This window comes from Streptomyces sp. NBC_01465 (genome assembly GCF_036227325.1).
Lineage (GTDB): Bacteria > Actinomycetota > Actinomycetes > Streptomycetales > Streptomycetaceae > Streptomyces.
This window is the reverse complement of sequence record NZ_CP109467.1, coordinates 5710496-6165225: the sequence shown is the minus strand read 5'-3', so window position 1 is coordinate 6165225 and position 454730 is coordinate 5710496. Positions and strand designations below refer to the sequence as shown.

Annotated in this window: 426 protein-coding genes, 6 tRNA genes, 2 pseudogenes and 1 riboswitch (2 of these 435 running past the window's edge); of the genes and pseudogenes, 181 read left to right on the top strand and 253 right to left on the bottom strand. The window is 70.0% G+C overall.

Annotated features, from left to right (window positions below):
- From OG707_RS29150 to OG707_RS29140, 3 genes are all read right to left on the bottom strand, one after another.
- Positions 1 to 2918, bottom strand: the 5' portion of a protein-coding gene (locus OG707_RS29150; protein WP_329123462.1) for an AAA family ATPase. The gene continues 751 nt to the left of window position 1, outside the view; 2918 of the gene's 3669 nt are visible here — the first part of the coding sequence; its start codon is at positions 2916 to 2918; its stop codon lies beyond the left edge, outside the window.
- A gap of 114 nt (positions 2919 to 3032) precedes the next feature.
- Positions 3033 to 3245, bottom strand: coding sequence for a hypothetical protein (locus OG707_RS29145; RefSeq protein WP_329123460.1), 213 nt, complete (start codon positions 3243 to 3245; stop codon positions 3033 to 3035).
- A 368-nt stretch (positions 3246 to 3613) separates the two neighbouring features.
- Positions 3614 to 3895 (bottom strand): acylphosphatase, encoded by a 282-nt coding sequence (locus tag OG707_RS29140; RefSeq protein ID WP_329123458.1) that lies wholly within the window; start codon positions 3893 to 3895, stop codon positions 3614 to 3616.
- 139 nt (positions 3896 to 4034) lie between these two features.
- Here OG707_RS29140 and OG707_RS29135 point away from each other — a divergent pair, with 139 nt between their 5' ends.
- Together OG707_RS29135 and OG707_RS29130 are read left to right on the top strand one after the other, a co-directional pair.
- Positions 4035 to 4904 carry a CAP domain-containing protein gene (locus OG707_RS29135; protein ID WP_329123456.1) on the top strand — a complete coding sequence of 290 codons (870 nt, stop codon included), beginning with the start codon at positions 4035 to 4037 and terminating at the stop codon, positions 4902 to 4904.
- Between the two features lie 42 nt (positions 4905 to 4946).
- Positions 4947 to 5321, top strand: coding sequence for a winged helix-turn-helix transcriptional regulator (locus tag OG707_RS29130; protein WP_329123455.1), 375 nt, complete (start codon positions 4947 to 4949; stop codon positions 5319 to 5321).
- Here the strand turns inward: OG707_RS29130 and mutM are convergent.
- The 9 genes from mutM to OG707_RS29085 form a co-directional block, all read right to left on the bottom strand.
- The gene (mutM, locus tag OG707_RS29125; RefSeq protein ID WP_329123453.1) at positions 5294 to 6154 is read right to left on the bottom strand and encodes a bifunctional DNA-formamidopyrimidine glycosylase/DNA-(apurinic or apyrimidinic site) lyase; all 861 of its coding nucleotides are present in this window, start codon (positions 6152 to 6154) and stop codon (positions 5294 to 5296) included. The two genes, OG707_RS29130 and mutM, sit on opposite strands and share 28 nt — an antisense overlap.
- Before the next feature lie 67 nt (positions 6155 to 6221).
- Positions 6222 to 7046 carry a ribonuclease III gene (rnc, locus tag OG707_RS29120; RefSeq protein WP_329123451.1) on the bottom strand — a complete coding sequence of 275 codons (825 nt, stop codon included), beginning with the start codon at positions 7044 to 7046 and terminating at the stop codon, positions 6222 to 6224.
- 19 nt (positions 7047 to 7065) lie between these two features.
- The gene (rpmF, locus tag OG707_RS29115) at positions 7066 to 7239 is read right to left on the bottom strand and encodes a 50S ribosomal protein L32 (protein ID WP_003965982.1); all 174 of its coding nucleotides are present in this window, start codon (positions 7237 to 7239) and stop codon (positions 7066 to 7068) included.
- A gap of 2 nt (positions 7240 to 7241) precedes the next feature.
- On the bottom strand, positions 7242 to 7877 hold the full coding sequence (locus OG707_RS29110; RefSeq protein ID WP_329128029.1) for a YceD family protein: 636 nt from the start codon (positions 7875 to 7877) through the stop codon (positions 7242 to 7244).
- Positions 7878 to 8007: 130 nt separating this feature from the next.
- On the bottom strand, positions 8008 to 9054 hold the full coding sequence (locus OG707_RS29105) for a DivIVA domain-containing protein (protein WP_329123449.1): 1047 nt from the start codon (positions 9052 to 9054) through the stop codon (positions 8008 to 8010).
- A 99-nt stretch (positions 9055 to 9153) separates the two neighbouring features.
- Positions 9154 to 9633 (bottom strand): pantetheine-phosphate adenylyltransferase, encoded by a 480-nt coding sequence (coaD, locus tag OG707_RS29100; protein WP_329128027.1) that lies wholly within the window; start codon positions 9631 to 9633, stop codon positions 9154 to 9156.
- A 26-nt stretch (positions 9634 to 9659) separates the two neighbouring features.
- Positions 9660 to 10244, bottom strand: a complete 585-nt coding sequence (gene rsmD, locus OG707_RS29095; RefSeq protein WP_329123446.1) for a 16S rRNA (guanine(966)-N(2))-methyltransferase RsmD — start codon at positions 10242 to 10244, stop codon at positions 9660 to 9662.
- 53 nt (positions 10245 to 10297) lie between these two features.
- A complete protein-coding gene (gene recG, locus OG707_RS29090) occupies positions 10298 to 12478 on the bottom strand; it encodes an ATP-dependent DNA helicase RecG (protein WP_329123444.1) in 2181 nt (726 codons plus the stop codon).
- A gap of 144 nt (positions 12479 to 12622) precedes the next feature.
- On the bottom strand, positions 12623 to 14239 hold the full coding sequence (locus OG707_RS29085) for a DAK2 domain-containing protein (protein ID WP_329123441.1): 1617 nt from the start codon (positions 14237 to 14239) through the stop codon (positions 12623 to 12625).
- Between the two features lie 241 nt (positions 14240 to 14480).
- On the opposite strand from OG707_RS29085, the gene rpmB reads away from it, so the two are divergent.
- Positions 14481 to 14666, top strand: a complete 186-nt coding sequence (gene rpmB / locus OG707_RS29080) for a 50S ribosomal protein L28 (RefSeq protein WP_003957616.1) — start codon at positions 14481 to 14483, stop codon at positions 14664 to 14666.
- Positions 14667 to 14758: 92 nt separating this feature from the next.
- Here rpmB and thiD read toward each other — a convergent pair whose 3' ends face one another.
- On the bottom strand, positions 14759 to 15553 hold the full coding sequence (gene thiD / locus OG707_RS29075; protein ID WP_329123438.1) for a bifunctional hydroxymethylpyrimidine kinase/phosphomethylpyrimidine kinase: 795 nt from the start codon (positions 15551 to 15553) through the stop codon (positions 14759 to 14761).
- The gene (locus tag OG707_RS29070; RefSeq protein WP_329123437.1) at positions 15550 to 16515 is read right to left on the bottom strand and encodes a thiamine-phosphate kinase; all 966 of its coding nucleotides are present in this window, start codon (positions 16513 to 16515) and stop codon (positions 15550 to 15552) included. The genes thiD and OG707_RS29070 overlap by 4 nt, the downstream gene beginning before the upstream one ends.
- Positions 16516 to 16736: 221 nt before the next feature.
- Here OG707_RS29070 and OG707_RS29065 point away from each other — a divergent pair, with 221 nt between their 5' ends.
- Together OG707_RS29065 and OG707_RS29060 are read left to right on the top strand one after the other, a co-directional pair.
- Positions 16737 to 16970 carry an Lrp/AsnC family transcriptional regulator gene (locus OG707_RS29065; protein WP_030216582.1) on the top strand — a complete coding sequence of 78 codons (234 nt, stop codon included), beginning with the start codon at positions 16737 to 16739 and terminating at the stop codon, positions 16968 to 16970.
- Between the two features lie 19 nt (positions 16971 to 16989).
- Positions 16990 to 17466, top strand: a complete 477-nt coding sequence (locus OG707_RS29060; RefSeq protein WP_329123435.1) for a DUF3515 domain-containing protein — start codon at positions 16990 to 16992, stop codon at positions 17464 to 17466.
- A 9-nt stretch (positions 17467 to 17475) separates the two neighbouring features.
- On the opposite strand, the gene OG707_RS29055 is transcribed toward OG707_RS29060, so the two are convergent.
- Genes OG707_RS29055 through OG707_RS29045 form a run of 3 tightly spaced genes read right to left on the bottom strand, consistent with a single transcriptional unit; the run spans position 17476 to position 20418 of the window.
- Entirely contained in the window at positions 17476 to 18633 is a 1158-nt protein-coding gene (locus tag OG707_RS29055; RefSeq protein ID WP_329123434.1) for a D-alanine--D-alanine ligase family protein, read from the bottom strand.
- Positions 18634 to 18667: 34 nt separating this feature from the next.
- Positions 18668 to 19669: an NAD(P)H-dependent glycerol-3-phosphate dehydrogenase gene (locus OG707_RS29050; RefSeq protein WP_329123433.1), complete on the bottom strand. Its 1002-nt coding sequence runs from the start codon at positions 19667 to 19669 to the stop codon at positions 18668 to 18670.
- The gene (locus OG707_RS29045; protein WP_329123432.1) at positions 19666 to 20418 is read right to left on the bottom strand and encodes a lysophospholipid acyltransferase family protein; all 753 of its coding nucleotides are present in this window, start codon (positions 20416 to 20418) and stop codon (positions 19666 to 19668) included. Before OG707_RS29045 ends, OG707_RS29050 begins: the two co-directional genes overlap by 4 nt.
- 126 nt (positions 20419 to 20544) lie before the next feature.
- Here OG707_RS29045 and cofC point away from each other — a divergent pair, with 126 nt between their 5' ends.
- Together cofC and OG707_RS29035 are read left to right on the top strand one after the other, a co-directional pair.
- Positions 20545 to 21198: a 2-phospho-L-lactate guanylyltransferase gene (cofC, locus tag OG707_RS29040; protein WP_329123430.1), complete on the top strand. Its 654-nt coding sequence runs from the start codon at positions 20545 to 20547 to the stop codon at positions 21196 to 21198.
- A gap of 10 nt (positions 21199 to 21208) precedes the next feature.
- Positions 21209 to 21412 carry a hypothetical protein gene (locus OG707_RS29035; RefSeq protein WP_329123428.1) on the top strand — a complete coding sequence of 68 codons (204 nt, stop codon included), beginning with the start codon at positions 21209 to 21211 and terminating at the stop codon, positions 21410 to 21412.
- Between the two features lie 92 nt (positions 21413 to 21504).
- Here the strand turns inward: OG707_RS29035 and OG707_RS29030 are convergent, their stop codons facing one another.
- The 4 genes from OG707_RS29030 to leuC all read right to left on the bottom strand — a co-directional run bounded on the left by OG707_RS29030 (position 21505) and on the right by leuC (position 24666).
- On the bottom strand, positions 21505 to 22167 hold the full coding sequence (locus OG707_RS29030) for an HU family DNA-binding protein (protein WP_329123426.1): 663 nt from the start codon (positions 22165 to 22167) through the stop codon (positions 21505 to 21507).
- Between the two features lie 125 nt (positions 22168 to 22292).
- Complete coding sequence (locus tag OG707_RS29025; RefSeq protein WP_206968772.1) at positions 22293 to 22538, bottom strand: hypothetical protein; 246 nt, start codon at positions 22536 to 22538, stop codon at positions 22293 to 22295.
- 104 nt (positions 22539 to 22642) lie between these two features.
- Positions 22643 to 23236 carry a 3-isopropylmalate dehydratase small subunit gene (gene leuD, locus OG707_RS29020; protein ID WP_329123422.1) on the bottom strand — a complete coding sequence of 198 codons (594 nt, stop codon included), beginning with the start codon at positions 23234 to 23236 and terminating at the stop codon, positions 22643 to 22645.
- A 5-nt stretch (positions 23237 to 23241) separates the two neighbouring features.
- Positions 23242 to 24666: a 3-isopropylmalate dehydratase large subunit gene (leuC, locus tag OG707_RS29015; protein WP_329123419.1), complete on the bottom strand. Its 1425-nt coding sequence runs from the start codon at positions 24664 to 24666 to the stop codon at positions 23242 to 23244.
- Positions 24667 to 24838: 172 nt separating this feature from the next.
- Here leuC and ndgR point away from each other — a divergent pair, with 172 nt between their 5' ends.
- A complete protein-coding gene (ndgR, locus tag OG707_RS29010; protein ID WP_135330737.1) occupies positions 24839 to 25555 on the top strand; it encodes an IclR family transcriptional regulator NdgR in 717 nt (238 codons plus the stop codon).
- Positions 25556 to 25706: 151 nt separating this feature from the next.
- Here the strand turns inward: ndgR and OG707_RS29005 are convergent.
- The 9 genes from OG707_RS29005 to OG707_RS28965 form a co-directional block, all read right to left on the bottom strand.
- A tRNA-Glu gene (locus tag OG707_RS29005) sits at positions 25707 to 25779 on the bottom strand.
- Positions 25780 to 25800: 21 nt separating this feature from the next.
- Positions 25801 to 25872, bottom strand: a tRNA-Gln gene (locus OG707_RS29000).
- A gap of 21 nt (positions 25873 to 25893) precedes the next feature.
- A tRNA-Glu gene (locus OG707_RS28995) sits at positions 25894 to 25966 on the bottom strand.
- A gap of 63 nt (positions 25967 to 26029) precedes the next feature.
- Positions 26030 to 26102, bottom strand: a tRNA-Glu gene (locus OG707_RS28990).
- A gap of 29 nt (positions 26103 to 26131) precedes the next feature.
- Positions 26132 to 26203, bottom strand: a tRNA-Gln gene (locus OG707_RS28985).
- A gap of 87 nt (positions 26204 to 26290) precedes the next feature.
- Positions 26291 to 27010, bottom strand: a complete 720-nt coding sequence (locus OG707_RS28980; RefSeq protein WP_329123414.1) for an HAD family hydrolase — start codon at positions 27008 to 27010, stop codon at positions 26291 to 26293.
- Between the two features lie 9 nt (positions 27011 to 27019).
- Positions 27020 to 28501 (bottom strand): glutamate--tRNA ligase, encoded by a 1482-nt coding sequence (gene gltX / locus OG707_RS28975; protein ID WP_329123413.1) that lies wholly within the window; start codon positions 28499 to 28501, stop codon positions 27020 to 27022.
- Positions 28494 to 29270 carry a fumarylacetoacetate hydrolase family protein gene (locus OG707_RS28970; protein WP_329123411.1) on the bottom strand — a complete coding sequence of 259 codons (777 nt, stop codon included), beginning with the start codon at positions 29268 to 29270 and terminating at the stop codon, positions 28494 to 28496. Before OG707_RS28970 ends, gltX begins: the two co-directional genes overlap by 8 nt.
- A 100-nt stretch (positions 29271 to 29370) precedes the next feature.
- Positions 29371 to 29553, bottom strand: a complete 183-nt coding sequence (locus OG707_RS28965; protein WP_329123409.1) for a hypothetical protein — start codon at positions 29551 to 29553, stop codon at positions 29371 to 29373.
- A gap of 547 nt (positions 29554 to 30100) precedes the next feature.
- On the opposite strand from OG707_RS28965, the gene OG707_RS28960 reads away from it, so the two are divergent.
- From OG707_RS28960 to OG707_RS28925, 8 genes are all read left to right on the top strand, one after another.
- Positions 30101 to 33706: a sensor histidine kinase gene (locus OG707_RS28960; protein ID WP_329123408.1), complete on the top strand. Its 3606-nt coding sequence runs from the start codon at positions 30101 to 30103 to the stop codon at positions 33704 to 33706.
- 9 nt (positions 33707 to 33715) lie between these two features.
- Positions 33716 to 34129 (top strand): roadblock/LC7 domain-containing protein, encoded by a 414-nt coding sequence (locus tag OG707_RS28955; protein WP_329128026.1) that lies wholly within the window; start codon positions 33716 to 33718, stop codon positions 34127 to 34129.
- Between the two features lie 128 nt (positions 34130 to 34257).
- Positions 34258 to 34665, top strand: a complete 408-nt coding sequence (locus tag OG707_RS28950) for a DUF742 domain-containing protein (RefSeq protein WP_328536479.1) — start codon at positions 34258 to 34260, stop codon at positions 34663 to 34665.
- Positions 34646 to 35227 (top strand): GTP-binding protein, encoded by a 582-nt coding sequence (locus tag OG707_RS28945; protein ID WP_329123404.1) that lies wholly within the window; start codon positions 34646 to 34648, stop codon positions 35225 to 35227. The genes OG707_RS28950 and OG707_RS28945 overlap by 20 nt, the downstream gene beginning before the upstream one ends.
- Positions 35228 to 35530: 303 nt before the next feature.
- The gene (locus OG707_RS28940; RefSeq protein ID WP_329123402.1) at positions 35531 to 38689 is read left to right on the top strand and encodes a sensor histidine kinase; all 3159 of its coding nucleotides are present in this window, start codon (positions 35531 to 35533) and stop codon (positions 38687 to 38689) included.
- 10 nt (positions 38690 to 38699) lie between these two features.
- Positions 38700 to 39113 (top strand): roadblock/LC7 domain-containing protein, encoded by a 414-nt coding sequence (locus tag OG707_RS28935; protein ID WP_164260062.1) that lies wholly within the window; start codon positions 38700 to 38702, stop codon positions 39111 to 39113.
- Positions 39114 to 39203: 90 nt separating this feature from the next.
- The gene (locus tag OG707_RS28930; RefSeq protein ID WP_329123400.1) at positions 39204 to 39785 is read left to right on the top strand and encodes a DUF742 domain-containing protein; all 582 of its coding nucleotides are present in this window, start codon (positions 39204 to 39206) and stop codon (positions 39783 to 39785) included.
- Complete coding sequence (locus OG707_RS28925; protein WP_014048542.1) at positions 39766 to 40347, top strand: GTP-binding protein; 582 nt, start codon at positions 39766 to 39768, stop codon at positions 40345 to 40347. Before OG707_RS28930 ends, OG707_RS28925 begins: the two co-directional genes overlap by 20 nt.
- A 143-nt stretch (positions 40348 to 40490) precedes the next feature.
- Here OG707_RS28925 and OG707_RS28920 read toward each other — a convergent pair whose 3' ends face one another.
- From OG707_RS28920 to OG707_RS28910, 3 genes are all read right to left on the bottom strand, one after another.
- The gene (locus tag OG707_RS28920) at positions 40491 to 40700 is read right to left on the bottom strand and encodes an acyl-CoA carboxylase subunit epsilon (protein WP_329123398.1); all 210 of its coding nucleotides are present in this window, start codon (positions 40698 to 40700) and stop codon (positions 40491 to 40493) included.
- Positions 40701 to 40715: 15 nt separating this feature from the next.
- The gene (locus OG707_RS28915) at positions 40716 to 42299 is read right to left on the bottom strand and encodes an acyl-CoA carboxylase subunit beta (protein WP_329123396.1); all 1584 of its coding nucleotides are present in this window, start codon (positions 42297 to 42299) and stop codon (positions 40716 to 40718) included.
- Between the two features lie 186 nt (positions 42300 to 42485).
- Entirely contained in the window at positions 42486 to 44867 is a 2382-nt protein-coding gene (locus OG707_RS28910; RefSeq protein WP_329123394.1) for a polysaccharide lyase 8 family protein, read from the bottom strand.
- Positions 44868 to 45099: 232 nt separating this feature from the next.
- Between OG707_RS28910 and OG707_RS28905 the strand changes: the two genes are divergently transcribed.
- From OG707_RS28905 to OG707_RS28860, 10 genes are all read left to right on the top strand, one after another.
- Positions 45100 to 46182 carry a substrate-binding domain-containing protein gene (locus tag OG707_RS28905; protein WP_329123392.1) on the top strand — a complete coding sequence of 361 codons (1083 nt, stop codon included), beginning with the start codon at positions 45100 to 45102 and terminating at the stop codon, positions 46180 to 46182.
- 26 nt (positions 46183 to 46208) lie between these two features.
- The gene (locus OG707_RS28900; protein WP_329123390.1) at positions 46209 to 47987 is read left to right on the top strand and encodes a glycoside hydrolase family 35 protein; all 1779 of its coding nucleotides are present in this window, start codon (positions 46209 to 46211) and stop codon (positions 47985 to 47987) included.
- A 185-nt stretch (positions 47988 to 48172) separates the two neighbouring features.
- Positions 48173 to 49501 carry an ABC transporter substrate-binding protein gene (locus OG707_RS28895; RefSeq protein WP_329123388.1) on the top strand — a complete coding sequence of 443 codons (1329 nt, stop codon included), beginning with the start codon at positions 48173 to 48175 and terminating at the stop codon, positions 49499 to 49501.
- Positions 49502 to 49633: 132 nt separating this feature from the next.
- Positions 49634 to 50482: a carbohydrate ABC transporter permease gene (locus OG707_RS28890; protein ID WP_443071503.1), complete on the top strand. Its 849-nt coding sequence runs from the start codon at positions 49634 to 49636 to the stop codon at positions 50480 to 50482.
- Positions 50483 to 50485: 3 nt separating this feature from the next.
- On the top strand, positions 50486 to 51433 hold the full coding sequence (locus OG707_RS28885; RefSeq protein ID WP_329123384.1) for a carbohydrate ABC transporter permease: 948 nt from the start codon (positions 50486 to 50488) through the stop codon (positions 51431 to 51433).
- Between the two features lie 47 nt (positions 51434 to 51480).
- Positions 51481 to 52461 carry a hydroxyacid dehydrogenase gene (locus OG707_RS28880; protein WP_329128024.1) on the top strand — a complete coding sequence of 327 codons (981 nt, stop codon included), beginning with the start codon at positions 51481 to 51483 and terminating at the stop codon, positions 52459 to 52461.
- Between the two features lie 18 nt (positions 52462 to 52479).
- Positions 52480 to 54081: a beta-N-acetylhexosaminidase gene (locus tag OG707_RS28875; protein WP_329123382.1), complete on the top strand. Its 1602-nt coding sequence runs from the start codon at positions 52480 to 52482 to the stop codon at positions 54079 to 54081.
- A gap of 193 nt (positions 54082 to 54274) precedes the next feature.
- Complete coding sequence (locus OG707_RS28870) at positions 54275 to 54820, top strand: hypothetical protein (RefSeq protein ID WP_329123379.1); 546 nt, start codon at positions 54275 to 54277, stop codon at positions 54818 to 54820.
- A 107-nt stretch (positions 54821 to 54927) separates the two neighbouring features.
- On the top strand, positions 54928 to 56034 hold the full coding sequence (locus OG707_RS28865) for a sensor histidine kinase (protein ID WP_329128023.1): 1107 nt from the start codon (positions 54928 to 54930) through the stop codon (positions 56032 to 56034).
- Positions 56031 to 56702, top strand: a complete 672-nt coding sequence (locus tag OG707_RS28860; protein ID WP_329123377.1) for a response regulator transcription factor — start codon at positions 56031 to 56033, stop codon at positions 56700 to 56702. The genes OG707_RS28865 and OG707_RS28860 overlap by 4 nt, the downstream gene beginning before the upstream one ends.
- A gap of 24 nt (positions 56703 to 56726) precedes the next feature.
- Here OG707_RS28860 and OG707_RS28855 read toward each other — a convergent pair whose 3' ends face one another.
- From OG707_RS28855 to OG707_RS28835, 5 genes are all read right to left on the bottom strand, one after another.
- Positions 56727 to 60581 (bottom strand): endo-alpha-N-acetylgalactosaminidase family protein, encoded by a 3855-nt coding sequence (locus OG707_RS28855; RefSeq protein ID WP_329123375.1) that lies wholly within the window; start codon positions 60579 to 60581, stop codon positions 56727 to 56729.
- A 105-nt stretch (positions 60582 to 60686) separates the two neighbouring features.
- The gene (locus OG707_RS28850) at positions 60687 to 61259 is read right to left on the bottom strand and encodes a YbhB/YbcL family Raf kinase inhibitor-like protein (RefSeq protein ID WP_329123373.1); all 573 of its coding nucleotides are present in this window, start codon (positions 61257 to 61259) and stop codon (positions 60687 to 60689) included.
- A complete protein-coding gene (locus tag OG707_RS28845; protein ID WP_329123371.1) occupies positions 61256 to 61849 on the bottom strand; it encodes a hydrolase in 594 nt (197 codons plus the stop codon). The genes OG707_RS28850 and OG707_RS28845 overlap by 4 nt, the downstream gene beginning before the upstream one ends.
- 31 nt (positions 61850 to 61880) lie before the next feature.
- Positions 61881 to 63293: an MFS transporter gene (locus OG707_RS28840; protein ID WP_443071416.1), complete on the bottom strand. Its 1413-nt coding sequence runs from the start codon at positions 63291 to 63293 to the stop codon at positions 61881 to 61883.
- Complete coding sequence (locus OG707_RS28835; RefSeq protein ID WP_329123370.1) at positions 63290 to 63754, bottom strand: MarR family winged helix-turn-helix transcriptional regulator; 465 nt, start codon at positions 63752 to 63754, stop codon at positions 63290 to 63292. The genes OG707_RS28840 and OG707_RS28835 overlap by 4 nt, the downstream gene beginning before the upstream one ends.
- A 193-nt stretch (positions 63755 to 63947) precedes the next feature.
- Here OG707_RS28835 and OG707_RS28830 point away from each other — a divergent pair, with 193 nt between their 5' ends.
- Positions 63948 to 64565 carry a YceI family protein gene (locus OG707_RS28830; RefSeq protein ID WP_329123368.1) on the top strand — a complete coding sequence of 206 codons (618 nt, stop codon included), beginning with the start codon at positions 63948 to 63950 and terminating at the stop codon, positions 64563 to 64565.
- 84 nt (positions 64566 to 64649) lie between these two features.
- Here the strand turns inward: OG707_RS28830 and OG707_RS28825 are convergent, their stop codons facing one another.
- From OG707_RS28825 to OG707_RS28810, 4 genes are all read right to left on the bottom strand, one after another.
- Positions 64650 to 65159: a hypothetical protein gene (locus OG707_RS28825; protein ID WP_329123366.1), complete on the bottom strand. Its 510-nt coding sequence runs from the start codon at positions 65157 to 65159 to the stop codon at positions 64650 to 64652.
- Positions 65160 to 65277: 118 nt separating this feature from the next.
- Entirely contained in the window at positions 65278 to 66054 is a 777-nt protein-coding gene (locus OG707_RS28820; protein WP_329123365.1) for an ABC transporter permease, read from the bottom strand.
- On the bottom strand, positions 66051 to 67016 hold the full coding sequence (locus tag OG707_RS28815) for an ATP-binding cassette domain-containing protein (protein WP_329123362.1): 966 nt from the start codon (positions 67014 to 67016) through the stop codon (positions 66051 to 66053). The genes OG707_RS28820 and OG707_RS28815 overlap by 4 nt, the downstream gene beginning before the upstream one ends.
- A 15-nt stretch (positions 67017 to 67031) precedes the next feature.
- Entirely contained in the window at positions 67032 to 67697 is a 666-nt protein-coding gene (locus OG707_RS28810) for a DUF4097 family beta strand repeat-containing protein (RefSeq protein ID WP_329123360.1), read from the bottom strand.
- Positions 67698 to 67910: 213 nt separating this feature from the next.
- Here OG707_RS28810 and OG707_RS28805 point away from each other — a divergent pair, with 213 nt between their 5' ends.
- The 3 genes from OG707_RS28805 to OG707_RS28795 all read left to right on the top strand — a co-directional run bounded on the left by OG707_RS28805 (position 67911) and on the right by OG707_RS28795 (position 69429).
- A complete protein-coding gene (locus OG707_RS28805; RefSeq protein WP_329123358.1) occupies positions 67911 to 68108 on the top strand; it encodes a hypothetical protein in 198 nt (65 codons plus the stop codon).
- 12 nt (positions 68109 to 68120) lie between these two features.
- Positions 68121 to 68609, top strand: a complete 489-nt coding sequence (locus OG707_RS28800) for a nuclear transport factor 2 family protein (RefSeq protein ID WP_329123356.1) — start codon at positions 68121 to 68123, stop codon at positions 68607 to 68609.
- An 82-nt stretch (positions 68610 to 68691) separates the two neighbouring features.
- Entirely contained in the window at positions 68692 to 69429 is a 738-nt protein-coding gene (locus OG707_RS28795; protein ID WP_329123354.1) for a hypothetical protein, read from the top strand.
- Here the strand turns inward: OG707_RS28795 and OG707_RS28790 are convergent.
- Positions 69423 to 69962: a CGNR zinc finger domain-containing protein gene (locus OG707_RS28790; protein ID WP_329123352.1), complete on the bottom strand. Its 540-nt coding sequence runs from the start codon at positions 69960 to 69962 to the stop codon at positions 69423 to 69425. The two genes, OG707_RS28795 and OG707_RS28790, sit on opposite strands and share 7 nt — an antisense overlap.
- 38 nt (positions 69963 to 70000) lie before the next feature.
- Here OG707_RS28790 and OG707_RS28785 point away from each other — a divergent pair, with 38 nt between their 5' ends.
- The gene (locus tag OG707_RS28785) at positions 70001 to 71227 is read left to right on the top strand and encodes an MFS transporter (protein ID WP_329123350.1); all 1227 of its coding nucleotides are present in this window, start codon (positions 70001 to 70003) and stop codon (positions 71225 to 71227) included.
- 259 nt (positions 71228 to 71486) lie between these two features.
- Here OG707_RS28785 and OG707_RS28780 read toward each other — a convergent pair whose 3' ends face one another.
- The 8 genes from OG707_RS28780 to OG707_RS28745 all read right to left on the bottom strand — a co-directional run bounded on the left by OG707_RS28780 (position 71487) and on the right by OG707_RS28745 (position 83129).
- Positions 71487 to 74555, bottom strand: coding sequence for a glycoside hydrolase family 3 N-terminal domain-containing protein (locus OG707_RS28780; RefSeq protein WP_329123348.1), 3069 nt, complete (start codon positions 74553 to 74555; stop codon positions 71487 to 71489).
- A 10-nt stretch (positions 74556 to 74565) separates the two neighbouring features.
- A complete protein-coding gene (locus OG707_RS28775) occupies positions 74566 to 75984 on the bottom strand; it encodes a GH1 family beta-glucosidase (RefSeq protein ID WP_329123346.1) in 1419 nt (472 codons plus the stop codon).
- A 328-nt stretch (positions 75985 to 76312) separates the two neighbouring features.
- Complete coding sequence (locus tag OG707_RS28770) at positions 76313 to 77338, bottom strand: ABC transporter ATP-binding protein (protein WP_329123344.1); 1026 nt, start codon at positions 77336 to 77338, stop codon at positions 76313 to 76315.
- Positions 77335 to 78300: an ABC transporter permease gene (locus tag OG707_RS28765; protein ID WP_329123342.1), complete on the bottom strand. Its 966-nt coding sequence runs from the start codon at positions 78298 to 78300 to the stop codon at positions 77335 to 77337. Before OG707_RS28765 ends, OG707_RS28770 begins: the two co-directional genes overlap by 4 nt.
- Before the next feature lie 4 nt (positions 78301 to 78304).
- Positions 78305 to 79285, bottom strand: a complete 981-nt coding sequence (locus OG707_RS28760) for an ABC transporter permease (protein WP_329123340.1) — start codon at positions 79283 to 79285, stop codon at positions 78305 to 78307.
- Positions 79282 to 80349: an ABC transporter ATP-binding protein gene (locus OG707_RS28755; protein ID WP_329123338.1), complete on the bottom strand. Its 1068-nt coding sequence runs from the start codon at positions 80347 to 80349 to the stop codon at positions 79282 to 79284. The genes OG707_RS28760 and OG707_RS28755 overlap by 4 nt, the downstream gene beginning before the upstream one ends.
- A gap of 28 nt (positions 80350 to 80377) precedes the next feature.
- Positions 80378 to 82063, bottom strand: coding sequence for an ABC transporter substrate-binding protein (locus OG707_RS28750; RefSeq protein WP_329123336.1), 1686 nt, complete (start codon positions 82061 to 82063; stop codon positions 80378 to 80380).
- A 91-nt stretch (positions 82064 to 82154) separates the two neighbouring features.
- The gene (locus tag OG707_RS28745) at positions 82155 to 83129 is read right to left on the bottom strand and encodes a LacI family DNA-binding transcriptional regulator (RefSeq protein ID WP_329123334.1); all 975 of its coding nucleotides are present in this window, start codon (positions 83127 to 83129) and stop codon (positions 82155 to 82157) included.
- A gap of 306 nt (positions 83130 to 83435) precedes the next feature.
- Here OG707_RS28745 and OG707_RS28740 point away from each other — a divergent pair, with 306 nt between their 5' ends.
- Together OG707_RS28740 and OG707_RS28735 are read left to right on the top strand one after the other, a co-directional pair.
- Positions 83436 to 85319 carry a ricin-type beta-trefoil lectin domain protein gene (locus tag OG707_RS28740; RefSeq protein ID WP_329123331.1) on the top strand — a complete coding sequence of 628 codons (1884 nt, stop codon included), beginning with the start codon at positions 83436 to 83438 and terminating at the stop codon, positions 85317 to 85319.
- Positions 85320 to 85585: 266 nt separating this feature from the next.
- Entirely contained in the window at positions 85586 to 86029 is a 444-nt protein-coding gene (locus OG707_RS28735) for a hypothetical protein (protein WP_329123329.1), read from the top strand.
- On the opposite strand, the gene OG707_RS28730 is transcribed toward OG707_RS28735, so the two are convergent.
- Positions 86030 to 86242 carry a DUF397 domain-containing protein gene (locus OG707_RS28730; RefSeq protein WP_329123327.1) on the bottom strand — a complete coding sequence of 71 codons (213 nt, stop codon included), beginning with the start codon at positions 86240 to 86242 and terminating at the stop codon, positions 86030 to 86032.
- Between the two features lie 170 nt (positions 86243 to 86412).
- On the opposite strand from OG707_RS28730, the gene OG707_RS28725 reads away from it, so the two are divergent.
- From OG707_RS28725 to OG707_RS28680, 10 genes and pseudogenes are all read left to right on the top strand, one after another.
- Positions 86413 to 86721 carry a hypothetical protein gene (locus tag OG707_RS28725; protein ID WP_329123325.1) on the top strand — a complete coding sequence of 103 codons (309 nt, stop codon included), beginning with the start codon at positions 86413 to 86415 and terminating at the stop codon, positions 86719 to 86721.
- A 101-nt stretch (positions 86722 to 86822) separates the two neighbouring features.
- A pseudogene (locus OG707_RS28720) lies at positions 86823 to 86909 on the top strand (GNAT family N-acetyltransferase); the annotation flags it as partial.
- A 136-nt stretch (positions 86910 to 87045) separates the two neighbouring features.
- The gene (locus OG707_RS28715) at positions 87046 to 87393 is read left to right on the top strand and encodes a DUF6247 family protein (RefSeq protein WP_329123323.1); all 348 of its coding nucleotides are present in this window, start codon (positions 87046 to 87048) and stop codon (positions 87391 to 87393) included.
- On the top strand, positions 87390 to 87650 hold the full coding sequence (locus OG707_RS28710) for a hypothetical protein (protein WP_329123321.1): 261 nt from the start codon (positions 87390 to 87392) through the stop codon (positions 87648 to 87650). Before OG707_RS28715 ends, OG707_RS28710 begins: the two co-directional genes overlap by 4 nt.
- Before the next feature lie 150 nt (positions 87651 to 87800).
- Positions 87801 to 88814, top strand: coding sequence for a LacI family DNA-binding transcriptional regulator (locus tag OG707_RS28705; protein ID WP_329123319.1), 1014 nt, complete (start codon positions 87801 to 87803; stop codon positions 88812 to 88814).
- 111 nt (positions 88815 to 88925) lie between these two features.
- A complete protein-coding gene (locus OG707_RS28700; RefSeq protein ID WP_443071415.1) occupies positions 88926 to 90299 on the top strand; it encodes an ABC transporter substrate-binding protein in 1374 nt (457 codons plus the stop codon).
- 95 nt (positions 90300 to 90394) lie between these two features.
- Positions 90395 to 91348 carry a carbohydrate ABC transporter permease gene (locus OG707_RS28695; protein ID WP_329123316.1) on the top strand — a complete coding sequence of 318 codons (954 nt, stop codon included), beginning with the start codon at positions 90395 to 90397 and terminating at the stop codon, positions 91346 to 91348.
- Positions 91349 to 91363: 15 nt separating this feature from the next.
- On the top strand, positions 91364 to 92257 hold the full coding sequence (locus tag OG707_RS28690; protein ID WP_329123314.1) for a carbohydrate ABC transporter permease: 894 nt from the start codon (positions 91364 to 91366) through the stop codon (positions 92255 to 92257).
- A 45-nt stretch (positions 92258 to 92302) separates the two neighbouring features.
- On the top strand, positions 92303 to 94807 hold the full coding sequence (locus OG707_RS28685) for a CBM35 domain-containing protein (RefSeq protein ID WP_329123312.1): 2505 nt from the start codon (positions 92303 to 92305) through the stop codon (positions 94805 to 94807).
- Positions 94808 to 94861: 54 nt separating this feature from the next.
- Positions 94862 to 96448 carry a glycoside hydrolase family 13 protein gene (locus OG707_RS28680; RefSeq protein WP_329123310.1) on the top strand — a complete coding sequence of 529 codons (1587 nt, stop codon included), beginning with the start codon at positions 94862 to 94864 and terminating at the stop codon, positions 96446 to 96448.
- 54 nt (positions 96449 to 96502) lie between these two features.
- Here the strand turns inward: OG707_RS28680 and cimA are convergent, their stop codons facing one another.
- From cimA to ureA, 7 genes are all read right to left on the bottom strand, one after another.
- Positions 96503 to 98101, bottom strand: coding sequence for a citramalate synthase (gene cimA / locus OG707_RS28675; protein ID WP_329123308.1), 1599 nt, complete (start codon positions 98099 to 98101; stop codon positions 96503 to 96505).
- A gap of 278 nt (positions 98102 to 98379) precedes the next feature.
- The gene (locus tag OG707_RS28670; RefSeq protein ID WP_329123307.1) at positions 98380 to 99705 is read right to left on the bottom strand and encodes an MFS transporter; all 1326 of its coding nucleotides are present in this window, start codon (positions 99703 to 99705) and stop codon (positions 98380 to 98382) included.
- An 83-nt stretch (positions 99706 to 99788) separates the two neighbouring features.
- Complete coding sequence (locus OG707_RS28665; protein ID WP_329123305.1) at positions 99789 to 100406, bottom strand: TetR/AcrR family transcriptional regulator; 618 nt, start codon at positions 100404 to 100406, stop codon at positions 99789 to 99791.
- A gap of 109 nt (positions 100407 to 100515) precedes the next feature.
- Positions 100516 to 101037, bottom strand: coding sequence for a hypothetical protein (locus tag OG707_RS28660; RefSeq protein ID WP_329123303.1), 522 nt, complete (start codon positions 101035 to 101037; stop codon positions 100516 to 100518).
- Positions 101038 to 101070: 33 nt separating this feature from the next.
- Positions 101071 to 102078: an agmatine deiminase family protein gene (locus OG707_RS28655; RefSeq protein ID WP_329128017.1), complete on the bottom strand. Its 1008-nt coding sequence runs from the start codon at positions 102076 to 102078 to the stop codon at positions 101071 to 101073.
- A gap of 19 nt (positions 102079 to 102097) precedes the next feature.
- Positions 102098 to 103774, bottom strand: a complete 1677-nt coding sequence (locus tag OG707_RS28650) for an urease subunit alpha (RefSeq protein ID WP_329123301.1) — start codon at positions 103772 to 103774, stop codon at positions 102098 to 102100.
- Complete coding sequence (gene ureA / locus OG707_RS28645) at positions 103767 to 104456, bottom strand: urease subunit gamma (protein ID WP_329123299.1); 690 nt, start codon at positions 104454 to 104456, stop codon at positions 103767 to 103769. Before ureA ends, OG707_RS28650 begins: the two co-directional genes overlap by 8 nt.
- A gap of 146 nt (positions 104457 to 104602) precedes the next feature.
- Between ureA and OG707_RS28640 the strand changes: the two genes are divergently transcribed.
- Together OG707_RS28640 and OG707_RS28635 are read left to right on the top strand one after the other, a co-directional pair.
- A complete protein-coding gene (locus OG707_RS28640) occupies positions 104603 to 106024 on the top strand; it encodes a cytosine permease (protein ID WP_329123297.1) in 1422 nt (473 codons plus the stop codon).
- Between the two features lie 11 nt (positions 106025 to 106035).
- Positions 106036 to 107217 (top strand): amidase, encoded by a 1182-nt coding sequence (locus tag OG707_RS28635; RefSeq protein ID WP_329123295.1) that lies wholly within the window; start codon positions 106036 to 106038, stop codon positions 107215 to 107217.
- 3 nt (positions 107218 to 107220) lie between these two features.
- Here the strand turns inward: OG707_RS28635 and OG707_RS28630 are convergent, their stop codons facing one another.
- From OG707_RS28630 to OG707_RS28620, 3 genes are read right to left on the bottom strand one after another with little or no spacing between them, the layout of a single operon-like run.
- On the bottom strand, positions 107221 to 107976 hold the full coding sequence (locus OG707_RS28630; protein WP_329123294.1) for a class I SAM-dependent methyltransferase: 756 nt from the start codon (positions 107974 to 107976) through the stop codon (positions 107221 to 107223).
- Between the two features lie 32 nt (positions 107977 to 108008).
- Positions 108009 to 108461 carry a GNAT family N-acetyltransferase gene (locus tag OG707_RS28625; protein ID WP_329123292.1) on the bottom strand — a complete coding sequence of 151 codons (453 nt, stop codon included), beginning with the start codon at positions 108459 to 108461 and terminating at the stop codon, positions 108009 to 108011.
- A gap of 10 nt (positions 108462 to 108471) precedes the next feature.
- The gene (locus tag OG707_RS28620; protein WP_329123290.1) at positions 108472 to 109014 is read right to left on the bottom strand and encodes a GNAT family N-acetyltransferase; all 543 of its coding nucleotides are present in this window, start codon (positions 109012 to 109014) and stop codon (positions 108472 to 108474) included.
- Positions 109015 to 109105: 91 nt separating this feature from the next.
- On the opposite strand from OG707_RS28620, the gene OG707_RS28615 reads away from it, so the two are divergent.
- The gene (locus tag OG707_RS28615) at positions 109106 to 109978 is read left to right on the top strand and encodes an LLM class flavin-dependent oxidoreductase (protein ID WP_329128015.1); all 873 of its coding nucleotides are present in this window, start codon (positions 109106 to 109108) and stop codon (positions 109976 to 109978) included.
- A 110-nt stretch (positions 109979 to 110088) separates the two neighbouring features.
- On the opposite strand, the gene OG707_RS28610 is transcribed toward OG707_RS28615, so the two are convergent.
- The gene (locus OG707_RS28610; RefSeq protein ID WP_329123288.1) at positions 110089 to 111177 is read right to left on the bottom strand and encodes a branched-chain amino acid aminotransferase; all 1089 of its coding nucleotides are present in this window, start codon (positions 111175 to 111177) and stop codon (positions 110089 to 110091) included.
- A gap of 234 nt (positions 111178 to 111411) precedes the next feature.
- A complete protein-coding gene (locus tag OG707_RS28605; RefSeq protein WP_329123285.1) occupies positions 111412 to 112455 on the bottom strand; it encodes a 3-isopropylmalate dehydrogenase in 1044 nt (347 codons plus the stop codon).
- Positions 112456 to 112585: 130 nt separating this feature from the next.
- Between OG707_RS28605 and OG707_RS28600 the strand changes: the two genes are divergently transcribed.
- Positions 112586 to 114154 (top strand): purple acid phosphatase family protein, encoded by a 1569-nt coding sequence (locus tag OG707_RS28600; RefSeq protein ID WP_329123283.1) that lies wholly within the window; start codon positions 112586 to 112588, stop codon positions 114152 to 114154.
- 162 nt (positions 114155 to 114316) lie between these two features.
- Here OG707_RS28600 and OG707_RS28595 read toward each other — a convergent pair whose 3' ends face one another.
- The 4 genes from OG707_RS28595 to OG707_RS28580 form a co-directional block, all read right to left on the bottom strand.
- Entirely contained in the window at positions 114317 to 115105 is a 789-nt protein-coding gene (locus OG707_RS28595; protein WP_329123281.1) for an SDR family NAD(P)-dependent oxidoreductase, read from the bottom strand.
- 25 nt (positions 115106 to 115130) lie between these two features.
- On the bottom strand, positions 115131 to 115259 hold the full coding sequence (locus OG707_RS28590; protein WP_106409672.1) for a hypothetical protein: 129 nt from the start codon (positions 115257 to 115259) through the stop codon (positions 115131 to 115133).
- Between the two features lie 224 nt (positions 115260 to 115483).
- Complete coding sequence (locus OG707_RS28585; RefSeq protein WP_329123279.1) at positions 115484 to 116188, bottom strand: alpha/beta fold hydrolase; 705 nt, start codon at positions 116186 to 116188, stop codon at positions 115484 to 115486.
- Between the two features lie 39 nt (positions 116189 to 116227).
- A complete protein-coding gene (locus OG707_RS28580; protein ID WP_329123277.1) occupies positions 116228 to 117064 on the bottom strand; it encodes a helix-turn-helix transcriptional regulator in 837 nt (278 codons plus the stop codon).
- A gap of 129 nt (positions 117065 to 117193) precedes the next feature.
- Here OG707_RS28580 and OG707_RS28575 point away from each other — a divergent pair, with 129 nt between their 5' ends.
- Positions 117194 to 118048, top strand: a complete 855-nt coding sequence (locus OG707_RS28575) for an NAD-dependent epimerase/dehydratase family protein (RefSeq protein ID WP_329128013.1) — start codon at positions 117194 to 117196, stop codon at positions 118046 to 118048.
- Positions 118049 to 118052: 4 nt separating this feature from the next.
- Here OG707_RS28575 and OG707_RS28570 read toward each other — a convergent pair whose 3' ends face one another.
- Positions 118053 to 118583 carry a GNAT family N-acetyltransferase gene (locus OG707_RS28570; RefSeq protein WP_329123275.1) on the bottom strand — a complete coding sequence of 177 codons (531 nt, stop codon included), beginning with the start codon at positions 118581 to 118583 and terminating at the stop codon, positions 118053 to 118055.
- 68 nt (positions 118584 to 118651) lie between these two features.
- Here OG707_RS28570 and OG707_RS28565 point away from each other — a divergent pair, with 68 nt between their 5' ends.
- Genes OG707_RS28565 through OG707_RS28555 form a run of 3 tightly spaced genes read left to right on the top strand, consistent with a single transcriptional unit; the run spans position 118652 to position 121250 of the window.
- Positions 118652 to 119227, top strand: coding sequence for a CDP-alcohol phosphatidyltransferase family protein (locus tag OG707_RS28565; protein ID WP_329123272.1), 576 nt, complete (start codon positions 118652 to 118654; stop codon positions 119225 to 119227).
- Positions 119224 to 120057, top strand: coding sequence for a phosphatidate cytidylyltransferase (locus OG707_RS28560; protein WP_329123270.1), 834 nt, complete (start codon positions 119224 to 119226; stop codon positions 120055 to 120057). Before OG707_RS28565 ends, OG707_RS28560 begins: the two co-directional genes overlap by 4 nt.
- Positions 120054 to 121250, top strand: coding sequence for a lysophospholipid acyltransferase family protein (locus OG707_RS28555; RefSeq protein WP_443071414.1), 1197 nt, complete (start codon positions 120054 to 120056; stop codon positions 121248 to 121250). The genes OG707_RS28560 and OG707_RS28555 overlap by 4 nt, the downstream gene beginning before the upstream one ends.
- A gap of 7 nt (positions 121251 to 121257) precedes the next feature.
- On the opposite strand, the gene OG707_RS28550 is transcribed toward OG707_RS28555, so the two are convergent.
- A complete protein-coding gene (locus tag OG707_RS28550) occupies positions 121258 to 121560 on the bottom strand; it encodes an NIPSNAP family protein (RefSeq protein WP_329123268.1) in 303 nt (100 codons plus the stop codon).
- Between the two features lie 22 nt (positions 121561 to 121582).
- Here OG707_RS28550 and OG707_RS28545 point away from each other — a divergent pair, with 22 nt between their 5' ends.
- The gene (locus OG707_RS28545; protein ID WP_329123266.1) at positions 121583 to 122287 is read left to right on the top strand and encodes a nitroreductase family protein; all 705 of its coding nucleotides are present in this window, start codon (positions 121583 to 121585) and stop codon (positions 122285 to 122287) included.
- A gap of 101 nt (positions 122288 to 122388) precedes the next feature.
- Entirely contained in the window at positions 122389 to 123270 is an 882-nt protein-coding gene (locus tag OG707_RS28540; RefSeq protein WP_329123264.1) for an alpha/beta fold hydrolase, read from the top strand.
- Here the strand turns inward: OG707_RS28540 and OG707_RS28535 are convergent.
- Both OG707_RS28535 and OG707_RS28530 read right to left on the bottom strand, forming a co-directional pair.
- Positions 123236 to 123691 (bottom strand): hypothetical protein, encoded by a 456-nt coding sequence (locus tag OG707_RS28535; protein ID WP_329123262.1) that lies wholly within the window; start codon positions 123689 to 123691, stop codon positions 123236 to 123238. The genes OG707_RS28540 and OG707_RS28535 overlap by 35 nt on opposite strands.
- On the bottom strand, positions 123688 to 124200 hold the full coding sequence (locus tag OG707_RS28530; RefSeq protein ID WP_329123260.1) for an RNA polymerase sigma factor: 513 nt from the start codon (positions 124198 to 124200) through the stop codon (positions 123688 to 123690). The genes OG707_RS28535 and OG707_RS28530 overlap by 4 nt, the downstream gene beginning before the upstream one ends.
- A gap of 79 nt (positions 124201 to 124279) precedes the next feature.
- Here OG707_RS28530 and OG707_RS28525 point away from each other — a divergent pair, with 79 nt between their 5' ends.
- A complete protein-coding gene (locus OG707_RS28525) occupies positions 124280 to 125176 on the top strand; it encodes an alpha/beta fold hydrolase (RefSeq protein ID WP_329123258.1) in 897 nt (298 codons plus the stop codon).
- Positions 125177 to 125179: 3 nt separating this feature from the next.
- On the opposite strand, the gene OG707_RS28520 is transcribed toward OG707_RS28525, so the two are convergent.
- On the bottom strand, positions 125180 to 125428 hold the full coding sequence (locus OG707_RS28520; protein ID WP_329123256.1) for a hypothetical protein: 249 nt from the start codon (positions 125426 to 125428) through the stop codon (positions 125180 to 125182).
- A gap of 343 nt (positions 125429 to 125771) precedes the next feature.
- On the opposite strand from OG707_RS28520, the gene OG707_RS28515 reads away from it, so the two are divergent.
- Positions 125772 to 127187 (top strand): ATP-binding protein, encoded by a 1416-nt coding sequence (locus OG707_RS28515; protein WP_329123254.1) that lies wholly within the window; start codon positions 125772 to 125774, stop codon positions 127185 to 127187.
- Here OG707_RS28515 and OG707_RS28510 read toward each other — a convergent pair.
- The 3 genes from OG707_RS28510 to OG707_RS28500 form a co-directional block, all read right to left on the bottom strand.
- On the bottom strand, positions 127107 to 127763 hold the full coding sequence (locus tag OG707_RS28510) for a DUF4291 domain-containing protein (protein ID WP_329123252.1): 657 nt from the start codon (positions 127761 to 127763) through the stop codon (positions 127107 to 127109). The two genes, OG707_RS28515 and OG707_RS28510, sit on opposite strands and share 81 nt — an antisense overlap.
- Positions 127764 to 127885: 122 nt before the next feature.
- Positions 127886 to 129517: an L-glutamate gamma-semialdehyde dehydrogenase gene (pruA, locus tag OG707_RS28505; RefSeq protein WP_329123251.1), complete on the bottom strand. Its 1632-nt coding sequence runs from the start codon at positions 129515 to 129517 to the stop codon at positions 127886 to 127888.
- 62 nt (positions 129518 to 129579) lie between these two features.
- Entirely contained in the window at positions 129580 to 130506 is a 927-nt protein-coding gene (locus OG707_RS28500) for a proline dehydrogenase family protein (RefSeq protein WP_329123249.1), read from the bottom strand.
- Positions 130507 to 130677: 171 nt separating this feature from the next.
- Here OG707_RS28500 and OG707_RS28495 point away from each other — a divergent pair, with 171 nt between their 5' ends.
- A complete protein-coding gene (locus OG707_RS28495; protein WP_329123246.1) occupies positions 130678 to 131829 on the top strand; it encodes a PucR family transcriptional regulator in 1152 nt (383 codons plus the stop codon).
- 9 nt (positions 131830 to 131838) lie between these two features.
- Here OG707_RS28495 and OG707_RS28490 read toward each other — a convergent pair whose 3' ends face one another.
- The 7 genes from OG707_RS28490 to OG707_RS28460 all read right to left on the bottom strand — a co-directional run bounded on the left by OG707_RS28490 (position 131839) and on the right by OG707_RS28460 (position 142263).
- Positions 131839 to 132420, bottom strand: coding sequence for a TetR/AcrR family transcriptional regulator (locus tag OG707_RS28490; RefSeq protein WP_329123244.1), 582 nt, complete (start codon positions 132418 to 132420; stop codon positions 131839 to 131841).
- Between the two features lie 85 nt (positions 132421 to 132505).
- Entirely contained in the window at positions 132506 to 134098 is a 1593-nt protein-coding gene (gene serA, locus OG707_RS28485; protein ID WP_329123243.1) for a phosphoglycerate dehydrogenase, read from the bottom strand.
- 300 nt (positions 134099 to 134398) lie between these two features.
- Entirely contained in the window at positions 134399 to 135397 is a 999-nt protein-coding gene (ilvC, locus tag OG707_RS28480; protein WP_329123241.1) for a ketol-acid reductoisomerase, read from the bottom strand.
- 104 nt (positions 135398 to 135501) lie between these two features.
- Entirely contained in the window at positions 135502 to 136029 is a 528-nt protein-coding gene (gene ilvN / locus OG707_RS28475) for an acetolactate synthase small subunit (RefSeq protein ID WP_329123238.1), read from the bottom strand.
- A gap of 31 nt (positions 136030 to 136060) precedes the next feature.
- Entirely contained in the window at positions 136061 to 137908 is a 1848-nt protein-coding gene (locus OG707_RS28470) for an acetolactate synthase large subunit (protein ID WP_329123237.1), read from the bottom strand.
- Positions 137909 to 138118: 210 nt separating this feature from the next.
- Complete coding sequence (locus tag OG707_RS28465) at positions 138119 to 141004, bottom strand: putative bifunctional diguanylate cyclase/phosphodiesterase (protein WP_329128011.1); 2886 nt, start codon at positions 141002 to 141004, stop codon at positions 138119 to 138121.
- Between the two features lie 320 nt (positions 141005 to 141324).
- Positions 141325 to 142263 carry a 2-hydroxyacid dehydrogenase gene (locus tag OG707_RS28460; RefSeq protein WP_329123234.1) on the bottom strand — a complete coding sequence of 313 codons (939 nt, stop codon included), beginning with the start codon at positions 142261 to 142263 and terminating at the stop codon, positions 141325 to 141327.
- A 47-nt stretch (positions 142264 to 142310) separates the two neighbouring features.
- Here OG707_RS28460 and OG707_RS28455 point away from each other — a divergent pair, with 47 nt between their 5' ends.
- From OG707_RS28455 to OG707_RS28445, 3 genes are all read left to right on the top strand, one after another.
- Complete coding sequence (locus OG707_RS28455; RefSeq protein ID WP_329123232.1) at positions 142311 to 143309, top strand: aldo/keto reductase; 999 nt, start codon at positions 142311 to 142313, stop codon at positions 143307 to 143309.
- Between the two features lie 64 nt (positions 143310 to 143373).
- Positions 143374 to 144552 (top strand): PQQ-dependent sugar dehydrogenase, encoded by a 1179-nt coding sequence (locus OG707_RS28450; protein WP_329123231.1) that lies wholly within the window; start codon positions 143374 to 143376, stop codon positions 144550 to 144552.
- Positions 144553 to 144594: 42 nt separating this feature from the next.
- The gene (locus OG707_RS28445; protein WP_329123228.1) at positions 144595 to 144756 is read left to right on the top strand and encodes a DUF6191 domain-containing protein; all 162 of its coding nucleotides are present in this window, start codon (positions 144595 to 144597) and stop codon (positions 144754 to 144756) included.
- On the opposite strand, the gene OG707_RS28440 is transcribed toward OG707_RS28445, so the two are convergent.
- The 5 genes from OG707_RS28440 to OG707_RS28420 form a co-directional block, all read right to left on the bottom strand.
- On the bottom strand, positions 144737 to 147787 hold the full coding sequence (locus OG707_RS28440; protein WP_329123226.1) for a helix-turn-helix transcriptional regulator: 3051 nt from the start codon (positions 147785 to 147787) through the stop codon (positions 144737 to 144739). The genes OG707_RS28445 and OG707_RS28440 overlap by 20 nt on opposite strands.
- A 53-nt stretch (positions 147788 to 147840) precedes the next feature.
- Complete coding sequence (locus OG707_RS28435; protein WP_329123224.1) at positions 147841 to 147999, bottom strand: hypothetical protein; 159 nt, start codon at positions 147997 to 147999, stop codon at positions 147841 to 147843.
- A gap of 167 nt (positions 148000 to 148166) precedes the next feature.
- Positions 148167 to 148748 (bottom strand): hypothetical protein, encoded by a 582-nt coding sequence (locus OG707_RS28430; RefSeq protein ID WP_329123222.1) that lies wholly within the window; start codon positions 148746 to 148748, stop codon positions 148167 to 148169.
- A 35-nt stretch (positions 148749 to 148783) separates the two neighbouring features.
- Positions 148784 to 149338 (bottom strand): GNAT family N-acetyltransferase, encoded by a 555-nt coding sequence (locus tag OG707_RS28425; protein WP_329123220.1) that lies wholly within the window; start codon positions 149336 to 149338, stop codon positions 148784 to 148786.
- A complete protein-coding gene (locus OG707_RS28420; protein ID WP_329123218.1) occupies positions 149307 to 151514 on the bottom strand; it encodes an MMPL family transporter in 2208 nt (735 codons plus the stop codon). Before OG707_RS28420 ends, OG707_RS28425 begins: the two co-directional genes overlap by 32 nt.
- A 183-nt stretch (positions 151515 to 151697) precedes the next feature.
- Between OG707_RS28420 and OG707_RS28415 the strand changes: the two genes are divergently transcribed.
- Positions 151698 to 152081: an RNA-binding S4 domain-containing protein gene (locus tag OG707_RS28415; protein ID WP_329123216.1), complete on the top strand. Its 384-nt coding sequence runs from the start codon at positions 151698 to 151700 to the stop codon at positions 152079 to 152081.
- Position 152082: 1 nt separating this feature from the next.
- Here OG707_RS28415 and OG707_RS28410 read toward each other — a convergent pair whose 3' ends face one another.
- The 12 genes from OG707_RS28410 to OG707_RS28355 form a co-directional block, all read right to left on the bottom strand.
- Entirely contained in the window at positions 152083 to 153507 is a 1425-nt protein-coding gene (locus tag OG707_RS28410) for a ricin-type beta-trefoil lectin domain protein (RefSeq protein ID WP_329123214.1), read from the bottom strand.
- A 162-nt stretch (positions 153508 to 153669) separates the two neighbouring features.
- Positions 153670 to 154947 (bottom strand): arsenic transporter, encoded by a 1278-nt coding sequence (locus OG707_RS28405; RefSeq protein WP_329123212.1) that lies wholly within the window; start codon positions 154945 to 154947, stop codon positions 153670 to 153672.
- A 139-nt stretch (positions 154948 to 155086) separates the two neighbouring features.
- Positions 155087 to 156901 carry an ABC transporter ATP-binding protein gene (locus tag OG707_RS28400; protein WP_329123210.1) on the bottom strand — a complete coding sequence of 605 codons (1815 nt, stop codon included), beginning with the start codon at positions 156899 to 156901 and terminating at the stop codon, positions 155087 to 155089.
- 151 nt (positions 156902 to 157052) lie between these two features.
- Entirely contained in the window at positions 157053 to 158564 is a 1512-nt protein-coding gene (gene gatB / locus OG707_RS28395) for an Asp-tRNA(Asn)/Glu-tRNA(Gln) amidotransferase subunit GatB (RefSeq protein ID WP_329123208.1), read from the bottom strand.
- A 15-nt stretch (positions 158565 to 158579) separates the two neighbouring features.
- The gene (locus tag OG707_RS28390) at positions 158580 to 158825 is read right to left on the bottom strand and encodes a hypothetical protein (RefSeq protein ID WP_329123206.1); all 246 of its coding nucleotides are present in this window, start codon (positions 158823 to 158825) and stop codon (positions 158580 to 158582) included.
- Entirely contained in the window at positions 158822 to 160324 is a 1503-nt protein-coding gene (gene gatA, locus OG707_RS28385; RefSeq protein WP_329123205.1) for an Asp-tRNA(Asn)/Glu-tRNA(Gln) amidotransferase subunit GatA, read from the bottom strand. The genes OG707_RS28390 and gatA overlap by 4 nt, the downstream gene beginning before the upstream one ends.
- 5 nt (positions 160325 to 160329) lie before the next feature.
- The gene (gene gatC, locus OG707_RS28380) at positions 160330 to 160626 is read right to left on the bottom strand and encodes an Asp-tRNA(Asn)/Glu-tRNA(Gln) amidotransferase subunit GatC (RefSeq protein ID WP_206967598.1); all 297 of its coding nucleotides are present in this window, start codon (positions 160624 to 160626) and stop codon (positions 160330 to 160332) included.
- A 417-nt stretch (positions 160627 to 161043) separates the two neighbouring features.
- Entirely contained in the window at positions 161044 to 163146 is a 2103-nt protein-coding gene (locus tag OG707_RS28375; RefSeq protein ID WP_329123201.1) for a putative bifunctional diguanylate cyclase/phosphodiesterase, read from the bottom strand.
- Between the two features lie 233 nt (positions 163147 to 163379).
- On the bottom strand, positions 163380 to 165575 hold the full coding sequence (gene ligA, locus OG707_RS28370; protein WP_329123199.1) for an NAD-dependent DNA ligase LigA: 2196 nt from the start codon (positions 165573 to 165575) through the stop codon (positions 163380 to 163382).
- Between the two features lie 39 nt (positions 165576 to 165614).
- Positions 165615 to 166616 (bottom strand): methionine synthase, encoded by a 1002-nt coding sequence (locus tag OG707_RS28365; protein ID WP_329123197.1) that lies wholly within the window; start codon positions 166614 to 166616, stop codon positions 165615 to 165617.
- Complete coding sequence (locus OG707_RS28360; RefSeq protein WP_329123195.1) at positions 166613 to 167302, bottom strand: SDR family oxidoreductase; 690 nt, start codon at positions 167300 to 167302, stop codon at positions 166613 to 166615. The genes OG707_RS28365 and OG707_RS28360 overlap by 4 nt, the downstream gene beginning before the upstream one ends.
- Positions 167303 to 167318: 16 nt before the next feature.
- The gene (locus OG707_RS28355; RefSeq protein WP_329123192.1) at positions 167319 to 167858 is read right to left on the bottom strand and encodes a TIGR00730 family Rossman fold protein; all 540 of its coding nucleotides are present in this window, start codon (positions 167856 to 167858) and stop codon (positions 167319 to 167321) included.
- A gap of 50 nt (positions 167859 to 167908) precedes the next feature.
- On the opposite strand from OG707_RS28355, the gene OG707_RS28350 reads away from it, so the two are divergent.
- Positions 167909 to 168232 carry a DUF427 domain-containing protein gene (locus tag OG707_RS28350; protein WP_329123190.1) on the top strand — a complete coding sequence of 108 codons (324 nt, stop codon included), beginning with the start codon at positions 167909 to 167911 and terminating at the stop codon, positions 168230 to 168232.
- Here the strand turns inward: OG707_RS28350 and mnmA are convergent.
- Positions 168211 to 169356, bottom strand: a complete 1146-nt coding sequence (mnmA, locus tag OG707_RS28345; RefSeq protein WP_329123188.1) for a tRNA 2-thiouridine(34) synthase MnmA — start codon at positions 169354 to 169356, stop codon at positions 168211 to 168213. The two genes, OG707_RS28350 and mnmA, sit on opposite strands and share 22 nt — an antisense overlap.
- Positions 169357 to 169417: 61 nt before the next feature.
- On the opposite strand from mnmA, the gene OG707_RS28340 reads away from it, so the two are divergent.
- Positions 169418 to 170089: an N-acetylmuramoyl-L-alanine amidase gene (locus OG707_RS28340; RefSeq protein ID WP_329123186.1), complete on the top strand. Its 672-nt coding sequence runs from the start codon at positions 169418 to 169420 to the stop codon at positions 170087 to 170089.
- On the opposite strand, the gene OG707_RS28335 is transcribed toward OG707_RS28340, so the two are convergent.
- From OG707_RS28335 to OG707_RS28320, 4 genes are all read right to left on the bottom strand, one after another.
- Entirely contained in the window at positions 170086 to 171249 is a 1164-nt protein-coding gene (locus OG707_RS28335) for a cysteine desulfurase family protein (protein WP_329123184.1), read from the bottom strand. The genes OG707_RS28340 and OG707_RS28335 overlap by 4 nt on opposite strands.
- Before the next feature lie 57 nt (positions 171250 to 171306).
- Positions 171307 to 171639 (bottom strand): hypothetical protein, encoded by a 333-nt coding sequence (locus tag OG707_RS28330; protein WP_329123183.1) that lies wholly within the window; start codon positions 171637 to 171639, stop codon positions 171307 to 171309.
- Positions 171640 to 171733: 94 nt separating this feature from the next.
- On the bottom strand, positions 171734 to 172000 hold the full coding sequence (locus tag OG707_RS28325) for a DUF4190 domain-containing protein (protein ID WP_329123181.1): 267 nt from the start codon (positions 171998 to 172000) through the stop codon (positions 171734 to 171736).
- Positions 172001 to 172017: 17 nt separating this feature from the next.
- Entirely contained in the window at positions 172018 to 172170 is a 153-nt protein-coding gene (locus tag OG707_RS28320; RefSeq protein WP_329123179.1) for a hypothetical protein, read from the bottom strand.
- Positions 172171 to 172269: 99 nt separating this feature from the next.
- Here OG707_RS28320 and OG707_RS28315 point away from each other — a divergent pair, with 99 nt between their 5' ends.
- A complete protein-coding gene (locus tag OG707_RS28315) occupies positions 172270 to 172899 on the top strand; it encodes a TetR family transcriptional regulator (RefSeq protein WP_329123177.1) in 630 nt (209 codons plus the stop codon).
- Here OG707_RS28315 and OG707_RS28310 read toward each other — a convergent pair.
- From OG707_RS28310 to OG707_RS28260, 11 genes are all read right to left on the bottom strand, one after another.
- Entirely contained in the window at positions 172868 to 173881 is a 1014-nt protein-coding gene (locus OG707_RS28310) for a helix-turn-helix transcriptional regulator (RefSeq protein WP_329123175.1), read from the bottom strand. The two genes, OG707_RS28315 and OG707_RS28310, sit on opposite strands and share 32 nt — an antisense overlap.
- A 157-nt stretch (positions 173882 to 174038) precedes the next feature.
- Positions 174039 to 174893 (bottom strand): thioesterase family protein, encoded by an 855-nt coding sequence (locus tag OG707_RS28305; RefSeq protein ID WP_329123174.1) that lies wholly within the window; start codon positions 174891 to 174893, stop codon positions 174039 to 174041.
- Positions 174894 to 174916: 23 nt separating this feature from the next.
- Positions 174917 to 175579 (bottom strand): trimeric intracellular cation channel family protein, encoded by a 663-nt coding sequence (locus OG707_RS28300; RefSeq protein ID WP_329123172.1) that lies wholly within the window; start codon positions 175577 to 175579, stop codon positions 174917 to 174919.
- A gap of 55 nt (positions 175580 to 175634) precedes the next feature.
- Entirely contained in the window at positions 175635 to 177026 is a 1392-nt protein-coding gene (locus OG707_RS28295; RefSeq protein ID WP_329123170.1) for a M1 family metallopeptidase, read from the bottom strand.
- 112 nt (positions 177027 to 177138) lie between these two features.
- Entirely contained in the window at positions 177139 to 178341 is a 1203-nt protein-coding gene (locus OG707_RS28290) for an ABC transporter ATP-binding protein (RefSeq protein WP_329123168.1), read from the bottom strand.
- Entirely contained in the window at positions 178338 to 179450 is a 1113-nt protein-coding gene (locus OG707_RS28285) for an ABC transporter ATP-binding protein (protein WP_443071410.1), read from the bottom strand. Before OG707_RS28285 ends, OG707_RS28290 begins: the two co-directional genes overlap by 4 nt.
- Complete coding sequence (locus tag OG707_RS28280; RefSeq protein WP_329123166.1) at positions 179447 to 180457, bottom strand: ABC transporter permease; 1011 nt, start codon at positions 180455 to 180457, stop codon at positions 179447 to 179449. Before OG707_RS28280 ends, OG707_RS28285 begins: the two co-directional genes overlap by 4 nt.
- A 114-nt stretch (positions 180458 to 180571) precedes the next feature.
- Positions 180572 to 182335, bottom strand: coding sequence for an ABC transporter substrate-binding protein (locus OG707_RS28275; RefSeq protein ID WP_443071409.1), 1764 nt, complete (start codon positions 182333 to 182335; stop codon positions 180572 to 180574).
- Between the two features lie 26 nt (positions 182336 to 182361).
- Entirely contained in the window at positions 182362 to 183360 is a 999-nt protein-coding gene (locus OG707_RS28270; protein ID WP_329123163.1) for an ABC transporter permease, read from the bottom strand.
- A gap of 339 nt (positions 183361 to 183699) precedes the next feature.
- Complete coding sequence (locus OG707_RS28265) at positions 183700 to 184479, bottom strand: enhanced serine sensitivity protein SseB C-terminal domain-containing protein (RefSeq protein ID WP_329123161.1); 780 nt, start codon at positions 184477 to 184479, stop codon at positions 183700 to 183702.
- 78 nt (positions 184480 to 184557) lie between these two features.
- On the bottom strand, positions 184558 to 185292 hold the full coding sequence (locus OG707_RS28260) for an enhanced serine sensitivity protein SseB (protein WP_329128008.1): 735 nt from the start codon (positions 185290 to 185292) through the stop codon (positions 184558 to 184560).
- Positions 185293 to 185488: 196 nt separating this feature from the next.
- On the opposite strand from OG707_RS28260, the gene OG707_RS28255 reads away from it, so the two are divergent.
- Both OG707_RS28255 and OG707_RS28250 read left to right on the top strand, forming a co-directional pair.
- The gene (locus OG707_RS28255) at positions 185489 to 186166 is read left to right on the top strand and encodes a hypothetical protein (protein WP_329123159.1); all 678 of its coding nucleotides are present in this window, start codon (positions 185489 to 185491) and stop codon (positions 186164 to 186166) included.
- 31 nt (positions 186167 to 186197) lie between these two features.
- Positions 186198 to 186971, top strand: coding sequence for a hypothetical protein (locus OG707_RS28250; protein ID WP_329123157.1), 774 nt, complete (start codon positions 186198 to 186200; stop codon positions 186969 to 186971).
- Positions 186972 to 186992: 21 nt separating this feature from the next.
- On the opposite strand, the gene OG707_RS28245 is transcribed toward OG707_RS28250, so the two are convergent.
- The gene (locus OG707_RS28245) at positions 186993 to 187631 is read right to left on the bottom strand and encodes an AAA family ATPase (protein WP_329123155.1); all 639 of its coding nucleotides are present in this window, start codon (positions 187629 to 187631) and stop codon (positions 186993 to 186995) included.
- Between the two features lie 137 nt (positions 187632 to 187768).
- A riboswitch (glycine riboswitch) is annotated at positions 187769 to 187866 on the top strand.
- Positions 187867 to 188019: 153 nt separating this feature from the next.
- On the opposite strand from OG707_RS28245, the gene gcvT reads away from it, so the two are divergent.
- From gcvT to OG707_RS28210, 7 genes are all read left to right on the top strand, one after another.
- Entirely contained in the window at positions 188020 to 189135 is a 1116-nt protein-coding gene (gene gcvT / locus OG707_RS28240) for a glycine cleavage system aminomethyltransferase GcvT (RefSeq protein WP_329123153.1), read from the top strand.
- Positions 189136 to 189202: 67 nt separating this feature from the next.
- Positions 189203 to 189583 carry a glycine cleavage system protein GcvH gene (gene gcvH / locus OG707_RS28235; protein WP_329123151.1) on the top strand — a complete coding sequence of 127 codons (381 nt, stop codon included), beginning with the start codon at positions 189203 to 189205 and terminating at the stop codon, positions 189581 to 189583.
- Positions 189584 to 189604: 21 nt separating this feature from the next.
- Entirely contained in the window at positions 189605 to 190867 is a 1263-nt protein-coding gene (gene glyA / locus OG707_RS28230) for a serine hydroxymethyltransferase (RefSeq protein ID WP_329123149.1), read from the top strand.
- A gap of 155 nt (positions 190868 to 191022) precedes the next feature.
- Entirely contained in the window at positions 191023 to 192390 is a 1368-nt protein-coding gene (locus tag OG707_RS28225; protein ID WP_329123147.1) for an L-serine ammonia-lyase, read from the top strand.
- 69 nt (positions 192391 to 192459) lie between these two features.
- Positions 192460 to 193116 (top strand): hypothetical protein, encoded by a 657-nt coding sequence (locus tag OG707_RS28220; protein WP_329123145.1) that lies wholly within the window; start codon positions 192460 to 192462, stop codon positions 193114 to 193116.
- A 31-nt stretch (positions 193117 to 193147) separates the two neighbouring features.
- Positions 193148 to 193324, top strand: a complete 177-nt coding sequence (locus OG707_RS28215) for a hypothetical protein (RefSeq protein ID WP_329123143.1) — start codon at positions 193148 to 193150, stop codon at positions 193322 to 193324.
- A gap of 65 nt (positions 193325 to 193389) precedes the next feature.
- Entirely contained in the window at positions 193390 to 195066 is a 1677-nt protein-coding gene (locus OG707_RS28210; RefSeq protein ID WP_329123141.1) for a rhamnogalacturonan lyase B N-terminal domain-containing protein, read from the top strand.
- A 10-nt stretch (positions 195067 to 195076) separates the two neighbouring features.
- Here the strand turns inward: OG707_RS28210 and OG707_RS28205 are convergent, their stop codons facing one another.
- The 5 genes from OG707_RS28205 to OG707_RS28185 form a co-directional block, all read right to left on the bottom strand.
- Entirely contained in the window at positions 195077 to 196576 is a 1500-nt protein-coding gene (locus tag OG707_RS28205) for a hypothetical protein (RefSeq protein ID WP_329123139.1), read from the bottom strand.
- Between the two features lie 165 nt (positions 196577 to 196741).
- The gene (locus tag OG707_RS28200; protein WP_329123137.1) at positions 196742 to 197740 is read right to left on the bottom strand and encodes a L,D-transpeptidase; all 999 of its coding nucleotides are present in this window, start codon (positions 197738 to 197740) and stop codon (positions 196742 to 196744) included.
- Positions 197741 to 197849: 109 nt separating this feature from the next.
- Positions 197850 to 198839, bottom strand: a complete 990-nt coding sequence (locus OG707_RS28195; RefSeq protein ID WP_329123135.1) for a hypothetical protein — start codon at positions 198837 to 198839, stop codon at positions 197850 to 197852.
- Positions 198836 to 199672: a hypothetical protein gene (locus tag OG707_RS28190; RefSeq protein ID WP_329123134.1), complete on the bottom strand. Its 837-nt coding sequence runs from the start codon at positions 199670 to 199672 to the stop codon at positions 198836 to 198838. Before OG707_RS28190 ends, OG707_RS28195 begins: the two co-directional genes overlap by 4 nt.
- A gap of 97 nt (positions 199673 to 199769) precedes the next feature.
- Positions 199770 to 200768 (bottom strand): zinc-dependent alcohol dehydrogenase family protein, encoded by a 999-nt coding sequence (locus OG707_RS28185; RefSeq protein ID WP_329123132.1) that lies wholly within the window; start codon positions 200766 to 200768, stop codon positions 199770 to 199772.
- 101 nt (positions 200769 to 200869) lie between these two features.
- On the opposite strand from OG707_RS28185, the gene OG707_RS28180 reads away from it, so the two are divergent.
- On the top strand, positions 200870 to 201817 hold the full coding sequence (locus OG707_RS28180) for an AraC family transcriptional regulator (RefSeq protein WP_329123130.1): 948 nt from the start codon (positions 200870 to 200872) through the stop codon (positions 201815 to 201817).
- Positions 201818 to 202004: 187 nt separating this feature from the next.
- Positions 202005 to 203039, top strand: coding sequence for a hypothetical protein (locus OG707_RS28175; RefSeq protein WP_329123127.1), 1035 nt, complete (start codon positions 202005 to 202007; stop codon positions 203037 to 203039).
- 6 nt (positions 203040 to 203045) lie between these two features.
- On the opposite strand, the gene OG707_RS28170 is transcribed toward OG707_RS28175, so the two are convergent.
- Positions 203046 to 204383 carry a hypothetical protein gene (locus OG707_RS28170; protein WP_329123125.1) on the bottom strand — a complete coding sequence of 446 codons (1338 nt, stop codon included), beginning with the start codon at positions 204381 to 204383 and terminating at the stop codon, positions 203046 to 203048.
- A gap of 451 nt (positions 204384 to 204834) precedes the next feature.
- Between OG707_RS28170 and OG707_RS28165 the strand changes: the two genes are divergently transcribed.
- Positions 204835 to 206043 (top strand): glycoside hydrolase family 64 protein, encoded by a 1209-nt coding sequence (locus OG707_RS28165; protein ID WP_329123123.1) that lies wholly within the window; start codon positions 204835 to 204837, stop codon positions 206041 to 206043.
- Between the two features lie 47 nt (positions 206044 to 206090).
- Here the strand turns inward: OG707_RS28165 and OG707_RS28160 are convergent, their stop codons facing one another.
- The 5 genes from OG707_RS28160 to OG707_RS28140 form a co-directional block, all read right to left on the bottom strand.
- Positions 206091 to 206243: a hypothetical protein gene (locus OG707_RS28160; RefSeq protein ID WP_329123122.1), complete on the bottom strand. Its 153-nt coding sequence runs from the start codon at positions 206241 to 206243 to the stop codon at positions 206091 to 206093.
- A 70-nt stretch (positions 206244 to 206313) separates the two neighbouring features.
- On the bottom strand, positions 206314 to 206643 hold the full coding sequence (locus tag OG707_RS28155) for a hypothetical protein (RefSeq protein ID WP_329123120.1): 330 nt from the start codon (positions 206641 to 206643) through the stop codon (positions 206314 to 206316).
- A gap of 75 nt (positions 206644 to 206718) precedes the next feature.
- On the bottom strand, positions 206719 to 207387 hold the full coding sequence (locus OG707_RS28150; protein WP_329123118.1) for an ANTAR domain-containing response regulator: 669 nt from the start codon (positions 207385 to 207387) through the stop codon (positions 206719 to 206721).
- A gap of 28 nt (positions 207388 to 207415) precedes the next feature.
- Positions 207416 to 207628, bottom strand: coding sequence for an EF-hand domain-containing protein (locus OG707_RS28145; RefSeq protein WP_329123116.1), 213 nt, complete (start codon positions 207626 to 207628; stop codon positions 207416 to 207418).
- Between the two features lie 46 nt (positions 207629 to 207674).
- Positions 207675 to 208598 (bottom strand): helix-turn-helix domain-containing protein, encoded by a 924-nt coding sequence (locus OG707_RS28140; RefSeq protein ID WP_329123114.1) that lies wholly within the window; start codon positions 208596 to 208598, stop codon positions 207675 to 207677.
- A 60-nt stretch (positions 208599 to 208658) separates the two neighbouring features.
- Between OG707_RS28140 and OG707_RS28135 the strand changes: the two genes are divergently transcribed.
- Positions 208659 to 209312 (top strand): GNAT family N-acetyltransferase, encoded by a 654-nt coding sequence (locus OG707_RS28135; RefSeq protein WP_329123112.1) that lies wholly within the window; start codon positions 208659 to 208661, stop codon positions 209310 to 209312.
- A 12-nt stretch (positions 209313 to 209324) separates the two neighbouring features.
- On the opposite strand, the gene OG707_RS28130 is transcribed toward OG707_RS28135, so the two are convergent.
- The 6 genes from OG707_RS28130 to OG707_RS28105 all read right to left on the bottom strand — a co-directional run bounded on the left by OG707_RS28130 (position 209325) and on the right by OG707_RS28105 (position 215916).
- Positions 209325 to 210521, bottom strand: coding sequence for a YVTN family beta-propeller repeat protein (locus tag OG707_RS28130; protein WP_329123110.1), 1197 nt, complete (start codon positions 210519 to 210521; stop codon positions 209325 to 209327).
- Positions 210518 to 211330, bottom strand: a complete 813-nt coding sequence (locus OG707_RS28125) for a polysaccharide deacetylase family protein (protein WP_329123108.1) — start codon at positions 211328 to 211330, stop codon at positions 210518 to 210520. The genes OG707_RS28130 and OG707_RS28125 overlap by 4 nt, the downstream gene beginning before the upstream one ends.
- Before the next feature lie 374 nt (positions 211331 to 211704).
- On the bottom strand, positions 211705 to 212208 hold the full coding sequence (locus OG707_RS28120; RefSeq protein WP_329123106.1) for an ATP-binding protein: 504 nt from the start codon (positions 212206 to 212208) through the stop codon (positions 211705 to 211707).
- Between the two features lie 232 nt (positions 212209 to 212440).
- The gene (locus tag OG707_RS28115) at positions 212441 to 213208 is read right to left on the bottom strand and encodes an enoyl-CoA hydratase/isomerase family protein (RefSeq protein WP_329123104.1); all 768 of its coding nucleotides are present in this window, start codon (positions 213206 to 213208) and stop codon (positions 212441 to 212443) included.
- Between the two features lie 105 nt (positions 213209 to 213313).
- Positions 213314 to 214564, bottom strand: a complete 1251-nt coding sequence (locus OG707_RS28110; protein WP_329123102.1) for a L,D-transpeptidase — start codon at positions 214562 to 214564, stop codon at positions 213314 to 213316.
- Between the two features lie 125 nt (positions 214565 to 214689).
- The gene (locus OG707_RS28105) at positions 214690 to 215916 is read right to left on the bottom strand and encodes a L,D-transpeptidase (RefSeq protein ID WP_329123100.1); all 1227 of its coding nucleotides are present in this window, start codon (positions 215914 to 215916) and stop codon (positions 214690 to 214692) included.
- A gap of 152 nt (positions 215917 to 216068) precedes the next feature.
- On the opposite strand from OG707_RS28105, the gene glgX reads away from it, so the two are divergent.
- Entirely contained in the window at positions 216069 to 218324 is a 2256-nt protein-coding gene (gene glgX / locus OG707_RS28100) for a glycogen debranching protein GlgX (protein ID WP_329123098.1), read from the top strand.
- Here the strand turns inward: glgX and OG707_RS28095 are convergent.
- The 5 genes from OG707_RS28095 to OG707_RS28075 form a co-directional block, all read right to left on the bottom strand.
- Positions 218314 to 219507 carry a hypothetical protein gene (locus tag OG707_RS28095; RefSeq protein ID WP_329123096.1) on the bottom strand — a complete coding sequence of 398 codons (1194 nt, stop codon included), beginning with the start codon at positions 219505 to 219507 and terminating at the stop codon, positions 218314 to 218316. The genes glgX and OG707_RS28095 overlap by 11 nt on opposite strands.
- 113 nt (positions 219508 to 219620) lie before the next feature.
- Positions 219621 to 220271 (bottom strand): response regulator transcription factor, encoded by a 651-nt coding sequence (locus tag OG707_RS28090; RefSeq protein ID WP_329123094.1) that lies wholly within the window; start codon positions 220269 to 220271, stop codon positions 219621 to 219623.
- Positions 220261 to 221529 carry a sensor histidine kinase gene (locus tag OG707_RS28085; protein ID WP_329123092.1) on the bottom strand — a complete coding sequence of 423 codons (1269 nt, stop codon included), beginning with the start codon at positions 221527 to 221529 and terminating at the stop codon, positions 220261 to 220263. The genes OG707_RS28090 and OG707_RS28085 overlap by 11 nt, the downstream gene beginning before the upstream one ends.
- 35 nt (positions 221530 to 221564) lie before the next feature.
- Positions 221565 to 222320: an ABC transporter permease gene (locus tag OG707_RS28080; RefSeq protein WP_329123090.1), complete on the bottom strand. Its 756-nt coding sequence runs from the start codon at positions 222318 to 222320 to the stop codon at positions 221565 to 221567.
- Complete coding sequence (locus tag OG707_RS28075) at positions 222317 to 223222, bottom strand: ABC transporter ATP-binding protein (protein ID WP_329123088.1); 906 nt, start codon at positions 223220 to 223222, stop codon at positions 222317 to 222319. The genes OG707_RS28080 and OG707_RS28075 overlap by 4 nt, the downstream gene beginning before the upstream one ends.
- 160 nt (positions 223223 to 223382) lie before the next feature.
- On the opposite strand from OG707_RS28075, the gene OG707_RS28070 reads away from it, so the two are divergent.
- From OG707_RS28070 to OG707_RS28055, 4 genes are read left to right on the top strand one after another with little or no spacing between them, the layout of a single operon-like run.
- The gene (locus tag OG707_RS28070) at positions 223383 to 225167 is read left to right on the top strand and encodes an ABC transporter ATP-binding protein (RefSeq protein WP_329123086.1); all 1785 of its coding nucleotides are present in this window, start codon (positions 223383 to 223385) and stop codon (positions 225165 to 225167) included.
- Positions 225167 to 227272: an ABC transporter ATP-binding protein gene (locus OG707_RS28065; protein ID WP_329123085.1), complete on the top strand. Its 2106-nt coding sequence runs from the start codon at positions 225167 to 225169 to the stop codon at positions 227270 to 227272. Before OG707_RS28070 ends, OG707_RS28065 begins: the two co-directional genes overlap by 1 nt.
- A 4-nt stretch (positions 227273 to 227276) precedes the next feature.
- Positions 227277 to 227993, top strand: a complete 717-nt coding sequence (locus OG707_RS28060; RefSeq protein WP_329123083.1) for a PaaI family thioesterase — start codon at positions 227277 to 227279, stop codon at positions 227991 to 227993.
- Between the two features lie 35 nt (positions 227994 to 228028).
- On the top strand, positions 228029 to 228478 hold the full coding sequence (locus tag OG707_RS28055) for an SRPBCC family protein (RefSeq protein WP_329123081.1): 450 nt from the start codon (positions 228029 to 228031) through the stop codon (positions 228476 to 228478).
- Between the two features lie 23 nt (positions 228479 to 228501).
- On the opposite strand, the gene OG707_RS28050 is transcribed toward OG707_RS28055, so the two are convergent.
- Positions 228502 to 228744 carry a hypothetical protein gene (locus OG707_RS28050; protein WP_329123079.1) on the bottom strand — a complete coding sequence of 81 codons (243 nt, stop codon included), beginning with the start codon at positions 228742 to 228744 and terminating at the stop codon, positions 228502 to 228504.
- A gap of 84 nt (positions 228745 to 228828) precedes the next feature.
- On the opposite strand from OG707_RS28050, the gene OG707_RS28045 reads away from it, so the two are divergent.
- The 4 genes from OG707_RS28045 to OG707_RS28030 all read left to right on the top strand — a co-directional run bounded on the left by OG707_RS28045 (position 228829) and on the right by OG707_RS28030 (position 233964).
- On the top strand, positions 228829 to 230853 hold the full coding sequence (locus tag OG707_RS28045) for a M4 family metallopeptidase (RefSeq protein ID WP_329123077.1): 2025 nt from the start codon (positions 228829 to 228831) through the stop codon (positions 230851 to 230853).
- A 203-nt stretch (positions 230854 to 231056) separates the two neighbouring features.
- Positions 231057 to 232685, top strand: a complete 1629-nt coding sequence (locus tag OG707_RS28040; protein WP_329123075.1) for a M4 family metallopeptidase — start codon at positions 231057 to 231059, stop codon at positions 232683 to 232685.
- 126 nt (positions 232686 to 232811) lie between these two features.
- Complete coding sequence (locus OG707_RS28035) at positions 232812 to 233273, top strand: pyridoxamine 5'-phosphate oxidase family protein (protein WP_329123073.1); 462 nt, start codon at positions 232812 to 232814, stop codon at positions 233271 to 233273.
- A 13-nt stretch (positions 233274 to 233286) separates the two neighbouring features.
- Positions 233287 to 233964, top strand: coding sequence for a response regulator transcription factor (locus OG707_RS28030; RefSeq protein ID WP_329123071.1), 678 nt, complete (start codon positions 233287 to 233289; stop codon positions 233962 to 233964).
- 6 nt (positions 233965 to 233970) lie between these two features.
- On the opposite strand, the gene OG707_RS28025 is transcribed toward OG707_RS28030, so the two are convergent.
- Positions 233971 to 234744: an ABC transporter permease gene (locus tag OG707_RS28025; RefSeq protein ID WP_329123069.1), complete on the bottom strand. Its 774-nt coding sequence runs from the start codon at positions 234742 to 234744 to the stop codon at positions 233971 to 233973.
- Positions 234741 to 235643, bottom strand: a complete 903-nt coding sequence (locus OG707_RS28020; protein ID WP_329123067.1) for an ABC transporter ATP-binding protein — start codon at positions 235641 to 235643, stop codon at positions 234741 to 234743. The genes OG707_RS28025 and OG707_RS28020 overlap by 4 nt, the downstream gene beginning before the upstream one ends.
- A 111-nt stretch (positions 235644 to 235754) precedes the next feature.
- Here OG707_RS28020 and OG707_RS28015 point away from each other — a divergent pair, with 111 nt between their 5' ends.
- Positions 235755 to 237299, top strand: coding sequence for a sensor histidine kinase (locus OG707_RS28015; protein ID WP_329123065.1), 1545 nt, complete (start codon positions 235755 to 235757; stop codon positions 237297 to 237299).
- Between the two features lie 45 nt (positions 237300 to 237344).
- Entirely contained in the window at positions 237345 to 237740 is a 396-nt protein-coding gene (locus OG707_RS28010) for a PPOX class F420-dependent oxidoreductase (RefSeq protein WP_329123064.1), read from the top strand.
- Positions 237741 to 237753: 13 nt separating this feature from the next.
- On the opposite strand, the gene OG707_RS28005 is transcribed toward OG707_RS28010, so the two are convergent.
- The 7 genes from OG707_RS28005 to OG707_RS27975 form a co-directional block, all read right to left on the bottom strand.
- Entirely contained in the window at positions 237754 to 238971 is a 1218-nt protein-coding gene (locus OG707_RS28005; protein ID WP_329123062.1) for an alginate lyase family protein, read from the bottom strand.
- A 189-nt stretch (positions 238972 to 239160) separates the two neighbouring features.
- Entirely contained in the window at positions 239161 to 241791 is a 2631-nt protein-coding gene (glgP, locus tag OG707_RS28000) for an alpha-glucan family phosphorylase (RefSeq protein ID WP_329123060.1), read from the bottom strand.
- Between the two features lie 104 nt (positions 241792 to 241895).
- Positions 241896 to 243209: a flavin-dependent oxidoreductase gene (locus OG707_RS27995; protein WP_329123059.1), complete on the bottom strand. Its 1314-nt coding sequence runs from the start codon at positions 243207 to 243209 to the stop codon at positions 241896 to 241898.
- 17 nt (positions 243210 to 243226) lie between these two features.
- On the bottom strand, positions 243227 to 244363 hold the full coding sequence (locus tag OG707_RS27990; RefSeq protein ID WP_329128006.1) for a monodechloroaminopyrrolnitrin synthase PrnB family protein: 1137 nt from the start codon (positions 244361 to 244363) through the stop codon (positions 243227 to 243229).
- 66 nt (positions 244364 to 244429) lie between these two features.
- The gene (locus tag OG707_RS27985; protein ID WP_329123057.1) at positions 244430 to 245905 is read right to left on the bottom strand and encodes an MFS transporter; all 1476 of its coding nucleotides are present in this window, start codon (positions 245903 to 245905) and stop codon (positions 244430 to 244432) included.
- Complete coding sequence (locus OG707_RS27980) at positions 245902 to 247359, bottom strand: 4-hydroxyphenylacetate 3-hydroxylase family protein (RefSeq protein WP_329123055.1); 1458 nt, start codon at positions 247357 to 247359, stop codon at positions 245902 to 245904. Before OG707_RS27980 ends, OG707_RS27985 begins: the two co-directional genes overlap by 4 nt.
- Positions 247360 to 247444: 85 nt before the next feature.
- Positions 247445 to 248419: an AraC family transcriptional regulator gene (locus OG707_RS27975; RefSeq protein WP_329123053.1), complete on the bottom strand. Its 975-nt coding sequence runs from the start codon at positions 248417 to 248419 to the stop codon at positions 247445 to 247447.
- A 117-nt stretch (positions 248420 to 248536) separates the two neighbouring features.
- Between OG707_RS27975 and OG707_RS27970 the strand changes: the two genes are divergently transcribed.
- Complete coding sequence (locus OG707_RS27970; protein WP_329123051.1) at positions 248537 to 249463, top strand: SDR family oxidoreductase; 927 nt, start codon at positions 248537 to 248539, stop codon at positions 249461 to 249463.
- A gap of 44 nt (positions 249464 to 249507) precedes the next feature.
- On the opposite strand, the gene OG707_RS27965 is transcribed toward OG707_RS27970, so the two are convergent.
- Positions 249508 to 250674 carry an alpha-hydroxy-acid oxidizing protein gene (locus OG707_RS27965; RefSeq protein WP_329123049.1) on the bottom strand — a complete coding sequence of 389 codons (1167 nt, stop codon included), beginning with the start codon at positions 250672 to 250674 and terminating at the stop codon, positions 249508 to 249510.
- 279 nt (positions 250675 to 250953) lie between these two features.
- On the opposite strand from OG707_RS27965, the gene OG707_RS27960 reads away from it, so the two are divergent.
- Positions 250954 to 252174, top strand: a complete 1221-nt coding sequence (locus OG707_RS27960) for a S8 family peptidase (protein WP_329123047.1) — start codon at positions 250954 to 250956, stop codon at positions 252172 to 252174.
- Here OG707_RS27960 and OG707_RS27955 read toward each other — a convergent pair.
- A complete protein-coding gene (locus OG707_RS27955; protein ID WP_329123045.1) occupies positions 252171 to 252788 on the bottom strand; it encodes a hypothetical protein in 618 nt (205 codons plus the stop codon). The two genes, OG707_RS27960 and OG707_RS27955, sit on opposite strands and share 4 nt — an antisense overlap.
- Before the next feature lie 183 nt (positions 252789 to 252971).
- Between OG707_RS27955 and OG707_RS27950 the strand changes: the two genes are divergently transcribed.
- The 4 genes from OG707_RS27950 (at position 252972) to glgB (ending at position 260574) form a co-directional block, all read left to right on the top strand.
- A complete protein-coding gene (locus OG707_RS27950) occupies positions 252972 to 254963 on the top strand; it encodes an alpha-1,4-glucan--maltose-1-phosphate maltosyltransferase (protein WP_329123043.1) in 1992 nt (663 codons plus the stop codon).
- On the top strand, positions 254960 to 256666 hold the full coding sequence (gene treS / locus OG707_RS27945) for a maltose alpha-D-glucosyltransferase (protein ID WP_329123041.1): 1707 nt from the start codon (positions 254960 to 254962) through the stop codon (positions 256664 to 256666). Before OG707_RS27950 ends, treS begins: the two co-directional genes overlap by 4 nt.
- A gap of 87 nt (positions 256667 to 256753) precedes the next feature.
- A complete protein-coding gene (locus OG707_RS27940) occupies positions 256754 to 258181 on the top strand; it encodes a maltokinase N-terminal cap-like domain-containing protein (RefSeq protein ID WP_329123039.1) in 1428 nt (475 codons plus the stop codon).
- Positions 258178 to 260574 carry a 1,4-alpha-glucan branching enzyme gene (gene glgB, locus OG707_RS27935; protein ID WP_443071403.1) on the top strand — a complete coding sequence of 799 codons (2397 nt, stop codon included), beginning with the start codon at positions 258178 to 258180 and terminating at the stop codon, positions 260572 to 260574. Before OG707_RS27940 ends, glgB begins: the two co-directional genes overlap by 4 nt.
- Here the strand turns inward: glgB and OG707_RS27930 are convergent.
- Both OG707_RS27930 and OG707_RS27925 read right to left on the bottom strand, forming a co-directional pair.
- Positions 260561 to 262786 carry a HelD family protein gene (locus OG707_RS27930; RefSeq protein ID WP_329128004.1) on the bottom strand — a complete coding sequence of 742 codons (2226 nt, stop codon included), beginning with the start codon at positions 262784 to 262786 and terminating at the stop codon, positions 260561 to 260563. The two genes, glgB and OG707_RS27930, sit on opposite strands and share 14 nt — an antisense overlap.
- A gap of 153 nt (positions 262787 to 262939) precedes the next feature.
- The gene (locus tag OG707_RS27925) at positions 262940 to 263458 is read right to left on the bottom strand and encodes an Lrp/AsnC family transcriptional regulator (RefSeq protein ID WP_329123036.1); all 519 of its coding nucleotides are present in this window, start codon (positions 263456 to 263458) and stop codon (positions 262940 to 262942) included.
- Positions 263459 to 263524: 66 nt separating this feature from the next.
- On the opposite strand from OG707_RS27925, the gene OG707_RS27920 reads away from it, so the two are divergent.
- Together OG707_RS27920 and OG707_RS27915 are read left to right on the top strand one after the other, a co-directional pair.
- Positions 263525 to 264409, top strand: a complete 885-nt coding sequence (locus OG707_RS27920; protein WP_329123034.1) for an NAD-dependent epimerase/dehydratase family protein — start codon at positions 263525 to 263527, stop codon at positions 264407 to 264409.
- 1 nt (position 264410) lies between these two features.
- The gene (locus OG707_RS27915; RefSeq protein WP_329123032.1) at positions 264411 to 265304 is read left to right on the top strand and encodes an aldo/keto reductase; all 894 of its coding nucleotides are present in this window, start codon (positions 264411 to 264413) and stop codon (positions 265302 to 265304) included.
- Here the strand turns inward: OG707_RS27915 and OG707_RS27910 are convergent.
- Positions 265243 to 266715, bottom strand: coding sequence for an ATP-binding protein (locus OG707_RS27910; RefSeq protein ID WP_329123030.1), 1473 nt, complete (start codon positions 266713 to 266715; stop codon positions 265243 to 265245). The genes OG707_RS27915 and OG707_RS27910 overlap by 62 nt on opposite strands.
- A 99-nt stretch (positions 266716 to 266814) precedes the next feature.
- Positions 266815 to 268371: an MFS transporter gene (locus OG707_RS27905; RefSeq protein WP_329128003.1), complete on the bottom strand. Its 1557-nt coding sequence runs from the start codon at positions 268369 to 268371 to the stop codon at positions 266815 to 266817.
- A gap of 128 nt (positions 268372 to 268499) precedes the next feature.
- Between OG707_RS27905 and OG707_RS27900 the strand changes: the two genes are divergently transcribed.
- From OG707_RS27900 to argG, 4 genes are read left to right on the top strand one after another with little or no spacing between them, the layout of a single operon-like run.
- Entirely contained in the window at positions 268500 to 269117 is a 618-nt protein-coding gene (locus OG707_RS27900; protein ID WP_329123028.1) for a TetR/AcrR family transcriptional regulator, read from the top strand.
- The gene (locus tag OG707_RS27895; protein WP_329123026.1) at positions 269114 to 269785 is read left to right on the top strand and encodes a hypothetical protein; all 672 of its coding nucleotides are present in this window, start codon (positions 269114 to 269116) and stop codon (positions 269783 to 269785) included. Before OG707_RS27900 ends, OG707_RS27895 begins: the two co-directional genes overlap by 4 nt.
- Positions 269786 to 269828: 43 nt before the next feature.
- The gene (locus OG707_RS27890) at positions 269829 to 270938 is read left to right on the top strand and encodes a DUF4037 domain-containing protein (RefSeq protein ID WP_329123024.1); all 1110 of its coding nucleotides are present in this window, start codon (positions 269829 to 269831) and stop codon (positions 270936 to 270938) included.
- Between the two features lie 27 nt (positions 270939 to 270965).
- A complete protein-coding gene (gene argG / locus OG707_RS27885; RefSeq protein WP_329123022.1) occupies positions 270966 to 272390 on the top strand; it encodes an argininosuccinate synthase in 1425 nt (474 codons plus the stop codon).
- A gap of 69 nt (positions 272391 to 272459) precedes the next feature.
- Here argG and OG707_RS27880 read toward each other — a convergent pair whose 3' ends face one another.
- Genes OG707_RS27880 through OG707_RS27865 form a run of 4 tightly spaced genes read right to left on the bottom strand, consistent with a single transcriptional unit; the run spans position 272460 to position 275384 of the window.
- A complete protein-coding gene (locus OG707_RS27880; protein ID WP_329123020.1) occupies positions 272460 to 273092 on the bottom strand; it encodes a hypothetical protein in 633 nt (210 codons plus the stop codon).
- Positions 273089 to 273772, bottom strand: coding sequence for a hypothetical protein (locus tag OG707_RS27875; RefSeq protein WP_329123018.1), 684 nt, complete (start codon positions 273770 to 273772; stop codon positions 273089 to 273091). Before OG707_RS27875 ends, OG707_RS27880 begins: the two co-directional genes overlap by 4 nt.
- Positions 273769 to 275058: a putative T7SS-secreted protein gene (locus tag OG707_RS27870; RefSeq protein ID WP_329123016.1), complete on the bottom strand. Its 1290-nt coding sequence runs from the start codon at positions 275056 to 275058 to the stop codon at positions 273769 to 273771. The genes OG707_RS27875 and OG707_RS27870 overlap by 4 nt, the downstream gene beginning before the upstream one ends.
- The gene (locus OG707_RS27865; protein WP_329123014.1) at positions 275058 to 275384 is read right to left on the bottom strand and encodes a hypothetical protein; all 327 of its coding nucleotides are present in this window, start codon (positions 275382 to 275384) and stop codon (positions 275058 to 275060) included. The genes OG707_RS27870 and OG707_RS27865 overlap by 1 nt, the downstream gene beginning before the upstream one ends.
- Before the next feature lie 74 nt (positions 275385 to 275458).
- On the opposite strand from OG707_RS27865, the gene OG707_RS27860 reads away from it, so the two are divergent.
- Together OG707_RS27860 and OG707_RS27855 are read left to right on the top strand one after the other, a co-directional pair.
- Entirely contained in the window at positions 275459 to 276130 is a 672-nt protein-coding gene (locus OG707_RS27860; protein ID WP_329123011.1) for an HAD family hydrolase, read from the top strand.
- Positions 276131 to 276139: 9 nt separating this feature from the next.
- Positions 276140 to 276874 (top strand): Clp protease N-terminal domain-containing protein, encoded by a 735-nt coding sequence (locus OG707_RS27855; protein WP_329123008.1) that lies wholly within the window; start codon positions 276140 to 276142, stop codon positions 276872 to 276874.
- 46 nt (positions 276875 to 276920) lie between these two features.
- Here the strand turns inward: OG707_RS27855 and OG707_RS27850 are convergent, their stop codons facing one another.
- Positions 276921 to 278330, bottom strand: coding sequence for a cation:dicarboxylate symporter family transporter (locus tag OG707_RS27850; RefSeq protein ID WP_329123007.1), 1410 nt, complete (start codon positions 278328 to 278330; stop codon positions 276921 to 276923).
- Positions 278331 to 278404: 74 nt separating this feature from the next.
- Here OG707_RS27850 and OG707_RS27845 point away from each other — a divergent pair, with 74 nt between their 5' ends.
- The 7 genes from OG707_RS27845 (at position 278405) to OG707_RS27815 (ending at position 285526) form a co-directional block, all read left to right on the top strand.
- Complete coding sequence (locus OG707_RS27845) at positions 278405 to 279973, top strand: sensor histidine kinase (RefSeq protein ID WP_329128001.1); 1569 nt, start codon at positions 278405 to 278407, stop codon at positions 279971 to 279973.
- A complete protein-coding gene (locus OG707_RS27840) occupies positions 279970 to 280671 on the top strand; it encodes a response regulator (RefSeq protein WP_329123005.1) in 702 nt (233 codons plus the stop codon). The genes OG707_RS27845 and OG707_RS27840 overlap by 4 nt, the downstream gene beginning before the upstream one ends.
- Before the next feature lie 110 nt (positions 280672 to 280781).
- On the top strand, positions 280782 to 282146 hold the full coding sequence (locus OG707_RS27835) for an extracellular solute-binding protein (protein WP_329123003.1): 1365 nt from the start codon (positions 280782 to 280784) through the stop codon (positions 282144 to 282146).
- A 241-nt stretch (positions 282147 to 282387) separates the two neighbouring features.
- On the top strand, positions 282388 to 283248 hold the full coding sequence (locus OG707_RS27830) for a carbohydrate ABC transporter permease (protein ID WP_443071502.1): 861 nt from the start codon (positions 282388 to 282390) through the stop codon (positions 283246 to 283248).
- Between the two features lie 7 nt (positions 283249 to 283255).
- Positions 283256 to 284134, top strand: coding sequence for a carbohydrate ABC transporter permease (locus OG707_RS27825; protein ID WP_329122999.1), 879 nt, complete (start codon positions 283256 to 283258; stop codon positions 284132 to 284134).
- Between the two features lie 99 nt (positions 284135 to 284233).
- The gene (locus OG707_RS27820) at positions 284234 to 284914 is read left to right on the top strand and encodes a helix-turn-helix domain-containing protein (RefSeq protein WP_329122997.1); all 681 of its coding nucleotides are present in this window, start codon (positions 284234 to 284236) and stop codon (positions 284912 to 284914) included.
- Between the two features lie 45 nt (positions 284915 to 284959).
- On the top strand, positions 284960 to 285526 hold the full coding sequence (locus OG707_RS27815; protein WP_329122995.1) for a 3'-5' exonuclease: 567 nt from the start codon (positions 284960 to 284962) through the stop codon (positions 285524 to 285526).
- Here the strand turns inward: OG707_RS27815 and OG707_RS27810 are convergent.
- The gene (locus OG707_RS27810; RefSeq protein WP_329122993.1) at positions 285523 to 286182 is read right to left on the bottom strand and encodes a hypothetical protein; all 660 of its coding nucleotides are present in this window, start codon (positions 286180 to 286182) and stop codon (positions 285523 to 285525) included. The genes OG707_RS27815 and OG707_RS27810 overlap by 4 nt on opposite strands.
- 150 nt (positions 286183 to 286332) lie before the next feature.
- Here OG707_RS27810 and OG707_RS27805 point away from each other — a divergent pair, with 150 nt between their 5' ends.
- Both OG707_RS27805 and OG707_RS27800 read left to right on the top strand, forming a co-directional pair.
- A complete protein-coding gene (locus tag OG707_RS27805) occupies positions 286333 to 287325 on the top strand; it encodes a sensor histidine kinase (protein WP_329122991.1) in 993 nt (330 codons plus the stop codon).
- A gap of 4 nt (positions 287326 to 287329) precedes the next feature.
- Positions 287330 to 287983 carry a response regulator transcription factor gene (locus OG707_RS27800; RefSeq protein ID WP_329122988.1) on the top strand — a complete coding sequence of 218 codons (654 nt, stop codon included), beginning with the start codon at positions 287330 to 287332 and terminating at the stop codon, positions 287981 to 287983.
- Here OG707_RS27800 and OG707_RS27795 read toward each other — a convergent pair.
- On the bottom strand, positions 287980 to 288405 hold the full coding sequence (locus OG707_RS27795; protein ID WP_329122986.1) for a MarR family winged helix-turn-helix transcriptional regulator: 426 nt from the start codon (positions 288403 to 288405) through the stop codon (positions 287980 to 287982). The genes OG707_RS27800 and OG707_RS27795 overlap by 4 nt on opposite strands.
- Before the next feature lie 30 nt (positions 288406 to 288435).
- Here OG707_RS27795 and OG707_RS27790 point away from each other — a divergent pair, with 30 nt between their 5' ends.
- On the top strand, positions 288436 to 289761 hold the full coding sequence (locus OG707_RS27790) for an FUSC family protein (protein ID WP_329122984.1): 1326 nt from the start codon (positions 288436 to 288438) through the stop codon (positions 289759 to 289761).
- Between the two features lies 1 nt (position 289762).
- On the opposite strand, the gene OG707_RS27785 is transcribed toward OG707_RS27790, so the two are convergent.
- Positions 289763 to 290266 (bottom strand): putative immunity protein, encoded by a 504-nt coding sequence (locus OG707_RS27785; protein WP_329122982.1) that lies wholly within the window; start codon positions 290264 to 290266, stop codon positions 289763 to 289765.
- A 217-nt stretch (positions 290267 to 290483) separates the two neighbouring features.
- Here OG707_RS27785 and OG707_RS27780 point away from each other — a divergent pair, with 217 nt between their 5' ends.
- Complete coding sequence (locus OG707_RS27780) at positions 290484 to 291107, top strand: RraA family protein (protein ID WP_329122981.1); 624 nt, start codon at positions 290484 to 290486, stop codon at positions 291105 to 291107.
- A 24-nt stretch (positions 291108 to 291131) separates the two neighbouring features.
- Positions 291132 to 291464, top strand: coding sequence for a hypothetical protein (locus tag OG707_RS27775; protein WP_329122979.1), 333 nt, complete (start codon positions 291132 to 291134; stop codon positions 291462 to 291464).
- A 60-nt stretch (positions 291465 to 291524) separates the two neighbouring features.
- Here the strand turns inward: OG707_RS27775 and OG707_RS27770 are convergent, their stop codons facing one another.
- A complete protein-coding gene (locus OG707_RS27770; protein ID WP_329122976.1) occupies positions 291525 to 291938 on the bottom strand; it encodes a DUF5997 family protein in 414 nt (137 codons plus the stop codon).
- Positions 291939 to 292008: 70 nt separating this feature from the next.
- On the opposite strand from OG707_RS27770, the gene OG707_RS27765 reads away from it, so the two are divergent.
- Positions 292009 to 292779: a LysR family substrate-binding domain-containing protein gene (locus OG707_RS27765; protein ID WP_329122975.1), complete on the top strand. Its 771-nt coding sequence runs from the start codon at positions 292009 to 292011 to the stop codon at positions 292777 to 292779.
- Positions 292780 to 292869: 90 nt separating this feature from the next.
- Here the strand turns inward: OG707_RS27765 and OG707_RS27760 are convergent, their stop codons facing one another.
- Together OG707_RS27760 and OG707_RS27755 are read right to left on the bottom strand one after the other, a co-directional pair.
- The gene (locus OG707_RS27760) at positions 292870 to 293808 is read right to left on the bottom strand and encodes a helix-turn-helix transcriptional regulator (RefSeq protein WP_329122974.1); all 939 of its coding nucleotides are present in this window, start codon (positions 293806 to 293808) and stop codon (positions 292870 to 292872) included.
- A gap of 199 nt (positions 293809 to 294007) precedes the next feature.
- Positions 294008 to 295033 (bottom strand): ATP-dependent 6-phosphofructokinase, encoded by a 1026-nt coding sequence (locus OG707_RS27755; RefSeq protein WP_329122973.1) that lies wholly within the window; start codon positions 295031 to 295033, stop codon positions 294008 to 294010.
- Positions 295034 to 295296: 263 nt separating this feature from the next.
- Here OG707_RS27755 and pta point away from each other — a divergent pair, with 263 nt between their 5' ends.
- The 3 genes from pta (at position 295297) to pyk (ending at position 300098) form a co-directional block, all read left to right on the top strand.
- Positions 295297 to 297390, top strand: a complete 2094-nt coding sequence (gene pta, locus OG707_RS27750) for a phosphate acetyltransferase (RefSeq protein WP_329122972.1) — start codon at positions 295297 to 295299, stop codon at positions 297388 to 297390.
- Complete coding sequence (locus OG707_RS27745; protein WP_329122970.1) at positions 297387 to 298574, top strand: acetate kinase; 1188 nt, start codon at positions 297387 to 297389, stop codon at positions 298572 to 298574. The genes pta and OG707_RS27745 overlap by 4 nt, the downstream gene beginning before the upstream one ends.
- Positions 298575 to 298667: 93 nt before the next feature.
- Complete coding sequence (pyk, locus tag OG707_RS27740) at positions 298668 to 300098, top strand: pyruvate kinase (protein WP_329122968.1); 1431 nt, start codon at positions 298668 to 298670, stop codon at positions 300096 to 300098.
- Between the two features lie 77 nt (positions 300099 to 300175).
- Here pyk and OG707_RS27735 read toward each other — a convergent pair whose 3' ends face one another.
- From OG707_RS27735 to OG707_RS27715, 5 genes are all read right to left on the bottom strand, one after another.
- Positions 300176 to 300613 (bottom strand): GNAT family N-acetyltransferase, encoded by a 438-nt coding sequence (locus OG707_RS27735; protein ID WP_329122966.1) that lies wholly within the window; start codon positions 300611 to 300613, stop codon positions 300176 to 300178.
- 26 nt (positions 300614 to 300639) lie between these two features.
- Entirely contained in the window at positions 300640 to 301467 is an 828-nt protein-coding gene (locus OG707_RS27730) for a carbohydrate ABC transporter permease (protein ID WP_329122964.1), read from the bottom strand.
- Positions 301464 to 302468: a carbohydrate ABC transporter permease gene (locus OG707_RS27725; protein ID WP_329122962.1), complete on the bottom strand. Its 1005-nt coding sequence runs from the start codon at positions 302466 to 302468 to the stop codon at positions 301464 to 301466. The genes OG707_RS27730 and OG707_RS27725 overlap by 4 nt, the downstream gene beginning before the upstream one ends.
- A 105-nt stretch (positions 302469 to 302573) precedes the next feature.
- Positions 302574 to 303878, bottom strand: a complete 1305-nt coding sequence (locus tag OG707_RS27720) for a sugar ABC transporter substrate-binding protein (protein WP_329122960.1) — start codon at positions 303876 to 303878, stop codon at positions 302574 to 302576.
- Between the two features lie 183 nt (positions 303879 to 304061).
- Positions 304062 to 304478, bottom strand: a complete 417-nt coding sequence (locus OG707_RS27715; RefSeq protein WP_329122958.1) for an ATP-binding protein — start codon at positions 304476 to 304478, stop codon at positions 304062 to 304064.
- A 106-nt stretch (positions 304479 to 304584) separates the two neighbouring features.
- On the opposite strand from OG707_RS27715, the gene OG707_RS27710 reads away from it, so the two are divergent.
- The gene (locus OG707_RS27710; protein ID WP_329122956.1) at positions 304585 to 305502 is read left to right on the top strand and encodes a helix-turn-helix domain-containing protein; all 918 of its coding nucleotides are present in this window, start codon (positions 304585 to 304587) and stop codon (positions 305500 to 305502) included.
- On the top strand, positions 305408 to 305608 hold the full coding sequence (locus OG707_RS27705; protein ID WP_329122954.1) for a DUF397 domain-containing protein: 201 nt from the start codon (positions 305408 to 305410) through the stop codon (positions 305606 to 305608). The genes OG707_RS27710 and OG707_RS27705 overlap by 95 nt, the downstream gene beginning before the upstream one ends.
- Positions 305609 to 305644: 36 nt before the next feature.
- Here OG707_RS27705 and OG707_RS27700 read toward each other — a convergent pair whose 3' ends face one another.
- The 6 genes from OG707_RS27700 to OG707_RS27675 all read right to left on the bottom strand — a co-directional run bounded on the left by OG707_RS27700 (position 305645) and on the right by OG707_RS27675 (position 310994).
- Positions 305645 to 306052, bottom strand: a complete 408-nt coding sequence (locus OG707_RS27700; RefSeq protein WP_329122952.1) for a hypothetical protein — start codon at positions 306050 to 306052, stop codon at positions 305645 to 305647.
- A 34-nt stretch (positions 306053 to 306086) separates the two neighbouring features.
- The gene (locus tag OG707_RS27695) at positions 306087 to 306761 is read right to left on the bottom strand and encodes a hypothetical protein (protein WP_329122950.1); all 675 of its coding nucleotides are present in this window, start codon (positions 306759 to 306761) and stop codon (positions 306087 to 306089) included.
- A gap of 81 nt (positions 306762 to 306842) precedes the next feature.
- Positions 306843 to 308087 carry a hypothetical protein gene (locus OG707_RS27690; RefSeq protein ID WP_329122948.1) on the bottom strand — a complete coding sequence of 415 codons (1245 nt, stop codon included), beginning with the start codon at positions 308085 to 308087 and terminating at the stop codon, positions 306843 to 306845.
- Positions 308077 to 308676: a DUF6114 domain-containing protein gene (locus OG707_RS27685; RefSeq protein ID WP_329122946.1), complete on the bottom strand. Its 600-nt coding sequence runs from the start codon at positions 308674 to 308676 to the stop codon at positions 308077 to 308079. The genes OG707_RS27690 and OG707_RS27685 overlap by 11 nt, the downstream gene beginning before the upstream one ends.
- A gap of 94 nt (positions 308677 to 308770) precedes the next feature.
- Positions 308771 to 309409 carry a DUF6230 family protein gene (locus OG707_RS27680; protein WP_329122945.1) on the bottom strand — a complete coding sequence of 213 codons (639 nt, stop codon included), beginning with the start codon at positions 309407 to 309409 and terminating at the stop codon, positions 308771 to 308773.
- A gap of 607 nt (positions 309410 to 310016) precedes the next feature.
- Positions 310017 to 310994, bottom strand: a complete 978-nt coding sequence (locus tag OG707_RS27675; RefSeq protein ID WP_329122943.1) for a tetratricopeptide repeat protein — start codon at positions 310992 to 310994, stop codon at positions 310017 to 310019.
- Between the two features lie 242 nt (positions 310995 to 311236).
- On the opposite strand from OG707_RS27675, the gene OG707_RS27670 reads away from it, so the two are divergent.
- Positions 311237 to 311863, top strand: a complete 627-nt coding sequence (locus OG707_RS27670; protein WP_329122941.1) for a TetR/AcrR family transcriptional regulator — start codon at positions 311237 to 311239, stop codon at positions 311861 to 311863.
- A gap of 1 nt (position 311864) precedes the next feature.
- Here OG707_RS27670 and OG707_RS27665 read toward each other — a convergent pair whose 3' ends face one another.
- Together OG707_RS27665 and OG707_RS27660 are read right to left on the bottom strand one after the other, a co-directional pair.
- The gene (locus OG707_RS27665; protein ID WP_329122938.1) at positions 311865 to 312854 is read right to left on the bottom strand and encodes an SDR family NAD(P)-dependent oxidoreductase; all 990 of its coding nucleotides are present in this window, start codon (positions 312852 to 312854) and stop codon (positions 311865 to 311867) included.
- A complete protein-coding gene (locus tag OG707_RS27660; protein WP_329122937.1) occupies positions 312851 to 314020 on the bottom strand; it encodes a UDP-N-acetylglucosamine--N-acetylmuramyl-(pentapeptide) pyrophosphoryl-undecaprenol N-acetylglucosamine transferase in 1170 nt (389 codons plus the stop codon). Before OG707_RS27660 ends, OG707_RS27665 begins: the two co-directional genes overlap by 4 nt.
- A gap of 267 nt (positions 314021 to 314287) precedes the next feature.
- Here OG707_RS27660 and OG707_RS27655 point away from each other — a divergent pair, with 267 nt between their 5' ends.
- Both OG707_RS27655 and OG707_RS27650 read left to right on the top strand, forming a co-directional pair.
- Positions 314288 to 314965 carry a response regulator transcription factor gene (locus OG707_RS27655; RefSeq protein ID WP_329122936.1) on the top strand — a complete coding sequence of 226 codons (678 nt, stop codon included), beginning with the start codon at positions 314288 to 314290 and terminating at the stop codon, positions 314963 to 314965.
- Complete coding sequence (locus OG707_RS27650) at positions 314962 to 316359, top strand: sensor histidine kinase (RefSeq protein ID WP_329122934.1); 1398 nt, start codon at positions 314962 to 314964, stop codon at positions 316357 to 316359. Before OG707_RS27655 ends, OG707_RS27650 begins: the two co-directional genes overlap by 4 nt.
- Here OG707_RS27650 and OG707_RS27645 read toward each other — a convergent pair.
- The 4 genes from OG707_RS27645 to OG707_RS27630 form a co-directional block, all read right to left on the bottom strand.
- Positions 316335 to 318035 (bottom strand): acyl-CoA mutase large subunit family protein, encoded by a 1701-nt coding sequence (locus OG707_RS27645; protein WP_329128000.1) that lies wholly within the window; start codon positions 318033 to 318035, stop codon positions 316335 to 316337. The two genes, OG707_RS27650 and OG707_RS27645, sit on opposite strands and share 25 nt — an antisense overlap.
- A gap of 105 nt (positions 318036 to 318140) precedes the next feature.
- Positions 318141 to 318479: a DUF3817 domain-containing protein gene (locus OG707_RS27640; RefSeq protein WP_329122932.1), complete on the bottom strand. Its 339-nt coding sequence runs from the start codon at positions 318477 to 318479 to the stop codon at positions 318141 to 318143.
- Between the two features lie 143 nt (positions 318480 to 318622).
- Positions 318623 to 319135 carry a MarR family winged helix-turn-helix transcriptional regulator gene (locus OG707_RS27635; protein ID WP_329122930.1) on the bottom strand — a complete coding sequence of 171 codons (513 nt, stop codon included), beginning with the start codon at positions 319133 to 319135 and terminating at the stop codon, positions 318623 to 318625.
- Positions 319136 to 319145: 10 nt separating this feature from the next.
- Positions 319146 to 320750: an MFS transporter gene (locus OG707_RS27630; protein WP_329122928.1), complete on the bottom strand. Its 1605-nt coding sequence runs from the start codon at positions 320748 to 320750 to the stop codon at positions 319146 to 319148.
- Between the two features lie 75 nt (positions 320751 to 320825).
- On the opposite strand from OG707_RS27630, the gene OG707_RS27625 reads away from it, so the two are divergent.
- The gene (locus tag OG707_RS27625) at positions 320826 to 321839 is read left to right on the top strand and encodes an ArsR/SmtB family transcription factor (protein ID WP_329122926.1); all 1014 of its coding nucleotides are present in this window, start codon (positions 320826 to 320828) and stop codon (positions 321837 to 321839) included.
- On the opposite strand, the gene OG707_RS27620 is transcribed toward OG707_RS27625, so the two are convergent.
- Positions 321792 to 322094, bottom strand: a complete 303-nt coding sequence (locus OG707_RS27620; RefSeq protein WP_329122924.1) for an MTH1187 family thiamine-binding protein — start codon at positions 322092 to 322094, stop codon at positions 321792 to 321794. The genes OG707_RS27625 and OG707_RS27620 overlap by 48 nt on opposite strands.
- Entirely contained in the window at positions 322094 to 322435 is a 342-nt protein-coding gene (locus OG707_RS27615) for a DUF3817 domain-containing protein (protein ID WP_329122922.1), read from the bottom strand. Before OG707_RS27615 ends, OG707_RS27620 begins: the two co-directional genes overlap by 1 nt.
- A 167-nt stretch (positions 322436 to 322602) precedes the next feature.
- Between OG707_RS27615 and OG707_RS27610 the strand changes: the two genes are divergently transcribed.
- From OG707_RS27610 to OG707_RS27595, 4 genes are all read left to right on the top strand, one after another.
- Positions 322603 to 323241: an AIM24 family protein gene (locus OG707_RS27610; protein WP_329122921.1), complete on the top strand. Its 639-nt coding sequence runs from the start codon at positions 322603 to 322605 to the stop codon at positions 323239 to 323241.
- A complete protein-coding gene (locus OG707_RS27605) occupies positions 323241 to 323891 on the top strand; it encodes an AIM24 family protein (RefSeq protein WP_329122919.1) in 651 nt (216 codons plus the stop codon). The genes OG707_RS27610 and OG707_RS27605 overlap by 1 nt, the downstream gene beginning before the upstream one ends.
- The gene (locus OG707_RS27600) at positions 323891 to 324676 is read left to right on the top strand and encodes an AIM24 family protein (protein WP_329122917.1); all 786 of its coding nucleotides are present in this window, start codon (positions 323891 to 323893) and stop codon (positions 324674 to 324676) included. Before OG707_RS27605 ends, OG707_RS27600 begins: the two co-directional genes overlap by 1 nt.
- A gap of 95 nt (positions 324677 to 324771) precedes the next feature.
- Complete coding sequence (locus OG707_RS27595; RefSeq protein ID WP_329122915.1) at positions 324772 to 325245, top strand: MarR family winged helix-turn-helix transcriptional regulator; 474 nt, start codon at positions 324772 to 324774, stop codon at positions 325243 to 325245.
- Here OG707_RS27595 and OG707_RS27590 read toward each other — a convergent pair.
- Positions 325198 to 326655 (bottom strand): sensor histidine kinase, encoded by a 1458-nt coding sequence (locus OG707_RS27590; protein ID WP_329122913.1) that lies wholly within the window; start codon positions 326653 to 326655, stop codon positions 325198 to 325200. The genes OG707_RS27595 and OG707_RS27590 overlap by 48 nt on opposite strands.
- Positions 326652 to 327314 (bottom strand): response regulator transcription factor, encoded by a 663-nt coding sequence (locus OG707_RS27585; RefSeq protein WP_329122911.1) that lies wholly within the window; start codon positions 327312 to 327314, stop codon positions 326652 to 326654. The genes OG707_RS27590 and OG707_RS27585 overlap by 4 nt, the downstream gene beginning before the upstream one ends.
- A 119-nt stretch (positions 327315 to 327433) precedes the next feature.
- Between OG707_RS27585 and OG707_RS27580 the strand changes: the two genes are divergently transcribed.
- Positions 327434 to 327982, top strand: coding sequence for a PepSY domain-containing protein (locus tag OG707_RS27580; protein WP_329122910.1), 549 nt, complete (start codon positions 327434 to 327436; stop codon positions 327980 to 327982).
- Here the strand turns inward: OG707_RS27580 and OG707_RS27575 are convergent.
- A complete protein-coding gene (locus OG707_RS27575) occupies positions 327927 to 329123 on the bottom strand; it encodes an MFS transporter (RefSeq protein WP_329122909.1) in 1197 nt (398 codons plus the stop codon). The two genes, OG707_RS27580 and OG707_RS27575, sit on opposite strands and share 56 nt — an antisense overlap.
- Before the next feature lie 220 nt (positions 329124 to 329343).
- Between OG707_RS27575 and OG707_RS27570 the strand changes: the two genes are divergently transcribed.
- From OG707_RS27570 to OG707_RS27560, 3 genes are all read left to right on the top strand, one after another.
- Positions 329344 to 330135 (top strand): hypothetical protein, encoded by a 792-nt coding sequence (locus OG707_RS27570; RefSeq protein WP_329122908.1) that lies wholly within the window; start codon positions 329344 to 329346, stop codon positions 330133 to 330135.
- The gene (locus OG707_RS27565) at positions 330128 to 333391 is read left to right on the top strand and encodes a glycosyltransferase (RefSeq protein WP_329122906.1); all 3264 of its coding nucleotides are present in this window, start codon (positions 330128 to 330130) and stop codon (positions 333389 to 333391) included. The genes OG707_RS27570 and OG707_RS27565 overlap by 8 nt, the downstream gene beginning before the upstream one ends.
- A 73-nt stretch (positions 333392 to 333464) precedes the next feature.
- Positions 333465 to 334451 (top strand): zinc-binding alcohol dehydrogenase family protein, encoded by a 987-nt coding sequence (locus OG707_RS27560; RefSeq protein WP_329127998.1) that lies wholly within the window; start codon positions 333465 to 333467, stop codon positions 334449 to 334451.
- Positions 334452 to 334457: 6 nt separating this feature from the next.
- On the opposite strand, the gene meaB is transcribed toward OG707_RS27560, so the two are convergent.
- Positions 334458 to 335420, bottom strand: a complete 963-nt coding sequence (meaB, locus tag OG707_RS27555; RefSeq protein WP_443071401.1) for a methylmalonyl Co-A mutase-associated GTPase MeaB — start codon at positions 335418 to 335420, stop codon at positions 334458 to 334460.
- Positions 335421 to 335473: 53 nt separating this feature from the next.
- Positions 335474 to 336679 (bottom strand): acetyl-CoA C-acetyltransferase, encoded by a 1206-nt coding sequence (locus OG707_RS27550; RefSeq protein WP_329127996.1) that lies wholly within the window; start codon positions 336677 to 336679, stop codon positions 335474 to 335476.
- Between the two features lie 144 nt (positions 336680 to 336823).
- Here OG707_RS27550 and mce point away from each other — a divergent pair, with 144 nt between their 5' ends.
- From mce to OG707_RS27515, 7 genes are all read left to right on the top strand, one after another.
- Positions 336824 to 337264 (top strand): methylmalonyl-CoA epimerase, encoded by a 441-nt coding sequence (mce, locus tag OG707_RS27545; protein ID WP_329122904.1) that lies wholly within the window; start codon positions 336824 to 336826, stop codon positions 337262 to 337264.
- Between the two features lie 170 nt (positions 337265 to 337434).
- Entirely contained in the window at positions 337435 to 341250 is a 3816-nt protein-coding gene (gene scy, locus OG707_RS27540; protein ID WP_329127993.1) for a polarized growth protein Scy, read from the top strand.
- Between the two features lie 114 nt (positions 341251 to 341364).
- Positions 341365 to 342303, top strand: a complete 939-nt coding sequence (locus OG707_RS27535) for a cellulose-binding protein (protein WP_329122902.1) — start codon at positions 341365 to 341367, stop codon at positions 342301 to 342303.
- A gap of 68 nt (positions 342304 to 342371) precedes the next feature.
- Positions 342372 to 343364: an ABC transporter ATP-binding protein gene (locus tag OG707_RS27530; RefSeq protein ID WP_329122900.1), complete on the top strand. Its 993-nt coding sequence runs from the start codon at positions 342372 to 342374 to the stop codon at positions 343362 to 343364.
- Between the two features lie 3 nt (positions 343365 to 343367).
- Positions 343368 to 344147 carry an ABC transporter permease gene (locus OG707_RS27525; RefSeq protein WP_329122897.1) on the top strand — a complete coding sequence of 260 codons (780 nt, stop codon included), beginning with the start codon at positions 343368 to 343370 and terminating at the stop codon, positions 344145 to 344147.
- A gap of 102 nt (positions 344148 to 344249) precedes the next feature.
- Complete coding sequence (locus OG707_RS27520) at positions 344250 to 345524, top strand: ABC transporter ATP-binding protein (RefSeq protein WP_329122895.1); 1275 nt, start codon at positions 344250 to 344252, stop codon at positions 345522 to 345524.
- A complete protein-coding gene (locus tag OG707_RS27515; RefSeq protein ID WP_329122894.1) occupies positions 345521 to 346381 on the top strand; it encodes an ABC transporter permease in 861 nt (286 codons plus the stop codon). The genes OG707_RS27520 and OG707_RS27515 overlap by 4 nt, the downstream gene beginning before the upstream one ends.
- A gap of 16 nt (positions 346382 to 346397) precedes the next feature.
- Here the strand turns inward: OG707_RS27515 and OG707_RS27510 are convergent, their stop codons facing one another.
- The gene (locus tag OG707_RS27510) at positions 346398 to 346736 is read right to left on the bottom strand and encodes an ATP/GTP-binding protein (protein WP_329122892.1); all 339 of its coding nucleotides are present in this window, start codon (positions 346734 to 346736) and stop codon (positions 346398 to 346400) included.
- Positions 346737 to 346936: 200 nt separating this feature from the next.
- Here OG707_RS27510 and OG707_RS27505 point away from each other — a divergent pair, with 200 nt between their 5' ends.
- Positions 346937 to 347956 carry an LLM class flavin-dependent oxidoreductase gene (locus tag OG707_RS27505; RefSeq protein WP_329127991.1) on the top strand — a complete coding sequence of 340 codons (1020 nt, stop codon included), beginning with the start codon at positions 346937 to 346939 and terminating at the stop codon, positions 347954 to 347956.
- 82 nt (positions 347957 to 348038) lie between these two features.
- Here OG707_RS27505 and OG707_RS27500 read toward each other — a convergent pair whose 3' ends face one another.
- Positions 348039 to 348431, bottom strand: a complete 393-nt coding sequence (locus tag OG707_RS27500; RefSeq protein WP_329122889.1) for an SCO5389 family protein — start codon at positions 348429 to 348431, stop codon at positions 348039 to 348041.
- Positions 348432 to 348645: 214 nt separating this feature from the next.
- Between OG707_RS27500 and nucS the strand changes: the two genes are divergently transcribed.
- Positions 348646 to 349317: an endonuclease NucS gene (gene nucS / locus OG707_RS27495; protein WP_329122887.1), complete on the top strand. Its 672-nt coding sequence runs from the start codon at positions 348646 to 348648 to the stop codon at positions 349315 to 349317.
- A gap of 73 nt (positions 349318 to 349390) precedes the next feature.
- On the opposite strand, the gene OG707_RS27490 is transcribed toward nucS, so the two are convergent.
- From OG707_RS27490 to OG707_RS27475, 4 genes are all read right to left on the bottom strand, one after another.
- A complete protein-coding gene (locus OG707_RS27490) occupies positions 349391 to 351937 on the bottom strand; it encodes an ATP-binding protein (RefSeq protein WP_329122886.1) in 2547 nt (848 codons plus the stop codon).
- A gap of 230 nt (positions 351938 to 352167) precedes the next feature.
- Positions 352168 to 352491, bottom strand: a complete 324-nt coding sequence (locus tag OG707_RS27485) for an STAS domain-containing protein (protein WP_329127989.1) — start codon at positions 352489 to 352491, stop codon at positions 352168 to 352170.
- A gap of 143 nt (positions 352492 to 352634) precedes the next feature.
- Entirely contained in the window at positions 352635 to 353483 is an 849-nt protein-coding gene (locus OG707_RS27480) for a 3-hydroxyacyl-CoA dehydrogenase family protein (protein WP_329122884.1), read from the bottom strand.
- 127 nt (positions 353484 to 353610) lie between these two features.
- The gene (locus tag OG707_RS27475) at positions 353611 to 354249 is read right to left on the bottom strand and encodes a TetR/AcrR family transcriptional regulator (RefSeq protein WP_329122881.1); all 639 of its coding nucleotides are present in this window, start codon (positions 354247 to 354249) and stop codon (positions 353611 to 353613) included.
- A gap of 80 nt (positions 354250 to 354329) precedes the next feature.
- On the opposite strand from OG707_RS27475, the gene OG707_RS27470 reads away from it, so the two are divergent.
- From OG707_RS27470 to OG707_RS27460, 3 genes are read left to right on the top strand one after another with little or no spacing between them, the layout of a single operon-like run.
- The gene (locus tag OG707_RS27470; RefSeq protein ID WP_329122879.1) at positions 354330 to 355112 is read left to right on the top strand and encodes an ABC transporter ATP-binding protein; all 783 of its coding nucleotides are present in this window, start codon (positions 354330 to 354332) and stop codon (positions 355110 to 355112) included.
- 9 nt (positions 355113 to 355121) lie between these two features.
- Entirely contained in the window at positions 355122 to 355880 is a 759-nt protein-coding gene (locus tag OG707_RS27465) for an ABC transporter permease (RefSeq protein ID WP_329122878.1), read from the top strand.
- Between the two features lie 13 nt (positions 355881 to 355893).
- A complete protein-coding gene (locus OG707_RS27460; protein WP_329122875.1) occupies positions 355894 to 356466 on the top strand; it encodes a cob(I)yrinic acid a,c-diamide adenosyltransferase in 573 nt (190 codons plus the stop codon).
- A 19-nt stretch (positions 356467 to 356485) separates the two neighbouring features.
- Here the strand turns inward: OG707_RS27460 and OG707_RS27455 are convergent, their stop codons facing one another.
- A complete protein-coding gene (locus OG707_RS27455) occupies positions 356486 to 357031 on the bottom strand; it encodes a hypothetical protein (RefSeq protein ID WP_329122873.1) in 546 nt (181 codons plus the stop codon).
- A 152-nt stretch (positions 357032 to 357183) separates the two neighbouring features.
- On the opposite strand from OG707_RS27455, the gene OG707_RS27450 reads away from it, so the two are divergent.
- The 3 genes from OG707_RS27450 (at position 357184) to OG707_RS27440 (ending at position 361015) form a co-directional block, all read left to right on the top strand.
- Positions 357184 to 358359 (top strand): sensor histidine kinase, encoded by a 1176-nt coding sequence (locus OG707_RS27450; protein ID WP_329122872.1) that lies wholly within the window; start codon positions 357184 to 357186, stop codon positions 358357 to 358359.
- Positions 358356 to 359003 carry a response regulator transcription factor gene (locus OG707_RS27445; RefSeq protein WP_329122870.1) on the top strand — a complete coding sequence of 216 codons (648 nt, stop codon included), beginning with the start codon at positions 358356 to 358358 and terminating at the stop codon, positions 359001 to 359003. Before OG707_RS27450 ends, OG707_RS27445 begins: the two co-directional genes overlap by 4 nt.
- Before the next feature lie 182 nt (positions 359004 to 359185).
- Positions 359186 to 361015: a glycoside hydrolase family 18 chitinase gene (locus tag OG707_RS27440; RefSeq protein ID WP_329122868.1), complete on the top strand. Its 1830-nt coding sequence runs from the start codon at positions 359186 to 359188 to the stop codon at positions 361013 to 361015.
- Positions 361016 to 361090: 75 nt separating this feature from the next.
- Here the strand turns inward: OG707_RS27440 and OG707_RS27435 are convergent, their stop codons facing one another.
- The 26 genes from OG707_RS27435 to OG707_RS27310 all read right to left on the bottom strand — a co-directional run bounded on the left by OG707_RS27435 (position 361091) and on the right by OG707_RS27310 (position 388448).
- Positions 361091 to 361537 carry a DUF2550 domain-containing protein gene (locus tag OG707_RS27435; RefSeq protein WP_329122866.1) on the bottom strand — a complete coding sequence of 149 codons (447 nt, stop codon included), beginning with the start codon at positions 361535 to 361537 and terminating at the stop codon, positions 361091 to 361093.
- A 120-nt stretch (positions 361538 to 361657) separates the two neighbouring features.
- Entirely contained in the window at positions 361658 to 362032 is a 375-nt protein-coding gene (locus tag OG707_RS27430) for a F0F1 ATP synthase subunit epsilon (protein WP_329122865.1), read from the bottom strand.
- Positions 362033 to 362146: 114 nt separating this feature from the next.
- A complete protein-coding gene (gene atpD, locus OG707_RS27425) occupies positions 362147 to 363589 on the bottom strand; it encodes a F0F1 ATP synthase subunit beta (RefSeq protein ID WP_329122863.1) in 1443 nt (480 codons plus the stop codon).
- On the bottom strand, positions 363589 to 364506 hold the full coding sequence (locus OG707_RS27420; protein WP_329122860.1) for a F0F1 ATP synthase subunit gamma: 918 nt from the start codon (positions 364504 to 364506) through the stop codon (positions 363589 to 363591). Before OG707_RS27420 ends, atpD begins: the two co-directional genes overlap by 1 nt.
- 20 nt (positions 364507 to 364526) lie before the next feature.
- Positions 364527 to 366122, bottom strand: a complete 1596-nt coding sequence (atpA, locus tag OG707_RS27415) for a F0F1 ATP synthase subunit alpha (protein ID WP_329122858.1) — start codon at positions 366120 to 366122, stop codon at positions 364527 to 364529.
- 89 nt (positions 366123 to 366211) lie between these two features.
- The gene (locus tag OG707_RS27410) at positions 366212 to 367027 is read right to left on the bottom strand and encodes a F0F1 ATP synthase subunit delta (RefSeq protein WP_329122856.1); all 816 of its coding nucleotides are present in this window, start codon (positions 367025 to 367027) and stop codon (positions 366212 to 366214) included.
- The gene (locus tag OG707_RS27405; protein WP_443071400.1) at positions 367024 to 367584 is read right to left on the bottom strand and encodes a F0F1 ATP synthase subunit B; all 561 of its coding nucleotides are present in this window, start codon (positions 367582 to 367584) and stop codon (positions 367024 to 367026) included. Before OG707_RS27405 ends, OG707_RS27410 begins: the two co-directional genes overlap by 4 nt.
- Positions 367585 to 367611: 27 nt before the next feature.
- The gene (gene atpE, locus OG707_RS27400) at positions 367612 to 367869 is read right to left on the bottom strand and encodes an ATP synthase F0 subunit C (RefSeq protein ID WP_329122854.1); all 258 of its coding nucleotides are present in this window, start codon (positions 367867 to 367869) and stop codon (positions 367612 to 367614) included.
- Between the two features lie 84 nt (positions 367870 to 367953).
- Positions 367954 to 368763 (bottom strand): F0F1 ATP synthase subunit A, encoded by an 810-nt coding sequence (atpB, locus tag OG707_RS27395; protein WP_329122852.1) that lies wholly within the window; start codon positions 368761 to 368763, stop codon positions 367954 to 367956.
- A 228-nt stretch (positions 368764 to 368991) separates the two neighbouring features.
- Positions 368992 to 369429, bottom strand: a complete 438-nt coding sequence (locus tag OG707_RS27390) for a hypothetical protein (protein WP_329122851.1) — start codon at positions 369427 to 369429, stop codon at positions 368992 to 368994.
- A gap of 259 nt (positions 369430 to 369688) precedes the next feature.
- Positions 369689 to 371014: an MraY family glycosyltransferase gene (locus OG707_RS27385; RefSeq protein ID WP_329122850.1), complete on the bottom strand. Its 1326-nt coding sequence runs from the start codon at positions 371012 to 371014 to the stop codon at positions 369689 to 369691.
- Between the two features lie 105 nt (positions 371015 to 371119).
- Positions 371120 to 372379 (bottom strand): serine hydroxymethyltransferase, encoded by a 1260-nt coding sequence (gene glyA / locus OG707_RS27380; protein WP_329122849.1) that lies wholly within the window; start codon positions 372377 to 372379, stop codon positions 371120 to 371122.
- Positions 372380 to 372434: 55 nt separating this feature from the next.
- The gene (locus OG707_RS27375; RefSeq protein ID WP_329122847.1) at positions 372435 to 373076 is read right to left on the bottom strand and encodes an arsenate reductase/protein-tyrosine-phosphatase family protein; all 642 of its coding nucleotides are present in this window, start codon (positions 373074 to 373076) and stop codon (positions 372435 to 372437) included.
- Entirely contained in the window at positions 373073 to 373720 is a 648-nt protein-coding gene (locus OG707_RS27370) for an L-threonylcarbamoyladenylate synthase (protein WP_329122845.1), read from the bottom strand. The genes OG707_RS27375 and OG707_RS27370 overlap by 4 nt, the downstream gene beginning before the upstream one ends.
- A gap of 53 nt (positions 373721 to 373773) precedes the next feature.
- Positions 373774 to 374619: a peptide chain release factor N(5)-glutamine methyltransferase gene (gene prmC / locus OG707_RS27365; protein WP_329122844.1), complete on the bottom strand. Its 846-nt coding sequence runs from the start codon at positions 374617 to 374619 to the stop codon at positions 373774 to 373776.
- Between the two features lie 57 nt (positions 374620 to 374676).
- On the bottom strand, positions 374677 to 375756 hold the full coding sequence (prfA, locus tag OG707_RS27360; RefSeq protein WP_329122843.1) for a peptide chain release factor 1: 1080 nt from the start codon (positions 375754 to 375756) through the stop codon (positions 374677 to 374679).
- Positions 375757 to 375859: 103 nt separating this feature from the next.
- The gene (gene rpmE, locus OG707_RS27355) at positions 375860 to 376078 is read right to left on the bottom strand and encodes a 50S ribosomal protein L31 (RefSeq protein ID WP_329122841.1); all 219 of its coding nucleotides are present in this window, start codon (positions 376076 to 376078) and stop codon (positions 375860 to 375862) included.
- 138 nt (positions 376079 to 376216) lie between these two features.
- Entirely contained in the window at positions 376217 to 377335 is a 1119-nt protein-coding gene (locus OG707_RS27350) for an LCP family protein (protein WP_329122839.1), read from the bottom strand.
- Positions 377336 to 377519: 184 nt separating this feature from the next.
- Positions 377520 to 379322, bottom strand: a complete 1803-nt coding sequence (locus OG707_RS27345; protein WP_329122836.1) for a trypsin-like serine protease — start codon at positions 379320 to 379322, stop codon at positions 377520 to 377522.
- A gap of 260 nt (positions 379323 to 379582) precedes the next feature.
- Positions 379583 to 381613, bottom strand: a complete 2031-nt coding sequence (gene rho, locus OG707_RS27340) for a transcription termination factor Rho (RefSeq protein WP_329122834.1) — start codon at positions 381611 to 381613, stop codon at positions 379583 to 379585.
- Between the two features lie 316 nt (positions 381614 to 381929).
- Positions 381930 to 382847: a homoserine kinase gene (gene thrB, locus OG707_RS27335; RefSeq protein ID WP_329122832.1), complete on the bottom strand. Its 918-nt coding sequence runs from the start codon at positions 382845 to 382847 to the stop codon at positions 381930 to 381932.
- Positions 382848 to 383062: 215 nt separating this feature from the next.
- Positions 383063 to 384133, bottom strand: a complete 1071-nt coding sequence (gene thrC / locus OG707_RS27330) for a threonine synthase (protein WP_329122830.1) — start codon at positions 384131 to 384133, stop codon at positions 383063 to 383065.
- A 7-nt stretch (positions 384134 to 384140) separates the two neighbouring features.
- Positions 384141 to 385442 carry a homoserine dehydrogenase gene (locus OG707_RS27325; protein ID WP_329122828.1) on the bottom strand — a complete coding sequence of 434 codons (1302 nt, stop codon included), beginning with the start codon at positions 385440 to 385442 and terminating at the stop codon, positions 384141 to 384143.
- A gap of 95 nt (positions 385443 to 385537) precedes the next feature.
- Positions 385538 to 386929 carry a diaminopimelate decarboxylase gene (gene lysA, locus OG707_RS27320; RefSeq protein ID WP_329122826.1) on the bottom strand — a complete coding sequence of 464 codons (1392 nt, stop codon included), beginning with the start codon at positions 386927 to 386929 and terminating at the stop codon, positions 385538 to 385540.
- Between the two features lie 27 nt (positions 386930 to 386956).
- Positions 386957 to 387928, bottom strand: a complete 972-nt coding sequence (gene nrtL / locus OG707_RS27315) for an ArgS-related anticodon-binding protein NrtL (RefSeq protein ID WP_329122825.1) — start codon at positions 387926 to 387928, stop codon at positions 386957 to 386959.
- A 79-nt stretch (positions 387929 to 388007) separates the two neighbouring features.
- A complete protein-coding gene (locus tag OG707_RS27310; RefSeq protein ID WP_329122823.1) occupies positions 388008 to 388448 on the bottom strand; it encodes a response regulator in 441 nt (146 codons plus the stop codon).
- A 157-nt stretch (positions 388449 to 388605) separates the two neighbouring features.
- Between OG707_RS27310 and OG707_RS27305 the strand changes: the two genes are divergently transcribed.
- Positions 388606 to 388677, top strand: a tRNA-Arg gene (locus OG707_RS27305).
- Positions 388678 to 388759: 82 nt separating this feature from the next.
- On the opposite strand, the gene OG707_RS27300 is transcribed toward OG707_RS27305, so the two are convergent.
- From OG707_RS27300 to OG707_RS27280, 5 genes are all read right to left on the bottom strand, one after another.
- Positions 388760 to 389377, bottom strand: a complete 618-nt coding sequence (locus OG707_RS27300) for a class F sortase (protein WP_329122821.1) — start codon at positions 389375 to 389377, stop codon at positions 388760 to 388762.
- A complete protein-coding gene (locus tag OG707_RS27295; RefSeq protein ID WP_329122819.1) occupies positions 389370 to 390554 on the bottom strand; it encodes a hypothetical protein in 1185 nt (394 codons plus the stop codon). The genes OG707_RS27300 and OG707_RS27295 overlap by 8 nt, the downstream gene beginning before the upstream one ends.
- Positions 390555 to 390740: 186 nt before the next feature.
- Positions 390741 to 391778, bottom strand: a complete 1038-nt coding sequence (locus OG707_RS27290) for a hypothetical protein (RefSeq protein ID WP_329122817.1) — start codon at positions 391776 to 391778, stop codon at positions 390741 to 390743.
- Positions 391779 to 391798: 20 nt separating this feature from the next.
- Complete coding sequence (locus OG707_RS27285; protein ID WP_329122815.1) at positions 391799 to 392518, bottom strand: VC0807 family protein; 720 nt, start codon at positions 392516 to 392518, stop codon at positions 391799 to 391801.
- 75 nt (positions 392519 to 392593) lie between these two features.
- On the bottom strand, positions 392594 to 393406 hold the full coding sequence (locus tag OG707_RS27280; protein ID WP_329122813.1) for a nuclease-related domain-containing protein: 813 nt from the start codon (positions 393404 to 393406) through the stop codon (positions 392594 to 392596).
- 97 nt (positions 393407 to 393503) lie between these two features.
- Here OG707_RS27280 and OG707_RS27275 point away from each other — a divergent pair, with 97 nt between their 5' ends.
- The 4 genes from OG707_RS27275 to OG707_RS27260 all read left to right on the top strand — a co-directional run bounded on the left by OG707_RS27275 (position 393504) and on the right by OG707_RS27260 (position 396416).
- Positions 393504 to 394016, top strand: coding sequence for a protein-tyrosine phosphatase family protein (locus OG707_RS27275; protein ID WP_329122810.1), 513 nt, complete (start codon positions 393504 to 393506; stop codon positions 394014 to 394016).
- A gap of 50 nt (positions 394017 to 394066) precedes the next feature.
- The gene (locus OG707_RS27270) at positions 394067 to 394366 is read left to right on the top strand and encodes a zinc-ribbon domain-containing protein (RefSeq protein ID WP_329122808.1); all 300 of its coding nucleotides are present in this window, start codon (positions 394067 to 394069) and stop codon (positions 394364 to 394366) included.
- Positions 394367 to 394455: 89 nt separating this feature from the next.
- A complete protein-coding gene (locus OG707_RS27265) occupies positions 394456 to 395127 on the top strand; it encodes a hypothetical protein (protein ID WP_329122806.1) in 672 nt (223 codons plus the stop codon).
- Entirely contained in the window at positions 395124 to 396416 is a 1293-nt protein-coding gene (locus OG707_RS27260; RefSeq protein WP_329122804.1) for a HAMP domain-containing sensor histidine kinase, read from the top strand. Before OG707_RS27265 ends, OG707_RS27260 begins: the two co-directional genes overlap by 4 nt.
- Here the strand turns inward: OG707_RS27260 and OG707_RS27255 are convergent.
- Positions 396405 to 396752, bottom strand: a complete 348-nt coding sequence (locus tag OG707_RS27255) for an SHOCT domain-containing protein (RefSeq protein WP_329122802.1) — start codon at positions 396750 to 396752, stop codon at positions 396405 to 396407. The two genes, OG707_RS27260 and OG707_RS27255, sit on opposite strands and share 12 nt — an antisense overlap.
- A gap of 4 nt (positions 396753 to 396756) precedes the next feature.
- Positions 396757 to 397182: a DUF6325 family protein gene (locus OG707_RS27250; protein ID WP_329122800.1), complete on the bottom strand. Its 426-nt coding sequence runs from the start codon at positions 397180 to 397182 to the stop codon at positions 396757 to 396759.
- A 117-nt stretch (positions 397183 to 397299) separates the two neighbouring features.
- On the opposite strand from OG707_RS27250, the gene OG707_RS27245 reads away from it, so the two are divergent.
- From OG707_RS27245 to OG707_RS27235, 3 genes are read left to right on the top strand one after another with little or no spacing between them, the layout of a single operon-like run.
- The gene (locus OG707_RS27245) at positions 397300 to 398682 is read left to right on the top strand and encodes an FtsW/RodA/SpoVE family cell cycle protein (RefSeq protein ID WP_329122798.1); all 1383 of its coding nucleotides are present in this window, start codon (positions 397300 to 397302) and stop codon (positions 398680 to 398682) included.
- Positions 398679 to 400139 (top strand): penicillin-binding transpeptidase domain-containing protein, encoded by a 1461-nt coding sequence (locus OG707_RS27240; protein WP_329122796.1) that lies wholly within the window; start codon positions 398679 to 398681, stop codon positions 400137 to 400139. Before OG707_RS27245 ends, OG707_RS27240 begins: the two co-directional genes overlap by 4 nt.
- Before the next feature lie 37 nt (positions 400140 to 400176).
- The gene (locus OG707_RS27235; RefSeq protein ID WP_329122792.1) at positions 400177 to 400650 is read left to right on the top strand and encodes a DUF3291 domain-containing protein; all 474 of its coding nucleotides are present in this window, start codon (positions 400177 to 400179) and stop codon (positions 400648 to 400650) included.
- On the opposite strand, the gene OG707_RS27230 is transcribed toward OG707_RS27235, so the two are convergent.
- The 3 genes from OG707_RS27230 to OG707_RS27220 form a co-directional block, all read right to left on the bottom strand.
- Positions 400647 to 401531, bottom strand: a complete 885-nt coding sequence (locus OG707_RS27230; RefSeq protein ID WP_329122790.1) for an ADP-ribosylglycohydrolase family protein — start codon at positions 401529 to 401531, stop codon at positions 400647 to 400649. The genes OG707_RS27235 and OG707_RS27230 overlap by 4 nt on opposite strands.
- Positions 401532 to 401597: 66 nt before the next feature.
- Positions 401598 to 402416: a hypothetical protein gene (locus OG707_RS27225; protein WP_329127988.1), complete on the bottom strand. Its 819-nt coding sequence runs from the start codon at positions 402414 to 402416 to the stop codon at positions 401598 to 401600.
- A gap of 42 nt (positions 402417 to 402458) precedes the next feature.
- Entirely contained in the window at positions 402459 to 403565 is a 1107-nt protein-coding gene (locus OG707_RS27220; RefSeq protein WP_329122788.1) for a ferritin-like domain-containing protein, read from the bottom strand.
- A 163-nt stretch (positions 403566 to 403728) separates the two neighbouring features.
- On the opposite strand from OG707_RS27220, the gene OG707_RS27215 reads away from it, so the two are divergent.
- From OG707_RS27215 to OG707_RS27200, 4 genes are all read left to right on the top strand, one after another.
- On the top strand, positions 403729 to 404661 hold the full coding sequence (locus OG707_RS27215; RefSeq protein ID WP_329122786.1) for an AurF N-oxygenase family protein: 933 nt from the start codon (positions 403729 to 403731) through the stop codon (positions 404659 to 404661).
- A 26-nt stretch (positions 404662 to 404687) separates the two neighbouring features.
- The gene (locus OG707_RS27210; protein ID WP_329122784.1) at positions 404688 to 405410 is read left to right on the top strand and encodes a TetR/AcrR family transcriptional regulator; all 723 of its coding nucleotides are present in this window, start codon (positions 404688 to 404690) and stop codon (positions 405408 to 405410) included.
- Between the two features lie 24 nt (positions 405411 to 405434).
- Entirely contained in the window at positions 405435 to 405746 is a 312-nt protein-coding gene (locus OG707_RS27205) for a hypothetical protein (protein ID WP_329122782.1), read from the top strand.
- 75 nt (positions 405747 to 405821) lie between these two features.
- On the top strand, positions 405822 to 407003 hold the full coding sequence (locus OG707_RS27200) for an NlpC/P60 family protein (protein ID WP_443071398.1): 1182 nt from the start codon (positions 405822 to 405824) through the stop codon (positions 407001 to 407003).
- Positions 407004 to 407264: 261 nt separating this feature from the next.
- Here the strand turns inward: OG707_RS27200 and OG707_RS27195 are convergent, their stop codons facing one another.
- The 5 genes from OG707_RS27195 to OG707_RS27175 are packed head-to-tail and all read right to left on the bottom strand — an operon-like array spanning position 407265 to position 412517.
- On the bottom strand, positions 407265 to 408512 hold the full coding sequence (locus OG707_RS27195) for a styrene monooxygenase/indole monooxygenase family protein (RefSeq protein WP_329122778.1): 1248 nt from the start codon (positions 408510 to 408512) through the stop codon (positions 407265 to 407267).
- Between the two features lie 13 nt (positions 408513 to 408525).
- Positions 408526 to 409137 carry a GTP-binding protein gene (locus tag OG707_RS27190; protein WP_329122776.1) on the bottom strand — a complete coding sequence of 204 codons (612 nt, stop codon included), beginning with the start codon at positions 409135 to 409137 and terminating at the stop codon, positions 408526 to 408528.
- Positions 409118 to 409507, bottom strand: coding sequence for a DUF742 domain-containing protein (locus OG707_RS27185; protein WP_329122774.1), 390 nt, complete (start codon positions 409505 to 409507; stop codon positions 409118 to 409120). Before OG707_RS27185 ends, OG707_RS27190 begins: the two co-directional genes overlap by 20 nt.
- Positions 409504 to 409989 carry a roadblock/LC7 domain-containing protein gene (locus OG707_RS27180; RefSeq protein WP_329122772.1) on the bottom strand — a complete coding sequence of 162 codons (486 nt, stop codon included), beginning with the start codon at positions 409987 to 409989 and terminating at the stop codon, positions 409504 to 409506. The genes OG707_RS27185 and OG707_RS27180 overlap by 4 nt, the downstream gene beginning before the upstream one ends.
- Entirely contained in the window at positions 409986 to 412517 is a 2532-nt protein-coding gene (locus OG707_RS27175) for a sensor histidine kinase (RefSeq protein WP_329122770.1), read from the bottom strand. The genes OG707_RS27180 and OG707_RS27175 overlap by 4 nt, the downstream gene beginning before the upstream one ends.
- A 328-nt stretch (positions 412518 to 412845) precedes the next feature.
- On the opposite strand from OG707_RS27175, the gene OG707_RS27170 reads away from it, so the two are divergent.
- Entirely contained in the window at positions 412846 to 413628 is a 783-nt protein-coding gene (locus tag OG707_RS27170; protein WP_329122768.1) for a protein phosphatase 2C domain-containing protein, read from the top strand.
- A 117-nt stretch (positions 413629 to 413745) separates the two neighbouring features.
- On the opposite strand, the gene OG707_RS27165 is transcribed toward OG707_RS27170, so the two are convergent.
- Positions 413746 to 414240 carry a MarR family winged helix-turn-helix transcriptional regulator gene (locus OG707_RS27165; RefSeq protein ID WP_329122766.1) on the bottom strand — a complete coding sequence of 165 codons (495 nt, stop codon included), beginning with the start codon at positions 414238 to 414240 and terminating at the stop codon, positions 413746 to 413748.
- Positions 414241 to 414443: 203 nt separating this feature from the next.
- On the opposite strand from OG707_RS27165, the gene OG707_RS27160 reads away from it, so the two are divergent.
- Positions 414444 to 415268 (top strand): lysozyme, encoded by an 825-nt coding sequence (locus OG707_RS27160; protein WP_329122764.1) that lies wholly within the window; start codon positions 414444 to 414446, stop codon positions 415266 to 415268.
- 69 nt (positions 415269 to 415337) lie between these two features.
- On the opposite strand, the gene OG707_RS27155 is transcribed toward OG707_RS27160, so the two are convergent.
- Entirely contained in the window at positions 415338 to 418115 is a 2778-nt protein-coding gene (locus OG707_RS27155; RefSeq protein ID WP_443071397.1) for a M4 family metallopeptidase, read from the bottom strand.
- 192 nt (positions 418116 to 418307) lie between these two features.
- Between OG707_RS27155 and OG707_RS27150 the strand changes: the two genes are divergently transcribed.
- Complete coding sequence (locus OG707_RS27150) at positions 418308 to 419321, top strand: helix-turn-helix domain-containing protein (protein WP_329122761.1); 1014 nt, start codon at positions 418308 to 418310, stop codon at positions 419319 to 419321.
- Positions 419322 to 419345: 24 nt separating this feature from the next.
- Here the strand turns inward: OG707_RS27150 and OG707_RS27145 are convergent, their stop codons facing one another.
- Positions 419346 to 420440 carry a helix-turn-helix transcriptional regulator gene (locus OG707_RS27145; RefSeq protein ID WP_329122759.1) on the bottom strand — a complete coding sequence of 365 codons (1095 nt, stop codon included), beginning with the start codon at positions 420438 to 420440 and terminating at the stop codon, positions 419346 to 419348.
- Positions 420441 to 420614: 174 nt separating this feature from the next.
- On the opposite strand from OG707_RS27145, the gene OG707_RS27140 reads away from it, so the two are divergent.
- The gene (locus OG707_RS27140) at positions 420615 to 425378 is read left to right on the top strand and encodes a carboxypeptidase regulatory-like domain-containing protein (RefSeq protein WP_329122757.1); all 4764 of its coding nucleotides are present in this window, start codon (positions 420615 to 420617) and stop codon (positions 425376 to 425378) included.
- A gap of 69 nt (positions 425379 to 425447) precedes the next feature.
- On the opposite strand, the gene lon is transcribed toward OG707_RS27140, so the two are convergent.
- Positions 425448 to 427847 carry an endopeptidase La gene (gene lon / locus OG707_RS27135; protein ID WP_329122755.1) on the bottom strand — a complete coding sequence of 800 codons (2400 nt, stop codon included), beginning with the start codon at positions 427845 to 427847 and terminating at the stop codon, positions 425448 to 425450.
- 144 nt (positions 427848 to 427991) lie between these two features.
- On the opposite strand from lon, the gene OG707_RS27130 reads away from it, so the two are divergent.
- Complete coding sequence (locus OG707_RS27130; RefSeq protein WP_329122753.1) at positions 427992 to 428633, top strand: GNAT family N-acetyltransferase; 642 nt, start codon at positions 427992 to 427994, stop codon at positions 428631 to 428633.
- A pseudogene (locus OG707_RS27125) lies at positions 428582 to 429577 on the top strand (DUF3626 domain-containing protein); the annotation flags it as partial. The gene OG707_RS27130 and the pseudogene OG707_RS27125, both read left to right, overlap by 52 nt.
- Positions 429578 to 429605: 28 nt before the next feature.
- Here the strand turns inward: OG707_RS27125 and OG707_RS27120 are convergent.
- Positions 429606 to 430406, bottom strand: a complete 801-nt coding sequence (locus tag OG707_RS27120) for a rhomboid-like protein (protein ID WP_329122751.1) — start codon at positions 430404 to 430406, stop codon at positions 429606 to 429608.
- Positions 430407 to 430585: 179 nt separating this feature from the next.
- Here OG707_RS27120 and OG707_RS27115 point away from each other — a divergent pair, with 179 nt between their 5' ends.
- The 5 genes from OG707_RS27115 (at position 430586) to OG707_RS27095 (ending at position 437510) form a co-directional block, all read left to right on the top strand.
- A complete protein-coding gene (locus OG707_RS27115; RefSeq protein ID WP_329122748.1) occupies positions 430586 to 431254 on the top strand; it encodes a spermidine synthase in 669 nt (222 codons plus the stop codon).
- Between the two features lie 79 nt (positions 431255 to 431333).
- On the top strand, positions 431334 to 432071 hold the full coding sequence (locus tag OG707_RS27110) for a response regulator transcription factor (RefSeq protein ID WP_329122746.1): 738 nt from the start codon (positions 431334 to 431336) through the stop codon (positions 432069 to 432071).
- A complete protein-coding gene (locus OG707_RS27105) occupies positions 432068 to 433138 on the top strand; it encodes a HAMP domain-containing sensor histidine kinase (RefSeq protein ID WP_443071396.1) in 1071 nt (356 codons plus the stop codon). The genes OG707_RS27110 and OG707_RS27105 overlap by 4 nt, the downstream gene beginning before the upstream one ends.
- Positions 433139 to 433430: 292 nt before the next feature.
- A complete protein-coding gene (locus OG707_RS27100; protein ID WP_329122744.1) occupies positions 433431 to 437246 on the top strand; it encodes a multifunctional oxoglutarate decarboxylase/oxoglutarate dehydrogenase thiamine pyrophosphate-binding subunit/dihydrolipoyllysine-residue succinyltransferase subunit in 3816 nt (1271 codons plus the stop codon).
- Between the two features lie 81 nt (positions 437247 to 437327).
- Complete coding sequence (locus OG707_RS27095) at positions 437328 to 437510, top strand: DUF6104 family protein (protein WP_003961784.1); 183 nt, start codon at positions 437328 to 437330, stop codon at positions 437508 to 437510.
- A gap of 18 nt (positions 437511 to 437528) precedes the next feature.
- Here the strand turns inward: OG707_RS27095 and OG707_RS27090 are convergent, their stop codons facing one another.
- A complete protein-coding gene (locus tag OG707_RS27090; protein ID WP_329122742.1) occupies positions 437529 to 438353 on the bottom strand; it encodes a hypothetical protein in 825 nt (274 codons plus the stop codon).
- A 125-nt stretch (positions 438354 to 438478) separates the two neighbouring features.
- On the opposite strand from OG707_RS27090, the gene OG707_RS27085 reads away from it, so the two are divergent.
- A complete protein-coding gene (locus OG707_RS27085; protein ID WP_329122740.1) occupies positions 438479 to 439327 on the top strand; it encodes a DUF4097 family beta strand repeat-containing protein in 849 nt (282 codons plus the stop codon).
- Positions 439328 to 439330: 3 nt separating this feature from the next.
- On the top strand, positions 439331 to 440287 hold the full coding sequence (locus tag OG707_RS27080; protein ID WP_329122739.1) for a helix-turn-helix transcriptional regulator: 957 nt from the start codon (positions 439331 to 439333) through the stop codon (positions 440285 to 440287).
- Between the two features lie 233 nt (positions 440288 to 440520).
- Here OG707_RS27080 and OG707_RS27075 read toward each other — a convergent pair whose 3' ends face one another.
- The 4 genes from OG707_RS27075 to OG707_RS27060 all read right to left on the bottom strand — a co-directional run bounded on the left by OG707_RS27075 (position 440521) and on the right by OG707_RS27060 (position 443658).
- Positions 440521 to 441060: a Clp protease N-terminal domain-containing protein gene (locus OG707_RS27075; RefSeq protein ID WP_329122735.1), complete on the bottom strand. Its 540-nt coding sequence runs from the start codon at positions 441058 to 441060 to the stop codon at positions 440521 to 440523.
- Entirely contained in the window at positions 441060 to 441269 is a 210-nt protein-coding gene (locus OG707_RS27070; protein WP_329122733.1) for a helix-turn-helix domain-containing protein, read from the bottom strand. The genes OG707_RS27075 and OG707_RS27070 overlap by 1 nt, the downstream gene beginning before the upstream one ends.
- Positions 441270 to 441306: 37 nt before the next feature.
- Positions 441307 to 442272 carry a zinc-binding dehydrogenase gene (locus tag OG707_RS27065; RefSeq protein WP_329122731.1) on the bottom strand — a complete coding sequence of 322 codons (966 nt, stop codon included), beginning with the start codon at positions 442270 to 442272 and terminating at the stop codon, positions 441307 to 441309.
- A 186-nt stretch (positions 442273 to 442458) separates the two neighbouring features.
- On the bottom strand, positions 442459 to 443658 hold the full coding sequence (locus tag OG707_RS27060) for an NAD(P)-dependent malic enzyme (RefSeq protein WP_329122729.1): 1200 nt from the start codon (positions 443656 to 443658) through the stop codon (positions 442459 to 442461).
- Positions 443659 to 444255: 597 nt separating this feature from the next.
- Between OG707_RS27060 and OG707_RS27055 the strand changes: the two genes are divergently transcribed.
- Genes OG707_RS27055 through OG707_RS27045 form a run of 3 tightly spaced genes read left to right on the top strand, consistent with a single transcriptional unit; the run spans position 444256 to position 446960 of the window.
- Positions 444256 to 445218, top strand: coding sequence for an ABC transporter substrate-binding protein (locus OG707_RS27055; RefSeq protein ID WP_329122727.1), 963 nt, complete (start codon positions 444256 to 444258; stop codon positions 445216 to 445218).
- 48 nt (positions 445219 to 445266) lie between these two features.
- Complete coding sequence (locus OG707_RS27050; RefSeq protein ID WP_329122725.1) at positions 445267 to 446202, top strand: amino acid ABC transporter permease; 936 nt, start codon at positions 445267 to 445269, stop codon at positions 446200 to 446202.
- Positions 446199 to 446960 carry an amino acid ABC transporter ATP-binding protein gene (locus OG707_RS27045; RefSeq protein WP_329122723.1) on the top strand — a complete coding sequence of 254 codons (762 nt, stop codon included), beginning with the start codon at positions 446199 to 446201 and terminating at the stop codon, positions 446958 to 446960. Before OG707_RS27050 ends, OG707_RS27045 begins: the two co-directional genes overlap by 4 nt.
- A 58-nt stretch (positions 446961 to 447018) precedes the next feature.
- Here the strand turns inward: OG707_RS27045 and OG707_RS27040 are convergent, their stop codons facing one another.
- Positions 447019 to 447780 carry a class I SAM-dependent methyltransferase gene (locus tag OG707_RS27040; protein WP_329122721.1) on the bottom strand — a complete coding sequence of 254 codons (762 nt, stop codon included), beginning with the start codon at positions 447778 to 447780 and terminating at the stop codon, positions 447019 to 447021.
- A gap of 107 nt (positions 447781 to 447887) precedes the next feature.
- Here OG707_RS27040 and OG707_RS27035 point away from each other — a divergent pair, with 107 nt between their 5' ends.
- The gene (locus OG707_RS27035) at positions 447888 to 448481 is read left to right on the top strand and encodes a CGNR zinc finger domain-containing protein (RefSeq protein WP_329122719.1); all 594 of its coding nucleotides are present in this window, start codon (positions 447888 to 447890) and stop codon (positions 448479 to 448481) included.
- Here the strand turns inward: OG707_RS27035 and sodX are convergent.
- A complete protein-coding gene (sodX, locus tag OG707_RS27030; RefSeq protein ID WP_329122717.1) occupies positions 448421 to 448849 on the bottom strand; it encodes a nickel-type superoxide dismutase maturation protease in 429 nt (142 codons plus the stop codon). The two genes, OG707_RS27035 and sodX, sit on opposite strands and share 61 nt — an antisense overlap.
- 142 nt (positions 448850 to 448991) lie before the next feature.
- On the opposite strand from sodX, the gene sodN reads away from it, so the two are divergent.
- Positions 448992 to 449387: a superoxide dismutase, Ni gene (gene sodN, locus OG707_RS27025; RefSeq protein ID WP_206961343.1), complete on the top strand. Its 396-nt coding sequence runs from the start codon at positions 448992 to 448994 to the stop codon at positions 449385 to 449387.
- Between the two features lie 70 nt (positions 449388 to 449457).
- Here sodN and OG707_RS27020 read toward each other — a convergent pair whose 3' ends face one another.
- Together OG707_RS27020 and OG707_RS27015 are read right to left on the bottom strand one after the other, a co-directional pair.
- Positions 449458 to 450162, bottom strand: coding sequence for a VOC family protein (locus tag OG707_RS27020; protein WP_329122713.1), 705 nt, complete (start codon positions 450160 to 450162; stop codon positions 449458 to 449460).
- A gap of 103 nt (positions 450163 to 450265) precedes the next feature.
- The gene (locus tag OG707_RS27015; RefSeq protein WP_329122711.1) at positions 450266 to 450688 is read right to left on the bottom strand and encodes an ArsI/CadI family heavy metal resistance metalloenzyme; all 423 of its coding nucleotides are present in this window, start codon (positions 450686 to 450688) and stop codon (positions 450266 to 450268) included.
- Between the two features lie 79 nt (positions 450689 to 450767).
- Between OG707_RS27015 and OG707_RS27010 the strand changes: the two genes are divergently transcribed.
- From OG707_RS27010 to OG707_RS26995, 4 genes are read left to right on the top strand one after another with little or no spacing between them, the layout of a single operon-like run.
- Complete coding sequence (locus OG707_RS27010; protein ID WP_329122709.1) at positions 450768 to 451151, top strand: ArsR/SmtB family transcription factor; 384 nt, start codon at positions 450768 to 450770, stop codon at positions 451149 to 451151.
- Positions 451148 to 452227, top strand: coding sequence for an ACR3 family arsenite efflux transporter (gene arsB / locus OG707_RS27005; protein WP_329122707.1), 1080 nt, complete (start codon positions 451148 to 451150; stop codon positions 452225 to 452227). The genes OG707_RS27010 and arsB overlap by 4 nt, the downstream gene beginning before the upstream one ends.
- Positions 452220 to 452645 carry an arsenate reductase ArsC gene (locus tag OG707_RS27000; protein WP_329122705.1) on the top strand — a complete coding sequence of 142 codons (426 nt, stop codon included), beginning with the start codon at positions 452220 to 452222 and terminating at the stop codon, positions 452643 to 452645. The genes arsB and OG707_RS27000 overlap by 8 nt, the downstream gene beginning before the upstream one ends.
- Positions 452642 to 453154 (top strand): GNAT family N-acetyltransferase, encoded by a 513-nt coding sequence (locus tag OG707_RS26995; protein ID WP_329122702.1) that lies wholly within the window; start codon positions 452642 to 452644, stop codon positions 453152 to 453154. Before OG707_RS27000 ends, OG707_RS26995 begins: the two co-directional genes overlap by 4 nt.
- 11 nt (positions 453155 to 453165) lie before the next feature.
- Here the strand turns inward: OG707_RS26995 and OG707_RS26990 are convergent, their stop codons facing one another.
- Positions 453166 to 453588 (bottom strand): nitroreductase/quinone reductase family protein, encoded by a 423-nt coding sequence (locus tag OG707_RS26990; RefSeq protein WP_329122700.1) that lies wholly within the window; start codon positions 453586 to 453588, stop codon positions 453166 to 453168.
- A gap of 141 nt (positions 453589 to 453729) precedes the next feature.
- On the opposite strand from OG707_RS26990, the gene OG707_RS26985 reads away from it, so the two are divergent.
- Positions 453730 to 454730, top strand: partial view of a serine/threonine-protein kinase gene (locus tag OG707_RS26985; protein WP_329122698.1) — the 5' portion only. It continues 682 nt past the right edge of the window; 1001 of the gene's 1683 nt are visible here — the first part of the coding sequence; it begins with the start codon at positions 453730 to 453732; its stop codon lies off the right edge, out of view.

Sequence of the window (454730 nt, the reverse complement as noted above, 5' to 3'; positions counted from 1 at the left end):
ACGAGTCCGGCGGGCTCCACGCCCAGCTCCTCCAGCGCCTTCGTCTCCAGCTGCTCGATCCGCAGCCGCTTCTCGGCACCGAGTACCTCACCGCGGTGGACCGAATCAGTGAGTTTGTCGAGCTCCCCCTTGAGGTCCCGCCCCTGCCCTCGCTCCGTCACGAGGTCCTGCTCGCGCTCCCCCTTCGCCGCCTCGGCCGCGGCCCGCTCGGCCTCGGCCCGTACCAGCGACACCTCGACGTGCGCGAGCAGCTGCCGCGCACCGTCCGCGACGGCCCGCGCCACCTCGGCCTCGTGGAGCATCCGGGCCCGCCGCTGCTCGGCCCGCGCCCGCGCCTCGCGCTCGGCGCGTGCCCCGCGGTCGAGGGACTCGGCCCGCCCGGCGAGCCCCTTGACCCGCTCCTCGTGCGTACGGGCCTGAAGGCGGGCCTCCATCTCGGTCTGGCGGGCGTTGGCACCGTCGGCCGCCAGCCGGTCGCGTACGGAGGTGTCCGGCTCCTCCTCGGCCGGCATCTCCTCGGCGACCAGCAATCGCTCCGCCAGGACCTCGGCCTCCTCGGTCGCCCGCTCCAGCGCGTCCTGCGCCTTGGCCGCCGCGGCCGCCGACCGCTCGGCCTCTCCGGCGGCGCCGCGCGCCTGGCCCGCGAGACGGCCCAGCTGCTGGGCGACGCCCGACTTCTCCCGCTCGGCGGCCCGCCGCCGCTCACCCAGCTCCTCGACGAGCGCGGCACTCTCCTTGCGCCGCTCCCCCGCCGCCTGCTGGGCAGCGGCCAACTCCTCGCACCTCTGGTCGAGTTCGGCCAGCTCGGCGGCGGCCTCGTCCACGGAGGCCTGCACCTCGAGGAGGCTGGGCGCCCCGGCGGACCCGCCCTGCGCGAAGTGCGCGCCCAGGACGTCGCCCTCGGCAGTGACGGCGATCAGCCCGGGCCGGCCTGCCACCAGCTCCTCGGCGTCCTCCAGCGTCCCGACGACCACCATGTCCCGCAGCAGCTGACGCACGCCGGGCATCAACTCGGCCGGTCCGCGCACCAGTTCGGCGACGTACGGCAGCCCGGAGGCGTCGACGGCGGTACGTACCCCTGCGGCCTGCGCGGCCTCCACCGTGCCGTCGCTGTCCGTACGGCTCCCCGGCACACCCGCACCACCGGGCAGCACACCGGCCACGTCATGGCGCTCACCCGCCTGGTCCGGTACGACGCCGGGCGCGGCCAGCAGCAGTGCCGCCCGGCCCGCGTCCTGCTTGCGCAGGAGCCGGATCGCGTCCGCCGCCGTCGCCGGGTCGGCGACCGCGATCGCGTCCGCCGCGGCTCCCAGCGCCGCCGCCACCGGAACCTCGTACCCGGGAGCCACCGCGAGCAGCTCCGCCGCCGGGCCGAGCAGGCCCGTCAGCCGGTCCCCGGCCCCGAGCAGCGCGCCCGTGCCGTCCTTGCGGCGCAGCCCCAGCGCGAGCGCCTCGCGCCGGGCGGCCGTCGCGGCCCGCTTGCGCTCGGCGGACGTCGCGGCCTCACGGGCGGCGCTCAGCGCCGAGTCGGCCCGGGCGAGGGCCTGCTTCGCCGCGTCGTGCTGTTCGCCGAGCTCCGCGTCGCCCGCGTCGAGGCCGTCCACCTCGGCCTTGAGCAGCTCGTACTCCTCCTGGGCCGAGACCGCCCGCTCCTGCGCCCCGTCCCGCGCCTCCGCCAGCCGGTCGATCTCCGCCTGCGCGGACCCGGCCCGCGAACGTGCCGCGTTGACCTGCCCGTTCAGCCGGGCGAGCCCCTCGCGCCGGTCGGCGATGGCCCGCGCCACGTCCTTCAGCCGGCGCTCCTCGGTCACCAACTCCCGCTCCAGCTCGGCCCGGTGGGCGACCGTGTCCTCCAGCGCGTGCTCGGCCGCCTCCAGCGCGGCCTCCAGCTCGGCCTCCTGCTCACGGATCCGGGCGGCCTCGCGCTCCATGTCCTCCGGGTCGCGCCCGCGCCGTTCCTCGACCGGTGCCGAGGTCGCGCTCTTGACGCGTGCGTCGGCGAGCGACACCGTGCCGCGCACCCGCTCGGCCAGCTGGGAGAGTTCGTACCAGGTCTGCTGGGCCCGCTGGAGACGCGGCGCGAGACGCCGTACCTCGTCCTCCAGGTCCGCCTCACGCGCCAGCGCCGCCTTGAGCGCCGCCTCCGCGGCCTCCTTGCGCTGCTTGAGCGCGGCCTCGTCCTCGATCTCCGTACGCAGCGCGTCCCGCATCGCCACCAGGTCGTCGGCGAGCAGCCGCAGCCGCGCATCGCGCAGATCGGCCTGGATGACGGCGGCCCGCCGCGCCACGGCCGCCTGCCGCCCGAGCGGCTTGAGCTGACGCCTCAGCTCGTCGGTCAGATCCTGTACGCGCGCGAGGTTGGCCTGCATCGCGTCCAGCTTCCGCAGCGCCTTCTCCTTGCGCTTGCGGTGCTTGAGGACGCCTGCGGCCTCCTCGATGAAGGCCCTGCGCCCCATCGGATCGGCGTGCAGGATCGAGTCGAGCTGGCCCTGCCCGACGATCACGTGCATCTCGCGCCCGATGCCCGAGTCGGACAGCAGGTCCTGGATGTCGAGCAGCCGGCAGGTGTCCCCGTTGATCTGGTATTCGCTGCCGCCGTTGCGGAACATGATCCGGGTGATGGTGACTTCGGCGTACTCGATCGGCAGCGCGCCGTCGGAGTTGTCGATGGTCAGCGAGACCTCGGCGCGGCCCAGCGGCGGGCGGCCGGTGGTCCCGGCGAAGATGACGTCCTCCATCTTCCCGCCGCGCAGCGATTTGGCGCCCTGCTCGCCCATGACCCAGGAGAGCGCGTCCACCACGTTGGACTTGCCGGAGCCGTTGGGGCCCACGACGCAGGTGATGCCCGGCTCGAAGCGGAGCGTCGTGGCGGAGGCGAAGGATTTGAATCCGCGGAGGGTCATGGCCTTGAGGTGCACGCCGCCGGACTCTACCTTTCCGGGTGAAAGAAAGAAGGGACGCCGAAGCGTCCCTTGCATATCTTGTGCGGTGGTACGGGTGGTACCGGGTGGTTCCTAGCGGGGTGGCTGCTGTCAGGTGAGCGCAGGCTCCGCCTGGGGTACATCAATGTCGATGCCGTCGAGCAGCGACTCTCCGTGCTGGGCGGCGGCGTTCAGCGCATCGTTCTCGGACTGGATCCGAGTGAGCTCGGACTCGAGGTCCTGGACTCGCTGCTGAAGCCGTCGCATCTCGGAGAGAAGTCGCGGGTCGGAACCGCCGACGTAACCGAGAAGCGCCTTTGCCATGATGGATGGTCCTCCACACTGAGTGACCGACCGAAGCGGTGGTGGGTCGTAGGGGGAATCGCACCCGCGGTGCTCAGCAGTGCTGGTTTCTCGCTGCGTTCCTACTGCCAAACAGCTAAGGTGCGCGGGGTTTTAAGCGTCTCACCAAAAAGTTTGACGGTCAACACGATCACGCCCCGTATCCACGGGCAACCCGGGGGCGCGCGGCCTCAGAAGCGGCGGCGCGGCTCTCCTTCGGGGCCCTGGGGGCGGGAGATCATCCTCTACGTCGCAGCGTGGCACGGTCGGCGCGCATTGGCAACCACCAGGTCATTTCTGCCGAACGCACTTGCCAGAGGCGCCTTGCCAGTTCACGTACGGTGGCCGGCTCAGCGGATCGCGAAGCTCTCGTAGCCGCCGCGAGGAGTGTCCCAGATCTCAGTGACACCGTCGACGCGTCCGGGTGTGTCGTCGGAGCGGAGCCAGGCGAGGAGGAGGTCGCACTGCGCGCGCGGCCCTTCGGCCACCACCTGGACCCTGCCGTCCTCCAGGTTGAGGGCGAATCCCCTCAGGCCGCCGATCTGCAGGGCATTGGCCCTGGTGAACCAGCGGAAGCCCACGCCCTGGACTTTTCCGCGCACCCAGGCGGTGAGCCGTACATCTTCGTTCATGTCTGCACGCTAACCGGCCAATTGCTCACGGGACACTTCGGCCCCGTGCGCCATGGGCTACAGTCCGGACCCAATGAGCCTCACCCGTATGGGTGAGTCGTCGTGACGTAGGCCGTCGACCACGAGGAAGGCACCGCAGATGGGACGCCATCGACGCTCCGCCGCCGTACCGGCCGCAGTTGACTACGGCGAGGCAGGCCGGCACCGGGGCCGTGGCCGTGCGCGCCGCAAGAGCCGGGTCGCCCCCGTACGCACCGGACTGCTCGGCGTCTCCGCCGCAGCGGCCGTGGGCGCCGTGGCGATGGCCTCCGGCCTCCTGCCCGGCGGCGGCAACGCGTACAACGTCGGAGGCGGTGACCCTTCGGGCGACCAGGTCCGCGCGGACGGTGTCCCGGATCTGCAGACCCAGGGCGGCGAGTCCGCGACCCCCTCGTCCACCGCCACCTCCCCTTCTCCGAGCTCCGGCGCCACCCGCGCCCACGCACCGTCGACGAGCCCCTCGCCCGTCGCGCCGAAGACCTCGGCTCCTCCGTCAAAGGTGTCGAGCGCGCCGTCCGCGCCGACGAGGAGCGCGAGCGCCACGCCTTCACCCACGAAGACCGCGGCCAAGTCCGCGGTCCCGCTCGGCAAGGAGGCCGCGGCCCAGGCGGCGGTCCTCTCGCTGGTCAACAAGGAGCGGGCGACGGCCGGCTGCAGCCCGGTGACGGCCAACGGCCCGCTGGCCGCGCTGGCCACGGCCTTCAGCGAGGACATGGCCGCACGCAACTTCTTCGACCACACCGACCCGGACGGCAAGTCCCCCTGGGACCGCGCGGACGCGGCGGGCGTGAGCGGTCTGGGCGGCGAGAACATCGCCCGCGGCCAGGCCGACGCCGAGGCGGTCATGGACGCCTGGATGAACAGCCCCGGCCACCGGGCCAACATCCTGAACTGCGACTACAAGACGCTGGGCGTCGGCGTCCACTTCGGCTCCGGCGGTCCGTGGTGGACCCAGGACTTCGGCTTCTGAGCACTAACTCCTGGTGAGCGCTGTGCGCAGTACAGTGGACCCATGGACGATCTCGCCTTCGACGTATTCGCGAAGTCGTGCCCCTCGCGCGGAACGCTGGAGCACGTCACGGGCCGCTGGGGCAGCCTGACGCTGGGCGCGCTCCTCGAGGGGTCGCTGCGCTTCAACGAGCTGCGGCGGCGCGTCGACGGCGTCAGCGAGAAGATGCTCTCCCAGACGCTGCAGGCGCTGGAGCGCGACGGCCTGGTGCACCGCGAGGCGCAGCCGGTCAATCCGCCGCGCGTGGACTACGAACTCACGCCGCTGGGGCGGGAGATCGCCCAGCAGCTGCTCGGCCTCATCCACCTCGTCGAGGGCCGCATGGACCAGGTCCTGCAGTCGCGCGAGCGCTACGAAGCCGCCCGCGGCGGCCTCTGACAGCGCGGGCAGAAGTAGCTGGAGCGATTCATCCAGGGGCGCCTGCGGATGGAGGTGCCGCAGCGGCCGCACGGCTCGCCCTCGCGTCCGTAGGCGTCCAGCGACCGGTCGAAGTACCCGGATTCGCCGTTCACGTTGACGTAGAGGCTGTCGAAGCTGGTGCCGCCGACGGCGAGCGCGGCGTTCATGACGTCCCGGACATGGCCGAGGAGCTCGGCGGTCCTGGGCCGGGTGAAGCCCGCGGTGGGGCGCTCGTAGTGGACGCGGGAGCGCCAGAGCGCCTCGTCGGCGTAGATGTTGCCGACGCCGCTGATCAGCGACTGGTCGAGCAGGGCGCGCTTGATCGTCGTACGGCGCAGCCGCAGCGCCGTGTGGAACGCCTCGTCGTCGAACGCTTCGTCCAGCGGGTCGCGGGCGATGTGCGCGATGACGTCGGGCAGCCCGTCGGGGGTGTTCGGGTGGAGCGAGAGACCGCCGAAGGTGCGCTGGTCGACGAAGCGCAGCTCCGTACCGAGGGGATCGTCGAAGCGGACGCGGATCCTCAAGTGCTTCTCGTCCAGGGCCTCTTGGGGCTGTACGAGCAGCTGCCCGCTCATCCCCAGATGCCCGAGCACGGACGCGTCGGTGTCGTCGAGGGGAATCCAAAGGTACTTGCCCCTGCGCCGTGCGACGCCGAAGCGGTGCCCCTTGAGGGCGTGCGCGAAGTCCTCGCCGCCCGCGAGATGGCGGCGTACGGCACGCGGGTGCAGTACGTCCACCCCGGCGACGGTCCGGCCGGCCACCCAGCGCTCAAGACCGCGCCGTACGACTTCGACCTCGGGCAGCTCAGGCATCGCAATCCCCCTCGGGTACGGAAACCGCCCGCCCCCACTGAGGGGGCGGGCGGGGAAAGAACCGGCGTCAGGCCGTGGCGGCCGGATCGGTCGCGGCGGCCGAAGAGGTGTCGGCGACCTCTTCGTCCACTGCGGGCGCCACGGGCGCCTCCGCGGCGGCCTTGGCCTCCGCAGCACGCTTCTCGGCGTCCGCACTGATCTCGCGCCAGGCGGACTCCGCCGCCTGCTGCTCCGCTTCCTTCTTGCTGCGGCCGGTGCCGGTGCCGTACGAGACACCACCGACGCGGGCAGCAGCAGTGAAGGTCTTCTCGTGGTCCGGACCTGTCTCGCTGACCAGGTACTCCGGAACTCCGAGGCCTTCGCTCGCGGTGAGCTCCTGGAGACTGGTCTTCCAGTCCAGGCCCGCACCGAGGTTGGAGGACTTCTCGATGAGCGGGTCGAAGAGCCGGTGAACCAGCTCCGAGGCCGCGTCGAGGCCCTGATCCAGATAGACCGCGCCGATCACCGCTTCAAGGGTGTCGGCGAGGATGGAAGCCTTGTCCCGGCCACCCGTGCCTTCTTCACCGCGGCCGAGCCGGATGAAGAGACCGAGTTCTAGCCCGCGGCTCACCTCTGCGAGCGCACGCGAGTTGACCACCGCGGCCCGGAGTTTGGCCAGCTGGCCTTCCGGGAGATCGGGGTGGGTGCGGTACAGCGTGTCCGTGACCACCAGACCGAGCACGGAGTCCCCGAGGAACTCCAGACGCTCGTTGGTGGGCAGGCCGCCGTTCTCGTATGCGTACGAACGGTGCGTCAGCGCACGCACCAGAAGGGCGGACTCGAGTTGATACCCGAGCCGCCCTTCCAGAAGCGTGTGGGACGAGGCATTGTCCGTCTTGTGTGACTCAGACATGGTGCCTCTCACCAGCCGCTCAGACCTCGAGGACCTGGCGCTTGTTGTACGTGCCACAGCTGGGGCACGCGATGTGCTGCAGCTTCGGCTCCTGGCAGCGCTCGCACGAAACCAGGGTGGGGACCGCAGCCTTCCACTGCGACCGGCGGTGGCGCGTGTTGCTGCGCGACATCTTCCGCTTCGGAACAGCCACGGCTACTTCTCCTGCTTCTCGTCGACGCCAGATTCAGCGTCGTTAACGTTGTCCTTCTCGCCGACCTGGCCGGTCCCGACGAGTCCCTGCAACGCCGCCCAACGAATGTCGGGGACGTCATGGTGGTGACCGGGTTCGTCGTCCAGCCTGATTCCGCATTCGGAACACAGACCGGCACAGTCCTCCCGGCAGACCGGCTGCAGCGGCAGTGCGAGCACCACCGCGTCACGCAGCACGGGTTCGAGGTCGAACAAGCCGTCCTCGAGGGGGGTGATTTCCTCGTCCTCGGCGTCGTCGCCCGGCTCCGCGTTGCCACGGCTCCGGTCATCGGCGTCAGGGTACGAGAACATCTCCTGGTAGTCCGCTTCGAGATCGAGCTCGAGCGGCTCCAGACACCTTACGCACTCCCCCTTGGCCGATGCACGGGCGGTGCCTGTGACAAGCACCCCGTCCATGACCGACTCGAGGCGGAGGTTGATCTCCACCGGTGCGCCTTCCGGCACTCCGACGACCCCTTCGACGCCGAGGTCCCTGGGGGCCTCGGCCGTGCGGGACAGCCGCTTGAGGGCACCAGGACGCCGACCCAACTCGTGTGTGTCGAACACAAGAGGGTTGCGGTGGTCGAGGCGCGTGTTCAGGGCTTTTCCTGCTTTCGAAAATCTCTGGGGATGGCTGCCGAGCGGGCAGCTGGGATCGCGGACATACGCGCGACCGAAGAGCCAGGATACCGGTCGAGCCGCGATAGACCCAATCGGCCCCTGCTGACGCCTACCGGCCCTGTTCGTACTGACGCAGCTGATCGAGATCGATCATGCTCGTGTCGAAGAGGCTGGTCTCGTCGAGGGCGCTCTGCTGCTGGGGATACGGCTGCTGCTGGGGCTGCTGCGGGTAGCCGTTCTGGTCGTAGCCCTGCTGCTGGTACGCGTAGGGGTCCTGCTGGTACGCCGCGTACTGCTCCTGGGGCTGCTGCGGCTGCTGGTAGGCGTACGGGTCCTGCTGCTGAGGCTGCTGCTGGTACGCATACGGGTCGTACTGCTGCTGCGCCGGTACGGGAACCGCCTGGACCGGCACCTCCGCCTGCTGCACCGGCTGCGGCTCCGCCAGATCCGCCAGGAAGTCCGCGTCGCTGCCGCGCTGCTGCGGGTCCATGCCGTCCTGGGCCGCCATGTGCTCGCCGAGGTCGTCGATGGCGATGCGGCCGTGCAGCTTCTGCCGGCCCCGTCCCACCGCGTCGAGAGTCTTGGAGAGGACGGCCTCGAAGGCGCCCAGCTTGGTGTCGACGTAGGCGTCCGCGCGCTCGATGAGGGTCGCGGGGTCCGGGCTGTACTCCGGGGCGTCCTCGTCGGCGTAACCCTGCTCGTCGAGGCCGGGGCCGCGGCCGAGCAGCTTCTCGCGGCCGCGGTCGACGGAGCCGATGGTCTTGGTGAGGACGACCTCGAAGTTGGCCAGCTTGGAGTCGACGTAGTCGTCGGCCTCCGCACGGATCTCCTCGGCCTCGCGGCGGGCCTCGCTGAGGATCCGGTCCGCCTCGTCCTGGGACTGGCGGGCCACCTCGGTGTCGGAGATCAGGGAGCCGCGGTGGGCGTGCGCGGACTCGATGATCCGCTCGGCCTCCTGACGGGCCTGCTCGACCATCTGTTCGCGGCCGCCGATCAGCTCCTGCGCCTGGGCCAGGGAGCCCGGCAGGGCCTCCCGTACCTCTTCGAGCAGGGCGAGCAGCTCGGCGCGGTTGACCACGCACGAGGCCGACATGGGCATCGACCGGGCGCCCGCGACCGTTTCGACGATGTCGTCGAGCTTCTTCTGCACGTCCACCGTGTGCTCGCCACTCTCTACGCCGGGTTGGAGACGGACGGGGACGACTGTACGTCCAGTCGGCGCCCGCCCGACACCTGGTGACGGACTGTCAGGATTTCACTTCTCGCCGAGCCGCTGCGTCAGCGCCTCGTGGACCAGCGGAGGCAGCAGGTGGGAGACGTCTCCGCCCCAGGTCGCGACCTCCTTGACCAGACTGGAGGAGAGGAAGCTGTAGGTGGGGTTGGTCGGGACGAACAGCGTCTCGACGCCCGAGAGGCCGTTGTTCATCTGGGCCATCTGCAGCTCGTAGTCGAAATCGCTGACCGCGCGCAGGCCCTTCACGATGGCCGGGATGTCGCGCTGCTTGCAGAAGTCGACGAGCAGGCCGTGGAAGGACTCGACCTCGACGTTCCCGAAGTCTGCGGTCACCTGGCGGATCAGTTCGATCCGCTCGTCGACGGTGAAGAGACCGTGCTTCGACTGGTTGATCATCACGGCCACGTGTACGACGTCGTACAGCTTGGAGGCGCGGGCAATGATGTCGAGGTGTCCATTGGTGATGGGGTCGAAGGACCCCGGACAGACGGCGCGGCGCAACTGGATTCCCTGCCTCTCCGGTCCGGTCATCGTGCGTCTTCGCACGTAGCGGCGGCGCGACCGTACCAAAGCGTGCCCTCGCCGTAGCGACGGGCCCGCAAAGGCTCAAAACCCTTGGGCCACTTGAATTCTCCGCCTCTGGTGCTGCGTTCCACGGTGGCCACGGCGTCCTCCGTGAGCCAGCCCTGCGTACGGAGTGTGAGGAGGATCTCCCGAAGATCGTCGTCGCCGACGGCGTACGGAGGGTCGAGGAAGACGAGGTCGTACGGCGCCTGGGGAGCCGGTCCCGTCACGATCTGTTCCGCTTTGCCCGTACGGACTTCCGCACCCGGGAGGCCGAGCGTGCGCACGTTGGCACGGACAGTGGCGGCGGCGCGGGAGTCGGCCTCGACGAGGAGGGCGTGGACGGCACCACGGGAGAGCGCCTCCAGGCCGACGGCGCCGGAGCCCGCGTACAGATCGGCGATACGGACGCCCTCCAGCGTGCCCAGGAGCGACTCCCAGGTGGAGAAGAGGCCCTCGCGCGCACGGTCGGACGTGGGGCGGGTGCCGTTGCCCGGCGGGACGGCGAGCAGGCGCCCGCCGGCCGTACCGGCGATCACGCGGGTCATCTGAGGTCCTTCGGGTGGGCTGCTTGGTGCCAGTGAGGTGCTCCCCCAGTCTCTCAGCCCTTGTCGAGGTACTGCTCGCGCTCCTGGTCAAGCAGTGCGTCCAGAGCGATGCGCAGCTCCGGCAGTCGCTCCAGGTCGGGGTCGGCGGCGACGACCGTCACGGCCTCCTCGCGGGCGGCGGCGATGACCTCCTCGTCCTCGATGACGGCGAGCATCCGCAGCGAGGAGCGGACGCCGGACTGGGCCTGGCCGAGGACGTCGCCCTCGCGGCGCTGTTCGAGGTCGATACGGGAGAGCTCGAAGCCGTCCAGCGTCGCGGCCACCGCGCCCAGCCGGGCCCGGGCGGGGCTGGCCTCGTGCGCCTCGCTGACCAGCAGACAGAGCCCGGGCGCCGAGCCGCGGCCCACGCGGCCGCGCAGCTGGTGCAGCTGGGAGACCCCGAACCGGTCCGCGTCCATGATCACCATCACGGTGGCGTTGGGCACATTGACGCCGACCTCGATGACGGTGGTCGCGACGAGCACGTCCACGTCGCCGGCGGCGAAGCGCCGCATCACGTCGTCCTTGTCGTCGGGTGCCATGCGCCCGTGCAGGATCTCGACCCGCAGCCCGCTCAAAGGCCCCTTGGTGAGCTGCTCGGCGATCTCGACGACGGCGAGCGGCGGCCGCTTCTCGGGGTCCTCTTCAGCAGCCTTCTGCTTCTTCTTCGGCTCGTCCTCGCCGTCCCCGATGCGCGGGCAGACGACATACGCCTGATGCCCGTTCTCGACCTCCTCGCGTACGCGCTCCCACGCACGCGCCAGGAAATGTGGCTTGTCCTTGGCCGGTACGACATGGGTGGCGATCGGCGAGCGGCCCGCCGGGAGCTGGTCCAGGACCGAGGTCTCCAGGTCACCGAAGACGGTCATCGCGACCGTACGGGGAATGGGCGTCGCGGTCATGACCAGCAGATGCGGGGGCTGCTTGCCCTTGGAGCGCAGGGCGTCGCGCTGCTCCACCCCGAAGCGGTGCTGCTCGTCCACGACGACCAGGCCCAGGTCGTGGAACTGCACCTTGTCCTCGATGAGCGCATGCGTGCCGATCACGAGCCCGGCCTCACCGGTGACCAGGTCGAGCAGCGCCTGGCGGCGGGCGGGCATCCCCATCGAGCCGGTGAGCAGGACGACCTTGGTGCCCGCGTCGGAGCCGCCGAGCATGCCGCCCTCGGCGAGCTCGCCCATCATCTCGGTGATGGAGCGGTGGTGCTGCTGGGCGAGGACCTCGGTGGGCGCGAGCATCGCGGCCTGACCGCCCGCGTCGACGACGGCGAGCATGGCGCGCAGGGCGACCATGGTCTTCCCCGACCCGACTTCCCCCTGGAGCAGCCGGTGCATCGGGTGCTCGGTGGCGAGGTCGTCGAAGATCTCCTTGGTGACCTTCTGCTGGCCGTCGGTGAGGGTGAAGGGCAGCTTGGCGTCGAAGGCGTCGAGGAGGCCGTCGGCGACGGGCTTCCTTGCCACGGCGGGGAGTTGGGCGTCCGCGTACCGCCGGCGGGCGAGCGCCACCTGCAGGACGAACGCCTCGTCCCACTTGAGCCGGTCGCGGGCCTCCGCGATGTCGGCCTTCGTCTGCGGGCGGTGGATCTTCCGCAGTGCGTCGGGGAGCGCGATCAGACCGCGGCCCTCGCGCAGGGCGGGCGTGAGCGGGTCGACGGCCTCGTCCGCGCTGGGCAGGACCAGGTCGACACACTTGGCGATCTTCCAGGACTCCAGCTGCTTGCAGGCCGGGTAGATCGGGATCTGCTGGTTCGCCCAGGCAGTGACGGAGCCGGCATCGGTGTCGGCGTCGAGCAACTCATAGGCGGGGTGGGCGAGTTGGAAGGTCTGGCGGAACTTCGAGACCTTGCCGGAGAACATCGCGCGGCGGCCGGGGAGGAGCTCCTTGTGGGGCTTGTGGAGGCCGTTGCCGAAGAAGACGAGCTGGAGGCGTCCGCTGCCGTCGGTGATGTTCACCTCCAAACGCTTGCCGCTGCCACTGCCGAAGGTGAGGACCCGGGCGTCGGCGACCTGCGCGAAGACGGTGACGTGCTCGTCGAGGGGGAGGTCGGCGAGCTGGGTGAGCTCGCCGCGCTCGGCGTAGCGGCGGGGGTAGTGGTGCAGGAGGTCGCCGACCGTGTGCAGGTCGAGATGCTCGGCCATCACCTTGGCGGTGGGGGCGCCGAGTGTCTTCTTGAGGGGTTCGTCTAGCGCGGGCACGCGATCTATTGCACACCATGGGTCTGACATTGCGGCTAATCCGGCCCGTTCGGGACCCGCACAAGCGAGCCCAGATCAGCAAAATCAAGCCCCTCCGGCGATTGAGGAGCAGGGTCCGGGCAGCGCCCCGGGGCGGGGTCGCGCCTATTCGACGCCGATCAGCAGTGGCGCCGCCTGGGGACCCCCCGCATAGACCACCGTGTCCACCGCCAGGTGGCGTTCGCGTACGTACGCCTCAAGCCCCTCCGCCACCGAGTCCGGCACACCCTCCCCCACCACCAGCGTGACCAGTTCCCCGCCCGCCGCCAGCATCCGGTGCAGCACCGTCTCTGCCGTTGTCGCCACGTCCGCGCCGATCACCGCCACGTCGCCGTCGATCAGGCCCAGCACGTCGCCGGCCTGGCAGATGCCCGCCGACGTCCACGACTGCCGTTCCGCGACGGCCAGTTCGGCGTAGCGCGTCGTGCGGGCCGCCGCCGTCATCGCCACCACGTCCTCGTCGAAGCGGCGCTCCGGCTCGTGGACGGCCAGGGCCGCGATCCCCTGGACGGCCGCCCGCGTGGGAATGAGCGCGACCCGTACGCCCTCCGTACGCATCTGCTCCGCGGCCGCCGCAGCCGTGTGGCGCAGGTCCGCGTCGTTCGGCAGGAGGACCACCTCGCGGGCGTGCGCCCGGCGGATCGCGTCGACGAGTTCTCCGCTGGCGGGCGGCTCCCCGGGGCGTGCGAGCACGGTCGTCGCGCCCGCCTCCGAGCACAGCTCCGCGAGCCCCGCGCCGGGGACGACCGCCACCACCGCGCGCTGGATCTGCTCGCGCGCCTCGACTGCCGCGGCGGCGAAGTGGGTGATGCGGATCCGGTACGGGCGCCCCGCCTCGACCCCCGCCTCAACCGCGGCTCCGGCGTCGTCCACGTGCACATGAACGTTCCACAGCCCGTCGCCGCCGACCACGACCAGCGATTCGCCGAGTGCGTCCAGGCGCGTACGGAGCCGGGCCACCGCCTCGTCCTCCGCCTCCAGCAGATAGATCACCTCGAAGGCCGGGCCGCCCTCCTCCGGGTCCGCCGCGCAGTCGGCGGCCTCCACGAGCACCCCGTGGCCCCGCCCCTGCGCGGCCGGCGTCTCCCCGGTCAGCGCGCCCACCAGCGCGGCCAGCACATCCACCAGACCCCGCCCGCCCGCGTCCACGACGCCCGCGCGCCCCAGCACGGCCAGCTGCCCCGGGGTCTCCCGCAGCGCCTCCCGTGCGCCGTCGTACGCCGCCCGCGCCACCTCCGCGCAGCCGCCGCCCGCCGACTCCGCCGCATCGGCGGCCGCGGTCGCCACCGTCAGCATCGTGCCCTCGACCGGGTGCGCGACCGCCCGGTACGCCGATGTGGCCGCCGTGCGCAGCGCCCGCCGCAGCAGTACGGCGTGATCCTGCTCACCCTCCGGCTCCGCCAGCACCTCGGACATCCCCCGCAGCAGCTGCGACAGGATCGTCCCGGAGTTCCCCCGGGCCCCGATCAGCGCCCCGTGGGCCATCGCGCGGATCACGTCAGCCGTCTCCGGGGTTTCGGCGCCGTACCCCGTGAAGACCGCCTCGACCGCCTGGGAGGCGGATTCCAGGGTCAGATAGAGGTTGGTTCCGGTGTCCCCGTCCGCGACCGGATAGACATTGATCGCGTCGATCTCCTCGCGGTCGCTGCCCAGTGCGTCGAGCGCGAGCGAGCACCAGGTGCGTACCGCGACGGCATCGAGATCGTCGGGGATCTGCGGCACCTGGCGTCCTCCTTGACATCCTTGAGCAGCGGCGTTGCACCGCAGGGTAGACCCCGTGGGAGACAAGGGGCCGGGGCAGGGGGCGTCCCGGACATGGTAGTTTCGTATCTCCGAAGCCGCCGTTGTATGCTGCTTCGGTTGCCCGATGAGAGTCGGGCCAAATCCCCCGGCAAGCCACCATCAGTTACCTGATTCCGGTGCGCCGGAATTCATCGTAATTCTGAAGTCTTTGGAGTGACCCGTGGCTGCCAACTGCGACGTCTGTGGCAAGGGCCCCGGCTTCGGCAACAACATTTCGCACTCGCACCGCCGTACGTCCCGTCGCTGGAACCCCAACATCCAGCGCGTGCGTGCAGTGGTCGGTCGGACGCCGAAGCGGCTCAACGTCTGCACCTCGTGCATCAAGGCCGGCAAGGTCTCGCGCTAACGCGACGTTCCGTCGTAGCGCAGCCCCTTGCGGTTGCCTTGATAAAGCCGGTCCACCTCGGTGGACCGGCTTTTTCGCGTGCCCGAAAAGCCTCAGCCGGTACGGAACCGCCACCCGTGGTCGACCGGCCCGATCCCGCCGCCGAGCGGGAAGCCCGCCGCGATCGCGCCCGTGACGTACTCCTTGGCGGCCGCCACCGCCTCAGGGACCGAAAGCCCGCGCGCCAGGTACGAAGCGACCGCCGAGGCCAGCGTGCACCCCGTCCCGTGCGTATGACGGTTGTCGAGCCTCGGCGCCCGCAGCCAGTGCTCCTCGGTGCCGTCCGTCAGCAGGTCCACCGCCTCACCGGCGAGATGCCCGCCCTTGATGAGCGCCCAGCGCGGCCCGTACTCCAGAATCGCCCCGGCAGCCCGCACCAGGTCCGCCTCCGCCTCGACGTGCACCCCGGTCAGCTGGGCCACCTCGTCGAGGTTGGGCGTGGCCACGGTCGCCACCGGCAGCAGCTTCCTGCGTACGGAATCGAGCGCCGATGCCGCGAGCAGCGGATCCCCGTGCTTGGAGACGCCCACAGGGTCCACCACGACCGGGGCGTCGGTGCCGGCCAGCAGCTCCGCGACCGTCTCGACGAGCTCGGCCGTCGCCAGCATCCCGGTCTTCACCGCGTCGACGCCGATGTCGTCGACGACCGCCCGGTACTGGGCCCGTACCGCGTCGGCCGGAAGCTCCCACGCGCCCTGCACGCCCAGCGAGTTCTGCGCGGTGACCGCGGTGAGCACGCTCATGCCGTGCACGCCGAGCGCCAGCATCGTCTTGAGGTCGGCCTGGATGCCGGCCCCGCCGCCGGAGTCCGATCCGGCGACCGTCAGTACGAGAGGGGGGTGGTTCATGATCCGTCTCCTGAGAAGTGGTCCCAGCCGCCCTTGCTCGTCCAGGGCGCTCCGTCGACCGTCACCTGGGGCAGCGCGGAGGGGTTGAGGACCTCGCCGATGACCTTCCAGCGGGCGGGCAGCTTCACGTCCGGCGGGAAGGTCGCCACGATCGCGTGGTCCTCTCCCCCGGTGAGCACCCACTGCAGCGGGTCGACGCCGACCGCCTGACCGATGTCGTTCATCTGCGAGGGGATGTCGATGAGTCCGGCCCGCAGATCGATACGGACCTTGCTGGCCTCGGCGATATGACCGAGGTCGGCGACGAGCCCGTCGCTCACATCGGTCATCGCGGTGGCGCCGAGCCCGGCGGCCGCGGGTCCCGCGTGGTACGGCGGTTCGGGCCTGCGGTGTGCCTCGACGAAGGCGCGCGGCGAGCGGAACCCCCGTGACAGGACGGCGAATCCGGCCGCCGACCACCCCAACCACCCGGTGACGGCGACGACATCGCCCGGCTGCGCACCGGACCGGAGCACCGGCTCGTGGTTGCGCAGATCCCCAAGTGCCGTGATGGAGACGGTGATCGTGTCCCCGCGCACCACATCGCCGCCGACCACGGCGGCGCCCGCGACCTGGCACTCGTCGCGGATTCCGTCCATCAGCTCGACGGGCCAGGCGGCGGGCAGTTCGGCGGGTACGACGAGGCCGAGCAGGATCGCCGTGGGCACCGCGCCCATGGCGGCGATGTCGGCGAGATTCTGCGCGGCCGCCTTGCGCCCGACGTCGTACGCGGTCGACCAGTCGCGGCGGAAGTGCCGCCCCTCGATCAGGATGTCCGTGCTCGCCACGACTCTCCGGTCGGGTGCGGCCACGACCGCGGCGTCGTCGCCCGGTCCCAGCTTCACCGCCGGAGTGGTGGTGAGCCGGGAGGTGAGCTCTCTGATCAGCCCGAATTCCCCGAGCTCCCCCACGGTGCCCTTCATGTTCGTACCCCTTCTGCCCCTGTGCGCTTGCGGTCGCGAGCGGTGCCTGCTGTCGGTACCGTCGAAAGAGACGTCAACCGTGACGTCAACTTCTGTTCTCCGTACGCCCCGATGTGTGCGACAACCGGGCGCGCGGGTCTCCCCGTGGCCCGGAACGACGCGATACCTTGGCGTCCCTTTCCCTCTCCCCACAAGATCCTCGTGGCCGCCCTGGAGGTTCCGTGGTACAGGCGTACATCCTCATCCAGACCGAAGTGGGAAAGGCGTCGACTGTCGCCGATCTCATCGGGAAGATCCCCGGGGTCATACAGGCCGAGGACGTGACAGGACCGTACGACGTGATCGTGCGCGCCCAGGCCGACACCGTCGACGAACTCGGTCGCATGGTGGTCGCCAGAGTCCAGCAGGTGGACGGCATCACCCGCACCCTGACCTGCCCGGTGGTGCACCTGTAGCCCCGTCTACGCTGGGCCGGTGACTTCATCGCGCCGCCGGCTCCTCTCTCTTCCCGCCACAGCACTGCTGCTCGCCGCGGCGGGCTGCTCGGCGGGCGGCGCTCCTCAGGTCTCCGTCCCCAAGCCGCCCGCCGGTGAGGCCGCGTACTGCAAGGCGCTCGCCAAGGTGCTGCCGGAGACCGTCGCGGGGCTGAAGCGGAGCGATGTCGAGCCGAAGTCCGAACTGACCGCCGGCTGGGGGGACAACGCCGCGATCGTACTGCGCTGCGGTGTCCCCCGGCCCGAGAAGATGGACGACCCGAACGCGCTGGGCGTCGAGGCGGACGGCGTGAAGTGGATGCTGGAGCAGCTGAACAGCGGTCCGCGGTTCACCACGACCTACCGCAAGGTGTACGTCGAGGTCGCACTGGAGAAGAAGTACGACCACGACGTGACTCCTCTGTCGGACTTCGCGGCGGCGGTCGCCAAGACCGTCCCGCTCACCGTGAAGGCGTGAGGCAGCGCCTCAGCGCAGCCCCGTCGAGCGGTTGAGGGCCGCCTGGATGAGCCGGTCCACCAGCTCCTGGTAACCGACGCCGCTCTCCTGCCACATGCGCGGGTACATCGAGATCGGCGTGAAGCCCGGCATCGTGTTGATCTCGTTGATGACGAACTCGCCGTCCTCGGTGAGGAAGAAGTCCGCGCGGACCAGACCCTCGCAGGACACCGCGTCGAAGGCCTCGACCGCGAGGCGCTGCACCTCGGCGGTCTGCTCGGGGGTCAGCGGGGCGGGCACGAGCCCGGTCGCCGAGTCGATGTACTTCGCCTCGAAGTCGTAGAAGTCGTGCGCGGTGACCGGCGGGATCTCGGCGGGCACGCTGGCACGCGGTCCGTCCTCGAACTCCAGCACCCCGCACTCGATCTCGCGGCCGCGCAGCAGCGACTCGACGAGGATCTTGGGGTCGTGGCGCTGGGCCTCCTCGACCGCCTCGTCGAGGCCTTCGAGGGAGTCGACCTTGGTGATGCCCATCGAGGAGCCGCCGCGGGCGGGCTTGATGAAGAGCGGCCAGCCGTGCTCTCCGGCGAAGTCCACGATCTTCTTGCGGGCGGCGGCGGGGTCGAGCTTCCACTCGCGGGGGCGGACGACCTCGTAGGGGCCGACCTTGAGCCCGTACGAGATGAAGACCCGCTTCATGTACTCCTTGTCCTGCCCGACGGCGGAGGCGAGAACGCCCGCGCCGACGTACGGGATCCCGGAGAGCTCCAGAAGCCCCTGGAGGGTGCCGTCCTCGCCGTACGGGCCGTGCAGCATCGGGAAGACGACGTCGACCTCGCCCAGCGCCTTGGGCACGGAACCCTGCTCGCTGTAGACCACTTCGCGGTTGCCCGGGTCGACCGGGAGCACCACGGCCCCCTCGGTGGACTCCGCGATCTCCGCGATGGTCGGCATACGGCGGTCGGTGACGGCCATCCGCTCCGGCTCGTCGGCGGTGAGCGCCCAGCGGCCGTCCGTCGTGATGCCGATGGGCAGCACGTCGTACTTGGTCCGGTCGATGGCGCGCAGGATGGCGCCCGCTGTGACGATCGATACGCCGTGTTCGGAGCTGCGTCCGCCGAAGACGACCGCCACACGCGGCTTGCGACGCTGCTGATCAGGGCTCTGGGGGAGGTTCTCGCTGCTCATATCGGGTTGAGGGTACCTGCTGGTACCGGTCGAGTCAGCGGCGCTCGGCCTTGGCGCTGCGGCCCATCAGCTCCTTGAGCGCCACGAGCGGGGGCTTCCCGTTGTGGACGATGTCGACCACCGTGTCGGCGATCGGCATCTCGACGCCGTGGCGCCGGGCCAGATCGGCCACGGACTCACAGGACTTGACGCCCTCGGCGGTCTGCTTGGTGACCGCGATGGTCTCCTGGAGCGTCATCCCGCGGCCGAGGTTGAGGCCGAAGGTGTGGTTGCGGGAGAGCGGCGAGGAGCAGGTGGCGACCAGGTCGCCGAGGCCCGCGAGGCCGGAGAAGGTCAGCGGGTCGGCGCCCATCGCGAGGCCCAGACGCGTCGTCTCGGCCAGACCGCGCGTGATGAGGGAGCCCTTGGCGTTGTCGCCGAGCCCCATGCCGTCCGCGATGCCGACCGCCAGGCCGATCACGTTCTTCACCGCGCCGCCCAGCTCGCAGCCGATGACGTCGGTGATCGTGTACGGGCGGAAGTACGGGGTGTGGCAGGCGGCCTGGAGCCGCTGCGCGACGGCTTCGTCGGTGCAGGCGACCACCGCGGCGGCCGGCATCCGGCTGGCGATCTCCTTGGCCAGGTTGGGCCCGGAGACGACGGCGATGCGCTCGGAGGGGACCTTGGCGACCTCCTCGATCACCTCGCTCATGCGCTTGGCGGTGCCGAGTTCGATGCCCTTCATCAATGAGACGAGGACGGTGTCGGCGGCGAACAGTTCGGCCCAGGAGGCGAGATTCGCGCGCAGCGTCTGCGAGGGCACGGCGAACACCGCGAACTCGGCGCCCTCCGCGGCCTCGGCGGGATCCGTCGTGGCGCGCAGAGCCGCGGGGAGTTCGAGCCCGGGGAAGTAGTCGGGGTTGGTACGCGTGGTGTTGATGGCCTCGACGAGTTCGGGGCGGCGACCCACGAGGGTCACGTCGCACCCCGCATCGGCGAGCACCGTGCCGAAGGCGGTGCCCCACGATCCGGTTCCGAATACGGCTGCTCGGGTCACTTGGAGCCCTCCCCCGCGGCCTTGCGCCGCTCTTCTGCGCGGACCTTGCGGTGGTCGTACGGCTCGGCGGGCGCCTTCTCGCCGCGCAACTCCTCCAGGATGACGGTGATCGCGGCCATGATGACCTCGGTCGCCTCCTTCAGGACCTCGGGCGTCGCTTCCTTGTCGTAGAAGCGTGCGAGGTCGACCGGCGGACCGGCCTTCACCTGGAGGGTCTTGCGCGGGAAGAAGCGGAACTTCTTCTCCTTGGCGTACGGCGGCATCGCCAGGTTGGCGCCCCACTGGGCCACCGGGATGACGGGGGCACGGGTGAGCAGCGCGGCGCGTGCGACACCGGACTTGGCGGTCATCGGCCACTGGCCGGGGTCCCGGGTGAGCGTGCCCTCGGGGTAGAACGCGACGCATTCGCCGCTCTCGACGGCCTCGACGGCGGCGCGGAAGGCGCCGAAGGCGCTGGAGGACTCGCGGTACACGGGGATCTGGCGGGTGCCGCGCAGCAGGGTTCCTACGACGGGGGCCTTGAAGAGGCCTGCCTTGGCGAGGAATCGGGGAACTCGGCCGCTGTTGTACTGGAAGTGGCCGTAGGAGAACATGTCGAGATACGAGTTGTGATTGACGGCCGTGATAAATCCGCCGTCGGCCGGAATGTTCTCCATTCCGCTCCAGTCCCGCTTGAACAGAACAATCAGCGGCGGCTTGGAGATGACCGCCGCCAGGCGGTACCAGAAGCCGATTCTGCGGCGGGACACTCGGACACCTTCCTGTCTGCCTGGCTACCGACCGTCAAGTCTCGCCCCAGGCCCCTGCTCTGTAGAGAACACCGTACGCCCGGGCCGCCCGGCCGGGCATCGGGGGCTCGGGCCACAATGGGGCCGATGCCGAACTCGGATCGGACCGCAGCCTGGTCCCTGGTCGTACCCCTGAAGCCCTTGCCGCTGGCGAAAAGCAGGCTCGCGGCGGCGGCGGGTGATGCCCTGCGGCCCGGGCTCGCGCTGGCCTTCGCGCAGGACACCGTGGCTGCCGCGCTGGCGTGTTCGGCCGTACGCGATGTGGCGGTCGTCACGGACGATCCGCTGGCCGCCGGGGAACTGGCCGCGCTGGGTGCCCGAATAGTGCCGGATGCCCTTTCGGCGGGCCTCAACGCCGCTCTGGCGCACGGAGCACGCTCCGTGAGGGCCATGAACCCCTCGGCCGCCGTCGCGGCCCTCAACGCCGATCTGCCGGCTCTGCGGCCCGAGGAATTGCAACGCGTGCTCGATATCGCGGCCACCTTTCCGCGCGCTTTTCTGGCCGATGCGGCGGGAATCGGTACGACATTGCTGTCCTCGGCCCCCGGTACGGAATTGAACCCGGCTTTCGGCGGCCCGTCCCGGCTGCGGCATTCGGCGACGGGGGCGGCGGAAATCCTGCTGGACGGGGTGGATTCGGTCCGCCGGGACGTGGACACCGGGGACGACCTGCGGGCGGCCGCGACCCTGGGCCTCGGCCCGTACACGGCTCTGCGCTACGCCCCGCTCGCCGGTCAGTAAGCTGCGGTCCATGCAGGCGACCGCGTACACGTACGACTCAGAGACCCGCAGCGGCAGTGTGCTGCTCGACGACGGCACCCCGGTGGAGTTCGGCGCCCCGGCCTTCGACGCGGGCGGCCTGCGGCTGCTGAGGCCCGGTCAGCGGGTGCGGATCGAGACCGAGGGAGAGGGCGCGGGCCGCCGCATCACCCTCGTGACCCTGCAGACCTTCTGAAGCGCCCCTGAACCGATGTACCCCTGAACGCGCCGCGGGCCGGGCTCCCCGAAGGGGGAGCCCGGCCCGGTGCGTGACCGGCCTGCGCCGCTTTACTTCTTGCGCGCGGTGGCCTTCTTGGCCGTGGTCTTGCGCGCCGTGGCCTTCTTGGCCGGGGCCTTCTTCGCCACAGCCTTCTTGGCGGGGGCGGTCTTCTTGGCGGTGGCCTTCTTCGCAGTGGCCTTCTTCGCCGGAGCAGCCTTCTTGGCCGTCGTCTTCTTGGCCGCAGCGGCCTTCTTGACGGCGGTCGCCTTCTTGGCCGGGGTGGCCTTCTTGGCTACGGCTGCCTTCTTGGCGGGAGCCGCCTTCTTCGCGACCGTCTTCTTGGCGGTGGTCTTCTTGGCCGCCGCGGCCTTCTTGACGGTCGTACGGGTGGAAGAACCGCCCGAGAGGCTGCCCTTGGGGGCCTTCTTGACGGCCACGTCGTTCTTCGGGAGCTTCTTCGAGCCGCTGACCAGGTCCTTGAAGCCCTGACCCGCGCGGAAGCGAGGCACCGAGGTCTTCTTGACCCGGACGCGCTCACCCGTCTGCGGGTTGCGGGCGTAGCGGGCCGGGCGGTCGACCTTCTCGAACGAGCCGAAGCCCGTCACGGAGACACGGTCGCCGTTGACCACTGCACGGACGATCGCGTCGAGCACCGCGTCGACAGCGTCTGCGGCCTGCTGACGGCCACCGACCTTGTCGGCAATCGCTTCTACGAGCTGCGCCTTGTTCACGTCTTCCCCTTCGGAGACATTGCCAGAACGAAAGTGTTCAGGCTTTTTCGCACGTTAGGCAGATATATACCGCAAATCAAACACGAAACGGTCTAATCACCCTTGTGCCGCAACGTTCTGAGCTGTCACGGAGTTCCATCAAGGGAGTTGCCATCGGGGAATCGACCCTCGTCGAGGTCCTTCATCAACCGATCCAGGCGCGTTGCTGCATCGGTGAGATCGTGCTTCGCCGCGGCCGTGACGACCAACAGCTTCCGGGACAGCGCCATCCGTACGCCCTCCGGGACTTGCAGTTCACGCACCCTGATGTGCGCTTCCTTCAATTGGTCGGCGACTTGTGCGTAGAGCTTGAGTTGGTTGTCGCCTTCCATGCACCGATTGTGCCATCTGGGGCGAGTTGTCGCGCAACGGGGACTCAACAAGCGACTGCGCCCCCCACCTGGCGGCGGGGGGCGCAGTCCTGGAAAAGCGCTGCTCAGACCTCAATTGTACGGGGCTTGTGGGCGGGTCGTGCCGCCTCATAAGCCGCGATGTCCGCTTCGTTCTGAAGGGTGAGGCTGATGTCGTCCAGGCCGTTCAGCAGCCGCCAGCGGGCGTTCTCGTCGAGCTCGAAGTCGGCGGTGACGCCTTCCGCGAGGACCTGGCGCTGCTCCAAGTCGACCGTGATCTCGGCCGTCGGGTCGGCCTCGACGAGGTCCCAGAGCGCGTCCACGACCTTCTGGTCGAGAACTACCGTCAGGAGACCGTTCTTCAGCGAGTTGCCGCGGAAGATGTCCGCGAACCGCGAGGAGATGACGGTCTGGAAGCCGTAGTTCTGCAGGGCCCAGACGGCGTGCTCGCGGGAGGATCCGGTGCCGAAGTCGGGACCGGCCACCAGGACCGAGGCGCCCTTGCGCTCGGGCTTGTTCAGTACGAACTCGGGGTCCTTGCGCCAGGCCTCGAAGAGCCCGTCCTCGAAGCCGTCGCGGGTGACCTTCTTCAGCCAGTGGGCCGGGATGATCTGGTCCGTGTCGACGTTGGAGCGGCGCAGCGGGACCGCCCGGCCGGTGTGCTTGGTGAAAGCTTCCATGGTTCTCAGGCCTCCACGAGGGTCGGAGCGTCGGACAGATCGGCCGGCGAGGCCAGATGGCCCAGCACCGCGGTGGCGGCGGCGACCTGCGGGGAGACCAGGTGGGTGCGGCCGCCCTTGCCCTGCCTGCCCTCGAAGTTGCGGTTGGAGGTGGACGCGGAGCGCTCACCGGGCGCGAGTTGGTCGGGGTTCATGCCCAGACACATCGAGCAGCCCGCGTGCCGCCATTCGGCGCCCGAGGCGGTGAAGACCTTGTCCAGGCCCTCCGCGACGGCTTCCAGGGCCACACGGACGGAGCCGGGGACGACCAGCATCCGTACGCCGTCGGCGACTTTGCGGCCCTTGAGGAGCTCTGCGGCGTTGCGCAGGTCCTCGATGCGGCCGTTGGTGCACGAACCTACGAAGACGGTGTCGACCTTGATGTCGCGCAGCGGCTGTCCGGCGGTCAACCCCATGTACTCCAGGGCCTTTTCGGCGGCCAGGCGCTCCGAAGCGTCTTCGTACGAAGCCGGATCGGGGACATTCGCCGAAAGGGGCGCGCCCTGGCCGGGGTTGGTGCCCCAGGTGACGAACGGGGCGAGTTCCTCGGCCTTGATGAAGACCTCGGCGTCGAAGACCGCGTCCTCATCCGTCTTCAGGGTCTTCCAGTACGCGACGGCCTCGTCCCACTCCGCACCCTTGGGCGCGTGGTCGCGGCCTTCCAGGTAGTCGAAGGTGGTCTGGTCGGGGGCGATCATGCCTGCCCGCGCGCCCGCCTCGATCGACATGTTGCAGATGGTCATGCGCGATTCCATCGAGAGCTTCTCGATGGCGGAGCCGCGGTACTCCAGGATGTAGCCCTGGCCGCCGCCGGTGCCGATCTTCGTGATGACGGCGAGGATCAGGTCCTTGGCGGTGACGTCGGCGGGCAGTTCGCCGTCGACGGTGATGGCCATCGTCTTGGGACGGGCCAGCGGCAGCGTCTGGGTGGCCAGCACGTGCTCGACCTGCGAGGTGCCGATGCCGAACGCCAGCGCGCCGAAGGCGCCGTGGGTGGAGGTGTGCGAGTCGCCGCAGACCACCGTGGTGCCGGGCTGGGTCAGGCCCAGCTGCGGTCCCACGACGTGGACAACGCCCTGCTCGACGTCGCCCAGCGAGTGCAGCCGTACGCCGAACTCCGCGGCGTTCTTGCGCAGCGTCTCCAGCTGGACCCGGGAGACCGGGTCGGCGATCGGCTTGTCGATGTCGAGGGTCGGGGTGTTGTGGTCCTCGGTGGCGATGGTGAGGTCGAGCCGCCGGACCTGGCGGCCGTTCTGCCGCAGACCGTCGAAGGCCTGCGGGCTCGTCACCTCGTGCAGCAGGTGCAGATCGATGAAGAGAAGGTCGGGCTCGCCCTCCGCGCGCCTGACGACATGGTCGTCCCAGACCTTCTCCGCGAGTGTCCTACCCATCGCTTTCCCTCCGGCCGGCGTCTTCGCCGGCCCAACTAGAGATCGGTGCGCCTCACCCGTTCCCCCGAACCGGGCGGTGGCGTCAGGCCGTTGTGCGGCCGCCCTCACAGGGTGACAAGTTCCCCAGGAAATTGAACTTGCGTTTCACAGAGTGAGACGCGAATATCGTTGCATGGACAACTCTAGCGGCGTCGGCGTTCTCGACAAGGCTGCTCTGGTCTTGAGCGCCCTGGAGTCCGGTCCGGCCACCCTCGCAGGGTTGGTCGCGGCCACCGGACTCGCACGACCCACGGCACACCGGCTCGCCGTGGCACTGGAACACCACCGCATGGTGGCGCGGGACATGCAGGGCCGGTTCATCCTCGGCCCCCGGCTCTCCGAGCTCGCAGCCGCGGCCGGCGAGGACCGGCTGCTGGCCACGGCGGGACCCGTACTGACACATCTGCGCGATGTCACCGGCGAGAGCGCGCAGCTCTACCGCCGCCAGGGCGACATGCGCATCTGTGTGGCCGCCGCCGAGCGGCTCTCGGGTCTGCGGGACACGGTCCCGGTGGGCTCCACGCTCACGATGAAGGCCGGCTCGTCCGCGCAGATCCTGATGGCCTGGGAAGAGCCCGAGCGGCTGCACAGGGGCCTGCAGGGGGCCCGTTTCACGGCGACGGCACTCTCGGGCGTACGTCGCCGGGGCTGGGCCCAGTCGATCGGCGAGCGCGAGCCGGGCGTGGCCTCGGTCTCGGCGCCGGTGCGCGGCCCCTCCAACCGCGTGGTCGCGGCCGTCTCGGTCTCCGGACCGATCGAGCGCCTGACCCGCCACCCCGGCCGGATGCACGCCCAGGCGGTCATCGACGCCGCGGGCCGCCTCTCGGAGGCGCTGCGCCGCACCGGCTGAACTCCTCCGCATCTACGTCCAGTTACGGCCCACCCGCTTCAACGCCGCAGCGGGTGGGCCGTAGTTGTGTCCGGCCGACCGGACACCAGAACACGGACACGACGAAGAAGCCCTCCCCCAACTACCTCTGGGGAAGGGCTTCTTCAGTGCGTACCCCCGACCGGATTCGAACCGGCGCTACTGCCGTGAGAGGGCAGCGTGCTAGGCCGCTACACAACGGGGGCTTGCTGATACTGCGTACTGCGCTGGGCTACCAGGACTCGAACCTAGAACAACGGAACCAGAAACCGCCGTGTTGCCAATTACACCATAGCCCAAAATGGTCTAGACCAGACCAGTACCCCCGACCGGATTCGAACCGGCGCTACTGCCGTGAGAGGGCAGCGTGCTAGGCCGCTACACAACGGGGGCCCTAGCGATCCTGCGTCTCGAGTCCATCGGGTGCGACCCAGATGATCTCGCGGGAAGGATCTGTACCCCCGACCGGATTCGAACCGGCGCTACTGCCGTGAGAGGGCAGCGTGCTAGGCCGCTACACAACGGGGGCTTGTCTTGCTCTGTACTGCTTGTTTTGCGCTGGGCTACCAGGACTCGAACCTAGAATAACGGAACCAGAAACCGTCGTGTTGCCAATTACACCATAGCCCACCAAAACTCAACCCCCAGGTGGGGGTTTGTTTGGCTTGCACTGTCCGCTCCGGCCTTTCGGCCCGCTCGGGCGGCGCAGGAAGAACATTACCCGAAGGTGGACGGCGCTCCAAAACGGGTATTGCCCCGCAGCAGGTCAGGAAGCTGGTCGAGTCCGGTGATCCGGATCAGCTCGGGGCGTCCGCCCACGTCCAGGCGGTCGAGCCAGACGGCCGCGAGGCCCGCGGCGGCGGCTCCGGTGGCGTCGATGTCGGGGTGGTCGCCGACGTAGAGAACCTCGTGCGGCTCCAGCGCGAGGGCGTCGCAGGCGGCGTGGAAGGCGCCCGGTTCGGGCTTGGAGACGCCGAGTTCTGCCGCGCACAGCAGGACCTCGAAGCGGTCCCGTACGCCCAGGACGCGCAGCTTCCGCTCCTGGTGGTGCGTGGCGGAGTTCGAGAGGACGGCGTGGCGGTAGTCGGCCGCGAGGAGGTCCAGCGTGGGGACGGTGTCGGGGAAGAGGGACCAGGCGGCCTCGTAGTGGACGACGTGACGGTCGAACCAGGCGTCCGCCTCGGCGTCGGTCAGCTCCGTCCCCATGAAGTCACGCACCCGGTCACGGCGCTGCCCCTGGAAGTCGCCGTCGCCTGCGGCGAAGCGGGCCCAGTGCAGCTCGGTGAGCTCGCGCCAACGGTCGAGGGCCTGGTCGACGGATTCGGTTCCGTCGACCAGGCCCTCGGCCTGAAGGTGCACACGCATTCCGGCGCGGTCCGCGCTGGTGTAGTCGAAGATCGTGTCGTCTACGTCCCAGAGGACCGCTTGGATCGCCATGGGTCCAGGCTATGCGGCCAGCTTGCCCAGTGCGGTGTCGATGCGGGACAAGGTCTTGTCCTTGCCCAGGATCTCCAGGGACTCGAAGAGCGGGAGGCCCACCGTGCGGCCCGTGACGGCCACGCGGACCGGGGCCTGGGCCTTGCCGAGCTTCAGGCCGTGCTCCTCGCCGGCCTTCAGGACGGCCTCCTTGAGGGACTCCGGGCTCGTCCAGTCCGCGGCCTCCAGGTTGGCGCGGGCCGTCGTCAGGAGCGCGACCGGGTCGCCCTTCATCGCCTTGGTCCAGGACGCCTCGTCCTCGACCGGCTGGTCCAGGAAGAGGAAGTCCACGTTCTGCGTGATGTCCGAGAGGACCTGCAGACGCGTCTGGGCGTGCGGGGCGATTGCCTCCCACGCGGCCTGGTCGAAGGCCTCGGGAGCCCAGTTCGCGAACGGCGCCTGCAGCCAGGGGGTGCAGGCCTCGGTGAAGGCCTTCACGTCCAGCATGCGGATGTGGTCGGCGTTGATCGCCTCGGCCTTCTTCAGGTCGAAGCGGGCCGGGTTGGCGTTGACGTCCGCGATGTCGAACTTCTCGACCAGCTCCGACATCGTGAAGATGTCCTGGTCCTTGGAGAAGGACCAGCCCAGCAGGGAGAGGTAGTTGAGCAGGCCCTCGGGGAGGAAGCCGCGCTCGCGGTAGAGGTTGAGCGAGGCCTCGGGGTCGCGCTTCGAGAGCTTCTTGTTGCCCTCGCCCATGACGTACGGCAGGTGACCGAAGGCGGGGATCTGCTGGGCGATGCCGAGCTCGATCAGGGCCTTGTAGAGGGCCACCTGGCGCGGGGTCGAGGAGAGCAGGTCCTCGCCGCGCAGGACGTGGGTGATCTCCATCAGGGCGTCGTCGACCGGGTTGACCAGCGTGTAGAGCGGGGCGCCGTTGGCGCGGACGATGCCGTAGTCCGGGACGTTCTCCGGGGTGAAGGTCAGCTCGCCGCGGACCAGGTCCGTGAAGGTGATCGTCTCGTCGGGCATCCGGAAGCGGACGATCGAGGTGCGGCCCTCGGCCTTGTACGCCTCGATCTGCTCGGCCGAGAGGTCGCGGCAGTGGCCGTCGTAGCCCGAGGGCTTTCCGGCCTTGCGGGCGGCGTCGCGGCGCTCGTCCAGCTCGGGGGTGGTGCAGTAGCAGTGGTAGGCGTGACCGGCTGCCAGGAGCTTCTCGGCGACATCCTTGTAGATGTCCATGCGCTGCGACTGGCGGTAGGGGGCGTGCGGGCCGCCCACCTCGTCCGGGCCCTCGTCCCAGTTCAGGCCGAGCCAGCGCAGCGAGTCGAGCAGCTGGTCGTACGACTCCTCGGAGTCGCGGGCCGCGTCGGTGTCCTCGATGCGGAAGACCAGCTTGCCCTCGTTGTGCCGGGCGAACGCCCAGTTGAACAGGGCGGTGCGGACCAGGCCCACGTGCGGGTTGCCGGTCGGGGAGGGACAGAAACGTACGCGGACGTTGCTCGCGTTAGCCACGCTTGATCACCTTGTTGGTGAGAGTGCCGATGCCTTCGATGGTGACGGCGACCTCGTCGCCGACGTTCAGGGGTCCGACTCCGGCCGGGGTCCCTGTGAGGATGACGTCGCCCGGGAGCAGCGTCATGGCCTCGGAGATGTTGACGATCAGGTCCTCGATGGAGTGGATCATCTCGCTGGTGCGGCCCAGCTGGCGCTGTTCGCCGTTGACCGTCGCCTGGATCGCCAGGTCGGACGGGTCCAGGTCGGTCTCCACCCAGGGGCCGAGCGGGCAGGAGGTGTCGAAGCCCTTGGCCCTGGCCCACTGCTTCTCGCGCTTCTGGACGTCGCGCGCGGTGACGTCGTTGGCGCAGGTGTAGCCGAAGATGACGTCCTTGACGCGCTCGCGCGGGACCTCGCGGCACATACGGCCGATGACCACGGCCAGTTCGGCCTCGTGGTGCAGCTCGTTCGAGAAGGAGGGGTACGCGATGTCGTCGCCGGAGCCGATCACCGAGGTGGTGGGCTTCAGGAAGGCGAAGGGGACGTCCGGGACCTCGTTGCCGAGCTCTGCCGCGTGCTGCGCGTAGTTGCGGCCGAAGGCCACGACCTTGTTGGGGAGCACGGGGGGCAGGAGGCGGACCTTGCTCAGGGGCACCTTCGTACCGGAGAGCTCGAAGTCCGCGTACGGGATGCCCTTGATGATGTCGAGAACGAGACCGTCGGGGGCCTCACCCTCGACCGCGCCGAAGGCGACATTGCCGTCGATGGAGAACCTGGCGATGCGCACGAGTGCTGTCGCCCCTCACTTCACTGTTGCTGGCCGGCTGGAGTCTGACGGCTCCAGGCTAACGCGCGGTGGGGAGGGGCGGCCGCTTGATTACCCAGCGTCAGACAGCCGCGGTGACCGGGGCTTCCATCAGGATGGTGCGGCGGGGGTTGGCCGTCTGGGTCGGCAGCTCGACGGCGTGCTCCTGCTGCTCGGGGCGGTGCAGACCGTCCGCGTCCGCGAGGTGCATCAGGGTCGTGCGCCGCGGGTTGGCGGTGGAGCGGAGGATCATCGTCGTCTTCATCTGCTGTTCAGGCCTTGTCGGTACGGGGGCCCCTTCGGGGCACCGGTTGTCGGATTCGCCATCCCTGTAAAGCGTCAGGCTAAACATCGCATTCCCCGTTAAAGCCCGGCTCGAGTAACGATCTCTATGTGAGTTTGCTCACTGGATGACCGGCATTTACGACATAACGGTCAGTCAACTCTTGCGCACGAAACGGACATTGCGTGCGTGAAGGAGTCATTCCGCTCCTGATCGTCGCGACTGGGACACCCCCTGCCCGTAAGCGACTCGTAAGCAAAAGTCCGATTCCTCCGAGAACACTTTCTACGACTTGTGACGCAACGCTCACAACGTGTCACGCAGGTCACAGCACGGTACGCGGGCCTTGTTGGAGATCCCTCACTGTGCTGGAATTCCACGCACCGCCCGCAGGATTCAGGCCTCAGGCGCGGTACAGGGGGATGACAGCAGGTCACTCACGACCACCATGGGGCGCGCCGCGCCCCACGACTCGACACCGTTCCGCCGTCTACGCGGGGGGACGCCTGGTCCAGAGGTTGCGACGCTAGTGCAGGGACGTTTCAAGAGGGATGGCAGCGCTGCGGCGGAGCAGGAGCCGCAGGGTGGAGCCGACCGCGGCTCCTCGCCCCAGCACGCCCAAGGCCCCCAGGGCGGTGAGGCCAAAGCTTCGGCCCCGGCCTCGGCCGTCGCTTCGGTGACGCCGAAGGGCCCGGTCAACACCGGCTCACGCGTAGCCCTGCGCAACTGGCGCATCAGCACCCGTCTCGTCGCACTGCTGACCCTTCCCGTGGTCGCCGCGACCACCCTGGGTGGCATGCGGATCAACGAGTCGCTGGACAACATGCAGCAGCTCGACCACATGCAGCTGCTGACCCAGATGACCGCGCAGGCGACCAGGCTGGCCTCCGCGCTCCAGGACGAGCGGGACAAGTCCGCGGGTCCGCTCAGCCACAGCGACGGCAGCGACAGTGACCTGACGATGGTCAAGCAGCCCCGCAAGGCGACCGACCTCGCGGTGGACGCGTTCCTCAACGGCACCGAGGACTTCGGGGACTCGAGCGGCGACGACACGATCGCCTCGATCCGCAACAGTGCGCTCGCCATCGCCAAGCAGGTCAACCGCCTCAAGTCGATCCGCCAGGACGCGTACCAGAACGGCTCGACGACCCTGCAGACGGTCAACGAGTACAGCCAGCTGATCAACTCGCTGCTGAGCCTCTCGCAGGACATGGCGCAGGCGACCGCCAACCCGGACATGATCAAGCGCACCCGCGCCCTGGCGGCCTTCTCGTCCGCCAAGGAGTACGCCTCGATCCAGCGCGCCGTGATCGCGGCCGCGCTGCCGAAGACCAAGGGCGGCACGCCCAAGCTCGAAGAGAGCGACCGGCTCTACGCGAACTCCGCGAATCTGAGCGAGGCGGACGCCCTCCAGGCCTTCAGCAAGGTCTACGCCTCCCTCGGCAACCCGGACGAGCTGACCTCGACGCTCGACACGGGCAACACCGAGATCACCGCCGCCAACACGTACGCGAAGCGCGTCCTGAGCAACAAGAACGGGCTCGCCGAGCAGGGTGACCGCTACAGCTCGTACCTCGACTGGTACGACGCGGACACCAACAAGATCCGCGCCATGGACACCATCGAGTCGACGCTGCTCGGCGAGATGGACCAGAAGGCCCGTGAGCTGCGTACCGCCTCCGAGCGCGAAGCGATCATCTCCGGTGCGCTGATCCTGCTCGTCCTCGGTGTCTCGCTCGCCGGCGCCTTCGTCGTCGCCCGCTCCATGATCCGCTCGCTGCGCCGCCTCCAGGACACCGCCACCACGGTCGCCCAGGAACGTCTGCCCGAGCTCGTCAAGCAGCTCTCCGAGTCCGACCCGCAGGACGTCGACACCTCCGTCGAGTCCGTCGGTGTCCACTCGCGCGACGAGATCGGCAAGGTGGCCGCGGCCTTCGACGACGTGCACCGCGAGGCCGTACGACTCGCCGCCGAGCAGGCCCTCCTGCGAGGCAACGTCAACGCGATGTTCACCAACCTCTCGCGCCGCTCGCAGGGCCTCATCCAGCGTCAGCTCTCGCTCATCTCCGAACTGGAGTCGCGCGAGGCCGACCCGGACCAGCTCTCCTCGCTCTTCAAGCTCGACCACCTCGCGACGCGTATGCGCCGTAACGGTGAGAACCTCCTCGTCCTCGCGGGTGAGGAGCCGGGCCGCCGGTGGACGCGGCCCGTGCCGCTCGTCGACGTGCTCCGTGCCGCCGCATCCGAGGTGGAGCAGTACGAGCGCATCGAACTGGCCGCCGTGCCCGCGACCGAGGTCGCAGGACGCGTCGTCAACGACCTCGTGCACCTGCTCGCAGAGCTGCTCGAGAACGCCACTTCGTTCTCCTCGCCGCAGACCAAGGTCCGCGTCACAGGTCACGCACTGCCCGACGGGCGTGTGCTGGTCGAGATCCACGACACCGGTATCGGTCTGTCGCCCGAGGACCTCGCGGCGATCAACGAGCGGCTCGCGTCGCCGCCCACCGTGGACGTCTCGGTCTCGCGCCGCATGGGTCTGTTCGTGGTCGGCCGCCTGTCCCTGCGACACGGCATCCGTATCCAGCTGCGGCCCTCCGACTCCGGTGGTACGACCGCGCTGGTCATGCTCCCCGTCGACGTGGCCCAGGGTGGCAAGAAGCCCGCTCCCGGCAAGCCCGGCGCGCCTTCCATACCCTCAGGACCCGCAGGTCAGCAGCAGCCTCCGGCCGGTGGCGGCGGGCGTCTCGGCGCCGGTGCGCCGCGCGGTCAGGTCACGGGTACGGGGCCGCGTGCCGCGCTCCCCTCGCGCGGTGACGGGCCGATGCAGCCGGGTGGTCCGCAGGACATGCCGGCCGCGGCGACCAACGCCTTCGGCGCTGGTGCGCCGATGCAGCGCCGCGGCGGTCAGGGCCAGCAGAACCCGCAGCAGCAGCAGCCGCAGCGGGCCCAGCAGCCGCAGCGCTCCGCGCAGTTGCCGCCTCCCGGCGGTCCGCGGGCCGAGCTGCCCGGCGGCAACCCGATGCCGCAGCAGCCCCAGGCACCCCAGCGTCCGCAGGCGCCACAGCGTCCGCAGACCACCAGCTGGGGCAGCGAGCAGCCGCCCGCACCGCGCCCGGTCCAGCCGCAGGCTCAGTCCCAGGACATGCCGCGCGGTCACGAGGAGGCCGACTCCGGCGCCTTCGCCAGGCCGCAGATGGGCAACCGCCCGCCGTTCGACGGACACCAGGGTCCCGGCTCCACCGCCGAGTTCCAGCGTCCGGACTTCAACGCGCCTCCGCCGCCGCCGGCCCCGCAGCAGGACAGCGGCTGGTCCACCGGGCAGTACGAGCGCTCCGACGTCCGCGGTCCGGTGCGTCCGCAGCCGCCCCAGCGTCAGCAGCCCCAGGCACCTCAGCCGCCGCAACTGCCCCTGCAGCCGCAGCAGCCCCAGGTCCCGCAGTACCAGGAACAGCAGTACCCGGACCCGGCGTCCACCGCCGCCTTCCAGCGCCCGGACTTCGACGCCCAGCGTCCGCCGGCCCCGCAGGACGTCAGGCACCAGGAGTTCCGGGCGCCCGGCGCCCCCGTCCAGCGCGGCCGCGACAACGCCGACTTCGGCGCGCCGCGTCCGCCCGCCCCCGGCGCGCTGCCGGGCCAGCCGCAGCACGAGGCGCTGCCGCCGGCCAGCCAGCCCGGTGACGGCCGTACGCCGCTGTACGACACGCTCGAGACGAACTGGTTCCGCTCTCCCCAGGGCGGCGGCCAGGCAGCACCGGAGCCGCAGGCTCCGTCCGTACCGCAGCAGCCCGCTCCGGTCGCTCCCCCGATGCCCCGGCGCGATGCGGCTCCGGCCGGCGCTCCGGTCAACCAGGGCAACGGGAACGCCACTTGGCGTCCCTCGCCCAATGACGAACTCGTACGGCAGGCCGAGCGGGCGAAGAAGCCCGCGGCCGGCGGTGTCACCGTCTCCGGTCTGCCCCGGCGTGTTCCGCGGGCCAATCTGGTCGCGGGCACCGCACAGCAGCAGGCCAACCAGACCGGTCCGCAGGTCTCGCGTGCGCCCGATGACGTACGCGGCCGGCTGACCAATCTCCGGCGCGGCATCCAACAGGGTCGCAACGCCGGAAACGGCCCCTCTCACCAGCAGGAGCGTTAGTTGAGTCCGATGAGCCAGGCGGCGCAGAATCTGAACTGGTTGATCACCAATTTCGTGGACAACACCCCTGGGGTGTCCCACACGGTGGTGGTCTCCGCCGACGGACTGCTCCTCGCCATGTCCGAAGGTTTCCCCCGCGACCGCGCCGACCAGCTGGCGGCCGTCGCCTCCGGTCTGACGTCGCTGACCGCGGGCGCCTCGCGCATCTTCGAGGGCGGCGCCGTGGCGCAGACCGTCGTCGAGATGGAGCGCGGCTTCCTCTTCCTGATGTCGGTCTCCGACGGATCGTCGCTGGCCGTGCTCTCCCACCCCGAGTGCGACATCGGTCTGGTCGGTTACGAGATGGCCCTGCTGGTCGACCGCGCGGGCAGCGTCCTCACCCCGGACCTGCGCGCCGAGCTCCAGGGCAGCCTCCTCCACTAGGAGCCGCGGCCGCCCTCAACTCACAGGTTTTGCCCGTACGTTCGCACCAACCCGTCCGGCCGCAACCCGACCCCCACCGGCCAAGTCAGACGGCAAGCCGACCCCCTGCTGTCCCGCCCGGAGGATCAATGACCCCGCCACCCGCCTCACACGATCCGTACGGCGCGTTGCACGACGCGTCGTACGACAGCGAGGGCGACCAGCCGCTGGTACGTCCGTACGCGATGACCGGAGGCAGGACCAGGCCGCGCTACCAGCTCGCCATCGAGGCGCTGGTCAGCACCACGGCCGACCCGGTGCACCTCGCGGGGCTGCTCCCCGAGCACCAGCGGATCTGCCACCTGTGCCGTGAGGTCAAGTCGGTGGCCGAGGTCTCGGCACTGCTGTCGATGCCGCTCGGTGTGGCGCGGATCCTCGTCGCCGACCTGGCGGAGGCCGGCATGGTGGCCATCCACCAGCCGGGCAACGGAGAGGCCGGCGGCACGCCGGATGTGACACTGCTCGAAAGGGTGCTCAGTGGACTTCGCAAGCTCTAGCGGCGGCGCGGCCCGGTCGACCACCTCCGCGAAGATCGTGGTGGCGGGCGGTTTCGGCGTGGGCAAGACCACGTTCGTCGGCGCCGTCTCGGAGATCAATCCGCTGCGTACGGAAGCCGTCATGACGTCCGCGTCGGCGGGCATCGACGACCTCACGCACACCGGGGACAAGACCACCACGACGGTGGCCATGGACTTCGGCCGCATCACGCTCGACCAGGACCTGATCCTGTACCTCTTCGGTACTCCCGGACAGGACCGCTTCTGGTTCATGTGGGACGACCTGGTGCGCGGCGCGATCGGCGCCATCGTGCTGGTGGACACCCGCCGTCTCGCGGACTGCTTCCCCGCGGTCGACTACTTCGAGAACAGCGGGCTGCCGTTCGTCATCGCCCTCAACGGCTTCGACGGGCACCAGCCCTACACGCCCGACGAGGTGCGCGAGGCGCTCCAGATCGGACCGGACGCCCCGATCATCACCACGGACGCGCGGCACCGTGCTGATGCAAAGAGCGGACTCATCACACTCGTCGAGCACGCACTGATGGCACGACTCAAGTAGCTTTTCGCATACGGCAGTTGTCGTAGACGACCAGGGGCGGGCTGTGTCCTTTGACACGATCCGCCCCTGTGTTCATAACGTTTCGAGAGAGAATTCACCTCTCCCGAACACCCGTTGCGTTCACTCGGTGCCGCTGCGCTCACAACTGACCCGCTTTTTGCCGGGGCTCGCTCTTTATGACCGTTTTATCTGAGGCGTACACCACTCGGAATGGCCGGTTCCGGCTGTTTGGAACGACACCCTCTGACGTGCTGCAATGCGACGAACTGAGCAGTAGTACGGTGCCGAGAGGTTGTTGGTCGAGTGAGGCGAAGCAAGAACGGCTCCGCTACGCAGCAGGTGTCGCGGGGGAACTTCACCCCGCCGCCGCGCGAAGCGGCGTCGCCTGCGGAGATACCCGCGCCCGCGGCAGGCGGCTCCACCAGCCGGCTGGCACCGCGCAACTGGCGGGTGCCCACCAAGCTGAACGCGATCCTGTTGATCCCTGTGCTGGTCGGCCTCGTCATGGGCGGCTTCCAGGTCAAGGGATCGGTCGACACGTGGAACGAGGCGCAGGACGCCGAGAAGACGGCGCTCATCGTGCGCGCCGCCTCGGAGTACGGCCAGGCGCTCCTCAACGAGCGTGACCTCACCGCGGCCCCCCTGCTCTCCTCCAAGCGCACCGACCCCGTCGTCACGAAGGCGTACGCCGCCACCGACGACGCGAAGTCGAAGTTCGACACCGCCGTGGTGTCCATGCCCAGGAAGCAGGGCCTGGAGCGCCGTCTGAGCCTCTTCCGCGCCGAGGAGCCCAAGCTCGCCGCGCTGCGCAAGGCCGCGTACGCCGAGGCCCTCGACCCGGTGAAGACCGAAGAGGGCTACGTCAAGGTCCAGCACTCGCTGATGGAGTTCTCCAACGAACTCGGCCTCGGCACCGGCAACATCACCGCCTACGGGCGCACCGTGTACGCGATCGAGCTGGCCAAGGCCGCCGAGTCGCTCCAGCGCTCCATCGGTCTGCACCTGCTGCTGCGCCCCAGCCAGGACCAGGACACCTTCCGGGCCCAGGCCGTGGCGTTCAACTCGTACAACTACCTGGAGCAGATCGCCCTCGGCGAGTACACCTCCGGCGGCACCCAGGCCGACACCGACAAGCTCATCAAGATCATGAAGGGCAAGGCGGCCGACGGGGCGAAGAAGCTCGCGGCCGCCAAGCAGCAGGCCGACGCGGCCGGTGTCCCCTTCGTCGCCCCGCCGTCCAAGGCCGGTTCGGTCTACGACGGCATCGCCGCCGAGATCGGCAAGGGCCAGACCCCGAAGGAACTCAAGGCCAAGGGCATCACGGCCGAGACCTGGATGGCCGCCGCCACCGCCAAGTTCGACGGCTACACCGAGATCGAGAACGGTCTCGTCACCAAGGCCGTGGACGAGGCCGCCTCGATCTCCGACTCCGCGAAGACCGACGCCATCACCAACGGCGCGATCGTCGTGATCGCGCTCCTCGCCGCCTTCGTGCTGGCCGGGATGATGGCGCGCCAGATGAGCCGCTCGATGCGCCAGCTGCGTACGGCCGCCTTCGGCATCGCCGAGCAGCGGCTGCCGTCGCTGGTCGACCAGCTCTCGCGTACGGACCCGGGCCGCGTGGACACCCGCGTGGAGCCCATCCCGATCAACACCCAGGACGAGATCGGCGAAGTCGCCCGCGCCTTCGACCAGGTGCACCGCGAGGCGGTACGGCTCGCGGCCGAGCAGGCCATGCTGCGGGGCAACGTCAACGCGATCTTCACCAACCTCTCGCGGCGCAACCAGTCGCTCATCGAGGGCCAGCTGACGCTGATCACCGACCTCGAGAACAACGAGGCCGACCCGGACCAGCTGGAGAGCCTCTTCAAGCTGGACCACCTGGCGACCCGTATGCGCCGCAACGGCGAGAACCTCCTGGTCCTCGCCGGCGAGGAGCCGGGACGCCGCTGGAACCAGCCGGTTCCGCTGGTCGACGTGCTCCGCGCCGCCTCCTCCGAGGTGGAGTCCTACGAGCGCATCGAGCTCTCCGGCGTACCCGAGACCGAGATCCACGGCCAGGCCGTGACCGACCTCGTGCACCTGCTCGCCGAGCTCCTGGAGAACGCCACCACGTTCTCCTCCCCGCAGACCAAGGTCCGCGTCACCGCGACCCGGCTGCCCGACGGCCGCGTCATGGTCGAGATCCACGACAAGGGCATCGGCCTCACCGCCGAGGACTTCGCGGACATCAACCACAAGCTGGCCAACCCGCCGACCGTGGACGCCGCGATCTCCCAGCGCATGGGCCTGTTCGTGGTCGGCCGCCTCGCCGACCGGCACGGTGTGCGCGTCCAGCTCCGCCCCTCGGGCGAGCAGGCGGGCACCACCTCGCTGGTCATGCTCCCCGACGCCATCACCCACGGTGGCGGTGGCGAGGCGCTTCCGGTCGACGACTTCACGGTCTCCTCGATCATCCCGGAGCAGCAGCAGCCGATGCAGATGGCTCCGCTGCGTACGGCCGCCGAACTCGGCTTCGACGACTCGCGGTACGGCGACGGTGCGAACGGCGAGCAGCCGCGCGAACTCGACCCGGTCAACCGGTCGTTGATGCGCGGGGAGCGGCGGGCCGCGCTGGAGGCGCAGGCGCAGGTCGGTGACCGGCCGCTGTTCCGCGACGAGGTGCAGGAGCCCGCGCAGTACGCGGAGCCCCAGTTCACCGAACCGCAGTACACGGAGGCGCAGTACACGGACCAGCAGGGCTACGCCCAGGACGCGTACGCGCAGACCGGGTACCAGGAACAGCCGTACGCGCAGGAGCAGACGCCCGCGTACGACGAGAACGGCTACGCCTATGCGGAGTCCGCCTACGAGGCTCCCGCGACGCAGCAGCCGGGCTACGACGCCTCGTACGATCCCCACGCCCACCAGGGCGAGTGGCCTGCTCAGGGCACGTTCGAAGGGTCGTACGAAACCGGTTTCCAGACGGAAGCGGAATCTGCGCCCAGCGCTCCCGCAAGCGCCCCGGAGCGCGTAGGCTTCGACCGTCCGGGACCGTCCCCGAGCACCTCCCACGAAGTGACCGAAGCCGGTCTCCCCCGCCGCGGCAGCCAGTCGCAGCAGCCCGCGGCTCCTTCGGCCCCAGAGGCCGGGAACAGCCCCGACTCCGGTGACGTGGCAGTGAACGACGATTGGCGTTCGTCCAACGACGAGCGCTGGCAGCGCGCGGAGAAGCTCCGTGAGCCGAAGGCCGGCGGGGTCACCCCCTCCGGACTCCCCCGGCGCGTACCCAAGGCCAACCTGGTCGAGGGCACGGCGGAACAGACCCCTCAGGGCGGCCCCCAGGTCTCCCGCGCACCCGAGGACATCCGGGGCAGGTTGAGCAACCTGCGCCGCGGTGTCGAGCAGGGGCGCAGTGCAGGCAGTGAGACGAACGGCCAGGGCTTCAGCAGCCCTGACAGCACCTACAACCAGGAGCGTTAGTGTGAGCCCGATGAGCCAGGCGGCGCAGAACCTGAACTGGTTGATCACCAACTTCGTGGACAACACCCCTGGGGTGTCCCACACGGTGGTGGTCTCCGCCGACGGACTCCTTCTGGCGATGTCCGAAGGTTTCCCGCGCGACCGCGCCGACCAGCTGGCGGCCGTCGCCTCCGGTCTGACGTCGCTGACCGCGGGTGCCTCCCGCATCTTCGAGGGCGGTCATGTCAACCAGACCGTCGTGGAGATGGAGCGCGGCTTCCTCTTCATCATGTCCGTGTCGGACGGGTCCTCGCTCGCGGTGCTCGCGCACCCCGAGGCCGACATCGGTCTGGTCGGTTACGAGATGGCCCTTCTGGTCGATCGCGCGGGCAGTGTCCTCACCCCGGACCTGCGTGCGGAACTTCAGGGAAGTCTTCTCAACTAACAGACACACAGTGCGTTTCTCGCCACCGCGCCATAGGGTGCGGTGGCGCGGCTCCACAGGGAACAGCGACCGGCAGTCGGAGGAGGAAACGTGGCAACGCCCCCAGGCGGTCACCCTTACAACGGTGGACAGCAGTCTCCGGGTGATCACGACCGTAACCGCTTCAACTTCCCCTCCACGCCCAGCAGCAGACAGGGTCAGCCCTCTTACGAGCAGCCCTATCAGCCGCAGTACCCGCAGCAGCCCTCGCCGTACTCCCAGCCGCCGCAGCCGCCGCGCATCCAGCCGGTGCAGCCGCGTCGAGCCCCGGAGGCCGCTCCGCCGGCCGCGCACAACCCTCTCGTACGCCCTTATGCCATGACCGGCGGCCGGACCCGGCCGCGCTACCAGCTCGCCATCGAGGCACTGGTGCACACCACGGCCGAACCCGCCCGGCTGCAAGGGCAGTTGCCCGAGCACCAGCGGATCTGCCGGCTCTGTGTCGAGATCAAGTCGGTCGCCGAGATCTCGGCTCTACTTTCCATTCCTCTGGGCGTCGCCCGCATTCTCGTCGCAGACTTGGCGGAGGCCGGCCTTGTCGCCATCCATCAGCCGGGCGGCGACGAGAACGCCGGCGGCACGCCAGACGTGACACTGCTCGAAAGGGTGCTCAGTGGACTTCGCAAGCTCTAGCGGCGGTGCAGCCCGCTCCACTACCTCCGCGAAGATCGTGGTGGCGGGGGGCTTCGGCGTGGGCAAGACCACGTTCGTCGGCGCCGTCTCGGAGATCAATCCGCTGCGTACGGAAGCCGTGATGACGTCCGCGTCGGCGGGCATCGACGACTTGACCCACACCGGGGACAAGACGACGACCACCGTCGCCATGGACTTCGGCCGCATCACGCTCGACCAGGACCTGATCCTGTACCTCTTCGGTACGCCCGGACAGGACCGCTTCTGGTTCATGTGGGACGACCTGGTGCGCGGTGCGATCGGGGCCGTGGTCCTGGTCGACACGCGGCGTCTGGCCGACTGCTTCCCCGCGGTGGACTATTTCGAGAACTCGGGGCTGCCGTTCGTCATTGCCCTGAACGGCTTTGACGGTCACCAGCCCTACACGCCCGACGAGGTGCGCGAGGCGCTTCAGATCGGGCCGGACACGCCTATCCTGACGACGGATGCGCGGCATCGTGCGGATGCCAAGAGCGCGCTCATCACGCTGGTTGAGCATGCGCTGATGGCGCGGCTGCGGTAAGCGCTGCAGGCACGCCTAAGGCCCCGGCTCCTTTCGGAGCGCGGGGCCTTTGCGTTGTTCGTAAGCTGCGGGCCGGTGGGTGGTTGTGCCCACCCGTTCCGCCCTGCGGAACGACTGCCCACAACCACCGGAGGTGGTCTGTGTCAGCCCTGCCAGCTGTGGGGGGCGCGGAAGCCCGGGGTGCGTTCCAGGCGGCGCCAGCCGGCCGTGGTGGTGGGCTTGTGGGGTGCGGCCTCCGGCTGGGACGCGGCGCGGGCCAGGAGGATCGCGGTGATGGCCGCGAGCTCCTCGGCGTCGGCGTTGCCCTTCTCCACGCGGAGCAGGGAGGAATCGGAAGTGGCGGGGGTACTCAAGGCAGGAGTCTCCTCTTACTGAGGCGGGTTGCCGTGCTTGCGGGACGGCAGGTCGGCGTGCTTCGTGCGGAGCATGGCGAGCGAGGCGATCAGGACTTCGCGGGTCTCGGCGGGGTCGATGACGTCGTCGACCAGGCCGCGCTCGGCCGCGTAGTACGGGTGCATCAGCTCGGCCTTGTACTCCTTGACCATGCGCGTGCGCATGGCCTCGGGGTCCTCGGCCTCCGCGATCTGCTTGCGGAAGATGACGTTGGCGGCACCTTCGGCGCCCATCACCGCGATCTCGTTCGTCGGCCAGGCGTAGGTGAGGTCGGCACCGATGGACTGCGAGTCCATGACGATGTACGCGCCTCCGTACGCCTTGCGAAGGATCAGCGAGATCCGGGGCACCGTCGCGTTGCAGTACGCGTAGAGCAGCTTCGCGCCGTGCCGGATGATCCCGCCGTGCTCCTGGTCGACGCCGGGCAGGAAGCCGGGGACGTCGAGCAGCGTCACGATGGGGATATTGAAAGCATCGCACATTTGGACGAAACGGGCAGCTTTTTCGCTGGCCTCGATGTCCAGGACGCCCGCGAGGGACTGCGGCTGGTTGGCGACGATGCCGACCACCTGTCCGTCGAGGCGGGCCAGGGCGCAGATGATGTTGCGCGCCCAGCGCTCGTGGATCTCCAGGAAGTCGCCGTCGTCGACGAGCTCCTCGATGACCTTGTGCATGTCGTACGGGCGGTTGCCGTCGGCCGGGACGAGGTCCAGGAGGACCTCGGAGCGGCGGTCGGCGGGGTCCTCGCTGGGGTGCGAGGGCGGGTTCTCGCGGTTGTTCGAGGGGAGCATCGAGATGAGGTAGCGGACCTCGGCGATGCAGGTCTCCTCGTCGTCGTACGCGAAGTGCGCGACGCCCGAGGTCTCGGCGTGCACGTCCGCGCCGCCGAGGCCGTTCTGGGTGATCTCCTCGCCGGTCACCGCGCGGACCACGTCGGGTCCGGTGATGAACATCTGCGAGGTCTCGCGGACCATGAAGACGAAGTCCGTGAGGGCGGGGCTGTAGGCCGCGCCGCCCGCGCACGGGCCGAGCATCACGCTGATCTGCGGGATGACACCGGAGGCGCGGGTGTTGCGCTGGAAGATGCCGCCGTAGCCGGCGAGGGCGGAGACGCCCTCCTGGATACGGGCGCCGGCGCCGTCGTTCAGGGAGACCAGCGGGGCACCGGCCGAGATGGCCATGTCCATGATCTTGTGGATCTTCGTGGCGTGGGCCTCGCCCAGCGCGCCGCCGAAGATCCGGAAGTCGTGTGCGTAGACGAAGACCGTGCGGCCCTCGACCGTGCCCCAGCCGGTGATGACACCGTCGGTGTACGGCTTCTTCGCCTCCAGGCCGAAGCCGGTCGCCCGGTGGCGGCGCAGCTGCTCGACCTCCTTGAACGAACCCGGGTCCAGGAGCAGCTCGATGCGCTCGCGCGCGGTCAGCTTGCCCTTGGCGTGCTGGGCCTCGGTGGCGCGCTCGCTCGGGCCGCGGCGGGCCTGCTCACGCAGGGCGAGGAGCTCGGCGACTCGGCCACGGGCGTCCGTGGGCTCACCCGGGGATTCGTTGACAACGGTCATGTATCGACCCTACGAAGCCCGCCAAGAAAACGCGCAGTGGGCTTCGTACAGTCTCCGGACCGTTTTCCTGGTAGGCCCGGACAGAAGGCACCGGCCGTGCAGCTGAAGTGCCAGTTCAGGGGCGTGCCCCCTTGTGGGGATTCCACAAGGGGGTCGGTGAGACTCCGGTCACAGACCGTGTCCGGATCAGGCGAGGGCGACGACGGCCTTGTGGGTGGCGCCCAGGGTGCCGGGGGTGATCCTCAGGGTGAGCGAGGTGCCGGTGGAGACCGTCTGGACCGTGGAGTCCTTGGAGGTTACCGCGCTCACCGGGCGGTTCCAGGTGACGTCGATGGTCGCGGACTGGCGCATGGGGTCGGAGACGCAGATGGTCGCCGTACCGCCTGATTCGCGGATCATGACGGCGGCCGGGGCGTTGGTGGTGAGCGTGCCGACCGTTCCCGCGAACCAGAAGTTGACGCCGGTGAAGCCGAGCGAGGGGACGGCCACGCCCTGCTGGTTGTCGGTGTTGGCCAGGGCGGTGACCCAGGTGGTGTCGGCGGCTCGGGCCGCCGTGGCCGTTGTGGTCGCGCCGGGCATCAGGACGTAGTGGTACGTGGCGTCCGTCGGGTCGGTGCCGTGGTCGAACCAGAGGGTGAGGTAGCGGCGGGTGAGCGGGGTCGTCGTACCGCCCGAGTTGATGTCCGACCAGGCTCCGGTGCGGGCGGTACGGAGGGCCTTGACGGTGGCTCCGCCGGGGAAGACGTAGCCGGCGTGGCCCGCGATCTGGGCCCACTTGGCGCCGGTGAGGGTGGCGTTCCAGCCCAGGGCCGTGGACTGGGCGGTGCCGTCGACGGTGAAGGCGTGGACGCCGGCCTCGCCGAGGTTGCGGTTCTCCACCACGCTCTCCACGCCGGTGGCGTCGCGGCCGCGGATTCCTGCGCCGAGACAGACGATCGCGTCGTCGAGGAAGAACCAGGACTTCTTGGCGACGAGGGTGGAGGAGAGGCCCTTGAGGTACTGGCCGACGCTCGCGTACGTACCGTCACTCGCCCCGCCCACCCACTTCACGTCGGGGAGGGCCGCGCCCCAGGTGCCGCCCGCGCCGTCGGCGAGGACCTTCTTGGAGGCGGTCGTGCCGGGGAGGCGGTAGGGGTCGACGGTGGGCCAGAAGGCGTCGCTGTACTGGCCGTTGGCGAAGTCCTTGCCCCACCAGTAGAGCATTCCGGACCCTGTGTGCCAGCCGCGGACGTTCTCGCCGTTGCCGTTCTCGTAGTACGTGATGCGGCCGGAGGCCATCGAGACGTTGGCGGCCCAGGCGGCGCGGCGGTGCACGGCTCGGTCCATGCCGGGGAAGAGGCGGTGGCCCACCGGTTCCGCGGCGGCGGTCGCCGTGCCGTTCTGGACCGCGGCCAGGCGGGCCGCGGCGGCGACGCCGAGGGCGGGGTCGGTGAGGATCGGGACGTAGTAGTCGCGGGCGATCCAGCCCTTGACCATCGACTGCCAGCGGGCGGACTCGGCGGCCGACGCACCCTGGGCGAGGAGGGCGATGCAGGCGATGATCGCGTGGCCGCGGCTGTGATCGCTCTGCCCCTCTCGGCTGATCGCACGGCCCGAGACGCTGTCCATGGCGAGGCCGTTGAAGAGGAAGGGCGCGTACGCCTTCTCGACCGAGTCGAAGATGACCTGGCGGCCGGAGTCGGTGACCTCCCAGGTGGAGCCCTTGAGGAGGGCGAAGAGGAGGGAGAGGCCGCCGAGCATGACCGAGCCGTAGGAGCCCGCGTAGGGGACGACGGTGTGCTGGACGAAGGAGCCGTCCGCGTAGAGGCCGTCGCCGGTCGTCACGTACGGGAAGACGGGCGAGAGCGCGTCGCGGGCGGTGGCGATCTTGGCGGGGGTCTTGGCGATCACTCCGCGCAGGGCGATGACGCGGCAGAGGTCGACGCGGTTGGCGCCGGTGGAGGTGCCGGAGTACGTGGCGACGGCGCTGTCGGGGACGAAGTGGTCGATGGCGGCGGCGTAGTCGGCGATTCGGGTGGTGCCCAGGCTGTCGTAGAGGAAGGCGCAGATGTCCAGGAGCGCCTGGGGTATGCCGATCTGCCAGTTGTACCAATTGCCGTATCTGGCCTGGGTGTTGTTGTAGCGCTCGGTGTGGAGGTGATCGAGACCTGCGAGGATCTCGGTGAGCAGGGCGGCGTTGCCGGTGAGTCCGGTGCCGGGCTGGGAGTACGCCTCGGCGAGGGTGCGCAGCCGGGAGTAACTGGTGCCGAGGGCGGCGGAGTAGCCGTAGGAGGCGGTGTCGGTGTTCGGGTCCGGGTCGGCGTAGTCGAGGTCCGGCCAGAGGGAGCCGCTCGTGGCGTTCATGGTGGAGCGCAGGGTGGCGGCCGTGGTGCCGAGGGCGGAGAGCTTGGTCTTGTACGGTTCCGCGGCGGCGTCGAATCCGGTGCCGAGCATCAGATCGCGCCACTTGAGGCGGAGGGTGTCGTACGCGTCGGCCGCCATGGCGTGACCTGCGGCGGCCCCGAGGACCGGGACGGCGACGGCGGTGGCGGCGACCGCGCGCAGGAAGCCGCGGCGCGAGAGGAACATGGGGGGAACCACGGAGGACATGAGGGGAGAAACCTCCGGAGGGAAGGGTGCGTCATTGCACTCAGGGCCACTCGCGGTGCGAGTGAGCGGTTTCTAACACGTACGAACAGACAGCAGCAATGGCTTGAACGCTTCCTGCCGAAAATGATTGTTCAGACAGAAACGTTCACTAACGATCGTTGGAGTACTACACTCCAGCTCAGCCCGGTGACGGAAGAGGGGACCGGATTACGTGCATGCCGAAGAGAGGCACCAGGCGATACTGCGTCGCTTGCGCGAGCACGGCTCGCTGCGAGTGACCGATTTCGCCGATGAGTTGGGGGTTTCGCCCGTTACGGTCCGCCGTGATGTCGAGACTCTCGCCGAGCGCGGTCTGGTCGCCCGCGTCCACGGCGGCGCCATGCTCCCCGAGACCCGTGCGGAGACTGCCGGACCGGGTGCGGACACGGCACCGGTCGCGACGGTGCCCGGACCCCGTACCGCTGCCACGGAGCGGGTGTTCGGCATGATCGTGCCGGCCGCCGACTACTACTACCCGGAAGTGATCAAGGGCGCCCGCGAGGCGGCCGGTGCACGCGGTATCCGGCTGGTGCTCGGCATCTCCCAGTACTCCCCCGCCGAGGAGCAGGTGCAGGCCCGGCAGATGCTGGCCGACGGCATCGACGGGCTTCTGATCACCCCCTGCGGGGGCGCGGACGACCAGCACTGGCTGGCCGAACTCCCCATCCCCTTCGCCCTGGTGGAGCGCCGCCCCGAGATGGACATCGCGGGCGCGGAGCGGGCCGTCACCGACCACGTCTACGGCGCCCGGCTCGCGGTGCGCCATCTCGCGGAGTCCGGCCGGACGAAGATCGCCCTGCTGCTGCGCGAGGACAGCCCGCACGGGCCGCTGGTCGCCGAGGGGTACGCGGGCGGTCTGCGGGCGGCGGGCCTCGCCGCCCCCACCGCGATCAGCTTCCGCGTCCCGTCCCCCTCTGCGAGGGAGGAACGCGACCGGATCATCGAGGAGTTCATCGAAGCGGTCACCGAGGGCCGGGTCGATGCCGTACTCGTGCACAACGATCACGATGCGATCGTTCTGCTGCAGCGGCTGCGCGCACACGGCCTGACCGTCCCCGGTGATCTGGCGATCGTCGCGTACGACGACGAGGTGGCCGCACTCGCGGACATCCCGCTGACCGCCGTGGCCCCGCCCAAACACGCGGTGGGCGCGGCCGCCGTGGACCTCCTCGACCAGCGGGTCACCGACCCCAGCCGCCCCAAGCACCGTCTCGCCATACTGCCCGAGCTGCACATTCGGGACTCCAGCAGCTGAGCTCCTTCCGTACCGGAGAAACCCTCATGTTCCAGATATCCCCCGAGGGTTTCTCCCTCGACGGACGACCCCTGCGCCTGCTGTCGGGGGCCATGCACTACTTCAGGACCCTGCCCGAGCAGTGGCCGCACCGGCTGCACCAGCTGCGGGCGATGGGGCTCAACACCGTGGAGACGTACGTCCCGTGGAACCTCCACGAGCCGCGGCCGGGGACGTACGACTTCGAGGGACTGGCCGACCTCGACGCATTCCTGCACGCCACCGCCGAGGCCGGGCTGCACGCGATCGTCCGCCCCTCGCCGTACATCTGTGCCGAGTGGGAGAACGGCGGGCTGCCCTGGTGGCTCAACGCCGACCGGGACGTGCGGGCGGTGCGCTGCCAGGACCCGGCCTATCTGGCCCATGTGGAGCGCTGGTACGACCGGTTGATGCCGGTGATCGCACCGCACCAGGTCACTCGCGGCGGCAATGTGCTGATGGTCCAGATCGAGAACGAGTACGGCTCGTACGGCACCGACACCGGCTATCTGCAGCACCTCGCCGACGCCATGCGCTCGCGCGGGATCGACGTCCCGCTCTTCACCTCGGACGGCCCGGAGGACTTCTTCCTCACCGGCGGCACCGTCCCCGGGCATCTGGCGACCGTCAACTTCGGCAGCCGCGCCACGGAGGCGTTCGCCGAGCTCAGGCGGTTCCGGCCGGAGGACCCGGCGATGTGCATGGAGTTCTGGTGCGGCTGGTTCGACCACTGGGGCGACGGGCACACCGTCCGCGACCCGAAGGACGCGGCCGCCGCCCTCGCCGAGATGGTGGACGCAGGCGCTTCGGTGAACATCTACATGGCGCACGGCGGCACCAACTTCGGGACGTGGGCGGGCGCCAACACCAAGGACCCGGCCACCGGCGCGGTCTACCTCCCCGATGTGACGTCGTACGACTACGACGCCCCGATCGACGAGCGCGGCGGGACCACCGAGAAGTTCTGGGCGTTCCGCGAGGTCCTGGAGAAGGTCGCCGACGGGCCGCTGCCCGATCCGGCGCCGCTGCCGCCCCTGTTGCCTGCGGGAAGGGTCGAACTGACCGAATCGGTCCGGCTCTTCGAGGTACTGGACGAGCTGGCGGCCCCCACCGTCACCTCGCCCGTCCCGCTGACCTTCGAGGAGCTGGGCATCGAGCACGGCCTCGTCCTCTACGGAACGGAGATCCCGGGCCCGCGCAAGGCCTATCCGCTCTCCGTGCAGGGCCTGGCCGACCGCGCCCATGTCTTCGCCGACGGCGAGCTCAGGGGCGTCCTGGAGCGGGACTCCGACGCCCCGTGGCCCGAGATCGCGGTGGACGGTGCGCGCACGCGCATCGAGCTGCTGGTCGAGTCGATGGGCCGGGTCAACTACGGCACGGCGGTCGGCGAACACAAGGGCGTGACCCGCGTGCTGCACACCCAGCAGATGCTGCACAACTGGACGGCCCGCCCTGTCCCGCTGGGCAACGGAACCCCTGATGACCTGCCCTGGGGAACGGCGTCCGAAGGTCCGGGACCGGTTTTCCACCGGGGCTTCCTGGACGTCGAGGAAGCCGGGGAACCGAAGGAGGCCGCCGACGCCCATCTCGCGCTGCCCGGCTGGACCAAGGGCTACGTCTGGGTCAACGGCTTCTGTCTGGGTCGCTACTGGGAGCAGGGCCCGCAGCGGACGCTCTACGTCCCGTGGCCGCTGCTGCGCCCCGGGCGCAACGAGATCGTGGTCTTGGAGCTCGACGGATGTACGGAAACAGTCGTCGAGGTGCGCGAGTTGCCCGACTTGGGCTGATTCGGCGGGCGTTGACCAGTCGACGGATGTGCGGGATTGCACGTTTCGATTGAAACGCGCAAGCCCGCACATCGAAACCGTTCCGAGATGATCGATTGTCTCTTTGCTATTGACTCTGATCGTTCTTGGTCGAAAGATGACGTCAACTCGCCTCGTCAGCAGGTCTTCTCGTAGGAGTCAGAGCAATGAAGCCCACCTCCCGTAAGTCCTCCATAGCCCTTGCGGCCGCTGTGGCCTCTCTGGCCGTCCTCGCCACCGCCTGTGGCGGCGACGACTCCAGCGGCAAGAGCGCGGGGACCGGCACCGCCGCCGAACCGGTCAAGATCACCTACTGGTCCTGGATGCCCGGGACCAAGGACATGACCGCGGAGTTCAACAAGACCCACAAGAACATCCAGGTCACCTACTCCGAGATCCCGGCCGGTCTGGCCGGCGGCTACGACAAGCTCGGCAAGGCCGTCAAGGCAGGCAACGCCCCCGACGTCGTCAACGCCGAGTACCAGGCCCTCCCCGACCTCGTCACCCAGGGCCTCCTCAAGGACTCCACCGCGGAGCTCGGCGACACCGTCAAGAGCTACTCCCCCGAGTCCGTCCAGTCCCTGGTGACGCTCGGCGGCAAGACCTGGGCGGCCCCGTACGACGTCGGCCCGCAGACGTTCTTCTACCGCACCGACCTCTTCAAGAAGTACGGCGTCGAAGTCCCCAAGACCTGGGCCGAGTTCAAGACCGCCGCCGAGAAGATCAAGTCGGCCTCCAAGGGCAAGTCCCGGATGCTCTCCTTCTGGGGCGACGACACCGCCACCTGGGCGGGCCTCGTCCAGCAGGCCGGCGGCAAGTGGTACGCCGCCGACGGCGACTCCTGGAAGGTCAACATCGCCAGCCCCGAGACCCAGAAGGTCGCGGACTACTGGAAGGACCTGGTCAAGGGCGGCCTGGTCTACAACGACGTCTCCTGGAGCCCGGAGTCCACCAAGAAGGTCACCGACGGCAGCGCCGTCGCCTACCTCGGTGCGGCCTGGAGCGCGGGCGGCCTGAAGACCTCGTATCCCAAGCAGACCGGCAACTGGGCCGAGGCCCCGCTGCCCAACTGGGGCACCGCCGCCACCGGCTCCGTCGGCGGCTCGTCCTTCGCCATCAGCAAGGATTCCAAGAAGGCGGAAGCGGCCGCCGAGTTCATCAAGTGGGCGACCACCGACAAGGCCGCCGTCAAGGCCCGCCTCGCGTCCGGCGCCTCCAGCGGTCTGCCCGCCAACGAGGAGCTGCGCTCCACCGCCAAGGAGACCTTCGACGCGAAGTTCTTCGGCGGCCAGGACATCTACGCCCTCGCCGGCGACCAGGTGAAGACCATCCCCGCGGGCTGGGTCTGGAGCCCGACCCACAACTCCACCTCGGTGTCGCTGACCGCGGCCCTCGGCAAGGTCAAGGCCTCCGGCGACTTCTGGTCCGCCTTCCAGGACGGCCAGAAGGCCGCGGAGAAGAGCATCACGGACCGCGGCCTCAAGCTCGCCAAGTAGTTCGCCGCAGCAAGCCTCCGGCCGGGGCGGCCTGATCCCGCCCCGGCCGGAACCCTCTTCTCGTACGGACCAAAGGAGCCTTTGGTGTCATCACGGCTCGGCCGCGGTCAGCGCAGCACCCCCGCTCTGTTCATCGCCCCCTTCTTCCTTCTCTTCATCGCCGTGATGATCGTTCCGATCGGTTACGCGATCTGGATGAGCCTCTTCCGCGAGGAGTCCGCCGGTCTCGGCTTCGGCGGCTCGCACACGGTCTTCACCGGCATCGGCAACTACACGCGCGCCCTGGGCGACTCGGTCTTCCGCGACAGCTTTCTGCACGTCGCCCTCTACTGCCTGATCTACATCCCGCTGATGGTCGGCGGCGCCCTCGCACTCGCCCTGCTCGTCGACTCGGCGATGGCCCGCGCGAAGAAGTTCTTCCAGCTGGCGTACTTCCTGCCGCACGCGGTGCCGGGAATGATCGCCGCGATCATCTGGGTCTACCTCTACACCCCGAGCCTCAGCCCGATCACCCAGTTCCTGAAGACGTTCGGCGCGAGCTGGGACTTCCTCGGCAACGACGCCGTCCTCTTCTCCATGGCGAACGCCGCCGCCTGGCAGTGGATCGGCTACAACATGGTGATCTTCTACGCCGCCCTGCAGGCCGTCCCGCGCGAGACGCTGGAGGCCGCCCTCGTCGACGGCGCCGGTCACTTCCGTACAGCGGTCGCCGTGAAGCTCCCGATGATCCGCTCCTCGGTCGTCCTCACCATGCTCTTCACCGCCGTCGGCGCCATCCAGCTCTTCACCGAGCCCGAGATCCTGCGCGCCAAGGCCCCCTCGCTCGCCCCCGAGTGGTCGCCGACGATGTACATCTACCAGGCCGCCTTCACCAAGCACGACTACGGGACGGCCGCCGCGGCCTCCCTGATGCTCGCCGTGCTCGGAGCACTGCTCTCCTTCGTGATCACCAAGTTCGGCAACCGCTGGAAGGAGGCGTAGAGCATGAGCGTCGACACCAAGACCCCGCACGCACCGTCCGCCGCCGCCGTGGACAAGCAGCCCCCGGTCCGGCCCACCCGCTCCCGTACGACCCGCAGCCGCGGCGGCGCGACCGCGTCGTCCTTCTCCTCCAGGGCCGTGGTCAACACCATCCTGGTCATCATGGCGTTCTACACGCTGATGCCGCTGACCTGGCTGATCTTCGCCTCCACCAAGAACAACGGCGACCTCTTCGCCCACCCCGGCTTCGAGCTCGGAGACTTCAACCTCTTCTCCAACCTCCGCGCGCTCTTCAGCTACAACGACGGCATCTTCGCCACCTGGCTCGGCAACAGCATGCTGTACTCGGTCGTCGGCGCCGCCGCATCGGCCTTCATCAGCCTGCTGGCCGGCTACGCCTTCGACAAGTACAACTTCCCCCTGAAGAACAAGATGTACGGGGTCGTCCTGCTCGGGATCCTCGTCCCCAGCACCGTCGTCTCGCTGCCGATGTACCTGATGGCGTCAAAGGTCGGCCTGGTCAACACCTACTGGGCGGTCCTCATCCCCGGCCTGGTCAACCCCTTCGGCGTCTACCTCGCCCGGGTCTTCTCCGAGGGCTACGTCCCCGGCGAGACCCTGGAGGCCGCCCGTATGGACGGCGCGAGCGAGATCCGGCTCTTCCGCTCGGTGTCGCTCCCGATGATGGCCCCCGCCTTCATGACGATCTTCCTCTTCTCCTTCACCGGCAGCTGGAACAACTTCTTCCTGCCGCTGGTGATGCTGAACGACAGCTCGAAATACCCGGTCACGCTCGGCATCTACAACTGGAACCAGACGGTCTCCCAGTACCCCGAGTTCTACCAACTGGTCATCACGGGCTCGCTGATCTCGGTGATCCCCCTGGCCATCGCCTTCCTCGGCCTGCAGCGCTACTGGCGCTCCGGCCTCACCGCCGGAGCCGTCAAGTGACCGCCGCTGCCTCCGCTTCCCGCCGCCGCCCCCGCACCGTCCTGGCGATGGAGGCCTCCGTACGGGACGCGCTCTTCGACCAGGCCGCGTACGCCCGGCTGGCCGAGGTCGCGGACGCCGAACCCGCCGTCGTCGTACGGGACTTCGCCGACCCCGCGCACACGGACCGCCTCGCCGGGGCGGAGGTCCTGTTCAGCGGCTGGGGCTGCCCGCCCCTGACGGCCGCCGCGCTGGAGCGGATGCCGAAACTGCGCGCGGTCGTGCACGCGGCCGGCTCGGTCAAGCACCACATCACCGACGCGTGCTGGGAGCGCGGCATCGCGGTCTCCTCGGCCGCCGGGGTCAATGCGCTCCCGGTCGCCGAGTACACGGTCTCCGCGATCCTCTTCGCCGGAAAGCGGGTGCTGCCCGCGGCCGCCGCGTACCGCACCAAACGGACCTGGATCAGCCCAATCGAAGTGGTCGGGAACGGCGGCAACTTCCGCCGTACGGTCGGAGTCGTCGGCGCCTCGCGGATCGGGCGGCGCGTGATCGAACTGCTGCGCCCCTTCGATCTGCGGGTCCTCGTCCACGACCCGTACCTGGATCCGGCGGAGGCGCGGGCGCTGGGTGCGGAGCCGGTGTCGCTGGACACCCTCGCCCTCTCCAGCGACGTCGTCACGGTCCATGCGCCCGAACTCCCCGAGACCCGGCACCTGTTCGACCGGGCGCGGCTGTCACTGCTGAGGGACGGGGCCACGCTCATCAACACCGCGCGCGGCTCGCTCGTCGACACGGAGGCGCTCATCGAGGAGCTGGTCGCGGGCCGGCTGCAGGCCGTCCTGGACGTCACCGACCCGGAGATCCTGCCCGCCGACTCTCCCCTCTTCGACCTGGAGAACTGCCTGCTCACCCCGCACATCGCGGGCTCGCTCGGCAACGAGCTGGGCCGGATGACGCACCACGCGATGGACGAGCTGGAGAGTTACGCGGCAGGTCTGCCCTTCGCCGATCCGGTACGGGCCGAAGCGCTCGCCCACTCGGCCTGACAGGAGTCACGAACCCCGATGATCGTCCCCCGCCCTGCCCAATTCACCCTCAGCGAGGGCGGGTTCACGCTCACCTCGACCACCCCGGTCCTCGCCGAAGCCCCGCTCGACCGGGCCGCCGGCCGGCTGCGCGCCGCGCTCGCGCCGTCGCTGGGGGCGTCGCCGCCGGAGCGCGGGGAGGGGCCCGCGGTCCGGTTCCGTACGGACTCCGGGCTCGGCGAGGAGGCGTACCGGCTCACGGTCGCGTACGACGGTGTGCTCATCGAGGCGTCGGCGCACGCCGGGGCCTTCTACGCCGTGCAGTCGCTGCTGCAGCTGCTGCCCGCGCAGGTGCTCAGGTCGGCGGTCGCGGCGCCGGGGCCGCTGGTGGTGCCGTGCGCGACGGTCGCGGACGGGCCGCGGTTCGGGTGGCGGGGGACGCTGATCGATGTGGCGCGGCGGTTCCTTCCGAAGCGTGAACTCCTCAGGTACATCGACCTGTTGGCGCTGCACAAGCTCAATGTGCTGCATCTGCATCTGACGGACGACCAGGGCTGGCGCATCGAGATCAAGCGATACCCGCGGCTGACGGAGACCGGGTCGTGGCGGAGGGAATCGACGGTCGGCTCGTCGAAGCACGGGCGCCTGGACGGGCGTCCGCACGGCGGGTTCTACACCCAGGAGGACATCCGCGAGATCGTCGCGTACGCGGAGGAGCGGGCGATCACCGTCGTACCGGAGATCGACCTGCCCGGGCACACGCAGGCGGCGATCGCGGCCTACCCGGAGCTGGGGAACACCGGGGGTGCGGTGGAGGTGGGCACGGCGTGGGGGCCCGCGACGCACGTCCTGAACGCGGAGGACGCGACGGTCGAGTTCTTCAAGGGGGTGTACGAGGAGGTGCTCGATCTCTTCCCCTCGCGGTACGTGTGCGTGGGCGGGGACGAGTGCGTACAGGCCGAGTGGCGGGAGAGTCCGCGGGTCCAGGAGCGGATGCGGGAGCTGGGCCTGCCGGACGAGGACGCGCTGCAGAGCTGGTACATCCGGCAGTTCGCCACGTTCCTGACGCAGCGGGGCCGCAAGCTGCTGGGCTGGGACGAGATCCTGGCGGGCGGGCTCGCGGAGGGCGCGACGGTCATGTCGTGGCGGGGGACGCAGGGGGCGGTCGCGGCGGCGCGGGCCGGGCACGACGTGGTGGCGTGTCCGCTGACGGAGACCTACTTCGACTTCCGCCAGTCGGAGGGGGCCGACGAGCCGATCCCGGTGGGGTGCGCGACGACGACGGAGGACGCGTACGCCTTCGACCCGGTGCCGGCCGGGCTGACGCCCGGGGAGGCGGCGCATGTGCTGGGCGGACAAGCGCAGCTGTGGACGGAGGTGGTGGACGGGGCGCGGGGCCTGGACTACCTGGCGTTCCCGAGGCTGTCGGCGTTCGCGGAGGCGGTGTGGTCGGGCGGGGATCGGTCGTATGCGGAGTTCGAGGTACGCCTCGTACGGCACCTGGAGCGGCTGGACGCGCTGGGGGTGGAGTACCGACCGCTCGACGGACCCCGCCCGTGGCAGACGCGGCCCGATGCGATGGGGTGGCCGCGGGACCGGGCGGCGATGCTGGCGGACGTGCTGGGCGGGCCCGAGCACTGACGCGGTGCGGAGGGCGATCGCTGCGGGTCTGGCTTCGTCCCTGCCCCCAGTAAGCGACCTTCGGCCGCTTGTCCTCAATCGCCGGACGGGCTTGATTTTGGCTCGGGTGGACACCGTCGGCCCCCGAGTCTCCACCCTCAGTTCCACCCATGGGTCCAGGTGCCAGAGGCCTTGTCGCAGCAGGCTTAGGGGCATGACAACAACCGAGTGGATCACAGACATCGCGCTCCTCCTCGTCGTCTTCCGACAGCTGCGGGAAGGTCGCCTCGACCTCAAGACCTTCCTCATCCCGCTGGGCATCGTGGCCTTCGTGGCCCATACGTACCTCGACTCGATCCCCACCGCGGGCAACGACCTCGTACTGATCGGCACCCTCGTCGGCGCGGGTGCCGTCCTCGGCATCGCCGGTGGTGTCTACACCCGGATCCGGCCCGCCGGCGGGCACCTCCTCATCAAGGCCGGTGCCGTCTCGGCGGTCCTCTGGGTGGTCGGCATGGGTGCCCGGATGGGCTTCCAGCTGTGGGTCGAGCACGGGGGCGGCGCGGACAACGTCGGCCGGTTCAGCATCGCCCACCACATCACCTCCGACCAGGCCTGGACCGCCGCCTTCGTCCTGATGGCGCTCACCGAGGTGGTCACCCGGCTGGCGACGATCTACCTGCGCAGCCGGACCGTGCGGCCCGCACCCCGGGCGGCCGGGGTCGCCGCCTCCTCGCCCGTCCTCGGCCGCACCCGCTGACCGTGGGTTATGGTCGGCCCGTGGCCGCTGCCGAGACCGATCCGCCCTCCGGGACGGCCCCGCACCAAGGGGCCGGCCCCCGGCCGGTTCCCGCGCACGACCCCCGGGTGCAGTGGGCCGTGACCCTCGCGGTCATCGTCGCCGGGGCCCTGACGATCCGGCCCATGGGGTTCAGCGGACGCGGGCTCGCGGTCGCCGTCCTCTTCGTCGTGAACTGTGTGGCACTGCTCGGCCGGGGCGTGCCCGAGGGCAAGGTCTCCCCGCGCGTCGCCCTGATCTGGCTCACGTTCGGCATCGTCGCCGCGGCCGCACTGATCGGCGTCAGCCGCAGCGGGTCGAGCTATCTCTTCGCCTTCTTCCTGGCCGGCCACATCGGCTACCGGCTGGAGACCAGGCCGGCCCTCCTCCTCGCCCTGCTCTGCAGCGTGCTCTGCGGCGGCGTCCTCTATCTGCGCCTGGGCCCCGGCCACGAGCTGCTGCCGTGGACCCTGGGCCTGGCCACCGGCGCCCCCGTCCTGGTCGGGATCGTCAACCGGGCCCGGCAGCGCTCCGTCCGTACGGCCATCGAGGCGGCCGAGTCCGCCGAGCGGGCGGCCCGCGCCGAGGCCAGGACCGCCGTACTGACCGAGCGCAGCCGTATCGCCCGGGACGTGCACGACGTCCTGGCGCACTCCCTCGCGGGGATCAACATGCAGCTGGAGCTGGCCGACGCGCTGCTCGACACCGGCGACCTGGACAAGGTCCGCGAGGCCAACAACAAGGCGCACAGCATGGTCAAGGAGAGCCTCAAGCAGGCCCAGTGGACCGTGCACGCGCTGCGCGAGGACTCCCTGCCGCTGCTGGAGAGCCTGACCGCGATGGTCGAATCCTCCGGGCACCGCGATGCGCTGACGGTGACCGGGACCGTACGGCTGGCGCCCGCCCAGGTCACCCAGAATCTGCTGCGGATCGCCCAGGAGTCGCTGACCAACGCGGCCAGGTACGCGCCGGGCGGGGCGGTCGCGGTGGAGCTGACGTTCGACGCCGCGTCGACCTCGCTGCGGGTCCGCAACCGCCCCGCCACCCGTACGGTGCCGGTGGGCGGCGGCAGCGGGATGGGGCTCATCGGAATGCGCGAACGTGTCGCCCTGCTGGGCGGAACCATTACGGCTGGGCCGGTCACCGAAGGACCGGACCAGGGCGGCTGGCAGGTGGAGGCAGTGATCCCGGGATGAGCGAACAGACAGAGCAGCAGGGGAAGTTGAGGGTGATCGTCGCCGACGATCAGGCCGCCGTACGGGAACCGCTCGCGGCGGTGCTCGGACTGTCGGAGGGGATCGACGTCGTGGCGGCGGCCGCGGACGGCACGGAGGTGCTGGCCGCGGTGGGGGCGGGGCCGGTCGACGTGGTGCTGATGGATCTGCGGATGCCGGTGATGGACGGGATCGAGACGACGCGGAGGCTGAGCGAGGAGCACCCCGGGGTGGCCGTGGTCGTGCTGACCACGTTCGCCGACGACGAGTCGATCCTGGCCGCGCTGAGCGCGGGGGCGCGGGGGTATCTGACGAAGAACGCCGGGCGCCAGGACATCGTGCGGGCGATCCGGGCAGCCGCGGCCGGTCAGTCCGTACTGGACCGGGAGGTCCAGGACCGGCTGCTCGCGACCGTACGGACGAAGCCGGTGGCTGCGGCGCCGGAGCGGGCGCTGCCCGAGGACCTCACGCCGCGTGAGCGTGAAGTCCTCGGGCTGATCGGGCAGGGGCTGCCGAACCGGGCCATCGCCGAGCAGTTGTTCATCAGCGAGGCCACGGTCAAGACGCACATCAACAACCTGTTCGCCAAGGCGGGGCTGAGGGACCGGGCCGACGCGGTTCGCCGGGCGATCGCTGCGGGTCTGGCCTGATCCCGCCCTGGCGGAGGCTCGGAACTACGACCCGCAGTGGAACTTCGCGTCACCCCAGTCCGCGTGGTCGTTGCCGTTGCCGTCTCCTCCGTCGGCGACCACCAGGTCCACGTACTTCGCCCCGGTGACGTCCGCCGTCAGTGACCACGCCGCGTCCGGGCCCTTCACCAGCGGCGACTTCACCTTCTCCGTGCCGTCCGCCAGGACGCTGTACTGCACGCTCCCCCGCGTCGTCTGGGAATCGTCGATCCCCACCTCCGCCGTGAAGCTCGTGCACTTGCCGCCCAGGTAGTAGCGGAGCTTGGAGGGTGCGTGCGTGCCCAGGCCCTTCGTGTACGAGACGCCGCCCACCTTCAGCGGGGTCCCGTCGCCCGGTGCCTGGTCGCCGTTCTCCATGTCCTTCTCCGCCGGGCCCCAGCCGTTGTCCATGGACGTCCAGTCCAGGTCACTGGCCCAGGCGTCCGTCGTGGGCGGCGGCGGCAGCGTGCGGACCGTCGCCGTCGCCGACAGCTTCCGCGGGGAGCCCGACACCTCGTACGTCGCCGCCGAACTCAGCTCGTACGCCTGGTACTTGGCGTCCACGGGAGGCGTCACCTGCCACGTCCCCGTGACCTGCGTGCCCGGCGCCACCGAGTCGAAGGTGACCGGGCCCGCAGGCTCCGCCGTCCAGCCCTCGGGGAGGGTGAGCGAGACGGACACGCCCGTCGCCGCCGTCGCCTCGTCGTTGCTGAACGTCGCCTGCACCTTGTTCTGCGCCCCCGGCTCCAGCGTCTGCTCCGCCGGGTCGACGGTGAGCGTGCCGCACGCCGCCTTCTCGGGGGCCGGGCCGAGGTCCGTCACCGTGAAGCCGTCGAGCACGAAGTCCGCGCCCTCGGGGGCGTCGTCGCGCTTGCGCAGGCCGGTGAAGGTGTCGCCGCAGCCCGCCGTGACGTTCTCGGCGAAGTGGGCCGTGGTGCGCTGCTGGCCGAGCGGGGTCTGCCGGGTCTCGACGGAGCCGCCTCCGCCGTTCGTGCGGTCGTAGCCGGTGACCCACTCGTAGGCGCCCGCGTGGCTCGACTGGTAGTCGAACTCGACCTTGTACGTGTGCCCGTCCGTCATGGGGACCGTCGAGGGTGCCGTGCGGTAGACCAGTCCGGCGTTCTCCTCGTGGGACTTGAGGGATTCGCCGCCGCCGATGACGTCGTCGATGAGCTTCCCGTTCCAGCCGGCCTGCGTGTACGGCGCGTGGAGCTGGGCGATGTGGGTGCGCGGGTCGTTGGATCCGCCGGAGTCGCCCTTGATGAAGGGGCCCCAGCCCTGGTCGACGGCCTCGAAGTCCTCGTAGGAGACCGTGCCGGCCTGGGTGGCGGGGGCGTTCTCGACGAGGCGGATGTCGTCCAGGCGGACGGATGCGGCCGAACTGCCCTTCGCCGCCTCGATCTTGAGCGTGGTGTGTCCGTTCCTCGGCGCGGTGAAGTTCACCTTGGCGCGCTGGAAGTACGTACCGTGCCAGTCGGATCCGGCGAGGTTGTTCTCGACGGCCGAGCGCTCGACCGTGACCTGTTGCCCGCCGGCCGAGAGCGTCGTACGGCGCGTCTTGCCCGGCTCGACTTCCACCCAGGCGGACGCCGTGTAGCGCTTGCCGGGGGTCAGGCCCTTGATGTTCTGGGAGACGGCGGCGGTCGCGTCGCCCGACAGCTTCGCGCTGTTGCGGCCCTGGCTGTCCGTGTCGCGTACGACGGTGCCGGCCGTGCCCCAGTCACCGAGGCGGGCGTCGTTGAAGCCCGGGTCCTGCACCTTGGTGCCCTGGCCCCACTGGGGGTCGGAGGCCTTCGGGGCGTGGTCCGGGTAGAGGACGTACGCCTGGCCCGCGGCCGCGGTCAGCGTGATCTTCCCGTCCACGGGGCGGACCGTCGTGACCTTCTGGCGGCCGTTGTCCGTGAGCTTGTAGACGGTGTACTTGCCGGCCGGGACAGCCCAACTGGTCGTGCCACCCGCCTTGTTGTAGTGGTAGAGCTTCTTGCCGCCGTCCCACGGGAGGAGGTAGCTCGTCCCGTCCAGGACCTTGCGGCCGTGATCGTAGAACGTCCGCTTCCCGTCCTCCACCGTGCCGGTGACCCCGCCCGTGAAGGTGATGTCGTTGCCGTCCCAGCGGGTGATCTTCTGGTGCTGGAGGTACTTGGCGGGCAGGTCGCGCTGCCAGACGTTCGCCGTGAACTTCGTCCAGTCCGTCTCGCCCGTCCAGCCCTCGAACTCGTCGATGGCGGTCTGGCCGAGGACCGGGTCGTTGTTCCAGACGTCCTTCTCGTCGTTGCGGATGAAGCGGATGATCTTGGAGTTGAGGCCCTTGTCGGTGGGGCCGCCGTAGTCCAGGTCATTGGCCCAGTGCGACCAGAGCGAGCCGCGCTCGAACTTGTCGGCCCACTCGGAGGCGACGTTCCAGCCCTGGCCCTGGATGGCCTGCATCGTCTTGTCGGCGATCCAGCCGTGCGTGTAGTACACGTCGACGTACAGCATCGAGAGGTTGGGGTCGGTCTCGTCGCGCAGCTTCTTCAGGCGCGCAGTGAGGTTTCCGCTGTTCACGTCGCGGCGCTGGTCGATGTAGTAGCTCTGGTCGAGCCAGTTCCAGCCCTGGGCGGTCTTGTCGACGAGGTTGTCGTCGAAGGTCGTCGCGACCGGGTACGCCTCGGTGTCGTTGATGTGCGCGCCGAAGGTGGCGCCCCACTTCTTGCCGTCCCTGAGCAGGGTGTTGAGGTCCTTCAGGCCGCCCGCCCGCTTGTTGATGTCGAAGTAGTCGGGGTGGGCGGAGTCGTGGCCCTCGGACGCGTACCCCTTCAGGAGCGCCATCTGCCCGAGCCCGTCCGTCGACAGCGAGATCCGCTTGACGTCGTCGAGGGTGCGCAGGAAGGGGTGCGTGGCCTGGCTGGCGAAGTTGAACGGGATGTGGGTGATGACCCGGTCCGGGGTCTGGTCGCCGCCCTTGGGCTTGATGCCGATGGTGCGGAAGGCGACGGCGCCGTCCTGCCAGTCGACCGCCCCGTCGCCGTTGGCGTCGGGGGTGACGACGACCTTCGCCCAGGGCAGGTTGCCGCCGGTTTCGGCGGTCGGTGAGCCGCTCCCCCGGTACGTCCACTGCCCCGACCAGACGCCGACGCGCACCGAGCCGTCCGCGTCCTTGCGGGCCTGGTGCCAGAAGCGGGCCTCGTCGCCGTTGGTGGCACCGCTGGGCTTGTCGTAGCTGGAGTTGGACTCGACGGTCGCAGCGAGCGATCCGGTGTTGACGATCGCGTATGTGGCGCCAACGGGGGCCGTGTCGGCGGCCGTTGAGGTCGTCACCTTGCCGAACACGTCGGCGGTCCGCGTGGAGTCGTTGTCGAGCCGGGTGAAGGCGGTGGCCGCGCCCGTGTCCGTACTGGAGACGGAGACCAGGTCGTGGCCCGGGATGTCGATGGTGCCGACGCGGAACGCCTCGGTGTCGCGTACGGCGGTGACCTTGAAGGTGGTGGCCCGCCCTGCGACCGACAGCGTCGCGTCGATCTCGACGCCGTCGAGGCCGGTGAAGGTGAGCGTGTAGCGGGCGCTGGAGGCCGTGATCACCGGGTCGCCCTTGACCTGGACCGGGTAGGCCTTGCCGTTGAGGGTGACCGCGGTGACCGGCTTCGTACTGCCGAGGAGGGTCGCGCCGGTTCCGTTGTCGGTGTACGAGACGACCCGCGGGAAGTCCTTGGCGACGGCCACCGAGAGCTGGGGCGAGCCGATGACGGCGTCCCCGGCGGACGCGGCCGCCGCCCCGGTTGCTGCTCCGGTGCGGGCGGCGGCCGGCAGGGCGGGCCCGGCCAGGGCGAATACGGCGGATGAGGCGGCGGCGAGTGCGCACGCCGCGCGGAATCTTCGAGGCATGAGCACTGATCTAGTGGCGCCGCCCCGCCCCGGTCAACGGCCAACCCGCTTACCGGCTGCGGCAGTCCAACAACCGCCGTACGGAAGTCCAAGTGGCTCCTGCGGCTAGCCCTGTTGGGTTCCCTCGAAGAATCCGGTGGCGACGACGTGTCCTGTCACGGCCTGGAGCAGCGCTTCGCAGTTGGGGAGCGGGGTGTCGGCGGGGATCGCCTCGTCGAGGGCGTAGAGGTGGAATCCGTAGCGGTGCGCTCCATGGCCGGAGAGGGCGCGCGGGCCCTGGTAGCCGGTGCGGCCCATGACGACGGGGACGTATCTGACCTGCGTGTTGTCAGGGGTGAGCGCTCCTTCGGCGAAGCCCTTGAGGTCCGGGGAGAACAGGGCGACGAAGTGGAGGATCGGGCGGCTCAGGGGAACGTCGATGTCCTCCATCACCAGGAGGAGTTGGCGGGTGGCTTCGGGGAGCGGGCCCCACTGGAACGGCGGGGAGAGGTTCGGTCCGCGCCCCTTGCCCGCGTGCCGGACGGGGATCGGCTGCCCGTGCGCGAAGGCGGCGCTGGAGAACTCGATCGCGGTGGCGCTCGCGAGGGCGGGGACGCGGCGGACGCTGTGCTCCTCGCCCGCGCGGCGGTTCCGGAGGAGGCGGCCCAGGGGCGTAAGTGCCTTGTCCAGGGCGCTCATTCGGCGGCCGCCCCCGCGAGCAGGCCGAGGACCTCGGCGGTGGTGCCGGTCTCGCCGATGCGGGGGAAGATCCGCTCGGTGCTGTGGCGGTGGTTGTCGGCGTCCCTGTCGGTCATGGCGTCGGTGACCAGGGTGAGGTGGTAGCCGTGTTCGTGGGCGGCGCGGGCGGTGGACTCGACGCCGGCGCTGGTGGCGATGCCGGCCAGGACGATCTGGGTGACGCCCCGGCGGCGCAGCTGGAGGTCGAGGTCGGTGCCGTAGAACGCGCCCCAGTTGCGCTTCGTGACGGTGATGTCGCCGGGGTGTCCGGCGAGGGCGTCCACGATGAGGTCCCAGCCCTCGGTCAGGGTGAGGCTCCGGGCCCCCGGGGCGACGGAGCTGCGGCCGGGGACGCGGTCCGCGCCGTCGGGGGCGAAGGTGGCGCGGACCAGGACGACGGGGAGGTCGCGGGCGCGGAAGGCGTCGGCCAGCTCGACGGAGCGGTCCAGGACCTCGGTGGTGGAGTGGGGGGCGCCGGTGGCGGCCAATACGCCGTTCTGCAGGTCGATGAGGACGAGTGCGGTGGTGGGGTCGAGCGTGGTGAGTGACAAGGCGGTGCTCTTTCCGGGAGGGGGAAGGGAGTTACCGGGCGGCCGGGGCGATACGGCGCAGCGAGCGATCCGCCGCGCTGACCAGCAGGAAGAGGCAGGCGACGACCAGGAGGAAGATGCCGAGGTCGTGCAGGCCCGCGGTGTTCGCGCCGTGCTTGAAGAACACGGCGTTGGCGGCGGAGGCCAGCAGCGCGCCGACGTACATGAAGGTGCGCAGCAGGCCGGCGGAGGAGCCCATGCGGGCCGGGTCGGCCTGGGCGTAGAGGGCGTTCTGGTTGGCGAGGCCGTTGAGGCCCTGCGGTATGCCGACGAGCGCGCCGACGACGATCAGCATCCAGAGGGGACTTGACGAGCCGAGAAGGAGCAGGGCCGCGCAGGAGGCGATCTGCACCAGTCCGCCGGCCAGGAGCTTGCCGCGCACCTGTGCGCGCCGCCCGGTCGTCGCGGTGACGGCCATCGCCGCCACCGACATCGGCAGCAGGACGAGCCCGGCAGCGGACGCGCTCAGGCCGTGGCCCTCCTCCAGCCACTGGGTGAAGCCGTAGAGGAAGGCGTACGAAGTGGTGTACGCCAGGAGCTGGCGAATGTAGGTGGCGAGCAGCGGTGCGTTGCCGCCGAGGACCCGCAGGTCGATGAAGGGCTGTGCGGTGCGCAGCTCGCGAGCGGTGAAGCCCCCGCCGAGGGCGACGGCGATCAACGGCAGGTACCAATCGGAGAGTTGAGGGTCCATCAGGAAGAGCATGAACGCGGTGAGCATCCCGGCGAACAGCACCATGCCCGGCACGTCGACCCGCTCGGACTCCGGCTTCGCCATCACGGCGTCGCGCCGGGGCAGCCGCCGCGCGCCCAGGACCAGACAGGCCGCCGACAGCGGGATGTTGATGGCGAAGATCAGGTGCCAGCCGCCCGCGCCGATGAGCAGTCCGCCCAGCGTCGGGCCGATCACCGCGACGACCTGGTTGGAGATCGAGAGCGCGGCCAGGATCCCGGTGGGGCTCTTCATGCCGGTGCGGTCGGACTCGCTGCGGAGCAGGAACATCGAGGCCGGGTACGCGGCCGAGGTGCCGAAGCCGAGCAGGACGCGGGAGACGACGAGGACCCACAGCTCGGGGGCGAGGACGCCGACCAGTCCGGCGATGCCGACGAGCGCGGTGCCCACGAGGTAGAGCAGGCGCGGACCGTACGTGTCGACGAGCCGGCCGATGACCGGCTGCCCGACCGCGGTGGCGAGATAGAGGGCGGAGACGAGCCACGCCGTCTGGGACGGCGGGGCGCCGAACGCCTGCCCGATGGGGATCAACGCCACGGCGAGCATGGAGGAGTTGATGGGGTTCAGTACGGAACCCAGCATCATCGGGGCGAGCAGCTTGCGGTTGAACCCGCCGGGCTCCTGCGCTCCGGTGCGGCGCAGGGTGGTCCGTATGCGGCCGGTGAGGGCCGTCATGACTGGGCGACGTCGTCCAGCAACGCCATGGCCGCGATGACCGTACGCAGTTCCTCGTCGCTGCAGCGCTCCTCAAGGGTGCGCGCGAGCCACTCCTGGCGGGAGCGCCGTTCGCCCTGGAAGCGCTCGCGGCCCGCGTCGGTGAGGGAGACGAGCTGGCGGCGGCCGTCGTCGGGGTCGGGGGTGCGCACGGCCAGACCGGCCTCCTCCAGCGCCGCGACGGTCTTGGCCGTCGACTGCGGGCGGACCCGCTCGGCGGCGGCGAGGTCGCTGGCCGTGGCCGGGCCGCCCTTCGCGAGGCGTGAGAGCACGGACGTCTGCGACGGGGTGAGGCCGCCGTCGCCGGCCAGCTCGCGGAGTCTGCGGATCAGACGGCTGACCACGGCCCGGGTGTCGCCCGCCGCACGGACCGCCAGTTCGGAGGTCTCGCCGGCGCGGGCGTCGGCTCTGTTGTCGTTCATGGCCTCACCGTAAAACTCTTCAGTCCAGGCTGTCCAGTTTCAGGTGCACAGTTCAGGCTGCCCATTTCGTCCACTTCACGAGTGCGACACGATCCGAACGGGTGACGTTGTTGAACTTTGAACCAAAGAGGTCTATAGTCGATCTCGTTGAAGGTTAAACGACCTTGAACCCCGTCCCCACCGAGGAGGAGCCATGGCTCTGTTCAACCGCAAGAACCAGACCGTCGCCGCCGAGGCCGCGCCCGCCGCCGCTCTCCCGGTGGACCCCGCTCTCGCCGCCCTGACCGGCGACTACACGATCGACCCCGCCCACAGCTCCATCGGCTTCACCGTGCGTCACGCCATGGTCACCAACGTCCGCGGCTCCTTCGGCGGCCACGAGGGCACCCTCCACCTCGACGGCACCGACCCGTCCCGCTCGACCGCCTCCCTCGACGTACAGATCGAGTCCGTCGACACGGGCATCGCCGACCGCGACGGCCACCTGCGCAGCGCGGACTTCTTCGACGCGGAGAAGTTCCCGCTCATGACCTTCCGCTCGACGCAGGCCGAGCAGCTCGGCGGCGACGCGTACCGGATCACCGGTGACCTCACGATCAAGGACGTCACCAAGCCGCTCGCCATCGACCTGGAGTTCAACGGCACCGCGACCGACCCGTACGGCAACGAGCGCGTCGGCTTCGAGGGCAGCGCGACCATCCTGCGCACCGACTGGGGCCTGACCTGGAACTCGGCGCTGGAGACCGGTGGCGTCCTGGTCGGCGACAAGGTCAAGCTGACTTTCGACATCTCGGCGATCAAGGCCGCCTGACCCTTCTGACCCGTCTGACCCGTCGTACGCCACAGCCCCGGTCTCCGAGCGGAGACCGGGGCTGTGGTGTGTCCGCGGTGCGCGCTAGCAGCCGCCACAGTTGTAGTAGAGGACGTCCCAGTGGTTGCCCTCGTCGGTGTAGATGTTGCCGGAGCCGGACTGGTACATCGGGTAGCCGTCGCCGCGGAGGCCGATGTAACTGAACGCGCTGTGCACGTAGTTGTTGAGGCAGGTGCTCTTGCCGATGTCGAGCTTGTAGCCGTTCCAGTGCGAGTACGTGCCGCTCGCGTGGCCCGTCTCGGTGCCGCCGGTGATGTTCATCGCGCACCCGGTCGCCCGCTTCAGGGTCTGCGCGCCCTGGGCGGTGGCGAGGTTGAGCTGGTCGAACGACGTACAGGTGGAGTTGTTGCGGTTGGTGCAGCCGCCGGACGACGACCAGGTGATGCCGACGGAGCGGAACATCGATTCGGCGGTGGCCTGGCTGATCTTCGTGGCGGCGAAGGCGTCGGACGCGCTGGAGAAGACACCGACACCTGGTGCGAAGAGCACACCGAGGACGAGCGCGAGCGCACTGAGGACAGAGCGGATCTTCACGGGGGAACCCTCCTGCTGTTGACCGTGCTTCCTGTGGGTCTGCTGTGCAGGTGGCGCAGGGAGATGGTGCCCGAGTTCTACGCGCGTTCGCCAGAGGGCGTCGGGGTCGGGATCCGGACTACTTGGCGTCGTTGTTGAATTGGGACTGCGACCAGCGGTAGCCCAGGACGGTCAGGCCCACGCACCAGACCAGCGCGATCCACCAGTTGTTGCCGATCTCGGTGCCCAGGAGCAGTCCGCGCAGGGTCTCGATGGCCGGGGTGAAGGGCTGGTACTCGGCGATCGGCTGGAACCAGCCCGGCATGCTGTGCAGCGGCACGAAGGCGCTGGAGATCAGCGGCAGCAGGATCAGCGGCATCGCACTGTTGCTGGCCGCCTCCGCATTCGGGCTGCCCAGGCCCATCCCGACGGCGATCCACGTGAACGCCAGGGCGAAGAGGGCGAGCAGGCCGAAGGCCGCCAGCCACTCCAGGACACTGGCGTCGGTGGAGCGGAAGCCCATCGCGACACCGACCGCACCGACCAGGACCACGCTGATGATGGCCTGCAACACACTGCCGATCACATGCCCGATCAGCACCGAACCACGGTGGATGGCCATGGTGCGGAAACGGGCGATGATGCCCTCGTTCATGTCGGTGGAGACCGAGACGGCGGTGCCGACCGTGGTCGAGCCGATCGTCATCAGCAGGATGCCCGGCACCAGGTAGGCGATGTAGGCGGAGCGGCCCGCACCGCCGCTCATCGTGTCACCGAAGATGTAGACGAACAGCAGGAGCAGCATCACCGGAGTGAGCAGCAGGTTCAGCGTCAGCGACGGATAGCGGCGCGCATGCAGCAGATTGCGGCGCAGCATCGTGTTCGAGTCGCGCACAACAAGGGAGAGGGAGCTCATCGGACTGTCTCCTTGGACGGAGTGGTCTGGCTGGGGACGGTGTTGTCGCCGGTGAGGGCGAAGAAGACGTCGTCGAGGTCGGGGGTGTGGACGGTCAGTTCGTCGGCTTCGATGCCGGCGGCGTCGAGGCGGTCGAGGATGGAACGCAGGTCGCGCTGGCTGCCGTTGCTGGGAATCTGCAGGATCAGCGCTTCGTCGTCGCCGGTGGATTCGCGGAGTGCGGTGGCGGCGGACCGGTAGGCCGTGGGGTCGGTGAAGCGCAGTCGTACGTGTCCGCCGGGGACCAGACGCTTGAGCTCCTCCGCGGTGCCTTCCGCGGCGATCTTCCCGTCACTCAACACCGCGATACGGTCGGCGAGTTCATCCGCCTCCTCCAGGTACTGGGTGGTGAGGAAGACGGTCACGCCGCCTGTGACCAGCTCACGGATGATCCCCCACATCGTGTGACGCGAGCGCGGGTCGAGACCGGTCGTCGGCTCGTCGAGGAAGATGATCCGCGGGCTCCCGACCAGGGTCATCGCGATGTCCAGCCGGCGCTTCATGCCGCCCGAGTACGTCGAGGCCGGCTTCTTCGCCGCCTCCACCAGGTCGAAGCGCTCCAGGAGTTCAGCCGTGACCCGGCGGCCCTCAGCCTTGGGGAGGTGTTGCAGGTCGGCCATGAGGAGCATGTTCTCCTCGCCGGTGATCAGGCCGTCGACGGCGGAGAACTGACCGGTGACACCGATCACCGACCGCACCGACTGCGCCTTCGCGACCAGATCATGACCACCGACGCTCGCCTGCCCGCCATCGGCGGAGATCAGCGTGGAAAGAATCTTCACAGCGGTCGTCTTCCCGGCACCGTTCGGACCGAGGAGGGCGAAAACCGTGCCTTCGGGGACCTCCAGGTCGATGCCGTCGAGCACGACCTTGTCGCCGTAGGACTTGTGCAGTGCGTTCGCGGAGATGGCCGAGCTGGTCATGAGGGGTGCTCCTTGTCAGAGGCTGCGGGCGGTGATGTCGCCGTGGGCGGTGCTCGCGTGGATGAGCAGGTCGGCGCCGTCGGCGTTCTTGAGCGAGTTGTGGATCCGGCCGTACGTGGTGCCGGCGTTGAGTGCGGCGGAGACTCCGTGGGCGGCGGCGATGGAGATCTCACCGGACTCGGTGCGGAGCGTGACCGTGCCGTGCACGGCTTCGGCGACCGTCAGATCGCCCTTCAGGGTGGTGATCTCCCCGTCGCCGGCCAGGCGGCCGACCGAGACGTCGCCGTCCTGGAGGGTGAGGCGGGCGTTTTCCGTCCAGTCGAGTTCGACCGCGCCCTGTGCGCCCTCGAAGATGACGTCGCCGAGCGGTCCCACGCCACTGAGTTCGGCGCTGGCCGCCTTCGCTTCGACGCGGGAGCCGGCGGGCAGTTGGACGGTGACCTCGACGGAACCGGAGTTGCCGAGGATCCGGCTCTTCGCCTCCGGGGACCCGATCCTCAGGACACCGTCGCCGTACTCGACCGTGATCTGCGCCGCGGCCTTCACGTCGCGGCCCTTCGAGGCGTCCGCGGGCAGGACCTCGACCGTGGTGTCGGCACGGTCTGTTGCGATGAACCGGATGTAGCCCGCGGGGATGTCGAGAATCGCGGAGACCGGAGCGGGGGTGTCGAACTTCTGCATCGTGCTCTCCTTCTGCGTTCACTGTTTCCGATGAGAGAAACGCTACGTTGCGTTCAATGATCTGACAACATACTCGTTGCGCATGAATGCCATAGTCGCAGGTAGAGGCCGAATATTCATTGCAATGGTTTCGAATCTAACGCAACAACGTGCACTGGATTTGTTGCAATGGAATGCGAGTGAAGGTCACGGGCGCTGCCGTAGGTTGGCGAAATGACTTCCGGGGACGGGGCGTTCGGGGATTCCGTCGGGGCCGACCGGGTCAAGGGGCAGGCGCAGACCGGGTGTTACACCTGTGCGCACGAGAACGGGTTCGCGACGCTGCCGCCGCGTGAGCTCGTCGGCGCGACCGGGTCGCGCTGGAAGTGCGGGCCCAGTTGGAAATCGCTGGTCGTGGCTGAACAGGGCTGATACAAACCGGAGATGGACACCGGATACGCGGAACTCGACCCGTTGGAGCGGTTGCTCGCCGAGCGTGCCTGCGAGCGGCTGATCGTGGAGTTTCTGCGCCGGCTCGATCTGGGGAACCCGAGCACCGTCGCCGAGCTCTTCACCTCCGACGGCGTCTGGGAGTGGCCGCACGGCAACCGGTTCATCAAGGGGCGCGAGGAGCTGCGGAGTTACTTCGGGTCGCGGCCCGAGGACCGGCTCTCTCGGCGGATGTGCAGCAACATCCTCGTCACCGTCGAGTCGGCCACGACCGCGTCCGCCATCTCCTACTTCGCCACGTACCGCGTCGACGGCTACACCGGCGGCATGCTGCCGCCCCGGCTGCCCGCGAACGTCGGGCACTACGAGGACTCCTTCCGGTGCGTCGACGGGGTGTGGCTGCTCGCGTCGCGGGCCACGTATCTGCCCTTCGGCGGGCCCACCGAGCGGATCGGGCCGAGCGGGCGCGACGCCGCGGGCTGAGCCCCGTACTCCCCGGGGCGTACGGGGATCGCCTCCGGCAGGGCGACGCCCCGGGTGGCAGGTCCTCGCCATGCTGGCCCGTATGAACCGTCCGAGCGAACGTCTCTGCTACGCCGTCGCCGCCGTCCTCGTCGCCTCCGGCCTCTTCCACCTGGGCGTCTTCTTCGTCGACGGCGGCCCCTGGAACGGGCCCGTCTCCTGGCGCAAGCCCTTCACCTTCGGGGTGTCCTTCGGGCTGACGCTGGCGGCGATCACCTGGGTCACGTCGTATGTGCGGACGAGCGAGCGCGTGCGGGCCGTGCTGCTCGTCGTCTTCGCCGCCGACTGTGTGCTGGAGGTCGGGGGGATCACGCTGCAGGCGTGGCGGCACGTGCCCTCGCACCTGGACATGGAGACCTCGTTCAACTCGGTGGTGTCCATGGCGCTGGCGGTGGGGGGCGGGGTGCTGGTCGTCGTGCTGACCGCTTTCGCTGTGGCTTCGTTCCGGCGGGAGCCCGGCGGTCCGGTCGGGATGGCGGTGGCCGTGCGGGCCGGGTTCGCGATTCTGCTGGTCGCGCTCGCCTCGGGCGCGGTGATGATCGGGCACGGGGTGTATCTGACGCGGACCGGGCATCAGCTCGCCGCGTACGACTCGACCGCCCCCTTCAAGCCGCTGCACGGGGTGAGTCTGCATGCGGTGCTCGTACTGCCGGTGCTGGCTTGGGTGTTGAGCCGTACGGGGTGGAGTGAGGCCGCGCGGCTGCGGACCGTGCGGGCTGCTGTGGGGTGTTATGCGGCGGCCGTCGCGGGGGCCGTGGTGTGGGCCGCCGTGACCTACTGACGGCGGCGGTGGGCGGCCACGCGCTCGCGGGTGGCGCAACGCCGGGAGCAGTAGCGGCGGGGTGGGCCGCTGCCCTGGGTGAGATAGACGTTCGCGCAGGTGGTCGAGGCGCAGATGCCGCCGGGTGGGCGCTGGCCGTCCCAGATGAGGACGGCCAGCGCCAGGCAGGACGAGGCGAGCAGCCACTCGCCCCAGGGGGCGTCGTCGTCGCTGTCGAGGTGGGGGTGCCAGGGGGTTGTGCCGTGGTGGGCGGTGAGGCGGAGGCGTCCCGTGCTTTTGCGGAGGAGGCGGTTGAGGGCCTCGGCGGCGGTGTCGGTGGTGGGGGCCGCGAAGACTTCGCGTAGGGAGGTGGCCGCCGTGCGCATCGCGGTGAGATCGGCGGGGGTGAGGTCGACCGGGCCGCTCTCCCCGTGCTCGCGCAGGACGTCGGCGACCGCTTCGGGGGTGGCGGTCTCCTGGGCCAGGACGTTGACCAGGGCGGCGGTCCGGCGGGCTGTGGCGTTCGAGGTCAGCACCCGGGCAATGTAACGCATCTTGATGAGGTTTGAGTTACCTGCGTAACGTCGATGGGATGATGAAGCGTTACGGAATGCGGTCGTACGTCGCCGGTGCCGCCCTCGCCCGCACCGGCGACGAGATGTCGGGCCCGGCCCTGCTCCTCGCCGGTCTCGCCGCGACGGGGTCGGCCTCTTCCGCGTCGTCGCTCCTGGCCGGGCTGACGGTCTCGGCGGCGGTCGGGGGTCCGGTCTTCGGGATGCTGCTCGACCGCGCCGAACGGCCGGGCCGGCTGCTGGCCGGAGCGCTGGGGGCGTATGCGGGAGCGCTTGTGTTGATTCTGGTGAGCCTGGGCCGGGTGCCGGTGGTGTGCACCGTGCTCGTCGCGGTGGGCGCGGGGCTGCTCGGGCCCGCGCTGTCCGGGGGCTGGACGGCCCAACTCCCGTACGCAGTAGGCCCGGAGAGGCTGCCGCGCGCCAATGCCCTGGACGCGATGACCTTCAACTTCGCGGGTCTGGCGGGCCCGGCGGCGGCCGGACTCGTCGCGAGCCTCGCCGGAGCGCCGGCGGGGGTGGCGGTCGCCGCAGCCCTCATCTGCTGTGCGCTGCCTGCGGCTTGGGGGCTGCCCCGGGTCCATACGCGTACGGCGATGCGCGCCTCCCCGCTCGCCGGATTCCGCGCCGTTCTGCGCTCGCGCCCGCTGACCCGGGCGACCTCGGTGTCGGTGGCGTCGTGCATGAGCGAGGGAATGCTGGTCGCGTGCTGCCCGCTGCTGGGGGCGGAGGTGCTGGGCGGGGCCGGGCGCGGGGCACTGCTGCTGACGGCGGTGGCCGCGTCGGCGCTCGCGACGAATGCGCTGCTGGCCCGCGCGCGGCGGGTATCGGAGGCTCCGGAGCGCGTGATCGGGGCGAGCGCACTGGCGCAGGCGGCAGCCCTGGCAATGGCGGCCACACTCCAACCGCCCCTGCTGATCGGCGCAATGGTGCTGGCGGGGGCGGCGCAGGGCCCGCAACTCACGGCGCTGTTCGCGATACGCCATCGGGAGGCCCCAGACCACCTGCGAGGTCAGATCTTCACCACAGGGGCGAGCCTGAAACTGACCGGCTTCGCGGCGGGCGCGGCCCTCGCAGGCCCCCTCGCCACCCGATCCCTACCGGCCGCACTGCTGACCTCAGCGGGAATCGCGCTCCTCGCATCGCTGACGCCAACCACGCGCAGCCAGTCCGAGTCACTGCGACGGCCCGCCCGTCCGGCCGGGGATCCGGAACCCCAGGAAGACGCAGCACGACAGGCGCGAGCCTGAGAGCCACCGGCCTCACGGGCCCCCTCGCCACCGGGTCCCTGTCCGGCCGGGGGTCCGGGGGTCGTCCCCCGGGAAGACACAGCACCACAGGGGCGAGCCTGAAACTGACCGGCTTCGCGGCGGGCGCGGCCCTCGCAGGCCCCCTCGCCACCCGATCCCTTCCGGCCGCACTGCTCAGCGCCGCAGGCATCGCGCTCCTCGCCTCGTGCATGCCGAACGGGCGGCGCTCCCAGGAGGAGTGCCGCCCGTCCGATTCGCGTCAGGCCGCCCGGTAGGACGCCGTCAGCTTCGCCAGTGCTCCCTTCAGGTCGCCCGTCAGGAGCAGGTGGTCCGCGTCCGCGAAGGGCTTGGACGTGGCCTGGGTGAGATGGTCCGCGATCTTCTGCTGGACTATCTGGCGGGCCGCCGTCGCGATCTCCTTGCCCGCCGGGGAGTCCGCCTTCACGAAGTTCGCCGCCAGTGCGAGGGCCCTGAGGGTCACCTCACCGCCGGGCGGGGTCTTCTTCAAGGTGGTCAGGCCCCAGCCGTACGGGAACTGCGGATCGTACGTCGTGTCACCCACGTTGATCGGCAGCTGGGCCTCCGACTTCGGCCAGGTGACCGGGAGTTGACCCGTGAACCCCTTCTTGCCGTAGAGGACGTCCGCCACTCCGTCGCCCTCCGTGCCCGGCAGCCAGGAGGCCACGAGCGCGTCGGTCTTCGCGAGCTGGTCGCCGATCAGTTGCGGGCGGCCCGAGACGATCAGGACCGCGCACTTCATCGCCGCGCAGACCTTGTCGATCGCCGCCTGGTCCGCCGCCGTGAGGCTGAGTGTGTGGCCGTTTCCTACGTCGCCTATGCCTTCCGCGTAGGGCTTCTCGCCGACGACCACCACGCCCACGTCATACCCGGTCGTGGGAGCCGATGCATCCTTGGAGTACGTGAGGGACGCGGGGTCCGTCACGTCCTTCTTGATGCCGTCCAGGATCGTCGTGCCCGTCGTCGTCTTGCCCGAGCCTCCCTGCCAGGTGACCGTCCAGCCGCCGGCCTGGTTGCCCAGGTCGTCCGCGTTGGAGCCCGCCACGTACACCTTCTGCGAAGGCTTCAGCGGGAGGACGTTCCCGGAGTTCTTCAGCAGCACCTGGGATTCCGCCGCCGCCGTACGGGCCACCGCGCGGTGGTCCGCCGAGCCGACCTGCGCGATGTTCGTCGTGTCGGCGTACGGCTTCTCGAAGAGGCCCAGCTGGAACTTCTGCGTCAGGATGCGCGACACCGCGTCGTCGATCCGCGACTGGGCGATCCGGCCCGCCTTCACCTCGTCCTGGAGGGTCGCCGTGAAGGTCTGGTAGTTCGTCGGGACCATGATCATGTCGAGGCCCGCGTTGATGGAGGTGCGGACGTCGCTCGCGTAGTCCCCGGGGATCTGGTCGATGCCCGCGTAGTCGCTGATGACGAAGCCCTTGAACCCCATCTTGCCCTTCAACGCCCCATTGATCATTGCGGCGTTGGCGTGCATCTTCACCGGGCCCTCGTCGTCCCCGAGGATGTCCAGCGAGGAGTACGACGGCATGACCGAGCCGATGCCCCGCTTGACCGCGTCGCCGAAGGGGGCGAGGTGCACCGCCTCCAGTTCCTGGCGGGTGACCGTGGTGACACCCTGGTCGATCGTGTACGAGCCGGTGGTCGACGAGCCGTACGCCGTACCGCCGTCACCCACGAAGTGCTTGGCCGTCGCCAGGACCTTGTCGTTGCGGGAGAGGTCCTGGCCGTTGGCCTTGCCCTGCATGCCCTGGATCACCGTCTCCAGGGAGGAGACGAGCGCCGGGTCCTCGCCGTACGACTCGTAGGCCCGGCCCCAGCGCTCGTCGCGCGAGACGCACAGGCAGGGGGCGAAGTCCCACGGGATGCCGGTGGAGCGCACCTCGTTGGCCGTGACCGCACCCGTCTTCTCGGCGAGCGCGGGGTCGCGGGTCGCGCCGAGGCCGACGTTGTGCGGCATGATCGTCGCGCCGATGACGTTGTTGTGGCCGTGCACCGCGTCCACGCCGTAGATCAGCGGGATCTGGAAGCGGGTCGCCTGGGCCCGCAGCTGGTACGAGTCGACCATCTTCGCCCAGGCTTCGGGCGTGTTCGGGGTCGGGACCGAGCCGCCGCCCGAGAGGAGCGAGCCGAGGTCGTAACCCGCAATGTCCGACTGGGACTTGAGGGCGTTGCGCTCGGCCTGCGTCATCTGGCCGGCCTTCTCGGCCGGGGACATACGGGCGAGCAGGTCGGCGACCCGCTTCTTCACGGGGAGCTTGGGGTTGAGGTAGGGCAGGTCATGGGCGTTGATGACGACCTGGGGGTTCTCGGCCGGGGGCTTGGCGCCGGTGACCGTGAGGGCGAGCGGGATCGTCTCCGCCTCCTCGGCCGCCCTGTCCTTGGTGGTGGCCACCGTGACGGTCTGGGAGGCGCCCGACGCGGATCCGGCAGGGAAGGTGAGCGTGCCGGAGGTGGGCGTGTAGTCCTTGGCGGGGTCGGCCGTACCGTCCCCGGTGGTGTACGCGACCGTCACCGGCTCCTCGGTGGGAGCGGCTCCGGTGGTGGAGAGGGAGATCTTGACGTGTGCGGATCCGCCCTCCTTCACCGGGTAGACGGCGGCGTCCGTGACGACGCCGACCTTGAGGGACGGGTCGGCCTTTCCGTACAACTCAACGTTGTCCAGGGCGAATTGGCCGGGCGCGCCGGTCGGTAGTGTGAGCGCGTAGCCCCACATCTGGTCGAGGCCCAGGATGTGGTCGATGCCGCCGACGGGCTGGTAGTCGGTGCGGTACGCGAAGTCCGCGAAGGGGATCTCGACCTGGTGCCAGCCCTCCCAGTCGTCCGTGAAGGAGGTCGTCCAGAGCTCGGAGGCCTCGCCGTTGGCGCCGCCGTCCTTGATCTCGAAGTTGATCTTCTTGCCGGAGCCGGGCGGGAGGGGTGCGGTGTTCTGGCCGTACCACCAGAAGCGGATGCCCTTGGAGGCCGTCCAGTTGTGGGGCGTCTGGTCGGCGGCGTAGTCGTGGGTGAAGCCGCCGTAGGCGCTGATGTTGTACGTGCCTTCGAGGACCTTGGCGCCCTCGGGGGCGTCGGCGCGGTCCTTGAGGGCGAGGGTGGGGTTGTCGGTCGCGCTGCCGCCCCAGGTGAAGATCCCCTCGGCGGGCTGGCTCGCGAAGGGGACTTCGCCCTCGAACCGGTCCACGGGGACGGGGGCCGGGTCGTCGGCTGCGGCGGACGTCGCCGTGAAGGGGAGTAAGGCGGCGAGGAGGGCGGCTGCGGCGAGGCCGGCCGTCCGCGATCTGGATCTGGATCTCGTACGTGTGCGAGGCATGTGCGGCTCCTCAGTTGTCACGAGTGAGACGGATGGTGTCGCGGTACCACTTGGCACTGTCCTTGAGGGTGCGCTCCTGTGTCTCGTAGTCGACACGGACGATTCCGAAGCGCTTGTCGTAGCCGTAGCTCCACTCGAAGTTGTCGAGCAGGGACCAGGCGAAGTACCCGCGTACGTCGGCGCCCTGCGCGCGGGCGTCGGCGACTGCGGCGATGTGGTCGGCGAGGTAGGTGGTGCGGTCGGCGTCGTGGATCTCGCCGTCCGGGGTGACCTCGTCGTCGAAGGCGGCGCCGTTCTCGGTGATCACGGTGGGCAGGCCGTAGTCCTGCTGGAGGCGCAGGAGGAGGTCGGTGAGGGCGGTGGGGGTGATCTCCCAGTCCATGGCCGTACGGGGAAGATCGCGCTCGACGCCTCGGGTGACGGGGAGGCCGTCGGCGTCGAGGGGGGATCCTTCCTCGGTGACGCCGGAGAAGAGGGTGCCGCGGTAGAAGTTGACGCCGAGGACGTCGAGGGGGGTGGAGATGACCTCCAAGTCACCGTCCTGGACGGGGAGTTCGATGTTGCGCAGGGCCAGGTCGGCGACGATGTCGGCGGGGTAGGCGCCCTTGGTGATGGGGTCGAGGTAGATGCGGCTGCCGAGGCCGTCGGCGCGGCGGCAGGCTTCGGCGTCCTCGCGGCTGTCGGTCTCGGGGGTTGCGGTGCCGAGGTTGAGGGTGATGCCGAGTTCGAGGTCCTGGTTCTTGGCGGCGGCCGTCTCGCGGAGGTACTGGGACGCGAGGCCGTGGCCGAGGAGGAGGTGGTGGACGGCGCTCATCGCGTCGCCGAAGTCCTTGCGGCCGGGGGCCTGGGCACCGTACGCGTAGCCCAGCATGGCCGAGCACCAGGGCTCGTTGAGGGTGGTCCAGTGCTTGACGCGGTCGCCGAGGGCGTCGTAGGCGAGGGCGGCGTACTCGGCGAAACGGTGGGCGGTGTCGCGGGCCGGCCAGCCGCCCGCGTCTTCGAGGTCCTGAGGGAGGTCCCAGTGGTAGAGGGTGATCCACGGGGTGATGGCGCGGGTCTCGAGCTCGTCGAGGAGGCGCTTGTAGAAGTCGAGGCCCTTGGGGTTCGCGGGGCCGCGGCCGCCGGGCTGGATGCGGGGCCAGGCGAGCGAGAAGCGGTAGGTGTCGACCGAGAGGTCGGAGATGAGCTGCACGTCGTCGGGCATGCGGTGGTAGTGGTCGCAGGCCGTGTCGCCGTTCTCGCCTCGGACGACCATGCCGGGGGTGCGGCAGTAGGTGTCCCAGATGGAGGGGGTGCGGCCGTCTTCGGCGGCCGCACCCTCGATCTGGTACGCGGCCGTCGCGACGCCCCAGCGGAAGTCGGCGGGGAGTCCGGGGACGGGGGCGGGGGTGACGTTGCGGGCGTAGGGGGTGACGAGGTGGTTGTTCACGGTTCTCCTGGGGTGGGTCAGGTTGTGGGGTGGGGCATCGGTTGGCCGGGGGCGGGGTGGGCCGGTGGTCGCCGCTGCGCGGAGCGGATTCCCCAATCCCGCCCCTTCCCGAAACTGGGGCTGCGCCCCAGACCCCCTGCCGGGGGCGGAAGTTGACGGGGTCGAGCCCGGACCCCGCCTGCGGGGGCTTCGCCCCCTGCACCCCCGTACGCGACCTTCGGCCGCGTGTCCTCAATCGCCGGACGGGCTTGAGATGCCCATCTCCAGCCCCTCCGGCGATTGAGGAGCGGGGTCCGGGGCAGAGCCCCGGGCGGGGGTCAACAACGGGTCACGGGCCCGCCGCTGTCGCCACCGCTGGCGACTCCTGATGCAACCAGCAAGCCACCGTCCGCCCCGCGCCAGCGGCCGGCGCCGCCAGCACCGGCACATGCACCCCGCACGGCTCGAACGCCTTCCCGCACCGAGGATGAAACGCACACCCCGCCGGCATCGCAGCCAGATGCGGCGGCGACCCCGCGATCCCCGCCAGCTCCCTCCGCGGCCCGTGCAGCGCCGGGAACGAATGCAGCAGGCCGTCGCTGTACGGGTGGTGCGCGTCGCGGTAGATGTCCGCCGACGCCGCCTCCTCCACGATCCGGCCCCCGTACATGATCGCGATCCGGTCCGAGAACTCGATCAGCAGCGAGATGTCGTGCGTGATGAAGATGACGGAGAACGACAACTCCGCCTTCAGTCGCACCAGTTGGCGCAGGATCTGCCGCTGCATGACCACGTCCAGCGCCGTCGTCGGCTCGTCCATGATGACGATCTCCGGCTCCAGAGCCAGCGCCATCGCGATCATCACGCGCTGCCGCATCCCCCCGGACAGCTGGTGCGGGTACGAACCGAGCCGGTCCGCCGAGATCCCGACCAGGCCAAGAAGCTCCTTCGCCCGCGCCGTCCGCTCCGCCCGCTTCGTCTCCGGGCGGTGCGCCTTCAGGACGTCGGTCAGCTGGCTGTGGACCGTGTGCACCGGGTTCAGGGAGTTCATCGCGCCCTGGAAGACGATCGACAGCTCCTGCCAGCGGAACGCCCGCAGCTCCCGCGCCGACAGCGCCAGGATGTCCACCGGGTCGGGCTCGGTGGCGCGGTGGTAGTGCACCTCGCCACCCGTTATGACCCCCGGCGGCGACAGCAGCCGCGTCACCGCGTACGCGAGCGTCGACTTCCCCGAGCCCGACTCGCCCGCCAGGCCCAGGACTTCGCCCCGGTGGAGCGTGAGGTCGATGTCCCGCAGCGCGTGCACGGCGTCCGGCCCTGAGCCGTAGTCGACGTTGAGGCCGCTGATCGTGAGGATCGGGTCGGTCGCGGTCATGACCTGGGCTCCTTCGTGCGGTTGACCGGCGTGAAGCCGACGCGCATACGGACCTTCTTCGACGCGCCCGTCTCCGTACGCAGACGCGGATTGACGAATTCGTCGATGCCGAAGTTGATGAGGGCGAGGGACATGCCGAGCAGCGCGATGCACAGGCCGGCCGGGACGAACCACCACCAAGCCCCTTGCGCCAGCGCCTGGTTGGACTGCGCCCAGAACAGGACCGTCCCCCAGTTCCAGTTCGAGATGTCGGCCACCCCGATGAAAGCGAGCGTGATTTCCGACAGGATCGCGAAGATCACCGTGCCGACGAAGCCCGACGCGATCACCGCCGTCAGGTTCGGCAGGATCTCGAAGAGGATGATCCGCCACGTCGACTCCCCCGTCGCCCGCGCCGCCTCCACGTAGTCCCGCCGCCGCAGCGACAGCGTCTGCGCGCGCAACACCCGAGCGCCCCACGCCCACGACGTCACCGCGATCACCGACGCGATCAACAGATTGCTCGTGTCCTCGACGAAGCTCGCCACGATGATGATCAGCGGCAGTCCGGGGATGACCAGGAAGATGTTGGAGAGCGCGGAGAGGATCTCGTCCGCGACGCCTCCCAGGAAGCCCGCGCTCACCCCCACCAGGACCGACATCACCGTGGCGAATGCCCCGGCGACGAAGCCCACGATCAGCACACCCCGCGTCCCGACGAGGATCTGCGACAGGACGTCCTGGCCGGTCTGTGTCGTACCGAACCAGTGGTCGGCGGACGGCGGTTGGAGCAGCGCCTGGCTCATCTTGTCCGGGTCGTACGGTGCGATCCACGGGCCCGCGATCGCCATCAACACGAAGAATCCGAGGATCGCGAAGCCGACGACGGTCTTGCGGCCGCGCAGGAAACGGAACTTGCGCTTACTGGGTGCCGGGGTCTCGGCCGCGTCCAGTACGGCGACTTCGGCAGCGGTGACGGCCATGTCCTCAGGCCTCCCTTCGGGTACGGGGGTCGAGAAGCATGTAGACGATGTCGGCGAGGAGGTTCGCGGCGAGGACCGACAGCGTGATGATCAGGAAGATGCCCTGCATCAGCGGATAGTCCTTGCCGCCCACGGCCTGGAAGAGCTTGTAGCCGATGCCTGGGTACGAGAAGACCATCTCGACCAGCAGCGTGCCGCCGACGATGAAGCCCAGCGAGAGCGCGAAGCCGGAGATGTTGGGGAGGACCGCGTTGCGGGCCGCGTAGCTGAACATCACGCGGCGCTCGGAGAGCCCCTTGGCCTGGGCGACCATGACGTAGTCCTCGGAGGAGACCGTCACCATCATGTTGCGCATGCCGAGGATCCAGCCGGCCATCGCGCTGAGCACGATCGTCAAGCCGGGCAGCGCCCCGTGGTAGAGCGCGCTGGAGATGAACGGCCAGTCGAAGGCCGGCACGAGCGAGTCGTCGAAGCCGCCCGACTCGGGGAACAGCGGCCACTTCACGGCGAAGAGCGCGATCGCGATGAGCCCGAGCCAGAAGTAGGGGATGGCGGAGATGAAGGTGGTGACGGGCAGCAGGCTGTCCATCCAGGAGCCGCGCCGCCAGCCGGTGAAGACGCCGATCCCCGTACCGAGCAGGAAGCTGATGAGGGTCGTGATGCCGACCAGGGCCAGGGTCCAGGGCAGCGACTGGGAGATGATCTCGCTGACCGGGGTGGGGAAGTTGGTGAAGGACAGGCCGAGGTCGCCGTCGAGGAGGTGCGACCAGTAGTCGGTGTACTGCTGCCAGAGCGACTGGTGCTTGTCGAGGCCGAAGAGAGCCTTCAGGGAGTCGATGGCGTTGGTGTCCAACTGGCCCTGGAATCGCGACATCAGGGCCTGGACGGGGTCGCCGGGCATCAGGCGCGGGATCAGGAAGTTGATGGTGATCGCGGCCCAGGCGGTGACGGAGTAGAAGGCGATGCGCTGGAGGAGGTACTTCACTTCGCGGACACCTCCTCCTTCTTCGTGTCGTTCGCGTCGTTCTCGTACAGCCAGCAGGCCGCCCACTGGCCGTCCGCCAGGTCGAAGCGCGGCGGCAGTTCGGTGGAGCAGCGCTCCATCGCCTTGGGACAGCGGGGGTGGAAGCGGCAGCCGCCCGGCGGGGCGATGAGTGACGGGGGCTCGCCGCTTCCGGTCTCCTCCTGCTCCTCCTCGGCGACGACCCGGTCGGGGTCGGGCGCCGAGGCGATGAGCAGCTGGGTGTACGGGTGGGCGGGGTGCTGGGTGACCGTCTCGCTGTCGCCGCCCTCGACGATCCGGCCCGCGTACATCACCAGGGTCGTGTCCGCGAAGTAGCGGGCGGATGCGATGTCGTGGGTGATGTAGAGGATGGCGAGGCGGAGACGGTCCTTGAGGTCCTTCAGCAGATTCAGGACCCCGAGGCGGATCGATACATCGAGCATCGAGACCGGCTCGTCGGCGAGGAGCACCTTCGGGTCGGCGCCGAGCGCGCGGGCGATGGCCACGCGCTGGCGCTGACCGCCGGACAGCTCGTGCGGGAACTTGTCCAGGAACCGCTGGGGAGGCGTGAGTTGGACGCGTTCGAGCAGGGCTGCCAGGTTCTTCTCCAGTTCCGCCTCGCCCTCCCCCGCCCGGCCGTGGATCTTCAGGGCGCGGGTGAGGTGGTAGCGCACGGTGTGCACCGGGTTCAGGGAGGCGAAGGGGTCCTGGAAGATGAGCTGGACCTGGCGTACGTAACGACGGAAGGACCGGCCGCGGCCCGCTTTCACCGCGGTGCCCTCCAGCCGTATCTCGCCCTCGGTGAGCGGATACAGCTGGGCGAGCAGCCGGGCGACGGTGGATTTTCCGGAGCCCGACTCCCCCACCAGCGCCGTGACGGTGCCGCGCCGCAGCTGCAGCGAGACGTCGTCGACGGCGTGGACGCTGCGGCGGGTGCGTGCGACGACGTCGCGGCCCGTCCTGCGTACGGTGAAGTGCTTGGTGACTCCGCGTGCTTCGAGCACGATCGTGTTCTGCGGTTCTTGCTGCTGTTCTTGGTCGGTCATGGCCGGTCCGTCCGTCGTCCCCGTCTGCTTACTTGGCGGGCTTGAGGTTCAGCACGATCTCCAGCGCGGTGGGCTGGGTGTGCTGCGGCGGGGCGTAGGGGTTGGCCTCGGTCGGCCACCCCACCCAGTTCTTCGTGGAGTACTCGGCTCCGATGGGGGCCGCGGCCGTCGGGATCATCGGCACCTGGTCGACCATGACCTTCTGCAGGCTGTTCATGGCGGCGGTACGCGTCGCGTCGTCGGTGGCGTTGGCGAAGTCCTTCAGCGCCTTGGTGGCCTCGGGGCTGTTGAAGCGGCCGAAGTTGCCGGTCTGCGAGGGCTTGCCGATGGGCTGGAGCAGGGCGCCGTCCATGATGTTCTGGTACATGTCGTACGGGGTGGCGCCGCTGTTGGTCCAGTGCAGAGTGGCGTCGAAGTTGCCGTTGGCGACGTCCGCGCCCCAGGCGTCCGCCGTCTGCGTCTTGACCTTGGCGTCGATGCCGAGCTGCTTGATGTTGTCCTTGATGATCGACAGCCCGGTGATGTAGTCGTTCCAGCCGGCCGGGTCGGTGAACGTGAGCGTGACCGCCTTGCCGCTGGGGTCCTTCAGCACGCCGCCGTCGAGCTTGAATCCGGCCTCGGAGAGGATCTTCTTCGCGCCGGCGACGTCGGGCTTGGTGGTGGCGCTCTTGTACTCGGGCGCGAGGAAGGAGTCACCGGCGGGCAGCGGGATGCCGGTCGGGTTGGTGATCTCCGGGTAGAGGGTCGACTCGGCCTGGACGTAGATGGCGTTGCGGTCGACGACCATCGCCATGGCCTTGCGCAGGGCCGGGTTGTCGAAGGGCTTGCGAGTGGTGTTGAACCACAGGCCGTGGATGCCGAGACCGGACGGGAACCAGAGCTTGTAGTTCTTGGGGTCCTTGGCGATGTAGAGCTGCTTGTAGTTCGGCATGAAGACGAACGACCACTCGACCTTGCCGGTGGCCAGCGCCGTCGTCGCCGCGCTGTTGTCGTTGTACGCGGTGTAGCGCAGCTCCTTGACCTTGGTCTCGCCCTTCCAGTAGTCGGGCGTGGCGGTCAGGGTCGTGGTCTGCGGGGTGAAGGACTTCAGCTGGTACGGGCCGGAGCCGACGGGCGTGCGGTTGGGGAAGGTCTCCGGGTCCTTGATGGAGGCCCAGATGTGCTTCGGCACGATGTACTGCTGAATGATCTTGTTCTGGTTGACGAACTGCGAGGACTTGAAGGTCAGGACGACCTGCTTGCCCTGGACCGCGACCCCGTCGTAGGGGACGCCGTCGGCGTTGAGCGCCTTGTGCTCCTTGAGCAGGTTGAAGGTGAAGGCGACGTCGTCGGCGGTGAGCGGCTTCCCGTCGGCCCACTTGGCCCGGGAGTCCAGGGTGAAGGTGACCTTGGTGAAGTTGGACTCCCACTTCCAGTCGGTCGCCAGCCACGGCTTGGCCTTGTCCGCGGGCTTGATGCGGTTGGTCATGGCGAGGGGCTCGTAGACCATGACGCGGTAGCCGAGGGTGGCGGCGGCCGAGGTGGCGAGGAAGGGGTTGCTGTTGTTGGTCTGCGGCCCGTCGGGCTTGCCGAGGGTCAGTACGCCGCTCGCGCCGGCCCCGCCCTTGGAGGAGTTGTTCTTGCTGTTGGCGTCGGAGCATCCGGCGGCGAGGGCGACCACGACTGCGGCGGCGGCTACCGCCCGGACTCTCCGGGACTGCGGGTATGCGGACATGGCGACTCCATGGAAGGACTGCGGCGGGATGTTTTCGGGCAAGGCGAAGCGGGGTGCGTACGACGGGAGTTGGGTGGGCTGTGCGGCCGGGTTACGGCGCCGAACTGCGGACGACCAGTTCGGTGGGCAGGACGACCGGTTCGTCCGGTGCGGGCGTACCGCCGAGGTGTCCGAGCAGCATCCGCGCCGCCGTCTCGCCCATCTCACGGGTGGGCTGGCGGACGGTGGTGAGCGGGGGCTCGGTGTGCCGGGCCATCGGGATGTCGTCGAAGCCGACGACGGCGACATCGCCGGGGACGCTGCGGCCGGCCGCGCGCAACGCCCGCAGCGCGCCTGCCGCGCTGACGTCGTTGTGAGCGAAGACCGAGTCGAACTCGACGCCGTCCGCGATGAGTTGCTCGATCGCGCGGCCGCCGACCTCCTCCGTGAAGTCGCCCTGGGCGACGAGCGCCTGCGGGAGTACGTCACGGAAGCCTCCGAGCCGCTCCCGCGTACAGCCGAAGTGCGCGGGACCGGTGATGACCAGGGGCTTGCTGCGTCCGGCCGCCTGCAGATGGCGGGCGGCGGATGCTCCTCCTTCGCGGTTGGTGGTCACGACGGAGGGGAATTCGGGGTGGTGGCCGCGGTCGTCGATCAGCACGACCGGCAGCCCCCTGCGGTGCAACTCGGTGATCCTGTCGAGGGTGTTCTCGGGTTCGACGACGAGCAGTCCGTCGAAGGCGCGGGCCGAGACCTGGCTGGTGAAGCGCAGGACCGACTCCTCACCGCGGTTGATGGTGAAGAGCAGCAGCCCGTACCCGGCGGCCTCGACGGTGTCGACGACGCCCTGCAGCACCTCGCCCATCCAGGGCCAGGTCAGCGAGGGCACCAGCATGCCGACGGTGCGGCTGCTGCCGCGGGCGAGGCCGACGGCGCCGGAGCTCGGTACGTAACCCAGTGAAGCGATCACGTCCCGAACGCGCGCCGCGGTTGAACCGTCCACCTCGCCCTTGGTGTTGATGACCCGGGAGACGGTCGTCTTGCTGACGCCTGCCGCTCGGGCGACATCGGCAATGGTGACGCGCATCGGGCCTCCACGATGAGGTCGGACGGGTAGGTGCTGGTGAGCTGGTGGTGAGCTGTGGTGACACGCCGGTACCGGTTCCGGAACCGGTACCGGCGGCAGTGGCAGGAGTAAAGCCCACCCCCAAGGTGCCGTCAATACTTCACGTAGAGATTGGTCCAGACCCAATTTCCGCCCAGGCCAAGGGAGTTATTCGTTCACTACTTGAACGTGCGCGCCCCCTTGACGGCCACCCCGCAACCGCACTTCACTCCACCCTCAGCCCCAGTCCTTGGCACCTCCCCCACCTCTGCCAGAGGAGCGTCTGTCATGAACAGAGCAAGACCGTCCGGGCGGCTGACCCGGATCCTGCTGGCCGGAGCGCTGGCCACCGCCGGCCTCACGGCGATCTCCACGAGCAGCGCGTCGGCGGCGAACGAACCGGTGAACATCTGGCTGACGACCACGGACGACTCCGGCGGCCGCCATGTCACCCGCGGCCTCCAGCAGCAGACCCCGATCAGCTTCCAGTCGGGCAGCGGCGGTTCCGGCGAGAACATCACGGTCGACGAGAACACCCGCTACCAGACGTTCACCGGCGGCGGCGCGTCCTTCACGGACACGGCGGCCTGGCTGATGAAGAGCAGCGGGGCGCTCTCGCAGGCGACCCGCGACGCCACGATGCAGAAGCTCTTCTCCCCCACGAACGGCATCGGCCTGTCGTTTCTCCGCAACCCGATGGGCGCCTCGGACCTGGCGCGCTTCGGCTACACGTACGACGACGTGGCATCGGGCGCGACCGACCCGAACCTCGCGAACTTTTCGATCGCACACGATCTGGCGGACGTACTCCCGCTGACGAAACAGGCCCAGCAGATCAACCCGTCGCTCACGACGATGGCATCCCCGTGGACGGCGCCGGCGTGGATGAAGGACAGCGGATCACTCAACGGCGGCTGGCTCAAGTCGGAGGACTACGGCGCGTACGCGAACTACTTCGTGAAGTACCTCCAGGCGTACCGGGACCAGGGCGTCCCGATCAACTACGTCACCGCCCAGAACGAGCCGACGTGCTGCGGCGGCTACCCGTCGATGAGCTGGAACGGCTCGGGCCTGGCGTATTTCACCAAGTCGGAGCTCCTTCCCAAGCTCCAGGCGGCGGGCCTCTCCACGAAGGTCCTGGCCCTGGACTGGAACTGGGACACGTACGACGCGTACGCGGCCCCCACGGTCGACGACGCGGCGGTCCGCGCGCACCCGAACTTCGGCGGGATCGCCTGGCACGGCTATGGCGGCGACATCGCGAAGCAGACGAGCGTCCACAACCAGTACCCGTCCCTGGACGCCTTCGGCACGGAGCACTCCGGCGGCACCTGGATCGCCAACCAGCAGCGCGAGGACATGAGCAACATCATCGATTACACCCGCAACTGGGCAAAGTCGGTGACGAAGTGGTCCCTGGCCGTGGACCAGAACATGGGCCCGCACAACGGCGGTTGCGGCACCTGCACGGGCCTGATCACGGTCCACAACGGTGACGGCGCGAGCGGCACGGTGGACTACAACATCGAGTACTACACGATGGGCCACCTCACGAAGTTCGTCCGCCCGGGCGCGAGCCGCGTCTCCTCGACAGCGAGCACGAACGTCCCCAACGTGGCGTGGCGCAACACGGACGGCTCGAAGGCGCTGATCGCGTACAACGACGCCTCGGCGGCGAAGACGGTCACGATCAACTGGGGCGGCCAGCACGCCACGTACTCCCTCCCCGGCAAGACGTCAGCCACCTTCACCTGGTCGGGCACGCAGGGCACGGGCGGCGGCTCGGGCACGACGGGCGCCCTCACGGGCCTGGGCGGCAAGTGCCTGGACGTGGCGGGCGGTTCGTCGGCGAACGGCGCGGCGGTCCAGCTCTACGACTGCAACGGCAGCGCGGCGCAGCAGTGGACGGTGGGCACGGACTCGACGGTGAAGGCGCTGGGCAAGTGCCTGGACGTCACGTCGGCTTCAACAGCCAACGGGGCAAAGGTCCAGCTGTACGACTGCAACGGCACGGGCGCACAACAGTGGACGTACAACGCGACGACGGGGGACGTGGTGAACACGGCGGCGAACAAGTGCCTCGACGTCACGGACAACTCGTCGGCGAACGGCGCCCGGGCCCAGATCTGGACGTGCACCGGTGCCGCCAACCAGAAGTGGCATCTCGGCTAGCGCGCATATCGCTTGCGGTCGGTGCGCCCCACCCGTCCGAGGTGGAGCGCACAGACCGGCGACGTACCCGATTCCAAACCGCAATCGCACGAACACACTCAGCGGTCCGCCCGCCTCATACACTCCGCGGTGGGAGGGGGCCCATGAAGCGCAGGGCATGTGCAGCGGCAGTTGTGGCGCTGGGTGCGGCGGCGCTCACGGGGTGCACTCCTCCGGAACGCCCGCTTGTAGCAATCGAGTTGGACGGGTCAGGGAAGCCGGTGGCCATGATCTCCCCTTGTGGGGACGATCGCACCAGCTGGGTTGAGCTCACCAGCTACTCCGACGCGTGGGCTTCCGCCTGGGAGGCGGAGGAGGCCGCCACCGACCCCGCCGCGTCCGCCTCGGCGTCGGCCGCGGAATCGGCTGCCTACGCCGCAGACGAGCACACTGGCTGGCAGGCGACCCCAACCGAACCCGTCGGAGTCACGAAGATTCCCGTCTTCGCGCCCCCAGCCGCCTGGCACGCGCAGGCCACCGGCCCGCAGGAACTCCGCCAGGACCGTACGTACACACTGAGTTTCCGCGTCCCCGGCCAGGGAGCGGACTACACGGCCCACGTCGACTTCACCGCCGCCGACCTCGCGACTCTGCAGCACGGCCAGGTCTGGGCGGACGGCCGCGCCATGAGCGAGGAGGACTTCGCCCGCCTCGTCCGCAAGAAGTGCTGACTACTTCGCGGAGGCGGCGTACGTCGCGAAGGCGGACCAGGAGCCGGCTGTAAAGGCGAGCCGGGCGCCGTCCGCGTTCTTGGAGTCACGGACATGGACGGTGCCGGTCGCGGCGGCGATCTCGACGCAGTCGGGGCCATCGTTGGTGCTGTAGCTGCTCTTGAACCACTCCAACTCGCTGGCGCCGCCGGTGGAGGAGGTGTCGATGCTCAAGATTGACGTCGAGTTCGCCAACGGCACCCGCTCGCGCGGGGATGACGGCGAGTATGCAAGACCCCGGCGAGGTTGCCGACCAGCAGGCCGAGGAACGGTACCGGCGATGGCGTGCCCGCTATGGACGGGAGCCGTTTCCCGCGCCGGTCCCAACGTGGTGGCCGTGGCCCGTGGATGTGATCGGCCTTCGCGACGGTGACCCGGACAGCGGTTTGATCGTCTTGGACATCGAGCCCGCGCACGCTGATCCCTCCAATGCGTCCGGTGTTCTGGTGCGCCAGCCGGCCTCTGACGCCCCATACGAGTACGGCTGGCCTGGCCTTGCCTGGACACCGGAGGACGATCCGGAGACTCCCGTCAGTGCCCATCAGTGGGATGACGGCCCTTGGCGCTGGATCATCTTCGTAACCGGCGCCGCGCTGAGCGACGCCGATGTTGCTCGCATCCGCGACTCGATTGAGTGGCAGGAGCTTTCCTGATCTCCGCGTGCCCGACATCGCTGCTTCTGGACCTTGAGACCAGAAGACCGAACCGCCCGCACCGCAGGTCACCATGAGCGCTCATCCCTATGCCCGAACGCTCCCCCGGTCTGAGGAAACTTCGCGAGACCGAAGCAGCGCGCGGCCTGGACCGCTGGCCGAGGATCTGTATGCGCCGGCCTCTCTGAGGACGCCGGACGCCTCTCCGGGTCCGGCCCGAGCGGTACGGAACCCCTCCGTCGATGGACCTGCCCCGTCCCCACGCCGCACCGGTGACTCCGCCTGTACCGTACGAGGACCGAACCGCCCGCACCGGAGGTCACCGTGAGCGCGCAGCCCGACGGCCCGTACGGACCGCTCATCCCCATGCCCGAGCTCACCCCTGACGCGCTGCGGGCAGCCGTCTCCCGTATCGCCCCGAGCCGGGTTCCCGCGCTCACCCAGCACCTCTTCGAGGCGACTACGAACGCCCAGCAGACGCAGAGCCTCGCCCCGCTGCGAGCCTTCATCCACTCCTGGGCCGTCTTCATCGCGATCGAACGCCACCCTGTACGCGCGGCGCGGTTGCGCGAGCTGGAGCGGATTGTGGATTCGGGTGAGCAGGATCCGACGGCCGCGATCACCGAGATCCGGCAGATCCGGGAAGCGGCCGAGGCAGAGGCAGGTCTGTGACCGACTGGACCTGGGACTACAACCCCAGCGCGGAGTACCTCACCGAGGGCCTGCCGCCCGGAGTCGTAGCGGAAGTCGAGCGCCTGGCGACCGAGCTTGCTGCGTTGGGGCGTGACTCCCTCAAGGTAGGTAGGCCCATCGACCGCGAAGGCGGCCTGCGCGAGTTCGACCTGCTCGGCGGGCGCGGATTCATCAGCTTCCTTGCCGTGCCCCGGCACGACTGCGTATACGTCTGCAACATCACCTGGTACGGCTGAGGCCGGACGCCCTACGGCTGCGGAGGCACCTTCGTGTCTCCGCACTTTCGTGTGCCCGCGCCCGACCTCCGTACGCCCCACCCCCAAAAGAAGTCAGATTCTTGCGTAACTGATCTCTGTTTTTGCGTAGACCTTTGTAGAGTGGCCCCCGTGACGAAACGACGACTGCTGCAAGTGGCCGAGTACGCGGGTGTCAGTGAGGCGACCGTGAGTCGGGTCCTCAACGAGAGTCCTGACGTGGCGAGTTCGACCCGGGACGCCGTGCTCAGCGCGCTCGACGTCTGCGGGATCGAGCGGCCCCGGTCCTTTCGGCGGCAGCGCGCCGCGCTCATCGGGCTCGTAGTTCCTGACCTGCAGAATCCCATCTTCTCCGCCTTCGCCGAGGCCTTGTGCGGGCTGCTCAACAAGCGCGGGCTGATACCCGTCCTGTGCACCAGGACCGCCGACGGGGTCTCGGAGGCGCACTACATCGAGATGCTCCTGGAGCAGAACATCGGCGGCATCGTCTTCGTCGGTGCCAGTTACGCGGACGCCGGACCCGAGCACGGTCGCGTCCTGCGGGAGCGCAAGGTGCCGATGGTGCTGCTCAACGCCGCCGACGAGAACACCGGGGTCTCGCAAGTACGGGTCGACGACGCCCACTCCGCCGAGCAGGCTCTCAACCACCTCTCCGCACTCGGGCACGAGCGCATCGGCATGGTCCTCGGGCCCCTCGGGCATGTGCCGTCCGCTCGTAAACTCGCAGGCTATGCGGGGTTCTGCAACCGCCGCGGGATCTCCCCCGACGAGTGGCGCCGGCTCGTCGCGCATGCGCTCTTCACCATGGAGGGCGGCGCCACCGCCCTCCCCCGGCTCCTCGCCGAAGGCGTCACCGCCGTCGTTTGCGCCAGTGATGCGCTGGCGCTGGGAGTCGTGCGGGGAGCACGTCGGCAAGGGGTGCGCGTGCCCGAAGATCTGTCCGTCGTCGGGTTCGACGATTCGCCGTTCATGGTGGCCACCGACCCTCCGCTGACCACCGCGCGGCAGCCGATCCAGGCCATGGCCACGGCAGTTGTCGCCTCGTTGGCAGAGCAGATCAACGGCCATGCTGTTGCAAACGAGCTCATGATGTTCGACACCGAGCTGATCGTCCGCAGTTCGACCACCCGGCACTTCTCTGGTTGATTTTTTGCGCAGACTGATTGACTTCTTGCGTAACGCGCTTCTACCTTCAGCGCAGTTCAAGCGCTCGGGGTCCGTCGGCCCCGCCGTCGATCCCAGGAAGGCACGGTCCGCATGGATGGCATGCACGGCTTCAGCAGACGTCAGGTTCTCGGCTCCCTCGTCACCGGAGCTCTGGCACTCGGGCTCACCGCCTGCGGAGGTGGTGCGTCCAACTCGTCCGGCGTGGACAAGAACGGTGTGGTGACGATCTCCGTCAACGGGCTGCCGCCCAAGACGCAGACCGTCGACCGCAAGAACTTCGAGGAGGACGTCGCCGCCTTCGAGAAGAGCCACCCGAAGATCAAGATCGATGCCCGTGAGGGCCTGATGGACCCCAAGACGTTCTCGGCCAAGCTGGCGGGCGGCCAGCTGGAGGACGTGTACTACGTCTACTTCACCGACCCGGCCGGTCTCATTCAGCGCCGCCAGGCCGCCGACATCAGCAAGTACGTGAAGGACGTCCCGTACGCGAAGGACATCGACCCCTCGCTGCAGAAGGTCTTCACCGGCCCCGACGGCAAGATCTACGGGCTGCCCACCGGCAACTACTCCCTCGGACTCGTCTACAACCGCGCCCTGTTCAAGCGCGCCGGCCTCGACCCCGACGCCCCGCCCGCCACCTGGGACGAGGTCCGTACCGCCGCCAAGAAGATCAGCGCGCTCGGCGACAGCACGGTGGGCTACGCCGACTACAGCAAGAACAACCAGGGCGGCTGGCACCTCACCTCATGGATCTACTCCATGGGCGGTGACGTCGCCACGCAGGACGGGTCGAAGTGGAAGGCCGCGTTCGACAGCGACGCCGGGCACAAGGCCCTGCAGATGCTCCACGACATGCGCTGGACCGACAACAGCATGGGCACCCGCCAGCTCCTGGAGATAGCCGACGTCCAGAAGATGATGGGCGCGGGCAAGCTCGGGATGTACATGGCGGGACCCGACAACATCCCCACCATCGTCAAGCAGTTCGAGCGGAAGTACGACGACTACGGGCTGGCCGCGCTCCCCGGCACGGCGACCCTCGGCGGCGGCGACGGCTTCATGTTCAACCCCAAGGCCTCGCCCGAGAAGATCAAGGCCGGGCTGACCTGGGTCCAGTGGAAGTACCTGCGCAGCCCCGAGCGCGACGCAGTCGACAGCGCGCGGGCGAAGGCCGACGGTGTGCCCATCGGGCTGCCGCAGCCCCGCCTCTTCGCCGGTGCGACGCAGGCGAAGATCGACGAGATCCGGGCCAAGTACGCCAACACCCCGGTCGGCAACTACAAGCCCTTCATCGACCGCAACTCCCAGGTCCAGACGAAGGTCGAGCCGCCCAACGCCCAGCAGATCTACACGATCCTCGACGGCGTCATGCAGTCCGTCCTCACCAAGAAGGACGCGGACATCGACCAGCTCCTCAAGGACGCGTCGAAGAAGGTCGACTCCGTGCTCGCCACGGTGAAGTGACCTGAGAGACCGGCCGGGGGCGGTCCGCAGCACTGCCCCGCTCGCCGCCGCCCCCGGCTCACCACCCCCCCGGCCACAGCAGGAAGCACACCCTCATGACGGCTCAAGACCTCAGCCCAGCCCCGGTGTTGACCTCGCACGACACCACGAAGGCAACGAAGACGCCCGCCGCACCCGGCCGCCTCGCGCGCCGCATCCGCGAGAACCTCGTCGCGTATCTCTTCCTCGGTGCGGGCGTCGTCCTGTTCGCCGCGTTCTCCTGGTACCCGATCGTGCGCGGTGTGTTGCTCGGCTTCCAGCAGGTGACCTTCGCCGAACCGGCCCGCTGGGTCGGCCTGGACAACTTCCGGCGGCTCTTCGACGACCCGCTCTTCCTCACCGCCTGGAAGAACACCGGCTACTTCACCCTGCTCGCCCTCGTCTTCGGCTTCGCCGCGCCCTTCTTCACCGCCGTGGTCCTCAACGAGCTGCGCCACGGCCGCGCGTACCTCCGTATGACCGTGTATCTGCCGGTGATGCTGCCTCCGATCGTCACCATGCTGCTGTGGCGCTGGTTCTACGACCCGGGCCCCGGCCTCTTCAACAAGGCACTCGGCGTCTTCCACCTCCCCGCCCTGCAGTGGCTGGAGTCGGAGAACCTCGCGATGATCTCGCTGGTCCTGGTCTCCACCTGGGCCAACATGGGCACGACGACGCTGATCTACCTGGCCGCGCTCGGCGGGATTCCCGGCGAGCTGTACGAGGCTGCGGAGCTCGACGGCGCGTCCGTACGGCAGCGGCTGTGGCACGTCACCCTCCCGCAGATGCGCTTCATCCTCATGATCACGCTCCTGCTGCAGGTCATCGGGACGATGCAGGTCTTCGTCGAACCCTTCGTGCTCACGGGCGGCGGCCCCAACGACGCCACCGTCACCGTCCTGCTTCTGCTGTACCGATACGCCTTCGTCTACAACGACTTCGGCCTGGCCAGCGCCATGAGCACCCTGCTCTTCGTCGTGCTCGGCCTCTTCGCCGGCGTCTATCTGCGCCTGACCCGGACCAAGGGCTGAGAGGAACCGACCCCCATGGCTGCCGCATCCTCCACCTCCGAGCGCACGCTCATCGCGCCCACCGAAATGACCCGCCGTACCGGCCGGATCCTCTACCGCTTCGTCCTCGGCTCGACGCTCGTCGGCTTCACGATCGCGTTCGTCTTCCCCCTGTACTGGATGGCCTCCGGAGCCCTGAAGTCCTCCAGCGAACTCGCCGACCCGAACCCGACCCTGCTCCCCAAGTCCCTTCACCCCGAGGCCTATTCAGAGGCCTGGTCGAGCGTCGGGATCGGCCACTACTTCCTGAACACACTGATCCTGGCCTTCGGCGCCCTGCTGTTCCAGCTGGTCGTGGACGTCTCGGCGGCGTACGCGCTCTCCAAGCTCCGCCCCGTCCTGGGCAATGTGGTCCTCGGCATGATGCTGGCCACCCTGATGCTCCCGGTCTCGGCGCTCCTGGTCCCCACGTATCTGACCGTCGTGGACGTGCCGCTCGTCCACCTCAACCTGATCAACAGCCCGTGGGCGGTCTGGCTGCCGGCCGCCGCCAACGCGTTCAACATCTTCATCCTCAAGCGGTTCTTCGACCAGATCCCCACCGAACTCCTCGACTCCGCCCGGATCGACGGCGCGGGCACCCTCAGGGTCCTCGTCTCCGTGGTCCTCCCGCTGTCGCGCCCGGTCCTCGCCGTCGTCTCGATCTTCGCGGTCGTCGGCGTCTGGAAGGACTTCCTCTGGCCGATGCTCGTCCTCCCCGACCCGGCGCGCCGCCCCATCACCGTGGCGCTGAACGCCCTGTCCGAGGACATGCCGGCCAACCAACTCCTGGCAGGAATGGTCATGGCGAGCATCCCGCTGCTCGTCCTCTTCCTGGTCTTCCAGCGGCACATCATCGCGGGCCTCACAGCAGGCAGCCTCAAGGGCTGACCTGCACCCCCCGCTTTTTCTCCCCCCATGGAAGGACACACCGCCGTGTCTCCAGCACGCCCCAGAAGACGTCTCATACCCCTCCTGCCCCTCCTCCTCGCCCTCGTGTGCGCCTTCGTCGCGTACGGACCGACCGCGCGCGCCGCCGCCACCGCCCTCGAAGCCGAAGCGGCCCAGCTCTCCGGCGGCGCCACCGTCTCCACCGAGCACCCCGGCTACACCGGCACCGGCTTCGTCGGCGGCTACACCGACACCAACAAGGGCAACGCCTCGACCGCGTTCGCCATCACGTCCGCCGAGGCGGGTGGGGGCTCGGTCAGCGTGCGGTACGCGAACGGCACCACCGCAACCATGACGCTCAGCCTCTACGTCAACGGGACCAAGGTCCGCCAGATCAGCCTGGCCCCGACTGCGAACTGGGACACCTGGACCACCCACGACGAGCCGGTGACCTTCGCGAAGGGCGCCAACACGGTCGCCCTGACCTTCACCACGGCCGACAGCGGCAACGTCAACCTCGACAACCTCACCCCCACGACGCCCTCCCCGTCGGGCCCGACGACGCTCACCCACCAGGCCGAGGACGCGTACTTCTCCGGCGGAGCGGCCAAGGCGACCACGGCCGCGGGCTACGAGGGCAGCGGGTACCTCACCGGGTTCACGACCTCCGGAGCCCGCGCCGTCTTCTCGGTCAGCGCCCCCTCCGCGGCTACGTACCCCCTGGTGGTGCGCTACCGCACCGCTGGCTCCTCCGCCGCGTCGATCACCCTGACCGCCAACGGAGACAAGGTCCGCACCCTCTCGCTCCCCGGCACCTCGGGCGCCTGGACCACGGCCACCACCGATGTCCCGCTGCGCGCGAACCTCAACACCCTGACGCTGCGCACCGAGTCGGGCGACAACGGCAACCTCTCCCTCGACGGCATCACGGTCACGGGCTCCACCCCGAACGCGACCCGTGGCGCGACCGTCCCGTACACGGCGTACGAGGCGGAGAGCGGCTCCACCAACGCGTCCGCCACCGGTCCCGACCGCACGTACCTCACCGTCGCGTCCGAGTCCTCGGGCCGCAAGGCGGTCGTACTCGACGCGACCGGCGAGTACGTCCAGATCACGCTCACCCGCCCCGCCAACGCCCTGACCCTTCGCTACTCGATCCCGGACAACGCAGCCGGCACCGGGGACGCCAAAACACTCAGCCTCTACTCGGGCGGCAGCCAGCTCCGCAATCTGGACCTGACCTCCAAGTACAGCTGGGTGTACGGGAGTTACCCCTACACCAACACCCCGTCCCAGGGCTCGCCCCACCACTTCTACGACGAGACGCACATCAAGCTGGGCTCCACACTTCCCGCCGGAACGGTCCTCAAATTCCAGAAGGACGCGGACGACACCGCGGCCTCGTACACCCTCGACCTCATCGAGACGGAGCCGGTCGCGGCCGACCGGACGATGCCGTCCACCGGCTTCGTCTCCGCGACCTCGCTCGGCGTCACGCCCGGCGACGGCGGCGACGACACGGCGTCCCTCAACTCAGCGGTCTCCAGCGCGAAGTCGCAGGGCAAGGGCCTCTGGCTGCCCGCCGGTACGTACAACATCTCCGGTCACATCAACCTCACCGGCCTCGCCTTCCGTGGCGCCGGCGAGTGGTCCACGATCCTGCGCGGCAGCAACGGCAAGGGCGGACTCTTCGGCCAGGGCGGCACCAGCACGGTCCAGGACCTGGGCATCGAGGGTGATGTCTCGTACCGCGACGACGCGAACTTCGACACCGCGGTCGAGGGCGACTTCGGCAGCGGCTCGACGATCCAGAACGTCTGGATCGAGCACACCAAGGTCGGCCTGTGGATCGACGCCCCGACCAAGGGTCTGTACGCGACCGGCCTGCGGATCCGCGACACCTTCGCCGACGGCGTCAACCTGCACAAGGGCACCACCGACACCGAGCTCTGGAACACGTCCGTACGCAACACCGGCGACGACGGCCTCGCGATGTTCTCCGAGGGCCAGGCGGTCACCAACAGCGCCTTCCGCTTCGACACCGTCCAGTCACCGCTCCTCGCCAACGCGGCGGCGATCTACGGCGGCAACGGCAACCGCATCGAGGACAACATCGTCTCCGACACGGTCACCGGAGCCTCCGGCATCGCGGTGAGCAGCCGCTTCGCCCCCGTTCCCTTCTCGGGCACGACCTCCGTCCAGCGCAACACCCTTCAGCGGACCGGAGGTTACGAGCCGAACTGGGCGAGCAAGCTCGGCGCCCTGTGGGTGTACGCGGACTCCTCCGACATCACCGCACCGGTCCTCCTCCAGGACAACGACATCCTCGACAGCACGTACAGCGGCCTCCTGGTGACCTGGCAGAAGAACGTCAGCAGCCTCACGGTGAAGAACACCAAGATCACCACGGCAGGCTCGTACGGCATCGAGATCAACTCCGCCGGATCCGGCACCTTCACCGGCGTGACCGTCACCGGCGCCTCCGCCGGCGGCCTCAGCCTCGCGGGCGGCTTCGCGGTCACCCGGGGCGCGGGCAACAGCGGCTGGTAGCACCACGCCACCCGGCCCTTCCAGCACACCCAGCACTATGAGCAAGGAGTCCTCGTGACCCACTGGTGGCGGCACGCCGCGATCTACCAGATCTACGTACGGAGCTTCGCCGACGCCAACGGCGACGGCACGGGCGACCTCGCGGGAGTCCGCGACCGGCTGCCGTACCTGCGCGAACTCGGCGTGGACGCCCTGTGGTTCACCCCCTGGAACACCTCACCGCTGGCCGACGGCGGATACGACGTCGCGGACTACCGCGACATCGATCCGCGGTTCGGCACACTGGCCGAGGCGGAGGAGCTGATCGCGGAGGCGCACGAACACGGCCTCCGCGTCATCACCGACCTCGTCCCCAACCACTGCTCCGACCAGCACGTCTGGTTCCAGGAGGCCCTCTCCGCCGGACCCGGCTCGGCGGCGCGCGAGCGCTTCTGGTTCGTGTCGGGCGGGGAGGAGCCGCCCAACGACTGGCAGTCGTACTTCGGCGGCAGCGCATGGACGCGGCTGCCGGACGGCGACTGGTACCTGCACCTCTTCGCCCCCGAACAGCCGGACCTGAACTGGGAACACCCGGAGGTCCGGGCCGAGTTCGAGGACATCCTGCACTTCTGGCTGCGGCGCGGAGTGGACGGTTTCCGCATCGACGTGGCACACGGCCTCGCGAAGAAGCCGGGCCTGCCGGACGTGGGCCCGTCCCCGGACGTCACGGACCTCCCGTACCAGGACTGCGACGCGGTCCACGACATCTACCGCTCCTGGCGCAAGATCCTCGACTCGTACGACGGCGACCGCACGTTCGTGGGTGAGGTCTGGCTCCCGGAGGCGGAGCAGTTCGCCCGCTACCTGCGCCCCGACGAGCTGCACTCGGCGTTCAACTTCGACTTCCTGTGCTGCCCGTGGGACGCGCAGTCGCTCCGCAAGGTCATCAACTCGACCTTCGCAGCGCACGCCCCGGTGGGCGCCCCGCCGACCTGGGTCCTCTCCAACCACGACACGATCCGCCATGTCACGCGCTACGGCCGGGCGGACACGTCGTTCGACATGGGCGACAAGCGCCTGTCGGACCCGAGCGACATCGCCCTCGGCCGCCGAAGAGCCCGAGCAGCAGCGCTGCTCACCCTCGCCCTCCCCGGCGGTGTCTACATCTACCAGGGCGACGAACTGGGCCTCCCGGAGGTCCAAGACCTCCCCGACGCCCTGCGCCAGGACCCGACGTTCGTACGCTCCCAGGGCAAGGACCCGGGCCGAGACGGCTGCCGCATCCCGCTCCCCTGGAGCCCGTCGACCCCGTCCCTGGGCTTCTCCCCGTCCGAGGCGGCGTCCCCTTGGCTCCCGCAGCCGCAGGACTGGGCAGGCATCACGGCGGAGACCCAACTCACGGACCCGACCTCGTTCCTCACCCTGTACCGCGAGGCCCTGGCCCTGCGCCGAGCCCGCCTCCAGAACCTCCCGGAGGAGCTGACCTGGACGGAGGCAGGCCCCGACACGGTCTGCTTCGACCGCGAAGGCGGCTTCCGCTGCCTGGTCAACCTGGGCGAGCTCCCCCTCGAACTCCCCAAGGACGCAACGGTATTGCTGGCAAGCGGCCCCCTCCCGGACGGCACGGTCCCCACGGACACGGCGGTCTGGCTCAGCCTCTGACGAGATCACCGGGTGCGGGCGTGCGCGATCCGCGTACGCCCGCACCTGCGTCCGTCACTCCGCCGGCTCGACGCCCGCCCGCAGCAGCCCGTACGTGTACGCGTCCTCCAGGGACTGCCACGACGCCGCGATCACGTTCTCCGCCACGCCGACCGTCGCCCATTCACCCCGGCCGTCGCTCGTCGTGATCAGTACGCGGGTCGTCGAGTCCGTGCCGTACTTGCCCTCCAGGATGCGGACCTTGTAGTCCGTCAGCTCCAGTTGCGCGAGCTCGGGGTAGATCCGCTCCAGGCCCACCCGCAGCGCCCGGTCCAGCGCGTTGACCGGGCCGTTGCCCTCCGCCGTCGCCACGATGCGCTCGCCCTTGGCCCAGAGCTTCACCGTCGCCTCGTTGGCGTGCGTGCCGTCGGGGCGGTCCTCGACGATCGCGCGCCACGACTCGATACGGAAGTACGACAGCGCGCGGCCCTCGACCTCCTTGCGGAGCAGGAGCTCGAAGGAGGCGTCCGCCGCCTCGTACGTGTAGCCCTGCAGCTCACGCTCCTTGACCCTTCCCACGACCCGGCCGACCAGCTCGCGGTCGCCGCCCAGCTCGATGCCCAGCTCCTTGGCCTTGAGCTCGATCGAGGCGCGGCCCGCCATGTCGGAGACCAGCATCCGCATGTGGTTGCCGACCAGGGCCGGGTCCGTGTGCTGGTAGAGGTCCGGGTCGACCTTGATCGCGGAGGCGTGCAGGCCCGCCTTGTGCGCGAACGCGGAGACGCCCACGTACGGCTGGTGCGTGGAGGGCGTGAGGTTGACGACCTCGGCGATCGCGTGGGAGATGCGGGTCATCTCGGCGAGCGCGCCCGGCGGGATGACGGTCTTGCCGTACTTGAGTTCCAGGGCGGCGACCACCGGGAAGAGGTTGGCGTTGCCGACGCGCTCGCCGTAGCCGTTCGCCGTGCACTGGACGTGCGTCGCGCCCGCGTCCACGGCGGCCAGGGTGTTGGCGACCGCGCAGCCCGTGTCGTCCTGCGCGTGCATGCCCAGGCGCGCGCCCGTGTCGGCGAGGACCGTCGAGACGATCGCGCTGACCTGGGCGGGGAGCATCCCTCCGTTGGTGTCGCAGAGGATGACGACGTCGGCGCCCGCCTCGGAGGCGGCGCGGACGACGGACTTCGCGTACTCCGGGTTCGCCTTGTAGCCGTCGAAGAAATGCTCGCAGTCGACGAAGACCCGGCGGCCCTTGGAGACGAGGTACGAGACCGTGTCGCGGACCATGGCGAGGTTCTCGTCCAGGGTGGTGCGCAGGGCCAGTTCGACATGGCGGTCGTGGGACTTGGCGACCAGCGTGATCACCGGGGCGCCCGAGTCGAGGAGGGCTGCGACCTGCGGGTCTTCCGCCGCCTGGGAGTTCGCGCGGCGGGTGGCGCCGAAGGCGACCAGCTGGGCGTGCTTGAAGTCGATCTCCTGCTGCGCCCGCGCGAAGAACTCGGTGTCGCGCGGGTTGGCGCCGGGCCAGCCGCCCTCGATGAAGCCCACGCCGAAGTCGTCCAGGTGCCGGGCAATGGTCAGCTTGTCCGCGACGGTGAGGTTGATGCCCTCGCGCTGCGCGCCGTCGCGCAGCGTCGTGTCGAAGACATGGAAACTGTCGTTGCTGCTACCGCTCATGCTGATCTGAACTCCTGTCGGGTGAGTGGCTCCGGAATGGCTGGCTCCACTTGCCCCCATCTTCGCGTGCGCCTCGCTCCTTGCCGTGGTGGGGCCTGGAAACGAAAAAACCCCTCGCGGGTGCGAAGGGTTAGCGCGCGGGTCTGGGGCACGATGTCCGCGCCGTACATGGTGGTACGAGGCGGTCACTGCGGACCGGCGCGCCTGCTGCCGATAATCATGGCGAACGAGAGCACGGAAGCAGTCTGGCACAGGACTGCTTCCGTGCCGGGCCCGTCTCAGGATGCGAGCGGTGACGTGGATCGCACCGGTGCCGATTCCTTCGCGTCCGCGCCGGCCACCCGATTGAGGTCGATGTCGCGGGTCTCGCGCATCGTGAGGTAGACGACGAGGGACACGGCCGCGCATCCGGCCACGTACCAGTAGAAACCGGACTCGATGCCGCCCTTCTTGAACCACAGCGCCACATATTCCGCCGTGCCGCCGAAGAGCGCGTTGGCGATGGCGTACGGGAGCGCGACACCCAGCGCCCGGATCCCCGTCGGGAACAGCTCCGCCTTCACACAGGCGTTGATGGAGGTGTAGCCGGTGACGACGACCAGGGCCAGGAGCGCGAGGCCGAAGGCCGGCCAGAAGGTGCCCGCGTGCTTGAGCATGGTCATGATCGGGACCGTGAGGAAGGTCGAGCCGACCGCGAAGGTGATGAGCAGCGGGCGGCGGCCGATCCGGTCGGAGAGCATCCCGGCGAGCGGCTGGATGCACATGAAGACGAAGAGGGCGCAGAAGGAGACGAGGGTCGCCGTCTGCTTCTCCATGCCGGCGCTCTTGGAGAGGAACTTCGTGAGGTACGTCGTGTACGTGTAGTACGCGACCGTGCCGCCCATGGTGAGCGCCATGACGAGGAACGCCTCGCGCTTGTGCGCCCACAGCGCCTTGAGGGTGCCGCGGCTCGCGTCGGTGGCCGCGTCCGAGTCCGCGTACACCTCGGTCTCCAGCATGTTGCGGCGCAAGTAGAAGACGATGGCCGCGCCGAGCGCACCGACGATGAACGGGATGCGCCAGCCCCAGCTGTGCAGGGCGTCCTCGGAGAGGTTGTGCTGGAGGATGATCTGCAGCCCGAGGCCCACGAGTTGGCCGGCCGTCATCGACACGTACTGGAAGCTGGAGGCGAATCCGCGCTTGTCGGGGGCGGAGGCCTCGGTGAGATAGGTGGCCGATGCGGCGTACTCGCCGCCGACGGACAGCCCCTGGAGGAGGCGGGCGACGAGGAGGACGGCGACGCCTCCGTAGCCCGCGACCGCGTAGGTCGGCGCGACGGCGATGAGGATCGCCGAGGCCGACATGAGGGTGACGGTGAGGGTCAGTGCGGCTTTACGGCCTTTGCGGTCGCCGATCCGGCCGAGCAGCCAGCCGCCGACGGGCCGCATGAAGAAGCCCACGGCGAAGATGCCCATGGTGTTCATGAGGTTGGCGGTGTCGTTCCCCTTGGGGAAGAACGCGTCCGCGAAGTAGACGGCGAAGGTGGCGTACACGAACCAGTCGAACCACTCGACCATGTTGCCGGCCGAGCCGACCCAGATTTTCTTCCATTGCTCTCGTCCCATGGTGATTCACGGTGAGGGAGGGACGGGAAGCGCCACAAGGGTGCAGGTGGCAACGATCATGCGTACTTACGTGCGTTGCGTTCTCAGAGAAGCGACTCGTCGAGGAATTCGCCGACGTGGGCGAGGACTTGGGCCCGGTCCGAGCCCGGGAGCCCCATCGCGACGTGCGTCGAGAATCCGTCGAGGAGTGCACGGATGCGAACCGCGAACCGATCGGCGTCGACGGCGCGCAGCTCGCCGCGCGACGCGCCCTCGACGAGGAGGGCGACGAGGTCGCGGTGCCAGGAGAGTTCGATGTCGAGGAGCCGGCCGCGGGCGTCGTCGCCGACGTCGTGGGCGCGGTTCCAGAGCTCCAGCCAGAGGGACCAGTGGGGGTCGCGGGGGCCTGACGGTACGTAGAGATCGACGAAGGCGTCGAGGCGGGCGCGGACGGGGACCTGGCGGGCGAGGGCGGACCGGCGCTCCATGCCGAGCTGTTCCTCGCTCCATTCGAGGGTCTGGAGGAGGAGCTCGTCCTTGGAGCGGAAGTAGTAGAGGAGATGCCCGCTGCTCATCCCGACGGTCCGCCCGAGCCCGGCCATGGTGAGCTTGTCGAGGCCGTGCTCGGCGATGGCGGCCATGGCGGCGGCGAGGACGGTCTCGCGGGGCGGGGCGGCGGAGTTGCGGCGGCGGGGGGCGGGGTCCGGGCTGCTCTGGGTCATGTCCGGCTCCCGAGCGCTCGGGCCGCGGCCTCGGCGGGCAGTCCGAAGGGATCGCCGACACCGTGCGGCGGATCGAGCTCGAAATCCATGGTCGGAATGATGCCATTCGTCAGTCGGCGGGCGGGAGCGTGCTCAGTTCGGCGCCGCAGCCGACGGCCTGGGTGTAGCGGTGGCCGTCCTTCGCGTACTCGATCTGGAAGCTGTCGAGCGCGTAGCTGCCGGGGCGGGTGAGCTGCAGGTGCACCATCGGGTAGACGGTCGACACGGTCCTCGCCGGGATGCGGATCGGCCGGAGGGACAGGTTCTTGTACGCGCGCGTGTCCTCCGCGTCCCCTCCCATCACCATGGTGTCGACCGCCGCGTCGTACGCACTGAAGCCGCGCACCCGCACGCCCTCGGGCACATGGACCGCCGTCGCGCCGGTGACCTCGATCGGGGAGTCCGACCGGTTCGCCATCTGCGGGAGCGGGACCCAGAGCTCGTCGCCGACCTTCATCTCGCCCCTGCCCGCGGTGTACGCGCAGAACGGCTCCAGCGCGAACCCCGCCGAGCTCGCGGGCCCCGCCGACACCCCCGTCAGTACAAGCCCCGCCACCACGACCGCGTACTTCAGCGCACGACGACGCTCCATCGGTTCCCCCACGGAAACGGCGCGAGCCCCCGCTCACACCTTCGGCTGCTGCTGGGTGATGCAGTGAATGCCTCCCCCACCTGCGAAGATCGTACGTGCGTCGACCAGCGTGACCGTGCGATCCGGGAAAAGTCCCCGGAAGATCTCCGCCGCCTCCTCGTCCCTCGGGTCGTCGAAGCCGCACAGGACCACTCCCCCGTTGCAGAGGTAGTGGTTGATGTACGAGTAGTCGACCCACTCCCCGTCCTCGTCCTTCAGGACCGTCGGCGCCGGCACCTCCACGACCTCCAGCGGCCGCCCCTTCGCGTCCGTCTCCGCCCGGAGCTGCGCCACGATCCCCTTGCAGAGCTCGTGGTCCGGGTGGGCGGGGTCGGGCTGGACGTGCGCCACGACCACGCCAGGCCGGGCGAAGGCGGCGACGATGTCGACGTGGCCGCGCGTGCCGAACTCCCCGTAGTCGCCGGTCAGTCCGCGCGGCAACCAGATCGCCTTCGTCGTGCCGAGCCGTGCGTGGATCTCCGCCTCGACCTCCTCGCGCGACCAGTCCGGGTTGCGCTCAGGGCCCAGCTGGACGGTCTCCGTCAGCAGAACCGTGCCCTCGCCGTCGACGTGGATCGCGCCGCCCTCATTCACCAGGCGGGAGCTGTGCGTCTCCACTCCGGCCAGGTCGGCGACGTACGCGCCGATCTTCGCGTCGTGCTCCCAGCGCGCCCACTCCTGCGCGCCCCAGCCGTTGAACGTCCAGTCCACGGCGGCCAGTTGACCGGCCCCGTCCGTGACGAACGTCGGGCCGATGTCGCGCATCCACGCGTCGTCCAGCTCCCGCTCGACCAGCTCGACGTCGGCGCCGAGCAGCGCACGCGCACCCTCCGACTGCCCCGGGCCGACCACCATCGTGACCGGTTCGTACGCACGGACAGCGCGCGCCACGGCCGCCCACGCCTCCCGCGCTTCCGCCAGACCGGCGGCGTTGTCGAAGGTGGGGTTCGGGCCCGGCCAGGCCATCCAGGTCCGCTCGTGCGGGAACCACTCTGCGAGCATACGGAACATCAGCGAACTCCTAAAGGAAATAAAGCCTGTTGAGAGAGACCGAGTCGGCCGGTTCGGACTGCAGCGGGTCGCCGTCGAGCGTCACCAGGCCGCTGCGGGCGTCCACCCCGACGTCGCCGATACGCGAGTTGAGGCGCAGGTCCGCCGGGCCGATCCCGCGCGTGCCGCGCACCGCGACCCGCCGCCGCCGGGTCGGCATCCCGTCGTTGCCCTGGTCGACGGCGGCCTGCGCGACGAAAGCCACGGACAAGTCAGCCGCCGTCGCCCCGTACGAGCCGAACTGCGGCCCCAGGACCAGTGGTTCGCACGTGTCGGTCGCCGCGTTCGGGTCGCCCGTCACCCCGTACGCGGGGAAGCCCGACTTCAGCACCAGCTGCGGCTTCGCGCCGAAGAAGGCGGGCAGCCACAGCACGATGTCGGCGAGCTTGCCGACCTCGATCGACCCGATCTCGTGCGAAAGCCCGTGCGCGATCGCGGGGTTGATGGTCAGCTTCGCCATGTAGCGGAGCACGCGCGCGTTGTCGTCGTCGGGGCCGTCGCCCTCCATCGGGCCGAGCTCGGCCTTCATCTTCCCGGCCATCGCGAAGGTCCGGCGTACGGTCTCGCCCGCGCGCCCCATCCCCTGCGCGTCCGACGACGTGATCCCGATGGCGCCGAGGTCGTGCAGCACGTCCTCCGCACCCATCGTCCCGGCGCGGATACGGTCGCGGGCCATCGCAGCGTCGCCCGGCAGGTCGGTCTTCAGGTCGTGGACGGAGACGATCATCCCGTAGTGCTCGGCGACCGCGTCCCGCCCGAATGGAAGCGTCGGATTGGTCGACGACCCGATCACATTCGCCACGCCCGCCATCTTCAGCACATTAGGTACGTGCCCGCCCCCGCACCCCTCGATGTGGAAGGCGTGGATGGTCCGCCCCTCCAGTACGGCGAGAGTGTCCTCGACCGAAAGGCATTCGTTCAACCCATCGCTGTGCAGGGCGACTTGGACGTCATGCTCCTCGGCCACCCGCAGCGCTGTATCCAGCGCCCGCGTGTGCGCGCCCATGTCCTCGTGGACCTTGAACCCGGAGGCGCCGCCCTCGGCGAGGGCCTCCACCAGCGGGGCCGGGTCCGACGAGGACCCCCGCGCCAGGAAGCCGATGTTGACCGGCCAGGCGTCGAAGGCGTTGAAGGCGTGGCGCAGCGCCCAGGGCGAGTTGACCCCCACACCCCACACCGGGCCGAACTCCTGCCCGATGATCGTCGTCACGCCGGAGGAGAGCGAGGCCTCCATGATGCGCGGGGAGAGCAGATGCACATGGGCATCCACCGCACCCGCCGTCGCGATCATCCCTTCGCCCGACACGATGGTCGTCCCGGTGCCGACCACGACGTCGACCCCGTCCAGGGTGTCCGGGTTCCCGGCCCGCCCGATGGACGCGATCCGCCCTTCCCTGATCCCGATCGAGACCTTGCGGATCCCGACCGCCGCATCGATGACCAGCACATTGCTGATGACGACGTCGCACGTCTCCCGTACGGCCGCAGCCTTCAGATGCAGCCCGTCGCGGGCGGTCTTGCCGAACCCGGCGAGGAACTCGTCCCCCGGCTTCTGCGCGTCCGACTCCACCCGCACGACGAGCCCGGAGTCACCGAGGCGGACCCGGTCGCCGGCGCGGGGGCCGTGCACGGCCGCGTACTCACTCATCGCTCTCAGCTCCCAGATATCCGCAGGCAGCCGCCGCACGCAGCGCCCTCTCCTTCGCTCCCGGCGCATCGAGCGGCCCGTCGACCAGACCGGCGAACCCGATCGCGACGCGCTCGCCGCCGATCGGCATCAGCCCGACCTCGACGCGCTCGCCGGGCCCGAACCGTACGGACGACCCCGCCGGCACGCACAGCCGCATGCCGTACGCGGCCGAACGGTCGAAGTCCAGCCGGGGGTTGGCCTCGAAGAAGTGGAAGTGCGAGGTCACGGAGACGGGCACACTCGCGGTGTTGTGCACGAGCACCCGCACCGCCGCCTCGGGCTCGGTGTACCCGGGCCCCTCCAGGACGGCCCCCGGAGCGTCCGCACCGAGCGAACCCCCGCCGATCGGATCGCTCACCACGGCCAGCCGCGACCCGTCGTCGAAGACGGCCTCCACATGCACCTCGGTCACCACATCGGCGACCCCCGGCAGCACATCGTCGGGCCCCAGCACACTCCGCGCCGCCGCGATCGCCTCCGCGAGCCGCCGCCCGTCGCGGGCCGCCTCGCAGACCGTGTCGGCGATCAGCGCCGTCGCCTCGGGCACATTGAGCTTCAGCCCGCGCGCCCTGCGCGCCCGCGCCAGCTCGGCGGCTCCGAAGAGCAGCAGCCGGTCGCGTTCCGTCGGGGTCAGCCGCACGCCGTCACACCTCCGCACACGCACACGCACATCATTTAGAACTCCACTCTAACCACGAGATTCATAGGCCGGAAACATTGACGTGTGACATTGAGCTACGCCACATTGAACGCTGCTCAAACTTCCGAGTGTCAGGGGTAGCCCACATGCCGATTGAACAGCGCGGAGTCGACACCATCCCGGACGCGGAACGCACCAGCGGCCCGCGCGATCTCATCTCGATCCTGCTCGGCTCGAACCTCTGCCTGGGCGTGATCGTCTTCGGCTGGCTGCCGGTCTCCTTCGGCCTCGACCTGTGGGGCTCGGTGACCTCCGTCGTCACCGGCACGCTCGTCGGCACCCTGCTCACCGCGCCGCTGGCCCTGGTCTCCCTCCGTACGGGCACCAACCTCTCCACCTCCAGCGGAGCCCAGTTCGGCGTCCGGGGCCGCCTGGTCGGCTCGATCGTCGGCCTCCTGCTCTCCCTCGGATACACCGCGCTGACCCTCTGGATCGGCGGCGACACCATGATCGGGACGCTCACCCGCCTGATCGGCCTCCCCGACAACGGCTGGATCCACGCCGTCGTCTACGCGCTGCTCGCCGCGCTCACGGTCGTCGGCGCGGTGTACGGCTACCGGCTCCTGCTCCGCCTGAGCAAGATCCTCGCCATCGGCATGACGGCGCTCCTGGTCCTCGGCCTGATCGCGTACGCACCCGACTTCACGACCGCGGCCGCCCCCGACACCCCGTACCTCCTCGGCTCCTACTGGCCGACCTGGCTGCTCTCCGCGGTCGCCGCCGGCCTCAGCGGCCCGATCGCCTTCATCACCCTCCTCGGCGACTACACGCGCTACATCTCCCCGCGCCGCCACTCGACGAAGTCGGTCCTGGTCTCCACCTGCGCGGGCCTCTGTCTGGGCCTGCTGGTCCCGCAGCTCTTCGGTACGTACACCGCGCTCGCCGCCCGCTCGTCCCTGGACTACGCGGGCCCGCTGGTCGCCGCCTCCCCCACCTGGTACCTGATCCCGCTCCTCCTCGCGGCGAGCGCGGGCTCGGTCGGCAACGCGGGCCTGATGCTGTACTCGATGGGCCTGGACCTGGACGCGATCCTGCCGCGCGCGACGCGCGCCCGCGCCACGCTCGTCGTAGCCGCCGTCTCCACCCTCTTCGTCTTCCTGGGCCACTTCGCCTGGGACGCCCAGTCGGCGATGACGTCCTTCGTCCTGCTCCTCACGGCGATCGGCACCCCCTGGGCGGTGATCACGGTCATCGGCTACGTCCGCTGCCGCGGCACCTACAACGCGGACGCCCTCCAGGTCTTCAACCGCCGTGCGGTGGGCGGCATTTACTGGTTCCGCGCCGGCTGGAACCTCCGGGCGACGGCGGCCTGGGCGCTGGGCGCGGCGGTGGGTCTGCTCGCCGTGTCCACCCCGTTCTACGAGGGCCCGCTGCTCTCCCTCACGGGCGGCGTGGACTGCAGCTTCATCTTCTCGGGGCTGGTCGGCGGCGCGGTGTACGCGGCACTCACGGCCCGCCCGGAAATTGCCTCCGACGAGACACCTGCCGAAGTGCTGGCGGAGCTGTAACGTCCCGCCCCATGGACAGTGACATACAGGCATTCGTCCCCGAGCCGGACCGCGAGACCCGCCTCCGCTCCGAGACCGCGGCACTCGCCGCACGCTGGCCGGACCCCGCCAACAGGCCACCCCTGTACGGAATCCCGGTCGGAATCAAGGACATCATCCACGTGGACGGCCTCCCGACGCGGGCAGGATCGTCCCTCCCCCCGGCAGCGCTGGCGGGCCCCCAGGCGACGGTCGTCACACGCCTGCGCGAGGCCGGGGCGCTGATCGCGGGCAAGACGGTCACGGCGGAGTTCGCGGTACTGGCCCCGGGCCCGACCCACAATCCGCACAACCCGGCCCACACACCCGGCGGTTCGAGCAGCGGCTCGGCGGCGGGGGTGGCGGCGGGCCTGTTCCCCCTCTCCGTAGGAACCCAGACGGTCGGCTCGATGATCCGCCCGGGAGCGTACTGCGGGGTGGTGGCCTTCAAGCCGACGTACGACCGCATCCCGACCGACGGGGTGATCGCGAACGCGCCGAGCTTCGACACGCTGGGCCTGTACGCACAGGACGTGGCAGGCCTGCTGCCGGCGGCCTCGGTGGTCTGCGACGACTGGACACCACGGGACCCCGACGACCTGCCGGTCCTGGGCATCCCGACGGGCCCCTACCTCGACCGGGCCGAACCGGAAGCCCTGAAGTCCTTCACCGCCACCGCGGAACACCTGGAGCGGGCGGGCTTCACGGTCCGCCGGATCCCCGTGATGCAGGACTTCGACCGCACGGTGTCGCAGCTCTTCACGATGAACCGCTACGAACTGGCCAGGACGCACGCCGCCTGGTTCGCGGAGTACGCAAAGCTCTACCGCCGCGAGACGCGCCAGGCGATCCGCGAGGGCCACGCGATCACGCACGCGGACTACGTGGAGGCGTGTGCCGCCCGCGAAGCGTTCCGTACGCGGATGGCGGAGGCCATGGCACCGATCGACCTGTGGATCACACCGGCGGCGACGGGCCCGGCCCCCAAGGGCCTGACCACCACTGGCAGTTCGATCATGTGCCTCCCCTGGAGCAACATCGGCCTGCCCTCGCTCACGATCCCGTCGGGCCGGGCGCCGAACGGCCTGCCCCTGGGCCTCCAGTGCGTGGCCGCACCCCACCAGGACGAACAGCTCCTGGACTGGTCGGCATGGATCGAGGCGGCGCTCGTCTAAGCATCAGCCGGGCCGGATCACCGTGATCAGCTCATGCATGTACCGCTTGGTGATCCGGCCCCCGTACCGGGTGTCGATGAGCTCCCCGATCCCCGCGAGCAGCCCCTCACGCCGCTCGGGCGCCAGGGCCCGATGTCCGGAGTAGGTGAGCAGCACGTCGAGATACTCGGCACTGGTGTACGTGATCTCCTGCGCGTGCTTCCGCACGACTGCGGGCCCGAACTCCAAGTCGGTCCCCACGACGGCTTCGTCCCGCAGCCGCGTCCCGGGCGGCGTGGCAGGGTCCCACCGCTCGTAGAGACGCTGCACCTCCGCGAAGAACTCCACGCTCCCGCCCGCCACATGATGGGTGGTGACGACGGCGTACGTCCCACCCTCCCGGAGCGCCTCCATCGGCTTCCACACGCGTACGACGGGATCGATCCAGTGGTAGGCGGTGGCGACGACGACAAGATCGTACGGCTCGACGGGCAGCACCCAGGTGTCGAAGTCCCCCACATCGATACGGACCTCCGGAAACCCCGCCAGATTCCGCCGCGCAACGGCAGCCATGGCGGGCCCGAGCTCGACCCCGGTGATCCCCGCCCCGGTCCGCGCGAGAGGCAAGGTCAACTTCCCGGTCCCCGGGGCAATTTCGAGCACGCAGCTGCCACCCCCGAGCCCGGTCCGCGCGACAAGATCCTCGACCAGAGCGTTGGGATACCCAGGCCGCACACGGTCGTAGAGCTCGGCGTCCTCGTCAAAGATGTCTCGCAGCATGCCGACATCATTCCCTCGGGGTGGGGTGGGCATCACGGCTCCTGGGAGAGGTCTTTGGTCAGGTAGACCCTGCTCGTACCGACCGGATCGCAGGGAACCTCCCCCATCACTTTCCAGCCGTGCTTCAAGTAGAAGCCGGGCGCCTGAAAGCTGATCGTGTAGAGCACGGCGGACCGGCACCCCCGCGCCCGCGCCTCGTCCTCCGCCAGCCGCAGGATCCGGCTGCCGAGCCCACCGCCACGCAGCGCGGGCGGCAGATGGAACAGGTCCAGGAAGAAGAGCCCGAGCGAGGTGCGCCCGGTCAGTCCGCCGACCACCTTCTGCGTCTCGGGGTCTCTGGCGAGGACGGCGAGCGGCCGCCGGTCGTCGATCCCGGTCTGCTCGACGTTGAACACGTCGAGCCCGTCCGAGAGAAGCGCCGTGTCCACCGGGCCGGGGGCATCGGTGACAACGATCTGGACTGCGGTCGTGCTCGGCTCGATCATGCACTCCACGCTAACAACCAGGTCTGACATCGCCCGTCCGGTACAGCACACACCGCCGCAGCGGCCCCTCGGGCACGCTCGGATCCTCGAAGTCGTCGGCCGGGTCCCTGGTCATGCCGAGCCTGCGCATCACGGCCTGCGAGCGGAGGTTGTGGACGGTCGTCGACGCGACGATCTCCCGCAGCCCGAGAGTCCCGAAGCCGAAGTCCAGACAGGCCCGGGCGGCCTCGGTGGCGTACCCGTTGCCCCACGCCGAGCGCGTCAGCCGCCACCCGACATCCACCCCGGTGTACGGCAGACCCTCCATCACCACGTCCAGGCCGGCGCGTCCGACGAACTCACCGCTCTCCCGTACTTCCAGCGCCCACCAGCCGAATCCCCGCTCGCCGAACTCCGCCCGCATCAGCGCCACCCCGGCGTCGCTCTCCTCCCGGGTCAGCAGCGCCCCCAGGTGCCGACGGACCTCGGGATCGGCGTTCATCGCGGCCCAGGGCTCAAGGTCGGAATCCTGCCACTGGCGGAGCAGAAGGCGGTCGGTACGCAGTTCGGGCATGCCTCCAGCCAACACACTCAAGATCGGGATGTCGATCGGTTTGCACCGCAAAGCGATTGCCGGGTCCGGCGCCGTCCGGCACCATGCGCTGATGCGCTTCTCGGTGAACATTCCGAACTTCGGCGACTTCGCCGACCCCAGGGCCGTCGCGAAAGTGGCCGTAGCAGCTGAACAGGCAGGGTGGGACGGCCTGTTCGTCTGGGACCACGTGCTGCACCGCACCCACCAGGGCCGCCCCTTCGGCGACCCCTGGATGCTGCTGACCGCCGCCGCCCTGGCCACCTCCCGGATCCGCCTCGGCACCCTGATCACCCCCGTCGCCCGCCGCCGCCCGCAGCAACTCGCCCGTCAGGTCGCCACGTTGGACGCCCTGAGCGGCGGCCGGGTCACCTTCGCCACCGGGCTCGGCGGGCCCGTCGCGGACGAGTACGCCGCCTTCGGCGAGACCACCGACCCCAAGGTCCTGGCCGAGCGGCTCGACGAAGGGCTCGGGCTGCTGGAGCGCTTCTGGTCGGGCGAGGCCGTCGACCACAACGGCCCGCACTTCCAGGTACGCGACGTCACCCTGCTCCCCGCCACCGTGCAGCGCCCCCGCCCTCCCGTCTGGGTCGCAGGCTTCTGGCCCAACCGCCCACCCATGCGCCGGGCGGCCCGCTGGGACGGCGCGGTCCCTCTCTTCGCCGACGCCAAGCACGGGCACATCCCGCCCGTCGACCAGGTCCGTGACCTGGTGGCGTACGTCCACGAGCAGCGCGGGGAGCGGCCGGCCGGTGACCCGTACGAGATCGTCCTCGGCGGTGCCACACCGGGCGACGACCCCGCCAAGACCCTCGACCTGATCGCCCCGTTGGCCGAGGCGGGCGCCACCTGGTGGGACGAGCGTCAGATCCAGACCGGCCCCGACCTCGACCGCCTCGCACCGGTCCTGCGCCGCATCGAGCAGGGCCCACCCGCGCTGAAGTGACCACGCCGGGAACCCGTCCCGCCGGACGGGACAGGTGGCCGGGCATACGCCGAGGGCGCCCCGCGCGTGATCGCGGGGCGCCCTCGGAATGCGTACAACTGCCGGGCCGGTCAGCCCAGTCGGTGCATCCAGCCGTGCCGGTCCTCGGACACGCCGCGCTGGATGTCGAGCAGCGCCTCGCGGAGCCTGAGGGTGACCTCGCCCGGCTTGCCGGAGGACTGCTGCCACTCGGCCGCGTTCGACTTGACCGTGCCGACGGGGGTGATCACCGCGGCGGTACCGCAGGCGAAGACCTCCGTCAGGGTGCCGTTCTCGGTGTCCTCGCGCCACTGGTCGATCGAGACGCGGGCCTCCTCCGACTCGTAGCCCAGGTCGCGGGCGACCGCGAGGAGGGAGTCGCGGGTGATGCCCGCGAGGAGGGAGCCGGTGAGGGTCGGGGTGACGATCTTGTTGCCGTACACGAAGTACAGGTTCATGCCGCCGAGCTCTTCGACCCACTTGTGCTCGACCGCGTCGAGGTACGCGACCTGGTCGCAGCCCTTCGCCGCCGCTTCCGCCTGCGCGAGGAGGGACGCCGCGTAGTTGCCGCCGGTCTTGGCGTCGCCCATGCCGCCGGGGACGGCGCGGACGCGGTCCTCGGAGAGCCAGATCGAGACCGGCTTCACGCCGCCGGGGAAGTACGCGCCGGCGGGGGACGCGATCACGATGAAGAGGTACTCGTTGGCGGGCTTCACGCCCAGGCCGACCTCGGTCGCGATCATGAAGGGGCGCAGGTACAGGGACTCCTCGCCGCCGTGGGCCGGCACCCACGCCTCGTCCTGCTGGACCAGCAGGTCGCACGCCTCGATGAACGTCTCGACCGGGAGCTCGGGCATCCCCAGCCGGTGCGCCGAGGACTGGAAGCGCTTGGCGTTCATCTCCGGGCGGAAGGTCGCGACCGTGCCGTCGGGCTGGCGGTACGCCTTGAGGCCCTCGAAGATCTCCTGCGCGTAGTGCAGGACGTTCGTCGCGGGGTCCAGGGAGAGCGGTCCGTACGGGACGAGCTGGCCGTCGTGCCAGCCGCGGCCGTCCGTCCACTTGATGATCACCATGTGGTCGGTGAAGTGGCGGCCGAAGCCGGGGCTGGCCAGGATCGCCTCGCGCTCCGCGTCGGACAGCGGGGTCGAGGTGGGCTTGAGCTCGATCGTGGGCGTCGTCATGAGTCGTCTGTCCTTCACCGGTGTATTTGTGACGGACCGCGCTCACGTCGCTACTAGGACGTCCGAGCATCCGCACGTACCACGGCCCACGTTCGATTATCGCTCGCGAAGGCCTCTGTACGAAACGGCGTGATTGCGGTCCATGGTCGATGGTGGCACCCGTAGACCGCAAAACACAGCCGCCGGGTGTCTGTGCGACCCGGCGGCTGTGATCAATTCATCAGTCGGAGCGGGTCAACTCGCCACTACTCGGGATACGAGCGCGTCGCCGATCTCGTCCGTCGTACGGGCGGCGGTGCCGCGCTCCGCGAGGTCGGCGGAGACGGCGGTCTCGATGCGGGCCGCCTCGGTCTCGTAGCCGAGGTGACGCAGCAGGAGGGCGACGGACAGGACGGTGGCAGAGGGGTCGGCCTTGCCCTGGCCCGCGATGTCCGGGGCCGATCCGTGGACCGGCTCGAACATCGACGGGAAGTCGCCCGACGGGTTGATGTTGCCCGATGCGGCGACGCCGATGCCTCCGGAGACGGCCGCGGCGAGGTCCGTGATGATGTCGCCGAAGAGGTTGTCGGTGACGATCACGTCGAAGCGGGCGGGGTCCGTGACGAGGTAGATCGTCGCGGCGTCCACGTGGATGTAGTCCGTGGTGACCTCGGGAAACTCCTTGGCCACCGCGTTGAAGACGTTCGTCCACAGGTGACCCGCGAAGGTCAGCACGTTGTTCTTGTGGACGAGCGTGATCTTCTTGCGCGGGCGGGCCTGGGCGCGGGCGAAGGCGTCGCGGACCACACGCTCGACACCGAAGGCCGTGTTGACGGAGACCTCGGTGGCGACCTCGTGCGGGGTGCCCTTGCGGATGGTGCCGCCGTTGCCCGTGTACGGGCCTTCGGTTCCTTCGCGTACGACCACGAAGTCGATCTCCGGCTGGCCCGCGAGGGGCGTCGCCACACCCGGGAGCAGCTTGCTGGGACGGAGGTTGACGTGGTGGTCGAAGGCGAAGCGAAGCTTGAGGAGGAAGCCGCGCTCCAGGACGCCGGACGGGACCGAGGGGTCGCCGATCGCGCCGAGGAGGATCGCGTCGTGCGGCTTCAGCGCGTCGAGGTCGGCGTCGGTGAGGGTCTCACCGGTCGCGTGGTAGCGCTTGGCGCCGAAGTCGAAGTCGGTGGTCTCCAGCTTCACATCCTGCGGAAGGACGGCGGAGAGGACCTTGAGACCCTGGGCCACGACTTCCTGACCGATGCCGTCACCGGGGATCACTGCGAGTTTGATGCTGCGAGACATGCCGGGAGCTTAGCGGCCCGTCCCATGGGTTGACATCCTCCGTCCGCCATACGGACACATGGGGAGCTGTACGTGTCCCGTTCACCTGGCGGGCAGAGAGAAGTCAGGTGGGCGGAGGAGATTTCCGGCCATGGACATCCCTCGCTTCGGTATACCCGAGAAGCTCGCCGACCGTATGAGCATGGCGGAGCAGCACGAATTCCTTCGCACCAGACTCTCGCGGCGCGGCGTGCTGCGAACCGGCGTCGCCACGGCGGCAGTTGCCGGTGCCGGCGCCACCATGGGCGCCTCCCAGGCCTCGGCCGCCCCCGCGTACCTGCCCTCCAACTCCGCGTCGCACGTGGACGGTTCGCTGGTCGCGCCCTTCGGCCGGCACCTCGCGTACGGGGCCGACCCCAAGACCCAGATGGTGGTCTCCTGGCAGGTCCCCTTCGCGGTGAAGCGTCCGTACATCCGGATCGGGCGCACCCCCTGGGAGCTCAGCCGGAAGATCGACGCCGAGGTCAGGCACTTGACGACGCCGAGCCTGAACGGCGGGAAGATCGCGGCCGCCGAGCAGTACTACGTGCACGCGGGCCTCGACCGGCTGCAGGCGGGCACGACGTACTACTACGGCGTCGGCCACGACGGCTTCGACCCGGCGGACCGCAAGAACCTGGGCACGCTCGGCACCTTCACGACCGCGCCCTCGCACGCCGGCTCCTTCACTTTCACCGCCTTCGGCGACCAGGGCGTGAGCTACCACGCGCTCGGCAACGACCAGCTGATCCTCGGCCAGAACCCGGCGTTTCACCTGCACGCGGGCGACATCTGCTACGCGGACCCGTCCGGCTCGGGCCAGTCGAGCGACGTCTACGACGCCCGCACCTGGGACCAGTTCCTGGCGCAGACGGAGTCGGTCGCCAAGACCGTGCCGTGGATGGTGACGACCGGCAACCACGACATGGAGGCCTGGTACTCCCCCAACGGCTACGGCGGCCAGAACGCGCGCTGGACGCTGCCCGACAACGGCCCCGACCCGGTGAACCAGCCGGGTGTGTACTCGTTCGTGCACGGGAACGTGGGCGTGGTGGCGCTGGACGCCAATGACGTCTCGTACGAGATCCCCGCCAACTACGGGATCAGCGCGGGCAAGCAGACGAAGTGGCTGGACAAGCGGCTCGGCGAGCTGCGGGCGCGGCGCGACGTCGACTTCATCGTCATCTTCTTCCACCACTGTGCGTTCTCGACGACCAACTCGCACGCCTCGGACGGCGGGGTGCGCGACGAGTGGGTACCGGTCTTCGAGAAGCACGAGGTGGACCTGGTCATCAACGGCCACAACCACGTCTACGAGCGGACGGACGCGGTGAAGGGCGGGGCGGTCGGCAGGACGATCCCGATCGGCGCGAGGACCGACCCGACGCGGGACGGGATCGTGTACGTGACGGCGGGCGGTGCGGGCAAGTCGCTGTACGACTTCCCGGCGCCGGACAGCTTCGAGGGCAAGGTCAACGACCAGGAGTCCGTGCCCACTTGGCACTCCGTCAAGGGCGGCGGGAAGGCCGTCGAGACGGTGGAGTGGTCGCGGGTGCGGTACACGGGGTACTCGTTCCTGGCGGTCGAGGTGACGGCCGGGCACGATGCGCGGCTGAAGGTGAGCGCGCTGGCGGAGAGCGGAGCGCGGATCGACCACTTCGAGATCAAGCGCGGAAGGTAGTTTTTAGCCCGTCCGGCGATTGAGGACAAGCGGCCGAAGGTCGCTTACGGGGGTGCAGGGGGCGAAGCCCCCGCTCACTGGGGCCCGGGGGGTCTGGGGGCGGAGCCCCCAGTTTCGGGAAGGGGCGGGGTGGGGGAAATCTCCGCCCTGGCCCGCCCCACCTCACCTCGCGTCGTACCCCCCGTCCACCAAGTGGTAGCTCCCCTGCACGAACGACGCCCGGTCGGAGAGCAGGAACGCCGTAAGTTCCGCGACCTCCTCCGGACGCCCCAGCCTCCCCGCCGGATGCAGGGCAGCGAGAAACGCGCGGGCCCCGGCATCGAGATCGGCCAGCAGGGCCGTCTCGATGAAGCCGGGGCCGATCGCGTTGACCCGGACCCGCCGGTCCGCGTACTCGAGCGCGGCCGTCTTGGTCAGCCCGATGACCCCATGCTTGGCGGCGGTGTACGCGGGCGACCCCGCAAACCCATTGGCACCGAGCACGGACGCCATATTGACGACCGCCCCGCCCCCCGCGGCGACCAACGCGGGCAGCTCGGCGCGCATCGCGTAGAAGACCCCCGACAGATTGGTCTCCAGAACGCGCCGCCAGTCGTCGACCCCATACTCGGCGGTGTGCGCGCTGGGCCCGCCGATCCCGGCGTTGTTGACGGCCAGATGCAGCCCGCCGAAGGTCCGTACGGCGAAGGCCACCGCGGCCTCGGCGGACGCCGGGTCGGTGACATCGAGGCGTACGGCAGCGGCACGCGCGCCGGTGGACCCGATGGAGGCTGCCGCCTTGCGCGCGGCCTCCTCGTCGAGGTCGGCGAGGACGACGGCGGCTCCTCCGGCGGCGAGGCGCCGGGCCACGGCGAGGCCGATGCCCGATGCGGCGCCGGTGACCAGGGCGGCCCGGCCGGCGAATTCGGTGTCGGTGCAGGGGACAGTCACGGTGCTCGTACCTGTACTCATACGCGCACCGTATGTCCGGTATGGGCTAGTGCCCCGTAGCGCCGCCGTTGTCACGGCGGTCGAGGGCCCGCTGGAGTGCCGCCGCGGCGTTCTTGCGGTCGGACTCGCTCGTGCGGGAGGTGTGACGGACGCGGCGGACAGTCGTCTCGGCCATGGTGATCGACTCCTTGAATCCTGGGAGATCACGAAGATCACGGGGGTGATTCGAGGCGCCGGAAGGGGCGGGGAGCGGGTGCCGCAGGGGTTGCCTGCATCGGGGCACCGGCTCACGACCGCCATTCGCTGGGTCTAGCGAGACGTTCGGCTCCTACAAAGCTAGGGGAGCCCCGCCGGTCTGTCTCTACAAATACTCGGACTTCCTACTATCTGAGACGGCGATCATGAAACGGCCGCTCCCAGCAGGACCGACGCCAGCTCGTGCGGCTGCGAGAGCATCGGCCAGTGCCCGGTGTTCATCTCGACGAGCTTCCAGCGCCCCTCGCTCTCCGCCAGCAGCTTGGCCACGGCGCCGCTCGGCTCGTCGCCGTCGAGCAGACACTTGACGTACGTCGCCGGGAGCGCGCCCAGCGAGCGCTCCAGCACGGCCGGTTCGGTCACCGTGGCGGCCTGCTGGGGCGTCGCACGGCTCAGCAGCCGTGCGATCTGCTCCTCGGAGAGGTCCTGGCCGTCGAACTCCTCGACGGCCCACGGAACCCAGAATCCGCCGTTCGCGGCGAGCTCGGCCTCGAACGCCGCCTGCCCCGACCACCAGGCCGAGGCGACGGACTCGCCGTCGGCCGGGACCATCGCGTCGACGAGGACCAACCGGGTCAGCCGGTCCCCGATCTGCTCGGCCGCCTGGCCGACCGGGATGCCCGAGTAGCTGTGCCCCACCAGCACGACATCGCGCAGATCGAGGCGCTCCACCTCCCCCACGATGTCCCGCACATGCGTCTGCTGCCCTGCCTGCACGTCCCGCTTCTCGGCGAGCCCGGAGAGGGTCAGCGGATGGACCCCGTGCCCGGCCTCACGCAGCTCGGACACCACCTCGTCCCACGCCCACGCACCCAGCCACGCCCCTGGTACCAGCACGAATTGAGTCATGCAGGCACCGTAGCGCCGGGGTCTGACAACAGCCTCTGATCAGGAACTTTGCGGGCTGAGGTCCTGGAGTCCCACCACGCGCAGCAGCTGCAGCCGCTCGTACGCCTCCGTGCCGGGCCGGGCCGAGTGCACGATCAGGCTCTGCCCGCGCTCGGCCGCGGCCAGCACCTCGCAGTCCAGCTCCAGGAGCCCCACCACCGGGTGCAGGAAGCGTTTGACCGCCGATCGCCGTACCGCCACCTCGTGTTTTTCCCACAGCGCCGCGAACTCCGTGCTGGTGGCGAGCAGTTCGTTCACGAGGCCGGCCGGACCGGGGTCCTGGGGCCGGGCGGCGAGCACCGCGCGCAGTTGCGCCACATGGGAGCGGGCGTGCCCCTCCTGGTCCTCGACGGGGAAGATCGTGCGGGCTTCCGGGTCGGTGAAGTAGCGCCGAATGATGTTGCGGCCCGGCTCGCGCTCGCAGCCGAGCGCCATCGCCATCGGGTTCATGGCGAGCACCACGCCCCAGTCGCTCATGACCTGCGCGGGCGCGTCGTGCAGCCGGTCGAGGATCATCATCAGCCCGGGGCGCACGTGCAGCGAGGAGTTCGTCTCGCGTGGCGGCTCCTCGCCGGTGAGGTGGAAGAGATGGTCGCGCTCGTCCTCGCTGAGGCGCAGGGCGCGCGCCAGCGCGGTGAGCATCTGGCGTGACGGATGCGAGCCGCGGGCCTGCTCCAGACGCGTGTAGTAGTCCACCGACATGCCGGTGAGCTGGGCGACCTCCTCGCGCCGCAGTCCTTGCGTACGGCGGCGGGCACCGGCGGCCAGACCCACGTCGGAGGGCTCCAGGCGGGCACGGCAGCGGCGCAGGAAGTGCGCGAGTTCGTCTCTGTCCACCCCTCCACCATGGACCTGATCTGCGGATCTATCCAGGGAGTGCCAGTCCCCTGATAAGGACGTCTCTCCCGCCGCCGCCGGGACCGAAGCACGGTGGAGTCACCACGAAGAAGACGAAGGGACATGACGATGTTGATTCTGGTGACCGGGGCGACCGGACAAGTGGGACGGCGCTTCGTACCGAGGCTGCTGCAGCGCACCTCCCCCGCCGACACGGTGCGGGTGCTCGTACGGGACGAGGAGCGCGGGGCGCCGTTCGCGGAGCTCGGCGCGCAGGTCGCGGTCGGCGAGCTGCGCGATCCGGAGAGTGTGCGCAAGGCGCTGGTCGGGGTGGACGCGGTGGTGAACATCGCCGCCGCCTTCCGCGGGGTGCCCGACGAGGAGGCGTGGGCGGTCAACCGCGACGCGGCTGTCGCGCTGGGGCACGCGGCCGTGGAGGCGGGCGCGGGCCGTTTCGTGCAGGTGTCGACGACTCTCATCCACGGTGCAGGGCGCGGCCGCCCGCTGGTGGAGGACGACGGCACCGTGCCCGAAGGTCCGATGTGGGGCGCCTATCCCGCGTCGAAGGCGGAGGCGGAGGCCGGGCTCCTCGCGATCGAAGGACTTGACGTACGCATCGGACGCCTCTCCTTCGTGTACGGCGAAGGAGACCCGCATCTCGCCAACTCCATGATGTGGGCGGCCCATTGGGCATCGACGCAGCGCCTGTCGATGGTCCACCACGCCGATGTGGCGCAGGGCCTGATCCGGCTGCTGTTCGCGGAGGGGATCGCGGGCCGTGCGTACAACCTCGTGGACGACGCCCCGGTGACGGCGGTCGACCTGCACCAGCTCAACGGGGTGCCGCTCCCCGACGGCATGGGCGAGCGCGTCGACCCGGACCCGTGGTTCGGCATCGCCACGTCGCTGCGGATCCGCGACGAGCTCGGCTTCCGGCCGCTGTATCCGTCGGTGTGGACGGCGCGGGACGCGGGCGCGCTCTAAGCGGCTACAGCACGTCCCCGTCGCGCCAGTCGAAGAGGAGAGGGAGCGCCGGGTCGCCGACGAGCGGCCGTACGTACGTCGTTCCCTCCTCCTCCGGCAGCGGTACGACGCCCTCGGGGCCCAGCGCCCCGAGCCGCCCGGGCCACACCTGCCAGCCCCGGGACGCATAGAGTCCGGCGCCCTCGCTCGACGCGGAGAGGGCGCCGAACTCGTAGGCGCGGTCGATCACTTGCTCCAGCGCCTCCATGATCCGGCCGCCCAGCCCCTGCCGGTGGCGGTCGGCGCGCACCGCCACCCCTTCCACGTATCCGACACGGTACGAGCGCCCCGCGTGCAGCGCCCGCCGCTGGACCACGCTGCCGTGGGCGGCGATTCCGTCCGCGTCCCTGATGAGGGCGTGGATGCCGCCGAGGCTGTGGTCCCAGTCGTCGTCGCTGAAGCCGCCCTTGAAGGCGGCGTCCAACAGGGCCCGGATCTCGGTGAGTTCGGCCGGGTCGAGGTCTGCGGTGTGCACGGTGACGATCACAGCGCCCACCGTACTCAGACCCGTTCTGAGTACGCATGCCGATTCGGCCGGCGCGCGTCCGCAGCAGAGTGGCACCCATGAACGGCCTCTACGCCCTGAAGCCCTGGTACGCGGCCCGCCTCTCCGGGGTCCGCGGAGCGCTCGCCCGCCGTGAGGTGTCCCCGGACACGCTCACCGCCGCGGGAGTGGTCTGCGCGTCCGGCGCGGCAGCCTCGCTCGCCTGGCTGCCCGTCCCGTACGCGGCCCTCCCGGTCGCCGTCCTCCTCGCGGCCCGGCTCGCCTTCGCCAACCTCGACGGGGCTCTCGCCCGCGACACCGGGCGCACCACCCGGCGCGGCGCGCTCCTCAATGAACTCGGCGACCGCGCGGCCGACTTGATCGTGATCGCGGGTTTCCTCGCTCTCGCCCCGCTCTGGCTGGTGGCGGCCGCGGCCTTCGCCGCGACGCTCCCCTCCTGGGTCTCCCTCGCGGGCGCGGCGGCAGGCGCCCCGCGCCTGAACGGCGGCCCGGTCGGCAAGACGGAGCGCTGCCTCCTGGTCGTCATCGCGGCGGCCACGGGCTGGGCGGTCCCGGTCCTCGCCGTCGTAGCGGCGGGCTCGGCGCTCACCGCGGTGCTCCGACTGGCCCGTCTGTGGCGGGAGTTGGACCGATGAGCGCCGTCGTGGTGGTCGCGGGCACGCTCGGCGTGAGCGGGGTCGCGGTCGCGTCGCTGCCCGCGAAGGTCCGGATGCGGGCGGAGCTGCGGCGGCGCTGGCGGACGTGGGCACTGGCGGCCCCGGTGTATCTGGGGGCGCTGTATCTGGGCGGGGCCGGGGCGTTCGCGCTCGCGGCGGCGCTCGGGGTGATCGCGGCGGCGGAGTACGTACGGATGACGGGCCAGCCCCGCACCGACTTCGCGGTGCTCGCCGCCGGCGCGGTCGCCCTTCCCGTACTGGCCTGGCAGGCCCCCGGCGTCCTCGATCTCCGTACGGCGGCCCTGCTCCTCCTGGCGGCCGCCCTGCCCTCTCTCCTCTCCGGCGACAGCGAGCACGGCTTCACCCGCACGGCCCGCACCCTCTTCGCCCTCCTCTGGATTCCCGTCGCCCTGACGGGACTTGTGGCACTCGGCCACCACACGGCGATCGCGGTAGGCCTCGGAGTCGCGCTCGGGGACGTAGGTGCCTGGTGCGGCGGTACGGCACTGGGCCGCAGCGGCCCCCTCGCGCGCCGCCTCTCCCCGCTCTCCCCGAACAAGACCTGGGCGGGCGTCGTCGGCGCGGCTGCAGCAACTGCCCTTGCCCTGTGGGCAGTCGGCGCCTTCACTCCCCTCCTCTGGGCGGCGGTGCTGCTCGGCTGCGTCTGCGGCGATCTCGTCGAATCGATGGTCAAGCGCGAGACGGGCGTGAAGGACGCGGGCAGCTGGCTGCCCGGCTTCGGCGGCCTGCTCGACCGGATCGACTCCCTCCTGGTGGCCCTGCTCCTCGCGATGGCGGTGACGCTGTGACAACGGCTCTCGTACGGACCAAACCCGCCCACCCCCACCGCCTGCCCGCGTTCCTGCGCCGGGCCCTGTGGATGCTCGCCCTCACTCTCACGGGCGGGGTCGAGCGGCGCGGCCGTCTCCCGCGCGGGGGCTGCGTGGTGGTCGCGAACCACTCCTCGCACGCCGACACGGCCGCCCTCCTGGCCGCCCTCGACGCCCGGCACGCGCCCGCGATCGGGGCCGCGGCCGACTACTGGTTCGCGTCCCCGTGGCGCAGCCGCCTCTGCTCGCGGCTGGCCGCCGGATTCCCCGTACGCCGTACGGGCGGCGGCCTGGACGACCTCTTCGCGATGACGGACCACCTGCGGTCGGGCCGCGCGGTGGTCCTCTTCCCGGAGGGCACGCGCGGCCGTGACGGGGAGGTGGGCTCCTTCCACCGGGGTGCGCTGCTGCTCGCGGAGAGGGCCGGGGTGCCCCTCGTCCCGGTCGGCATCGGTGGCACGGACCGCCTCCTGCCCAAGCACGGCCGGCTGCGCCACTCCTTCGTACGGGTCAGGATCGGCGCCCCGCTCCCCTCCTCCGCCACACCGGACGAGGCGCGCGACGCGGTGGCGGCGCTGACCGCCCGTACGAAGTCCGAGCCGCTCGCCGACTCGCGGACGCGCCGCCGGGTGGCGGCGGTGGTCACCTCCCGCTGGGCGCTCCCGATCGCGTTCGCCTGGGCGTTCGCGGAGGCGCTGAGCTGGCCGCTGATGCCGGAGCTGCTGCTCGCGGTCGTGTGCGTGGCGGTCCCGCGCAGGGCCCTGAAACTCTCCGTCACCGCGCTCGCGGGAAGCCTGGCGGGCAGCCTCCTCGCGCTCCAACTGGCCGCGTCCGGCGCGCACTTGCCCGCCCCGCTCACGACGGCCCGTATGCACGCGGAGGTTCGCCAGGAGCTCACCCTCGAATCGGCCTCCGCCATCCGCCACCAGCCGTGGAACGGCATCCCGTTCAAGGTGTACGCGGCGGAGGCGGGCCGCACCGGGATCCCGGCCTCCGACTGGCTCCCGGCAGCGGCGAAAGCGCGCGGCACGCGCACCCTCGCCGTCGGCCTGCTCTGCGCCGCCTTCGGACTCCTGATGCGCCGCTTCCGCCGCCTCTACGGCCGGTATCTGCTGCTCCTGGGCGCCGGCTTCGCCACGGGCCTGGGGCTGATCGTGGCGGGCTGGAGCTGAGCCGCGCTCACTGCAGGGGCCGCAGGAACCTCCGCTCGTACCGCCTGATGCACTGCGTGCTGCGCGCCAGCTCGAAGGCCTCCTGGCACTCGGGGTCGGACATGCTGTCGGTGCGGTACTGCTCGTACAGCGCGAGGCTGGGGAACGAGAACAGCGCGTAGGCGATGTCGCTGTCGCCCTCGCTGGGCAGGAAGTAGCCGTGGTGGGTGCCGCCGAAGCGGTTGACGAGGCCGACCCAGCGGCGCCCGTACTCCTCGAAATCCTCGATCCGGTCGGGATCGATCTCGTACTTAAGGTGCACAGTGATCATGGCCCCAGCCTAGGCTGCGGCCATGTCACCGACGACAGCACATGAGTGGACGCCCACCCACGGCGACCCCTACCGGCCGGTTCCGTACCACCCCGCGCGCATACCGGCCGCCGAATCCCTCGCCCGCGCAAGGGAGTTGAGGGAGCGGATGGACGAGCGGAGGACGGTACGCCAGTTCTCCCCGGACCCCGTCCCCGAGCAGGCGGTCCGCGACGCGATCGCCTGCGCGTCGACCGCACCCTCCGGAGCGCACCAGCAGCCGTGGACGTTCGTCCTGGTCAAGGATCCGGCCGTACGCGCAAGGATCCGCGAGGCCGCCGAGCAGGAGGAGCAGATCTCCTACGACGGCAGGCTCGGCGAGGAGTGGCTCGCCGCCCTGCGCCCGCTGGGCACGGACGCGGTCAAGACCCACCTCACGGACGCCCCGGCGCTGATCGTCGTCTTCCAGCAGCGCTACTGGCTGGGCGAGGACGGCACGAAGCACAAGCACTACTACGTCGACGAGTCGGTCGGCATCGCGGTCGGCATGCTCCTGACCGCCCTCCACCTCGCGGGCCTCTTCGCCCTCACGCACACGCCGAGCCCGATGCGCTTCCTGCGCGAGGTGCTGGGCCGTCCGGAGAACGAGAAGGCGTTCGCGGTGATCCCGGTGGGCTACCCCGCACAGGACTGCCAAGTCCCGGGCCTCGTACGGAAATCCCTCGACCAAGTACTGATCGAGATCTGACAGAAAACCCGAGGGAACCTTCGCCGGACGGCACGACTCCTGGCGGTGCGAGAACACCGTCCGGCGAAGGGAATCCCATGCCACCCGTCAGCGAACGCCCCATGCCCCACGCGGATGGAGCCCGGCACAGCTGGGTCCAGTCGGGCGAAGTCAGCCTCCACACAGCCGAGTTCGGCCCACTCGCCGGCACCCCCGTGGTCCTCCTCCACGGCTTCCCCCAGCACTGGTACGCCTGGCGGAAGCTCGTCCCGCTTCTCTCCCCCGACCACCGGCTGATCTGCGTGGACCTGCGCGGCTTCGGCTGGTCGGAGCAGCCGAAGCGTGGCTACGACACGGACACCCTGGCCGGCGACATCCTCGCCCTCCTGGACTCGCTCGGCCTGGAGCGGACCGCGCTGATCGCGCACAACTGGGGTGCGGGGGTGGGCTTCCGCCTCTGCGCACAGCACTCCGACCGCATCTCCGCGTACGTCGCCCTGAACATGACGCACCCCTGGACCGAGCACCGCCACGTCCTGCCGAACCTCTGGCGGATGTGGTTCACGGCGCCGATCGAATATCCGCTGCTGGGCCGCCTGGTGCTGCGCCACTGCCCGCGCTTCACGCGCTACTTGCTGCGCCGGGCGGCGCCCGACCCCACGACGGTCTGGAACGAGTCCGACCTGAAGGAATTCGCCGAGGCAACGCAAACCTCGGCCCACGCGGGCCAGTCCCTGTTCTGGCAGTACGTCCTGCGCGACATCCCGGCAGGCTTCCGCGGCACGCACCGCCGCACCCGCCTGAAGGTCCCCACCGTGGTGCTGGGCGGCGAGCTGGACCCGGTGATCCCGCCGACCCTCCTCCAAGGAGCCCCGAACGCGGACGACTTGACCGTGGAGACCATCCCCGGAGCGGGCGGCCACCTCCCGGAGGAACACCCGGAAGTCGTAGCGGCAGCCCTGCGCAGACTCACCGCAGCGCGGCCCGCCGCTCCACCTCACTGAAGAAGGCCCGGGCCCGGCGCGCCCCGAGCATCCGCCGGTAGGCGCGCTGGACGGGCCCGAGGGCGGCGGGCCGCAGCGCCCCGCACACGGCGAACAGCGTCCCGTCGCCGTCCGCCACGGCCGCCATCCCCATGGTCACGAGGCGCGACTGCATCAGACACCACCCAGGAGCAAGCCGTACGTCGAAGTCCCCACGCAGCCCCACGACGTCCACGGCGACGGCGGCCTTGCGCTCGCTGTCGCCGGCGGCGACGCGGAACTCCCGTACGAAGGAGATCAGATGAGGCAGCTCCCCCTCGAGATCCGCAACCACACCCCACACACGCTCGAAGGGAAGCCCGATCCGAGCCTCGGCAAAGAGCGGCGCCCGCAACCCGGCGGCCACCACCCGCAGCCGCCCGACGGCATCCACGTCACTCATCGCACCCACGCCTTCCTGAACGCCGAACGGGCCCGGTGCAGCCGCGACTTGACGGTCCCCTCCGGTACGCCGAGAACAGCGGCGATGCCCCGCTCATCAAGCCCTTCAACCTCCCGCAACACGAGCACAGCGCGATGCTGCACGGACATCCGGGAGAGCAAGTCCCGCACTTCAACGCCCAGTTCACCGCTCACCCGCGCGGCCTCCTCATCCCCCAGCGCAACCTCACCCGCGCCACGCCGGGCCACACGAACGGCCTCCCGCACGGTCACGGTCCGCACCCACCCATAGAACGCCTGCGGATCACGCACGCCCCGCAACCCACGAAAGACCGCGATCAGCGCCTCCTGCACGGCATCGGCGGTGTCGCGCGGGGCGATGGGGGCGCACAGCCGCCGGACGTATGGCGTAACAAGTTCCAGCAGATCATCCATGGCCAGGGCATCGCCGCGCTGGGCCGCGCGCACGAGCGGGGCGGCGACGTCCCAGGGAAGCGCGGGCTCATCCATCGCACCCAACCTACAACTCCCCCACCTAACCTTTAAAAGTGCATTGACAGGTTAGAGAGCCACGTGGTCAACTCACCCCATGACAGAGACAGAGACAGAACAGCGAATCCACCACCGCACGGTGACAGTCGAGGGCCACGAGATCTTCTACCGCGAGGCAGGCCCGGCGGACGCCCCGGTGCTCCTGCTCCTGCACGGCTTCCCGACCAGCTCGTACATGTTCCGCGACCTGATCCCGCGCCTGGCCGACCGCTACCGCGTGATCGCCCCCGACCACCTGGGCTTCGGCCACTCGGCAACCCCGCCGGCGAAGGACTTCCCGTACACGTTCGCCGAACTGGCAGCGCTCACAGCGAAGTTCACCACCCACCTGAACCTCACGCGCTTCGCGCTCTACATCCAGGACTACGGCGCCCCGATCGGCCTCCGCCTGGCCCTGACGCACCCCGAGCGCATCACGGCGATCATCACGCAGAACGGCAACGCGTACACCGAGGGCCTGGGCGCAGAGGCATGGGCCCCGGTCCGGGCCCTGATAGCGAACCGCACCCCGGAAACGGAGGCAGCGGTAAGCGAGATCAGCACGCTCGACGGCATCAAGTGGCAGTACACAAACGGAGTCCCGCCCGAGTACACCCGGCTCCTCAACCCGGACGCCTGGCACCACGACGCGGCACTGATGGCCCGCGAAGGCCAGCGCGAGATCCAGCTGGACCTGATCGCGGACTACGGCGCCAACTTCGAGCTCTACCCGGCATTCCAGGAGTACTTCCGCACGAGCCAGATCCCGCTCCTGGCAACCTGGGGCCGGCACGACGAGGTGTTCATCCCGGCAGGAGCGGAGGCCTTCCGCCGTGACCTCCCGAAGGCAGAGATCCACCTGCTCCCCACGGGCCACTTCGCCCTGGAGACCCACGCCCCGGAAATCGCCACCCTGATAAGGGACTTCCTCGCCCGCAACATCACGAAGCCCTGACCGCTACGGCTCCAACTCCGCGTCGCACAGCGCACACACGAAGACACGCTCCCGCACCACGTTGAGCTCCGCACACTCCGGACACCACCGGAAGACGAACTCATGGGTGAACCCACCGGGATGCCCGATCCCGGCCCGCTCCAGAGCCGCCGCGACAGCGGGCCACGAGGAGGCATCCGGGCAGTACCCGGTCGACTGATTGGTCACCTCCGACACCGACCACCGCCCGTGCGCGTCCCGCACGAACGACATCTCCCCGGCGCTGAGCACAGACCGGCCACCGGCACAGGCAACGTGCTCACTTCGCCGAGGCGCCAGTCGCAAAATGCCCTCCGCGTCGACAACAAAGGTGAAGGGCTCGGCGCACTCCAGTTCCCCGAGGACTTCACCAGCTTCGACCGCAAACCCCAGGGAGCCCGGCGCGACGGCCGCGAGCAGATCAGCCGGCCCCACGTACGGATAGAGCACAGTCACTCCCCCCGGAGCCTGGTGAGCGTGCCACCGGATTCAGCGGCGGGCAGATTACTAGCGGTGCAGATACTATCTCTAGAGATAGTATCTGCGTCAGCCATACGCGCTGCCCCGGGAGAGCCACATGACCCATTTCGTCGGCCGTAAGGCGGAGCTCCGCACCCTCCACGGCGCCCTCGATCGCGTACGTACTTCCTCCGGCCACCCCGGGCAGTGCATCCTCATGCGTGGCCGTCGGCGTATCGGGAAGTCGAGCCTCGTGGAGGAATTCCTGCACCAGGCCGGCGTCCCACAGCTCTTCTTCACCGCAGGTGGCGGCAGCGCCGAAGCGGAACTCGCGGAGCTGCTCGACGCCGCTTCCGTCTCCACCCTCCCCGACCGCGAACTGCTCCTCGAAGCGGCCCCCAACAACTGGAACGCCGCTTTCCGGCTGCTCGCACAAGTCCTCCCCGACGACTCCCCCAGTGTGCTCGTCATCGACGAAGTCCCCTATCTGATGGACCGTGTCGACGCCTTCGAGGGCACGCTTCAACGCGCCTGGGACCGGCACCTGAGCCGGAAACCCGTTCTCCTGCTGCTCGTTGGCTCCGACCTGTCGATGATGGAGGCGCTGAACAGTTACGAACGGCCCTTCCACCAGCGCGGTACGGAGATGGTCGTCGGCCCGCTCACTCCGGCCGACGTGGCCGAGATGCTTGATCTCGATCCCGCCACCGCATTCGATGCGGCGCTTCTTACGGGAGGGCTGCCGCTGATCTGTGCCGAATGGCGAAAGGGTGCGGATGTCTGGGAGTTCCTGGACGCCTCCCTCTCCAACCCGATCTCCGCGCTTCTCGTCTCCGCGGAGCGCTCACTCGCCGCCGAATTCCCCACCCAGGCCATGGCACGCGAAGTGCTGCGCGCGATCGGAAGCGGTGAGCGCACGTTCACCAACGTCGCCCGCGCGGCCGGGGGCATTGCCCACACCACCCTCTCCCGGGCCACGGACCTCCTGGTCGACAAGCGCGTTGTCGCAGCCGAGCTCCCGATCTCCACCCGTCCGTCCAAGGAACGCCGTTATCGCATCGCGGACCCCTGTCTCCGTTTCTGGCTGGCCTTCCTGGAACCGCACATGCCGGAGATCGAGCGCATGCGCGGCGACCTGACTCTTTCCCGGATCAAGCAGGGCTGGACCAGCTGGCGAGGCCGGGCCGTCGAGCCGCTCATCCGCGAATCGCTCGCACGTCTCCTCCCCGACGGCGAACTTCCGGCCGCGCCGGCCGTCGGTGGCTACTGGACCCGCAGCAATGACGTCGAGATCGACATCGTCGGGGCCGACCGGGAACCGGTCGCCAAGAAGCTGCTCTTCCTCGGCTCGGTCAAGTGGCTGGAGAACAGCTCCTTCGACGCCCACGACCTTGCCGCACTCCACAAGCACCGCGCCGCCGTCACCGACGATCCGGTTCCGCTGGTGGCAGCGTCACGCGCCGGTGTCTCCTGCGCCGGACTCCAGGGCGCGTACGGACCGGAGGAACTGCTCGGCGCCTGGCGCCGGGCGTGAGAGCCGACCGCCCTCCCCCGGATACGGCCGCTCCGCCGGCAACAGTCCCGCCGCCCCCGCCTCGTCCCCCGCCCGCACCAGCTCCCTGATACGCCGCGCCAACGGAGTCACGTCGGTGATCGACACCGTCCACTCGTCCGCGTACCGTCGCGCCGCCTCCCCCGTCAAGCCCAACTGGAGTGACCGATAGGGCATTTGGCGCAGGTGCAGGTCCCGTTCCGGGTCCCACTGCACCCGCGCCGGGGCGCGCTTCAAGTCCCGTTGCCAGGACACACGGTCGGGGTGCGTGCCCCGCTCGTAGTGCGAGAGACACGCGTTCCGCAGCGCCCAGTCGAAGCCCTCCCTGGCGATCTCCACCGCCAGCACCGTCTCCTGGCCCTCCTTCTCGGCCCAGCCGCAGCGGTACATCATCCACAGGAACGACGGTTTGATCCACGTCATCCGGTCCCGCTTCCACGCCGCCGGAAAGCGGCCGTCGCGCGCCGCGGGGAGGCCGATGTGCGGGCCGTACGCCTGGTAGACGGTGATCGTCGACGCCGTGTGCAGCGCGCGGATCTCGCGGTTCTGTTCTGACATGTGCGTCAGCCTGCGGCCCCGTACGCCGCCCGCGCCACCGAATTCCACATGCCCCCGGACATGAAACCGCCCCCTCCCGGCGTTGGGGGTGCCGGGCGGGGGCGGGGTTCAGGGGGCCGGGATCAGCCCTGGTGGGGGTACGTGTAGTCCGTCGGCGGGACCAGGGTCTCCTTGATGGCCCGGGTGAGGGTCCAGCGCTGGAGGTTCTGGGGGGCGCCCGCCTTGTCGTTGGTGCCCGAGGCGCGGCCGCCGCCGAAGGGCTGCTGGCCGACGACCGCGCCCGTCGACTTGTCGTTGATGTAGAAGTTGCCCGCCGCGTAGCGGAGCTTCTCCATCGTGTACGCCGCCGCCGCACGGTCGTTGGAGATCACCGCGCCCGTGAGGGCGTAGTCCGAGGCCGACTCCATCTGGTCGAGCATGGCGTCGTAGTTCGCGTCCTCGTAGACGTGGATCGCGAGGATCGGGCCGAAGTACTCCGTCGTGAAGACCTCGTTCGTCGGGTCCGTGCACGCGATGACCGTCGGGCGCACGAAGTAGCCCACCGAGTCGTCGTACGTGCCGCCCGCGACGATCGTGCAGGTCGGGTCGGCCGCCGCCCGGTCGATCGCCGCCTTGTTCTTGGCGAAGGAGCGCTCGTCGATGACCGCGCCGATGAAGTTCGACAGGTCGGTGACGTCGCCCATCGTGATGCCGTCGACCTCGGCCGCGAAGGCCTCCTTGAAGCCGTCGTTCCAGATCGACGCCGGGACGTAGGCGCGCGAGGACGCCGAGCACTTCTGGCCCTGGTACTCGAACGAGCCGCGCGTCAGCGCCGTCTTCAGCACCGCACGGTCCGCGCTCGGGTGCGCGACCACGAAGTCCTTGCCGCCCGTCTCGCCGACGAGGCGCGGGTAGGTGCGGTACTTCGTGATGTTCTCGCCGACCGTCTTCCACAGGTACTGGAAGGTCGGGGTCGAGCCGGTGAAGTGGATGCCCGCCAGGTCGCGGTGGTTCAGCGCGACCTCGGAGACCGCGATGCCGTCGCCCGTGACGAGGTTGATGACGCCCTTGGGGAGGCCGGCCTCCTCCAGGAGCTGCATGAGCAGGACCGCGGCGTGGGTCTGGGTGGGGGACGGCTTCCAGACCACCACGTTGCCCATGAGGGCGGGCGCGGTCGGCAGGTTGCCCGCGATCGCGGTGAAGTTGAAGGGGGTGATCGCGTAGACGAAGCCCTCGAGCGGGCGGTGGTCCAGACGGTTCCAGACACCCGGGGAGTTCGCCGGGGGCTGCTCGGCGAGCAGGTCACGGGCGTAGGCGACGTTGAAGCGCCAGAAGTCGACGAGCTCGCACGGGGTGTCGATCTCGGCCTGCTGGGCGGTCTTCGACTGGCCGAGCATCGTCGAGGCGGCGAGCGTCTCGCGCCACGGCCCGGACAGCAGCTCCGCCGCACGCAGGATGATCGCGGCGCGATCGTCGAAGGACATCGCACGCCAGGCCGGAGCCGCGGCGAGGGCAGCGTCGATCGCGTCCTGCGCGTCGGCCTGCGTCGCGTGGGCCGACGTACCGAGGACGGCCTTGTGGTTGTGCGGCTGTACGACGGTGAAGCTCGCGCCGCCGCCCATCCGCTTCTCACCGTTGATCGTCATCGGCAGGTCGATGGGGTTCTCGGCCAGCTCCTTGAGCTTGGCCTCCAGACGCGCGCGCTCCGGGGAGCCGGGGGCGTACGAGCGGACCGGCTCGTTGACGGGGGCGGGGACCTGGGTTACGGCGTCCATGAGTTCCTGAACTCCTTTGGTGAGGAAGGGGAGGAAGAGGGTGGGAGGGCTCGGCCCCCGGATCAGCTCTTGGTGAGAACGGAGCGCGCGAAGAAGAGCAGGTTGGCCGGCTTCTCCGCGAGGCGCCGCATGAAGTATCCGTACCAGTCGGTCCCGTAGGCGGTGTACACGCGCATCCGGTGGCCCTCGGCCGCGAGCCGGAAGTGCTCCTCGCTGCGGATCCCGTACAGCATCTGGAACTCGTACTCGTCCAGCTTGCGCCCCGCGCGCCGCGCCAGCTCCTGGCTGACGGCGATGAGGCGGGGGTCGTGGGAGCCGATCATCGGGTAGCCGTCGCCCGCCATGAGGATCTTGACGATCCGGACGTACGCCTTGTCGATCTCGGGCTTCTCCTGGTACGCGACCGACGCGGGCTCCTTGTAGGCGCCCTTCACGATGCGGACCCGGCTGCCGTTCGCGGCGAGGCGGCGCGCGTCGTCCTCCGTACGGAAGAGGTAGGCCTGGATGACGCATCCGGTCTGCGGGAACGTCTTCCGCAGCTCCTCGTGGATGGCGAACATCGAGTCGAGGGTGGTGTGGTCCTCGGCGTCCAGGGTGACGGTGGTGCCGATCGCGGCGGCGGCCTCGACGACCGGGCGGACGTTGGCGAGCGCCAGCTCGTGGCCGCCCTCAAGGGCTTGGCCGAACATCGACAGCTTGATGGACATCTCGGCCCTGGTGCCGAGGCCCAGGTCCTTGAGGCGGTCGATGAGTTCCAGGTAGGCGTCGCGCGCCGCGTGGGACTGCTCGGGGGTGGTGATGTCCTCACCCACGACGTCGAGGGTGACCTCGAGACCCTTGTCCGTGGCGTCGAGGACGACCTGGACGACCTCGTCGACGCGCTCACCGGGGATGAAGCGGGCCACGACCTGCTTGGTACCGGGGGCCGCCGAGATGAAGCGGCGCATCTTGTCGCTGCGCGACGCGGCGAGGATCACGGGACCCAGCACGGGCACCTCCAAGGAAAGGGGTAGCAGGGGGCACCTACCCGTCGCTGCGGGTACGGCACGGACAACCACCGTGAAACCTATGGATCTCTCCGATCCTCTGCCATCGACAGCTGTCACGCATTCGTGGCCCGCCCTTCAGACATATGTCTGAAGGGGTGCGAGAATGCCGGAGTGAAGGGTGATTACCAGGACCTGGCCGACGAGATCTCGGCGCTGCTCGGCGCTCCGGCGACGCTGGAGAACCGGGATTTCGGGCTGATCGCCTTCGGTGCGCACGACGGGGAGAGCGGTTTCGACGAGACGGCGATGGACCCGGTCCGTACGCGATCGATCCTGACCCGGAAGTCGACCGTGGCCGTACGGGACTGGTTCGAGGGGTTCGGCATCGCCCGCGCCACGGGCCCGGTCCGTATCCCGGCGGCGCCCGACGCGGGCGTGTTCCGGGGGCGGATCTGTCTTCCCGTACGCCATCGGGGCGTGGTCCTGGGCTACGTGTGGCTGCTCGACGGCGACCCGGGCCCGACCCCCGAGCAGCTGACGGCGGCCATGGAGGTGGCGGCCCGGATCGGCACGCTGCTGTCGCAGGAGGCGCAGGCGGGGGCGGACCTGTCACGGGAGTTCGCGGCGGTCCTGACCGCCGAACGGGGCTGGCAGCGCGACATGGCGGTGTCCGCGCTCGCCGCCGCGCTGGGCCCGGACGCCACCGGGCTGCACGCCGTGGTGGCGCTCACTCCCTGGTCGGCGGACGGGCCTCCGGGCGTACGGAGCATCCCGGCGGCGGCCGCGGCCTGCGAGGTTCCGCTGACGTCCGCCGGCGGCCGGGCGGTGGCCGTACTGGTCCGGCTGCGTTCCGCGGACACCCCCGCCCCGGCCCTGACCGCGGCCGGCCGGCTGCTCACCGACGCAGGTCCGGGGGCGACCGCGGGGGTGTCGGGACCCCGGCGGGGTCTGGCCGAGCTGGCGGAGAGCTGGCGCGAGGCGGTCGCCGCGGCCCGGGCTGCGGCGGCCCGCCCGGGTCTCGGTCCGGTGGCGCAGTGGGCGTCGATCGGTCCGTACCGGATGCTCACCGCGCTCCCCGAAGGGGTGCACCGGGATCCGGCCGTCCGCGATCTGCTGACGCCCGTCCACACCGAACTGGCCCACACCGCCGAGGTGTTCCTCGACCATGCGGGCCAGGCGGGACGGACGGCGGCGGCACTGGGCATCCACCGCCAGACGCTCTACTACCGGCTGTCGCGCATCGAGCAGCTGACGGATCTCGACCTCGACGAGGGCGAGGACCGGCTGCTGCTGCACATGGCGCTGAAGGCGGCGCGGCTCTAGCGGGCCGCTCTAGTCCTTGAGGGCGGTCGCTGCGATCAACTGGCGCATGCCTTCGGTGAGTTCGTCGGCCGTCGGCGCCGTGTCCGGGTCGAGCATGTACTCCGCGATGATCCCGGAGATGAGCGTCATGTAGAACTTGCCGAGGGTGTCGACCCGGGGGTCGTCGGCCGGCGGCTCCTCGCCGCCCATGAAGATGGGGATGACGCCACGCCCGCCCTCGCGCTGGGCCTTGCCGACGAAGTCCCGCGCGGCGGGCATCTTGTCACCGACGATCATCAGCTCCATGCCCAGATGCCAGATGGAGCCGGGCTTGCCCATGGTCTCGATGACGTTCGTCAGCACCTCGTGGAAGCGTTCCAGCGAGCCCGCGGGGGTGGTCAGCTCGCCGCCCCGGTCGAAGGCCTCGGAGTTCTCCTCGACCAGCCCGATGTACGCCTGCGCGAGCAGCACGTCCTTCGAGCCGTAGTGGTAGCCGATGGACGCCAGGTTCGTCCCCGACTCCTTGACGATGTCGCGCGCCGTCGTCCGCGCGAACCCCTTCTCCAGCAGGCAGCGCTTGGCGCCTTCGAGCAGATCTTCGCGATGTCCCATGACAGCAGCGTACCCGGCCCGCAGACGCTTGTGTAAGACAGGCGTCTACGAAACCGGGTACGCGGCGTGCTGAAGCGGGGTCGCGTCAGTCGGCGAGGTTGACCGAACGGGCCGAGGCCGCGCCGATCTCCGCCGCCAGCTCGGTCAGGACCGGCTGCGGGACGGTGTCGTCGACGGTCAGCACGGCGAGCGCCTCGCCGCCGGCGTCGGCACGCGCGACCTGCATACCGGCGATGTTGAGACCGGCCTCACCGAGGATCTTGCCGACCGCACCGACGACGCCGGGACGGTCCGCGTACCGCAGGACGACCATGTGGTCGGCGAGCGCCAGGTCCACGTCGTACTCGCCGATCGCGACGATCTTCTGGAGGTGCTTGGGACCCGCGAGCGTGCCGGAGACCGAGACCTCCTCGCCGCTGGAGAGCGTGCCGCGGACGGTGACGACGTTGCGGTGGTCCGGGGACTCCGAGCTGGTCGTCAGCCGGACCTCGACACCGCGCTCCTGCGCGAAGAGCGGGGCGTTGACATAGGAGACCGTCTCGTCGACGACGTCCTCGAACACGCCCTTGAGCGCGGAGAGTTCGAGCACCTTGACGTCGTGCTGGGTGATCTCGCCGTACACCTCGACGTCGAGACGGGCCGCGACCTCGCCCGCGAGCGCGGTGAAGATCCGGCCGAGGCGCTCGGCGAGCGGCAGACCCGGCTTCACGTCCTCGGCGATGACGCCGCCCTGGACGTTGACCGCGTCGGGCACGAGCTCACCGGCGAGCGCGAGGCGCACGGAGCGGGCGACGGCGATGCCGGCCTTCTCCTGGGCCTCGTCGGTCGAGGCGCCGAGGTGCGGGGTGCAGACGACCTGGTCGAACTGGAAGAGCGGGGAGTCCGTGCAGGGCTCCTTCGCGTACACGTCCAGACCGGCGCCCGCGACACGGCCCTCCTTGAGGGCGGTGAACAGCGCCTCCTCGTCGACGATCCCACCGCGCGCGGCGTTGACGATCCGCACGGTCGGCTTGACCTTGTGGAGCGCCTCGTCGCCGATGAGACCGAGCGTCTCGGGGGTCTTGGGGAGGTGGACGGTGATGAAGTCCGAGACCTCGAGCAGCTCGTCGAGGGTGAGGACCTTGACGCCCATCTGGGCGGCGCGCGCGGGCTGTACGTAGGGGTCGTACGCGACGACCTTCATGCCGAACGCCGACATGCGCTGCGCGACCAGCGCGCCGATGCGGCCGAGGCCGACGACACCGAGGGTCTTCTCGGCGAGCTCGACGCCGGTGTACTTGGAGCGCTTCCACTCGCCGTTCTTCAGCGCCTGGCTGCCCTGGGGGATGTTGCGGGCGGTGGCGATGAGCAGACCGCAGGCGAGCTCGGCGGCGGTGACGATGTTGGAGGTCGGGGCGTTGACCACCATCACGCCGGCCTTGGTGGCGGCGGAGACGTCGACGTTGTCGAGGCCGACACCGGCACGGGCGACGACGCGCAGCTTCTTGGCGGCGGCGATGGCCTCGGCGTCGACCTTGGTGGCGGAACGTACGAGAATCGCGTCGACGTCGGCGATGGCGGGCAGCAGTTCGGCGCGGTCCGCGCCGTTGCAGTGCCGGATCTCGAAGTCCGGGCCCAGGGCGTCGACAGTGGCGGGCGACAGCTCTTCAGCGATGAGTACGACAGGTTTCGAGCTCACGTGAGTCCTCACAAGTCCAGTGCGGACGGCCGTCCCGACGGCCGCAGGCGGTGGAGGGGCTACCGCGTGGAAGACGCACGACGCTGTGGGCCTGACGCGAATGTGGTGTGCAGTCTAGTGCTGTGCGGGGGCGGCGATTACGCCCCTGCGGAAGGATCACCCTCACGAGGGTGGACGAGCTGTACAGGCGTGCGAGCCGGGGTGCGCCGCCGGAGCGTGAATGCTCCGATCCGCCGGTGTGCGAGCCCGGATGCGCCGTTCCGGCGGGCCCTCGTGGACCCGCCGGAACGGCCATGGTGCTTACGCCTCTTCGTTGACCCAGCTCATGAGCTTGCGGAGCTCCTTGCCGGTGGTCTCCAGGAGGTGCTCGGAGTCCGCGGTCTTGTACTCGTTGTACTTCTTCAGACCGCCGTGGTACTCGGCCATCCACTCGCGGGCGAAGGTGCCGTCCTGGATCTCGGCCAGGACCTTCTTCATCTCCACCTTGGTCTGCTCGGTGATGATGCGCGGGCCGGTGACGTAGTCGCCCCACTCGGCGGTCTCGGAGATCGACCAGCGCATCTTCTCCAGGCCGCCCTCGTACATGAGGTCGACGATGAGCTTCAGCTCGTGGAGGCACTCGAAGTACGCGATCTCCGGCTGGTAGCCGGCCTCGGTCAGCGTCTCGAAGCCCGCCTTGACGAGCGCCGCGGTGCCACCGCAGAGAACGGCCTGCTCGCCGAAGAGGTCGGTCTCGGTCTCCTCGGTGAAGGTCGTCTTGATGACGCCGGCGCGCGTGCCGCCGATGCCCTTCGCGTAACTCAGGGCCAGCGCCAGGCCGTTGCCCGTCGGGTCCTGCTCGACGGCCACGATGCACGGAACGCCGCGGCCCTCTTCGTACTGACGGCGGACGAGGTGACCCGGGCCCTTCGGGGCGACCATGCAGACGTCGACGTTGGCCGGCGGCTTGATGAAGTCGAAGCGGATGTTCAGGCCGTGGCCGAAGAACAGCGCGTCGCCGTCCTTGAGGTTGTCCTTGATGGACTCCTCGTAGACCTGGGCCTGCAGCGGGTCCGGGACCAGGATCATGATGACGTCGGCCTCGGCGGCGGCCTCGGACGGCGTCACCACGCGCAGGCCCTGCTCCTCGGCCTTCGCCTTGGACTTGGAGCCCTCGTGGAGACCGACGCGGACGTCGACACCCGAGTCACGCAGCGACAGCGCGTGGGCGTGGCCCTGGCTGCCGTAGCCGATGACCGCGACCTTGCGGCCCTGGATGATGGACAGGTCGGCATCGTCGTCGTAGAACAGCTCGGCCACTGGGATATCTCCTTGTGTGCAGGTGGTGCACCCACCGTACGGCGGGCGGGGGCAGGGAAGGGTTGAGGGTCCGGAATCCGGACGCGGGTCTCAGAACGCAGTGCTCAGGCGCTGCGGTCGAGCGCCCGCAGGGAGCGGTCCGTGATGGACCGGGCGCCGCGCCCTATGGCGATCGTCCCGGACTGGACGAGCTCCTTGATGCCGTACTGCTCCAGCATCTTGAGCATCGCCTCCAGCTTGTCGGCGCCGCCCGTGGCCTCGATGGTCACGGCCTCCGGGGAGACGTCGACGGTCTTGGCGCGGAACAGCTGGACGATCTCGGTGATCTGGGAACGCGTCTCGTTGTCGGCGCGGACCTTGACCAGAACGAGCTCGCGCTGGATCGCAGCGCTGGGCTCGAGTTCGACGATCTTCAGGACGTTGACCAGCTTGTTGAGCTGCTTGGTCACCTGCTCGAGGGGCAGTTCCTCGACACCGACCACGATGGTGATCCGGGAGATGTCGGGGTGCTCGGTGACGCCCACGGCGAGCGAGTCGATGTTGAAACCCCGACGGGAGAACAGGGCGGCGATCCGGGCGAGGATGCCGGGCGTGTTCTCGACCAGGACGGAGAGCGTGTGCTTGCTGGACATGTGAGTCTCGGTCTCTCTCTCGGCTCTTCGCTCAGTCGTCTTCGTTGTCGCCGAAGTCGGGGCGGACGCCGCGGGCGGCCATGACCTCGTCGTTGGACGTTCCGGCGGCCACCATCGGCCAGACCATGGCGTCCTCGTGGACGATGAAGTCCACCACGACGGGGCGGTCGTTGATGGCGTTGGCCTCGGCGATGACCTTGTCGAGGTCCTCGGGGCGCTCGCAGCGCAGGGCCACGCAGCCCATGGCCTCGGAGAGCTTCACGAAGTCGGGGACGCGGGTGCCGGTGTTGGCACCGCCCTCGCCCTCGCCGTTGTGCAGCACGGTGTTGGAGTAGCGCTGGTTGTAGAAGAGGGTCTGCCACTGGCGGACCATCCCGAGTGCGCCGTTGTTGATGATGGCGACCTTGATCGGGATGTTGTTGAGCGCGCAGGTGGTCAGTTCCTGGTTGGTCATCTGGAAGCAGCCGTCGCCGTCGATCGCCCAGACGGTGCGCTCGGGCATGCCCGCCTTGGCGCCCATGGCGGCCGGGACCGCGTACCCCATCGTGCCTGCGCCGCCGGAGTTGAGCCAGGTCGCGGGCTGCTCGTACTGGATGAAGTGCGAGGCCCACATCTGGTGCTGGCCGACGCCCGCCGCGAAGATCGTGCCCTCGGGGGCTGCCTGGCCGATGCGCTCGATGACCTGCTGCGGGGAGAGCGTGCCGTCCGCGGGCAGGTCGTAGCCCAGCGGGTAGGTGTCGCGCCAGCGGTTGAGGTCCTTCCACCAGGCGGTGTAGTCGCCCACGTGGCCCTCGGTGTGCTCGGCCTGGACGGCCTGGACCAGGTCGGCGATGACCTCGCGAGCGTCGCCCACGATCGGGACGTCGACCTCGCGGTTCTTGCCGATCTCGGCCGGGTCGATGTCCGCGTGGATGATCTTCGCGAAGGGGGCGAAGCTGTCCAGCTTGCCGGTGACGCGGTCGTCGAAGCGGGTGCCGAGCGCGATCAGGAGGTCGGCCTTCTGCAGCGCGGTGACGGCGGTGACCGCACCGTGCATGCCGGGCATTCCCACGTGCAGCGGGTGGCTGTCGGGGAAGGAGCCGAGCGCCATCAGGGTGGTGGTGACGGGCGCTCCGGTGAGCTCGGCCAGGACCTTCAGTTCGGCGGTCGCGCCGGCCTTCATGACGCCGCCGCCCACGTACAGCACCGGGCGCTTGGCCTGGGTGATGAGCTTGGCGGCCTCACGGATCTGCTTGGCGTGCGGCTTGGTCACCGGGCGGTAGCCCGGCAGGTCCATCTGCGGCGGCCAGGAGAACGTGGTCTTCGCCTGCAGGGCGTCCTTGGCGATGTCGACGAGGACGGGGCCCGGGCGGCCGGTCGAGGCGATGTGGAAGGCCTCGGCGATGGTGTGCGGGATGTCCTCGGCCTTGGTGACCAGGAAGTTGTGCTTGGTGATCGGCATCGTGATGCCGCAGATGTCCGCCTCCTGGAAGGCGTCCGTACCGATGGATGCCGCGGCCACCTGGCCGGTGATCGCGACGATCGGGACGGAGTCCATGTGGGCGTCGGCGATCGGGGTGACCAGGTTGGTGGCGCCGGGGCCCGAAGTGGCCATGCAGACGCCGACCTTGCCGGTGGCCTGGGCGTAACCGGTGGCCGCGTGGCCCGCGCCCTGCTCGTGGCGGACGAGGATGTGGCGGACCCGGGTGGAGTCCATCATCGGGTCGTACGCCGGGAGGATCGCTCCGCCGGGGATGCCGAATACCGTGTCGGCGCCGACCTCTTCGAGGGAACGGATGAGGGACTGCGCACCCGTGACGTGCTCGACGGCGGCGGAGTGCTGTCCGCCGTTACGGGCCCGCGGTTGCGGATGGTGGGCCCCGGTGGCCTGCTCGGTCATCAGCGTTTCTCTTCTCGAAGCTGAGGGATTTGCGAGGGTTTGGGAAGTGCCAGTGCAACAAAAAACCCCCCGTGCCGTGAGGCAAGCGAGGGGAGCGCGCCGGTGCGGTCTGCAGAGCTGGTGAGGAGCCCTGCTTCAGCCGACGCGCTTTCCAAGTACGAGAATTCGGGTGCGCATGGCATTGACCCTCCCCCCGGCGCGTAGTGACTGTCAAGTGGGTGGGACGGGCGTCTCATTATTTGAGCGCACGAAGGGATGAACGGAGGGGTGACTCGGATGGGTCCCCAGCAGTACGGGCCGTCCGTTGCCGCCCGGTGAGCCGGGGACGGGGAAGTCCCCGCGGGACAGCGCGCGCCGCAGCCGGTACTCGTCCAGCGGCCCGGAGAAGGCCATCCCCTGCCCGTGCGTACAGCCCATCGCGCGCAGGGCGATGACCTGTTCGGGGACGTCCACGCCGTCGGCCACGGACTGCATGCCGAGGTCGCAGGCGATCCTCAGCAGACCGCTGGTGATCTTGTGCAGTCTGGCCGATTCGACGACGCCCTCGACCAGACCGCGGTCCAGTTTCAGTACGTCGATGGGCAGTCGGCGCAGTGCGTTGATGGCGGCGTAACCGCTGCCGAATCCGTCCAGCGCGATGCGTACGCCGAGCCTGCGCAGCGCCATCAGCCGCCGCTCCAGGTCCTCGAAGGGGACCCGTGGGTCGCTGTCGGAGATCTCCACGACCAGGGCCCCCGAGGGCAGCCCGTGCCGGGTCAGCAGCGCTTCGATCGAGCCGAGCGGCATGGACTTGTCCAGCAGTCTGCGCGCGGAGATCCTGACCGCCACGGGCGCCTCGTGGCCCGCGGCGGACCTCTCGGCGGCCTGCTCCACGGCCTCTTCTAGCAGCCACCGCCCGAGCTCGGCCGTACGGGCGCCCGCCTCGGACTCCCCCGTCTCCTGTACGCGCAGGAATTCGGCCGGGGTGAACAGGATCCCCTGGGCCGAACGCCAGCGGGCCTGGGCGGCGACGGCGGTGATCCTGCCCGTGGTGAGGCTGACCACCGGCTGGTGCAACAGGGCGAACTCCCCGTCGTGCAGGGCCGTCCGCAGCCGGGCGGCCAGCTCCGTGCGCCGTACGACGTCGGCCTGCATCTGCGGGGCGTAGAGCTCGACGCGGTCCTTGCCGCCCGCCTTGGCGCGGTACATGGCGAGGTCCGCGTTGCGCATCAGGTCGGTCGGGGTGATGCCCGGCTCGGCGAAGGCGACGCCGATGGAGGCGGCGACCCGTACCTCGCTGCCCTCGATGCGGTACGGCTGGGAGAGGGTGAGGCGCAGCCGGTCGGCGATCTCGTGGACCTGGTACTCGCGGGCCGCGTGGTCGCGGCCGCCGTCGCCCAGGATCAGGGCGGCGAACTCGTCACCGCCGAGGCGCGCCGCGGTGTCGGCCACCCGTACCGAGTCCTGGAGGCGGCGGGCGGCCTGGATCAGCAGCTCGTCGCCGGCTTGGTGGCCGATGGTGTCGTTCACCGCCTTGAAGCCGTCGAGGTCGATGAAGAGCACCGCCGTGCCGTGATCGGTCACTCTGCGGCCGCTGAGCGCCTTGCGCACGCGCTGGGTGAACAGGGCGCGGTTGGGCAGGTCGGTGAGCGGGTCGTGCTCGGCGTTGTGCTGCAACTGGGCCTGCAGGCGCACCCGTTCGGTGACGTCGCGGCTGTTGAAGATCAGGCCGCCCTGGTGGCGCTTGACGGTGGACTCGACGTTGAGCCAGTCCCCCGTACCGGAGCGGAAGCGGCATTCGATCCGGGTCGTGGGCTCCTGCGCGGGCGAGGTGGCCAGAAAACGGCGTACTTCGTGGACCACGAGCCCCAGGTCCTCGGGGTGGATGAGCGAGGCGAGCTCGGAGCCGATGAGGTCCTCGGCGTCCCGGCCGTAGACCCCGGAGGCGGCCGGGGAGACGTACCGCAGGACGCCGGTGGGGGCGGCGATCATGATGACGTCGCTGGAGCCCTGCACCAGGGAGCGGAAGTGGTTCTCCTTCTGCGCCAGTTCATGGGTGAGGGCGATGTTGTCGACGAGCATGATGCCCTGCCGTACGACCAGGGCGAGCACCACCGTGCAGCCGGTGAAGACGACGAACCGGTCCACCCGGCGGCCTTCGACCACGTTGTAGAGGATGCCCAGGGTGCAGACCGCGGCCGCGAGGTACGGGGTGAGGGCGGCCAGCGAACTGGCAATGGGGCGGCTGGCGTTGCGGAGGCCCGGCAGGGCGGGGGCGTGCTCCTCACGCACCGTGACGTGCGGGAGGGGCCGTGATGCGCGGCGGGCGCCCCAGGGTGCGTACGCCAGGAGCAGCGAACCGGCGAACCACCCGGCGTCCAGGAGCTGGCCCGAGCGGTAGTTGTCGCGCAGCAGCGGCGAGGTGAACAGGGCGTCGGAGAGCACGGTCAGGGCGAGGGCCGCGATGGCGGTGTTGATCGCCGAGCGGTTGGCGTTCGACCTGCGGAAGTGCAGGGCCAGGACCATCGAGACCAGCACGATGTCCAGGAGCGGATAGGCGAGCGACAGGGCCGCGTGCGCCACGCTCTCGTGCCGGCCCTCCAGATGCGCGGTGTGCGCGAGGGCCAGGCTCCAGGAGAGTGTCAGCAGCGAGCCGCCGATGAGCCAGGAGTCCAGTGCCAGACAGACCCAGCCGGCGCGGGTGACGGGGCGTTTGGCGAGGACGAGCAGTCCGACGATGGCGGGCGGGGCGAAGCAGAGGAAGAAGAGGTCGGCGAGCGAGGGACTGGGCACCGGTTCGCGCAGGACGACCTCGTACCAGCCCCAGACGGTGTTGCCGCAGGCGGCCATCGCGGACGAGAAGGCGAAGAGCAGCCAGGCGGGCCGAAAACGGGTCTCGTGCGTACGTGCGTAGACGAAGCAGGAGACGGAGGCGAGTGCGGCCGCGACGGCGAGCCCGAAGTCGCCCATGACCAGGGCCATTTCGGGTGAGCCCCAGCCGAATGCCGCGCCGGTGGCATAGCCTCCGCACACCAGGGCGAGGAGGAGTTGGGAGAGCAGCGCGGACGGACCGCCGGTGACCGGCGACCGTGAGAGCAGCGCTCCCTGGGCGCTCACCGGTCCGTCCCGGTCGTTGTCTTCTCCGGGGTGGTCCGTGTCGTCTGCGTCGTCTCGGTGCATGAGCCAGGTCTGTGCGTCGGTGCGTGCCAGGGTCGTCGTCGGCGGACCTGCCGCGTCGGATGTTTCGTCCATTGGCCGTGCATCGCCCGTCGCCCCCCTCAGTGTCTGTACGCTCCCCCGCACCGCGGCTTGCGCGGCGCAGCCCCCGTTCGGGACGATACACCAGTCTCGTCACTCAGGGACATAGTTCCTCTACTCTCCGTGACGACCAGGGGCGATGCGGGCACCCGGTGCATCCGGGCGCCTGCGGAGCGTGCCTATGGGGTGGTCAGGACGACGTTTTCGAGGGGTTCGGCGGCGGCGTAACGGGTGAGCTGGGCCGCCAGCAGCCGCTTGGCGCGCGGCAGGAAGGCCGAGGTGGGGCCGCCCACGTGCGGGCTGATCAGCACTCCGGGCGCCTGCCAGAGCGGATGGCCCGCGGGGAGCGGTTCCGGGTCGGTGACGTCCAGGGCCGCAGTGATCCGACCACTCGTCAGTTCGGCGAGCAGCGCCTTGGTGTCGACCACAGGACCGCGGGCCACGTTGACCAGCAGCGCACCGTCCTTCATCCGGGCCAGGAAGTCGGCGTCCGCCAGTCCTTCGGTCTCCGCGGTGAGCGGAGTGGAGAGGATCACCACGTCGGCGTCCGGGAGGAGTTCGGGCAGCGCGGAAATCGGGTGCACGGGGCCGCGCGCGGTGTCACGTGCGGAGCGCGCGACGCGCGCCACCCGCGCACACTCGAAGGGCACGAGCCGGTCCTCGATCGCGGCCCCGATCGCCCCGTACCCGACGATCAGCACGGACCGGTCGGCGAGCGCGGGCCGGAAGACCGACTGCCACTGCTCCTTCTGCTGTCCTCGTACGAACTCGGGGATGCCGCGCAGCGAGGCGAGGGTCAGCGTGAGCGCCATCTCGGCCGTGCTGGCCTCGTGCACTCCGCGTGCGTTGCAGAGCTGGATGCCCGGCGGCAACTCGCCGAGCACGGACAGGATGTCGTCCACTCCGGCGGTGAGGGTCTGGATCACCTTGAGGTTCGGCAGATCCACCAGCGGCCCGATCTTTACCGGACGGCGCTTCATGTAAGGGACGACGTAGAAGGCGCAGTCCGCCGGATCGCCCGGGTAGTTGGGGCCGCCGTCCCAGAAGCGGTAGGTGAGGTTGTCGGGAAGGCCCTGGATCTCGTCGGGCGGGATGGGGAGCCACACATCAGCAGTCATGGTCAGGAGGTTAGTTTGGTGGCCGGGAACAGGGAGGATGCGGCCAGGTGGAGCGCAGGACAATCGGGGCGGCGGCGCTCGAAGTGGGCGCGATCGGGCTCGGATGCATGCCGATGAGCTGGGCCTACAGCGGATCCGAGCAGAGCGGGAGCCGTTCGCTGCGGGCCGTGCACACCGCGCTGGACGCAGGTTCCTCGCTGCTGGACACGGCCGACATGTACGGCCCGTTCACCAATGAACTGCTCCTGGGCCGGGTGCTCAAGGAGCGGCGGGCGGACGCCTTCGTCTCCACCAAGTGCGGGCTCCTGGTGGGCGAGCAGCATGTGGTGGCCGACGGGCGGCCGAGTTATGTACGGAGGGCGTGCGACGCCTCGCTGCGGCGGCTCGGCACCGATGTGATCGACCTCTATCAGCTGCACCGGGCCGATCCCGAGGTGCCGGTGGAGGAGACCTGGGGTGCGATGGCGGAGCTGGTGGGCGCGGGGAAGGTGCGGGCGCTGGGGTTCTGTGCGGTCGGGGCGCGTGCGGCACGGCGTTCGGGCGCGCGGCTGCACGACCAGACTGTGCGGCAACTCGAGCGTGTGCAGCAGGTGTTCCCGGTGAGCGCGGTCCAGGCGGAGCTCTCGGTGTGGTCGCCGGAGGCGCTGGATGCGCTGCTGCCGTGGTGCGAGGCGCGGGGGGTCGGATTTCTGGCGGCGATGCCGCTGGGGAACGGCTTCCTGGCGGGGAGGCTGACGCCGGGGCAGGGCTTCGAGCCGGACGACGTACGGGCCAGGCATCCGCGCTTCACGGCCGAGATGATGGCGGCCAATCAGCCGGTGGTGGCCGGGCTGCGGCGGATCGCGCGGCGCCACGGCGAGGAGACGACTCCGGCGCAGGTGGCGCTCGCCTGGGTGCTGGGGAGGGGGCGGCAGGTGGTGCCGGTGCCCGGGGCCAAGCGCGAGGAGTGGGTGAGGGAGAACGCAGGGGCGGCGGGGCTGGTGCTGACCGACGCGGATCTGACGGAGATAGCGGGGCTGCCGCCGGCGCAAGGTTCCTGGGACTGAACGGGAACCTTCGACAGCCGAGCGGTGTATGAAAAGTAGCTGTGCCGTCGTCGAAGGGATCGGGATGACCGTGCGAACTGTGCAACGACCAGCCGTGGCAGCCGCGTTGACCGCTGCGGTGCTGCTGCTGTCCGCCGGGTGCTCCTCGTCGTCGGGGGGCGAAGCGGCGCCCACCCACACCAATCCCAGAGCGACCGCCCCCTTCACCCCCTCCCCCTCGGGCGGGCCGTCCGCCGAGGCGCCTCCGGCCAAGGGTTCCGTGAAGGTCGTCTCCACCCTCACCACGGGCCTCAAGTCGCCCTGGGGGCTCGCTCCGCTGCCGGACGGGGATCTGCTGGTCTCCTCGCGGGACGAGGGGACGATCACGCGGATCGACGGGAAGAGCGGGAAGAAGACGCTGGTCGGGTCCGTTCCCGGGGTCGCGCCCGGCGGGGAGGGCGGGCTGCTGGGGATCGCGCTCTCTCCTTCGTACGCCTCGGACCAGATGGTCTATGCGTACTTCACCACCGCGTCCGACAACCGCATCGCGCGGATGCTGTACGACGAGAAGCAGCCCGCCGGGCGTCAGCTGGGCGCTCCGGACACCATCTTCAAGGGCATCCACAAGGGCTCGATCCACAACGGCGGGCGGATCGCCTTCGGCCCGGACAAGATGCTCTACGCGGGGGCGGGCGAGACGGGCGAGCGCGGGCTGGCCCAGGAGAAGAACGCCCTCGCGGGGAAGATCCTGCGGATGACGCCGGACGGGCAGCCGGCCCCCGGCAATCCCGATGCGGACTCCGTGGTCTACACGTACGGGCACCGGAATGTGCAGGGTCTCGCCTGGGACGCCCAGAACCGGCTGTGGGCCTCGGAGTTCGGCCAGGACACCTGGGACGAGCTGAATCTGATCGAACCGGGGAGGAACTACGGCTGGCCCGTGGTCGAGGGCAAGGAGAAGAAGGAGGGCTACGTCGATCCGGTGGAGCAGTGGCACACCTCCGACGCCTCGCCGAGCGGTATCGCCGTGGTCCAGGGGTCGGTCTGGATGGCGGGGCTGCGCGGGGAGCGGCTCTGGCGGATCCCGCTGGACGGCGCGAAGCCGGTGGCCGAGCCGCAGGCGTTCCTCGAGGGCGAGTACGGACGGCTGCGCACGGTGGTCGCCGCGGGCGGGGACCGGCTCTGGCTGGTGACCAGTGAGACGGACTCGCGGGGCACGCCCTCGGCGGGGGACGACCGGATTCTTCAGCTGGAGGTGCGGTAGCCGGGGTTACGCTGAAGCAGGGGACACCCGACAGGGGGCCGAATGTTCAACATGATCGAGCAGCTGTTCGCGCCGTCGCGCAAGCACACCGACGACGAACAGAAGCGCCTGGAGCTGTCCCGGGTCGAGCTGGGAGACACCGACCCGGGCCGGGGACCGATAGACCTGACCTCGGGCAAGGTGGTCATCCGACGGCCCGAGTGACCTCCGCGTCCGAGGGCTCCTGCGGGAACAGCCGCAGCCGGTGGGCGAGTGCGGCGGCCTCGCCGCGGCCCGTGACGCCCAGCTTCGCCAGGATGTTGGAGACGTGCACGCTCGCCGTCTTGGGCGAGATGAACAGCTCCTCGGCGATCTGACGGTTGGACCGGCCGGCCGCGACCAGACGCAGCACGTCCTGTTCCCGGCTGGTCAGGCCGAAACCGTCGTCCGGGGCGGCGGATGCGTCGCCGGGGACGGGTGCGGTGAGCGGGATCCGGGCGCGCTGGGCGAGCAGTGCGGTCTCCTCGCTCAGAGGCCGGGCGCCCAGCTGGGCAGCCATGGCGTGGACCAGCCTGAGCAGGTCCCCGGCGGCCTCGCGGTCGCCGCCCTCGGCGAGGAGTGCGGCCGCCCAGTGGTGGCGGGCCTGGGCGAGTTCGTACGGGCGCTCCACCTTTTCCAGGGCGGTGACCGCCTCGGCCCAGCGCTCGGAGCGGTCGGTGCCCTCGGCGCGGTCGGCCTCGGCGGCGACGAGGAGGGAGAACGCCAGCCAGACGGGTGCCGGGGTGGCGAGCTTGCGCGCGGTCGTGCGGATCAGGGTCAGGATGGTGTCGCGTCCGGCTTCCGCGGAGGGCAGTCCGCGGGTGTTCGCCTCGGCGGTGGCCGCGGCGAACAGCAGTGGCCAGGCGAAGCGCTGGGTGCCGGGCGCGAAGCCGACCTCCACGGTGCGGGCCAGTTCGGCGCGGGCGTCGTCGAGGCGGCCCTGTCCGGCGGCGATCCCCAGGGTGATCCTGGAGACCGGGATCGAGTGCTGGGGCATCGGGTCGTGGGTGCCGAAGTGTTCGAGTGAAGCAGCCAAGTGGGCCGCGGATGCGTCGAGTTCGCCGCGGGCCAGGGCGAGGGCGGCCATCTGCAGGGTGACGCCGCCGCGCGGCGCGATGCTGTGCGCGGCGTCGAGCACGCGTTGGGCGCAGCCCACGAGGTCGTCCCAGCGGCCGAGCGAGAGGAGCGACTCGGCCATGTTCATACGGACCCAGGCCTCGTTGTCGCTCAGGCCGTAGGTGCGGGCCAGTTCGACTCCGGCGTCGGCCACCTCGATCGCCTCGCGGGAGCGGCCGACGGCTTCGAGGATCGAGGCCAGGTTCGTGTGGCCGCGCCCGAGTTCGGCGATCAGGCCCAGCTCACCGGTGCGCTTGAGGGTGTCGCGCATGACGGCGATGCCCCGCTCGACGTCACCGGAGTCGACGAGGAGTGTGCCGAGGGTGAGCAGGGCGTTCAGTTCGATGTCTTCGGCGTCGACCAGCTTCGCGTACTCCACGGCGCGCTCGGCGGCGGCGAGGCTGTCGGGGCCGGGCTCGTGGAGCATGCCCCAGCCTGCGGCGGTGGCGAGCACGGTCGCGTGCACGGCGGACGGCGAGAGGCCGCGCACCAGCTCCTGGGCCTTCGCGATCTCCGCCCAGCCGTCGCCCCGGCCCAGGTTCTGCATCAGCCGGGAGCGCTCGGTCCAGAACCAGGCGGCGCGCAGGGGGTCGGGCTCCCCGTCCTCGAGGATCCGCAGTGCCTTCTTGCAGATCTTCAGGGCGCGTTCGCGTTCCCCGCAGAAGCGGGCGGCGACGGTCGCCTCGGCCATCAGGTCGAGATAGCGCAGGACTGCCGTGGAGCCGGGCGCGCAGTCGCAGGCCGGGTAGGCATCGGCGTAGTCGAGGGGCCGCAGGGCGCGCCGCACCTCGGCGGGGGCGCTGTCCCAGACCTCCATCGCCCGCTCCAGGAGCCGCAGTTGCTCGGAGTAGGCGTGCCGGCGCCGCGCCTCGACGGAGGCGTTCAGTACGGCGGGCAGGGCTTTGGCGGCGTCGTGCGCGTAGTACCAGTAGCCGGCCAGGCGGGTGGTGCGCTCGTCCGCCCGTACCAGCGTGGGGTCGGCCTCCAGGGCCTCCGCGCAGCGCCGGTTGAGCCTGGAGCGCTCGCCCGGCAGCAGGTCGTCGCTGACGGCCTCGCGTACCAGGGAGTGCCGGAAGCGGTAGCCGTCGCCGTCCGGGGTGGCCAGCAGGATGTTGGCGCCGACGGCGGCCCGCAGCGCCTCGATGAGGTCGTCCTCCGGGAGCCGGGCGACCGCCGCGAGCAGCGGGTATTCGACGGTGGAGCCGCCTTCGGCGACGAAGCGCACCACGCGCTGAGCGTTCTCGGGGAGCGTCTCGACCCGGACCATGAGCAGGTCGCGCAGGGAGTCGCTGATGCCGGTCACGCAGTCGTTCGAGCTGCAGACGGCGAGCTCTTCGACGAAGAAGGCGTTGCCGTCGGAGCGGGCGAAGATGTCGTCGGCGAGGCGCGGGTCGGGTTCGGCGGCGAGGATTCCGGTCAGCTGGCGCTGGACCTCGGAGCGGGTGAAGCGGGAGAGCTCGATGCGCCGTACCGTACGCAGCCGGTCCAGTTCGGCCAGGAGCGGGCGCAGCGGGTGGCGGCGGTGGATGTCGTCGGCCCGGTAGGTGGCGAGGACGACGATGCGGCCCCGGCGCAGGGTGCGGAAGATGTAGGAGAGCAGATGCCGGGTGGAGGCGTCCGCCCAGTGCATGTCCTCCAGGACGAGCACGACCGTGCGGTCGGCGGCTATCCGCTCCAGCAGGCGGACAGTGAGCTCGAAGAGGCGTGCGGTGCCGTCCTCGTTGCGGGAGTTGCTGCCGGTCTCGCCCATTTCGGGCAGCAGCCGGGCCAGTTCGTCCTCCTGCCCCTCGGCGGCCGCGGCCAGCTCGTCGGGCAGCTGGCGGCGCAGGGAGCGCAGCGCGGTGGAGAAGGGGGCGTACGGGAGTCCGTCCGCGCCGATCTCGACGCATCCGCCGAGCGCGACGACCGCGTCTCCGCGGCAGGCCCCGGCGATGAACTCCTCGACGAGGCGGGTCTTGCCGACCCCGGCCTCGCCCCCGAGCAGCAACGCCTGCGGCTCGCCCGCGGCAGCGCGGGCGAGCGCATCGTTCAGGGTGGTGAGTTCATCGGCACGACCGACGAACACCGGGCTGACGGACGTGTTCTCCACAGTGCCGAGCATCGCACAGCCTTCCGGCAGTGCGGCACCCGACGAGGGGAGCGGTGCGAGGCGCATCACGCGGCACGGACGAACCGGGCGCGCAGGGCGCTGACTCGACGGTCGGCGCGACGGGCGTCGCGGCGGGCCTTGCGGATCTCGTTGACGAGGCGGTGGTGGTGGGCCTGCTCCATGAGGTCGGCTGCACGGAGCTTCTGGATCTCGTACTCGAACATGGTGTGTTCCCCTGTTTCGAAGGTGAGTTGTCGCTCTCTGCGATGTCTCTACTTTCGTCTCCCAGGGGGTACCGCCACATCGGGAGAGTGCCGCATCTCCACGACGAAGGGGCCTTAGGCGGCGTACGCGGGGAGGTGCGTACGGCCTAAGGCCCCTTGGGAAGTGCTTAGGCGCTGGGCACCACGGGGGTGCCGGCGAAGAAGCCGGTGTACGTGGCGATCGCGACCAGCAGGCCGACGACGCCGAGGGCGATGCCGCCCCAGGCCACGGACTTGATCCAGTTCGGCTGCTTGCGGCCGGGGGTCCCGAAGGCCGGCACGACGGCGATGACGACCACGCCGACGATCAGGGCGAGGAGGGCGAAGATGCCGCCGACGGCAGCGGTCGCGTGCCAGCCGTCGACGTAGCCCTCCTTGATCTGGGCTGCGGTGCTGGCGGTCGAGGTCAGGTTGACCTGGCCGTTGAGCGTCTCGCGGGCGCCCTCGACGGTGCCGAGCCAGGTGCCGCTGAGGGAGAGGAAGCCGAGGGCTGCGGCGACGACGGCCGCGGCGCCGGACTTGATCCCGGTGGAGGAGGCGGCCTCTTCGGCCTCTTCCGCGGCGAGCAGTGCGTCGAGGTCGGCGTCGTCGTCCTCGTCGTCCGCGACAGCCTCCGCCGCGGCCTCCTCGGCCTCGGCGGCCTGTGCCTTGGCGGCCTGCGCCTCGGCAGCAGTCTCGTCGGTCGTTTCGGTCTTGGTGGTGGCGTTCATGCGCCGCACGCTAGGGGGCGTTTCTGAGAGTCCCCTTAACGTTCCCTGTGAGCTCTCCACTCGGGTGCCAGGACCGACCAGATCTCCTCGTCGTGCCGTACGCCCTTGTACGGGTACGCCTCCCGCAGCGTCCCGTCGTGCTTCATACCGAGCCGCTTGGCGACGCTGATGCTGGCGGTGTTGCCGGAGGCCGCCATCCACTCCACCCGGTGCATTCCGCGCTCCTCGACGGCCCAGTCGATGAGCACGCCGATCGCCCGGGTGACGAGCCCGCGCCCGGTGGCCGAGGGCTCCAGCCAGCAGCCGACCTCGCAGGTTTCCAAGGCGGTGTCGAAGATACGGAAGAGGACGCCGCCGACCAGGGTGCCGTCCAGCCAGATGCCATAGATGCGGCCCCCGTCGGCGGCCTGCTTCTCGGCGTACGCCTGGAGGAAGGCCCGTGCCGACTCCAGGTCCTTGTTGACGTCGGCGAAGCCGATGTACTGGCCGATGAACTCCCGGCCCCGGTCGACGTGGGCCAGGAACTCCCCGGCCCGCCAGGGCTCCAGGGGCTTCAGCTCAGCGCCGTCGCCCAGCGATATCGCGAACATCGTTCTCCTCCACTGCGGTGTGTCCCTGCTCCGGGATCCTCGCACGCGTACGGCACTCGGGCGGCTCGATGCTGATCCGCGGCAGGCGCCGGTCCAGCCAGCCGGGCAGCCACCAGTTCGCACCGCCCAGCAGGTGCATCAGGGCCGGCACCAGGAGCGTACGGAGGACGAAGGCGTCCAGCGCCACGGCCGCCGCGAGCCCGATCCCGAACATCGCGATCGCGCGCTCGCCGCTCAGGACGAAGGCCAGGAAGACCGAGATCATGATCACGGCGGCGGAGTTGATCACCCGGCTGGTCTCGGCGAGGCCGACCCGTACCGCCCGCCGGTTGTCGCCGGTCTCCAGCCACTCCTCGTACATCCGGCTGACCAGGAAGACCTGGTAGTCCATGGAGAGCCCGAAGAGCACGGAGACCATGATCACGGGCAGGAAGGGCTCGATGGGCCCGGCGCTCCCGAGCCCGAGCAGCTCGCTCCCCCAGCCCCACTGGAAGACGGCGACGACGATCCCGAAGGCGGAGGCGACGGCGGCCACGTTCATCGCGGCGGCCTTGAGCGGGATGCCGACCGACCGGAAGGCAAGGAGCAGAAGCACGCACCCCAGGGCGATCACGGACCCCACGAAGAGCGGCAGCTTCCCGACGATCACCTCGGCGAAGTCGTCGTAGGAGGCGGTCACTCCCCCGACGTGGACGTCGAGCGAGCTGCCGCTCTCGGCCTTCGGCAGCACGTCGGTGCGCAGCCGCTCCACCAGGTCGCTGGTCTGCTGCGACTGCGGCGAGGAGTCGGGCACGACGGTGACCACGGCCGTGTCGCCGCTGCCGTTGTACGTGATCGGGCTGACGGAGGCGACCCCCTCGGTGGCGCGCAGCTGCTCCGGCAGCTGGTCCATCGCGAGGCGGTCGGCGGCCCCGTCCATCTCGGCGACCAGGGTGAGCGGCCCGTTGACCCCGGGTCCGTACCCCTGGGCGAGCAGGTCGTACGCCTGCCGGGTGGTCGAGGACGCCGGGTTGTTGCCCTGGTCGGAGGTGCCCAGATGCAGCCCCAGCGTCGGCACGGCGAGCCCCAGCATCACCACGGCGGCGATCGCGCCGAGCAGCTTGGGGTGGCGCTCGACGAAGACCGACCAGCGGGCGGCGAGCCCGGTGGGCAGCTCGGGGCGCGGGCCGTGCTCGGTGAGCTCGCGGCGCTCGCGCCGGCTGAGGGCGCGCATCCCGATGTACGAGAGGAGGGCGGGCAGCAGCGTCACCGAGGCGGCGACGGTCAGCACCACGGTGAGCGAGGCGGCGATCGCGACGCCGTTGAGGAAGCTGAGGCGCAGGATCAGCATCCCGAGGAGCGCGATGCAGACGGTGGCCCCCGCGAAGACGACGGCCCGCCCGGTGGTGGTGACCGCACTGACGACTGCCTCGCCGACCGGCAGCCCGCGCCGGAGCCCCTTGCGGTATCTGGTCACGATGAACAGCGCGTAGTCGATGCCGACGCCGAGCCCGATCAGGGTCCCCAGCATCGGGGCGAAGTCGGCGACCGTCATCACATGCCCGAGCAGGGTGATGCCGGCGTACGCGGTCCCGACGCTCACCAGCGCGGTGGCGATGGGCAGCATGCTGGCGGCGAACGATCCGAAGGCCAGGAAGAGCACGACGGCGGCGACGCTCACGCCGACGATCTCGCTGATGTTGGCGCTGGACTTCTCGGTCAGCGCGATGGCGCTGCCGCCGAGCTCGACCTGCAGTCCGTCGCCCTCGGCCGCCTTCGCGGTGTCGACGACGGCCTGGGCCTGCGCCTTCGGTATGGAGTCGGACTGCTCGTCGAAGGTGACGGTGACGTATCCGGTCCGCCCGTCCTCGCTGATCTGCGGTTTGGAGACGGTGTCGACCCCGTCGAGCCCGGCGACCTTGTCCAGCGCCGTGTCGATGCGCTGCTCGACGCCCGAGGCCCGGACCGTCCCGCTGTCCGTGTGCCAGACGATGGTGTCGCTGTCGCCGCCCGCGCTGTGGAAGGCCTCGTCGAGCAGCTGGGTCGCGCGGCCCGATTCCGTACCCGGGACCTCGTAGTCGGTCGAGTACGCGGACCCGGCGATGCCGGCCGCCGCGGCCGTGCCCCCGAGGGTGAGCAGCCACAGGAGGACGGCAAAGAGGCGGTGGTTGATGCACCACCGGGCGATTGCTGCCACGGGCGTACTCCCTGGGTGGTTCGTGGATCTTTGTCGGGAATAGCCCGGAAAGAGCGCAGGACCTGTGACGGGTCACTCTGGCATCGAAAGATGATCGTTTGCCCGTTTCGTGTCTCTCCTCACAGCGGTACGGGTGGGTTCACAGCCGACTGCCAGGGAGGGCCCAGCCCGTAGAGTCGTCCCATGGCTTCCGACGACGACGGGACCGGCACCGCCCGGATCGACACCTGGATCTGGTCCGTGCGCCTGACCAAGACCCGCTCCCAGGCCGCCGCGGCCTGCCGGGCCGGCCACGCACGCCTCAACGGGGAGCGGGTGAAGCCGGCCCACCCCGTGCAGATCGGCGACGAGGTGCGGCTGTTCCACGCCGGCCGCGAGCGGATCGTGGTCGTCTCCAAGGTCGTACGGAAACGGGTCGGCCCCCCGGTCGCCGCCGAGTGCTACGTCGACAACAGCCCGCCCCCGCCGCCGCGCGAGGTGGCCGTGGAGATCCCGGTCCGCGACCGCGGAGCAGGCCGCCCCACCAAGCGCGACCGGCGCGAGATGGAGCAGCTGCGGCGCCGGTGAGTTAAGCGGCCGGCAGGTTCCACTGCTGGTTCGTGCCGCCCGCGCAGGTCCAGATCTGGAGCCGGGCGCCGTTGGCCGTGGACTTGTCCGTGACGTCGAGGCACTTGCCGGACGCCGGGTTGACCAGGGTGTTGCCCGTGCCCTTCTGCCACTGCTGGGCGCCGGTGCCGTTGCAGTCGTAGAGCTGCGCCTTGGTGCCGTTGGCGGTGCCCGCGGCGGTCAGGTCGAGACACTTGCCGAGCGCCTGGAGCGAGCCGTCGGTGGCCACGGTCCACTGCTGGGCGCTGCTGCCGTTGCAGTCGTAGAGCTGAACTGCCGCTCCGTTGGCGCTGCTTGCGGATGCGATGTCGACGCACTTGCCGCCGAGGCCGGTGATCTGGCCGGTGGGGGCGCCGGGTGACGTGCCGCCGCCGGTCATCGTCGTGTGGAACGTACGGGAGAACTGGTACGCGCTCTGCGGGGTGCCGCTGCACGTGTCGGAGAGCTGGCCGTTGGTCGCGCAGGCCTTGTCACGGCCGAGCGCCCAGAAGGCGAGCTCCTGGATACCCTTGGACTTGGCGAAGTTGGCGAGGGTGGTGGCGTTGGCGGTGGTGAAGACCTCGGCCTGGGTGTCGTTGACCCCGATCATCGGGGTGTTGCCCTCCATCGCCCAGAGCTGGGCGGAGGTCCTGGTGGTCCAGATGGAACCGAGCTGGGTGTGCAGCGCGGTCGCCGCGTCGGTGGCGGCCTTGCCCATGTCCATGGCGGGCCCGTAGTCCATCGTCATGATGTTGACGAGGTTGACGGTGAGGTTGTTGCTCTTGGCGTTGTTGAGCAGATTGATCGAGTTCTGCTCCAGGCCGGTGGGGTTGACCGGGAGCGTGTACTGCACGTCCAGCTTCCGGCCGGCGGCCGCGTACTCCTGCTGGAGCTGGGCGAGGGCCTGGTTGCGGCGGGTGTTGGCCGTGGTGTTGTCGAGCGTGGAGCCCTCGATGTCGAGGTCGATCCTGGTGAGGTTGAGCCCGTCGATCACCTTCTTGTACTGGGCCTTGAGGGACGCCACCGAGGTGCAGGCGAGGCCGAGTTCGGTGCCGGACGCGCCGCCGAAGGAGGCGATGACGTCGCCGCCCGCGCTGCGCAGGGAGTTGATGGCGGAGGTCCAGGCGGCGTCGGTGACCGAGGTGTCCCCGTTGAAGGTGGCGTTGCAGCCGCCGCCGTCGATGACGAAGGCGAGCGTGAAGTACTTCAGCCCGGTGGCCGCGCGGGCGTTGGCCAGTGCGGAGGGAGAGTTCCAGACCTCCGCGTAGGGGGCGGCGTACTGGGCGGGGAAACCGGGGCCGGGGTTGGCGGCGGCACTGGCGGTGGTGGAGGTGGTGACCACGGCGGTGGCCGCCATCGCGAGGACGGCCGATGCCGCGGCCAGGGCTCTCGTACAGGATCGGAACACAGGAGTACTCCTGTCGTGGGCGCGTCAAAGCGCAATGTGGGGGTGGACCTGGGCATTCACGTACATGAATGGAGGCCCCTCACTTGAACCTGTGAGTGATTGAAGAAAGTAGGACTAGACCAACGCCACGTCAATCCCTCGCGTTCACCAACTGAACACAGGTCAGAGGAAGTTGAGTGCGCCCCACAGAGCGAATGTCGACACGGCGAGGGCCGCGGGAACGGTCAGCAGCCCCAGCCGGGTGAAGTCGGAGAGCTCGGCGTCCGTGCCGTGCTGATGCAGGATGCGGCGCCAGAGGAGCGTGGCGAGCGAGCCGACGTAGGTGAGGTTCGGGCCGATGTTCACGCCGATCAGCGCGGCGAGGACGGGTCCTGGACCGGCGGGGGCGACGACGGGGAGCAGGGCGAGGATCGCCGGGAGGTTGTTGATCGCGTTGGCGAGTACGGCGGCGACGGCGGTCACCGCGAGGAGGGTGGTGAGCGAGTCGCCGTCGGGCAGGACCGCCCCGATGCCGTCGCCGAGACCGTTGTCGACGACGGCCTTCACGACGACGCCGAGCGCCAGGACGAAGAGGCAGAAGAGCGGGTTGGCGGAGCGGACGACGGCGGGGACGGTGGTGCGCTTGCGGCGCAGCTCGCGTACGGCAAGGACCGCCGTACCGGCGAGGGCGGCCCAGAGCGGCTCTGCACCCGCGAACGAGGTGACGACGAACCCGGCGAGGGTCAGCGCGAGGACGACGAGGGTGAAGACCGGCACCTCGGTCCGATCCTCCTCCTTCGGCGGGTAGGCGCCCGCGGCCAGATCGGCGGCGAAGTAGCGGCGGAAGACGGCGTACTCGACGGCGATCGCCGCGAGCCAGGGCAGCGCCATGAGCGCGGCGAACCGGGTGAAGGAGAGTCCGCTGGCGGCGAGGGCCAGGAGGTTGGTGAGGTTGGAGACCGGGAGGAGGAGCGAGGCGGAGTTGGCGAGGTGGGCACAGGCGTAGACGTGCGGCCGGGGCCGGGCGCCGACGCGGGCCGCGGTGGCGAAGACGACGGGGGTCAGCAGGACGACGGTGGCGTCCAGACTGAGGACGGCGGTGATGGCCGCGGCGACACCGAACACCCCGCCGAGCAGCCGTCGCGGTTTGCCGTGGCACACGCGCGCGACAAGATCCCCGGCGGCCTTGAACAGGCCGTCGTCCGCGCAGAGTTGGGACAGCGCGAGGATGGCGGCGAGGAAGCCGACGACGGGGAGCAGGGTACGGGTCTGCTCCCAGGCATCGGCCGGGCTGACCGCCCCCAGCACGACGACGATCGCGGCCGCGGGGACGGCCGCGGCGGCCTCGGGCCAGCTCTTGGGCCGTACGACGGCGAAGGCCAGCACGGCAAGCAGGAGGCCGACGGAGAGGATCTCGGCGGGAACGGTGCTCAGGGCGGAACTCCGGAGAAGGCGGGACACGGGTGGGGTGGTGGCGGCACGGTGCACCTCTGCTGGCACGCCGCCCCACCTCGGAGAAGTATCCAGGGTGCGCGCAGGTGCACCGAATCGCCGACAGTCCTGACCAGGGGTGCCCCCTCCGATCAGGGCCCCCACCCCCTCAGCGCAGGCTCGCTCCCGCCGGGCTGTCGTCGAGGAAGCCGCCCGACTGGTGCTGCCAGAGCTTTGCGTACGCGCCTTCCGACGCCAGCAGTTCCTGGTGCGTGCCCTGTTCCACGATCCTGCCCCGGTCCAGGACCACCAGTTGGTCCATGGTCGCGACCGTCGACAGCCGATGCGCCACCACCAGCGCCGTACGCCCCTCCATCAGCCGCCACAGCGCCTCCTGGACGAGGAGTTCGCTCTCCGAGTCCAGCGCGCTCGTCGCCTCGTCGAGCAGCAGGATCGGCGCGTCACGCAGGATCGCCCTCGCCAGCGCGACCCGCTGGCGCTGGCCGCCCGACAGTTTCAGGCCGCGCTCGCCCACCATCGTGTCGAAGCCTTCCGGCAGCGCGTCCGCGAACTCCGTCACGTGCGCCGCCTCCGCCGCACGGCGGATCTCCGCGTCCGTGGCGGCCGGCCGGGCGAAGGCGATGTTGTCCCGCAGCGTCCGGTGGAACATCGCCGGGTCCTGCGGTACGTAGGCGATCAGGCTCCGCAGATCCGCCTGGCGCAGCATGCTGATGTCCTGGCCGCCGATCAGAATCCGGCCGGTGTCGATGTCGTTCATCCGCAGCAGCAGCCGGCTGAGCGTGGTCTTGCCCCCGCCCGAGCGGCCGACGAGACCGATCCTCGTCCCGCTGGGCACGTTCAGGTCCAGGCCCTGGAAGAGCGGTCCCGCGCCCGCGTGGGCGAAGTTCACCTGCTCGAAGCGGACGTCGGCGGCCCTCGACCGCAGCGGCTCCGGCGTCGCCGGGTCGACCACGGTCGGCGGCTTCAGCAGCAGCTCCGTGAACTGCGCGGCCTCCGTCATCGACCGCTCCAGACGGCGGTAGATCTGGTTGAACTCGAACATGATCCGGGTCGCGTTCGTGTAGTACGTGAAGGCGACCACGACCGCCTCCACCCCGTGCGAGCCCCCGACGAGCGTGACCGCGAGCAGCAGGCCCAGCGCGTTGGTCAGTACGGACAGCGGCGCGACCAGCGTGTCGATGCGCAGGTTTCCGTAGTCCCACGACCTCAGCGTGATCCGCCGGGAGTCGGCGACCCGCGACCGGTGCTCGGCGGCCTCCTGCTCCTCCGCGGCGAACGCCCGGACCGTGTCCATGTTCATCAGGCTGTCGGCGACATGCCCCGACACCCGGGCCACCGCCTCCTCGCGCTGGCTGACGAGCGCCTGGCGGCGGCGGATGAGGGGCGCCACGCACACCGCGGTGAGCAGAATCATCGCCAACAGCCCGACGACGAGCAGCGGTTCGTAGTGCCACAGCACCACCGACCCGAACACCAGCGGCACGAAGCTGCCCACGATCTGGAACGTCAGCGTGTCGACGAACTCCTCGAAACGCGTCGCGAAGCTAAGGACCCGCTTCGTCAGCGACCCGGCGAAGTTGTCGTGGAAGAACGCGGCGTCCTTCGCGAACAGTTCGTCCATGCCGATCACATACAGGCGCTCGATGCTGTGGGCCGCGAGACGGTTCAGGAAGTGGAAGCCGATGCGCCACAGCACCTCCGCGAGCAGCAGCGCACCGGCGAAGGCGAGGACGTACGGCAGCGTCGAGCCGAAGTCGACACCGGAGTCGTCGGCGATACGGCCGACCAGTTTCGCGACGATCAGCGGCGCGATGTAGTTGATGCCGATGTTGCCCAGCGCGGGGAGCAGCATCGCGGGCGCCGTCAGCCATTTGCGCTGGGCCAACTCCCGCCCGTAGTAACGCAGTGCGAGCAGTACGGGACCCTTGCTCTGCGGAGCCTTGCGTAAATCAGGCGATTCCATCCCCACCCCGAGATGTCGTACGGATACCGACCTCGAAGTGTCCCGCGCCGGCATCCGCGCAGTCCAAGCGTTTTCGGGGCGCCGACGCCGAGGGGCGCCACACCAGTGGTGTGGCGCCCCTCGGCGTACGTACCGCGCACTGCGCGCGAGGTCAGCCCTCGACGCCCAGCCGCTCCAGGATGAGCTCCTTGACGCGTGCCGCGTCCGCCTGGCCCCGCGTGGTCTTCATGACCGCACCGACCAGAGCGCCCACCGCAGCGACCTTGCCGCCGCGGATCTTGTCCGCGATCGCCGCGTTGCCCGCGATGGCCTCGTCGACCGCAGCGCCCAGCGCGCCGTCGTCCGAGACGACCTTCAGACCGCGCTTCTCGACGATCTCGTCCGGCGTGCCCTCGCCCGCGAGGACACCCTCGACGACCTGCTTGGCCAGCTTGTCGTTGAGGTCTCCGGCCGCGACCAGGGCCGCGATGCGCGCAACCTGGGCCGGGGTGACCGGGAGTTCGTCCAGCGCGCGGCCGGTCTCGTTGGCGTTGCGCGCCAGCTCGCCCATCCACCACTTGCGGGCCGACGCGGCGTCCGCGCCCTCCGCGATCGTGGCGACGATCGGGTCGACCGCACCGGCGTTGAGGATCGTCTGCATGACGTCCTCGGAGATGCCCCAGTCCTCGCGCAGCCGGTTGCGGCGCAGCCGCGGAAGCTCGGGCAGACCGCCGCGCAGCTCCTCGACCCAGGCACGGGCCGGGGCGACCGGCACGAGGTCCGGCTCGGGGAAGTAGCGGTAGTCCTCGGCGTTGTCCTTGATACGGCCGGACGTCGTCGAGCCGTCCTCCTCGTGGAAGTGCCGCGTCTCCTGGATGATCGTGCCACCGGAGTTGAGCACCGCCGCGTGGCGCTGGATCTCGAAGCGCGCCGCACGCTCCACGGAACGGAGCGAGTTGACGTTCTTCGTCTCCGAACGCGTACCGAACTCCTCGCGCCCGTGCGGCCGCAGCGACAGGTTCACGTCGCAGCGCATCTGGCCCTTGTCCATCCGGGCCTCGGAGACGTTCAGCGCCTTGATGAGCTCGCGCAGCTCGGCGACGTACGCCTTCGCGACCTCGGGAGCACGCTCGCCCGCACCCTCGATCGGCTTGGTGACGATCTCGATGAGCGGGATGCCGGCCCGGTTGTAGTCCAGGAGGGAGTGCGAGGCGCCGTGGATACGGCCCGTCGCGCCACCGACGTGCAGCGACTTGCCGGTGTCCTCCTCCATGTGGGCGCGCTCGATCTGCACCCGGAAGATCTCGCCGTCCTCCAGCTGGACGTCCAGATAGCCGTTGAAGGCGATCGGCTCGTCGTACTGAGAGGTCTGGAAGTTCTTCGGCATGTCCGGATAGAAGTAGTTCTTCCGGGCGAAACGGCACCATTCGGCGATCTCGCAGTTGAGCGCGAGACCGATCTTGATGGCCGACTCGACGCCGATCTCGTTGACGACCGGCAGCGCGCCGGGCAGTCCGAGACAGGTCGGGCAGGTCTGCGAGTTGGGCTCGGCGCCCAGCTCCGTGGAGCACCCGCAGAACATCTTGGTCCTGGTGCCGAGCTCGACATGGACCTCCAGGCCCATGACGGGGTCGTACGTCGCGAGGGCTTCCTCGTACGCCACCAGGTCAGTCGTGGTTGTCACGGTGAAACTTCCCTCTCAGCCCAGCAGGACGTCGTCGTCGCCGAGGTGCTTCAGCTCGCGGAGGAGCAGAGCGACGCCCGTGGCGACGGCGGCGGCAGAGATCACGGCGTCGACGAGCAGCAGCTTGTCGCTCTCGCCGCGCGCCTTCCTCACCTGCTTGGAGACGCTGAGCGCGCCGAACAGGGTGGTGCCGATGGACAGGTACAGGCCGGGCTTGGAGTGCTTGAATCCCTTGGCCTTGGCCAGCGTGCTATCGCTCACAGCGACGGAGCCTCCTCGAGCAGCGGGTGTCCCCAACGGGCGTTGTACGCGGCCTCGACCGCGGCACCGACCTTGTACAGCCGGTCGTCCTTCATGGCGGGCGCGATGATCTGCAGCCCCACCGGCATACCGTCCTCCGGGGCCAGGCCGCAGGGAAGCGACATGGCGGAGTTGCCGGCCAGGTTGGTCGGAATGGTGCACAGGTCCGCGAGGTACATCGCCATCGGGTCGTCGGCGCGCTCGCCGATCGGGAAGGCGGTGGTGGGCGTCGTCGGCGAGACGATCACGTCGACGGACTCGAAGGCCTTCTCGAAGTCCTGCGTGATGAGCGTGCGGACCTTCTGGGCGGAGCCGTAGTACGCGTCGTAGTAGCCGGAGCTGAGCGCGTACGTACCGAGGATGATGCGGCGCTTGACCTCGTCGCCGAAACCGGCTTCGCGGGTCAGGGCGGTGACGTCCTCGGCGGACTTCGTACCGTCGTCGCCGACGCGCAGGCCGTAGCGCATCGCGTCGAAGCGGGCGAGGTTGGAGGAGCACTCCGAGGGGGCGATCAGGTAGTACGCGGAGAGCCCGAGGTCGAAGGAGGGGCAGTCCAGCTCGACGATGGTCGCGCCGAGCTCCTTGAGGAGCTCCACCGACTCGTCGAAGCGCTGGAGCACGCCCGCCTGGTAGCCCTCGCCGCGGAACTGCTTGACGACGCCGACGCGCATGCCCTCGACGGAGCCGTTGCGGGCGGCCTCGACGACCGGCGGGACCGGGGCGTCGATGGAGGTCGAGTCGAGCGGGTCGTGACCGGCGATGACCTCGTGGAGGAGGGCCGCGTCCAGGACCGTACGGGCGCAGGGGCCGCCCTGGTCGAGGGAGGACGAGAACGCCACCATGCCGAAGCGGGAGACCGCGCCGTACGTGGGCTTGACGCCGACCGTGCCGGTGACGGCGGCGGGCTGGCGGATGGAACCGCCGGTGTCCGTGCCGATGGCCAGGGGGGCCTCGTAGGAGGCGAGGGCGGCGGAGGAGCCGCCGCCGGAGCCGCCGGGGATCTTGGTGAGGTCCCAGGGGTTGCCGGTCGGGCCGTACGCGCTGTTCTCGGTGGAGGACCCCATGGCGAACTCGTCCATGTTGGTCTTGCCGAGAATGACGACGTCGGCGGCCTTGAGACGCTTGGTGAGCGTCGCGTCGTACGGCGGGATCCAGCCTTCGAGGATCTTCGAACCGACGGTGGTCGGGATGCCCTCGGTGGTGAAGATGTCCTTCAGCGCGAGGGGGACGCCCGCGAGGGGGCCCAGCTTCTCGCCGGCCGCCTTCTTGGCGTCGACGGCGCGGGCCTGCGCGAGGGCGCCGTCGCGGTCGACGTGCAGGAAGGCGTGGACCTTCTCGTCGATCGCGTCGATCCGGGCCAGGTGGGCCTCGGTGACCTCGACGGCCGTGAGCTCGCCGGAGGCGATCTTCGAGGCGATCTCGGCGGCGGTGAGCTTGATGATGGTGCTGTGGTCCGACATGGGTATTAGTCCTCCCCCAGGATCTGCGGCACCTTGAAACGCTGCTGCTCCTGGGCGGGGGCGCCGGAGAGGGCCTGCTCCGGGGTGAGCGAGGGGCGGACCTCGTCCTTGCGCATGACGTTCGTCAGCGGCAGCGGGTGGGAGGTCGGCGGTACGTCTTGGTCGGCGACCTCGGAGACGCGGGCGACCGCGCCGAGAATGTCGTCGAGCTGTCCGGCGAAGTGGTCGAGCTCTTCTGCCTTCAGCTCCAGACGTGCCAGCCGGGCGAGGTGGGCGACCTCCTCGCGCGTGATGCCAGGCATGCGGATCCTCACGGGGTGCGTGTGATGGTGTGGGGGCCAATCCTATGGGGCGCGGCCCCATGCCCCGAATCGGTTTCCCCGAGGCGGTGCGGTGGGCCTCCTTCCGGCCTCCGGCCGGTCCTGTTTCCCACCCGCACCACCCGTGCGGGAAGAGGGATATCTGCAGGTGGCCCAGGTGCCCGGCTGAACACCGCCGGCGTCCGCGACCCGGTGGTCGGCACCGCCCGGCCCGACGGCCGCGTCACGCACGCCTGAACCCACGCCCGCACCGGATCCGTGGTCCGCAGACGCCGACGGTGCTCGGCCGACCACCGGAAGACCCGCACCGTGTCCCCCCACCCGCACGGGTGGAGCGGGTGGGTGACACCGCGCGGCCGCCAGGCCGTGCGCACCACCCACCGGCCCGCACCGCACCGCTTACTTGACCGTCTGCCCCGAAGGGGAATCCGCGTCCAGACCCGCCGCGGCCTCCGCAGCCAGCGCAGCGGGCCGCTGCCAGCCCCTCGGGCCCCGGGCCAGGAGCCACGCCGTGGCCTCCGCAGGCGGCATCGCAGCAGCCACCAGCCACCCCTGCACCGCGTCGCAGCCCATGTCCTGCAGCCGCTCCCACGTCTCGTCGTCCTCGACGCCCTCGGCGACCACGACCAGGCCCAGCGAGTGCGCCAGATCGATCGTGCAGCGGACAATCTCCGCGTCCTCGTTGTCCACCGCGAGCCGCGCCACGAACGACCGGTCGATCTTGAGCTCGCTCACCGGCAGCTTCCGCAGGTGGACCAGCGACGAGTACCCCGTCCCGAAGTCGTCGAGCGACATCTTCACGCCGTGGCCCGTCAGCCCGGCCAGCGTGTCGGCCGCCCGCTGCGGGTCCTCAAGGAGTACGTGTTCCGTTATCTCCAGCTGCAGCGCCCCCGCAGGGACCCCGTGCCGGGCCAGCCGCGCCGCGACCGCTCCCGCGAAGCCCGGCGTGTGGACGTCTCGCGGCGAGACGTTCACCGCGACCGGGACCTTCAGTCCCTGCTTGCGCCACCGCGCGACCTGGGCGAGCGCCGTCTCCAGTACGTACTCCGTCAGGTGCGGCATGAGCCCCGACGTCTCGGCGATCGCGATGAACTCGTCCGGAGGGACCCGCCCCCGTTCCGGGTGCACCCACCGCACCAGCGCCTCAAGTCCGGCCACCTGACCGTCGAACCGCACCTTGGGCTGGTAGTGGAGCTCGACGTCACCCGCGTCCAGCGCCCGCCGCAGATCCCCCAACAGGCCCAGCCGGTCAGGGGTGTTGGAGTCGCGCTTCGACTCGTACGCCTCGACGCCCGTACGGTCCCGCTTCGCCTGGTACATCGCCACGTCGGCGCGCCTCAGCAGCCCCTCCGCGTCCAGCGCGTGGTCGGGGAAGACAGCGACGCCGGCGCTCGCCTCGAGCACCAGCGTCAGTCCGTCCAGGTCGAGCGGGGAGCCCAGTTCGGCGACGAGACGGCGGGCGATCTGTATCGCGCTGGTCGCCGAGTCGGCCACCGGCAGCAGGACCGCGAACTCGTCGCCGCCCAGCCGCGCCGCCTCCGCCCCCCGGGGCAGCGCCAGCCGTAGCCGGTCGGCGATCTGCAACAGCAGCCGGTCGCCCGCGAGATGGCCCAGGGTGTCGTTGACCGACCGGAAGCGGTCGAGGTCGATCAGGACGAGCGCTGCTCTCGCCCCGACGTTCTCCGCCTCCTCCAGCGCCGACCAGGTCCGCTCCAACAGCCACTGGCGGTTGGGCAGTCCGGTGAGCGGGTCCCGCAACTGCTCCTCCGCCCGGGCCCGGGCGATCCAGAGCGTGGAGTCCAGCGCGATCAGCGGTACGGCGAAGAGCGGCAGCAGTACGGGGACGGATGTCGCGACCACGCAGATCAGCGGGGCGATGCCGAGCAGCGCGACCCCCACGAGCCCCTGCCGCATCAGCGCGGTGCGGGCGATGGTCGGCAGCCCGCCGCCGCGCGGCGCCAGCGCGTACCAGAGCAGCAGCCGGGTCACTCCGAGGTAGGTCAGCGCGACGAGCACGACCTCGGGCGTGGAGCTGATGCCCCACTCCGAGGGAACCCAGGGCTGCTCCACTGTCGGTACGTCACCGAACGCGGCCATCACCAGGGCGCCCGCGCCGATGCCCAGGATGTCCACCGCGCCGTGCAGGAGCCCCTGCCGCCAGCGGTTGCGCCGTGCCGCCCCGGCCAGGACGACGACGGCCAGGGAGACCAGCGCGGCGGGCAGCCAGCCGTAGAGCAGGAGCACGGCCAGGGTCAGCGCGGCGCCCGATCCGGTCCCGCCCCACCAGCGGTCGCGGCCCATCGCGACCAGATGGCCCACGATGATGCCGGTGAGCACGGCCAGCGCCCAGCCCGTGGTGGAGTCGGGGAAGAGTGCGTGCCCGTCCCGTACGGCCAGACAGAACCCGGTGCCCAGCACCACGAGGGCGAGACCCACGACGGCGATCGACAGGCCTGAACCGCGCAGCCGTGAGTCCTGATCGGCGCTCTCGGTCGGTTTCATTCCCGTCCCTACCTCACAGCCGGCAGTGCCCATGCCACGCGGATGGCCCGTTGTCATGCCACCACGACCTGAATCTCACCACTCAGCCGTGCACGACAGGTGCGCTTTTCAACAGTAGGCCGCACAAGGCTCTGACGGGCACCGCTCTACAGGTCTTGCCCGAATGAGACCCAGCCACCCGTAAGGGTCTGCTATGCGCCGAACGGGTGGTCTTTCCGGGCCGTCCGCGACCGCTACTCCTCCGCGCCTTCCGTCGCCACCGCGGCCTCCCTGGCCGCGTCGGGACCCTGTTCCAGCAGGACCGCGAAGCCGTCCTCGTCCAGAACCGGAACCTTCAGCTGGACCGCCTTGTCGTACTTCGAGCCGGGGCTGTCCCCCACCACCACGAAGGCGGTCTTCTTGGAAACGGAGCCGGTGACCTTCGCCCCGAGGCTCTGGAGCGCCTCTTTCGCGCCATCTCGGGTGTGGCGCTCCAGCGTGCCGGTCACGACGACGGTGAGGCCCTCCAGCGGGCGCGGCCCCTGGTCCTCGTCGCCGCCCTCCTCTTCCAGCGGGACGCCTGCGGCCTTCCACTTCCGCAGGATCTCGCGGTGCCACTCCTCGGCGAACCACTGCTTGAGCGCGGCGGCGATGGTCGGGCCGACGCCCTCGACCGCGGCCAGCTCCTCCTCGGTCGCCTGCTCGATGCGCTCCACGGAACGGAACTCACGGGCCAGCGCCACCGAGGCGACCGGCCCCACGTGGCGGATCGAGAGACCGTTGATGAAGCGCGCCAGCGGCCGCCCCTTGGCTGCCGCGATGAAGTCCAGCATCGCCAGGGTGTTCTTCTTCGGCTCGCCCTTCTGGTTGGCGAAGACCGTGACGATCTTCTCCTCGCCCGTCTTGGGGTCACGCTTGGGCAGCCCGCTGTCCGCGTCCAGGACGTACGCCTTGATGGGCAGCAGCTGTTCCACCGTGAGGTCGAAGAGGTCGCCCTCGTCCAGCAGGGGCGGCACGGCCGGCTCCAGCGGGCGGGTCAGTGCGGCGGCGACCACCGCACCGAAGTTCTCGATGTCCAGGCACTCCCGGCCGGCCAGGTACGAGACGCGCTCGCGCAACTGGGCGGGACACGACTGCGCGTTGGGGCAGCGCAGGTCGATGTCGCCCTCCTTCATGGGCCGCAGCGCCGTACCGCACTCCGGGCACTCGGCGGGCATCACGAATTCCTTCTCGGTGCCGTCCCGCAGATCGACGACAGGACCGAGGATCTCGGGGATGACGTCTCCGGCCTTCCTGAGCACCACCGTGTCCCCGATGAGGACGCCCTTCTTCTTCACCACCTCCTGGTTGTGGAGGGTGGCGAACTCGACCTCGGATCCGGCCACGGTCACGGGCTCGACCTGCGCGTACGGCGTCACACGGCCCGTACGGCCCACGCCCACGCGGATGTTGATCAGCTTGGTGTTGACCTCTTCCGGCGCGAACTTCCAGGCGATCGCCCACCGCGGGGCGCGCGCCGTGGAGCCGAGACGGCCCTGGAGCGGGATCTCGTCGAGCTTGACGACGACGCCGTCGATCTCGTGCTCCACCACCGAGTGGCGGTTCTCGCCGATGTACTTGATGAAGTCGCGCACCCCGGCGAGCGAGTCGACGACGCGGTTCTGCGTGGCGGTCGGCAGCCCCCACTCGTGCAGCAGCTCGTACGCGTGCGACAGGCAGTCGATGTCGAAGCCCTCGCGGGCGCCGATGCCGTGCACCACCATGTGCAGCGGGCGGCCGGCCGTGACCTTGGGGTCCTTCTGGCGGAGCGAACCGGCCGCCGCGTTACGGGGGTTGGCGAAGGGCTTGTCCCCCGCCTCCACCAGGCGGGCGTTCAGCCCCTCGAAGGCCTCCATCGGGAAATAGACCTCGCCGCGGATCTCCACGAGCGCGGGGATCCTGTCGCCCTTGAGCCGGTCGGGGATGTCGGCGATCGTACGGACGTTGGCGGTGATGTCCTCGCCGATCCGGCCGTCGCCGCGCGTGGCGGCGCGGGTCAGCCTGCCGTTCTCGTACGTCAGGTTGACCGCGAGGCCGTCGACCTTCAGCTCGCACAGGAAGTGGTACGGGGCGGCGCCCACGTCCCGCGCCACGCGCTCGGCCCAGGCGGCCAGTTCCTCGTCGTCGAAGGCGTTGTCCAGGGAGAGCAGCCGCTCGCGGTGCTCGACCTTCGTGAACTCCGTCTCGTAGTCCCCGGCGACCTTCTGGGTCGGGGAGTCCGGGGTCCGCAGCTCCGGGTACTCCTCCTCCAGGGCCTCCAGGGAGCGCAGCAGCACATCGAAGTCGGCGTCGCTGATGACCGGTTGGTCCCTCACGTAATACCGGAAGCGGTGCCCCTCGATCTGTTCGGCCAGCTGGGCGTGCTGTTCCCGTGCCTTGGCGGGCACATTCCCTTGCTGTTCGACAGCCACCTTCAAGTCCTCCCGTTACTGAGCCAGTTATGGCACTGGTTACTCAGGGTTGTCCGCGAGCGATCTCGCCGCCCTGGCGCAGTGCGCGAGCGCCGCGCGCGCATACGCGGGGGAAGCCCCCGCGAGCCCGCACGACGGAGTGATCACCAGCGACTCCGCGAGAGTCCCCGGATTCAGCCCCAGCCTGCGCCACAGCGTCCTGACACCCGAAACGCTACCGGCAGGGTCTGACAATGGACCGTCCGTGCCGGGTACGACACCGGCGAAGAGCTGCGTACCGCCCTCGACGGCTTCGCCGATCGCATCCTCGTCACGCTCCGTGAGGAGCGAGAAGTCGAAGGAGACACCGGCCGCGCCGGCCCGCCGCAGCAGGGCGAACGGCACGTCGGGCGCGCAGGAATGGACCACAACCGGCCCTTCCGTCACACCCATCACATCGCGCAGCCCGCTCTCCACGACCTGCCGGTCCACGGCCCGGTGCGTCCGGTAGCCGCTCGCGGTCCTGATCTGCCCGCGCAGTACGGAAATCAGCGAGGGCTCGTCCAGCTGCAGCACCACCTGTGCGCCCGGCACCCGCCGCCGTACGTCCGCGAGGTGCGCCCGCAGCCCCTCGGCCAGCGACCCGGCGAGATCGCGGCACGCGCCCGGGTCCCCCAGCGCCGACTCCCCGCCGCGCAGCTCGAGTCCGGCGGCCAGCGTCCACGGACCCACCGCCTGGACCTTCAGCGGCCCCTCGTACCCCTGGGTGAACTCCTCCAGCGCGTCCAGGTCCTCGCCGAGCCAGGACCTGGCCCGCTTGGTGTCGCGCCCTGGCCGGTCGCTGACGCGCCAGCCGCTGGGTTCCACATGGGCGTACATCTCGACGAGCATGCCGATGGTGCGGCCCAGCATGTCGGCTCCCGGGCCGCGTGCGGGCAGTTCGGCCAGGTACGGGAAGTCCTCGAAGGACCCGACGACCGTCTTGGCGGTCTCGCGCGCGTCCCCGCCCGGCATGGACCCGATGCCGGTGGCGGGGCCCCAGGCCCACTTGGTGTCGCTCATCGACCCGGCCGGACGGTCAGGTTGTTGACCTCGGCGTCGCGCGGCAGGTCGATCGCCATGAGGATCGTCGTCGCGACGGACTCGGGGTCGATCCACTTGGAGGCGTCGTACTCCTTGCCCTCCTGCGAGTGCACCTTGGCCTGCATGGGGCTCGCGGTACGCCCGGGGTAGACCGACGTCACCCGCACCCCGTTCTCGTGCTCCTCGTGGCGCAGCGAGTCGGCGAGCGCCTTGAGGCCGTGCTTGGAGGCGGCGTAGGCGCCCCACTGGGCGTGGGCCTCAAGACCGGCGCCGGAGTTGACGTACACCACATGCCCCTGGGCCATGCGGAGTTGGGGCAGGAAGAGCCGGGTCAGCTCGGCCGGCGAGACCAGATTGGCGTTGAGCTGCTGGATCCAGGTTTTCGCCCGGAGCTCGGCGACCGGACCGAGATCCACGATGCCCGCGATGTGAAGCAGCGAGTCGACCTGTTCGGGCATGGCCTGCATGCCGAAGGCCTTGGAGATGCGTTCCGGTTCCGCGAGGTCGGCGACCATCGACCCGGCCCCCGGGTACTGCGCTTCGAGCTGCCTGGCGCGTCCGGCATCGCGCGCGATCAGCACGATGTCGTCACCGCGCTCCTGAAGCCGGCGCGCGACGGCCGCGCCGATGCCGGAACCTGCACCCGTGATCACATGTGTTGCCATACGGCCCATGCTCGCACTACTGGACGCCTGCACTCTCCTCCAGGTACGCCAGCGCCGCGACACCGTCCTCCGCGAAGAACACCAGGTCAGTCAGCGGGACCGGCAGGAAGCCCTCCTCCTCCATCCGCTGGAACTGCTGCTTCAGCCCGTCGTAGAAGCCCGCCGTGTTCAGCAGCACCACCGGCTTGGTGGTCTTGCCGTGCTTCTTCAGCTCCAGGATCTCGGTCGCCTCGTCGAGGGTCCCGGCCCCGCCCACCATGATCACCACGGCGTCCGCCTTGGCGAGCAGCAGCGCCTTGCGTTCGGCGAGGTCCTTGGCGACGACCATCTCGTCGGCGTCCTTGCGCGCCACGTCGGCCATGAACTCCACGGACACCCCCACGAGCCGCCCGCCCGCCTCCTTCACACCGTCCGCGACGACCTTCATGAGCCCGCTCTCGGACCCGCCCCACACCAGCGTGTGGCCGCCCTTGCCGATGAGTTCGGCGAATTCGCGGGCGGGCCGGGTGTAGCGCTCGTCGAGGTCGGCGGCAGACAGAAAGACACAGATATCCATACGTCCACCGTACGGGGAAGAACCGGCCGCCCCCGCACGCTGAAGTACGCATGACGAATGGACACAGCATCACCGTCGAAGAGGGCACCGAGCACGTCCGAGTCGTACGGGACGGCCAGGTGCTCGCCGAGTCCACCCGCCCCCTCGTCCTGCGCGAGACGGGCTGTCCGGTGCGCTACTACCTCCCGCCGGAGGACGTACGCACCGACCTCCTGACCCCCTCCGACACCCACACCCACTGCCCCTTCAAGGGCGACGCGTCCTACTGGTCACTGCCGGAGGCGGCCGACCTGGTCTGGGCGTACCCGGAGCCGAAGAACGAAGTGGCCCGGATCAAGGACCACTTCTGCTTCTACGACACCGAGGTGGTCTGAGCCACCGCCGCCGCAGCCCGCTCGGTCGTGGCGATCGTCGCCGAGCCGACGACCCTGGTGCCGTCGTAGAGCACGATCGCCTGGCCGGGCGCCACGCCCCGTACCGCCTCGTCGAACCGCACCCGCAGCTCGTCGCCGACCAGTTCCGCGCTCACTTCGGTCTCGCCGCCGTGGGCGCGGAGCTGTGCGGTGTACGTGCCCGGGCCCTGCGGCGCGTTTCCGCACCAGCGGGGCTTGATCGCGGTCAGGGCCGTGACGTCCAGGGCCTCCACGGGGCCGACCGTCACCGTGTTGTTCACCGGTGAGATGTCGAGGACGTAGCGCGGCTTTCCGTCGGGTGCCGGGTGGCCGATGCGCAGGCCCTTGCGCTGGCCGATCGTGAAGCCGAAGGCGCCGTCGTGGCTGCCGAGCTTCGTACCCGACTCGTCGAGGATGTCGCCCTCCGCCTTGCCGCCCAGGCGGTCCGCGAGGAAGCCCTGGGTGTCGCCGTCCGCGATGAAGCAGATGTCGTGGCTGTCGGGCTTCTTGGCGACCGCGAGGCCCCGGCGCTCGGCCTCGGCGCGGATCTCGTCCTTGGTGGTGAGGGTGTCGCCCAGCGGGAACATGGCGTGCGCGAGCTGCCGCTCGTCGAGCACCCCGAGGACGTACGACTGGTCCTTGGCCATGTCGGAGGCCCGGTGGAGCTCGCGCGAGCCGTCCTCGGTCAGCACGACCGTCGCGTAGTGGCCGGTGCAGACCGCGTCGAAGCCCAGCGCGAGTGCCTTGTCGAGCAGCGCCGCGAACTTGATCTTCTCGTTGCAGCGCAGACACGGGTTGGGGGTGCGCCCGGCCTCGTACTCCGCGACGAAGTCCTCGACGACGTCCTCGCGGAAGCGCTCGGCGAGGTCCCAGACGTAGAAGGGGATGCCGATGACGTCGGCCGCCCTGCGGGCGTCGCGCGAGTCCTCGATGGTGCAACAGCCGCGGGCTCCCGTACGGAAGGACTGCGGGTTGGCGGAGAGCGCCAGGTGCACACCGGTGACATCGTGCCCGGCTTCTGCGGCACGGGCGGCGGCGACGGCGGAGTCCACGCCGCCGGACATGGCGGCGAGCACACGGAGGGGGCGCTGGGGTGTCTGAGTCATAGCCCTACCAGGGTACGGCCACCCGGGAACCGGAAGCTCGTGAGTATGCGTTGTCGATCACATGGGAAGTACGGGGAGTGTGGGCGGTACGGGCAAGGACGGCGATCGGCGCATCGGGCGGCGGGCACTGCTGCTCGGTGGCCTGGGCACGGCGGTCGGGGCCGCGGTGCTGGCGAGGGACGAGCTGTCGCACATCTGGTGGCGGCTGCCGGGGATCGACAAACCGCGCACGCTGGGCGACGTCGACTTCCCCGGCGCCCAGTGGGTGGCGGCCTCGTCGGCGAACTACCGGCGGGCGGACCGGCCCGCCGACTACTCGATCGACCGGGTCGTCATCCATGTCGTGCAGGGCGGGTACGCCTCGGCGCTCAATGTCTTCCGTGACCCGTCGCACAAGGCGGCCGCGCACTACGTCGTGCGCAAGGACGGGCACGTGGCGCAGATGGTGCGCGAGCTGGACATCGCGTACCACGCGGGGAACTGGGACTACAACGAGCGCAGCGTCGGCATCGAGCACGAGGGGTTCGTGGACCGGAAGTCGTCGTTCACGGACGCGATGTACGCGTCGTCGGCGCGGCTCACGGCGAAGATCTGCCGGCGGTACGACATACCGGTGGACCGGGAGCACGTGGTCGGGCACGTGGAGGTGCCGGGGACGGACCACACCGATCCCGGGCCGCACTGGGACTGGGACCGGTACATGAAGCTGGTGCGGGCCGTACGCCCCTCCTAGCTCAGGCCCGCCGTGCGCGCCCGTTCCACCGCCGGGCCGATCGCCTCCGCGACCGCCGCCACGTCCGCCTTGGTGGAGGTGTGGCCGAGCGTGAAGCGCAGGGTGCCGCGCGCCAGGTCCGGGTCGGTGCCCGTCGCGAGGAGTACGTGGCTGGGCTGGGCGACACCCGCCGTGCACGCCGATCCCGTCGAGCAGGCGATGCCGGCCGCGTCGAGGAGGAGCAGCAGGGAGTCGCCCTCGCAGCCGGGGAAGGTGAAGTGGGCGTTGGCGGGGAGGCGGTCGTCCGGGTCGCCGCCGAGGATCGCGTCGGGGACGGCGTCGCGGACCGCCGCGATCAGTTCGTCGCGCAGGGCGCCGATCTCGCGGGCGTAGCTCTCGCGCCGCTCGGCGGCGATCTTCCCCGCGACCGCGAAGGCGGCGATGGCCGGGGCGTCGAGCGTCCCGGAGCGTACGTGGCGCTCCTGGCCGCCGCCGTGCAGGACGGGGACGGGGGTCTGGTCGCGGCCCAGGAGCAGCGCGCCGATGCCGTACGGGCCGCCGATCTTGTGGCCCGAGACCGTCATCGCGGCGAGCCCGGAGGAGGCGAAGTCCAGCTCGGTCTGGCCGAAGGCCTGGACCGCGTCGGAGTGCATGGGGATCTCGAACTCCCGTGCCACTTCGGCCAGTTCGCGGATCGGCATGATGGTGCCGATCTCGTTGTTGGCCCACATCACGGTGATCAGCGCCACGTCGGAGGGGTCGCGCTCGACGGCCGTACGGAGTGCGTCGGGGTGGACGCGGCCGTAGGAGTCGACCGGGAGGTACTCGACGGCCGCGCCCTCGTGCTCGGCCAGCCAGTGCACGGCGTCGAGGACGGCGTGGTGTTCGACGGGGCTGGTCAGGATGCGGGTGCGGTGCGGGTCGGCGTCGCGCCTGGCCCAGTACAGACCCTTGACCGCGAGGTTGTCGGCCTCGGTGCCGCCGGCGGTGAAGACCACCTCGCTGGGGCGCGCGCCGAGCGCGTCGGCGAGGGTCTCGCGGGCCTCCTCGACGGTACGCCGCGCCCGGCGTCCGGCGGCGTGCAGCGAGGAGGCGTTGCCGGTGACGGTGAGCTGGGCTGTCATTGCCTCAACCGCCTCCGGGAGCATGGGAGTGGTCGCAGCGTGGTCGAGGTAAGCCATGGTGGCCACGATTCTACGAGCCCGGGGGCCCCGGGCCCGCCGCACCCCGGTTGTGCCTCAGCCCTGCTGGTTCTGGCCCTGCCCGCCGCCGGGGCCGCCGCAGCCGCCCTGGCCTCCGCCCTGTCCTCCGCCGGGACCGCCCGAGGGCATTCCGGAGGGCCCGCCCGACGGCATTCCGGACGGCATGTCGGTGGGCCTGCTGCCCTTGGAGCCGCCGGACTGATTCCCCGAGGGCATCCCGGACGGCATCCCCGAAGGACGCTGGCAGTTCTGCGCGTTCTCGCTGTCACTGCCGGACGACGAGCCGCTCGAGTCGGAGCCGCACGCGGCCAGCAGCGGGGTCAGGGCCAGCAGTGCGGCTACGGGGATCGCCCGGCGTACACGCGTCATGGATCGTTCGCTCCTCAGGGTCTGTCGGATGACGCCTGAGGCCATCACGCGGAGATAAGCCCCCGCTGTCACGAGCCTGTGAATCGGAACGGAGCTAGAAGTTCCAGGCCAGCACGCCGTCGGAGGTGACCAGCGTGGCCAGGACCACCAGGTCCGCGACCCCGAGGCCGAGTCCCAGCAGGGCCCTGCCCCGGCGCGCGGTGCCGCGCCACAGCGCGAGCGCGGCCAGCACGATCGCGATGGGGCCGAGGATCAGGTTCATCACGAGCAGGCCGAGCAGTCCGAGCACGAACGCGGCGACGGCCATGCCGTCGGCGTCGCGGGTGCCGGTACGGGTGCGGGCGGTAGCGGTGAGTTCCATGGTTCCCTCTCCCCTGCTCACTTGGTCCGGGTGATGCGCTCGCGTACGGCGAAGATCAGCAGCCAGCCGCCGATGACGGCGGTGGCGACGAGGGAGACCGGGAGGGGCAGATGGGACACGGCGCCCAGCACGATCCCCAGGAGAAGGAGAACTGCGGCGATGGCAATCATCGGTCGTCAACCTTTCGGTGAACACTTGTGAGTACGACTGTTCACTGACTCCTGAGTCTACGCTTCCCTTCACCGGAGAACGGTTGTTTACTGAATGGCATGAGTCACACCTCCAGCGCGGCCACCGGCGTCCGCCAGGCACAGAAGCTCAAGACCCGCCAGGCCCTCCTGGACGCGGCCCTCGCGCTCCTCGAGGAGCAGAGCCTCAGCAGCCTCGGCCTGCGCGAGGTGACGCGCGCGGTCGGAGTGGCGCCGACCGCCTTCTACCGGCACTTCCGCGACACCGCCGACCTGGGCGTCGCCCTCGTCGAGGAGGCGCTCGGCTCGCTGCACGGCACGATCGGGACGGCCCTGGCGGACGAGGGCGACGCGGCGGCGCGCATCGACCGCACGGTCGGCCTCATCGCGGATCTCGTACGGACACACCCCGCGCACGTCCGCTTCATCGCCCGCGAACGGCACGGCGGCGTCCAGCCCGTCCGCGAGGCCATAGGCACCCAACTGCGGCTGTTCGCCCAGGAGGTGGCGGCCGCGTTCGCCCGCCAGCCGGAGTCGAAGGGCTGGAGCGAGGAGGACCTCCTCATGCTCGCCGGGCTGTACGTCGACCACATGGTGATGGCCGCGTCCGCCCTCCTGGAGGCGGAGGGCGGCGGCGAGGAGCGCGCCCGGGACACCGCCCGCCGTCAGCTGCGGCTGGTCAGCCTGGGGCGTCTGCACTGGCTGGACTGACGGGGGCGACCGTGCCGACCGGGCTGCCGGGGGCCGCGTAGATCGCCGCGACCTCCGCCGCCGCGCGGGCCATCTCGGCGCGCGCCTCGGGCGGCTCCAGCACCTCCAGGCTGTCGGAGTACGCCAGCAACTGCCGTACCGCCCGCACCTCTTCGAGCGCGAGCTCGACCTCCGCCCACTCCTCGCCCCGTACGGGCTCGGCGGTGAGCTGCGCACCGTGCAGCCGTACGAACTGATCCAGCCGGCCCGCGCGCACCCGGGCCCGCACCCGGAACCCGGCGGGCCGCGCCTCGACGCGCTGCCGCAACTCGGCCCATACGTCCGCCAGTTCCACCCCCTCGCGGCGGCGCACCGGCGCTTCCGTCTCGATGGCGGAGTGCACGCGGTCGGCGCGGTAGAGGGCGGGGGCGCCGCGGTGGTCGGCGACCAGGTACCAGACGCCCGCCTTCACGACGAGGCCGTACGGGTCGACGGTGTACGTGCGCGGCCCGCTCGCCCCGCCGTGCCGGTAGCGCAGCCGCAGGCGTCGCTCGGCGAAGACGGCGGTCTGCAACTCGTTGAGGTCGACGGCGGGCCGCGGGCCGCTCATCCAGCGGACAGGGTCGACAAGGATCCGTCGGCTGGTCAACTCGGCGGCGGGCCGGTGGGGTTCGGGGAGGGCAGCCATGACCTTGCGCAGGGCGGAGCCCAGGGCCTGGTCGAGGCCGAGGGCGGCGTGGGTGCCGTCGGCGGCCAGGACGAACAGGGCGCGGGACTCGTCGGCGGTGAGGCCGGTGACGTCCGTACGGAACCCGGGCAGCAGGGCGATGCCGCCGTGCCGGCCGCGTTCGGCGTAGACGGGGACGCCGGAGGCGGAGAGGGCGTCGATGTCGCGGTAGATGGTGCGGACGGAGACTTCGAGGCGGGTGGCGAGTTCGGTGGCGGGGACGAGGCCGCGGGTCTGGAGCAGGAGGAGGATCGAGAGCAGCCGGTCTGACTTCACGGCTCCAGGATCCCGGACGGGGTCGCAGAGGGCGGGCCGGGGGTGCGGAGGTTTCCCCGATCCCGCCCCTTCCCGCTGTGACATTTTGCGGCTCCGCCGCGTGGTGGGGGCGCCGCCCCGCAGACCCCCGCCGGGGCTCCGCCCCAGACCTCGGTCCTCAAACGCCGGACGGGCTTGAGTTTCGCGGTGCCCGCGCCAGCTGCCGAGACTGTGCGACCAGCCGGTCCGCGCTGTCCCAGACCTCCGTGTCCTCCTCCAGGAAGCCGCCCGCCAGGTTCCGCGTCGTGATCGACACCCGCAGCGGGCCTGGCGCCGGGCGGCAGCGGACGTGGACCGTCAACTCCACCGTGGGAACCCAGCCCTTGAGGCCCATCTCGAACGCCGTCGGCGGCAGCGCGTCCACCGCAAGGAGCAGGGACAGCGGGTCCGCGTCGCGGCCGTCCGCGAGGCCGAACCAGGCCCGCATCTCGCCCTTGCCCGACGGGGCTCCGACCGCCCAGCCGCACGTCGCCGGGTCCAGCTTCAGCCGCAGGCGGTCGGTGATCGCCGAGGAGCCGGGGATGGGGGCCGGACCGTCCTCGGGGCCGAAGCAGTGTTCCATCGGCGGGATCGCCGGGGGCTTGGCCGTCGTGCGTACGTCGTCGGGGAGTGCGTCCAGGTCGCCGTACGAGGCGAGGACGCGGATCCGCTCGACCTCGGTGCCATCCTCCGCGTACTGGAAGAGCGAGGCCTGCCCGGTGGAGAGCGTGCGGCCGCCGCGGACCAGTTCCGTGCGGATCACCGCAGGTCCCGGCGCCGACGCCGTCAGGTAGTGCGCGGAGATCGTGAGGGGGTCGGAGTGCGGCAGGGCTTCGCCCAGTGCGCGGCCGAGCAGGGCCAGGAGGTAGCCGCCGTTGACGGCGTGGATGATCGTCCAGCCGGCGGAGAGCTCCGCGTCGTAGATGCCCGGTGCGCGCGGGGTGACGGCGGTGTCGCGGTCGAACTCGCTGTCCCCGATGGATGCCTGTGCCATGCACAGCACGGTACACGCCAAAGTTACTCGTCGGTAGAGGCGGCCTGGGAGCGCCGGTTCCACGCCCTCGGCGCCCGCCAGCCGTAGCGCATCGCAAGGAGCCGCAGCACGACCGCCGTGAAGGCCGCGAGCCCGCTCGTCGCAGCGTTGAGCATGTCGAACCTGATGCAGAGCACCACCATCGTGGCCCCGATGATCGCGGGCACGGCGTACAGGTCGCGGTCCCAGCGCACCAGCGACGGCACCTCATTGGCGAGTACGTCTCGCAGCACACCCCCGCCGACCGCCGTCGCGAGCCCCATCGCGGCCGATGCGGTGAGGCCGAGCCCGTGCTCGTACGCCTTGGTCGTGCCCGTGACGCAGAAGAGCCCGAGCCCGGCGGCGTCGAAGACGTTCACCGCGTTCTGGATGCGCTCCACCTCGGGGTGCAGGAAGAAGACGAACCCGGCCGCCACCAGCGGGGCGAGGAAGTACCCGAGGTCGGTGAAGGCGGCCGGCGGGATCGCACCGATGACGATGTCACGGAAGAGCCCCCCGCCCAGCGCCGTGACCTCGGCGAAGACCGCGATGCCGAAGACGTCGAAGTTCTTGCGCACGGCGAGCAGGGCACCGGAGATCGCGAAGACGAAGATCCCGACGATGTCGAGCCCGTGCTGGACGGAGGGGGTGAACAGTTCGTGGAGCACCCGACATTCTTACCGAAAGGCGAGTGCTCCACCGCGCAGGCCAGCCCGACAGCGCCTACAGGGCGGGCTTGCCCGTCGTGTAGATCCACTTCGCGAAGAGGTCGTCGAGCTGCTGGTGCGAGATCTTCTCGGCGAGCGCGATGAACTCCTCGGTGGTGCCGTTCCCGTAGCGGTGCGCCGACGTCCAGGCGGGCAGCAGCTCGAAGAACGCCTTGTCGCCGATCCGCTCGCGCAGCGCCTGCAGCGTCATCGCGCCGCGCTGGTAGACGGCCGAGGCGAACATCGTGTCGCGCTGCGGGTCGGCGACCTTGATCTGCCAGAAGGCGGAGGTGTCCGGGCGCGAGTTGTACCCGGCCAGCATCTGGTCGTGCGCGGTCGAGGTGCCCCGGTGCTCGGTCCACAGCCACTGCGCGTACGTGGCGAAGCCCTCGTTGAGCCAGATGTTCTTCCACTGCTTCACGGAGACCGAGTCGCCGAACCACTGGTGGGCCAGCTCGTGGACGATGGTCGACTCGGACCGTACGGCCGAATAGCTCGGCTTGGTCTGGGTCTCCAGCGAGAAGCCCGCCTCGGGCATGTCGTCGACGACCGCCCCGGTCTCCTCGAAGGGGTACGGGCCGAAGAGCTTCGACCAGTAGTCGGTGGCCTCGGCGGTCACGCCGTACACGTCGACGCTGTTGCTGTTGGCGAGCACCGGGTCGATCGCCACGTAGATCGGGGTGCCGCCGGGCGTCACGCCGGTCTTCACGTCGAACTTCCCGATCGAGGCGGTCGCGAGATAGGTCGCCATGGGCCGGTTCTCGCGCCAGTGGTTGACGGTCTGGCCGCCCTGGTCGTACGTGGAGACCAGCCGCCCGTTGGAGACCCCGGTCAGCCCCTTGGGCGCCTTGATCCGGATGTCGTACGTCGCCTTGTCGGCCGGGTGGTCGCTGGAGGGGAACCAGGTGGACGCGGCGTTGGGCTCGCAGGCGACGAAGACTCCGTCGGTGGTCTTCATCCAGCCGTAGTCGGAGCCGAAGACGATGGGCCCGTTGAGCGCCTCGGGGACTCCTCCGTAGGTGACCTCGACGGAGAAGGTGCGGCCCTTGCGCAGGGAGTCGCGCGGGTTGATGCGTATCTCGTCGCCGGTACGGGTGAACTGGGCGCGTCTGCCGTTCACTTCGACCTTGGTGACCTCCAGCTTCTGGAGGTCGAGGTCGAAGGAGGAGAGGTTCTGGGTGGCGCGGGCGGTGACCGTGGTGACACCGTCGAGGCGGTCCGTGTCCGGGTTGTACGCGACGTTCAGGTCGTAGTGCAGCGCGTCGAAACCGCCGTTGCCCAGCTCGGGGAAGTACGGGTCACCGATTCCGGCGGACCCGGGTGAGGGCGCGGGAGCGGCGGCGATCAGACAGAAGGAAGCTGTCGCGGTGGCGATGGCCGCCAGACGTGCCGAACGGGAGAGTGCCATGAGTCTGCCCTTCGTACGTGCGCCGTAAGTACGGCTGCATCCTTGGTACGACAGGCAGGACTCTGCACTCTCCCGCTTAGCCATGGACATGACTTTGCCAACTCGTCATGTCCTACTGCTCGGTTGACTCCTGAGGCCCGTCCTCCGGTACGTCGGCCTCCGCGGCGGCCTCCGCTTCTGCCTCGGCCTCCGCCTTCACCGCGGGCATCGCGAGCTCGATCGACTCCCGGGCCTCCGCCAGCACCGACTCCCCCGGCACCTGGTCCGGAGCGTTCTCCGGGTGGTGACAGGCGACCTGCTGGCCCGGCTTGAGCGCGATCAGCTCCGGCTCCTTGGTCTTGCAGACCTCGGTCGCCTTCCAGCACCGCGTGTGGAAGCGGCAGCCGCTCGGCGGCGAGATCGGCGAGGGAACGTCACCCTTGAGCAGGATGCGCTCGCTCTTGACCCCGCGACGGCGCGGATCGGGCACCGGCACGGCCGACATGAGCGCCTTGGTGTACGGGTGCATCGGCGCCGCGTAGAGCGTCTTGCGGTCCGCCAGCTCGACGATCTTGCCGAGGTACATCACCGCGATGCGGTCCGAGACATGGCGGATGACCGAGAGGTCGTGCGCGATGATCACGTACGTCAGCCCGAGCTCGTCCTGGAGGTCGTCCAGCAGGTTGACCACCTGGGCCTGGATCGACACGTCGAGCGCGGAGACCGGCTCGTCGGCGACGACCAGCTTCGGCTTGAGCGCGAGCGCACGGGCGATGCCGATGCGCTGGCGCTGGCCGCCGGAGAACTCGTGCGGATAGCGGTTGTAGTGCTCGGGGCTCAGGCCCACCAGTTCCAGGAGGCTCTGGACCTCCTTCTTGACCCCGCCCTCGGGCTCGACGCCCTGCAGCCGGAACGGCGCCGAGACGATCGTGCCGATGGTGTGCCGGGGGTTCAGCGAGGAGTACGGGTCCTGGAAGATCATCTGGACGTCACGGCGCATCGGGCGCATCTGCCCCATGGAGATGTGCGTGATGTCCCGGCCCTCGAACTCGACCTTGCCGCCGGTCGGTTCGATCAGCCGCGTGATCAGCCGGCCCATCGTCGACTTGCCGCAGCCCGACTCCCCCACCACACCCAGGGTCTCCCCCGGGCGCACGTCGAAGGAGATGCCGTCGACCGCCCTGACCGCGCTGGTCTGCCGGCCGAGCAGCCCCTTCTTGATCGGGAAGTGCTTGACCAGGTTGTCGACTCTGAGCAGCGGCTCGGGCGAGGAGCTCGCCTGTTCCGGGATCGCCGTGCCGGCGGTGTCTTTGTTGCTCACGGCCTTCTCGCTCATAGCTTCGGCGCAATCTCTTCGGTCCAGATCCGGGTCCGCTCCTCCTGCGACATGTGACAGGCCGAGAAGTGACCGTCGCCGACCAGTTGCAGCTCCGGGCGCGTGGTGCGGGTGATGCCGCCCTTGGGAACGTCCGCGTACGGGCAGCGCGGGTTGAAGGCGCAGCCGCTCGGGATGTTGATGAGGCTGGGCGGGGAGCCCTTGACCGGGATGAGCCGGTCGGTCTCCTCCTTGTCGATGCGCGGCATCGATGTCAGCAGCCCCCAGGTGTAGGGGTGCCGGGGCTCGTAGAAGACCTGCTCGGCGCTTCCGCGCTCGATGCACCGGCCGCCGTACATCACCAGGAGGTTGTCGGCCATCTCGGCGACGACCCCGAGGTCGTGCGTGATCATGATGACCGCGGAGCCGAACTCCTTCTGCAGATCCCGGATCAGGTCGAGGATCTGCGCCTGGACGGTCACGTCCAGGGCGGTCGTCGGCTCGTCGGCGATCAGCAGCTTGGGGTTGTTGACCAGCGCCATCGCGATCATCGCGCGCTGACGCATACCGCCGGAGAACTCGTGCGGATACGCGTTGACGCGCTTGTTCGGCTCGGGGATGCCCACACGGTCGAGCATCTCGACGGCCCGGGCCCGGGCGACCTTCTTGGTGACCTTGTGGTGCACCCGGTAGGCCTCGATGATCTGGGCGCCCACCGAGAAGTACGGGTGCATCGCCGAGAGCGGGTCCTGGAAGATCATGGCCATCTTCTGGCCACGCAGCCGCCGTACGTGTTCGGGGTCGGCCCCGATCAACTCCTCGCCGTCCAGCCAGACTTCACCGGAGATCTGGGCGTGCGCCGTACGGTGCAGGCCCATCACCCCCAGCGAGGTGACCGACTTTCCGGAACCGGACTCGCCCACGATGCCGAGGGTTTCACCGGCCTTGACGTCGAAGCTGACGCCGTCGACGGACTTGACCAGGCCGTCGTCGGTGCTGAAGTGGATGCGCAGATCCCGTACGGAGAGAAAGGCATCCTCGGTGCCACCGCGCTGGGCGTGCACGGGCTCGCCCAGCGCCGCGGATGCAGCCGGCGATGCGGCCGCCGTGTCCTTGGAAACCTCGCTCACGAGTACCTCACCCTGGGGTCGATGGCGGCGTACACCAGGTCCACCAGCAAGTTGCAGATGACAATGAAGAATGCGGCGATCAGCGTCACGCCCATGACGATCGGCAGATCGTTCTGCTGCACGCCCTGGATGGCGTACTGGCCGAGACCCGGGAAGGAGAAGACCGTCTCGGTGATGACCGCACCGCCGATCAGCAGACCGAAGTCCATGCCGAAGATGGTGACGATCGGGGTCAGCGCGGCCCGCAGACCGTGCTTCGCGATGACCTTGCTCTCCCGCAGGCCCTTGGCGCGGGCGGTGCGGATGTAGTCCTCCCCCATGGTCTCCAGCATCCCGGCCCGGGTGAGCCGGGCATAGAGCGCGGAGTACAGGAAGGCCAGCGAGCACCAGGGGATCAGCAGGTTCCAGGCCCATTCACCGGGGTTGTCGGCGAAGGGGACGTACTGGATGGATTCCCAGATGGGCCACTGGACGGTGAAGACGCCCAGCGCCAGCATGCCGGTGAAGAAGATCGGGAGGGAGACGCCGGCGAGGGCGACACCCATGAAGAGGCGGTCGAGGAGCGAGCCCTTGCGGAGTGCGGAGAGCACGCCGGTCGCGACACCGGAGACCAGCCAGATCACGGCTGCACCGATCGCCAGCGAGAAGGTCACGGGGATGCGCGAGGAGATCGCGGGCCAGACCTCGACGTGGCTCTTGAAGGAGTAGCCGAAGCACGGCACCGAGCAGTGCGAGGCGTCGGGGCCGAACTTGTAGTCGGCGCCGACGAAGATCTGCTTGACGAAGTGCCAGTACTGGACGTACAGCGGATGGTTGAAGCCCAGGTTCTCCTTCACCGCGGCGATGGATTCCTTGTTGGCGTCCTTGCCCACGTACTGGGCGGCCAGGGAGTCCATCGTCTGCCCGGCGAGCCGGGGAACCAGGAAGAAGATCGCGAAGGTGACTGCGCTCACGATCAGCAGCAGAAGCACCGCGCCGAAGACGCGTCGGATGATGTACGCAGCCACAGCATTCCGGCGCCGGCGCCGCCGGGCGGGCAACTCCCTTGTGGGGAGCGCCCGTCCCGGCGGACACCGATGCCTTCACCTGCCTTTCGAACTAAGCGGGGGCCGGGCCCGGACTTACTTGGTGGAGCCCATCAGCGTGTAGTCGTACATGCCGAGGTAGGCCTGCGTGATGGTGACGTTCGTCGCGGAGGCCGACCGCAGAAGCAGGTTCTTGCGGTAGATCAGCGGAACGGCCGAGGCGTTCTCGGCGACCATCTTGTCGATGTCGCCCCACGCCTTGGTGCGCGCGGCGGTGTCGGTGTTGGCGATGGCCTCGTTGAGCGCCTTGTTGATCGCCGGGTCGTTCAGTTCCTGGACGTTGTTGCCACCGGACGGCTTGATGGCCGAACCGTTGATGATCTGGTCCAGGAAGCCGAAGCCGGTCGGCCAGTCGGCGCCCCACGCGGTCATGATCATGCCGAGCTTGTGCGAGTGGACGTAGCTCGGGTTACCGGCGAAGTTCTGGAAGTACTTGCCGCCCGGGAACGTCTTGATGTTCGCGGTGATGCCGATCGTCTTCAGCGACGCCTGGACCGCGGTGACCATCGCCATCTCGGCGGGACGGTCGGAACGGGCCGAGATGTTGGTGGTGAAGCCGTTCGGCTGGCCGCACTCCTTCAGCTCGGCCTTCGCCTTGGCGGCGTCGCCCTTGCTGCCGGGGGTCGCGTACAGGTCGAACTTGCTGTAACCACTGACGGTCGGCGGGAGCAGCGTCGAGGCGACGGCACCCTTCGGGTCACCGCCCTGGGCTGCCTGGATCGACGCCTTGTCGATGCCCCACTGCACGGCCTTGCGGCAGTGGATGTTGTCGAAGGGCGCGACGTTCAGGTTGAGACCGATGTACGAAGTGGCCCCCGCGAACGAGTTGTCGGTCGCCTTCTTCAGCTTCGGGGTCGTCAGCACCTTCGGCTGGGTCGCCGGCGCCACACCGGTGCCCGAGGCGTCGGTGGTCAGGTTGTCGGCGATCAGGTCGTTGTCGATCGTCTCCTGCTTGACCTTGAACCGGATGGTGACCTTCTCCGGAAGGGCCTTGCGGATCGGGTCCGTCTTCGGGTCCCAGTTCGGGTTGCGGACGAGGGTCGCGCCCTTGCCCTCCTCGTACGACTGGAACTTGTACGGGCCCGAGGAGACGATGTTCTTGACGTAGTCGGCACCCTTGTCCTTGGCGGCGGGCACCGGCGCGGTCTGGTTGAACGTCGCCAGGTAGTCGAAGTCCGCGAAGGCGTCCTTCAGCTTGAAGACGATCGTGGTGTCGTCCGGCGTCTCGATGGACGCGAGACCGCCGGGGCTCTTGTCCTTGTACGGACCCTTGTACTTGTCGCCACCGATGAGGTGCGCCTTGAAGTACGTCGGACCGTTGGACAGCGCCTCGGGGGCGAAGTTCGAACGCTCGACGGCGTACTTGACGTCCTTCGAGGTGATCGGAGTGCCGTCGTCGAACTTGAGGCCCTTGCGCAGGTGGTACGTCCACGTCTTGGCACCGTCGCTGGGCGTGCCCAGACCCTCGGCCAGGTCAGGAACCACCGTGAGGCCGTCCTTGCCCGCAGCGGGCTTGAACGAGGTGAGCGAACGGGCGTACAGGCGGGAGAAGTTCTGCACCCAGCCGTAGTAGTTGTTGCCCGGGTCGAGCGAGTCGGGCTCGTCGGACAACGCCAGGGAGAGCGTGCCGCCCTTCTTGTCGCTCGTGTTCACGATCGAGGTCAGCGCAGCGTCAGCAGCGGACGTGCCACCCTTGCTGCCGCCGCCGCCCTTGTCGTTGTCGGAGCTGCTGCACGCGGATGCCCCCAGCGCGAGCGCCACAACTGCGCCGAGCACAGCTGTCACTTTTCTTGTCTTCACCTGAGGAAAGCCCCCTCTAGAGATGGTTACTTGCTGCGGGGGTCGAGCGCATCGCGCAACCCGTCGCCCAGCAGGTTGAACGCCAGGACCGTGATGAAAATGGCCAGGCCCGGCACGATCATGTACTGCGGATCCGCCGTGTAGATGTCGCTCGCGTTGCTGAGCATCTGTCCCCAGGAAGCCTGCGGCGGCGCGATACCGACGCCGAGATAGCTGAGGCCCGCCTCGAAAATGATGTTGGTCGGAATCATCAGCGTCGAGTAGACGAGAATGGGTGCCACCAGGTTCGGCAGCAGTTCGCGGAAGAGAATGAACGGGCCGCGCGCGCCGAGGCTCTTGGCCGCTTCGACGAACTCACGATTCCGCAGCGTGAGCGTCTGCGCCCGCACGATCCTGCCCATGTAGGGCCAGCTGAAGAACCCGATGACAAAGATCAACACGCTGATCCGGAGCGGCAGTCCGGTCAGACCGAACGCGCCGTCCTGCAGGGTGGCAGCAATCGAAATCGCAAAGAGGAGGAGCGGGAAAGCCAGGAACGTGTCCATGGTCCGGCTGATGATGGAGTCGACCCAGCCGCCGTAGTAGCCGGAGACGACACCGAAGAACACTCCGATGACGACGGCGAGCAGCGTGGCGCCGCCCGCGACCAGCAGCGAGACCCAGGACCCCTCGATGATGCGGGTCATGATGTCGCGCCCGTACTGCGGGTCGACTCCCAGCGGATGGGCCCAACTCATCCCGCCCCAGTCACCCTTGGGTGCGAGGAGAGCCGGGTCGACCAGATCCTGGTGGAACTTGTTGGGATCCAGACCGAAGATCCACTGAATCGGCTTGGACAGAGCCGCGAGCAGGACGAGCAGGATCACGACAACGCCGCCGGCCACCGCCATCTTGTCGCGCTTGAAGCGCGTCCAGGCGATCCGACTGAGCGAACGTCCCTCGATCTGGCTCTGTTTGACTCCCGTGAGTACTGCCTCCGGCTGCGCGTTGGCAGCCGAACCGGTGGTCTCGATCGGTGCGGTCACAGTGCCTCTGACCCCTCCCGGCCGGTGGTGACCGGCCCGTACCCGTCGCTGTGGCGACTGTCGTGCATCAAGTGGTGCTTGCCTTGCCGGCGTGAAGAGAATTGCCCCTGTGGCGTGTGACGCGAACGTCGCTCAACTGAACGACGCCAAGCGTTAGCGGGGAGTCTTCAACGCACCGGCGATCACCCGCCAGACCTGACGGGGAATGTTTGCGCAACCGTGATGCGGCCAGAAGCGTTCCGTTATCCGGACGTCGCGACCGGCCCAGCGAACCAAGTCAGCACACTTCGCCCAGAACGGACGTGTGCCCCAACAGAGGCCAACAGCTGGCGAATTGACCTACTGGCCGTGGACCGGCGGGTAGCCGTAACCGGGGGCCGCGACGGGCGCCGCGTGCGCCTCGCGGTCGTAGAACGGACGGGAGTTGGCGCGCAGCCACATGCCGACCGGGTCGTACTCGTCGGACAGTGCGACGGTCGAAACGGGCAGTCCGTCGGGGACGGCCGCGACGGACTGCTGCATCATCGCGCGCACGGCGTCGACGGACTGCTGACTCGTGTCATAGAGATCGAGACCGATCGCCAGGTACGCGGCACCGAGCGAGGGCTGCACCCAGGCGCGGCGCAGGGCGCGGACCGCGGAGGTGCGGTGGGCGTTCTGGGCGAGAAGGGCGTAGAACTGCGGAATGTCCAGGGCGGGTTCGGAGATCCGCAGCGGTCCGGCCGGCATCCGGTCGAGACCGGTGGCGATCCGGCGCAGATCGGTCCAGGGGATGCCGACGCCGCCGCCGGGGGCGTGCGGGTTCAGCCAGATGCCCCAGCGGTCGGGGAAGAGGGCGCGGGCGATGTCGCGGCCGCCGACCGCCTCGTACGCACGGTTCCAGCCGCTCGCGGAGAGCTCCTGGGCGGAGGTCACACAGGGCGCGTAGCCGAGCCCCTCGACCTCCATGTTCCCGTACTGCGCGTCGGGCGCCCCCGCCTGGCCGTGCCAGAGCAGCATCCAGACCCGGCTCTCGGCGAGCGCGTGCAGCAGGGCCTCGTACGCGTCATAGCGCCCGGGGGTCACCTGGCGCAGCATGTGCTCGACCTGTCCGGCCGCCGCCGTGCCCGACGCACTCACTTGGGTCCCGCCCCTCGTCTTCTTGCCGTCCACCCGTTTCCGGCCACCAGCTCACCGGCCCGCGGTCATCCAACCAGCTTAGGCGGCGTCCCTGACATAAAACGGCCTGACCTTCTCCAGCATCCAGTCGCCCACCGGATCCTGTGCCACGTCCAGCAGGACCAGATTGACCGGCCACGCCGGTTCGGACCGGCCGAGCGCCCGGCCCAGTGCGTCCATGGGCGCGCCGCGGCCCGCGCCGTCCCAGGACGAGAACTCGACACCGATGAACAGGACGGGGTCGCCGCCCTCGATGGACGCGAGCGCCCTGCGCGCGGTGCGCACCACCCCGGTCTGGTCGAACTCCGCCGCCGCGGCGGCGAGGAAGTCGACCGGCTCCTCCTGCCAGTCCGGCTCGAAGAGGCGGACGCGACCGCCGCTGGAGGGACCGTCCAGCGGCGTACGGCCCGCCCGGCAGAGCTCGGCCACGGCGAGCGGCGGCAGGGGCAGGGTGACCGCGCCGCCCGGATTCACCACGACGCCCAGCTGCGGGGGCAGTCCGCGGGCGAACTCGACGGAGGGCGCGATCGTGAAGGAGAGATGGGTACCGACGCAGTCGAGGTACTGCGCCTCCGAGCTGTAGACCGGGACGTACGGCGCCCCCTCGATCTCCAGCGTCGGCAGGTCCAGGGAGCGGCTCTCGTGGCTGCCGCCGTTGGGCAGCGGAATCCAGACCGGGCTGCGTCCCAGGACCTCGATCAGCCGTCCGCCGGCCGCCGGATTGCCGACCGAGGCGCCCAGCACCTCTTCGAGCTCGTTGCCCGGCCATCCCATGTCCACCGACGGATCCCTCTCCTTCTGCGAGTGCTGTGCGCTGTGTGCGCCCGAGATTAACTCCGCCGCCACCCGGCCGGCCGAGCCTCCACCCATATGGACACGGAGCGCATCCGACTGGTTGCGGAGCGTGGCTGTCGATCTGAGGGTGGCAGATACAGGCGCCGCCGCGCAGCCCTTCCGGAAGGACCCCTTCATGGCCCCGCACACGCCCGTCGCCCTCACTCTCGCCGCCTCCCTGTGCGGTGCGCTGGCCTTCGGCGGTGCGGTGGCTGCCCCGGCGGCCGCGGCCGCCCCTTCGGTGCGTACGGCACAGGCGCCCGCCCGCCCCGCGGACATCGGGCCGCTGCTGGACGCCATCGACGAGCTGATGGAGAAGTCCGCCTCGGGCACGATCGACGAGGACGCGCTGGCGGAGGTGAACGCCAAGGTCGACGTCGTCCTGGGTCCGGACCCCGACAGTGCGCCCGCGAAGAAGGACACCGGCCCGGCGAGCGTGGCGGAAACCGCGCTGAGGGACGAGGTCGACGCGCTGATCAAGGCCGCGGCGGGCGGGGACTGGCTGCGGGTCTCGACCGCGCTGCAGGCGATCCCGAAGCTGTCGAACGATCTGCTGAGCGCGGCGGGCTGGCAGAAGTTCCTGGACTCCCTCCCGAAACTCCCCGGCCTGCCGACGCTCCCGGGCCTCCCCGCGGTCCCGGCCGTACCGGCGATCCCCGGTCTGCCCGCACTCCCGGCGGCGCCCGCGGCGATCCCGGGCCTCCCGGCCGTCCCCGGAGTCCCCACGGTCCCGGGCCTCCCGGCCTCCCCCGCGCTCCCCGCCGTGCCTGCCGTTCCCGAAGCTCCCGCTGTCCCGGCGGTTCCGGGGCTCTGATGTTTTCCGCGTACGAAAGGACTCCCCGAATATGAGGGTCAACCGACTCACCGCCGCGGTGGTCACCGCCTCGTCGCTCGGCGCCGTGCTGATCACCGGTGCGGTCACGCCCGCGCTCGCCGCCGCCCCCGTCAGCCGGACGGCTCCCGCCGTCGGTGCCGACTCGGTCGCCGCCCTGCGGACGTACCAGGACGTGCGTGCGCTCTACGCCGCCGTCAACGAGCTGACCTCGCGCACCACCGCCGGTACCGCCGACGCACAGGACCGCGCCACCGTACGGACCGCGCTGGACCGCGTCCTGGCCGACCCGGAGCCGCCGACCCCCGACCCTGCGGCGGCCGACACGGCTGCGGAGGCGGTCAAACCCACCAAGGTTCCCCCCACGCCCTCGCCGACCCTGGCCCATGCGAAGGACCTGCTGAAGGCCTCGGTCGAAGCGCTCCTGAACGCCACGGACAAGGGCGACTGGAAGGTCGCCACCTCCGCGCTCCTCGAGGTCTCCTCGCAAGCGGTCAACGTGCTGCTCGGCGTCAACATCGAGGCCGTCCTCAAGCAGCTCGGCGACCTGCTCTCCTGGGACAAGCTGCTGCCGAAGCTTCTCGGTCTGCCCGAGCTGCCCAAGGTCCCGGATGTCACGGGCATGCTCCCCAAGCTCCCCGAGCTGCCGAAGCTCCCGGCCGTCCCCGGCCTGCCCGCGCTGCCCTCCGTCCCGTGGCTGCCCTCTGTCCCGGCCGCCCCGGCCGCTGCAATCCCCGGCCTGCCCATCCCCTCGACCGCGATCCCCGGCTTCCCGAAGCTCTGGTGACCCGGCCGGTCCCGGGGGCGCTCAGCCCCCGGGACCGCCGAAGCTGATCTCCTCCAGTTCCCCCGCCGCCTCCCGGTCGAGCAGCACCGCCGACCCGCAGCCGGCCGGCAGTCTCCCCGCCTCGGCCTCCGCGAGGAGCCGGTCCACCGCCTTGCGGTGCCGTCCGAAGGCGTACGCGGAGACCGTGCGCCCCCGCTCCGCCTGCCCGGACAGGGCCACCTCCGGCGGGACGTCGAGCAGCAGCAGATGCAGGGCGCGCCCTCGTCGCCGGGCCGTGCGGGCCAGCCACCTCCGCACCCAGCGCTGTGTCCCGCAGTCGTGGACGACGACGCTCCGGCCCGAGCGCAGCGCCCGCCACAGCCCGCCGTAGTGGGCGGCGCGCACGAGGGGGCGGTAGCCCGCGTACGCGAGGAAGCCCGGCATCCGGCGCTCCCAGCGTTCCCGTACGTCCTGCGAGTCGATCCGGCGGGCGGCCCGCACCGTGCGGCGGATCAGTGTCGACTTCCCGCTGCCGGGCAGTCCGGAGACGACGACCAGGTCCCCCTCGGTGAACTCCAGACCGCGCGGGCGGCGGACGAGCGCCTCCTCGGCGGGGGCTCCGCGCGGGGCGGGCACGGCTCCCGCCCCCACCTCGTACAAGCCCTGTCCGTACACCGTCATGGCCACTCCCCCTGTCACGTTTCCGCGTCCCCTCCCCCTGCCCCGCAGAAGAGTAAAGAAACAGTAATGCGACACATGCGATGTGGCGCCCCTCGCGGCCGTGCGATGATGTCCGCGCCAACTCCATACAGGCCGTTCGAATCCGCGCGGGAGAGTCCCCGGTCCAGCCGACCGGGGCGCCGAAGGAGCAAGTCCCTCCCTTGTAATCTCTCAGGCCCCGTACCGCGCGCGACGAGGCAGATCTGAAAAGCGAGCCGCCCTTGTGCGGCGGCTCCACCCAAGGTGCAAGCCGGGTGTCCGGAAGTCCGGGCTCGCGGCGAACCTCTCAGGTTCCGATGACAGATGGGGAGGAATCGTCCTCGCCAGCCATGCCCTGGGAGCCTTAACGATGAGCACCACCCCCCGCCTCACCGCCCTCGACGCCCTGCACCGCAGCCTCGGAGCGACCATGACCGACTTCGCGGGCTGGGACATGCCCCTGCGGTACGCCAGCGAGCGCGACGAGCACAACGCGGTGCGTACGCGCGCCGGGCTCTTCGACCTGTCGCACATGGGCGAGATCACGGTCACGGGACCGCAGGCCGTGGACCTTCTGAACTACGCGCTGGTCGGCAACATCGGGACCGTCGGCCTCGGCCGCGCCCGCTACACCATGATCTGCCAGGAGGACGGCGGGATCCTGGACGACCTGATCGTCTACCGCCTGGGCGGGACCGAGTACATGGTCGTCGCCAACGCGGGCAACGCGCAGATCGTCCTCGACGCGATCACCGAGCGGGCCGCGGGCTTCGACGCCGTCGTACGGGACGACCGTGACGCCTACGCCCTCATCGCCGTCCAGGGCCCCGAGTCCCCCGGCATCCTGAAGTCCGTCACGGACGCCGACCTCGACGGGCTGAAGTACTACGCGGGCCTGCCCGGCACGGTCGCCGGTGTCCCCGCGCTCATCGCCCGCACCGGCTACACCGGCGAGGACGGCTTCGAGCTCTTCGTGGCCCCCGCCGACGCCGAGCAGCTCTGGCAGGCGCTGACCGAGGCCGGCAAGGACGTCGGTCTGGTCCCGGCCGGGCTCTCCTGCCGCGACACCCTCCGCCTCGAAGCGGGCATGCCACTGTACGGACACGAGCTGACCACCGCGCTGACCCCGTTCGACGCGGGTCTCGGCCGGGTCGTCAAGTTCGAGAAGGAGTGCGACTTCGTCGGTCGTACGTCCCTGGAGGCCGCCGCCGAGCGCGCCGCGACCAACCCGCCGCGCAAGCTGGTCGGCCTGATCGCCGAGGGCCGCCGCGTCCCGCGCGCCGGCTTCTCCGTGGTCGCGGACGGCCAGGTCATCGGCGAGGTCACCTCCGGCGCCCCCTCGCCCACGCTGGGCAAGCCGATCGCGATCGCGTACGTGGACGCGGCACACGCCGAGCCGGGCACGACGGGCGTGGGCGTGGACATCCGCGGTACGCATGAGCCGTACGAGGTCGTCGCCCTGCCGTTCTACAAGCGCCAGAAGTGACCCAGACCATTCCAGTCCGTAAGACCACCGTTCATCAGCACTCCCCCGCATCCAGGAGAATCAGGTCATGAGCAACCCCCAGCAGCTGCGGTACAGCAAGGAGCACGAGTGGCTCGCGGTCGCCGAGGACGGCGTCGCGACGGTCGGCATCACGGAGTTCGCGGCCAACGCGCTCGGTGACGTCGTCTACGCCCAGCTCCCCGAGGTCGGTGACACGGTGACCGCGGGCGAGACCTGCGGCGAGCTGGAGTCGACCAAGTCGGTCAGCGACCTGTACGCCCCGGTGACCGGCGAGGTCACCGAGTCGAACCAGGACGTCGTCGACGACCCGTCGCTGGTGAACTCCGCCCCGTTCGAGGGCGGTTGGCTGTTCAAGGTACGTGTCACGGGCGAGCCGGACGACCTGCTCTCCGCCGACGAGTACGACGCACTCACCGCCGGCAACTAGGTCTTAGGGACTGAATCCTTCATGTCGCTTATGAACTCCTCCCTCCACGAGCTCGACCCGGACGTCGCCGCCGCCGTCGACGCCGAGCTGAACCGCCAGCAGTCCACGCTGGAGATGATCGCCTCGGAGAACTTCGCTCCGGTGGCCGTCATGGAGGCCCAGGGCTCCGTCCTCACCAACAAGTACGCCGAGGGCTACCCGGGCCGCCGCTACTACGGCGGCTGCGAGCACGTCGACGTGGCCGAGCAGATCGCCATCGACCGTGTGAAGGACCTCTTCGGCGCCGAGTACGCCAACGTCCAGCCGCACTCGGGCGCCTCCGCCAACCAGGCCGCGCTCTTCGCCATCGCCCAGCCCGGCGACACGATCCTGGGCCTGGACCTGGCGCACGGCGGTCACCTGACGCACGGCATGCGCCTCAACTTCTCCGGCAAGCAGTTCAACGTGGTCGCGTACCACGTGGACGAGGGCGGCCTGGTCGACATGGCCGAGGTCGAGCGCCTCGCCAAGGAGAACAGCCCCAAGGTGATCATCGCGGGCTGGTCGGCGTACCCGCGCCAGCTGGACTTCGCCGAGTTCCGCCGGATCGCGGACGAGGTCGGCGCCCTGCTGTGGGTCGACATGGCGCACTTCGCCGGTCTGGTGGCCGCGGGTCTGCACCCGAACCCGGTCCCGTACGCCGACGTCGTCACCTCCACCACGCACAAGACCCTCGGCGGTCCGCGCGGCGGCATCATCCTGGCCCGCAACAAGGACTTCGCGAAGAAGCTGAACTCCGCGGTCTTCCCCGGTTTCCAGGGCGGCCCGCTGGAGCACGTGATCGCGGCCAAGGCGGTCTCCTTCAAGGTCGCGGCGACCGAGGAGTTCAAGGAGCGCCAGCAGCGCACCCTGGACGGCGCCCGCATCCTGGCCGAGCGCCTGGTCGCGGCCGACGTCACCGAGCACGGTGTCTCGGTCCTGTCCGGCGGCACGGACGTGCACCTGGTCCTGGTGGACCTGCGCAACTCCGAGCTCGACGGCCAGCAGGCCGAGGACCGTCTCCACGAGGTCGGCATCACGGTCAACCGCAACGCGGTCCCGAACGACCCCCGCCCCCCGATGACCACCTCGGGTCTGCGCATCGGTACGCCGGCGCTCGCCACCCGCGGCTTCGACGTCGAGGACTTCACGGAGGTCGCGGACATCATCGCCGAGACCCTGAAGCCGTCGTTCGACAAGGACGCCCTGGCGGGACGGGTCAAGGCCCTGGCCGACAAGCACCCGCTTTACCCCGGCCTGAAGTAGTTCCGTACGCTTTCACCTGGCGTTCCAGTACGAATCCACGGGGCACCCCGCACACTGGTTGTGTGAGCGAGGTGCCCCGTGGCACGCCACCAGGCACGTCCCTCTGCACCACCCGGCAGACAACGGCGTCTACCAACCCCTATAGGAGTCCTCTCGTGGCCATCTCGGTCTTCGACCTGTTCTCGATCGGCATCGGCCCGTCCAGCTCCCACACGGTCGGCCCCATGCGTGCGGCCCGGATGTTCGCCCGCCGCCTCAAGAACGAGGGCCTGCTGGCCCACACCACCGCGATACGCGCCGAGCTGTACGGCTCGCTGGGCGCGACCGGTCACGGGCACGGCACCCCCAAGGCGGTCCTGCTCGGCCTGGAGGGCGAGTCGCCCCGCACGGTCGACGTGGAGCACGCCGACGAGCGGGTCGAGCAGATCAAGCAGTCCGGCCGGATCAACCTCCTCGGCATGCACGAGATCGGCTTCGACTTCGACGAGGACCTGATCCTGCACCGCCGCAAGGCGCTGCCGTACCACGCCAACGGGATGACGGTCTTCGCGTACGACATCGACGGCGCCCCGGTCCTGGAGAAGACGTACTACTCGGTGGGCGGCGGCTTCGTCGTCGACGAGGACGCTGTCGGCGAGAAGAAGATCGTCCTCGACGACACGGTCCTGAAGTACCCCTTCCGCAGCGGCGACGAGCTGCTGCGCCTCACGCAGGAGACCGGCCTGTCCATCGCCGGGCTGATGCTGGAGAACGAGAAGGCATGGCGTACCGAGGACGAGATCCGCTCGGGCCTCCTCGACATCTGGCGCGCCATGCAGGCCTGCGTCTCGCGCGGCATGTCCCGCGAGGGCATCCTCCCCGGCGGCCTCAAGGTCCGCCGCCGCGCGGCCCACTCGGCCCGCCAGCTGCGCGCCGAGGGCGACCCCCTCGCACACGCCATGGAGTGGATCACGCTCTACGCGATGGCGGTCAACGAGGAGAACGCGGCGGGCGGCCGCGTCGTGACGGCCCCCACCAACGGCGCGGCGGGCATCATCCCGGCGGTCCTCCACTACTACATGAACTTCGTGCCCGGCGCGGAGGAGGAGGGCATCGTCCGCTTCATGCTCTCCGCGGGCGCCATCGGCATGCTCTTCAAGGAGAACGCCTCCATCTCCGGCGCCGAGGTCGGCTGCCAGGGCGAGGTCGGCTCCGCCTGCTCGATGGCGGCGGGCGCCCTCGCCGAGGTCCTCGGCGGCTCCCCCGAGCAGGTCGAGAACGCGGCCGAGATCGGCATGGAGCACAACCTCGGCCTGACCTGCGACCCGGTCGGCGGTCTGGTCCAGATCCCGTGCATCGAGCGCAACGGCATGGCGGCGGTCAAGGCCGTCACGGCGGCGAAGATGGCGATGCGCGGCGACGGCAGCCACAAGGTCTCCCTCGACAAGGTCATCAAGACCATGAAGGAGACCGGCGCGGACATGAGCGTGAAGTACAAGGAGACGGCGCGAGGCGGGCTCGCGGTGAACATCATCGAGTGCTGATGTCACACCTTCGGGTGCACCTCGGTAGCAATGCGTGACTTTCCCGGAGTGTCCGACCACGCTGAGTGAATGCGCAAGAGATTCCTGAGGACGAGTGGCGTAGCCCTGGCCTGCGTCACCGGCCTCCTCCTGACGACGTCACCGGTGGCGGTCGCGGCCGCCACCCCCGCGTCCGCAACCATCACCGCGGGCGTCGACATCCCACCCGGTGAACTCGCGCCGGAATCCAGCCCGTTGCACGTACTCAACCCCTACGTCACCTACTCCGGGCGCGGGTTCACCATCGACGCACCCAGGGCCGTACTCGCACAGGTGTCGAAGCCCATGCTGCGTCAACTGCTCGGATACGTCGCCCAGTTGAACGACCACATCAGGGCCGGCCACCTGACGATGACCCCGGCAGGCTTCGCGACGAGCGGCGCCGCGGCCGGACGGCTCGCCGCCGACGGCCCGCACGGCTACATCAAGTCCCACTGGTACGGGATCGAGGTCGGCCTCGACGCCTGGCTGACGAACAAGGTCGAGGGCGCCGCCTGGACCGGCTCCGGGGTCAGCACGCTCGCGGCCCTGCTGGGCGGCGGCCCGTACGCGGGAGCGGTCGCTGCGGCCCTCGCGATCCTCGCCGGCTCGGTGCAGGTCTGCCAGCACCAGAACGGCTGGACCTACCTCTACTGGGTGGGCGTCCCCGTCGGCGTGGGCGGCGTCGTCTGCAATCCGTTCGGCTAGATCCGCGACGCGACAGAAAGGGCCGACGCCCATGAAACGCACCACCGCCGTCACCGTCGTCGCCGTACTGGCCGTCGCCGCGGTCGTCACGTTCCTGACCGAACTGGACTCGTCCAGGAACGACGCCAAGTACCTCGGCGCCGCAGCCTTCACCGCCGGAATCGTCTTCTACGCCCTGGGGTGGGCGAAGAAGGACGGGAGCCGCTGAGCCCGCCCCTCGGTTTCACAGGAAGATCGGGGCAACCTCCTTGCCCCAGGCGGCAACCAGGGGTCATGACCGAGCCGCAGAAACACCTCGCACGCCGCTCCCTCCTCGTCTCCGCCGCCGCTGCCGCGGCGACCGCGGCCGTCGCCGGTCCGCTCGCCGCGTCGGCGGACGCGGCCGCGTTCGGCTACACCGACGACGGTTCGAACTACGTCGTCACGACCGGCGCCGACCTCGTCTTCAAGGTCAGCAAGACCAACGGCGACCTGACCTCCCTGGTTTACAAGGGCACCGAGTACCAGGGCTACGGCGGCAAGAACTCCCACATCGAGTCGGGCCTCGGCACCTCCACGGTGACCATCACCCAGTCCGGCTCCACCATCCTGATCTCGGTGGCGTACGGCACGCTCAAGCACTACTACGCGGCCCGCAGCGGCGAGAACAACGTCTATCTGTGGACCAACAAGGCCGACACGTCCGTCTCCGCGACCCGCTACATCGTGCGTGTGAAGGCCGGCCTGTTCCTCAACGACGAGCCCGACTCCTACACGTACACGACCAGCACCATCGAAGCGGCCGACGTGTTCGCGAAGGCCGACGGCCAGACCCGCTCCAAGCACTACTCGAAGCTGCGCGTCATCGACTACGACGCGATCGGCTGGACCACCGGCAGCGTCGGCCTGTACGTGGTGCGCTCCAACCACGAGAAGGCCTCCGGCGGCCCGTTCTACCGCTCGCTCCTGCGCCACCAGTCCGCGGACGGCGGCGGCCTGTACGAGATCCTCTACTACGGCGAGAACCAGACCGAGGCCCAGCGCTTCGGCCTCCAGGGCCCCTACGTCATCGCCTTCACCGACGGCGCCGCCCCCTCCTCCTCCCTCTCGCACGCCAACCTCACCACCCCCTGGGCCGACGGCCTCGGCCTCTCGGGGTACGTCGCCGCGAGCGGCCGGGGCCGGGTGGCGGGCGTCGGCATCACGGGCCGCGACACCGCCTACCCGTACACGGTGGGACTGGCCAACTCCACTGCCCAGTACTGGGGTTCGGCCCGCGCGTCCGACGGCTGGTTCTCGATCGGGGGCGCGCTTCCCGGTACGTACACGCTCACCGTCTTCAAGTCCGAACTCGCGGTGTACACCACGTCGGTGACCGTCACGGCGGGCGCCACGACCACCCTCAACACCATCGCCGTCCCCTCCACCAACGACCCGTCCAACGCCTCCGCGATCTGGCGCATAGGCGACTGGACGGGCTCGCCCGGCGGCCTGAAGAACGCCGACCTGATGACGTACGCACACCCCTCCGACCCGCGCGCCGCGTCCTGGACCGGCAACGTCGTCATCGGCAGCGGCACGGAGACCGCGTCCTTCCCCTGCTATCTGTGGAAGGACGTGAACAGCGGGATCACCGTCTACTTCAAACTGACCGCGGCCCAGGCGGCGGCCGCCCACACCCTGCGCATCGGCGTGACGACCGCGTACGCGAACGGCCGCCCGCAGATCGTCGTCAACGACACCTACACCTCCGCCGTCCCCTCCCCGCCGACGCAGCCGAGCACGCGGTCGCTGACGGTGGGCTCCTATCGGGGCAACAACAACACCTTCACGTACAGCGTCCCGGCGAGCGCCTGGCTGACCGACACGAGCGCGTACAACACGTTGAAGATCTACGTCGCGAGCGGCTCGGGCACGACCTCCTATCTCAGTGCGGGGACGGCGATCGACGCGATCGATCTGCTGGCCTGAGGTCCGGGGTCTACCCGCCCACGCCCGGCCCCTCGTACGCACCGGCGTTGGGCGGGTTCCCGACCGGGTTCCCGTACAGATCCCTGCTCACATTGCCGGCCACCGCCTCACCCGCGCCGACCGCCGGTGACCCGGTGCGCAGCCGCAGTCCGTACGGGAGCGGGCCCGTCGGGTCCGTGAGCTGCGGGTCCGCCGTCGAACCGCCCGGGTTCGCGGGGGTGTTCGCGACGCCCACCAGGGTGTTGTGCGCGAGCGTGACGCCGCCGCTCTTCAGGCTGAAGCCGGCCGTGCCCGCGCCCTCCTTCACCACGATGTTGTTCGTCAGCGTCAGGCCGTGCTTGTTCGTGGTGTTCTCGTTGACGACGGTCTGGCTGACGCCGTCGCCGACGTAGACGGTGTTGTTGTACGCGCGCACGCCGTCGAAGGAGCCGGAGCACGTCTCGATGCCCCGGTAGTGGTCGTTGCGGCTGACGTTGTAGCGGATGACCGCGTCGCCGAGCGTGCCGGTCGCGGTGCAGACCAGGAAGAAGCCGCCCGCGTTGTCGTGGCTGACGTTGTACTGGAAGACGGTCCCGAAGGTGCCCTCGTCGACGTCGTACGCCATGCCGTCGCGGGTGGTCTCGCCGCCGGACACTTCGTTGTACTGGAAGACGGTGTTGTCCGCGTTCCACGGCCACATGCCCGCGTTGTATCCGGACGAGCGGCGCTGGAATCCGTCGAGGCGGTTGTGCTCGACGAGTGTGCCGTCGGTGGCGGTGATGACGATGCCGTCGCCGGCCAGGTCCTTGAGGGTGTTGGAGCGGACGACGACCCGGGTGGACGGCAGGTAGGCGGGCCCGTTGGGGTCGTAATCGCCGTGCACGGGGCGGTTGTTCCAGGTGGAGCCGAAGTAGATGCCCTCGCGGTCCACGGAGGAGACCGTGTTCTCCGCGACCACGACGTCGTCGAACTTCGTCGGCTTCGCCGAACCGGTGACGGAGAAGAGGATACCCGCCGATCCGGCCGTGCCCTTGGCGTCGTCGCCGCGGATGTCGTGGATGTCCAGGCCGGTGAGGCGGTAGTGGGTGCCGGTGCCGTAGTCCTCCAACTGCACCCGGACTCCGCGCTTGTTGGTACCGGGGCTGCCGCTGTTGGTGATCTCCAGGTCCCTGGCCTCGACCCACTGGGTGTTCTTGAGGAGGAGCGTCTCGGGGTTCCCGTTGCCGTCGATCACGGGCTTGGCGCCGCTGCCGTACGCACCGATCACCATCGGGTCGCCGGGGCGGCCCGTGCCCCGGGGGGCCAGGGTGCCCTCGCAGCGGGTCCCGCGGCGGAGCAGGATCTGCGAACCCGTCTTCAGGGCAAGGGTGTTGACCTGGTCCAGGGTCTGCCAGGGGGCGGCGGCGGAGCCTGTCCGGCGGCTGCCGGCCGCCGAGCAGTCGACGTACTGGATGTCACGGCTGCCCGCGTGCGGGGAGGTTGCGACCGCCGGGGCGGCTGCAGCCAGCAGGGCCAGAACGGTGGTGGACACCGTCAGGGACAAGGATGTGGCCCGCCTGCGCGATCCGTACATACGCTCCCGCTCTCTCGGTCCGCTCTCGGTGCACTGCCGAGAGCACTATGGAACGAAAGAGCGGGAGCACGGAAGACTTTGATCGAAACTCGCGCGTTCCAATCAACTTCGAGCACTGACCTTCTAGAGCGTGGCGGTGGTCTGCTCCCCGCTCGCACTGCCGGACAGCCACTGCGACCACGACAGGTTGAAGGACGCGTAACCGTTGTCGGCGGAGGCCTTGGCACGCGGCGAGCCGGTGACCGTGATCGGGTCGCCCTGCTTGACCTGGTCGTAGAACCACTTCGCGTCGGAGAGCGAGAGGTGGACGCAGCCGTGCGAGCCGCGGGCGCTGCCGGAGCCCGGGTTGGTGTCGCCCGTGGAGTAGTGGACGTAGGTGCCGGACTGGGTCAGGTGAACGTCCCAGGGAAGGGTCAGGTTGTAGTAGTTGGCGCTGTTCTTGTCGCAACTGATGCCGACGCTGCAGGAAGTCATGTGGACCTTCTCCTGCTTGTCGATGACGGCCATGGTGCCGTTCCACGTCGGGTACTCGGCGCTGCCCGCGTTGATGGAGAGGGTGCGCACCGGGGCGCCGTTGCGCGTCACCTTCATGGTGTGGCCCGTCACCGAGGCGTCGGCGCGGACGTCGTCGCCGATGGTGAAGGAGTGCGTGTAGCCGTGGGTGCCGTAGCGGCCGCTGCCGTTGGAGACGTACTTCAGGTCGGCGTCGATCCGGACCTTGGTGCCGGACTTCCAGTACTCCTTCGGACGCCAGTCGACCCGCTGGTTGCCCATCCAGTGCCAGGCGCCCTGGGTGGGCACCGAGGCCGAGACCTTGAGGTGCTTCTCGATGTTCGCGTGCGCCTTGGAGGCCACCGGGTTGGTGAAGACGATCGAGATCGGCATCGCGACCCCGACCGTCGCCTTGTCCAGCGGAGCGATCGACTCCAGCAGCATCGGCGGGCCCGTGGGGTGCGTGGGCGACGGCTTCGCGCTGACGGACGCCTTGGCCGACGAGCCGCCCTTCGCGGCCCCGTTCTTGGAGTCGTCCGAGGCCGACGCGTTGCCCCCGCATGCGCTCGTTCCCGCGAGTACCGCGCTCACCACCAGCGCCATACCTATGCCGACCTTGCCCCGCCCCATGTCCCGCTCCACTCACGTCACTACTGCTTCGATTCAACGTTCATAGAGACAAGCGGGTGGGCGGCGCGGTTGCGGAATGGTGTGTAAAGCGCGTGCCAAGTCTGCTGTCTCAACAGGCGGGCGGCGGGACGGCGTAGGGCGGCAGGAACTCCAGGCGGATGGTGTCGGTGCGGGGGATCAGGAGGGCGGAGCCGGTGGTGGGGGTCCAGCCCTGAGGGAGAAAGACGTACTGGTCGGCGGAGTTGAGCATCAGCTTGAGGCCGTCGTAGCGGTACGGGTAGGCGGACTTGGGGTTGCGGCAGCGGGTCTCGTGGACGCCCGGTTCTTCGATGCTGAGGGCGCGGGCGCTGTAGAGCACGGTGGTGGGGTAGGCCGGCATTCCCGCCACGAATTGCTGCGCTCGGGTCCGGCCCACCGCGGAGGCGTAGTCGCTGGCGGCCCAGAAGAGGCTCAGGCCCACGAGCACGAAAAGCACGGCCCACTCGGCTGTGTCGGCCCATCCCGGGCGCGCGGCGCGGGGTGGTTCGGGTGGTGGCGGGACGGAGGGCGTGTCGTCCGTGTCGTCGTCGCGTGCGGGGTCCGGTGCGGGGGCTGGTGGGGCTGCGGCGGCGACGCGGTTCAAGTGGAGGGCGTAGCCGAGCAGGACGACGCCGGAGGCGAGGCTGAGCGGGGCGGCGACCAGGTGGTCGTTGAGAAACGTGGGGGCCAGGACGCTCCAGAATCCACCGAGGGAGAGAAGCAGTCCGGCGCCCGCCACGGCCGGGACGGCGATGCGCAGCACTTCGGGGCGGGCCCTGAATGCCAGTTGAGTACGTAACAAGGCGTATGCCCAGAAGGCCGCCAGAACCGCGGCCGCGGTCACGGTCATCGGGACGAAGAGGGCGTCCTGGCTGCGGAGGAGGTAGTCCACCGTGCTCAGACCCAGGACCGTGGAGTTGATGCCGAAGTAGTCGAAGAACCAGTAGGCGTGGAAGTAGCCGAAGAAGTAGAGCAGTGCGGTGACGAAGGTGGTGGGGGCCGCGACGGCGCCGAAGAGGGTGCCCAGGCGGCGGATGCTGACGGTGCCGGCGGGTGGGATGGGGGGTGCTTCGTCCGTCATGGACCGGCAGGGGGCGCGGATGTCGTGAGGGAGGCGGCCGGGGAGGTGGTGCCGGGTGAGGGGGACGGCGACAGCGGGGACGGCGGCGGGGAGGGCGGCGGGCACGGGAGGCCGCCGATGACGGTGACCACAGTGTTCTTGCCTCGTGCGACCACGGTGTCGCCGGCCGGTTCCGTCCGCGCGTAACCGCAAGGACTGACACCGGTGAGGGTCTCGTACCTGCGCACCAGCGTGACGCAGACCGTGTGGTCGCCGCACGCGTCCCTGAACTGGCCCTCGATGGTGGGCCAGATGCTCTCTTCGAACTCACCGTTCTCGTTGGTACGGCCCTCGGGGTTGATGGGCTTGCCCTCGAGTACGACCACCGGGATCTTCAGGGGCGATCCTGGCGCCTTGGGGCCGCCGCCACCGCCGTTGCCGCCATTGCCGCCGGGGGTTGCGCCGCCGGGCGCGCCGGGGGCTCCGCCGCCGGTGTTGCCGCTCGATGTGCCGCCGCCGGTGTTGCCGCTCGATGTGCCGCCGCCGGTGCGTCCGCCCGACGGACTCACGCCACCAGCGGCCCCTCTCCCTGTGCTGCCGCCCGGTGAACTGCTGCTCGTGCCACCGCCGTTGGCGCCCCCGGCGGTACCGCCGGGTTCCGTGCCACCGCCTGCGGCGCTCTCGCCCGTCGCCCCCTGCGCGATCGTCGCCCCCGCCTCGCCGCCCGAGCCGTTCGCGCCCCCCGGCCCGCCCTGGCCGCTGCACGCGGCCAGGGGGAGGCAGAGGAGGAGGGCGACCCCCCATGCTTCTCTGCGGGATCCGGGGCCGGTCGCGTACCGTCGTAATGCCGTCATGTCGCACCCAAGGCTGGAATATGTCGCCGTAACCCGAGAATGACACCGGTCACGGCATCCCGTCGACGCCTTTGCGGGAGTGGCAGCTCCGCTGCGGCTACAGCGTGACGACGATCTTGCCGGTGTGGGTGTTGGACTCCATCAGCCGGTGTGCGTCCGCCATGCGGTCCAGGCCGTCGAAGGTCTCGGCGATCACCGGGTTCAGGGTGCCGTCGGCGAGACCGGAGGTGATGTACGCCGCGGCGCGGCGGCGGCCCTCCTCGGTCCTGACGACGGCCGGGTTGGCGTAACCGTGCACCGTCAGGGGCCAGTTGCCGGACAGCGCCACAGGGGCCCCGGAGAGCCAGCCGTAGAGGACCAGGGTGCCGCCCGGGGCCGTGGCGTCACCGAGGGTGGCGAAGGCGGGGCCGCCGATCGCGTCGAGCACGATGTCGGCGCCGGCCGATCCGGTGAGGCGCCCGACCTCCTTCACCAGGTCCGGCTGCTCGTCGGTGACGATCACATGGGCTGCGCCCAGGTCCAGGAGCCGCTGCCGTTTGGCGGCGGTACGGGTGGTGGCGATGGGGATCGCGCCCGCGCGCCGTACGACCTGAAGGGCGGCGGTGCCGACACCGCTGGAGGCGCCGGTGATCAGCACGCGGTCGCCGGACTGCATGCCCGCGGTCCGGATCAGGGCGCCGTACGCCGTGGAGTAGGTGACCCAGACCGCGGCGGCGGTGACCGGGTCCACCTCCGGGGGACGGGCCACGACCGCCGACTCGGGAAGGAGCACCAGCTCGGCGTGGACGCCGTGGGCGGAGAGTTCGAAGTTTCCCGCCGTCATCACGGGGTCGCCGGGGGCGAATGCGGTGACACCCTCGCCGACCGCCTCGACGGTGCCCGCGGCCTCGTAACCGTTGCGGGAGGCGGGCAGGGTCGGCTGGTAGTAGTAGGTACCGGCGCGGAAGAGGGCTTCGGCGCGGTTGAGGCCCAACGCCCGGTTACGGATGAGGACTTGGCCGGGTCCCGGCGCGGGGAGCCCGAGGTCCTCGATCTTGAGGACCTCGGGTCCGCCGATCTCGTCGAACAGTACGGTGCGCGCAGTGGTGGTCGTCATGAGAGTGACGCTATGCGCGGTGCACGAGACGATCCATGGCCGAATGTCTCCCGTTCCTGTCCCATCGTCTCGGTGCGGAGCGAGTGGGCTACCGTGCGGACATGGATGTACTCAGCGACGCGATCGTGGCGATGCGGACGGGGCGGCCGCACTCCTCGCGGACCGAGCGGCACGCACCGTGGGGGATCCGCTTCCCCGACACCGGCGGGGTCGGATTCCATGTCGTACTGCAGGGGTCGGCCTGGTTGATGTCCGACGACCCCGACACCGAACCCGTACGGCTCGGCCCCGGCGACATCGCCTTCCTCGCGCACGGGCGCGGGTATGCGCTGGCGAGCGAACCAGGCGTGGCACTCGAGGAGTTCACGCTGCAGCCGGACGGATCGTGGCCCGGGCCGGCCCGGGACCGTACGCGCCCGGAACCGCCGTCCGCGGTGATGCTGTGCGGCGCCTACCAGCTGGACCGCAGCCGCATGCACCCCCTGCTGGCCGAGCTGCCCGCGGTGGTGCACCTGCCCGCGCGGTTCGGCGCGCACCGCTCGCTGCGGACGACCGTCGAACTGCTCGGCGCCGAGCTGGAGGATCCGCAGCCGGGCTCCGACGCGGTCGTCTCCACGCTCCTGGACACCCTGTTGCTGTACATCATGCGCGCCTGGTGGCTGAGCGAGCGGCACTGCGACGGACACCCGGCCGGCTGGGCCGCGGCCCTGGCCGACCCGTCGGTGGCCACCGCGCTGCGCGCCGTCCACGACGCGCCCTCGCACCCCTGGACGGTGGAGGAGCTCGGAGTGCTCTCGGGCCTTTCGCGGGCACCCTTCGCGCGGCGGTTCACCGCGACGGTGGGCATGCCGCCGCTCGCGTATCTGACCTGGTGGCGGATGACGACGGCGGGGAGGCTGCTGCGCACGGACGAGACGCCACTGCGTCAGGTGGCCGAACGTGCGGGATATTCCTCGGAGTTCGCCTTCGCCAAGGCCTTCAAACGGGAGTACGGGGTGGCGCCGGGGCAGTACCGGAAGCTTCGGGCGGACCGGCTCACCGCAGGCTGAGCCATGCGGGTCCGGCACGACCGTCCCCGCCCTTCACCCCCGTGTGAAGAGTGCGGCCCCGTCACGGCGGCATACTCCCTTGTCCTGTGCGGGCGGGGTCCGCGAAGGTGGCCGGTAGTTCGTCCGTACGGCCCTGCAAACCGCTGTCGTGTGCTGCTGGGCCCGCCAGGAACCCCAGTATTCGATCATGAACCGATCCCGCCGCCAGGAGACCCTGGCCACCTCACTCCCGGTGCTGCCCGGTGAAGCCGTGGTCGCCACCGCCTTCGGGCACCCCTCGCGCGGACAGGTCGTCTGCCCCTCCGCAGCCCTCCTCGGCGGGGCGCTGCGACGCCGCGGACTCGACGTGCGGTACGCGCCCTTCGCCGCCACCGCCGAGGGCGCCGTACCCGTCCGCGCCGTCACGTACCTGGGCCGCGACGAGACCCCCTCCGGGCTCGCCGTCGCCTGCCGCGCCGACGTCGAAGCCGAAGTCGCCGCCTGCGCCGAGGTGATGCGGACCCGGCGCATCGTGCTCGGCGCACCCGACCCCCGCTGCGAAGGCGCGCGCGAGCACGGGGCCCAGGCCGCCGGGCTCTGCCCGCTCGCGCTGTCGGCCCGCGACGAGGTGCTGCGGTTCGCGTCCCGCGGCGACACCGTCCTCGTGGTGGGGCGCGAGGGGCATGCGGTGCTGCCGGTCCTGCTGGACGCGGCACCCCCCGGCGGCGTCCTGCTCGTGGAGGACGTGGGAGGCGTGCACGACGTACGGATCGACGACCCCGCCCGGGTCGCCGTCGTCCTGCAGCCCGGACTGCCCGTGGAGGACACCGGGTCGGTGGCGGTCGCCCTGCGCGAACGCTTCCCACTGCTGGTCCCGCAGGACCCGAAGACCGTGTGCTACGCCGCCAGCGACCGGCGCTCCACCATCAGGGAACTGGCCTCCTTCTGCGACGCCCTGATCGTGGCCGGCGCCCCCGACCCCGAGGACACCGCCCTCCACGCGGCAGGCATGATCCCGCTCCACTTCGCCGCAGGCCCCGAGGACATCCGACCCGAATGGCTGGCCGGTACGGCATCGGTCGGCATCACCGCGGCCCGGGGCGCCGACCCCGCCCTCGCCCGCGAACTCGCCGCCGCACTGACCGGACTCGGACCCGCCGCAGCGGTCGAACGCCGGGTCGGAACAGTGGAGTTGTCCCCCGTCACGCCGTCCTCGACCACCATCCCGGGACGCCGCACCTGAAGCGCCTCAGCGCGCCCCCGCACCCGCCCTGGCCAGCACGTCCCGCGCCGCAGGCACCGAAGCCGCGTACGGGCGCAGCTCCCTGCGCAGAGAGCGCAGGGCGGCGTCCGCGCGCCCCGACTCCAGCATCGGGTGGTCATCGAGGAAGCCCCGCCAGTCCTCGCAGGCGTGCTCCACATGCCCCATCCGCAGCCGTATCCCGGCCAGCCGCGCCTTCGTGACCGCACGCGAGCGGCGCTCCCCCGGCGGGCGGTGCCGCAGGGACAGCGCGAGGAGTTCGGCGGCGCGCGGCAGGTCGCCGAGGAGGGCGAGGGTCTCGGACTGCTGGTGGGCGAGCGAGGCCTGGTGGTACGCACCGATGCCCGCGCCCGCCAGATCGGCCCGCGCCAACGCCCGTTCGGCAGAGGCGAGATGGGTGAGCGCGGCCCTGCGGTCGCCGGCCGCGGCGGAGGCCACCGCCAGCTGCCCGGTGAAGAACGCGACCCGCGGTCCGCCCGGCGGCGCGCTCGCCACGGCGGCTGACGCGAGCCGCAGCGACTCCGCACAATGGCCGAGCTCATGGGCCTGCACGCTCATCCCGCGCAGCGCGAGCGCGTAGCGGGCCGGGTCCCCGGCGGCGGAGGCGAGCCGGGCGGCGGCGGTGTAGTAGTGCTGCGCGGCACCCTGTAGCCGGTCGTCGAAGCACATGAACCCGGCGAGGTACGTCAAGTCCGCGGCAGCGGCCAGGAGTTGGGCGCGCACCCCGGGCGCACCTCCCGAACGCAGCCACAGCGCCATGTCCGTACCGAGGAAAGCGGCGAGGGCCTGCCGGGAGCGGCCGCCGCCGAACGCCGTGTCGGCGTCGGAGAAGACACCGAGCATGAGGGTGGCGGTGCGGACGTGGGAGCCGTCGATCCGCAGGCCTTCGGTACGGTGCTTCGACTCGGCCACCGGGGGCGGCAGTTGGGCGAACGACGGCAGCTGCGTCGCCGCCAGGCTGTATACGGTCGAGCGCAGCACGGCACGCCGCCCCGCCAGCTCTTCGAGAGGTGCCACGATGTCCTCCAGCGCGGCGGCAGCGCTGCCGGGCACCCCGCAATGCCCCGACGTCCGCGCCAGCCCCGTGTCGTCCACCGTAACTTCGCGCCGTGTCCGGCGCGAGAGCACCTCGGCGACAAATCCGGCGACCGGGGCGGGCGGGCACGTACCGGAGAGCCAGTGGGCGACGGCGGTCCGGTCGTAGTGCAGCCGCGTCCCGGCTTCGGCGGCCGCCGCGTTGACCGCGTCGGCGAGCGCCTGTCCGGTCCACCCCGACTCCCCGAGCAGCGCTCTGAGCCGGGGGTTGGGGGTCCGCGCAACGCGCACGTCTTCCTCCTCGCACGCGCCGGTGCATTCAACACCGGCACATCTTCAACAGTCCGGGGTCCGGGGACCGATGTGCGGATCGGCGCCTTCCAGGCGTAATGGAGGGCAAGGAGAATCCTTCCGCTTCCGCGGCGGATCATCCGGGGCGCGCAGAGGCATTTGCGTATGAATCCCGCACGCCCCGTGTGACCCCGCGTCACCCCTGACGGAGGTGCGCGTTCCATGAACCTGATCCGCGAGTAGCCGCCGGAGCCGGGCGGCGGCGCCACCGAGGGCCCGCCGCCGCCCGGCTTCCAGCTGCGAACAGCGGCGAACTCAGCACCACAGCCATCAAGTTGTGAAGGAACGAAATAATTGAGAGCGCTCTCAGTCACAGGTATTGACCTCATCTCCGGGTCTCGCAACAGTGTGGAACGCACCTCCCCCACCCCCCACACCACAGGAGACGTGCGTGATATCCCGCAGACTGTTCCTGACCGGCACCGCCGCCGCGGCCGCAGCGCTCACCTACCCCACCTGGAGCGCCACCGCCTCGGCCGCAACCTGTGAACTCGCCCTGGAGAACAAGTCGTTGCCCGGCAACGTCAACGCCTACGTCACGGGCCACGAGCAGGGCACCGACCGCTGGGTCCTCCTGCGCGCCGACGGCAGCGTCTACCACCCCGACTCCCCCGGCGCCCCGCAGACCCCGCTCCCCGTCGACTGCGCGATCCCCCTCAAGGGGGCCGGCGCGGGCCCCGTCGTCCTGACGCTGCCTCAGATGTACGGCGCCCGCGTCTACTTCGTACGCGACGACACCCTCTCCTTCTACCTCAACCCCGGCCCGTCCCTCGTCGAGCCCGCCTTCGCGACCTCCACCGACGCGAACTACGGCCGCACCTGGTCGTTCTGCGAGTTCACCTTCAACCCCGACCAGCTCTACGCCAACATCTCCTACGTCGACCTGGTCACCGCACTCCCCATCGGCCTCACCCTCACCGGCACCGAGACCCACACCGTCGCCCCGCTCCCCGACGGCGCCGTGGACCGCATCGCCGCCGACCTGACCGCCCAGGCCGCCAAGGACGGCCAGCCCTGGGACCAACTGGTCATCCGCGCCGCCGACGGAAAGGTCCTGCGTGTCATCTCCCCGCAGAACCTGATGGCCCCGTTCTTCGACCGCCCCGACCAGATGCCGTTCCGCGACCTGTGGACCGCGTACATCGACCAGGTCTGGGAGAAGTACCGCTCCACCGACCTCGCCATCGACCTGCAGGGCGGCCGCGGCACCGTCACCGGACGGGTCAGCGGCGACACCCTCACCTTCATCGGCGGGCACACCTTCACCAAGCCCGTCTCCAAGGACGTCTTCACCTGCAACCACGGCCCGTTCACCAACAACCCGGCCGACTCCGACGACAAGAAGGCGATCCTCGCCCGCCTCGCTGCCGGCTTCAACCGCTCGATCATGCTGACCCACCCCACCCAGCCGAACGGCACCACCACCGCCGACTACTACCAGGGCGACATCACCAACCACTGGTCACGCGTGGTCCACGCCAACTCCCCCATCGGCTACGCCTTCCCGTACGACGACGTACGCCCCGACGGCCAGCCCGACGTCTCCGGCGCCGCCCACGACGGCAGCCCGGTCCGCTTCACGGTCACCGTCGGCGCGTGAGGGACGCGGGGCCCGGCGGACACACGGCCCGCCGGGCCCCGCTCGCCCTACATCTCCTTCTCGCCCCGCTCCTCCCGCGCCTCCTCGGCCTCGGGCTCGGCGGCCTTCTCCGGTACGGGACCGGTACGCGGCGGCGGGGTGAAGCGCGCGGCCTCGGCGCGCAGCATGGCGTTCAGCGCCGCAAAGGGGTCGATGGGCATGACAGAACCGTCCTTGGTGCCAGGTGCATGTGTGTGGGGGGCACTTCCGCTGTCCGAGGGCACGGGCCTCTCAGCAGCGCAGCACCACACAGCACACGGCCCGCAGAGCGGTGGCACTGGAGATCAGGCCCGGCGCACGTACGGCATCGAGCGCGTACGGAACCGGAATCGCGGCCGGCCCCTCGACAACCGGCCGCAGCGGACAGAACGGCCCGCGCCGGCCGGGCGCGTGCACCGGGGCGGCGGACTCCGCATGGGGTTCGCTCTCGCAGCCGGCGGCGTACGAGGACTCCGCGGCGGTCCGCACATCGCGCCCCGGCTCCACCGCGGCATCGTGCGCGAGCAGCCCGAGGAACGCCACCATCAGCGCCACCAGGACGGGCCGGACCGCGATCACCATGGATCTGTCGTATCCCGGACGGAGCGAGGGCACACCCGAGAGACCTGCAGGTTCACTCGGATTAGGGCACGGGGATCAGTCGGCTGCCGGATCCAGGACCAGCTCGCGGTCCACGACCGCCTGCGCCACACCCCGCAGCTTCAGGCGCCGCGACCGCGCATAACCGCGCAGGACGTTGAAGGCCTCGTCGGGAGCCACCCCCAGCTGTGCCGCGAGCATCCCCTTGGCCTGCTCGATGACGATCCTGCTGCTCAGCGCCTCGTTCAGCTGCCCGGTGGTCTGCCGCTCCTGCTGCAGCTCGCGGAACTGCGTCAGCAGCAGTACGGCGAGATCCCCGAGATGCTGCGCCGAGTCGACCTCGCACGTCGACAACTCGCGCTCGGCGCACAGCAGTTGCAGTACGGCAACGGGGTCCGAGCCCTCCGTCCCGTGCAGCGGCAGCAGCGTGGCTGTGGTCCTGCCCTCCGCCAGGGCGCGCCCGGCGAACTCGGGCCAGCGCTCCTCCTGCTCCCGCAGGTCCACATTGACCAGCGCGGCGTCCTGGTCGAGGCACTCCTCCCCCGGACCGCCGCTGTCGGTGGCCTCGGCGAGCAGCACGCTCGCCGAGGCCACCGACAGCAGGTCGGCGCAGTAATCACTCAGCTGGCGCATGAGATAGGGCGCCTGCTCCTCGTCGGCGGCGAGCGCAGCGAGGCCTACGGCGCTGCTCATCCAGCGCTGTGCCTGTCCGTGTAACGGCTCCATGGCACGGCAGATTACCGAGAGTTGACCACTACTTGTTGAGAGCAGCCCAGAACTCTTCGAAAGAGAGCTTGCCGTCGCCGTTGCCGTCCTTGGCCTTGATGATGGCCTGGGCCACGGTCTCGGTGACGTTGAAGTCGCCGAGCTGCGCCATGACGCTCTTGTACTCGGCTGCCGTCACCCGGCCGTCGCCGTCGACGTCGAGCCGCCCGAACGCCTTGCGTGCCTCTTCGATGTCCGCCACTGGGTCCACCCCTTGTCCGATGTCGTGCTTTTTGACGCTGGTCAGATTAACCGGCGTGGTGAGCGCGGAGTGCAGCGGCCAGCCAACCGAAGTCCTCGTGGTGCCGGGGCTGGGGTGTGCGGCCGTTGATCACCGCCGTGAGCTGCCGGTAGCGGTCGGCGTCGGTGAAGGTGGAGCCCTCGATGCGGTGCAGTACGGCAGCCAGGTCCGCGTCCCCGCCGAGCAGGCGGTGCAGGACCTCGACGGCCTCCGGGGACTCGGGGGCGATGCCCTGTTCGCGGGCCTCGCCGACCACCTGCACGACCCGTGTCGCGAACCACTTGAACGCCCCGGGCTCCTGCCCGGGCCCCTCCGCGGCCCGCCCCTGTGCGTTGAACTCCACCATCTGCCGCATCTGCTGCCGGAATGCAGGGTTCTGTACCAGTTCGGCCAGCTCCACCCAGGCGTCGACCTGCTCGGGGGTCGGGTCGTCGGGCAGGTCGACCGCGGAGTGCTCGGCGCGCTCCCTGATCAGCGGGTCGGCGTCGATGCCGCCGAAGATCTCGTCCACGAAGTCGTCGACGATCTGCTTGCGCTCGGCTGCCGAGAGCCGTGCCAGTTTGTTCATGAGTGCCATCTCCTCGGTTCCGGATTTCCTCTTCGCGACGGTCGACAGGACGGCCCGGTTCAGCCGGAGCGTGCGGATCTGCGCGTCCAGGGCCGCCACATGGGCGGCGGCCACGGCCGCGAGGTCGCGCTCGCCCTCCACCACCCGCTGTACGTCGTCCAGGCCGAGCCCCAACTCCCGCAGTGTGCGGATGAGTTCGAGGCGGGCCAGGGACTGTGCGTCGTACAGCCGGTAGCCGCCCGCCGACCGGCCGACGGGCGGCAGAGCGCCGATGTCGGACCAGTAGCGGATGGTGCGCACGGAGAGTCCCGTGCGCCGGGAGAGCTGCCCGATGGTGAGCTGTTCGGGGCCTTCGTCGATCATGTCTCTGAGTGTCTGCCTTCCAGTCGGTGGAGACTCAAGCCGAGGAGAGGGACGGATTCCATGGGTGACTCACTGGCCGGCATTCTGGCAGCGGCGGCGCGCGGGCGGTTCCCGCCGATGGACGGCGCGGTGACGGTCCTCGGGCAGCCCGGCGCACGGGACGCCGGGGTACTGGCCTTCACCGCGCACTCGGTGGTCTTCACCGACGAGGATCCGCAGTGGGTACGGGAGGAGCTGGCGGCGGCGCGGAGCGATGCGCTGGCCGCCGCGATGAACCCGGGGTTCCTGGCGGCGCTGCTGACCCGGACAGGACGCCGCATGGACACCATCGACCTGCTCACGGTCGCGCCCGCGCTGCCGGGCGAGCCGGATCTCGTACTGAAGGAGATCGAGGACCAGGACCATCCGCGCGTGGTGACCTCGCGCAGGCGGCGCGACGGGGTGCGGGTGTGGGCGGCCGACGGCGGGGTCGTGGTGCTCGGCCGGGGTGTGGCGGGCCGCTGGGAGGCCGCGATCGAGGTGGACAAGTCGGCGCGGGGGCGGGGGCTCGGCGTACGGCTGGCGGTGGCGGCGCGGCATCTCGTACCGGACGAGGTGGTGTGGGCGCAGCAGGCGCCCGGCAACGCGCGCAGTGTGCGGGCGTTCCAGGCGGCGGGGTACCGGGCGGTGGGGTCGGAGGCGCTGATGTTGCCGGAGAGCGTCAGCGCCCCCTGAACCCGTGCGTGGCTACCGGAAGATCCCCGTGTGCCCCAAGGAGTACCGCCCCGGCTGCGGATACACCGCAAGCCCGTGCGGGCCGTCGCCGACCGGGATGCGGGCGAGCTCCTTGCCGGTGACGGTGTCGATCGCGTACACCTCCGCGTTGTAGCGGCCCGACAGCCAGAGCACCTTGCCGTCCGCCGAGACGCCGCCCATGTCAGGGCTGCCGCCGTCGGGGAGGTGCCACTTCTTCGTGAGGCGGTTCTTCGGGAAGTCGAAGATGGAGATGGTGCCCTCGCCGCGGTTGGAGACGTACATCTCCTTGGAGTCGCGGCTGACGTACAGCCCGTGGCAGCCCTTGCCGGTGGGCAGCAGCTTCGGGGTCGTGAACTTGTCGCCGTCCAGGACCCACATCCCGTTGGCCATCATGTCGGCGATGTAGAAGGTCTTGCCGTCGGGCGAGATCTTCACGTCCTGCGGCATAGCGCCCTGGAAGGGAAGCCGCTGCTGGCCGACGATCTTCATCTTCTCGGTGTCGACCTTGAGGAGTTCGCCGGAGAACTCGCAGGAGACGATGAAGTACCGGCCGTCGGCGGAGAAGTCCGCGTGGTTGACGCCGTAGCAGGTGACCGGGACGGTCTTCTCGCGGCTCATGGTGTGCGCGTCGCGGAAGACCAGTTCGCGGTCGAGCGAGGCCATGACGATCGCGTACTTGCCGTTGGGCGTGAAGTAGAGGTTGTACGGGTCGTGGACGTCGACCGTCTTGCCCGCGCGGCCCGTCATCGGGTCGATGGGGGTGAGGGTGTTGCCGCGGTCGTTGTTGACCCAGAGCGTCTTCATGTCCCAGGAGGGGACGACGTGTTGGGGCTGTTCGCCGACCGGGATCGTCTCGATGACCTTGTACGTCTTGGGGTCGATCACCGAGACGGTGTTGGAGTTGGTGTTGGGGACGTAGACCCGCGAGGGGTAGTTCTTGACGACCGGCGAGAGCGCGTTCGGGCGGTCGGCGGCGTAGACGTCCTTGGCGTCGAGGACCGGCGGCATCCCGGGCAGTCCGGCCGGGATCGCCTTCTTGCCCTCGGCGGCGGGCCGGGCGGGGGCCTGTTTGGTGGCGGCGAGCGCTTCGGGCTTGCTCTTCTCCGCGGGGGTGGAGCAGCCGGCGAGCGCGGCAAGCAGGACGCAGGCCGAGGCGAGCAGGGTGGCGCGGGTGCGCTGGGCGGTCATGAGGCGAGCAGCTCCGTGGTCGTCACCGCGTGCAGTCCGCGGCGGGCGAGTGTGTCGAGGACGGCGGGCAGGGCGGCGACGGTGTCCTGGTAGCCGAAGTGCAGGGAGACCACGGACCCGTTGCCGACCCGGTCGGCGACGTTGCGGGTGACGGCGTCCGCGCCCGGCGAGGTGTAGTCGAGGGAGTCCACGTCGTACGAGAGGACGTGGGGGTATCCGGCGCGGCGGGCCAGCTTCTGGACGAGCGGGGTCGCGTACTGGGTGCGCGAGGGGCGGAACCAGGTGCCGATGGACCCCGTCAGGCGGCGCAGGCGGTCGGCGCAGCCGGTGATCTCCGCGTACGCCTCCTGCTCGGACATGGCCGAGATGGAGATGTGGTGGAGGGTGTGGTTGCCGAGGTCGTGGCCGCCGTCGAGGATGCGGCGGGCCATCTGCGGCTGTTCGTCGAGCCAGGTGCCGACGGCGAGGACGGTGACGCGGGCGCCGGCGCGTTCGGCCTCGGCGAGTACGGCCTTGGCGACGGCGGGGTCGCCCTGGCCGTGGAAGGTGAGCGCGACCTTGGGGCGGTCGCGGGGGCCGTGCTCGATCTGCTCGGGCTGTCCGGGGAAGGCGCGGGGGGCCGGGGCGGGGCGTGGGGATGCGGTCGGTGGGGGCTTCCGGGACGGGGCGGGGGGCGCGGAGGCGGGGCGTGCGGCTGCGTGCTGGGCGGGGTCGGACTCCGTACAGCCTGCTGCGAAGGCCCCCGCGATGGCCGCGCCCGCTCCGGCGCGCAGTGCGCTGCGGCGGTCGATCTCAGTCACAACAGCCATTTAAGGGGCGGAAGGGGAGGAAGATCTTGATTGAGCCGGTTCAGGGCCCTGCGCGTCGACGGCGGTCCGGGCAATTACTCGCCGGATCGGATATTCATTCATCGTTTACCAGGTGAGTGGCCGACGTCACCTACGATTCACATCTAAACTGTGATGGTATGCGGACTTTTGTCCGAGTAGGGACTTTGGTACTCGGCGGGCTTCTCTGCCATAGTCGAGTCATCGACCCCCATTGACCCGGGCCAGGTCGTCCAAAGCCGCCGTGGAAACACCCCCCATTCCACGGCGCTCCACAGAAGCCCCCGCAGCGCCGTAACCCGGCCGACCCGGGGGCTTCTGCGTGGGCGGGTTTTCAGCGGTGGTTCAGCGGTGCTTCAGCGGTCGGAGACGCGCATCTCGAACCAGGTGGTCTTGCCGCGCGGCAGCAGGTCCACGCCCCAGCGGTCGGAGAGCTTGTCGACGAGGAAGAGGCCGCGGCCGCTGGTGTCCAGTTCGTGCACCGGCATCAGACAGGGCAGGCCGCGGGACGGGTCACGGACCTCGATACGGATCCAGCCCCGGCGGCGCAGCATCCGTAACCCGAAGGCGCGGGCGCCGGTGTGGCGTACGGCGTTGCCCACGAGCTCGGAGACGAGTAACACCGCGTGTTCGGTGGTCTGCGGGGAGAGGCCCCACTGGCGCAGCACGACGCACTGGGCGAGCCGGCGCGCGGTCGCAGCGGACTCCGGGCGCGAGGGAAGACGCACCTCGCCGTCCGTCGGGTTTCCGAACAACTCAAGGGCTTTCAGGCCCTGTTCGTCCTCGACGGCAGGTATCCACCGCGCCGCGGTCGCGTTACCACGCTGCCGCGGCTGCTCCACACCCTCCAGGCCCGCCATGGGTCCATCATGGCCGCAGAATGCGGGCCCTGGGGGTGATCCGGAGGAATCGGTATCCCGGAGTAACACCCTCCAGAGGCGTCGATCGGCATATGACAGAGGCAGGCAGCACCCTGATTTGTCCGCCCTGACCTGCGATGACACCGCGCGCACGAGTGATCACCATGAGTATGGGGCGGCTGCACCTTAAGGCTCTCTTAAGGTGCAGCTAATACTCCCAACTGGTGAACGGCTACTGGAACTTCGCCTTGCCAGGACCCTCTTCCACGAAGCTGCGCATCCCGCGCTCGCGGTCCTCGGTCGCGAACAGGCCTGCGAACCAGGTGCGTTCGACCGCGAGCCCGGTGTCGATGTCCGTCTCCAGGCCCGTGTCGATCGCCTCCTTGGCGGCGCGCAGCGCGATCGCGGGGCCCTGGGCGAGCCGGGCGGCCCAGGCGTGCGCCTGCTCGTACACCTCGGCGGCCGGCACGACCCGGTCGACCAGGCCGATGGCCAGGGCCTCGTCCGCCTTGACCATACGGCCGGTGAAGATGAGGTCCTTCGCCTTGGAGGGGCCGACCAGACGGGCCAGGCGCTGGGTGCCGCCCGCGCCGGGGATCAGGCCGAGGAGGATCTCGGGCTGCCCGAGCTTGGCATTGTCGGCGGCGATGCGGAAGTCCGCGCAGAGCGCCAACTCGCAACCGCCGCCCAGCGCGTAGCCGGTGACGGCGGCGACGACGGGCTTGGGGATACGGGCCACTGCGGTGAAGGAGTCCTGCAGCGCCCGGGAGCGTACGACCATCGCCGCATGGTCCATCGCCTGCATCTCCTTGATGTCCGCTCCGGCGGCGAACACCTTCTCGCCGCCGTAGACGATCACCGCACGCACGTCGTCTCGGCGCGTGGCCTCCTCGGCGAGCTCGCGCAGCCGGTCCTGGGTGGCGACGTCGAGGGCGTTCATCGGGGGGCGGTCCAGGCGGATGGTGCCGACGCCTTCGGAGACTTCGAGATTCACAGTCATACGGCCACGTTAACGGTCGGGGGGTCTGGGGGCTCCCCCAGAAAGCACAGTCACAGAAGGGCCCGGTGCCGTTGGTCACAGCACCGGGCCCCCGTACAGGACTGCTTACTTGGTCCACTCCGACCAGGACATGTTCCAGCCGTTGAGGCCGTTGGCCGGGTCGACCGTCTTGTCGTGGGTGTTCTTCACGACGACGACGTCGCCGACCATCGAGTGCTCGTAGAACCAGGCCGACGGGGAGCCGTTGCTGCCCCCGCCCCGCACGTCGCGCAGGCCCACGCAGCCGTGGCTGGCGTTGTAGTTGCCGAAGGCGCCGCCGCCCCAGTAGTTGCCGTGGATGAAGGTGCCGGAGTCGGTCAGGCGCTGGGCGTGCGGGACGTCCTTGATGTCGTACTCGCCGCCGTAGCCGACCGTCTCGCCGTTCATCCGGGTCACCGGGAGGCGCTCGCTGATGACCATCTGGCCCTGCCAGGTCTCGTAACCCGGCTTGCCCGTGGTGATCGGGATCTTCTTGTAGACGCTGTTGTCGCGCACCACGGTCATCATGTGGGTCTTGGCGTCGACGGTGGAGACCTGGCTGCGGCCGACCGTGAACTTCACGGTCTTGATCTGCTTGCCGTAGACACCGGGACGGCCCTCGACGCCGTCGAGGTTCAGCTTCAGCGTGACCTTGGTTCCCGCCGCCCAGTACTTCTCGGGGCGGAAGTCCAGGCGGTCGTTGCCGAACCAGTGGCCCTCGACCGGCACGGCGGGATCGGCCGTCACCTTGATCGCGTTCTTGACCGCGTCCGGGTGCGTGATGCCGCGCGTGAAGCGGATCGAGACCGGCATGCCGACGCCGACCGTGGCGCCGTTCTCCGGCGTGTACTGACCGATGAAGGTGTTCTTCGGGACGAGCGTGGTGAAGGTCGTGTCCTTCGCCGACTCACGGCCCTTGGCGTCCTTGGCGACCGCGTGGACCTTGAACTTCGTCGAGGCCGGCAGATGTCCCGTCGGCTCCCAGCTCGCACCCGTCGCGGCGATGGTGCCCGCGACCGCGTTGCCCTTGGTGTCCTGGACGGTGACCGCGGTCAGCTTGCCCTGGTCCGCGGTGATCTTGAGGACGCCGCTGGTGGCCACCGAGTCGGCGCCGTCCTTGGGGGTCACGTTCACGACGGCGACCGACGGAGTGTTCTCGTCGACCTTCTTGCCGGCGTTCTGCTTGCCCTTGCCGCCGGTGTCCCCGCCGCCGGATCCGCCCCCGCTGCCGCCGCACGCCGTCACCAGGAGCAGGAGCGCTCCCAGTACCAGTGCCAACAGGCCCCTGCGCCTGCGCCGCCCCCCGGCCGATGTCCCCGAAATCGGCTGCACGTTCACGTGGTTCTCTCCCCTCGCACGGCCTGGCCTCACCCCGGCTCGTACCCACCGCGCGATGAATCCCGCGCGTCTCGCGAAAGATAATCACATCGCGGACGCGCGGAACTCCCCTCCTATGTCACCGTTCAGTTCCAACCGAGGGCCGATCCGGCCTTCCACTGGCCCCAGTCCAGATTCCACCCACCGAGGCCGTTGTCCGGCGCGACCGTTTTGTCATGGGAATTGATGACCTCGACGACATCTCCGACGAGGGTCCGGTCGAAGAACCAGCCCGCCGGGGTGTCGGAGCTGCCGCCCTTCACATCGCGCAGCGAGACGCAGCCGTGGCTGGTGTTGGCGGAGCCGAACGTGCCCGAGGACGCCCAGTAGTTGCCGTGCAGGAAGGTCCCCGAATTGGTCAGCCGCATCGCGTGGGGCACGTCCGGGATGTCGTACTCGCCGCCGAAGCCGACCGTCTGGCCGTTCATGCGCGTCACGTCGTAGAGCTCGGAGACGACCATCTTCCCGTTGTACGTCGTCCGGCTCGGGGCGCCCGCCGTGACGGGCAGCGTCTGCAGTACCTTGCCGTCCCTCCGTACGGTCATGGTGTGCGCGTCGGCGTCCACCGTCGACACCTGGGAGCGGCCGACCGTGAAGCCGACGGTCTTCTGCTGGATGCCGTACACACCGGTCGCCGCCTGTACGTCCCGCAGCCGCATGTCGATGCTGACCTTGGTGCCCGGCTTCCAGTACTGCTCCGGGCGGAAGTCCAGGCGCCGGTCGCCGAACCAGTGGCCGACCACGTCCACCGGCGGCTGCGAGGTGACGCGGATGGCGCGCTCGACGGCCGCGCGGTTCTCCACGGACCGGTTGAAGTCGAAGGAGACGATCATTCCGGTGCCGACCGTGGAGTTGTTCTCGGGCTTGAAGTAGCCGATGAAGCGGTGCTCGGGGACGTACGTGGTGAAGGTGGTGTGCCGGGCCTGGCGGTGACCCGTGCCGTCCTCGGCGAGTGCGTCGACCGTGTACTTGGCGGCGAGCCGCAGCCCGTTGTCGGTGCTCGGCCCCACCGGGTGCCAGCTGCGGCCGTCGTCGGAGATCGCGCCCTTGATCTCCTGCTCCTTGGCGTCCCCGACCTGCACGACCCGTACGCGCTCGAGATGCCCGTCGGGGACGCTCACCTCGACCCTGCCGTCCTGCCGTACGCCCTGCGCCCTGTCCAGGGGCAGGACGCGGATCGCCTGCTCGGGTGTGCGCGGTTTCGCGTCGGCTCCCGCACCCCCTGCCGTACATCCGGCCAGTGAGGCCATCAGTCCTGCCCAAACCACTGCGGCGGCGACGCCCGCCCCTGCCCGCTTTGCCAGTTGTCTCACTCCCGCTCCAACGACCGGCCCCCTGCAGGGGAAACGTGAGGAGAGGGGCTGTTGCGGGCAGAACAGTGGGAGGACAACGCGAGGGGAGCCGCGGCCGGGACGCCGTGCGCCCTCGGCACGGTGAGTCCTGATGAGCCGCGGGAGGCTGAGAAGTGTCGAGCGCAGCCGAGCAGGAGGCCGTACCAGAGGCCGTGCAGAGGGATGCCGGCGACCGGCTCTCACCGGTCAACGGGCGTCAGAACGGGGGTAGTCGGCGGCACGGGCCCGCCGTGTGGCCGGGTGCGCCGACCCCGCTCGGGGCGCGCTACCGGGTCGGCCCCGACGGTACGGCGGGCACCAACTTCGCGCTCTGGGCGGGCGGTGCGGACTCCGTCGAGCTTTGCCTCTTCGACGCCTCGGGGCGCGAGACGCGCTGCGAACTGACCGAGCTGGACCACGAGATCTGGCACGGATTCGTCCCCGGCGTGCTGCCGGGACAGCGTTACGGATTCCGGGTGCACGGCCGCTGGGACCCGTGGACCGGGGCCCGCTGGAACCCGGCGAAGCTGCTCCTCGATCCCTACGCGCGGGCGGTGGACGGGGACTTCAGGCTGCCCGCCGAGGTCTACGGGCACGTACGCGACTGGCCGCAGCAGCATGTGGCGGACACCGTGCGCGACGAGCGGGACTCGGCTCCGCACGTGCCCAAGGGTGTGGTGGTCCATGACGACGACGACTGGTCCGACGACCACCGGCCCAAGACGCCCTGGTCGGACTCCGTCATCTACGAGGTGCACGTACGGGGATTCACCAAGCGGCACCCCGGGATCCCGGAGGAACTGCGCGGAACGTACGCGGGTCTCGCCCACCCGGCGGCGATCGAGCATCTGACCTCGCTCGGCGTGACGGCCGTCGAGCTGCTGCCGGTGCACCAGTTCGCGCACGAGGACCATCTGCTGCGGCGCGGGCTGAAGAACTACTGGGGCTACAACTCCATCGGCTACTTCGCCCCGCACGCGGGCTATGCGGCGTCCGGTACGGCAGGACAGCAGGTCGGCGAGTTCAAGAAGATGGTGCGCGCGCTGCACGCCGCCGGCATCGAGGTCATCCTCGACGTCGTCTACAACCACACGGCGGAAGCAGGCGAGTTGGGGCCGACGCTGTCGCTGCGCGGCATCGACAACCGCGGCTACTACCGCCTCCAGAGCGACGCCCGCCGCTACACGGACTACACCGGCTGCGGCAACACCCTCCATGTCGTACAGCCGCACGTCCTGCGCCTCATCACCGACTCTCTGCGCTACTGGGTCACCGAGATGGGCGTCGACGGCTTCCGCTTCGACCTGGCCGCCGCGCTCGCCCGCTCCATGCACGACGTCGACATGCTCTCGCCGTTCCTCGCGGTCATCGCCCAGGACCCGGTGCTGCGGCGCGTGAAGCTGATCGCCGAGCCGTGGGACGTCGGCAACGGCGGCTACCAGGTGGGCGCCTTCCCGCCGCTGTGGACGGAGTGGAACGACCGGTACCGCGACGCCGTACGGGACTTCTGGCGCGGCGCGCTCCCCGACGTACGGGACCTCGGCTACCGGCTGTCGGGCTCCAGCGACCTCTACGCCTGGGGCGGCCGCCGCCCGCAGGCCTCCATCAACTTCATCACCGCGCACGACGGTTTCACCCTGCGCGACCTGGTGAGCTACGAGCGCAAGCACAACGAGGCCAACGGCGAGGGCAACCGGGACGGCACCGGCAACAACCGCTCCTGGAACTGCGGCGTCGAGGGCGAGACCGCCGACACCCGCATCAACGCCCTGCGCCGCCGCCAGCTGCGCTCACTCCTGGCCACCCTGCTGGTGTCGACCGGTGTGCCGATGCTGGTCGCGGGCGACGAGATGGGGCGCACCCAGGGCGGCAACAACAACGCCTACTGCCAGGACAACGAGGTCAGTTGGATCGACTGGTCGCTGCTGGACGAGCCGGGCCCGCGCACCCTCCTCGAACTCACCCGCCGCCTCCTCGCCCTGCGCCACACCCACCCGGTGCTGCGCCGCCGCGCCTTCTTCTCCGGGCGGGCGCAGGCGGCGGACGGGCTGCGGGACCTGGCGTGGTTCACCCCGCGCGGGACGGAGATGACCGAGCGGGACTGGTACGCCCCCGCCGACACGCTCGGCCTCTATCTCTCCGGTCGCGACATCCCGGGCCGGGACGCCCGGGGCGAGGAGATCACCGACGACAGCTTCCTGACGATCCTGCACGCGGCGGACCGCCCGGCGAGCTTCCTGCTGCCCGGGGCGCCGTGGGCGGATGCGTACGAGCTGATCGTCGACACGTCCAGGGAGGAGCAGACGGCCGCGCCCGCGACGCTGCACCGAGGGGGCGCCTCGATCAACGTGCCGGCGCGGTCCGTGCTGCTGCTGAAGGTCAGGACGTGAGGTAGCAGGTGTAGTCCCCGTCGATGGAGGTGCCTTCGCCGGAGGAGACCGTCGCGGAACCGGCGACGTCGTACGTGCCTCGCGGACGCGCCTCGCGGGTCCAGGCCGTCGGGGCCGACTGGAACTTCTGGTCGCACTGCTGGCGGGCCAGGGCGAAGCCGTCGTCGTGGGTGAGCGTGGTCTTCGACGACTTGTGGACGCTCACCTGCCCGAACACCCGCAGGTCGTGCCGGTCCCCGCAGTCGACCGGACGCACCAGCATCGAGTCGTCCAGGCCGGTGTCGTTCGTGGCACAGCGGCCCCGCTTCAGCGACTGCACATCGGCGAGCACCTTGTCCGCGATCGCCACGTGCTTGCCGGAGGCGATCGTGTACGGGACCTTCTCCCCGAGCCGGGACAGGGTGTACTCGGCCCGCAGGGACGTCACCTTGCTCAGCCGGTGGTCACGGTGCAGGACCTTCAGGAACGGCGCGAGGTCGGCCGACGCGTGCGTCAGCCTGCCCCGGGCGTCGAAGTCGGCGGTCACGGTGACGGTGCCCGCCGCTCCCGGTACGAGGGTGGACATCGATGCGGGGAGCAGGCTCACCGCCAGCGCGGGCGCGATGTCCTCCCGGTAGCGGCGGGCGCCGCCGTCGAGTCGCTGGGGCTGGTGGCGAGGGATGGTGTACCGGACCACGTCGGCGAGTGTGCCGCCGTAAGGGGCGGACTTCCCGGCGTGGGCGAACACGTCCGCCGAAGCCTCGGAGAAGGTGTGGGCCGCCGAGGAGCGGTAGCGCAGCCAGCCGTCGTTGCGGGTCCTGTAGAGGACGTCCTGCCCGTCGACCGCGAAGGTCTCACGTGTGGAGGCGCCGATGAGCTCCGCGTCCTTCGCGGGGAAGGCGTGCGGCACCTTCACCGTGCGGTCGGCCTGGGCCGTGCGGTGCGCGAAGTCCTGGCTGCCGGAGGTGGTGTCCACCGCCTTGCCGGAGTGCGTCGTGTACTCGAGCGAGGAGACGAACCGGGATGAACCAGACTTGCTGGTGGCGAGGAGCGCCGCGGAGAACTGCTGCACCAGCGGCTTCTCGTACACCGACACCTCCTTCGGTGCGGCCGCCTTCCCGTCCCCGCCGCCCTGGCAGGCGGCGGCGCCCGCCAGTAGCGGCGCAGCCGCGAGCAGCGCTCTCCAACGTACCGATCTGTTCATGCTTCCCGCCCCTTGTGTGTTTGCTGTGAACAGCGTGCACACGGCAAAGAGGTCTGGACCAGCACGATCGAGTCACGAAACACCCAGGTCAGGTGGGTGATGGAGGGGTGGGGTCAGCCCAGGATCTTGCGGTCGTACGCCACCGCGACTGCCGCTGCGCGGTCCTTCACGTCCAACTTGGCGTAGATGTGCGTGAGATGGGTCTTCACCGTGGCCTCGCTGATGAACAGCTCCCGGGCGATCTCCCGGTTCGACGTGCCCTTGGCGACGAGGACCAGCACCTCGCGCTCGCGGGCGCTGAGCGTCTCGTGGCCGGGGGCGGCGGGGGTGCGGACGCGGGAGACCAGGCGGGAGGCAACCGCCGGGGAGAGCACCGTACGGCCGTCGGCGGCCGCCCGGACCGCGGTGAAGAGCTCGTCGCGCGGGGCGTCCTTGAGGAGGTAGCCCGTGGCGCCCGCCTCGATCGCCGGGAGGGTGTCGGAGTCGGTGTCGTACGTGGTGAGGACCAGCACCCGGGAGCGCGCGCCCCTGCGGGTGAGCTCCGCGATGGCGTCGACGCCGCCTCCGCCGGGCATCCGCAGGTCCATCAGGACCACGTCCGGGTCGAGGGAGACGGCGAGTTCGACGCCTTCCACTCCGTTCGACGCCTCGCCGAGCACGTCGAAGCCGGGGGCGTCGGTGAACATGCCGCGCAGGCCGTCCCGTACGACGGGGTGGTCGTCGACGATCAGCAGCGTGATGGTGCGGTACGTGTCAGGACTCATGGCGGACCAAAGGTACGCGAGCGGAGACCGCCGTGCCGTGCCCCGGCTCCGACTCGACGACGACGGTGCCGGCGATCCGTTCGGCCCGTGCGCACATCCCGCCGAGGCCGAACCCGCCGGACGTGGTGGGGGCGGGGAGTTGCTCCGGGTCGAAGCCGCGGCCGTCGTCGCGTACGTCGAGGGCCATGTCGTCGCCCATGTACGAGAGCGTGACGCCGACCCGGGTCGCGTGCGCGTGCTTGCCGGTGTTGGCCAGGGCCTCCTGGGCGATCCGGAGCAGCGTGGCGGCGACCTCGTCGTGGAGGGGCTCGACCGTGCCGGTCACGGTGAACTCGGCGCGTACGCCCGCCCGTCCGGACCATTCGTCGACCAGCTTCTTCAGCGCCTCGGGGAGCGAGTCGTCGGCGAGGGCGACCGGGGAGAGGTTCTGCACGGAGCGGCGGGCCTCGCCGAGGCTGTGGCGGGCCAGCGTCTGGGCGCTGGCGAGATGCTCGGCCGCGGTCTCCGGCGACTTGGTGGTGGAGGCGACCTGGAGCTGGGTGATGATGCCGGTCAGTCCCTGGGCGATCGTGTCGTGGATCTCGGCGGCCATCCGTCGGCGTTCGTCGGAGACCCCCGCTTCCCTTGCCTGGACGAGGAGTTGGGCGTGCAGCGCGGCGTTCTCGTCGAGGGCCTGCTGGAGGCGGGTGTTGGTCTCGGCCAGTTCCTCGATGGTGGAGGCCTGTTTGCGAGTGCGCTCGTCCTCCAGCTCGGAGAGGCGGATGAAGGCGGCGAGCATGATGATGCTGACGACCAGCAGACCCCCGAACAGGGCCCAGCCGGTGGCCCCTTCGGGCGGCAGTCCGCCGATGTACGCACCCGACATGGTGACGGCGGTGGCGAAGAGCCCCGCCCGGATCAGCGGGCGGGGCAGCAGCTTCTCGGCGGTGAAGTAGCCGATGACCGCGTAGAAGGAGAAGAACGGGTTCAGCCAGCAGAGCCAGAATCCGATGCCCCAGCGCAGGGTGTAGTAGACGGTGCTCGCGACCCCGGGGGTCGGGCAGGTGCGGACCGCCCTCCCCCACCACAGCTGGAGGACGAGGGCCGCGACGACCAGCGCCCCCGCCTGATAGACCTGCCCCCTCACGTCCGTCTTGGTCATGCCGACCAGTCCGACGGTGGCGACGCAGAGCACGGAGCCGAAGGCCAGCAGGACGTAGGGACCCCAGCGGTGGAGCTGAGCCAGCCGCTGGTCGACGGCTGTGGAGTGGGTCGTCATACATCCAGTCTGCATGGCGCCGGGCATCTGCTTCCTCACTCCCAGCGGAACCAGCGGGTGGCCGCGGCCGAGAGGACCACGGTCCACAGAGCGAGGACACCGAGGTGGATCCAGCCCGGCCAGTCGCCCGCCGCGGCCTGGTTGAGGGCCTGGGCGGCGGCGCCGAACGGAGTCGCCTCGACGACATGGGCGAGGGCGTCCGGCATGGCCTGGACCGGGACCCAGGTGCCGGCGCAGAACATCATCGGGAAGAAGATCGCGGACCCGATGGCGCTGGCGATCTTGCCCGTACGGGCCATCGCCGAGACCAGGGCGCCCAGCGCGAGCGCTGCCAGGACCGCCAGGACGAGCGCGAGGAGATAGCCGAAGGCCTGGCGCGGCAGTACGACGTCGAAGGCGATCCTGCCCACCGCGAGCGAGAGCAGCGCGGAGATCAGTGCGGCCGCTCCGTGCAGTCCCATCTGGGCGCCGAGCAGGGCGTGCGGGCGGACGGGGGTGGTGGACATGCGGCGCAGGATGCCGCGTTCGCGGTAGCCGGTGATCACCGGGGGCATGGCCTGGAGTCCGGCCAGGATCATCGCCATGAGGACGGTGACGGGAACGTACGCGTCGACGAGGCGGATCCCGCCGAGCGAGGCGTCGGTGTTCCGGAAGGAGGGGATGGAGCCGAGGATCACCAGGAGGAGGGTCGGGAAGGCCATGACCCAGAAGAGGGAGGCGGGTTCGCGGCGGAAGAGCCTGGCTTCGGTCTTCAGTACGGCGGCGCTGCTGCTTGCGGTCGCGGTGCTCATGAGGCGTCGGCTCCCGTCAGGTCGAGGAACGCGTCGTCCAACGTGGCGTCGGTGACACGGAGTTGGTGGGCCGTGATGTGGCGCTGGGCGAGCAGGGTGATGACGGCGTTGACGGTGTCGTCGGTGCCGCTGAGCGTGATCCGGTCGTCCTTGTACTCGACGGAGGAGAGCGCGGGCAGCGCGCGCAGTTCGTTCTCGTCGAGCGTCGAGGAGGGCGAGAAGGAGATGACGGTGGCGCCGCTCGCCCGGCGGATGAGGCCCGACGGGGTGTCCAGGGCGGCGATGCGGCCGCCGTCGATGACGGCGATGCGGTCGCAGAGGCGCTGGGCCTCCTCCATGAAGTGGGTGACGAGGAGGACGGTGACGCCCGAGTCCCGTACGTCCTCGATCAGCTGCCAGGTGTCGCGGCGGGCGCGCGGGTCGAGGCCCGTCGTCAGCTCGTCGAGCACGACGACCTTCGGGTTGCCGATCAGCGCGAGCGCGATGAACAGGCGCTGCTTCTGGCCGCCGGAGAGCTTGCCGAAGCGGGCGTCCAGGTGGGCGGTGAGGCCGAGGCGCTCGGCGAGCGGGCGCCAGTCGGCCGGGTGCGGGTAGAACGCCGCGTAGAGGGTGAGGGCCTCGCGCACCGTGAGCTTCGGCTGCAGTTCGCTCTCCTGGAGCTGGGCGCCGAGGATCTTGGAGACCCGGTCGTGGTCGGCGACCGGATCGAATCCGGCCACCCTGACCGATCCGGCGTCGGGGACCCGCAGCCCCTCGACGCATTCGACGGTCGTCGTCTTGCCCGCGCCGTTCGGGCCGAGGATCCCGAAGATCTCCCCCTGCTCGACGGCGAAGGACACCCCGTCCACGACGGCCCTGCCGCCGTAGACCTTGCGTACCTCGCTGACCTCGATGATTGCCATGTATCGAGAGTCCCGGAAAGCGCGTGGCCGCGGCATCCGCCAACGCGCTCAACCCGCCATCAACCGATCGGTTGATGGGGCACTACGACCGGTAGGGGGCTTCGCGGGTGCCCAGAAATTCTGTGGGCATTGTCAGTGGCTGTCCGTAGGGTCGGTGCTGATGCCCAGAAAAGATGCACCACCCAAGGAACTGTCCGCCGCACGCAGTCTGATGCGTCTGTGGCCGTATGTGCGGCCCGTACGAACACGGCTGGCCAGTGCGGCATTTGTCGCCGTTGTCGCATCCTGCCTGGGGCTGGTCATCCCCCTCGTACTGAAGTGGATCGTCGACGGCCCGGTCGCCGACCGGGACACCGGCGGGGTCTGGCTCGGGGCGTTCATGCTGCTGGGCCTCGGGATCGCTGAGGCGCTGCTCTTCGGGCTGCGGCGGTGGCTGGTCGCCCGGCCGCTGTCCCGCGTCGAGGCGTCCATGCGGGCCGACCTCTACCGGCATCTGCAGCGGCTGCCCGTCGCGTTCCACGACCGGTGGGCCTCGGGGCAGCTGCTCTCGCGCGGCACGACGGATCTGATGCTGCTGCGGATGTTCCTCGCCTTCCCGCTGACGTTCCTGCTGGTCAACGGGGTGACGATCCTCGTCGGGTTCATCATCCTGCTCCAGCAGCAGTGGTCGCTGGGTCTTGTACTGCTGGCCCCTGTCGTCCCGCTGGTGATCCTCTGTGCGCTCTTCGAGTCCAAGTACTCGAAGGTCACCCGGCTCTCCCAGGACCAGGTCGGCGATCTGACCACGGTCGTCGAGGAGAGCGTGCTGGGCATCCGCATCATCAAGGGCTTCGGCCGCCACCGCAGTCAGGCGCAGGCCTTCCGCGAACTGTCGGCGAAACTGCGCGGGACCGAGCTGTTCAAGGCGCGGCTGCTGGCCTCCATCTGGGCGCTGATCATGACGCTGCCCGAGGTCGCGATCGGTGCGGCGCTGGTGCTCGGCACGGTGCAGGTCGCCGACGGTGACCTGTCGGCGGGCACGCTGGTCGCCTTCCTGTCGACGGCGCTCGCGCTGCGCTGGCCGGTGGAGTCGATCGGCTTCCTGATCGCCATCAGCCAGGACGCGGCGACGGCCACGACACGGTACTTCGAGGTCCTGGACGTGGCCGAGGAGCTCGACACCGAGACGGCCGAGGCGGTCTCGCCCGACGCCTCGGGCCTGGTCTTCGAGGGGGTCGAGTTCCGCTACCCGGACGCCGCCCCCGACGCCCCGCCGGCCCTCGCCCACATCGATCTGCACATCCGCTCGGGCGAGACGATGGCGCTGGTCGGTGCGACGGGCTCCGGCAAGACGACCCTCACCGCCCTCGTACCGCGTCTGCACGAGATCACCGGGGGCCGCATCACCCTCGACGGTCAGGACATCACGCTCATGGCGCGCGAGCGGCTGCGCGAGCTGGTCTCGGTGGCGTTCGAGGAGCCGACGCTCTTCTCGGCGAGCGTCGGCGAGAACGTGCTGATGGGCGACGCGGGCGCGGACGAGACGGCGCTGAACCGGGCCCTGTCGGTGGCCCAGGCGGAGTTCGTGCACAACCTGCCCGACGGGACGGGGACCCAGGTCGGCGAGCAGGGCCTGAGCCTCTCGGGCGGCCAGCGCCAACGCCTCGCGCTGGCCAGGGCGGTGGTGGGCCGGCCGCGCTTCCTCGTACTGGACGATCCGCTGTCCGCGCTGGACGTGCACACGGAGGCCCTGGTCGAGGCGGCCCTGCGCCGGGTCCTGGAGTCGACGACCGCACTGGTGGTGGCGCACCGCCCGTCCACGGTGATGCTCGCCGACCGGGTCGCCCTGCTCTCGGACGGCCGGATCACGGCGGTCGGCACCCACCACGAACTGCTGCGCAGCAACGCCGAGTACGCCTGGCTGATGTCGGGCGCGGACGCCAACGCCGTTGAGGAGAACGCCTGATGACCTCGTCGCACACGACGACGCAGCCCGCCCAGGACGAGGACCCGGGTACAGGGGACGCGGCAGGGAGCGGGGCCGCCGACACGGCAGCAGCGCCGGGCTCGACCCGCGCCGCCGACGACGCGGGCAGGGACGACGCCGGCGCCGACCGGTCCGGCGGCCCGCGTACCCCGGCGGCCGAAACCGCCCCGCTTCCGCGGCAGTCGGGGGCCGACGGGCAGGCCACCAGCGATGCTCCCGGCGCTGACAACGGGGTCCGGCCCGGCAGTCAGGCCGGTCCCACCGACAAGAGCGCAGCCGACGGCACCGGCGGCGACCCCTTCGACAAGGACGCGCTGCCCGCGCCCGCCGGGGCCACCCGGGCTCTGCTGCTCTCTCTTCTCCGGCCGTTGCGCGGGCGCGTTCTCGTCGCGACCCTGCTCCTCCTTCTGCAGCAGGCCGCCGTGCAGGCCGGGCCCATGCTCGTCGCGTACGCCATCGACCGCGGTGTCCCCGCCTTCCGGGACCACGACTACGGGCCGCTGATCGCCGTCGGCGCCGGGTACCTCGGCTGTGCGCTGGCCTCCGGGATCCTGCAGTACTCCTTCATCCGCGCCTCGGCCCGCGTCAACCAGGACGTCCTCCTCGATCTGCGCGGCCGGATCTTCCGCCACGCGCAGGCCCTCAGCGTCGACTTCCACGAGCGCTACACCTCGGGCCGCCTCATCTCCCGCTCCACCACCGACGTCGAGTCCCTTCGCGAGCTCCTCTCCGAGGGGCTCCAGGAGCTCATCGGCGTCATCCTCTCCGGCGTGTACATCTGCGCGATGCTCCTCTGGCTGGACCTGGGCCTGGGCGCCGTCGCCGTCGCCTCCTTCGTCCCGCTCTACCTCCTCGTCCGGCTCTACCAGCGCCGCGCGGGACGGGTCTTCGCCCGGCGGTCCACCGCCATCGCCGCCGTGATCGTGAAGTTCGCCGAGACCATGAACGGCATCCGCCCGGTCCAGGCGTTCCGCCGCGAGCGCGCCAACGACGCGGACTTCCTCGTCCTCAACCGCCGCCACGAGCGCACCAACGGCGACGCCCTCCTGGAGATGGCCCGTTACGTGGTCGGCTCCCGGCTCGTCGCCAACACCGCCGTCGCCGCGATCGTCCTCTGGGGCTCCTACCGCGTCGCCGAGGGCGGCCTCGCGCTCGGTGTGCTCGCCGCCTCGGTGCTGTACCTCCGCCGACTGTACGACCCGATCGACCGCCTGGGGATGTTCCTCAACTCCTACCAGTCCGCGGCCGCCTCCCTGGAGAAGATCGCGGGCCTCCTCGCCCAGACCCCCACCGTCCCCGCGCCCACCACCCCGCAGCCGCTGCCCGCCCTCGCCTCCGAACACCCGGGCCGCACGGTCGTCTTCGACGACGTCCGCTTCGCCTACCGCACCGGCGGCGAGGTCCTCCCCCACTTCGACCTGACGATCCCCGCCGGTCAAACCGTCGCCGTCGTCGGCTCGACGGGCGCGGGCAAGTCCACCCTCGCCAAGCTCCTCGCCCGCTTCTACGACCCCACCGACGGCACTGTCCTCCTGGACGGCGTGGACCTGCGCGACCTGGACACCCCCGAACTGCGCAAGGGGGTCGTCATGGTCACCCAGGAGGCGTTCCTCTTCTCCGGCACGGTCGCCGAGAACATCGCGATCGGCCGCCCGGACGCGGCCCCCGAGGAGATCGAGCAGGCCGCGAAGGCGATCGGCGCGCACGACTTCATCGCCTCGCTCCCGGACGGGTACGACACCGACGTACGCAAGCGGGGCGGCCGGATCTCCGCCGGCCAGCGCCAACTGGTCGCGTTCGCACGGGCGTTGCTCGCCGACCCGGCGGTCCTGATCCTCGACGAGGCGACGAGCTCCCTGGACATCCCGGGCGAGCGGGCCGTACAGCGCGCGATGGACACCGTGCTGCGCGGCCGCACCGCGGTCGTCATCGCGCACCGCCTCTCCACGGTGGAGATCGCCGACCGGGTCCTGGTGATGGAGCACGGCCGGATCGTCGAGGACGGCGCCCCGGAGCAACTCATCGCGGGCACCGGCCAGTTCGCCGGTCTGCATCGCGCCTGGCGGGAGAGTGTGGTGGGCTGACGCCATGAGCGCAGAGATCGTCACCGTCCCGGCCCGTGTGCACGGCTACCCCGGTGTCGCCTTCGGCGGATACGTGGCGGGGCTGCTGGCCGACCGGGCGGACGCCAAGACCGTACGCGTGGACTTCCGCGGGGCGGTGCCGGTCGACACCCCCGTCCGGATCGCCCAGAACCCGGACGGCGGCGCCGAGTTGACCTCAGGGTCCACCGCGCTCGCGCTCGCGAGCCCGCGCGAGCTGACGCTCGACGTGCCGGACGCCCCGTCGTGGGCTGAGGCGCTCGCAGGGACGGAGGCCCGCCTCCAGAACCCGGACGGCGGATTCACCGACTGCTACGGCTGCGGCGAAGGGGTGACCCCCGGCCTCGGTCTGCGCATCTTCGCGGGGCTCGCCCCCGGCCGGGACCTGGTCACCGCCGCCTGGACGCCCGACCCCGGGCTCGGCGCGGACGGCGGGGTACTGCCGCCCGAGGCGGTGTGGGCGGCGCTGGACTGCCCCGGCGGGATCGCCGCACTCCAGCTGGGGTCGGCGAAGGCGGGCCTGGTCACGGCGGCGCTGACCGCCACGGTGCTGCGCCCGGTCGTCGCGGGCGAGCCGCATGTCCCGTACGCCTGGGTGATCGCGGAGTCGGGGCGCAAGCACACGGTGGGCATCGCGCTGGCGACGGCGGAGGGCGAACTGTGCGCGGTCGCCGAGGCGTTGTGGCTCGACCCGCGGACATAGCAGGCATTTCCGCCCGGTGACCGTAGGGTCGGGGGATGCCCGTCTTCCGCGTACGGTCCATCTCTCCGCGCCCGCCCGCCGACACCTGGCTGCGGGTCACCGACTGGCCGGCCCATGCCGCCTCCGTCCCCCTGACCAGGACCGTCGTCCTGACGCCGCCGCCCGCGGGTGAGGGGACGCGGTTCGTGGCGCGTACGGCGGTGGGGCGCTTCACCGTGGTCGACGATCCGATGGTGGTCGTGCGGTGGGAGCCGCCCGTCGAGGGCGCCTCCGGCTCACCCGGGGTGTGCCGGGTGGAGAAGGAGGGGCGGGTCCTGACCGGATGGGCCGAGATCGAAGTCGCGGCGGACGGCCGCGGCGGGTCGGTGGCCACCTGGACCGAGGAGCTCGCCGTCGCCCGGCTGCCCGCTTTCACCGACCCGGTCCTCCGCCGCGTCTCACGGTTCGTTTTCGGACAGGCCCTCGACGCGATGCTCCGCCCCTGACCCCTCACCCGGATGGCAAGAAATCAGCCGCGGCCGTCGCCGCCGCCACGGCCGTCGGACAGCCGGTCATGAACACCCTCTTCGCCGAAGAGGAATTCGAACTGAACACGGACATGTTCTTCGAATCCGGCCTGCAGCACACGCCAGAGCGCCTCATGGCGCCGGTCGACGTTGCATCCGCATACCGAACAACCCCCGTCGGGCAACGGACACTTTCCGGCCAACTTCTTGATGCGCTCCTGACAGAACGTTCCCTCGGCTGCCACTCTTCCCTCGTTCTGCGCACAGCTTGCTCTGCTAGGGCGGCCCGACCAGCTGCCCCAACACCCCCCATTGCAGAAGGAGTTCGCGTGAGACCCACGCATCGTCGCGCCACAGCCACCGGGGCACTTCTCGCCGCCGCAGCCCTCCTCGCCGCCGGGATCCAGACCGGTACGGCGTCCGCCACCCCGCAGGCGGCGCCCGCCGCCACCGCGGGCAAGGTGAACCCCGGCGCCCTGCCGGCCAAGCTCTCCCCCTCCCAGCGCACCGAGCTGATACGTCAGGCGGGGGCCACTTCGGCGGCCACCGCCAAGGCGCTTCACCTGGGCGCCAAGGAGAAGCTCCAGGTCAAGGATGTCGTCAAGGACCAGGACGGCACCCTCCACACGCGCTACGAGCGCACCTACGACGGGCTCCCCGTCCTCGGCGGCGACCTCGTCGTATCGGCGAAGGCCGGGAAGACCCAGGGCGTCACCAAGGCGTCCCAGGCCTCCCTCACCGGTGTCGACACCAGCGCGGACGTCGCGCCGGCCGCCGCCGCGAAGACCGCGCTGTCCGCCGCGAAGGCGCAGGGCTCGACGAAGACCGAGGCCGACCGGGCACCCCGCAAGGTGATCTGGCTGGCGCAGGGCAAGCCGACGCTGGCGTACGAGACCGTCGTCGGCGGGCTCCAGGACGACGGAACGCCGAACGCGCTCCACGTCGTCACGGACGCCACCACCGGCAAGAAGCTCTTCCAGGACCAGACGATCGAGACCGGTGTCGGCAACACCGAGTACAGCGGTCAGGTCACCCTGGGCACCACGCAGTCGGGCTCGACGTACAACCTCACCGACGCCGGGCGCGGCGGCCACAAGACGTACAACCTCAACCACGGCACGTCCGGCACGGGCACCCTCTTCTCGGGCCCGGACGACACATGGGGCAACGGCGCGGCGTCCAACGCCGAGACCGCGGCCGCCGACGCGCACTACGGTGCCGCCGAGACCTGGGACTTCTACAAGAACGTCCTGGGCCGCAACGGCATCAAGAACAACGGCGTCGCGTCCTACTCCCGCGTCCACTACGGCAATTCGTATGTGAACGCCTTCTGGGACGACAGCTGCTTCTGCATGACGTACGGCGACGGCTCCGGCAACGCGGCGCCCCTCACGGCGATCGACGTGGCCGGCCACGAGATGTCGCACGGTCTGACGGCGGCCACCGCGAAGCTCAACTACAGCGGTGAGTCCGGCGGTCTCAACGAGGCCACCTCCGACATCTTCGGCACCTCGGTGGAGTTCTACGCGAACAACACCACCGACGTCGGCGACTACCTCATCGGCGAGAAGATCGACATCAACGGCGACGGCACCCCGCTGCGCTACATGGACAAGCCGAGCAAGGACGGCGCGTCCAAGGACTCCTGGTACTCGGGTCTCGGCAACCTCGACGTCCACTACTCCTCGGGTCCGGCGAACCACTTCTTCTACCTGCTCTCCGAGGGCAGCGGCACCAAGGTCATCAACGGTGTCACCTACAACTCGCCGACCGCGGACGGTCTTCCGGTGACGGGCATCGGCCGGGACAAGGCCATCCAGATCTGGTACCGGGCGCTGAGCACCAAGTTCACCTCGACCACCAACTACGCGGGCGCCCGCACCGGTGCTCTCGCAGCGGCCAGTGAGCTGTACGGCGGCACCGCGAGCACCGAGTACAAGGCGGTCCAGGACGCGTTCGCGGCCATCGCGGTCGGTGCGCGCTCCGGCGGCGGCACGGACCCGGGCGGCAAGGTCTTCACCTCCAACACCGTGGTCTCCATCCCCGACGCGGGCGCTGCGGTCACCTCGTCGATCCCGGTCACCGGTGTGACGGGCAACGCGCCCGCCACGCTCAAGGTGGACGTGAACATCACCCACACCTGGCGCGGTGACCTGGTCCTGGACCTGGTGGCCCCGGACGGTTCGACGTACCGGCTGAAGAACTCGAGCTCCTCGGACTCGGCCGACAACGTCATCGCGACCTACACGGTCAACGCCTCCACCGAGGTGGCCAACGGCACCTGGAAGCTCAAGGCCCAGGACGTCGCGGCGCAGGACGTCGGAAAGATCAACAGCTGGAGCCTGACCTTCTGATGAGGTCGCGCAACAGCTGATTCCGGCCAGACCGGGTGGGGCGTCTCCCTGGACGCACGGGCAGCGCCCCACCCTCCAGCTGTGAATTTTCGGCCAAGACCGTTTTGCCCCGATGACATGCCCACACCATGTCTGCAAGGCTTCTCCCGCACCACGAGGCACCCGCATTCCCACCCCCCACCCCTTAAGAAAGGGAACTTCAGGTGACCCCTCAGATATCCCGCTCTACGCGCGTCGCCGGGTCGATAGCCGCCGCCGCGCTCCTGGCGACCGGCCTCACCGGGCTGGTCTCCTCCCCCGCCGGCGCCACCCCCACAGTCGCCGGTGCACAGCCGCTCTCCCTCTCCGCCTCCCAGCGCGCGGAGCTGATCCGTGAGGCCACCGCCACCACGGCGGCCACGGCCGACACGCTCTCGCTCGGCAGCCAGGAGAAGCTCGTCGTCAGAGACGTCATCAAGGACGCGGACGGCACCACGCACACCCGCTACGAGCGCACCTACGCCGGACTCCCCGTCCTGGGCGGCGACTTGGTGGTCCACGAGGCCAAGTCCGGTGCTACGAGCGTCACGAAGGCCACCACCAAGTCCATCGAGGTGGCGAGCACGACCCCCGCCCTCAAGCCCGCCGCGGCCCAGTCCAAGGCCCTCACCACGGCCAAGTCCGCGGGCGCCGAGAAGGCGACCACCGACCAGGCCCCGCGCAAGGTGATCTGGGCGGCCTCCGGCACGCCCACCCTCGCGTACGAGACGGTGGTCGGCGGCTTCCAGGACGACGGCACCCCCAGCCAGCTGCACGTCGTCACGGACGCGACCACCGGCGCCAAGCTGTCGGAGTGGCAGGCGGTCAAGACCGGCACCGGCAACAGCGAGTACAGCGGCAAGGTGACGCTGGGGACGACGCTCTCCGGCTCGACGTACCAGCTGAGCGACGCGGCACGCGGCGCCCACAAGACGTACAACCTCGCCCACAAGACCAGCGGCAAGGGCACGCTCCTCACGGACGCGGACGACGTCTGGGGCGACGGCAACGGCTCCAGCACGCAGACCGCCGCGGTCGACGCGCACTACGGTGCCGCGCAGACCTGGGACTTCTACAAGAACGTCCTGAAGCGCAACGGCATCAAGGGTGACGGCGTCGCCTCCTACTCCCGCGTCCACTACGGCAATTCGTATGTGAACGCCTTCTGGGACGACAGCTGCTTCTGCATGACGTACGGCGACGGCTCAGGCAACGCCGCCCCGCTGACCGCGCTCGACGTGGCCGGCCACGAGATGTCCCACGGCCTGACGGCGGCCACCGCCAACCTCAACTACAGCGGTGAGTCCGGCGGCCTGAACGAGGCGACCTCCGACATCTTCGGGACCGCGGTGGAGTTCTACTCCAGCAACGCCTCGGACGTCGGCGACTACCTCATCGGCGAGAAGATCGACATCAACGGCGACGGCTCTCCGCTGCGCTACATGGACAAGCCGAGCAAGGACGGCGCGTCCCTGGACGCCTGGAAGTCGACCGCGGGCAACGTCGACGTCCACTACTCGTCGGGCATCGCCAACCACTTCTTCTACCTGCTGAGCGAGGGCAGCGGCGCCAAGACGATCAACGGCGTCAGCTACAACTCCCCGACCTCCAACGGCTCCACGGTCACCGGCATCGGCCGGGACAAGGCCATCCAGATCTGGTACAAGGCCCTGACCACGTACATGACCAGCACCACCAACTACAAGGCGGCCCGCACCGCCACCCTCAGCGCCGCGTCCGCGCTGTACGGCGGCACCGCGAGCACCGAGTACAAGGCGGTCGCGGCCGCCTGGTCGGCAGTGAACGTCAGCTAGCCGTACCGCTCCACGCTCCACCCCCCACACGAGCCCCGTCGTCCGCCATCCGGCGGTCGGCGGGGCTCCGGGCGTAGGACCTCGGCCCGATGCGCCGCAGGCCGGGCCGGGTTAGCGTCACCGTCCATGAAGATCACCGCACCGCCCCGCAGCCGGGAACAGCGCACGGCCGACGTACTGGCACGGCTGGAGAGCGAGCTCGACATCTGGGTCGCCTCCGCCGACGCGGACGGCGTTCCGTGCCTCGTCGCGCTCTGGTTCGTCTGGGACGGCGAGGCGCTCTGGCTGGCCACGCGTCTCACCAACCCGACCGGCCGCAACCTCCGTTCCGGCGGCCGGACCCGGCTCGCGCTCGGGCACACGCGGGACGTCGTCCTCATCGACGGCGAGGTGGAGACCTTCACGTTGTCGGAGGTTCCTGCACGGGCTGCGGACGCCTTCACGGAGCGGACCGGCTGGGACCCCCGCGAGGAAGGCGGCTCGTACGCCTACTTCAGGGTCGTCCCGACCGCCGTACAGGCGTGGCACGAAGTGCGCGAGCTCAAGGGCCGGCATCTGACCGTGCCGCTCGTGGGGCCGTCCCGCTGACTAGGCTGATCACATGACCTCCCAGCCCCGCGTACGCGTCCTGCTCGCCGACGACGAAGCGATGATCCGTGCGGGGGTGCGGGCGATCCTCACCGCCGAGCCCGCCATCGAGGTCGTCGCGGAGGCCGGCGACGGGCGCGAGGCCGTCGAACTCACCCTCAAACACCGGCCGGACGTGACCCTGCTCGACATCCGCATGCCGCGGCTCGACGGGCTGCAGGCGGCCGAGGAACTGCGGAAGGTCGCGCCGGAGACCGCGCTCATCATGCTCACCACCTTCTCCGAGGACGAGTACATCGCGCGGGCGCTCGGCTCGGGCGTCAGCGGCTTCCTGCTGAAGTCGGGGAACCCGCGGGAGCTGATCGCGGGCATCCAGGCCGTCGCCGAGGGCGCCGCCTTCCTCTCACCCGAGGTGGCCCGCCGGGTCATCACACACCTCGGCAGCGGGCAGCTCTCGCGGGCATCCGCCGCACGCGCCCGTCTTGAGGGGCTGACCGCACGGGAGCGGGAGGTCGTGGCGCTCGTCGGGGGCGGGCTGTCCAACGCGGAGATCGCGGGGAAGCTCTTTGTCGTCGAGGGGACGGTGAAAGCGCACGTCAGCGCCGTCCTCGGTCGGCTCGACCTCAAGAACCGCGTGCAGCTGGCGATTCTGGCGTACGAGGCCGGGCTGGTCGCCGAGGACGGCGCATGAAGTCGGTTACGCGTCCCGGGAGTTGAGGACGCGTGCGGCTGCCGCGAGCGCTGCCGCCGCCCACGCCGCGAGGATCAGCAGCGCCACCGCCGGGCCGAAGGGGTGCGTGTCGCCGCTCATGAAGCCGATGCCGGCGGTCGAGGGGAAGCACTCGGAGAGGTTCGCGAGCCAGGTCTGGCCGAGCACCTCCGCAAGCCCGAGCAGCAGCAGCGGAAGCACCAGCATCACCACGAAGAGAACGGTGACCGTCCCCGCCGAACTGCGCAGCACCGCTCCCGTGCCCAGCGCGAAGACCGCCGCGAGCGCGCAGAAGACCCCCATCGCCAGGATCTGCCGTACGGCCTGACCGCCGTCCAGGACCCCGTACTGCTCCAGCGACGGGCCTCCGGTGAAGGTGCCGAGCGCCCCGTTGAGCACCCCGGCCCCGAAGCCGAGCCCTGCGACGACACCCGCCTTGGCCAGCAGGAGCCGGGCGCGGACGGGGACGCACTGGAGGGAGGTCGCGAGGGAGCCGTGCGCGTACTCACTGGTGATGGCGAGGACGGCGGGGGCGATCACGATGAACTGCACGAAGTAGGCGGTGAGTTGGACCGCGACGCTCGTGTACGCGACCGAGCCGGGCGCCGCGTGCGCCGCCTCGTTGTTGTTGGTCATCGTCATCGCCGTCAGCGGTGCGGAGGCCACCATCGCGAGGGCCGAGGCGGCCACCGCCCACCACGTCGAGCGCAGGGTGCGGAGCTTGATCCACTCGGCGTTGAGGGCGTTCATGGTGCTGCTCATACGGTGGCCTGCGCCTTCTTCTTGTAGTCGACGCTGTCGGCCGTGAGGTCCATGTAGACCTGCTCCAACGAGGCCTCGACGGCGTGCAGTTCATGGATGCGTACGCCTGCGGTGTGTGCGAGATCGCCGACGCGGTCGGTGGTCGTACCTGACACGATCAGCTCCTGCGCGCTCTCCCAGCGGATGTCCGCCGGGGGCAGGGCGGCGGCGAGGGGGCCGAGCTCGGGACCCCGAACGCGTACGGAGGAGGAGTGGAGCAGCTCGCCGATCTCGGTGTCCGCGATCAGCTTCCCCCTGCCGATGACGACGAGGCGGTCGGCGGTCTGCTCCATCTCGCTCATCAGGTGCGAGGAGATGAAGACGGTGCGGCCCTCGGCGGCGAGCGAACGGAGGAAGGTGCGGATCCAGCGCACGCCGTCGGGGTCGAGGCCGTTGACGGGCTCGTCGAGCATCAGCACCTGCGGATCGCCGAGCAGGGCGCCCGCGATCCCGAGCCGCTGCCCCATCCCGAGGGAGTACGTCCCCGCCGCCCGCCCCGCGACCTCGGTGAGCCCGACGGTGTCGAGCACCTCGTCGACGCGGCGGGCGGGGATGGCGTGGGTGGCGGCCATGGCGAGGAGGTGGTTGCGGGCGCTGCGACGGGGATGGAGGGCCTTGGCGTCGAGGAGCGCGCCGATCTCGCGGAGGGGGTGGGCGTGTGCGGCGTACGGCTTCCCTGCGACGAGGGCGGTACCGGAGGTGGGCCGGTCGAGGCCCAGGATCATCCGCATGGTGGTGGACTTGCCGGCGCCGTTGGGCCCGAGGAACCCGGTGATGCGTCCGGGGGCGATGTCGAGGGTGAGGCCGTCCACGGCGGGGGTGGGGCCGTAGCGCTTGGTGAGTTCACGCAGCTGAATCATGGGGACGACGCTAGGGATCGGGGCAGGTCCGGCTCATGGGGCGAAGGGAAGCGACATCCCCCGACTTTCGTCGGGGGCGGGGGACGGGGCGCGTCGGGCAGAGTGGGGATCATGCAGAGCAAGCCCCTCGATACCACCTGGCGCACCCGTGCCGTCGACCTCGCCCTCTGGGTGCTGGTCAGTGTGCCCGTCACCCTCAAGGCCGACGGCAATGACGGCGGTGCCTGGTGGCAGATCGTTCTCGGTGTTGCCGCCCTCGGCCTCGCCGTCGGCCTTTCTCGCCGTCGGCCGCTGCTCTCGCTCCTCATCGCCGTCGGCCTCAGCCTCGCCGTCACACCCGAGATGTGGACCTCCGCCTACGGCACCGCTCTCGTCCTGTTCGGGTATCTGGCCGGGCGGCGGCTGGAGCGGGCCCGGCCCGCCCTCGTCACCTTCTGCGCTGTCGCCGTCGGCGGGCTGGTGCTCTCCATGGCCGTCGGCGACGATCTGTGGGCCTGGCTGACCCAGCTCACCACCCTCGTCTTCACCGTCGTCATCCCCTGGCTGATCGGCCGCTACGTACGGCAGTACGCCCAACTCGTCAGCGCGGGCTGGGAGTTGGCCGACCGGCTCGAGCGCGAGCAGCAGGACGCCGCCGACCGCGCCCGGCTGCGCGAGCGGTCCCGGATCGCGGGCGACATGCACGACTCGCTCGGGCACGACCTCGCGCTGATCGCGGTACGGGCGGCCGCCCTGGAGGTCGACCGCGCCCTCGGGCCGCAGCAGCAGGCCGCCGCCGGGGAGCTGCGGGCGGCGGCCGGGGCGGCGACCGCGCGGCTGCGGGACGTCATCGGCGTCCTGCGCGAGGACGACGCGGCGGCCCCCGTCACCCCCGCCGACGAGACCGTCGCCGAACTGGTCAAGCGCGCCCAGGAGTCGGGGATGGCGGTGGAACTGGCCGAGGAGGGACCGGAGAGCGAGCTCGCGCCGATGACCGGCCGCGCCCTCCACCGCACCGTCCAGGAGGCGCTCACCAACGCGGCGAAACACGCACCCGGAGCGCGGGTCGCGGTCTCTCTCGTACGGACCGACTCCGCCCTCACGGTCACGGTCACCGGCGCCCCGCGCCCGGCGGGCCCGCTCCCCGGCGCCACCGGGAGCGGCACGGGCCTGGTCGGCCTCGACGAGCGCGTCCGCCTCGCGGGCGGCGCGCTCACGCACGGCCCGACACCCGAGGGCGGCTTCGCGGTGTGCGCCGTACTGCCGTACGCACCGGGGCCCGCCTCCGCGGCCCGCGCACCCGAATCCACCACCTCCGCCCGGGAGTTGGCGCACGCACGGAAGCGCGTACGGCGCGGTCTGGCACAGGCCATCTGGATTCCGGTGGCCGTGGTGGCGGGGCTCGCGTGCATGATCGGGCTGTTCTCGCTCTACACCCAGTACCGCTCGGTCCTGGACCGCGCCGACTACGACCGGATCCGGGTCGGGCAGAGCACGGCGCAGGTCGACGACCTTCTCCCCCCGTACGACATGGACGGCGCCCCCGAGGGCGCGCCGCCGGAGCCCGCGGGCGAGGAGTGCGCGTACTACCGCACCCGCGCCTACGACTCACTCCCCGCCTACCGGCTCTGCTACCGGGACGGACGCCTCACATCGAAGGCGGTCGTCGGGGAGTGAGGCGTCAACCGGCATAGATCCAGGGGCTGTTGTGTTCACCCCGGCATGACTGTCTTCGACGAAGCGACACGCGAACTGCTCGACGGCCGGAACTTCGCCACCGTGGCCACGCTCGACGCACGGACCTGCGACCCGCAGACCTCGGTGATCTGGGTGCTCCGGGACGGCGACGAGCTGCTCTTCTCGACCCTGGCCGGGCGCCAGAAGGCCCGCAATCTGGCGAAGGACCCACGGATCAGCGTGACCGTGGTCGACCAGGAGAACCCGTACCGCACGGTGGAGATCCGCGGCACGGCCACCGTGACGGAGGACGTGGACACCGCCGTCCAGCACGAGGTCTCGCAGAAGTACGTCGGCCAGCCGCCGCCCGCCGACAAGGCCGGTGAGGTCCGGGTGGTCGTCCGGATCTCACCGGCCAAGGTGGTCTACTTCTCCGCGTGACAAGCGCAGACCGTCACGCCGGGTTGTTCGCGTGCGTGAGCGTCTCCCAGGCCACGAAGAGGTTGTTGGAGCCGGCCGGGCGCTGCTGCTCCGTCAGCGCCTGGGTGTTGGTCATCGCGTAACCGAGCCTGTTGTGGAGGGCGTTGAAGCCGACCTCGGCGATCGGGCCGAGGCTGTCCTTCAGCGTTCCTCCGCAGAGGTTCGACGGGACGGCCGCGCCCATCATGTACTTGGACTGCAGGCCCAGCGCCTGGCGCAGCCGCTCGGCGATCTCCGGGTAGAGGTCCTGGCCCTGGATGCGGCTGGTCTCGGCGATGTGCGAGATGGCGGAGATGCCGTAGCCGGTGTGGGTGAGGTCGCGGCAGGTCTCCTGGGTGAGGCCGTCCATGAAGACCGACTGGCCCTGCCAGTACTTGATGATCGCCGCGCTGCCGCTCAGCCCGCTGTTCGGGGCGACCTTGGGCAGGGCGCCGTCTGCGCTGATGTAGATGTACGCGGGGACGCGGCCGCGGAAGGTGGCGACGGCCTTGTCGTAGGAGGTGCGGTCCTCCAGGAAGACGGAGATGCCGATCGCGGCCTCCGTCATCGACAGCTCCCAGTTGCCGTTGGAGTTGGAGCCCTTGATGACGGTGGGCAGGTAGACGTCTCTGAGCATGGTGCCGAAGCGGCCCGAGTTGGCCCAGCCGCCGGTGTAGGTGTACTTGACGATCTCGGCGGCGCGCGGCCACACCGACCCCGCCCAGCCGGTCTGCAGCGGGGCGTTGCTGTTGGTGTGCGCCTTGATCACGGCCGACCAGGCGTCCATGATCTCGATGGCCTTCTTGGCGTACTTGGCGTCCTGGGTGATGTACCAGGCGAGCGAGAGCGTGTACGCGGCGATGGCGTCCTCGCGCTCGTCCGTACAGCCGTAGTTGGGGTTGGAGTAGGACCCGCACTCGACGGTGGCGCGCGGGGCGGCGGTGCGGGTCAGCGAGGCGTACTTGCTCGCCATCATCTGGTCGTACGCGGCCTTCCAGGGGGCCGCGCCCGCCTGGACCTTGCCCCGCACGAAGTCGAGCTGCGGGCGGCTGACCAGCACGCCGGGGTGGGTGAAGGCGGCGGGGGCGGCGGCGACCGCCGGGGCTTCGGTGGTCGCCTTCGCGGCGGATGCCTGGGGTATGAGCGTCAGACCCAGGACTGCGGCGAGTCCGGCGGCGGCAGCGGCCGTCCAGACTCTGAAGCGGGTACGCATGTGGGGGGTGCCTTCCGGTCGGGGACGAAACGCCAACTGCGTTCATTCACATGAACGTTGCTCGCCATACTGAACTCGGCAGTGCGTGTGGAAACTAGAGGCATTCCATGAACGCGTCAAGAGATCCGTTCAAAAAGCGAAGGGGCCCGGCGCCACCCCGGCACCGGGCCCAGCAACGATCACCGACCGTCAGCGCATCAGCACACCCGCCCCCTCCCCCGTCGCCTCGGTCGGCAGCGCGACCAGACCGAGGTCCGCGCTCGTGGCGAGGAGCCGGTGCGCCGGCAGGATCCTGACCGTGTAGCCGTAGGGACCCGTACGGTCCAGGGCGAGCGGCCCCTCGTACACCCAACGCCCTTCCAGATCGGGCCCTCCGGTCGGCTTCAGCGGATACGTCTGCGCGTCGGCGATCCGGTCCTGCGAGTCGACCCGCCCGGAGACGGCCTGCACCTCGACGTCGTCGGGCTGCAGATCACCGAGGGCGGCGCGCACCCGCAGCGAGAGCGTGGACCCCAGCTCGGCGGTGCCGTTGACGGCGGTCGCGGTCAGCGCCTCCACGTGGTCGACATGGACGTAGGGCCAGGCGGCGCGCACCCGCCCCTTCCAGACCGCCAACTCCCTTGCGGTGTCGGGGTCCAGGGACCGGTGGGCGTGTGCGGCCGGTGCGTAGAGCCGCTCCACGTACTCGCGCACCATCCGCCCTGCGAGGACCTTCGGGCCGAGCGTGACCAGCGTCCTGCGGACCATCTCGATCCACCGGTCGGGCAGGCCGCCGTGCCCGCGGTCGTAGAAGCGCGGGGCGACGCGCTCCTCGATCAGCTCGTACAGGGCGGCCGACTCCAGATCGTCCCGCCGCTCCTCCTCGGTCCCGGAACCGTCGGCGGTCGGGATGGCCCACCCGAAGTCGGGCTCGAACCATTCGTCCCACCAGCCGTCCAGTACGGACAGATTGAGACACCCGTTGAGCGCGGCCTTCATCCCGCTCGTCCCGCACGCCTCCAGCGGCCGCAGCGGATTGTTGAGCCAGACGTCGCAGCCCGGGTAGAGCCGCTCGGCCATCGCCATCCCGTAGTCCGGCAGGAAGACGATGCGGTGCCGCACCCGCGGATCGTCCGCGAATCGCACCAACTCCTGAACGAGCCGCTTGCCCCCGTCGTCGGCCGGGTGCGCCTTGCCCGCGACCACGATCTGGATCGGCCGCGTGGGGTGGAGCAGCAGCTCCATCAGCCGGTCGCGGTCGCGCAGCATGAGCGTGAGCCGCTTGTACGAGGGGACGCGCCGCGCAAAGCCGATGGTCAGCACGTCCGGGTCCAACACCCCGTCCACCCAGCCCAGTTCGGCGTCCGAAGCCCCGCGCTGGCGCCAGGAGGCGCGCAGCCGGGACCGTACCTCCTGGACCAGCTGTTCGCGCAGCACCCTCCGCAGGTCCCAGATCTCCCCGTCTGCGATCTCGGCGACGGCGTCCCAGCGCTCGGAGCTGCCGACCGACAGTGCATGTTCCGTACGCTCGGCCCCGATCTGCCGTGCGCCGAGCCGGAACACCTCGGGGGCGACCCACGTCGGGGCGTGCACCCCGTTGGTCACGGATGTGATCGGTACTTCGTCGGGGTCGAATCCCGGCCAGAGCCCGGCGAACATCTCCCGGCTGACCGCGCCGTGGAGCGTGGAGACCCCGTTGGCGCGCTGGGCGAGCCGCAGGCCCATCACGGCCATGTTGAAGAGGTTGGGCTCGCCGCCGGGGTAGGTCTCCATGCCCAGCTGCAGGATCCGCTCCACGTCCACACCCGGCAACTCACCCTCGTCGCCCAGGTGATGGGCGACGAGCTCGCGGTCGAAGCGGTCGATCCCGGCGGGGACGGGCGTGTGCGTGGTGAAGACGGTCCCGGCGCGCACCGCCTCCAGACCCGCGTCGAAGTCCAGCCCCTCCCCCACGGCGAGTTCTCGGATCCGCTCCAGACCGAGGAACCCGGCGTGCCCCTCGTTGGTGTGGAAGACCTCGGGGTCCGGGTGCCCGGTCAGCCGGCAGTACGTCCGTACCGCCCGCACTCCCCCGATCCCGAGCAGCATCTCCTGGAGCAGCCGGTGCTCGCTGCCGCCCCCGTACAGCCGGTCGGTGACGTCCCGCTCGCCCGCGCCGTTCTCCTCCACGTCGGAGTCGAGCATCAGCAGCGGTACGCGCCCCACGTGCGCCACCCAGATGTGTGCCCGCAGCGACCGCCCGCCGGGCAGGGCGAGGGCCACCTGGGTCGGTACGCCGTCCGCCTCCCGCAGGAGGCTCACCGGCAGTTCGTTCGGATCCAGCACCGGGTACTGCTCCTGCTGCCAGCCGTCGCGGGACAGCGACTGGCGGAAGTATCCGTGCCGGTAGAGGAGCCCGACACCGATCAGCGGCACACCGAGGTCGCTGGCCGCCTTGAGGTGGTCCCCGGCGAGGATCCCGAGTCCGCCCGAGTACTGCGGAAGGGCGGCGGTCACCCCGAACTCGGGCGAGAAGTAGGCGACGGCGGCGGGCAGTTCGCCGCCCTGGCCCTGGTACCACCTGCTGCCGCCCAGGTAGTCCTGCAGGTCATCGGCGGCGGCGCTCAGCCGGCGCAGGAACCGCCGGTCCTGGGCGAGCTCCGCGAGGCGCCCCGCCGACACGGACCCGAGGAGGCGCACGGGGTCGCCCTCGGCAGCCTGCCATCCTTCGGGGTCGACGGCCTGGAAGAGATCACGGGTCTCGGTGTGCCAGGACCAGCGCAGATTCCGCGCCAAGTCGGTGAGCGGGCGCAGGGGTTCGGGGAGGACGGGCCGTACGGTGAATCGACGAATGGCCTTCATGCGTGCTCCACCTTCGCAAGCGAGGTACAGAACACCTCCGAAGGTAGTGCCCCGCGCCCACCGCAACCACGGCGCACCCGGGGCACTCCTTCCGGCCGCGCGCGCTACGCCGCCGGAACCCGGTCCCGCACGACGTCGTACGGGGAGCCCTGATTGACGGCCGCCGCGTCGAACGCGCCGGTCGCCGCGTACCGGGCGGCGATGGCGTCGAGCTCCTCGGCGGGGATGACGTCGTTGATGTCGGTGAAGCCGCCGGGCGCCCGCTCGTGCGCCAGATTGATCACCACTTCGGGACCCAACTGCCGGTTGGACAGCTGGAGTTGACTCATCGCGGGCCGCCGGTCGTTCTCGTACGCCGCGAGCCCCTCGTCCGTGGTGTCACAGGTGGCCAGCGCATGCGCGAGGGCGCGGGCGTCGACGATGGACTGGGTCGCCCCGTTCGAGCCGATCGGATACATCGCGTGGGCGGCGTCCCCGATCAGGGTGGTGCGGCCGTGGGTCCAGCGCGCCAAGGGCTCGCGGTCGACCATCGGGTACTCGTAGGCGCCGTCGGCCGCGCGCAGGATCTCGGCGACGTCGACGCCGTCGAAGACCCAACCCTCGTAGTGGTGGAGGAACTTGGTGACGGGGACGGGCCGGTTCCAGTCGCCGCGTACGTCGTCGCCGGGGTCCGCGACCGCCTCCGCGGGCAGGGCGAGTGCCCAGTTGACCAGGACACGGCCGCCCTCGGGCTCCGCCATGGGGTAGACGACGGCCTTCTGCCGGTTGTCGCCGGCGATGAGCATGAAGGTCCCGGCCCGGTCGGCGTCCATCCAGGAGGTGCCGCGCCAGACGAGCATGCCGTTCCACGGGGGCTCGCCCTCGCCGGGCACAAGGGCGGCGCGGACGACGGAGCGGATGCCGTCGGCGCCGATCAGGACGTCGGGGGCGAGCGAGGCGAGGGCGCCCTCGTCGCGGTGGCGCAGCTCCACCCGGGGCTTGCCGCCCGGGAGTTGGCCGACGGCGGTGACCCGGACGCCGGGCACCAGACTCTGCTCGCCGAGCCGGGCCCGTACCGCGTCTGCGAGCGCCATCTGCAGGTCGCCGCGCTGGACGGAGAGCTGCGGCCAGCGGTATCCGGCGCCCAGACCGCGCGCCTCGCGGGAGATGAGGCCGCCGCTGCGGTGGTAGTAGCGCAGCTCGCGCGTGCGCACGGCGGTCGCGTCGAGCCGCTCCAGGAGCCCGAGCGCGTCGAGTTCGCGTACGGCGTTGGGCATGATGTTGAGGCCCGCGCCGACGGGCTGGATCTCCCGGGCGGCCTCGATGACGGTGATCTCCTCGAACCCCGCCGCATGCAGGGACAGCGCGGCGGTGAGCCCGGCGATCCCGCCGCCCGCGATCAGGATCCGGGGCTGGGGCTGGGGCTGAGTACGGAGCATGTTCTCGGTCTCCTTCATCAGGCGGCCTGGGCGTCGCGCGGGCGGGTCGACCGGCGTACGAGCGTCTCGTTGTCGCGCGTCAGGTCGAGGACCGAGCGGAGCAGCGCGATGGGGGCGCCGCCGCTGCCGTTCTCGTACAGCCGCACGTCGTCGCTGTACGCCTTGCGAGCGATGGTGATGTGGCGGGCGCGGAAGGTCTTCAGAGTGCGCAGTACGTCCTGGAGCGCGAGGGCGGCGTCGGTGAGCGGCGCGGGCAGCTGGTCCACGTCCTCCCAGCTGATGGCGGCCGACAGTTTGCCGACGGCGGAGGGGCTGTGGGCGTGGGCGGCGTGGAAGGCGCGCCAGGACGGCAGGCTGTAGGGCACGGACTCGGCGATGAAGGCGTCGTACGAGGCGCCGCTCCTGTCGGACTGCCACAGCGTCAAGTCGACCAGCCAGAGCGGGACTTGGGCAGCCGCGGGCCCGAGGTAGTCGTGCCCGTCGACGGTGAACTCCTCGAAGTACGGGCGGAGCACCTGCGCGAAGTAGACCGGGGAGACATGCGCGACGGTGAAGTCGATGGAGGCGACCATCGCCTTCACGAGCCGGTCGGTGCGGCGCAGGGCGCGGGCGAAGGCGGGGTCGTACGGTTCGAGACCGGCCAGCTCCTCGCAGGTGTCGAGGGAGGCGACGAGGCTGGGGAAGACCATGCGTACGGCGTCCTGGAGGCAGGCCTCCATCGGGTCTCCGGTGTACATGCGGCGGCGCCCGTCGGCCGGGTTCCAGGTGGTGTAGTGGTGCACCGTGTCCCGGGGGATCATGTCGGTGCGGCTGCCCAACTCCTGGAGGACCGGGAGCAGTTCGGGTACGGCGTCGATGGGCTGGATGCCGTGCCGCTTGAGCGACCCCGCGACGATGCCCAGGTCACGCATGGCGGCGAGCGCGGAGACGGTGTCCAGTCCGGCCGTCAGGTCGGGGCCTGGAACCAGGGAGCGCAGGGCGACGATCAGGGCGGGGATGTCGGCGGCCTTGTTCATGGCGGGCAGCACCCGGCAGACGGCGTCGGCGCCGAGCGGGTCGGCCGCGCATATCTCGGCTATCCGGTACAGCGGCTCCCGGCGGGCGGCCAGGTCGACAAGAGGCGCCTCGGTCAGGGGCGCGGCGGAAACAGGCATGCTGGACAAGACAGTTCTCCTGAGGAAGTCACGAAGAGAAGGTGCAGACGTTCGCGTACGGGCCGGTCAGCGCACGCGGTCGGTGTCGTGCTCGATGCCGGACGCAGTGCCGGGCTCAGTGCCGGACTCAGTGCCGGGCTCGTTGCGCGCCGCCCCGCCGACGGAACCGTCGGCCCCCGGCGGTCGCAGCCGTACGGACAGCAGCGCGGCCAGCGCCGCGAAGGCGGCCCCGGTGAGCAGTGCGGCCCGGAAGCCCGCGGTCGTGTCGGTGTCCCGCGTCGCCACGCCGACCAGGACCGCGAGGCCGAGCACCGAGCCGAACTGCTGGCTGGTGTTGATGAGCCCCGAGGCGAGCCCGGTCTCCTCGGGGGCGGCTTCGGCGGTGGCGGCCACATTGGTGGTGACCATGACGAGCGGCAGGGCGACGCCGATCACCAGGCTGGGTGCGAGGACGGTGGTGAAGAACGTGCCGTCGGCGCGGAGCGCCAGGGCGAGCCAGAGCATCCCGCCGAAGAGCAGGGCGAATCCGGCGGTCATGGTGGTGCGCAGCCCGAACCGGAACAGGATCCGCCCGGTCTGCGGTGCGACGGCGACCACGACCAGTGACAGCGGCAGCAGTCCGAGGCCGCCGGTCAGCGCGGACTGCCCCAGTACGGACTGGAGGTAGAGGCTGACCAGGAAGAACATGGGGAAGAGCGTCATCTGGGCCAGCGCGCTGAGCCCGTTGGCGAGCCGCAGCGTCGGCCTGCTCAGCACCCCCGGAGGCACCAGCGGATACGCGGCCCGGCGCTCGACGCCCGCGAAGGCGGCGAGCAGCGCCACGCCTGCGGCGCCCGTCACCCAGGTCCGGGGCGCGGTCCACCCGTACTCGCCCGCACCGACCAGCGCGTACGCGACGAGCCCGAGCCCGCAGGTGGCGGTGAGCGCCCCGGCGAGGTCGAAGCCCGCGTCGCGCCGGCCCCCCGTACCGCCGTCGAGCAGCCGCATCGCGAGCACCACCAGCACCACGGCACCCAGGACGTTCAGCCAGAACGTGGAGCGCCAGCCGAGCGCGGACGTCAGCACCCCGCCCAGGACGGTGCCGAGGACCCCGCCGAGCCCGCCCATCGCGGCGAACGCGCCCAGCGCCTTGTGGCGCCCGGGCCCGTCGGGAAAGAGAATCAGCAGAAGCGCGAAAGCGGCGGCAGCGGCGAGGGCCGCGCCCACCCCCTGAACGGCGCGTGCGGCGACCAGAAGTCTCGCGCTGCCCGCAAGACCGCCCGCCGCGGAGGCCGCGCCGAGCAACCCGAGCCCGGCGACGAACAGCCGCCGGTGGCCGAAGAGATCGGCGGTGCGCCCGCCGAGGAGCAGCAGCCCCCCGAAGGTGATCAGATACGCGTTGGCCACCCAGGAGAGCCCCGCCGATCCCGACCCCAGGTCGTCGCCGATCGACGGCAGCGCGACATTGATGATCGCGGTGTCGAGGATCAGCAGCAGTTGGGTGGCGGCGAGCAGCGCAAGAGCGGCCCCGGGTCTGCGCGCGGGCGTACCGGCGGCGTTCACGGCCGTACTGCCTGCCCCAGCGTGTAGCTGTCGAGACAGTGCCTGGCCAGCTCTTCGCAGCTCGCGGTGTCGCCCTCCCACACCTGCTGCATCAGATAGATGTGCGGCGCCCCGTGGTAGAAGCGCTCGTACTGCTCGTGGCGGCCCGCGAACTCCGAACCGAGCGCGTCCCAGGCCAGTTTGAGGAGCTTGATGCGGTCCTCGGCGGGGTGTCCGGGCGAGCGGATGTACTTGGCGACGAGCGGCCCGATCTCCGGGTGCAGCAGATCGGCGCCGGACGCGGGAAGCTGGATGACGCCGCCGCCGGCCAGCATCTTGATCTCCTGGACGGCCTGCGGGTAGAGCTCGCCGGCCATGATGCGCTGCGCGAAGGAGATGTCCTTCCCCGGGGCGACGCCGCCCTTCCCGCCGTCGATCTCCTCGTACGAAGCCTCGGCGGCCAGTACGAACGCCTTGGCCTGGGCGACCTTGCCCATCAGCCGGCCGATCGCCTGGGTGACGGGCGGCAGTTGGTAGGTGTTGTTGGCCTTCGTCAGCAGAATCGCGATGCCGGTGAGGAATTCGAGCTTGGTCCAGAAGCGGGTGGCGGCCTGGTGGACGAAGTTGCGATAGGCAGGCGTCTTCCACCACATGCCGAAGCTGGCGTCCACATCGCGGTACGTCAGCACGTTCTCCCAGGGCACGAAGACGTCCTCGCAGATCAGCAGGGCGTCGTTCTCGTCGAAGCGCGAGGAGAGCGGGTTGTCGAAGACGCTGCGCGCCTGGCCCTCGTAGGAGGTGCGCGAGATGAACTTGAGGCCCGGGGTGTCGATCGGCACGGAGAACGTCAGCGCGTGCTCGACGTCCTGCGGTGCAAGGGGCTCGATGGTCCCGACGATGACCTCGTTGCCGAAGACGGCCGCGGTGCCGATCATCTTGGCGCCGCGGACGACGATGCCGCCGTCGCGCTCGGCCACGACCCGTACGACCAGGTCGTCCTCCTCCTGCTCGGAGGCGGATTTTGTCCGGTCGATCTGCGGGTTGGTGATGGTGAAGGTCGGATAGAGGTCGCCCTCCGCGAGCCGCCGGTGGTAGGCGAGCGCGTTGGCGGCCCCGTCGAAGGAGTCGGTGGTGAAGAGGTGCGGTGCGGCGGCGAAACCGGCGGCGCCGCCCGCCATGTAGTCGGGGGTGCGCCCCAGGAATCCGTAACTCGCCTCGGCCCACACCTTGTACGCCTCGCGCCGGGCGACCAGGTCCTGGTAGCTGCGCGGGATCGCGAACGCCCGGTGGACGCCGCCCTGGGTGAGGGTCGCGGAGTGCTCCGACGAGTGCGCCAGGTCGTAGAGGCCCGCGATGGAGGCTGCGGTGTTGCGGAAGGCGGGGTGCGTGGTGACGTCCTTCACGCGCTCCCCGTCGAGCCAAATTTCGCGGCCGTCGCGCAACGACTCGGTGTACTCCTGGCCGGACCTGGTCAACTTTGCTCCTCAGACGGAAGGTTTCTGCCTTCCGACCCTGTCCGGCGGCAGGGGTACGGGGCAATGAACGACCGTCCAGGGGTCCTTAAGAACCGGCCAGTCGGGGTGCACCCGACGCGCCCGAGCTGCGGAAATCGCCCGGTGTCCGGCCGAACCAGTTCTTGAACGCCAGGTGGAAGCCGACGGCGCTGCGGTAGCCGACGCGCTCGGGCACCGCCGACTGCGGCAGCGTGGTCTCGCCAAGCAGCCGGGCGGCCTCCTGCATGCGCCGGCCGGTCAGATGCCGGGCCGGAGCCTCGCCGACCAGCTCGCGGAAGGCGGCGGTGAAGGCCGAACGGGACATCCCGGCCTCGCGGGCCAGCAGCTCGACGGTCCACGGCTCGGCGAACCGGGTCGAGATGATCACCATGGCCTTGCTGATGCCGGGGTGGCGCAGGGCGAGCAGCGAGGCGGGGTGCTCGGCGAGCTCGTGCAGCAGCGGCCGCAGCGCCAGGACCAGCGCCATCTCGAAGGCCCGCAGGGTGACGAGGCGGTCGCCGGGGGCCACGGGGCGGTCGGTGGCGGAGAGCAGTGCGAGGGTGCCGTCGAGGAGGGGTTCGCGCACCACCTGCGTACGGTCCAGGACCAGCACCCAGGGCAGGGCGCGGTAGAGGCCGGTGGCCGCGCTGGCGTCGTAGTGCAGCCCGGCGCAGAGCAGCCGGCTGGCCGGACCGCTTCCCTCGATACGGATCTCACCCGAGGTCCCCGGCTGCCGCTCGGGCAGTACGGCCCGCAGCGGCACGCCCTGACGGTCGGGGCGGTCGGAGAGCCGGTGGGCGGTGCCAGTGGGGAAGAAGGCCAGGTCACCGGCTTCCAGCCGCAGCGGCTCATGGCCCTCGCCGGTGATCCAGCAGCCGCCTTCGACCATGTAGTGCAGTACGGCACAGGCCGCTTCCGCGTCGCCCTCGATGGCCCAGGGGGCCTGGACGTGCCAGCGGCTGTCGAAGACACCGGTCAGCCGCAGCGGCTTGAGCAGCTCACCGATCAGGTCATCGGGAATGAGGTGGTCGGTCTCATTCATGGACGATCCCTCAACCCCCGCCCCGGTTTGTTAATTGATCCTCCCAAGCCACCCCCGCCAGCCTGGAGGACCGGACCGGAACGGCACCTCTCACCCTATCGAAAGGCCCTCACCACCATGCCCGAGCACATCCCGCAGCGCTGCGCCGTCGTGGGAGCGACCGGCTTCCAGGGCGGCGCAGTGGCCCGTCTGCTCACCGACCGCGGCCACCGGGTCCGCACCCTCACCCGCCGCGCCCCGGCCGAGCGCCCCCAACTCCCCGGCGTCTCCTGCCAGACCGGGGACCTCGCCGACCGGGACGCGGTACGGCGGCTCTTCGAGGGCGCCACCCACGCCTCGGTGGTGATGCCGCTGAGCTACGACCCGGTGCTGATCGAGTCGTACGCACGGCACATCGGCGACGCGGCCCGCGAGAGCGGGGTGCGCCGCATCGTCTACAACGCCAACACCCGCATCCCCGACCGCACCACCCAGGTCGCGGCCTTCGAGACGCGCCGCCTCGCGGAGTCGGTCCTGCGCGAGAGCGGGGTGGATCTGGTGGTGCTGCGCCCGCCGGTCTACCTCGACAACCTCTTCAGCCCGTGGAACGGCCCGGCCCTGATCTCCGAGGGCCTGCTCGCCTACCCGCTGCCCACCGCCACCGAGACGGCCTGGATCTCCCACCGCGACCTCGCCGAGGCGACGGCCGCGGCTCTCTTCGCGGAGGCGGACGGCGTGGTGGGCCGCACCTTCGACATCGGCGGCGAGCGCTCGCTCACGGGTGACGCGCTGGCGGCGGAGTTCGCGCTGGGCCTCGGCCGCTCGGTGCACTACGAGCCGCTGCCCGCCGACCTGTTCGAGAAGGGCCTGGCCCAGGTGATCGGTGCGGAGGCCGCGGCGGGCGTGGCCGGGATCTACCACTACATGGCGGCGGGCGACGACCCGCACCTGATGGCGGGCGACGGCGGCGAGGCGTCCCGCGCGCTGGGCACCACCCCGCAGGCGGCGGACGCCTGGGTGGCCACGCAACCCTGGCAGGTGTGGGACACCCCGGAATCCGCCTGACCGTACGGGGAGGAGCCGCCCCGCTCCTCCCCGTACGCGCGCGGTCAGTTCACCCGGCGCAGGGCGTCGGGGGTGAGGTCGGCGAGCGTGGGATACCCGTCGACGGCCATGATCAGGTCGGCCTCCGCCAGTACGGACCGCAGTACGTGCGTGACCCCGTCGTCGCCGCCGAGGGCGAGCCCGTACGCGTACGGCCGCCCGATGCCGACGGCGCTCGCGCCGAGCGCGAGGGCCTTCACGACGTCGGCGCCGCTGCGGATGCCGGAATCAAAAAGAACAGGCATCCCGTCGGCGGCCTCCACCACACCGGGCAGCGCGTCGAGGGCGGGCAGCCCGCCGTTCGCCTGCCGCCCCCCGTGGTTGGAGCAGTAGATGCCGTCGACGCCGCCGTCCTTCGCACGCCGTACGTCCTCGGGGTGGCAGAGCCCCTTCACGATCAGCGGCAGGGTGGTGAGGGACCGCAGCCACGGCAGATCGTCCCAGGTGAGCGGGTTGCCGAAGACCTGTGTCCAGCGCAGGATCGCGGCGCCCATGTCCTCTTCCGGGTCGCGGGCGAGCTGGGCGTGGAAGACGGGGTCGCTGGTGTAGTTGGCGAGGCAGTGCCCCCTGAGCTGGGGGAAGTTGGCGTTGGCCAGATCGCGCGGCCGCCACCCCGTGACCCACGTGTCGAGTGTGACGACGATGCCCTTGAACCCGGACTTCTCGGCACGCTGCACGAGGCTGGCGGCGAGCTCACGATCGGTCGGCGTGTACAGCTGGAAGAACCCCGGTGTCTCCCCGAGCGCGGCGGCGACGTCCTCCATCGGGTCGGACGAGAGGGTCGAGGCGACCATGGGCACTCCCGTACGGGCTGCGGCGCGCGCGGTGGCCAGATCGCCGTGCCCGTCCTGCGCGCAGATGCCGAGGACGCCGATGGGGGCCATGAAGAGCGGCGAGGGAAGGCTCATCCCGAACAGATCAACGCTCAGGTCCCGCTCCTTGGCGCCCACGAACATGCGCGGAACGAGCCCCCACCCGTCGAACGCCTCGACATTGGCGCGCTGGGTGCGCTCGTCGCCCGCACCCCCGGCGACATAGGACCGCACGGAGGCGGGCATCGCGGCATGGGCGGCAGCCTCCAGCTCGCGCATGTCCACCGGATACTTCGGCACGATCCCGCCGAGCCCGTTGAGATAGATCTCGTCCTGGTAGGAACCGAACGACGATGTCATGTTCCAGCCTCTCCCTTGGGTTCACTCCGCGCGGCTGCCGGCGGCCCGACGGTACCCCGCGCCCCAGGAGCACCGGCTTCCGCCCACCCCCTCCGACGTGACCGGAATACGACGCAACCTCCCCGCAGTTCCCCACACATCCTCCACGGGCGATATGGCCGATTCCGCCCCCTCGTGCGGTCTTGTGGCACTTCACACCACAGGCAAGGCTGCCAAGTGGCCGTCCAACGGCGTCAACTGCACCGGGGACGGCCGGAGTTGATGAGGGGGACTCACACCATGACACTTCCGCACGCACACACCCGCCGACTGCAGCTCGCAGGGGCGCTGACGGCGGTCACCACAGCAGCGGCGCTCTCAGCCATCACCCTGCCCGCCCACGCCGCCCCGCCCGAGGGCCCGATACTCGGCGCCGGGGCGCCGGGCGCCGTCGGCGGCAGCTACATCGTCACGCTCAGGCCGGGCCAGTCGGGGATCAAGGCCCCATCGGCCGCGGGCAGGGACCTCGCGGCGAAGTACGGGGCCGAAATAAGCCATACGTACAGCACGGCACTCAACGGCTATGCGGTGAGGGCGGATTCGACCGAGGCGAAGCGCCTCGCGGCCGACCCCCGCGTGGCCTCGGTGGTCCAGGACACCACCGTCACGCTCGACCACAACCAGCAGAACCCGCCCTCCTGGGGCCTGGACCGCATCGACCAGGAGGACTTCCCGCTGGACGCGTCGTACACCTGGCCGGAGAGCGCGGGCGAGGGTGTCACCGCGTACGTCATCGACACCGGAATCCGTACGACGCACGAGGACTTCGGCGGCCGGGCATCCAGCGGCTGGGACTTCGTGGACAACGACGCAGTGGCCCAGGACGGCAACGGCCACGGAACACACGTGGCAGCCACCATCGCGGGCGAGACGTACGGCGTGGCAAAGAAGACGAACGTGGTGGCGGTCCGCGTCCTGGACGCGGCGGGTTCGGGCACCACGGCCCAAGTCATCGCCGGCATCGACTGGGTCACGCAGCACGCCCAGAAACCGGCAGTGGCCAACCTCAGCCTGGGCGGCTTCGCCAACACCCAACTGGACGCGGCGGTACGGAACTCCATCGCATCCGGGGTCACGTACACGATCGCCGCCGGAAACGACGGCATGCCCGCGATCCTGTACTCCCCGGCCAGGGTCAAGGAGGCGATCACGGTAGGGGCGACGGACAGGACGGACGCCCAGGCGAGCTTCTCCAACTGGGGCTCCAGGGTGGACCTGTACGCACCGGGCGTATCGATCACCTCCGCCTGGAACACGAGCGACACGGCGAAGGACACGATCTCGGGCACCTCGATGGCATCCCCGCACGCGGCGGGAGCGGCAGCGCTCTACCTGGCGGACCACTCCTGGGCAACGCCGCCCGAGGTGTCGAAGGCACTGAAGAAAAACGCCTCCTGGGGCAGGATCACGGGCGCGGGCCCCGGTTCACCGAACCGGCTCCTCCAGGTGAACAACCCCTAGGCCCTGCGCGTCCAGAGCGTCACATCACTGCTGGTGGCGACAGCCAGGCTCCGCCCGGACGGGGAAAACCCGAAGGCGCGCAGCTCCGACCAGGCCGAATGGAAGACGTGCCACCACCCCTCGCCGTGCGCGCCGCGGTACGGCGAGCCTCCGGCGCCGGAGAGCAGTACGCGGTCGTTCGGCCAGTCCGGACTGACGACCTCCACGGACCAGCCGCCGACCGCGGTGGTGTGCAGCCCGCCGCCGTAGAGTCCGGCGATACGGATCCGGCTGTCCGCCAACGGCCCCAGCCCCTGGCAGGCGAGGTCGCCGCCGTCGGGGTCGTCGCCCTCCGGATCGCGTGCGATCCGCTCCCCCGTCACGGTGTCGAAGAGCCCGTGCCCGTTGTGGGAGACCGCCATCAGCAGGTCCCTGCCGCTGTCGGGGTGCAGCCCGAAGCCGACCCCCGTCAGCCCGCCCACCGGGGCGAACGGCCGATCGGCGGGGCGCCAGGGGTCGGGGGCGGCGACCACCGGTGCGGCGAGGAAACGGTCCCTCAGCATCTCGGCGTGCGGCGAGAGGCGGGATCCACCCGCCGCCGGTTCCGGATCCGGGCTCCTGGTCCACTTCTTCATCCGCCCATGTTCCACCGGACGATCACCAGGTCGACGCACGGGGCACTTGCCAGTTCCACTACGCACGAGTACTTAACCAAGTGCCCGGATTGACCCCCCGATGTGTGGGGGAAGGCTGTCCCGGTACCCGCCCCCAAAGCGCACCCCACCGCACGCACCCACCCCACCCCAAGGTGGTCACTTGTGATCGGTCGCATACCTGTCCTGGACGTACAGCCTCTCGTCGACGGCGGCAGACGTCCCGCGAAGGCGGTGAGCGGTGAGCGTTTCCAGGTCACCGCGACCGTGTTCCGGGACGGACACGACGCCGTCGCCGCCAATGTGGTGCTACGAGATCCGGGCGGGCGGCGCGGACCGTGGACGCCGATGCGGGAGCTGGCTCCCGGGACCGACCGGTGGGGGGCGTACGTCACGCCCGCCTCCGAGGGGGTCTGGACGTATACGGTCGAGGCCTGGGGCGACCCCGTCGCCACCTGGCTCCACACCGCCCGCATCAAGATCCCCGCGGGGATCGACACGGCGCTCGTGCTCGCCGAGGGCGCGGAGCTGTACGAGCGTGCGGCCGACGGCGTTCCGAAGAAGAAGGGGCGCAGGGCTGCCGTCCTGGCCGCCGCCGCGGCCCTCCGCGACACGGACATGTCCGTCGCCGCCCGGCTCGCGGCCGTCCATGCGCCCGATGTCGTGGAGGCGCTCCGTCGGCATCCGCTCCGTGAACTGGTCAGCGCGAGCGACCCGTTGAGCCTGCTCGTCGAGCGGAGGCGGGCGCTCTTCGGGTCCTGGTACGAGTTCTTCCCCCGCTCGGAGGGGGCGGTGGTCGAGGAGGGCAGGCCCCCGGTCAGCGGGACCTTCCGTACGGCCGCCGAGCGGCTCCCCGCCGTCGCCGCCATGGGGTTCGACGTCGTGTACCTGCCGCCCGTCCACCCCATCGGGACGACCTTCCGCAAAGGGCCCGACAACTCCCTCTCCGCAGGCCCCCACGACGTCGGCGTCCCCTGGGCCATCGGATCACCCGAGGGCGGTCACGACGCGATCCACCCCGACCTCGGGACCTTCGACGACTTCGATCAATTCGTCGCCACGGCCGCCGATTTGGGCATGGAGATCGCCCTCGACTTCGCGCTCCAGTGCTCGCCCGACCACCCCTGGGTGGAGAAGCATCCGGAGTGGTTCCACCACCGCGCCGACGGCTCGATCGCGTACGCGGAGAATCCGCCGAAGAAGTACCAGGACATCTATCCGGTCGCGTTCGACGAGGACATGGACGGTCTCGTCGAGGAGACCGTACGGATCCTGCGCCTCTGGATGGATCACGGCGTACGCATCTTCCGCGTCGACAATCCGCACACCAAGCCGGTCGTCTTCTGGGAGCGCGTCATCGGGGAGATCACCCGCACCGACCCCGACATCATCTTCCTGGCCGAGGCGTTCACCCGGCCCGCCATGATGCACACGCTCGGCCGCATCGGTTTTCAGCAGTCGTACACGTACTTCACCTGGCGGAACACGAAAGAGGAACTGACCGAGTACCTGACCGAACTCTCCGGTGCGGCCGCCTCGTACATGCGGCCCAACTTCTTCGTGAACACCCCCGACATCCTGCACGGTTACCTCCAGCACGGCGGCCGTCCGGCCTTCGAGGTACGGGCCGTTCTCGCGGCAACACTCGCCCCCTCCTGGGGCGTCTACGCCGGCTACGAACTGTGCGAGAACGCCCCCGCCCGCGAGGGAAGCGAGGAGTACCTTCACTCGGAGAAATACCAACTCCGGCCCAGAGACTGGGAGTTGGCTGAACGCGAAGGCCGCACCATCGCCCCCCTGATCACCACCCTCAACCAGCTGCGCCGCACCCACCCCGCGCTCCAGCAGCTCCGCGACATCCATTTCCACCACACCGACAACGACACGGTGCTCGCCTTCTCGAAACGGTCGGGATCGAACACCGTTCTGGTGGTCGCGAACCTCGACCCTCACCACACCCAGGAGGCCACGGTCTCGTTGGACATGCCGGAACTCGGCCTGGAATGGCACGAGTCCGTCCCGGTGCGCGACGAGCTCACCGGCGAGACCTACCACTGGGGCAGGGCGAATTACGTGCGCCTAGAGCCGGGCGTCACGCCCGCGCACATCTGCGTCCTGCGACCGTCCCCGCCGATCGGAGGGTCACCCACACCATGATCGTAAACGAGCCTGTCCACGACACCTTCGAGGACACCCCGGCCAAGGACCGCGATCCCGACTGGTTCAAGCGTGCCGTCTTCTACGAGGTCCTGGTGCGTTCGTTCCAGGACTCCAACGGGGACGGCGTCGGCGACCTCAAGGGCATCACCGCCAAACTGGACTACCTCCAGTGGCTGGGCGTCGACTGCCTCTGGCTGCCGCCGTTCTTCAAGTCGCCGCTGCGCGACGGGGGTTACGACGTCTCGGACTACACGTCCGTCCTCCCGGAGTTCGGCGACCTCGCCGACTTCGTCGAGTTCGTGGACGCCGCGCACCAGCGCGGCATGCGCGTCATCATCGACTTCGTCATGAACCACACGAGCGATCAGCACGAGTGGTTCCAGGAGTCCAGAAAGGATCCGGAGGGGCCGTACGGCGACTACTACGTCTGGGCCGACGACGACAAGCAGTACCAGGACGCCCGCATCATCTTCGTCGACACGGAGACGTCCAACTGGACCTTCGACCCGGTGCGCAAGCAGTACTACTGGCACCGGTTCTTCTCCCACCAACCGGATCTCAACTACGAGAACCCGGTGGTCCAGGAGGAGATCATCTCCGCCCTGCGCTTCTGGCTGGACCTGGGCATCGACGGCTTCCGCCTCGACGCGGTCCCGTACCTCTACCAGGTCGAGGGCACGAACTGCGAGAACCTGCCCGCAACTCACCAGTTCCTGAAGCGCGTTCGGGCCGAGATCGACGCGAGCTACCCGGACACGGTCCTGCTCGCCGAGGCCAACCAGTGGCCGGAGGATGTCGTCGACTACTTCGGCGACTTCAAGGCCGGCGGCGACGAGTGCCACATGGCGTTCCACTTCCCCGTGATGCCGCGCATCTTCATGGCCGTACGGCGTGAATCGCGCTACCCCGTCTCGGAGATCCTCGCCAAGACCCCGGCCATCCCCGCGAGCGCCCAGTGGGGCATCTTCCTGCGCAACCACGACGAGCTCACGCTCGAAATGGTCACGGACGAAGAGCGCGACTACATGTACGCGGAGTACGCCAAGGATCCCCGGATGCGCGCCAACATCGGCATCCGCCGGCGGCTCGCGCCCCTCCTCGACAACGACCGCAACCAGATCGAGCTGTTCACGGCCCTGCTGCTCTCCCTCCCCGGCTCCCCGATCCTCTACTACGGGGACGAGATCGGCATGGGCGACAACATCTGGCTGGGCGACCGCGACGCGGTGCGCACCCCGATGCAGTGGACCCCCGACCGCAACGCCGGCTTCTCCTCCTGCGATCCGGGGCGGCTCTTCCTCCCGACGATCATGGATCCGGTCTACGGTTATCAGGTCACCAACGTCGAGGCGTCAATGGCGTCGCCTGCCTCACTGCTGCACTGGACGCGGCGGATGATCGAGATCCGCAAACAGAACCCGGCCTTCGGGCTCGGTTCGTACACCGAGCTCCCCTCCTCCAACCCCGCGGTCCTCGCCTTCCTCCGCGAGTACCGCGACGACCTGGTCCTGTGCGTGCACAACTTCTCGCGGTTCGCCCAGCCGACGGAGCTCGACCTCCAGGCCTTCACCGGCCGCCACCCGGTGGAGCTGATCGGCGGGGTGCGTTTCCCCGCCATCGGCGAACTGCCGTACCTCCTGACCCTGGCAGGTCACGGTTTCTACTGGTTCCGGCTCCGAAAGGACGCCGTACTGGGCTGAGTTGACGATGCGTCACGAGCGGGGCGGTTTCCGCCGCCCCGCCCTGGGCACTCCGAACCCACCGCGGGAAAGGACGTGATGCGATCCATGTCCAAGGCTGCATCCATCTGGACGGCATCGATCTGGAGCGACGCAGATGCAGACGCACGCGCCTCGTCCGTACCGCCCGACCCCCTGATATCCCTGGCCCCGATGCTGCGGCAGTGGCTGCCGCGCCAGCGCTGGTTCGCGGGCAAGGGCCGCAGCGTCGACGACCTCACCCTGGTCTCGGCGACCGGCCTCCTCCCGCCCGGCGGCTCCGCGGGCCTGCTCCACCTCCTCATACGCACCGAACCCGACGGCGACTGCTACCAACTCCTGCTCGGCCTGCGCGCCGCGCTCCCCCGCCACCTCGCCTCCGCCCTCATCGGCCATGTCACCGAGGGCCCCCTGACGGGTCTCACCGCGTACGACGCCCTCCTCGATCCCCGCCTGGCCGGCCTCCTCCTGGAACGCCTGCGCACCCCGGGCACGCTCGGCACCCTGCGCTTCGACCGCGACCCCCGAGCGACGCTCCCCGCCCCCGGGCTGAACGCGCGCCCACTCGGCGCGGAGCAGTCCAACTCCTCGCTGGTGTACGGCGATGCGTACATCCTCAAGCTCTTCCGCAGGATCCACGCGGGCACCAACCCGGACCTGGAACTCCCGTGGGCACTCGCCCGCTCGGGCTGCCACCGGGTCCCCGCTCCCGTGGCCTGGTTCGAGGGCACCCTCGACGGCGAACCGGCCACGCTCGGTGTGCTCCAGCCCTTCCTGCGCGGCTCCGACGACGGCTGGCAGCTGGCCCTGCACGCGCTCGCCGACGGGAGGGACTTCCGCACCGAGGCGTACGAGCTGGGCCGGACAACTGCCGAGATCCACGCGGCACTTGCGACGGCCCTCCCCACCCAGACCCTGCGCAAACAGCAGACGGACCACCTGGCGGCGGACATGATCGGCCGCCTCCAAGAAACAGCCCAGGCAGTCCCGTCCCTCCTCCCCTACGTCCCCGGCCTGCGCACCGCGTTCGAGCAGATCACCTCCCTGGGCCAGTCGGGCCGCACCTGGCAGGCGCAACGCGTCCACGGCGACCTGCACCTGGGCCAGGCGCTCCGCGCGAGGTCAGGCCACGCATGGTCCCTGATCGACTTCGAGGGCGAACCGGCCCGCCCCCTCACGGAACGCACCCGCCCGCAGCCGATCGCCCGCGACGTGGCGGGCATGCTGCGCTCCTTCGACTACGCCGCCCGCTCGCACCGCCCCTGGGACCCGGACTGGGCGGCGGGCTGCCGCAGCGCGTACTGCGAGGGATACGCCGCCCTCTCCGGCAACGACCCGCGCGCCGAGCCCGAACTGCTGCGGGCGTACGAGACGGACAAGGCGGTCTACGAGGTCCTCTACGAGGCCCGCCACCGCCCCGACTGGCTGCCGGTCCCCATGGCAGCGATCCAACGCCTCGCCGCCGACCCGCCCCCCTCAAGGAGGCCGCCCCAGTGACCAACAGCCCCCGCACGCCGGAGCCCAAAGCGCACCGCAGCCCAGAACCAGCCCCTCCGGCAACCTCATACCCGCAGGTGACAGCCAACATCAACCCAAATCAAGCCCCTCCGGCGATTGAGGAGCGGGGGCCCGGGGTCGGAGCCCCCGAAACCCCCGACCCTGGCCACGCACCCACCCCCGCACCCCTGGCCCCAGCCGACCGCGCCCGCCTCCTCGCAGGCGAGCACCACGACCCCCACGCAATCCTGGGCGCACACCCCACCCGCACAGGCGTAGCCATCCGCGTGCTGCGCCCCTTCGCCCGCGCCGTCACCGTCCGCGCCGCCGGCATCCGCGCCGAGCTCCACGACGACGGCGACGGGTTCTTCTCCGCCCTGCTCCCCCTCCGCGAAGTCCCCGAGTACACACTCCAGGTCACGTACGACGACGCCAACGCCGAAGACCCCCACACCGTCCAGGACCCGTACCGCTTCCTCCCCACCCTCGGCGACCTGGACCTGCACCTCATCAACGAAGGCCGCCACGAGGAGCTCTGGAAGGCGCTCGGCGCACACCCCATGACCCACCAGGAAGTCACCGGCACCCGTTTCACCGTCTGGGCCCCCAACGCCCGCGGCGTCCGCATAGCCGGGGACTTCAACTACTGGGACTCCACCGGCTTCCCCATGCGTTCCCTCGGCTCCTCCGGCATCTGGGAGCTCTTCCTCCCCTCCGTGGGCGAGGGCGAACGCTACAAGTTCGACATCACCCGCCCCGACGGCAGCCACACCCTGCGCGCCGACCCGATGGCCCGCCGCGCGGAGGTCCCACCGGCGAACGCCTCCATCGTCACCGCGTCGCACCACACCTGGCAGGACGCCGACTGGCTGGAACACCGCGCGGACCGCCCCGTCCACGAGGCTCCCTTCTCGGTCTACGAGATCCACCTCCCCTCCTGGCGCCCGGGCCTCACGTACCGCCAACTGGCAACGCAACTCCCCGCCTACATACGCGACTTGAACTTCACCCACGTAGAACTGATGCCAGTCGCCGAACACCCCTTCGGCGGCTCCTGGGGCTACCAGGTCACCGGCTTCTACGCCCCCACCTCCCGCATGGGAACCCCCGACGACTTCCGCTTCCTGGTCGACGCACTCCACCAATCAGGCATAGGCGTCCTGATGGACTGGGTCCCCGCCCACTTCCCCCGCGACGACTGGGCGCTGGCGGAATTCGACGGCCGCCCCCTCTACGAGCACGAGGACCCGGCCCGCGCGGCCCACCCCGACTGGGGCACCCTGGAATTCGACTACGGCCGCACGGAAGTACGCAACTTCCTCGTGGCCAACGCGACCTACTGGTGCGAGGAGTTCCACATCGACGGCCTCCGCGTCGACGCGGTCGCCTCCATGCTCTACCTCGACTACTCACGCGAGGACGGCGAGTGGACCCCCAACGCCCACGGCGGCCGGGAGAACCTCGACGCGGTGGCCTTCCTCCAGGAGATGAACGCCACCGTCTACCGCCGCAACCCCGGCGTGATCACGATCGCCGAGGAGTCCACGGCCTGGGACGGCGTCACCCGCGCCACGCACCACACAGGACCGGGCGGCTTCGGAGGCCTCGGCTTCGGCCTGAAGTGGAACATGGGCTGGATGCACGACTCGCTCACGTACGTCTCCCACGAGCCGGTCCACCGCAAGTACCACCACAACGAGATGACGTTCTCGATGGTCTACGCGTACTCCGAGAACTACGTCCTCCCCATCTCCCACGACGAGGTCGTCCACGGCAAGCGCTCGCTCGTCTCCAAACTCCCCGGCGACTGGTGGCAGCAGCGCGCGACCCACCGCGCGTACCTCGGCTTCATGTGGGCCCACCCCGGCAAGCAACTCCTGTTCATGGGCCAGGAGTTCGCGCAGGGAGCCGAGTGGTCGGAGGGCCACGGCCCCGACTGGTGGCTCCTCGACCCCTCCTACTCCGCGGAACCCGACCACCGGGGCGTACGCGACCTGGTCCGCGACCTCAACACCACCTACACGGCCACCCCCGCCCTCTGGCAGCGCGACACCGACCCGGCGGGCTTCGCCTGGGTGGAGGGCGACGCCGCGGAGGACAACGTCCTCGCCTTCCTCCGCTACGACTCCGACGGCACACCCCTCCTGGCGATCTCCCACTTCTCCCCGGTGGTACGCCACGACTACCGCCTGGGCGTCCCCACGCGCACATTGAACAAAGAGGGCATCCCCGCCTGGCAGGAGGTCCTCAACACCGACCTGTCCCGCTACGGCGGCAGCGACGTCCGCAACCCGGAACCGCTGAAACCGGAGTCGGTCCCGTACCACGGCCGCCCCTCCAGCATCCAGCTCACGCTGCCGCCCCTGTCGACGATCTGGCTCAGGCCGGAGTGAACCCCTCCAACCCGGTGGGCAGTTGACCGGAGTACAGCACGCCCATCCGCTGAGTCGCCCGCGTCAGCGCCACGTACAGGTCGCTCACCGCGAACTGCGACGGCTCGACGACGAGCACCGTGTCGAACTCCAGACCCTTGGCCTGGCGCGGTGCGAGGAGGACGACCGGGCGGGTCAGGTCGGGGGTCCGCCCGTGGCCCGCGTCCGGCAGGAGGGCGAGCAGTTCCGCGTGCAGTTCGGCCGGGGCGATCACCGCGAGGTGGCCCGACTCCGCTGCCGCCGCCGCGACCGCTTCGGCGACCGCGCGCGGCAGGTCGTCGGTGCGGTGCGCCCAGGGCCGTACGCCGGTCGAGCGGATGGAGCTGGGCGGCTCGAAGGCCGGGTCTTCGCCCCTGAGGAACGCGGCCGCCACGTCCATGATCTCCACCGGCGTACGGTAGTTGACACCGAGGCGGACGTGTTCGTAGCGGTCGTCGACGTACGGCGCGAGGATCGTGTCCCACGCCCCGCACCCGCCCGGCTCGCCCGTCTGGGCGGGGTCGCCGACCAGCGTCATCGACCGCGTGGGGCAGCGGCGCATCAGCAGCCGCCACGCCATGGCCGACAGCTCCTGCGCCTCGTCGACGATGATGTGGCCGAAGGCCCAGGTCCGGTCGGCGGCGGCCCGCTCGGCGGCGCTGCGGTGGTCGGCCTCCTCGTGGCGCTCGGCCATCCGCTCGGCGTCGATGATGTTGTGCGCGGCGAGCAGCTCCGACTCCTCGTCCTCGAACTCGTACGACTCCGAGCCCTGCGAGAGATCCAGGACCCCCTGCGCGAAGGCGACCTGCTCCTGCCGTGCGGCCTCCGCCGCGGCCCGCGCCGCCGAGTCGTCCTCACCGAGCAGCTCGGCAGCCTCGTCCAGGAGCGGGACATCGGCGACGGTCCACCCGTCACCCTCGCCGACCTTGCGCCGTACGGCCTCCACATCGACCTCCGGCAGATGCACCGGGTCGGCGAGGAAGTCCTCGACGAGCTGCTCCGGGGTGAGGTGCGGCCACAACTCCTCGATGGCGGCGTGTACTTCCGCGCTGGCCGCGATCCCCTTGCCGAGCTGGGCGAGGTCGTCGGGGCCCAGGAAGTTCGGGCCGCCGTACGGGTCCGCGCCGAGCCGGTCGCCCAGCTGCGTGGTCAGCAGATCGATGACCCGGAAGGCGAAGTGGGGGCGGGCGAGGTTGTGCGGAAGCTGGGCCGCGCGCGCCTTCTCCCGTGCGTCGTAGGCAATCGTCCAGTCCAGGACGAGCGTGCCGTCGTCGTGCGCGATCTCGATCGGCGCGCCCGGCTCGGGGGTGCGCTGCTGGTCGCGTACGAAGTCGGCGAGCACGCCCGCCATCGCAGCCCGGCCCTTGACCTCGGCGGCCTCCGGGGTGTCCGTACCCGTCGCGACGACACCGGGGAACAGCTCACCGGGGGTCGCGAGCAGCACACCCGTCTCGCCGAGCGAGGGAAGCACATCCCCGATGTAGCCGAGGAAGGCCGGGTTCGGCCCGACGATCAGCACAGCACGCCGCGCCAGCAACTCCCGCTGCGCGTACAGCAGATACGCGGCCCGGTGCAGCGCCACCACGGTCTTGCCGGTGCCGGGCCCGCCCTCGACGACCAGCACGCCGCGGTGGGGTGCGCGGATGATGCGGTCCTGGTCGGCCTGGATGGTGCGCACGATGTCGTGCATGCGCCCGGTGCGCGCGGAGTCGAGCGCGGCGAGCAGCACGGCGTCGGCGTCCGTGCCCTCGTAGCCGGTGCGCTCGGCGTCGGTCAGGTCGAGGATCTCGTCGTGGAGCGCGGTGACGGTGCGCCCCGACGTGGTGATGTGCCGGCGGCGGCGCAGCCCCATGGGGGCGTGGCCGGTGGCGAGGTAGAAGGGGCGGGCGACGGGTGCGCGCCAGTCGACGACGAGCGGGGTGCGCTCCGCGTTGTCCTCCCTCATTCCGATACGTCCGATGTGGTGGTGGATTCCGTCGACGAGATCGATCCGGCCGAAACAGAGTCCGGATTCCACGGAATTCAGTGCGCCGAGCAGCCCGCTCCGCTCGGCGACGACCACATCCCTTTCGAGCCGGGCCTGCTGTCCGCTGCCGACATCCGCGAACGACCGCTCCACCCCTGCCTCGGCCTGCTCACGGAGCCCGTCCAGGCGCTCGTAGAGCCGTGAGACGAATTGCTGTTCATTCTGCAATTCCTCGGTTGACAATTCAGCTCCTGACGCGATACGGTGTGCACACAAGACTTCTTCATGCCTTTGCTGTGTGCGCAGACATGAAGGTTCTAATATACGCGAAGAAATCCCCCGGACGTCAATTCGTCCGGGGGATTTCTTTTTGCGTACCGGTCAGCGCTCCACCGGCGGCAGCGGCTTCTGCCGCACCGGCGACGACAGCACGATCGACGTCGTCGTCCGCCCGAGCACCGACACCTGCTCCAGGATCTCCTCCAGATGCACCGTGTCGGCGACGGCGACCTTGACGATCCAGCAGTCCTCCCCGACCACGTGGTGCACCTCGGTGATCTCGGGCCGCTCCATCAGCTCCAGGGTCCTGGGGTGCTTGAGCGTGTACCCGCCGTGCGGATTGACGCGGACGAACGCCTGGATCCCGTACCCGAGCCGCCTCGGGTCGACCCGCGCCCCGTATCCCGTGATCGCCCCGCTCGTCTCCAGCCTGCGCAGCCGCTCGGTGACGGCGGCCGGGCTCAGCCGGATGCGCCGGCCCAGCTCGCTCAGCTTGAGGCGGCCCTCGGTCTGGACGAGCTCCAGGAGCTGCCGGTCGACCGCATCGAACCCGGATGAGGATTCGTTGGTGGCAGGCCGGGAACTCCGCGTTTCTTTCGGTACGGCGACGAGATCTCCCACGTTTCCCCCTTCAGCGAACGGAGCGCCAACGTAACACTTGTACCCATGGAATCAAGGGGTGCAGAAATGCGAAACGTGCTGGTCATCGGGGGTACCCGCTACTTCGGCAAGCGACTCGTCGCGCTGCTGCTGGCGGCCGGGGACCGCGTGACAGTCCTCAACCGGGGCTCGTCGGCGCCGCCGCCCGGCGCGGACATCCTGGTCGCCGACAGGAACGACGAGGCGTCGCTGGAGGCGGCCCTGGGCGACCGGACCTTCGACGTCGTGATCGACCAGGTCCTCTACACCCCGGTCCAGGCCGCGATCGCCCGCCGGGTCTTCGCGCACCGTACGAGCCGCTACGTCATGACCTCGACGGTGGAGGTGTACGAGTACGAGGACTCCCCCACCCCCGTCCCCGAATCGGCGATCGACCCGCGCACGGTCGCGGTGGACCTCGAACTCCCGTGGAGTGACCCGGAGTTCCTCGACGCGCACTACGGCGAGGGCAAGCGCCAGGCGGAGGCGGTCTTCGCCGCGTCCCCGGACTTCCCGTACGCGGCCGTACGAGTGGCCCATGTCCTGGGCGGCGCCGACGACTTCACGGGCCGTGTCACGCACTACGCGGACCGCCTCCGCACGGGCGAGCCGATCGCCGTACCGCCGCGCAACCACCCGGCGACGTACATCAACGTGGACGAGATCGCCGCCTTCCTCTTCTGGACGGCGGGCGAGGACTTCACGGGCCCGGTCAACGCGGCCTCGCACACGCCTCTCACCACCCACGACATCGTCACCGCGCTCTCCCCGACGACCCCGCCGACGTACCGGACCATCGAGGTCGGCGAGACGTCCCCCTTCTCCTTCGCCCGCTCCTACGCCATGGACACCACCCGCGCGACCGGCCTCGGATTCACGTTCTCGGACACCGGCGACTGGCTGGCGCGCGCCCTCGCAGAATCGACCAACTGACATGCAGTACAGACAACTTGGCCCGTTCAAGGTCAGCGCGATCGGTTACGGCGCCATGCCCCTGTCGATCGAGGGCCACCCGGACGAGACCCGCGCCGTCGCCACCGTGCACGCGGCCCTGGACGCCGGAATCACCCTCCTGGACACGGCCGACTCCTACCACGCACCGGGCGAGTCCCCCGGCCACAACGAGCACCTGATCGCCCGCGCCCTGGCGTCCTACGGAGCCCCCACCGACCACGTCCTCGTCGCCACGAAGGGCGGCAGAGGCCGCACCGCCGAAGGCGGCTGGACGGTCAACGGCGACCCCCGCCACCTCAAGCACGCGGCCGAGGCCTCCCTCCACCGCCTGGGCACGGACACGATCGGCCTCTACCAACTCCACAAGCCGGACCCCGCCGTCCCCTACGCCGAATCCCTCGGCGCCCTGCGCGAACTCCTCGACGCGGGCACGATCCGCACGGCCGGCATCTCCAACGCCGACTCCGCCCAGATCCGCCTGGCCCGCGAGGTCCTGGGGACCGACCTCGTCTCCGTACAGAACCGGTTCTCCCCCGCGGTCCGCGACAGCGAACCCGAACTGCGGCTCTGCGCGGAGCTGGGCCTGGCGTTCCTGCCGTGGAGCCCGCTGGGCGGGGTCTCGCGCAGCTCCCTGGACGGGCCCTCCGATCTGCCGACCGCGGACACGGAGTTCCACGCCCGCGCACGCGCCGAGGGGATCTCCCCTCAACAGGCAGTGCTCTCCTGGCTGTTGGCGCTCTCCCCGACGCTGATCCCGATCCCGGGCGCAAGCCGCCCCGAGACGGTCCGCAACTCGGCGGCGGCCGCCGACCTCACTCCTCCTCTTCCCCCTCTTCCGACGCCGCGTCCGGCACACCCAGCAGCCGCCGGGTGAGCGCATCGCGGTCGGACAGCAGCTCGTCGAGCGCGGCCCGCAGGTCCTGGCTCTCGGTGGACACGGCCTCGCGCTCGGCCCCCACCAGCACTGCCCGCCGCACGAGTTCCTTGGCGAAGGAGGCGGTCGTGCCTTCCGTACGGTCGACCACCTCGTCGACCAGCTCTTCCCCCAGGCCGAGCCCGGCCCCGTACAGCCCGATCAGCCGCCGCCGTCCATCCGCGTCCGGGAGCGGGATCTCGACGGCGAGGTCGACGCGTCCCGGCCGCTGGGACAGGGCGGGCTCCAGCAGGTCGGCACGGTTGGTGGTCAGCAGGAAGGCCACGTCGGAGTCGTCTCCGAGGCCGTCCATCTCGTTCAACACCTGGAAGAGGAGGGGCTGTTCACCGCCGCCGTAGTCCCGGGCCTCGGCAATCAGATCGCAGTCCTCCAGGACCACCAGAGCAGGCTGCAGCATCCGGGCGAGCGCACACGCGGGGCCGATCGCGCCGATGCTCGTGCCGGCCAGCATGACGACGGTGAAGTCCGGGAGGTGCGACAGCAGATACCGGACGGTGTGGGTCTTGCCGGTGCCGGGCGGCCCGTACAGCAGCAGCCCGCGCCTCAGGTGCTGCCCGGCCGCGCGCAGTTGCTCCCGGCGGCGTGCGACCCCGGTGACCTGGCGCTCCACCCGCTCCAGGAGCCCGGACGGGAGCACGATCTGCTCGGCGGTGAGGCGGGGCCTGGCGTGGAAACGGAAAGGGCCGAGCCCGTGGCCGAACTCCGAGCCCTCGAAGGAGAGGACCTGGCCGCGGAAGATGTTGTGCGTACGGATGAGCCCGTCCACATCGCTCAGCAGCCGGTTCGCCAGCTCCTTGCGGGGAGCGAGGACCTCGATCTCGACCTTGTCGCGCCCGTAGTTGTCGGAGGGCCCGCGCAACAGGAGCGCGAACTGCTCGCCGCCCTCGCTGCCCAGATAGAGCCCGAAGGAGACGCAGGCCAGCTCCTCGTCGGGGGCGATCGGCAGGTGGGTGTATTCAACGGCGCCGATGACGAAGCGGTTGTAGCGACTGGCGGACTCGATGATCTCGGGGAGGCTGAGATCGCCCTGGTGTCCGGCGCCGGTCATGCCGATGAGCTCGTACGTACGCCCTTCCGCGGCGAACCAGCGCTCAACAGCGCCATGGACGTTGGGGTGGTCGTACGCCGGATACGAGGCCTTGACGACAGGGCTGTCGCGCGGAGTCCTCCCGAGGTGCTCGCGCAGCCGCGCCGACAGATCGCGCTCGACGCTCTCGCTCTCCTGCGGCGAGCGCGTGACCGCTTCGAGAAACTCGCGGAAGAGCTCGGCGGTCCGCTCCATGTCGAACTGCCCGCTGCGCTCGCCCCGTTCGAACTCGCCGCTGCTCATGATCTCGGTCTTGCCGTCCATGCCCGCACCACGCTCCTTCGCGTCACCGACTAAGCAGCGTGGTGCAGAACGGGCATACCAGTCAAAGGGTTTGGGCCATTTGTACGCGTCCGGGTCCCGTCAGACCAGCGAGGGCTCCTGCGCGTGCTCGGCCTCCGCCGCCTCCGCGCGACGCCGCCGCCCCGGCAGCAGTACGGCCACCAGAACCGTCCCCGCCCCCAGGACCACCGCACCCACCAGGCTCGTGTGCGCGACCGCGTCCGAGAAGGCCGAGTGCACGGCGCTCACCAGCGCCTGCGCCTGTTCCGGCCCCGCCTGAACGCCCACCTTCTGCGCGACGACCAGCCCCGCGCCCACCGAGTCCTGCGCCGCGCTCAGCGCGTCGGTGGGCAGCTTGGTGCCCACGGCGTCCGCCAGATGTGAGGAGTACGAACCGGCCAGCACCGACCCCAGAATCGCGATCCCCAGCGACCCTCCCAGCTCCAGCGAGGTGTCGTTGACCGCGCCGCCGACGCCCAGTTCGGACTCCGGGAAGGCGCCCATGATCGCGTCCGTGCAGGGCGAGAGCGCGAGGCCGATCGCCAGGCCGAGGACGACGAGCGGGGCCACGAAGGCGGAGTACGTGGACGAGGCGTCGACCTGCGTGAGCAGCGCCAGCGCGGCCGTCCCGGCGACCATGCCCGCCGTGACGGTCACCTTCATGCCGAGCCGCGGGGTCAGCAGCCCGGTCAGCGCGGACCCGACGAAGACGGCGCCGGCCAGCGGCAGCATCCGTACGCCCGTCTCCAGCGGGGTGTACCCGAGCACGAACTGCAGGTGCTGCGTCAGGTAGTAGAAGGCCCCGAAGACAGCGAGGAAGAAGAGAGCAACGGCAAGGTTCGACCCGGCGAACCCCCGGTCGAGGTAGCGGCGTACGTCCAGGACAGGCCGCGCACACCTCAACTCCCAGACCACAAAGGCGATCAGCCCGACACCCGCGACGACGGCAGCACCCAGCGCCTTCGCGTCCCAGCCGAAGTGCGGCCCCTGGATGATCATGTAGACGAGCGCACCGATCCACACGACGGACAGCAGCCCGCCCCCGTAGTCGATCCGCCCGTGGTGATGGGCCTTCGACGGCGGTACGAGGACGAACGCCCCGACGATCGCAAGCGCGGCGATCGGCACATTGATCAGGAACGTCGACGCCCACCCGTGGTGCTCAAGGAGCGCCCCGGCCACCAGCGGCCCGGCCGCGATCGCGAGCCCGGCGGTCGCCGTCCACAGCACGATCGCCTTGGCGCGCTCGGCACGCGGGAAACTGGCGGCGAGCAGCGAGAGCGTGGCGGGCATGATCATGGCCGCGCCGACGCCCATGACGGCGCGTGCGGTGATGACACCCGCCGCACTCCCCACCAGCGAACCGGCGACCGCGCCGCCCCCGAACACCACCAGCCCCAGCACGAGCGCACCCCGCCGGCTGTACTTGTCGCCGATCGCGCCGAGCAGCAGCATCAGCGCGGCGTACGGAACCGTGTATCCGTCGATGACCCATTGCAGGTCCGAGCTGCTCAGCCCCAGGTCCTTGGTCATGTCGGGGGCCGCGACCGTCAGGGCGGTGTTCGCCATGACGATGATCAGCAGGCTCAGACACAGCACCCCCAGAGCCCACCAGCGCCGTGCGTACGGCTGCTCCATCTCGTCCACCGGCTGCTTCGCCCAGACCGCCACCGCTGCCCACCTCCCACTCACTTGCACATGACTGTGCAATTACACATCAGTGTGCAAGTTACGCGGTTGCACAGCTCTGTGCAAAACAAACCCGCATGCAAAATGGACCCGTGACCTCCGAACGCGCAGACGCCAACCGCCGCCGCATCCTGGACGTGGCGCTCACCGAGCTGCTGCACGACGCGGACGCCTCCATGGACCAGATCGCCCGCGCGGCCGGAGTGGTCCGCCGTACGGTCTACGGCCACTTCCCCAGCCGCGAGGCGCTGATCGCGGCGCTCGTCGACAACGCCGCCGAGTCGGTCACGGACGCCCACGCATCGGCGACGGCCGGCATCAAGGACCCCGCCGAGGCCCTCACCCGCGCCACCCTCGCCGCCTGGAAAATCGCCGACCGCTACCGCCTCCTGGTCGCCCTGGCCCAGCGCAGCGTCACGATGGAGGGCATCAAGCAACGCCTCGCGCCCGTACGCAAGGAGTGCACGGACCTCCTCCAACACGGCCTGGACGAGGGCGTGTTCACCTCGCCCCTGCCGGCCGCGGCGATCGCGTACGTCCACGAGCAGTCGCTCTTCGCCCTGATGGAGGCCGTGAACGACGGCGCACTCCCCGCCGACGAGGCAGCGGCAGCGGCCGCCCACACGGCGCTCACGACGGCGGGCGTCCCGCCGATCAAGGCCGCATCGGCCATCGCGAAGGCGCTGAGCGCATGAGGATCCTGCCCGCCGACGACCAACTGGGCGGAATGCGCGCGCTCCTGGAGTCGGGCGACGCCCTCACGGGCTATGAGCCGCAGGATTTCCCCGACCACTGCTGGATCCTGCACGCGGGGTACGAGAGCGGGAAGCGGGTGCGCTGGAGCGAGCTGCTCTCCCGTACCGGTCAGCGCCTGGAGGACTGGGGCCACAACCTGTCGTACCGCGTCTTCGACGATGCGGACTGGTCCGGCGAGGACAGCCCGTTCTGGAACGGTCACGAGGGAGAGCCCGACCGCGAGTCCCTGGCCCACCTCCTCGACGTACTCGCCCACCACAGCACACAGGGGCCGGACACCCCTTGCTACTGGGCCCAGACCTGGTTCGAGAACTTCGCCCACCCCGTCCCCGCACGCCACGGCCGCCTGGACGAGGGTCTGGCCCTCTACGACGACGCCCAGGACCCGGACCCGAACCACGGCCCCCGCATGTTCCCCTCCCAGTGGTGGCCCGAGGACCGCTCCTGGTACGCGGTCACGGACTACGACCTGTGGGCCACCGAAGTCCTCGGCCCGCCCGAACTCATCGCCGACCTCCTCTCCCACGACTGGCTCGAAGCAGTCCGCCACCCCCAGATCTCCGCAATCGGCGACGCCACAAAACCCCACTGGCGCACCACCCCCTGAAAACAACTGGCCCCACCACCCCCACCCGCCCCACCCTGTCCCCATGCCGACCGAAGCCGCAGCAACCCCCTTCCTCCCCGGACTCGGCCTCTCCCGCGCCCTCTACGAGGAGGCCGTCCGCCCGATCCTCGCGGCCGCCCACCCCCAACTCCCCTACAGCGCGGCCCGTATCGGCTCCGGCTCCGAGGTGCTCGGCTTCGACACCGCACGCTCCGCCGACCACGACTGGGGCCCGCAGCTCCAGCTCTTCCTCCACCCCGAAGCCGCAGCCACCCACGGCGGGACGATCCACCGCCTCCTCGCCGACAAGCTCCCCGGCACGGTCCACGGCTGGCCCACCCGCTACCGCCCCAGCGGCGACCCGCGCGACCCCGTGGGCCACCTCGACCCCACCGCCGACCCCCTCTCTCACCGCGTGCAGACAGCAGCCCCGGCGCCCTGGTTCCACGACCGGCTCCGGGGCGTCGACGCGCTGACCGCCGAGTTGTCCGTACGCGACTGGCTCGCCATCCCCCAGCAGGCCCTCGCCGAAGTCACCGGCGGCGCGGTCTTCCACGACGGGCTCGGCGTCCTGGGCCCGGTGCGCGAGCGCCTCGCCTGGTATCCCGACCAGGTCTGGCGGTATCTCCTCGGCTGTCAGTGGCGGAAGCTCTCGCAGGAGGAGGCCTTCGTCGGGCGTACCGCGGAGGTGGGCGACGACCTCGGCTCAGCGGTCGTCGCCGCCCGCCAGGTGCGCGAGCTCATGCGCCTCGCGCTGCTCCAGTCCCGCCGGTACGCCCCGTACAGCAAATGGCTCGGCAGCGCCTTCACCCGCGACGTCCCCGACGCGAAGCTCCTCAGCACGCCCCTCCGCGAGACGCTCGCCGCAACGACGTACGCCGACCGCTCGGCCCACCTCTGCGACGCGTACGAGGAACTGGCCCGCCGCCAGAACGCCCTCGCACTCACCCCCACCCCCGTCGACCCCACCCGCCGCCCCTATCGCTCCCGCCCCTTCCCCGTCATCCGCGCCGACCGCTTCGCGGACGCCCTCCTCGCCACCGTCACCGACCCCCACCTCACCGCCCTCCCGCCCGTCGGGTCGGTCGACCAGTGGGCGGACAGCACCGATTTCCTGACCGGTCCCGGCCTCCCCACCACCGGCCTTGCATGAAAATGCGCGACGTTGCATAATCTTCCTATGTCCAAGGTCCTCACCTCCCTGCCCACCGGCGAGCGCGTCGGCATCGCCTTCTCCGGCGGTCTCGACACCTCCGTCGCCGTCGCCTGGATGCGCGACAAGGGCGCCGTCCCGTGCACGTACACCGCCGACATCGGCCAGTACGACGAGCCCGACATCGCGTCCGTCCCCGGCCGCGCGAAGGCGTACGGCGCCGAGATCGCGCGCCTGGTCGACTGCCGTGCCGCGCTGGTCGAGGAAGGCCTGGCCGCACTCACCTGCGGGGCGTTCCACATCCGCTCGGGCGGGCGCGCGTACTTCAACACCACGCCGCTCGGCCGCGCCGTCACGGGCACCCTGCTGGTGCGGGCCATGCTCGAGGACAACGTCCAGATCTGGGGCGACGGCTCGACGTACAAGGGCAACGACATCGAGCGGTTCTACCGCTACGGCCTGCTCGCCAACCCGAACCTCCGCATCTACAAGCCCTGGCTCGACGCGGGCTTCGTGAGCGAGCTCGGCGGCCGCAAGGAGATGTCGGAGTGGCTGCTCGCCCACGAGCTGCCGTACCGGGACTCGACGGAGAAGGCGTACTCCACCGACGCCAACATCTGGGGCGCGACGCACGAGGCCAAGATCCTCGAGCACCTCAACACCGGTGTCGAGACCGTCGACCCGATCATGGGCGTGAAGTTCTGGGACCCCTCGGTCGAGATCGCCACCGAAGACGTGACGATCGGCTTCGAGCAGGGCCGGCCGGTGACGATCAACGGCAAGGAGTTCGGCTCCTCCGTCGACCTCGTCATGGAGGCCAACGCCATCGGCGGCCGCCACGGCATGGGCATGTCGGACCAGATCGAGAACCGGATCATCGAGGCCAAGAGCCGCGGCATCTACGAGGCTCCGGGCATGGCCCTCCTCCACGCCGCGTACGAGCGCCTCGTCAACGCGATCCACAACGAGGACACCCTCGCGCAGTACCACAACGAGGGCCGGCGCCTCGGCCGCCTCATGTACGAGGGCCGCTGGCTGGACCCGCAGGCGCTCATGGTCCGCGAGTCGATCCAGCGCTGGGTCGGCACGGCCGTCACGGGTGAGGTCACCCTGCGGCTGCGGCGCGGCGAGGACTACTCGATCCTCGACACGACGGGCCCGGCGTTCTCGTACCACCCGGACAAGCTCTCCATGGAGCGCACCGAGGACTCGGCGTTCGGCCCGGTGGACCGGATCGGCCAGCTCACCATGCGCAACCTCGACATCGCCGACTCGCGCGCCAAGCTGGAGCAGTACGCGGGCCTCGGCCTGCTCGGTGCGGGCCAGGAGTCCGCGGCCGGCCTGATCGGCGCCATGCCGGAGGGCGGCGCCGAGGCGATCGCCTCGCGCGGCGAGGTCGCCGGCGACGACGAGATGCTGGACCGCGCCGCGATGGAGTTCGGCACGGACTAGCACGCCCCACTTCATGCGGCGGGCCCCGGTGGAAGAGATTCCACCGGGGCCCTTCCTGTGCCGGTCGGACTACCAGCGGACCTGGAAGTTGACGAACCGCCGGAGTCCGGCGGCCGACGCCTTCTGCAGACGGTCCTCGCCCGCAGCCTCACGAGCTGCACAGGCCGCCGCGTTGTGCTTGAAACCGTCGGGCTGCATGAAGAACAGTTCCCCGCTCCCCGGCACGATCGCCACCCCGCCGAACGCATCGTCCCCGGCGAACCACACACCGGACTTGGCGCCATCCGGCCAGCCGCCGCTGTTCGGCCTCATGAACTTCCCGCGCATCAACGGCGAACCGCCCGGCCCCTTCCCGCCCATACGGAGCTGCCTGGCCGTCCCCGTGGCCCCCGCGAAGACCTGCTCCACCGGCGTGCGGAAGACGAGGGGGTACGTCCGGAGCACGCGGCGGCACCTGAAGGCCCAGTTCACCTCAGGAACCCAGAACTGCAAGGCGTAGGCGATCATGAGGGTCCCTACGATGCCCACGGGAATCAGATACCCCTTGTGGCTCAGCGCCGCGACGGCGATCAGCAACAGGCCTCCCACCAGGTAGGCCAGGAACCCCTTGAACGCACGCGCGAACTGGTGCCGCACCGCGCCCAGGTAGTCCGTGCCGTCCGTCGCATACGCGGCCTGCCGCGCGCTCTGCGTACCCGTCATCCGAAATCACCCCTCATTGCTTCTTCCACCGAACCGCTCGCAGGCGACGCCAAGTCGCCGCCCCCGGAAGCCAGTTCAGGGTCGGTGAACGACAACGTGCGGGCCACGCCCAGCAGAATCGACCGGTAGTCGTCCGCCAGGGCGACCGCCCCGGTCACCAGCTGTACGGCGACGACCGACGAGGTCTGCGTGTCCGCGACGGCGACCATGCCCTGCCAGAGCGGCTCGTTCTCGCCGCTGGGGGCCATCTCCTCGCGTACGAACTCCGTCAGATAGCCGGGCCCCGCGGGCAGTTCGACCGGCTGTACGCCGTCGCCCACGCCCCCCTCCGCGAGCATCGCGGCGAGCACCGCCTTGGGGTTGGTGCCGGGCATGCCGACCGTCGAGACGACGATCGCGGAGAGCACCAGCTCACCGTTGTCGTCGGGGTGCATGCCCATCGCGCAGCCCTGCACCTGCTGCTCGGCGAACATCGCGACCACGCCCGCGTACATCCGGAAGACCTTGTCGGCCTGTTCGCGCGGGCCGCCCTCGGGCAGCTGGAGGATCTGTCGTGCCACCTCTTCGAGGCCTTCGACGGTCGGGCGGATGTCCAACTGCCGGTATCCGTGCGGCAGTCCGTACCAGAACGCCGGCCGTTCGGGCGCCTGGAGCCCGCCGGAGAAATCTTGCGCTGTCACAGCCGGACACCCCTGATCAGTTCACCGATGTCGGTCACGAGGGCGGGCACCGCGCCGAATCCACCCTTGGCTGCAGCTGCCGCCTTGGTCGCCTCTGTCGAATCATGGCCAGGCCCGCCGTCGGGCAGCACGCCCTCGGTCTCCAGCGACGATCCGAGGTTGGCCACGACATTGACGCCGTTGGCCGCGAAGTCCCAGGCCTTGCCGACCCCGGAGCTGGTGGCCGCGTCAAGTGCCTTGTACGAGAAGGCCGGTACGACCTCGCTCGTGAACGCGCTCGCCTTCGCCCCCACCGACAGCGCCTCCCCGCCTTCCCGGGCGACCGCGGCTGCCAGCCCGGCCTCACTGCCCGCCCTGGCCAGTGCGCCGACCCCGGGCAGCATGCCCAGCGTGTCGCCCCCGACGGACGCCCACGCAGTCAGACCTTCCTTCCAGCCATGCTCACCCCACAACGAGTCCCTGAAGTCCTCGTTGGCCAGGTTCTTCCCCATCGAGGCCGCACTCGCGACCACCGCGATCCCCGCAAAAAGCGGCGCCAGCGGCGTAGGGAACAGCGCCAGCAACCCCGCGATGGCCCCGATCGTCCCCGCGTGATCGAGCAGGAACTGCCCCGCCGCCTTGAGCCCGTCCCCGATCGCGCTGAGCGTCTTGGAGAACCACCCCGGCTCCTTGGGCGCCAGCTTGTCGTCCGCCTCGTCGAGCTTGCCCGCGATCACCCCGGCCCGGTCGCCGTGCTCGGTCTCCAGGGTGTGGGCCTTGGTGATCACGTCGTTGTACGCGGTGTTGGCGTTGGTGAGCTGCGTGGCCGCGTCGTTGAGCGACTTCTCGGCCGCCCGCAGCCGCGCCGTCGCCGCGTCCGCCTCCTCCTGGCTGGGGTACTGCTTCCCGGCCAGCTGGAGGTCCGGGTTGCGGCCCGCCTCCTCGTGACGCGTCTTGGCGTTGTCGGCCGCGGTCTTCTTCTCGCCCGCCTCGCCGTCGTACTTCTGCGCCAGGTCGCGGTGCGCGGTGAGGTCCCCGTGCCAGGTGCCCAGCCACGTCGCGGCCTTCTCCAGGGAGAGCGCCGCGTTCTTCATGTACGTGGGGAGCTCGCCGTCGAGGGCGTCGCGGAAGGCGTTCGCCGCCTCCCCCTCCCAGTGGCTGCTCTCGCCGAGGAGCTTCTCGATCTGCGCGTGCGAGCTGCTGAGCGCACTCGCCGCCGCCTGCACCTTCTGCTGCAGGGCGGTGACTTCGCCCGGCATTCCGGTGACCGGGTTCCAGCCGAGGTTCGGATACGGATTGGCGGCCATCAGCCCTGCCCGCCCCCGCTCGAGTCGATCGTGTTCGCCATCTTGGTGAGGGCGGCCGCGAGATTCTTCTCGAACTCCTCGTAGCTCAGCTTGTTGGACTTCACGCCCTCGCTGATCGCGCCGATCATCTCGCTGAGCTGCTCGGACCCGTACTTCCATTTGCCCTGGAAGGTGTCGCAGGCCTCGTCGAGCCGGGGTGTGCCGATCTGGTCCGCACGGACATGGGAGAGCGCTTTGCGCGCTTCGTCCAGATCTTTGAGTGATTGCTGCAATGTGTCGATGAATCTTCCCAGTTGATCCGTATCGACCTTGAATTGGTCACCCATGGAACACCTTTCCCCGCTCGAGTCCCAAGGGATGTTAATGCACAGGTAAATCGCGAGGCCGGGACAATGGTCCGGTGAACAGTGAGAACAGACACGTGCTCTTCGACGTCGACGGCACCCTGATCGACGCCCTCGACAACCAGCGCCTCATCTGGGCGACCTGGGCCGCCCGCCACGGCCTCGACCCCGTCGCGGTCTACCAGGAGGCGCTGCGCACACGGCCGCTGGAGACCTTCGCCGCCGTCGCACCCGCGCTCGACCCGGAGCGGTGCCTCACCGAGTTCCATGCCCTGGAGGACGAGGACGTCCGCACCGGTACGTACTCCGCCTTCGAGGGCGCAGCCGAGCTCCTGCACGCACTGCCCGCCGACTCCTGGGCACTGGTCACCTCCAACTACGAGCACCGGGTCCGCGGCCGCTTCGCCCGTACGGGACTGCCGGTGCCCGAGGTGATCGTGGACGCCGCCGGGGTGAGCGAGGGGAAGCCGTCGCCGGTGCCGTATCTGCTGGCAGCCGAGCGGCTGGGCGCCGCGCCCGGGGACTGCCTGGTCGTCGAGGACGCACCTTCCGGGGTCAGGGCGGGGCTGGCCGCCGGAATGACCGTGTGGAACGTGAACACAGCCCGGTCCGTCGAGGGTGCGCACCGGCATTTCGCGTCCCTGCGGGAGGCGGCCCCCGCGATCCTCGCGTACGCCGGCCGGACAACCGTCAACCAAGGGTTGACGATGGAGGCACCGTCAACCTAACGTTGACGCATGGCGAATCCAGACCGTCCGACGACCACCACCGTCCGCCTCGACGACCTCATCGAGGCCATCAAAAAGGTCCACACCGACGCCCTCGACCAGCTCTCCGACGCCGTCATCGCCGCCGACCACCTCGGCGACGTGGCGGACCACCTGATCGGCCACTTCGTCGACCAGGCCCGCCGCTCCGGCGCCTCCTGGACCGACATCGGCAGGAGCATGGGGGTCACCAAGCAGGCCGCCCAGAAGCGATTCGTACCGAAGGACGTCAGCGGCGCCGAGGGCATGGACCCCAGCCAGGGATTCGGCCGGTTCACCGAACGGGCGCGCAACGTCGTCATGGCCTCGCACAACGAGGCCAAGGCGGCCGGCCACGCCCAGATGGTGCCCGCCCACCTCGTCCTGGGGCTGCTGGCCGAGCCCGAGGGCCTCGCGGCGGTCGCGATCCGCACGCAGGGGGTGGCGCTCGACTCCGTACGCCAGGCGGCGACCGCCGCACTGCCGGCCGCCGTCCCGGCCGAGGAGGTGCCGGAGCTCATTCCGTACGACGCCTCCGCGAAGAAGGCCCTGGAGCTCACCTTCCGGGAGGCCCTGCGCCTGGGCCACAACTACATCGGGACCGAGCACATCCTGCTCGCCCTCCTCGAACAGGAGGACGGCGAGGGCCCGTTGGCCGAGGTCGGCATCGACAAGGGCGCGGTCGAGGCGAAGCTCGTGGAGATGCTCTCGCAGATCCAGCTCTGACCCTGGGCGTGGGCGGTACGGAACGGATCCGTACCGCCCACACAGATCAAGCCCGCTCGTCCGCCAACTCCTTCTCCCCGCCCGGCCGTTGCTCGGGCACCGCGGCCACCCCCTCGTCCGTCAGCATCTTCTCGTCGAACGGCAGCCGCCCCGCCAGGACCTCCTCGACGCGTTCCTTGTCGATCTCCTTGGTCCACGTCCCGACGAGGACCGTGGCCACCGCGTTCCCCGCGAAGTTCGTCATCGCGCGCGCCTCGCTCATGAAGCGGTCGATGCCCACGATCAGACCGACGCCGTCGACCAACTCCGGTCGGTGCGACTGGAGTCCGCCCGCCAGCGTCGCGAGCCCCGCACCCGTCACACCCGCCGCGCCCTTCGACGCGACGAACATGAACAGCAGCAGCGAGATCTGCTCGCCCCCGCTCAGCGGCTTGTCGAGCGCGTTCGCCACAAAGATCGACGCCATCGTCAGATAGATCATCGTGCCGTCGAGATTGAACGAGTACCCCGTCGGCACCGTGATCCCGGCCACCGGCCTGCTCACACCCAGGTGTTCCATCTTCGCGATCAGCCGCGGCAGCGCCGACTCCGACGACGAGGTCGAGAGAATCAGCAGGAATTCACGGCTCAGATACTTCAGCAGCCGGAAGATGTTGAGCCCGGTGAAGACCCGCAGCAGCGCCCCCAGCACCACGAAGATGAACAGCGCACAGGTGATGTAGAAGCCCACCATGATCACGGCGAGCGCCTTGAGCGCATCCACACCGGTCTCGCCGACCACCGCCGCCATCGCCCCGAACGCCCCCAGCGGAGCCGCCCACATGATCATGGCGAGGATGCGGAAGACCAGCCGCTGGATGTGCTCGACACCCTTGAGTACGGGTGCCCCCACAGGGCCCAGCGCCTGCAGCGCGAAGCCGGCCAGCAGCGCGATCAGCAGCGTCTGCAGCACCTGGCCCTCGGTGAAGGCCGAGACCATGGTGGTCGGGATGATCCCGAGGAGGAAGTCCACGGTCGACTCGCTCGCACCCGCGGCCTGCTTGGCCCCGGCGCTCCTGGCCGCCTCCGTCAGATGCAGTCCGGCCCCCGGCTCCAGCAGATTGCCGACGAGCAGCCCGATCGCGAGCGCCACCACCGACATGATCAGGAAGTAGCCGAGCGCGAGCCCGCCGACGGCCCCGACCTTCGCCGCTTTGCGGACCGAGCCGACGCCCAGCACGATCGTGCAGAAGATGATCGGCGAGATCATCATCTTGATCAGGTTCACGAACCCCGTGCCGATCGGCTTGAGTTCGACGGCCACACCGGGGGCGGCGAACCCCACGATGATGCCGAGCACGACCGCGCCGATCACGGCCAGATACAGATAGTGCGTACGGTCCCGCCTGGTGGGGGCCACGTTGCCCTCCCTCTCGTCCACTGCTCCACGTCCCGATGGATCCCCGCGACTATCCATCGGCCTGTGACCCCCGTCACCCTTCCGTGCATTTCGTTCACCGCTTTTCCGCCAGGCACACTCTCCCCATGCGCATACCCGTCCCCCGCCCCGGACCCCGCTCCCTGGCGGGCCAGCTCTTCGCGATGCAGGTCGTGCTGGTGACGGTGCTCGTCGCGGGCTGCGCTCTCTTCTCGTACATCACCGACAACCGCCAGGCCCAGGACGCGGCCCGCCGCCAGGCGACGGCGGTCGCGCAGGCGGTCGCGCTGTCGCCCTCGGTGCAGGAGGCGGCGCTCGGTCCGGACCCCACTGCCGCTCTCCAGCGGTACGCCGAAACCGTCCGCAAGTCCACGGGCGTCGCCTTCGTCACGATCATGGACCGGCACGGCATCCGCTGGACCCACCCCGATCCGGACGAGATCGGCGCCCGCTACCTCGGCCACATCGGCGCCGCCCTGCGCGGCGAGACGTACTCCGAGACGTACACCGGCACCCTGGGCTCGTCGGTCCGCGTCGTCACCCCCATCCACGACGGCACCCGCATCACCGGCCTGGTCAGTGCGGGCATCACCGTCAAGAGGATCGACGCGCAGATCCGGCAGCAGGTGGGAATGCTGCTCTGGTTCGCGAGCGGCGCTCTCGCACTGGGCGGGCTCGGTACGTACGTCATCAACGCCCGTCTGCGCCGCCACACCCACGGCATGAACGCCGCCGAGCTGAGCAGGATGCACGACTACCACCAGGCAGCCCTGCACGCCGTACGCGAAGGCCTCCTCATGCTCGACAGCCGCCGCCGGATCGCCCTCATCAACGACGGCGGCCGCGAACTCCTCGGCCTGGGTGCGGACGCCGTCGGCCGCAGCGCCGCCGACCTCGGACTGCCCGCCCCGCTCACCGGCGCGCTCCTCTCCTCCGAGCCGCGCGTCGACGAGCTGCACCTGACCGCGGACCGGGTCGTGGTCGTCAACACCCGCCCCGTACGCGGCGGAGAGCAGCGCGGCACGGTCGTCACCCTCCGCGATCACACCGAACTCCAGGCGCTCAGCGGTGAGTTGGACTCCGAACGCGACTTCACCCAGGCCCTGCGCTCCCAGGCGCACGAAGCAGCCAACCGCCTCCACACCGTCGTCTCCCTGATCGAGCTCGACCGCACCCAGGAGGCCGTCGACTTCGCCACGGCGGAGCTCGAACTGGCCCAGACCCTCACGGACCGCGTGGTCGGCGCGGTCGCCGAACCGGTCCTGGCCGCCCTCCTCCTGGGCAAGGCGGCCCAGGCCAACGAACGCGGCGTGGAGCTGGTCCTCGCCGACGACAGCGACATCAAGGAGGGCCTGCTGCCGCCCCGCGACCTGGTCACCCTCCTCGGCAACCTCATCGACAACGCCCTCGACGCCGCCCAGGGAAGCGAGGGCGCCCGCGTCACGGTCACCGTGCGCGCGGCCCACCGCGAACTCCTCCTGCGCGTCACCGACACCGGCCCCGGCGTGCCGCCGTCCGAGGCCGAGGAGATCTTCCGGCCGGGCTGGTCGACCCGGGGCGAGGGCCGGGGTCTGGGCCTCGCCCTCGTACGCCAGACCGCCCACCGCAACGGCGGCCAAGTGACGGTCAGCGGCAGCGAGTTCACCGTCACCCTCCCCCTCGCGAAAGAGGCCCGAGCATGAGCACGGCCATCCGCGTCCTCGTCATCGAGGACGACCCCGTCGCCGCCGACGCCCACACCCTCTACGTCAACCGCGTCCCCGGCTTCACCGTCACCGCGACCACCCACTCGCGCGCCGAGGCCGTCCGCGCCCTGGACCGCGCGACCGCCGAAGGCGCCCCCGTCGACCTGCTCCTCCTCGACCTGCACCTCCCCGACGGACACGGCCTGCACCTGGTCCGCTCGCTGCGCGCCGCAGGGCACCGGGCGGACGTCATCGCGGTCACCTCCGCCCGCGATCTGGCGGTCGTACGCGAAGGGGTCTCCCTCGGCGTGATCCAGTACGTCCTGAAGCCCTTCACCTTCCCGACCCTGCGCGACCGCCTCGTGCGCTACGCCGAGTTCCGTACCGCCTCCGAGTCCGGCGAGGCCAGCGGCCAGGAGGAGGTCGACCGGGCGCTCGCGACACTCCGCGCACCCCAACCCGCCGTCCTGCCCAAGGGGTTGAGCGCACCCACGCTGGAGTCGGTGATCCAGACCCTGCGCCGCAGCCCGGACGGCACCACCGCGACCGAGGCCGCCGCCACCATCGGCATCTCGCGGATCACCGCACGCCGCTACCTGGAACACCTGGTGGACACGGGGCGGGCCGCCCGCGCACCGCAGTACGGACAGATCGGCCGCCCGGAGCTCCAGTACCGCTGGACGACCCGCCCGTAGCGGAACCGATAACAACGTTGTCATGCACGGGGATTGACCTTGTTTTGAACACCGCCTTAGGTTCACACGGCAGCCCACCCAGGCTTTTTGTGCCAGAGGAGGTCGTGCCCGTGCGCCCCACCGCTCCGCTGATCCTCGCCGCCGCAGCCACCGTGATCGCCGCAGGTTCGCTCACTGCCTGCAGCAGTGGTTCCGGCTCCAGCCCCGACACCGTGAAGATCGCCTACCAGCGCTCGACCAACAACAAAGTCCTCGTCATGGACAACTATCTCGAGGCCGTGAAGAAGGACTTCGAGAAGGCCAACCCGGGCAAAAAGGTCAAGCTCATCCCGATCCAGGCCGACGAGAACGCGTACTACACCAAGATCCAGCAGATGATGCGCTCCTCGAAGACCGCACCGGACCTGGTCTACGAGGACACCTTCCTCATCAACTCCGACATCAAGAGCGGGTACCTGGCCCCCATCGACAAGTACCTTGCCAAGTGGCCGAGTTGGGACCAGTTCCTGCCGACCGCCAAGACGGCGGCCAAGGCGCAGGACGGCAAGACGTACGGTGTGCCGGACGGCACCGACACCCGCGGCATCTGGTTCAACAAGGACATCTTCAAGAAGGCCGGCCTGCCCACCGACTGGCAGCCCAAGTCCTGGGCGGAGATCCTCGACGCGGCCCGCACGATCAAGCAGAAGGTCCCGGGCACGATCCCCCTCAACATCTACACCGGCAAGGGCCCGGGCGAAGCGGCCGTGATGCAGGGCTTCGAGATGCTGCTGTACGGAACCGGGGCCGACCCGCTCTACGACACCGCCTCCAGCAAGTGGGTCGCGGGCGGCCAGGGGTTCAAGGACTCGCTCTCCTTCGTGAACACGGTCTTCTCCGAGAAGCTGGGCCCGCAGCAGTCCGACGCCCTCGACCCGAACGTCGGCACCCAGGTCCAGACGGACTGGCTCCCCAACGGCAAGCTGGCCATCGACATCGACGGCTCCTGGATGGGCAACCAGTGGCTGCCCACGGGCGGCAAGCCCTGGCCCGAGTGGTCGACGGTGCTCGGCCAGACCGCGATGCCGACGCAGAACGGCCAGGCGCCGGGCAAGGTCTCGATGTCGGGCGGCTGGATCTACTCCATCCCCGCCAAGTCCAAGAACCAGGACCTGGCCTGGAAGATGATCGAGACGCTGCAGACCAAGCAGAACGCGGTGAAGTGGACCATCCAGGGGGCGCAGATCGCGGTCCGCAAGGACGTGGCGGCGGACCCGGACTACCTCAAGTCGAGCCCGGGAGTGGACTTCTTCACGGGCCTGGTCCAGTACACGCACTACCGCCCCGCACTCCCCGTCTATCCGCAGATCTCGACGGCGATCGGCGAGGCGATGGAGGCCGTGACCACGGGTGACGCCAAACCGGACGCCGCGGCGAAGACGTACGACGACTCGCTGAAGACGATCGCCGGCGACGCAGTCGTGAACAAGGGCTGAGGCAAGGGATGCCACACGCTCTTGGTGGCCCCGCACCCTCCGGGCACGCACTCCCGCACGCGCACGGCGCACACCGCGCCGTGCGCGTGGCCGGAGGCCTGCGCGTGAAGGCCCGCGTACACGCGGGCACGCGGCCCCGAGCTGCCTCGCGCCCGCACGCCCCTGGGTCCGGCCCCAGCCCCGGCCGAACACGCCCCGCACCACTGACCCCACCCACCCGAGGTGAAGCCTCGTGAGCACCCTGCGCCGAGCCGGCCGCTTCGGCTGGCTGCCCCTGACCCCGGCCGTCGTCCTGCTCCTGGTCTTCCTGGCCGGCCCCATCGGCTACTGCGTGTACATCGCGTTCACCAACATGCAGCTCACGGGGTCCTCGTCCACCGACTTCGTCGGCTTCGCCAACTTCCGCCGCGCCTTCGCCGACCCGGTGTTCCGCAACGCGGTCTGGCTCACCCTCGTCTTCACCGTCATCTCCTCCCTCGTCGGCCAGAACTCCCTGGGCCTGCTCCTGGCCACCCTGATGCGCCGCGCCTCCAAGCCCGTCCGTACGCTCACCGGCGCGTTCGTCATCGCCGCCTGGGTGCTCCCGGAGATCGTCGCGGCCTTCCTCCTGTACGCCTTCTTCCGCCGCGAGGGCACCCTCAACGGCATCCTGGACTGGCTCCATCTCCCGTCCCAGAACTGGCTGTACACGCTCCCGATCATCGCGGTCTCCTTCGCCAACGTCTGGCGCGGCACCGCGTTCTCGATGCTGATCTACTCGGCCGCTCTCGGCGAGATCCCGCAGGACATCACGGAGGCGGCCGAGGTCGACGGCGCGAGCGGCCTGCGCCGCTTCTGGCACATCACGCTTCCGATGATCCGCCGCTCGATCGCCACCAACCTGATGCTCAACACCCTCCAGACCCTCTCGGTCTTCGGCCTGATCTGGGCGATGACGCGGGGCGGCCCGGGAAACCGCAGCGAGACGCTCCCGGTCTTCATGTACGACCAGGCCTTCAACAAGTCCCTGATCGGCTACGGAACGGCAGTCGCCCTGCTCCTGCTCCTGATCAGCTCCCTGTTCTCGGTCGTCTACCTGCGCCTGCTGAAGACGGAGGTCTGAACCGACGATGACCGCTCCCCTCAAGCCCCTCAAGCCCGCCAAGCCCCTCAACCCGCTCAAGAACCGCCGCACAGCCGAACGCCTCGCCACCGACCTCGCCCTCCTGGTCCTGGCCACCGCCTTCGCGCTCCCCCTGGTCTGGCTGGTCCTGTCCTCGATCGACCCGGTGGCAGGCCTGCGCGTCCACCTCCCCGACAAGCCGACCCTCGACAACTTCTCCGGAGTGCTCACGGAGGAGATCACGTTCCGCCCGATGCTCAACAGCCTGATCCTCTGCGGCGGAGCGACGGCCCTCACGGTGGCGGCATCGGCCCTCGCCGCGTACCCGCTCTCCCGCTACCGCTCCCGCTTCAACCGCCCCTTCCTCCTCACTGTCCTCTTCACCACCTGCCTCCCCATCACGGCGATCATGGTCCCGGTCTACGGCCTGTTCGTTCAGACGAACCTCATCGACACGACGTACGGCACGGCGCTCTTCCTCTCCACCTCCCAACTCCCCTTCGGGATATGGCTGATGAAGAACTTCATGGACGGCGTCCCGATGGTCCTGGAGGAGGCGGCGCGCACGGACGGCGCGACAGGAATGCAGACGCTGATCCGCATCGTGCTCCCGCTGATGGGCCCGGGCGTCACCGTCGTCACGATCTTCAGCTTCATCATGATGTGGGGAAACTTCTTCGTCCCCTTCATGCTCCTGCTGACCCCCGAGCAGCTTCCCGCCTCGGTCTCCATCTTCAACTTCTTCGGCAACCGCACGGGCCAGGTGGCGTTCGGCGAGCTGGCGGCCTTCTCGATGATCTACTCGACGCCGGTGGTCCTGCTGTACGTCCTGATCGCACGCCGCCTGGGAAGCGGCTTCGCACTGGGCGGCGCGGTCAAGGGATAGGAGCCAAAGGGAACGAGACGTTCCTGCCCGTACGTTCCTCCAAAGCCCGAACCCTGTCGGAACGCACCGTATGCGCACCCCCACTCCCACCCCTACGGTGTGCCCGTGCAACACGAGAGCCCACCCTTCGACGCCCCCGCCGCGCGCCGCCTGCGCGAGGCGCTGGGCATGGCCCCCGGTCACGTCGCCTACGGCCTGCGCGCCCAGTACGGACTCCAGGTCACCCCGGACACGGTGGCGGCCTGGGAACGAGGCCTGCTCTCGCCCACTTCACGCGAACTGACCGCGCTGGCAGGGGTGTTGTGGTGCTCACTGGGCGACCTGCTGATCTCCGCGACGACCCTGCGCGAACACCGCCTGGCGCAGGGCCTCGCCCCGGAGGACCTCGCGCGCCGGATCGGCATGGACGTCTCCGCGTATCTGCGCATGGAGGAGTCGGGCCGCTGGCGCGGCAACGAACGCCAGTCGACGGCACTGGCCGAGACGCTCGGCCTGACCCCCGCCACGTTCCTGACGGCGACGGGCCGGGACGACGAACTGGCGGACCTGCTGCGCAACGCGGTCACCACGCGCTGGCAGGCCTACGTACGCCCGACGGCCAAGCTCCTCGCGCTCCCGCGCCAGCACCTCGAGGACGTACTGGAACAGCTCCACTCCGACTACCAGGCGCAGATGGTGCAGACACTGAGCTGGGGCCAGACGTCGCCGGCGGCGGGTGACGGGGGCCGGGCGTTCCTGGACGGGATCGTGCCACGCTTCTGGGAGCTGACGCGGGCGTAGTAAATCGGTATGCCCAGCAGCACCGCGTTCCTACGCTTACACCTCATGAACGCTGACGAGCACCTCCTCAACGTGGTCGACGTAGAAGCGACCTGCTGGGAGGGAGTCCCGCCACCCGGCGAGGTCAGCGAGATCATCGAGATCGGCCTCACCGTGGTCGACCTGCGCGCGGGCGAACGCCTCGCCAAGCACCGCCTGCTGGTACGTCCGGCCCGCTCGAAGGTGAGCCCGTTCTGTACGGAACTGACAAGCCTCACGCAGGCCGAGGTGGACGGCGGCGTGACCTTCACGGAAGCCTGCAGAAGACTCGCGACAGAACACCGAACACACCAGCTTCCCTGGGCCAGTTGGGGCGACTACGACCGCAACCAGTTCACACGCCAGTGCCGGAGCACGGGCACGGAGTACCCCTTCACCGGCCGCCACACCAACGCGAAGATCCCCTTCACCGCCTCCTACGGCCTGCGCCGTCGCCCGGGAATGGCGCAGGCGCTCACCGCGGCCGGCCTCCCGCTGGAGGGCCGCCACCACCGGGGCGACGACGATGCGTGGAACATCGCCGCCCTGGTGCTGGATCTCGCCGGCCGCGGCGACTGGCCCGCCGCCGGCTAGGGGGTGTTGTTCTCGGGCGGGCAACCGGGCATCGGCGGCGGCTCCACGGCCGCACCCCGGGGATCCGGCAGCTCGACATGCCGGACGGTGTAACCCCTGCCCGACACATAGGAGTTGAACGGGGCGGGAGCCGCGTCGTTCTGGGTGCAGCGCGCATCGACGACGCCCCAGGAGAAGCCCATCCGGTCGTACCGGTGACCCCGGGGGTCGGAGTAGACGCTGAACGACTTCCGCGTGCCCACGGGTTCGGGCCCGTCGACGATCGTTCCCGACACGACGGCCACGGGCCCGCCCGTCATCACGTAGTCGACCTTGACGGTCCCCCACCAACCGTCCTTGCTGCCGGGACTCTTGGGGTGGAAATACCGCACGGTTCCGTGCCCGAGGCGGGTGAAGACCACCTTCCCGTCGACCACCCGGTACGGCGCCCCGTACGCATCGAAGATGAACCGCCGCATCGGGTTGTCCGGATCGGCTCCGAATCTGACCCAGGCGTCGCCGGACACATGAGCCTCCTTCGGCGCGGCGGCCACCGCGTCCACTGCACCCTGCGGTGCAGCCGCCAGGGCGCTGCCGCCCGCCCCCAGCAGCGTGCTCCCGACGGCCGCCAGTGCGGCGGCCCCGACCATGAACTTCCGTACGCTCTGCACAACCATCTCTGTCTCCTCAGTCCGTGTGCCCTCAGCCTCCGTCGAACCCCCGGACCCCCACCATCGGCCGATCGGCAGACCTTCACCGCCCTGCCCGCCGCACCTCTGCCGATCGGCAGAGATCCCCGTCCGCCGCACCCGCATAGGCTCAACTCCATGAGGATCAAGGAGCGTTACGTCACCGCGATCGGCCCCGTGACGGCGGCCGCCGGAGTCCTGGTGACGGCCGGCTCGTTCCTGACGGAGGGCGAGTCGCTCACGCTCGCGGTCTCGGTGGTCGTCCTGCTGGCCCTGCTGGCCGCCACGGTCCGCCACGCACGGCGCCCCCTCGTACCCGCCCTCGTCGCCGGGGCCGCCGTGGCCCTCTGGACGCTGCCGCTCCTGCCGTCCGCGTCGATGGTGGAGCGTGCGGGCCTGGCCGGCTTCTGGCTGGTGCCCGCGCTCGTCGCGGCGACCATGGGCGGCTACCCGCGCCTGACGGAGACCCGCAGGCACCGCGCCGTGCACGAGGCCCGCCTGGCCCAGCAGCTCGAACTGGCCCACGACCTCCACGACTTCGTCGCCCACGACATCACCGGCATCGTGGTCCAGGCCCAAGCAGCCCGCTATGTGGCCGCCACGGACCCGGCGGCCGCGGCAGCCGCCCTGGAGCGGATCGAGCGCGCGGGCCTGGCCGCCCTGGAGTCGATCGACCGTACGGTACGCATGCTCCACCCGGACGCCGCCCACGCGCGCGACGCGCTCCCCAGCCTCAGCGAACTCACCGCCCTGGTAAGGGACTTCAACACTTCGAGCCCCATCACAACCACCCTCGACATAGCCCCCGGTGTCCCCGAGTCGCTCTCCCGCGAGGCAGCGGCAACAGCCCACCGCATCACCGTGGAAGCACTGACGAACATCCGCCGCCACGCCCCGGCGGCCACCACGGCAACGATCACCCTCACCCACTCCGGCGACCGGACCGCCGTGGAGCTCCGCATTCACAACAACAACACCGGCAGCGGCACTCGCCCGCTCCCCCGCCGCGACCACGGCGGGCGGGGCCTCCTGGCCCTCACCGAACGCGTACGGGCGGCGGGCGGAACCCTCACCGCGGGCCGCGATCAGGACGGTTGGCAGGTCACGGCCACGCTCCCCACGGCATCATGATCCGGTGACCACCCGCATCCTGATCGCCGACGACCAAGAGGACATACGCCACGGCTTCCGGCTGATCCTCGACTCCCAGCCCGACATGACGGTGATCGGGGAGGCGGCCGACGGCGCGACGGCGGTCGACCTGGCCCGCACGCTCCACCCCGACGTCGTACTGACCGACATCCGGATGCCGCGCATGGACGGCCTGGAGGTGACCCGCCTCCTCGCGGGCCCCGAGGCCGAACACCCCACCAGGGTCGTGGTGGTGACGACCTTCGACCTCGACGAGTACGTCCACACGGCCCTGCACAGCGGCGCATGCGGATTCCTGCTGAAGCGCTCGGGACCGGGACTGCTGATCGAGGGCGTACGGGCGGCAATGGCCGGAGACACCCTGATCAGCCCGCAGATCACGGTGCGCCTGCTCAGCAAGCTGGCCGAAACCCCGCAGCGGAGCCTGCGCCAGGACCCCCTCACGGACCGCGAACGCGAAATCGCCCGCCTGGTGGCCCGAGGCCTGACGAACGCCGAAATCGGCGCCGACCTCTTCATCTCACCGGGTACGGCAAAGACCCACATCGCCAACATCCAGGCCAAGCTGGAGGTGCGCAACAGGGTCGGCATAGCGGCCTGGGCGTGGGAAACGGGCCTGGCGACACCGCACGCCTAACCAGCGCTCTCGGCGATCCGCTCCATCAACGCCCCGGCCAGCCGCAGCACTTCACGCTCGGTCTCGCTCAGCCCGGCGATGGCTCCCTCCAGCCAGGCGTCACGCGCAGCCATGTCACCCACGAGAACGACGAGCCCGTCCCTGGTGAGCTCGAGCAGCACCCGCCGCCGGTCGCGCTCACTGGGAGACCGGACGATCAGCCCGTCCCGCTCGAGCTCGGCGAAGATCCGGGTGAGGGACTGCGGCTGCTGATGCTCCGCGGCGGCGATGTCGCCGGGCGTGGAGGGCCCGTGCCGGTGGAGATGCCCGAGCACACCGACCTTGCCCACGCTCAGCGCATCGGCGGGCCGCTCGGCGCGGAGGCGCCGGGCGAGGCGGATGGCACCGCGACGGATGGTAGGGGCGGGACTCTCACTATCCATTTCACTAAGCTATCACTTACGATACCCACCATGAAATGGCGTCCAGGGCGACCAAACTCCTACGCACTGCGTACGACAGCAACCAGCACAGCAGCCATGCTCCTCACCTTCGCCACGGCGGTGCTCCTGGGCCTGAAGTCCTCCGAAGTGGTGCTCGCGGTGGTCCTGGCGACATCCCTGTCCCGCAGACCGCAGAAGGCGACGAACGCACTGGCGCTCCCCTTCATAGCGGCGGCCGCGGCCGGCATAGGCACCCTGATGGCGTCACACCCCACACTGGGAGACGCGCTCTTCACGGTGTGCGTGGCCCTGTCGGTCCGCTACCGCCGCTACGGCGCACTGGTCGCGATGGCGTTCGTGGCGGTCCTGATCACCCCGGCGGACGCGGCCGCCCCGGGCTGGTCGGCACTGATAGCGCTGATCGCGTTCGCGTGGGTGGCACTGACCCAATTCATAGCCGTACGAACACACTTCACCACCCCAGCCCCCACGCAACACCCGCAACCCACGCCCTCGCCCCGCGCAGGCACCCGCATGGCGCTCCAGATGGCGGCGGCGCTGGCCACGGCATTCGCGCTGGGCCGCATCCTCTACCCCGACCACTGGCCCTGGACGGTCCTGACGACCTTCATCGTGTGCAGCGGGAACCGCGGCCGCGAGGACGTGGTCCACAAGAGCGCACTGCGCATCGCAGGCGCAGCGGCGGGAACGGTGGCGGCAACAGCCCTGGCGGGAGCATTCGCCCCGCACAACAGCGCCTCAATAGCAGTACTCCTGGCGGTACTTGCCACCTCCACCTGGCTCCGCACGTACAGCTACGCCTACTGGGCGGCGGGCGTGACGGCCGCGCTCTCACTCCTCTACGGCTACTACGGCCAGACGGACTTCTCCCTCCTCTCGACCCGCCTGACGGAGATAGCGCTGGGGGCGGCGATCGGCATAGTGGCGTCTTGGTGCATCCTCCCGATCCGCACGACGGACGTGGCCCGCAAACGCACGGCGGAGGCGCTCCACGCCCTACGAGACAAGGACGCGGCCGCCTTCACCCACGCGCTGTCCCGCCTGAACGAGATAACCCCACCCCTGAACCTGCACCGCCGCCTGACCCGCCACCGCCGAGGCGAAACCCCGCACGCGGCAGACGCAATGGACGCCATACGCCAACGAGACGCAAAGCGGGCCCGCGAGATCCTGGCAGCAATCTCCTCGGCGAAGGCCGGTGGTGATGGCCGCCACCACGGCCTCAAGCACCGAGGCGGCTGGACCGTCGTCCGCGACGACACCAGCGGCCAGACCCACTGGACGGCACCCACCGGGCACACCTACACCAACACCCCCGATACCTGGACCGAATAACTCACCCCTCGAAGACCGACCAGCAGATCTCATTCCGCAACCGCTGGTCGTCCAGGACAAGTTCACGAATCGCATCCGGGAGCTGTTCGCGCTGCCACCGGCATTCGCTCCTTCCCGCGCTCTCATCCTCCGCCGCGCGCACGGCCTTGATCGCATAGGCCGCAGCGCCAAGCTCGTGCGCGGCAACGTGCGCGACCACCGCCGCCTGGCCGGCGGCGTAGGCAGCGTGCCGTGCGGCCCCGCTCAACTCCCGCGCCGCAGCCATGGCATGACCACCCGCGGCCCGGGACTCGGACATCCGAATCTCCCCGCGCACCCACGCCCGAACCTGCTCGATCGCCTCACGGGGCCGCCGGTCCAACGGCTCCACCGCCTCAAAGAAATGCACAACATGCTCCGCACACACGGCAGCCCACAGCGCCAGGAGCCGATGATCGGAGTCCGTGAGCGTCCCCCCACGGCGAATGGTGATGAAACGGGGATCGCGAACTCTCGGCAGGATCATGACGCCTCTCTCCTTCTTGCCAGATTCTGTGCGCCAAGGCGCGATACGGCGCGCAACCCGGCCTGCCGACGCGGATCGCCCCCGCACCCCACCGGACAGTAGAGGTGGCCCTCCACCCACCCGCACCCGGCCACGAAACCCGGTGCCATCACCACCGGACAGCAGCCGAGGAGATCTCCACGCCGGAGAAGGCCCGGCACATGATGGGATGACGAACATGACGACTCCCACCCGATTCCAGGGCATCTCCCCGACCACCCTCGCCGACCTCCTCGGCCGCGAACAGGTCATGGACATCGGCATCCGCCCGCTCTGGCCCACGGTCCCGCGCGTCGCAGGCCCCGCGTTCACCGTGCGGTGCGCTCCCGGCGACAACCTCATGCTGCACGCGGCCATCCACCGCGCGGAGCCCGGCGCGGTCATCGTCGTCGAGTCGGGCGACCTGGACTACGCACTCGCCGGCGGAAACGTCTGCGCCGTCGCCCAGCGCCGGGGCATCGCAGCGTTCGTGGTCGACGGTCTGATCCGGGACCTGGCAGAGGTACGCGAAACAGGCTTCCCGGTCTTCGCCAGGGGCGTCATCCCCATCCCCGGCACCAAGGCCGCGGTCGAACCCCTCAACGTCCCGGTCCGCTGCGGCGGCGTAACGGTGAACCCCCGCGACATCGTCGTGGCCGACGAGGAGGGCATCGTGGTCGTCCCCGCCACCCGCCAGGAGCAGACACTCCTGGACGCCCAGGCGAAGGAGGCCAAGGAGGCGGCCGAGTCACTGAACGCATGGGAGGCGGCGCACCGCGCCCGCATCGACAAGATCCTCGCCGAGAAGGGCTTCACCGGCTGAGCGCCCACGCATAGCGTCACGCTCATGGCTTCCCACCAACCCCCCGACTTACCGAACCTCCCGCAGAACGCCGCCCTCCTGGCCTCACGCCACGCCCTGCGCATCGCCTACGGCGTCCCGGTCCTGGCCCGAGAGGGCATCGCAGCAGCGGTCGCCCTGGGAACGTCCACCCTGCTCGTACGCTTGCCGACCCTGCCCCCGCACCTCAGGACGGGCCAACCGTCACCGCCCTTGACGGAGCACGGCTGGCTGTCGGTCGACCCCTGGCAGTCCGGCCTGCCGACCGCCGAGGGAATCAGCCAGCTCTCCGGAGTCCTCGGCCAAGCACTCGCCAGGGTTGCCTACTTGGACACCTGACGGTGCACGGCGGCCCCGTCAGGCCCCGCCCGACTGCGGCCGCGTCGGCTCCTCGGCCGGTCAGCGGTCCTCGTCGTCCCGGTCCGCGCGCTTCGCCGCCTTCTCCGCCTGCATCTCCTTGATGCGGACCGTCTCCTTGCGGACCTCGGCCTGCGTCTCGCGCTCCTTCTGGAGCCACTCCGGGGACTCCGTCTTCAGCGCCTCGATCTGCTCCGTGGTCAGCGCGTCGGTGACTCCGCCGCGGGCGAGGCCCGAGATCGAGATGCCGAGCTTCGCCGCGACCACCGGGCGGGGGTGCGGGCCGTTGGCGCGGAGGTCCTGCAGCCACTGGGGCGGGTCGGTCTGCAGCGTGTTCAGCTCGCTGCGCGAGACGACACCCTCCTGGAATTCTGCGGGGGTGGCCTCGAGGTACACACCCAGCTTCTTGGCCGCCGTGGCGGGCTTCATGGTCTGGGTGCTCTGGTGCGACGTCATGGTTCCAGGGTATCGATCGCGTGCGCGACCGCTGACCATGATCGCGGGCCCCGGCCGGTAGCCTGGCCAGGTGACAGGCTCGGAAGCATCTCCCTCTCCCTCGTTCCGGCTCGCTTACGTGCCCGGAGTGACCCCCACCAAATGGGTCCGGATCTGGAACGAGCGGCTGGCCGACGTCCCCCTCACCCTGTCCCAGGTCACCCCCGCCGAGGCCCCCGGCCTGCTCCGCGAGCTGGGCGCCGATGCCGGTTTCGTACGGCTGCCGATCGACCGTACGGATCTGAGCGCCATCCCCCTCTACACCGAGACGACCGTCGTCGTGATCCCCAAGGACCACGCCGTCGCGGCCGCCGAGGAGGGAGAGGAAGTGTCCACGGGCGACCTGGCCGGCGAGATCGTGCTGCATCCCCTCGACGACGTCCTCGACTGGGAGCAGGCGCAGCTGCCCGGCACGCCCGCCAAGGAGCGCCCTGCCACGACGGCCGACGCGATCGAGCTGGTGGCGGCGGGGGTAGGGGTTCTCCTCGTACCGCAGTCGCTCGCGCGTCTGCACCACCGCAAGGACCTCACGTACCGGACGGTGGCCGGCGAGGACGTCCCCGCGTCGCGCATCGCGCTGGCGTGGCGGGAGGAGGAGACGACGGACCTGGTGGAGGAGTTCATCGGGATCGTCCGCGGCCGTACGGTCAACAGCTCGCGGGGGCGGGGAGCGCCCGCCGCGCAGCCGCAGCCGAAGGCCAAGCGTGCCGAGAAGCCCGCGAGGAAGCCCGCGCCGAAGAAGGCTGCGGGCAAGAACCCCAAGGGTGCGAAAAGCGCGAAGCGCGGCAAGCCCCGCCGGTAAAGCACGCCATGTCGGCCATGCGGATCTCCTCCGGGAGTCGGTGGACGGGCTGGTGGGCGAGGACCCGCCGCGCTGATCAGGACTGGCTGATCAAGACCGTACGAAGCTGAAGAGCTGGCCCTTCGCGTCGCCGGTGCAGCTCAACTGCGTGACCTCCGCCCAGCGTTGGCGCGATCCGTCCCGTACGCCCAGACACAGATCCGTGTGCACGGGCCGCACCCGGTACCCCTGCACCGGCGTTCCGAAGGCCTCGATCCGGAAGGCCTCCGCCGGCCCCCGCTTCCCGCAGTCGCGGTCCTCCAGGGTCGCGGCGACCGCGGTCGAGCCGTCGCGCACGCCCGTGCAACCGGGGCCGTAGTCGGGGTGGTCGGTCGCGATCCGCCAGGTGTCCCCGGGAAGGCGTTCGAGGGAGTACGCCGGGAGCGTCGTCCTGGTGCAGGCCGTCTGGTAGATCCGGCCGCTCTGCTGGCCCAGCTTCTCGGAGAGGCAGAGGCCGGAGTGGAGCAGCTTGAGATGGACGGGGCCGGAGGCGGGCGCGGCGACTTTCGGTTGCGCCTTCGGAGCCTCATTCGGTTCCGTACGGTCGTCCGAGCCCTGCGCCATCAGCACCACCACAACCCCGGCCACCGCCAGCGCGACCACCGCCGCCCCCGCCGCCAGCAGCCCCCGGCGCGGGCGGCGCCGTACGGGCGGGGCGGCCGGGTCGGGCTCCGCCGGAACCTCTGCGTCCGCCGTATCCGCGGGCTCCCGCCGCCCCCGTACCGCCAGCTCCTTCCGTACCGCCAGCCACGCGTCCACCTCGCCGGGCCCGCACCCGCAGGCCCGTACGTACGCCGCCACGAGGTCCTCCCGCGGCAGCGTCCCGCGCGCCAGCATGTTGGCGACCGTGGAGCGCGGCAGTACGTCGCCCTGCGCGTCCGCGCGTGCCGTCAGCTCGCGGTAGGTCAGCCCCGACCACTCCCGCAGTGCCGCCAGCAGGGCAATGAACTCGGCGGGACTGCTCGTGTCCTGCGGATCCGGTGCTCTCACCTGTGACTCCCCCCTCCCCCGGACAGGATTGGGACATGTCCGGGACAAGGGTCAGCCTTGTAGATCCGGGCCGCGGGCTCAAGACTTTTCCCGGGGAACGCATGAGCGGCCCGGATCGTCCTCGGGGGAGACGATCAGGGCCGCTCAGTCGTACAAGAGGGGACCTAGGTCCCGCGTGTCACGCGCCGGAAGCCAGATGTCAGAAGACCGACTCGGCCTCGTACATCCGCTCCTCGGGCACGGTCTTCAGCTCCGTCACCGCGTCCGCGAGCGGCACCATCACGATGTCGGTCCCGCGCAGTGCCGTCATGTTCCCGAAGTCCTGGCGGTGCGCCGCCTCCACCGCGTGCCAGCCGAAGCGCGTCGCGAGCACGCGGTCGTACGCCGTCGGAGTGCCGCCGCGCTGGACGTGGCCCAGGATGACGGGTCGCGCTTCCTTGCCCAGGCGGGTCTCCAGCTCTATGGCCAGCCGCGTCCCGATCCCGGTGAAGCGCTCGTGGCCGAACTGGTCGACGGCGCCCTTCTCGTACGGCATCGAGCCCTCGGCCGGACGCGCGCCTTCCGCGACGCAGACGACCGCGAACTTCTTGCCGCGCGCGAACCGTTCCTCGACCATCTTCACCAGCGAGTCGACCTCGAAGGGCCGCTCGGGCAGGCAGATTCCGTGCGCGCCGCCCGCCATTCCGGACTCCAGCGCGATCCAGCCCGCGTGGCGCCCCATGACCTCGACGACCATGACGCGCTGGTGCGACTCGGCGGTCGTCTTGAGGCGGTCGATGGCCTCCGTCGCGACGCCCACAGCCGTGTCGAAGCCGAAGGTGCGGTCCGTGCCGGAGATGTCGTTGTCGATGGTTTTCGGTACGCCGACCACCGGCATCCCCGCGTCGGAGAGCATCCGGGCCGCGGTGAGCGTGCCCTCGCCGCCGATCGGGATGAGGGCGTCGATGCCGTAGCGCTGCGCCAGCTCGGCGCAGTTCTCGGCGGCCTCGCGCAGCCGGTCGCGCTCCAGTCGGGCCGAGCCGAGGATCGTGCCGCCGCGGGCGAGGATGCCGCTCACGTTGTTGAGGTCGAGGGGGCGGTAGTGGCCGTCGAGCAGCCCCTTGAAACCGTCCTCGAAGCCGATGACCTCGTCCCCGTGCCCGACCAGGGCCCGGTGCACGACAGACCGGATGACGGCGTTGAGGCCTGGGCAGTCGCCGCCCGCGGTGAGAACTCCGATGCGCATCGTGCTGTGTCTCCTGCTCCTACTGGTACATGTGAGCCGTGTCCGATTGTTCCACGCTTGTACGGCTCGCCGCGCTCCCAGCCGTGGCGCACAAGGCCTTCGGACCCTTCTCCCAGGCCGTAGGTCCCGCCATTTCCCGGCGGGCGACGTACCCACGCACGGGGGTATCGTCAACAGGGCATGACCGCCCTAAACGGCGCATTTGCCCCACCTAAATCCTTACGAAAACCCATATACGCGGACTACGAGGACGGAGAGCACGCGTGACGCGCAGCGTGTACGTGACCGGGATCGACCGGGGAGACGGCCGACAGGTCATCGAGCTGGGAGTCATGGAGCTCCTCACCCGTCAGGTGGACCGGGTGGGCGTCTTCCGCCCACTCGTGCACGACGGCCCGGACCGCCTCTTCGATCTGCTCCGCGCCCGCTACCGCCTCGCCCAGGACCCTTCGACCGTCTACGGGCTCGACTATCACGAGGCGTCCACGATCCAGGCCGAGCAGGGCACGGACGAGCTGGTCTCGCGTCTGGTGGACCGGTTCCACCAGGTGGCGCGCGCGTACGAGGTGGTGCTGGTCCTGGGTACGGACTACGCCGGCACCCAGCTCCCCGACGAGCTGGCGCTCAACGCACGCCTGGCGAACGAGTTCGGCGCCTCCGTGATCCCCGTGGTCGGCGGCAAGGGCCAGACGTCGGAGTCCGTACGGGCCGAGACGCGCAACGCGTACCGCGCGTACGAGGCCCTCGGCTGCGACGTCCTCACCATGGTCGTCAACCGGGTCGTCCCCGAGGACCGCGACGAGATCGCCGAGCGCCTGGAGGCCCGTCTGCCGGTGCCCTGCGCGGTGCTCCCCGACGAGCCCGCCCTCTCGGCGCCGACGGTCTCGCAGATCAACCACGCCCTCGGCGGAACGGTTCTGCTCGGCGACGACGCCGGCCTCGCCCGTGACGCGCTGGACTTCGTCTTCGGCGGCGCGATGCTCCCGAAGTTCCTCAGCGCCCTGACCCCCGGCTGCCTCGTCGTCACCCCGGGCGACCGCGCCGACCTGGTCGTCGGCTCGCTCGCCGCGCACAGCGCGGGCACCCCGCCCATCGCGGGCGTCCTCCTCACCCTGGACGAACGCCCCGGCGAGGCGATCCTCAAGCTCGCCGACCGCCTGGCCCCCGGCACCCCGGTCATCGCGGTCTCGGGGGGCTCCTTCCCCACCGCGGCCGAACTCTTCGCGCTGGAAGGGAAGTTGAACGCCGCGACCCCCCGCAAGGCGGAGACGGCGCTCGGTCTCTTCGAGCGGTACGTCGACACGGCCGACCTCCTCGGCCGCCTCTCGGTGGCCCGCAGCGGCCGCGTCACCCCGATGATGTTCGAGCACGAACTCCTGGAGACGGCCCGCGCGGACAAGCGCCGTGTCGTCCTCCCCGAGGGCGCCGAGGACCGCGTCCTGCGCGCCGCCGACGTCCTGCTGCGCCGCGGCGTCTGCGACATCACGCTGCTCGGCGACGTCGACGCCGTACGGAAGAAGGCCGCCGACCTGGGCATCGACCTCTCCGCGGCCGACATCATCGACCCGCAGACCTCCGAACTGCGCCAGCGTTTCGCCGAGGTCTACGCCCAGCTCCGCGCCCACAAGGGCGTCACGGTCGAGCTGGCCTTCGACGTCGTCGCCGACGTCTCGTACTTCGGCACGCTGATGGTCCAGGAGGGCCTGGCCGACGGCATGGTCTCGGGCGCGGTGCACTCCACCGCGGCGACCATCCGCCCCGCCTTCGAGATCATCAAGACGAAGCCGGACGCCTCGATCGTCTCGTCGGTGTTCTTCATGTGCCTGGCCGACAAGGTCCTCGTGTACGGGGACTGCGCGGTCAACCCGGACCCGAACGCCGAGCAGCTCGCGGACATCGCCGTCCAGGCGGCGGCCACCGCGGCCCAGTTCGGCGTGGACCCCCGGATCGCGATGCTCTCGTACTCGACCGGGACCTCGGGTTCGGGCGCGGACGTCGACAAGGTCAGGCAGGCGACGGAGCTGGTGCGCGCCACCCGGCCGGATCTGCGGATCGAGGGCCCGATCCAGTACGACGCCGCCGTGGAGCCCTCCGTCGCGGCCACCAAGATGCCGGAGTCCGAGGTCGCCGGGCAGGCCAGCGTGCTGATCTTCCCGGACCTCAACACCGGCAACAACACCTACAAGGCCGTGCAGCGCTCGGCCGGCGCGGTCGCGGTCGGCCCGGTCCTTCAGGGGCTGCGCAAGCCGGTCAACGACCTCTCGCGCGGCGCACTCGTCCAGGACATCGTCAACACGGTCGCGATCACCGCGATCCAGGCACAGGCGCAGAGCCAGACCGAGGGAGTCACCGCATGACCGCCCCCACCCGCATTCTCGTACTCAACTCGGGCTCCTCCTCGGTGAAGTACCAGCTCATCGACATGGCGGACGGCTCGCGCCTCGCCAGCGGTCTGGTCGAGCGGATCGGCGAGGAGACCTCGCGCGTCAAGCACGGCGACCGCGAGACGAGCGGCCCGATCCCCGACCACGAGGCGGCCCTGAAGGCGGTCTCGGAGGAGCTCGACACGGACGGACTCGGCCTGGACTCCCCGGAGTTGGCGGCCGTCGGCCACCGGGTCGTGCACGGCGGGCTGAAGTTCACCGCGCCGACGCTGATCGACGACGAGGTGCTGGCGGAGATCGAGCGCCTGGTCCCGGTCGCCCCGCTGCACAACCCGGCGAACATCACCGGCATCCGTACCGCCCAGGCACTGCGCCCCGACCTCCCCCAGGTCGCCGTCTTCGACACCGCCTTCCACACCACGATGCCGGAGTACGCGGCCCGTTACGCCATCGACGTCGAGACCGCCGACGCGCACCGCATCCGCCGCTACGGCTTCCACGGCACCTCGCACGCCTACGTGTCCCGGGAGACGGCGAAGCTGCTCGGCAAGGCGCCCGAGGACGTCAACGTCATCGTGCTGCACCTCGGCAACGGCGCCTCCGCCTCGGCGGTCCGCGGCGGCGTCTGCGTGGACACCTCGATGGGGCTGACGCCGCTGGAGGGCCTGGTGATGGGTACGCGGTCCGGGGACATCGACCCGGCCGTGGTCTTCCACCTGTCGCGGGTGGCGGGCATGAGCGTGGACGAGATCGACGTACTGCTCAACAAGAAGAGCGGCATGGTCGGCCTCTGCGGCGACAACGACATGCGGGAGGTGGTGCGGCGGGCGCTCGCGGGCGACGGAGCGGCCCAGCTCGCATTCGGCGTGTACGTCCACCGCCTCAAGAAGTACATCGGCGCTTACTCGGCCGTTCTCGGCCGGGTCGACGCGGTGGCCTTCACTGCGGGCGTCGGCGAGAACTCGGCGCCGGTGCGCGAGGCGGCGATCGACGGTCTGGAGGAGCTGGGATTCGCGGTGGACGCCGATCTCAATTCCGTGCGATCCGACGAACCGCGTCTGATTTCGCCGGATTACGCGCGAGTAGCGGTGGCCGTGGTCCCCACGGACGAAGAACTGGAAATTGCCCAGCAGGTTTACGCCCTGGTTCGTACCTGAAAAGTCAGCTGCCACCTGAGCGCATCCCCGCCCATTTGTACTTTCCACCAGACGGAATATTCCGTAGCGAAACAAACCGATAGGATCCGCCTTATGCGCCGTTCCAAAATCGTCTGCACCCTGGGTCCCGCCGTCGACTCTCACGAGCAACTCGTCTCGTTGATCGAGGCCGGCATGAGCGTGGCCCGCTTCAACTTCAGCCACGGCACCCATGAGGAGCACCAGGGCCGTTACGACCGCGTCCGCGCGGCCGCCACCGAGACGGGCCGTGCGGTGGGCGTGCTCGCCGACCTCCAGGGCCCCAAGATCCGTCTGGCGAAGTTCGCCGAGGGTCCCGTCGAGCTCGTCCGGGGCGACGAGTTCACGATCACCGCCGAGGACGTCCCCGGTGACAAGTCGATCTGCGGCACGACCTACAAGGGTCTGCCGGGCGACGTCTCCAAGGGCGACCCGATCCTGATCAACGACGGCAACGTCGAGCTCAAGGTGATCGCGGTCGACGGCCCGCGGGTCAAGACGATCGTCATCGAGGGCGGTGTCATCTCCGACCACAAGGGCATCAACCTGCCCGGCGCGGCGGTCAATGTCCCGGCCCTGTCCGAGAAGGACATCGAGGACCTGCGCTTCGCGCTGAAGATGGGCTGCGACATGGTCGCCCTGTCCTTCGTGCGCGACGCCAACGACGTCAAGGACGTCCACAAGGTGATGGACGAGGAGGGCCGCCGGGTCCCCGTCATCGCCAAGGTCGAGAAGCCGCAGGCCGTCGCCAACATGGAGGGCGTCGTCATGGCGTTCGACGCCGTGATGGTGGCCCGTGGTGACCTGGCCGTCGAGTATCCGCTCGAGAAGGTCCCGATGGTGCAGAAGCGCCTCGTGGAGATGTGCCGCCGCAACGCCAAGCCGGTGATCGTCGCGACCCAGATGATGGAGTCGATGATCACCAACTCCCGTCCCACGCGCGCCGAGGCCTCCGACGTGGCCAACGCGATCCTGGACGGTGCGGACGCGGTCATGCTCTCCGCGGAGTCCTCGGTCGGTGCGTACCCGATCGAGACCGTCAAGACGATGTCCCGCATCGTCGAGGCGGCCGAGGAGGAGCTGCTCTCCAAGGGGCTGCAGCCGCTCGTCCCGGGCAAGAAGCCGCGCACGCAGGGCGGTTCGGTCGCCCGTGCGGCCTGCGAGATCGCGGACTTCCTGGACGCCAAGGCCCTGGTCGCCTTCACCGAGTCCGGTGACACCGCCCGCCGCCTGTCGCGCTACCGCGCCTGCCAGCCGATCCTGGCCTTCACGACCTCCGAGTCGACCCGCAACCAGCTCGCGCTGAGCTGGGGCGTCGAGACGCACGTGGTCGGTCACGTGGACTCCACGGACGAGATGGTCGACCTGGTCGACGGCGAGCTGCTGAAGCTCCAGCGCTACAGCAACGGCGACACCATGATCATCACCGCCGGTTCGCCTCCCGGTGTCCCCGGCACCACGAACATGGTCCGGGTGCACCACCTGGGCGGCGGCCAGCGCGACTAGTACGCGCCCCGTACGTCAGCAGCAACGCCGATGGGCGGCACACCAGTTGAGACTGGGGTGCCGCCCATCGGCGTTGCTCAGACCAGGTGCCGCACCATGAAGACATCCACGGGGTCCTCGGACTCCAGGGCGAACCCGTGCCGCTCGTACAACCGCCGGGCCGCGCTCCCCTGCAGCACATTGAGCCGCACCGTCAGCCCGGCCTCGTCGGCCCGCTCCAGCAGGGCCGTGAGCACCCCGGCCCCGATGCCCTGCCCCTGGAGGCGGGGATCCACGAAGAAGTGCTCAAGGACCAGACCGTCGCCGTCCGGGCGCAGGGCCACGCACCCTGCGAACTCCCCGTCGACCTCGATGACGGAGGCGTGCTCGGGCGCATAGGCGTCCCGGAACCGCTGGCGCACGCGCTTCTCGTCGAACCGGCCGAGCCGCTCCAGATCGGGCCGCATGACGACGGCACGCAGCTCGACTATGGTCTCCAGATCGGCCGCCGAGGCGGCCCGCAACTCCCACTTCATGGGCGCAGTGTCTCAGGATGCCCAGGTCAGCCCTTTACTGCCCCTGCCGCCAGACCGGATGCCAGCCTGCGCTGGACGATCACGAAGAAGATCAGCACGGGCACGGTGACGAGGGTGGAGCTGGCCATGACCGGGCCCCAGGCCGTCGAGTTCTCGCCGAAGAACTGGTAAATGCCCACGGCGGCCGTGTAGTTGTCGGCGCCCTTCATGAAGGTGTACGCGAAGACGAACTCGTTCCACGCGGTGATGAAGGCGAAGACGCTCGTCGCGACGAGGCCGGGGGCCACCAGCGGGAGCAGCACCGACCAGAACATGCGCGGCCAGGAACAGCCGTCGATGTACGCCGCCTCCTCGACCTCCTTGGGAACGGTCTGCACGAAGCCGCGCAGGGTCCAGATCGCGAAGGGGAGCGAGAGGGCGATGTAGACGATGGTCAGGCCGAGGAGGCTGTCGAGGAGGTCGTAGTCCCGCATCTGGAGGTAGAGCGGGATGACCAGCGCCTCCAGCGGGACCATCTGCACGATCAGCACCATGACGAGGACCGAGGTGCGGAAGCGGAACTTGAAGCGGGCGACCGCGACTGCCGCGAGGAGGGAGAGGACGGCCGCGGCCACGATCGTACCGAGGCCGACGAGCGCCGAATTGAGCAGGTACGTACCGAAGTTGCCCTCTTTGAAGACGTACCGGAAGTGCTCGAAGCTGAGGCCGCTGGGCAGGACGTCGGCGCCGCGCGTGACCGCCTTGGGGTCGAGCGCGGTGGAGACCATCCAGTAGACGGGGAACAGGGTGAAGACCAGCAGGGCGGTGACGGCTGCGCCGAGGCCGATGCGGGATGCGGTCGACGGGCGGCTCACAGGTCCTCCTCCCCTTGCTTGAAGAGCGTGCGGATGTACACGACGGTGATGGCGAGCAGAAGGATGGTCAGCAGGATGGCCGCGGCCGATCCCGTGCCGTAGTCGTTCTGCGCGAAAGCCTGGTTGTACGAGAAGACGCCCAGGTTGTAGACGTCCTCGTTGGACCCGCTGCCGCCGGGCATGATGTAGATCTGCGTGAAGACCTTGAAGTCCCAGATGGTCGACAGGATGGTCACCACGAGGAAGACCGGCTTGATGGTCGGAACGGTGATGTTCCAGAACCGCTGCCAGGCGCTCGCGCCGTCCAGCATCCCGGCCTCGTACAGCTCCTTGGGAATGGTCAGGAGCCCGGCGAAGATCGTGATCGCGACGAACGGGAAGCCGTGGTGGACCACGTTGAGCGTGGCGATCGCGTAGAACGGCAGCCGCTCGGTGAACCAGTTGGTGGTCTCCGGGTCGATCAGGCCCAGCGTGCCGGCGAGCTTGCTGAACATGCCGTCCTCCGGCTGGAACAGCCAGATCCAGACGTACGTCCCGGTGACGGCCGGCATGGCCCAGGCGGCCATGATCGCGGTGGAGCAGATGTAACGCCACACCGTGCCGAGCCGGTTGAGCAGCAGGGCGACCAGGGTGCCGAGCACGACGGTCAGGCCGACGCAGGCGACGGCGAAGAAGACCGTGTTGGGCAGGACCGTCTTCCAGAGGAGTGAGCTGGAGAGCAGGTCCGTGTAGTGGTCGAAGCCGGTCCAGGTGCCGACGCCGCCGCCGAACTTCACCTCGTAGTCCTGCAGGGACAGCTTTCCGACCTGGATGAGCGGCCACAGCAGAAGCGCGGCCAGGACCACCAGGGCGGGGGTGAGGAGGAGCCAGGGGCGGGTGATGGTGATCAACTGCTTGCGGCGGCGGGCGGTTTCGGCGGGCGTACGGGGACGCTTCGCCTGACGCCCGCCGGCGGCGGGGCGAGTGTCTGCCGCCCCGCCGCCGTCGAGAGTGCTCTTCACTTGAACTGACCTCGCAAAGACGGTCTGGGTGTCATGGCAACGGCCTGGTTGTCCGGCCGGGGGTCCGGGGGTTGTCCCCCGGGAAGACACAGCACGACTGGTCTCTTACTCGCTCTTGGCAAAGATCGCGTCCATCTCACCGGCGGCCTTGTCGGCTGCCTCCTGGACGGACGCCTTGTTGTTCAGGATGGACTGGATCATCTTCGGGATGACCTGGGAGGCCTGGATCTCGCCGTACGCCTTGGTCTTGGGGACGGTCGCGCCGGCCTCCAGCATCTGCGTGGCGAAGGGCTCGACCAGCGGGTCCTTCTGGGCAGCGACCTTCTTCAGCTCCGAGTTCTGGCCGGGGAAGTAGTTGGTCTGCTCGGCCCACTTCGCGGCGAACTCACCGGTGGTGAGCATCTTGACGAACTCCCAGGCCAGCGCCTGGTTCTCGCCCTTGAAGGTGGAGAGGTACGAGCCACCGAGGAAGGAGCGGCTCATGCCGCCGTTCTCACCGGGGACCGGGACCGCGGCGAGCTTGCCCTTGAGGTCCGGGTTGGCGTCGGTGAAGGCCTTCGGGGTCCAGTTGCCGGAGATGGACATGGCGACCTCGCCCTTCTTCCAGGCGTCGCCGACCTCCTTCTCGGTCCAGGTGTTGACCTTTGCCGGGGAGACCTTGTCCTTCTTCGCGAGGTCTGTGTAGAACTGGATGCCCTCGACGGCCTTGGGCGAGTTGATGGCGGACTTCCACTTGCCGCCCGACTCGGTGGCCAGCTCGCCGCCGGCGCCCCAGATGAAGGTCGTGGCGAACATCTCGGCGCCGCCCGCGACGGGGAAGGAGACCATGTTCGGCTCCTTCTGCTTCAGCGTCACCGCGTCCGCCTGGAGTTCCTTCCAGGTGGTGGGCGCCTTCAGGTTGTACTTCTCGAAGATGTCCTTGCGGTACAGGACCGAGCGGACACCCGCGTACCAGGGCATGCCGTACTGCTTGCCGTCGAGCGTGCCGGCGTCCTTGAGGCCCTCGACGAGGTCGTTGCTGAGGCCGGAGGCCTTGACCTTGTCGGTGACGTCGACGAGCGCGTCCGCGTCGGCGAACTGGGGCACCCAGGTGGTACCGACCTCGGCGACGTCGGGGACCTGCTTGGGGCCGCCCTCGATCGCGGTCGTGAACTTCTTCTGGGCGGTGGCCCACTGCTGGTACTCGACCTTGATGTCGGCCCCGGTCTTCTTCTTGAAGGCGGCGGCCGCCTCCTTGAAGAACGGCTTCGCGTCGGGGTTCGTACCCTCCATGATCCAGACGGTGAGGGTCTTGCCCTTCCCGTCGGTGGCCGATCCGCCGGCGCTGTCCTTCGAGTCGTCGCCGCCGCATGCGGTGGCGGACATTCCGATGACCAGGGCGATACCTGCCGCGACGACTCTTCGGTTCATTCCTGTACTCCCCAGTTGGCTCACTGTCTGTCTGCTGTGCACGCGAGTCTGACCACCCAACGGGGAATGGTCCAGACCCCTTTGCGCGAGCGGGACCGAAACGTGATGAGCGTTGCGCGGTGCACAACGCTCGCGATGGGCTGCGCAACAGTGCTGCTGAGGGCGGTAGTTGGCACCAGAGGTTTAGACCTCTGACGCATCGAGAAGCACCTCGGCCCAGACCGTCTTCCCGTACGGCCGGTCCGCTACACCCCACCCGAGACTCAGCGCCGCGACCAGCACGAGACCGCGTCCGCCTTCGGCTTCGGCGTCCGGGAGACGTGGGTGCGGAGGTGGCAGCCGGTCGGCGCAGGCGTCGGAGAGTTCGATACGGAGGAGGGACGGGCGGTCGGGATCGACGGCGAGGTGCAGCTGAAAGTCGCGGCCGGGAGCACGGCAGTGAGCGACGGCGTTGGCGGCGAGCTCGGCGACGACGAGGGCGGGGACGTCGGCCCCGTACCCCCAGGCGACCAGGTGCCGGACGGCATCGATCCGGGCGAGGTGGGCGCCGCGACGGGTCGAGCTGAAGAGCCGGGTGAACTCCCGCTTTGCGTCTGGCATTTGCTCGTTCATGGATCCAGCATCGAGGCGTGAGGCTACGATCACCAAGGGTCACGGTTTTCGGAGTCGCGGCACGAAAACGGCGGAACGGGACGGGAGGGCGCTGATGCCCGCACCAAAGGAACTCCACCCCACGTCATCCCTCCCCGAGCTGTACGGCGCGAAGCTGCGCAAGCTCCGGCTCCGGGCGGGCTGGACCCAGCGGGAGCTGGGCGACCGGGTCCCGATCGCGCACAGCCGGATCGCGCAGTTCGAACTGGGGAAGGAGATCCCGCCGAAGGACGTGTCGGACGCGCTGGACCGGCTGCTGGGGGCGGATGGGGACTTGTGTGACCTGTGGGCGCACATCCAGACGACGCCGATCCCCAACTGGGCGCGCCGGTATGTCGAGTTGGAACCGCAGGCCTGCAAGATCCGGAAGTACATGGCGCACACCGTGCCCGGTCTGCTGCAGACCAGGGCCTACGCACGCGCGCTGCTGAGCATCGCCCGCCCCAGCGTGGGGGGCCGGCTGGAGGCGATGCTGGAGACGAGGCTCGCGCGCCAGGCGATACTGGCCGGGCCGGAGCGCCCGGTGCTCTGGACCATCCTGGACGAGGCCGTACTGCGGCGCAGGATCGGCGGAGCGGCCGCGATGCACGAGCAACTGGGCCAACTCCTGCGCATGACAACGGAGATGAGTCATGTGACCGTACAAGTGGCTCCGTTCGACCTGGAGGAACATCCCCTCCTCGGGGGTTCGCTCACCGTGCTGTCGTTCCCCCGGCGGCCTGATGTGGCCTATCTGGAGAGTTCGCACTCCGGGGAGCTTGCCGAACGCCCCGGAACGGTCGCAGAGTACGCCCTAGCTTTCGATCACTTGCAGGCGCAGGCGCTGTCACCCAGCGCATCGGCCGACCTGATCCGATCCGCGATGGAGGACATCTACCGTGACACGCGTCGCCCCACCCGACCTGAGCGCCGCCGTCTGGCGCAAGTCCAGCCGCAGCAACACGCAGGGTGGCGACTGCGTAGAGGTCGCTGACGGCCACCCCACCTTGGTCCCCGTCCGCGACAGCAAGCGCCCGCACAGCCCCGCGATCCACATCCCCGCTGCCGCCTGGACGGCATTCCTCGACCTGATCAAGTAGCGGGCCTGTCCGCCAGGAAGACCAGAATACGGGACGTCAGTAGACGTTCCCCGAATCCGCTGGGAAGTCCGGCGGCCAAGGCCCGTCGTACAGCGACTCCCGGACACCCATCAGTGAGTACTCCGCTTCCCGCCAGCCCGGATTGCCGCCGATGACGAAGCTGTCGCCGTCAGGGTCCAACATCCAGGTGTACGTCGCATCGTCGGGCTCCAGCCCGTGCCGCTCCGCCAGCACCGCGAACCCCTCCGGGCTCGCGCGTCGAATGTGCAGGCCGTTGCGGTAGTAGGGCTGCAGGAGCATCAGCCTCACGTGGCCGAGACACACCTCGATACGGGTCGAGGTTCCGTCGACCAACGTCGCTTCGCTCTGCAGGAAGAGCTGCCGATGGGACGGGTTGAACCCGACCACTCGGAACAGCCTCCCTGTACGGATGAAATCGGTCATGCCCGAAGCCCTCTCTTGAATCTCCTGACACAGATCAGGTGGGCGTTATCCAACCGCGCCGGTCCGCACCCCATCTGCCGGAGACCGGCTCCCGTCGTCGCTGCGCCACCGCCAGGACGAGCGCGACGCTCACCGCGATCAGGTGCTCGCGTCCCGCCAGGTTCGGGTTGAGGACCGACTGGACGACGATGATCCCGCTCGTGAGCGCGAACAGCACCGGCGCCCGCAGGACGACCGCGAGGTACGTGAAGAGCCCCACCACCGCGGCGGAGGGACCCGTGTCGAGCACATGCGCCAGCTCCGGCGGCAGGCCACCCAGTCGGTCTGGGCCCATCGCGAACATCACGCGGGCGCCGAGGGTGCCAGCCAGGCTCGTGCCGTAGGCGATCAGCAGGGTCCGGGTGCGGCCCAGGGTGAGTTCGGCGAGGGCGAAGGCGAGGAAGAGCTTGGGGAGGCCAGGCCAGACGGGGAGTTCGGGGGCGGCGAGGAAGAGCGAGACCGGCGTACGGAGGAGGACCAGGCCCAGCGGGAGGTCGCCTCTGACCTCGCCGGTCAGCCGTATCGCCTCCGCGCCGGGCGCGGTCCGCGCGAGTTCGTGCAGGGCTATCACCGCGAGGGTCGACAGGAGGGCGAGGGAGAGCCCCGGTATCCCCCGGCTCCTCGCCTCGCGTATCGGGTCGACGACCACGCGCTGCCACTCGCCCCACACACTCGCTCCCCATGACGACGGCCCGTATCCCCCCGGTGAAGAGGCGATACGGGCCGTGGTCGTTCCGCGGCTCCCGGAAGATCAGTTCTGGGTGAAGTAGTTGTGCAGGCCGGGGACGGTCAGCGTGCCGCCGAACTGGCCCGCCTGGACCACCGTGACGTTCGTGAAGAACGCGAACGGCACGTTCAGCGGCGGCGGGGTCTCCGGCGAGAAGGTGATCGGGATGAGGCCGAAGAGGTTGCCCTTCAGCGACTCCGTGTACATCGTCACCTGGCCGTCGCGGATCGTGGAGGTCGAGCCGGAGCGCGCCTGCACATGGGCCGTTGTGCCGTTCGGGCCGACCACGAGCTGGTGCAGGTCCTTGATGTCGAGCGAACTCGCCGTGAACTTCAGGACCTTCTTGATCTTTCCGTCGCCGGTCTTCACCTCGACGATGCCCTTGTAGTCCAGGCCCGCCAGGGTGAGCAGCGACGTCTTCAGCGTCCACGGGTCCGACGGGAGGTCCGGGATGCCGGTCTCCAGGTCGGCCGCCGCGAGTGCCTTCGGGTCGGCGGTGGGGCACGGGTAGGACGGCTTGGCGCCGTCGGGGATCGCCGTGTCCTTCTTCGTGTCCAGGCCCTGGGCGGACTTGGGCAGATCCTCGACCGTCTTGCCGGCCTTGTCCGCCGCGTCCTTGATCGCCTTGGTGGTGTCGTCGACCGTCTTCTTGGCACCGTCGGTGACCGAGGACACCGGGTCCTTCGACGGGGTGGCCGCCGGGGTCGAGGACTTCGAGGCGGTGGGCGTCGGGGTGGCCGTGGGCGACGGGGTGTCCTTGATGCCCAGCAGGTCCTTGAGCGCGTCACCGACACCGAGCGGGTCGAGCGGGTTCTTCGACTTCGTCGCGGAAGGCGACGGGGTGGCCGAAGGAGACGCTGTCGTCTTCGACTTGGTGGTCGACGCCGAAGTCGATGCCGTTCCCGAGGGGCTGGCCGTCGGGGACGGCGTCGCCTTGTCGTCGTCCTTCGGGTCCGAGCTCGCGGAGGGCGACGGGGTCGCCGAGTCCGTGGGCTTGGGCGTACTGGACGGTGTCGCGCTCGGAGAGTCGGAGGCACTGACGCAGGGGCCCGCAGCGAACGGGATCTCGTCGTCGGCCATCGCCAGCTTGGGGGTGAGCCCCATGCCGACGAACACCGCCGTGGGCATCGCGGCCAGGGCTATCGCCTTGCTCGCGGGAATGTGCAGCTTCGCCAGGAGCGACTTCCTGGGGGCCGCGTGGCGCGGCCCTCTTCTCTCGCGGAGATCGTCGTCTCCGGAGAGCGTCAGCTGCCCTTCTTCACCCCGCACGGTGCCTCCCACCGTTGGCGTCAAATGTCGTGTCGTCGTGCACGGCCGGCGGCTGCTGCGGAAACTCCTGAACCGCTTGCTGCTCGGGTACGGCCGCGTGGTCGAACTCGCCTACGGGGGCCGCTCCCAGGGGCGCCTCCTCAAGGGGGGCCTCCCCCAGCGGGCGCTGCGCCGGAATCCCGGCCGGATCGGCCTGCGCCTTAGCCGGTGCCCAGGAGATCGACAGTGCGCCGCCGAAGAGAGCGAGCAGGAAACCGATCAGGAAGCCGCCGATGTTGGACAGCGGGATCGAGATGAGCCCCAGCAGGATGGTGGCGATGCCCGCGAAGACCCGGACGATGGAGTGGTACCACATCGTGAAGCCCAGGGTGATCAGCAGAATCCCGATGATCAGCGAGCCCGCACCCGCCGTCGTCGACATGGCCATCGTGAGGTGGCCGAGGTGCAGGTTGAAGTACGGGAAGTAGATGATCGGCGCCCCGCTGAGCAAGGTGAACAGTCCGGCCCAGAAGGGCCGTCCGCCCCGCCATGCCTGGAAACGCAGCCGCCAGTATGTGAAATCGCGGTCACCTGAGGACTCGGCGCTCATGGAAAACAGCTCCCTGGTACCGGCAATGCCTTGAGAAGAAGTGAGGGGGGAACGGGCGGGCCGGATGGTGCTTACCGGCCCGCCCGGAGTGTGCCTAGTAGCACTCGTTGCCGTCGCCGGTCTTCAGGCGCATGCTCAGACCGCTCAGCTTGAAGGTGCCGGCCGTGGTGGCCCAGGCCTTCTGCTTGACGTGGCTGAGCGTGACCTTCTCGGCCTGCTGCGAGAAGCCGAAGGGGTTGGCCTTCTCGCCCGGCTTCATGGCCGGACCCTTGGTGGCGTCCTTCGCCGCAACACCGATGTCGATGTTGGTGAAGACCGCATCGGCGTCGAGGTCCTCGACGTCGAGGTACAGGTCCTTCGCCGTGACCGGCTTGCTGGCGTTCTGGCCGGCCTTCAGTACCAGCGTGACGGTGCCGATGAACGGCACGTCCGGGGTGACCACGGACTGGCACATGTTGGTGATCGTCGCCGACTTGAAGCCGGAGACCGCCACCGCGTGCGCAGCCTTGTTGCCCTTGAGGTCGTACCCGGTGTCAACACCGCCGTACTGGCTGAAACCCGTGCCCTTGAGCTGGTCGGTGGTGACCTTGAAGCTCTGGCCGGAGACGCTGAACGAAGCCGCCAGCGCACCCTGCGCCATGGCGACGCCTATCGCACCGGTCGCGGCCACTGCCGGCACCATGACCAGCGCGAACCGCTTCCATCTGGTCCCGCCACGTACCTGGGAACTCATCAAATTCCTCCTTCTCGGACGTACATCTCCGGATCGGGACTGCGGCCCGTCCTGGGATGGGAGAAGTGCTACGTCCTCGGGAAGGAGAGCGCCTGCATCGGAGGCGCAGTTGCGTTCCGAAACACCGGCGATCACCCCCGAGCGACAACCACTGGCCACGCGTTCGCGCAACCTCTGGACAGGCCCTGCCGGAGAGCAGGAACCCCCCTGTCCCGGTCGGCGCCACTGCCGCCGACCCACCCGGTGGGGACCCAAGACGCCGTGGCACGACCGGATGTCGCGCTGGTGCGTTATTGGACCGAGCCTGGCCGATCGTGGTCCATTCGGCGCTCGCGCACAAGGGGTCTCGTTACCGGCTAGTAACGGACGCATAACCACGTCACGACGTGCCGACATCAGGCAGGCACGCAGGGTGGACCCGACCCAGGGTTTATGTGGGGTGATTGCCACTCAAAGGCGGACAGAACGATCCGCTCGGCTTACTACGAGTAACAGCGGCCGCGTTTACCAAGTTTTGGTAAAGCGCGGCCGCCTGTTGTCTCTGTGTCGCCAAAACGTCAGGGGTTTCCCGCTGACACCACGCGTTTAGTGACAGCTCAGCCGAGGCTCAGAAGAGAACCCGCGCCAGCGCGCTGCGCGCGGCCGTCACTCTCTGATCATCGGCGCCGATCACTTCGAAGAGCTCGAGGAGCCGTACGCGCGCCGCGTCCCGCTCGTCGCCCGCCGTGATCCGGACCGTGTCGACGAGGCGCGCGAAGGCGTCCTCGACGTGACCGCCGACCAGATCCAGGTCCGCGGCCGCGATCTGTGCGGCGACATCGGCCGGATTGTCGGCGGCGGCCTTGCGGACCTGCTGCGGGTCCGCGCTCTGCACGCGCTGCAGGAGCTGCGCCTGGGCGAGGCCGAGCTTGGCCTCCTCGTTGCCCGGGTCGTCGGAGAGCACGTTCTTGTACGCCTGGACCGCACCGCCGAAGTCATTGGCGTCCAGGGCCTGTACGGCGGCCTCGAGCAGGGCGTCGTACGGGCCGACCGGGATCGGGGCGGGCTCCGCCGAGCCCTCGGGGGCGTCCCCGTCGACCACGATGCCGGTCAGTCCGAAGCGCTCCTCGCCGACCTGGATCAGCTGGTCCAGCGTCTGGCGGATCTGGGCCTCGGGCGCCGCGCCCTGGAAGAGCGGGAGCGCCTGGCCGGCGACGACGGCGAAGACGGCCGGGATGCCCTGGATGCCGAACTGCTGCATCAGCATCTGGTTGGCGTCGACGTCCACCTTGGCGAGGAGGAAACGGCCGTTGTACTCGACGGCGAGGCGTTCGAGCAGCGGGCCGAGCTGCTTGCACGGCTCGCACCACTCGGCCCAGAAGTCGATGACGACCGGGACCTCGGCGGAGCGCTGCAGTACGTCGCTCTCGAAACCGGCTTCGTCGACATCGATGACAAGAGAGGAGGGAGAGACGGCCGCCGGGGCGCCGCCGCCCTGCCGGGCGGCCTCGGCGCGCGCCTGCTCCGCCTTCTGCCGGGCCTCGTTGGCCGCCTTCACTGCGGCGAGGTCGACGACGCCGCTCATGGACATGTTCCTAGGCTGCATGAGTACATCCTCCCCCTTCTGCCGCTCGTTCCGGAAAGCCGCCGGCACATTGGCCGGAGTACTGCGCTGAACTGCACTGAACGTAGTGAGTGGCGGGAGCACCGGGTCCCCACCCGGTGCCGTGGTTGTCGCTCTTTACGCTACGGGTCGTAGCGTATCTGTGCGACGGTCGGCACGGCGCGGGAATCCTTCGTGATCTGACTCACTCACCGCGATACCTACCGACCGGTATGGTCGCGGGCATGCCGCCTCCCCCCACCGCCCCCACGCCGCGCACCGGCCGCCCCCGTTCCACCGCCGCGGACGAGGCGATCCTCGAAGCGACCCGGGACGCCCTGGTCGAACTGGGCTGGTCCAAGCTGACGCTGGGCGACGTGGCGACGCGGGCCGGGGTCGCCAAGACCACCCTCTACCGGCGCTGGGCGGGCAAGAACGAGCTGGTCGTGGACGCGGTGGCGGTCCTCTTCGACGAGCTCGAACTGCCCGACAGGGGAAGCCTGTTGGCGGACGTGGAAGGTGTGGTGCTGCAGTTCGCGGCCCTGCTTGAGCGGCCGGAGACCAAGACCGCGCTGATGGCGGTGGTCGCGGAGTCGACGGGCGACGAGCCGCTGCGGCAGCGGATCCGTACGGCCATCGTCGACCGGCAGAAGCGGCTCGTACTGGTCGGGCGGGAGCGGGCGCAGGCGCGCGGGGAGCTTCCGTACGAGGAGGACTCGGAGGCGGCGGCCCGCAACGCGGACCTGATCTTCGACGTCATCGCGGGGGCCGTGGTGCACCGGACCCTGGTGAGCTGTGAGCCCATTGACGAGGCGTGGGCGCACAGCTTCACGCTGCTGCTGGTGTCGGGGCTGGGCGGCGTGCAGGGGTGATTTACACCTGGTAGCGGTCGGCCGCGAACAGGTGCAGGTTCTCCGCGATCCACTCCGACGTACAGGACAGACCCTCGGTCAGCGGGACCTGCGGCTCCCACCCCGCCCACTCGCGGGCCCGGGTGTTGTCGGAGAGCAGCCGCTGGACCTCGCTGCCGGAGGGGCGCAGGCGTGCCGGGTCCACGACGACCTCGGCGTCGCGGCCCGAGGCGGCGATCAGCGCCTGCGCCAGGTCGCCGATCGAGATCTCCTGGCCGGTGCCGAGGTTGACGCTCTCCCCCAGGGCGCGGTCGCAGTCGGCCAGGGCGAGAAAGCCCCTGGCGGTGTCGGTGACGTACGTGAAGTCGCGGGTCGGCGAGAGCGAGCCGAGCTTGATCTGCCGTGCCCCGGCGTGGAGTTGGGCCAGGATCGTGGGGATCACGGCGCGGGCGGACTGCCTCGGTCCGTAGGTGTTGAAGGGGCGGACCACCGTCACCGGCAGCTCGAAGGCGTGGAAGTGCGAGAGCGCCATCATGTCGGCGCCGATCTTCGATGCGGAGTACGGGGACTGCGGCTGGAGGGGGTGGCTCTCGCTGATGGGGGCGGTGAGCGCGGTTCCGTACACCTCGCTCGTGGAGGTGTGGACGAGGCGGCGCACGGAGTGGCGGCGGCAGGCCTCGGCGATGTTCTCGGTGCCGGTGACGTTGGTCTGTACGTACGCGCCCGGGGAGTCGTAGCTGTACGGGATGCCGATCAGCGCGGCGAGATGGAAGACGGTGTCGCAGCCGGCGACCGCGTCGCTGACGCGACCGGCGTCGCGTACGTCGCCTGCCAGCATCTCAACCTGGCCGATATGGCGGGCGAGGTGGCCCTTCTCGGCGTACGGCTTGTAGTGCACGAAGGCCCGGACGTTCGCGCCCTGTTCGACGAGGAGGTCGACGAGGGTCGAGCCGATGAAGCCCTCGGCGCCGGTGACGAGGACGGTGCGGTTCTTCCAGGGGTTGGTGCTCATGCTGCGTGCTCCAGTGCGTGCTCGATGACGGTGGCGGCCAGCAGGTCTGCGGCCTGGGCGTGGGTGGAGGGGTGGGCTGCGCCGCTCATGGCTGCGAGGCGCGCGGGGTTGTCGAGCAGCGGCCCGACGAGCTCCGCGAGCCGGTCGGCGGTGGTCTCCGCGTCGGGGAGCAGGACTCCGGCCCCGGCGTCGCACAGAACGCGGGCGTTGTGGGTCTGGTGGTCGCCCGGGGCGTGCGGGTAGGGGACGAGGACGGCGGGGACGCCGGTGGTGGCGAGCTCGGCGACGGTCGCGGAGCCGGCCCGGCAGATCACCAGATCGGCTGCCGCGTAGGCCAGTTCCATACGGTCGAGATAGGGGACGGCGCGGGCCACGCGGTCGCCGCCCTCGTCGGCGAGGCGTATGCGGGTGGCGTCCAGGGCGGCGGGCCCGGTCTTGATGAGGAGGTGGACGTCCTCGCGCCACTGCCAGCGCGAGGCGAGCCCGATCGCGGCCGCTGTGAGCCGGGCGGCCCCGAGGCTCCCGCCGTTGACGAGAACGAGCCGGGCCCGGTCGGGAACGCCGAGTGCGCGCCGGGCCTCGTCGCGCAGGGCGGCCCGGTCGAGTGAGGCGATGGGGGCGGCGATGGGCATGCCCACGGTCTCGGCGTTCTGCCCGCCGGCGAGATGGGCGCGGCTGCGGTCGAAGGCGACGGTGAGGTGGGGGGTGAGCCGGGCGGCGAACTGATTGGCGCGCCCCGGAACGGCGTTGGACTCATGGATGACGCTGGGCAGCCCGGCCATGCGGGCGCCGAGGATGACGGGCGCGCTCGGGTAGCCGCCCATCCCGACGGCGACCTGGGCGCGCTGCTCGCGGAGGATGGTGCGGCACTGGACACCGGACCGGAGGAGGGCCGCGGGGAGCAGATAGCGCTTGGCGCCGAGGGCGGGGTCGAAGGGGATCATGTCGACGGTGTGCAGCCGGTACCCGGCATCGGGAATGAGCCGCGTCTCGAGCCCGCGCTCCGTACCGACGAAGGAGACGACGGCACGAGGGTCGGCCCGGCGCAGGGCGTCGGCGAGGGCGAGCCCGGGATAGATGTGACCGCCGGTGCCGCCGGCACCGATGACGACCGAGAGGGGGGCTGCCGTGGTCCGGGCCGTGGTGAACCGAGTCGTTGTCCGCATGGCTGCAGATTCGCGGGGCGGTTTAAGAGGGTTCTAAGACCAGGGGGTTCGGGGGCGCAGGGGGCGAAGCCCCCGCCTCGCCCGGGCCCCGGGGGCCTGGGGGCCTGCCCCCAGTTTCGGGAAGGGGCGGGGTGGGGAACTCATCCCGCCCCCGACCCCGCTGAGCGTCCGGGTCCCGGACCGCCCCACCTGCGAACAACTGCCCCCGCACGCCGCCCCGCCCCGTCTAAGAGAGTTCTAAGAGCCGCATTTGGCAGTCTTTGCCCCATGACGAAGATCCTGGTCGTGGACGACCAGCCCGAGGTGCGCGCCGCCGTCGAGGACGGGCTCAGTGTCGAGGGGTACGAGGTGCTCGGGGTCGGTGACGGGCTCGCCGCGCTGTCGTCCGTCGCCTCCTGGCAGCCCGACGCCGTCGTGCTCGACGTGATGATGCCCGTCCTCGACGGGCTCGGGGTCTGCCGTCAGTTGCGAGCCGCGGGCGACCGCACCCCCGTCCTCGTCCTGACCGCGCTCGACTCCGTGAGCGAGCGCGTCGACGGGCTCGAGGCGGGCGCCGACGACTATCTCGTCAAGCCTTTCGCGCTGGACGAGCTGATCGCCCGCGTACGGGCCCTCCTGCGGCGTGCTGCCCCGGCACAGGACGGCGCCCCGCTCGCGTACGCCGACCTCACCCTCGACCCCGCCACCCGTACCGGGCACCGCGGGGCTCGCGCCCTGGAGTTCAGCCGGACCGAGTCCGCACTCCTGGAACTCCTTCTGCGCCATCCGGGGCAGGTCCTCCCCCGCGAGCTGATCCTGGAGCTGGTCTGGGGCCAGGACTTCGGGCCCGACTCCAACTCCCTTGCCGTGTACGTCGGTTACCTCCGCCGCAAACTGGAGGCGGGCGGCGAGCCCCGCCTCGTCCAGACCGTCCACGGCATCGGCTACCGGCTGGACCTCCCGTGACCGGCCGCCGGCGCGCACCCCGCTCCCTCCCCCTGCGCACCCGCCTCGCCCTCACCGCGTCGGCAGCGGTCGCGCTCGTCGCGCTCGGCGTCTGCGTGGCCGCCTTCTTCGTGATCCGTTACGAGCTCTACCACCAGCTCGACCTCAACCTCACCCAGTCCGCGACCCTCGCCACCCAGCAGAACCGCGACGCCGCCCCCGGCGTGCTCGCCGGGGAGTGCCGCTATCTCTCCGCCCCGGCGTGCAGCCAGATCGTCCCGGCCTCGGCGGCCGACGACCCCACCGCCGCCTATCTCCTCCCCGTCGCCGCAGCCACCCGCGAGGTGGCGGCCGGCGACTGGGCCGCGTACTACACCAACATCACGCTCTACGGTCACCCCACCCGGATGCTCACGACACCTCTCGGCAAGGACAGGGCCCTCCAAGTCGCCCTGCGCGCCGACCCGGTGGAGCGCGGCGTGCACCAGGCGGCCTGGCTCCTCTCCGCGATCGGCGCGGCCGGCGTGCTCCTCGCGGCCGCGCTCGGCTACTGGGTCTCGCGTACGGGCCTCGCCCCTGTCGTACGCCTCACCGCCACGGCGGAGCGCATCACGGCGACCCGCGACCCCCGCCACCGCATCGAGCCGCCCGCACCCGACCGCCACGACGAGATCACCCGGCTCACCACCACCTTCAACACCATGCTGGACGAGCTGGAGCGCTCGGTCACGGCCCAGCGCCGCCTCGTCGCGGACGCCTCCCACGAGCTGCGCACACCGCTCACCGCCCTGCGTACGAACGCCGAACTCCTCGCCCGCGCCGACCGCCTGACGGAGGCTCAGCGCACGCGCGCGTCCACCGCCCTCACCCGTCAGATCACCGAAGTGACGTCCCTGGTCAACGACTTGATCGAGCTGGCCCGCAACGAGGAGCCCACTCCCCTCCTCGAAGCGGTCCGCCTCGCCCCGCTCGTCGACCACGCCGTGGCCACGGCTCGCGGCCACTGGCCGGAGATCACCTTCACCGTACGGACGGATCCCGAGGCCGACCCCACCTTCCCCGGAGTCCCCGCCCGCCTCGCCCGCCTCCTGGCCAACCTGCTGTCGAACGCCGCGAAGTTCTCACCTCCGCACGCCACCGTCGAAGTGACGCTCACCGAGGCAGAGTTGACGATCCGCGACCACGGTCCGGGCATCGCGCCCCAGGACCTCCCCCACGTCTTCGACCGCTTCTACCGCGCGGAGGCGGCCCGCGCGCTCCCCGGTTCGGGTCTCGGCCTGGCGATGGCGCGCCAGATCGCGCGCGCCCACGGCGCCGGCCTCACGGCCGAACGGGCAGCGGGCGGCGGGGCCCTGTTCCGGCTGACCCTGCCGCCCTACCAGGAGGACTGTCAGAACCCCGGCGGCTCCGTGTAGATCCCCCACTCCTCGCGCAGGACCCCGCAGATCTCGCCGAGCGACGCCTCCGCCCGTACCGCCTCCAGCATCGGGGCGATCATGTTCGACCCGTCCCTGGCGGCGGCCAGCATGGCGTCGAGACCGGCGCGGACCTTCGCCTCGTCGCGGGCCGCCTTGCGTGCGGTCAGCTCCCGTACCTGCTCGCGCTCCACCTCGTGGCTGACCCGCAGAATCTCCAGGTCACCGGTGACCGAGCCCTCCAGGCAGTTGACGCCCACGACGCGCTTGTCGCCCTTCTCCACCGACCGCTGGTACTGGAAGGCCGACTCGGCGATCTCCCCGGTGAACCAGCCGTCCTCGATCCCGCGCAGGATCCCCGACGTGATCGGACCGATCGGGTGCACCCCGTCCGGGTGGGCGCGCCGGCCGCGCTCCCTGATCTGGTCGAAGATCTTCTCGGCGTCGGCCTCGATCCGGTCGGTCAGCTGCTCGACGTACCAGGAACCGCCCAGCGGGTCGGCGACATTGGCGACGCCGGTCTCCTCCATCAGCACCTGCTGCGTACGGAGCGCGATCTCGGCCGCCTGCTCGCTGGGGAGGGCGAGGGTCTCGTCGAGGGCGTTGGTGTGGAGGGAGTTGGTGCCGCCGAGGACCGCGGCGAGCGCCTCGACCGCGGTGCGTACGACGTTGTTGTACGGCTGCTGCGCGGTCAGCGACACCCCGGCCGTCTGGGTGTGGAAGCGCAGCCACTGCGCCTTGTCGGTCTGCGCGCCGTACTCGTCGCGCATCCAGCGGGCCCAAATCCTGCGCGCGGCACGGAACTTGGCGATCTCCTCGAAGAAGTCGACGTGCGCGTCGAAGAAGAAGGAGAGACCGGGGGCGAAGGTGTCGACGTCGAGGCCGCGGCTGAGCCCCAGCTCGACGTACCCGAAACCGTCGGCGAGGGTGTACGCCAGCTCCTGCGCGGCCGTCGAGCCCGCCTCGCGGATGTGATAGCCGGAGACGGAGAGGGGCTTGTACGCGGGGATCTCGGCGGCGCAGTGCTCCATCAGGTCGCCGATGAGGCGCAGGTGCGGCTCGGGCTGGAAGAGCCACTCCTTCTGCGCGATGTACTCCTTGAAGATGTCGGTCTGCAGGGTCCCGTTGAGGACGCCCGGGTCGACGCCCTGCCGCTCGGCGGCGACGAGGTACATGCAGAAGACGGGGACGGCGGGCCCGCTGATCGTCATGGAGGTGGTGACGTCCCCGAGGGGGATGTCCGCGAACAGCACCTCCATGTCCGCGGCGGAGTCGATCGCGACCCCGCAGTGCCCGACCTCGCCGAGCGCCTTGTCCTCGTCGGAGTCGCGCCCCATGAGGGTCGGCATGTCGAAGGCGACGGAGAGCCCGCCGCCGCCGTTGGCCAGGATCATCTTGTAGCGCTCGTTGGTCTGCTGCGCGTTCCCGAACCCGGCGAACTGCCGGATGGTCCAGGTCCGCCCGCGATACCCGGTCGGGTGGAGCCCGCGGGTGTACGGGTACTCGCCGGGCCACCCGATCCGCTCGAAGCCCTCGTACGTGTCCCCGGGCCGAGGCCCGTAGACCGGCTCCACGGGGTCCCCGGAGAGCGTGGTGAAGTCGGCGTCCCGCTTGCGGGCCCTGTCGTAACGGGCCTGCCAGCGACGGCGGCCTTCCTCGATGGCGTCAGCGTCGATACCCATACCCTCGAATTTACTAGGACGTCCTAGTAAATGTCGATGGCCCACGCTGCGGAGCAGCTAATGTCACAGCGCCCTCGGTTGTACCGGGGGCGGGGGTGGTTACGCCTTGGCGACGGCCGGGCCGTCGTCCGTGACCAGCGGCTCGACCTCGCGGGAGACCTTGCGCTCCACGAAGAAGGCGGCGGTGGGGATCGTGCCCGCGAGCAGCACCCAGAGCTGCTTGCCGACCGGCCACTTCGCCTTGGACCCCAGGTCGAAGGCGAAAACGAGGTACAGGACATACAGCCAGCCGTGCGCGATGCCGACGACGCTGACGAAGCTCGAGGCCCCGTCGATGTCCAGCAGGTACTTGGCGATGACGCCCAGGGTCAGCAGGACCAGCAGCACACCGGTGACGTACGCCATCACGCGGTAGCGGGTCAGCACGCTTCGTTTCATGCATACGAGACTAACCGCCCCGAAAACCCCCGCGTCGGCGGGGAGCACCAAGCCATCATGCGCTAGCGCGTCAGAACGCTCGGACCACCCCCGCAGCGGCGGGGAGCAAGCGTGCGGACCCGCAGATCAGCGTACTGATCCGCTCATCCCCTGTCCTCGAAATCGGCGGCAGCCACCCGCAGGGGCCGCAGCATGGCGAAGATCTCGGCGCACTCCTCGGCGTCGTACGCCCCGAGTCCGAACTCCATCGCCATCAGGTCCCGCGTCGCCGACTCGACGACCTCCCGACCCTTGTCGGTGATGGAGGCGAGCGTTCCGCGCCCGTCGTTCGGGTTCGGCCGCTTGTCGACGAGGCCGGAGCGGACGAGGCGGTCGACGGTGTTGGTGACGGACGTCGGGTGCACCATCAGGCGCTCGCCGATCTTGGACATCGGCAGTTCGCCGGCCTTGGAGAAGGTGAGGAGGACGAGCGCCTCGTACCGTGCGAAGGTCAGCCCGTACGGCTTCACGACCGCGTCGACCTCGGCCAGCAGGATCTGCTGCGCGCGCATGATCGAGGTGATCGCGGCCATCGAGGGGACGGGGCCCCAGCGCTGCTGCCAGAGTTCGTCGGCGCGGGCGATGGGATCGAAGGGAAGGCTGAGCGGCTTCGGCACGGCACCGACCCTACCCGCCGGTCATATACCGGTCAGCCCTGTCTCGCTCTTCGGTCCTCGCACTGTCTGTACGGCGCACGACCCGCACCTCCCGGAGAAGTACAAGAATCGCCAAGGTCCCCAGCGCCCCGGCCCCCGCGACGGCCTGGTGCACGGGGACCAGTTCGGCGACCACCCCTGCCAGCGCCATGCCCACGCCCTGGACGGTCATCATCCCCGCGGTGAGCAGGGTCATGGCGCGCCCGCGGATCTCCTCGGGGACGGCGTCGACGTACCACTTGTCGAGCCCCAGGGTGTACGCCCCGGTCGCACCGGTGAGGACGAGTGCGACGGCGGCGAGGGCGATCCCCGGCCGCACCCCGTACAGCAGCAGCGGCAGCACGCTCACCGCTGCCAGCGGCAGCACGATCCGGGAGCGCGCGGCGGGGGTCAGGGCCGATCCCGCCCACAGTTCGCCCGCGATGGTGCCGACGGGCATCGCGCACATCAGCAGTCCGAGGGCGCCGGTGGAGGCGCCGATCTCACCGGCGTACGGGGCGGCGAGCGCCTCGGGCGCGACGGCGAAGAGCGGTGAGACCCAGAACATCAGGGTCAGCGCGCGGACCCTGCGGTCGGCGAACACGAACCGCGCCCCGGCGAGCGACTCCCGCAACAGGTCCGCGCCGCCGCCCCCTTGGGCCCTGGCCGGCCGGCGTTTCGTACCGAAGCGGAGGAGCAGCGCGGAGGTGGCGAACGTGAGGACGGTGACGCACATGGCGCCGCGCGGCGACAGGACGGTCAGCAGCAGACCGCCCGCACCGAACCCGGCGAGCAGTGCGCTCTGGGACACGATCCGCAGGAGGGAGCGCCCGAGGACGAAGAGATCGCCGCCGCCGAGGATGTCGGTGAGGGTGGCCATACGGGTCCCGTTGAAGACGGGTGAGACGACGGCGACGACGCAGCGGATGGCGAGGAGCCCGGCGACGGGCGTACCGGGGAAGGCCATGACGGCGGCGCACGAGGCGCAGATCAGATCGCAGACGACGAGCACGCGCCGGGCGGGGAAGCGGTCGGCAACGCCGGCGAGGAGGGTGCCGCCGATGAGGTAGGGGAGGAAGCCGAGGGCGAAGGTGAGGGCGCTGAGGAGGGGGGAGCCGGTGAGGTCGTAGACGAGGACGGTGAGGGAGATCTCGCTGACGACGACGCCGAGGAGGGAGAGGAGGTGGGCGAGGAAGACGGTGCGGAATTCGGGGATGCGGAAGAGGTGGGTGTAGCCGGTCCCTGTGGGGACCGGCTCCGCCGATCCGGGGTCGCCGGGGGCGGATTCGGCCGGTGGGCAACCGGCGGGGAGGGCGAATTCAGCCTGTCCGGCGTTTGAGGACGAGCCGGCCGGAGGCCGCGACTCAGGAGGTGCGGCGACCGCAGCCCGGTTGGCGCCCTCAGGGGCAAATTCAGCCCGTCCGGCGTTTGAGGACGAGCGGCCGGAGGCCGTGTTCGGGGGTGCAGGGGGCGTAGCCCCCGCAAGCGGGGGCCGGGGCGCGGGCCCCGGTCGGCCCTCTCCCTGACAAGGGGGTCCAGGGGCGGAGCCCATGGTTTCGGGAAGGGGCGGGGTGGGGGAATGCTCCGGCGGTGGCATGAGCGCACCCTGCCGCCGCCCGCCCCACCCGCCCTAGACTTTCGGCCCAGGCCGAATCACTCCACGGGACCCGCCATGCCCTTCCGCGTCCACCTCGGCGAGGCCGACCTCCTCCGGTGCCGGTTCGCGCTCTCCCCGCTCTGGGAGACGCAGGAGGCGGTCCGTACCCTCAACTCCCCCGCCCGCCAGGGCTACCACCTCCCCTGGCTCCGCAAGATCCGGACCGCCGCCGCCGGCCTGGACCTCGCCACCGTCTGGCTGCTGATGCCCCGCCGCGGCCACAACCCGGACTACCTCTGCCCGCCGCCCCTGGGTCCCGCAGCCTCCTTCGAGGAGGAGATCGCGGCCGTACGCGCCACCGACCCCGAGCTCGCCCGCGACGACATGGCCCGCTCCCTCGCGTGCACGCCCGGCGCCGCCGACACCCCGGCCGGACAGCGCATGCTGCATGAACCGGCCCGTGCCGTACGGGAGTTGACCGATCTCATGGAGACCGCCTGGCACACCCTCGTCGAACCGGAGTGGCCCCGCCTCCGCTCGCTCCTGGAGGCGGACATCGCGTACCACTCCCGGCGCCTCGCCGAGGTCGGCCTCGGCGGCCTGCTCTCCGAGCTGCACCCCCGCCTGAGCTGGGACGGTACGACGCTCACCCTCGCCAACAACGGGGAGCACGTACGGGAGCCGACCGGCCGGGGCCTGATGCTGATGCCCAGCGCCTTCTGCTGGCCGGAGGTGATCAGCGGATTCGACGCCCCCTGGCAGCCGACCGTCGTCTATCCGGCGCGCGGCATCGGCGCCCTGTGGACGGAACGGGACGAGGGCAGAACGCCGGAGGCCCTCGCCCGGCTGCTGGGCCGGGCAAGGGCCGACGTACTGTGCGCGCTCGACGATCCCGCCTCCACCACCGCGCTCGCGCACCGGCTGCGGCTGGCCCCCAGCTCCGTATCGGCGCATCTGTCGGCGCTGCGCGGGGCGGGACTGCTGACGTCGCGCCGCTACGGGCACCAGGTGCTGTACGAGCGGACGCCGCTGGGGATCGCGCTAAGCGGCGGGACCGGCGAGGTAGCGCTCGACGGTGTCGACCTTTGAGGTCAGCCCGTCCGTCACACCGGGCCTGATGTCGGCCTTGAGGACGAGCGAGACCCGCCCCGCCCGCGCTTCCACGGCCGCGACGGCGCGCTTGACGACGTCCATGACCTCGTCCCACTCACCTTCGATGGAGGTGAACATCGCGTCCGTACGGTTCGGCAGCCCCGATTCCCGCACCACCCGCACCGCGTCGGCCACGTACTCGCCGACGTCCTCGCCGACACCCAGCGGAGAGACCGAGAAGGCGACGATCATCAGGCGACCACGCCTTCGCGGCGGGCGCGCGCGGCGATGACCGCGTTCTCGGCCTCGCGCTTGAGCTTGCGCTCGGCGAAGAAGCCGCCGGTCGGCAGGACCGACAGGACGAAGTAGAGGATCCCGGTGCCGGCGGACCACTTGGCGCGGTTCCAGGCGTCCAGCCAGAAGAGCACGTACAGGACGAAGAGCACGCCGTGGACCATGCCCATGACCGGAACCGCGTTGAAGTCCGTGGTGCGCTTGAGCACCGAGCAGATGAGCAGCAGCAGGAAGGAGACCGCCTCGGGGGCGGAGACCAGGCGGAGGCGTCGGATGGCGGAAGCGGTCTTGATGTCCACGGAGGGGCAACCTTCGGCATCGGGGGAAGGAGAAGGGCTGGCGATCTTGTGAATGTACGCACAAGCTCGAACCATTGTTGCAGCCGGGATTCCCAGGGTCGGATCAGGGTCCAGATCCTCCTCAAGGGCCCTGTTCGCGCACCTCCGCTCCCCCTATCTTCGATTCCGTGGCTCAGTTCATGCTCCAGGGGAGCAAAATGCTCGCGGTCTCCATGACCGGCGACTCCGTCAAGGCGAAGAACGGCGCGATGGTCGCCTACGACGGCCAGATGGCGTTCAAGAAGATGTCCGGCGGCGGTGAGGGCATACGCGGGATGGTGACCCGGCGCCTGACCGGCGAGCAGATGGTCATGATGGAGGTGAAGGGGAACGGGACCTGCTACTTCGCGGACCGGGCAAGCGAGATCAGCCTGGTCTCCCTCAACGGCGAGAAGCTGTACGTCGAGTCCAGCAATCTCCTCTGCACGGACGCGGGCCTGCGCACCGGCACCACCTTCACCGGTCTGCGCGGCGCGACCCAGGGCAACGGTCTGTTCACCACCACCGTGGAGGGCGTCGGCCAGGCGGCGATCATGTCGGACGGTCCCGCCGTCGTCCTGCGGGTGAGCGCGCAGTACCCGCTCCAGGTCGACCCGGGGGCGTACATCGCGCACACCGGAAATCTGCAGCAGCACTTCCAGTCCGGGGTGACGTTCCGCACCTTCATCGGTGAGGGCTCGGGCGAGGCGTTCCAGATCCGCTTCGAGGGCGAGGGGCTGGTCTATGTGCAGCCCAGCGAGCGCAACACCATCGGGGGCGAAGTCTGATGCCGTTCCGCGAGGTCAATTCGAAGATGGTCGAGGCGACGGTGCTGCCCGGCCAGAAGATGTTCAGCCAGCGCGGGGCGATGCTCGCGTACAAGGGCGAGGTGTCCTTCACGCCCAACATCCAGGGCGGCCAGGGCGGCCTGATGTCGATGATCGGCCGGCGGGTGGCCAATGAGGCCACTCCTCTCATGACCGTCGAGGGCAGCGGCACCGTGATGTTCGGCCACGGCGGCCACCACATCCAGGTGATCCAGCTCGCGGGCGACACCCTCTACGTCGAGGCCGACCGCCTCCTCGCCTTCGACGGGGCCCTGCAGCAGGGCACGATGTTCATGGGCTCGCAGGGCGGGGTGATGGGCATGGTCCGGGGGCAGGTCACCGGGCAGGGGCTCTTCACCACCACCCTCAAGGGGCACGGCGCGGTGGCCGTGATGGCGCACGGCGGGGTCGTGGAGCTGCCGATCACCCCGCAGCGGCCGATTCATGTCGACCCGCAGGCGTACGTGGCCCACCACGGGGACGTGCGCAACAAGCTCTCCACGGCGCTGGGCTGGCGCGACATGGTGGGGCGCGGCTCCGGCGAGGCGTTCCAGCTGGAGCTGTCGGGCAACGGAGCGGTCTACGTACAGGCGTCGGAGGAGAAGCTGTAATGACGACCGGAACCGCGGGACCCACGGTCTTCGACCCGATGTCGCTCCCCGTCGACGACAACGTGAACAAGTACACCTTCTGCGTGGAGCTCAAGAGCAGCCAGTGGCTGCTGCAGAAGGGCAAGATGATCGCCTACTACGGGCGGATCGACTTCAACGGCTTCGGCCGCGGCCGCCTCGACAGCATCCTCCGTACGAGCTTCCACTCGCCGATGCACGCGCAGGACTGGGTGGTGGCGGAGGGCTCCGGCAAGATGCTGCTCGCCGACCGGGCCTTCGACGTGAACTCGTACGACCTGGAGGAAGGCAACCTCACCATCCGCTCGGGCAATCTCCTCGCCTTCCAGCCGTCGCTCGCGCTGAAGCAGTCGATCGTGCCGGGCTTCCTGACGCTCATCGGTACGGGGAAGTTCGTGGCCGCCTCGAACGGTCCGGTCGTCTTCATGGAGCCGCCGATCCGCGTCGACCCGCAGGCGCTCGTCGGCTGGGCGGACTGTCCTTCGCCGTGCCATCACTACGACCACGGCTATATGACGGGCGTACTGGGCGGGATCAGGTCCCTCACCGGGCTCGGCGGCACCTCGGGCGAGGAGCACCAGTTCGAGTTCGTCGGGGCGGGGACGGTCCTCCTCCAGTCGACCGAGGTGCTGATGGCCGAGCAGCCGACGGGTGCGGTGCCGCAGCAGGCTGGGGTGCCGGGCGGGGGTCCCGGTGCAGGTCAGGCGGGGGCTGTGCCGCGCCTTCCCGGACAGTTGGGGGACCTCCAGCGTCGCTTCGGGCTGTGACCGGTAGTCTGCGGAGTGCAACATCGAACAAACGTCACACTGCGATGCACTCCCAGACTCGTCCAGCATTCAACTTCTTAGGTAGAATCCTCATCATGGACACCGAGACGGCCCCCCGCTGGCTGACCGAAGCCGAGCAGTGCACCTGGCGCACCTATCTGGACGTCAACAGGCTGCTCACCTACCAGATGGAGAAGGACCTCCAGCCGTTCGGCCTGACCATGAACGACTACGAGATCCTGGTCAACCTCTCCGAGGCCGAGGGCCGCCGGATGCGGATGAGCGATCTCGCGACGGCCACCCTGCAGTCCAAGAGCCGCCTCTCGCACCAGATCACGCGGATGGAGAACGCGGGTCTTGTGAAGCGCGAGAACTGCGAGTCCGACCGGCGCGGGCTGTTCGCGGTCCTCACCGACCTCGGCGGCGAGACGATGCTCAAGGTCGCCCCGCACCACGTGGCCTCGGTCCGCAAGCACTTCATCGACATGCTGGAGCCGGAGGCGCTCGCCGCACTGCGCGCGTCACTGACCCCGGTCGCCGACCACCTGCGCGGCCAGCGGAAGCCGTAGCTCGAAGACGGCGCCCACACCCTCGCCTGCCGTGACCGTGAGGGTGCCACCGTGGCGCAGGGCCACGTCGCGGGCGATCGCGAGGCCGAGCCCGGCGCCGCCCTCGTCGCGGGCGCGGGCGTCGTCGAGCCGTACGAACCGCTCGAAGATCCGCTCCCGCTCGGCCTCCGGGACGCCAGGACCGTCGTCGGCCACGGCGATCACGGCCCGGCCGTCCTCCTCCCGTACGGACACCTCGACCGCGGTGGCGGCATGCCGCTGGGCGTTGTCGAGGAGATTGCCGACGACGCGCGCCAACTGACCGCGCGAACCCGCCACCTGGGGCGAACCCGCGGCCTGCACCCTCACCGTCACCGGGACGCGCCCGGCCGCCCGCCGCTGGGACACCTCTTCCCGTACGAGCGCCTCCGCGTCGACCGTCCCGCGCCCCGGCCGCTCCCCCGCGTCCAGCCGGGCGAGCAGCAGCAGATCGGCGGCCAGGTGCTGCAGCCGTACAGTGTCCGCGACCGCGCCGTCCACATCGAGCAACTCCGAGTGTGCGGCGCCGACTTCGAGCTGGGTGCGCAGGGACGCGATGGGGCTGCGGAGCTCGTGCGAGGCGTCGGCGACGAAGCGGCGCTGGCGGTCGACGGAGGCTTCGAGCGCGGCGAGGGTCTCGTTGGTCGTACGGGCGAGACGGGCGACCTCGTCGTACGAGGACGGCTCGGGGACGCGCCGGCCGAGGTCCTCGGAGGCGGTGATCGCGGCCATCTCGCGGCGGATCCCCTCGACGGGCCGCAGCGCGCGCCGGGTGACCAGCCAGGTCACGGCGGCGACGACCACCAGGAGGGCGGGCAGGCCCACGAGCATGGCGCCGCGGACGGTGGAGACGGCGCCCTGTTCGGTGGCGAGGGGCGCGCCCGCGTAGACGGTGACGGTGACGCCGGTGGGGGTGGTGGCCTCGACTGCGGCGAACCGGTAGTCGGCGGTGGTGCCGTCGACGGTGGCGGCGCCGGAGGTGAACTGGGGTGTGTCGCCGGAGACTTGGCCCTTCCCGGGGTCGTCGTCGCCGTGATCGTCGTCATCGTCGTCGTCGCTTGTAGGGGCGGTCGTGGGCTCGACCTGCGGACTTCCCGCCCCGGAGATCGCGTCGAGGTCGTCGCTGACCGCCAGCACCCGCCGGTCCTCGTCCACGACCTGCACCGGGTTCTCGTCGGCGTCGGGCAGATCGAGCTGGTCGAGGGAGGTGCCCAGGGCGATGTCCGAGGCCACGCCCTGGGCGGTGACCTCGGCCTGGAGACCGGCCTGGTCGGTGAGACTCGTACGGAGCACGAGCAGCACCGCGATCCCGGCGGCGACCAGCGCGACGGCGACGACGACGGTGGCTCCGAGAGCGGCCCGGGAGCGTACCGAGCGCCAGGGCCGCCTCATCGCGCCACCAGCCGGTAGCCGGCGCCGCGCACGGTCTGGATGCGATCGGCACCGATCTTGCGGCGCAGCGCGCTCACGTACACCTCGACGATGTTGGGGTCGCCGTCGTACGCGAAGTCCCAGACGTGCTCCAGGATCGCAGCCTTCCCCACGACCTCGCCCGCCCGCACGGCGAGCTGCTCCAGGACCGCGAACTCCTTTGCTGTGAGGGGCACTTCGGCGTCGCCGCAGTGCACGGTGCGCCGGGCGGTGTCGACGGAGAGGCCGCCGACGTCCAGCCGGGGCGAGGGGCGGCCGTTGCTCCGGCGGCGCAGCAGCGCCCTGATCCTGGCCACCAGGACGACGTACGAGAACGGCTTCGTCAGGTAGTCGTCGGCTCCGGTGTCCAGGCCCTCGGCCTCGTCGTACTCCCCGTCCTTGGCGGTCAGCATCAGGATCGGCACGTCGTTGCCGGCGGCGCGCAGGGCGGCGCAGACGCGGTAGCCGTTCAGGCCGGGCAGCATGATGTCGAGGACGACCAGGTCGTACGGAGTCTCACCGGCGCGGTGCAGTCCCTCCCGGCCGTCGTGGACCACGTCCACGGCGAAGCCCTCGGCCGCGAGCCCCTTGGCCAGGGACGTCGCGAGCCTCTTCTCGTCCTCCACGATCAGCAAGCGCATGGCCCCAGCCTGCCAAATCGCGCCTGAAGAAATCTTCAGGTGCCTTCAGCGGGGCTTCAGCATGCGCCGCGCACATTGGGGATCAGCAATCCGAACCCACGACTCCAGGAGGATCTCCCATGAGGCGCAGGACCATCATCGCGGGCGTCACGACGGCAGCGCTGCTGACGGGCGGCGCGGCGACGGCCGTCGCGTTCGCCGACGACTCCGCGCGCACCCGGGCCACCTCGTCGTCCTCGTCGTCCTCGTCGACGGTCACCGTCGACAAGGCGATCGCGGCCGCCCTCAACTCCACACCGGGCACGGTCACTTCGGCCGAGCTGGACGACGACGGCTGGGACGTCGACGTCTACGGCAAGGACGCCAAGTGGCACGACGTGGACGTCGACCGGCACTCCGGCAAGGTCACCTCGTCCCGCATCGACACCGACGAGGACGACGACGACCGGCGCGGCGCCCCGGTGACGGCGGCACAGGCGGCGGCAGCTGCCCGTACGGCCGTCCCCGGGACGGTCACGGAGGTCGAGCTCGACGACGACGGCTGGGACGTGGACGTCCGGGCGAAGAACGGCACCCGGTACGACGTCGACGTCAGCGCTCACACCGGCAAGGTCACGCACCAGCACCGGCATCAGCAGGAGCAGGAGCAGGAAGGCGACGACGACTGATCCACTGCCCCGCCGAGAGCAGGACGGGGGCCGCCGCCAGGGCGAAGCACAGGGTGAGCGGGAGCCGCCCGATGAGCAGCCCGACGGCGGCCGCGCCGCCCGAACTCCCGGCGTTGACAGCCGTGTTGACCCAGGCGCCGGCCTGCGTGCGGGTGCCGGGGGCCGCGGTCTCGTCGGCGAGGAGGTAGCCGGTGGTGAGCGCGGGCGCGACGAAGGCCCCCGCCACCACGGCCGCCGCCCCCAGGACCCACAGATTCGGCGCGAGCCCGGCAGCGCCGAGCGCGAGGCCGAGACCGAGTGCGAAGAGCGACAGCCGCGACCGCGCGGGGATCCGCCACTCCACACCCCCGCTCACGAGCCCGCCCACCGCACTCCCGACGGACAGCGCCGCCAGCACCCAGGCGACGGCCTCGGGCCGCCCCTGGTCGGCGGCGAAGGCGACGACCAGCAGATCGAGCGCCCCGAGCCCGAGCCCCAATCCGCCGACGACGAGCACGGGGGGCCAGGGCACGGCGGCGCGCACGGCGGGACCGGCCGTCTTCTCCCGTACGGGATAGGTCCGTGCGGCCGGCGACGACACCATGGCCAGCGTCCCGGCCAGCACGAGGGCGGCGCTGACGGCCACACCCAGCGCGGGCGAGGCGAACTTCACCACGACGCCGACGAGCAGCGGCCCGGTGACGAAGAGCAGCTCCTCGCAGACCCCGTCCAGGCTGTAGGCGCGCTGCAACAGCCGCCGGTCGTCGAGCAGTTGGGTCCAGAGCGCGCGCATGGTCGGCCCGAGCGGCGGTGTGCACACCCCGGCGACGGAGGCGAGCACCCCCAGCAGCAGCCCGCTCGCCCCGGGCTGCCGGGCGGCGTACGCGAGGAGCACGAGCAGGACCGCGTACACGCCGGCCATCGGGGCGAGGGCCCGGCGCGGCCCGAACCGGTCGACGAGGGCGGCGCGGGCGGGCGAGAGGAGGACGCTGGTGGCCCCGAAGAGGGCCATCACGGTGCCGGCGACGGCGTAGGAGCCGGTGGCGTCCTTGACGGAGAGGACGAGGGAGAGGGAGACCATCCCGTAGGAGAGCCGCCCGACCAGGGCGGCGACGAAGGTGCGGCGGGCATGCGGAGTCCGCAGCACGGTGGCGTAAGACATGGGAAATCCTCAACTGGCAAGCGGGTACGGGGACAGAGCGGAGTCACGCGAGGGGCGACTCGACGGTTCTGTCCTACGCACGGTTGAGGAACATGCGGACGAAGCTACCAGGTGCCCTCCGGTGGAGGTACTGATGCGGCTGGAATCAGGGGTACGGAAGGCAGAGCTCCGCCCTACGGTGGTTGTGAACTCGTCAACCGTTCGGCCCTGGGGGGGACCCGTGACGGAACAGCAGCGAATTGATGTGGAAGCAGCTCGGGACGGGACGGATGCGGATCCGGTCTTCGTCGACGCCAGTGGGCGGCGTACCCGTTGGTCGCGGAGGGCGGGGCGCGGAGTGGCCGGGGTCTGTGCGACCTACGGCCTGGCGCTGGGGCTGAGCGTGATCGGGGCGGCCCCGTTCGCCCCCGACGCGATGTTCCCCTTCCACGGGCAGCCCGGCCCCGGTCCCGCCGCGGACGAGAACAGGAGCGGACAGCAGCCGGACAAGGTGACGCCGCCGGCCTGGGCGACAGGCGGTCCCGGGACCCGGGGGGTGGTTCCTGCCGTCTGGACAAAGCCGGATTCAGGGACCCCGCAGGCTCCCGAGAACGCCAAGAGCCCCACGGGCCCCACGAGTCCAAGGGCCCCGGCGACTCCGACCACTCCGACGACCCCGAATGTGCCCGAGACCCCGGATTCGCCACCACCTGGCGTACCCGGCACACCGGACGCGCCGGACACACCGACCCCTGTGACGCAGAAGCCCACGATTCCCTCGGTCCTCGAGCCGGTGACCGACCCGGTGGTCGGGGCGGTCGGCGCTGTGGTGAAGCCGGTCACGGAAACCGTCGCAGGCGTCGTAAAGCCGGTCGTCGACACGGTCGCCGCCGTCGTAGAACCCGTCACCACCGCCGTAAAACCCGTCACCGAAGCCCTGGTCCCCGTGACCACCGCCGTGGAACGCACAGTCCCCGCCCTGAAACCCATAACCGACCTGGTGACCGGTCTGACCGACGCGACCGGTGAGTGACACCAAGCGGCTCCACCGTCCCCGTTTTGTCCTCCCGCTGTTCGTCCTCCTGACGCTGGTGTGCATCCTGCTGCTCGGCGGTTACGTACGCGGCGACTACGCCGCCGACCACCGCACCCACCCCCTGGTGGAGGACGGCAAGGTGCCACGCCACGTCCTCGGCGGCGGGCCGGTCGTCGACGCCACGGGCGCGGAGCCCCGTTCCGTGCGTACGCCCGACCGCACCATCGTGCTCACCTTCGACGACGGCCCGGACCCGCAATGGACGCCGCAGATCCTCGCCGTACTGAAGAAGCACGCCGTGCCCGCGACCTTCTTCGTCACCGGCACCATGACGGCACGGCACCCGGGCCTCGTCGCCGACATGGTGCGCGACGGGCACGAGATCGGGCTGCACACGTTCGGCCACCCGGATCTGGCGTACAAGTCCGAGGCGGGCGTCGACCGCGAAATGGCACAGGCCCAGCTGGCCCTGGCGGGCGCGGCCGGAATCCACAGCTCGCTCTTCCGGCCTCCGTACTCCTCCACGGCCGCGGCGCTGGACAACGCCTCGTGGCCGGTGGTCCAACAGCTGGGCTCCGAGGGCTACATCACCGCGTTCATCGACCAGGACACCGACGACTGGCAGCGTCCGGGGGTCCGGGCGATCGTCGACCGGGCCATTCCCCGGGAGGACGGGCAGGGCGCGATCGTCCTGCTGCACGACTCGGGCGGTGACCGTTCCCAGACGGTCGCCGCACTCGACCAGCTGATCCCCCAACTCCAGGCGCGCGGGTACCGCTTCACCACCATCGCCGACATCGCCGGTGCGACGAGCGTCAACCAGCCGGTCCAGGGCACGGAGTTGTGGCGCGGCCGGGCCTTCGTCGGCGCGGTGGTCGTGTCCGAGTGGGCGCTCCCTGCGCTCGCCGTCCTGCTGTCCGTCGTCGGGTTCCTGGTCCTGGGGCGTTTCGCGGTGCTGCTGGTACTGGCCCGGCATCACGCACGCGTACGGCGCAGGCCCGGCTTCCGCTGGGGCCCCGCGGTCACCGAACCGGTCAGCGTCATCGTGCCCGCGTACAACGAGAGCGCCTGCATCACGGACACCCTGAACTCCCTTGCCGCGAGCGACCACCCCGTCGAGATCATCGTGGTGGACGACGGCTCGACGGACGACACCGCCGAGAAGGCGCACGCCCTCGGCCTGCCCTCCGTCACGGTGCTGCGCCAGCGCAACCTCGGCAAGTCCGTCGCGCTCAACACCGGTATCGCGCACGCCCGTCACGAGCTGATCGTGATGGTGGACGGCGACACCATCTTCGAGCCGTCCACGGTGGGCACGCTGGTCCAGCCGTTCGCCGACCCCGCCGTCGGCGCGGTCGCGGGCAATGCCAGGGTCGGCAACCACCGCACGATGATCAGCCGTTGGCAGCACATCGAGTACGTGATGGGCTTCAACCTGGACCGTCGTATGTACGACGTGCTGCGCTGCATGCCCACCGTCCCCGGCGCCGTCGGCGCCTACCGCCGTACGGCACTCGACCGGGTCGGCCGGATGAGCAGCGACACGCTCGCCGAGGACACCGACATCACCATGGCGCTGCACCGTGACGGCTGGCAGGTCGTGTACGAGGAGAACGCCCGCGCCCACACCGAGGCGCCCGGCAGCCTCGGCGAGCTGTGGCGCCAGCGCTACCGCTGGAGCTACGGCACGATGCAGGCGATGTGGAAGCACCGCGGGGCGGTGTTCGAGCGCGGCCATGCGGGCCGGTTCGGCCGGGTGGGGCTGCCGCTGGTCGCCCTGTTCACCGTACTGACCCCGCTGCTCGCCCCGCTCATCGACCTCTTCGCGCTCTACGGCTTCCTCTTCATGGACCCGGAGCGCACGGCGATCGCCTGGTGCGCGGTCCTGGCGGTGCAGGCGGCGTGTGCCGCGTACGCCTTCAGGCTGGACGGCGAGCCGTTGCGCCGGCTGTGGCCGCTGCCTCTGCAGCAGGTGGTCTACCGGCAGTTGATGTACATGGTGCTGATCCAGTCGTGCCTCACCGCGATCAGCGGCGCACGGCTGCACTGGCACAAACTGCGGCGTACCGGCGAGGTGGGCGAGCAGCTCCTGGCCGAGGCCAGGCTCGCGCAGCCCGCGACGGTGGGGGCCGCGCCGACCGGCGGCGGCGTCCACGGAACGGCCGGGCCCGATCTGCCGGGGGTGTCTTCCGAGCCCGCCCCCGTACCGGCGAAACCCGCGGCGCGCGACCGCTATCTCGACTTGCTGCGGGCGCTCGCCCTGGTGCGGGTCGTCGTCTATCACACCTTCGGCTGGGCCTGGCTGACGATCGCCTTCCCCTCCCTGGGGGTCATGTTCGCGCTGGCGGGTTCGCTGATGGCGCGCTCCCTGAACCGGCCCGCCGTCTCCGTGATCCGCAGCAGGATGCGCCGGCTGCTCGTCCCGTTCTGGGTCTTCGCCGTCGTCGCGGTCACCTGGATGTTGTGGCGCGGCTGGAGCCCCGCCCAACTGCCCCGGCTCGCGCTGTGGATCCTGCCGCTCGGTGACCCGCCGGGCAGCGAGTGGGGTGCCCAACTCACCGGCCCGCTCTGGTACATCCGCGCGTATCTCTGGTTCGTGCTGCTGTCCCCCGCGCTCCTTTGGGCCTGGCGGCGCGCCCCGCTTCCGCTGCTCGCCGGGTTCCTCGCGCTGGCCGCGGTCTTCCAGTACGAGCTGCTCGACCTGCCGGTGCTGCCCGCTGCCGCCCTCACCGACCTGAGCATCTTCGGCGCGTGCTGGCTGCTCGGCTTCGCCCACCGGGACGGGTCGCTGGACGCGCTGCGGGTCAGGACGGTGCTCGTCCCGGTCGCCGTGCTGATGGCCGCCGGCGGCTGGTTCACCTTCACCCATCCCACGGACGAGGGGTACGACCTGGGCGAGATCCCCTTCGGTCAGGCCCTCTGGTCGCTCGGCTTCGTCCTCCTGCTGATGCGATTCCGGCCAAGGTCACTGCCGCGCATGCCCGGCATCGACGGCCTGGTGCGTCTCTTCAACAACCGGGCCGTCACGATCTACCTCTGGCACGAGGTGGCACTGGTGGTGGCCGTGGTGGTGACGGACCTGATGTGGCAGGTGGGGTTCTTCGAGCAGTATCTGCCCCTGGGATCACAGTGGTTCGAGTTCCTGCTGGTCTGGCCGCTGATCGGCGCGGCGATCCTGCTGGTCGGCTGGACGGAGGACCTCGCGTCCCGAAAACGTCCCGACCTGTGGCCCACACGCCCGGCGCATCGTTGAGGAACATGGGGTGCGACACCCGCACACCCACGAGCAGAGCGGAGCGGCAGTGACGAACGAGAACGGCCCGACGATGCGAGCCGTCGTACTGAGCGGTCCAGGACCGGTGGAGAACCTCGACGTCCTGGACATTCCGGTGCCGGCCGTCCGGCCCGGCTGGGTGCGCATCGAGGTCAAGGCCTTCGGCCTGAACCGCTCGGAGCTCCATACCCGCCTCGGTCTGGCCGAGGACGTCACCTTCCCGCGCATCCCCGGCATCGAGGCGACCGGCGTCGTCGACGCCCTGGACCCCGCCGACGCCGGCAGCGGTCTGCGCCCGGGGGATCAAGTCGCCACGATGATGGGCGACATGGGCCGCACCTACGACGGCGGGTACGCCCAGTACACGCTCGTCCCCGTGGGCCAGGTCATCCCCTTCACCTCCGCCCTGCCCTGGGAGGTGCTGGGCGCGATCCCCGAGACGCTGCAGACGGCGTACGGATCGCTGACGACGGGTCTGGACCTGTCGGCGGGCCAGAGCCTGCTGATCCGCGGCGGCACCTCGTCGGTCGGTCTCGCGGCGGCAGCGGTGGCGAAGGAGCTGGGCGCGACCGTGCTGTCGACGACCCGCAACCCGGACCGCGCGGACACCCTCAAGGCCCAGGGCATCGACCATGTCCTGGTCGACGACGGCAAGGTCGCGGAGGCCGCCCGCGCGCTCTTCCCCGACGGCGTGGACGCGGCCCTGGAACTGGTCGGCACCCCGACACTCCCCGACACCCTGGCCGCGACCCGTGTGCACGGCACGGTCTGCTTCACCGGGATGCTGTCGAACCAGTGGATCGTCCGCGACTTCTACCCGATCGGCTATCTCCCGACGGGTGTACGCCTCACCGCGTACGGCGGCGACAGCGGCGACCTCCCGGCCGCGGTCCTGCAGCGCTTCCTCGACGGAATCGCCGCGGGCACGGTGTCGCTCGGTCCCGTCACCCCGTACGAGCTCGACGACATCCGCCGCGCGCACACGGACATGGAGACGGGCGCCGCCCTGGGCAAACTGGTGGTCCTGACGGGCCGTTGAGGCCCGTCAGCCCCCCGCCGTCACACCCTCCACCAGGGTGTCGGCCGCCGTGTACGGGTCGAGCTGCCCCGCCACGATCCGCTCGGCCAGCGCGTCCAGGCGCTGGTCGCCGCGGAGGTCGCCGATACGTTCCCGCAGCGCCGTGACCGCGATCGTCTCGACCTCGTGGGCGGCGCGGGCGCGGCGGCGCTCGTTCAGAACCCCGTGCTCGTCCATCCATGCGCGGTGCTTCTCCAGCGCTTCGACGACCTCGTCGATGCCCTCGCCGCGGGCCGCGACCGTCTTGACGATCGGCGGGCGCCAGTCGCCGGGGCCGCGCGATTCGCCCAGGCCCAGCATGTGGTTGAGCTCGCGGGCGGTCGCATCCGCGCCGTCCCGGTCTGCCTTGTTCACCACGTACACGTCACCGATCTCCAGGATCCCGGCCTTCGCCGCCTGGATCCCGTCGCCCATTCCGGGCGCGAGGAGCACGACGGAGGTGTCGGCCTGCGAGGCGATCTCCACCTCGGACTGGCCGACCCCGACCGTCTCCACCAGGACAACGTCGCAGCCCGCCGCGTCCAGGACGCGGATGGCCTGCGGCGCCGCCCAGGCGAGGCCGCCCAGATGGCCGCGGGTGGCCATCGAGCGGATGTAGACCCCGGGGTCCGAGGCGTGCTCGGACATCCGGACCCGGTCGCCGAGCAGCGCACCGCCCGAGAAGGGCGAGGAGGGGTCGACGGCCAGGACCCCGACGCGCTTTCCGGCCCGGCGGTACGCGGCCACGAGGGCCGAGGTGGAAGTCGACTTGCCGACTCCCGGCGACCCCGTGAGGCCGACCACGTACGCATTGCCCGTCAGCGGCGCCAGCCGTGCCATCACTTCCCGCAGTTGCGGGGACGCCCCCTCCACCAGGGAGATCAGCCGGGCTACGGCCCGGGGCCTGCCCTCGCGGGCCTGCTCGACCAGGGTGGGGACGTCCACGTTCACAGCTCCGTTCAGCGAATTTCCGGACGCGCGGATTTCCGTACGTACGGCGAAACCTACTTGCCCGCGACCCGGATGATCAGGGCGTCGCCCTGACCGCCGCCGCCGCACAGCGCCGCCGCGCCCACGCCGCCGCCACGGCGCTTCAGCTCCAGTGCCAGGTGGAGGACGACCCGGGCGCCCGACATCCCGATCGGGTGACCCAGGGCAATCGCGCCGCCGTTGACGTTCACCTTTTCCGGGGACACCCCGAGGTCCTTCATTGACTGCACCGCAACTGCCGCAAAAGCCTCATTGATCTCGATCAGGTCGAGGTCGTCAACACCGAGGCCCTCCTTGCCGAGCGCGTGCTGGATCGCGTTCGACGGCTGCGACTGGAGGGAGTTGTCGGGGCCCGCCACATTGCCGTGTGCGCCGATCTCCGCGATCCAGTCGAGGCCCAGCGCCTCGGCCTTGGCCTTGCTCATCACGACGACCGCCGCCGCACCGTCGGAGATCTGCGAGGAGGTGCCGGCCGTGATCGTGCCGTCCTTTGCGAACGCAGGGCGGAGCTTGCCCAGGGACTCCGTCGTGGTCTCGGGGCGGATGCCCTCGTCCTGCGAGAAGAGGACCGGGTCGCCCTTGCGCTGCGGGATCTCGACGGGGGTGATCTCCGCCTCGAAGAGGCCGTTCTTCTGGGCCGCGGCGGCCTTCTGGTGGGAGCCCGCCGCGAACTCGTCCTGAGGCGAACGGGCAATGCCCAGACGGGTGTTGTGCTTCTCCGTGGAGGCGCCCATGGCGATGTCCTCGAAAGAGTCGGTCAGTCCGTCGTACGCCATCGAGTCGAGCATCTCGATCGCGCCGTACTTGTAGCCCTCACGGGACTTGGGGAGCAGGTGCGGGGCGTTGGTCATCGACTCCTGGCCGCCGGCGACGACCACGTCGAATTCGCCCGCGCGAATCAGCTGGTCCGCGAGCGCGATCGCGTCGAGCCCGGAGAGGCACACCTTGTTGATCGTGATCGCGGGGACGTTCATCGGGATGCCGGCCTTGACGGCCGCCTGGCGTGCCGGGATCTGCCCTGCCCCGGCCTGGAGCACCTGCCCCATGATCACGTACTGGACCTGGTCGCCGCCGATCCCGGCCCGGTCGAGCGCCGCCTTGATGGCGAAGCCGCCCAGATCGGCGCCGGAGAAGGACTTGAGGGAGCCCAGCAGGCGCCCCATGGGCGTACGGGCACCCGCGACGATCACGGAGGTGGTGGTACCGGTCGTTCCAGACACAGACATGGGCACGGCCCCTTGGATGGTGAGATGTGAACGAGGGTTTACTTGAATGTACTGAGCGGTAGGCCACTCGTCACCGCCTCACGAATGTGATCGCGCGCACGTTGCGTAACCACCCGTCGGCGCGCTGCACTTAACCCCATGCTGACGCGAATCGACCACATCGGGATCGCCTGTCATGACCTCGACGCAACCGTCGAGTTCTACCGTGCGACGTACGGCTTCGAGGTCTTCCACACCGAGGTCAACGAGGAGCAGGGCGTACGCGAAGCCATGCTCAAGATCAACGAGACGTCCGACGGCGGCGCCTCCTATCTGCAGCTCCTGGAACCCACCCGCGAGGACTCCGCGGTCGGGAAGTGGCTGGCCAAGAACGGTGAGGGCGTGCACCACATCGCCTTCGGCACCGAGGACGTCGACAGTGACTCCCAGGCCATTCGCGACAAGGGTGTACGGGTCCTCTACGACCAGCCCAGGATCGGCTCCATGGGCTCCCGCATCACGTTTCTGCACCCCAAGGACTGTCACGGCGTACTGACGGAACTGGTCACCTCCGCACCCCCCGCCTCCACGGAGCACTGACCTCCGGATACCTGGGCCGGTAGAGTGGGCGGCTCCGGTCCGGGGCCGGATCGGGGCCTGTGACCCAGGTCTCGCCGATGATCTGACACCATTCCCCGGGGGCCGTCATGCACGACGACGTGCTCACGTACGGAGAAGTGTTGCGACCAGGGGACGGATGGGACCGCGCAGTGCGGGGCTACGAACGCCAGGAGAGCCACCGGGCTGACGACCACCTCTCTCGGTTCGAGGCCGAGATGGACCGGCTGAAGACCGAGCGGGAGAAGGCCGTCCAGCACGCCGAGGACCTCGGCTATCAGGTCGAGGTGCTGCGCGCCAAGCTGCACGAGGCGCGCCGCAACCTCGCGTCCCGCCCTGCCTACGACGCGGCGGACATCGGCTACCAGGCCGAGCAGCTGCTCCGTAATGCCCAGACCCAGGCCGACCAGCTGCGGATGGACGCCGAGCGCGAGCTGCGCGACGCCCGCGCCCAGACCCAGCGGATCCTGCAGGAGCACGCCGAGCACCAGGCGCGCCTGCAGTCCGAGCTGCACACCGAGGCCGTCACCCGCCGCCAGCGCCTCGACCAGGAGCTCAACGAGCGCCGCCAGACCGTCGAGGCGCACGTCAACGAGAACGTGGCCTGGGCCGAGCAGCTTCGCGCCCGTACGGAATCCCAGGCCCGCCGGCTCATGGACGAGTCGCGCGCCGAGGCCGAGCAGTCCCTGGCCGCCGCCCGCGCCGAGGCCGCCCGCGTCGCCGAGGAGGCCGGCCAGCGGCTCAGCTCCGCCGCCGAGACCGCCCGCGCCGAGGCCGACGCGATCCTGCTGCGCGCCCGCAAGGACGCCGAGCGCCTGCTGAACGCCGCGTCGAACCAGGCGCAGGAGGCCACATCCCACGCCGAGCAGCTGCGTACGTCCACGACCGCCGAGTCCGACCAGGCCCGCCAGCAGGCCGCCGAGCTCAGCCGCACCGCCGAGACGCGGATGCAGGAGGCCGAGACGGCGCTGCGCGAGGCGCGTGCCGAGGCCGAGAAGGTCCTCACCGAGGCGAAGGAGTCGGCCTCCAAGCAGCTGACCTCCGCCGAGTCCACCAATGAGCAGCGCACCCGTACCGCCAAGGCCGAGATCGCCCGGCTCGTCGGCGAGGCCACCACCGACGCCGAAGCGCTGAAGGCGGAGGCCGAGCAGGCCCTTGCAGATGCGCGCGCCGAGGCCGAGCGGCTGGTCAAGGAGGCCTCGGAGAAGGCCCGTACGGCCACCGCCGAGGACACCGCAGCCCAGCTCGCCAAGGCCGCCCGTACCGCCGAGGAGGTCCTCACCAAGGCCTCCGAGGACGCCAAGTCGACGATCAAGGCGGCGGCCGAGGAAGCCGAGCGGATCCGCCGCGAGACCGAGGCCGAGGCCGAGCGGCTGCGCGGCGAGGCCGCCGAGCAGGCCGACCAGCTCAAGGGCGCGGCCAAGGACGACACCAAGGAGTACCGGGCCAAGACGGTCGAGCTGCAGGAGGAGGCGCGCAGGCTGCGCGGCGAGGCCGAGCAGCTGCGGGCCGAGGCGGTCGCGGAGGGCGAGCGGATCCGCGGCGAGGCCCGCAGGGAGGCCGTCCAGCAGATCGAGGAGGCGGCCACCACCGCCGAGGAGCTCCTCGCCAAGGCCCGTACGGACGCGGACGAGCTGCGCTCGGGTGCGGCGACGGAGTCCGAGCGCGTACGGACCGAAGCCATCGAGCGCGCCACGACCCTGCGCAAGCAGGCCGAGGAGACCCTGGAGCGCACCCGCGCCGAGGCCGAGCGGCTGCGCGCGGAGGCCGACGAGCAGGCCGAAGGCGTCAAGTCCCAGGCGGAGGAGGCCGCTTCGGCCCTCCGCGAGGAGACCGAGCGCGGCATAGAGGCCCGACGGGCCGAAGCCGCAGACGAGTTGGGCCGGCTGCACACCGAGGCCGAACAGCGCCTCACCGCCTCCGAGACGACCCTCACCGACGCCCGCGCCGAGGCCGAGCGGATCCGCCGCGAGGCCGCGGACGAGACCGAGCGGCTGCGGACCGAGGCCGCGGAGCGCATCCGCACCCTGCAGGACCAGGCCGAGCAGGAGGCCGAGCGGCTGCGCGACGAGGCCGCCGCCGACGCCTCGCAGTCCCGCGCGGAGGGCGAATCCGTCGCCGTACGGCTGCGGTCCGAGGCCGCCGCCGAGGCCGAGCGGCTCAAGACCGAGGCGCAGGACAGCGCCGACCGCGTACGGGCGGAAGCCGCGGCCGCCGCCGAGCGCGTCGGCGCCGAGGCGCAGGAAGCCCTCGCTGCCGCCCAGGAGGAGGCCGTACGCCGCCGCCGCGAGGCCGAGGAGACGCTGGGCTCCGCCCGCGCCGAGGCCGAGCAGGAGCGGACCCGCGCCCGAGAGCAGAGCGAGGAGCTCCTCGCCTCCGCCCGCAAGCGCGTCGAGGAGGCGCAGGCCGAGGCGATCAGGCTGGTCGAGGAGGCGGACCGCCGCGCGACGGAGATGGTCGCGGCCGCCGAGCAGACCGCCAAGGACGTACGGGACTCCGTGTCCGGGCTGCAGGAGCAGGCCGAGCAGGAGATCGCCGGGCTGCGCTCGGCCGCCGAGCACTCCGCGGACCGTACGAAGACCGAGGCGCAGGAGGAGGCGGACCGGCTCCGCTCCGACGCGTACGGCGAGCGCGAGCGCGCCACGGAGGACGCCTCCCGCATCCGGGCCGTCGCCCACGAGGAGTCCGAGGCCGCCAAGTCCCTTGCCGAGCGCACCGTCACGGAAGCGATCACCGAGGCCGAGCGGCTGCGCGCGGACACCGCCGAGTACGCCCAGCGCATGCGCACCGAGGCCTCCGACGCGGTGGCCTCCGCCGAACAGGACGCCGCCCGCGCCCGGGCCGAGGCCCGCGAGGACGCCAACCGCATCCGCTCGGACGCCGCGGGCCAGGCCGACCTGCTGATCACCGAGGCCTCCTCGGAGGCCGACCGGCTGCGTACGGACTCCACCGCCGCAGCCGAGCAATTGCAGACCGAATCCGTGGCCCGCGCCGAGCAGTTGGTGCGCGACGCCTCCAACGAGGCCGAGCAGCTGCGCGCCGAGGCCGCCGAGACCGTGGGCTCCGCCCAGCAGGCCGCCGAGCGGATCCGCAACGAGTCGGAGCGCGTCAAGGCCGAGGGCGCCGCCACGGCCGAACGGCTGCGCGCCGACGCCCAGTCGGAGGCCGACCGCACCCTCGACGAGGCCCGTACGGCAGCCGCCAAGCGCCGCTCGGACGCCGCCGAGCAGGCCGACCAGCTCATCGCCAAGGCCCAGGAGGAGGCGCTGCGTTCGGCCACCGAGGCCGAGGCACAGGCCGACACCATGGTCGGCGCGGCCCGCAGCGAGGCCGAGCGGATCACCGCCGAGGCGACCGTCGAGGGCAACAGCCTGGTCGAGAAGGCCCGTACGGACGCGGACGAACTCCTCGTCGGCGCACGCCGGGACGCCACCGCCATAAGGGAGCGCTCGGAAGAGCTGCGCGACCGGATCACGGGCGAGATCGAGGAGCTGCACGAGCGGGCCCGCCGCGAGACGTCCGAGCAGATGCGGACCGCGGGCGAGCGCGTCGACAACCTCATGAAGGCCGCGGCCGATCAGCAGGCCGAGGCCGAGGCGAAGGCCAAGGAGCTGGTCTCGGAGGCCAGTTCGGAGGCCGGCAAGGTCCGTATCGCCGCCGTGAAGCGCGCCGAGTCGCTGCTGAAGGAAGCCGAGACGAAGAAGGCCGAGCTCGTACGGGACGCCGAGCGGATCCACGGCGAGGCGAAGGAGCGGGCCGAGCAGCTCGTCGCCGACGCGACGCGCGAGCACGACGTGCTGGTGCGCCGGCGCGAGGACATCCAGGCCGAGATCTCCCGTGTCCAGGACGTGCTCGAGGCGTTGGAATCTTTTGAGGCTCCGACCGGCGGCGGAAGCAAGGAAGGAGCCGTCAAGGCAGGCGCAGCAGCAGGTGGAACTCGTTCGAGTGGCAAGTCTTCCGAGAACTAGCCACTCAAAAGGCTGGACATTCTCCAGATCAAACGGGCATCTGCTCTATGACACGCCGCTTGGGCCCCTAGGATTCCCTCTATCACCTCACCGGTCTCATTCGACAGGAACCTCATGAGCGACACTTCCTCCCCATTCGGCTTCGAGCTCGTGCGGCGTGGTTACGACCGCGGTCAGGTGGACGACCGCATTACCAAGCTCGTCGCCGACCGTGACAGCGCTCTGGCACGGATCACCTCTCTGGAAAAGCGCATCGAGGAGCTCCACCTCGAGACGCAGAACGCCCAGGCCCAGGTCAACGACGCAGAGCCGTCGTACGCCGGTCTCGGTGCCCGCGTCGAGAAGATCCTCCGTCTCGCCGAGGAGGAGGCGAAGGACCTGCGCGAGGAGGCCCGCCGCGCCGCCGAGCAGCACCGCGAGCTCGCCGAGTCCGCCGCCCAGCAGGTGCGCAACGACGCCGAGTCCTTCGCTGCCGAGCGCAAGTCGAAGGCCGAGGACGAGGGCGTCCGCATCGTCGAGAAGGCGAAGAGCGACGCTTCCCAGCTGCGGGGCGAGGCCCAGAAGGACGCGCAGTCCAAGCGCGAGGAGGCGGACGCCCTCTTCGAGGAGACCCGCGCCAAGGCCGCCCAGGCCGCCGCGGACTTCGAGACGAACCTCGCCAAGCGCCGCGAGCAGTCGGAGCGCGACCTGGCCTCGCGTCAGGCGAAGGCCGAGAAGCGTCTGGCCGAGATCGAGCACCGCGCCGAGCAGCTCCGCCTGGAGGCCGAGAAGCTCCGTACGGACGCCGAGCGCCGTGCCCGTCAGACGGTCGAGACCGCGCAGCGCCAGGCCGAGGACATCGTGGCCGACGCCAATGCCAAGGCCGACCGCATCCGCAGCGAATCGGAGCGCGAGCTGGCGGCGCTGACGAACCGCCGCGACTCGATCAACGCGCAGCTGACGAACGTCCGCGAGATGCTGGCCACCCTCACGGGTGCCGCTGTCGCCGCCGCGAGCAGCCCGGTGGACGACGAGCCGGTCTCCCGCGGCGTCCCGGCGCAGCAGACCCGCTAGTACGTCACGGCCCAGAGCCCTCTGCCACTCCGGTGGCGGGGGGCTTTGTGCCGTTTTAGCGTGACCGCATGATCGAGCTCGAGGGCCTCACCAAGCGGTACGGCGACAAGACCGCCGTCGACCAGCTGTCCTGCCGGATCCGACCGGGCATGGTGACCGGCTTCCTCGGCCCGAACGGCGCCGGCAAGTCGACGACCATGCGCATGATGCTGGGCCTCGACAACCCGACCGGCGGCACGGTCCTGATCGACGGCAAGCAGTACCGCGAGCTCGACGAGCCCCTGAAGTACATCGGTGCGCTCCTCGACGCGAAGTCGATGCACGGCGGCCGGAGCGCGTACAACAACCTGCTCTGCCTCGCCCAGTCCAACCGCATCCCCGCATCGCGGGTCGACGAGGTCCTGGACACCGTGGGGCTGACCGCGGTCGCCAAACGGAAGTCCAAGGGCTTCTCCCTCGGTATGGGACAGCGTCTCGGAATCGCCTCGGCGCTCCTCGGCGATCCCGAGATCCTGATGTTCGACGAACCCGTCAATGGTCTGGACCCCGAGGGAATTCACTGGATCCGCAACTTGATGAAGAGTCTTGCGGCAGAAGGACGCACGATCTTCGTATCCAGCCACCTGATGAGCGAAATGGCGCTCACCGCCGACCACTTGATCGTCATCGGCCAGGGGAAACTCCTCGCCGACACCTCGATGGCGGATTTCATCCACGAGAACTCGCGCAGCTACGTACGGCTGCGCTCGCCGCAGCAGGAACGGCTGCGGGACGTCATCACCGAGGCGGGCATCACCGCGATCAGCGTCGGCGACGGCTCGCTGGAGGTGGACGCCGCGAGCAGCGAGCAGCTCGGTGAGCTGGCGGCGAGCCATCAGATCGTGCTGCACGAGCTCTCGCCGCAGCGCGCCTCGCTGGAGGAGGCGTTCATGCAGATGACGGCGGGGTCCGTGGAGTACCACGCACACACGTCGGACAGCGCGTCCGCAGCACCGCAGGACCAGCCGCAGGCCCCCGAGTGGGGACAGGGCTTCACCCCGAAGAAGAGCAAGGGAGCCTGACCCATGGCATCGGTACCCGCGGTCCTCCAGTCGGAGTGGACCAAGATCCGTACGGTCTCGTCCACCGCCTGGACTCTCGTGCTGGCGCTGGTGGTGACCGTCGGGATGAGCGCCGGGCTCTGCGCCCTGATGAAGTCGCAGTTCGACGACCTCTCCGAGCAGGAACGGCTCACCTTCGACCCGACCTTCCTCAGCTTCTCCGGGATGATGCTCGGCCAGCTGGCCATGGTCGTCTTCGGCGTCCTGGTCGTCGGCACCGAGTACAGCTCCGGAATGATCCGCACCTCGCTCGCGGCCGTACCGCAGCGCGCCACCTTCCTCTTCTCCAAGGTCGCGGTCGTCGGCGTGCTGACACTGGTCGTCGGACAGGCGACCGCCTTCCTCTCCTTCTTCCTCGGCCAGTCGCTCCTCGGCGGCCACTCGACGACCATCGGCGCCCCCAATGTGCTGCGCGCGGTCGTCGGAGCCGGCATCTACATGGCGCTGATCGCGATCTTCTCGATGGGCGTGGCGACGATGCTGCGCTCCTCGATGCTCTCGCTCGGCATCCTGATGCCGTTCTTCTTCCTGATCTCGCAGATCCTCTCGGCGGTCCCGGTCGCCAAGACCGTCGCCCGCTACTTCCCCGACCAGGCCGGCTCGAAGATCATGCAGGTGGTGCCGGACGCCATGGACAGCGACCCGGCGCCGTACGGGCCCTGGGGCGGTCTTGCGATCCTCGTCGGCTGGGTGGTGCTCGCGCTGGCGGGCGGCTATCTCGTACTGAAGAAGCGCGACGCCTAGTTTTTTACTCGCGCTTGGCAGGAACCGTCAGCCTGCGGATATTCTCCTAACCCTTACGGGGGCGTGCGCCCCGACGTCGTGAGCTGTCGATGGGTGCGGAGAATGATCGAGGCAGTCGGCCTGACGAAGCGCTACGGCGCCAAGACAGCCGTGTACAACCTTTCCTTCCAGGTGCGCCCGGGGACCGTGACCGGCTTCCTGGGCCCCAACGGTTCCGGCAAGTCCACGACCATGCGCATGATCCTGGGGCTCGACGAGCCGACCTCGGGACATGTGACGATCGGTGGGCACCCCTTCCGCAAGCTGCCGAACGCACCGCGCCAGGTCGGCGCGCTGCTCGACGCCAAGGCCGTGCACGGCGGGCGCAGCGCGCGCAGCCATCTGCTCTGCCTGGCGCAGCTCTCCGGCATCCCGGCCCGCCGCGTCGACGAGGTGCTCGGCGTCGTCGGACTGCAGGAGGTCGCCCGCAAGCGCTCCAAGGGCTTCTCGCTCGGCATGGGCCAGCGGCTCGGCATCGCGGCCGCGCTGCTCGGCGACCCGCAGGTGCTGCTCTTCGACGAGCCGGTCAACGGTCTCGACCCCGAGGGCATCCTCTGGGTCCGCAACCTCATGAAGTCCCTTGCCGCGGAAGGCCGTACGGTCTTCGTCTCCTCGCACCTGATGAGCGAGATGGCGCTCACCGCCGAGCACCTGATCGTGATCGGACGCGGCCAGATGCTCGCCGACATGAGCGTCGGCGCCTTCATCTCGGCCAACTCTGCGGACTTCGCGCGGGTCCGCACCCCGCAGACCGAGCCCGAGCAGCGCGAGAAGCTGACGGCCGCGCTGACCGAGGCCGGCGGTCATGTCATGCCGGAGCAGGACGGCGGCCTGCGGGTCACCGGGCTGCCGCTGCCGCAGATCAGCGATCTGGCGCACGAGGCGGACGTACGGCTGTGGGAGCTCTCCCCGCACCAGGCGTCGCTGGAGGAGGCGTACATGCGGATGACGCAGGGCGCCGTGGACTACCGCTCGACGGTGGACCAGCGCGCGGGCCTGCAGCAGCCGGTGCCGCAGCAGCAGGGTCACGGCTACGCACCGCCGCAGCCGGCCCCCGCCCAGCAGCAGCCCGGCTGGTACCCGCCGCCGCCTCCCGGCCAGGCGGCCCCGGCCCAGAACCCGTACGCGGACCAGCCCCAGCAGACCCCGGCCCCGATGCCCACGATGCAGCTCGCCCCGGCCGCGCAGCCGCCCGCCCCGGCAGCCGCCCCGATGCCCACGATGCAGCTGGCCCCGCTCGCGGCACCGCCCGTACCCGAAGCGCCCGCCGCACCGCCCGCGCCGCCCGCCGAGGCCCCCGCTCCCTCCGACCTGAACAAGCCCGAGGACGCCCGATGACCGCGCCGACCCCGACCCCGGCCCCGTACGCACAGCCGCCGCAGCAGCAGCCGATGGGCGGCGGCTACGCCTCGCCGATCCCGGTGCGCTCCACGCACCTGGGCCATGCGCTCGCCTCCGAGTGGACGAAGATCCGTACGGTCCGCTCCACGATCTGGACGATCGGCGTGATGTTCGTCCTGGTCGTCGGCATCGGGCTGCTGGTCTCCGTCCAGACGACCGACGACGACTTCATCGGCTACCCGTTCACCCTGCCCGCCCTCTTCGGGCTGCTGCTCGGGCAGATCTGCATCATCACGCTGGGCGTGCTGGTGGTCTCCTCCGAGTACGGCACCGGCATGATCCGTACGACCTTCACCGCATCCCCGCAGCGCTGGCGGGTCCTCGCCGCGAAGATGCTCGTCTTCTTCGCGCTCTCCTTCTCCGCACTCGTCGTCGCGATCGGCCTGGTCGGAGCGGCAACCGCCGCGATGCACAGCGGGGGCGGCGGCTCCACCAGCGGCGCCGACTGGGCGCGAAGCGTCCTCGGCGGCGCGCTCTACGTCTCGCTGCTCGGGCTGCTCGGGGTCGCCGTCGGCTCGATGCTGCGGCACTCCGCGGGCGCGATCACCGCGATGCTCGGCGTGGTGCTGCTGCCGTCGATCATCGGGCCGATCATGGGGATCTCGGCGAGCCTGCAGTCGATCTCCGACAAGCTCATCGAGTACAACGCCCCGAACTCGATCTCCATGCTCTTCTCGAACGCGATGTCCGGCGACGACACCGGCAACGGCATGAAGCAGCTCGCCCTGCTGGCCGTCGTCACCGCCGTCGCGATCGCCGGGGCCTTCGCGCTGCTGAGCAAGCGCGACGTGTGACGTACGGGCAACGCGCTCAGTAGCGCGGCGCGTTACGGGACCGCTGCACCTTCGAGGTGCGGCGGTCCTTCGCGTTCCAGCAGGCCTTGTGCCAGTGCCTGCGGTCGTCCACGCCGCCGTACTCCGGCCAGGCCACCACGTGCGGGACGCCCGAGGGGATCTCCTGGTCGCAGCCGGGGCAGCGGTAGCGCTTGCCCGCGGCGGCCGCGCCGCTGACCATGCGCACGGACCACTCCTCGCCCTGCCAGGACTCGGTGCGCTGCAGCCCGAAGCGGTCGGGGACCGCTCCCCCACCCCCCTCGGCAGGTTCGCTCGGATTCTCGCCACCACTGGGGCGGTTGCGGCGCGGGGACACGTGACACCTCACGGGGCAGACCGGACACTTTCTCTCACATCCCAGCCTACGGGGAGCGGAAGAGGGTAATCGCCCCAGCACGGGACCCCACTTGGCGGACAATCACAATTACCCGCGCGTAGGCCGTGCCTTTGGCACGTGTCAGACGTTATTGCCGGTAGTGGGGAGTGCCGCGTCGGCCGCGAAGGAGGCGGATGGCCATGCGTGTGGGGGCCTTTGTACTGGCAGCTCAGTTCCCGGGACAGGGACAGGGGGAGTCGCTGCACCGTGCGCTGCGGTCCGCCGAGGTCGCGGAGGAGTCCGGGCTCGATTCGGTCTGGCTGGCCGAGCACCATTTCGTTCCGTACGGCGTGTGTCCGTCCGCCGTCACCCTGGCCGCGCTCGTCCTCGGCCGTACGTCCAGAATCCGGGTCGGTACGGCGGTGAGCGTGCTGCCCAGCGCGCATCCGGTCGCACTCGGCGAGCAGGCGGCGCTGCTGCACATCGCCTCCGGGGGCCGCTTCAGCCTGGGTGTGGGGCGCGGCGGGCCGTGGGTCGACCTGGAGGTCTTCGGGGCGGGTCTGGAGGCGTACGAGAGCGGCTTCCCGGAGTCCCTCGACCTGTTGCTGCGCTGGCTGCGCGAGCCCAGTGTGTCGGCCGAAGGTGAGCGCTTCGCGTTCCGCGAGGTGCCGGTCGTGCCCAGGGCCGCCGAACTGCTGGGCACGGACGCCGAAGGTCCGGAAGTCGTCGTCGCCTGTACGTCGCCGAAGAGCGTGAAGCTGGCTGCGGAGCGCGGACTTCCGATGCTGCTCGGCATGCACTGCGGCGACGAGGAGAAGGCCGCCATGGTCGCCCTGTGGCGCCGTACGGCACGGGAGGCGGGCCACTCCCCCGAAGGCGCCCATGTGTCGGCGGGGGTGGCGCAGATCGCGGACCGTCCCGCGGAGGCGGCGGAGACGCTGCTGAAGGCGATGCCCGGCTGGCTGAAGCAGGGGCTCGACGCCCATGTCACGGTCGACGGCCGCCATCGCGCGATGCGCGACCCGGTCGCGTACACGGAGATGCTCTGCGGACTGCACCCGGTGGGCCCTCCCGCGCTGGCCGCCGACCGGATCGCCGCCACGGCCGAGAAGACCGGCATCTCACGCTTCGCGCTGCTCGTCGAGGGGTCGGGCGACGTGGCCGCCACGGAGGAGAACGTACGCCGACTGGGGGCCGAAGTCCTGCCGCTGATCGGGTAGTTGACGCCCGCGGCCGCCCCGACGGGTGCTGCTGTCCCGTTTCAGTTGCACCTCCCGCGAAACGGGACAGCAGCTCAAGGCGTCAGCAGTCCCGGAGTTCGGGCGACTGGTTCAGCAGCTGGCCTCGTATCGAGGTGAAGCGGGCGAGCCGCTCGTCGACCGAGGAGTCCAGCGGGAAAACCGCCACACGGTGGCAGTTCTGGAAGGCCAGTCGCACTCCGAAGTGGCGCTGCAGCGCACCTCGTATCGCATCACTCGCAAGTGCACGCAGCAGCTGGCCGCGCGCCTGCTCGTCCGGCGGAGGCGTCTGGTTGTCGGCGAACTCGCCGCCGTCCACCTTCAGCTGGGCCACCAGAGAGCTGATCATCTCCCATGCGTAGGGCAGGGAGGTCCGGACGCAGTCAACGAAGTCGGCTTCGCTGACCTCGCCTCGCTCGGCCTGTTCGAGTAGGGCCGGTGAGACGTCGAGCGACATGGGTTCTCCTCTCGCGGCCCCGCTTCAGCACGGGGCCTTACGGGCAGGGAAGGAGGACGACGACGCAGAGTGCACGAACGGCGACCTCCAGCTTCCACGGTAAGCGCGCAACCCGTGCCGCACCAGAAGAATGGGAACACAACCGGCCAATTACGAACGGGGTACTTAAGGGCGAATCGCGTCCACCCCCGCGCGTCGAGTAGCGTTGCCGACCATGCGTCTCGTCATCGCCCGCTGCTCCGTCGACTATGCGGGCCGCCTCACCGCCCATCTGCCCTCCGCGCCGCGCCTGATCCTGGTCAAGGCGGACGGAAGTGTCTCGATCCACGCCGACGACCGGGCGTACAAGCCCCTCAACTGGATGTCCCCGCCCTGCACCCTGAAGGAGGGTTCGGGGGATGAAGCCGGTGTGTGGACGGTCGTCAACAAGGCGGGCGAGAAGCTCATCATCACGATGGAGGAGGTCCTCCACGACTCCTCGCACGAGCTGGGCGTCGACCCGGGCCTCATCAAGGACGGCGTGGAAGCGCACCTTCAGGAACTGCTCGCCGACCGGATCGAGATCCTCGGCGAGGGCTACACGCTGATCCGCCGCGAGTACATGACGGCGATCGGCCCGGTCGACATCCTGTGCCGGGACGCGGACGGCAAGACCGTCGCCGTGGAGCTGAAGCGGCGCGGGGACATCGACGGTGTCGAGCAGTTGACCCGGTACCTGGAACTGCTGAACCGCGACCCCCATCTCGCCCCCGTCAAGGGCGTGTTCGCGGCCCAGGAGATCAAGCCGCAGGCGCGGGTCCTCGCGACGGACCGCGGGATCGGCTGTGTTGTCCTCGACTACGACGCGATGCGCGGCATCGAGGACGACAAGCTCAGGCTGTTCTGAGGCTCGCTCTGTTACGCGAAACGGCCCGGCGTCCACCAGGACGCCGGGCCGTTTCGCGCTGTGCGGGGCCGGGTCAGGCCGGCACCGTCCCGGCGGCTGAGCTGGACGGTGCGGTGCTGGCCGGGGCGCTGGACTGCTTCGTCGGTACGACGGTCGGCCCGGTCGATCCGGAGGCCGAGGTCGACGTGGACGGTGTCGTCGGCGGGGTCGTGGTCGGCGTGGGATCCGGCGTCGGGCTAACCGGGGGCGTACTGGACGGCGGCGGCGTCGTCGGCTTGGACGTCGTCGGCTTCGGCGAACTGGGCTTGGTCGTCTTGCCCGGAGTGCTCGGCTTCCCCGGTGTGCTCGGCGTGCCCGACGTGCTCGGGGTCGAACTGCTCCCCGGCGAACTGGACCCCGACGTGCCCGGGGCGGGGCTCGAAGGATCGGCTGGATTGCCGCTGTTGCTACCCGTACCGCCACCGGGAGTGCTCGTGGAACCGTCGGCAGGCGTGTCCGCGTTCAGCCCGTCCTTGTCGTCGCCCACCTGGGCCGACTGACCGTTGGGGTCCTTGTCCTTGGGCGAATCGTGGTTCCCGGTCGCGCCGAGCGTCACCACGGTGCCCAGTACGGCGGCGAGCAGCGCACCCGCACCCGCGGCCACCATGTTGCGCCGCGCACCGCGCAGCACCGAGCGGCGCACGGGTGCGCCGCCGGCCGGCGTGGACCGCCGGGTGACCAGCGTCTCGTTCTCCGACGGGAGTTCGGGCAGGGCCAGTACGGCTGCCGGTACGCCGCCGGGCGGCGAGGCCGACTCCTCGTAGCGTGCCGCCGGGACTTCCTCGCCCGCGGGCGTACGCCCGTCGAGCGCGAAGCCCCCCGCTGCGACATTTCCTCCTGGGGAACGGTCGGCGACGAGGGCGAGCGCCCTGCGCCCCGCGACCGTGCCGCGCTTGTCGGCGAGGGCGCCGCGCATCGCGATGGACGCCTCCAGCTCGGCGCGCGCCCGGTCGATGCTGCCGGTGCAGAGCGCCAGGATCCCCAACTCGTGGTGGAAGTACGCCTCGTCGGCGACCTCGCCGGAGATCCTCGCCGCCTCCTGGCCGGTCCGCAGGGACCGCTCCCAGGCACCCCAGTGCAGACCCGCCGCGAAGGCGGGGGCAGCACTGCGGGCGAGCTGGACGGCCGTGCCCGCGTGCCCGGCGCCGCCCGCGTTCACCAGGGCGGTGAGCGCGGCCAGGAGGGCGTCGGCCTCGGCGGCCGCGCGCTCGGGCGTCACCGAGGGGTGACCGGCCCACCAGGCGTAGTGCTGGGCGGCGGTGTGGGCGCGGGTCGCCGCGTCGTCCTCGTACCCGGCGGTCTCCAGCTGCTGTACGACACCGGCGGCCAGCCGGTAGCGCCCGCCGACCGGCGAGAGCAGCCCGCAGTGGGCGAGTTCGCCCAGCGCGGCGTCCGCGTGGGTGTCGCCGACCAGCGCCGGCAGATGCGCCTGGTGCGGCACCTCGCCGCCGAGCGCCACCGCGAAGTGCAGGGTGTCGCGGGCGGACTCGCTCAGCCGCGAGGCGAGCAGGGCCGCGGGGGCAGCACCCTCGCCCAGTGAGGGCAGCGGGAGTTCGCGCGCGTCCTCGGCCTCGAAGACGGAGGCGTCGTCAACCGGACGCCCGTCGAAGTACCCGTAAGAGTCGAAGGCGCCCGGATCGATCCGCTGCAGGTCGCGCTGGCGCAGCAGCGCACCCGCCTGTACGAAGCGCAGCGGCAGCCCCTCGGACTCGAACCAGAGGTCGCCCGCCCAGTTGGCCTCCTCGTCGGTGAGCGGCCGCTCCACGGCGCGCTCGAGCAGTTCCAGCGAGGCGCTGCGGCCGAGCCCGCCGAGGAAGACCTCTTCGAGGTGCGAGTCGTCGGAGGGCGCGGCCGTGCCGGGCGTAGCCGCGAGCAGGAAGGCGCACTCGGGTGTGGCGTCGAGGAGCTCGTCGAGCGCGGTGCCGCCGAACTCCAGGTCGTCCAGGACGACGACCGCGCCGATCTGGTGGACGAGTTCGAGGAGCTCACCGCGGTCGGGGCGGTGCAGCGGTGCGGCGAAGACGGCGGCGAACAGGTCGTGGAGCAGGTCGGCGGGGGTGCGGTGGTAGCCCGAGAGCCGTACGACACCGTCCGGTGCCAGCTCCGCGCAGTCGTCCGCGACGGCGTCGAGCAGCGCCGTACGACCGGCGCCGCCGGGCCCGGTCAGCCGTACGGACCGTCCGCGCGCCAGCAGCCGCACCAGCCGCTCGCGCTCCTCGTCCCGCTCCAGGAGCGGGAGTTCGGGCGCGACGGGCCCCGGCGGCACGGGCGGCTTCGCCGCACGCAGCAGCTCCGCGCGCTCCTCGGCCCGGTGGCGCACCGGACGGGCGGGGTGCTCCCCGGGCGGGCAGGCTTCGATCTCGCTGCCGTCGACGGGGTTGACGGTGAGCAGGAAGTCACCGGTGACGAGCTGGACGGTGCGCACGGGCGCAGCCGACGACGACTGCCCGAGGTCGGGCGTCAGGGCGTCGCGCGGCGGGCGCTGCGGGCGTGATCCTTCGCCGCGTCCGGCTGCTGACGTGTCGCCGTAGTCGTTGTTGTCCTGGCCGTACTCTTCCGGTCCCCGGTTCATCGGGTCCATGGTCAAAGCCCCCCAGATGGCGCTGCGTGCGGTTGCCCCTCCCGGCCTCGCACACCACGCTGTCGCTTCTGGTCCGGTGCCCACCGCATGGGTTGCGTCAATCGGTGGGCGAGCGAACCCTAGACCTTTGCTCAGTATCCATGAGCACGCGGGGTGCCGGGCCGTCCAAGACGTCACAGCTTCGTGAGGATTGCGCGGGGAATCCCATCCCCACACTCCCTCCACATTCGTCACACGCGGGGAAGCGACTCCGCGACGATTCCGCCCTCAATGGCCAGAATGCGGTGCAGCCGGGTCGCCACGAGAAGGCGCTGCATCTGCGGCGGTACGCCGCGGAGCACCAGCCGGCGCCCGCACCGTCCGGCCCGCCGGTGGGCGCCCATGATGACGCCGAGACCCGTCGCGTCCCAGGAGTCCAGCTCGGTCAGGTCGAGCACCAGGTCGCCGGCTCCGTCGTCGACGGCCGTGTGCAGGACCGTACGGGCGTCCGCCGCGCTGCGGACGTCGAGGCGGCCCCCGACGACCAGCTCGGCATGGTCGCCCTTGATGTGCATATGAACTCCCCGGGAGTGCTCCGCGCGATTCACGTCTTTCACGTATGTCACTGAACTGACTGCCCCACAGGCAGAGAAGTTGCCGTCTGTAAGCGAACTGATACCGAATTCACTCCTGGGGGTGACCCCGGAGCGACATATGCCTAGTGCTTGTAGAAGCCCTGCCCGCTTTTGCGGCCGATATCGCCCGCGTCCACCATCCGGCGCATCAGTTCGGGGGCCGCGAACTTCTCGTCCTGCGACTCCGTGTAGATGTTGCCGGTGGCGTGGAGCAGGATGTCGACGCCCGTCAGGTCGGCGGTGGCGAGGGGTCCCATCGCGTGGCCGAAGCCCAACTTGCAGGCGATGTCGATGTCTTCCGCGCTGGCGACGCCCGATTCGTACAGCTTGGCGGCCTCGACGACGAGCGCCGAGATCAGCCGGGTGGTCACGAAGCCGGCGACGTCGCGGTTGACGACGATGCAGGTCTTGCCCACGGATTCGGCGAACTCCCGTGCGGTGGCGAGGGTTTCGTCGCTCGTCTTGTAGCCGCGCACCAGCTCGCAGAGCTGCATCATCGGCACCGGCGAGAAGAAGTGCGTGCCCACGACGCGCTCCGGACGCTCCGTCACGGCCGCGATCTTGGTGATCGGGATGGCGGAGGTGTTGGAGGCGAGCACGGCGTCCGGGCGCACGATCGAGTCGAGCGCACGGAAGATCTCGTGCTTGACCTCGAGCTTCTCGAAGACGGCCTCGACGACGATGTCGGCGTCGGCGACCGCGTCCAGATCGGTGGTCGTGGTGATGCGGGAGAGCGCGGCGTCCGCGTCGGCCGCCTCCAGCTTCCCCTTGGAGACGAAGCGGTCGTAACTGGCCTTGATGCCGTCCGTGCCCCGGGTCAGCGCGGCGTCGGTCACGTCGCGCAGTACGACGTCCCAGCCGGCCTGCGCCGAGACCTGCGCGATGCCGGATCCCATGAGTCCGGCCCCGATGACGGCGAGCTTCCTGGCCACGTACGCACCCCTTAAATGAATTCCTTGCTACGGCTCTGGGCGGAGGCTATCGGCCGGGGGGCGCCTTTAGGCCGCATAGAGATGCGCGTCACGTCTCAGATGACGGACATCACACTCGCCGGTCCCATCACGCGTCACGCACCGCGTAGTTGAGCACCTTCTCGCTCAGCAGTTCCTCCATCTCGTCGAGGAGGCCGAGCGCGTCGCGCGACACCTCGGCGAGGCGCCGGCCGGTGATGACCTCGCGCGAGATGAAGGCGAGGAGGGAGCTGTGGACCCAGCCGATCTGCCCGGCGACCAGCGCCGGCAGGGTGTCGCGCGCGTCGGCTCCGGTCTCCTCGCGGAGGGTCTCCTCCAGGAGTTCGAGGGTCTTCTGCTGCATGTGCGCGATCCGCGCCTTGAGTCCGGACGACTCCTCGATGACCTGCAGGAAGCGGTCGAACCCCTCGATCAGGCCGACCGCCGGCGAGACGGCCTCGACCTCGCGCTGGAGCTCGCGCAGGACGGCGGCGGCGGCCGACTCGCCCTTCTCGCGGCCTCGTACGAACCGCGAGAGGCGGCCCGCGCTCCCCTTGGCGCGGTCGAGGAAGAGGTCTTCCTTGGCGTGGAAGTAGTTGTAGACGGTGTTGACGGAGACGTCCGCAGCCTGCGCGACCTCGGCGATGGTCACCGCGTCGAAGCCCCGTTCCAGGAACAGCCCCGTGGCCACGTCCGAGATGTGCTGCCTGGCCTGCCGCTTCTTCCGCTCCCTGAGCCCTTCTGCCATGGCGCCATCCTACCTTCCGCTGCCATCTCTACAATTTTGGTGTGGTTGCAATTTTTCAGTGACTCTGTTTTCTTAAGGTCATGGCGATCCTCACTGCTGCCGGGCTGGCCCGGACCTTCCAGACGAAACGCGGACCGGTCGAAGCCGTCCGCTCCATCGATCTCTCCGTACAGCCGGGCGAGATCCTCGGCTTCCTCGGCCCCAACGGCGCCGGCAAGACCACGACGCTGCGGATGCTCACCACCCTGCTCGCACCCACCGGGGGCACCGCCACCATCGCGGGCTGCGACCTGGCGGGCGATCCTGAGGGCGTACGGCGGAAGACGGGTTACGTCGCCCAGTCCGGCGGTGTCGACCCGCACATCAGCGTCCGCGAGGAGCTGGTCACCCAGGGGCGGCTGTACCGCCTGACCAAGGCGGCGGCCGCCGCCCGCGCCCGGGAACTCGCGGCCGAACTCGGCCTGACCGACCTGCTGGAGCGCCCGACCGCAGCCCTCTCCGGCGGTCAGCGCCGGCGTCTGGACATCGCGATGGGGCTCACGCACCGCCCCGCCGTCCTGTTCCTCGACGAGCCGACGACCGGCCTCGACCCGGCCAGCCGTACGGACCTGTGGGACCTCGTGCGCCGGCTGCGCGACGAGTACGGCACCACCGTCTTCCTCACCACGCACTACCTCGACGAGGCCGACGCGCTCGCCGACCGGATCGTCGTCGTGGACCAGGGCGTGGTCGCGGCGGAAGGGACCCCGAGCGCCCTCAAGCTCCGCCACGGCGGCTCGATCGACGCCACCCTCCAGGACACCTTCCTCGCCATCACCGGCCGCGGCCCGGCCGTCCGCGACACCACCCCCGTAGCCGTCTAGGAGCCCGCCTTGTCCTCCGCACTCCTCTCCGACACCGCGCTGATCTTCGGCCGCTACGCCCGCCAGACCCTGCGCTCCAAGTTCCAGATGGCCTTCGGCATCCTGATGCCGCTGCTCTACCTCGTCTTCTTCGGCCCGCTGCTCACCGGGATGAACCTGGGCACGCAGGGCACCTCCTGGCAGGTCCTGGTGCCCGGGCTGCTGCTCCAACTCGCCCTGTTCGGCTCGGCGTTCTCCGGGTTCGCGATCATCGTCGAGAAGAACTTCGGGGTCGTCGAGCGCATGCGCGTCACCCCGGTCAGCCGGCTGGCGCTGCTCCTCGGACGCGTCCTGCGCGACGCCGCGCTCTTCGTCGTCCAGGCGGCCGTGCTGGTCCTGGCCGCGCTCGTCATGGGCCTGCGCGCCCCGCTCGCCGGCGTCCTCATCGGCTTCGCGTTCGTCGCCCTGCTCACCGTCTCGCTGGGCTCGCTCTCGTACGCGGTCGCACTCGGCGTCGACCGCCCGCAGGAGTTCGGCCCGATGGTCAACGCGTTCACCATGCCCTCGATGCTGCTGTCGGGGCTGATGCTGCCGATCGCGCTGGGCCCCGCCTGGCTGGACGCGCTGTCGCACTTCGTACCGTTCCGCTATCTCGTCGACGCGGTGCGCAGCGCGTACGTCGGCCAGTACGCGACGGCCCAGATGCTCTACGGGGTCCTGGTCGCCGCCGGTTTCGCGGTGTTCGCCGTGACAGTGGGCACACGTGTCTTCCGCCGGGCCGGAGCGTAACTACGCTGGTGGCATGGTCAATCTGACGCGCATCTACACCCGTACCGGCGACCAGGGCACGACGGCCCTGGGCGACATGAGCCGCACCGCCAAGACCGATCTGCGGATCTCCGCGTACGCCGACGCCAACGAGGCCAACGCGGCGCTCGGCACGGCGATCGCACTGGGCGCGCTGGAGCAGGAGGTCGTCAAGGTCCTCACCCGCATCCAGAACGACCTCTTCGACGTGGGCGCGGACCTGTGCACCCCGGTGGTGGAGAACCCCGAATTCCCGCCGCTGCGCGTGGAGCAGTCGTACATCGACAAGCTGGAGGCGGACTGCGACCGCTTCCTGGAGGACCTGGAGAAGCTCCGCTCCTTCATCCTCCCGGGCGGCACCCCGGGCGCGGCGCTGCTGCACACGGCGTGCACGGTCGTACGGAGGGCCGAGCGGTCGACGTGGGCGGCGCTGGAGGTGCACGGCGAGGTCATGAACCCCTTGACGGCCACGTACCTGAACCGCCTCTCCGACCTCCTCTTCATCCTGGCCCGCACGGCGAACAAGGAGATCGGGGACGTGCTGTGGGTTCCGGGCGGCGAGCGGTAGTCGCCCCGGGGCGGGGTCGTCAGCCCCGCCCCACCCTCTCCTTCTTCGGGAACACCGTGTAGCTCAACGCGATCACCACATTGATCCCGATCAGGAACAGCATCCGCCCCTGCCAGACCCGCAGCGACGACACGTCCCCGTCCCCGCCGACGTACCAGACCGCCGCCTGCAGCAGCCCGATCGCGATCACCGAAGCCAGCGTCCACCGCGCCGCCGTCTGCCACTCCCACACCGCCCGCGCAGCCCCGTACTTCGGCGGCCTCACCGGCGGCGGCCCGCCCGCGAACCGGTGCGCGAACCGTGCGTCGGCCCACCGGATCGTCCGGTGCCCCAGCGCCACGGTGAACCCGATGTAGACGGCAGCGAGCCCGTGCATCCAGTCCGGCTCGGCCCCGTTCTTCAGGTCCACCGCCGTCACCACCAGCAGCACCAGCTCGAGCACCGGCTCGCAGAGCAGCACCGCGAGCCCCGCCCTGGGCATCTTCGCCAGATACCTGAGCGCAAGCCCTCCGGCCAGCAGCACCCAGAACCCGACTTCGCAGATGACGATCAACGTGACGATCACGGCCCGCTCCTCTCACTCTCCCTTCCAGCGTCACAGCCGACCCGCCCCCGCCCCTCGTCTCCAGTGACGAATCCGCACTGCATCCTTCGATGTACTGCGTCCTCGGCCCCGGTACGGAGGCCGGGCCGCCTCCGGCCCTGTTTGATGGAGTCGTGACAACCCCGCTCCCCCGCCCGCACCGCGACGACGTCCTCATCGCCGCCGCCGGGCTGCTCGGCGGCCTCGTGTTCTGGGCGATCGGTCTGCACAGCCAGTCCGGGCGGCTGCTGTCCGGGTCCTGGTCCCTGCTTCCTCTCTGCGTGATGTCCGCCATGGAGCTGCTGCGCAGAACCGCCCCGCGGACCGCCCTGGCCGTTGCCGTGCTCGCCCTGGTGGCGGACCAGTTCACCAGCGGGAACCTCGCCACCGTCCTGATGTTCACCGACATCATGTACGCGGCCGTGCTGTACGGAACCCCGGCCACCGCCCGCCGCATCCCCCGCATCACGGTCCTGCTCACCATCGCCCTCCCGCTCGGTTTCTACGCCTGGCTCCGCAGCCCCGACGCCCTCCTCGTCGGCGTCGGCACCGGCCTCATCGGCTACGCCCCGGCCGCCACAGGTCTCCTCGTACGCCACCACCGCGAGGCCGCCGATACGGCCCGCCTCCAGGCCGAACAGACCGCGCTCCTCGCCGAGATGGACCGCACCCAGGCAGTGATCGCCGAGCGCTCCCGGATGGCCCGCGAACTCCACGACCTGGTGGCCAACCACCTCTCCGCGATCGCCATCCACTCCACCGCGGCGCTCTCCCTCGACGATCCGAAGACCACCCGCGACGCCCTCGGCGTCATCCGCGAGAACAGCGTCGACGGCCTCGCCGAGATGCGTCGCCTCATCGGCCTGCTGCGCGACAACAGCGGGGACCAGGAGCCGGCCGCCGCCCCGACCCTGGCCGGCCTCGACGCCCTGGTGGCCCAGGCCCGTACGAACGGACTCGACGCCCGTCTCGCCGACGAACGCCCCGCCGGCGAGCGGCTCCCCACCCCGGTCGAGCTCGCCGCGTACCGCATCGTCCAGGAGTCCCTCACCAACGCGCTCAAGCACGCCGCCCCGGGCGAGGTCACCGTCGGCCTGACCCGCGAGGCGTCGGCGCTCACCGTCACCGTACGCAGCCCGTACGGCGACCGCCCCGGACCCCGCGCCCCCGGGTCCGGGGCCGGGCTCATCGGGATGCGCGAGCGGGTCGCCCTGCTCGGCGGGGAGTTCGGGGCCGGGGCGGACGACGACAAGAAGGTCTGGCAGGTACGGGCCCAACTGCCCGTCGCAGAAAGGGGTTCCACCGCATGACGATCCGTGTCCTGGTCGCCGAGGACCAGTCGGCCGTACGGTCGGGCCTGGTCCTCATCCTGGGCAGCGCACCCGACATCGAGGTCGTCGGAGAGGCTGCGGACGGTGAAGAGGCGCTCGCCCTCGCCCGTGAACTCCGCCCCGATCTGGTGCTGATGGACATCCAGATGCCCCGCCTGGACGGCGTTTCGGCCACCCGCCAGGTCGTCGCCGAGCAGCTCGCGGACGTCCTGGTGCTGACCACGTTCGACCTCGACGAGTACGTCTTCGGTGCGCTGCGCGCGGGCGCCTCGGGATTCCTCCTGAAGAACACCGAGGCCAGGGACCTGATCGAGGCGGTACGGACCGTGGCGCGCGGCGAGGGCCTGATCGCCCCCGCCGTGACACGCCGCCTGATCGCCGAGTTCGGGCGGCCGGACGCCCGCCGCGCCGATGCCCCGGACCCCGCCGTCCTGGACGCGCTGACCCGCCGCGAGCGCGAGGTCCTCACCTGTCTGGGCCGCGGCCTGTCCAATGCGGAGATCGCCGTCGACCTCGCGATGGCCGAGGCCACGGTGAAGACGCACGTCAGCCGGCTCCTCGGGAAGCTGGAGCTGCGCAGCCGGGTCCAAGCAGCCGTGCTGGCGCAGGAGTTGGGACTCTGACGGTGTTTTCCAGGTCGGAGGTCTGGACCTCTTGACGATTGGTCCAGACCTTCCTACGCTCACCGCACACACTGCGGTGAGCGAGCCATGACAATCAGTCAGCAGCGGCACGCTCAGGGCGGCGCAGAGTGCGCAAGCGGACCCACCCCCATCTCAGTCCGTTCACCACTCGAGGAGCCCTCTTGAGAACTCGCTTCAGATCAAGACGTTCCAGATACGCAGCAGCCCTCACCGCACTCCTCCTCCCGCTCGCCGCGGCCGTCGGCCTGGCGACACCGGCCCAGGCCGCAGGCCCGACCGCCACCTACGCCAAGACCTCCGACTGGGGCACCGGCTTCGGCGCGGGCTGGACCGTGAAGAACGCCGGGACGACCACGATCAACAGCTGGACCGTCGAGTGGGACTACCCCGCGGGGACCTCGGTGACCTCGGCCTGGGACGCCGACGTGACCTCCTCCGGCACCCACTGGACCGCCAAGAACAAGTCGTACAACGGCACACTGGCCCCCGGCGCCTCCGTCTCCTTCGGCTTCAACGGCGCGGGCTCCGGCGCCCCCTCCAACTGCAAGCTCAACGGCGCCTCCTGCGACGGCGGCACCACCGTCCCGGGCGACAACCCGCCCTCCGCGCCCGGCACTCCGACCGCGAGCGCCATCACGAACACCACCCTGACCCTCAACTGGTCGGCGGCGACGGACGACAAGGGCATCAAGAACTACGACGTGTACCGCGGCTCCACGAAGATCGCGACGGTCACCGGCACGACGGCCAACGACACGGGCCTGACCGCGGGCACCACGTACACCTACAGCGTCAAGGCGCGTGACACCGCCGACCAGGTCGGCGCCTCGTCCGGCACGGCGACCGTCACCACCACAGGCGGCGGAGGCGGCACCCCCGGCAAGGTCAAGCTCGGGTACTTCACCGACTGGGGCGTCTACGGCCGGAACTACCACGTCAAGAACCTGGAGACGTCCGGTACCGCCGCCAAGATCACGCACATCAACTACGCCTTCGGGAACGTCACCGGCGGCAAGTGCGCGATCGGCGACGCCTACGCCGACTACCAGAAGACGTACGACGCCTCCGGCAGCGTCGACGGCGTCGCCGACACCTGGGACCAGCCCGTGGCGGGCAGCTTCAACCAGCTCCGCAAACTGAAGAAGCTCCACCCGAACCTCAAGATCCTCTGGTCCTTCGGCGGCTGGACCTGGTCCGGCGGCTTCGGCCAGGCCGCCCAGAACCCGGCAGCCTTCGCCCAGTCCTGCTACGACCTCGTCGAAGACCCGCGCTGGGCGGACGTGTTCGACGGCATCGACATCGACTGGGAGTACCCCAACGCCTGCGGCCTCTCCTGTGACACCAGCGGCCCCGCGGCCTTCAAGAACGTGATGTCCGCGCTCCGCGCCAAGTTCGGCTCCTCGTACCTGGTGACGGCGGCGGTCACCGCCGACGGCTCCGACAACGGCAAGATGGACGCGGCCGACTACGCGGGCGCCGCGTCCTACGCCAACTGGTTCAACGTGATGACGTACGACTTCTTCGGCGCCTGGGCGGCCCAGGGCCCCACGGCCCCGCACTCCCCGCTCACCTCGTACTCCGGCATCCCGACGGCCGGGTTCAACACGGCCGACGCGATCGCCAAGTACAAGGCCAAGGGCGTCCCGGCGTCCAAGCTCCTCCTCGGCCTCGGCTTCTACGGCCGCGGCTGGACCGGAGTGACCCAGGCGGCACCCGGCGGCACGGCGACGGGCCCGGCGCCCGGCACGTACGAGCAGGGCATCGAGGACTACAAGGTCCTCAAGTCGACCTGCCCGGCGACCGGCACCATCGCGGGCACCGCGTACGCCAAGTGCGGTTCCAACTGGTGGAGTTACGACACCCCGGCCACCATCGCCTCGAAGATCGCCTGGGCGAAGGGGCAGGGCCTGGGAGGCGCGTTCTTCTGGGAGTTCAGCGGTGACACCAGCAACGGCGAACTGGTGACCGCGGCCAGCAACGCCATCGGCTAGCCGCACACAGACGGAAGCCGGGAAGAGGGGTCCGCCCCCACTCTTCCCGGCTTCTGCGTTCTAGGTATGACGTGCCTACGCGACGTTGACTCGTTGCCCGGGAGGCGCGGCCTCCAGCCAGGCCAGGAAACCGGTCAGCGCGTCGTCGCTCATCGCGAGCTCCAGACGCGTACCGCGGTGCATACAGCCGAGGACCACCGCGTCGGAGAGGAGCGCCAGCTCCTCCTCGCCCTCGGGCAGCCGCCGTGCGACGACCTCGATGGCGGAACGGTCCAGGGTCCGGCGGGGCCTCGGCGCGTACGAGAAGACCCGGAACCATTCGATCCGGTCGCCGCTGTAGCGGCAGACGCCGTAGACCCAGCCCTTGCCCGTGGGGTCCGGTTTCTCCGGAACGTCCCAACGGACACTGCAGTCGAAGGTGCCACCGGAACGCTGGATCAACCGCCGGCGCAGACCGAAGACGAAGAGTCCCACCGCCACCAGTACGACGACCAGGCCACACACAAGCAGAGCGAGGATCATCTACACCGACCTCCTCGCCACACGCCGTAGGGACCTGCTTCTGCATCGCCTCAGCCGCGACCCGGTCCGGAAAATTCCGGACGGGCCGCGGCTGAGGTCAAATCTCTCAGTTGCGGGGCGTCACTGCCCCGTAGCCGCGCGCAGACGGACATCGGCACGCCGCTCGGAAGCCGCGTCCTCCTCCGCCTTCGCGCTCTCCAGCGCACGCTCGGCGCGCTGGACGTCGATCTCGTCGGCCAGCTCGGCGATCTCGGCCAGCAGCGACAGCTTGTTGTCCGCGAACGAGATGAACCCGCCGTGCACAGCGGCGACGACAGTGCCGCCCTCGCTCGTACGGATGGTCACCGGGCCCGATTCCAGCACTCCGAGGAGCGGCTGGTGACCGGGCATGACGCCGATGTCGCCGGACGTGGTGCGCGCGACGACCAGGGTGGCCTCGCCGGACCAGACGTTACGGTCCGCCGCGACCAGCTCGACGTGCAGCTCAGCAGCCAAGGGAGGCTCCTCGGGTCACCACCCGGCCGCATCGGCCGGGTGTTGGGTCAAAGTCTAGTGGGCGTTCAGCGAGGGGCGGGACGGGGCCCCGCCCCTCGCTATGAGTCAAGGGACTCAGGAGACGCCGAGCTCCTTGGCGTTGGCCTTGAGGTCCTCAATGCCACCGCACATGAAGAACGCCTGCTCCGGGAAGTGGTCGTACTCGCCGTCGCAGATCGCGTTGAACGCGGTGATCGACTCGTCGAGCGGCACGTCCGAACCGTCCACGCCGGTGAACTGCTTGGCGACGTGGGTGTTCTGCGACAGGAAGCGCTCGACACGACGGGCACGGTGGACAACGAGCTTGTCCTCCTCGCCCAGCTCGTCGATACCGAGGATCGCGATGATGTCCTGAAGGTCCTTGTACTTCTGAAGGATCGTCTTGACACGCATGGCGGCCGCGTAGTGCTCGGCCGCGATGTACCGCGGGTCCAGGATGCGGGACGTCGAGTCCAGCGGGTCGACCGCCGGGTAGATGCCCTTCTCCGAGATCGGACGGGACAGAACGGTCGTCGCGTCCAGGTGGGCGAAGGTGGTCGCCGGCGCCGGGTCGGTCAGGTCGTCCGCGGGGACGTAGATCGCCTGCATCGAGGTGATCGAGTGACCGCGCGTCGAGGTGATGCGCTCCTGCAGCAGACCCATCTCGTCAGCCAGGTTCGGCTGGTAACCCACGGCGGACGGCATACGACCGAGAAGGGTCGACACCTCCGAACCCGCCTGGGTGTAACGGAAGATGTTGTCGATGAAGAAGAGCACGTCCTGCTTCTGCACATCGCGGAAGTACTCCGCCATGGTCAGACCGGCCAGCGCGACGCGAAGACGCGTGCCCGGCGGCTCGTCCATCTGACCGAAGACAAGCGCCGTCTTGTCGATGACGCCCGAGTCGGCCATTTCCTCGATGAGGTCGTTGCCCTCACGGGTACGCTCACCGACGCCCGCGAACACCGACACACCGTCGTGGTTGTTGGCGACGCGGTAGATCATTTCCTGGATCAGAACGGTCTTGCCGACACCGGCACCACCGAACAGACCGATCTTTCCACCCTTGACGTACGGGGTGAGAAGGTCGATGACCTTGACGCCGGTCTCGAACATCTCGGTCTTCGACTCGAGCTGGTCGAACGCGGGCGCCTTGCGGTGGATGGGCCACCGCTCGGTCACCTCGGCGTTGGCCTCCGGCTTGTTCAGGATCTCACCGAGGGTGTTGAACACCTTGCCCTTGGTGATGTCACCGACGGGCACCGTGATGCCCTCGCCGGTGTTGGTCACCGCGGCCTGGCGGACCAGACCGTCGGTGGGCTGCATCGAGATCGCACGGACCACGCCGTCACCCAGGTGCTGGGCGACTTCCAGGGTCAGCGTCTTGAGCTTGCCGTCCTCGGCCGGGTCGGCCACCTGGACGTGCAGAGCGTTGTAGATCTCCGGCATCGCGTCGACGGGGAACTCCACGTCGACGACCGGGCCGATGACCCGGGCGACGCGGCCCGTGGCTACGGCCGTCTCAACAGAGGTCGTCATTACTTGTCACTCCCCGCGGTCGCGTCGGCCATGGCGCTGGCGCCACCGACGATCTCGCTGATTTCCTGGGTGATTTCGGCCTGGCGGGCCGCGTTGGCAAGCCGGGAGAGGCTCTTGATGAGATCCCCGGCGTTGTCGGTCGCCGACTTCATCGCACGGCGGCGGGCGGCGTGCTCGGAAGCGGCGGCCTGCAGCAGTGCGTTGTAGATACGGCTCTCGACGTAGCGCGGCAGAAGGGCGTCGAGGACGTCCTCAGCCGACGGCTCGAAGTCGAAGAGGGGAAGGATCTCGCCCTTCGTCCCCGTCTCTTCCGAGACCTTGTCGAGCGAGAGAGGCAGCATCCGGTCGTCGACGGGGTTCTGCGTCATCATCGACACGAATTCCGTGAAGACGATGTGCAGTTCGTCGACGCCACCCTCGGCCGTCTCCGTCTGGACGGCCTCGATCAGCGGCGCTGCCACGTTCTTGGCGTCCGCGTAGCTCGGGCTGTCGGTGAAGCCGGTCCACGACTCCGCGACCTTGCGCTCGCGGAAGCCGTAGTAGGCGACACCCTTGCGGCCGACGATGTACGTGTCGACCTCCTTGCCCTCGCCGCGCAGCCGCTCCGTCAGCCGGTCCGCAGCCTTGATGGCGTTGGACGAGTAGCCGCCGGCCAGACCGCGGTCGCTCGTGATGAGGACGATCGCGGCCCGGGTCGGGGCCTCGGCCTCGGTGGTGAGCGGGTGCTTGGTGGTGGAGCCGGTCGCGACCGCGGTCACCGCACGGGTGAGCTCGGTTGCGTACGGCATCGATGCCGCCACCTTGCGCTGCGCCTTGACGATGCGCGAGGCGGCGATCATCTCCATCGCCTTGGTGATCTTCTTGGTCGCCGTGACGGCACGGATGCGACGCTTGTAGACCCGGAGCTGCGCTCCCATGAGTCAGGTCCCTTCCGTCGTCACTTGGAGACGTTGACGGCCGGCGTGTCCTCGCCCAGCAGCTGGCCGTCCGAGGTCTCGAACTGGCGCTTGAAGGCGGTGATCGCGTCGGCGATGGAGCCGAGCGTGTCGTCGGACATCTTGGCGCCCTCGGCGATCGAGGTGAGGAGCTCCTTGCGCTCGCGGCGCAGGTGCTCCAGCAGCTCGGACTCGAAGCGGCGGATGTCCTCGACCGGAACGTCGTCCATCTTGCCGGTGGTACCGGCCCAGACGGAGACGATCTGCTCCTCGATCGGCATCGGCTGGTACTGGCCCTGCTTCAGCAGCTCCACCATGCGCTTACCGCGCTCCAGCGACGCCTTCGACGCTGCGTCCAGGTCGGAACCGAAGGCGGCGAACGCCTCCAGCTCGCGGTACTGGGCGAGGTCGACACGGAGTCGGCCGGACACCTGGCGCATGGCCTTGTGCTGGGCGGAACCACCGACGCGGGAGACCGAGATACCGACGTTCAGCGCCGGGCGCTGGCCCGCGTTGAACAGGTCGGACTCCAGGAAGCACTGGCCGTCGGTGATGGAGATGACGTTGGTCGGGATGAACGCCGACACGTCGTTCGCCTTGGTCTCGACGATCGGGAGACCCGTCATCGAGCCCTTGCCCATCTCGTCGGAGAGCTTGGCGCAACGCTCCAGCAGACGCGAGTGCAAGTAGAAGACGTCGCCCGGGTAGGCCTCGCGGCCCGGCGGACGGCGCAGCAGCAGGGACACGGCGCGGTAGGCGTCGGCCTGCTTCGACAGGTCGTCGAAGATGATGAGGACGTGCTTACCGGCGTACATCCAGTGCTGGCCGATGGCCGAACCGGTGTACGGGGCCAGGTACTTGAAGCCGGCCGGGTCGGAAGCCGGAGCAGCGACGATCGTCGTGTACTCCAGGGCGCCCGCCTCTTCCAGCGCACCGCGAACCGACGCGATGGTGGAGCCCTTCTGGCCGATGGCAACGTAGATGCAGCGCACCTGCTTGTTGACATCGCCCGAGCGCCAGTTGTCGCGCTGGTTGATGATCGTGTCGACGGCCAGAGCGGTCTTGCCGGTCTGACGGTCGCCGATGATCAGCTGACGCTGGCCGCGGCCGATCGGCACCATGGCGTCGACAGCCTTGTAGCCGGTCTGCATCGGCTCGTGCACCGACTTGCGGACCATGACGCCGGGAGCCTGAAGCTCCAGCGCGCGACGGCCGTCGGTCTCGATCTCGCCGAGGCCGTCGATCGGGTTGCCGAGCGGGTCGACAACGCGGCCGAGGTAGCCCTCGCCGACGCCGACGGAGAGCACCTCACCGGTGCGCTGCACCGGCTGGCCCTCCTCGATACCGCTGAACTCACCGAGGATGACCGCACCGATCTCGCGCTCGTCCAGGTTGAGCGCGAGGCCGAGGGTTCCGTCCTCGAACTTCAGCAGCTCGTTCGCCATGGCCGAGGGAAGACCCTCTACCTTCGCGATGCCGTCGCCGGCAACGCTGACCGTTCCGACCTCCTCGCGCGAGGCCGCGTCCGGCTGGTACGACTGGACAAAGTTCTCCAGCGCATCCCGGATCTCCTCCGGCCGGATCGTGAGCTCCGCCATCTGGGTTCCCTGCTCTCCTTGTTGAGCCGAATCAATTACTTGTCGGCCCAACTCGGGCCGTTATCAATACTGTTGAGTTGGTGGCTGAATCAGCCGGCCATGCGACGCGACGCCTCGTCGAGGCGGTCCGCGATGGAGCCGTTGATGACCTCGTCGCCGACGCGGACCTGAATCCCGCCGAGGACCGCGGGGTCCACGTCGAGGTTGAGGTGCATCGGACGGCCGTAGAGCTTGGCCAGCACTCCGCCGAGGCGCAGCTTCTGGTCGTCGCTCAGCGGTACTGCCGAGGTGACCACCGCGACCATCCGGTCCCGGCGCTCCGCGGCGAGCTTGGAGAGGGACTCGAGTCCCGATTCCAGGCTACGTCCACGGGGCTGCGTCACAAGGCGTACGACCAGGCGCTCGGTGACCGGGTCCGCCTTGCCGCCGAGCAGGCTGCGGAGCAGCTCGCCCTTGGCGGAAGCCGGGGCCGTGCGGTCGGTGAGCGCGGAGCGCAGCTCCGGGGAGGAGGAGACGATCCGGCCGAACCGGAACAGCTCGTCCTCCACGTTGTCGAGCGAGCCCGACTTCTGCGCCGCGGTGAGGTCGGCGGTGGCCGCCAGCTCCTCGATCGCGTCCACCAGGTCGCGCGAGGACGACCAGCGGGAGCGGACCATACCGGCCACCAGGTCGGCGGTCGTACCGCTCACCTGGCTGCCGAACAGCCGTCCTGCCAGCTCGGCCTTGGCCTCACCGGCCTGCGACGGGTCGGTGAGGACCCGGCGCAGGGACACCTCGCGGTGGAGCAGCGCGGTGACAGCGGCCAGCTCGTCGGCGAGGGTCGCCGCGTCGGCCGACGTGGAGTCGGTCAGCGCGTCGAGTCGCTCGCGTGCGGCGGCCAGTGCCTCGCGGCTGGCGCCGTTCATCGAGTGGCCTCGGCCTTCTCCTCGAGGTCAGAGAGGAAACGGTCCACCGTGCGGCTCTGCCGGGCGTGGTCCTCGAGGGACTCGCCGACGAGCTTGCCTGCCAGGTCGGTGGCGAGCTTGCCCACGTCCTGGCGCAGCGACTGCGCGGCCTGCTTGCGGTCGGCCTCGATCTGGGCGTGGCCGGCAGCGACGATCTCCTCGCGCTGACGCTGGCCCTCCGCACGCATCTCAACGAGAAGTGCGGCACCCTGCTCCTGCGCCTCCTGGCGCAGACGAGCGGCCTCGTGCCGTGCCTCGGCGAGCTGGGCCTTGTACTGCTCCAGCACGCTCTCGGCCTCGAGCTTGGCCGCGTCGGCCTTCTCGATGCCACCCTCGATCGCCTCACGGCGCTCGTCCAGAACCTTGTTGATGTTCGGGAGGAGCTTCTTCGCAAGGAAGCCGAAGACGATGGCAAAGGCGATCAGACCGATGACGAGCTCGTCGAGATGCGGGATGAGGGGATTCTGGGTCTCCGCCTCCGCCGCAAGGAACAGAGCGTTCACATCAGTGCCTTCCATGAAAGGGGTTGGGCTTGTCGGGCCGGTTTACTGGTAGACGAAGCCCATGACGATGCCGATGAGGGCAAGCGCCTCACAGAAGGCGAAACCCATGATCTGGTTGGTGCGGATCAGGCCGGCAGCTTCGGGCTGACGGGCCAGCGCCTGGGTGCCGTTACCGAAGATGATGCCGACGCCGACGCCGGGGCCGATCGCGGCGAGGCCGTAGCCGATGGAGGCGACGTTGCCGACGACGGTGTCCTTCGCGCCTGCGAGGGAGTTGGCGAATTCGAGAGCAGCGGACATGCCGTTACTTCCTTCTCTTTCACGGACCCGGTGGGGGTTGGCCACCGGACGTCTTGGTTGGACTGGATGAGCAAGCGGGCTGGCTCAGTGGCTCTCTGCGAGCGCGCCCTGGATGTAGCTGGAGGCCAGGAGCACGAAGACGTACGCCTGGACGGCCTGGATGAAGAGCTCGAAGATCGTCATCACGATGACCATGACGAACGAGACGGTGCCGTAGGCGATCCCGATGCCGTTCATCAAGTACCAGGAGGCGATCGTGAACATCACGATCAGCAGGTGACCGGCGAACATGTTCGCAAAGAGCCGGACCGCGTGGGTGAACGGCCGGATCAGCAGGTTCGAGAAGAACTCGATCACGACGACCAGCGGCATGACCCAGCCGAGCGACTTGTCGTAGCCGGTGATGTTCTTCCAGCCGCCGACGAACCCGTGCTTCTTGAAGGTCAGCGAGACCCACAGGACGTACACGATCAGTGCGAGACCGGCCGGGAAGGCGATCAGCGACGTGACCGGGAACTGGGCGAGCGGGATGATCGACCAGAGGTTGAGCATCCACACGAAGAAGAACAGGGACACCATCAGCGGGACGTACTTCTCGCCGTCCTTCTTGCCGATGATCTCGTAGACGATGCCGCGGCGTACGAAGTCGTAACCCGCCTCACCGACCATCTGGACCTTGCCGGGCACCAGCTTCGGCTTGTTGAACGCGGCCCAGAAGAAGGCGACGATCAGGACCGAGGCCAGCAGCGCGAGCAGCATCGGCTTGGTGAAGTCGAAGCCGCCCACGGAGAACATGGGCTCGTACAGGAAGGTGTGGAGGCCCGGTGCCGGGAACCCGCATCCGGAGAAAATGTGGCAGCTCGCATCAAAGGCAAGCGTTGTGTCAGCACTCACCGCGGGCTCCTTCAGCGTGGCGCATAGGTACGGCAACCTCGTTGTGTCGGCGCGGCGCGCAGCCGCGGGTCGGCACTGGACTGGTGGTCTTACGGACGTGGGCGGGGCGGTTCGACATCGAGCCTCGCGCTGGGACAGGCGTCAGCTCGGATACCCGCGCCCGCAGTGCCGCAGTTGGCACCGGACGATAGCAGCATCGCGAACAGCGTTTTATCCCGGCCCTACCGTTCACGACGGGGACCCGCTCGTCTCGGGCTTCGCGACCGAGGAAGGAGTGGGTTCGACGTAAAGGATCTTGGCCTTCATGTAGGCGCGCGCCTGGGCGGCGATCCACGTGATGGTGCACGCGAGAATGCCGAAGGCGAACGCCTTGAAGTTGAAAAGTTCTGTGTGCTTGAAAATGCCCAAGAAGACGAAGAGCAGCAGCAGTTGGGTCACATAGAGAAGCATCCCCATGGCCTGGAACAGGTGCGGCAGGCTCTTCGCGGTGCGTTGCAGCACCACGAGTCCGGCCCCCATGAAGGCGATCGCCAGCGCAGCACCGACGGCAGCACCGATCGCACCCTTGCCGCCCACGACCGCAGCGCTGATCGCGACGGCGACGAGGCCGACGGCAGCACTGGGCAGGGCGGTGGGGAGGAGGATCTGGGCGTCGTTGGACCGCATGGCGGCAGCTCCGCTTCTGGTGGGGGCAGGGTGTCGTCATGGACGAGCGTAGGCCCGGTCCGAGAGTGATCTCGCGCCAAAAGGCCTTCGCACTAAGGCCCTTCGGCTCTGTTGCCGGGTTTCGTGAACGGTATCACAAACTATTTGATGCAGTCTTTACCATGGAAGTGTGCCGCCCGTCACACATGAGAGTTAATGCGCGCGTCTGCGCGGCAGGGCGGCCGCTTTGTCTGGTAATGGCGCCAGTTGGGCCCCGGCGTCAGCGGGACGTGCCGGCCTTCCGCCGGTCGGGGAAGCGCGAACGGGGGCCAACTGCGGTCGCTCCATTGACGCCTGCCGGAAGAGGCAGTCTTTCGGCCGATTCGTCGGATGTGTCCGCTTCTTCGTCGTGTACGGACTCGACGCTCGCCACCGCCCTCGGCCGCCGGTAGCGCGGCGGCACGAACCGCTCCGCCCAGCGCGGGGCATGGGGCTTGAAGCGCGGCAGCAGCAGGAGTACGAGACCGATCGCACTCAGCACCACGATGGCGAGCACGACCCACATCGAGGTGGACTGCACGGAGATGGCGAGCGCACCGAAGGCGAACAGTGCCGACCAGAAGTACATGATCAGCACCGCACGGCTCTGCGAGTGGCCGATCTCCAGGAGCCGGTGGTGCAGATGCCCGCGGTCGGCGGCGAACGGCGACTGGCCGTTCCAGGTCCGCCGCACGATCGCCAGGACCAGGTCGGCCATCGGGATCGCGATGATCGTCAGCGGCATCAGCAGCGGGATGAAGACCGGGAGCATCGCGTGGGTGGCGGCGCGCGAACCGCCGAGGTTCAGGTTGAGCGCGTCCGGGTCGACCTGGCCCGTGACCGAGATCGCGGCGGCCGCCATGACGAGGCCGATCATCATCGAGCCCGAGTCGCCCATGAAGATTCTGGCGGGGTGCATGTTGTGGGGCAGGAAGCCCAGGCACATGCCCATCAGGATCGCCGCGAAGAGGGTCGCCGGGGCGGCGGCCTCGATTCCGTACCCGTACCAGAGGCGGTAGGTGTACATGAAGAAGGCCGCGGCGGCGATGCAGACCATGCCGGCCGCCAGACCGTCGAGCCCGTCCACGAAGTTGACCGCGTTGATCGTGATGACCACGAGAGCGACCGTGAGCAGCGTGGACTGCCAGGAGGTCAGGGAGACCGTGCCGACGCCGGGGATGGGCAGCCAGAGGATCTCCAGGCCCTGCATGACCATGACGCCCGCGGCGATCATCTGGCCGCCGAGCTTGATCAGGGCGTCGATCTCGAACTTGTCGTCCAGTACGCCGATGAGCCAGATCAGCCCGGCCCCCGAGAGCAGCGCGCGCGGCTCGTTGGAGAGCGTGAAGACGCCGTTGAGGTTGACCAGGTGGTCGGCGACCAGCAGACCGGCGCACAGACCGCCGAACATGGCGATGCCACCGAGCCGCGGAGTCGGTTCTCGGTGGACGTCGCGCGCACGGATCTCCGGCATTGCCCCGGCCACGATGGCGAACTTCCGCACCGGCCCGGTCAGCAGGTAGGTCACGGCCGCCGTGACGCAGAGCGTCAGCAGGTATTCACGCACGGGCTGCCCCACAGGTATCGCTGGCCATCTCAGCCCCACACCCTAGCTCTCACGTGCATGCCTTGGAGGACACACGGGTAGCGCTGATGGTTGCACAGTGCCCGGTTACCCCGGATAAGGCGGGTATGCACGGGCGAGATCGCGCACCTCTTCCGCGACGTACCTGACCTCGCGTTCCTCGCGCAGAACCACGCCGAACAGCACGGCGAGCCGCGCCATTTCGGCCTCCCCCATGCCTTGTGTGGTGACCGCGGCCGTCCCCAGCCGGATGCCGCGCCCGTCGCCCCACGGCAGTGCGCAGGTGTCCAGGACCATTCCTGCGGCGGCGAGTCGGCTGCGTGCGGCCTGGCCCTCGATGCCCAGCGGCGCCGTATCCGCGGTGATCAGATGGGTGTCCGTGCCGCCGGTGGTGACGGTGAAGCCCTCCGCGACCAGGCCCGCGGCCAGCACCCGGGCGTTGGCGACGACGTGATGGGCGTACGCCGTGAAGGCGGGGGCGGCCGCCTCGCCGAAGGCGACGGCCTTGGCGGCGACCGTGTGCATCTGGGCGCCGCCCTGGGTGAAGGGGAACACCGCCCGGTCGATGCGCTCCGCGAGCTCGGCGCCGCACAGGATCAGCCCGCCGCGCGGGCCGCGCAGCACCTTGTGCGTGGTCGCGCAGACCACGTCGGCGTACGGCACCGGGTTGGGGGCCGCTCCCCCGGCGACCAGACCGATGGGGTGGGCGGCGTCGGCGATCAGATAGGCGCCGACCGCGTCGGCGATCTCCCGGAAGGCGGCGTAGTCGGGGTGGCGCGGGTAGGAGATCGAGCCGCAGACGATGGCTCTGGGGCGGTGTTCGCGGGCGAGGGCGTGCACCTGCTCGTAGTCGATGAGGCCGCTCTCGCCGTCGACGCCGTACCCGACGAAGTCGAACCAGCGGCCGGAGAAGTTGGCGGGCGACCCGTGCGTGAGGTGCCCGCCGTACGGAAGGCCCATGGCCAGGACGGTGTCGCCTGGGCGCAGCAGGGCGGCGTACGCGGCGAGGACGGCCGAGGAGCCGGAGTGCGGCTGTACGTTCGCGTGCTCGGCCCCGAAGAGGGCCATCGCGCGTTCGCAGGCGATCTTCTCGGCGACGTCGACCAGCTCGCAGCCGCCGTGGTGGCGGGCGCCGGGGTAGCCCTCGGCGTACTTGTTGGCGAGCGGGGAGCCGAGGGCGGCGAGGACGGCCGGCGAGGTGAAGTTCTCGGCGGCGATCAGCTGGAGGGAGGTCGCCTGGCGTGTCTCCTCGCCGAGGATGACGTCGGCGATCTCGGGGTCCTGACGGCGCAGGGCCTCGAAGCCCGGCAGGTGCGGGCTGTGTACGGATGCAGTGGTGACCGACATCTCTGGCTCCTCCGGCTTCGGAACCAATGTAGGCCGGGGTCGGCGCAGGCGCCTGTCAGTGCGGCGCGGGCACGCCCGTGAGCGCCGTGACCACCGGGTCCAGGGCCGAGTTGATCTCTTCGCCGATGGACCTGAAGAACGTGATCGGGGCGCCGTACGGGTCGTTCACCTCGTCCGCCTCCACGCTGGGCGCCAGCAGCCACCCGCGTAGAGCGGCGGCAGCACGGACCAGCGCGCGGGCGCGCTCGACCACGCCGTCGTCGAGGGGGTCGGGCAGCGTGGCGGGGTCTATGGCCCGTACGAGACGGGTGAACTCCTTCAGCGTGAAGGTGCGCAGCCCCGCGGAGTGGCCCATCGAGATGACCTGGGCGCGGTGGTCGCGGGTCGCGGTGAGGACCAGGTCGGCCCGGATGACGTGGTCGTCGAGGAGCTCGCGGCCGAGGAACCCCTTGGGGTCCGCGCCGTAGTCCTCCAGGACGGTCGCCGCGTTGGCCTCCATGGGCGCACCCTCGTGCCCCCAGGTGCCCGCGCTCTCCACGATCAGGCCGCCCGTCAGCGGGTCGCCGAGGCGGTCGCTGAGGGCATGGCGGGTCAGCCGCTCGGTGATCGGCGAGCGGCAGACGTTGCCGGTGCTGACGTGGAGGATGCGGAAGGCTGTGCTGTCCGTGCCTATGCCACGCCCCTCAGGGGCGGTCAATTGGCCACCTCGAGGTCGGGTACCACCTTGCGCAGCTCCTCCGCGGAGAGGGCGCCCGCGCGGAGCAGGACAGGCGTCTTCCCGGTGACGTCGACGATCGAGGAGGGCACGATGCCCGGGGTCGGGCCGCCGTCCAGGTAGACCGAGACGGAGTCGCCGAGCATCTCCTGGGCGGCGTCGCAGTCCTCGGGGGACGGGTGTCCCGTGAGGTTGGCGCTGGAGACGGCCATCGGGCCGACCTCGGTGAGGAGTTCGATGGCGACGGGGTGCAGCGGCATGCGTACGGCGACCGTGCCGCGGGTGTCGCCGAGGTCCCACTGGAGGGACGGCTGGTGCTTGGCGACGAGGGTGAGCGCGCCCGGCCAGAAGGCGTCGACGAGCTCCCAGGCCTGCTCGGAGAAGTCGGTGACCAGGCCGTGCAGGGTGTTCGGGGAGCCGATGAGGACGGGGGTGGGCATGTTGCGGCCCCGGCCCTTGGCGTCGAGGAGGTCGCGTACGCCCTCGGAGGAGAAGGCGTCCGCTCCGATGCCGTAGACGGTGTCGGTGGGAAGCACGACGAGTTCGCCCCGGCGCACGGCGGAGGCGGCTTCGCGCAGACCGGTGGTGCGGTCGGACGCGTCGTTGGTGTCGTATCGCCGTGCCATTTAGCGAGCCTCCTCGAGCAAGTACATGACGGTGGTGCCGGCGTGGTTCCGTATCACGGCATGGCCTTGCGGGCCGTGGCGAAGCGGGGCCGGTTGTTCAGGTCGGGGTGGTCGGCCGCGTCGGCCCAGCCCCGCTCCTCGGTGAAGATCCACGGGACCTGGCCGCCCTGGGTGTCGGCGTGCTCGATGACGACGACACCGCCGGGGACCAGGAGCCGGTGGGCGGTGCGTTCGATGCCGCGGATGGTGTCCAGGCCGTCCTCGCCGGAGAACAGGGCCATCTCGGGGTCGTGGTCGCGGGCCTCGGGGGCGACGTACTCCCACTCGGTGAGCGGGATGTACGGCGGGTTGGAGATCACCAGGTCGACCTGGCCGTCGAGCTCGGGAAGGGCGCTCAGAGCGTCTCCCTGGTGGACGGTGACCCTGGACCCCTCGGCGTTCTTACGGGTCCATTTCAGGGCGTCCTCGGACAGCTCCACGGCGTGCACGCGCGAGCGCGGCACCTCCTGGGCCATGGCGAGGGCGATCGCCCCGGAGCCGGTGCACAGGTCGACGATGAGCGGCTCGACGACGTCCATCGCGCGCACGGCGTCTATGGCCCACCCGACGACCGACTCGGTCTCGGGGCGGGGCACGAAGACGCCGGGCCCGACCTGGAGCTCCAGGTAGCGGAAGAAGGCGCGTCCGGTGATGTGCTGGAGCGGCTCTCTGGCCTCGCGGCGGGCGATGGTCTCCCAGTAGCGGGCGTCGAAGTCCGCGTCCTTGACGTTGTGCAGCTCGCCCCGCTTGACGCCGTGCACGAAGGAGGCGAGCTCCTCCGCATCGAAGCGCGGGGAGGGCACGCCGGCGTCGGCCAGCCGCTGGGTGGCCTGGGCCACCTCGGCAAGCAGCAGGTTCATGCGGTTCTCCGTACGGGCTACTGGCGGGTGTTACTGGGCTCTTCTACTGGGCTCTGCTTACTGGGCCGCGGCGAGCTTGGCCGCGGAGTCCGCGTCGACGCACGCCTGGATCATGGCGTCCAGGTCTCCGTCGAGGACCTGGTCCAAGTTGTACGCCTTGAAGCCGACGCGGTGGTCGGAGATCCGGTTTTCCGGGAAGTTGTACGTCCGGATCTTCTCGGAGCGGTCCACCGTACGCACCTGGCTGCGGCGCACGTCGGACGCTTCCTGCTCGGCCGCTTCCTGGGCCGCGGCCAGGAGGCGCGAGCGCAGGATGCGCATGGCCTGCTCCTTGTTCTGGAGCTGGCTCTTCTCGTTCTGGCAGGAGGCGACGACGCCGGTCGGCAGGTGCGTGATGCGGACGGCGGAGTCCGTGGTGTTGACGGACTGGCCGCCGGGGCCCGACGAGCGGTAGACGTCGATACGGAGATCGTTCGCGTGGATCTCGACGTCGACCTCCTCCGCCTCGGGCGTGACCAGCACACCGGCCGCGGAGGTGTGGATACGGCCGGCGGACTCGGTGGAGGGCACGCGCTGCACACGGTGCACCCCGCCCTCGTACTTCATCCGCGCCCAGACGCCCTGGCCGGGCTCGGTCGCGCCGTTGCCGCCCTTGGTCTTCACCGCGACCTGGACGTCCTTGTAGCCGCCCTGGTCGGACTCGGTGGCGTCGATGATCTCGGTCTTCCAGCCGATGCGCTCGGCGTACCGCAGATACATCCGCAGGAGGTCGCCGGCGAACAGGGCCGACTCGTCGCCGCCCGCACCCGCCTTGATCTCGAGCAGGACGTCCTTGTCGTCGCTGGGGTCGCGCGGGACCAGGAGGAGCCTGAGCTTCTCGGTGATGTCCTCGCGCTGCGCCTGCAGTTCCTTCACCTCGGCGGCGAAGTCCGGGTCGTCGGCGGCCAGTTCACGGGCCGTCTCGATGTCCTCACCGGTCTGCTTCCAGGAGCGGTACGTGGAGACGATCGGGGTGAGCTCGGCGTAGCGCTTGTTGAGCTTGCGCGCATTGGCCTGGTCGGCGTGGACCGACGGGTCTGCGAGCTTCGTCTCGAGATCGGCGTGCTCGCCGATGAGATCCTCGACCGCCTCGAACATCTTCGGGCTCCTGCTTCTGCTGGTGAAAGGGCTGCTTGGACGGCAAAAGCGCCGGTCCGGTCGCTCCGGGAGGGAGCGACCGAAGACCGGCGCAAATGGCTCGCTACTTGGACGCAGCAGCCTTGCCGAAGCGGGCCTCGAAGCGGGCCACACGGCCGCCGGTGTCCATGATCTTCTGCTTGCCCGTGTAGAACGGGTGGCACTCGGAGCAGACCTCGGCGCGGATGGAGCCGCCGGGGAGGGTGCTACGGGTGGTGAACGAGGCGCCACAGGTGCAGCTGACCTGGGTCTCGAAGTACTCGGGGTGGATCTCGCGCTTCAAGGTGTCTCCTAGGTTCGGGAGGGCGCCGGGTCGCCACGACGGAATTGCCGAGACGTGAACCGGGGCCGACGTACCAGTCTGCCAGGACCGGCCGTATCTCCCAAAACCGAGGTACGGCCCGTTCTATTCCGCGGGGCTCTAAGAGCCCGTGACGACCTTGCCCGCGCTGCCCGTGTCGCCCGCCGAGCCCTTGGTCGCGGAAGCCGGAATCGGCTTGTCCGCCTTGAGCGCGGCCCAGACCTGCTGGGACTTCGCCTCCAGCGGGATGACGCGGTTGAGGTCCGCGGGGTCGTACTGCACCGGCAGCGTGACCATCTTCATATTGCTGGAACTGATCGACTTCAGACCGTTCGCGAAGCTGGTCAGGCTGGAGACCGAGGCCAGGTCGGAGTCGGTGGTGACCGCCTTGGTGGCGGCGTTCGCGAGGCCGAGCAGCTTGCTGGGGTTGGTGAAGACGCCGACGCCCTTGACCTGCTCGATCAGCGCCTTGATGAACGCCTGCTGCAGCTGGATGCGGCCCAGGTCGCTGCCGTCGCCGACGCCGTGCCGGGTGCGTACGAGACCGAGCGACTGCTCCCCGTTCAGGGTGTGCTTGCCGGCCTTGAGGTCGAGGTGGCTCTTGCTGTCGTTGATGTCCTGGGTGGTGGTGATCGGCACCCCGCCCAGCTCGTCGATCAGCTTCTTGAAGCCGGTGAAGTCGACCTCGATGTAGTGGTCCATGCGGATGCCGGACATCGACTCGACGGTCTTGACCGCGCAGGCGGGCCCGCCGACCTCGTACGCCGTGTTGAACATCAGGCGCTTGCCACCGGGGTCCGTGGAGCCGCTGGAGGTGGTGCAGGACGGGCGGGTGATCAGGGTGTCGCGCGGGATGGAGACGACACTGGCCGCCTTGTGGCCCTTGTAGACGTGGACGATCATCGCCGTGTCCGAGCGGGAGGCGCCCTCGTCCTTGCCGTACTGGGAGTTCTTGCCCGCGCGCGAGTCCGAGCCCAGGACCAGGATGTCCATCGAGCCGTTGTCGACCTGGGCCGGCCGGCTGGTGCCGAGCGCGGCGTTGATGTCGACGCCCTTGATGTTGCCGTTGAGCTTGAAGTACAGGTACCCGAGTCCGCCGCCGCCGAGGAGCACCACGGCTGCCGCGACCCAGGCCGTGATCGTCAGCGCCTTGCGGCGCTTCGACTGCGGCTTGCGACGCTTGCCGGCGGCCCGCTTGCCGCCGCTGCGTATTCGGCTGTCCTTTGTGTGCTCGGCCATGCTCTCCCTCGAGTCCTCGTAGGTCCGGCTACCCCTTGCCGTGACGGTCAGGCATGGTCGGTCGGTACTTGTCAGACGGTGGAACAGCGCAAAGCGTTGCACAACGCCCTGTCGCTTCCGCTGGGGGCGGAGGCGACAGGGCGTTGGTCCAGCAGGTCCGTAAAAACGGCCCTCACCTGGGAATTCAGCTGAGCAGGCCGTACTGCTGCCAGCCGTTGCCGATGGTGATGGGTGTGGCAAAGATCTCCGACGAGGCCTTGCCGGTGCCCGGGTAGAGGTAGAGCGTGCCGGACGGCTTGCGGGCGATCAGGTCGGCCTTTCCGTCACCGGTGATGTCGCCGACCATGTCCAGGGTGTTGAACCCGGCCCAGCTGCGGACCTTGATCTTCGCCAGGAACGGGGAGGCGGCGTTGCCGGTGCCTCGGTACAGGTAGACCGAGCCGTCCGAGGTGCGGGCGAGGAGGTCCGTCTTGCCGTCGCCGGTCAGGTCGCCGTGGCCGCGCAGCTGGTTGAACTGCTGCCAGCCGCCGCCGATGCGGATGCGCGGGCCCGTAGTGCCGTCGTTCTTGCCGGGGTAGATCCAGTTGACGCCCGCGGAGTCGACCGAGAGCAGGTCGGGCAGGCCGTCGCCGGTGACGTCACCGGGGGCGTAGATCTGCTTGCGGGTCTTCCAGTTGGTCGCGATCTTGGTGTTGATCATCTGGTCGGCGGACCAGTCGTAGTGCATCCGGTAGACGTCGCCGGTGCTGCTCACGCGGTAGATCAGGTCCTGTACGCCGTCGCGGTCGAGGTCCGTCTGGACAACCAGGTTGAGGCCGTTCCAGTCGCCGATGTCGTCCTTGGCGGTGAACTTCGTGCCGAGCGAGTAGTAGAGGAAGCCGGTCCCGTCGGAGCTGCGGCGGGTGAAGAGGTCCGCCTTGTTGTCGTCGTTGAGGTTGGAGTCGTCGATCGCCGCGCGGACCGCACCGGTGAAGGTGCTGACCTTGGAGAAGACCCCGTAGGCACCCTTCTCGACACAGTCGGTGACGCCGTAGGAGACCACGCCGACGATCTTGCCGCCGACGACCAGGGGGCCGCCGGAGTCGCCGTTGCACGCGGTGACCGTGCCCGTGTCGGAGCCGGTGGCGGGGTTGCCCACGCAGAGCTGGTGGCCCTTGACGAAGTCGGAGCCGTAGAAGCCGGTGCACGCGGTGTCCGCGTCGATCGGCAGCGTCGCCTTGCGCAGGGTGTCGGAGATGTCCTGCGTGGTGGAGCTGGTGCGGCCCCAGCCGTAGACCGTGCCCGAGGTGCCGGCCCGGTAGGACGTGGTGTCGTCCGACTTCGTGATGTTGATCGGGGTGGCCTTGACGGGCTGGTTGAGCGTCAGCACCGCGACGTCGTTGTCCACCGCTCCGCTGGGAAGCACCTTGTACGACGGGTGGTTCCACTGACGCCAGATACCGGTGACGACCGCACCCGAAGGCAGAGTGTCGCCAGAGGCGAGGGTGGCGGTGCCGGTGACGATGGCGCCGTTGTTCTTCCAGTCGTAGCCCTTGACGCAGTGCGCGGCGGTAAGGATCTTCGTCGGCGACACGACCGTGCCACCGCAGAAGAAGCCCTCGTCGTCCGTGGTGTCGGTGGTGCCCTTGTCGTCGTAGTACCAGAGCTGCGCCATCCACGGAGCCGTGGAAACCGTGGTGGTGGTACCACCGATGATCTTGGGGCTGATCTTCGACGTGCTGGAGGGCGACGGGGTCGCCGACGGCGTCGCGGCGGCGCCGGGGGTGCTGTCACCCGCCGTGGCTCCGGCCACGCGCGAGAGCAGCTCGCTCTGCGGTACGACCTTGACGGCCGGCTTGCTAATGGGCGTCGGCAGCGGTGTGGCGGAGGCATTGGCGGGAGCCATGAGCATCACACCGGCAACACCTGCGGCGAGCGAAGCACCAAGTACCGGCACGGCTATGCGCATCCGGCGTCTGTGCTTGCCGCCCTTGAGGGACGAGAACACTCATGTCTCCTGTCAGAGGCTAAGTAGAAGGGCCCGAAGACAGGGAGTCGGAGCAGGCGCGCAAACGGCCATGACCGGCGCGGCATCGAAAAAGCGTTCCCCCCACCTGGGACCGGCCGATCCTATGTCCCACCCCCTCGGCAACTCCAGTCACTTATGTGCAACGCGTGAACAAGGATTGGCAAAATTCACACAGCACGCAACAGGGCCGCCCCGTCAACTACGTGACGGGGCGGCCCTGTTGATGTGCGTAAGAGCGACTACTCGTTGCCGTTGGACGGCGTCGTCTTCGCGATCTGCATCAGGAACTCGGCATTCGACTTCGTCTGCTTCATCTTGTCGAGAAGCAGCTCGATCGCCTGCTGCGAGTCGAGCGCGTGCAGCACTCGACGGAGCTTCCAGACAATGGCGAGTTCCTCCGGGTTGAGGAGGATCTCTTCCTTGCGCGTACCCGACGGGTCGACGTCGACCGCCGGGAAGATGCGCTTGTCGGCGAGCTTCCGGTCGAGCTTGAGTTCCATGTTGCCGGTGCCCTTGAACTCCTCGAAGATCACCTCGTCCATGCGCGAGCCGGTCTCCACGAGCGCGGTGGCGAGGATGGTCAGCGAGCCGCCGTCCTCGATGTTGCGCGCGGCACCGAAGAAGCGCTTCGGCGGGTAGAGCGCGGTCGAGTCGACACCACCGGAGAGGATGCGTCCGGAGGCCGGGGCCGCCAGGTTGTACGCACGGCCCAGGCGGGTGATCGAGTCGAGCAGCACGACCACGTCGTGACCCAGCTCCACGAGGCGCTTCGCGCGCTCGATGGCCAGCTCGGCGACGGTGGTGTGGTCCTCGGCGGGACGGTCGAAGGTCGAGGAGATGACCTCGCCCTTCACCGACCGCTGCATGTCGGTGACCTCTTCCGGACGCTCGTCGACCAGGACGACCATCAGGTGGCACTCGGGGTTGTTCGTGGTGATCGCGTTGGCGATCGCCTGCATGATCATGGTCTTGCCGGTCTTCGGCGGGGCCACGATCAGGCCTCGCTGGCCCTTGCCGATCGGCGACACGAGGTCGATGATCCGGGTCGTCAGGATGCCCGGGTCGGTCTCGAGGCGCAGCCGGTCCTGCGGGTACAGAGGGGTCAGCTTGTTGAACTCCGGGCGCCCGCGGCCCGAGTCGGCCGCCATGCCGTTGGAGGAGTCCAGACGCACCAGGGCGTTGAACTTCTCGCGGCGCTCGCCGTCCTTGGGCTGCCGGACGGCGCCGGTGACGTGGTCACCCTTGCGCAGGCCGTTCTTGCGGACCTGGGCCAGCGACACGTATACGTCGTTCGGGCCCGGCAGGTAGCCGGAGGTCCGGATGAACGCGTAGTTGTCGAGGATGTCCAGGATGCCCGCGACGGGGATCAGGACGTCGTCGTCGTTGACCTGCGGCGGGGCGTCGCTGCCGAACTCATCGCGGCCACGACGGCCACGGCGGTCGCGGTAGCGGCCGCGGCGGCCACGGCGTCCGTCGCCGAACTCGTCGTCGTCCTGCGGGCCGTTGTCACGGTTCTGGCTCTGGCCCTGGCTCTGGTTGTTCTGGTTCTGACCCTGCTGGCCGCCCTGGCGCTGCTGGCGCTGGCCGCCGCCCTGCTGGTCGTCGCCCTTGCCGCCGCGGTCCCGGCGGTCGCGCTGGTTGCCGCGGTCCTGACGGTCACCGCGGTCGCCACGGTCCTGGCGGTCCCTGCGGCCCTGCCGGTCACGGCGTCCCTCGGCACTGTCGACGGCCGCCTCGGCCTTGGCCTCGGCCGGAGCCTCCGCCTTGACCTCGGTCTTCACGGCCTCGGCGGCAGCGGTGGCCGTCGCCGTCTCGGGGCTGCCCGCCTGGGCGGTGGCCCGGCGCCGGCGGCGCTCGCCGACCGGCTGGTCGTCGCTGGCCGGCTGGCCCGGAATGTCGATCTGCTGCTGGGCCGTGGCCTTCTCCGCCTTCTTCTCGGCGGCAGGAGCTGCGGCGGCCTCGTCACCCGTGCGGGCCTTGGAGGTCGTACGGCGCTTCGGCTTGGTCTCGGCCGCATCGGCGCCGGCGCTCTTGGGCGCGGACGAACCGCCGCCCTGCGCCTCCTTGATGACCTCGATCAGCTGGCTCTTGCGCATCCGCGCAGTGCCCTTGATGTTGAGGCCGGACGCGACCTGCTGCAGCTCGGCCAGGACCATGCCCTCGAGGCCGGTGCCGGAGCGGCGACGCTTGGGGGCAGCACCTGTGGCGGACGCGCTGCTGTCGACATTGTTGTCGGCAGGTGCGCCCATCAGATCGGTGGTGTCGCTCACGAAGGGTCCTTCCCTGGAGCGGACGTCGGCCTGTCTGGCTCGGCGACCGGTTGTGCTGTCCGTCGGGTACGGCGGAGAAACAAATGTGATGGCAAAAGTGCTGAGGGGTGTCCGGCTCGGGGCCGGTTCCGGAGCGTGCTCGAACTGCTAGGCAGGCTGCTCAGGCAGTGGGGGAGGCTCCCGGAAGAAAAGCGGTCCCTGATGGGGACACGAAGCACCGCGCCACAACGACGTCGAGTGCAGACTTGAGATTAACACTACCGGATCCAACAAACATTCCCCCTCTCCATACAGGCCAGCTGTGGCCTGGCGACACTTACGATCCGAGCGGCAGGACGCTCGCACCCGGGACGTCGAGAGCCAGCCGGTTGGCCGCCCATCCCTCGCCCGCCAGCCGTGCGACCTTGTCGGCCGCACCGTCCTCGACCAGTGCGAGGACCGTGGGGCCCGCACCGGAGATGACTGCAGGGACGCCGTCCGCGCGCAGTCGGTTGACCAGGGCCACGCTCTCCGGCATCGCGGGAGCACGGTACTCCTGGTGCAGTCGGTCCTCGGTCGCCGCGAGCAGCAGCTCGGGGCGCCGGGTCAGTGCTTCTACGAGGAGAGCCGCGCGGCCCGCGTTGACGGCGGCGTCCACATGCGGGACGGTCCGCGGCAGCAGGCCCCGTGCGGTCTCCGTCAGTACAGGCTTACCCGGTACGAAGACCACCGGAACGACGGAATCGGCGGGATCCATCCGGATCGCACGCGCCGCTCCCCCGTCGGTCCAGGCGAGGGTGAAGCCGCCGAGGAGACAGGCGGCGACGTTGTCGGGGTGGCCCTCGATCTCGGTGGCGAGCTCCAGCAGGGCCTCGTCGTCGAGCTTCTCGGCCCCGCCTATGGTCACGGCGCGGGCGGCGACGATCCCGGCGCAGATGGCGGCCGACGACGAGCCGAGGCCGCGGCCGTGCGGGATGCGGTTGGCGCAGACGATCTCCAGGCCGCGCGGCTGTCCGCCGAGCAGGTCGAAGGCGGTGCGCAGGGAGCGTACGAGCAGATGGCTCTCGTCGCGGGGCAGCGTCTCGGCGCCCTCGCCCGCGATGTCGATGTGCAGTCCGGAGTCGGCGACACGGACGACCACGTCGTCGTAGAGGCCGAGCGAGAGTCCGAAGGCGTCGAAGCCCGGTCCGAGGTTGGCGCTGGAAGCGGGGACGCGCACCCGGACGGCAGCGGCGCGGAAGGCGGGACCGGCCATCGCTCTGATGACTCTCCTTGTGAGACTGCAGACCTGGTGACGGCTGCGACATGTTCTGGAGCTGTGAATACCCAAAAGGCCTTGGCGGCAACTGCTCCGCGGCATATGCGGCGGGGCGGGTTGGGTACAGCCTATCGAAGGAAGGTTCTGTGGCGACATAGGGCGCACAGGAGGCGCACGATGCGTGTCGCGAGCCCCCTGTGCGCTCTTCCGTACTAGACCAGGCCGAGGCGCTCCGCGGCGGCGGCCGCGTCGACCGGGACCGTGACCGGCTGGGGAGCGCCGGCGACGGCCCAGTCGGGGTCCTTGAGGCCGTTGCCGGTCACCGTGCACACAATCTTCTGGCCGGGGTCGACCTTGCCCTCTTCGACGGCCTTGAGGAGACCTGCGACCGATGCGGCCGACGCGGGCTCGACGAAGACGCCCTCCTGGGCCGCCAACAGGCGGTAGGCGGACAGGATCTGACGGTCCGTGACCTCGTCGATGAAGCCGCCCGACTCGTCGCGCGCATCGAGGGCGTACTGCCAGGAGGCAGGGTTGCCGATGCGAATCGCGGTGGCGAGCGTCGAGGGGTCCTTGACGATCTCGCCGCGCACGATGGGCGCCGATCCCGAGGCCTGGAAGCCCCACATCCGGGGGGTGCGGGTGGAGATCGCGTCGGCCGCGTACTCCTTGTAGCCCTTCCAGTAGGCCGTGATGTTACCTGCGTTGCCCACGGGAAGGACGTGAATGTCCGGGGCGTCGCCGAGCGCGTCGACGATCTCGAACGCGGCGGTCTTCTGGCCCTCGATACGGACCGGGTTGACCGAATTGACCAGCGCCACCGGGTAGTTGTCCGAGAGCGAGCGGGCCAGGGTCAGGCAGTCGTCGAAGTTGCCGTCGACCTGGAGGATCTTGGCGCCGTGGACCAGCGCCTGGCCCATCTTGCCGATCGCGATCTTGCCCTGCGGCACGAGGACGGCGCAGACCATTCCGGCGCGTACCGCATAGGCGGCCGCGGAGGCGGAGGTGTTGCCGGTGGAGGCGCAGATGACCGCCTTCGCACCTTCCTCCTTGGCGCGGGTGATGGCCATCGTCATGCCGCGGTCCTTGAAGGACCCGGTGGGGTTGGCGCCCTCGACCTTGAGGTGCACCTCGCAGCCCGTGCGCTCGGAGAGGACCTGAGCGCGGACGAGCGGCGTGCCGCCCTCACCGAGGGTGACTACGGGCGTGGCGGCCGTGACCGGAAGCCGGTCCCGGTACTCCTCGATGATGCCGCGCCACTGGTGGGTGCCGTTGGTGGTCATGGGTCCCTTACTCCCCTTCAACACGCATGATGCTGGCGACACCGCGCACGGTGTCGAGCTTGCGCAGTGCCTCGACGGTCCCGGAGAGGGCGGCGTCGGGTGCGCGGTGGGTGACGACGACGAGCGATGCCTCGCCGGCGCTGTCCTGTCGGCCCTGCTGTCGGACGGTATCGATCGATACGCCCTGCTCGGCGAAGACCGTCGCCACCTGGGCGAGCACGCCCGGCTTGTCGGCCACGTCGAGACTGATGTGGTAGCGCGTGACCACGTCGCCCATGGGGCTGACGGGCAGACGCGTGTACGCGGACTCGCCGGGTCCGGTCGACTCGTTGAGCTTGTTGCGGCAGACCGCGACCAGGTCGCCGAGGACGGCGGACGCGGTGGGCGAGCCGCCGGCGCCGGGGCCGTAGAACATCAGCTGGCCGGCCGCCTCGGCCTCGACGAAGACCGCGTTGTACGCCTCGCGTACGGAAGCCAGCGGGTGGGTCAGCGGGATCATCGCGGGGTGGACGCGGGCCGTGACGGACTTGCCGTCGGCGGCGCGCTCGCAGATCGCGAGGAGTTTGACCGTACAGCCCATGCGCTTGGCGGATGCGATGTCGGCGGCGGTGACCTCGGTGAGGCCCTCTCGGTAGACCTCGCTCATGCGGACGCGGGTGTGGAAGGCGATTCCGGCGAGGATGGCGGCCTTGGCGGCGGCGTCGAAGCCCTCGACGTCGGCGGTGGGGTCGGCCTCTGCGTACCCGAGGGCGGTGGCCTCGTCGAGCGCCTCGGAGTAGCCGGCGCCGGAGGAGTCCATCTTGTCGAGGATGAAGTTCGTGGTGCCGTTGACGATGCCCAGGACGCGGTTGACCTTGTCGCCGGCGAGGGACTCGCGCAGCGGGCGTACGAGCGGGATCGCACCGGCGACGGCGGCCTCGTAGTAGAGGTCCTTGCCGTGCTCCTCGGCCTTGGCGTGCAGGGCCGCGCCGTCCTCGGCGAGCAGCGCCTTGTTGGCCGAGACGACGGATGCGCCGTGCTCGAAGGCGGTGGTGATCAGGGTGCGGGCGGGCTCGATGCCGCCGATGACCTCGATGACGACGTCGATGTCCCCGCGTTTGACCAGGGCCGTCGCATCGGTGGTGATCAGCGCGGGGTCGATGCCCTCGCGGACCTTGGAGGGGAGGCGGACGGCTACGCCGGCGAGCTCGACAGGGGCCCCGATGCGGGCCGTGAGGTCGTCGGCGTGCGTCGTCATGATGCGGGCCACCTCTGAGCCGACCACTCCACAGCCCAGCAGCGCCACCTTCAGCGGACGCGTACGCATCATCCGACCTCACTTCTTTTACTTCTACGGTGTGGACCAGTCTCACTCACCGGACGGGAGTTTCTATCCCCCGTCCGGATCCTGAGACTGCTATTTCATCAGCCGACATCGAGACGCAGGAGATCTTCCTCTGTCTCGCGCCGGACGATCACGCGCGCCTGGCCGTCGCGGACCGCGACGACGGGCGGGCGGAGTGCGTGGTTGTAGTTGCTCGCCATGGAGCGGCAGTACGCGCCGGTGGCGGGGACCGCGATCAGGTCGCCGGGGGCGAGGTCCGCGGGGAGGAAGGCGTCCTTGACGACGATGTCGCCGCTCTCGCAGTGCTTGCCGACCACACGGACCAGCATGGGCTCGGCGGTGGAGGTGCGCGAGACGAGGGCGACCGTGTACTCGGCGTCGTAGAGCGCGGTGCGGATGTTGTCGGACATGCCGCCGTCGACGCTGACGTAGGTGCGCAGGCCTTCGAGGGGCTTGATGGTGCCGACCTCGTACAGCGTGAAGGCCGTCGGGCCGACGATCGCGCGGCCCGGCTCGACCGAGATGCGGGGGCTGCGCAGGCTCGCGGACTCGCACTCGCGCGTCACGATCTCGCCGAGCGCCTTGGCGATCTCCTGCGGCTCGCGCGGGTCGTCGTCGGAGGTGTACGCGATGCCGAGGCCGCCGCCGAGGTCGATCTCGGGGAGCTCGACGCCGTGCTCGTCGCGGATCTCGGCGAGGAGCTGGACGACGCGGCGGGCGGAGACCTCGAAGCCGGCCATGTCGAAGATCTGCGAGCCGATGTGGCTGTGGATACCGAGGAGTTCGAGCCCGTCGAGCTTGAGCGCGCGGCGTACGGCCTCGGCCGCCTGGCCGCCCGCGAGCGCGATCCCGAACTTCTGGTCCTCGTGCGCGGTGGCGATGAACTCGTGGGTGTGCGCCTCGACTCCGACGGTGACGCGGATCAGGACGGGCTGGCGCTTGCCGAGGCTCTGCGCGATGTGCGCGACGCGGACGATCTCCTGGAAGGAGTCGAGGACGATACGGCCGACGCCCGCGCGGACGGCGCGCTCGATCTCCTCGACGGTCTTGTTGTTGCCGTGGAAGGCGATGCGCTCGGCGGGCATTCCGGCGTCGAGGGCGGTGGTCAGCTCGCCGCCGGAACAGACGTCGAGGTTGAGTCCTTCTTCCTGCAGCCAGCGGACGACGGCACGGGAGAGGAAGGCCTTACCGGCGTAGAAGACGTCGGCGTCCTGGCCGAAGGCGTCGGCCCAGGCGCGGCAGCGGGCGCGGAAGTCCGCTTCGTCGAGGAAGTACGCAGGGGTGCCGAACTCCTCGGCGAGGCGGGTCACTTCGAGGCCGGCGACGGTCACGACGCCGTCGTCGTTGCGGCCGACGGTCCGCGACCAGACCTTCTCGTCAAGGGAGTTGAGGTCGGCGGGCGGCGCGGCGTAGTGCCCGTCGGGGAGTACGTCGGCGTGGCGGGGCCCTGCGGGGTGGGCGGAACGGCTCATCTCTTCGCTCTCTCAGACTCTTCGTACTCAGATGAATTCGGGTGCGCTGATGCCGAGCAGGGACAGGCCGCCTGCGAGCACCGTCCCGGCGGCCTCGGCGAGGGCCAGCCGGGAGCGGTGGGCGGCCGAGGGTTTCTCGTCGCCCAGGGGCAGCACGGCGGGACACAGGTCGAGGAGCGCGTCGGCGGTGGTGACCAGGTGCCGGGCGAGGCGGTCGGGGGCGCGGTGGCGGGCGGCGGCCTCGAGGACGGCGGGGTGGTCGGCCAGGGCGGTGAGGAGGGTGGGGGCGTCGACCGTCTCTTCGTACGCGCCGCTGAAGCCCAGGTCGTGGGCGTTGCGGGTGAGGGCGCGGCTGCGGGAGTACGCGTACCGGACCCGGAAGAGGGGGTTGCTCTCGCGCTGGGCGAGCAGTTCGCCGCCGGTGTACGGGTGGTCGTGGGCGGCGGGCCGCAGCATGCCCCAGCGGGCGGCGTCGGCGCCGAGGCGGGCTTGCGCGTCGATGGGGAGCGGCACGGCCCGGAGTGTTTCGGGGGCGCCGGGGACGACGGCGGCGGTCGCGCCCTGAGAGCGCAGCAGCCGGACGACGGTCTCGGTGACGGCGGCGGCGCGCGGCTCGTCGGCGGGTGCCAGGGGTGCGTCGGTGCCGGCGAGGGCTTCGCCGTGTCCGTAGCGCAGCCCCTGGGCGAGGACGGTGCGTACGAGCGCGGCCGAGCCGTCCCCGGCGAGCGTGAAGTTCAGGAACCCGGGGCCCGTGATCTCCACGGCGGCGATGCCCGGGGTGGCGGCGATGCGCTGCCGGAGCGTCTCGGCGACCGCGCGGGGCGGCATGCCCGCAGGTCCGGCCAGCTGGAGGGCGGCGTTGGTGGCGTAGTCCCCCTGGCCTCCGGGCCGCGACCGCTCGACCTTGACGGACTCCGGGACGGCCACGCGCAGGGCACCCTCGTCGACCGCGGTGCGCACGGCGCGCACGACGGTACGGGAGAGATCTGCGGGGGTCACGGGACCAGCGTATGGGAGAAGGGGGGTCCCTTCGCGAACCGGTTTCGCCATCCGGTCGCCGAGGCCCCCGCTCGTGCCGTCAGCCGCGCGCGCTCCCCGCACGCCCGGCTCGCTGTTGATGCCTGCCGTCGACGGACGGCGGCGCCTCCCGGTGCATCAGCTGCCGCACCAGCCGGACCAGCTCGGAGGGCTCGAAGGGCTTGGCGAGGAAGGCGTCCACGCCGGCGGCGACACCGGTCTCCACCTCGTACTGCGTACAAGCACTGACGATGGCTACCGGCAGCCCGCTCGTCAGCGGATCGGAGCGGAGCCGGGCGGCGGTGCGGAGTCCGTCCAGGCGCGGCATCACGACGTCGAGGGTGATCACATCCGGGTTCACACGGTGGACGACGTCCAGGCATTCGGCACCATCGGCCGCGGTCACCACCTCGAAGCCCTCCAGCTCGAGATTGACCCTGATCAGCTGCCGGATGACCTTGTTGTCGTCGACGACAAGCACCCGGCCGGACGCGCCCGACACAACTCCGAGGGTAGGTCCGCCACCACGGCCGCGTCCGGGTTTTGCCCACTTCCACCCCCTCCGGGGTACCGCCCCCGCACCCCGCGGAAAAGCCGTTCCTGGCCACCCCCGCTGAACTGGTAGGGTTCTACCCGTCGCCGCTTCACCGCAGCGATACGCCCCCGTAGCTCAGGGGATAGAGCATCGGCCTCCGGAGCCGGGTGCGCAGGTTCGAATCCTGCCGGGGGCACCTTTTACGAGGTGCCCAAGACCCCGCCATCAGCGGTTTCGCTGAGAACGGGGTCTTCGCGTATCTGCAGGCGATTTTGGGGTCAGGCCTTGCCGGCGAAGTGGGCGTAGACCACCACGTTGGAGTCCCAGTGACGTTCCTCGGTGAGGCTGCCGCCGCAGGTGATCAGGCGTAGTTCGGGGTGGGTCGTGCTGCCGTAGACCTTGTTCGTGGGGAAGTCGAGCTTCTTGTACGTGTCCACCGCGTCCACCGTGAACACCGCCGTGGTGCCGTCCTCCCTGTGGACCTTGATCTGTTCGTTCTTCTTGAGCTTCTTGAGGTTGTAGAAGACCGCCTCGGGCTGCTGGGCCGTGTCCATGTGGCCGACGATCGCCGAGGTGCCCTTCTCGCCGGGGGTGGGGCCCTGCTTGTACCAGTCCGCCTGCATCGGCTTGTCCATCGGCGGGGTTTCCATCACGCCCTTGGCGTCCAGGCCCACCGTGCCCAGGTCCGCGTCGACCTTGATGTCCGGGATGGAGATGTGGTCCGGGACGGACGGGGACAGGGCGGTGGTGCGGGTGACCGGGGTGGTTTTCGGGGTGCTGGTCGAGGGGGTCGACGAGCAGCCTGTGGCCAGGGTCACCGCCACCGCGGCGGTGACCGCCAGGGCGGCCGCGTGGTGGACGCGGCCGCCCCGGCGGACCTTGGGCGCCTCAGCCATTGTGGCGACGGCGCAGGACCGCGGCACCGGTCAGGGCCGCTACGCCGAGGCCTGCCGCGCCGGCGATCATGCCGGTGCTGACGCCGTCCTGGGACGACGCGGCCGGGGCCTGGCCGGTGTTGACCGAGCCGCGCGGGGTCTTGTGGTGGGTGGGGTTGAGCGGGACCGTCTTCTTGTCGTTCGTGGTGTGCTTCGCGTCGTTGGCGACCCCGAACTTCACCGAGTCGATCTTCTTGTTGCCGAGGTAGCCGTCCACGCGGTAGTAGCCCGACTTCGTGTTCTTCGAGACCGTCGCCGTGCCGTGGAAGGTGTTCTCGCCGGACTTCACCAGCGACACCTTGCCGCCGAACGCGTCCGACTCGACCGATGCCGCCGTGCCGCTGCCCTTGATCGTGACGCCTACCTTGTCGCCCGGCTTGCCGCCGTCCGTCGACAGGGACAGGGACGGCTGGACCGGGGTGGGCTTGGGGGCGGGGGTGGCGTCGTTCGCCACGCCGAACTTCGCCGAGTCGATCTTGCTGCCGTCGAGGAAGCCGTCCACTCGGTAGTAGCCCGACTTCGTGTTCTTCGAGACCGTCGCCGTGCCGTGGAAGGTGTTCTCGCCGGACTTCGTCAGGGCCACCTTGCCGCCGAACGCGTCCGACTCGACCGATGCCGCGGCGCCCTTGCCCTTGATCGTGACGCCTACCTTGTCGCCCGGCTTGCCGCCGTCCGTCGACAGGGACAGGGAGGGCTTGGTGGGGTCGGGCTTCACGATCGGGTCCGTGTTCACCGACAGCGTGGCCGACGCCTGCTGCGCGGTGTCCGGGAAGTTGGCGATCGCGTTGACCTGGTACGTACCGAACTTGGCGTCCTTCGCGATGGTCGCCGTGGCGATCCACGTGTCGCCGGCCTTGCTCGCCTGCGCGACCTGGATGTTGTCCAGGCCGTCGGAGGAGACGGAGACCTTGTCGGCCTTGGCCTCGGTCTTCACCGTGACCGTGATCTTGTCGCCGGGCTTGCCGCTCGTCTTGGAGAGGCGTACCTGGACGGCCTCCTGCGGCTGGTCGGGCGTCGTCGAGGTGGAGGTCACGGGCGCCGGCGCCGGAGCTCCGTCGGCGGCGAACGCGGTCGCCGGCGCGGCGACGGCGAGCGAAGCGGCGACCGCTATGGCCGAGACGGTGTATGCCTTGCGCATGAGAGAACCTCCTAGTAGCGACCTGAGGCTTTTTGTCCAGGTACACCGCTTATGAGGGGCTCTGTCGTGCGGCGGTTCACTCGGTTCCGGGGCCGGAAAATCAGCACGGCCAAAGGTCCGGGACCTGTCCCGGACCGGCTGAACTGGGGTTTTTGAGCTGGTTGAGAACGTCTCTTTGCTTCTGTATTAAGGCCTTACGTCCCGGCGCGCATAGCGCTCGGCCATCGTGCGGAAGACCTCCTTGGGCTCCCAGTTCATGTCCGGGTACGCCGTCCCCTTCCCGCCCGCGTCCAGCATCTTCACCACTCCGTACGTGGCCATGTCCAGGTCGTGGCGCGGGTCCCCGGGGCGGTGCACGGACCCATATCCGGCGAAGGTGAACCAGAAGGCGGCGTCCAGGCCCTCCTCCTCGAAGACCGTGAGGAGCTCGTCGAGGTAGCGGGACTGTTCGGACTCGTCGCGTACGTAGTCGCCGTTCAGGGCCGGCGGCTGCGCCTCGTGGTCGACGACCGCCCAGCCGCTGCCGCCACGGTCCCCCGCCCCCTGGTAGGTGCAGCAGCCGAACTCCGTCGCCGCGACGGGCTTGCCGTGCGCGAGGTGGCCGCGGATCTCCTCGCGGAAGGTGTTCTTGTTGTACTCGGCCCGGTAGGCGTCCACGCCCACGATGTCGAAGGGGGTCCAGTCGATGTGCTCCCAGGGGCCGGCCGCGTAGGTGATCCTGCCGCCGAAGCGGGGGCGCACCGCGGCGGCCACGTCGGCCATGAAGGTGCTCAACCGGCCGAGCACAGCGGGGAGTTCGGTGCCGTACCAGGCGCGGTCGGCGTTCGTGAGGGCGTCGATCCGCTCCATCAGGCCTTCGCCCGGCAGGAAGCCCGGGTTGAAGAGGGAGATCTCGCAGCCGGTCACATAGACCACCTCGGCGCCGGTCCCGCGGATCGCCTCGGCCCGGTCGGCGCAGTCGGTCAGTACCGCAAGGAGCTCATCGGCGGGGAGGTCGCAGGGGAAGGGCGCGAACCAGATCTCCAGGCCCGCCGCCGCCGCGGCCTCGGCGGCCGCCGTGAGGCGCTCGGGGTCGCCGCCGGAGATGCGGACCGCGTCGCAGTGCAGGTCCTCGGCGATGATCTGCATCTCGCGCCGGACGGTGGCCGCGTCGAATTCCGTACGGGAGGACTCGGGGCCGGTGGGGGTGAAGCCGGTGTCGTAGTTGATGCCGTGGCGTCGCATGGTGGGGTCTCTTCTCTCGGTCAGACAGTCGCGGGGGTGAAGGTGGTCTCGGGGGCCGCCTCGGCCGTCTCCGCCGCGATGAGCTTCTCCATCGGGTTCACGGCGACCACGCTGCCGATGACCATGGCGATCAGGATGGCGCCGCCGGTGAACACTCCGCCGAGCCAGACCATGGTGTCGACGGGGAGCGTGTAGGCGCCCACCACGCGCACAACGCACTCGCCGAGCAGCGCGGTTCCCCAGATGAGCGAGAACCGCGACTCGATACGGCGGAAGGCGGTCGACTCGGCCGAAAGCCGGTCCCAGGCCTCGGACTTGGCGCTGTCGGCCTTCACCAGCCAGGGCTTGAGGCCGGCCGTCATCATCGGGCGGCCGAGAGCCACGGAGACCAGGATGCCGATGCCGACCGTGGAGCTGACCGCGCTGTCCTTGGCGAGCATGAGCCGGGGGTCGCCGGTGAGGAAGGTGAGCGCCAGGCCGACCACGTTGACCACCAGCATCAGCGCGGCGAGGCCGTTGAGCTGCCGCTCCTTGATCAGGCCCCAGATCGTGCGGGCGGCGGGGACGACGCTGCTCCAGGCGAGGGCGGAGACGGTGGACATGCCCTCGTGCTTGAGGAGGTAGTAGCCGGCCGTCGGGATGACGGCGTCCACGATCAGCGGGCCGAAGTTCTTCTTCGCGTTGTCGGCGTTGCTGGTGGCGGTGGCGTTTCCTGCTGCGGCGTTCCCCTTGATTTCCATGGCTACAGCCTGCCGGGCAAGGGGAGTTGGGCATCAGATGCGACTGTCCCGTACTGGGCAGGACATTTGTCACGGTCATGCCCGGAGCCATGTCCTCCGGTCCCGCGCCGTGGCGTGCAGCGCCTCGATGTCCGCGGGCTTCAGTACGCCGCCGAGCCGCGCCAGCGCCTCCACGTCCCCCTCGCCGTCGCGCAGGATCCGTACGTTCCCCGCGCCCGCCCCGGGTGCGACCTCCACCCGCGCCGCCCCGACCAGACCCAGCACCGGCCGGACCGCCGCCGCGAGTGCGAGGGACGCCCGCTCGGCCTCCCTGCGTGCCCAGCGGAGCTGCGGTTCGGGCTCGGTGCGGCCGACGGTGACCAGGGGGTCGGCGATGCGGACCCGCAACTTCCTTACGTACAGCGTGCGTACGGTCATGATCCCTGCCGGGCCGATCAGCAGGTGGTCGATGTGCCCCCCGCCCGGCAGCGGCACCGAGTGCAGCACCCGCCAGCCCGCGCCCTCGAGACCGTCGAGCCGCTCCCCCAGCGCCTGCTGCGCGACCAGCGCGCCCCGCCGCGGGTCGGCACGGAACCGCGAGGGCGGTGCGGCGCCGTCCAGTACGGCGTGGAGCGCCTCGCCGGGGCGGTTGGGCGCCAGGTCGTCGTCGGGGTGCAGGGTGAGCAGCGCGAGGTCGGCCGGGGTCGGCACGGGAGGGGGGCCGACGGTGAACTCCCCTGTCAGGAAAGGCCGCAGGGCCTCCAGGACCGCTTCCCTCTGTTCGTCGAAGAGCAGGCTGACCCTGCTCGTGTCACGGTCGTACCAGGCGACGTTCCTGCCGTCCGGCAGGCCCACGTACAGCCGTTCCTGACTGTGCCGCCACGCCGGGGTGATCCTCAGACCGGTCATGCCGCATCACCTCATCCCACCCACGACCATGGGAACAGCACACAGGGCGGAGGGGCAATAACCAGGTTACCGTTGAGGTGAGTTGAGGGGGTTGACCTTGCGCGTGCGCAGGAGGGACGACGGGGACGTTCCGGCACCGGACACGGCCTGGGACGAGATCGTTCCGGGGCTGTGGATGGGCGGGCACGCCTTCTTCCGTCCGGAGACAGGGCTTGAACTGGCCGTCGTACGCGACGAGTTCGACGTCGTACTGAGTCTGCTGCGCCGCCCGGGCCACGGCCCGCCGCCCGGCGTGGAGCACCATGTGCACGAGATCCCCGACGCCCCGCTCGACGAGGCGCAGGTGGACGGGGTGATCCGGCTCGCGGAGATCGCGCAGCTCTCGCTGGGGCTCGGGCGGAGCGTACTGGTGCGCTGCCACTCCGGGTACAACCGCTCGGGGCTGGTCGTCGCGCACACGCTCATCCGGTCGGGGCGCACCCCCGAGGAGGCGATCGCGCTGGTCAGACAGCGCCGGTCGCGGTGGGCACTGCACAATCCGGTCTTCGAGGAGTATCTGGACACGGGGCTGGACGTGGTCCGTCTGCTTGCGGGATTGTCCGAGCCGTAGCCTGTACGCGGCCAGTACGGGCCGGGTATGACCGAGGAGGGGACCACGGCATGATCATTTTCGGTACCAGGGGGTACCTGTACCAGCTGGCGATGCTGACGCTGGTGTGCGGGCACTGCGGCAATCCGGCCGCGCACACGCTGCGCAAGCGCGTCACCAAGTTCACGCTGTTCTTCGTGCCGCTGTTCCCGATCTCGGTGAAGTACACGACGCAGTGCACGTTCTGCGGCATGGAGCAGAAGATCACCAAGGAGCAGGCGGACGGGCTCCAGGCGCAGCCGCAGCAGCAGGCGTACGGGCAGCAGGACGCCCCGCAGCAGCAGGCCGGCCAGAACCCGTACCAGGGCTGAGCGGGACGCATCCCGGCCCCGGCGCGAGGATGCGCCGGGGCCGCTGCCGTTACAGGCTGGGCTGGATGCACTCGTACGGAAGGAGAGCCTTGCGCCGCCGCCACCGCCCCGCAGCCGGAGCAGCACCGCTGACCGCGACGGTCGCGCTGCTCGTCGCCGTGTGCGCGGGATGCGGCACCTCGGGCGATCTGCAGAGCGCGGGCGCGACCCCGACCGCCGTGGGGCCCACTCAGCTGTGGCCCACCCTGACGCCCGCCTCCGTACAGCCGTCGGGGCCGCCGTCGAGCGCCTCCGAGTCCGTGCCGGGGATCAAGGTGAAGGGCGACGACGTGCACACGGTGGATCCGGCCAAGGTGGTGCGCGCCGATCCGACCACGTCCGGCTTCATCGCCGACGGTGATGTGCTCAAGCCGTACTACCGGGATCTGACGGGCGACAGCCGCGACGAGCTGATCACCGGCATCACGCTGCCCGACGGCCAGCTGGCGATCAACTGCTACTGGGCCCACAACGGCGAGCTGCTGCGCATCATGGACACGGTCGACGACGTGATCAGCGTCGAGCTGGCCGACCGCGACGTGATCATCCGCGATCCCGCGGGGCTGCCCGGCTACGAGTACCGGACCTCGTGGTCCTGGGACTCCAGCCAGCGCGCGATGCTCCCCACCCGGGACGAGATCCTGCGCGTCGCCCCCCAGAAGTCCCCGGCGCCGCTGTCCTCCGCGCGCCCGGCCAGACCCCGGCGGGCGAGCGCGGAATGAGGATCCGTCTCGCACCGTCCTGGGCGGCCTCGCTCACCTGGAAGGCCGCGGTCTTCATCACGGTGATGTCCTGCATGCTGGCCGCGCTGCTCGGCGGTCTGGTGCATGCGTCGGTGACGCACCAGACGGTCACCCAGGCCCGTGAGAAGGCGCTCGACCGGCTGTCGGAGACCGTGGAGGCGTACCAGGACGGCGAGCCGCTCCCCTGGCGTTCCGGCATCGACCCGCCCGATCTGCCGCCCACCCTGCACGACCTCGCCCTGAAGGGGCAGCGCGGCACGATGGTGGCCGACCGGGGCGGGCGGACGGTGATGTGGGCGGCGGGCCCCGCCGACGGGAAGGTGATCGCCACCGCCGTCGACTACAGCCAGAGCGCGAAGACCATCACCAACCTGGACCAGTCGATCCTCGCCTCCTCGGTCCTGGCCATCGGCGCCACGCTCCTCATCGGCGCCTTCACCGTCACCCGGATCACCCGCCGGCTGCGCAAGGCCGCGCTGGTCGCGGGCCGGATCAGCACAGGCGACCTGGACGCGCGCGTCAACGACCCCAGGGCCAGGGGGCCGCGCCGCCGGCAGGACGAGGTGGCGATCCTGTCGGGGGCGCTGGACACCATGGCCTCCTCGCTGCAGCGCAAGCTGGAGAGCGAGCAGCGCTTCACCGCCGATGTGGCGCACGAGCTGCGCACCCCGCTGACCGGACTGCACGCGGCTGCCGAACTGCTGCCGCCGGGCCGCCCCTCGGAGCTGGTGCAGGACCGCGTACGGGTGCTGCGCTCGCTCACCGAGGACCTGCTGGAGATCTCCCGGCTCGACGCGGGGAGCGAGACGGTCGACCTCGCCTTCCACCTCCTGCCGCCGATCGCCGAGCGGGTGGCCCTCGCCGCGGGGGCGGGCACGGAGGTACGGGTGGGGAGGGCGGCCCGCGTGGAGAGCGACAAGCGGCGCCTGGAGCGGGTCATCGGCAATCTGGTCGGCAATGCGCACAAGCACGGGCGGGCGCCGGTGGTGGTGAGCGTGGAGGGGCCCGTGGTGACCGTGCGGGACCACGGCGCGGGATATCCGGAGTATCTGCTGGAGCACGGGCCGCAGCGGTTCCGTACGAACGCCGAGACCAAGGGGCACGGTCTCGGGCTGACCATCGCGGTCGGGCAGGCGGCGGTGATCGGGGCCGAGCTCGTCTTCCGCAACGCGGAGGAGGCGGAGGGCGGCGGCGCGGAGGCCCGGCTCACGCTGCCCGAGTACGTGAGCTTCGACGACACCGCCGCCGGGGCCGGGTCAGACGCCTAGCAGCTTCGCCTTCGCGGCCGCGAACTCCTCGGGCGTGAGCAGGCCTTGCTGTGCCATCTGCCCCAACTGGGCCAGCCGGTCGGCGACATCGCCGCCGGAGGCGGGGGCGGCGGGCGCGGGCGCGACGGCCGGCATCGGCTGCTGGTACTGGGGCTGGGACTGCTGCGCCTGGAGGTCCTGGATCGCGGCGTTCTGGTCCTGCTCGTTCTGCGCGCGCCGGGCGTTGTTCTTGCCGACGGCGTACGCCGCGCCGCCCACCAGCGCACCGCGCAGCAGCGGGGCGCCCCGTGGGCGCATGACGGGACGGACCATCGGTCGCATGGGTCGGATGAACATGGGGTCAGCCCTCCTGGGACGCGGCGGTGGCGAGTACGGCCTGCACTTCCCGCAGGCGCTCCGGCGGAATGCGTACGGAAGCGGCGATGTGCCCGCCCGCCTCCCGTACGGCGTCGGCCGCGGCCTGCGCCCAGAGGTGCTCGACGAGGACGAGGAGCGCGCAGTTGCCGTTCTCCAGGAGCTCGGCCGCCTCCTTGACGTCCTCGGGCCCGATCAGCTGTGCGGCGTCCTCGCCGACGAGGACGTCCTTCAGTTCCTCGAACTCGGTGAGCTCGGCCGCCAGTACCTCGCCCGCCGCGGTCTTGGTGACCACCAGCGAGTCGACGGGGCGCACCGCACCGCTCTTGCGCAGGGCGGCGATCGCGGCCACGGCGTCGACGTGCAGCTGCTCCTCGGGGAAGGCGAGAACGATGAACTCCACAGGCCCCATATCCGCACTCCTCAGTCGTCAGGTCAGTCGTCAGGCCGTCGTGACAGGCCATCAGCATCCCTCGGCACACTATGACATAAAGGGACATAAGGTCTCTGTCTTGCTACGTTGCCTGGCATGACCGCAACGACGGCGGAAGCACCCCCGCCCGAACTACGCCTCCCCAAGCGGCGCGGCGTCGAGCTCGTGCTTCTCGTCGCCGCCGTCCTGATCTCCGTCTTCGGCTACGTCGACGTCGGTCTCGCCAAGAACGGTTCCGCCCCCGCCGACGCGCTCAGCTACGGCGCCGGGCTCGGCCTCCTCGCGCTCCTGGCCCACCTCGCCGTCCACTTCCGCGCCCCCTACGCGGACCCGCTGCTGCTGCCGATCGCCGTACTCCTCAACGGAATCGGCCTCGTCCTGATCTACCGCCTCGACCTGGAGACCCCCGGCGACCAGGCCGCCCCCACCCAGCTGATCTGGTCCACGCTGGGCGTCGCGCTCTTCATCGCCGTCGTCGTCTTCCTGCGCGACCACCGCGTCCTCCAGCGCTACGCCTACCTCTCGGTGGCCACCGCCCTGGTGCTGATGATCATCCCGATCTTCTTCCCTGCCGTGAACGGCGCGAAGATCTGGATCCGTATCGCGGGCTTCTCCATCCAGCCCGGTGAGTTCGCCAAGATCCTGCTCGCGATCTTCTTCGCCGCGTACCTCGCGGCCAACCGCAACGCCCTCGCCTACACGGGCCGCAAGATCTGGAAGCTCCAGCTCCCCACCATGCGGGTCTTCGCCCCGATCCTCGCGATCTGGCTGATCAGCGTCGGCGTCCTGGTCATGGAGCGCGACCTCGGCACCTCGCTCCTCTTCTTCGGACTCTTCGTGATCATGCTGTACGTGGCCACGGGCCGTGGCAGCTGGATCGCGATCGGGATGGTGCTGGCCGCCGTGGGCGCCGCCGTGGTCGGCACCCTGGAGCCGCACGTCCGCAGCCGCGTCGAGGACTGGCTGCACCCCTTCGCCTCCATCGACGCGGGCGAGGGCGCGAGCCAGCTCGCCCAGTCGCTCTTCGCCTTCGGCGCCGGCGGGATGCTCGGCACGGGCCTGGGCGAGGGCCACTCCATCCTCATCGGCTTCGCCGCCAAGTCCGACTTCATCCTCGCGACGGCGGGCGAGGAGCTCGGCCTCTTCGGCCTCACCGCGATCTTCATGCTGTACGCCCTGCTCGCGGCCCGCGGCTACCGCGCGGGCCTGGCCCTGCGCGACCCCTTCGGGCGGCTGCTCGCGATCGGGCTCGCCTCGATCATCGCCATCCAGGTCTTCGTGATCGCGGGCGGCGTCATGGACCTGATCCCGCTCACCGGCATGGCGATGCCGTTCCTGGCCCAGGGCGGCTCTTCGCTGGTCACCAACTGGATGATCGTGGCGCTGCTGATCCGGATCAGCGACTCGGCCCGTGCCCCGCACCCGGGCACGGTCGAGACCGGCGTCATCGCCCCGATCGTGGAGGACGACGAGTCATGATCCGCTACATCCGCCGCGCGGCCGGCTTCTGTCTGCTCCTGCTGGTCGCACTCCTCCTCAACGCGACCCGCGTCCAGGTCTTCGACGCGGACTCCCTCGACAAGAACCCCGCCAACCGCCGCCAGACGATCGCGCGTTACGACCAGCCGCGCGGGAACATCCTGGTCGACGGCAAGACGGTCACCGGCTCCAAGGACACCGGCGAGCAGCTGCGGTACGAGCGGACGTACAACAACGGCCCGCTGTACGCGCCCGTCACCGGCTACGCCTCGCAGACGTACGGCACCACGCTCATCGAGAACGCCGAGGACGGGATCCTCTCCGGCACCGACTCGATGCTCTCCACCGTGCCGCTCCTCAACGAGCTGACCCGCGCCCAGCAGCCCGGCGGCAACGTCTCCTCCACCATCCAGGCCGACATGCAGAAGGCGGCGTACAACGGTCTCGGCTCCAAGAAGGGCGCGGTCGCCGCGATCGAGCCCACCACGGGCAAGATCCTGGCGCTGGTCTCCACGCCGTCGTACGACCCGGGGCTGATCTCCGGGACGGACTCCTCGTCGACCCGGGCGTGGACCTCGCTCAACTCCGACGTCAACCAGCCGATGCTCAACCGGGCGATCCGCCAGGTGTACGCGCCGGGGTCGACCTTCAAGGTCGTGACGGCGGCGGGGATCCTGGACAGCGGGGTGGCGACCGACATCAACACGCCCACGGACACCCCGAATCCGTACACGCTGCCCGGCACCACCTACCAGCTGACGAACGAGAGCGCGTCGGACCAGTGCAAGAACGCGACGCTGCTCTACGCCTTCGAGGTGTCGTGCAACACGGTCTTCGCCAAGCTGGGCGTGGACGTGGGGCTGAGCGGCATGGTGAAGACCGCGGAGGCCTTCGGCTTCAACGACAGCGGGGTGAAGATCCCTTCGGGGGTCGCCGCCAGCAACTTCGACACCAAGATGAGCAACGACCACCTCGCGCAGTCCTGCATCGGCCAGTACGACACGAGCGCGACGCCGCTGCAGATGGCGATGGTCGCGGCGGCGGTCGCCAACGACGGGCAGATCATGTACCCGCACCTGGTCGACAAGACGACGCGCTCCGACCGCAGCACGGTCTCCGACACCGGCACGAAGAACTACCGGCAGGCGATGAACGTCACCACCGCGACCCAGCTCAAGACGATGATGGAGGCGGTGGTCGCGACGGGGACGGGCACGAACGCGGCGATCGAGGGGGCGACGGTCGGCGGCAAGACGGGCACCGCGCAGAACGGCATCGACAACTCGGGGACGCCGTACGCCTGGTTCATCTCGTACGCGCAGAAGTCGGACTCGAACACCCCGGCAGTGGCGGTCGCGGTGGTCGTCGAGGACGCCTCGGCGAACCGCTCGGACGTGAGCGGGGGCGGGAACGCGGCACCGATCGCGAAGGCGGTCATGGAGGCGGCGCTCAACTGACCGGCGGGCGGCGGGAGTTGTGATTAGAGTGCGCCTCATGACGACTCCTCACATACCCGCCGCATCCTACGAACTCGCCCAGGTCAACATAGCCCGGCTCAAATTCCCCCTGGATTCACCGCAGTTGAAGCCCTTCGTGGACGGCCTGGACCCGGTGAACGCGGTCGCGGACCAGGCCGACGGTTTCGTCTGGCGCCTGCAGACGGAGGCGGGGGACGCGACGGAACTGCGGATCTTCGGGGACGAGTGGCTGATGGTGAACATGTCGGTGTGGCGCGACCCGAACGCGCTCACCGCCTTCATGTACCAGGGGCAGCACCGCGAACTCCTGGGCCGCCGCTACGAGTTCTTCGAGCGGATCGAGGAGGCGATGACGGCGCTGTGGTGGGTCCCGGCGGGTTACCGCCCCACGGTGACGGACGCGGAGGCGCGCCTGGTGGACCTCCGCGAGAACGGCCCCACCCCGACGGCCTTCACCCTGCGCACGAGCTTCCCGCCGCCGGCCGCTTAGCCCTTTCCGGGCAGCGCCTCGCGGCGCTCCAGCCACTCGGGCGGGACGGCGTCGACGCCGGTACGGGCGGCGACGATGCCGCCGGTGATCGCGCACGTCGTGTCGACGTCGCCGAGCCCTTCCGCCGTGGCCCACAGGGCCGCTTCCAGGTCCCCGGAGTGACGGGCCGCCGACCAGACGGCGAAGGGGACGGTGTCGTCGGCGCGGATCCGCTGCCCGTTGCCGAGGAGGTCGGAGGCCTTCCAGGGCTCGGTGACGAAGGGGACGCCGGCGGCCCGCAGGAGGCCGTCGCGCACGGGGCCCTCCGGGGTCCGGTCCGCCACGGCCCGGATGTCGAGTTCTCCCCGTACGGAGAGAGCCGCGGCGGTGGCGACGGCCACGGCGCCCGCGATGCCCTGCGGGTGGGCGTGGGTGACCTCCGCGGACAACTCGGCCTGCCGGGCCACGAGTTCGAGGTCGTCACTGAACCAGGCCCCGAGGGGCGCGACCCGCATGGCGGCCCCGTTGCCGAGGCTGCCTCCGTCGAAGAGGTCCGGCGCGAGGGTGCGCCACTCCTCCGGTGCGGGGAGGAGGGCGGGCAGCAGTGTGTGCATGCCGTACCCGTAGCCGCGCCCCGGATCGGCGTCGAAGGTGAGCGCGAAACAGGCGGCGAGCCGGTCCTGGTCGACGGCGCCGTGCTCGTCGAGGACACGCTGGATCGCCAGCGCGAGGGCGGTGTCGTCAGTCCAGTGCCAGCGGGGCTCTTCGGGGGTGCGGCGGGCGCGGATGTCCTCGTAGGACTGCCGGGGCTCGCGGAAGAGCGGAAACCACCGCTCCCCGAAGGCGTCCCCGAGCGCAAGACCTTCGAGACTGCGGCGGGCGGCGGCGGGGTTGGCGGTCATGGGGCCATGGTGGCGGAGGGCGGCCTGCCCGGGTAGCCCTTTACGGGGTGCAGGCCGCCACCCCGGTCAGCCGAGCGGCTTGCGCATCTCCGTGCGGACCTGGGCCGCCGTTTCCGCTGCTGCTTCCAGGTCGATCTCGGTCGGGGCCTTCAGGATCGTTTCCTGCGTGATCTCCGCGACGGTCGCTCCCGTGTTGCCGTCCGTCCAGGCGCAGACCGGCATGGTGAGGCGCTGGCCGGACTGGGTCGAGGTGAGGACCTCGCAGGCGATCGGGACGTCGGAGCCCGAGGGGTGGAAGTCCTTGGGCTTGACCGCGACCACGGCCTTCGCCCCCTTCGCGGCGCCCTCCATCATGCCGCGGCGGGCCAGGCCGGTGTTCTTGAAGCGGCCGTACATGCCGGACACCGTCAGCTGGCCCTTGGCGTCGTCACCGCCGAGCGCGTACTGGGCGAGCAGGCCGCGGGTGACCTTCGCGTCCCACGCGCCGTCCGCCTCCTTCTTCATCGCCGCGCCCTCGGTGTCGGACAGGTCCTTGGTGAGCTGGTACTTGCCGTCGAGCAGCGTCTTGGGGAGCGTGAGCTGGTACTCCGCCTTCGGGAGGGACACCACCTTCTCGCCGATCATGGCCAGGGCCACCACCCCGCCGACGATCAGCACCACGGCTCCGCCGACGATGCCGAGGATCAGGCCCGTCTTCTTCTTGGGCGGCGGGCCCATCGGCATGCCCATCGGCGGAGCCCCCCAGGGGGCCGGCTGGCCGTAGGGAGCAGGCTGGCCATAGGGGGCGGCGGGCTGCTGGCCGTAGGGGCCCGGCTGCTGCTGGGGGTACGGCGTGGGCGGCTGGCCGAAGGGGTTCGGCTGCGGCTGCTGGGGCGGCGGAGGCATGGACACGCCAGCACGCTACTCCATCCGAGTGGCACCGGTCCCTCAGGAGGCCGCGCCCTCGTCGATCGCCTCCTTCACCTCCGTCACGCGCGCCTGCTCCTCCACCTCGAAGCGCTCGCGGTCCAGCTGTTCCGCGATCTCCTCGTCCTGGGTCATCAGGAGGTCCAGGTTGGAGTTGCCCATCTCGAAGACGCCCATGTCGACGTACGCCTTCTGCAGCCGCTCGCCCCAGAGTCCGATGTCCTTGACGCACGGGACGATGCGGCTGAAGAGCAACTGGCGGAAGAGGGCCAGGAATTCCGACTCCTCCGAGAGCTGTTCGGCCTCCTTCTTCGGGATGCCGAAGTTCTCCAGGACCTCGACCCCGCGCAGGCGGTCGCGCATCAAGTAGCAGCCCTCGATGACGAATTCCTCGCGCTCGCGCAGTTCCGCGTCCGAGAGCTGCTTGTAGTAGTCGCGCAGCGCCATGCGGCCGAAGGCGACGTGGCGGGCCTCGTCCTGCATCACGTACGCGAGGATCTGCTTGGGCAGCGGCTTGTCCGTGGTGTCGCGGATCATGCCGAAGGCGGCGAGGGCGAGGCCTTCGATGAGGACCTGCATGCCGAGGTAGGGCATGTCCCAGCGGGAGTCGCGCAGGGTGTCGCCGAGGAGGCCCTGGAGGTTGTCGTTGATCGGGTAGAGCATGCCGATCTTGTCGTGGAGGAAGCGTCCGTAGATCTCGGCGTGCCGGGCCTCGTCCATGGTCTGCGTCGCCGAGTAGAACTTGGCGTCCAGGTCGGGGACCGACTCGACGATGCGGGCGGCGCAGATCATCGCGCCCTGCTCACCGTGCAGGAACTGGCTGAACTGCCAGGCCGTGTAGTGGCGCCGGAGGTCGCCCTTGTTCTTGTCGGTCATCTTCGCCCAGTACGGGGTGCCGTAGAGGGTCATCGCCTCGTCGGGGGTGCCGAGCGGGTCGTACGGATCCACTTCCAGGGACCAGTCGATGCGCTTGGCGCCGTCCCACTGCTTGTCCTTGCCCTTCTGGTACAGGGCGAGGAGGCGGTCGCGGCCGTCGTCGTACTCCCAGCTGAACCGTGCTGAACTGGACGACGGTACTTGCCAGTTGGGGTCGATCGGTCCGCCCGTGTAGAGCTCATGTGTCGACATACAGCGCAGGTTCACACGTTGGTAGACGCCGGGTCAACAAGTCGTGCGTGAGGGATTGACGAGCTTGCTGACAAGCAGTCTCATAAGACGTGACCGTTGGTAACCCGCCCGGTGACCCGACGGATGACCCGACCTCTCCGACGCGCAAGAGGTGCCCTCAGAGATGACCTCCGTGACCGAACGCGAAGTGCTCCGCGACGCCCTCGGCCTCCTCAGGGACCGCGAACAGGTCGCCCGGCGGCTGCTCGAATCGTCCGCCAAGCACTCCTTCGACCCCGAGAAGGAACTCGACTGGGAAGCACCCGTCGAGGACGGGAAGTGGTTCTGGCCGCCGGAGCTGCTGTCGCTGTACGACACCCCGATGTGGCGCAGGATGAGCGAGGACCAGCGCATGGACCTCGCCCGTCACGAGGCCGCGTCGCTCGCCTCGCTGGGGATCTGGTTCGAGATCATCCTGATGCAGCTGCTCGTACGGCACATCTACGACAAGTCCCTGACCAGTCAGCACGTCCGCTACGCCCTGACCGAGATAGCCGACGAGTGCCGGCACTCGATGATGTTCGCCAAGATGATCCAGAAGGGCGGGGCGCCGACCTATCAGGTGCCGCGCTTCTACCACAATCTGGCGCGCGTCCTGAAGACCGTCTCGACCACACCCGGGTCGTTCTCCGCCACGCTGCTGGGTGAGGAGATCCTCGACTACATGCAGCGGTTGACCTTCCCGGACGAGCGCGTGCAGACCCTGGTGCGGGGCGTCACCCGTATCCATGTGGTCGAGGAGGCGCGCCATGTGCGGTACGCACGCGAGGAGTTGAGGCGCCAGATGGTCACCGCACCGCGCTGGGAGCAGCGCTTCACCCGGATCAGCAGCGGACAGGCCGCGCGCGTCTTCTCCACCTGCTTCGTCAACCCGCAGGTGTACACGAACGTCGGCCTCGACCGGCGGGAAGCCGTCGCCCAGGTGAAGGCGAGCGGCCACCGGGCGGAGGTCATGCAGAACGGGGCCCGGCGGCTGACCGACTTCTTGGATGACATCGGCGTCTTGCAGGGGGCGGGGCGGCGGCTGTGGGTGAGCTCCGGACTGCTGGCCCGCTGACCTCCGTACGGGATTACGCTGCGAGGGTGACCCCCGCAGCAGTCCCCGCCTACCGCCGGCTCAGCGTCGCGGAGCGCCGCAGCCAGCTCCTCGACGCCGCACTGTCGCTCTTCGCGCACCGGGCTCCCGAGGACGTCTCGCTCGACGAGGTCGCCGAGACGGCCGGGGTGTCGCGGCCGCTCGTCTACCGGTACTTCCCCGGCGGCAAGCAGCAGTTGTACGAGGCTGCCCTGCGGTCGGCCGCCGACGAGCTGGAGCAGTGCTTCGCCGAATCCCAGAGCGGGCCGCTGACGTTGCGGCTGACGCGGGCGCTGGATCGGTATCTGACCTTTGTGGACCAGCACGACACCGGGTTCTCCGCGCTGCTGCAGGGCGGCTCCGTCGCCGAGACGTCCCGTACGAGTGCGATCGTCGACGAGGTACGGCGGACCGCCGCCGAGCAGATCCTCGTCCACCTCCGGATGCCCGACCCCGGACCCCGGCTGCGGATGATGGTCCGGACGTGGATCGCCGCCGTCGAGGCGGCGTCGCTGATCTGGCTCGACGAGGGGAAGCAGCCGCCGCTGGGCGAGTTGCGCGACTGGCTCGTCGACCATCTGGTGGGGCTGCTGACCGTCACCGCCGCGACCGACGCCCAGGCCGCCGAGGCCGTGAAGGCCGCGCTGGCGCTGGAGACGCCGGAGGGGTCGGCGGGGGTGCTGGCCCGGCGGGTGATCCCCGTCGTCGGCGAGGCCGCCCACCTGCTGTGACACCGGTGGGGTGACACTGGTGGGGTGAAGAGCGAAGACACCCCCTTCGAGGGCGGGCCCCTGGACGGACGCGTGCTGCCCGTACTGCTCGGGCCCACCGGGCATCCGCCGAAGCTGTACAACGTGCCGGTACCGGACGCGGACGGCGGGGCGCCGACCGTGCTCGTGTACGTACGGACTCCTGCGGCAGCGTCCGGGCGGGTCGGGCTGACCCGGCGGTGGAAGTACGTCCACTCCCCCGAGGGGAAGCCGCCTTCGGGGGTGCGGTGGCCGTGGTCGAAGCCGGACGCGGCGACAGGGCCGGACGCCACGCCGGGGATGGACCGGACCGAGTGACCTCGTTGGGCCGAATCGGTCACCCCTGAGGCGGTTCCGTCGCCATCGCCCCATGGTCGGGGCGGAGGTGATGGGATGTCAGGGCGACTTCTCCGGTCCATCTGCACGGCTGCCATGGCGACGGTGATCGCGGCGACGCCGGCTCTCGCGTTCGCGGTGCCGGGGGATCCTGGGGATCCCGTGGATTCCGTGGATTCCGTGAGCTCGCCGCCCACGACGGTCGCGGGGGCGCTCACCGAGATGCAGACCCTGTACCGGCAGGCGGAAGAGGCGAGCGAGACGTACAACGCCACCGCCGCCGACCTGAAGGCGCAGACCGCCGAGACGAAACGGCTGGGGGCGCAGCTCGCGAAGGTGCGGATCGCCCTGGCGGGCGGGCGGAGCGAGGTCGGGCGGATGGCCCGGGAGCAGTACCAGGGGCAGACCGGTCTGTCGGACTACATGCAGTTGCTGCTCGCGCGGAGCCCGCAGGAGTTCATCGACCAGGGCCATCAGATCGAGCGGGCCTCCTCGGAGCGGCTGGCTCGGGTGAGCCGGCTCGAAGGGTCGGAGGTGCGGGCGAGTGAGCTGGCCGCCAAGTCTCAGGAGGCGCTGGATGCGGAGCAGGTGCTTGCGGCGAAGCAGAAGAAGCAGCGGGATGCGGTGCAGGGGCGGCTCAAGTCGGTGGAGACGCTGCTTGCTTCGCTGAGCGCACAGCAACTCGCCGATGTGGCGCGGCTGGAGCAGGCTTCCGTCGACTCCGCGCAGCGCACGCTGATCGACTCCGGTGTGCTGGCCGGGTCGCCGGGTGCGCCTGCGGGGGCGCCTTCGCGGGCGGGGAATGCGGCGCTGTCGTACGCGGTGCGACAGGTCGGGAAGCCGTATGTGTGGGGGGCGGAGGGGCCCGAGTCGTTCGACTGCTCGGGGCTCACTTCGCAGGCGTGGGCGTCTGCGGGGCGGGTGATTCCGCGGACTTCGCAGGAGCAGTGGGCTCAGCTGAAGCGGGTTCCGCTGCGGGAGCTGCGGCCCGGGGATCTGGTGATCTACTTCCCCGGGGCGACGCATGTGGCGATCTATCTGGGGGACGGGATGGTGGTGCAGGCGCCGCGGCCGGGGGACGTGGTGAAGGTGTCGCCGATCGCGTCCAATCCGTTGTTGGGGGCGGTGCGGCCGGATCCTGGGGCGGGGGCGATGGCGTCGTATGCGCCGCCCGTGGTGCCGGAGATTTCCCCCACCCCGCCCCTTCCCGAAACTGGGGCTGCGCCCCAGACCCCCTAGCGGGGGTGGGGTGGGCCGGGGCTGCGCGCCCCGGACCCCGCCTTTGCGGGGGCTTCGCCCCCTGCGCCCCCGTACGCGACCTTCGGCCGCGTGTCCTCAATCGCCGGACGGGCTGATTTTGCCCACCTGAGCTCACACGCGCGGGCTCATACAACCCGCAGAAAACGAGCCCGCAGGGGCAAAATCAAGCCCCTCCGGCGATTGAGGAGCGGGGGTCCGGGGGCGGAGCCCCCGGAGGAGGCGCGCCCCGACACGGCCCGCTTACGCCGCTGACGCAGCCGCCGCGACCCCACCCACATACGCGTTCGTCTTCTCCGGGTCGTAGAAGAAGTTCTCGAAGTCCGCCGGGTTGTTGAACCCGTTCGCGAAACGGTCCGCCACCGGCTGGAGCTGACCCGCCGCGCCGATCAGGTTCAGTACGTGCTCCGGCGGAACCCCCAGCATCGCGTTCGTCCACTTCGTGACGTGCTGTGCCGTGTTCCAGTAGCCGTCGAACGTCTGCTGCATCCAGGCCTCGTCGAAGGGCTGGTCTCCCCTGGTCACGATCGACTCCAGGTACGAAGCCGCGCACTTCGACGCCGAGTTGGAGCCCTGGCCCGTGATCGGGTCGTTCGCGACCACCACGTCCGCGACGCCAAGCACCAGGCCGCCGCCGGGCAGGCGGCCGATCGGGTTGCGGACCGTGGGGGCGTAGCGGCCCGCCAATGTGCCGCCCGCGTCGGTGAGTTCGACCTTGGTCGCCCTTGCGTACTCCCAGGGCGTGAACTTCTCCATCAGTTCCAGGGTGAGGGACAAGTGGTCCTTGGGGTCCTTCACTCCCTGGAACGCGTCCAGCGGGCCGCCGGGGATTCCCTCCCAGAAGAGGATGTCCGCGCGGCCCGTCGTCGTCAGCGTCGGCATCACGAAGAGCTCGCCGACCCCCGGGACCAGGTTGCAGCGGACGGCGTCGAAGTCCGGGTGCTCCGGGCGCGGGCCCATGCCGTGGACGTACGCGACCGCCAGGGCGCGCTGCGGTACCGAGAACGGGGAGCGCGACTCGTCGCGGCCGAACATCGAGACCAGTTCGCCCTTGCCCGCCGAGACCATCACCAGGTCGTAGGTGCGGGCGAAGAAGTCGAGGTCGGAGACTGCCGCTCCGTGGATGACCAGCTGGCCGCCGCGCTGGGCGAACGTCTCCATCCAGCCGGCCATCTTCACGCGCTGGTCCACTGATTGCGCGTAGCCGTCGAGCTTTCCCACCCAGTCGATCACTCGCTGAGACTCCGGGCCCGCCACCGAGACGCCCACGCCCTCGATCCTCGGCGCCTGCGACTCCCAGAAGTTGATCCCCAGGTCCCGCTCGTGCTGGAGCGCCGTGTCGAACATGCACTGGGTCGACATGACCCGGCCGCCCCGGATCTCGTCCGCGGTGCGGTTGGACATGAGGGTGACCTCGTAGCCCTGCGACTGGAGACCGAGGGCGAGTTGGAGCCCGGACTGGCCGGCTCCGACGATGAGTATCTTCCGCATGGCGGGGTTGCTCCTATTCGGGGGTGGTGTCGAGCGCGTGACCCACCAGGGTCAGCAGCGACTCGATCACCGTGATGCGGTTGCGCGCGTCCATGATCCGGACGGGGACGTGGGCGGGGATGGTGAGGGCTTCTCGTACGTCGGCCGCCTCGAAGCCCGGGGTTCCCTCGAAGTGGTTGACCGCCACGACGTAGGGCAGTCCGCACGACTCGAAGTAGTCCAGGGCCGGGAAGCAGTCCGCCAGGCGGCGCGTGTCCGCGAGGACCACCGCGCCGATCGCGCCGCGCACCAGGTCGTCCCACATGAACCAGAAGCGCTGCTGGCCGGGGGTGCCGAAGACGTACAGGACGAGGTCGTCGTCGAGCGTGATCCGGCCGAAGTCCATCGCGACGGTGGTCGTCTGCTTGTCGGGGGTGTCGCTGAGGTCGTCGGTGTCCTCGCTCGCCTGCGTCATCAGCGCTTCGGTCTTCAGCGGGGTGATCTCTGAGACTGACGAGACGAACGTGGTCTTGCCTACGCCGAAACCCCCCGCCACCACGATCTTCGTGGAGACAGGAGCCCTGGTGCGGTCGTTCTGCCACGCCTGGATGTTGTCCTCGGCGAGGTCAGAGACGGCGGAGTCCACTCAGCACCCTTTCGAGCAACGCACGGTTGGGCTGGCCCTCGCCGTGCCCGGTTCCGTACACACGGATCTTTCCCTGGTCGGCGAGGTCGCTGAGGAGTACGCGGACCACGCCGAGCGGCATCTTGAGGAGCGCCGAGATCTCGGCGACCGTACGCATCCGGCGGCAGATCTCGACGATCGCCTGCATCTCCGGCATGAGGTGCTTCGGGCCGCCACTGAGGAGTTCGGGACGCGTGGGTGGTGCGTCCAGTGCCGCCACGAAGGTCTCCACGAACAGGACGTGGCCGAACTTGGTGCGGCCACCGGTGAGCGAGTACGGGCGTACGCGCGCGGGGCGGCGGGCGGGGAGCTGGGGTACGGGCGGGGTCACCTGGTGCTCTCCATGGATTTGCGCAGCTCGCTGCGGAGTTCGGGGGTCAGGACGTGTCCGGCGCGGCCGACGAAGAGCGCCATGTGGTACGCGACGACGCTCATGTCGCAGTCGGGTGTCGCGTGCACGCCGAGCAGCGAGCCGTCGCTGATCGACATGACGAAGACGCTGCCCTCCTCCATCGCGACCATCGTCTGCTTCACGCCGCCGCCGTCCATCAGCTTGGCCGCGCCGACGGTGAGGCTGGCGATGCCGGAGACGATGGTGGCGAGGTCCGCCGAGGAGCCCTTGGGGCCGCTGCTCCGTGCCTCGGGTGCGGTGCCCTCGTCGGGCTCCGAGGAGAGCAGCATCAGGCCGTCGGAGGAGACGACCGTGACGGAGTGGACCCCTGGCACCTCCTCCACGAGGTTCTGCAGCAGCCAGTGCAGGTTGCGGGCCTCACTGCTCAATCCGTATGCGCCGGTTGTGCTGGGTGCGGTCAACTGCGTGCCTCCTCGACACTGTCCCCCGCGTCGTCGGTGTCCGCCGAGTCGTCGATTTCTGCCTGTACGTCTCTGCGGCCGTCCTTGGCCCCCTGGTGGAAGCCTCCGAGCCTGCGGCGCAGGGCATCGGCGTCCACGCCGGCGGGGCGCTTCTTGGGCTCCGCCGACGCCGACGGGGTGATCTTGGGGGTGCGCTTGGGGAGACCCTTGGGGGTGGTCAGGGTCTCGGTCGCGGGCTTCGGTGCGGGTTCCGGCTCCGGTGCGGGCTCGGGCTCCGGCGGCGGTACCGGCAGGCGCATCGTGAACGTCGGCTCGTCCACCTCGGGCTCGGGCGCGCGCTCGTGGGCGTCGGGGCCGATCTCGTAGCGCGCACGTGAACGCGTGGGCAGCGCATTGGAGTTGGCCTCCGCGACCTGGCCCGGCAGGTTCAGCGCGGGCGCGGCGCCCGGCACCGGTGCGCGGCGCGGGACGGCGAGGACCGGCGGCTCCGTGGGGAGCAGCGCGGGGGGCAGGACCACGACCGCGGCCGTGCCGCCCTGCTGCTGCTCGCGGAGTTCGATCCGTACGCCATGACGCGCGGCCAGCAGCGCCGCCACGTGCAGGCCGAGGCCCGTGGTGGGGTCCGCGGACTCGGGGTCCGGGGTGGCGAGGCGGGCGTTGATCTCGGTGCGGCGGGCCGGGGCCATGCCGATGCCCTCGTCCTGGACGGAGACCATCACCTCGCCGCTCTCCAGCATCCAGGCGGAGAGCTGCACCTGGGCGTCGGGCGGGGAGAACGCGGCCGCGTTCTCCAGGAGTTCGGCGACGAGGTGGCTGATGTCGTCGGCGGCGAAGCCCGCGACCTGGGCGTGCGGCGGGAGCGACTGGATCGCCACGCGCTCGTAGCGCTCGATCTCGGAGACGGCCGCGCGCAGGACGTCGACGAGCGGGACCGCGCCGCCGTGGGCGTGGCCGTGCTCGGCGCCTGCCAGGACGAGGAGGTTCTCGCTGTGGCGGCGCAGCACGGTCGCCATGTGGTCGAGCTTGAAGAGGGTGGCGAGACCTTCAGGGTCCTGCTCGCGCTCTTCGAGGGACTCGATGACGGTGAGCTGGCGGTCGACGACGCCGAGGCTGCGCAGGGCGAGGTTGACGAAGGTGGAGTGGACCGTGGAGCGCAGCCGGTCCAACTGGGCGGCGACCTGGGCCGATTCGGCCTCCAGGGCGGCTGTACGGGCTTCGAGTTCGGCGCGTTCGGCGGCCAGCATCTCGCGGCTGTCGGCCAGTTCACTGTGGTCGCCGACGAGGGACTGGGCGCGCGAACCGGCGGCGAGCAGCTTGCCGTGCAGGGTGTTCAGCGACCGTACGACCTGGGCGAACTCGTCGTTGCGGCCGGTGAAGCGCACCGGCTCCTCCGCCTCGGGGTCGGCGGCCAGGCGGGCCGCGCCGATCCGCAGGACGGCGAGCGGGCGGGTGAGGGTGCGGGCCACGGCGGTGGAGACGCCGATCGCCAGGAGCAGCAGTGCGGCTGTCTCGGCGATCTGGATCTCCAGCGCGGTGACCTTGTCGTCGCGGAGCTTCGCCAGCTGCTTCTCCTGCTCGACGCCCAGGGTCGACTCGACGCTGCGCATCTGGTCCGTACGGGCGGAGAGCGCGTCGTCGAGCTTGCTCTTGCTGGTGTCGAGGTCGGCGCCGGAGAGCTGCGGCTGGTCGGCGAGGCGGGTCAGATAGCGCTCGGCGCTGTTGACCTCGGTGCCGGAGACCGTGGCGGAGAGGGATTCGCGGGCGTCGGGCTGCGCGGCCTGGTCGAAGTCGGCCAGTGCGCCGAGTTCACGGACGCGGGCCTGCTGGGCGGCGGAGCTGAGGGCGTCGCGGTCCTTGGCCTTGGGGTCGTCGGACGGCTGCTTGAGGACGTACGTGGCCGTGATCGGGTCGTACACCGACACCTTGGCCGGGCGCGGGACGGCGAGCGCCGCGAGGAGCAGCCCCCGGGTCGCGGATGCCTGGTCGACGGCGCGGGCCAGTGCGAGGGGTGCGCGGGTGGTCGCGGCCGCCTCGGGCGGTGTCCGGTCGGCCAGTTGCTCGGCGAGGTCCTGGAGGGTGGCCACGACCTCGGAGTAGGCCCGTTGGGCGTCGAGGGCGGTGCCCTTGCCCGTCAGTGCCGTACGGCGGATGGCGGGGACGCCCGCGAGTTCGCGGCGGAGGCTGTCGGGGGCGCCGGCCGATGCGGCGCTGATCTCGTCGATCGCCCGGTCGACGCCGCCGGTCTCCGGCTTCTTGCCGTCGCGGCCGCCCGCGATGTAGACGGTCACGTCGTCGCGCTCGTCGGCGAGGGTGTGCGCGAGGGAGACGGCCTGCTGGTTGAGGGCGGCCAGGTCCACCAGGTGCTGGGCGTCCGACACTTCGGACGACGCACTGACGACCGAGGGCGCGCCGGCCGCGAGGACCGTGATCCCGACGACCGCGACACCGGCCACGAGCCTTCTGCGCACGCGCATCGTGCGCGGGTCGTTACTGCCCCGAGGCTGCTTGTTCCGCACCGGTGCTCGCATCCTTGACTCGCTGGTCACACAGAGAAACCCCCGCCCCTGACATGGCTCCTGACCATTTCAGTGGGTGTGGCGAGGGGGCGTGCATCGTCCGGTGGGCCACCCGAACGAGTGAACATCACAGCCGAGTTGGCGAACAACTCTGCGACCGGCGTGCGCGAGGCGCAGTCGGGGACCCGGCTGGATCTTCCGGTGCGCCTTTGGCAGGATGCGCGCCCGCAGCTTCCCGGAGGGGCTTCTTCCGCCTGGACGGGGGTGGTTGACCTGCTGGTTCAGACCAGGTGGTGATCGCTGTGATCGACCCGTGGAGGCGTCGTGCAGACTGGCGTTCATGCGCATCGAAGTCACCACCGTCCCCGGAGATCCCGTACGCCCCAACGAGGACTGGAGCGGCACGGTCCTGCCTGCCTCGGGCGGTGGCGGGGCGCTCGTCGTACTGGACGGGGTGACTCCGCCCGTGGGGGACGACGGGTGTGTGCACGGGGTGCCGTGGTTCACGGCGCGGCTCGGGGGCGCGATGGTCGAACTGTCCGGTTCGCGACGGGATATGACGCTCCCTGAGATCCTGGCGGAAGCAATCCGGCGCACCGCGGATACGCACGCCGGGACCTGTGACCTTTCTCACCCGCGCACACCTCAGGCAACCGTGGTCGCGGCGCGTTGGGACGCGGGCGATCTCGAGTACCTGGTGCTGTCGGACTCCGTCCTGCTGGTGGAGGACGCGGAGGGCGGCGTACGGGCGGTGCTCGACGACCGCCTCGACCGGGTGCCGCGCGAGCTGCTGGCCACGGAGGCTTCGGCGGACTCGGTGCGGAACCAGGAGGGCGGGTTCTTCACGGCCGCGGTGGATCCAGAGGTGGCCGGGCGGGCGGTGGCGGGGCGCGTGCCGGTGGGGGACGTGCGGGCTCTGGCGGCGCTGACCGACGGGGCGAGCCGGTGGGTGGAGAAGTTCGGCGAGGGCGACTGGGCCGACTGCTTCGGGGTTCTGCGGAAGGAGGGGCCGCAGGGGCTCGTCGACCGGGTGCGGGCTCTGGAGGACGGGGATGTGGAGCGGCGGTATCTGCGGCGGAGCAAGACGCATGACGATGCGACGGCGGTGCTGGTGGAGCTCTGAGGGCGTCGCCCTCGGACTCCCGTAAGCGACCTTCGGCCGCTTGTCCTCAATCTCCCCCAAGCTCTCGGCTTCGCTCGAGCAGGGGGGACCCCCTCGACGGGCTTGATGTGCCCCCGCTCATTCCGCCGCCCGCTTGTTGAACTGATGGAGGAGTCTGGCCAGTTCGGCGACCTCGCGCCTGTCCCAGCCGTCCAGCTTCTTCACGTACGTCGCCCGGCGCGCGTCCCGCACCCTGCGCAGCCGCTCGCGACCCTCCTCGGTGAGGTCGATCCGGAACGCACGCCCGTCGACCGGGTCCTGCTCGCGCCGGACCAGGCCCAGCTCCTCCAGCGCCTTCAGCTGCCGGCTCATCGTCGCCTTGCCGACGCCGATGTACGCGGCCAGGTCGGTCGCCCGCTGGACGCCCCACTCGTCGAGGCAGACCAGCAGCCCGTACGCGGCGGCCTCCAGATCGGGGTGGACCGCGCGCGACATCTCGCCCGACGTGGCTCTGGCACGGCGCAGGAAAACGGCCAACTCCCGCTCCAGGGACAGGAATTCCTGGTCCACACCACTTCCAGCCGTGGGCTCCGCTTCACTCCCTGTACCGCTCTCGTGCACGTCAGCACCCATTTCGAGCTTTCCCGATCCTGAAAGTTTCTTTCACCGGCCGACATCGCCGCAGCTCCGTCAGTATTTCGCAGGAGTAGACCATCGGCAGCAACCAGGCCCCCTTCCGCCACACGGGTCTACGTGCGTAGCTTCGTTGGCGCACCACCGCTCAGTCACTGCTCCCCCCACCATCGAGCACCACCGAGCCTTTCGGAGGCACGCACATGCCCGTGCACAGATCCGGAACGGCCGGCCGCGCACCTCTTGCCGCGGCCGGGATCCTCCTCGCAGTCCTCGCTCTCATTCTGGCCCTTCCCGGCAGTGCCGGTGCCGCCCAGGTACCCGCTCGCGGCACCGCCTGGCTGGGTATGGGGGTCGCCGCTCACGACGGCGTCCACACCGGCGGAGTCACTCCCCAGGTCACGCAGACCGAGGGCGTGGACACCAGCAGCCACAACGGCAACGTCGCCTGGTCGACGTTGTGGAGCTCCGGCGTGAAGTGGGCCTATGTGAAGGCCACCGAGGGGACGTACTACACGAACCCCTACTTCGCGCAGCAGTACAACGGCTCGTACAACGTCGGGATGATCCGCGGCTCGTACCACTTCGCCACCCCCGACACCACGACGGGCGCCGCCCAGGCCAACTACTTCATCGCTCACGGCGGTGGCTGGTCGAAGGACGGCAAGACGCTTCCCGGTGCGCTGGACATCGAGTGGAACCCGTACGGAGCGGCCTGCTACGGCAAGACCGCTGCCGGAATGGTCAGCTGGATCAAGGACTTCGTCAACACCTACAAGGCGGCGACCGGCCGCGACCCGGTGATCTACACCGCCACCAGCTGGTGGACCCAGTGCACGGGGAACTCGGCCGCCTTCGGCTCGATCAACCCGCTCTGGATCGCCCGTTACGCCACCTCCGTCGGCACGCTGCCGGCCGGCTGGGGCGTGCAGACGATGTGGCAGTACACCTCGTCAGGCCCCACGGTCGGCGACCACAGCCACTTCAACGGCGCCCTGGACCGCGTCCAGGCCCTCGCCAACGGCTGACCTGTCACACCGACAGCGGCCCCCGGCGCATCGCCGGGGGCCGCTGTCATGTCCGTACGTACGGGATCGTCAGCCGCAGTTCCCTGCCGGACGCTCCCGCGTCACCAGGTCCGTCCAGCCCGTGGTGCCGTCCACCCACACCACACGCTGTCCGCCGTCGGCGGCCGCGTAGAGCTGCTCGCCCCGGTTGCAGGAGACGCGGACCGCGCCGCTCGTGCCGTCCGTCGGGACCTGCCAGAGCTTGGCGAGGGTCTCGTTGCGGTAGGCGGTGTCGGGCTCCTGGGCCGTGACCGTCGCCGAGGTGTCGCTCAGGGTCAGGTCGTAGGCGTAGAGCGCGCCGGTGCCCGACTCGGGGGTGAGGTCGATCAGCTTGGAGCCGTCGTAGTTGGCCCGGCGCACCGACATCGTGCCGTCACCGTCGGTGTCGGCCAGCCACACCACATGGGTGCCGTTGATGCCGGTCTGGCCGACGGAGTACGGCTCGGCGCCGATCTGCGGCATCAGCGTGGTCTTGCCGGTGGTCAGGTCCAGGGTCTCGATGCCCAGGTGGTAGCCGGTCGCGTCCGGCCAGACCTTGGCGTAGGCGAGGGTCCTGCCCTTGACCGAGGGGAGCGCCGAGCTCTTGGAGTACGAGCCGCCGTCGACGTACGCCTGCTTGCCGGTCTTGATGTTGACGTAGCCGGCGTGCCGTCCGCCGAACGGGTCGTACTCCTCGAAGACCACGATGTCTCCGTCGATCTTCAGGTTCTGGAGATCGGTGTAGGAGGACCAGACCTTCTTCGGGGTGCCGCCGGCGATCGGCCGTACGAACACATCGATCGAGCTCTGCCCGAAGGACGCCCAGACGACGTTCTTGCCGTCGGTCGCCGGGTAGACGTTGTAGTTCCCGTTGTTGGGGCTGATCAGGCGCAGACCGCCGCCCGTCGTCCTGCCCGCCCAGACCGAGAACGGCTCGGAGCCGTCGTCGTTGGAGCGCGAGGCCGCCCACCAGCCGCCGCCGGCGCCCGTTCCCGTGGAGTGCGAGTTGATCTTGCCGAGCAGCTTGTCCGAGTCGACGCCGAGCGCGTTCTCCCAGCCCGGGACGATGCCGTGGGCGTTGAACGAGCGGGTGACGACCGCCAGTTGCTTCGACGTGACCCCGAGCGCCTTCGCCGCCGCGATGGTGGCGTTGCGGCCCTGGGTGAAGCCGTCCAGCGGCGTCATGTACTCGCTGAGCGCCTTGTAGGCGATGCGGTCGGCGAGGTCGGCGCCCAGGTCCTGGCGGATGTCCCAGAGCGCGCCCGAGTAGATCGTCGAGTTGAGGTGCACGCCGCCGTTGTCGGTGCCGAAGGAGACCCCGAGGTAGTTCTTGGAGGTCGTGGCGCCGTCGTTGAGGTCGCGGAAGGCGCACTCGCGCGGGGTCTTGCTGCGGCAGAGGTTCTCGCCGAGGAGGCCCGCGTCCGGGTCGGTCATCGAGGTGCCGGAGGCGTCGACGTCGATGGCGTTGCCGAAGTAGTCGGCGATGGCCTCGTTCATGGCGCCGGACTGGCCCGCGTAGACGAGGTTGGCGGTGTTCTCGACGACGCCGTGGGTCATCTCGTGGCCGACGACGTCCAGGTCCGAGGCGAGCGACTTGTACTCGTCGTCGCCCGTGCCGTAGACCATCTTGTCGCCGTCCCAGAAGGCGTTGACGTACGGCTGCCCGAACGACGTGACCCCGACCAGTGAGTTGACGGTACGGCCGCGCCCGTCGAGGCCGTCGCGGCCGTGCACCTTCTTGTAGTAGTCGTACACCTGGCCCGCGGCGACGTGCGCGTCGACCGCGCCCGCCTCGGTGGCGTCGGCGCCGAACTCCTGGGTGGCGGAGCCGAACTCCTTCATGCCGCTGGGCCAGCGGCCGGAGACCTCGGAGACGTCCTTGCCGCGGGCGTCCCAGGTGGTCAGCATGTTCTTGCTGGTGTCCCACATGTGGGCGTAGTCGATCATCACGTACTGGCCGCGCGAGGCGTAGTAGTACAGGTTCAGATCGGCCTTGGTGCCGTCCAGCTTGGTGCCGGTGCCGGTGGTGCCGGGGAAGTCGCCGACCGCCTCGGGCGCCTCGGGCTGTGCGCCCGTGCCGTCGGCGGCCGCCGCGCCCGCCTGGGTCCGCTGCGGGGCGCCGAAGGTTTTGATCGAGCTGTACTGCAGGACGGGGAAGCCCGCGTTCGCGTCGATGTAGACCTGCTGCAGCACCGGGTTCCCGGTGGCGGGGTCGGTGCCCGTGACGGTGACCTGGCGGGTCAGTACGCCCTTGCCCTGCGGCAGGACGATCAGCTTGCCCGCGGTTCCGGTGAGCGGCTTCAGGTCCTTCTTCGCCACGCTCGCCCTGGTCAGCTTCTGGCTTCCGCCGCCCAGTTGGGCCGCGACGGCGCCCACCGCACGCTGGACCGCGACCTGGTCGGAGACCTTGGCGGTGGTTCCGGTGGAGAGCTGGGTGAAGTACTGGCCGGACGTCCCGGTGACCGTCCGCTTCCCGTCCTTCTTGGTCATCCGCACGATGTACTGGCCGCCGAGCACGTCGAGGCCGTGGTACGTCTGCTTCAGCCGTACGGTCTCCTCGGCCCCGTCCTTCGTGGACTGGATCGCCTTCAGGTCGGCCGCCGGATTGCCGATCTTGTAACGGCTCTTCTTCGCGGCGAGATGCCCGGTGGCGGCAGCCGCCGCACTCACCTTCGCATCGGCCGATTCCTTGATTCCGTCCACCAGTGCCGGGGTCGCTGTCTCCGTCCCCGGGATGACTTCGGCAGGCGTTGCGGCCGGCGGGGTCGCCGCCGAGGCCGCGGGCACGACGCCGACCAGCAGGGCGGCGGCGCCCATCAGTGCCGCCACTCCGGTGATCCCGCTTCTGCCAGTGGATCTGCCTGCACGTGCTCTGGATGTACGCAAGGTTCCCCTCCCACGCTGGCTGTCTGGGCATGCCCATGCAACCTCCCGTGACGCGAACTCATCAATGCGTAGCCCGTGTTGACATGTGGACACACACACTTGTGTGGTTGTTGTGACCACGAAAGAATCCGGGTCATGATCCAGGGGGCGGAACTGCAGGACCTCGGCCTGGGGGAGGACGAGGAACGGACCTACGAGGCGTTGCTGAAACAACGCGCCGCACATCACGCCGAGTTGGCGCATCTCCTCGGCATTCCGCGCGGGCGTCTGAACGCGGCCCTGACCAGGCTGTCGGACCATGGATTCATCTCCCCGGCCGACTCGGAATCCCCCGCCGCGCTCCCCCGCCCGGCCGCCCCGGCGGCCGCGATCCGCACGCTGATCCACCGGCGCCAGGCCGAACTCCACCAGCGTTCAGCCGAGTTGGAGCGCCTGATGATGCAGGCGGACCGGATCGCGGGCCGGCTGATGGAGGGATCACCGACCGCCTCCGAGGGCGGGATCGAGATCGTCACCGGCATCCGCGAGATCGGCGAGCGGGCCGAGTCCCTGCTCGCGGGAGCCGAACGCGAGGTGATGATCCTCGACCGCCCGCCGTACGCCAGGGGCCCCGAGACCGAGGAGGGTTCACGCTCGGCGGGGCTCGACATCGAGGCGCTCCTCGACCGGGGCGTGGACGTCCGTACGGTCATCGACCGCGAGGGCCTCGCCTACCCGGGCCGGATGCGCTCCCTGAACACCCTGATCGAGCGCGGACTGCGGGCCCGGGTCACCACGGGCGTCCCGACCAAGCTGATCGTGGTGGACCGCCGTATCACCCTGCTCCCGCCGACGGAGTCCACCGACCCCACCGCCACGGCCCTCGTGGTCGGCGACGCGCTGCTGCGCAACGCGCTGGTCCCCCTCTTCGAGACGGTCTGGGACCAGGCAACTCCCCTGGGCGGAGCCGACGTTCCGCTCCCGGAGACCCAGAAGGAGCTCCTGGGGCTGCTCGCCTCGGGCCTCAAGGACGAGGCGATCGCGCGCCGCATGGGCGTACACGTCCACACGGCACGCCGCCGCATCACCCAGCTCCTGGACTCCCTGGGCGCCGAGACCCGCTTCCAGGCGGGGGCGCAGGCGACGCTGCGGGGCTGGCTCGACTTCTGAGGAGCCGGTGCCCGGACGGACAGCTCAGCCGGCCCCGGTCCCGTCTTCGCCGATCCAGCCCCTTTCGCGGGCCAGCAGAGCGGTCTGGAAGCGGGTCCTGGCGCCGAGCGCCGCCATGATCCGGCTGACATGGGTCTGTACGGTGCGCCGGCTCGTGCCGAGGGCGCGCGCGATGGACTCGTCCTTGAAGCCTGCCGCCATCAGCAGCAGAACCCGCCGGGCGCGTTCGTCCAACTCCCCCGCACCGTCCGGCTCCTGCGCGGGGACCAACGGCATCGCCCGCGCCCAGACGCCTTCGAAGAGCGCCACCATCGCGTCCAGCAGCGGCGAGGGGCGGATGATGAGCGAGCCCGCCTCCGGGGCGTCGGTCTCCAGCGGAATGAACCCCGTCGACCGGTCCATGAGCAGCAGCTTCATGGGAAGGTCGTCCACCAGCCGGGCCTCCTCGCCCAGTTCCATGCTCTCCCTGGCCAGCGCCAGCGTGAACGGCACATCCACGGCCGCGCTGTCGTAGACGGTCCGGTAGCGGACGCCGCGCCGGATGCCCTCGCCCTCCGTGTGCAGCACCTTGTCCACGTCCTGGGGGCTGCCGGGCACGACGTAGGGGGGCTTGGTGAAGACCGAGACCTCCTGCTTCGCGCTCTCCAGCAGGTGCGCGTAGTGCCGCAGCACCTCCCGCCGGCCGACCACGACCTCCAGCATGTCGCTGGGGCCGCTTCTCCCGCCCACCTCGCGGAACCTGCCCTGCAGATCGCGGGCGTAGAGGCGTATCTGGGCGAGTTCGTCCCCGAACCGCGAGACCAGCGACTCCAGTGCGGGCTCGGGCGGGCGGGCCGTGTAGTGCGGTACCGGTGCCGCGGAACGCGTGATGAGGAGCCGACGCTCCAACTGTTCCAGGGCGATGCGCACCGGCGGGACGTCCATGCCGAGCCGCCCCGCGACGGCGTCGGCGGACCGGCCCTCGCCCTCGTCGATGAGGTACAGGTACACGCGCTCGGCCAGCGGACCGATCCCCAGGGCCGCGAGATCGAACCGGGTGTCGGGAATGATCATCGAACCCTCCGCACCCCAGGGGGATTTGACCGGATTGAGCAGGTCGCCGTCCGATTCTGCGTGCATCGTACAGACAGGCGGACGGGCCTCCGCGGCGGGTTCCGCGCTGCGGCTTCTCATTCGCGCACCTTCACATGCCCGCAGCCGGGGAACCTTGTAGTGACCGTGCGGAGAAACGGAAGGTGAACTGCCGCCACCGCGGCCCCTCCTGCCTCCTCACGACGAATCCGGGTTCACTCCATGCGCATATCCCTCGGGGCGGCCGTGCTGGCTCTGGCCGCAGCCGCCCTGCTCCCGGTACAGGCGGCCACCGCCGCCGTGCCGTCCGACACCGGCGGGAGATCGGCCGCGCGGCCCCACGTCGCGAACGCCCCCGCCGCCGGCACCCAGGTCGCCACCACCCACGCGTGCGGCACCCCGAAACCGGGCCATATGACCTGTTTCGCCAACCGGCGTACGGACGTCAAGGGCATCAAGGGGCTCCTGGAGGCAAACAGCATTCCCTCCGGCTACGGTCCGGCCGATCTCCAGAACGCCTACAACCTCCCGGCCGACGGAGGTGCGGGCCAGACGGTCGCCATCGTCGACGCCTACGACGACCCCTCGGCGGAGTCCGATCTCGCGGTCTACCGGGCGCAGTTCGGCCTACCGGCCTGCACCACGGACAACGGCTGCTTCACCAAGGTCTCCCAGCGCGGCACCACGAACGACCTGCCCGTCGCCGACGCGGGCTGGTCCCAGGAGATCTCCCTGGACCTGGACATGGTCTCGGCGGCGGCACCGAACGCGCACATCCTGCTCGTCGAGGCGGACGCACCGAACACCGACTCCCTGGGCGCGGCGGTCAACACGGCGGTCGAGCTCGGCGCCAAATACGTGTCGAACTCCTATGGTTCGTCCTACTCCGCGACCTCGGGTTCCGGTGAGGACCCGGTCGACCTCACCACCGACGAGGAGTACTACAACCACCCGGGCGTCGTGCTCACGGCGAGCTCCGGCGACAGCGCGTACGGAGTGACCTACCCGGCCGCCTCCCCGTACGTCACCGCGGTCGGCGGCACCTCGCTCACCAAGGACGGCTCCGCCCGCGGGTGGAGCGAATCGGTGTGGGGCGGCGCGGGAGCGGGTGGCGCGGGCAGCGGCTGCTCGGCGATCGAGCCCAAGCCGGCGTTCCAGAAGGACACCGGCTGCGCGAACCGCACCGTCGCGGACGTCTCGGCGGTCGCCGACCCGGCCACCGGAGTCGCGGTCTACGACTCCTTCGAGGTCAACGGCTGGCAGGAGTTCGGCGGCACCAGCGCCTCCGCGCCGATCATCGCGAGCGTGTACGCCGTCGCCGGCACGCCGCCCGCGGGGACGTACCCCAACTCCTTCCCGTACGAGAACGGCACCGGTCTCAACGACGTGACCTCGGGCTCCAACGGCAGCTGCGCCACCGACTACCTCTGCACCGCCGCCGAGGGCTACGACGGCCCGACGGGCCTCGGCACCCCCAACGGCGTCAGCGCCTTCCGCTCGGGCCCGCACGGCAAGGTCACCGGCAAGGTGACGGCCGACGACACAGGAAAGCCGGTGCCGGGCGCAGCGGTCACCCTGGGCGGCAACCGGGCGACCACCGACGACAACGGCACGTACAGCATCACCACCGTGCCCGGTGACTACGACCTGAAGATCACCGAGTTCGGGTACGCCACTGCCACCCGCACCGGCGTCACGGTCACCGACGGCGCCACCGCCACCCAGGACGTCGTCCTGCACACGCTGCCCACGCACACGGTCAGCGGCAAGGTCACCGACGGCTCGGGGCACGGCTACCCGCTATACGCACGGCTGACCGTGGACGGCATGGCGGGCACCGTCTTCACCGACCCGTACACCGGCGCGTACAGCGTGAAGCTGCCCGACGGCGCCGACTACACCCTGCGCGTCACCGCACAGGCCGCGGGCTACGAGACCGCCGATCCCACCGTCACGGTGGGCGACGCGGACGTCAGCAAGGACGTCGCCCTGCCGGTCCAGGCCTCCGAGTGCACCGCGGCCGGGTACGCGCTCCGCCCGGACGGCAACACCCTGACCTTCGACGACTCCACGACCCCCGCCGGGTGGACCGTCACCGACGCGACCGGCAACGGCGGCTGGAAGTTCGGCCCCGCCACCGGCACGATCAGCGCCACCAACCCGGACAACTACACCCGGGGCGGCAGCGGCGGCTTCGCCGTCGCCAACAGCCGCGCCGCCGGCACCGCGCCGGTGGACACCACGCTCACCAGCCCGGTCATCGACATGTCCGAGGCGCCGGTGCCGTACGTCGAATTCGCCGACGACTACACCGCGGTCAACTCCCCCGCATCCAGCGCCCTCGTACAGGTCACGGTGGACGGCGGCCAGAACTGGACGACGGTCTGGCACCAGGGCACCGACGACCCCGGCTACGACGTCACCCAGGTCAAGGTCGCGATCCCCCAGGCCGCCGGAAAGACGCAGGTGCAGGTCCGCTTCCACTACACGGCCGCCTCGGGCGTCTGGTGGGAGATGGACAACCTGTTCGTGGGCAACGTGGGCTGTCTGCCCACCGACGGCGGGCTCGTCCAGGGCCGCGTCACCGACAGCAATACCGGCAAGGCCCTGACGGACGCCACGGTCACCACCGCGACCAGCCCTGCCGTCGCCGCGCAGACCACGGCCACCACCGAGGACCCCGCGCTGCCGGCCGGCTTCTACTCGATGTTCGTCCCCGGCACCGGCACCCAGAAGCTGACCGCCACCCGCCCCGACTACTCCGCACGCAACCAGACCCCGACCGTCCCCAAGGACGCGGTGCTGCGCCAGGACTTCGCGCTCGACGCGGGCCGGCTGACGCTGAGCACCGGCCCGGTCGCCAAGACCGTCGGCTGGCAGGGCAGGAGCACCGCGGAGCTGACGCTCACCAACACCGGCAGCGCGAGCGCCAGTGCCGAAGTCACCGAGCGCACCGGGACGTTCGCGCCGATGGCCAAGGGCGCCGAGGCACCGCTGCAGCGCGTCTCCGGCACCTTCTCGCCGTACTCGGCACAGAAGACCGGCACGATGACGGCCGGCGGAACCGTACAGCCGCACGCGGCCGCCGGTGAGCCGTGGAGCTCCATCGCCGACTACCCGGTGGCCGCCCAGGATTCGATGGTCGAGACGTACCAGGGCAAGGTCTACTCGGTCGGCGGTCTCTCCGACACCGGCGTGCTCAGCTCGCTCTTCGTGTACGACCCGAGCACCGGCGCCTGGACCGCCAAGTCCTCGGCGGCCGACGGCCGTTACGCAGGTGCGCACGGTCTGATCGGCGGAAAGATCTACGTCGCCGGAGGCTGGAAGGCCGGCGGTGGCGTCGACTCCGAACTGGAGATCTACGACCCGGCGACCGACCGGTGGACCAGCGGCGTCCCCCAGCCCACCCCCCTCGCGGGCGGGGCCAGTGCCGTCCTGGACGGCAAGCTCTACATGGTCGGCGGCTGCGGCGACAGCGCCTGCGGCAGCAGCCGGGTCGCGGTCTACGACCCGGCCCACAGCAAGTGGTCCACGGCCCCCGACTACCCCGTGGCCACCGCCTGGGCGTCCTGCGGCACCGTCAACGGCGTGCTGTACTGCGCGGGCGGCCAGCAGTCCGGCGGCAGCGCGGACGGCTACGCCTACGACCCGGCGCAGCACTCCTGGTCCAAGATCGCCCGGATGCCCGCCGACCTGTGGGGCTCCGCGTACGCCTCGGCCAACGGCCGTCTGCTGGTCTCCGGCGGCATCACCGGCCACAGCACCTCCCGTACCAACGCCGGATACGCCTACGACCCGGCGAGCGACAGCTGGAGCGCGATCCCCAACGCCACGAACGCGGTCTACCGCAGCGGCAGCGCACTCGGCGTCTACCAGGTCGGCGGCGCCCTCGGCGGTCTCAACCCGCCGGTCAGCTGGGCCACCCTGCTGCCCGGTTACGACCAGCCGGACGCCACCAGCGTCGACTGGCTGAGCGAGAGCGGTGACAAGGTCACCCTGGCCCCGGGCGAGAGCACCACGCTCACGGTCACCCTGGACGCCGCCTCCCTCACCCAGCCCGGCACCTACACGGCGTCGGTCGTACTGATCGGCGACACCCCCTACGGCACCGCACCGGTCCCGGTCTCGCTGACCGTGAACCCGCCGTCCACCTGGGGCAAGCTCACCGGCACCGTCTCCTCCTGGAACGGCACCACGACGGCCCCGCTGTCCGGCGCCACCCTCCAGATCGAGGGCGACCTGGGCACCTGGACGGTACGGACCGACAGCAACGGCCGCTACGCGCAGTGGCTCGACGAGGGCAACCACACCCTCCAGGTCGTCGCGGCCAGGGACGGCTACCAGCCGCTCGTACTGAGCAGTTCCGTCACCGCGCACACGACGACCGCACTCGACGCGGTACTGGCCGAAGTGGGCGCCGCGAAGGGCGCGTCGCAGACCACCGTGACCGCCGCGGACACCGCGTACGGCACGGCCCCGAAGGCCGTCGTCAAGGTCACCGGCGCCTCCTCGATCACCCCGACGGGGAAGGTCACCGTCAGCGAGGGCACGACGGTCCTGGGCACGGTGTCCCTGAACGCCGACGGCAACGCCGGTGTCGCCCTGCCGGCCACCCTGTCCGCCGGGGCGCACACGCTGACCGTCTCCTACGCGGGCGACAGCCGGCTGGCGAGGTCCTCCGCCACCGCCGTCCTGACCGTGACCAAGGCGGCGGCGACCGTCTCGGTCCAGGCCCCTGCTTCGGTCAAGCACACCAAGCAGGCGTCGGTGACGGTCACCGTCACCGCGACGGGAACGGTGCCCGGCGGCACGGTCACCGTCACCGAGGGCGGCAGGGTCGTCGCCACCGGGACGCTGACGGACGGCAAGGCGGTGCTGACCCTGCCGAAGCTGAGCAAGGGCACGCACACCCTGACGGCCGGCTATGCCGGTTCGGCCACGGTGTCCGCGTCCACCGGTGCGGCGTTCAAGGTGACCTCCACCTGACGTCCGCCACCGGCACACCACAGGGCGCTGCCACCCCGAACTCCCGGGTGGCAGCGCCCTGTTGCCGTCTCAGGCCGCGACGGGGATCCGCGCCTCGGCGGGCGCGAGTGCGATCTCCAGGACCTGGCGTACGTCGGTCACCGGGTGGACCTCCAGCTTCTCCAGGACCTCGGCGGGTACGTCGTCCAGGTCGGCCTCGTTCCGCTTGGGGATCACCACCGTGGTGATGCCCGCCCGGTGCGCGGCGAGGAGCTTCTGCTTCAGGCCGCCGATCGGGAGGACGCGTCCCGTGAGGGAGACCTCGCCCGTCATCGCCACATCCGTACGGACCAGACGCCCGCTCAGCAGCGAGGCGAGGGCCGTCGTCAGGGTGATGCCCGCGCTCGGTCCGTCCTTGGGGATCCCGCCCGCCGGGAAGTGGATGTGCGCGCCCCGGTCCTTCAAGTCGGTGACCGGGAGCTCCAGTTCGGCCCCGTGCGAGCGCAGGAAGGAGAGCGCGATCTGCGCCGACTCCTTCATGACGTCGCCGAGCTGGCCCGTCAGGGTCAGGCCCGCGGCCCCCGTCTCGGGGTCGGCGAGGGACGCCTCCACGAACAGGACGTCGCCGCCCGCGCCCGTGACCGCGAGTCCGGTCGCCACGCCCGGCACCGCGGTGCGGCGCTCGGCCGGGTCCTGGGCGGACTCGGGGACGTGGTGGGGGCGGCCGATGAGCTTGCGGAGGTCGCCGTCCGTGATGGTGAACGGCAGTTCCTGGTCGCCGAGTTCATGCTGGGCGGCCACCTTGCGGAGCAGCCGTGCGACGGCGCGCTCCAGGTTCCGTACGCCTGCCTCGCGGGTGTACTCGCCCGCCAGCCTGCGCAGCGCCGACTCGTCCAGGGTGACCTCGTCCGCCTCCAGGCCGGCCCGCTCCAGCTGGCGCGGGAGCAGGTGGTCGCGGGCGATGACGACCTTCTCGTCCTCGGTGTAGCCGTCCAGGCGGACGAGCTCCATGCGGTCGAGGAGGGCTTCCGGGATGGCGTCCAGGACGTTCGCCGTGGCGAGGAACACCACGTCGGACAGGTCGAGTTCGACCTCCAGGTAGTGGTCGCGGAAGGTGTGGTTCTGGGCGGGGTCGAGGACTTCGAGCAGGGCCGCGGCGGGGTCGCCGCGGAAGTCGGAGCCGACCTTGTCGATCTCGTCGAGGAGGACGACAGGGTTCATCGACCCGGCCTCCTTGATCGCGCGCACGATCCGGCCGGGGAGCGCGCCGACGTACGTACGACGGTGACCGCGGATCTCGGCCTCGTCGCGTACGCCGCCGAGTGCAACCCGTACGAACTTGCGGCCCATGGCGTGCGCGACGGACTCCCCGAGGGAGGTCTTGCCGACGCCGGGCGGGCCCACGAGCGCGAGGACCGCGCCGCCGCGACGGCCGCCGACCACACCCAGGCCGCGGTCCGCTCGGCGTTTGCGCACCGCGAGGTACTCGGTGATGCGCTCCTTCACGTCGGCGAGGCCCGCGTGCTCGGCGTCGAGGATCGCCCGCGCGCCCTGGATGTCGTACTCGTCCTCGGTCCGCTCGTTCCACGGGAGTTCGAGGACGGTGTCCAGCCAGGTGCGGATCCAGGAGCCCTCCGGGGACTGGTCGGAGGAGCGCTCCAGCTTCTCGACCTCCTTGAGGGCGGCTTCCCGTACGTTCTCGGGCAGATTCGCGGCCTCGACGCGCGCCCGGTAGTCGTCGGACTCGTCCTCGGGGTCGCCGTTGAGGTCGGCGAGCTCCTTGCGTACGGCCTCCAGCTGGCGCCGGAGCAGGAACTCGCGCTGCTGCTTGTCGACGCCCTCCTGGACGTCCTTGGCGATGGACTCGGCGACGTCCTGCTCGGCGAGGTGCTCGCTCAGCCAGCCGATCGCCGTCTTGAGGCGGGCGACCGGGTCGGCGGTCTCCAGGAGTTCCACCTTCTGCGCGGTGGTGAGGAAGGGCGAGTAGCCGGAGTTGTCGGCGAGGGCGGAGACGCCGTCGATCTGCTGGACGCGGTCCACGACCTGCCAGGCGCCGCGCTTCTTCAGCCAGCTGGTGGCGAGCGCCTTGTACTCCTTGACCAGTTCGGTGACGGATCCGGGCAGGGGGTCGGGGAGGGTCTCCTCGACCTCGGTCCCCTCGACCCAGAGGGCTGCGCCGGGGCCGGTCGTGCCGGCGCCGATCCGTACGCGGCTGCGGCCCTTGATCAGCGCGCCGGGGTCGCCGTCGGAGAGGCGGCCCACCTGCTCGACGGTGCCGAGGACGCCGGTGCTCGCGTACGTACCGTCGATCCGGGGAACGAGGAGCACCCGCGGCTTGTTGCCAGTGGAACGGGCCGCGGCCTGCGCGGCCTCCACGGCGGCGCGGACTTCGGTGTCGGACAGGTCCAGGGGCACCACCATTCCCGGCAGCACGACCTCGTCGTCGAGGGGCAGCACGGGCAAGGTGAGCGGTGTGGACGTGGAAGCCATGATCTCCCCTTAGGCAGTGAAGTTGAGCTATGCCGACTCAATGCCCAGGAGCCCCCGAATGTTCCCAAAAAATTGTTCGCTCTCGGCGATCGCCCTATGTAAGGTGCTCCTGTCGAGACTGACCATTACCTTTGGGAGGGTGTCATGGAGCGGGTGACAGAGGGCGTCGAGGCCTGGATCAGGGGCTGGATCGTCTCGCGGGGGACCTCGGATCCGATCGCCGAGCCGTGGGGCTTCACCATCGACGTCGGCCAGGCCAAGCACGTTTCGCGCCACGTGGTGCCCGCCCCCGACGAGACGGCCGTACGCAAGCTGGTGGCCGCGACGACCGCCCCCGGCACCTGGCTGAAGCTCTTCGCGGACGACGAGACCGTACGGCCCTGGCTCGGCCCCGGCTGGCAGTTCGACCAGCCCGGCTTCCTGATGACGACGCCTCTCTCCCCCGCCAGGCCCGAACTCCCGGCCGGCTACACGCTCACCTCCTGGACCCGCGGCGGCGTCACCCGCGTCCTGGTCCGCACCCCCGAGGGGCACTTCGCGGCACGCGGCCAGATCGCCCCGACCGGCGCCACCGCGGTGGCCGACCAGATCGAGACCTCCCCCGCCCACCAGCGCAAGGGCCTCGGCTCCCTGGTGATGCGGACCCTGCAGAACACGGCGTACGAGGCGGGCGCCACGACCGGCGTCCTGGTCGGCACCCCCGAGGGCCAGGCCCTGTACGCGGCGCTCGGCTGGTGCACGATCTCCCCGATGGCGAGCCTCTACTTCGCGCCGGACGAGCAGTGACCCTCACCCCCGCCCAGGCCGCGGCACTCGCCCACATCCGCGCGGCCGCGCGCACCGCACCGCCGGGACCGGACGCGCTCGTCCCGTACATCCCCGCGATCCGCGAGCACGCCCGCATCACCCTCAACTTCCACCCCGACCGCATCGCCACGGGCGGCCGCACGGTCGCGGAGGGCCTGGCCGCGGACGGGATCTATCGGAGCCAGTACGAGACGGGCCTGTCCAACGGCAGCCGTACCGCGCACCCGGGCGGACTGCGGGACACCTGGGAGGAGTCGCTCTTCGGCGGGGCGTACCACGCGGACGGCGTGGCGCCCGGGGACCGCCCCAAGTACGGCGCCCTGAACCTGATGCACCACTCCGACGGTGCCGCGCCCCGCTTCGGCTCCTGCCACGTACGGCTGCGGCCCGCCGTCAACGACCGGGCGACGTACTGCTTCGGGGACAGCCATGTCGGCCCGGCGCACGTCGGCACGATCGACGCGTTCGGCCCCGTACTGACGGGCCTGGCGGACGCCGCCGCGACCGGCTCGGCGCTGGGCGTCACGGGGATGGACCCGGCCTCCGTACTGCAGGGGCTTCCGGACGCCGCTCCCTCACCCCTGCCGGGCAGATCCCTGGACTTCTACATCGAGGCGCAGGTCCACGGCCCGGTCGACCTGGCGCGCGACGCGGAGGCGATCGTCCTGGACCCGTCCTTCGACGGCACGGAAACCGGCCGCCTTCTGATCAAGGCGGCCGAGCGGTACGGGATCGGCGTGGAGCGCCATGCGGGATTTGTCCTGGAGCCCGACGCGATCGACCCCGAATTCCGGGGCGAGGTGATGCTCCCGCTCGCGGAGCTGATCCGTGTCTCGTACGCGACCGGCCGCACCTACGACGCCGAGACACTCGGACGCGCGGCGGCCTCGGTCGTACGGGACCCGGAGGCCTGGGCACGGTGGGGCGACCGGGACGAAGTCCTGCAGTACGTCAAGCAGTTGTGGCACTGCCTGGTGGAGTTCGGGCGGCACTCCACCGCCGCACCAGCGGCCAGCAGGCGACCCCGATCACCAGTGCCATCAGATGTCCCCAGCCGGTCAGCGGATCGGTGAAGGACAGCAGGTCCTGGACGAGCACCGCGGTCAGCACGCCCAGCGCCGACCAGCGCAGCAGTGGTGCGACCAGCCCGGCGAGGGCGCCGAAGCTGGTCATCAGGCCGAAGCTGATGCCGTAGTCGAGGCGGTGCAGCGAGGAGTCGGGGAGGTGGCCCGTGACCACCGAGAGCCCCACGGGGAGTTCGGTGGCGAGGGTCGCCGTCACATGTCCGAGGAGGAAGACGCCGGCCGCGCGCCAGCCGCCGATGCGGCGCTCCAGCGCGGTGAGGACGAAGAGGAAGCCGACGGCGTACGGGGAGAGAATGCCGCCCGCGATCCACAGGGCGCTGCCCACCAGGGCGAGCAGCGGGGTCTGCGCAAGGTGGGCGACATCGGTGCTGGAGCCGCGCAGGAGGTCGCCGACGATGTCCGGGTCGGCGTGGTCGGCGAAGAGGGACGTGGCGAGCAGGACCAGCGCGTAGCCGAAGGTGAACGGCGTCCCGGCGGGGGTGGGGACCAACCGCAGCAGGCGTCGCCACGGGCGGCGTACGGGAGCCGGGGGCAGGGCGGGGAGCGAGGCGTCCGGCGCGACCGCGAAACCGGTGGGGTCCTCGTACGCGTGCTCGGGCACCGAAGCAGCGCTGCCGCGCTGGGACGGGATGCCGTCCAGCGGGGTGCGCGTCCGTGCCGGGTGCACTGCGGCCGGGTCCCTTCCGTGCGTGAACAAGTCACTCGTACAACGCGCACTCTCCGCGATAGCCTCCGGCCTCGTCTATGACGTGTGCCACACAGAGAACATGCGGGGCAACCAACTCGGCTCCGGCCGCGTCCGGGCCCCGTGGAACGCGCATCAAGGAGGCGATCGCCATCAACGACGTGCAGGAGCAGGCGCGCACGGTGGACCGGCGCGAGGGCCCGTACGGCGAGGTCGTACTGCGCAGCCGCGGCGAGCACTACGAGATCATCGCCAACGGGTGCTTCCTGATGGACACGTCGGACGGCCGGTCCGAGCGGCTGCTGATCGACGTGGCGATGGACGCCCTCGACAGCCGCAGCGAGCCGAGCGTCCTGATCGGCGGCCTCGGCGTCGGTTTCTCCCTCGCCCACGCCGCGGCCGACCCGCGCTGGGGACGCATCGCGGTCGTCGAGCGGGAGACCGCCATCGTCGACTGGCACCGGGAAGGGCCTCTCTCCCGCATCTCGGGGGCCGCTCTCGCCGATCCGAGGACTGTGATCCTGCCCACCGATCTCGTCGTATTCGTCCAGACCAATGATGAGCGCTTTGACGCACTCTGTCTGGATATCGACAACGGGCCCGACTGGACGGTTACCGACGGAAACTCGAGCCTCTACGGCCCGGCGGGACTCGCGGCGTGCCGCGACCGTCTCAAACCGGGCGGAATCCTCGCCGTATGGTCCGCGCAGCCGTCGGAAGCCTTCGAAACGGCTATGCGGAATGCCGGATTTGAGCAGGTAAGAACCGAAGAGATCGCCGTTGCCCGAGGCGTCCCCGACGTGGTCCATCTCGGTGTTCGCCCTGCGTAGCCGGGATGCCGCCACAGCCTCTAGTCTGCTGAGCGACCTTACGAGCAAGTACGTTGCGAAAGCACAGCAGGGGCGGGCGATGGAGCAGACACACACCACCCACAACGGCGTCGCGGCAACGCCGGGCGCCCAGCGCCGGGTGCTCGTCGTCGAGGACGACGCGACGATCGTCGACGCCATCGCAGCCCGGCTCCGCGCCGAGGGCTTCCAGGTGCAGACGGCCGTCGACGGACCCGCGGCCGTGGACGCGGCCGAGGCGTGGCAGCCGGACCTGATGGTCCTCGACGTGATGCTGCCGGGCTTCGACGGACTCGAGGTCTGCCGCCGTGTGCAGGCGCAGAGGCCGGTCCCGGTCCTGATGCTCACGGCACGCGACGACGAGACCGACATGCTGGTCGGGCTCGGAGTGGGCGCCGACGACTACATGACCAAGCCGTTCTCGATGCGCGAACTGGCCGCCAGGGTCCACGTACTGCTGCGGCGGGTGGAGCGGGCGACGATCGCCGCCTCGACTCCGCGCAGCGGGATCCTGCGCCTGGGCGAGCTGGAGATCGACCACGCGCAGCGTCGCGTACGGGTGCGCAACGACGACGTCCATCTGACGCCCACCGAGTTCGACCTCCTGGTCTGCCTGGCGAACACGCCCCGCGCCGTCCTCTCGCGCGAGCAGCTGCTCGCCGAGGTGTGGGACTGGGCCGACGCGTCGGGCACCCGTACCGTCGACAGCCACATCAAGGCGCTGCGCCGGAAGATCGGCGCGGAGCGGATCCGCACCGTCCACGGTGTGGGCTACGCCCTGGAGACCCCGGCGCCGTGACGAGGGTGGGGGTCGGCGGACGCAAGCGCTCGATTTCGATCAGGACCAAGCTCGGCACACTCGTCGTCGTCTCGGTCCTGGTCACCACCGGCCTGCTGACCGCCGCCCTCAACGCCAAGATCGAACTCCGCTTCGTCACGATCTTCTCGGTGATCGCCTCGATGCTGATCACCCAGTTCGCGGCGCACGCGCTGATGTCCCCGCTCGACGAGATGAACACCGTCGCCCGGTCGATCTCGCACGGCGACTACACCCGCCGCGTACGCGGGGCCGACCGCAACGACGGCTTCGGCGAGCTCGCCACGACCATCAACCGCATGGCCGAGGACCTGGAGGCCGTCGACCGGCACCGCAAGGAGCTGGTGGCCAACGTCTCGCACGAGCTGCGGACCCCGATCGCGGCTCTGCGGGCCGTCCTCGAGAACGTCGTGGACGGCGTCTCGGAGGCGGACCCGGCGACGATGCGCATCGCGCTGAAGCAGACGGAGCGCCTTGGCCGGCTGGTCGAGACGCTCCTGGACCTCTCCCGGCTCGACAACGGGGTGGTGCCGCTGAAGGCCCACCGCTTCGAGGTCTGGCCGTACCTCTCGGGCGTACTGAAGGAAGCCAACCTCGCCGCCGCCCAGCGGGCCTCCTCCGGGGGCTCGGGCGGCCAGCACACCCGTACCGACGTCCATCTGCACCTGGACGTCTCGCCGCCCGAGCTGACCGCGCACGCGGACGCGGAGCGGCTGCACCAGGTGGTGGCCAACCTGATCGACAACGCGGTCAAGCACTCCCCGCCGCACGGCCGCGTCACCGTACGCGCGCGGCGCGGCTCCCAGCCCGAGTCGCTGACCCTGGAGGTCATGGACGAGGGGCCCGGCATCCCCGAGTCGGAGTGGCACCAGGTCTTCGAGCGCTTCAACCGCGGGAACGCCCGGCACGGCGACGGCGGTACGGGGCTCGGCCTCGCCATCGCGCGCTGGGCCGTGGATCTTCACGGCGGGCGGATCGGGGTGGCCGAATCGGTGCGCGGCTGCCGTATACAGGTCACTCTTCCGGGCAGGCTTCCGGCGCGCGGTTGACGTAGGGTTCGAACCGGAACACCAGCCTCGCGCGGCGAAGCCGCTCCAGTGGAGCCGGTTTACCGGAGTGTAAGCGGGTGTGGGATGCGGGCTGCGAGGCCGCAGCCATGCGCCGCCGTACCCGTAACGCGCGGAACCTCGCTTGTTTCCCGCCATTTCAAGGCCCGAAACACAGGTTCCGATGTGACTTACGTGACGATGGCCAGCCCGGTCTGCATCTCGCGGCCACAGAGGCGTAGCCTTTATTCCCGCTGTCCATCACCTTGTGAAGCGGAAGAGGGCGGTTACCGCCGTGTCGTCTCAGTCCCCCAGTAACTCGAGCATCTCGACCGACCAAGCGGGGCAGGGCAAGAGCCCTGCCGCGGCCTTCGGTCCCAATGAGTGGCTCGTCGATGAGATCTACCAGCAGTACCTCCAGGACCCGAATTCGGTCGATCGTGCCTGGTGGGACTTCTTCGCCGACTACAAGCCGGGCAATGCCGCGGCGCCGGAGGCCCCTGCCGCCCCCGCCGCTCCGGCCGCCGCAGCCGCGGGGGCTGCGGTAGCCCCGCCTGCCCCGGCTGCTCAGACCCCGGCTCCGGTCCAGGCCACGCCTGCCCCGGCCAAGCCGGCCACCCAGGCCCCGGCTCCCGCAGCCGCACCCGCGCCCGCCGCTCCTGCGGCGAAGCCCGCGGCCGCTGCCCCGGCGCCCGCCAAGGCCGCTCCGGCCGCCCAGGCGGCCCCTGCTGCCGAAGCCCCGGCCGGTCCGGAGTTCGTCACCCTGCGCGGCCCCGCCGCCGCGGTCGCGAAGAACATGAACGCCTCCGTGGAGGTCCCGACGGCCACGTCCGTCCGCGCCCTCCCCGTGAAGCTGCTCTTCGACAACCGCATCGTCATCAACAACCACCTCAAGCGCGCCCGCGGCGGGAAGATCTCCTTCACGCACCTCATCGGGTTCGCCATGGTGCAGGCCATCAAGGCCATGCCGTCGATGAACTACTCCTTCGTGGAGAAGGACGGCAAGCCGACCCTGGTCAAGCCGGCGCACATCAACTTCGGCCTCGCCATCGACCTGGTGAAGCCCAACGGCGACCGTCAGCTGGTCGTCGCGGGCATCAAGAAGGCCGAGACCCTGAACTTCTTCGAGTTCTGGCAGGCCTACGAGGACATCGTCCGTCGCGCCCGCGACAACAAGCTGACGATGGACGACTTCACCGGCGTGACGGTCTCCCTCACCAACCCCGGCGGCCTCGGCACCGTCCACTCGGTCCCCCGCCTGATGCCCGGACAGTCGGTCATCATGGGCGTCGGCTCGATGGACTACCCGGCCGAATTCCAGGGCACGAGCCAGGACACCCTGAACAAGCTCGGCATCTCGAAGGTCATGACGCTCACGTCGACCTACGACCACCGGGTCATCCAGGGCGCCGCCTCCGGCGAGTTCCTCCGTGTCGTCGCCAACCTGCTCCTCGGCGAGAGCGGCTTCTACGACGAGATCTTCGAAGCCCTGCGCATCCCGTACGAGCCGGTCCGCTGGCTCAAGGACATCGACGTCTCCCACGACGACGACGTCACCAAGGCCGCGCGCGTCTTCGAGCTCATCCACTCCTACCGGGTCCGCGGCCACGTCATGGCCGACACCGACCCGCTGGAGTACAAGCAGCGCAAGCACCCCGACCTCGACATCATCGAGCACGGCCTCACCCTGTGGGACCTGGAGCGCGAGTTCGCGGTCGGCGGTTTCGCCGGCAAGTCGATGATGAAGCTGCGCGACATCCTGGGCGTGCTCCGCGACTCGTACTGCCGCACCACGGGCGTCGAGTTCATGCACATCCAGGACCCGAAGCAGCGCAAGTGGATCCAGGACCGCATCGAGCGCCCGCACTCCAAGCCGGAGCGCGAGGAGCAGCTGCGGATCCTGCGCCGCCTGAACGCCGCCGAGGCGTTCGAGACCTTCCTGCAGACGAAGTACGTCGGCCAGAAGCGGTTCTCCCTGGAGGGCGGCGAGTCCGTCATCCCGCTGCTCGACGCGGTCATCGACAGCGCCGCGGAGTCCCGCCTGGACGAGGTCGTCATCGGCATGGCCCACCGCGGCCGCCTCAACGTCCTCGCCAACATCGTCGGCAAGTCGTACGCGCAGATCTTCCGCGAGTTCGAGGGCAACCTCGACCCGAAGTCGATGCACGGCTCCGGCGACGTCAAGTACCACCTGGGCGCCCAGGGCACCTTCACGGGCCTCGACGGCGAGCAGATCAAGGTCTCGCTGGCCGCGAACCCGTCCCACCTGGAGACGGTCGACCCGGTCATCGAGGGCATCGTCCGCGCCAAGCAGGACATCATCAACAAGGGCGGCACGGACTTCACGGTCCTGCCCGTCGCCCTGCACGGTGACGCGGCCTTCGCGGGCCAGGGCGTGGTGGCCGAGACGCTCAACATGTCGCAGCTGCGCGGCTACCGCACGGGCGGCACGGTCCACATCGTCATCAACAACCAGGTCGGCTTCACGGCGGCTCCCGAGTCGTCGCGCTCCTCCATGTACGCCACGGACGTGGCCCGCATGATCGAGGCGCCGATCTTCCACGTGAACGGCGACGACCCCGAGGCCGTCGTCCGCGTTGCCCGACTGGCCTTCGAGTTCCGCCAGGCGTTCAACAAGGACGTCGTCATCGACCTCATCTGCTACCGCCGCCGCGGTCACAACGAGTCGGACAACCCGGCGTTCACCCAGCCGCTGATGTACGACCTGATCGACAAGAAGCGCTCGGTGCGCAAGCTCTACACCGAGTCCCTCATCGGCCGGGGCGACATCACCCTCGAGGAAGCGGAGCAGGCGCTCCAGGACTTCCAGGGCCAGCTGGAGAAGGTCTTCGCCGAGGTGCGCGAAGCCGTCGCGAACCCCGCGTCGGCCCCGCTCCCCGACCCGCAGGCCGCGTTCCCGGTGGCCGTCACCACGGCGATCTCCGCGGAGACCGTCAAGCGGATCGCCGAATCGCAGGTCAACATCCCCGACCGCGTCACCGTCCACCCGCGCCTGCTGCCCCAGCTGCAGCGCCGCGCGGCCATGGTCGAGGACGGCACGATCGACTGGGGCATGGGCGAGACCCTCGCCATCGGCTCGCTCCTCCTGGAGGGCACCCCGGTGCGCCTCTCGGGCCAGGACTCGCGCCGCGGCACGTTCGGCCAGCGCCACGCGGTCCTCATCGACCGGGAAACCGGCGAGGACTTCACCCCGCTGCTGTACCTCTCCGAGGACCAGGCGCGCTACAACGTCTACGACTCCCTCCTCTCCGAGTACGCGGTGATGGGCTTCGAGTACGGCTACTCGCTGGCCCGCCCCGAGTCGCTCGTCATGTGGGAGGCCCAGTTCGGCGACTTCGTCAACGGCGCCCAGTCGGTCATCGACGAGTACATCTCGGCGGCCGAGCAGAAGTGGGGCCAGCACTCGGGCGTCACGCTGCTCCTCCCGCACGGCTACGAGGGCCAGGGCCCGGACCACTCGTCCGCACGCCCCGAGCGCTTCCTCCAGATGTGCGCGCAGGACAACATGACGGTCGCCATGCCGACCCTCCCGTCGAACTACTTCCACCTCCTGCGGTGGCAGGTGCACAACCCGCACCACAAGCCGCTGGTGGTCTTCACCCCGAAGTCGATGCTCCGCCTCAAGGCGGCCGCGTCGAAGGCGGAGGAGTTCACGACGGGCGGCTTCCGCCCCGTCATCGGCGACGCGACCGTGGACCCGTCCGCGGTCCGCAAGGTCGTCTTCTGCGCCGGCAAGGTCTACTACGACCTGGAGGCCGAGCGTCAGAAGCGCGGCTCGACGGACACGGCGATCATCCGCCTGGAACGCCTCTACCCCCTCCCGGGTGCCGAGGTCCAGGCCGAGATCGCCAAGTACCCGAACGCCGAGAAGTACCTCTGGGCCCAGGAGGAGCCGGCGAACCAGGGCGCATGGCCCTTCATCGCCCTCAACCTGATCGACCACCTGGACCTGGCCGTCGGCGCGGACGTCCCGCACGGCGAGCGCCTGCGCCGCATCTCGCGCCCGCACAGCTCGTCCCCGGCGGTCGGTTCGGCCAAGCGCCACCAGGCCGAGCAGGAGCAGCTGGTGCACGAGGTGTTCGACGCGTAGTCGAGGACAGTTCTGAGCGGCCGGGCCGCATCCCCTCCGGGGGGTGCGGCCCGGCCGTTTTCCGCCACTTATCCTGGGTGCATGTACTTCACGGACCGTGGCATCGAGGAACTGGAGAAGCGGCGGGGCGAGGAAGAGGTCACCTTCGAGTGGCTCGCCGAGCAGCTGCGTACGTTCGTCGACCTCAACCCCGACTTCGAGGTTCCCGTCGAGCGGCTGGCCACCTGGCTGGCGCGGCTGGACGACGAGGACGAGGACGAGTAGTCCTCAGGCTTCTGGTGCTCAGGCCTCGGCGCGCATCCTGTCGTACGCCAGGCTCAGCGCGCCGTGCGTGATCAGCAGTGCCCCCGCGACCGTCCATCCCGTGGATCCGCGGCGGGTCGCTCCCCACGCCAACAGGGGGATTCCGGCGGCGAGTTGGACCGCGCCGAGGATGCGGGCCTTCGGGCCGCGGAGCCACGGGCCCAGCGGGCCCTCCTCCACCACGTCCAGTTCGGCCCGTACGGCGTCGCGCCAGCCCGAGGACTCGATCTGCTCGGCGGCGGGCTGGATGCGGGCGACCTCGCGGAGGCGGTCGGCCGGTTCGCCCGGGGTGAGGCCGGCCGGGAGGGCCAGGCCCGTGCGGGCGAGGACCGCGGTGAGGGCGATGAGGCGGGCGCGGGCGTCCGCGTCGGTGTCGGGGCGGGTCAGCGGGGTCAGCGCCTGGAAGCCCAGGACGGGGTCGAGGCCGAGCCGGGCCCCGAAGGTGCGCATCGCCTCGTCCTCGCCGGCCGGGGTGCCGTCCGCGAGCCAGACGTAGGTGACCGTACGGCGGAAGCCCGCCGCCAGGGTGAATCCGGCGCGGTCGCGGTCCCACCAGAGGGCGAGCACCGGCCACGGGACGGGTACCGCCAGAGCTGTCGCCCAGGCCGAGACAACGCGGTCGACCGGGTCGGTGCCCTGCAGCCAGGGCTTGGTCTCGGGGACCAGGACGCTCCACTCGTCGCCCGCGGGGGCGAGAAGCAGCCGCTCGCGGAGGAGATGGGCCGCAGGGCGTACGGCCGCGAGGTCGGCGCGGCAGAGGAGCAGCGCACCGGTGGCGGCATGGTCGGACGACGACACAGACATGACCACCACGCTAGGACAAATACCCCTCCGTCACCTGCGCGCTTGACTTTCGCGATACGCGATATATCTTGTTTAACAAGAGACGCGATATGTTGCGTCGTCGCCCGTACGGGGAGGTCCGCACCATGTCCGAATGGTCCGTGTCAGAGCCGCAGAAGCTCACGTTCGACGAGCCGGTGACGGCGCTGAATGTCCGTATCGTCAACGGAACGGTCAACGTCGTAGGGACCGAAGAAGGTTCCGCGCGCCTGGAGGTCTCCGAGATCGACGGGCCTCCGCTGATCGTGACCCAGGAGGGTGGCACCCTCACCGTCGCGTACGAGGACCTCGCCTGGAACGGCCTGCTCAAGTGGCTCGACCGCAAGGGCTGGAACCGCAGCGCGGTCGTCTCGCTCGCCGTACCGGCCGATGCGAAGGTCGCGGTGGGCGTGGTCGGCGCAGGGGCTGTCGTGACGGGCGTACGGGGACGCACCGAGGTGCGCGGCGTCACCGGCGACACCACGCTCGTGGGGGTCTCCGGCACGGTCGGCGCCGACACCGTCTCCGGCAATCTGGAGGCCCAGGCCGTCAGCGGCGACCTGCACTTCAAGTCGGTCAACGGGAACCTCACCGTGTTCGAGGGCACCGGCTCGTCCGTACGGGCGGAGTCGGTCAGCGGCGACATGGTCATCGACGTCGATCCGGGCGCCGGCAGCGGCAGGCCGACCGACATCGGGCTGACCACCGTCTCCGGCGAGATCGCCATCCGCCTCCCCCACCCGGCCGACGCCAAGGTCGAGGCGAACACCGCCAGCGGCTCCGTCTCCAACGCCTTCGAGGACCTGCGGGTCAGCGGGCAGTGGGGCGCGAAGCGGATCACCGGGACGCTGGGGGCCGGGAGCGGCAAGCTCAGGGCCTCGACCGTGTCCGGGTCGATCGCCCTGCTGCGCAGGCCCGCGGCCGACGCGTCCGACACCCTTCGCAAGGAGCTCTGAACCATGGCCCCCGTATTCGCCCACGGACGTCTGCGCCTCTACCTGCTGAAGCTCCTCGACGAGGCGCCGCGCCACGGCTACGAGGTCATCAGGCTCCTTGAGGAGCGCTTCCAGGGCCTGTACGCCCCGAGCGCCGGCACCGTCTACCCCCGGCTCGCGAAGCTGGAGGCCGAGGGCCTGGTCACCCATGCCTCGGAGGGCGGCCGGAAGGTCTACTCGATCACGGACGCCGGGCGTGAGGAGTTGGCGGGCCGCGGCGGTGAACTGGCCGACCTGGAGCTGGAGATCCGCGAGTCCGTCTCCGAACTGGCCGCGGAGATCCGCGCCGACGTGAGCGGCTCCGCGAGCGATCTGCGGCGCGAGATGCGGGCGGCGGCGAAGGAGGCGCGCGGGACGGGCGGCTCCGCGAAGCGGGACGCCGAGCGACCCTTCGGCGCTTTCCCCGACCCCTCCGACTTCTTCGACGGCTCCTGGGGCAACAAGGAGGGCTGGCTCCAGGCCAAGGAGGAGTTCAAGCGCGCCAAGCAGGAGTGGAAGGAGCAGGCGCGCCGGGCGAAGGACGAGTCCCGCCGGGCCCGCGAGGACGCCCAGCAGGCCCGCCGCCAGGCCAAGGAGGCCCAGGAGAAGGCGCGCCGGGTCGCCGAGCAGGTGCAGGTCCACTTCGCGCGGGGCGACTGGCCGACGGGCGTACGGGAGGGACTTGCCGAGCTGACAAAGGAGTTCGGGAACCTCGGCGGCGCCCGCAAGGAGGACGCCGCTCCGGCCCCGGAGTGGGCGAAGGAGGCCCCCTCAGGAAACCCCGCCCGCGACCTGGACCGCCTCCTGGACCGCTTCCGCGACGACATCCGCGACGCGGCGAGGGACAACGGGGTCACGGAGGCTCAACTCCGCGAGGTCCGGGACCACTTGACGGAGGCGGCAACGCGGATCGGAGCGGCGCTCCGGAAGCCAGGAGCGTAAGCGACCTTCGGCCGCGTGTCCTCAATCTCCCCCAAGCTCTCGGCTTCGCTCGAGCAGGGGGGACCCCCTTGACGGGCTGGATTTTGCTGGCGTGGGCTGTTCCGGTGTCGCATCCGAATGGACCGCAAGCGGCCATTGAGCAACCCCCACCCACGCCAGCAACCTCCGCGAGAGCGGCGCCGGTTTAGGCGCAAAACCAGCGGTCTGGGGCGGAGCCCCAGGAGGAGTCGCGCCTACTCGCCCCCGTAGAGCACGCGCTCCACGGCCCCATAACTCACCCCGTGCTCACCGAGCACATCAGCCACCACCCCCGGCCGAGCCGTCAGCGCCAGCAGAAAGTGCTCGTCGCCGATCCGCCGGTCCCCGTGCCCCACGGCCACCCGCAGCGTCCGCGTCAGCGTGTCCTTCGCGCCCGGGGTGAGCCGATGCCGCCCCCGCCGCACCGGCCTCCGCTTCGCCAGCGCGCCCTCCCCGTGCGCCTCCTCGACCCGGCCCACGATCGCGTCGACATCGATCCCGAGCCCGGCCAGCGCCTCCGTGTCGGCCCGCGACATCCCGCCCCGCCGGCGCGCCTGCTCAAGGCCCCGCTCCACCGAGGCGCGCCGCTCGGCGACTCCCAGCGAGGAGAAGGCGAAGGACGAACGGGTCCCCTCCTGGTCGAGGAGGGCCAGCAGCAGATGTTCCTCCGTCACGGCCGGATCCCCGGCGCGCTCCGCCCGTACGACCGCGCCCTCGACCACTCCACGCGCGCTCTGCGTGAATCGCTCGAACATCACTGCCTCCCGTGCTTCTTGTGGACCGCCTGCCTGCTGACACCGAGTTCGGCCGCGATCTCCTGCCACGACCAGCCCTTGTTGCGCGCACTGCGCACCTGTACGGACTCGAGCTGCTCGAGCAGTCGCCGCAGCGCGGCCACCGCCCGCAGCCCGGTCCGCGGATCGCTGTCGCTCGCCGCTTGGGCGAGCTCTGTCGCATCGCTCATGGTGTCAATGTAGGTTGACAAGGGAGGCGTGTCAACCTTAGTTGACGCTCAGCACGATCTTCCCGAAGAGCTCGCCGGAGGCCATCCGCTCGAACCCCTCGCGCGCCCGGTCCAGCGGCAGCACCTCGTCGATCACGGGCCGCACACCCGTCGCCGCGCAGAAGGCGAGGAGATCCTCCAGCTCGTCCTTGGAGCCCATCGTGGAGCCGACGACCTTGAGCTCCAGGAAGAAGATCCGGGTCAGCTCGGCGGCGGGCGGGTTCGAGCCCGACGTGGCGCCCGAGATGACCAGAGTCCCGCCGGGCTTCAGCGACTTGACGGAGTGCGACCAGGTGGCGGCGCCGACCGTCTCGATGACCGCGTCCACGCGCTCGGGGAGTCGCGCCCCGCTCTCGTACGCCTCGACCGCGCCGAGCTCGACGGCGCGCTTGCGCTTGGCCTCGTCGCGGCTGGTGGCGTAGACCCGCAGGCCCGCAGCCCTGCCGAGGACGATCGCGGCGGTCGCGACCCCGCCGCCCGCACCCTGCACGAGGACCGAATCCCCGGGGCGCACACCGGCGTTGGTGAAGAGCATGCGGTACGCGGTGAGCCAGGCGGTGGGCAGACAGGCGGCCTCCGCGAAGCTGAGCTCCTTGGGCTTGCGCAGGACGTTCCACTCGGGGACGGTGACCTGCTCGGCGAAGGTGCCCTGGTACTTCTCGGTGAGGATGGAGCGGCGCTCCTTCGCGCCGACGCCGTACCCCTTCTCGCCGATGACGGAGTGCAGGACGACCTCGTTGCCGTCCTGGTCGATGCCCGCGGCATCACAGCCGAGGATCATCGGGAGGGCCTCCTGCCCGAGGCCGACGCCCCGCAGCGACCAGAGGTCGTGGTGATTGAGGGAGGCGGCGCGGACGGTGACGGTGGTCCAGCCCGGTCGGTCGACGGGGGCGGGACGCTCCCCCAACTCAAGGCCGCTGAGCGGCTGGTCAGGGTCGATGCGGGCTGCGTAGGCGGCGAACATGGGTCGACCATAGGGGCCTGCGGGGCGCCGGGGAACGTTTACCGGGTGTGACCCGCGCCGCCTGTCCTCAATCGCCGGACGGGCTTGAAATGCCTGCACATGCGAGCGCGCATGGGCAAAATCAAGCCCCTCCGGCGATTGAGGAGCGGGGGTCCGGGGGCAGAGCCCCCGAAACCCCCGACGCCGCTACCTGCGTGCAACGCCCTCCGCGCGGGCCGCCGCAGCCACAGCCGCGGTGACCGCCGGCGCAACCCGCTCGTCGAACGGCGACGGGATCACGCACTCCGCGCTCAGCTCGTCCGCGACGACCGCCGCCAGGGCCTCCGCCGCAGCGAGCTTCATGCCCTCGGTGATACGCGACGCCCGCACCTGCAGCGCACCCGCGAAGATGCCCGGGAAGGCCAGCACGTTGTTGATCTGGTTCGGGAAGTCGGAGCGGCCCGTGGCCACGACCGCCGCGTACTTGTGGGCGATATCGGGGTGAATCTCCGGGTTCGGGTTGGCCATCGCGAAGATGAACGCGCCCTCCGCCATCGACGCCACCGCCGGCTCCGGCACCGTACCGCCGGAGACTCCGATGAAGACGTCCGCGCCCTTGAGCGCCGTCTCCAGCGGACCGACCAGGCCCGCCTTGTTGGTGAAGCCCGCGACCTCGCGCTTGATGGCGGTGAGGTCGTCGCGGTCGGCCGAGACGATGCCCTTGCGGTCGCACACCGCGACATCGCCGATGCCGGCCTCGATCAGGATCTTCGCGATGGCGACACCCGCCGCACCCGCGCCCGAGATGACCGCGCGCAGCTGGCCGAGCGAACGCCCGGTCAGCACCGACGCGTTGCGCAGGGCCGCCAGCGTCACGACGGCCGTGCCGTGCTGGTCGTCGTGGAAGACCGGAATGTCCAGCTCCTCCTGGAGCCGCTTCTCGATCTCGAAGCAGCGCGGCGCCGAGATGTCCTCGAGGTTGACACCCCCGAAGGACGGGGCGAGGCGCACCACGGTCTCGACGATCTCGTCGACGTCCGTGGTCGCGAGCGCGATCGGCACCGCGTCCACGCCGCCGAACTGCTTGAAGAGGATCGCCTTCCCCTCCATCACGGGGAGGGACGCCTCCGGGCCGATGTCCCCGAGCCCCAGCACGGCCGTCCCGTCCGTCACGACGGCGACGACATTGGACTTCCAGGTGTAGTCGTGGACGAGCTCCGGGTTCTCCGCGATCGCGCTGCACACCTTGGCGACACCGGGGGTGTACGCGAGGGACAGGTCGGCCGTGTCGCGCACCGGCACGGTGGCCTGCACGGCCATCTTGCCGCCGCGGTGCAGCGCGAAGGCCGCATCAAAAGGTTCTTCTGTGGTGCTGTCGGTGCGAGGATTGACGATCTCCGCTGCCATTGGTCTGACCCCTTAAGTCTTCATCAGTTGAGGGTGGCCACTCCTGGTTGAGGAGGGGTGGGCGGGCACCGCGTCCGTGCCCTGCGCCAGGTGGTTGGCCCGCCCGGGCAGGGGGAGGTACGAACGCGCGGGCGCGCCGCACACGCGCCCTGAGCCCCGGATGAGGGGTGTAACCACTCTTTCTACCTGAAGACGATGAGCACCGGCGAGTGGCATTCATTACCTCCGGGCGAACTCGCGCGGAGGAAGAGCGGAGGAAGAGTGCCGCCGGAGCCCGATCGCCGCTCCCTGCCCGTGACATGACTCATAGCGGGATATCTGGACAAGTCCGCTACGCAGTAGCAAACACGTCCATCAGGCGAGATATGCGGGAGATCCTCCCGCCGGAGTGTCGGATTCCTGCAGATGGTCCGGCCTTGCAGTACCGGCCAGTTGAGGAACGGGGGTGACCCGTTATCCGATTTTGACATGGGTAGCCCCCTGAATGGGCTAGTCCGAATGGCAAGATGCCGTAATCACACACGATCGCCGCACGCAAGGACGCGTGCGCGGTCGACGCCGCATCGGTAACTCCCCACCTGCCGGAGGATCCAGACCATGACCGCAAGCACCACCCGCCGTACGACCGCACAGAAGTCCCGTATAGCCGCGGTCGGCGCGATCGCGGTCGCCGGCGCCCTGCTGCTGACCGCCTGTGGCGACCAGACGAAGAGCGACGACACCAAGTCCTCGTCCTCCGCGAAGACCGGCACGGCCGCCGACCTGCTCCCGGCCGACATCAAGGCCAAGGGCAAGATCATGGTCGGCTCCGACATCGCGTACGCGCCGGTCGAGTCGACGGACGCCTCCGGCAAGACGGTCGGTATCGACCCGGACATCGCCGACGCCCTCGGCAAGCAGCTCGGCGTGAAGTTCGAGTTCCAGAACGGCAAGTTCGCCGACCTCATCGCCGGTCTCGCCGCCAAGCGGTACGACATCGCCATGTCGGCCATGACGGACACCAAGGACCGTCAGAACGGCGTCGACAGCGACACCAAGAAGAAGGTCGGCGCGGGCGTCGACTTCGTCGACTACTTCACCGCCGGTGTCTCGATCTACACCAACAAGGGTGCCAACAGCGGCATCAAGACGTGGGACGACCTCTGCGGCAAGTCGATCGGTGTGCAGACCGCCACCTTCTCGCAGGACCTCGCGAAGGCCCAGGCCAAGAAGTGCACCGCGGCCGGCAAGAAGACCGTCAAGATCGAGGACTTCCCGACCAACCCCGAGGCCGAGACGCGCATGCGCTCCAAGGGCGTCGACGCGGTCTCCGCGGACTTCCCGATCGCCGCGTACTCGGTGAAGAACTCCGGCGGCGGCAAGTACTTCGAGATCGTCGGCGACCAGGTCGAGGCGGGCCCGTACGGGATCGCGCTCGCCAAGGGCAACGACAAGCTGCGGGACGCCATCCAGGCCGCCCTGCAGGCGATCATCAAGAACGGTGAGTACGACAAGATCATCTCGAAGTGGGGCGTCGAAGAGGGCGCCAACCACGACGCGAAGATCAACGGCGGTTCCTGACCCGCGTTCCGTACCGCTCATCAACGGGGGAACTGAAAGGCACCATCCGTGACTGTTGACGTCAGCAAGACGGACGGCCCCGCCGACACTCCGCCACCCGCTGCCGGACCGGAGGCCATCGTGGCCGTCCCGGTCCGGCACCCGGGGCGCTATGTGTCCGCGGTCGTCGCGATCGGCCTCCTCGTGGCGATCGTCTACGCCTTCTCGCAGGGCAAGATCAACTGGGGCACCATCCCCGACTACTTCTTCAACGACCGGATCGTCACCGGCGTGTGGAAGACCCTCGAACTGACCGTGCTCTCCATGGCCATCGGCATCGCGGGCGGTCTGCTGCTCGCCGTGATGCGGATGTCCAAGAACCCGGTGACCAGCTCCATCGCCTGGGGCTACATCTGGTTCTTCCGCGGCACCCCGGTCCTGGTCCAGCTCTTCGTCTGGTTCAACCTGGGCCTGGTCTTCGAGTACATCAACCTCGGCCCGCTCTACAAGGACTACTGGGCCAGCTTCATGACGCCGCTGCTGACGGCGCTGCTCGGACTCGGGCTGAACGAGGCCGCGTACATGGCCGAGATCTGCCGCGCCGGTCTGCTCGCGGTCGACGAGGGCCAGACCGAGGCCTCCCACGCGCTCGGCATGAGCCACTCCAAGACCCTGCGCCGGATCGTGATCCCGCAGGCGATGCGAGTGATCGTGCCGCCGACGGGCAACGAAGTCATCAACATGCTGAAGACCACCTCGCTGGTCTCGGCGGTGCAGTTCCTCGACCTGTTCAAGGTGGCGCAGGACATCGGGCAGACATCAGGGGCGCCGGTGGAGATGTTCTTCCTCGCCGCCGCCTGGTACTTGGTGCTGACCTCGATCTTCAGCGTCGGCCAGTACTACCTGGAGCGGTACTACGCGCGCGGCTCGACCCGCGCCCTGCCGCCCACCCCGCTCCAGCGCCTGCGCTCGGCCGTGGGACGTTCGAAGGGAGCGGCCGCATGACCGCCATGGTGAAGGCCGAGGGCGTCCACAAGTCCTACGGCAGCGTCGAGGTCCTCAAGGGCATCGACCTGGAGGTCGCCCCGCAGGAGGTCTTCTGCCTGGTCGGCCCGTCCGGATCCGGCAAGTCGACGTTCCTGCGGTGCATCAACCACCTGGAGCAGATCAACGCCGGCCGGCTCTCGGTCGACGGCGAGCTCGTCGGCTACCGCGAGAAGAACGGCAAGCTCTACGAGCTCAAGGACAGCGAAGTCGCCCGGAAGCGCCGGGACATCGGCATGGTCTTCCAGCGCTTCAACCTGTTCCCGCACATGACGGCCATCGAGAACGTCATGGAGGCCCCGGTCCAGGTCAAGGGCGAGACGAAGGCCGTGGCACGCGCCCGCGCGACGCGTCTGCTCGACCGGGTCGGCCTCTCCGACAAGGCGGGGAACTACCCCTCGCAGCTCTCCGGCGGCCAGCAGCAGCGCGTCGCCATCGCCCGTGCGCTGGCGATGGAGCCGAAGCTGATGCTCTTCGACGAGCCGACCTCCGCACTCGACCCGGAGCTGGTGGGCGACGTCCTGGACGTCATGCGGGGCCTCGCCGAGGACGGCATGACGATGATCGTGGTCACCCATGAGATGGGCTTCGCCCGCGAGGTGGGCGACTCCCTGGTCTTCATGGACGAAGGTGTGGTCGTCGAGGCGGGCAGTCCGCGCGACGTGCTGACCAATCCGCAGCACGACAGGACGAAGTCGTTCCTGTCGAAGGTGCTGTAGGAGTACGGACATGAGGAGGGGGCGGTACGGAATCCCGTACCGCCCCCTCCCTTTTCGCCTACTTCAGGGCCAGCACCAGCGAGTCCCCGGGCGAGGCCCACACGCCCCGCGCCTCCCCGAACCCGGCGCCCTTCAGGGTCGCCACGTGCCAGTCGAGCGGCGGCATCTCCCCGTCCGCGTGCTCCCCGTAGATCTCGTACCGCCGCGCGGTCGCCTCGGCCAGCGCCGGGTCCTTCCCCGCGACGTCCCACCACTCGCGCCAGTCGAGCGCGCCGTCCGCCTTGGCGGCCTCCATGGCGCGCTCCTCGCCCGCCCTGACGGCGGCGTCGATACGGGGCGTGCCCTCGTGGGTCATGTGGTCGGCGTTCATGAACACGCCCCCGTCGCGCACCAGTTGGCCGATCTGTCCGTACAGCGCGGCGAGGGGTTCGATGTGCAGCCAGTGCAGGGCGGTCGCGGTGAGGACGGCGTCGTAGCTCTCGTACGGCAGCTTCTCCGTCCACGCCGGGTCCTTGAGGTCCGCGGTCACGAAGGTCACGCGGTCGTCCCCGGCGAAGTACCCCTGCGCGATCGCCAGCAGGGCGGGGTCGAGATCGACGCCGGTGCTGACGGCTCCCGGGAACCTCCGCAGCACCCGGTCCGTAATACTTCCCGTACCGCACGCGAGGTCCAGTACGCGCGGCTCGGGTCCCACCAGCGCCTCGACCATGTCCAGCATCACCCGGAACCGCTCCTCGCGGTCGGGCAGGTAGACCTCCTGCTGGCGGTCCCAGCTCCGCTGCCAGCCGGCCCAGTCCGTACCCGCCACTGTCTCCGTCATGACGACCCCTCCTCCGCAATCCGCCGGATGTAATACCCTAGAACCGCAATCGCCCGTTACTCCGAACGACCACGACCGACCCTAGACCGCCCCGGTAAGGACTACAAGTGGAACTGGCCTATTACTCGGATTACGCCGTACGTCTGGTCAACACCGAGGAGCCGGCCCGGAACAAGGACTCCCTCACCTCCGTGGAGGTGATCCGCGAGCTCTTCGGCGCCAATGTGCAGGCCTCCCGCCGGGCGACCGATTCCGACGTGACCCGCTTCCGTTCGGTACGGGCCAGGCTGCGCGCCGTCTTCGAGGCGGCGGACGGCGGCGACCAGACGCTCGCCGTGGACCTCCTGAACTCACTGCTCCTGGAGTTCCCGGTCTCCCCCCAGATCTCCGGCCACGACACCCCCAAGGAGGACGGCAGCCCGGACTGGCACATGCACCTGGCCGACCACCCCTCGAACGTCACGGCCGGCTATGCCGCGATCGCCTCCATGGGACTGGCCTTCCACCTCACCGAGTACGGGGTCGACCGCCTGGGCCTGTGCGAGGCAGCGCCGTGCCGCAACGCCTATCTCGACACCTCGACCAACCGCTCGCGCCGCTACTGCTCCGACCGCTGCGCGACCCGCGCCAACGTCGCCGCCTACCGCGCGCGCAAGCGCTTGGAAACGTCCCGGTCCGACAGCACGAGCCGTACGGACTGACAGAGCCACCCCAGGACCACACCCACCGTCCGCCGGCGCCCGGCCTCCACCGGCCGGTAGCGTCCGCGCACCCGGCCGAGCACGAGTTCGTCGGGGACGGTGCCGAACACCCGGCTGTCCAGGGCGTTCTCGGCGAGGCTGTCGCCGAGCACCCACCACCCCACGTCCTCGCGGCGCTCGATCAGCCGCTTCACGATGAGCAGATCCTGCTGCAGGGGATGGCGCAGCACCGCCACGTCCCCAGGCCGCAGTTGTGCCCCGTAGTGCACGAGCACCTGATCGCCCTGGCGCAGTGTGGGCAGCATGGAAGCCCCCATCACCTCGGCGATACCCCACGGCACACGCGGCTCCCGCTCCAGATCCGTCATCCGGCACCTCCCGGTCCGATCGTCCACGAGTCCCATAGTGACCCTGGACTTTTGTCCTAAGCCCTAGGGGGCACTCGCGAAAACGGGTCTCACACGGAGTAATGTCCCACCTGAGAAGACGATCACGAGGAAGGACAGCTAGATGCTTTCCCGCCTGTTTGCCCCCAAGGTCAAGGTCAGCGCCCACTGCGACCTGCCCTGCGGTGTGTACGACCCGGCCCAGGCCCGTATCGAGGCCGAGTCGGTCAAGGCCGTGCAGGAGAAGATGGCCGCCAACGACGACGCGCACTTCCAGGCGCGCGCCGTTGTCATCAAGGAGCAGCGCGCGGAGCTTGCCAAGCACCACGTGTCGGTGCTCTGGAGCGACTACTTCAAGCCCCCGCACTTCGAGAAGTACCCGGAGCTGCACCAGCTGGTCAACGACACCCTGAAGGCCCTCTCGGCCGCCAAGGCGTCGACGGACCCGAAGACCGGTGAGAAGGCTCTTGAGCTCATCGCCGAGATCGACCGGATCTTCTGGGAGACGAAGAAGGCCTGACGCCTGACTTGTCACCACGTCGACAGCACCCGGCATTCGCGCGAAGCCGGGTGCTGTCGGCGTTTTCCGGCTACTGGGGCTGTCGTACGGAGAACTCGTTGCCGTCGGGGTCGAGCAGCGCTCCGGTGTCGGTGCGCGTCGCGCCGAGTGCGATCAGGCGGTCGATCTCCGCCTCGCGGTCGGCGCCTGCGGGGAGTGCCAGCTCCAAGTACAGCCTGTTCGTGCCTGTCTTGGGCGCCACCGGGGGGCCACCCCACGTGATCTTCGTGCCGCCGTCCGGCGACTGGATCGCGGTCTCCTCGTCCTGGTCCCAGACCAGCGGCCAGCCCAGGGCCTCGCTCCAGAAGTAGCCGACCGCCTGGGTGCCGTCGCAGGACAGTGCTCCGATGAATCCGGTGTCGGCGAGGAATTTGTTGCCCGCCGGGATCACGCAGAACTCGTTGCCGTCCGGGTCCGCGAGCACCACGTGGCTCTCTTCGGGGAGTTGGCCCACGTCGATGTGCTTTCCGCCGAGTTCCAGCGCCCTGGCCACCGTCTGCTGCTGGGCCTCGGGGGTGGCGCTCGTCAGGTCGAAGTGCGCCTGGTTCTGGCGGGTCTTGGGCTCCTGGCTCGGCAGGAAGCGGATGCGGAAGCCGGCGCCGTCGGGGGGCAGGATCGTGACGCCGTCGTCGTCCTGGCTTTCGGCCGGCTTCCAGCCCAGGACCCCGGACCAGAACTGCGCCAGGGCCGGGGGCCGGGTCGCGTGGAAGCAGATCGCGAACAGTTGACTGGTCATACCCGGTACGTCTCCGATCCGCGGACCGCCCCTGTGGCGCCTCGCGCGCGCAGCCTAGGGCCGGCCGCGGGGCGCCGCATCCGAGTTTCGGGCGGTACGGCTCTCAACTTCCGCAGCAGCAGGCCTCGGCCTCCGGGGCGGCGCCCTTGCCCAGTTGATCGGCGTCGGCCTTGACGACGTAGACCTCCCACGGCTCCTTGCCGGGGCCGTGGACCCAGACCTTGTCCTGGAGGGCGTAGCAGCAGGAGGTGTCGTTCTCCTCGAACGTCGCGAGGCCTGCGTCCTTGAGGCGGGTGGTGGCGGCGGTGACCTCGTCGGTGGTGTCGACCTCGACGCCGAGGTGGTCCAGGCGGGTCTCCTGGCCGGGTTCGCCCTCGATGAGGACGAGCTTGAGCGGCGGGGTGGTGATCGCGAAGTTGGCGTATCCGGGGCGGCGCTTGGCGGGTTCGGTGCCGAAGAGCTTGGAGTAGAAGGCGACCGACGCTTCGAGGTCGGCGACGTTGAGCGCGAGCTGTGCACGGGACATGGCGGTCTCCCCGGGTTGTTGTATTGATGGCTGTCGATGCAACCTTGCGCCTTGGATCGGAGAACGTCAATATAGAAGCATGTCGAAACAAAAGTTGGAGCTGGTGGTCCTCGGGCAGGACGACGGCGCCGCAGGCTGCTGCCCCACTCCCCTGCTGACCGCCCCGCTGGACGAGGATCAGGCCGCCGATCTGGCGAAGGTGTTCAAGGCGCTCGGAGATCCGGTACGGCTGCGACTCCTGTCGATGATCGCCTCCCGTGCGGGCGGCGAGGTGTGCGTCTGTGACCTCACGCCGGCCTTCGAGCTGTCGCAGCCGACGATCTCCCACCATCTGAAGCTGCTGCGCGAGGCGGGGCTCATCGCCTCGGAGCGCCGGGGGACGTGGGTGTACTACCGGCTGCTCCCGGAGACCACCGACCGCCTCGCCGCGGTCCTCACCCGCCGTGCCGGGGCGCTCTCTTGAGCTCCGGCGCGGGTCGTCTGTCGTTCCTCGACCGCTTCCTCGCCGTGTGGATCCTGTGCGCGATGGGCGTCGGTCTCGGCCTGGGGCGCATCGTTCCGGGCCTGGGGGACGCGCTGGCGAGGGTCACCGTCACCGGAGTCTCGCTGCCGATCGCTCTCGGGCTGCTGGTGATGATGTACCCGGTCCTCGCGAAGGTCCGCTACGACCGGCTGGACACCGTCACCCGCGACCGGCGTCTCCTCGTCCCCTCGCTCGTCCTGAACTGGGTTGTCGGGCCTGCGCTGATGTTCGCCCTCGCCTGGGTCTTCCTGCCCGACCTGCCCGCGTACCGGACCGGCCTGATCATCGTCGGACTGGCGCGCTGCATCGCCATGGTCGTCATCTGGAACGACCTCGCGTGCGGCGACCGCGAGGCCGCCGCGGTGCTCGTCGCCCTGAACTCCGTGTTCCAGGTCGTCGCGTTCGCCGCCCTGGGCTGGTTCTACCTGGACGTGCTGCCCGGTGCGCTGGGGCTGGAGCAGACCTCGCTCGACGTATCGGTGTGGGAGATCGCCCGCTCTGTGCTCATCTTCCTCGGCATTCCGCTGCTCGCCGGGTACCTCACCCGCCGCCTGGGCGAGAGGGCCAGGGGCCGCACCTGGTACGAGACGAAGCTGGTCCCCCGCATCGGTCCGTACGCCCTGTACGGGCTGCTCTTCACGATCGTGGTGCTGTTCGCGCTGCAGGGCGACGCGATCACCTCCAAGCCCCTGGACGTCGCGCGGATCGCGCTGCCGCTGCTGGTGTACTTCGCGCTGATGTGGGCGGGGTCGATGGCGGTGGGCCGCGCGGTCGGCCTGGACTATCCGAAGGCGACGACACTGGCGTTCACCGCGGCCGGCAACAACTTCGAACTGGCCATCGCGGTCGCCATCGCCACGTTCGGCGCCACGTCGGGCCAGGCTCTGGCCGGGGTCGTCGGCCCGCTCATCGAAGTCCCGGTTCTGATCGGCCTGGTCCACGTCGCGCTGGCCAGCCGCCGCTACTTCCCCGAGCCGACAGCGGCTCTCCACCCGAAGGACTCCGCGCATGCCTGAGCCAGGAACGCCGTCCGTACCGTCGGTGCTGTTCGTGTGCGTCCATAACGCGGGCCGCTCACAGATGGCCGCCGCCTTCCTCACGCACCTCGCGGCCGGCCGGGTCGCGGTCCGCTCGGCCGGCTCCGCTCCGGCCGACGCCGTGAATCCGGCAGCCGTAACGGCCATGGCGGAGGCGGGCGTCGACATGTCCGCCGAACGCCCGAAGGTGCTGACCACGGAGGCCGTCCAGGCGTCCGACGTGGTGATCACCATGGGCTGCGGCGACTCCTGCCCGGTCTTTCCCGGGAAGAGGTACGTGGACTGGAAGCTCGAAGACCCCGCCGGTCAGGGCGTCGAAGCGGTCCGCCCGATCCGGGACGAGATCGAGCGGCGCGTCCGTGGTCTGCTCGCCGAACTCGGAATCGAGGCACCATGACCGCCGCACGGCCGGCCGGGGGTCGCATCACACCCCTGCGCCCCGAACACGCCCAGCAGGTTCTGGCGATCTATCAACTCGGCGTCGACGAGGGCAACGCCACGTTCGAGACCGTCGCACCGGACTGGGAACGGTTCGACGCGACCAGGCTGCCCGAGCACCGCCTGGTCGCGCTCGATGCGCAGGAGCGCGTACTGGGCTGGACCGCCGTGGTTCCGGTCTCCGACCGCTGCGCCTACGCCGGCGTGGTCGAGCACTCCGTCTACGTAGCCCCCGAAGCCCGTGGGCGCGGTGCGGGACTCGCCCTGCTGACCGCGCTCCTGGCGTCCACCGACGCCGCCGGGATCTGGACGGTGCAGTCCGGCGTCTTCCCCGAGAACGACGCCAGCCTCGCCCTGCACCGGAAGGCCGGGTTCCGCGTCATCGGCACCCGCGAGCGCATCGGTCTGCACCACGGCCGGTGGCGGGACGTCGTCCTCGTCGAACGCCGCAGCCCGACCGTGCGCTGAGGCGTCAGGCGTCAGACGTCCGACCGTGTAAGGACGACGACCGGGATGATCCGGCTGCCTGCGCGGGTCGCGAAGTCCGCGAAGTACGGGGTGAGCGGGAGCTGTTGGGCCCAGAGCCTGGCGCGCTCCTCGCCCTCCGTCGCTGCCGCCGTCACCTTGAAGGAGCCCTTGCCGATCTCCACCAGGGCCGACGGGTCGGCCAGGAGGTTGTGGTACCAGCCCGGGTGGTGCTCCCGACCGCCGTTGGCGCCGAAGACCACCAGGCGTTCGCCGTCCTTCAGGTACAGCAGCGGCATCGTGTGCTGCTCGCCGGTGCGCGCGCCGGTGGTGGTGAGGAGCAGCAGAGGCGTTCCGGCGAAGTCGCCGCCCACCACGCCTCCCGCCGAGCGGAATTCGTCGATCACCAGTTGATTGCGTTGCAGTCGCTCTGACATCGGTGCCGTCCGATCGTCTCGCCACGTGTCGCCCGCTCCCGGACGATCTGCCCGTGGGAACGGTACGCCGTGCCGTCCCGGCGCGCTGCGGTAGCCTCACCTCTTCCCGGTGGGAGCCGGGAGGAGCGAGGGGGAACCACCATGCCGGAGCAGCAGCCAGCCGCCGTCCTGGAGCGGGTCGGCGCCCTGCCCCTGCCGGGCGGCGGGCCGACCCGTATCGGTCCTTACGCGCTGGTGGGGGTGCTCGGCAGTGGTGGCATGGGGCGGGTCTATCTGGGGCGGCCCGCGGACGGGGGTCCCGGGCTCGTCGCCGTGAAGGTGATCCGGCCCGAGTACGCCGAGGACCCCTCCTTCCGGCGGCGCTTCGAGCGGGAGGCGGCCGTGGTGGGGCGGGTGCGCAGTGCGTACGCGCCGCAGCTGACCGGGACCGGCTTCGACGGTGAACTCCTGTGGATGGGAACGGAGTTCATACCGGGGATCTCGCTGGCCACCGCCGTACGGGAGTACGGGCCGCTGGAGCCCGCCGGGGTGTGGCGGCTGGTGGGGAATCTGGGGCGGGCCGTGTCCGCGCTGGCTGCCGTCGGTGTCGTACACCGGGATCTGAAGCCGTCCAATGTGATCCTGTCCGGGCGCGGGGCCCACGTCATCGACTTCGGGATCTCGCACTCCGTGGAGAGCACGGCGATCACTTCGACCGGGGCCCGGGTCGGCACCCCCGCCTATATGTCGCCGGAGCATCTGCGCGACGGGCGGACCGACACCGCGTCCGATGTCTTCTCGCTGGCCTGCACGCTCGTGTATGCGGCCACCGGGACCGCGCCGTTCGGGGACGGGACGGGCGTTGATGTGATGCACCGGGTGGCGTACGAGCCGCCCCGGCAGGAGGTGCTAGGGGCCCTCGCCGCCGCCGATCCCCGGCTGGCGGAGCTGCTGGGCGCGTGCCTGGCGAAGGAGCCCGAGCGGCGGCCCATTCCGCAGTACCTGGCCGACGCGGCCGCCCGGTCGCAGGGGGCAGAGCCGCAGTGGCAGGAGCCTCTGGCCGGTCAAGTGCGGGAGCGGCAGCGGGCGTTCGAGGTGCTGACCGAGATGGGCGTGGAGCACACCGTCTATCTGCGGGCGTCGGACGGCGTGCCCGCCGACCC

Excerpts from the sequence above, each read along its gene's own strand:
- OG707_RS27300 (WP_329122821.1), bottom strand. The coding sequence starts at position 389,377 with ATGGCTGAGGCGCCCAAGGTCCGCCGGGGCGGCCGCGTCCACCACGCG.
- OG707_RS27140 (WP_329122757.1), top strand. The coding sequence starts at position 420,615 with ATGCGCATATCCCTCGGGGCGGCCGTGCTGGCTCTGGCCGCAGCCGCC.
- OG707_RS28955 (WP_329128026.1), top strand. The coding sequence starts at position 33,716 with ATGAGCCAGGCGGCGCAGAATCTGAACTGGTTGATCACCAATTTCGTG.
- OG707_RS27915 (WP_329123032.1), top strand. The coding sequence starts at position 264,411 with ATGCAGTACAGACAACTTGGCCCGTTCAAGGTCAGCGCGATCGGTTAC.
- OG707_RS27020 (WP_329122713.1), bottom strand. The coding sequence starts at position 450,162 with ATGACCAGTCAACTGTTCGCGATCTGCTTCCACGCGACCCGGCCCCCG.
- OG707_RS28325 (WP_329123181.1), bottom strand. The coding sequence starts at position 172,000 with ATGGAACTCACCGCTACCGCCCGCACCCGTACCGGCACCCGCGACGCC.
- OG707_RS29055 (WP_329123434.1), bottom strand. The coding sequence starts at position 18,633 with ATGAGCAGCGAGAACCTCCCCCAGAGCCCTGATCAGCAGCGTCGCAAG.
- OG707_RS27675 (WP_329122943.1), bottom strand. The coding sequence starts at position 310,994 with ATGCAGCCTAGGAACATGTCCATGAGCGGCGTCGTCGACCTCGCCGCA.
- OG707_RS28330 (WP_329123183.1), bottom strand. The coding sequence starts at position 171,639 with ATGACGCGTGTACGCCGGGCGATCCCCGTAGCCGCACTGCTGGCCCTG.
- OG707_RS28860 (WP_329123377.1), top strand. The coding sequence starts at position 56,031 with ATGAGCGAACAGACAGAGCAGCAGGGGAAGTTGAGGGTGATCGTCGCC.
- OG707_RS28585 (WP_329123279.1), bottom strand. The coding sequence starts at position 116,188 with ATGACTCAATTCGTGCTGGTACCAGGGGCGTGGCTGGGTGCGTGGGCG.
- gatA (WP_329123205.1), bottom strand. The coding sequence starts at position 160,324 with ATGTCGGACCACAGCACCATCATCAAGCTCACCGCCGCCGAGATCGCC.
- OG707_RS27530 (WP_329122900.1), top strand. The coding sequence starts at position 342,372 with ATGATCGAGCTCGAGGGCCTCACCAAGCGGTACGGCGACAAGACCGCC.
- OG707_RS27735 (WP_329122966.1), bottom strand. The coding sequence starts at position 300,613 with ATGAAGTGGGAGTTGCGGGCCGCCTCGGCGGCCGATCTGGAGACCATA.
- OG707_RS27485 (WP_329127989.1), bottom strand. The coding sequence starts at position 352,491 with ATGCACATCAAGGGCGACCATGCCGAGCTGGTCGTCGGGGGCCGCCTC.
- OG707_RS28365 (WP_329123197.1), bottom strand. The coding sequence starts at position 166,616 with ATGAGCGACACCAAGTGGGCCTGGGGCCCCGCCACCGGCATCGGGTCC.
- OG707_RS28650 (WP_329123301.1), bottom strand. The coding sequence starts at position 103,774 with ATGAGTGAGTACGCGGCCGTGCACGGCCCCCGCGCCGGCGACCGGGTC.
- OG707_RS28850 (WP_329123373.1), bottom strand. The coding sequence starts at position 61,259 with ATGAGCGCCCTGGACAAGGCACTTACGCCCCTGGGCCGCCTCCTCCGG.
- OG707_RS27680 (WP_329122945.1), bottom strand. The coding sequence starts at position 309,409 with ATGAGTTCCCAGGTACGTGGCGGGACCAGATGGAAGCGGTTCGCGCTG.
- ilvN (WP_329123238.1), bottom strand. The coding sequence starts at position 136,029 with ATGTCCAGCAAGCACACGCTCTCCGTCCTGGTCGAGAACACGCCCGGC.
- OG707_RS27595 (WP_329122915.1), top strand. The coding sequence starts at position 324,772 with ATGGACACCGAGACGGCCCCCCGCTGGCTGACCGAAGCCGAGCAGTGC.
- OG707_RS28535 (WP_329123262.1), bottom strand. The coding sequence starts at position 123,691 with ATGAGTGACGTGGATGCCGTCGGGCGGCTGCGGGTGGTGGCCGCCGGG.
- OG707_RS29130 (WP_329123455.1), top strand. The coding sequence starts at position 4,947 with ATGGACGATCTCGCCTTCGACGTATTCGCGAAGTCGTGCCCCTCGCGC.
- OG707_RS27150 (WP_329122761.1), top strand. The coding sequence starts at position 418,308 with ATGATCCAGGGGGCGGAACTGCAGGACCTCGGCCTGGGGGAGGACGAG.
- OG707_RS27620 (WP_329122924.1), bottom strand. The coding sequence starts at position 322,094 with ATGATCGTCGCCTTCTCGGTCTCTCCGCTGGGTGTCGGCGAGGACGTC.
- OG707_RS28695 (WP_329123316.1), top strand. The coding sequence starts at position 90,395 with ATGACGGCTCAAGACCTCAGCCCAGCCCCGGTGTTGACCTCGCACGAC.
- OG707_RS27255 (WP_329122802.1), bottom strand. The coding sequence starts at position 396,752 with ATGTTCATCCGACCCATGCGACCGATGGTCCGTCCCGTCATGCGCCCA.
- OG707_RS28440 (WP_329123226.1), bottom strand. The coding sequence starts at position 147,787 with ATGCTCGGCACTGTGGAGAACACGTCCGTCAGCCCGGTGTTCGTCGGT.
- rnc (WP_329123451.1), bottom strand. The coding sequence starts at position 7,046 with ATGTCTGAGTCACACAAGACGGACAATGCCTCGTCCCACACGCTTCTG.
- OG707_RS28090 (WP_329123094.1), bottom strand. The coding sequence starts at position 220,271 with ATGAGTCCTGACACGTACCGCACCATCACGCTGCTGATCGTCGACGAC.
- OG707_RS27405 (WP_443071400.1), bottom strand. The coding sequence starts at position 367,584 with ATGGAAGGCACTGATGTGAACGCTCTGTTCCTTGCGGCGGAGGCGGAG.
- thrC (WP_329122830.1), bottom strand. The coding sequence starts at position 384,133 with ATGACCACCAACGGCACCCACCAGTGGCGCGGCATCATCGAGGAGTAC.
- OG707_RS28010 (WP_329123064.1), top strand. The coding sequence starts at position 237,345 with ATGACTGTCTTCGACGAAGCGACACGCGAACTGCTCGACGGCCGGAAC.
- OG707_RS27215 (WP_329122786.1), top strand. The coding sequence starts at position 403,729 with ATGACCTCCGTGACCGAACGCGAAGTGCTCCGCGACGCCCTCGGCCTC.
- OG707_RS27575 (WP_329122909.1), bottom strand. The coding sequence starts at position 329,123 with ATGTCTTACGCCACCGTGCTGCGGACTCCGCATGCCCGCCGCACCTTC.
- OG707_RS28525 (WP_329123258.1), top strand. The coding sequence starts at position 124,280 with ATGACAGAGACAGAGACAGAACAGCGAATCCACCACCGCACGGTGACA.
- OG707_RS28610 (WP_329123288.1), bottom strand. The coding sequence starts at position 111,177 with ATGACGACGCCCACGATCGAGCTCAAGCCCACCTCGACCCCGCTGTCC.
- OG707_RS28550 (WP_329123268.1), bottom strand. The coding sequence starts at position 121,560 with ATGATCACTGTGCACCTTAAGTACGAGATCGATCCCGACCGGATCGAG.
- OG707_RS28590 (WP_106409672.1), bottom strand. The coding sequence starts at position 115,259 with ATGGCCGAGACGACTGTCCGCCGCGTCCGTCACACCTCCCGCACGAGC.
- OG707_RS27880 (WP_329123020.1), bottom strand. The coding sequence starts at position 273,092 with ATGACGGGTACGCAGAGCGCGCGGCAGGCCGCGTATGCGACGGACGGC.
- OG707_RS28340 (WP_329123186.1), top strand. The coding sequence starts at position 169,418 with ATGGGAAGTACGGGGAGTGTGGGCGGTACGGGCAAGGACGGCGATCGG.
- OG707_RS28965 (WP_329123409.1), bottom strand. The coding sequence starts at position 29,553 with ATGAAGACGACGATGATCCTCCGCTCCACCGCCAACCCGCGGCGCACG.
- OG707_RS28215 (WP_329123143.1), top strand. The coding sequence starts at position 193,148 with ATGAAACGCACCACCGCCGTCACCGTCGTCGCCGTACTGGCCGTCGCC.
- OG707_RS28095 (WP_329123096.1), bottom strand. The coding sequence starts at position 219,507 with ATGAACAGATCGGTACGTTGGAGAGCGCTGCTCGCGGCTGCGCCGCTA.
- OG707_RS29145 (WP_329123460.1), bottom strand. The coding sequence starts at position 3,245 with ATGGCAAAGGCGCTTCTCGGTTACGTCGGCGGTTCCGACCCGCGACTT.
- OG707_RS27600 (WP_329122917.1), top strand. The coding sequence starts at position 323,891 with ATGACGACCGGAACCGCGGGACCCACGGTCTTCGACCCGATGTCGCTC.
- OG707_RS28160 (WP_329123122.1), bottom strand. The coding sequence starts at position 206,243 with ATGCCCATCGACCCCTTTGCGGCGCTGAACGCCATGCTGCGCGCCGAG.
- OG707_RS28655 (WP_329128017.1), bottom strand. The coding sequence starts at position 102,078 with ATGCTCGCAGAGTGGTTCCCGCACGAGCGGACCTGGATGGCCTGGCCG.
- OG707_RS28360 (WP_329123195.1), bottom strand. The coding sequence starts at position 167,302 with ATGGCAACACATGTGATCACGGGTGCAGGTTCCGGCATCGGCGCGGCC.
- OG707_RS26990 (WP_329122700.1), bottom strand. The coding sequence starts at position 453,588 with ATGTCAGAGCGACTGCAACGCAATCAACTGGTGATCGACGAATTCCGC.
- OG707_RS27280 (WP_329122813.1), bottom strand. The coding sequence starts at position 393,406 with ATGACCGGTCTGAGGATCACCCCGGCGTGGCGGCACAGTCAGGAACGG.
- OG707_RS28030 (WP_329123071.1), top strand. The coding sequence starts at position 233,287 with ATGACCTCCCAGCCCCGCGTACGCGTCCTGCTCGCCGACGACGAAGCG.
- OG707_RS27410 (WP_329122856.1), bottom strand. The coding sequence starts at position 367,027 with ATGAACGGCGCCAGCCGCGAGGCACTGGCCGCCGCACGCGAGCGACTC.
- OG707_RS28870 (WP_329123379.1), top strand. The coding sequence starts at position 54,275 with ATGACAACAACCGAGTGGATCACAGACATCGCGCTCCTCCTCGTCGTC.
- OG707_RS28665 (WP_329123305.1), bottom strand. The coding sequence starts at position 100,406 with ATGACCCAGAGCAGCCCGGACCCCGCCCCCCGCCGCCGCAACTCCGCC.
- OG707_RS28355 (WP_329123192.1), bottom strand. The coding sequence starts at position 167,858 with ATGGATATCTGTGTCTTTCTGTCTGCCGCCGACCTCGACGAGCGCTAC.
- OG707_RS29035 (WP_329123428.1), top strand. The coding sequence starts at position 21,209 with ATGCAGGCGACCGCGTACACGTACGACTCAGAGACCCGCAGCGGCAGT.
- OG707_RS29070 (WP_329123437.1), bottom strand. The coding sequence starts at position 16,515 with ATGAAGGGCACCGTGGGGGAGCTCGGGGAATTCGGGCTGATCAGAGAG.
- leuD (WP_329123422.1), bottom strand. The coding sequence starts at position 23,236 with ATGGAAGCTTTCACCAAGCACACCGGCCGGGCGGTCCCGCTGCGCCGC.
- OG707_RS28290 (WP_329123168.1), bottom strand. The coding sequence starts at position 178,341 with ATGAGCGAGAAGGCCGTGAGCAACAAAGACACCGCCGGCACGGCGATC.
- OG707_RS27095 (WP_003961784.1), top strand. The coding sequence starts at position 437,328 with ATGTACTTCACGGACCGTGGCATCGAGGAACTGGAGAAGCGGCGGGGC.
- OG707_RS27240 (WP_329122796.1), top strand. The coding sequence starts at position 398,679 with ATGATCCGCTACATCCGCCGCGCGGCCGGCTTCTGTCTGCTCCTGCTG.
- OG707_RS27940 (WP_329123039.1), top strand. The coding sequence starts at position 256,754 with ATGTCCAAGGCTGCATCCATCTGGACGGCATCGATCTGGAGCGACGCA.
- OG707_RS27640 (WP_329122932.1), bottom strand. The coding sequence starts at position 318,479 with ATGAAACGAAGCGTGCTGACCCGCTACCGCGTGATGGCGTACGTCACC.
- OG707_RS28135 (WP_329123112.1), top strand. The coding sequence starts at position 208,659 with ATGGGTGACTCACTGGCCGGCATTCTGGCAGCGGCGGCGCGCGGGCGG.
- OG707_RS28400 (WP_329123210.1), bottom strand. The coding sequence starts at position 156,901 with ATGGAATCGCCTGATTTACGCAAGGCTCCGCAGAGCAAGGGTCCCGTA.
- OG707_RS27075 (WP_329122735.1), bottom strand. The coding sequence starts at position 441,060 with ATGTTCGAGCGATTCACGCAGAGCGCGCGTGGAGTGGTCGAGGGCGCG.
- OG707_RS27670 (WP_329122941.1), top strand. The coding sequence starts at position 311,237 with ATGCCGCCTCCCCCCACCGCCCCCACGCCGCGCACCGGCCGCCCCCGT.
- OG707_RS28255 (WP_329123159.1), top strand. The coding sequence starts at position 185,489 with ATGGCCCCGCACACGCCCGTCGCCCTCACTCTCGCCGCCTCCCTGTGC.
- sodX (WP_329122717.1), bottom strand. The coding sequence starts at position 448,849 with ATGACGGATCTGGAGCGGGAGCCGCGTGTGCCGTGGGGTATCGCCGAG.
- OG707_RS28605 (WP_329123285.1), bottom strand. The coding sequence starts at position 112,455 with ATGTCTCGCAGCATCAAACTCGCAGTGATCCCCGGTGACGGCATCGGT.
- OG707_RS28670 (WP_329123307.1), bottom strand. The coding sequence starts at position 99,705 with ATGGGACGAGAGCAATGGAAGAAAATCTGGGTCGGCTCGGCCGGCAAC.
- OG707_RS28415 (WP_329123216.1), top strand. The coding sequence starts at position 151,698 with ATGGCTTCCGACGACGACGGGACCGGCACCGCCCGGATCGACACCTGG.
- OG707_RS27165 (WP_329122766.1), bottom strand. The coding sequence starts at position 414,240 with ATGGGTGCTGACGTGCACGAGAGCGGTACAGGGAGTGAAGCGGAGCCC.
- OG707_RS27685 (WP_329122946.1), bottom strand. The coding sequence starts at position 308,676 with ATGAGCGCCGAGTCCTCAGGTGACCGCGATTTCACATACTGGCGGCTG.
- OG707_RS28015 (WP_329123065.1), top strand. The coding sequence starts at position 235,755 with ATGCAGAGCAAGCCCCTCGATACCACCTGGCGCACCCGTGCCGTCGAC.
- OG707_RS27815 (WP_329122995.1), top strand. The coding sequence starts at position 284,960 with ATGAACGCTGACGAGCACCTCCTCAACGTGGTCGACGTAGAAGCGACC.
- OG707_RS28530 (WP_329123260.1), bottom strand. The coding sequence starts at position 124,200 with ATGGATGAGCCCGCGCTTCCCTGGGACGTCGCCGCCCCGCTCGTGCGC.
- OG707_RS28840 (WP_443071416.1), bottom strand. The coding sequence starts at position 63,293 with ATGACGGCCCTCACCGGCCGCATACGGACCACCCTGCGCCGCACCGGA.
- OG707_RS28700 (WP_443071415.1), top strand. The coding sequence starts at position 88,926 with ATGGATGGCATGCACGGCTTCAGCAGACGTCAGGTTCTCGGCTCCCTC.
- OG707_RS27910 (WP_329123030.1), bottom strand. The coding sequence starts at position 266,715 with ATGGACGGCAAGACCGAGATCATGAGCAGCGGCGAGTTCGAACGGGGC.
- OG707_RS28810 (WP_329123360.1), bottom strand. The coding sequence starts at position 67,697 with ATGCAGAAGTTCGACACCCCCGCTCCGGTCTCCGCGATTCTCGACATC.
- OG707_RS27295 (WP_329122819.1), bottom strand. The coding sequence starts at position 390,554 with ATGCGCAAGGCATACACCGTCTCGGCCATAGCGGTCGCCGCTTCGCTC.
- OG707_RS28565 (WP_329123272.1), top strand. The coding sequence starts at position 118,652 with ATGAACGGCCTCTACGCCCTGAAGCCCTGGTACGCGGCCCGCCTCTCC.
- OG707_RS28190 (WP_329123134.1), bottom strand. The coding sequence starts at position 199,672 with ATGACGGCATTACGACGGTACGCGACCGGCCCCGGATCCCGCAGAGAA.
- OG707_RS28765 (WP_329123342.1), bottom strand. The coding sequence starts at position 78,300 with ATGGCCGTCACCGCTGCCGAAGTCGCCGTACTGGACGCGGCCGAGACC.
- mutM (WP_329123453.1), bottom strand. The coding sequence starts at position 6,154 with ATGCCTGAGCTGCCCGAGGTCGAAGTCGTACGGCGCGGTCTTGAGCGC.
- OG707_RS28885 (WP_329123384.1), top strand. The coding sequence starts at position 50,486 with ATGAGCGTCGACACCAAGACCCCGCACGCACCGTCCGCCGCCGCCGTG.
- OG707_RS27270 (WP_329122808.1), top strand. The coding sequence starts at position 394,067 with ATGATCATTTTCGGTACCAGGGGGTACCTGTACCAGCTGGCGATGCTG.
- OG707_RS27825 (WP_329122999.1), top strand. The coding sequence starts at position 283,256 with ATGACCGCTCCCCTCAAGCCCCTCAAGCCCGCCAAGCCCCTCAACCCG.
- OG707_RS28770 (WP_329123344.1), bottom strand. The coding sequence starts at position 77,338 with ATGACCGCGACCGACCCGATCCTCACGATCAGCGGCCTCAACGTCGAC.
- OG707_RS27960 (WP_329123047.1), top strand. The coding sequence starts at position 250,954 with ATGACACTTCCGCACGCACACACCCGCCGACTGCAGCTCGCAGGGGCG.
- OG707_RS27230 (WP_329122790.1), bottom strand. The coding sequence starts at position 401,531 with ATGACCGCCAACCCCGCCGCCGCCCGCCGCAGTCTCGAAGGTCTTGCG.
- OG707_RS27090 (WP_329122742.1), bottom strand. The coding sequence starts at position 438,353 with ATGTCTGTGTCGTCGTCCGACCATGCCGCCACCGGTGCGCTGCTCCTC.
- OG707_RS28935 (WP_164260062.1), top strand. The coding sequence starts at position 38,700 with ATGAGCCAGGCGGCGCAGAACCTGAACTGGTTGATCACCAACTTCGTG.
- OG707_RS27795 (WP_329122986.1), bottom strand. The coding sequence starts at position 288,405 with ATGGATAGTGAGAGTCCCGCCCCTACCATCCGTCGCGGTGCCATCCGC.
- OG707_RS27920 (WP_329123034.1), top strand. The coding sequence starts at position 263,525 with ATGCGAAACGTGCTGGTCATCGGGGGTACCCGCTACTTCGGCAAGCGA.
- OG707_RS27420 (WP_329122860.1), bottom strand. The coding sequence starts at position 364,506 with ATGGGAGCGCAGCTCCGGGTCTACAAGCGTCGCATCCGTGCCGTCACG.
- OG707_RS27535 (WP_329122902.1), top strand. The coding sequence starts at position 341,365 with ATGAGCGACACTTCCTCCCCATTCGGCTTCGAGCTCGTGCGGCGTGGT.
- OG707_RS28895 (WP_329123388.1), top strand. The coding sequence starts at position 48,173 with ATGAAGCCCACCTCCCGTAAGTCCTCCATAGCCCTTGCGGCCGCTGTG.
- OG707_RS28515 (WP_329123254.1), top strand. The coding sequence starts at position 125,772 with ATGACCCATTTCGTCGGCCGTAAGGCGGAGCTCCGCACCCTCCACGGC.
- OG707_RS28060 (WP_329123083.1), top strand. The coding sequence starts at position 227,277 with ATGAGCGCAGAGATCGTCACCGTCCCGGCCCGTGTGCACGGCTACCCC.
- OG707_RS28880 (WP_329128024.1), top strand. The coding sequence starts at position 51,481 with ATGGAGGCCTCCGTACGGGACGCGCTCTTCGACCAGGCCGCGTACGCC.
- rsmD (WP_329123446.1), bottom strand. The coding sequence starts at position 10,244 with ATGACCCGCGTGATCGCCGGTACGGCCGGCGGGCGCCTGCTCGCCGTC.
- OG707_RS28510 (WP_329123252.1), bottom strand. The coding sequence starts at position 127,763 with ATGTCAGAACAGAACCGCGAGATCCGCGCGCTGCACACGGCGTCGACG.
- OG707_RS27780 (WP_329122981.1), top strand. The coding sequence starts at position 290,484 with ATGACGACTCCCACCCGATTCCAGGGCATCTCCCCGACCACCCTCGCC.
- OG707_RS28295 (WP_329123170.1), bottom strand. The coding sequence starts at position 177,026 with ATGGCACTCTCCCGTTCGGCACGTCTGGCGGCCATCGCCACCGCGACA.
- OG707_RS27515 (WP_329122894.1), top strand. The coding sequence starts at position 345,521 with ATGACCGCGCCGACCCCGACCCCGGCCCCGTACGCACAGCCGCCGCAG.
- OG707_RS27715 (WP_329122958.1), bottom strand. The coding sequence starts at position 304,478 with ATGCCAGACGCAAAGCGGGAGTTCACCCGGCTCTTCAGCTCGACCCGT.
- OG707_RS27625 (WP_329122926.1), top strand. The coding sequence starts at position 320,826 with ATGCCCTTCCGCGTCCACCTCGGCGAGGCCGACCTCCTCCGGTGCCGG.
- OG707_RS27350 (WP_329122839.1), bottom strand. The coding sequence starts at position 377,335 with ATGGCCGAGCACACAAAGGACAGCCGAATACGCAGCGGCGGCAAGCGG.
- treS (WP_329123041.1), top strand. The coding sequence starts at position 254,960 with ATGATCGTAAACGAGCCTGTCCACGACACCTTCGAGGACACCCCGGCC.
- OG707_RS27810 (WP_329122993.1), bottom strand. The coding sequence starts at position 286,182 with ATGGTTGTGCAGAGCGTACGGAAGTTCATGGTCGGGGCCGCCGCACTG.
- OG707_RS28185 (WP_329123132.1), bottom strand. The coding sequence starts at position 200,768 with ATGACGACCACCACTGCGCGCACCGTACTGTTCGACGAGATCGGCGGA.
- OG707_RS27055 (WP_329122727.1), top strand. The coding sequence starts at position 444,256 with ATGACCGCAAGCACCACCCGCCGTACGACCGCACAGAAGTCCCGTATA.
- OG707_RS28790 (WP_329123352.1), bottom strand. The coding sequence starts at position 69,962 with ATGCGTTACATTGCCCGGGTGCTGACCTCGAACGCCACAGCCCGCCGG.
- OG707_RS28875 (WP_329123382.1), top strand. The coding sequence starts at position 52,480 with ATGATCGTCCCCCGCCCTGCCCAATTCACCCTCAGCGAGGGCGGGTTC.
- OG707_RS27195 (WP_329122778.1), bottom strand. The coding sequence starts at position 408,512 with ATGCGGAAGATACTCATCGTCGGAGCCGGCCAGTCCGGGCTCCAACTC.
- OG707_RS28800 (WP_329123356.1), top strand. The coding sequence starts at position 68,121 with ATGGACACCGGATACGCGGAACTCGACCCGTTGGAGCGGTTGCTCGCC.
- OG707_RS28080 (WP_329123090.1), bottom strand. The coding sequence starts at position 222,320 with ATGAGCACCGCGACCGCAAGCAGCAGCGCCGCCGTACTGAAGACCGAA.
- sodN (WP_206961343.1), top strand. The coding sequence starts at position 448,992 with ATGCTTTCCCGCCTGTTTGCCCCCAAGGTCAAGGTCAGCGCCCACTGC.
- OG707_RS27895 (WP_329123026.1), top strand. The coding sequence starts at position 269,114 with ATGAGGATCCTGCCCGCCGACGACCAACTGGGCGGAATGCGCGCGCTC.
- OG707_RS27505 (WP_329127991.1), top strand. The coding sequence starts at position 346,937 with ATGCGTGTGGGGGCCTTTGTACTGGCAGCTCAGTTCCCGGGACAGGGA.
- OG707_RS28910 (WP_329123394.1), bottom strand. The coding sequence starts at position 44,867 with ATGTTCCTCTCGCGCCGCGGCTTCCTGCGCGCGGTCGCCGCCACCGCC.
- OG707_RS28950 (WP_328536479.1), top strand. The coding sequence starts at position 34,258 with ATGACCCCGCCACCCGCCTCACACGATCCGTACGGCGCGTTGCACGAC.
- OG707_RS27175 (WP_329122770.1), bottom strand. The coding sequence starts at position 412,517 with ATGCGAGCACCGGTGCGGAACAAGCAGCCTCGGGGCAGTAACGACCCG.
- OG707_RS28155 (WP_329123120.1), bottom strand. The coding sequence starts at position 206,643 with ATGGTGATCGCGGTCCGGCCCGTCCTGGTGGCGCTGATGGTGGCGTTC.
- OG707_RS29135 (WP_329123456.1), top strand. The coding sequence starts at position 4,035 with ATGGGACGCCATCGACGCTCCGCCGCCGTACCGGCCGCAGTTGACTAC.
- OG707_RS28595 (WP_329123281.1), bottom strand. The coding sequence starts at position 115,105 with ATGAGTACAGGTACGAGCACCGTGACTGTCCCCTGCACCGACACCGAA.
- prfA (WP_329122843.1), bottom strand. The coding sequence starts at position 375,756 with ATGTTCGAGGCGGTCGAGGATCTCATCGGCGAGCACGCCGATCTCGAG.
- OG707_RS28070 (WP_329123086.1), top strand. The coding sequence starts at position 223,383 with ATGCCCAGAAAAGATGCACCACCCAAGGAACTGTCCGCCGCACGCAGT.
- lon (WP_329122755.1), bottom strand. The coding sequence starts at position 427,847 with ATGGCTTCCACGTCCACACCGCTCACCTTGCCCGTGCTGCCCCTCGAC.
- OG707_RS28150 (WP_329123118.1), bottom strand. The coding sequence starts at position 207,387 with ATGGAGCCGTTACACGGACAGGCACAGCGCTGGATGAGCAGCGCCGTA.
- OG707_RS27220 (WP_329122788.1), bottom strand. The coding sequence starts at position 403,565 with ATGTCGACACATGAGCTCTACACGGGCGGACCGATCGACCCCAACTGG.
- lysA (WP_329122826.1), bottom strand. The coding sequence starts at position 386,929 with ATGAGCCGTTCCGCCCACCCCGCAGGGCCCCGCCACGCCGACGTACTC.
- OG707_RS27720 (WP_329122960.1), bottom strand. The coding sequence starts at position 303,878 with ATGAACCGAAGAGTCGTCGCGGCAGGTATCGCCCTGGTCATCGGAATG.
- OG707_RS27755 (WP_329122973.1), bottom strand. The coding sequence starts at position 295,033 with ATGCGCATCGGAGTTCTCACCGCGGGCGGCGACTGCCCAGGCCTCAAC.
- OG707_RS27790 (WP_329122984.1), top strand. The coding sequence starts at position 288,436 with ATGAAATGGCGTCCAGGGCGACCAAACTCCTACGCACTGCGTACGACA.
- OG707_RS28180 (WP_329123130.1), top strand. The coding sequence starts at position 200,870 with ATGGATGTACTCAGCGACGCGATCGTGGCGATGCGGACGGGGCGGCCG.
- gcvT (WP_329123153.1), top strand. The coding sequence starts at position 188,020 with ATGAGCACCACCCCCCGCCTCACCGCCCTCGACGCCCTGCACCGCAGC.
- OG707_RS27325 (WP_329122828.1), bottom strand. The coding sequence starts at position 385,442 with ATGATGCGTACGCGTCCGCTGAAGGTGGCGCTGCTGGGCTGTGGAGTG.
- OG707_RS27250 (WP_329122800.1), bottom strand. The coding sequence starts at position 397,182 with ATGGGGCCTGTGGAGTTCATCGTTCTCGCCTTCCCCGAGGAGCAGCTG.
- OG707_RS27370 (WP_329122845.1), bottom strand. The coding sequence starts at position 373,720 with ATGGCACGGCGATACGACACCAACGACGCGTCCGACCGCACCACCGGT.
- glgP (WP_329123060.1), bottom strand. The coding sequence starts at position 241,791 with ATGAAGGCCATTCGTCGATTCACCGTACGGCCCGTCCTCCCCGAACCC.
- OG707_RS27170 (WP_329122768.1), top strand. The coding sequence starts at position 412,846 with ATGCGCATCGAAGTCACCACCGTCCCCGGAGATCCCGTACGCCCCAAC.
- OG707_RS27060 (WP_329122729.1), bottom strand. The coding sequence starts at position 443,658 with ATGGCAGCGGAGATCGTCAATCCTCGCACCGACAGCACCACAGAAGAA.
- OG707_RS28690 (WP_329123314.1), top strand. The coding sequence starts at position 91,364 with ATGGCTGCCGCATCCTCCACCTCCGAGCGCACGCTCATCGCGCCCACC.
- OG707_RS27770 (WP_329122976.1), bottom strand. The coding sequence starts at position 291,938 with ATGACGTCGCACCAGAGCACCCAGACCATGAAGCCCGCCACGGCGGCC.
- OG707_RS28445 (WP_329123228.1), top strand. The coding sequence starts at position 144,595 with ATGTTCAACATGATCGAGCAGCTGTTCGCGCCGTCGCGCAAGCACACC.
- OG707_RS28470 (WP_329123237.1), bottom strand. The coding sequence starts at position 137,908 with ATGACCGAGCAGGCCACCGGGGCCCACCATCCGCAACCGCGGGCCCGT.
- OG707_RS27865 (WP_329123014.1), bottom strand. The coding sequence starts at position 275,384 with ATGGGTGACCAATTCAAGGTCGATACGGATCAACTGGGAAGATTCATC.
- OG707_RS27390 (WP_329122851.1), bottom strand. The coding sequence starts at position 369,429 with ATGCGGTCCAACGACGCCCAGATCCTCCTCCCCACCGCCCTGCCCAGT.
- OG707_RS27225 (WP_329127988.1), bottom strand. The coding sequence starts at position 402,416 with ATGCCTCCGCCGCCCCAGCAGCCGCAGCCGAACCCCTTCGGCCAGCCG.
- OG707_RS28835 (WP_329123370.1), bottom strand. The coding sequence starts at position 63,754 with ATGAACGACAACAGAGCCGACGCCCGCGCCGGCGAGACCTCCGAACTG.
- OG707_RS28200 (WP_329123137.1), bottom strand. The coding sequence starts at position 197,740 with ATGGGGCGGGGCAAGGTCGGCATAGGTATGGCGCTGGTGGTGAGCGCG.
- OG707_RS28600 (WP_329123283.1), top strand. The coding sequence starts at position 112,586 with ATGGACATCCCTCGCTTCGGTATACCCGAGAAGCTCGCCGACCGTATG.
- OG707_RS28175 (WP_329123127.1), top strand. The coding sequence starts at position 202,005 with ATGAACCGATCCCGCCGCCAGGAGACCCTGGCCACCTCACTCCCGGTG.
- OG707_RS29025 (WP_206968772.1), bottom strand. The coding sequence starts at position 22,538 with ATGGAAGGCGACAACCAACTCAAGCTCTACGCACAAGTCGCCGACCAA.
- OG707_RS28115 (WP_329123104.1), bottom strand. The coding sequence starts at position 213,208 with ATGACTGTGAATCTCGAAGTCTCCGAAGGCGTCGGCACCATCCGCCTG.
- OG707_RS28035 (WP_329123073.1), top strand. The coding sequence starts at position 232,812 with ATGAAGATCACCGCACCGCCCCGCAGCCGGGAACAGCGCACGGCCGAC.
- OG707_RS27965 (WP_329123049.1), bottom strand. The coding sequence starts at position 250,674 with ATGACATCGTCGTTCGGTTCCTACCAGGACGAGATCTATCTCAACGGG.
- OG707_RS28575 (WP_329128013.1), top strand. The coding sequence starts at position 117,194 with ATGTTGATTCTGGTGACCGGGGCGACCGGACAAGTGGGACGGCGCTTC.
- OG707_RS27990 (WP_329128006.1), bottom strand. The coding sequence starts at position 244,363 with ATGCCTGTTTCCGCCGCGCCCCTGACCGAGGCGCCTCTTGTCGACCTG.
- OG707_RS27665 (WP_329122938.1), bottom strand. The coding sequence starts at position 312,854 with ATGAGCACCAACCCCTGGAAGAACCGCACCGTCCTCGTCACCGGCGCC.
- OG707_RS28745 (WP_329123334.1), bottom strand. The coding sequence starts at position 83,129 with ATGCGCGTCACCATTGCCGATGTCGCCCGAGCGGCAGGCGTCAGCAAG.
- OG707_RS27840 (WP_329123005.1), top strand. The coding sequence starts at position 279,970 with ATGAGCACGGCCATCCGCGTCCTCGTCATCGAGGACGACCCCGTCGCC.
- OG707_RS28055 (WP_329123081.1), top strand. The coding sequence starts at position 228,029 with ATGCCCGTCTTCCGCGTACGGTCCATCTCTCCGCGCCCGCCCGCCGAC.
- OG707_RS27890 (WP_329123024.1), top strand. The coding sequence starts at position 269,829 with ATGCCGACCGAAGCCGCAGCAACCCCCTTCCTCCCCGGACTCGGCCTC.
- OG707_RS27655 (WP_329122936.1), top strand. The coding sequence starts at position 314,288 with ATGACGAAGATCCTGGTCGTGGACGACCAGCCCGAGGTGCGCGCCGCC.
- thiD (WP_329123438.1), bottom strand. The coding sequence starts at position 15,553 with ATGAACCACCCCCCTCTCGTACTGACGGTCGCCGGATCGGACTCCGGC.
- atpE (WP_329122854.1), bottom strand. The coding sequence starts at position 367,869 with ATGTCCGCTGCTCTCGAATTCGCCAACTCCCTCGCAGGCGCGAAGGAC.
- OG707_RS28130 (WP_329123110.1), bottom strand. The coding sequence starts at position 210,521 with ATGACCGCCCAGCGCACCCGCGCCACCCTGCTCGCCTCGGCCTGCGTC.
- OG707_RS28460 (WP_329123234.1), bottom strand. The coding sequence starts at position 142,263 with ATGACTGCTGATGTGTGGCTCCCCATCCCGCCCGACGAGATCCAGGGC.
- OG707_RS27605 (WP_329122919.1), top strand. The coding sequence starts at position 323,241 with ATGCCGTTCCGCGAGGTCAATTCGAAGATGGTCGAGGCGACGGTGCTG.
- OG707_RS27145 (WP_329122759.1), bottom strand. The coding sequence starts at position 420,440 with ATGCACGCAGAATCGGACGGCGACCTGCTCAATCCGGTCAAATCCCCC.
- OG707_RS27870 (WP_329123016.1), bottom strand. The coding sequence starts at position 275,058 with ATGGCCGCCAATCCGTATCCGAACCTCGGCTGGAACCCGGTCACCGGA.
- cofC (WP_329123430.1), top strand. The coding sequence starts at position 20,545 with ATGCCGAACTCGGATCGGACCGCAGCCTGGTCCCTGGTCGTACCCCTG.
- OG707_RS27560 (WP_329127998.1), top strand. The coding sequence starts at position 333,465 with ATGCGAGCCGTCGTACTGAGCGGTCCAGGACCGGTGGAGAACCTCGAC.
- OG707_RS27470 (WP_329122879.1), top strand. The coding sequence starts at position 354,330 with ATGGCGATCCTCACTGCTGCCGGGCTGGCCCGGACCTTCCAGACGAAA.
- OG707_RS27660 (WP_329122937.1), bottom strand. The coding sequence starts at position 314,020 with ATGCGGACAACGACTCGGTTCACCACGGCCCGGACCACGGCAGCCCCC.
- OG707_RS28795 (WP_329123354.1), top strand. The coding sequence starts at position 68,692 with ATGAACCGTCCGAGCGAACGTCTCTGCTACGCCGTCGCCGCCGTCCTC.
- OG707_RS27080 (WP_329122739.1), top strand. The coding sequence starts at position 439,331 with ATGGCCCCCGTATTCGCCCACGGACGTCTGCGCCTCTACCTGCTGAAG.
- OG707_RS27235 (WP_329122792.1), top strand. The coding sequence starts at position 400,177 with ATGACGACTCCTCACATACCCGCCGCATCCTACGAACTCGCCCAGGTC.
- OG707_RS28250 (WP_329123157.1), top strand. The coding sequence starts at position 186,198 with ATGAGGGTCAACCGACTCACCGCCGCGGTGGTCACCGCCTCGTCGCTC.
- OG707_RS28430 (WP_329123222.1), bottom strand. The coding sequence starts at position 148,748 with ATGAACGCCACCACCAAGACCGAAACGACCGACGAGACTGCTGCCGAG.
- OG707_RS27045 (WP_329122723.1), top strand. The coding sequence starts at position 446,199 with ATGACCGCCATGGTGAAGGCCGAGGGCGTCCACAAGTCCTACGGCAGC.
- OG707_RS27490 (WP_329122886.1), bottom strand. The coding sequence starts at position 351,937 with ATGGACCCGATGAACCGGGGACCGGAAGAGTACGGCCAGGACAACAAC.
- OG707_RS27010 (WP_329122709.1), top strand. The coding sequence starts at position 450,768 with ATGTCGAAACAAAAGTTGGAGCTGGTGGTCCTCGGGCAGGACGACGGC.
- OG707_RS27970 (WP_329123051.1), top strand. The coding sequence starts at position 248,537 with ATGCCCGAGCACATCCCGCAGCGCTGCGCCGTCGTGGGAGCGACCGGC.
- OG707_RS28735 (WP_329123329.1), top strand. The coding sequence starts at position 85,586 with ATGATCTCCCCTTGTGGGGACGATCGCACCAGCTGGGTTGAGCTCACC.
- OG707_RS28320 (WP_329123179.1), bottom strand. The coding sequence starts at position 172,170 with ATGATTGCCATCGCCGCAGTTCTCCTTCTCCTGGGGATCGTGCTGGGC.
- OG707_RS27955 (WP_329123045.1), bottom strand. The coding sequence starts at position 252,788 with ATGAAGAAGTGGACCAGGAGCCCGGATCCGGAACCGGCGGCGGGTGGA.
- OG707_RS26995 (WP_329122702.1), top strand. The coding sequence starts at position 452,642 with ATGACCGCCGCACGGCCGGCCGGGGGTCGCATCACACCCCTGCGCCCC.
- OG707_RS28980 (WP_329123414.1), bottom strand. The coding sequence starts at position 27,010 with ATGGCGATCCAAGCGGTCCTCTGGGACGTAGACGACACGATCTTCGAC.
- OG707_RS28315 (WP_329123177.1), top strand. The coding sequence starts at position 172,270 with ATGAGTCACACCTCCAGCGCGGCCACCGGCGTCCGCCAGGCACAGAAG.
- leuC (WP_329123419.1), bottom strand. The coding sequence starts at position 24,666 with ATGGGTAGGACACTCGCGGAGAAGGTCTGGGACGACCATGTCGTCAGG.
- OG707_RS28915 (WP_329123396.1), bottom strand. The coding sequence starts at position 42,299 with ATGACCGTTGTCAACGAATCCCCGGGTGAGCCCACGGACGCCCGTGGC.
- OG707_RS28490 (WP_329123244.1), bottom strand. The coding sequence starts at position 132,420 with ATGGGACATCGCGAAGATCTGCTCGAAGGCGCCAAGCGCTGCCTGCTG.
- atpD (WP_329122863.1), bottom strand. The coding sequence starts at position 363,589 with ATGACGACCTCTGTTGAGACGGCCGTAGCCACGGGCCGCGTCGCCCGG.
- OG707_RS28780 (WP_329123348.1), bottom strand. The coding sequence starts at position 74,555 with ATGCCTCGCACACGTACGAGATCCAGATCCAGATCGCGGACGGCCGGC.
- gatC (WP_206967598.1), bottom strand. The coding sequence starts at position 160,626 with ATGCCTGGCATCACGCGCGAGGAGGTCGCCCACCTCGCCCGGCTGGCA.
- OG707_RS28640 (WP_329123297.1), top strand. The coding sequence starts at position 104,603 with ATGCCGATTGAACAGCGCGGAGTCGACACCATCCCGGACGCGGAACGC.
- OG707_RS27590 (WP_329122913.1), bottom strand. The coding sequence starts at position 326,655 with ATGAGGCGGCCCTGGCGCTCGGTACGCTCCCGGGCCGCTCTCGGAGCC.
- OG707_RS27500 (WP_329122889.1), bottom strand. The coding sequence starts at position 348,431 with ATGTCGCTCGACGTCTCACCGGCCCTACTCGAACAGGCCGAGCGAGGC.
- OG707_RS28740 (WP_329123331.1), top strand. The coding sequence starts at position 83,436 with ATGAACAGAGCAAGACCGTCCGGGCGGCTGACCCGGATCCTGCTGGCC.
- ndgR (WP_135330737.1), top strand. The coding sequence starts at position 24,839 with ATGGACAACTCTAGCGGCGTCGGCGTTCTCGACAAGGCTGCTCTGGTC.
- OG707_RS28900 (WP_329123390.1), top strand. The coding sequence starts at position 46,209 with ATGTTCCAGATATCCCCCGAGGGTTTCTCCCTCGACGGACGACCCCTG.
- OG707_RS28245 (WP_329123155.1), bottom strand. The coding sequence starts at position 187,631 with ATGACGGTGTACGGACAGGGCTTGTACGAGGTGGGGGCGGGAGCCGTG.
- mce (WP_329122904.1), top strand. The coding sequence starts at position 336,824 with ATGCTGACGCGAATCGACCACATCGGGATCGCCTGTCATGACCTCGAC.
- OG707_RS27995 (WP_329123059.1), bottom strand. The coding sequence starts at position 243,209 with ATGCTCCGTACTCAGCCCCAGCCCCAGCCCCGGATCCTGATCGCGGGC.
- OG707_RS28025 (WP_329123069.1), bottom strand. The coding sequence starts at position 234,744 with ATGAGCAGCACCATGAACGCCCTCAACGCCGAGTGGATCAAGCTCCGC.
- OG707_RS28545 (WP_329123266.1), top strand. The coding sequence starts at position 121,583 with ATGTCACCGACGACAGCACATGAGTGGACGCCCACCCACGGCGACCCC.
- glyA (WP_329122849.1), bottom strand. The coding sequence starts at position 372,379 with ATGTCGGTCACCACTGCATCCGTACACAGCCCGCACCTGCCGGGCTTC.
- atpA (WP_329122858.1), bottom strand. The coding sequence starts at position 366,122 with ATGGCGGAGCTCACGATCCGGCCGGAGGAGATCCGGGATGCGCTGGAG.
- OG707_RS27130 (WP_329122753.1), top strand. The coding sequence starts at position 427,992 with ATGGAGCGGGTGACAGAGGGCGTCGAGGCCTGGATCAGGGGCTGGATC.
- OG707_RS27580 (WP_329122910.1), top strand. The coding sequence starts at position 327,434 with ATGAGGCGCAGGACCATCATCGCGGGCGTCACGACGGCAGCGCTGCTG.
- OG707_RS28625 (WP_329123292.1), bottom strand. The coding sequence starts at position 108,461 with ATGATCGAGCCGAGCACGACCGCAGTCCAGATCGTTGTCACCGATGCC.
- OG707_RS28635 (WP_329123295.1), top strand. The coding sequence starts at position 106,036 with ATGGACAGTGACATACAGGCATTCGTCCCCGAGCCGGACCGCGAGACC.
- OG707_RS28450 (WP_329123231.1), top strand. The coding sequence starts at position 143,374 with ATGACCGTGCGAACTGTGCAACGACCAGCCGTGGCAGCCGCGTTGACC.
- OG707_RS27290 (WP_329122817.1), bottom strand. The coding sequence starts at position 391,778 with ATGCGACGCCACGGCATCAACTACGACACCGGCTTCACCCCCACCGGC.
- mnmA (WP_329123188.1), bottom strand. The coding sequence starts at position 169,356 with ATGACTCAGACACCCCAGCGCCCCCTCCGTGTGCTCGCCGCCATGTCC.
- OG707_RS27630 (WP_329122928.1), bottom strand. The coding sequence starts at position 320,750 with ATGCCACCGCCGGAGCATTCCCCCACCCCGCCCCTTCCCGAAACCATG.
- glyA (WP_329123149.1), top strand. The coding sequence starts at position 189,605 with ATGTCGCTTATGAACTCCTCCCTCCACGAGCTCGACCCGGACGTCGCC.
- OG707_RS27710 (WP_329122956.1), top strand. The coding sequence starts at position 304,585 with ATGCCCGCACCAAAGGAACTCCACCCCACGTCATCCCTCCCCGAGCTG.
- OG707_RS28435 (WP_329123224.1), bottom strand. The coding sequence starts at position 147,999 with ATGTTCGAGTACGAGATCCAGAAGCTCCGTGCAGCCGACCTCATGGAG.
- OG707_RS28620 (WP_329123290.1), bottom strand. The coding sequence starts at position 109,014 with ATGCCCGAACTGCGTACCGACCGCCTTCTGCTCCGCCAGTGGCAGGAT.
- OG707_RS27200 (WP_443071398.1), top strand. The coding sequence starts at position 405,822 with ATGTCAGGGCGACTTCTCCGGTCCATCTGCACGGCTGCCATGGCGACG.
- OG707_RS27435 (WP_329122866.1), bottom strand. The coding sequence starts at position 361,537 with ATGATCCTCGCTCTGCTTGTGTGTGGCCTGGTCGTCGTACTGGTGGCG.
- OG707_RS28140 (WP_329123114.1), bottom strand. The coding sequence starts at position 208,598 with ATGATCGACGAAGGCCCCGAACAGCTCACCATCGGGCAGCTCTCCCGG.
- OG707_RS27525 (WP_329122897.1), top strand. The coding sequence starts at position 343,368 with ATGGCATCGGTACCCGCGGTCCTCCAGTCGGAGTGGACCAAGATCCGT.
- OG707_RS27000 (WP_329122705.1), top strand. The coding sequence starts at position 452,220 with ATGCCTGAGCCAGGAACGCCGTCCGTACCGTCGGTGCTGTTCGTGTGC.
- OG707_RS28560 (WP_329123270.1), top strand. The coding sequence starts at position 119,224 with ATGAGCGCCGTCGTGGTGGTCGCGGGCACGCTCGGCGTGAGCGGGGTC.
- OG707_RS27475 (WP_329122881.1), bottom strand. The coding sequence starts at position 354,249 with ATGGCAGAAGGGCTCAGGGAGCGGAAGAAGCGGCAGGCCAGGCAGCAC.
- OG707_RS27085 (WP_329122740.1), top strand. The coding sequence starts at position 438,479 with ATGTCCGAATGGTCCGTGTCAGAGCCGCAGAAGCTCACGTTCGACGAG.
- OG707_RS28830 (WP_329123368.1), top strand. The coding sequence starts at position 63,948 with ATGGCTCTGTTCAACCGCAAGAACCAGACCGTCGCCGCCGAGGCCGCG.
- OG707_RS27520 (WP_329122895.1), top strand. The coding sequence starts at position 344,250 with ATGATCGAGGCAGTCGGCCTGACGAAGCGCTACGGCGCCAAGACAGCC.
- cimA (WP_329123308.1), bottom strand. The coding sequence starts at position 98,101 with ATGAGCGGTAGCAGCAACGACAGTTTCCATGTCTTCGACACGACGCTG.
- OG707_RS28120 (WP_329123106.1), bottom strand. The coding sequence starts at position 212,208 with ATGGCGGGCCTGGAGGGTGTGGAGCAGCCGCGGCAGCGTGGTAACGCG.
- OG707_RS28335 (WP_329123184.1), bottom strand. The coding sequence starts at position 171,249 with ATGGCTTACCTCGACCACGCTGCGACCACTCCCATGCTCCCGGAGGCG.
- pyk (WP_329122968.1), top strand. The coding sequence starts at position 298,668 with ATGCGCCGTTCCAAAATCGTCTGCACCCTGGGTCCCGCCGTCGACTCT.
- OG707_RS27260 (WP_329122804.1), top strand. The coding sequence starts at position 395,124 with ATGAGGATCCGTCTCGCACCGTCCTGGGCGGCCTCGCTCACCTGGAAG.
- OG707_RS27775 (WP_329122979.1), top strand. The coding sequence starts at position 291,132 with ATGGCTTCCCACCAACCCCCCGACTTACCGAACCTCCCGCAGAACGCC.
- OG707_RS28540 (WP_329123264.1), top strand. The coding sequence starts at position 122,389 with ATGCCCCACGCGGATGGAGCCCGGCACAGCTGGGTCCAGTCGGGCGAA.
- OG707_RS27160 (WP_329122764.1), top strand. The coding sequence starts at position 414,444 with ATGCCCGTGCACAGATCCGGAACGGCCGGCCGCGCACCTCTTGCCGCG.
- OG707_RS28005 (WP_329123062.1), bottom strand. The coding sequence starts at position 238,971 with ATGCGTACCCGCTTCAGAGTCTGGACGGCCGCTGCCGCCGCCGGACTC.
- OG707_RS28425 (WP_329123220.1), bottom strand. The coding sequence starts at position 149,338 with ATGTTCGCGATATCGCTGGGCGACGGCGCTGAGCTGAAGCCCCTGGAG.
- OG707_RS27110 (WP_329122746.1), top strand. The coding sequence starts at position 431,334 with ATGGAGCAGACACACACCACCCACAACGGCGTCGCGGCAACGCCGGGC.
- OG707_RS27975 (WP_329123053.1), bottom strand. The coding sequence starts at position 248,419 with ATGAATGAGACCGACCACCTCATTCCCGATGACCTGATCGGTGAGCTG.
- OG707_RS27805 (WP_329122991.1), top strand. The coding sequence starts at position 286,333 with ATGAGGATCAAGGAGCGTTACGTCACCGCGATCGGCCCCGTGACGGCG.
- pruA (WP_329123251.1), bottom strand. The coding sequence starts at position 129,517 with ATGGACGCCGTAACCCAGGTCCCCGCCCCCGTCAACGAGCCGGTCCGC.
- OG707_RS28195 (WP_329123135.1), bottom strand. The coding sequence starts at position 198,839 with ATGACGGACGAAGCACCCCCCATCCCACCCGCCGGCACCGTCAGCATC.
- OG707_RS28260 (WP_329128008.1), bottom strand. The coding sequence starts at position 185,292 with ATGGGATGGCCGGGCAACGAGCTCGAAGAGGTGCTGGGCGCCTCGGTC.
- OG707_RS27065 (WP_329122731.1), bottom strand. The coding sequence starts at position 442,272 with ATGTTCGCCGCCTACGCAGCCCGCATCGACCCTGACCAGCCGCTCAGC.
- OG707_RS27700 (WP_329122952.1), bottom strand. The coding sequence starts at position 306,052 with ATGACCGATTTCATCCGTACAGGGAGGCTGTTCCGAGTGGTCGGGTTC.
- thrB (WP_329122832.1), bottom strand. The coding sequence starts at position 382,847 with ATGGCCGGTCCCGCCTTCCGCGCCGCTGCCGTCCGGGTGCGCGTCCCC.
- OG707_RS27855 (WP_329123008.1), top strand. The coding sequence starts at position 276,140 with ATGGCGAATCCAGACCGTCCGACGACCACCACCGTCCGCCTCGACGAC.
- OG707_RS28125 (WP_329123108.1), bottom strand. The coding sequence starts at position 211,330 with ATGGCTGTTGTGACTGAGATCGACCGCCGCAGCGCACTGCGCGCCGGA.
- OG707_RS28855 (WP_329123375.1), bottom strand. The coding sequence starts at position 60,581 with ATGCCTCGAAGATTCCGCGCGGCGTGCGCACTCGCCGCCGCCTCATCC.
- OG707_RS27785 (WP_329122982.1), bottom strand. The coding sequence starts at position 290,266 with ATGATCCTGCCGAGAGTTCGCGATCCCCGTTTCATCACCATTCGCCGT.
- OG707_RS28375 (WP_329123201.1), bottom strand. The coding sequence starts at position 163,146 with ATGAAACCGACCGAGAGCGCCGATCAGGACTCACGGCTGCGCGGTTCA.
- OG707_RS27460 (WP_329122875.1), top strand. The coding sequence starts at position 355,894 with ATGGTCAATCTGACGCGCATCTACACCCGTACCGGCGACCAGGGCACG.
- argG (WP_329123022.1), top strand. The coding sequence starts at position 270,966 with ATGTCCAAGGTCCTCACCTCCCTGCCCACCGGCGAGCGCGTCGGCATC.
- OG707_RS28755 (WP_329123338.1), bottom strand. The coding sequence starts at position 80,349 with ATGACCGACCAAGAACAGCAGCAAGAACCGCAGAACACGATCGTGCTC.
- OG707_RS27015 (WP_329122711.1), bottom strand. The coding sequence starts at position 450,688 with ATGTCCCGTGCACAGCTCGCGCTCAACGTCGCCGACCTCGAAGCGTCG.
- OG707_RS28615 (WP_329128015.1), top strand. The coding sequence starts at position 109,106 with ATGCGCTTCTCGGTGAACATTCCGAACTTCGGCGACTTCGCCGACCCC.
- OG707_RS28630 (WP_329123294.1), bottom strand. The coding sequence starts at position 107,976 with ATGCTGCGAGACATCTTTGACGAGGACGCCGAGCTCTACGACCGTGTG.
- OG707_RS27245 (WP_329122798.1), top strand. The coding sequence starts at position 397,300 with ATGACCGCAACGACGGCGGAAGCACCCCCGCCCGAACTACGCCTCCCC.
- OG707_RS28660 (WP_329123303.1), bottom strand. The coding sequence starts at position 101,037 with ATGGAGCGTCGTCGTGCGCTGAAGTACGCGGTCGTGGTGGCGGGGCTT.
- OG707_RS27585 (WP_329122911.1), bottom strand. The coding sequence starts at position 327,314 with ATGCGCTTGCTGATCGTGGAGGACGAGAAGAGGCTCGCGACGTCCCTG.
- OG707_RS28520 (WP_329123256.1), bottom strand. The coding sequence starts at position 125,428 with ATGTCGTTCGTGCGGGACGCGCACGGGCGGTGGTCGGTGTCGGAGGTG.
- OG707_RS27745 (WP_329122970.1), top strand. The coding sequence starts at position 297,387 with ATGACCGCCCCCACCCGCATTCTCGTACTCAACTCGGGCTCCTCCTCG.
- OG707_RS28750 (WP_329123336.1), bottom strand. The coding sequence starts at position 82,063 with ATGTCCGCATACCCGCAGTCCCGGAGAGTCCGGGCGGTAGCCGCCGCC.
- OG707_RS27040 (WP_329122721.1), bottom strand. The coding sequence starts at position 447,780 with ATGACGGAGACAGTGGCGGGTACGGACTGGGCCGGCTGGCAGCGGAGC.
- OG707_RS27905 (WP_329128003.1), bottom strand. The coding sequence starts at position 268,371 with ATGGAGCAGCCGTACGCACGGCGCTGGTGGGCTCTGGGGGTGCTGTGT.
- OG707_RS28220 (WP_329123145.1), top strand. The coding sequence starts at position 192,460 with ATGCGCAAGAGATTCCTGAGGACGAGTGGCGTAGCCCTGGCCTGCGTC.
- OG707_RS28820 (WP_329123365.1), bottom strand. The coding sequence starts at position 66,054 with ATGAGCTCCCTCTCCCTTGTTGTGCGCGACTCGAACACGATGCTGCGC.
- OG707_RS28350 (WP_329123190.1), top strand. The coding sequence starts at position 167,909 with ATGACGAATGGACACAGCATCACCGTCGAAGAGGGCACCGAGCACGTC.
- OG707_RS29140 (WP_329123458.1), bottom strand. The coding sequence starts at position 3,895 with ATGAACGAAGATGTACGGCTCACCGCCTGGGTGCGCGGAAAAGTCCAG.
- nucS (WP_329122887.1), top strand. The coding sequence starts at position 348,646 with ATGCGTCTCGTCATCGCCCGCTGCTCCGTCGACTATGCGGGCCGCCTC.
- OG707_RS28075 (WP_329123088.1), bottom strand. The coding sequence starts at position 223,222 with ATGGCAATCATCGAGGTCAGCGAGGTACGCAAGGTCTACGGCGGCAGG.
- OG707_RS28815 (WP_329123362.1), bottom strand. The coding sequence starts at position 67,016 with ATGACCAGCTCGGCCATCTCCGCGAACGCACTGCACAAGTCCTACGGC.
- OG707_RS28085 (WP_329123092.1), bottom strand. The coding sequence starts at position 221,529 with ATGACGACCCACTCCACAGCCGTCGACCAGCGGCTGGCTCAGCTCCAC.
- gcvH (WP_329123151.1), top strand. The coding sequence starts at position 189,203 with ATGAGCAACCCCCAGCAGCTGCGGTACAGCAAGGAGCACGAGTGGCTC.
- OG707_RS27900 (WP_329123028.1), top strand. The coding sequence starts at position 268,500 with ATGCAAAATGGACCCGTGACCTCCGAACGCGCAGACGCCAACCGCCGC.
- prmC (WP_329122844.1), bottom strand. The coding sequence starts at position 374,619 with ATGAACCTGCTGCTTGCCGAGGTGGCCCAGGCCACCCAGCGGCTGGCC.
- OG707_RS27445 (WP_329122870.1), top strand. The coding sequence starts at position 358,356 with ATGACGATCCGTGTCCTGGTCGCCGAGGACCAGTCGGCCGTACGGTCG.
- OG707_RS28210 (WP_329123141.1), top strand. The coding sequence starts at position 193,390 with ATGACCGAGCCGCAGAAACACCTCGCACGCCGCTCCCTCCTCGTCTCC.
- OG707_RS28785 (WP_329123350.1), top strand. The coding sequence starts at position 70,001 with ATGATGAAGCGTTACGGAATGCGGTCGTACGTCGCCGGTGCCGCCCTC.
- OG707_RS28805 (WP_329123358.1), top strand. The coding sequence starts at position 67,911 with ATGACTTCCGGGGACGGGGCGTTCGGGGATTCCGTCGGGGCCGACCGG.
- OG707_RS28065 (WP_329123085.1), top strand. The coding sequence starts at position 225,167 with ATGACCTCGTCGCACACGACGACGCAGCCCGCCCAGGACGAGGACCCG.
- OG707_RS27285 (WP_329122815.1), bottom strand. The coding sequence starts at position 392,518 with ATGGAAATCAAGGGGAACGCCGCAGCAGGAAACGCCACCGCCACCAGC.
- OG707_RS27850 (WP_329123007.1), bottom strand. The coding sequence starts at position 278,330 with ATGGATAGTCGCGGGGATCCATCGGGACGTGGAGCAGTGGACGAGAGG.
- OG707_RS28020 (WP_329123067.1), bottom strand. The coding sequence starts at position 235,643 with ATGATTCAGCTGCGTGAACTCACCAAGCGCTACGGCCCCACCCCCGCC.
- OG707_RS27070 (WP_329122733.1), bottom strand. The coding sequence starts at position 441,269 with ATGAGCGATGCGACAGAGCTCGCCCAAGCGGCGAGCGACAGCGATCCG.
- OG707_RS28305 (WP_329123174.1), bottom strand. The coding sequence starts at position 174,893 with ATGGCACAGGCATCCATCGGGGACAGCGAGTTCGACCGCGACACCGCC.